This is a genomic window from Paenibacillus sp. FSL L8-0340 (genome assembly GCF_038593145.1).
Lineage (GTDB): Bacteria > Bacillota > Bacilli > Paenibacillales > Paenibacillaceae > Paenibacillus_AQ.
In genome coordinates, this window is record NZ_CP151967.1 from 115,344 (window position 1) to 576,716 (window position 461,373).

391 protein-coding genes, 13 tRNA genes, 3 rRNA genes, 2 other RNA genes, 8 pseudogenes and 5 riboswitches are annotated in these 461,373 nt (G+C 51.0%); of the genes and pseudogenes, 288 read left to right on the forward strand and 129 right to left on the reverse strand.

Features of this window, described 5'->3' with window-relative positions:
- Positions 1-60 precede the first annotated feature (60 nt).
- Together NST07_RS00560 and argS are read left to right on the forward strand one after the other, a co-directional pair.
- On the forward strand, positions 61-504 hold the full coding sequence (locus NST07_RS00560) for a DUF1934 domain-containing protein (protein ID WP_038584542.1): 444 nt from the start codon (positions 61-63) through the stop codon (positions 502-504).
- A complete protein-coding gene (argS, locus tag NST07_RS00565; RefSeq protein ID WP_341089099.1) occupies positions 501-2,186 on the forward strand; it encodes an arginine--tRNA ligase in 1,686 nt (561 codons plus the stop codon). Before NST07_RS00560 ends, argS begins: the two co-directional genes overlap by 4 nt.
- A gap of 229 nt (positions 2,187-2,415) precedes the next feature.
- On the opposite strand, the gene NST07_RS00570 is transcribed toward argS, so the two are convergent.
- Entirely contained in the window at positions 2,416-3,591 is a 1,176-nt protein-coding gene (locus NST07_RS00570; RefSeq protein WP_341089100.1) for a S8 family peptidase, read from the reverse strand.
- 572 nt (positions 3,592-4,163) lie between these two features.
- On the opposite strand from NST07_RS00570, the gene rpoE reads away from it, so the two are divergent.
- From rpoE to NST07_RS00745, 35 genes are all read left to right on the forward strand, one after another.
- Positions 4,164-4,724 carry a DNA-directed RNA polymerase subunit delta gene (gene rpoE, locus NST07_RS00575; RefSeq protein ID WP_341089102.1) on the forward strand — a complete coding sequence of 187 codons (561 nt, stop codon included), beginning with the start codon at positions 4,164-4,166 and terminating at the stop codon, positions 4,722-4,724.
- Between the two features lie 296 nt (positions 4,725-5,020).
- Entirely contained in the window at positions 5,021-6,628 is a 1,608-nt protein-coding gene (locus tag NST07_RS00580) for a CTP synthase (RefSeq protein WP_342480913.1), read from the forward strand.
- 400 nt (positions 6,629-7,028) lie between these two features.
- On the forward strand, positions 7,029-7,415 hold the full coding sequence (locus NST07_RS00585) for a response regulator (RefSeq protein WP_038584563.1): 387 nt from the start codon (positions 7,029-7,031) through the stop codon (positions 7,413-7,415).
- A gap of 208 nt (positions 7,416-7,623) precedes the next feature.
- Positions 7,624-8,478: a class II fructose-1,6-bisphosphate aldolase gene (gene fba / locus NST07_RS00590; RefSeq protein WP_038584566.1), complete on the forward strand. Its 855-nt coding sequence runs from the start codon at positions 7,624-7,626 to the stop codon at positions 8,476-8,478.
- Between the two features lie 236 nt (positions 8,479-8,714).
- Positions 8,715-9,968, forward strand: a complete 1,254-nt coding sequence (locus tag NST07_RS00595; RefSeq protein ID WP_341089106.1) for a UDP-N-acetylglucosamine 1-carboxyvinyltransferase — start codon at positions 8,715-8,717, stop codon at positions 9,966-9,968.
- Between the two features lie 150 nt (positions 9,969-10,118).
- Positions 10,119-11,477 (forward strand): transcription termination factor Rho, encoded by a 1,359-nt coding sequence (gene rho / locus NST07_RS00600; protein ID WP_341089107.1) that lies wholly within the window; start codon positions 10,119-10,121, stop codon positions 11,475-11,477.
- Positions 11,478-11,501: 24 nt separating this feature from the next.
- Complete coding sequence (locus NST07_RS00605; RefSeq protein ID WP_341089108.1) at positions 11,502-12,779, forward strand: radical SAM protein; 1,278 nt, start codon at positions 11,502-11,504, stop codon at positions 12,777-12,779.
- A 117-nt stretch (positions 12,780-12,896) separates the two neighbouring features.
- A complete protein-coding gene (gene rpmE / locus NST07_RS00610; RefSeq protein ID WP_038598301.1) occupies positions 12,897-13,094 on the forward strand; it encodes a 50S ribosomal protein L31 in 198 nt (65 codons plus the stop codon).
- Between the two features lie 140 nt (positions 13,095-13,234).
- An RNA gene (gene ffs / locus NST07_RS00615) (signal recognition particle sRNA large type) lies at positions 13,235-13,503 on the forward strand.
- Between the two features lie 145 nt (positions 13,504-13,648).
- On the forward strand, positions 13,649-15,424 hold the full coding sequence (dnaX, locus tag NST07_RS00620; RefSeq protein ID WP_342480914.1) for a DNA polymerase III subunit gamma/tau: 1,776 nt from the start codon (positions 13,649-13,651) through the stop codon (positions 15,422-15,424).
- A 49-nt stretch (positions 15,425-15,473) separates the two neighbouring features.
- A complete protein-coding gene (locus NST07_RS00625; RefSeq protein WP_038584581.1) occupies positions 15,474-15,785 on the forward strand; it encodes a YbaB/EbfC family nucleoid-associated protein in 312 nt (103 codons plus the stop codon).
- A gap of 36 nt (positions 15,786-15,821) precedes the next feature.
- Positions 15,822-16,418, forward strand: a complete 597-nt coding sequence (gene recR, locus NST07_RS00630; protein WP_038584584.1) for a recombination mediator RecR — start codon at positions 15,822-15,824, stop codon at positions 16,416-16,418.
- Positions 16,419-16,581: 163 nt separating this feature from the next.
- The gene (locus NST07_RS00635; RefSeq protein WP_341089112.1) at positions 16,582-16,911 is read left to right on the forward strand and encodes a hypothetical protein; all 330 of its coding nucleotides are present in this window, start codon (positions 16,582-16,584) and stop codon (positions 16,909-16,911) included.
- Between the two features lie 31 nt (positions 16,912-16,942).
- Positions 16,943-17,209: a pro-sigmaK processing inhibitor BofA family protein gene (locus tag NST07_RS00640; RefSeq protein ID WP_341089113.1), complete on the forward strand. Its 267-nt coding sequence runs from the start codon at positions 16,943-16,945 to the stop codon at positions 17,207-17,209.
- 346 nt (positions 17,210-17,555) lie between these two features.
- Positions 17,556-19,111: ribosomal RNA gene (locus tag NST07_RS00645) — 16S ribosomal RNA — on the forward strand.
- Between the two features lie 105 nt (positions 19,112-19,216).
- A 5S ribosomal RNA gene (rrf, locus tag NST07_RS00650) occupies positions 19,217-19,333 on the forward strand.
- A gap of 47 nt (positions 19,334-19,380) precedes the next feature.
- Positions 19,381-19,457: transfer RNA gene (locus NST07_RS00655), tRNA-Ile, on the forward strand.
- Between the two features lie 21 nt (positions 19,458-19,478).
- Positions 19,479-19,554, forward strand: a tRNA-Ala gene (locus NST07_RS00660).
- A gap of 151 nt (positions 19,555-19,705) precedes the next feature.
- A 23S ribosomal RNA gene (locus tag NST07_RS00665) occupies positions 19,706-22,633 on the forward strand.
- Together the 16S, 23S and 5S rRNA genes with 10 tRNA genes alongside form the textbook arrangement of a ribosomal RNA operon.
- A gap of 81 nt (positions 22,634-22,714) precedes the next feature.
- Positions 22,715-22,806 (forward strand) — tRNA-Ser (locus NST07_RS00670).
- A gap of 26 nt (positions 22,807-22,832) precedes the next feature.
- Positions 22,833-22,909 (forward strand) — tRNA-Met (locus tag NST07_RS00675).
- Between the two features lie 8 nt (positions 22,910-22,917).
- Positions 22,918-22,993 (forward strand) — tRNA-Val (locus tag NST07_RS00680).
- A 39-nt stretch (positions 22,994-23,032) separates the two neighbouring features.
- Positions 23,033-23,108 (forward strand) — tRNA-Thr (locus tag NST07_RS00685).
- A gap of 16 nt (positions 23,109-23,124) precedes the next feature.
- Positions 23,125-23,202, forward strand: a tRNA-Asp gene (locus NST07_RS00690).
- 27 nt (positions 23,203-23,229) lie between these two features.
- Positions 23,230-23,305 (forward strand) — tRNA-Phe (locus NST07_RS00695).
- Positions 23,306-23,310: 5 nt separating this feature from the next.
- Positions 23,311-23,396, forward strand: a tRNA-Tyr gene (locus NST07_RS00700).
- A gap of 7 nt (positions 23,397-23,403) precedes the next feature.
- Positions 23,404-23,476: transfer RNA gene (locus tag NST07_RS00705), tRNA-Lys, on the forward strand.
- Positions 23,477-23,541: 65 nt separating this feature from the next.
- Positions 23,542-24,585 carry an NAD(P)/FAD-dependent oxidoreductase gene (locus tag NST07_RS00710; RefSeq protein ID WP_342480915.1) on the forward strand — a complete coding sequence of 348 codons (1,044 nt, stop codon included), beginning with the start codon at positions 23,542-23,544 and terminating at the stop codon, positions 24,583-24,585.
- A gap of 100 nt (positions 24,586-24,685) precedes the next feature.
- Positions 24,686-25,789, forward strand: coding sequence for a helix-turn-helix domain-containing protein (locus NST07_RS00715; protein WP_342480916.1), 1,104 nt, complete (start codon positions 24,686-24,688; stop codon positions 25,787-25,789).
- Between the two features lie 107 nt (positions 25,790-25,896).
- The gene (gene ugpC, locus NST07_RS00720; protein WP_038584594.1) at positions 25,897-27,018 is read left to right on the forward strand and encodes a sn-glycerol-3-phosphate ABC transporter ATP-binding protein UgpC; all 1,122 of its coding nucleotides are present in this window, start codon (positions 25,897-25,899) and stop codon (positions 27,016-27,018) included.
- Positions 27,019-27,319: 301 nt separating this feature from the next.
- Positions 27,320-28,258 carry an HPr(Ser) kinase/phosphatase gene (gene hprK / locus NST07_RS00725; protein WP_038584597.1) on the forward strand — a complete coding sequence of 313 codons (939 nt, stop codon included), beginning with the start codon at positions 27,320-27,322 and terminating at the stop codon, positions 28,256-28,258.
- A gap of 12 nt (positions 28,259-28,270) precedes the next feature.
- The gene (gene lgt / locus NST07_RS00730) at positions 28,271-29,302 is read left to right on the forward strand and encodes a prolipoprotein diacylglyceryl transferase (RefSeq protein ID WP_341089117.1); all 1,032 of its coding nucleotides are present in this window, start codon (positions 28,271-28,273) and stop codon (positions 29,300-29,302) included.
- A gap of 7 nt (positions 29,303-29,309) precedes the next feature.
- Positions 29,310-29,963: a pyrophosphatase PpaX gene (gene ppaX / locus NST07_RS00735; protein ID WP_341089119.1), complete on the forward strand. Its 654-nt coding sequence runs from the start codon at positions 29,310-29,312 to the stop codon at positions 29,961-29,963.
- Positions 29,960-30,481 carry an acyltransferase gene (locus NST07_RS00740; RefSeq protein ID WP_341089120.1) on the forward strand — a complete coding sequence of 174 codons (522 nt, stop codon included), beginning with the start codon at positions 29,960-29,962 and terminating at the stop codon, positions 30,479-30,481. The genes ppaX and NST07_RS00740 overlap by 4 nt, the downstream gene beginning before the upstream one ends.
- 162 nt (positions 30,482-30,643) lie before the next feature.
- Positions 30,644-31,843, forward strand: a complete 1,200-nt coding sequence (locus NST07_RS00745; protein WP_341089122.1) for an acyltransferase — start codon at positions 30,644-30,646, stop codon at positions 31,841-31,843.
- A gap of 100 nt (positions 31,844-31,943) precedes the next feature.
- On the opposite strand, the gene NST07_RS00750 is transcribed toward NST07_RS00745, so the two are convergent.
- From NST07_RS00750 to gntK, 3 genes are all read right to left on the reverse strand, one after another.
- Positions 31,944-33,383 (reverse strand): copper amine oxidase N-terminal domain-containing protein, encoded by a 1,440-nt coding sequence (locus NST07_RS00750; protein WP_341089123.1) that lies wholly within the window; start codon positions 33,381-33,383, stop codon positions 31,944-31,946.
- Between the two features lie 37 nt (positions 33,384-33,420).
- A complete protein-coding gene (locus NST07_RS00755) occupies positions 33,421-34,809 on the reverse strand; it encodes an MBOAT family protein (RefSeq protein WP_341380306.1) in 1,389 nt (462 codons plus the stop codon).
- A 276-nt stretch (positions 34,810-35,085) separates the two neighbouring features.
- Complete coding sequence (gene gntK, locus NST07_RS00760) at positions 35,086-36,630, reverse strand: gluconokinase (RefSeq protein WP_341377003.1); 1,545 nt, start codon at positions 36,628-36,630, stop codon at positions 35,086-35,088.
- Between the two features lie 296 nt (positions 36,631-36,926).
- Here gntK and NST07_RS00765 point away from each other — a divergent pair, with 296 nt between their 5' ends.
- From NST07_RS00765 to NST07_RS00875, 23 genes are all read left to right on the forward strand, one after another.
- Positions 36,927-38,144 (forward strand): ATP phosphoribosyltransferase regulatory subunit, encoded by a 1,218-nt coding sequence (locus NST07_RS00765; protein ID WP_341089125.1) that lies wholly within the window; start codon positions 36,927-36,929, stop codon positions 38,142-38,144.
- A gap of 189 nt (positions 38,145-38,333) precedes the next feature.
- Entirely contained in the window at positions 38,334-38,978 is a 645-nt protein-coding gene (hisG, locus tag NST07_RS00770) for an ATP phosphoribosyltransferase (protein ID WP_341089126.1), read from the forward strand.
- Positions 38,979-39,011: 33 nt separating this feature from the next.
- Complete coding sequence (gene hisD, locus NST07_RS00775; RefSeq protein ID WP_341089127.1) at positions 39,012-40,319, forward strand: histidinol dehydrogenase; 1,308 nt, start codon at positions 39,012-39,014, stop codon at positions 40,317-40,319.
- A complete protein-coding gene (hisB, locus tag NST07_RS00780; RefSeq protein ID WP_076113252.1) occupies positions 40,309-40,920 on the forward strand; it encodes an imidazoleglycerol-phosphate dehydratase HisB in 612 nt (203 codons plus the stop codon). Before hisD ends, hisB begins: the two co-directional genes overlap by 11 nt.
- Before the next feature lies 1 nt (position 40,921).
- Entirely contained in the window at positions 40,922-41,545 is a 624-nt protein-coding gene (gene hisH / locus NST07_RS00785; RefSeq protein WP_342480917.1) for an imidazole glycerol phosphate synthase subunit HisH, read from the forward strand.
- Between the two features lie 41 nt (positions 41,546-41,586).
- A complete protein-coding gene (gene hisA / locus NST07_RS00790) occupies positions 41,587-42,336 on the forward strand; it encodes a 1-(5-phosphoribosyl)-5-[(5-phosphoribosylamino)methylideneamino]imidazole-4-carboxamide isomerase (RefSeq protein ID WP_341089130.1) in 750 nt (249 codons plus the stop codon).
- Positions 42,337-42,409: 73 nt separating this feature from the next.
- Positions 42,410-43,168 (forward strand): imidazole glycerol phosphate synthase subunit HisF, encoded by a 759-nt coding sequence (gene hisF / locus NST07_RS00795; protein WP_341089132.1) that lies wholly within the window; start codon positions 42,410-42,412, stop codon positions 43,166-43,168.
- The gene (gene hisIE, locus NST07_RS00800) at positions 43,165-43,896 is read left to right on the forward strand and encodes a bifunctional phosphoribosyl-AMP cyclohydrolase/phosphoribosyl-ATP diphosphatase HisIE (RefSeq protein WP_342480918.1); all 732 of its coding nucleotides are present in this window, start codon (positions 43,165-43,167) and stop codon (positions 43,894-43,896) included. The genes hisF and hisIE overlap by 4 nt, the downstream gene beginning before the upstream one ends.
- A gap of 13 nt (positions 43,897-43,909) precedes the next feature.
- Entirely contained in the window at positions 43,910-44,737 is an 828-nt protein-coding gene (gene hisJ / locus NST07_RS00805) for a histidinol-phosphatase HisJ (RefSeq protein ID WP_341089134.1), read from the forward strand.
- Between the two features lie 23 nt (positions 44,738-44,760).
- Positions 44,761-45,711, forward strand: a complete 951-nt coding sequence (locus tag NST07_RS00810; RefSeq protein ID WP_341089136.1) for a ribose-phosphate pyrophosphokinase — start codon at positions 44,761-44,763, stop codon at positions 45,709-45,711.
- A gap of 252 nt (positions 45,712-45,963) precedes the next feature.
- On the forward strand, positions 45,964-47,706 hold the full coding sequence (locus NST07_RS00815; protein WP_341377008.1) for a tetratricopeptide repeat protein: 1,743 nt from the start codon (positions 45,964-45,966) through the stop codon (positions 47,704-47,706).
- Between the two features lie 160 nt (positions 47,707-47,866).
- The gene (trxB, locus tag NST07_RS00820) at positions 47,867-48,820 is read left to right on the forward strand and encodes a thioredoxin-disulfide reductase (RefSeq protein ID WP_038584642.1); all 954 of its coding nucleotides are present in this window, start codon (positions 47,867-47,869) and stop codon (positions 48,818-48,820) included.
- A gap of 204 nt (positions 48,821-49,024) precedes the next feature.
- Positions 49,025-49,252 (forward strand): DUF1858 domain-containing protein, encoded by a 228-nt coding sequence (locus NST07_RS00825; protein WP_038584645.1) that lies wholly within the window; start codon positions 49,025-49,027, stop codon positions 49,250-49,252.
- 42 nt (positions 49,253-49,294) lie between these two features.
- Positions 49,295-50,554 (forward strand): DUF438 domain-containing protein, encoded by a 1,260-nt coding sequence (locus NST07_RS00830; protein ID WP_341089139.1) that lies wholly within the window; start codon positions 49,295-49,297, stop codon positions 50,552-50,554.
- Positions 50,555-50,873: 319 nt separating this feature from the next.
- Positions 50,874-51,824, forward strand: a complete 951-nt coding sequence (locus NST07_RS00835) for an ROK family glucokinase (protein WP_341089140.1) — start codon at positions 50,874-50,876, stop codon at positions 51,822-51,824.
- Between the two features lie 46 nt (positions 51,825-51,870).
- Positions 51,871-52,770, forward strand: a complete 900-nt coding sequence (gene rapZ / locus NST07_RS00840) for an RNase adapter RapZ (RefSeq protein ID WP_076113245.1) — start codon at positions 51,871-51,873, stop codon at positions 52,768-52,770.
- A 57-nt stretch (positions 52,771-52,827) separates the two neighbouring features.
- Complete coding sequence (locus tag NST07_RS00845; RefSeq protein ID WP_179091833.1) at positions 52,828-53,763, forward strand: YvcK family protein; 936 nt, start codon at positions 52,828-52,830, stop codon at positions 53,761-53,763.
- A 42-nt stretch (positions 53,764-53,805) separates the two neighbouring features.
- Positions 53,806-54,735, forward strand: coding sequence for a DNA-binding protein WhiA (gene whiA, locus NST07_RS00850; RefSeq protein ID WP_341097504.1), 930 nt, complete (start codon positions 53,806-53,808; stop codon positions 54,733-54,735).
- Positions 54,736-54,832: 97 nt separating this feature from the next.
- Positions 54,833-55,102, forward strand: a complete 270-nt coding sequence (locus NST07_RS00855) for an HPr family phosphocarrier protein (protein ID WP_019914358.1) — start codon at positions 54,833-54,835, stop codon at positions 55,100-55,102.
- A gap of 147 nt (positions 55,103-55,249) precedes the next feature.
- Positions 55,250-55,774, forward strand: coding sequence for a GNAT family N-acetyltransferase (locus NST07_RS00860; RefSeq protein WP_341089141.1), 525 nt, complete (start codon positions 55,250-55,252; stop codon positions 55,772-55,774).
- A gap of 126 nt (positions 55,775-55,900) precedes the next feature.
- Complete coding sequence (locus NST07_RS00865) at positions 55,901-56,659, forward strand: SIMPL domain-containing protein (protein ID WP_341089143.1); 759 nt, start codon at positions 55,901-55,903, stop codon at positions 56,657-56,659.
- A gap of 235 nt (positions 56,660-56,894) precedes the next feature.
- Positions 56,895-57,995: a DUF4163 domain-containing protein gene (locus NST07_RS00870; protein WP_341089144.1), complete on the forward strand. Its 1,101-nt coding sequence runs from the start codon at positions 56,895-56,897 to the stop codon at positions 57,993-57,995.
- A gap of 121 nt (positions 57,996-58,116) precedes the next feature.
- The gene (locus NST07_RS00875) at positions 58,117-58,755 is read left to right on the forward strand and encodes a GDSL-type esterase/lipase family protein (RefSeq protein ID WP_341377009.1); all 639 of its coding nucleotides are present in this window, start codon (positions 58,117-58,119) and stop codon (positions 58,753-58,755) included.
- A 100-nt stretch (positions 58,756-58,855) separates the two neighbouring features.
- Here NST07_RS00875 and clpP read toward each other — a convergent pair whose 3' ends face one another.
- Positions 58,856-59,452 (reverse strand): ATP-dependent Clp endopeptidase proteolytic subunit ClpP, encoded by a 597-nt coding sequence (gene clpP / locus NST07_RS00880; protein ID WP_341089147.1) that lies wholly within the window; start codon positions 59,450-59,452, stop codon positions 58,856-58,858.
- Between the two features lie 191 nt (positions 59,453-59,643).
- A tRNA-Arg gene (locus tag NST07_RS00885) sits at positions 59,644-59,718 on the reverse strand.
- 248 nt (positions 59,719-59,966) lie between these two features.
- Here NST07_RS00885 and NST07_RS00890 point away from each other — a divergent pair.
- The 13 genes from NST07_RS00890 (at position 59,967) to NST07_RS00950 (ending at position 74,156) form a co-directional block, all read left to right on the forward strand.
- On the forward strand, positions 59,967-61,019 hold the full coding sequence (locus NST07_RS00890) for a sugar-binding domain-containing protein (protein ID WP_341377010.1): 1,053 nt from the start codon (positions 59,967-59,969) through the stop codon (positions 61,017-61,019).
- 116 nt (positions 61,020-61,135) lie between these two features.
- The gene (gene gap / locus NST07_RS00895) at positions 61,136-62,146 is read left to right on the forward strand and encodes a type I glyceraldehyde-3-phosphate dehydrogenase (protein ID WP_038584677.1); all 1,011 of its coding nucleotides are present in this window, start codon (positions 61,136-61,138) and stop codon (positions 62,144-62,146) included.
- A gap of 110 nt (positions 62,147-62,256) precedes the next feature.
- Entirely contained in the window at positions 62,257-63,438 is a 1,182-nt protein-coding gene (locus NST07_RS00900; RefSeq protein WP_341089150.1) for a phosphoglycerate kinase, read from the forward strand.
- A gap of 33 nt (positions 63,439-63,471) precedes the next feature.
- On the forward strand, positions 63,472-64,227 hold the full coding sequence (tpiA, locus tag NST07_RS00905) for a triose-phosphate isomerase (RefSeq protein ID WP_341089151.1): 756 nt from the start codon (positions 63,472-63,474) through the stop codon (positions 64,225-64,227).
- Positions 64,228-64,229: 2 nt separating this feature from the next.
- Positions 64,230-65,774 (forward strand): 2,3-bisphosphoglycerate-independent phosphoglycerate mutase, encoded by a 1,545-nt coding sequence (gene gpmI, locus NST07_RS00910; RefSeq protein WP_341089152.1) that lies wholly within the window; start codon positions 64,230-64,232, stop codon positions 65,772-65,774.
- A gap of 58 nt (positions 65,775-65,832) precedes the next feature.
- Positions 65,833-67,119: a phosphopyruvate hydratase gene (gene eno / locus NST07_RS00915; RefSeq protein ID WP_038584689.1), complete on the forward strand. Its 1,287-nt coding sequence runs from the start codon at positions 65,833-65,835 to the stop codon at positions 67,117-67,119.
- 126 nt (positions 67,120-67,245) lie between these two features.
- Positions 67,246-67,509: a hypothetical protein gene (locus tag NST07_RS00920; RefSeq protein WP_341089153.1), complete on the forward strand. Its 264-nt coding sequence runs from the start codon at positions 67,246-67,248 to the stop codon at positions 67,507-67,509.
- A 148-nt stretch (positions 67,510-67,657) separates the two neighbouring features.
- A complete protein-coding gene (gene secG / locus NST07_RS00925) occupies positions 67,658-67,891 on the forward strand; it encodes a preprotein translocase subunit SecG (protein WP_038584695.1) in 234 nt (77 codons plus the stop codon).
- Positions 67,892-68,135: 244 nt separating this feature from the next.
- Positions 68,136-71,030 (forward strand): ribonuclease R, encoded by a 2,895-nt coding sequence (rnr, locus tag NST07_RS00930; RefSeq protein WP_342481917.1) that lies wholly within the window; start codon positions 68,136-68,138, stop codon positions 71,028-71,030.
- 400 nt (positions 71,031-71,430) lie between these two features.
- Positions 71,431-71,910 carry an SsrA-binding protein SmpB gene (gene smpB / locus NST07_RS00935; protein ID WP_038584698.1) on the forward strand — a complete coding sequence of 160 codons (480 nt, stop codon included), beginning with the start codon at positions 71,431-71,433 and terminating at the stop codon, positions 71,908-71,910.
- Positions 71,911-72,103: 193 nt separating this feature from the next.
- Positions 72,104-72,468: a transfer-messenger RNA gene (gene ssrA / locus NST07_RS00940) on the forward strand.
- A gap of 254 nt (positions 72,469-72,722) precedes the next feature.
- Positions 72,723-73,148 carry a VOC family protein gene (locus NST07_RS00945; RefSeq protein ID WP_341097506.1) on the forward strand — a complete coding sequence of 142 codons (426 nt, stop codon included), beginning with the start codon at positions 72,723-72,725 and terminating at the stop codon, positions 73,146-73,148.
- A gap of 90 nt (positions 73,149-73,238) precedes the next feature.
- The gene (locus NST07_RS00950) at positions 73,239-74,156 is read left to right on the forward strand and encodes a VOC family protein (RefSeq protein WP_341089154.1); all 918 of its coding nucleotides are present in this window, start codon (positions 73,239-73,241) and stop codon (positions 74,154-74,156) included.
- 366 nt (positions 74,157-74,522) lie between these two features.
- On the opposite strand, the gene NST07_RS00955 is transcribed toward NST07_RS00950, so the two are convergent.
- Both NST07_RS00955 and adhE read right to left on the reverse strand, forming a co-directional pair.
- On the reverse strand, positions 74,523-74,903 hold the full coding sequence (locus tag NST07_RS00955) for a CHRD domain-containing protein (protein WP_341377011.1): 381 nt from the start codon (positions 74,901-74,903) through the stop codon (positions 74,523-74,525).
- Between the two features lie 331 nt (positions 74,904-75,234).
- Positions 75,235-77,859 carry a bifunctional acetaldehyde-CoA/alcohol dehydrogenase gene (adhE, locus tag NST07_RS00960; protein ID WP_341097508.1) on the reverse strand — a complete coding sequence of 875 codons (2,625 nt, stop codon included), beginning with the start codon at positions 77,857-77,859 and terminating at the stop codon, positions 75,235-75,237.
- Between the two features lie 257 nt (positions 77,860-78,116).
- On the opposite strand from adhE, the gene pflB reads away from it, so the two are divergent.
- The 3 genes and pseudogenes from pflB to NST07_RS00975 all read left to right on the forward strand — a co-directional run bounded on the left by pflB (position 78,117) and on the right by NST07_RS00975 (position 82,142).
- Complete coding sequence (pflB, locus tag NST07_RS00965; RefSeq protein WP_342480919.1) at positions 78,117-80,345, forward strand: formate C-acetyltransferase; 2,229 nt, start codon at positions 78,117-78,119, stop codon at positions 80,343-80,345.
- Positions 80,346-80,358: 13 nt separating this feature from the next.
- Positions 80,359-80,906: pseudogene (locus NST07_RS00970) on the forward strand (4Fe-4S cluster-binding domain-containing protein).
- Positions 80,907-81,194: 288 nt separating this feature from the next.
- Entirely contained in the window at positions 81,195-82,142 is a 948-nt protein-coding gene (locus tag NST07_RS00975) for a hypothetical protein (RefSeq protein WP_341377015.1), read from the forward strand.
- Between the two features lie 229 nt (positions 82,143-82,371).
- Here NST07_RS00975 and NST07_RS00980 read toward each other — a convergent pair whose 3' ends face one another.
- Complete coding sequence (locus NST07_RS00980; protein WP_341089158.1) at positions 82,372-82,542, reverse strand: hypothetical protein; 171 nt, start codon at positions 82,540-82,542, stop codon at positions 82,372-82,374.
- Between the two features lie 107 nt (positions 82,543-82,649).
- Between NST07_RS00980 and NST07_RS00985 the strand changes: the two genes are divergently transcribed.
- From NST07_RS00985 to NST07_RS00995, 3 genes are read left to right on the forward strand one after another with little or no spacing between them, the layout of a single operon-like run.
- Positions 82,650-83,369, forward strand: coding sequence for an ABC transporter ATP-binding protein (locus NST07_RS00985; protein WP_341089159.1), 720 nt, complete (start codon positions 82,650-82,652; stop codon positions 83,367-83,369).
- Complete coding sequence (locus tag NST07_RS00990; protein WP_341089160.1) at positions 83,366-84,100, forward strand: ABC transporter permease; 735 nt, start codon at positions 83,366-83,368, stop codon at positions 84,098-84,100. Before NST07_RS00985 ends, NST07_RS00990 begins: the two co-directional genes overlap by 4 nt.
- A 9-nt stretch (positions 84,101-84,109) precedes the next feature.
- The gene (locus tag NST07_RS00995) at positions 84,110-84,853 is read left to right on the forward strand and encodes a MerR family transcriptional regulator (RefSeq protein ID WP_341089161.1); all 744 of its coding nucleotides are present in this window, start codon (positions 84,110-84,112) and stop codon (positions 84,851-84,853) included.
- Positions 84,854-84,856: 3 nt separating this feature from the next.
- Here NST07_RS00995 and NST07_RS01000 read toward each other — a convergent pair.
- Positions 84,857-85,087: pseudogene (locus NST07_RS01000) on the reverse strand (erythromycin esterase family protein); the annotation flags it as partial.
- Positions 85,088-85,158: 71 nt separating this feature from the next.
- On the opposite strand from NST07_RS01000, the gene NST07_RS01005 reads away from it, so the two are divergent.
- The 3 genes from NST07_RS01005 to NST07_RS01015 all read left to right on the forward strand — a co-directional run bounded on the left by NST07_RS01005 (position 85,159) and on the right by NST07_RS01015 (position 86,455).
- Complete coding sequence (locus NST07_RS01005) at positions 85,159-85,395, forward strand: hypothetical protein (protein ID WP_341089162.1); 237 nt, start codon at positions 85,159-85,161, stop codon at positions 85,393-85,395.
- 126 nt (positions 85,396-85,521) lie between these two features.
- The gene (locus tag NST07_RS01010; protein WP_342480920.1) at positions 85,522-85,740 is read left to right on the forward strand and encodes a hypothetical protein; all 219 of its coding nucleotides are present in this window, start codon (positions 85,522-85,524) and stop codon (positions 85,738-85,740) included.
- Positions 85,741-86,185: 445 nt separating this feature from the next.
- A complete protein-coding gene (locus NST07_RS01015; protein ID WP_038584714.1) occupies positions 86,186-86,455 on the forward strand; it encodes a DUF6809 family protein in 270 nt (89 codons plus the stop codon).
- 78 nt (positions 86,456-86,533) lie between these two features.
- On the opposite strand, the gene NST07_RS01020 is transcribed toward NST07_RS01015, so the two are convergent.
- Positions 86,534-87,328 (reverse strand): SDR family NAD(P)-dependent oxidoreductase, encoded by a 795-nt coding sequence (locus tag NST07_RS01020; RefSeq protein ID WP_341089164.1) that lies wholly within the window; start codon positions 87,326-87,328, stop codon positions 86,534-86,536.
- Between the two features lie 143 nt (positions 87,329-87,471).
- Positions 87,472-88,488, reverse strand: coding sequence for a helix-turn-helix domain-containing protein (locus NST07_RS01025; protein ID WP_342480921.1), 1,017 nt, complete (start codon positions 88,486-88,488; stop codon positions 87,472-87,474).
- 206 nt (positions 88,489-88,694) lie between these two features.
- On the opposite strand from NST07_RS01025, the gene NST07_RS01030 reads away from it, so the two are divergent.
- Positions 88,695-89,189 (forward strand): MerR family transcriptional regulator, encoded by a 495-nt coding sequence (locus NST07_RS01030; RefSeq protein ID WP_341377017.1) that lies wholly within the window; start codon positions 88,695-88,697, stop codon positions 89,187-89,189.
- A 28-nt stretch (positions 89,190-89,217) separates the two neighbouring features.
- Complete coding sequence (locus NST07_RS01035) at positions 89,218-90,189, forward strand: aldo/keto reductase (protein WP_342480922.1); 972 nt, start codon at positions 89,218-89,220, stop codon at positions 90,187-90,189.
- A 115-nt stretch (positions 90,190-90,304) separates the two neighbouring features.
- Here NST07_RS01035 and NST07_RS01040 read toward each other — a convergent pair whose 3' ends face one another.
- A complete protein-coding gene (locus tag NST07_RS01040) occupies positions 90,305-92,686 on the reverse strand; it encodes a N,N'-diacetylchitobiose phosphorylase (protein WP_342480923.1) in 2,382 nt (793 codons plus the stop codon).
- Between the two features lie 368 nt (positions 92,687-93,054).
- Between NST07_RS01040 and NST07_RS01045 the strand changes: the two genes are divergently transcribed.
- The 15 genes and pseudogenes from NST07_RS01045 to NST07_RS01115 all read left to right on the forward strand — a co-directional run.
- Positions 93,055-93,384, forward strand: a complete 330-nt coding sequence (locus NST07_RS01045; protein ID WP_342437931.1) for a hypothetical protein — start codon at positions 93,055-93,057, stop codon at positions 93,382-93,384.
- A gap of 24 nt (positions 93,385-93,408) precedes the next feature.
- The gene (locus tag NST07_RS01050) at positions 93,409-94,590 is read left to right on the forward strand and encodes a hypothetical protein (protein WP_342480924.1); all 1,182 of its coding nucleotides are present in this window, start codon (positions 93,409-93,411) and stop codon (positions 94,588-94,590) included.
- A gap of 9 nt (positions 94,591-94,599) precedes the next feature.
- Positions 94,600-95,373, forward strand: a complete 774-nt coding sequence (locus NST07_RS01055) for a hypothetical protein (RefSeq protein WP_341377020.1) — start codon at positions 94,600-94,602, stop codon at positions 95,371-95,373.
- Positions 95,370-95,819 carry a DUF5085 family protein gene (locus tag NST07_RS01060; protein WP_341089173.1) on the forward strand — a complete coding sequence of 150 codons (450 nt, stop codon included), beginning with the start codon at positions 95,370-95,372 and terminating at the stop codon, positions 95,817-95,819. Before NST07_RS01055 ends, NST07_RS01060 begins: the two co-directional genes overlap by 4 nt.
- A gap of 1 nt (position 95,820) precedes the next feature.
- Positions 95,821-96,285 carry a DUF5085 family protein gene (locus NST07_RS01065; protein ID WP_341089174.1) on the forward strand — a complete coding sequence of 155 codons (465 nt, stop codon included), beginning with the start codon at positions 95,821-95,823 and terminating at the stop codon, positions 96,283-96,285.
- Positions 96,286-96,343: 58 nt separating this feature from the next.
- Positions 96,344-98,146 (forward strand): PT domain-containing protein, encoded by a 1,803-nt coding sequence (locus NST07_RS01070; protein WP_342480925.1) that lies wholly within the window; start codon positions 96,344-96,346, stop codon positions 98,144-98,146.
- Between the two features lie 38 nt (positions 98,147-98,184).
- Positions 98,185-98,931 (forward strand): hypothetical protein, encoded by a 747-nt coding sequence (locus NST07_RS01075; protein ID WP_341089176.1) that lies wholly within the window; start codon positions 98,185-98,187, stop codon positions 98,929-98,931.
- 61 nt (positions 98,932-98,992) lie between these two features.
- Complete coding sequence (gene essC / locus NST07_RS01080; RefSeq protein ID WP_341089178.1) at positions 98,993-103,618, forward strand: type VII secretion protein EssC; 4,626 nt, start codon at positions 98,993-98,995, stop codon at positions 103,616-103,618.
- On the forward strand, positions 103,611-103,862 hold the full coding sequence (locus NST07_RS01085; protein WP_342480926.1) for a methyltransferase: 252 nt from the start codon (positions 103,611-103,613) through the stop codon (positions 103,860-103,862). The genes essC and NST07_RS01085 overlap by 8 nt, the downstream gene beginning before the upstream one ends.
- Before the next feature lie 36 nt (positions 103,863-103,898).
- A complete protein-coding gene (locus tag NST07_RS01090) occupies positions 103,899-104,198 on the forward strand; it encodes a WXG100 family type VII secretion target (protein ID WP_038584741.1) in 300 nt (99 codons plus the stop codon).
- Positions 104,199-104,215: 17 nt separating this feature from the next.
- Complete coding sequence (locus tag NST07_RS01095; protein WP_341089181.1) at positions 104,216-104,518, forward strand: pore-forming ESAT-6 family protein; 303 nt, start codon at positions 104,216-104,218, stop codon at positions 104,516-104,518.
- 74 nt (positions 104,519-104,592) lie between these two features.
- A pseudogene (locus NST07_RS01100) lies at positions 104,593-105,330 on the forward strand (serine/threonine-protein kinase); the annotation flags it as partial.
- A 117-nt stretch (positions 105,331-105,447) separates the two neighbouring features.
- A complete protein-coding gene (locus tag NST07_RS01105; RefSeq protein ID WP_341097510.1) occupies positions 105,448-106,236 on the forward strand; it encodes a vWA domain-containing protein in 789 nt (262 codons plus the stop codon).
- 16 nt (positions 106,237-106,252) lie between these two features.
- A complete protein-coding gene (locus NST07_RS01110; protein WP_341089182.1) occupies positions 106,253-107,056 on the forward strand; it encodes a hypothetical protein in 804 nt (267 codons plus the stop codon).
- Positions 107,057-107,261: 205 nt separating this feature from the next.
- Positions 107,262-107,591, forward strand: a pseudogene (locus NST07_RS01115) (glucuronyl hydrolase); the annotation flags it as partial.
- 162 nt (positions 107,592-107,753) lie between these two features.
- Here NST07_RS01115 and NST07_RS01120 read toward each other — a convergent pair.
- Together NST07_RS01120 and NST07_RS01125 are read right to left on the reverse strand one after the other, a co-directional pair.
- A complete protein-coding gene (locus tag NST07_RS01120; protein ID WP_341377024.1) occupies positions 107,754-108,641 on the reverse strand; it encodes a TIGR03915 family putative DNA repair protein in 888 nt (295 codons plus the stop codon).
- Positions 108,641-109,951: a putative DNA modification/repair radical SAM protein gene (locus NST07_RS01125; RefSeq protein ID WP_341097512.1), complete on the reverse strand. Its 1,311-nt coding sequence runs from the start codon at positions 109,949-109,951 to the stop codon at positions 108,641-108,643. The genes NST07_RS01120 and NST07_RS01125 overlap by 1 nt, the downstream gene beginning before the upstream one ends.
- Positions 109,952-110,180: 229 nt before the next feature.
- On the opposite strand from NST07_RS01125, the gene NST07_RS01130 reads away from it, so the two are divergent.
- The 7 genes from NST07_RS01130 (at position 110,181) to NST07_RS01160 (ending at position 118,651) form a co-directional block, all read left to right on the forward strand.
- A complete protein-coding gene (locus tag NST07_RS01130; RefSeq protein WP_341089184.1) occupies positions 110,181-110,630 on the forward strand; it encodes a LytTR family DNA-binding domain-containing protein in 450 nt (149 codons plus the stop codon).
- A complete protein-coding gene (locus NST07_RS01135) occupies positions 110,623-111,033 on the forward strand; it encodes a hypothetical protein (RefSeq protein ID WP_341089185.1) in 411 nt (136 codons plus the stop codon). Before NST07_RS01130 ends, NST07_RS01135 begins: the two co-directional genes overlap by 8 nt.
- Positions 111,034-111,220: 187 nt before the next feature.
- Positions 111,221-111,412: a hypothetical protein gene (locus NST07_RS01140; protein WP_341089187.1), complete on the forward strand. Its 192-nt coding sequence runs from the start codon at positions 111,221-111,223 to the stop codon at positions 111,410-111,412.
- Between the two features lie 204 nt (positions 111,413-111,616).
- Positions 111,617-114,403 carry a glycoside hydrolase family 3 C-terminal domain-containing protein gene (locus tag NST07_RS01145; RefSeq protein WP_342480927.1) on the forward strand — a complete coding sequence of 929 codons (2,787 nt, stop codon included), beginning with the start codon at positions 111,617-111,619 and terminating at the stop codon, positions 114,401-114,403.
- A 239-nt stretch (positions 114,404-114,642) separates the two neighbouring features.
- Positions 114,643-116,265: a spore germination protein gene (locus NST07_RS01150; protein ID WP_341089189.1), complete on the forward strand. Its 1,623-nt coding sequence runs from the start codon at positions 114,643-114,645 to the stop codon at positions 116,263-116,265.
- A gap of 13 nt (positions 116,266-116,278) precedes the next feature.
- Complete coding sequence (locus tag NST07_RS01155) at positions 116,279-117,499, forward strand: Ger(x)C family spore germination protein (RefSeq protein WP_341089190.1); 1,221 nt, start codon at positions 116,279-116,281, stop codon at positions 117,497-117,499.
- 33 nt (positions 117,500-117,532) lie between these two features.
- Positions 117,533-118,651 carry an endospore germination permease gene (locus NST07_RS01160; RefSeq protein WP_341089192.1) on the forward strand — a complete coding sequence of 373 codons (1,119 nt, stop codon included), beginning with the start codon at positions 117,533-117,535 and terminating at the stop codon, positions 118,649-118,651.
- A 427-nt stretch (positions 118,652-119,078) separates the two neighbouring features.
- Here NST07_RS01160 and NST07_RS01165 read toward each other — a convergent pair whose 3' ends face one another.
- The 4 genes from NST07_RS01165 to NST07_RS01180 form a co-directional block, all read right to left on the reverse strand.
- Positions 119,079-121,760, reverse strand: a complete 2,682-nt coding sequence (locus NST07_RS01165; RefSeq protein WP_342480928.1) for an ABC transporter permease — start codon at positions 121,758-121,760, stop codon at positions 119,079-119,081.
- The gene (locus tag NST07_RS01170; protein ID WP_342480929.1) at positions 121,757-122,440 is read right to left on the reverse strand and encodes an ABC transporter ATP-binding protein; all 684 of its coding nucleotides are present in this window, start codon (positions 122,438-122,440) and stop codon (positions 121,757-121,759) included. Before NST07_RS01170 ends, NST07_RS01165 begins: the two co-directional genes overlap by 4 nt.
- A gap of 66 nt (positions 122,441-122,506) precedes the next feature.
- Positions 122,507-123,697, reverse strand: coding sequence for a HAMP domain-containing sensor histidine kinase (locus NST07_RS01175; protein ID WP_341089196.1), 1,191 nt, complete (start codon positions 123,695-123,697; stop codon positions 122,507-122,509).
- A complete protein-coding gene (locus NST07_RS01180; RefSeq protein ID WP_342480930.1) occupies positions 123,690-124,373 on the reverse strand; it encodes a response regulator transcription factor in 684 nt (227 codons plus the stop codon). Before NST07_RS01180 ends, NST07_RS01175 begins: the two co-directional genes overlap by 8 nt.
- Before the next feature lie 166 nt (positions 124,374-124,539).
- Between NST07_RS01180 and NST07_RS01185 the strand changes: the two genes are divergently transcribed.
- Positions 124,540-125,124: a lysozyme inhibitor LprI family protein gene (locus NST07_RS01185; protein WP_341089200.1), complete on the forward strand. Its 585-nt coding sequence runs from the start codon at positions 124,540-124,542 to the stop codon at positions 125,122-125,124.
- Between the two features lie 132 nt (positions 125,125-125,256).
- Here NST07_RS01185 and NST07_RS01190 read toward each other — a convergent pair whose 3' ends face one another.
- Positions 125,257-125,691 (reverse strand): LSm family protein, encoded by a 435-nt coding sequence (locus tag NST07_RS01190; protein ID WP_341089201.1) that lies wholly within the window; start codon positions 125,689-125,691, stop codon positions 125,257-125,259.
- Positions 125,692-125,880: 189 nt separating this feature from the next.
- Here NST07_RS01190 and NST07_RS01195 point away from each other — a divergent pair, with 189 nt between their 5' ends.
- Positions 125,881-129,618: an alpha-L-arabinofuranosidase C-terminal domain-containing protein gene (locus NST07_RS01195; protein WP_342480931.1), complete on the forward strand. Its 3,738-nt coding sequence runs from the start codon at positions 125,881-125,883 to the stop codon at positions 129,616-129,618.
- A 153-nt stretch (positions 129,619-129,771) separates the two neighbouring features.
- Here the strand turns inward: NST07_RS01195 and NST07_RS01200 are convergent, their stop codons facing one another.
- A complete protein-coding gene (locus NST07_RS01200; protein ID WP_342480932.1) occupies positions 129,772-131,571 on the reverse strand; it encodes a helix-turn-helix transcriptional regulator in 1,800 nt (599 codons plus the stop codon).
- Between the two features lie 241 nt (positions 131,572-131,812).
- On the opposite strand from NST07_RS01200, the gene NST07_RS01205 reads away from it, so the two are divergent.
- A complete protein-coding gene (locus tag NST07_RS01205) occupies positions 131,813-132,703 on the forward strand; it encodes a copper amine oxidase N-terminal domain-containing protein (protein WP_342480933.1) in 891 nt (296 codons plus the stop codon).
- A gap of 94 nt (positions 132,704-132,797) precedes the next feature.
- Positions 132,798-133,703: a copper amine oxidase N-terminal domain-containing protein gene (locus NST07_RS01210; protein ID WP_342480934.1), complete on the forward strand. Its 906-nt coding sequence runs from the start codon at positions 132,798-132,800 to the stop codon at positions 133,701-133,703.
- 172 nt (positions 133,704-133,875) lie between these two features.
- Here NST07_RS01210 and NST07_RS01215 read toward each other — a convergent pair whose 3' ends face one another.
- From NST07_RS01215 to NST07_RS01225, 3 genes are read right to left on the reverse strand one after another with little or no spacing between them, the layout of a single operon-like run.
- Complete coding sequence (locus NST07_RS01215; RefSeq protein WP_341089208.1) at positions 133,876-134,865, reverse strand: hypothetical protein; 990 nt, start codon at positions 134,863-134,865, stop codon at positions 133,876-133,878.
- Between the two features lie 4 nt (positions 134,866-134,869).
- Positions 134,870-135,307, reverse strand: coding sequence for a DUF3788 domain-containing protein (locus tag NST07_RS01220; protein WP_341089210.1), 438 nt, complete (start codon positions 135,305-135,307; stop codon positions 134,870-134,872).
- Positions 135,308-136,318, reverse strand: a complete 1,011-nt coding sequence (locus NST07_RS01225; RefSeq protein ID WP_341089212.1) for a DUF4037 domain-containing protein — start codon at positions 136,316-136,318, stop codon at positions 135,308-135,310.
- A gap of 200 nt (positions 136,319-136,518) precedes the next feature.
- On the opposite strand from NST07_RS01225, the gene NST07_RS01230 reads away from it, so the two are divergent.
- A tRNA-Leu gene (locus NST07_RS01230) sits at positions 136,519-136,602 on the forward strand.
- 91 nt (positions 136,603-136,693) lie between these two features.
- Here the strand turns inward: NST07_RS01230 and NST07_RS01235 are convergent.
- Entirely contained in the window at positions 136,694-136,837 is a 144-nt protein-coding gene (locus tag NST07_RS01235) for a helix-turn-helix domain-containing protein (protein ID WP_341380310.1), read from the reverse strand.
- On the opposite strand from NST07_RS01235, the gene NST07_RS01240 reads away from it, so the two are divergent.
- The gene (locus tag NST07_RS01240) at positions 136,776-136,925 is read left to right on the forward strand and encodes a hypothetical protein (protein WP_341380441.1); all 150 of its coding nucleotides are present in this window, start codon (positions 136,776-136,778) and stop codon (positions 136,923-136,925) included. The two genes, NST07_RS01235 and NST07_RS01240, sit on opposite strands and share 62 nt — an antisense overlap.
- Positions 136,926-136,937: 12 nt before the next feature.
- On the opposite strand, the gene NST07_RS01245 is transcribed toward NST07_RS01240, so the two are convergent.
- The 7 genes from NST07_RS01245 to udk all read right to left on the reverse strand — a co-directional run bounded on the left by NST07_RS01245 (position 136,938) and on the right by udk (position 144,806).
- The gene (locus NST07_RS01245) at positions 136,938-138,272 is read right to left on the reverse strand and encodes a 6-phospho-beta-glucosidase (protein ID WP_341089216.1); all 1,335 of its coding nucleotides are present in this window, start codon (positions 138,270-138,272) and stop codon (positions 136,938-136,940) included.
- 6 nt (positions 138,273-138,278) lie between these two features.
- The gene (locus NST07_RS01250) at positions 138,279-139,274 is read right to left on the reverse strand and encodes a BadF/BadG/BcrA/BcrD ATPase family protein (protein WP_341377035.1); all 996 of its coding nucleotides are present in this window, start codon (positions 139,272-139,274) and stop codon (positions 138,279-138,281) included.
- A gap of 100 nt (positions 139,275-139,374) precedes the next feature.
- Positions 139,375-140,364, reverse strand: a complete 990-nt coding sequence (locus NST07_RS01255) for a LacI family DNA-binding transcriptional regulator (RefSeq protein WP_038584810.1) — start codon at positions 140,362-140,364, stop codon at positions 139,375-139,377.
- 82 nt (positions 140,365-140,446) lie between these two features.
- Positions 140,447-141,835, reverse strand: a complete 1,389-nt coding sequence (locus tag NST07_RS01260) for a sugar ABC transporter substrate-binding protein (protein WP_341089220.1) — start codon at positions 141,833-141,835, stop codon at positions 140,447-140,449.
- 55 nt (positions 141,836-141,890) lie between these two features.
- Positions 141,891-142,769 carry a carbohydrate ABC transporter permease gene (locus tag NST07_RS01265; RefSeq protein ID WP_038584816.1) on the reverse strand — a complete coding sequence of 293 codons (879 nt, stop codon included), beginning with the start codon at positions 142,767-142,769 and terminating at the stop codon, positions 141,891-141,893.
- Entirely contained in the window at positions 142,766-143,623 is an 858-nt protein-coding gene (locus NST07_RS01270; protein ID WP_340895418.1) for a sugar ABC transporter permease, read from the reverse strand. The genes NST07_RS01265 and NST07_RS01270 overlap by 4 nt, the downstream gene beginning before the upstream one ends.
- Positions 143,624-144,164: 541 nt before the next feature.
- Positions 144,165-144,806, reverse strand: coding sequence for a uridine kinase (udk, locus tag NST07_RS01275; protein ID WP_076113420.1), 642 nt, complete (start codon positions 144,804-144,806; stop codon positions 144,165-144,167).
- Positions 144,807-144,998: 192 nt separating this feature from the next.
- Here udk and NST07_RS01280 point away from each other — a divergent pair, with 192 nt between their 5' ends.
- Complete coding sequence (locus NST07_RS01280; RefSeq protein WP_342480935.1) at positions 144,999-146,090, forward strand: beta-eliminating lyase-related protein; 1,092 nt, start codon at positions 144,999-145,001, stop codon at positions 146,088-146,090.
- 154 nt (positions 146,091-146,244) lie between these two features.
- Here the strand turns inward: NST07_RS01280 and NST07_RS01285 are convergent, their stop codons facing one another.
- Entirely contained in the window at positions 146,245-147,561 is a 1,317-nt protein-coding gene (locus NST07_RS01285) for a glycosyltransferase family A protein (protein ID WP_341089223.1), read from the reverse strand.
- A gap of 41 nt (positions 147,562-147,602) precedes the next feature.
- Here NST07_RS01285 and NST07_RS01290 point away from each other — a divergent pair, with 41 nt between their 5' ends.
- The gene (locus NST07_RS01290) at positions 147,603-147,761 is read left to right on the forward strand and encodes a hypothetical protein (RefSeq protein ID WP_341089225.1); all 159 of its coding nucleotides are present in this window, start codon (positions 147,603-147,605) and stop codon (positions 147,759-147,761) included.
- 514 nt (positions 147,762-148,275) lie between these two features.
- Here NST07_RS01290 and NST07_RS01295 read toward each other — a convergent pair.
- Genes NST07_RS01295 through NST07_RS01310 form a run of 4 tightly spaced genes read right to left on the reverse strand, consistent with a single transcriptional unit; the run spans position 148,276 to position 152,931 of the window.
- Positions 148,276-149,811: a sugar isomerase gene (locus NST07_RS01295; protein WP_341089228.1), complete on the reverse strand. Its 1,536-nt coding sequence runs from the start codon at positions 149,809-149,811 to the stop codon at positions 148,276-148,278.
- A complete protein-coding gene (locus NST07_RS01300; RefSeq protein ID WP_342480936.1) occupies positions 149,801-150,943 on the reverse strand; it encodes a polysaccharide pyruvyl transferase family protein in 1,143 nt (380 codons plus the stop codon). Before NST07_RS01300 ends, NST07_RS01295 begins: the two co-directional genes overlap by 11 nt.
- Complete coding sequence (locus NST07_RS01305; protein ID WP_341377039.1) at positions 150,940-151,995, reverse strand: glycosyltransferase; 1,056 nt, start codon at positions 151,993-151,995, stop codon at positions 150,940-150,942. Before NST07_RS01305 ends, NST07_RS01300 begins: the two co-directional genes overlap by 4 nt.
- Positions 151,996-152,025: 30 nt before the next feature.
- Complete coding sequence (locus NST07_RS01310; protein WP_341377040.1) at positions 152,026-152,931, reverse strand: glycosyltransferase family 2 protein; 906 nt, start codon at positions 152,929-152,931, stop codon at positions 152,026-152,028.
- Between the two features lie 335 nt (positions 152,932-153,266).
- Between NST07_RS01310 and NST07_RS01315 the strand changes: the two genes are divergently transcribed.
- Both NST07_RS01315 and NST07_RS01320 read left to right on the forward strand, forming a co-directional pair.
- On the forward strand, positions 153,267-154,835 hold the full coding sequence (locus tag NST07_RS01315) for a LamG-like jellyroll fold domain-containing protein (RefSeq protein WP_342481918.1): 1,569 nt from the start codon (positions 153,267-153,269) through the stop codon (positions 154,833-154,835).
- Positions 154,836-154,840: 5 nt separating this feature from the next.
- Complete coding sequence (locus NST07_RS01320) at positions 154,841-159,523, forward strand: cadherin-like beta sandwich domain-containing protein (RefSeq protein ID WP_342480937.1); 4,683 nt, start codon at positions 154,841-154,843, stop codon at positions 159,521-159,523.
- 141 nt (positions 159,524-159,664) lie between these two features.
- On the opposite strand, the gene NST07_RS01325 is transcribed toward NST07_RS01320, so the two are convergent.
- Positions 159,665-160,540, reverse strand: coding sequence for an aldose 1-epimerase family protein (locus NST07_RS01325; protein WP_341089232.1), 876 nt, complete (start codon positions 160,538-160,540; stop codon positions 159,665-159,667).
- A 215-nt stretch (positions 160,541-160,755) separates the two neighbouring features.
- Between NST07_RS01325 and NST07_RS01330 the strand changes: the two genes are divergently transcribed.
- The 4 genes from NST07_RS01330 to NST07_RS01345 all read left to right on the forward strand — a co-directional run bounded on the left by NST07_RS01330 (position 160,756) and on the right by NST07_RS01345 (position 165,712).
- Positions 160,756-161,982: a Zn-dependent hydrolase gene (locus NST07_RS01330; protein WP_341089233.1), complete on the forward strand. Its 1,227-nt coding sequence runs from the start codon at positions 160,756-160,758 to the stop codon at positions 161,980-161,982.
- 315 nt (positions 161,983-162,297) lie between these two features.
- A complete protein-coding gene (gene ald, locus NST07_RS01335) occupies positions 162,298-163,431 on the forward strand; it encodes an alanine dehydrogenase (RefSeq protein ID WP_341089235.1) in 1,134 nt (377 codons plus the stop codon).
- A gap of 180 nt (positions 163,432-163,611) precedes the next feature.
- Positions 163,612-164,880 (forward strand): helix-turn-helix domain-containing protein, encoded by a 1,269-nt coding sequence (locus NST07_RS01340; RefSeq protein ID WP_342480938.1) that lies wholly within the window; start codon positions 163,612-163,614, stop codon positions 164,878-164,880.
- Between the two features lie 109 nt (positions 164,881-164,989).
- On the forward strand, positions 164,990-165,712 hold the full coding sequence (locus NST07_RS01345; RefSeq protein WP_341089237.1) for a protein-glutamine gamma-glutamyltransferase: 723 nt from the start codon (positions 164,990-164,992) through the stop codon (positions 165,710-165,712).
- Positions 165,713-165,717: 5 nt separating this feature from the next.
- Here the strand turns inward: NST07_RS01345 and NST07_RS01350 are convergent, their stop codons facing one another.
- A complete protein-coding gene (locus NST07_RS01350) occupies positions 165,718-167,343 on the reverse strand; it encodes a response regulator (protein WP_341377043.1) in 1,626 nt (541 codons plus the stop codon).
- Positions 167,318-169,171, reverse strand: a complete 1,854-nt coding sequence (locus NST07_RS01355) for a sensor histidine kinase (protein ID WP_342480939.1) — start codon at positions 169,169-169,171, stop codon at positions 167,318-167,320. The genes NST07_RS01350 and NST07_RS01355 overlap by 26 nt, the downstream gene beginning before the upstream one ends.
- 148 nt (positions 169,172-169,319) lie before the next feature.
- Between NST07_RS01355 and NST07_RS01360 the strand changes: the two genes are divergently transcribed.
- From NST07_RS01360 to NST07_RS01410, 11 genes are all read left to right on the forward strand, one after another.
- Positions 169,320-170,786 (forward strand): extracellular solute-binding protein, encoded by a 1,467-nt coding sequence (locus tag NST07_RS01360; protein WP_342480940.1) that lies wholly within the window; start codon positions 169,320-169,322, stop codon positions 170,784-170,786.
- 392 nt (positions 170,787-171,178) lie between these two features.
- The gene (locus tag NST07_RS01365) at positions 171,179-172,741 is read left to right on the forward strand and encodes a collagen-like protein (RefSeq protein WP_342480941.1); all 1,563 of its coding nucleotides are present in this window, start codon (positions 171,179-171,181) and stop codon (positions 172,739-172,741) included.
- Between the two features lie 206 nt (positions 172,742-172,947).
- On the forward strand, positions 172,948-173,934 hold the full coding sequence (locus NST07_RS01370) for an ABC transporter permease subunit (RefSeq protein ID WP_342480942.1): 987 nt from the start codon (positions 172,948-172,950) through the stop codon (positions 173,932-173,934).
- Between the two features lie 23 nt (positions 173,935-173,957).
- Positions 173,958-174,851, forward strand: a complete 894-nt coding sequence (locus NST07_RS01375) for a carbohydrate ABC transporter permease (RefSeq protein ID WP_038584856.1) — start codon at positions 173,958-173,960, stop codon at positions 174,849-174,851.
- Between the two features lie 55 nt (positions 174,852-174,906).
- Positions 174,907-176,457, forward strand: a complete 1,551-nt coding sequence (locus NST07_RS01380; protein ID WP_341089245.1) for an ABC transporter substrate-binding protein — start codon at positions 174,907-174,909, stop codon at positions 176,455-176,457.
- A gap of 140 nt (positions 176,458-176,597) precedes the next feature.
- Positions 176,598-180,125 (forward strand): carbohydrate-binding domain-containing protein, encoded by a 3,528-nt coding sequence (locus NST07_RS01385; RefSeq protein WP_342480943.1) that lies wholly within the window; start codon positions 176,598-176,600, stop codon positions 180,123-180,125.
- Positions 180,126-180,309: 184 nt separating this feature from the next.
- Complete coding sequence (locus tag NST07_RS01390) at positions 180,310-182,037, forward strand: glycoside hydrolase family 3 N-terminal domain-containing protein (protein ID WP_341377048.1); 1,728 nt, start codon at positions 180,310-180,312, stop codon at positions 182,035-182,037.
- On the forward strand, positions 182,024-183,100 hold the full coding sequence (locus NST07_RS01395) for a glycoside hydrolase family 88 protein (protein WP_342480944.1): 1,077 nt from the start codon (positions 182,024-182,026) through the stop codon (positions 183,098-183,100). Before NST07_RS01390 ends, NST07_RS01395 begins: the two co-directional genes overlap by 14 nt.
- A gap of 60 nt (positions 183,101-183,160) precedes the next feature.
- The gene (locus NST07_RS01400; protein ID WP_342480945.1) at positions 183,161-184,876 is read left to right on the forward strand and encodes a hypothetical protein; all 1,716 of its coding nucleotides are present in this window, start codon (positions 183,161-183,163) and stop codon (positions 184,874-184,876) included.
- Between the two features lie 40 nt (positions 184,877-184,916).
- Positions 184,917-187,709, forward strand: coding sequence for a glycoside hydrolase family 38 C-terminal domain-containing protein (locus tag NST07_RS01405; RefSeq protein WP_342480946.1), 2,793 nt, complete (start codon positions 184,917-184,919; stop codon positions 187,707-187,709).
- Positions 187,706-188,722, forward strand: coding sequence for an HAD family hydrolase (locus NST07_RS01410; RefSeq protein WP_342480947.1), 1,017 nt, complete (start codon positions 187,706-187,708; stop codon positions 188,720-188,722). The genes NST07_RS01405 and NST07_RS01410 overlap by 4 nt, the downstream gene beginning before the upstream one ends.
- A 730-nt stretch (positions 188,723-189,452) precedes the next feature.
- Here NST07_RS01410 and hflX read toward each other — a convergent pair.
- On the reverse strand, positions 189,453-190,721 hold the full coding sequence (gene hflX, locus NST07_RS01415) for a GTPase HflX (protein WP_341089254.1): 1,269 nt from the start codon (positions 190,719-190,721) through the stop codon (positions 189,453-189,455).
- Positions 190,722-191,426: 705 nt separating this feature from the next.
- Between hflX and NST07_RS01420 the strand changes: the two genes are divergently transcribed.
- On the forward strand, positions 191,427-192,221 hold the full coding sequence (locus tag NST07_RS01420) for a hypothetical protein (RefSeq protein WP_342480948.1): 795 nt from the start codon (positions 191,427-191,429) through the stop codon (positions 192,219-192,221).
- A gap of 149 nt (positions 192,222-192,370) precedes the next feature.
- On the opposite strand, the gene NST07_RS01425 is transcribed toward NST07_RS01420, so the two are convergent.
- Both NST07_RS01425 and NST07_RS01430 read right to left on the reverse strand, forming a co-directional pair.
- Positions 192,371-195,409 (reverse strand): DEAD/DEAH box helicase, encoded by a 3,039-nt coding sequence (locus NST07_RS01425; RefSeq protein WP_342480949.1) that lies wholly within the window; start codon positions 195,407-195,409, stop codon positions 192,371-192,373.
- Positions 195,406-197,040 carry an SWIM zinc finger family protein gene (locus tag NST07_RS01430; RefSeq protein ID WP_341377054.1) on the reverse strand — a complete coding sequence of 545 codons (1,635 nt, stop codon included), beginning with the start codon at positions 197,038-197,040 and terminating at the stop codon, positions 195,406-195,408. The genes NST07_RS01425 and NST07_RS01430 overlap by 4 nt, the downstream gene beginning before the upstream one ends.
- A gap of 181 nt (positions 197,041-197,221) precedes the next feature.
- Here NST07_RS01430 and NST07_RS01435 point away from each other — a divergent pair, with 181 nt between their 5' ends.
- The 6 genes from NST07_RS01435 (at position 197,222) to NST07_RS01460 (ending at position 204,420) form a co-directional block, all read left to right on the forward strand.
- On the forward strand, positions 197,222-199,540 hold the full coding sequence (locus tag NST07_RS01435) for a helix-turn-helix domain-containing protein (protein WP_341377055.1): 2,319 nt from the start codon (positions 197,222-197,224) through the stop codon (positions 199,538-199,540).
- Positions 199,541-199,795: 255 nt separating this feature from the next.
- The gene (locus tag NST07_RS01440; protein ID WP_231578447.1) at positions 199,796-200,728 is read left to right on the forward strand and encodes a tripartite tricarboxylate transporter substrate binding protein; all 933 of its coding nucleotides are present in this window, start codon (positions 199,796-199,798) and stop codon (positions 200,726-200,728) included.
- 163 nt (positions 200,729-200,891) lie between these two features.
- Positions 200,892-201,896, forward strand: a complete 1,005-nt coding sequence (kdgT, locus tag NST07_RS01445; RefSeq protein ID WP_076113900.1) for a 2-keto-3-deoxygluconate transporter — start codon at positions 200,892-200,894, stop codon at positions 201,894-201,896.
- Positions 201,897-202,402: 506 nt separating this feature from the next.
- Positions 202,403-202,996 (forward strand): Ada metal-binding domain-containing protein, encoded by a 594-nt coding sequence (locus NST07_RS01450; RefSeq protein ID WP_341089261.1) that lies wholly within the window; start codon positions 202,403-202,405, stop codon positions 202,994-202,996.
- Positions 202,971-203,537 carry a methylated-DNA--[protein]-cysteine S-methyltransferase gene (locus tag NST07_RS01455; protein ID WP_341089262.1) on the forward strand — a complete coding sequence of 189 codons (567 nt, stop codon included), beginning with the start codon at positions 202,971-202,973 and terminating at the stop codon, positions 203,535-203,537. The genes NST07_RS01450 and NST07_RS01455 overlap by 26 nt, the downstream gene beginning before the upstream one ends.
- A complete protein-coding gene (locus NST07_RS01460) occupies positions 203,518-204,420 on the forward strand; it encodes a DNA-3-methyladenine glycosylase 2 (RefSeq protein ID WP_341377056.1) in 903 nt (300 codons plus the stop codon). Before NST07_RS01455 ends, NST07_RS01460 begins: the two co-directional genes overlap by 20 nt.
- Positions 204,421-205,075: 655 nt before the next feature.
- On the opposite strand, the gene NST07_RS01465 is transcribed toward NST07_RS01460, so the two are convergent.
- From NST07_RS01465 to NST07_RS01475, 3 genes are all read right to left on the reverse strand, one after another.
- Positions 205,076-205,225 carry a hypothetical protein gene (locus tag NST07_RS01465; protein ID WP_341089265.1) on the reverse strand — a complete coding sequence of 50 codons (150 nt, stop codon included), beginning with the start codon at positions 205,223-205,225 and terminating at the stop codon, positions 205,076-205,078.
- A 13-nt stretch (positions 205,226-205,238) separates the two neighbouring features.
- A complete protein-coding gene (locus NST07_RS01470; RefSeq protein ID WP_341377057.1) occupies positions 205,239-206,045 on the reverse strand; it encodes a DNA-binding protein in 807 nt (268 codons plus the stop codon).
- A 798-nt stretch (positions 206,046-206,843) separates the two neighbouring features.
- Positions 206,844-207,101 (reverse strand): hypothetical protein, encoded by a 258-nt coding sequence (locus NST07_RS01475; RefSeq protein ID WP_341089268.1) that lies wholly within the window; start codon positions 207,099-207,101, stop codon positions 206,844-206,846.
- 222 nt (positions 207,102-207,323) lie between these two features.
- Here NST07_RS01475 and NST07_RS01480 point away from each other — a divergent pair, with 222 nt between their 5' ends.
- Complete coding sequence (locus NST07_RS01480; protein ID WP_341089269.1) at positions 207,324-207,791, forward strand: L,D-transpeptidase; 468 nt, start codon at positions 207,324-207,326, stop codon at positions 207,789-207,791.
- 109 nt (positions 207,792-207,900) lie between these two features.
- Here NST07_RS01480 and NST07_RS01485 read toward each other — a convergent pair whose 3' ends face one another.
- Positions 207,901-208,326: a VOC family protein gene (locus tag NST07_RS01485; protein ID WP_341089270.1), complete on the reverse strand. Its 426-nt coding sequence runs from the start codon at positions 208,324-208,326 to the stop codon at positions 207,901-207,903.
- Between the two features lie 140 nt (positions 208,327-208,466).
- On the opposite strand from NST07_RS01485, the gene NST07_RS01490 reads away from it, so the two are divergent.
- Positions 208,467-209,426: a YafY family protein gene (locus tag NST07_RS01490; protein WP_341377059.1), complete on the forward strand. Its 960-nt coding sequence runs from the start codon at positions 208,467-208,469 to the stop codon at positions 209,424-209,426.
- A 53-nt stretch (positions 209,427-209,479) separates the two neighbouring features.
- Here NST07_RS01490 and NST07_RS01495 read toward each other — a convergent pair whose 3' ends face one another.
- Together NST07_RS01495 and NST07_RS01500 are read right to left on the reverse strand one after the other, a co-directional pair.
- The gene (locus tag NST07_RS01495; RefSeq protein WP_341089273.1) at positions 209,480-210,010 is read right to left on the reverse strand and encodes a hypothetical protein; all 531 of its coding nucleotides are present in this window, start codon (positions 210,008-210,010) and stop codon (positions 209,480-209,482) included.
- Between the two features lie 39 nt (positions 210,011-210,049).
- Positions 210,050-211,468 (reverse strand): PLP-dependent aminotransferase family protein, encoded by a 1,419-nt coding sequence (locus NST07_RS01500; RefSeq protein ID WP_341377061.1) that lies wholly within the window; start codon positions 211,466-211,468, stop codon positions 210,050-210,052.
- A gap of 105 nt (positions 211,469-211,573) precedes the next feature.
- On the opposite strand from NST07_RS01500, the gene NST07_RS01505 reads away from it, so the two are divergent.
- The 6 genes and pseudogenes from NST07_RS01505 (at position 211,574) to NST07_RS01530 (ending at position 217,321) form a co-directional block, all read left to right on the forward strand.
- Positions 211,574-212,128, forward strand: coding sequence for a GNAT family protein (locus tag NST07_RS01505; RefSeq protein ID WP_341377062.1), 555 nt, complete (start codon positions 211,574-211,576; stop codon positions 212,126-212,128).
- 198 nt (positions 212,129-212,326) lie between these two features.
- Positions 212,327-212,794: an Hsp20/alpha crystallin family protein gene (locus NST07_RS01510; protein ID WP_076113911.1), complete on the forward strand. Its 468-nt coding sequence runs from the start codon at positions 212,327-212,329 to the stop codon at positions 212,792-212,794.
- A 402-nt stretch (positions 212,795-213,196) separates the two neighbouring features.
- Positions 213,197-214,015 (forward strand): annotated as a pseudogene (locus tag NST07_RS01515) (DnaJ C-terminal domain-containing protein); the annotation flags it as partial.
- Positions 214,016-214,190: 175 nt separating this feature from the next.
- On the forward strand, positions 214,191-216,821 hold the full coding sequence (gene clpB / locus NST07_RS01520) for an ATP-dependent chaperone ClpB (RefSeq protein ID WP_342480950.1): 2,631 nt from the start codon (positions 214,191-214,193) through the stop codon (positions 216,819-216,821).
- A 7-nt stretch (positions 216,822-216,828) separates the two neighbouring features.
- Complete coding sequence (locus NST07_RS01525; RefSeq protein ID WP_341377063.1) at positions 216,829-217,002, forward strand: hypothetical protein; 174 nt, start codon at positions 216,829-216,831, stop codon at positions 217,000-217,002.
- Positions 217,003-217,132: 130 nt separating this feature from the next.
- Positions 217,133-217,321 carry a hypothetical protein gene (locus NST07_RS01530; RefSeq protein WP_342480951.1) on the forward strand — a complete coding sequence of 63 codons (189 nt, stop codon included), beginning with the start codon at positions 217,133-217,135 and terminating at the stop codon, positions 217,319-217,321.
- Positions 217,322-217,845: 524 nt separating this feature from the next.
- Here NST07_RS01530 and NST07_RS01535 read toward each other — a convergent pair.
- Positions 217,846-218,196: pseudogene (locus NST07_RS01535) on the reverse strand (MFS transporter); the annotation flags it as partial.
- Between the two features lie 115 nt (positions 218,197-218,311).
- A complete protein-coding gene (locus NST07_RS01540; RefSeq protein WP_342480952.1) occupies positions 218,312-220,336 on the reverse strand; it encodes a glycosyltransferase in 2,025 nt (674 codons plus the stop codon).
- A gap of 232 nt (positions 220,337-220,568) precedes the next feature.
- Between NST07_RS01540 and NST07_RS01545 the strand changes: the two genes are divergently transcribed.
- The 8 genes from NST07_RS01545 (at position 220,569) to NST07_RS01580 (ending at position 227,299) form a co-directional block, all read left to right on the forward strand.
- Positions 220,569-220,781, forward strand: a complete 213-nt coding sequence (locus NST07_RS01545; protein WP_341089281.1) for a hypothetical protein — start codon at positions 220,569-220,571, stop codon at positions 220,779-220,781.
- The gene (locus tag NST07_RS01550; protein ID WP_341089282.1) at positions 220,778-221,209 is read left to right on the forward strand and encodes a peptidylprolyl isomerase; all 432 of its coding nucleotides are present in this window, start codon (positions 220,778-220,780) and stop codon (positions 221,207-221,209) included. The genes NST07_RS01545 and NST07_RS01550 overlap by 4 nt, the downstream gene beginning before the upstream one ends.
- Positions 221,210-221,346: 137 nt before the next feature.
- Positions 221,347-222,960: an ABC transporter substrate-binding protein gene (locus NST07_RS01555; protein WP_342480953.1), complete on the forward strand. Its 1,614-nt coding sequence runs from the start codon at positions 221,347-221,349 to the stop codon at positions 222,958-222,960.
- Between the two features lie 84 nt (positions 222,961-223,044).
- Complete coding sequence (locus tag NST07_RS01560; protein WP_076114551.1) at positions 223,045-223,995, forward strand: ABC transporter permease; 951 nt, start codon at positions 223,045-223,047, stop codon at positions 223,993-223,995.
- A 4-nt stretch (positions 223,996-223,999) separates the two neighbouring features.
- A complete protein-coding gene (locus NST07_RS01565) occupies positions 224,000-224,845 on the forward strand; it encodes an ABC transporter permease (protein ID WP_341377067.1) in 846 nt (281 codons plus the stop codon).
- A 15-nt stretch (positions 224,846-224,860) separates the two neighbouring features.
- Complete coding sequence (locus NST07_RS01570; protein ID WP_341377068.1) at positions 224,861-225,874, forward strand: ABC transporter ATP-binding protein; 1,014 nt, start codon at positions 224,861-224,863, stop codon at positions 225,872-225,874.
- The gene (locus tag NST07_RS01575) at positions 225,871-226,788 is read left to right on the forward strand and encodes an ATP-binding cassette domain-containing protein (RefSeq protein WP_341089288.1); all 918 of its coding nucleotides are present in this window, start codon (positions 225,871-225,873) and stop codon (positions 226,786-226,788) included. Before NST07_RS01570 ends, NST07_RS01575 begins: the two co-directional genes overlap by 4 nt.
- 73 nt (positions 226,789-226,861) lie before the next feature.
- Positions 226,862-227,299: a hypothetical protein gene (locus tag NST07_RS01580; RefSeq protein WP_341089290.1), complete on the forward strand. Its 438-nt coding sequence runs from the start codon at positions 226,862-226,864 to the stop codon at positions 227,297-227,299.
- Positions 227,300-227,633: 334 nt separating this feature from the next.
- Here the strand turns inward: NST07_RS01580 and NST07_RS01585 are convergent, their stop codons facing one another.
- Positions 227,634-228,473, reverse strand: a complete 840-nt coding sequence (locus NST07_RS01585) for an SDR family oxidoreductase (RefSeq protein ID WP_341089291.1) — start codon at positions 228,471-228,473, stop codon at positions 227,634-227,636.
- 205 nt (positions 228,474-228,678) lie between these two features.
- On the opposite strand from NST07_RS01585, the gene NST07_RS01590 reads away from it, so the two are divergent.
- On the forward strand, positions 228,679-229,719 hold the full coding sequence (locus NST07_RS01590; RefSeq protein WP_038584955.1) for an AI-2E family transporter: 1,041 nt from the start codon (positions 228,679-228,681) through the stop codon (positions 229,717-229,719).
- 99 nt (positions 229,720-229,818) lie between these two features.
- Here NST07_RS01590 and NST07_RS01595 read toward each other — a convergent pair whose 3' ends face one another.
- Positions 229,819-230,244 (reverse strand): hypothetical protein, encoded by a 426-nt coding sequence (locus NST07_RS01595; RefSeq protein WP_341089292.1) that lies wholly within the window; start codon positions 230,242-230,244, stop codon positions 229,819-229,821.
- Positions 230,245-230,537: 293 nt separating this feature from the next.
- Between NST07_RS01595 and NST07_RS01600 the strand changes: the two genes are divergently transcribed.
- From NST07_RS01600 to NST07_RS01635, 8 genes are all read left to right on the forward strand, one after another.
- Complete coding sequence (locus NST07_RS01600) at positions 230,538-231,233, forward strand: response regulator transcription factor (RefSeq protein WP_341089293.1); 696 nt, start codon at positions 230,538-230,540, stop codon at positions 231,231-231,233.
- Positions 231,230-232,699 carry a HAMP domain-containing sensor histidine kinase gene (locus NST07_RS01605; protein WP_342480954.1) on the forward strand — a complete coding sequence of 490 codons (1,470 nt, stop codon included), beginning with the start codon at positions 231,230-231,232 and terminating at the stop codon, positions 232,697-232,699. Before NST07_RS01600 ends, NST07_RS01605 begins: the two co-directional genes overlap by 4 nt.
- Positions 232,700-232,784: 85 nt before the next feature.
- Positions 232,785-233,906: a hypothetical protein gene (locus tag NST07_RS01610; RefSeq protein WP_342480955.1), complete on the forward strand. Its 1,122-nt coding sequence runs from the start codon at positions 232,785-232,787 to the stop codon at positions 233,904-233,906.
- A gap of 230 nt (positions 233,907-234,136) precedes the next feature.
- Positions 234,137-234,682, forward strand: coding sequence for a MarR family transcriptional regulator (locus tag NST07_RS01615; protein WP_342480956.1), 546 nt, complete (start codon positions 234,137-234,139; stop codon positions 234,680-234,682).
- 151 nt (positions 234,683-234,833) lie between these two features.
- Positions 234,834-236,288, forward strand: a complete 1,455-nt coding sequence (locus NST07_RS01620; RefSeq protein ID WP_341089298.1) for an aryl-sulfate sulfotransferase — start codon at positions 234,834-234,836, stop codon at positions 236,286-236,288.
- Positions 236,289-236,318: 30 nt separating this feature from the next.
- Entirely contained in the window at positions 236,319-237,347 is a 1,029-nt protein-coding gene (locus tag NST07_RS01625) for an ABC transporter substrate-binding protein (RefSeq protein WP_341377072.1), read from the forward strand.
- Between the two features lie 89 nt (positions 237,348-237,436).
- On the forward strand, positions 237,437-238,213 hold the full coding sequence (locus tag NST07_RS01630) for an ABC transporter ATP-binding protein (protein WP_341089300.1): 777 nt from the start codon (positions 237,437-237,439) through the stop codon (positions 238,211-238,213).
- Between the two features lie 18 nt (positions 238,214-238,231).
- Positions 238,232-239,008: an ABC transporter permease gene (locus NST07_RS01635; protein ID WP_038598357.1), complete on the forward strand. Its 777-nt coding sequence runs from the start codon at positions 238,232-238,234 to the stop codon at positions 239,006-239,008.
- A 93-nt stretch (positions 239,009-239,101) separates the two neighbouring features.
- On the opposite strand, the gene NST07_RS01640 is transcribed toward NST07_RS01635, so the two are convergent.
- Positions 239,102-239,473: a hypothetical protein gene (locus NST07_RS01640; protein WP_341089302.1), complete on the reverse strand. Its 372-nt coding sequence runs from the start codon at positions 239,471-239,473 to the stop codon at positions 239,102-239,104.
- A 174-nt stretch (positions 239,474-239,647) separates the two neighbouring features.
- On the opposite strand from NST07_RS01640, the gene NST07_RS01645 reads away from it, so the two are divergent.
- Positions 239,648-239,884: a hypothetical protein gene (locus NST07_RS01645; protein WP_341089303.1), complete on the forward strand. Its 237-nt coding sequence runs from the start codon at positions 239,648-239,650 to the stop codon at positions 239,882-239,884.
- Between the two features lie 123 nt (positions 239,885-240,007).
- Here the strand turns inward: NST07_RS01645 and NST07_RS01650 are convergent, their stop codons facing one another.
- From NST07_RS01650 to NST07_RS01660, 3 genes are read right to left on the reverse strand one after another with little or no spacing between them, the layout of a single operon-like run.
- A complete protein-coding gene (locus tag NST07_RS01650) occupies positions 240,008-241,090 on the reverse strand; it encodes a mannose-1-phosphate guanylyltransferase (protein ID WP_341089304.1) in 1,083 nt (360 codons plus the stop codon).
- A complete protein-coding gene (locus tag NST07_RS01655) occupies positions 241,083-242,189 on the reverse strand; it encodes a glycosyltransferase (protein ID WP_341089306.1) in 1,107 nt (368 codons plus the stop codon). The genes NST07_RS01650 and NST07_RS01655 overlap by 8 nt, the downstream gene beginning before the upstream one ends.
- Positions 242,189-243,373, reverse strand: a complete 1,185-nt coding sequence (locus NST07_RS01660) for a glycosyltransferase family 4 protein (RefSeq protein WP_341089308.1) — start codon at positions 243,371-243,373, stop codon at positions 242,189-242,191. The genes NST07_RS01655 and NST07_RS01660 overlap by 1 nt, the downstream gene beginning before the upstream one ends.
- A 187-nt stretch (positions 243,374-243,560) precedes the next feature.
- Between NST07_RS01660 and NST07_RS01665 the strand changes: the two genes are divergently transcribed.
- The 3 genes from NST07_RS01665 (at position 243,561) to NST07_RS01675 (ending at position 245,437) form a co-directional block, all read left to right on the forward strand.
- Positions 243,561-243,857, forward strand: coding sequence for a helix-turn-helix transcriptional regulator (locus NST07_RS01665; protein WP_052091753.1), 297 nt, complete (start codon positions 243,561-243,563; stop codon positions 243,855-243,857).
- Positions 243,823-244,773, forward strand: coding sequence for a DUF1861 family protein (locus NST07_RS01670; protein WP_342480957.1), 951 nt, complete (start codon positions 243,823-243,825; stop codon positions 244,771-244,773). The genes NST07_RS01665 and NST07_RS01670 overlap by 35 nt, the downstream gene beginning before the upstream one ends.
- A 76-nt stretch (positions 244,774-244,849) precedes the next feature.
- Entirely contained in the window at positions 244,850-245,437 is a 588-nt protein-coding gene (locus NST07_RS01675) for a 50S ribosomal protein L25 (RefSeq protein ID WP_038584991.1), read from the forward strand.
- Between the two features lie 100 nt (positions 245,438-245,537).
- On the opposite strand, the gene NST07_RS01680 is transcribed toward NST07_RS01675, so the two are convergent.
- On the reverse strand, positions 245,538-247,862 hold the full coding sequence (locus NST07_RS01680) for a UvrD-helicase domain-containing protein (RefSeq protein ID WP_341089312.1): 2,325 nt from the start codon (positions 247,860-247,862) through the stop codon (positions 245,538-245,540).
- 166 nt (positions 247,863-248,028) lie between these two features.
- Between NST07_RS01680 and NST07_RS01685 the strand changes: the two genes are divergently transcribed.
- Positions 248,029-248,910: an AraC family transcriptional regulator gene (locus NST07_RS01685; protein WP_341089313.1), complete on the forward strand. Its 882-nt coding sequence runs from the start codon at positions 248,029-248,031 to the stop codon at positions 248,908-248,910.
- 62 nt (positions 248,911-248,972) lie between these two features.
- Here NST07_RS01685 and NST07_RS01690 read toward each other — a convergent pair whose 3' ends face one another.
- Positions 248,973-249,428, reverse strand: a complete 456-nt coding sequence (locus tag NST07_RS01690) for an Imm30 family immunity protein (RefSeq protein WP_341089314.1) — start codon at positions 249,426-249,428, stop codon at positions 248,973-248,975.
- A gap of 11 nt (positions 249,429-249,439) precedes the next feature.
- Complete coding sequence (locus tag NST07_RS01695; RefSeq protein WP_342480958.1) at positions 249,440-250,303, reverse strand: Cof-type HAD-IIB family hydrolase; 864 nt, start codon at positions 250,301-250,303, stop codon at positions 249,440-249,442.
- A gap of 299 nt (positions 250,304-250,602) precedes the next feature.
- On the opposite strand from NST07_RS01695, the gene NST07_RS01700 reads away from it, so the two are divergent.
- Positions 250,603-251,844, forward strand: coding sequence for a DUF445 domain-containing protein (locus NST07_RS01700; RefSeq protein ID WP_342480959.1), 1,242 nt, complete (start codon positions 250,603-250,605; stop codon positions 251,842-251,844).
- A 117-nt stretch (positions 251,845-251,961) separates the two neighbouring features.
- Here NST07_RS01700 and NST07_RS01705 read toward each other — a convergent pair whose 3' ends face one another.
- From NST07_RS01705 to NST07_RS01715, 3 genes are all read right to left on the reverse strand, one after another.
- On the reverse strand, positions 251,962-252,282 hold the full coding sequence (locus NST07_RS01705; protein WP_342480960.1) for a P-II family nitrogen regulator: 321 nt from the start codon (positions 252,280-252,282) through the stop codon (positions 251,962-251,964).
- A gap of 215 nt (positions 252,283-252,497) precedes the next feature.
- On the reverse strand, positions 252,498-253,595 hold the full coding sequence (locus NST07_RS01710) for a glycosyltransferase family 4 protein (protein ID WP_341089320.1): 1,098 nt from the start codon (positions 253,593-253,595) through the stop codon (positions 252,498-252,500).
- A gap of 88 nt (positions 253,596-253,683) precedes the next feature.
- Positions 253,684-254,502 carry a hypothetical protein gene (locus NST07_RS01715; protein WP_341377073.1) on the reverse strand — a complete coding sequence of 273 codons (819 nt, stop codon included), beginning with the start codon at positions 254,500-254,502 and terminating at the stop codon, positions 253,684-253,686.
- Between the two features lie 284 nt (positions 254,503-254,786).
- Here NST07_RS01715 and NST07_RS01720 point away from each other — a divergent pair, with 284 nt between their 5' ends.
- From NST07_RS01720 to NST07_RS01845, 26 genes are all read left to right on the forward strand, one after another.
- Positions 254,787-258,332 (forward strand): PAS domain S-box protein, encoded by a 3,546-nt coding sequence (locus NST07_RS01720; protein WP_341089322.1) that lies wholly within the window; start codon positions 254,787-254,789, stop codon positions 258,330-258,332.
- The gene (locus NST07_RS01725; RefSeq protein WP_341089325.1) at positions 258,329-258,964 is read left to right on the forward strand and encodes a C39 family peptidase; all 636 of its coding nucleotides are present in this window, start codon (positions 258,329-258,331) and stop codon (positions 258,962-258,964) included. Before NST07_RS01720 ends, NST07_RS01725 begins: the two co-directional genes overlap by 4 nt.
- 113 nt (positions 258,965-259,077) lie before the next feature.
- The gene (gene pulA / locus NST07_RS01730; protein WP_342480961.1) at positions 259,078-261,036 is read left to right on the forward strand and encodes a type I pullulanase; all 1,959 of its coding nucleotides are present in this window, start codon (positions 259,078-259,080) and stop codon (positions 261,034-261,036) included.
- Positions 261,037-261,366: 330 nt separating this feature from the next.
- On the forward strand, positions 261,367-261,693 hold the full coding sequence (locus NST07_RS01735) for a PadR family transcriptional regulator (RefSeq protein WP_038585016.1): 327 nt from the start codon (positions 261,367-261,369) through the stop codon (positions 261,691-261,693).
- Between the two features lie 5 nt (positions 261,694-261,698).
- Positions 261,699-262,469: a permease prefix domain 1-containing protein gene (locus NST07_RS01740; protein ID WP_341089328.1), complete on the forward strand. Its 771-nt coding sequence runs from the start codon at positions 261,699-261,701 to the stop codon at positions 262,467-262,469.
- A gap of 494 nt (positions 262,470-262,963) precedes the next feature.
- Positions 262,964-264,448, forward strand: a complete 1,485-nt coding sequence (locus NST07_RS01745) for a glutamate synthase subunit beta (protein WP_341089329.1) — start codon at positions 262,964-262,966, stop codon at positions 264,446-264,448.
- Between the two features lie 127 nt (positions 264,449-264,575).
- Positions 264,576-265,118, forward strand: a complete 543-nt coding sequence (gene yfcE / locus NST07_RS01750) for a phosphodiesterase (RefSeq protein ID WP_341089330.1) — start codon at positions 264,576-264,578, stop codon at positions 265,116-265,118.
- Positions 265,119-265,229: 111 nt separating this feature from the next.
- Complete coding sequence (locus NST07_RS01755) at positions 265,230-266,258, forward strand: agmatine deiminase family protein (RefSeq protein ID WP_342480962.1); 1,029 nt, start codon at positions 265,230-265,232, stop codon at positions 266,256-266,258.
- Positions 266,259-266,283: 25 nt separating this feature from the next.
- A complete protein-coding gene (gene aguB / locus NST07_RS01760) occupies positions 266,284-267,159 on the forward strand; it encodes an N-carbamoylputrescine amidase (RefSeq protein ID WP_341089332.1) in 876 nt (291 codons plus the stop codon).
- A gap of 256 nt (positions 267,160-267,415) precedes the next feature.
- Positions 267,416-268,231 carry a transporter substrate-binding domain-containing protein gene (locus NST07_RS01765; protein ID WP_341089334.1) on the forward strand — a complete coding sequence of 272 codons (816 nt, stop codon included), beginning with the start codon at positions 267,416-267,418 and terminating at the stop codon, positions 268,229-268,231.
- A gap of 90 nt (positions 268,232-268,321) precedes the next feature.
- Positions 268,322-268,969: an amino acid ABC transporter permease gene (locus NST07_RS01770; RefSeq protein WP_341089336.1), complete on the forward strand. Its 648-nt coding sequence runs from the start codon at positions 268,322-268,324 to the stop codon at positions 268,967-268,969.
- Positions 268,970-268,984: 15 nt separating this feature from the next.
- Positions 268,985-269,707 (forward strand): amino acid ABC transporter ATP-binding protein, encoded by a 723-nt coding sequence (locus NST07_RS01775; RefSeq protein WP_341097518.1) that lies wholly within the window; start codon positions 268,985-268,987, stop codon positions 269,705-269,707.
- 155 nt (positions 269,708-269,862) lie between these two features.
- Positions 269,863-270,309, forward strand: coding sequence for a tellurite resistance TerB family protein (locus NST07_RS01780; RefSeq protein ID WP_038585038.1), 447 nt, complete (start codon positions 269,863-269,865; stop codon positions 270,307-270,309).
- 124 nt (positions 270,310-270,433) lie between these two features.
- Entirely contained in the window at positions 270,434-271,030 is a 597-nt protein-coding gene (locus NST07_RS01785) for a TerD family protein (RefSeq protein WP_341089337.1), read from the forward strand.
- A 30-nt stretch (positions 271,031-271,060) separates the two neighbouring features.
- Positions 271,061-271,636: a TerD family protein gene (locus tag NST07_RS01790; RefSeq protein ID WP_341089338.1), complete on the forward strand. Its 576-nt coding sequence runs from the start codon at positions 271,061-271,063 to the stop codon at positions 271,634-271,636.
- A 68-nt stretch (positions 271,637-271,704) separates the two neighbouring features.
- On the forward strand, positions 271,705-272,286 hold the full coding sequence (locus tag NST07_RS01795) for a TerD family protein (protein WP_341089339.1): 582 nt from the start codon (positions 271,705-271,707) through the stop codon (positions 272,284-272,286).
- An 81-nt stretch (positions 272,287-272,367) separates the two neighbouring features.
- On the forward strand, positions 272,368-273,678 hold the full coding sequence (locus NST07_RS01800) for a TerD family protein (RefSeq protein ID WP_342480963.1): 1,311 nt from the start codon (positions 272,368-272,370) through the stop codon (positions 273,676-273,678).
- A gap of 27 nt (positions 273,679-273,705) precedes the next feature.
- Complete coding sequence (locus NST07_RS01805) at positions 273,706-274,458, forward strand: TerC family protein (protein WP_341089342.1); 753 nt, start codon at positions 273,706-273,708, stop codon at positions 274,456-274,458.
- Positions 274,459-274,671: 213 nt separating this feature from the next.
- Entirely contained in the window at positions 274,672-275,880 is a 1,209-nt protein-coding gene (locus NST07_RS01810) for an HpcH/HpaI aldolase/citrate lyase family protein (RefSeq protein WP_341089344.1), read from the forward strand.
- A 76-nt stretch (positions 275,881-275,956) separates the two neighbouring features.
- Positions 275,957-277,264 carry a phosphoribosyltransferase family protein gene (locus tag NST07_RS01815; RefSeq protein ID WP_341380312.1) on the forward strand — a complete coding sequence of 436 codons (1,308 nt, stop codon included), beginning with the start codon at positions 275,957-275,959 and terminating at the stop codon, positions 277,262-277,264.
- The gene (locus tag NST07_RS01820; protein WP_341377080.1) at positions 277,248-278,408 is read left to right on the forward strand and encodes a cysteine protease StiP family protein; all 1,161 of its coding nucleotides are present in this window, start codon (positions 277,248-277,250) and stop codon (positions 278,406-278,408) included. Before NST07_RS01815 ends, NST07_RS01820 begins: the two co-directional genes overlap by 17 nt.
- A complete protein-coding gene (locus NST07_RS01825; protein ID WP_038585059.1) occupies positions 278,405-279,238 on the forward strand; it encodes an HAD family hydrolase in 834 nt (277 codons plus the stop codon). The genes NST07_RS01820 and NST07_RS01825 overlap by 4 nt, the downstream gene beginning before the upstream one ends.
- Positions 279,235-280,290, forward strand: coding sequence for an ATP-grasp domain-containing protein (locus tag NST07_RS01830; protein ID WP_341377081.1), 1,056 nt, complete (start codon positions 279,235-279,237; stop codon positions 280,288-280,290). The genes NST07_RS01825 and NST07_RS01830 overlap by 4 nt, the downstream gene beginning before the upstream one ends.
- A gap of 34 nt (positions 280,291-280,324) precedes the next feature.
- A complete protein-coding gene (locus NST07_RS01835; protein ID WP_341097521.1) occupies positions 280,325-281,035 on the forward strand; it encodes a hypothetical protein in 711 nt (236 codons plus the stop codon).
- An 11-nt stretch (positions 281,036-281,046) separates the two neighbouring features.
- Entirely contained in the window at positions 281,047-282,147 is a 1,101-nt protein-coding gene (locus NST07_RS01840; RefSeq protein ID WP_341377082.1) for a toxic anion resistance protein, read from the forward strand.
- 433 nt (positions 282,148-282,580) lie between these two features.
- On the forward strand, positions 282,581-283,387 hold the full coding sequence (locus NST07_RS01845; RefSeq protein ID WP_341089351.1) for a formate/nitrite transporter family protein: 807 nt from the start codon (positions 282,581-282,583) through the stop codon (positions 283,385-283,387).
- Positions 283,388-283,489: 102 nt separating this feature from the next.
- On the opposite strand, the gene NST07_RS01850 is transcribed toward NST07_RS01845, so the two are convergent.
- The 6 genes from NST07_RS01850 to NST07_RS01875 form a co-directional block, all read right to left on the reverse strand.
- Entirely contained in the window at positions 283,490-284,146 is a 657-nt protein-coding gene (locus tag NST07_RS01850) for a 3-oxoacid CoA-transferase subunit B (protein WP_341089352.1), read from the reverse strand.
- Positions 284,139-284,807, reverse strand: a complete 669-nt coding sequence (locus NST07_RS01855) for a CoA transferase subunit A (RefSeq protein ID WP_341377083.1) — start codon at positions 284,805-284,807, stop codon at positions 284,139-284,141. The genes NST07_RS01850 and NST07_RS01855 overlap by 8 nt, the downstream gene beginning before the upstream one ends.
- Before the next feature lie 135 nt (positions 284,808-284,942).
- On the reverse strand, positions 284,943-285,683 hold the full coding sequence (locus NST07_RS01860) for an acetoacetate decarboxylase (RefSeq protein WP_342480964.1): 741 nt from the start codon (positions 285,681-285,683) through the stop codon (positions 284,943-284,945).
- 33 nt (positions 285,684-285,716) lie between these two features.
- Positions 285,717-286,901, reverse strand: coding sequence for an acetyl-CoA C-acetyltransferase (locus NST07_RS01865; RefSeq protein ID WP_342480965.1), 1,185 nt, complete (start codon positions 286,899-286,901; stop codon positions 285,717-285,719).
- 365 nt (positions 286,902-287,266) lie between these two features.
- Positions 287,267-289,435, reverse strand: coding sequence for a TPM domain-containing protein (locus tag NST07_RS01870; RefSeq protein WP_342480966.1), 2,169 nt, complete (start codon positions 289,433-289,435; stop codon positions 287,267-287,269).
- A 202-nt stretch (positions 289,436-289,637) separates the two neighbouring features.
- Positions 289,638-289,781 carry a hypothetical protein gene (locus tag NST07_RS01875; protein ID WP_179091777.1) on the reverse strand — a complete coding sequence of 48 codons (144 nt, stop codon included), beginning with the start codon at positions 289,779-289,781 and terminating at the stop codon, positions 289,638-289,640.
- Between the two features lie 313 nt (positions 289,782-290,094).
- On the opposite strand from NST07_RS01875, the gene NST07_RS01880 reads away from it, so the two are divergent.
- Positions 290,095-293,205, forward strand: a complete 3,111-nt coding sequence (locus NST07_RS01880; protein ID WP_342480967.1) for an EAL domain-containing protein — start codon at positions 290,095-290,097, stop codon at positions 293,203-293,205.
- A 132-nt stretch (positions 293,206-293,337) separates the two neighbouring features.
- On the opposite strand, the gene NST07_RS01885 is transcribed toward NST07_RS01880, so the two are convergent.
- Positions 293,338-294,078 carry a GGDEF domain-containing protein gene (locus NST07_RS01885; protein WP_341377089.1) on the reverse strand — a complete coding sequence of 247 codons (741 nt, stop codon included), beginning with the start codon at positions 294,076-294,078 and terminating at the stop codon, positions 293,338-293,340.
- A 568-nt stretch (positions 294,079-294,646) separates the two neighbouring features.
- Positions 294,647-294,746: riboswitch (purine riboswitch) on the forward strand.
- 122 nt (positions 294,747-294,868) lie between these two features.
- Between NST07_RS01885 and NST07_RS01890 the strand changes: the two genes are divergently transcribed.
- A complete protein-coding gene (locus NST07_RS01890) occupies positions 294,869-296,305 on the forward strand; it encodes an NAD(P)/FAD-dependent oxidoreductase (protein WP_341089364.1) in 1,437 nt (478 codons plus the stop codon).
- A 157-nt stretch (positions 296,306-296,462) separates the two neighbouring features.
- Positions 296,463-297,266, forward strand: a complete 804-nt coding sequence (locus NST07_RS01895) for a VanZ family protein (protein ID WP_341089365.1) — start codon at positions 296,463-296,465, stop codon at positions 297,264-297,266.
- Positions 297,267-297,268: 2 nt separating this feature from the next.
- On the opposite strand, the gene NST07_RS01900 is transcribed toward NST07_RS01895, so the two are convergent.
- Positions 297,269-297,871 carry a nucleotidyltransferase family protein gene (locus NST07_RS01900; protein ID WP_341097522.1) on the reverse strand — a complete coding sequence of 201 codons (603 nt, stop codon included), beginning with the start codon at positions 297,869-297,871 and terminating at the stop codon, positions 297,269-297,271.
- 177 nt (positions 297,872-298,048) lie between these two features.
- Here NST07_RS01900 and NST07_RS01905 point away from each other — a divergent pair, with 177 nt between their 5' ends.
- The 3 genes from NST07_RS01905 (at position 298,049) to NST07_RS01915 (ending at position 301,828) form a co-directional block, all read left to right on the forward strand.
- Entirely contained in the window at positions 298,049-299,710 is a 1,662-nt protein-coding gene (locus tag NST07_RS01905) for a sensor histidine kinase (RefSeq protein ID WP_341377093.1), read from the forward strand.
- Positions 299,707-300,435: a LytTR family DNA-binding domain-containing protein gene (locus NST07_RS01910; RefSeq protein WP_341089367.1), complete on the forward strand. Its 729-nt coding sequence runs from the start codon at positions 299,707-299,709 to the stop codon at positions 300,433-300,435. Before NST07_RS01905 ends, NST07_RS01910 begins: the two co-directional genes overlap by 4 nt.
- A gap of 124 nt (positions 300,436-300,559) precedes the next feature.
- Positions 300,560-301,828, forward strand: coding sequence for an OFA family MFS transporter (locus NST07_RS01915; RefSeq protein WP_341089369.1), 1,269 nt, complete (start codon positions 300,560-300,562; stop codon positions 301,826-301,828).
- Positions 301,829-302,055: 227 nt separating this feature from the next.
- On the opposite strand, the gene NST07_RS01920 is transcribed toward NST07_RS01915, so the two are convergent.
- A complete protein-coding gene (locus NST07_RS01920) occupies positions 302,056-302,496 on the reverse strand; it encodes a MerR family transcriptional regulator (protein WP_341089371.1) in 441 nt (146 codons plus the stop codon).
- Positions 302,497-302,516: 20 nt separating this feature from the next.
- Entirely contained in the window at positions 302,517-303,245 is a 729-nt protein-coding gene (locus tag NST07_RS01925) for an SDR family oxidoreductase (RefSeq protein ID WP_341089373.1), read from the reverse strand.
- A gap of 271 nt (positions 303,246-303,516) precedes the next feature.
- Between NST07_RS01925 and NST07_RS01930 the strand changes: the two genes are divergently transcribed.
- Complete coding sequence (locus NST07_RS01930; protein ID WP_341089375.1) at positions 303,517-303,690, forward strand: hypothetical protein; 174 nt, start codon at positions 303,517-303,519, stop codon at positions 303,688-303,690.
- Positions 303,691-303,769: 79 nt separating this feature from the next.
- On the forward strand, positions 303,770-304,006 hold the full coding sequence (locus NST07_RS01935; protein WP_341089376.1) for a hypothetical protein: 237 nt from the start codon (positions 303,770-303,772) through the stop codon (positions 304,004-304,006).
- A 171-nt stretch (positions 304,007-304,177) separates the two neighbouring features.
- Here the strand turns inward: NST07_RS01935 and odhB are convergent, their stop codons facing one another.
- Together odhB and NST07_RS01945 are read right to left on the reverse strand one after the other, a co-directional pair.
- Positions 304,178-305,491, reverse strand: a complete 1,314-nt coding sequence (odhB, locus tag NST07_RS01940; protein WP_341089378.1) for a 2-oxoglutarate dehydrogenase complex dihydrolipoyllysine-residue succinyltransferase — start codon at positions 305,489-305,491, stop codon at positions 304,178-304,180.
- Positions 305,492-305,545: 54 nt separating this feature from the next.
- Positions 305,546-308,413 carry a 2-oxoglutarate dehydrogenase E1 component gene (locus NST07_RS01945; protein WP_341089380.1) on the reverse strand — a complete coding sequence of 956 codons (2,868 nt, stop codon included), beginning with the start codon at positions 308,411-308,413 and terminating at the stop codon, positions 305,546-305,548.
- Between the two features lie 484 nt (positions 308,414-308,897).
- Positions 308,898-308,982: riboswitch (cyclic di-GMP riboswitch) on the forward strand.
- Between the two features lie 27 nt (positions 308,983-309,009).
- On the opposite strand from NST07_RS01945, the gene NST07_RS01950 reads away from it, so the two are divergent.
- Complete coding sequence (locus tag NST07_RS01950; RefSeq protein ID WP_341089382.1) at positions 309,010-309,162, forward strand: anti-repressor SinI family protein; 153 nt, start codon at positions 309,010-309,012, stop codon at positions 309,160-309,162.
- Positions 309,163-309,261: 99 nt separating this feature from the next.
- Here the strand turns inward: NST07_RS01950 and NST07_RS01955 are convergent, their stop codons facing one another.
- Positions 309,262-309,594, reverse strand: a complete 333-nt coding sequence (locus tag NST07_RS01955; RefSeq protein WP_341089383.1) for a helix-turn-helix domain-containing protein — start codon at positions 309,592-309,594, stop codon at positions 309,262-309,264.
- Between the two features lie 422 nt (positions 309,595-310,016).
- On the opposite strand from NST07_RS01955, the gene NST07_RS01960 reads away from it, so the two are divergent.
- The 4 genes from NST07_RS01960 to NST07_RS01975 all read left to right on the forward strand — a co-directional run bounded on the left by NST07_RS01960 (position 310,017) and on the right by NST07_RS01975 (position 313,192).
- Complete coding sequence (locus tag NST07_RS01960) at positions 310,017-311,087, forward strand: hypothetical protein (RefSeq protein ID WP_342480968.1); 1,071 nt, start codon at positions 310,017-310,019, stop codon at positions 311,085-311,087.
- A gap of 18 nt (positions 311,088-311,105) precedes the next feature.
- A complete protein-coding gene (locus NST07_RS01965) occupies positions 311,106-311,699 on the forward strand; it encodes a signal peptidase I (protein ID WP_341089386.1) in 594 nt (197 codons plus the stop codon).
- Between the two features lie 86 nt (positions 311,700-311,785).
- Positions 311,786-312,289, forward strand: a complete 504-nt coding sequence (locus tag NST07_RS01970; protein WP_341089387.1) for a TasA family protein — start codon at positions 311,786-311,788, stop codon at positions 312,287-312,289.
- 81 nt (positions 312,290-312,370) lie between these two features.
- Positions 312,371-313,192 carry a TasA family protein gene (locus NST07_RS01975; protein WP_341089388.1) on the forward strand — a complete coding sequence of 274 codons (822 nt, stop codon included), beginning with the start codon at positions 312,371-312,373 and terminating at the stop codon, positions 313,190-313,192.
- 89 nt (positions 313,193-313,281) lie between these two features.
- Here the strand turns inward: NST07_RS01975 and NST07_RS01980 are convergent, their stop codons facing one another.
- The 6 genes from NST07_RS01980 to NST07_RS02005 all read right to left on the reverse strand — a co-directional run bounded on the left by NST07_RS01980 (position 313,282) and on the right by NST07_RS02005 (position 319,660).
- Entirely contained in the window at positions 313,282-314,259 is a 978-nt protein-coding gene (locus NST07_RS01980) for an aldo/keto reductase (protein WP_341089390.1), read from the reverse strand.
- A gap of 51 nt (positions 314,260-314,310) precedes the next feature.
- Positions 314,311-314,523, reverse strand: a complete 213-nt coding sequence (locus NST07_RS01985) for a hypothetical protein (protein ID WP_340895250.1) — start codon at positions 314,521-314,523, stop codon at positions 314,311-314,313.
- Between the two features lie 146 nt (positions 314,524-314,669).
- Entirely contained in the window at positions 314,670-315,233 is a 564-nt protein-coding gene (locus NST07_RS01990) for a PadR family transcriptional regulator (protein ID WP_341089392.1), read from the reverse strand.
- Positions 315,234-315,239: 6 nt separating this feature from the next.
- Entirely contained in the window at positions 315,240-316,760 is a 1,521-nt protein-coding gene (locus NST07_RS01995; protein ID WP_341089393.1) for an MDR family MFS transporter, read from the reverse strand.
- A 217-nt stretch (positions 316,761-316,977) separates the two neighbouring features.
- Positions 316,978-318,816 carry a diguanylate cyclase gene (locus NST07_RS02000; RefSeq protein WP_342480969.1) on the reverse strand — a complete coding sequence of 613 codons (1,839 nt, stop codon included), beginning with the start codon at positions 318,814-318,816 and terminating at the stop codon, positions 316,978-316,980.
- A gap of 256 nt (positions 318,817-319,072) precedes the next feature.
- Entirely contained in the window at positions 319,073-319,660 is a 588-nt protein-coding gene (locus NST07_RS02005) for a DUF5317 domain-containing protein (RefSeq protein WP_342480970.1), read from the reverse strand.
- Between the two features lie 172 nt (positions 319,661-319,832).
- Between NST07_RS02005 and NST07_RS02010 the strand changes: the two genes are divergently transcribed.
- The 3 genes from NST07_RS02010 to NST07_RS02020 all read left to right on the forward strand — a co-directional run bounded on the left by NST07_RS02010 (position 319,833) and on the right by NST07_RS02020 (position 323,068).
- The gene (locus NST07_RS02010; protein ID WP_341089397.1) at positions 319,833-320,174 is read left to right on the forward strand and encodes a metal-sensitive transcriptional regulator; all 342 of its coding nucleotides are present in this window, start codon (positions 319,833-319,835) and stop codon (positions 320,172-320,174) included.
- Between the two features lie 124 nt (positions 320,175-320,298).
- Entirely contained in the window at positions 320,299-320,499 is a 201-nt protein-coding gene (locus NST07_RS02015; RefSeq protein ID WP_038585127.1) for a copper ion binding protein, read from the forward strand.
- 115 nt (positions 320,500-320,614) lie between these two features.
- Positions 320,615-323,068: a heavy metal translocating P-type ATPase gene (locus tag NST07_RS02020; protein ID WP_342480971.1), complete on the forward strand. Its 2,454-nt coding sequence runs from the start codon at positions 320,615-320,617 to the stop codon at positions 323,066-323,068.
- Positions 323,069-323,137: 69 nt separating this feature from the next.
- Here NST07_RS02020 and NST07_RS02025 read toward each other — a convergent pair whose 3' ends face one another.
- Positions 323,138-324,058, reverse strand: coding sequence for a DMT family transporter (locus tag NST07_RS02025; RefSeq protein WP_341377106.1), 921 nt, complete (start codon positions 324,056-324,058; stop codon positions 323,138-323,140).
- A 203-nt stretch (positions 324,059-324,261) separates the two neighbouring features.
- On the opposite strand from NST07_RS02025, the gene NST07_RS02030 reads away from it, so the two are divergent.
- The 6 genes from NST07_RS02030 (at position 324,262) to NST07_RS02055 (ending at position 330,026) form a co-directional block, all read left to right on the forward strand.
- The gene (locus NST07_RS02030; protein ID WP_341089403.1) at positions 324,262-325,605 is read left to right on the forward strand and encodes a PLP-dependent aminotransferase family protein; all 1,344 of its coding nucleotides are present in this window, start codon (positions 324,262-324,264) and stop codon (positions 325,603-325,605) included.
- 60 nt (positions 325,606-325,665) lie between these two features.
- A complete protein-coding gene (gene nfsA, locus NST07_RS02035; RefSeq protein WP_341377107.1) occupies positions 325,666-326,415 on the forward strand; it encodes an oxygen-insensitive NADPH nitroreductase in 750 nt (249 codons plus the stop codon).
- 208 nt (positions 326,416-326,623) lie between these two features.
- On the forward strand, positions 326,624-327,538 hold the full coding sequence (locus tag NST07_RS02040; protein WP_341097524.1) for an ABC transporter ATP-binding protein: 915 nt from the start codon (positions 326,624-326,626) through the stop codon (positions 327,536-327,538).
- Positions 327,535-328,272, forward strand: coding sequence for an ABC transporter permease (locus NST07_RS02045; RefSeq protein WP_341089407.1), 738 nt, complete (start codon positions 327,535-327,537; stop codon positions 328,270-328,272). The genes NST07_RS02040 and NST07_RS02045 overlap by 4 nt, the downstream gene beginning before the upstream one ends.
- A 66-nt stretch (positions 328,273-328,338) precedes the next feature.
- Positions 328,339-329,427 (forward strand): sensor histidine kinase, encoded by a 1,089-nt coding sequence (locus tag NST07_RS02050; protein WP_342480972.1) that lies wholly within the window; start codon positions 328,339-328,341, stop codon positions 329,425-329,427.
- Positions 329,424-330,026, forward strand: coding sequence for a response regulator transcription factor (locus tag NST07_RS02055; RefSeq protein ID WP_342480973.1), 603 nt, complete (start codon positions 329,424-329,426; stop codon positions 330,024-330,026). The genes NST07_RS02050 and NST07_RS02055 overlap by 4 nt, the downstream gene beginning before the upstream one ends.
- Before the next feature lie 489 nt (positions 330,027-330,515).
- Here NST07_RS02055 and NST07_RS02060 read toward each other — a convergent pair whose 3' ends face one another.
- The 8 genes from NST07_RS02060 to NST07_RS02095 form a co-directional block, all read right to left on the reverse strand.
- Complete coding sequence (locus NST07_RS02060; protein WP_341377110.1) at positions 330,516-331,358, reverse strand: ABC transporter ATP-binding protein; 843 nt, start codon at positions 331,356-331,358, stop codon at positions 330,516-330,518.
- A gap of 19 nt (positions 331,359-331,377) precedes the next feature.
- On the reverse strand, positions 331,378-332,139 hold the full coding sequence (locus NST07_RS02065) for an ABC transporter permease (RefSeq protein ID WP_341089414.1): 762 nt from the start codon (positions 332,137-332,139) through the stop codon (positions 331,378-331,380).
- The gene (locus NST07_RS02070; protein WP_342480974.1) at positions 332,136-332,429 is read right to left on the reverse strand and encodes a thiamine-binding protein; all 294 of its coding nucleotides are present in this window, start codon (positions 332,427-332,429) and stop codon (positions 332,136-332,138) included. Before NST07_RS02070 ends, NST07_RS02065 begins: the two co-directional genes overlap by 4 nt.
- A gap of 40 nt (positions 332,430-332,469) precedes the next feature.
- Positions 332,470-333,540 (reverse strand): ABC transporter substrate-binding protein, encoded by a 1,071-nt coding sequence (locus NST07_RS02075; protein ID WP_341377111.1) that lies wholly within the window; start codon positions 333,538-333,540, stop codon positions 332,470-332,472.
- Positions 333,541-333,665: 125 nt separating this feature from the next.
- Positions 333,666-333,776, reverse strand: a riboswitch (TPP riboswitch).
- A 73-nt stretch (positions 333,777-333,849) separates the two neighbouring features.
- On the reverse strand, positions 333,850-334,737 hold the full coding sequence (locus NST07_RS02080; RefSeq protein WP_342480975.1) for a hypothetical protein: 888 nt from the start codon (positions 334,735-334,737) through the stop codon (positions 333,850-333,852).
- Positions 334,670-335,248, reverse strand: coding sequence for a hypothetical protein (locus tag NST07_RS02085; protein ID WP_342480976.1), 579 nt, complete (start codon positions 335,246-335,248; stop codon positions 334,670-334,672). The genes NST07_RS02080 and NST07_RS02085 overlap by 68 nt, the downstream gene beginning before the upstream one ends.
- Positions 335,226-335,447: a hypothetical protein gene (locus NST07_RS02090; RefSeq protein ID WP_341377113.1), complete on the reverse strand. Its 222-nt coding sequence runs from the start codon at positions 335,445-335,447 to the stop codon at positions 335,226-335,228. The genes NST07_RS02085 and NST07_RS02090 overlap by 23 nt, the downstream gene beginning before the upstream one ends.
- Before the next feature lie 120 nt (positions 335,448-335,567).
- Positions 335,568-337,031 (reverse strand): hypothetical protein, encoded by a 1,464-nt coding sequence (locus tag NST07_RS02095; RefSeq protein ID WP_341377115.1) that lies wholly within the window; start codon positions 337,029-337,031, stop codon positions 335,568-335,570.
- A gap of 247 nt (positions 337,032-337,278) precedes the next feature.
- Between NST07_RS02095 and NST07_RS02100 the strand changes: the two genes are divergently transcribed.
- The 7 genes from NST07_RS02100 (at position 337,279) to NST07_RS02130 (ending at position 343,019) form a co-directional block, all read left to right on the forward strand.
- Positions 337,279-337,719: a pyridoxamine 5'-phosphate oxidase family protein gene (locus NST07_RS02100; protein ID WP_341089423.1), complete on the forward strand. Its 441-nt coding sequence runs from the start codon at positions 337,279-337,281 to the stop codon at positions 337,717-337,719.
- Positions 337,720-337,989: 270 nt separating this feature from the next.
- Positions 337,990-338,664: a response regulator transcription factor gene (locus tag NST07_RS02105; RefSeq protein ID WP_340895216.1), complete on the forward strand. Its 675-nt coding sequence runs from the start codon at positions 337,990-337,992 to the stop codon at positions 338,662-338,664.
- Positions 338,661-340,088 carry a HAMP domain-containing sensor histidine kinase gene (locus tag NST07_RS02110; protein ID WP_342480977.1) on the forward strand — a complete coding sequence of 476 codons (1,428 nt, stop codon included), beginning with the start codon at positions 338,661-338,663 and terminating at the stop codon, positions 340,086-340,088. Before NST07_RS02105 ends, NST07_RS02110 begins: the two co-directional genes overlap by 4 nt.
- Before the next feature lie 71 nt (positions 340,089-340,159).
- On the forward strand, positions 340,160-341,071 hold the full coding sequence (locus NST07_RS02115; RefSeq protein WP_341089428.1) for an ABC transporter ATP-binding protein: 912 nt from the start codon (positions 340,160-340,162) through the stop codon (positions 341,069-341,071).
- Positions 341,068-341,784 (forward strand): ABC transporter permease, encoded by a 717-nt coding sequence (locus tag NST07_RS02120; protein WP_341089429.1) that lies wholly within the window; start codon positions 341,068-341,070, stop codon positions 341,782-341,784. Before NST07_RS02115 ends, NST07_RS02120 begins: the two co-directional genes overlap by 4 nt.
- 1 nt (position 341,785) lies before the next feature.
- Entirely contained in the window at positions 341,786-342,523 is a 738-nt protein-coding gene (locus tag NST07_RS02125; protein ID WP_341089430.1) for an ABC transporter permease, read from the forward strand.
- A 130-nt stretch (positions 342,524-342,653) separates the two neighbouring features.
- Positions 342,654-343,019, forward strand: a complete 366-nt coding sequence (locus NST07_RS02130; RefSeq protein ID WP_341089431.1) for a metalloregulator ArsR/SmtB family transcription factor — start codon at positions 342,654-342,656, stop codon at positions 343,017-343,019.
- A 106-nt stretch (positions 343,020-343,125) separates the two neighbouring features.
- Here NST07_RS02130 and NST07_RS02135 read toward each other — a convergent pair whose 3' ends face one another.
- Positions 343,126-344,115 carry a cation diffusion facilitator family transporter gene (locus tag NST07_RS02135; RefSeq protein WP_341089432.1) on the reverse strand — a complete coding sequence of 330 codons (990 nt, stop codon included), beginning with the start codon at positions 344,113-344,115 and terminating at the stop codon, positions 343,126-343,128.
- A gap of 229 nt (positions 344,116-344,344) precedes the next feature.
- On the opposite strand from NST07_RS02135, the gene NST07_RS02140 reads away from it, so the two are divergent.
- Complete coding sequence (locus NST07_RS02140; RefSeq protein WP_342480978.1) at positions 344,345-346,576, forward strand: heavy metal translocating P-type ATPase; 2,232 nt, start codon at positions 344,345-344,347, stop codon at positions 346,574-346,576.
- A 352-nt stretch (positions 346,577-346,928) separates the two neighbouring features.
- A complete protein-coding gene (locus NST07_RS02145) occupies positions 346,929-348,959 on the forward strand; it encodes a methyl-accepting chemotaxis protein (protein ID WP_341089436.1) in 2,031 nt (676 codons plus the stop codon).
- 175 nt (positions 348,960-349,134) lie between these two features.
- Here the strand turns inward: NST07_RS02145 and NST07_RS02150 are convergent, their stop codons facing one another.
- The 3 genes from NST07_RS02150 to NST07_RS02160 all read right to left on the reverse strand — a co-directional run bounded on the left by NST07_RS02150 (position 349,135) and on the right by NST07_RS02160 (position 351,359).
- On the reverse strand, positions 349,135-350,097 hold the full coding sequence (locus NST07_RS02150) for an L-lactate dehydrogenase (RefSeq protein WP_341089438.1): 963 nt from the start codon (positions 350,095-350,097) through the stop codon (positions 349,135-349,137).
- 287 nt (positions 350,098-350,384) lie between these two features.
- A complete protein-coding gene (locus NST07_RS02155; RefSeq protein ID WP_342480979.1) occupies positions 350,385-350,891 on the reverse strand; it encodes a cytochrome c biogenesis protein CcdC in 507 nt (168 codons plus the stop codon).
- Between the two features lie 207 nt (positions 350,892-351,098).
- Entirely contained in the window at positions 351,099-351,359 is a 261-nt protein-coding gene (locus NST07_RS02160) for a GlsB/YeaQ/YmgE family stress response membrane protein (RefSeq protein ID WP_038585188.1), read from the reverse strand.
- Between the two features lie 318 nt (positions 351,360-351,677).
- Here NST07_RS02160 and NST07_RS02165 point away from each other — a divergent pair, with 318 nt between their 5' ends.
- Positions 351,678-352,730, forward strand: coding sequence for a lactonase family protein (locus tag NST07_RS02165; protein ID WP_342480980.1), 1,053 nt, complete (start codon positions 351,678-351,680; stop codon positions 352,728-352,730).
- A 54-nt stretch (positions 352,731-352,784) separates the two neighbouring features.
- Here NST07_RS02165 and NST07_RS02170 read toward each other — a convergent pair whose 3' ends face one another.
- The gene (locus NST07_RS02170; protein ID WP_341377124.1) at positions 352,785-355,109 is read right to left on the reverse strand and encodes an alpha/beta hydrolase; all 2,325 of its coding nucleotides are present in this window, start codon (positions 355,107-355,109) and stop codon (positions 352,785-352,787) included.
- 416 nt (positions 355,110-355,525) lie between these two features.
- Between NST07_RS02170 and NST07_RS02175 the strand changes: the two genes are divergently transcribed.
- From NST07_RS02175 to NST07_RS02190, 4 genes are all read left to right on the forward strand, one after another.
- On the forward strand, positions 355,526-356,641 hold the full coding sequence (locus NST07_RS02175) for a sulfate ABC transporter substrate-binding protein (RefSeq protein WP_342480981.1): 1,116 nt from the start codon (positions 355,526-355,528) through the stop codon (positions 356,639-356,641).
- Positions 356,642-356,785: 144 nt separating this feature from the next.
- Positions 356,786-357,625, forward strand: coding sequence for a sulfate ABC transporter permease subunit CysT (cysT, locus tag NST07_RS02180; protein ID WP_341089445.1), 840 nt, complete (start codon positions 356,786-356,788; stop codon positions 357,623-357,625).
- Positions 357,626-357,785: 160 nt separating this feature from the next.
- Positions 357,786-358,649, forward strand: coding sequence for a sulfate ABC transporter permease subunit CysW (gene cysW, locus NST07_RS02185; protein ID WP_341377127.1), 864 nt, complete (start codon positions 357,786-357,788; stop codon positions 358,647-358,649).
- A 104-nt stretch (positions 358,650-358,753) separates the two neighbouring features.
- Positions 358,754-358,975 (forward strand): YezD family protein, encoded by a 222-nt coding sequence (locus NST07_RS02190; protein ID WP_341089447.1) that lies wholly within the window; start codon positions 358,754-358,756, stop codon positions 358,973-358,975.
- Between the two features lie 60 nt (positions 358,976-359,035).
- Here NST07_RS02190 and NST07_RS02195 read toward each other — a convergent pair.
- Positions 359,036-359,137 (reverse strand): annotated as a pseudogene (locus NST07_RS02195) (VOC family protein); the annotation flags it as partial.
- Positions 359,138-359,148: 11 nt separating this feature from the next.
- Entirely contained in the window at positions 359,149-359,436 is a 288-nt protein-coding gene (locus tag NST07_RS02200; RefSeq protein WP_231578364.1) for a hypothetical protein, read from the reverse strand.
- Positions 359,437-359,725: 289 nt separating this feature from the next.
- Between NST07_RS02200 and NST07_RS02205 the strand changes: the two genes are divergently transcribed.
- From NST07_RS02205 to NST07_RS02215, 3 genes are all read left to right on the forward strand, one after another.
- Positions 359,726-360,139 carry a GNAT family N-acetyltransferase gene (locus NST07_RS02205; protein WP_341089450.1) on the forward strand — a complete coding sequence of 138 codons (414 nt, stop codon included), beginning with the start codon at positions 359,726-359,728 and terminating at the stop codon, positions 360,137-360,139.
- A 154-nt stretch (positions 360,140-360,293) separates the two neighbouring features.
- The gene (locus NST07_RS02210) at positions 360,294-360,926 is read left to right on the forward strand and encodes an NAD(P)H-binding protein (protein ID WP_341089451.1); all 633 of its coding nucleotides are present in this window, start codon (positions 360,294-360,296) and stop codon (positions 360,924-360,926) included.
- Between the two features lie 109 nt (positions 360,927-361,035).
- Positions 361,036-362,787 (forward strand): NAD(P)H-hydrate dehydratase, encoded by a 1,752-nt coding sequence (locus NST07_RS02215; RefSeq protein WP_342480982.1) that lies wholly within the window; start codon positions 361,036-361,038, stop codon positions 362,785-362,787.
- A 10-nt stretch (positions 362,788-362,797) separates the two neighbouring features.
- On the opposite strand, the gene NST07_RS02220 is transcribed toward NST07_RS02215, so the two are convergent.
- Together NST07_RS02220 and NST07_RS02225 are read right to left on the reverse strand one after the other, a co-directional pair.
- Entirely contained in the window at positions 362,798-363,253 is a 456-nt protein-coding gene (locus NST07_RS02220; RefSeq protein ID WP_341089453.1) for a hypothetical protein, read from the reverse strand.
- A 66-nt stretch (positions 363,254-363,319) separates the two neighbouring features.
- Positions 363,320-364,219: an SDR family oxidoreductase gene (locus NST07_RS02225; protein WP_341377130.1), complete on the reverse strand. Its 900-nt coding sequence runs from the start codon at positions 364,217-364,219 to the stop codon at positions 363,320-363,322.
- 171 nt (positions 364,220-364,390) lie between these two features.
- On the opposite strand from NST07_RS02225, the gene NST07_RS02230 reads away from it, so the two are divergent.
- From NST07_RS02230 to sdaAA, 4 genes are all read left to right on the forward strand, one after another.
- Positions 364,391-364,978 carry a DUF4269 domain-containing protein gene (locus NST07_RS02230; RefSeq protein ID WP_341089456.1) on the forward strand — a complete coding sequence of 196 codons (588 nt, stop codon included), beginning with the start codon at positions 364,391-364,393 and terminating at the stop codon, positions 364,976-364,978.
- 23 nt (positions 364,979-365,001) lie between these two features.
- On the forward strand, positions 365,002-365,451 hold the full coding sequence (locus tag NST07_RS02235) for a GNAT family N-acetyltransferase (RefSeq protein WP_341089458.1): 450 nt from the start codon (positions 365,002-365,004) through the stop codon (positions 365,449-365,451).
- 110 nt (positions 365,452-365,561) lie between these two features.
- Complete coding sequence (gene sdaAB / locus NST07_RS02240) at positions 365,562-366,272, forward strand: L-serine ammonia-lyase, iron-sulfur-dependent subunit beta (protein WP_340895185.1); 711 nt, start codon at positions 365,562-365,564, stop codon at positions 366,270-366,272.
- Positions 366,269-367,147 (forward strand): L-serine ammonia-lyase, iron-sulfur-dependent, subunit alpha, encoded by an 879-nt coding sequence (sdaAA, locus tag NST07_RS02245; protein ID WP_341089460.1) that lies wholly within the window; start codon positions 366,269-366,271, stop codon positions 367,145-367,147. The genes sdaAB and sdaAA overlap by 4 nt, the downstream gene beginning before the upstream one ends.
- Before the next feature lie 25 nt (positions 367,148-367,172).
- Here sdaAA and NST07_RS02250 read toward each other — a convergent pair whose 3' ends face one another.
- Positions 367,173-367,475, reverse strand: coding sequence for a hypothetical protein (locus tag NST07_RS02250; RefSeq protein ID WP_341089461.1), 303 nt, complete (start codon positions 367,473-367,475; stop codon positions 367,173-367,175).
- Between the two features lie 69 nt (positions 367,476-367,544).
- Here NST07_RS02250 and NST07_RS02255 point away from each other — a divergent pair, with 69 nt between their 5' ends.
- A complete protein-coding gene (locus tag NST07_RS02255; RefSeq protein WP_038585239.1) occupies positions 367,545-367,739 on the forward strand; it encodes a YwbE family protein in 195 nt (64 codons plus the stop codon).
- Positions 367,740-367,960: 221 nt separating this feature from the next.
- Here the strand turns inward: NST07_RS02255 and NST07_RS02260 are convergent, their stop codons facing one another.
- Positions 367,961-368,773 carry an HNH endonuclease signature motif containing protein gene (locus tag NST07_RS02260; RefSeq protein ID WP_342480983.1) on the reverse strand — a complete coding sequence of 271 codons (813 nt, stop codon included), beginning with the start codon at positions 368,771-368,773 and terminating at the stop codon, positions 367,961-367,963.
- Between the two features lie 254 nt (positions 368,774-369,027).
- Here NST07_RS02260 and NST07_RS02265 point away from each other — a divergent pair, with 254 nt between their 5' ends.
- The 11 genes from NST07_RS02265 (at position 369,028) to NST07_RS02315 (ending at position 384,541) form a co-directional block, all read left to right on the forward strand.
- Positions 369,028-369,510 (forward strand): hypothetical protein, encoded by a 483-nt coding sequence (locus tag NST07_RS02265; RefSeq protein ID WP_341089463.1) that lies wholly within the window; start codon positions 369,028-369,030, stop codon positions 369,508-369,510.
- 53 nt (positions 369,511-369,563) lie between these two features.
- Complete coding sequence (locus NST07_RS02270) at positions 369,564-370,580, forward strand: LacI family DNA-binding transcriptional regulator (RefSeq protein ID WP_341089464.1); 1,017 nt, start codon at positions 369,564-369,566, stop codon at positions 370,578-370,580.
- 96 nt (positions 370,581-370,676) lie between these two features.
- The gene (locus tag NST07_RS02275) at positions 370,677-372,014 is read left to right on the forward strand and encodes a glycoside hydrolase family 30 protein (RefSeq protein WP_341377132.1); all 1,338 of its coding nucleotides are present in this window, start codon (positions 370,677-370,679) and stop codon (positions 372,012-372,014) included.
- A gap of 298 nt (positions 372,015-372,312) precedes the next feature.
- Entirely contained in the window at positions 372,313-375,540 is a 3,228-nt protein-coding gene (locus NST07_RS02280; RefSeq protein WP_342480984.1) for a cellobiose phosphorylase, read from the forward strand.
- Between the two features lie 198 nt (positions 375,541-375,738).
- Positions 375,739-376,728, forward strand: coding sequence for an ABC transporter permease subunit (locus NST07_RS02285; protein ID WP_341089467.1), 990 nt, complete (start codon positions 375,739-375,741; stop codon positions 376,726-376,728).
- Positions 376,729-376,746: 18 nt separating this feature from the next.
- Positions 376,747-377,637 (forward strand): carbohydrate ABC transporter permease, encoded by an 891-nt coding sequence (locus NST07_RS02290; RefSeq protein WP_341089469.1) that lies wholly within the window; start codon positions 376,747-376,749, stop codon positions 377,635-377,637.
- A gap of 114 nt (positions 377,638-377,751) precedes the next feature.
- Positions 377,752-379,440: an extracellular solute-binding protein gene (locus NST07_RS02295; protein ID WP_341089470.1), complete on the forward strand. Its 1,689-nt coding sequence runs from the start codon at positions 377,752-377,754 to the stop codon at positions 379,438-379,440.
- Positions 379,441-379,528: 88 nt separating this feature from the next.
- Positions 379,529-381,433, forward strand: coding sequence for a histidine kinase (locus NST07_RS02300; RefSeq protein WP_342480985.1), 1,905 nt, complete (start codon positions 379,529-379,531; stop codon positions 381,431-381,433).
- The gene (locus NST07_RS02305) at positions 381,430-383,016 is read left to right on the forward strand and encodes a response regulator (protein WP_342480986.1); all 1,587 of its coding nucleotides are present in this window, start codon (positions 381,430-381,432) and stop codon (positions 383,014-383,016) included. The genes NST07_RS02300 and NST07_RS02305 overlap by 4 nt, the downstream gene beginning before the upstream one ends.
- Positions 383,017-383,039: 23 nt before the next feature.
- Positions 383,040-383,846, forward strand: coding sequence for an AAC(3) family N-acetyltransferase (locus tag NST07_RS02310; RefSeq protein ID WP_342480987.1), 807 nt, complete (start codon positions 383,040-383,042; stop codon positions 383,844-383,846).
- Between the two features lie 56 nt (positions 383,847-383,902).
- Positions 383,903-384,541, forward strand: a complete 639-nt coding sequence (locus NST07_RS02315) for a histidine phosphatase family protein (RefSeq protein WP_342480988.1) — start codon at positions 383,903-383,905, stop codon at positions 384,539-384,541.
- A gap of 137 nt (positions 384,542-384,678) precedes the next feature.
- Here NST07_RS02315 and NST07_RS02320 read toward each other — a convergent pair whose 3' ends face one another.
- The 4 genes from NST07_RS02320 to serS form a co-directional block, all read right to left on the reverse strand.
- The gene (locus tag NST07_RS02320; RefSeq protein ID WP_342480989.1) at positions 384,679-385,953 is read right to left on the reverse strand and encodes an MFS transporter; all 1,275 of its coding nucleotides are present in this window, start codon (positions 385,951-385,953) and stop codon (positions 384,679-384,681) included.
- A 56-nt stretch (positions 385,954-386,009) separates the two neighbouring features.
- Positions 386,010-386,912, reverse strand: coding sequence for a winged helix-turn-helix domain-containing protein (locus NST07_RS02325; RefSeq protein WP_341089475.1), 903 nt, complete (start codon positions 386,910-386,912; stop codon positions 386,010-386,012).
- 198 nt (positions 386,913-387,110) lie between these two features.
- Positions 387,111-394,250, reverse strand: a complete 7,140-nt coding sequence (locus NST07_RS02330; RefSeq protein ID WP_342480990.1) for a 5'-nucleotidase C-terminal domain-containing protein — start codon at positions 394,248-394,250, stop codon at positions 387,111-387,113.
- 355 nt (positions 394,251-394,605) lie between these two features.
- On the reverse strand, positions 394,606-395,898 hold the full coding sequence (gene serS / locus NST07_RS02335) for a serine--tRNA ligase (protein ID WP_342480991.1): 1,293 nt from the start codon (positions 395,896-395,898) through the stop codon (positions 394,606-394,608).
- A 406-nt stretch (positions 395,899-396,304) separates the two neighbouring features.
- Between serS and ssuE the strand changes: the two genes are divergently transcribed.
- Positions 396,305-396,859, forward strand: coding sequence for an NADPH-dependent FMN reductase (gene ssuE / locus NST07_RS02340; RefSeq protein ID WP_341089480.1), 555 nt, complete (start codon positions 396,305-396,307; stop codon positions 396,857-396,859).
- Between the two features lie 315 nt (positions 396,860-397,174).
- Here ssuE and NST07_RS02345 read toward each other — a convergent pair whose 3' ends face one another.
- From NST07_RS02345 to NST07_RS02360, 4 genes are all read right to left on the reverse strand, one after another.
- A complete protein-coding gene (locus NST07_RS02345; RefSeq protein WP_038585280.1) occupies positions 397,175-398,206 on the reverse strand; it encodes a ribonucleotide-diphosphate reductase subunit beta in 1,032 nt (343 codons plus the stop codon).
- A gap of 444 nt (positions 398,207-398,650) precedes the next feature.
- On the reverse strand, positions 398,651-400,984 hold the full coding sequence (locus NST07_RS02350) for a ribonucleoside-diphosphate reductase subunit alpha (protein ID WP_341089481.1): 2,334 nt from the start codon (positions 400,982-400,984) through the stop codon (positions 398,651-398,653).
- A 206-nt stretch (positions 400,985-401,190) separates the two neighbouring features.
- Positions 401,191-401,706: an anaerobic ribonucleoside-triphosphate reductase activating protein gene (gene nrdG, locus NST07_RS02355; protein ID WP_341089483.1), complete on the reverse strand. Its 516-nt coding sequence runs from the start codon at positions 401,704-401,706 to the stop codon at positions 401,191-401,193.
- Positions 401,703-403,688 (reverse strand): anaerobic ribonucleoside triphosphate reductase, encoded by a 1,986-nt coding sequence (locus NST07_RS02360; protein WP_341089484.1) that lies wholly within the window; start codon positions 403,686-403,688, stop codon positions 401,703-401,705. Before NST07_RS02360 ends, nrdG begins: the two co-directional genes overlap by 4 nt.
- 335 nt (positions 403,689-404,023) lie before the next feature.
- Positions 404,024-404,255, reverse strand: a riboswitch (cobalamin riboswitch).
- A gap of 415 nt (positions 404,256-404,670) precedes the next feature.
- Between NST07_RS02360 and NST07_RS02365 the strand changes: the two genes are divergently transcribed.
- Positions 404,671-404,979, forward strand: coding sequence for an MTH1187 family thiamine-binding protein (locus tag NST07_RS02365; RefSeq protein WP_342480992.1), 309 nt, complete (start codon positions 404,671-404,673; stop codon positions 404,977-404,979).
- An 81-nt stretch (positions 404,980-405,060) separates the two neighbouring features.
- Positions 405,061-405,132, forward strand: a tRNA-Thr gene (locus NST07_RS02370).
- A gap of 605 nt (positions 405,133-405,737) precedes the next feature.
- Here the strand turns inward: NST07_RS02370 and NST07_RS02375 are convergent.
- Positions 405,738-406,382 (reverse strand): hypothetical protein, encoded by a 645-nt coding sequence (locus NST07_RS02375; protein WP_342480993.1) that lies wholly within the window; start codon positions 406,380-406,382, stop codon positions 405,738-405,740.
- Positions 406,383-406,505: 123 nt separating this feature from the next.
- On the opposite strand from NST07_RS02375, the gene NST07_RS02380 reads away from it, so the two are divergent.
- Complete coding sequence (locus NST07_RS02380; RefSeq protein ID WP_341089488.1) at positions 406,506-406,850, forward strand: hypothetical protein; 345 nt, start codon at positions 406,506-406,508, stop codon at positions 406,848-406,850.
- Positions 406,851-407,163: 313 nt separating this feature from the next.
- Here NST07_RS02380 and NST07_RS02385 read toward each other — a convergent pair whose 3' ends face one another.
- The 3 genes from NST07_RS02385 to NST07_RS02395 form a co-directional block, all read right to left on the reverse strand.
- Positions 407,164-407,406: a hypothetical protein gene (locus NST07_RS02385; RefSeq protein WP_341377144.1), complete on the reverse strand. Its 243-nt coding sequence runs from the start codon at positions 407,404-407,406 to the stop codon at positions 407,164-407,166.
- Between the two features lie 94 nt (positions 407,407-407,500).
- A complete protein-coding gene (locus NST07_RS02390) occupies positions 407,501-407,932 on the reverse strand; it encodes a hypothetical protein (protein WP_341089490.1) in 432 nt (143 codons plus the stop codon).
- 231 nt (positions 407,933-408,163) lie between these two features.
- The gene (locus NST07_RS02395) at positions 408,164-408,451 is read right to left on the reverse strand and encodes a phosphatidylinositol kinase (protein WP_341089491.1); all 288 of its coding nucleotides are present in this window, start codon (positions 408,449-408,451) and stop codon (positions 408,164-408,166) included.
- A gap of 945 nt (positions 408,452-409,396) precedes the next feature.
- On the opposite strand from NST07_RS02395, the gene NST07_RS02400 reads away from it, so the two are divergent.
- On the forward strand, positions 409,397-409,816 hold the full coding sequence (locus NST07_RS02400) for an ASCH domain-containing protein (RefSeq protein ID WP_341089492.1): 420 nt from the start codon (positions 409,397-409,399) through the stop codon (positions 409,814-409,816).
- A 331-nt stretch (positions 409,817-410,147) separates the two neighbouring features.
- Here the strand turns inward: NST07_RS02400 and NST07_RS02405 are convergent, their stop codons facing one another.
- A complete protein-coding gene (locus NST07_RS02405; protein ID WP_342480994.1) occupies positions 410,148-410,561 on the reverse strand; it encodes a hypothetical protein in 414 nt (137 codons plus the stop codon).
- 623 nt (positions 410,562-411,184) lie between these two features.
- Positions 411,185-411,274, forward strand: a riboswitch (cyclic di-GMP riboswitch).
- An 83-nt stretch (positions 411,275-411,357) separates the two neighbouring features.
- On the opposite strand from NST07_RS02405, the gene NST07_RS02410 reads away from it, so the two are divergent.
- Together NST07_RS02410 and NST07_RS02415 are read left to right on the forward strand one after the other, a co-directional pair.
- Positions 411,358-413,643, forward strand: a complete 2,286-nt coding sequence (locus tag NST07_RS02410) for a collagen-binding domain-containing protein (protein WP_342480995.1) — start codon at positions 411,358-411,360, stop codon at positions 413,641-413,643.
- A 285-nt stretch (positions 413,644-413,928) separates the two neighbouring features.
- A complete protein-coding gene (locus tag NST07_RS02415; RefSeq protein ID WP_342480996.1) occupies positions 413,929-414,870 on the forward strand; it encodes an alpha/beta hydrolase in 942 nt (313 codons plus the stop codon).
- A gap of 202 nt (positions 414,871-415,072) precedes the next feature.
- Here NST07_RS02415 and NST07_RS02420 read toward each other — a convergent pair whose 3' ends face one another.
- The gene (locus NST07_RS02420; RefSeq protein WP_342480997.1) at positions 415,073-415,621 is read right to left on the reverse strand and encodes a hypothetical protein; all 549 of its coding nucleotides are present in this window, start codon (positions 415,619-415,621) and stop codon (positions 415,073-415,075) included.
- A gap of 920 nt (positions 415,622-416,541) precedes the next feature.
- On the opposite strand from NST07_RS02420, the gene NST07_RS02425 reads away from it, so the two are divergent.
- The 9 genes from NST07_RS02425 to NST07_RS02465 all read left to right on the forward strand — a co-directional run bounded on the left by NST07_RS02425 (position 416,542) and on the right by NST07_RS02465 (position 426,039).
- Positions 416,542-418,059: an HD domain-containing phosphohydrolase gene (locus tag NST07_RS02425; RefSeq protein WP_342481919.1), complete on the forward strand. Its 1,518-nt coding sequence runs from the start codon at positions 416,542-416,544 to the stop codon at positions 418,057-418,059.
- Positions 418,060-418,274: 215 nt separating this feature from the next.
- Positions 418,275-418,658, forward strand: a complete 384-nt coding sequence (locus NST07_RS02430) for a NusG domain II-containing protein (protein ID WP_341089498.1) — start codon at positions 418,275-418,277, stop codon at positions 418,656-418,658.
- On the forward strand, positions 418,642-419,205 hold the full coding sequence (locus NST07_RS02435; protein ID WP_076113706.1) for a Gx transporter family protein: 564 nt from the start codon (positions 418,642-418,644) through the stop codon (positions 419,203-419,205). Before NST07_RS02430 ends, NST07_RS02435 begins: the two co-directional genes overlap by 17 nt.
- An 18-nt stretch (positions 419,206-419,223) precedes the next feature.
- A complete protein-coding gene (locus NST07_RS02440; RefSeq protein WP_341089499.1) occupies positions 419,224-420,090 on the forward strand; it encodes an ATP-binding cassette domain-containing protein in 867 nt (288 codons plus the stop codon).
- Positions 420,066-420,965, forward strand: coding sequence for an energy-coupling factor transporter ATPase (locus NST07_RS02445; RefSeq protein ID WP_342480998.1), 900 nt, complete (start codon positions 420,066-420,068; stop codon positions 420,963-420,965). The genes NST07_RS02440 and NST07_RS02445 overlap by 25 nt, the downstream gene beginning before the upstream one ends.
- Positions 420,958-421,749: an energy-coupling factor transporter transmembrane component T gene (locus tag NST07_RS02450; RefSeq protein ID WP_341089501.1), complete on the forward strand. Its 792-nt coding sequence runs from the start codon at positions 420,958-420,960 to the stop codon at positions 421,747-421,749. Before NST07_RS02445 ends, NST07_RS02450 begins: the two co-directional genes overlap by 8 nt.
- A gap of 18 nt (positions 421,750-421,767) precedes the next feature.
- Positions 421,768-423,693, forward strand: a complete 1,926-nt coding sequence (locus NST07_RS02455; protein WP_341089502.1) for a U32 family peptidase — start codon at positions 421,768-421,770, stop codon at positions 423,691-423,693.
- A 144-nt stretch (positions 423,694-423,837) separates the two neighbouring features.
- Positions 423,838-425,136, forward strand: coding sequence for an aspartate aminotransferase family protein (locus NST07_RS02460; protein WP_341089503.1), 1,299 nt, complete (start codon positions 423,838-423,840; stop codon positions 425,134-425,136).
- A gap of 18 nt (positions 425,137-425,154) precedes the next feature.
- The gene (locus NST07_RS02465; protein ID WP_341089504.1) at positions 425,155-426,039 is read left to right on the forward strand and encodes a UbiA-like polyprenyltransferase; all 885 of its coding nucleotides are present in this window, start codon (positions 425,155-425,157) and stop codon (positions 426,037-426,039) included.
- 631 nt (positions 426,040-426,670) lie between these two features.
- Here the strand turns inward: NST07_RS02465 and NST07_RS02470 are convergent.
- The 4 genes from NST07_RS02470 to NST07_RS02485 all read right to left on the reverse strand — a co-directional run bounded on the left by NST07_RS02470 (position 426,671) and on the right by NST07_RS02485 (position 431,198).
- Positions 426,671-427,651, reverse strand: a complete 981-nt coding sequence (locus NST07_RS02470) for a polyprenyl synthetase family protein (protein ID WP_341377163.1) — start codon at positions 427,649-427,651, stop codon at positions 426,671-426,673.
- 17 nt (positions 427,652-427,668) lie between these two features.
- Positions 427,669-428,118 (reverse strand): hypothetical protein, encoded by a 450-nt coding sequence (locus NST07_RS02475; RefSeq protein WP_341089506.1) that lies wholly within the window; start codon positions 428,116-428,118, stop codon positions 427,669-427,671.
- Between the two features lie 241 nt (positions 428,119-428,359).
- On the reverse strand, positions 428,360-430,240 hold the full coding sequence (locus tag NST07_RS02480) for an FAD-dependent oxidoreductase (RefSeq protein WP_038585341.1): 1,881 nt from the start codon (positions 430,238-430,240) through the stop codon (positions 428,360-428,362).
- Positions 430,241-430,289: 49 nt separating this feature from the next.
- Positions 430,290-431,198, reverse strand: coding sequence for an FMN-binding protein (locus NST07_RS02485; protein ID WP_341089507.1), 909 nt, complete (start codon positions 431,196-431,198; stop codon positions 430,290-430,292).
- A 446-nt stretch (positions 431,199-431,644) separates the two neighbouring features.
- Here NST07_RS02485 and NST07_RS02490 point away from each other — a divergent pair, with 446 nt between their 5' ends.
- From NST07_RS02490 to NST07_RS02510, 5 genes are all read left to right on the forward strand, one after another.
- Positions 431,645-431,848, forward strand: coding sequence for a CsbD family protein (locus tag NST07_RS02490; protein WP_038585347.1), 204 nt, complete (start codon positions 431,645-431,647; stop codon positions 431,846-431,848).
- Between the two features lie 317 nt (positions 431,849-432,165).
- A complete protein-coding gene (locus NST07_RS02495) occupies positions 432,166-433,563 on the forward strand; it encodes an ATP-binding protein (RefSeq protein WP_341089508.1) in 1,398 nt (465 codons plus the stop codon).
- Positions 433,564-433,682: 119 nt separating this feature from the next.
- Positions 433,683-434,957 carry an MFS transporter gene (locus NST07_RS02500; protein WP_342480999.1) on the forward strand — a complete coding sequence of 425 codons (1,275 nt, stop codon included), beginning with the start codon at positions 433,683-433,685 and terminating at the stop codon, positions 434,955-434,957.
- Between the two features lie 46 nt (positions 434,958-435,003).
- The gene (locus NST07_RS02505; RefSeq protein ID WP_342481000.1) at positions 435,004-435,666 is read left to right on the forward strand and encodes an oxidoreductase; all 663 of its coding nucleotides are present in this window, start codon (positions 435,004-435,006) and stop codon (positions 435,664-435,666) included.
- Between the two features lie 101 nt (positions 435,667-435,767).
- Positions 435,768-436,148, forward strand: a complete 381-nt coding sequence (locus tag NST07_RS02510; RefSeq protein WP_341089512.1) for a RidA family protein — start codon at positions 435,768-435,770, stop codon at positions 436,146-436,148.
- A gap of 148 nt (positions 436,149-436,296) precedes the next feature.
- On the opposite strand, the pseudogene NST07_RS02515 reads toward NST07_RS02510, so the two are convergent.
- Positions 436,297-436,950 (reverse strand): annotated as a pseudogene (locus NST07_RS02515) (TspO/MBR family protein); the annotation flags it as partial.
- A gap of 180 nt (positions 436,951-437,130) precedes the next feature.
- Between NST07_RS02515 and NST07_RS02520 the strand changes: the two are divergent.
- A complete protein-coding gene (locus tag NST07_RS02520; protein ID WP_342481001.1) occupies positions 437,131-439,605 on the forward strand; it encodes a TIM-barrel domain-containing protein in 2,475 nt (824 codons plus the stop codon).
- Between the two features lie 185 nt (positions 439,606-439,790).
- Here the strand turns inward: NST07_RS02520 and NST07_RS02525 are convergent, their stop codons facing one another.
- Complete coding sequence (locus NST07_RS02525) at positions 439,791-439,916, reverse strand: hypothetical protein (protein WP_342481002.1); 126 nt, start codon at positions 439,914-439,916, stop codon at positions 439,791-439,793.
- A 20-nt stretch (positions 439,917-439,936) separates the two neighbouring features.
- Between NST07_RS02525 and NST07_RS02530 the strand changes: the two genes are divergently transcribed.
- The 3 genes from NST07_RS02530 to NST07_RS02540 all read left to right on the forward strand — a co-directional run bounded on the left by NST07_RS02530 (position 439,937) and on the right by NST07_RS02540 (position 445,081).
- Positions 439,937-443,023: a DEAD/DEAH box helicase gene (locus NST07_RS02530; RefSeq protein WP_342481003.1), complete on the forward strand. Its 3,087-nt coding sequence runs from the start codon at positions 439,937-439,939 to the stop codon at positions 443,021-443,023.
- Positions 443,024-443,056: 33 nt separating this feature from the next.
- Positions 443,057-443,839, forward strand: a complete 783-nt coding sequence (locus NST07_RS02535; protein WP_341089515.1) for a hypothetical protein — start codon at positions 443,057-443,059, stop codon at positions 443,837-443,839.
- A gap of 120 nt (positions 443,840-443,959) precedes the next feature.
- The gene (locus tag NST07_RS02540) at positions 443,960-445,081 is read left to right on the forward strand and encodes a hypothetical protein (RefSeq protein WP_342481004.1); all 1,122 of its coding nucleotides are present in this window, start codon (positions 443,960-443,962) and stop codon (positions 445,079-445,081) included.
- 93 nt (positions 445,082-445,174) lie between these two features.
- On the opposite strand, the gene NST07_RS02545 is transcribed toward NST07_RS02540, so the two are convergent.
- Positions 445,175-445,870: a GTP pyrophosphokinase family protein gene (locus tag NST07_RS02545; RefSeq protein ID WP_269322562.1), complete on the reverse strand. Its 696-nt coding sequence runs from the start codon at positions 445,868-445,870 to the stop codon at positions 445,175-445,177.
- 301 nt (positions 445,871-446,171) lie between these two features.
- Complete coding sequence (locus NST07_RS02550) at positions 446,172-446,546, reverse strand: hypothetical protein (RefSeq protein ID WP_342481005.1); 375 nt, start codon at positions 446,544-446,546, stop codon at positions 446,172-446,174.
- A 201-nt stretch (positions 446,547-446,747) separates the two neighbouring features.
- Here NST07_RS02550 and NST07_RS02555 point away from each other — a divergent pair, with 201 nt between their 5' ends.
- The 4 genes from NST07_RS02555 (at position 446,748) to NST07_RS02570 (ending at position 449,458) form a co-directional block, all read left to right on the forward strand.
- Positions 446,748-447,521, forward strand: a complete 774-nt coding sequence (locus NST07_RS02555; protein WP_341089519.1) for a zinc ribbon domain-containing protein — start codon at positions 446,748-446,750, stop codon at positions 447,519-447,521.
- Positions 447,522-447,556: 35 nt separating this feature from the next.
- A complete protein-coding gene (locus tag NST07_RS02560; RefSeq protein ID WP_341089520.1) occupies positions 447,557-448,450 on the forward strand; it encodes a helix-turn-helix domain-containing protein in 894 nt (297 codons plus the stop codon).
- A 63-nt stretch (positions 448,451-448,513) separates the two neighbouring features.
- Positions 448,514-448,819, forward strand: coding sequence for a hypothetical protein (locus tag NST07_RS02565; RefSeq protein ID WP_341089521.1), 306 nt, complete (start codon positions 448,514-448,516; stop codon positions 448,817-448,819).
- Positions 448,820-448,864: 45 nt separating this feature from the next.
- Positions 448,865-449,458: a xanthine phosphoribosyltransferase gene (locus tag NST07_RS02570; RefSeq protein ID WP_038585377.1), complete on the forward strand. Its 594-nt coding sequence runs from the start codon at positions 448,865-448,867 to the stop codon at positions 449,456-449,458.
- 321 nt (positions 449,459-449,779) lie between these two features.
- On the opposite strand, the gene NST07_RS02575 is transcribed toward NST07_RS02570, so the two are convergent.
- From NST07_RS02575 to NST07_RS02590, 4 genes are all read right to left on the reverse strand, one after another.
- The gene (locus tag NST07_RS02575) at positions 449,780-449,959 is read right to left on the reverse strand and encodes a hypothetical protein (RefSeq protein WP_342481006.1); all 180 of its coding nucleotides are present in this window, start codon (positions 449,957-449,959) and stop codon (positions 449,780-449,782) included.
- Entirely contained in the window at positions 449,941-450,888 is a 948-nt protein-coding gene (locus NST07_RS02580) for a diacylglycerol kinase family protein (RefSeq protein WP_341089523.1), read from the reverse strand. The genes NST07_RS02575 and NST07_RS02580 overlap by 19 nt, the downstream gene beginning before the upstream one ends.
- Positions 450,889-450,991: 103 nt before the next feature.
- Positions 450,992-451,330, reverse strand: a complete 339-nt coding sequence (locus tag NST07_RS02585) for a DUF4870 domain-containing protein (RefSeq protein WP_038585383.1) — start codon at positions 451,328-451,330, stop codon at positions 450,992-450,994.
- A 143-nt stretch (positions 451,331-451,473) separates the two neighbouring features.
- The gene (locus tag NST07_RS02590) at positions 451,474-452,493 is read right to left on the reverse strand and encodes a serine hydrolase (RefSeq protein ID WP_341377174.1); all 1,020 of its coding nucleotides are present in this window, start codon (positions 452,491-452,493) and stop codon (positions 451,474-451,476) included.
- A 457-nt stretch (positions 452,494-452,950) separates the two neighbouring features.
- Here NST07_RS02590 and NST07_RS02595 point away from each other — a divergent pair, with 457 nt between their 5' ends.
- The 7 genes from NST07_RS02595 (at position 452,951) to NST07_RS02625 (ending at position 459,064) form a co-directional block, all read left to right on the forward strand.
- The gene (locus tag NST07_RS02595; protein WP_038585388.1) at positions 452,951-453,139 is read left to right on the forward strand and encodes a hypothetical protein; all 189 of its coding nucleotides are present in this window, start codon (positions 452,951-452,953) and stop codon (positions 453,137-453,139) included.
- Positions 453,140-453,535: 396 nt separating this feature from the next.
- Positions 453,536-454,579, forward strand: a complete 1,044-nt coding sequence (gene coxB, locus NST07_RS02600; protein WP_038585390.1) for a cytochrome c oxidase subunit II — start codon at positions 453,536-453,538, stop codon at positions 454,577-454,579.
- A 128-nt stretch (positions 454,580-454,707) separates the two neighbouring features.
- Positions 454,708-456,546: a cytochrome c oxidase subunit I gene (gene ctaD / locus NST07_RS02605; RefSeq protein WP_052092420.1), complete on the forward strand. Its 1,839-nt coding sequence runs from the start codon at positions 454,708-454,710 to the stop codon at positions 456,544-456,546.
- Between the two features lie 6 nt (positions 456,547-456,552).
- The gene (locus tag NST07_RS02610; protein WP_341089527.1) at positions 456,553-457,179 is read left to right on the forward strand and encodes a cytochrome (ubi)quinol oxidase subunit III; all 627 of its coding nucleotides are present in this window, start codon (positions 456,553-456,555) and stop codon (positions 457,177-457,179) included.
- 2 nt (positions 457,180-457,181) lie between these two features.
- Positions 457,182-457,505, forward strand: a complete 324-nt coding sequence (locus NST07_RS02615) for a cytochrome C oxidase subunit IV family protein (protein ID WP_341089528.1) — start codon at positions 457,182-457,184, stop codon at positions 457,503-457,505.
- Positions 457,506-457,519: 14 nt separating this feature from the next.
- Positions 457,520-458,446 carry a cytochrome c oxidase assembly factor CtaG gene (gene ctaG, locus NST07_RS02620; protein WP_341089530.1) on the forward strand — a complete coding sequence of 309 codons (927 nt, stop codon included), beginning with the start codon at positions 457,520-457,522 and terminating at the stop codon, positions 458,444-458,446.
- Between the two features lie 153 nt (positions 458,447-458,599).
- A complete protein-coding gene (locus NST07_RS02625; protein WP_341089531.1) occupies positions 458,600-459,064 on the forward strand; it encodes a DUF420 domain-containing protein in 465 nt (154 codons plus the stop codon).
- Between the two features lie 147 nt (positions 459,065-459,211).
- On the opposite strand, the gene NST07_RS02630 is transcribed toward NST07_RS02625, so the two are convergent.
- The gene (locus NST07_RS02630; protein ID WP_341089533.1) at positions 459,212-459,994 is read right to left on the reverse strand and encodes an MBL fold metallo-hydrolase; all 783 of its coding nucleotides are present in this window, start codon (positions 459,992-459,994) and stop codon (positions 459,212-459,214) included.
- Between the two features lie 226 nt (positions 459,995-460,220).
- Here NST07_RS02630 and NST07_RS02635 point away from each other — a divergent pair, with 226 nt between their 5' ends.
- Together NST07_RS02635 and NST07_RS02640 are read left to right on the forward strand one after the other, a co-directional pair.
- On the forward strand, positions 460,221-460,949 hold the full coding sequence (locus NST07_RS02635; protein WP_341089534.1) for a hypothetical protein: 729 nt from the start codon (positions 460,221-460,223) through the stop codon (positions 460,947-460,949).
- Between the two features lie 17 nt (positions 460,950-460,966).
- Positions 460,967-461,362, forward strand: a complete 396-nt coding sequence (locus tag NST07_RS02640) for a GntR family transcriptional regulator (protein WP_038585414.1) — start codon at positions 460,967-460,969, stop codon at positions 461,360-461,362.
- The last annotated feature ends 11 nt before the right edge of the window (positions 461,363-461,373 follow it).

The following is a 461,373-nucleotide window of genomic DNA, read 5'->3' on the forward strand; positions in this document are numbered from 1 at the left end:
CAATGGGAAAGCGAATATGACTTTGATTAAATATAAGAAAGAATAAGCGAGGAACACGTGATGGCTGAAGTACAGTCCGACAAATACGGTGTTTCCGTGACACTGGAAAGCCTGCAGGACGGGCAGCGAAATGTTGTAAAAGCAGCCGGAGAAGTTACTGCCAGAGGGCCGCAGCTATATATCCGTTATGAAGAATCCAGTCAGGGCCCGCAGGGCGAGGCTGTCTCCGTCCGCACCACCATAAAGATTTCAGACAGCGAGCTGAAGCTGATCCGTCACGGCGGAATCCAGTCCGAGCAGTCTTTTGCGCCGGGGCGCCGCCTGCCGGGATTCTACCGCTCCCCTTACACACAGTTCAATCTCTCTACAGAAACACGGAAGCTGGATATGGTCCGGAACGGGCGGTCGCTGACGGTTTCATGGGAATATGACCTGTACGTTTACGAGGAGTTATCAGGACAGTTCGCGATCAGTTTGCATATACAGGAGGAACCACAATCATGACACAAAGTTCAAATCCGCTTCAGCTTGCCAATGAACGGGTGAAAGAAGCCATCGCCGATGCAGTTGTTGCCGCAGGCCTGGTGACCAGAGAAGAGCTTCCCGCTATCGTGCTGGAAGTGCCGAAGGACAAAGCGCATGGCGATCTGGCAACCAACGCCGCGATGCAGCTTACCAAGATTGCAAAGCGTAATCCGCGCCAGATCGCCGAGGCGATCATTGAGCACCTGGATACGGGCCGTGCTTCTATTGAAAAAGCAGAAATTGCCGGACCCGGCTTCATCAACTTTACTTTGTCCAAGAGCTACCTTTATCCGGTAATCGCTCTTGCCCACGAGCAGGGTGACAACTACGGCCGCATAGATGTTGGCCAAGGGCAAAAGGTTGAAGTGGAATTCGTCAGCGCGAATCCTACCGGCAGCCTGCACCTGGGGCATGCCCGCGGCGCTGCTGTCGGCGACGCACTCTGCAACGTGCTGGATTATGCCGGCTACAAAGTAACCCGTGAGTATTATATCAACGACGCCGGCAACCAGGTGGCCAATCTGTGCAAGTCGATTGAGACCCGCTACCTGCAGGAGCTGGGCCAGCCGGCCGAAATGCCGGAGGACGGCTACCATGGCGAAGACATCAAGGGATTCGCTAAAGAGCTTGTGGCTGAGAAGGGGGATTCTCTGCTTGCGTTGACTCCGGGGGACCGTGCCGCTTTCTTCCGCACTTACGGTCTGACCAAGGAGCTGGACAAAATCAAACGCGACCTCGGCCGCTTCCGTGTCAACTTCGACATCTGGTTCAGCGAAACCTCGCTGTATGAGAATGGACAGGTGCTGCGCTCACTAGATGAGCTGCGCGACCGCGGAGAGGTATACGAGCTGGACGGGGCAACCTGGCTGCAGACGACCAAATATGGCGACGACAAGGACCGCGTACTGATCAAGAACGACGGAACCTATACCTATCTCACGCCTGATATTGCTTACCACAGCGATAAATATAGCCGCGGCTACGATAAAATGATCAATATCTGGGGCGCTGACCACCACGGCTACATTCCGCGGATGAAGGCCGCGATGTCGGCCCTTGGCAACGATTCGGAGAAGCTTGTGGTGCTGATTGCCCAAATGGTCAGTCTGTTCCAGAACGGCGAAAAGGTCAAAATGTCGAAACGTACCGGCAAAGCGGTTACGATGGAAGACTTGATGGAAGAAGTCGGCCTCGACGCGATCCGTTATTTCTTCACGATGCGCAGCATGGATTCGCATCTGGACTTCGATATGGACCTGGCAATTTCCACGTCCAATGAAAATCCTGTATTCTACGTTCAATACGCGCATGCGCGGATCTGCAGCATTTTCCGCCAGGCGGAAGAGCAGGGCATCACATTGCCGGATTACACCGATATCGATTATACGAAGCTGACGGCAGCTCATGAATATGACCTGCTCCGCAAAATCGGCGAATTACCGGCGGAGATTGCCATTGCTGCCGAAGGCTATGCGCCGCACCGCCTGATCCGCTATGTCTACGATCTGGCTGCGCTGTTCCACAGCTATTACAAAGCCGAGCGCGTGATCACCGAGGATGCCGCACAGACCGTGGCCCGTCTCGCCCTGCTGGGCGCTGCGCGCACGACGATTGCCAACGTGCTGCGCCTTGTCGGTGTCACTGCACCTGACCGCATGTAGCTGCAGCTTGCGCCAGCAACTTAAAAGCTCCGCCTTCCGGTGAAAGGAAGGCGGAGCTTTTGGCGTGAGGCAGTACCGGTGCCGCCGGGTCCTGCCTTGAATAACGCCGGGCCGGGGACCGCCCGCAATCTGGGCGGCCCCCGGTCCGGGCTGGTTGCAGGCCCCCGTGCCGAGGGGCCTGCTGCTGCGCGCCGCCGCAGAGCGCCCGGCGGCAGCTGCCGCCCGTTGCCTACGCCTTCGCGGCGGCGGCAACGGGCTTCGCCCGTGCGCCCGCCCGCAGCAGGCGCAGGGCATCGGCCGCGCCGCCGCCCAGGGAAGCGCGGCGCTGGCCCTTGCGCAGCCGCACCGGCGAAGCCGTGCGGCGCAGCAGCAGCTTCAGCTCGCGCGGCGTAAGCGACGGCCGCAGTGCGAGCAGCAGTGCAGCGGCACCGGTGACATGTGAGGTCGCCATGGAGGTGCCGCTCATCTCTTTGTAGCCCTCCCTCAGCCAGCAGGAGGGCACGCTTTCGCCTGGTCCGTACACATCGATGTACGGACCGCGGTTGCTGAAGGCCGCTACGCGGTGCCTTCTGTCCAGAGCGCCGACGGCGATCGTCTCGGGGTAACGGGCGGGATAATCCCCGCCCCGTTTGCCGTCATTGCCGGAGGAAGCGATGATGGCGATCCCGGCCCGATAGGCCTTGATCACCACATCATGAAGTGCTTTACTTCTTGTTTTCATCCCGAAGCTCATATTGATAATGTCGATCTTGTTCTGTACACACCAGTCGATCCCGAGGACAATATCTGACACATAGGCGGAGCCGCTGTGGTCAAAGGCTTTGACCGGATACACCAGTGCCCGCGGGGCTACGCCCATCATTCCGCGAGTGCCGCCCGCTGCGGCCAGTGTACCGGCAATATGAGTGCCATGCCCGTTATCATCGAGCGGCAGCATGCCTCGGTGCAGCAGATTCACGCCGGAGGCCAGGGAATGCTTCAAATCGGGATGGCGGTAATCGGCTCCCGTGTCAATGACGCCTATTTTCACATGCACTCCGGTTGATTTGGACCAGGCCTGGGGAGCATGTATCGCCTTCACCCCCCATGGCATGACGGCGGTTCCGCTCTTGTCCGGGGTCACGGAGTGGACCTGTATCCGCAGGTCATCTTCAATGCGCAGCAAATCGGAGAATTTATCCATCAGTCTTTCTGCACCCGCAGCAGGCAGAAAGAAGGCCCGAATCAGCGGGGAAACCTGGACCTGCCGCAGCCCGGGCCGCTTTTTCTTCAGCGCCTTCCACTGTGACAGCGCTCCGGCATACTGGCGGGCATCGTTGAAGGTAACAATACGCCGCTCAGTAGTATTTTTGGGGGCAGCCGATATCTCATCAAGCAGCATCTGCCAAAATCCGTAATAGTCCATAAGTTATACGCCGTCCCCTCCTCGGTGCCGTGCTGCCATATTGTATGAAAGAAGGCGTACGTCCGAATGGGAACTTGCCCTTTTTTAGCGAAATGGGCTGCCCATCGTGTCAAAAGGCGGCGCTTCACATAAAATAAACGGAAGAGATCTAAACCTCTCTTTGCAACATCCCGTAAGGAGCCGATCCTTGGCGTGGATACAGTCATGCGCGGAGGAATTTCCTCCGCCTTTTTTAGCAAATTAGAAGTATAAGCTTGGCGCTATACTATCTTCATATTCTGTTGTACTTAACACAATTTCCTGGCGTTGGGACAGCCGGGTACATATGATCAGATCGAACTGCTTCGTACGTGCCCGTGCAAGCAGTGACTGAGACATCCGAAAGCGCTTCAATCCTTCAGGGACGCCAGAAACAATTCTCCATACCAGGACCGCAAAGCGAATCTTCCGGCCTCTCACCGCAATTGACTTGCAATTTGCTGGCAAATAGGTTTTACTTAGGTTTGTTAATGGATATGATAAATTAAGCATGATTTGTAATGTGAACAATGCGTGAGAGGAAGTGTCCTTTAGTGAGTACGCCACTCAATTTAAAGCTGGACCCTGAGAAAGTTAAAGAAATACCGATGGTGGACCTGGCTTTCCTGGTGCTTAAAGCAGCCAACACACCTTTTTATTACCGTGACCTGATGGTTGAAGTAGCCAAGCTGCGCGGTATGACCGAGCAAGAAAGCCAAGATACTATTGCCCAGTTATATACCGAGATTAACATTGACGGGCGTTTTGCCTGTGTCGGAACCAACCTGTGGGGGCTGAAACGCTGGTACCCTCTGGAACGCTCCGATGATCCTGTCGGCAATACCAAACGCGTTCGTATCATCAACGATGAAGACGACGATTTGGAAGATGATGATTTTGCCGAAGAAGAAGAGAACTATGCTGCTGAGGAAGAGGACTTCGACGTTATCGACGAAGATCGCGACGACCTCTATTCAGACGACGACAGCGAAGAAGAAGTTGACGAGGATGTTGTCATTGATGAAGATGACATTGACGAAGACGAAGTGGATGAAGATGACTCCGAAGACGGCGAAGGCGAAGATGCCGACGAGGACGAGAAGGACGAATTTTAGAATAGTGCACTAGGGCAGAATTCCTCCCTTGACATGGGTAGGACCGTCAGAGTAAACTATTGCATGGGCTTATAATGAACGTTAATATTATTTTCTAAAATAAAAAGTGCCCCGGCTCTACGGGTGTCACTTTTTTGTTTTTTTAGATGGTTTTTCCGTGATTGGATGAACACATCCCTGGTTTTTTGGGATGGCAGAAGTAACTTTTAAGTTCCCCGTTTTGATGATGGAAAAAAGGGTTACGATAAACAAATGCGTCGCCTGAATTTCTGGACTTTATTTAGGAGGGTTTTACAGTGACAAAGTATATTTTTGTAACGGGTGGCGTTGTGTCTTCCCTGGGCAAGGGCATCACCGCTGCTTCGCTGGGCAGGCTGCTCAAGAACAGAGGTCTGAAGGTGACGATCCAGAAATTTGATCCTTATATCAATGTAGACCCTGGAACTATGAGTCCTTATCAGCACGGGGAAGTATTTGTCACCGATGATGGTGCGGAAACTGACCTCGATCTTGGACACTATGAACGGTTTATTGATATCAATCTGTCTAAGAACAGCAATGTGACGACAGGTAAAATTTATTCCTCCGTAATCAGCAAAGAACGGCGCGGGGAATATTTGGGCGGCACGGTTCAGGTTATTCCTCACATCACGAATGAAATCAAGGAACGGGTATACCGCGCCGGCCGCGAGACTGGCTCTGATGTAGTTATTACTGAGATCGGCGGTACTGTGGGTGACATTGAGAGCCTTCCGTTCCTGGAAGCTATCCGTCAGATTAAGGGTGATATTGGCCGGGAAAATGTAATGTATATCCACGTAACCTTGATTCCTTATATTAAGGCTGCGGGTGAAGTAAAGACAAAGCCGACACAACATAGTGTCAAGGAGCTGCGCAGCATTGGGATTCAGCCGAATGTGATCGTGTGCCGTACGGAATATCAGCTTTCTGATGACATGAAAGCCAAAATCGCCTTGTTCTGTGACATCGACGCCAATGCAGTAGTTGAGTGCCGTGATGCTTCCACACTGTATGAGGTTCCGCTTAACCTGCGCGATGAAGGTCTGGATGAGATTGTGGTTAATCATTTGAAGCTGACTACACCTGCGCCGGATATGCGTGAATGGGAAAGCATGCTGGAGCGGATCCAGAAGCTGGAACACACCGTGGAGATCGCTATTGTCGGCAAGTACGTTGCTTTGCATGATGCATATCTGAGTGTGGTGGAGTCGCTTTCGCATGCAGGTTTCGCAGCCAATGCGGAAGTGAAGCTCCGCTGGGTGGACGCCGAGATGGTGACCGACGAGAATGTGGACGAACTGCTTGGCGGAGTAGGCGGCATTCTGGTGCCAGGCGGCTTCGGCGACCGGGGGATTGAAGGTAAAATCTCCGCAATCCGTTATGCCCGTAAGCAGTTGATCCCGTTCTTCGGGATTTGCCTGGGAATGCAGGTTTCCGTTATCGAATACGGCCGTTCCGTGTTGGGACTGGCAGGGGCGAACAGTTCGGAGATTGATCCGACTACATCGCATGCGCTGATTGATCTGCTCCCTGAGCAGAAGGATATCGAAGATATGGGCGGCACCATGCGTCTTGGACTGTATCCTTGCAAGCTTTTGCCGGATTCACTGGCTATGTCCTGCTATGATGATGAATTGGTCTATGAACGCCACCGTCACCGGTATGAGTTCAATAACGCCTACCGCGACGAAATTGAAAAAGCGGGTCTTGTGATCTCCGGGACTTCACCTGATGGACGTCTGGTGGAAATTGTGGAGCTTCCGGGTCATCCTTGGTTCCTGTCGGTACAATTCCATCCGGAATTCACTTCCCGTCCGAACCGTCCGCAGCCGCTCTTCCGTGAATTTGTCAAAGCTTCACTGACTCATTCCGAACAGCTGTAATTCATATGTCAAACCGGCCCTCACGGGTCTTTGAAAGCCTCCATCTGGAGGCTTTCTTCAAAATATGGGGCAGTACAGGTTGTGCGCTATACCTTTTCCTTCATCTCTACAGAAACGGATGTCGTCCTTCGTTAAGGACGGCAAAGCCGTTTTTTTTGGTTATAAGGGTTTGTATACCTTTAATGCTGTTGAGAAATTTAATTTTTATAGTTTTGAATTTACCATTCCCGGGTAGTCAGTATTAACCATTATATGGATTGTATTTACCCATTTTATCCAATTAGCAGGATTTTGGCTATAAAGCACGAATTATAGGTTTCGTATAGACTAAGTTGTAGTGGGCCGTTAGCTGTGCGGAGCGCGGTATAGTCAATCTGCCTTAAATCTGGGAGGGTATGATATGGAAAAGAAGAAAGTTTTAATTGTCGACGATCAGAACGGAATCCGGATTCTTCTCATGGAAGTCTTTAATAGCGAAGGGTATACCACTTTTCAAGCAGCTAACGGAAAATTGGCACTGGACATTGTTCGTAGTGAATCCCCAGACTTGGTTCTGCTTGATATGAAGATTCCGGGAATGGACGGACTCGAAATCCTGAAGCATTTGAAGGAGATCAATCCGGCCATAAAGGTGATTATGATGACTGCCTACGGAGAGCTGGATATGATTAAGGAAGCGACAAAACTCGGAGCACTGATGCACTTTACCAAACCTTTTGACATTGATGAGATGCGGGTAGCCGTGAACATGCATCTTAACAGCAAGTCGATAGACCAGTGCAGCTAGTGTTGGAATAGGCGGTTTGGGATGCTCCTGAAATGGACAGTCTAAAGAGGATGAGTTCCGCTAAGGATATGGGCTGGATGAATATCGTCCCACCGGGACATTTTTTTGTGTGCCCTATTTAGTATTTAACACAGGATGTGCTATAATAAGCCTGTATGTGATGTCGGCTTATATATAAGCAACCAACATTCTTAGGAGGATTGAAACCATGCCATTAGTATCTATGACAGACATGTTAAACAAAGCACTTGAAGGAAAATATGCAGTAGGCCAGTTCAACATCAACAACCTGGAGTGGACTCAAGCGATTCTTGGTGCCGCAGAAGAAGAGAAATCACCGGTTATCCTTGGTGTATCCGAAGGCGCAGCTCGTCACATGGGCGGATTCTACACTGTTGTAAAGATGGTTGAAGGTCTTGTTCATGACATGAAAATCACCGTTCCTGTAGCGATTCACCTGGATCACGGTTCTAGCTTTGACAAATGTAAAGAAGCCATTGATGCCGGATTTACTTCCGTAATGATCGACGGTTCCCACCACCCAATCAGCGAAAACATTGAAATGACTAAAAAAGTCGTTGACTATGCACACGCTAAAGGTGTTTCTGTAGAAGCCGAAGTAGGTACAGTTGGCGGACAAGAAGATGACGTTATTGGCGGCATTCAATATGCTGACCTGAACGAATGCGTAAGCATCGTTAAAGAAACCGGCATCGACACTTTGGCTCCGGCACTTGGTTCTGTACACGGTCCTTACCATGGCGAGCCTAACCTCGGATTCAAAGAAATGGAAGAAATCCGCAATGCGGTTAAACTTCCACTGGTTCTGCACGGTGGTACAGGTATCCCTGAGCACGATATCAAGAAATCGATCTCCCTGGGTACTTCCAAAATCAACGTAAACACTGAGAACCAAATCGCATTTGCTAAAGTAGTTCGCGAAGTTCTTGCTGCTAAACCTGATGCTTACGATCCACGTACATTTATCGCACCAGGCCGCGATGCCATCAAACAAACCGTTATTGGCAAAATCCGCGAGTTCGGATCCAGCAACAAAGCGTAATTTATTTCAGCCCTTAACGGACGAGCTACCCTTGTTTAGAGTGCTCTTTCCTTTGTGCATCTGCACAGATTAATATCTTTATGCACCGGGACAGGTTATTTAACGCTGTCCAGTTGAATAGTTTGATATGGAAAGCACACCGCTTAGCCGGTGTCTTTCCATTTTATTCACCAAAAATGCCACAGCAGGTATTGCCGGATAAGTTGCAATACACGTAGGGGGAACCAGATAAATCTATGGAAAAATTAATGATTGGCGGTGGACGTCCGCTAGAGGGCGTTGTAACCATCAGCGGAGCGAAGAATAGCGCAATTGCGCTTATTCCTGCGGCGATTTTAGCCGAATCTGAAGTTGTTCTGGATAATTTGCCCTCCCTTAGTGATGTGGCTGTTTACTCTGAAATTCTGGAAGAGCTTGGTGCGACTGTGTCGTGGTCAGGCAACCAGATGAGAATTGATCCCTCCCGTATCGTCTCCATTCCAATGCCTAATGGCCCCGTCAAGAAATTGCGGGCTTCATATTATATGATGGGAGCACTTCTTGGAAGATTCAAAGAAGCGACAATTGGTCTTCCCGGCGGCTGTAATTTTGAACCCCGCCCCATTGACCAGCATATTAAAGGTTTTGAGGCGCTGGGAGCGACCGTAACCAATGATCATGGTTCGATTCATCTTTATGCCAAGGAACTGCGCGGTGCGAAAATTTATCTGGATGTGTCCAGCGTTGGAGCGACCATTAACATTATGCTTGCGGCTTCACGGGCCAAAGGCTCTACAATTATTGAAAATGCGGCTAAAGAGCCTGAGATTATAGATGTAGCTACCCTATTAAACTCTATGGGCGCAGTTATTAAAGGCGCCGGTACCGAAACCATCCGGATCGAAGGTGTTACGGAGATGCATGGCTGCCGTCATTCCATCATTCCCGACCGGATTCAAGCTGGGACATATATGATTGCTGCTGCAGCGACGCGCGGCAACGTGTTAATAGATAACGTTATCCCCAAACATTTGGAGGCATTAACCGCCAAACTGCTGGAGATGGGCGTAGAAATTGAAGAACTGGACGAAAGCATTCGTGTTATCGGCAGAGCCCAATATGAGCATGTCGATGTTAAGGCTTTGGTATACCCCGGTTTTGCCACCGATCTTCAATCCCCGATGACAAGTATATTGACCCAGGCTGAGGGAGTTAGCGTCCTTAGCGATTTTGTCTACAGCAACCGGTTTAAGCATGTACCGGAACTCGTGCGGATGGGCGCAAAGATCCGCGTAGAAGGGAGATCCGCCATTATTGAAGGCGGCAGGCTTAACGCTGCTAAAGTAAAGGCTGCCGATTTGCGCGCGGGTGCGGCGCTGGTCATTGCCGGACTGACTGTTCAGGAAGGCATTACCGAGGTGACGGGTGTGGAATATATTGACCGCGGATATGATAATCTTGTTAGCAATCTCCGTAATTTGGGTGCCGAGGTCTGGCGCGAGAACGAATAGAAATTGAGGTTGCCTGAGGAATTGGGAGGAGTAATATTTGCCTCTTAACTGCATATCTCCTTCCAATTTGGGTAATCCTATCCTAATGAGCAATTTAATAGACTCATATTTTGCCCGAACTCATACAAAAATTGAATAGGTGGTTATTACATGGATCTTCAAATTTCCGATCTGGAAGAAATGAAGCTGACCGATCTGTATAAGCTGGCTAAGAAATACCAGATTCCCTACTACGGAACGCTCAAGAAACGGGAACTGATCTTTGCGATTCTTCGTGCACAGGCGGAGCAAAGCGGGCTCATGTTCATGGAAGGCGTACTGGAAATTTTGCCTGAAGGTTATGGTTTCCTGAGGCCGATTAACTATTTGCCCAGCGCGGAGGATATTTATATCTCGGCTTCGCAAATTCGCAAATTTGATTTAAGAAGCGGCGATCTTGTTTCCGGGAAATGCCGCACACCGAAAGAAAATGAACGTTATTTTGGATTGCTTCAAGTAAATGCCGTGAATGGCGAGAATCCTGCCAGTGCAGCGGAGCGCTTGCATTTCCCGGCGCTGACACCTCTTTATCCGCAAGACAAGCTGCCGCTCGAAACATCCCCTACTCATTTATCTACCCGAATAATGGATTTACTTGCTCCTGTAGGTTTGGGGCAGCGCGGTTTGATTGTAGCACCTCCCAAGGCAGGAAAAACGCTCCTTCTGAAAGAAATAGCCAACAGTATCTCCACTAATAATCCCGAGATTGAACTGTTTGTATTGCTGATTGATGAACGTCCAGAAGAAGTAACTGATATGCAGCGCTCTGTAAAAGGCGAAGTGGTTGCATCCACATTTGATGAGCTTCCGGAGAATCATATTAAGGTAGCTGAGCTTGTCCTGCAGCGGGCACTGCGTTTGGTTGAGCATAAAAAGGATGTTGTTATTCTGCTGGATAGCATTACCCGGTTGGCGCGCGCCTATAACCTTGTGGTTCCTCCTTCTGGCCGGACACTTAGCGGGGGGATAGATCCTGCGGCGTTCCACCGTCCGAAGCGTTTCTTTGGCTCTGCGCGGAATGTAGAAGAAGGCGGAAGCCTGACGATCCTTGCAACAGCGCTGATTGATACCGGATCGCGTATGGATGATATCATTTATGAAGAATTTAAAGGTACGGGCAACATGGAGCTGCATTTGGACCGCAAGCTGGCGGAACGCCGCATCTTCCCGGCAATCGACATCCGCCGTTCAGGCACACGCCGCGAAGAGGTGCTGCTGAGTAAGGAAGAACTCGATACCATTTGGGCGATTCGCAAAAATATGAACGAGTCGTACGATTTTGTAGAGGGATTCATCAAAAAGCTGCGTGACACCAAGACCAATGCCGAATTCCTGGCGTCTTTTGATGTGGCCGGAGGCAAAGAGGGTTCATCGGCAAGCGGTACAGCCAGCAATGGCGGGACTTCCAATAGCGGCTCGTCGGCGCGCCGGACAACACGGCCCAAGACACCTACTGTTCCTACAACCTGAGAATTGATATAAGAGGAGACTAACATGTATTTGGTATATGCCGACGGGCAAGGAAACGTATATGATCATCCCGAGCTGTACGGGCTTGCCCGCAGCGGAGATATGATTGTTGAGATGCTGGAGGAAGAATTGATTCCGCTGCCGGAAGGCGCGACACTGGTAGGACTGCCTAATACGCGGGCAGTGGGCATGAACCCCGAGACAGGGGAAATGCTGCCGTTGCCGGAAGGTTTGCAGGCTGTAGGTGCACTGTTGCCGCAGGGTTTTACAAGGCTCTGTCTTCCTGGTTATGTCAAGACAGACAAGTCATATAAGCTTCCGCTGTTCGGATATTCCGCTGTAGTGTGGAAGGATGGCGGCTTCTATGTAGCTGCTGATCTTACGGATGATCCCGAACAATGGAACCCTTTGAATTGTGACCGGGAGAATGTGGAAGCCGGAGTCGGTGATTTGACCGCCAAGTATCCGGAGAACCGTCTATATGATCATCTTTCCAACTGCGCGCTGGGCTATGAATGCCTGACTTCCTCAAATACCTTTTTAGGTCGTTGGGAAGGTGCAGTTCCGGTCTCCTATTCTTGCAATGCCGGGTGCTTTGGCTGTATTTCCGAACAGCCTGATGACAGCGGGTTTGTATCGCCGCAGACCCGTATGAACTTCCGGCCTACGGTGGATGAAATTTCTCAAGTCATGCTGGAGCATCTGAAGACGCCCCAGTCCATCATCAGCTTCGGTCAGGGGTGTGAAGGCGAGCCTTCCACACAGGCCAAATTAATCATTGAGTCTATTCGTGAAGTGCGTTCGGTTACCGATATGGGCTACATCAATATCAACACCAACGCCGGGCTGAGCGACCATATCCGCGGGATTGTTGACGCAGGGCTTGATTTGATGCGGGTGAGTACGATCAGTGCCTTGGATGACCATTACAACGCTTACTACAAGCCTCGCGGCTACACTTTGGCGAATGTGGAGAAGTCGCTGAAATACGCTGCGGCCCAGGGTGTATATACGTCTATCAATTATCTGATTTTCCCCGGGGTCACGGATCGCGAGGAAGAAATTGAGGCCATGGTGGAGTTTGTAAGACGAACGGATCTGAAACTCATTCAGATGCGTAATCTGAACATTGATCCCGAGAGCTATTTAGAACTCATTCCTCCGGCGCAAGGCGAAATTCTGGGTATGAAGACCATGCTTGAGATTTTCCGCGAGGAACTTCCGGGTGTGGCTATAGGCTCCTTCACTCATGTCCCTCCAGCGGATTTGGCCCGTGCCAAACAGCGCAGAGTCCATATGTAGCACGGAAATATGGGCTTTAAATATATTGCAGACTTCTACCTTTCATGCTAAAATACCGTTGTATGTTTAATAACTCTGGGTCCGCATGAGTCCTAGGGCATGAGAGGTGAAATTGAAATGCAACAAGCAATCCAACCAAAGTACAACCTTACTAAGGTAACCTGCGCATGTGGCAACACATTCGAATCCGGTTCTGTTAAACAAGAGCTGCGCGTCGAAATTTGCTCTAACTGCCATCCGTTCTTCACTGGCAAGCAGAAATTCCTTGATGCCGGTGGTCGCGTTGATAAATTCAAGAAGAAATACGGCATCTAATCAGCCTTGCCTTTCAGTGGCATAAGATTGGACTGCCCCTTGGCTTTTTAGCCAGGGGGTTTTTATATACTAGAGGAAAATAATGCCATTACCGCTTGTCGGGTTGATTTTTACCAGGCGGTGAGCTATACTTATCTTCGCCGTGCTAGACGGGGAGGTAGCGGTGCCCTGTAACTCGCAATCCGCTGTAGCGAGGTTGAATTCCTGTTAGAGGTGCTGTCGATGTGAGGCCTTGGTCCCTATGGACTGTGTTGACGGTTGGGTCCTCCGCAATGAGTGCTTGTGAACCTGGTCAGGTCCGGAAGGAAGCAGCCATAAGCAAGTTTACTCTTGTGCCGGAGGGTGGCCTAGCCCGAGCAGTCTTGTAGGGTTGCCGCTTGGATCGCAGCCATCAATAACAGGTGCACGGTTTTATATTATAAACATATCGTTAATGATAGCGTCTTTGCCACAAGCAAAGATGCTTTTTGTTTTTGGTCAAAGTCTGGGGAATATAGTATAATAAATTAGCGACAAATGCCGGAAAGCGGCAGCCTAAGAAAGGGTAATGCATAGTGGAACATATCGCGCTGTACCGTGCTTGGCGGCCGCAGTCGTTTCAAGACATGGTAGGACAACAGCACATTATCCAGACGCTGCAGAATGCGATTCGTGAACAGCGGGTTTCGCATGCCTACCTGTTCAGCGGCCCGCGGGGAACCGGCAAGACGAGTGCTGCCAAAGTGCTCGCCAAAGCGGTCAATTGCGAGCGCGGTCCGGGTCCGGAGCCATGCAATGAATGTCCATCCTGTGTACGGATTTCTGCTGGCAACGTAATGGATGTGCAGGAAATTGATGCGGCCTCCAACCGGGGTGTTGAAGAGATTCGCGATCTGCGGGATAAGGTGAAATATGCGCCTACCGAAGTACGCCGTAAAGTGTATATTATTGATGAAGTGCATATGCTGACAACAGAAGCGTTCAACGCTCTGCTAAAGACGCTGGAGGAGCCGCCGCCCCATGTCATGTTCATTTTGGCGACGACAGAACCTCATAAATTGCCGGCAACGATTATTTCCCGCTGCCAGCGTTTTGACTTTCGAAGAGTATCGCTCGAAGAGCAGACTGGCCGGCTGACTGAAATCTGTGAGAAGGAAGGCATTACTGCAGATGTAGATGCATTGCAGTACATTGCCCGTCTTTCCGATGGGGGGATGCGCGATGCTCTCAGCATACTGGACCAGATTTCTTCCTTTACAGACGGAAATGTGACTTACCAGCAAGTGCTGGGGATGACGGGCGGAATTCCTTCTGAGCAGTTTGCCCGCCTTGCAACAGCCATTCTAGAAGGTGATATGGGTCTGCTTCTGGAACTTGTCGAGCAGCTTATGCACGAAGGCAAAAGCGCCGACAAATGTCTGGAGAACCTGCTGTATTATTTCCGTGATCTGCTGATGATCAAGATGGTGCCGGGCGCGGATCAGCTAACAGACCGGGTTCTCAATCCGGCTGAATTCCGCGATATGGCAGCAGCGTTCTCCCGGGAGCGGCTGTTTGAAATTGTCGAGACCCTGAACCGCTATCTGGGAGAAATGAAATATGCTACTCATCCGCAGACTTTGTTTGAAGTGGCGCTGATGAAGTTATGCAGCCTGCAGCAGGGCGGAGGGGCTCCCATTCTGGCGGCTGCCCCTGGCTCAGCGACCTCCCTGCAGCCTTCAGGGGGCAGCTCCTCCGTGGATTCGGGGGAACTGGAGCTTCTCAAGCGTCAGATTGCCGCATTGGAGAAGAAGCTCGAGCAGGCTATGCAGTCCGGGGGGATATCCGGTAACGGCTCAAGAGATCAGGCTTCCGCCCAGAAGCCAGCCCAAAGCTCGGCTCCACGAATCTCCTCACCCTCCAAGCTGCCTCCGCAGCTGGATAAATTCATCGCCGGTAAAGACAGTGCTGATTTCGCTTCGGTGTTTAAACAATGGAGTGTCGTCTTGCAAGGGGTGAAGGAGGAGAAGGTAACCGTGCATGCCTGGTTTGTTGACGGTGAACCTGTGTCTGTAATGGAAGATGCGGTGCTTGTGGCCTTTAAGAACACAATTCACCGGGATACCACAGAGAAACCGGCTAACAGACAGGTGATTGAGAATGTGTTAGCTGCACGGCTGGGTAAACCCTACCGTCTGGTCACGATACTTCTGCGCGACTGGAATGAAGCGGCGCAGAAGTCTGCTGCACAACCGGGCAAGGAGGAGCTTCGTCTCGAGCATGAGCATGAAACTGCGGAGACAAAGACTGAACCATGGATTGACGAGGCCATCCAGCTCTTTGGAGAAGACCTTGTTGTCATAAAAGAGTAGCATTTAAGCCTATGAGCGCAATAAGCGCATTCCAAAGGAGAGACGACTTATGAATAATATGAACCAAATGATGAAACAGGTTAAAAAAATGCAGGAGCAAATGCTCAAAGCCCAAGAAGAGCTGGGAAGCAAGACGATCGAAGGTTCTTCCGGCGGCGGCGTGGTTACCGTTCAAGTGAATGGCCATAAGAAGCTGCTGTCCATGCAAATCAAACCTGAGGCTGTTGATCCGGAAGATATCGAAATGCTGCAGGATCTTGTCATCACAGCTGTAAACGACGCCCTTACCCAGGCTGAAGAGCTGGCTAACAACGATATGGGTAAATTCACCGGCGGAATGAAGATCCCTGGCTTATTCTAGGCCTACTCCACTCCAGACCAAAGGAGAACCATCAATTTGTATTATCCAGAACCGCTAGCCAAGCTGATCGAAGCTTTTACACGTTTGCCCGGGATCGGCCCGAAGACAGCAGCCCGGCTGGCTTTTCATGTACTCAACATGAAAGAGGATGAAGTTATTGATTTTGCCAAAGCGCTTGTCAGTGTCAAACGCAATCTTCATTACTGCTCGGTCTGCTGCAACATTACGGACACCGATCCATGCCGTATATGTCAGGACAAAACCCGAGATACCTCAGTGATCTGTGTGGTACAAGACTCCAAGGATCTTGTAGCCATAGAGAGAACCAAGGAGTTCGACGGCTACTATCATGTGCTTCAGGGTGCAATTTCACCGATGGAGGGCATAGGTCCTGACGATATAAGACTCAAGGAACTGTTGACCCGTCTGAGCGACGAGAGAGTGAAAGAGCTTATTATGGCCACTAACCCCAATATTGAGGGTGAAGCTACGGCCATGTATATCTCCCGTCTGGTCCGTCCGTTCGATATTAAAATCACCAGAATAGCCCATGGCTTGCCCGTGGGGGGCGATTTGGAGTATGCGGACGAGGTTACCTTATCCAAAGCTTTGGAAGGCCGTCGTGAGCTCTAAGCAGTTCTGACATCATAATCAGCAAAGGAAGCCCGTGAGGGCTTCTTTTTTGTTTACGAGGGCGCATACGTCCTTTTAACGATACATTACATACAAGATAAGCTATGAACCGCCATCTTACCTTGTGGGACTTTTTTAGTTCTAAGTTTGTCCCCATCTTTATATGAATGAGAATATGCAAAACGCGGAAGCTGCGTTATCAAAGCATAGAATTATTCTTGAGGGGGAATCGCAAATGGGTTGGTGGGGCTCCAGAAAGCAGCGAAACGATGCAAAAGATGTTCAAGTGTCAGACTTGGATGAGCACTGGAATGTATTCCTCGACGTGTGCAAGGCACAAGCGGAGTGGCAAAGAGCTTATTTGATGTTTGATGAGGCGCTGGGACAGGATCAAATTGACTACGCGATATATATTCTGGAGGCAGCAGAACGCAAATATCAGATTCATCTTAAGCATGCTAAAAGCTTGGGGCTTAACCGCAGTCTATTATAAGCTTGGACAAGATATGTAAAGGGGGAGCACAATGCTAAGATTGGCTGCAATGGGTGTATTGATATTATCCGGGTTATTATTGATATTAATAGTTTTTCGTAAAAAATTGGGCTGGGCCTGGCTCAGTTTGTTTGGAACTCATCTTATTCTTGCTGCACTGGGTATTTATATAGTGAATTTCTCCGGATTGCTTACGGAAGTTTATCTTCCCTTAAACCCGGCAACCATAGGCGCCGTAACGGTTCTTGGACTTCCGGGAGTCCTGATGCTGCTCGGTTTAAAAATAACTTTGTTTTAATGGTTGACGCATGTTATTAATTTATGATACATTAAGTCTCGGCCCTTTGGACAAGATATCACTTGATAACTTGCCAATAAGGAAAGCGGAAAAAGAAATTAAAAAAAACGCTTGACTGAAGCAAGGGTGCTGTGATATATTATAAAGGTCGCTGCTGACAAGCAACGACGACGAAAAAAGAGACATTGATCTTTGAAAACTGAACAACGAGTGAGTGGGAAATCACGCAAGTGAGATCCAAAACTGATGAGTTTCATAGCGTATTTATACGCTTTAGAAATTTCATTGAGAGAATGTAAATTCTCGTCAGATGTTTCAAATTGAGCAATCGCTCTTTCTAAATACCAATTTGGAGAGTTTGATCCTGGCTCAGGACGAACGCTGGCGGCGTGCCTAATACATGCAAGTCGAGCGGAGTTATGAAGGAGCTTGCTCTGGAATAACTTAGCGGCGGACGGGTGAGTAACACGTAGGCAACCTACCTCTTTGACTGGGATAACTACCGGAAACGGTAGCTAATACCGGATAATTCCTTTGTTCACATGGACGAAGGATGAAAGGCGGAGCAATCTGCTACAAGGAGATGGGCCTGCGGCGCATTAGCTAGTTGGTGGGGTAACGGCTCACCAAGGCGACGATGCGTAGCCGACCTGAGAGGGTGAACGGCCACACTGGGACTGAGACACGGCCCAGACTCCTACGGGAGGCAGCAGTAGGGAATCTTCCGCAATGGGCGAAAGCCTGACGGAGCAACGCCGCGTGAGTGATGAAGGTTTTCGGATCGTAAAGCTCTGTTGCCAGGGAAGAACGTCCGGTAGAGTAACTGCTACCGGAGTGACGGTACCTGAGAAGAAAGCCCCGGCTAACTACGTGCCAGCAGCCGCGGTAATACGTAGGGGGCAAGCGTTGTCCGGAATTATTGGGCGTAAAGCGCGCGCAGGCGGCTATTTAAGTCTGGTGTTTAAACCTTGGGCTCAACCTGAGGTCGCACTGGAAACTGGGTGGCTTGAGTACAGAAGAGGAAAGTGGAATTCCACGTGTAGCGGTGAAATGCGTAGATATGTGGAGGAACACCAGTGGCGAAGGCGACTTTCTGGGCTGTAACTGACGCTGAGGCGCGAAAGCGTGGGGAGCAAACAGGATTAGATACCCTGGTAGTCCACGCCGTAAACGATGAGTGCTAGGTGTTAGGGGTTTCGATACCCTTGGTGCCGAAGTTAACACAGTAAGCACTCCGCCTGGGGAGTACGGTCGCAAGACTGAAACTCAAAGGAATTGACGGGGACCCGCACAAGCAGTGGAGTATGTGGTTTAATTCGAAGCAACGCGAAGAACCTTACCAGGTCTTGACATCCCTCTGAATCCACTAGAGATAGTGGCGGCCTTCGGGACAGAGGAGACAGGTGGTGCATGGTTGTCGTCAGCTCGTGTCGTGAGATGTTGGGTTAAGTCCCGCAACGAGCGCAACCCTTGACTTTAGTTGCCAGCAGGTAAGGCTGGGCACTCTAGAGTGACTGCCGGTGACAAACCGGAGGAAGGTGGGGATGACGTCAAATCATCATGCCCCTTATGACCTGGGCTACACACGTACTACAATGGCCGGTACAACGGGAAGCGAAGCCGCGAGGTGGAGCCAATCCCAGCAAAGCCGGTCTCAGTTCGGATTGCAGGCTGCAACTCGCCTGCATGAAGTCGGAATTGCTAGTAATCGCGGATCAGCATGCCGCGGTGAATACGTTCCCGGGTCTTGTACACACCGCCCGTCACACCACGAGAGTTTACAACACCCGAAGTCGGTGGGGTAACCCGCAAGGGAGCCAGCCGCCGAAGGTGGGGTAGATGATTGGGGTGAAGTCGTAACAAGGTAGCCGTATCGGAAGGTGCGGCTGGATCACCTCCTTTCTATGGAGAATCGTTTCCTGCAACGGAAACATTCAAATCGGAAGCTTAGCTTCCAAAACACTCACTCGTGTTCAGTTTTGAAAGAGCAAGTCTCTTTCGTATGCGTTTGGTGGCGATAGCGGAGGGGTTCCACACGTACCCATCCCGAACACGACCGTTAAGTCCTCCAGCGCCAATGGTACTTGGACCGAAGGGTCCTGGGAGAGTAGGACGCTGCCAAGCGGACAACCAATTCGTTGGTTGATTCAAAAATGTTATATATGTTATATGGGCTTTTAGCTCAGTTGGTTAGAGCGCACCTCTGATAAGGGTGAGGTCGGTGGTTCGAGTCCACCAAGGCCCACCATATAACATTAAATTCCTTTATGGGGCCATAGCTCAGCTGGGAGAGCGCCTGCCTTGCAAGCAGGAGGTCAGCGGTTCGATCCCGCTTGGCTCCACCAAAATGATTTAAACTCAATACTTCTTTAAACTTGATCCTTGAAAACTGGATACCGAAACGAATTTGCGTTTTAGAACATCTTTTAGCTGAAACTTGTGTAAACAAGTTTTAATTATAGCGATGCTAGCGATTTTCCTAACGGAAAACGCATTGGTTAAGCTAATAAGAGCACACGGAGGATGCCTAGGCGCCAGGAGCCGACGAAGGACGTGGCGAACAACGAAACTGCCTCGGGGAGCTGTAAGCAAGCTTTGATCCGGGGGTGTCCGAATGGGGAAACCCAGCTGTGGTAATTCGCAGTTACTTCTCTCTGAATACATAGGAGAGATAGAGGCAGACCAGGGGAACTGAAACATCTAAGTACCCTGAGGAAGAGAAAACAATAGTGATTCCGTCAGTAGCGGCGAGCGAACGCGGAACAGCCTAAACCAAGGGGCTTGCCCCTTGGGGTTGTGGGACGTCTCACATGGAGTTACAAAGGAATATGGTAGGCGAAGAGGTCTGGAAAGGCCCGCGATAGAGGTAAAAGCCCTGTAACCTAAACTGTGTTCTCTCCGAGACGGATCCCGAGTAGTGCGGGGCACGTGAAACCCCGTATGAATCCAGCAGGACCATCTGCTAAGGCTAAATACTACCTGGCGACCGATAGTGAAACAGTACCGTGAGGGAAAGGTGAAAAGCACCCCGGAAGGGGAGTGAAATAGAACCTGAAACCGTGTGCTTACAAAAAGTCAGAGCCCGATCTAGGGGTGATGGCGTGCCTTTTGTAGAATGAACCGGCGAGTTACGTTTAACATGCAAGGTTAAGGTGAGAAGCCGGAGCCGCAGCGAAAGCGAGTCTGAATAGGGCGACTTAAGTATGTGGACGTAGACCCGAAACCGTGTGATCTACCCCTGTCCAGGGTGAAGGTGCGGTAACACGCACTGGAGGCCCGAACCCACGTATGTTGAAAAATGCGGGGATGAGGTGGGGGTAGCGGAGAAATTCCAATCGAACTCGGAGATAGCTGGTTCTCCCCGAAATAGCTTTAGGGCTAGCCTCGGTGAATGGAGTGGTGGAGGTAGAGCACTGATTGGGTGCGGGGCCCGCAAGGGTTACCAAGCTCAGTCAAACTCCGAATGCCATTAACTTCTTGCCGGGAGTCAGACAGTGAGTGCTAAGATCCATTGTCAAAAGGGAAACAGCCCAGACCATCAGCTAAGGTCCCCAAGTGTGTGTTAAGTGGGAAAGGATGTGGAGTTGCACAGACAACCAGGATGTTGGCTTAGAAGCAGCCACCATTGAAAGAGTGCGTAATAGCTCACTGGTCGAGTGACTCTGCGCCGAAAATGTAACGGGGCTAAACACACCACCGAAGCTATGGCTAGATGCTTTGCATCTGGGGTAGGGGAGCGTTGTATGTGGGTTGAAGGTGTACCGTAAGGAGCGCTGGACAGCATACAAGTGAGAATGCCGGTATGAGTAACGAAAAGATCAGTGAGAATCTGATCCGCCGAAAGCCCAAGGTTTCCTGAGGAAGGCTCGTCCGCTCAGGGTAAGTCGGGACCTAAGGCGAGGCCGAAAGGCGTAGTCGAAGGACAACAGTTTGAAATTACTGTACCACCGTAATCCGCTATGAGCGATGGGGTGACGCAGGAGGGTAGTGACGCGGACTGATGGATGTCCGTCTAAGCAGTGAGGCTGGTGTGTAGGCAAATCCGCACACCGTTAAGGCTGGGCTGTGATGGGGAGCGAAAATTACAGTAGCGAAGGTCATGATCTCACACTGCCAAGAAAAGCCTCTAGTCAGGAGAAGGTGCCCGTACCGCAAACCGACACAGGTAGGCGAGAAGAGAATTCTAAGGCGCGCGGAAGAACTCTCGTTAAGGAACTCGGCAAAATGACCCCGTAACTTCGGGAGAAGGGGTGCCTCGGTAGGGTGAATAGCCCGAGGGGGCCGCAGTGAAAAGGCCCAAGCGACTGTTTAGCAAAAACACAGGTCTGTGCGAAGCCGCAAGGCGAAGTATACGGGCTGACGCCTGCCCGGTGCTGGAAGGTTAAGGGGAGCGGTTAGGAGCAATCCGAAGCTGTGAACCGAAGCCCCAGTAAACGGCGGCCGTAACTATAACGGTCCTAAGGTAGCGAAATTCCTTGTCAGGTAAATTCTGACCCGCACGAATGGCGTAACGACTTGGGCGCTGTCTCAACGAGAGATCCGGTGAAATTTTAATACCTGTGAAGATGCAGGTTACCCGCGACAAGACGGAAAGACCCCATGGAGCTTTACTGCAGCTTGATATTGAATTTGGGTACGATCTGTACAGGATAGGTGGGAGCCGTAGAGGCAGGAGCGCAAGCTTCTGCGGAGGCGCCGTTGGGATACCACCCTGATCGTATCTAGGTTCTAACCTAGTGCCCTAATCGGGTACGGGGACCGTGTCAGGCGGGCAGTTTGACTGGGGCGGTCGCCTCCTAAAGAGTAACGGAGGCGTTCAAAGGTTCCCTCAGAATGGTTGGAAATCATTCGAAGAGTGCAAAGGCATAAGGGAGCTTGACTGCGAGACCTACAAGTCGAGCAGGGACGAAAGTCGGACTTAGTGATCCGGTGGTACCGCATGGAAGGGCCATCGCTCAACGGATAAAAGCTACCCTGGGGATAACAGGCTTATCTCCCCCAAGAGTCCACATCGACGGGGAGGTTTGGCACCTCGATGTCGGCTCATCGCATCCTGGGGCTGAAGTAGGTCCCAAGGGTTGGGCTGTTCGCCCATTAAAGCGGTACGCGAGCTGGGTTCAGAACGTCGTGAGACAGTTCGGTCCCTATCTGTCGTGGGCGCAGGAAATTTGAGAGGAGCTGTCCTTAGTACGAGAGGACCGGGATGGACGTACCGCTGGTGCATCAGTTGTTCCGCCAGGAGCATGGCTGAGTAGCTACGTACGGACGGGATAAGCGCTGAAAGCATCTAAGCGTGAAGCCCCCCTCAAGATGAGATTTCCCAATTAGTAAGACCCCTTGAAGACGACGAGGTAGATAGGTTGGAGGTGGAAGTGCAGCAATGCATGGAGCTGACCAATACTAATCGGTCGAGGGCTTATCCAACAAGTAAGACGCAGATTCGTTTCGGATTCAGTTTTCAGGAATTAAGGTTCCTGAATGAATTTACATGGCACCAACTTGTTTGGAGAGATACCCAAGTGGCTATAAGGGGACCCTCTGCTAAGGGGTTAGACTGCGTAAGCGGTGCGAGGGTTCGAATCCCTCTCTCTCCGCCATTTCAAATTCATAATATTGTTAGTGTGGCGGCGTAGCTCAGCTGGCTAGAGCGTACGGTTCATACCCGTGAGGTCGGGGGTTCGATCCCCTCTGCCGCTACCATACAACCCGGAGGCTTAGCTCAGCTGGGAGAGCATCTGCCTTACAAGCAGAGGGTCGGGGGTTCGATCCCCTCAGCCTCCACCATTTTCACAATTCAACACCGTTTCAACATTTTTACACCGTGCCGGTGTAGCTCAACTGGTAGAGCAACTGACTTGTAATCAGTAGGTTGGGGGTTCAAGTCCTCTCGCCGGCACCATTATTTCTACAAATGCGGAACCGTGGTGTAGTTGGCCTAACATGCCTGCCTGTCACGCAGGAGATCGCGGGTTCGAATCCCGTCGGTTCCGCCATTTTTTATGTTTTATGGCTTTTTTTATGGCTCGGTAGCTCAGTCGGTAGAGCAAAGGACTGAAAATCCTTGTGTCGGGGGTTCGATTCCCTCCCGCGCCACCATATATGGAGGCTTAGCGAAGTGGCCAAACGCATCAGACTGTAAATCTGCTCACGTACGTGTTCGGTGGTTCGAATCCATCAGCCTCCACCAGTTTTATGAGCCATTAGCTCAGTTGGTAGAGCACCTGACTTTTAATCAGGGTGTCGAAGGTTCGAGTCCTTCATGGCTCATCCCAATCAGAAAGTCATCACCTTCGGGTGGTGGCTTTTTTGTGTTATCGTCATACCGCATGAAAATGAAATTGCTGACAGCGAGTTTAAAATTTCTGTCTCCGTTTAATTATAAGTTTATAACACTGAGCAGAAATGAGGGGATTCCCGTTATATATGATGCAATTATTGTTGGAGGCGGTTTTGCCGGCCTGCAGGCAGCGATTCAATTGGGACGTTACTCTACGCACCATGTGCTTCTGATAGACGCGGGAGGGGGAAGATCTAACATTTGCCGCAATTATCATAATATATTGGGCTGGCCAGAGGGAATATCCGGTGAAGAGCTTAGGGCAAGGGGGAGGCGACAGGCTGAAGTTGCCGGTGTGGAGTTTGCTGCGGATAGGATTACTAAGGCAGAGAAGCAAAATGGTTTGTTTCAGCTGAACGGTTCCGAGAATCAGTGCTATAGTTCCAAGACATTGCTGCTTGCAACAGGTGTAATGGACCGCTTTCCTGAGCTGCCGGGGCTCGCAGCTACACTAGGGAAAACGGTATATGTATGCCCGGATTGTGATGGCTACGAAATTCAGGACCGGCAGACCCTATTGCTGGGCTCAGGAGACGCAGGGGCAGATATGGCTTTTGTTTTGCGCGAGCGTACGGGTGATCTGACTTATATCAATCATGAATGCCAGCCGGTATCGGCAGAAAACCGCCAACGTCTTGATGAGCAAGGGATCTTATACGTAGAGGAAGCAGTTGCTCGAATTGATGAAGAGAATGATGGAATCATTAAAGCGGTAATCCTAGAGAGCGGAGATACTTTGCTTGCAGAGCGAGGGTTCATCGCCTTTGGGAACAATGCGGTACATTCGGAACTTGCGGCAGAGCTTGGGGTGAAGCTTCATAAGAACAAGCATATCGAAGCTGATAAGCGTTCATTAATGACCAATGTAGAGCATTTATGGGTGGCTGGTGATGTTGCTGTTCATGCAGAGCAAGCTACAGTTGCAATGGGGGAGGGAGCGTTAGCCGGTATTTGGATGCATAAAGAGTTAAAGAAGATATCGGTAAGCTTGCCGCTGTCTAAGCAAAAACATAGCGAAATAGTAAAACAAAATAAATGATTCCTCAAATTGTCGATTGTGTCTTAGTAATCGGAGGGACCAGGCCGCATAATGTTGTGAATTATGATAAAATAGGCGAAAAGAGCAAAAGTGGTGGAGTATGGTGACGATGGATAGTGAGGCATTGCGTCAAAAATTGGAGCAGCTCACCGGAAAAAGAACCGGAATCAAACAACTCGGGAGGCAGCATTCAGCTTCTCTTTTTGGCATAGGCAAAGAAGAGTTGGATCAGCCGGTCACTCATGAAGGGCATCTCTGGGTACCATTGTATGAGAACGAGGGAAGAATAACTGCGATTTGGGTAGAGATGGATGGCCTTTCGGCTCTGGAATTGCAATTGGTCAATTATGCGGCACGGAATTTTGCTGTCGCGCTCAAGGCCACAGGGTTAAAGGAAGAAGGAGAAGTAGAGGCCCGGCAGCTGAGCAACTGGCTGAATTCGCAGCTCGAGCAAGAGAAGAATGATGCAGAGATTCCTGACGAAATCACTCTGAAGGGACGTTTGTTCGGCGAGATGATTCCTTTTCTGCTGGTGAGTGAGAATGTCCACAATCCGCAGATCTCTTACCGTTCGCTTATGAAGCTGCTGCGTAGTTATTTTGAGAACGAAATATTGCTGATCCCCCTGCAGGAGAAGGAATGGTTAATTTTAGCCCGCAAGGAATTACTGACCGGCGGGGATGATAAGGACGATGAGGAAGAGAGTGCAGATGAGCTGCTGTCACAGACTTGTATGGGGCTGCATGAGCTGATTGCCAGTGAGTGGGTAGGTGTATTCCATCTGGCGGTTGCACCGGCGATCATCCCGGTAAAAGGTTTGACAGGCTCGGTTGCGCTGCTGCGGGAAACGATTGTTTTGGGACGGATTTTTCAGGTTGGCGACTATATTCATCTCCCGTGGGAGCTGCACATGGAGCGGCTGGTGAACAGTATCCCTGATGAGCGGCGCAGGCAGCTGCTAGGACAGATCGGTGACTATACTTCAGTGCTGGCGGATAAGGAAATGCTGCTGACGCTGGAAACCTTCTTCGAGATGGACTGCAATGTCAGTGAGACCGCGAAAAAATTATACATCCACCGCAACACGCTCCTATACCGGTTGGACAAGATCAAACAGGAGACCGGAGCCGATGTACGGAGCTTTGGCGACGCAGCAATTGTAAAGTTAACCATGTTATTGTATAAAGTGACGAAAAGAAAATAGGATTTTTGTGAACGTTGCAAATAGCCAGCGAGGCACGTCTGGGGTAAGATAAATGTACAAGAAAGCGATTTATTTATAATCAACTAATAACTCGAGGGGGAAATACAATGGCAGGCGTACGTTTAGAGCATATTTTCAAAAAATACCCGGGTTCCGATAAAGCAACAGTAATCGACATCAATCTTGATATTAAAGATAAGGAATTCCTCGTACTGGTTGGACCTTCCGGTTGTGGTAAATCCACTACCCTGCGTATGATTGCTGGTCTGGAAGAAATCTCCGAAGGTAAAATGTACATTGGCGACCGTGTAGTCAATGACGTTGCACCTAAAGACCGCGATATCGCGATGGTATTCCAATCCTACGCCCTGTACCCGCATATGAGCGTGTACCAAAACATGGCTTTCGGTTTGAAACTGCGTAAAGTGAAGAAAGAAGAAATCGACAAGAAAGTTCGCGAAGCTGCGAAAATTCTCGATATCGAGCACTTGCTTGAGCGTAAACCTAAAGCACTGTCCGGTGGTCAACGCCAACGTGTCGCTCTAGGCCGCGCTATCGTCCGTGATCCGCAAGTCTTCTTGATGGATGAGCCACTTTCCAACTTGGATGCTAAACTTCGTGGTCAAATGCGTGCTGAAATCACAAAACTGGTTAAACGCCTTGAAACCACTTGTATCTACGTAACGCATGACCAGACAGAAGCTATGACGATGGGTGACCGTATCGTAGTTATGTATGATGGTATCATTCAACAGGCAGCTTCTCCTGAAGAACTGTACAATGAGCCTACCAACCTGTTCGTAGCCGGATTTATTGGTTCCCCAACTATGAACTTTATCAATGGTACTCTGTCCGATGTTGGCGGCGCTGTCCGCTTCCGCGCTGAGAACCTTGATGTTGAAGTTCCAGGAGGCAAAGCTACAATCCTGCGCAGCAAAGGCTACATCGGCAAAGAAGTGATCATGGGCGTTCGTCCAGAAGATATCCATGAAGAACCAGTATTCCTGGAAGCTTCCCCGAACACAATCTTCACTTCGCTGGTAGATGTTACGGAAAACCTTGGTCATGAAATGCTCCTTTACTTGAGCGGTCTGGGCAGCAACACTGTAATTGCCCGTGTAGATGGACGTTCCACTACCCGTGAAGGCAGCAAGCCTAAATTGGCAATTGACATGAACAAAATCCACATCTTTGATAAAGAATCCGAACTTAACGTATTGTTGGGCTAAGATAGAAATATCTTTCCCTTTAAAGAAAGCCGCCTGAAAGGGCGGCTTTTTTGTCTTCTTGGAGCCTTCCGCTAATGACCTCCTAAGCTATAGGAATAGATGGGCAGAATATAAGCAGGTTTTGGGTTCAACTCCTTATATACCAATGGATCTAAGGGCAAGGTAGCAGGTATTAAGATTGCATTAAAGGGGATTATCAATTAAGATAGCAGGAGAATTACCTACGGATGGAATGGAAAGAGTTGTTAACCAAATGTAGGAAAGCGGACATAACCGTTAGGTGACGAAAGGACGGACATACATGGCTAAGAAGGTAAAAGTATCGGAATTGGTACAGCATTTTCAATTAGAGGTTGTTTCCGGGCATGAAGGTCTGAAGAGACCGATTACAGTGGATGACTTGAATCGGCCCGGGCTGGAAATAGCAGGTTATTTCGAATATTATCCGGAAGAACGAGTACAGCTGCTGGGCAAGACAGAGCTGGCCTTCTTTTCTATGCTTTCGGAGGAAGAGCGCAAGAGCCGGATCCGCGGGATCTGCAAGGATAATACACCCTGTATTGTCATTACAAGAGCGTTGGATGTACCGCAGGAGCTGATTGACATCAGCAACGAAAAGGGGCTTCCAGTGTTGCGCAGCTCGATGGCTACAACGATTTTTTCCAGTAGACTGACCAGCTTCCTTGAAGGCAGACTTGCTCCTACAGCAACCATTCATGGCGTTCTCTGCGATGTATACGGTGTAGGCATGCTGATTACAGGCAGCAGCGGCATTGGTAAAAGCGAAACGGCACTTGAGCTCGTTAAACGCGGACATCGCTTGATCGCGGACGATGCCGTGGAAATCCGCCAGACCTCCGATAACCAGCTGCATGGTACGGCACCGGAGCTGATCCGCCATTTGCTCGAAATCCGCGGTGTCGGAATTATAAATGTAATGACACTCTTTGGTGCAGGCGCAATCCGCAATCATAAGCGTATTACGCTGGTGGTTCGGCTGGAAGCCTGGCAGCAGGACAAGCAATATGACCGGCTTGGTCTGGACGAAGAAACAACACGGATTATCGATACGGATGTTCCTCTCGTAACGATTCCGGTACGGCCAGGACGAAATCTTGCAGTTATTATTGAGGTTGCGGCCATGAACTACCGCTTGAAGCAAATGGGCTTTAACGCGGCTCTGCAGTTTACCAATAAACTTACAGCTACCATATCTGAAGACATGGATGATCTGGACTAGGAGTGTGAGAGAATGTTTTTTTCATTAGCGATTAATCCCATTGTATTCTCCATCGGTTCACTACCCGTTCACTGGTATGGTTTGATCCTGGGGTTCGGCGCACTTGCCGGATTATTCCTCGCGATTCAGGAAGGCAAACGGTTTAATATTTCCCAGGAATTCTTTATGGATATGCTGCTGCTTGGAGTGCCGTCAGCAATCATTGGCGCACGGATATATTTTGTAGCTTTTAAATGGGAGGACTATAAGGATAACTTTATAGATGTCTTCAAAATATGGAACGGCGGAATTGCCATCTATGGAGCCTTAATCGGGGCCATTATTTGCGCCATTATCTATTTCCGCTATAAAGGGTACCCATTCTGGCGTGTTGTGGATATTTGCGCGCCTGGACTGCTGGCCGGACAAATGATTGGCCGATGGGGCAACTTTATCAATCAGGAGGCTTATGGTGGGGTTGTAGAGGAGTCGTTCCTGCGCGATAAGCTGCATTTGCCTGACTTTATCGTCAATCAAATGTACATAGAAAATGCGTTCCATCATCCAACCTTCCTGTACGAATCTCTGTGGAGCCTGCTGGGTATTCTACTCCTTATGGTGCTTCGCCGCCAGAGGTTTGTCCGTGCGGGTGAAATCTTCTTATCCTACTTTATCTGGTATTCAATCGGCCGTTTCTTCATTGAAGCCTTGCGTACTGACAGCTTGGGCTTTACCGGCAGCAGCGGTGTAGCTTCATTCGTCAACGGCCTGTGGAGCCCGATGAAATGGATGGGCTTTGAACAAGGGTACTTTGATCCTGCCTATGGAAATATCCGTATCTCGCAGCTGCTCGCTTTGCTGATTATCGTGGCTGCCGTAGTACTTATTATTGTGCGCCGGGTAACCGGCCAATCTAAGGCTCATTATTCCGATCCTATTGTCAGCACCAAGCCGGTCGCGGCAGATTCTGTGGTCCCGGAGAATGCAGTCAACACACCGCAAAAAGCCCCGCAGGCGGCACCGCCTGACAAGGTCAAGTCTGAGGATGCGGAACCGAAGGAGTAGTAACCCGATGATAGAATGCGTTCTTTTTGATCTGGACGGAACGATTGTGAATACCAATGAACTGATTATTGGCTCTTTCATGCATGCGCTGAAGGAGAATAATCTTCCGTCTCTGACCCGGGAGCAGATTATCCCCCATATGGGAACAACACTTCATCAGCAGCTGAGCGCGTTCTCCGGCCTTGAGGATACAAGCGTATTGGAGAAGTCCTACCGTTCTTACAACTACGCGCATCACGATGAGCTGATTGGTTCTTTTCCGCGTGTGAATGAAACGATGGAGGAGCTGTCGCGGCGTGGGATTAGAATGGGGATTGTAACGACGAAGATTCGTCCAACTACGCTCAAGGCACTGGAGATGTTCGATCTGCTGAAGTATATGGAAACTATAGTAACGGTTACTGATGTGACAGAGCCTAAACCGCATCCAGAGCCGGTGCTGACAGCTATCCGCAACTTAGATGTTGACCCGCAGCATACCTTGATGGTAGGCGACAGCATTGTAGATATCCAATCGGCCAAAGCGGCCGGTGTGCCTGTAGCAGCTGTAGCCTGGTCACTTAAAGGGGAAGAGACGCTGCGTAAATATGAGCCGGATTATATTATCCACGACATGACGGATTTATATGAGATAGTCCGGCAAGGGACGAAGGAATCGTGAGAAACCTAACCCGCTATCCGGTGGAGGGGCATAATTCACTCTGGTACATTTACCGAACGGTCAGCCCATGGAAGGGCGTCCGTAATTTTATTTTTATCCAAATTGCCCGGTATTGCCCCATCCTTCCGCTCAAGAACTGGATTTATCGCCGGATCCTTGGCATGAAGGTAGGTAAACATACGGCATTTGGACTGATGGCAATGGTGGATGTATTTTTTCCGGAGAAAATTACGGTCGGCGAAAACTCCATCATCGGCTATAACACCACCATTTTGGCACATGAGTACCTGATTAAAGAGTATCGGCTCGGTGAAGTCATTATTGGTGAAAATGTTCTGATTGGTGCCAATACAACCATTCTTCCCGGTGTAACGATCGGAGATGGCGCGGTTGTGGCGGCGGGTTCGGTTGTGCATAAGCATGTGGCGGCTGGCTCGTTTGTCGGAGGCAATCCGCTGCGGGAGCTGCGCCCGGAGGACTCGTCAGAACGGTTAGACCGTACAGAGGACTATAGTTAGAAACAAACCGCTTACGTATTTTACTTGTCCAGGATGCATTTTGATGTCTTTTGGGTATAGTTACGTAAGGCGGTTTTTTTCGTTATAGAGGAGCAGCGACAGATAAGTTACAGGCATCGTATCTCTTTGCATAGTCAATCTGAAGGAGATGAGAGATTTAAAGTGAATTCCATCAAAAAGGAAAGGCTGCCCCAGTTGGATATTTTCCGGGCTTTGGCCATACTCGGTGTACTGCATGTACATGCCACATCGTTTGCAGCAGGAGAGCAGGCACTTCAATCGCCTTATTATGTTTGGATCAACGGGGTCAATATTTTTTTTAGATTTGGGACCCCCTGTTTTATTTTTCTTAGCAGTTTTGTTCTGTTCTATAATTACTACGGCCGTCCGGTTACCCGCGGGCTGATGCTTAACTTTTACCGCCGGAGACTAACGTATATCCTTTTGCCTTATCTGCTGGCCTCCATCGGATATCATCTATTGGTTCTCTACATAAACGGCCAATTACTTGATGATCCGTTAACGAATCTATCCTCTTTTATGTACGCCCTCATTACAGGCTCTGCCTATACTCATTTGTACTTCGTATTTATCAGCATTCAGTTCTATTTGGTCTTTCCGCTAATCCTGCAACTGATGCAGAAATCAAAAACAATGGTCACCTGGGCTATACCGACCGGTCTCATCATTCAGTGGGCTTTTGTATTCCTGAATAAATATCAGCTGCAACTTGTGGATAAGGCCAGCTATGCTCCAACGTATATGGCTTACTACATGATGGGGGCTTATCTTGCGATTCATTTTGACAAAATCAAGCCTTGGCTGGAACGCCCCTTCAAAGCGTGGTCCAACAAACAAACCGGAGAGACCCTTGTGCTATGGGGCAGTTGGCTCGCTGCGGCCTTCATTCAGATTCATCTATGGTATCAAGGCCGGCATTTTGGCCATTGGGTCAACTCGCTGTGGTACGAGCTGTTCTGGAATGTTCACTCTATGTTATCGGCGCTTGTACTGCTCCATGCCACCTTCCTGATATACCGCACAGCTTCCCGCGGGGTTAATGCCTTTATGACGAGGCTAGGAGAAATCTCCTTTGCTGTGTATCTGCTCCATCCGCTCATTCTGGTGCTGTATCGCCGGTTCCGGTATAACATTCCATTGGATTCCTTGGCCTATGTATTATTCGTACATGGAGGGCTTATAGTGGCTCTGGGGGTAAGCTGGGTGGTCGTTCAGATCTCGTTCCGCCGAATCCGGTGGTCCTGGATCGCATTCGGAAGTGTTCCCCGCTCGCTTGCACCTCAACCTAAGCGGGAGCCGGAAGCAGTGCTCACTTTGGATAATAGCCACGGAAAGGCTTAGCGAGTGTTTAAACAGCAAAAAGCCATCCGCATGAAGAATGCCAATGGCTTGATGTTCCCGGTTATCGGGCACTAGGATCGAACAGTTACGGGTGTATGCCTTACTTCCCAAAGGTGATATCAACTTCAAGCAGCTTGTCTTTCTCCTGCCCCAAAGTGACTGAACCTCCGAACAAGGCTGGAATGGACTCCAGTGGAGCGGCCATGATCCCGATCTTGTTCTCAACGGGGGCAGCCAGCTTGACCGTTTGTCCATCGAGCAGGGCTTCGTCCGAACCTACAGTCAGTTCCGCAACGCTGTCTCCCTTGGCGAGAGTAATCAATTTCTTATCGATATCATAATCGAAGGCAATCCCCAGCATCTGCGCATAGAGCTTGAGAGGAGCCATAATGACATTCCCAGTCGTTGGCGGAAGGAAACCGAAGCTTTGCGGCTCACCGTTCAGAGAGAGATCTATGGAATAGACTGTACCCTCCTCTGTATTAACGATTACATTCTCAGCCTGCCGCTTCAGCAGTTGGATCCCCTGTTCCAGGTTATCTGCTGTGACCAGATGGGTTCCTTTAGAGATTCCATCCACGATTAAGGAATTAACTACGCCGGAGTGATGGGACAGATCCTTGTAAAGATCAAGGTTATAGGTGATGTCGCTATCTGTCTGGAATTCATAAATACTAGCATTGGAATAGGAATTAAGCTTATCGAACATATAACGTTTCATTTCCAGCTGGTTGCCGTAGCGTTCCGGGTTGGTCTTATACCAGACCTGCTGCCGCAGAATCGAATATGGCGGATAGTAGAAATAAAACTTCGTTTCCGGATGGGCTTTGACTATGCTGATCACATTCTCATCAAAGGTTTGCTTAACAGAATCCAGCGGATCCTCATTATTTCCATACGCGACCTCCTTGTTCCGTGCTGACTGCCAGTTCTTAATGACTAAGTCGCGTCCATAGGTAACTGACTTGTCCCAGTTGTACAGTAGTTCAAGCGATGACAGCTGCAGGTTGGCTCGTCCTTCTGACTTACTCAAGGCTGTAAGCGCCGACTTAATATTAGTTTCATTGAAGACATATTTGTAATCGTTAAGCGGATTGCTATCGTACAGATATGCGGGGAATTCTTCATTCCCGGTTGCATTGTTAGTGCGGAAGGCGAAATAATCGATTCCCCATAATACTTGTTTGACCTGGCCTGTTTTGAAGGCTACTTTTGCAGTCTGATACTGCTCTCCGATGGTCGAGCCTTCAATAGACAACTTAAGAACGTCGCCCTTCAACTTCTCGCCTACATCAGAGGGGAGGAAATTCTCCGTCATGGAGCTGCCGAGAACGATGGTATCATATTTGTAGTTACGGGCTAGACCTGGGTTCTGGTATCGTTCCTGCCAGGATAGTTTAGGAGTATAGAAGCTGGCCTTGCGGTAGAACTGCAAGGGATCGACAATATAACTAAAGGTACCAATCAGAACAGCGAACGCGATAACCATAGTTATAAATTGAAATATAAATTTTTTGTATTTCGTTTTTTTATGCCTCAATTCAATAAATCTCCTTTATCAGTTGAAATGGCCGGGATCAGAAGCTGAAATAGAGAAACTCGCTGATTTTGTTGAAATAGACGACAGCAATACAGAACAAAGCGGCGGCAAAAATGGCGGTTTTCCAGCCCGGCTTGAATCCTTCCAGCATCTGCATGGAGTTGCGGCATAGCACAGCCACAATCATGAAGACAGCCAGTCCCAATACAATCGTCTTGTCCAATGAAGCGATGCCGATTCCGTTAAGGCCGACCATTCCTTTCAACACCTTGATGGCATTGTCCCAACTGGTTGCCCGGAAGAAAACCCAGGTAAGATTAATAAATTGGAAAGTGATAAACCAAGCTACCCATTTCGGCAGTTTGATGTTGGCTTTTTGCCAAATCCGGTGGATAAACTGGGCAAATCCATGCATGAATCCCCAGAAGACAAAGGTCCAGCCCGCCCCGTGCCAGAGACCGCCGATGAGCATGGTCAGCATGGAGTTGATATGGGTGCGTGTAGTTCCTTTACGGCTGCCGCCCAGAGGGAAATAGATATACTCCCGCAGGAAGCGGCTCAAGGTCATATGCCAGCGGCGCCAGAAATCCTGAATGTTCAAGGATTTGTATGGTGAATTAAAGTTGATGGGCAAAATGATATTAAACAGCAGGGCAACACCAATCGCCATGTCCGAATACCCGCTGAAATCATAATAGAGCTGAAGGGTGTAGGAAAGTGAGGTTGTCCAGGCTTGAATAAAATTCAACTGGGACAACACATCAAATCCATTGCTGGCTACGGGTGCAAATGAATCGGCGATAACCACTTTCTTAAATAGCCCAATGCTCAGCAGAAAAAGGCCTTTGGCCACGTTGCTGTAATCAAAACGTTTGCCCCGTAAACGGTCGAACTGCGGCATCATCTCCTTATGATGGAGAATCGGACCTGCAATCAGATGCGGATAAAAGGTTACAAACAATACATAGCTGATCACATTATATTCTTTTGCCTTACCGCGATAAGCGTCGACCAGGTAAGCGATCTGTGTAAAGGTGAAAAAGCTGATTCCGAGCGGAAGCACGATCTTGAGCAATGGAACATCTGTATCGAACAGAGCGTTGACATTGCCGATAAAGAAATCGGCATATTTATAATAGATAAGCAGCAGCAGATTCATGATGATGGCGAAAGCCAAAGCTAGTTTGCGCTTTCGTTCTGTGGCATTCTGCATATGGGAGATGGTTCTGCCCATAAAATAGTTGAAGGCGATGGAACCCAGCAGCAGCGGAAGGTAGCGCACATCCCACCAGCAGTAGAAGAAAAGGGAACTAAGCGCTAGCCAAAGCTTGCTGGCGTAGATCAAACGAAAGCGATTTAATAGAAAATAAACTATCACAGTAACCGGCATGAAAATAAATATAAATTCGTAAGAGTTAAACAGCACTTCTTCAAACACCTCTTCATAATTTTCGACTTCAAATAGCTGGTCTATGGCCCTAAGTTTCAATATACTAAAAAAACGTCTAGCGGGTAAGTCCTTACACGGCAAATAATAAGAAATAATCCTGAAAATTGACAAAAAACGATGTGCGGCAAATATTCCATATTTTAGTTTTTTTGTCAAGTGACATTGAGGCGAGCCGATATCAGGAAGATCTATTCAAAGATATGAGATTGCCGAATGTATAACATCTTGCCGGTATCATCAGCCAGTACTCCTTTATTCCCCCGACTGTTCACGCTGAAACCCGGCGATGGCCTCATATTGACTTTCCAGACTACGGAAGACGGAAATATAGATGGGCAGCAGCTGCTTGTACACTTTGGCATGCTCCTGGATCGGCTGATGCTGATGGGTGGAGCCGATCATTTCGAATACATGATCAAGGGAGTCGATGCGCCGGATAGCATAAAGACCAAGCACAACTGCGCCAAGGCAGGAACTCTCAAAGCTCTCCGGAACGACAACCTCCTGATCGAAAATATCGGCCATCATCTGCCGCCACAGGGCAGAGCGGGCGAAGCCGCCGGTGGCGAGAATCTTGTTCGGGCGGCCAATGCGCTCCTCCATGGCCAGCAGCACGGTGTACATATTGAAAATGACCCCTTCCAGCACTGAACGGATCATATGCTCCTTGTGGTGATTCATCGTCAGGCCAAAGAAGGAGCCCCTGGCGTCCGGATTCCATAGCGGTGCGCGTTCTCCAGTCAGGTAGGGATGAAAGAGCAATCCGCCGCTGCCGGGAGGCACCTGTTCGGCAATGCGTGTCAGCACTTCATAGGGATCAATGCCGAGGCGTTTGGCAGTCTCCACCTCGGAGGCGGCAAATTCATCACGTACCCAGCGGAACAGCATGCCGCCGTTATTCACCGGACCGCCGATGACCCAGTGTTTCTCGGTCAGGGCATAGCAGAAGATTCGCCCTTTGGGATCGGTAAGCGGACGGTCCACTACGGTGCGGATCGCTCCGCTGGTTCCGATCGTGGCAGCGATAACGCCAGGCTGTATGGCACCTACCCCAAGATTAGAGAGGACCCCGTCGCTGGCGCCGACAATAAATGAAGTAGAGGAGAGCAGGCCCAGTTCTGCTGCCAGCCCCGGGAGCAGCCCCTGCATGATATGGGTGGTAGGGACGGGGCTCGACAGGCGCTCCCTGGTAATGCCGGCAATGCTCAGTGCCTCTTCATCCCAATCCAGCTTCTCCAGGTTGAACATGCCTGTAGAAGAAGCGATGGAATGGTCGATCACATATTCTCCGAACAGTTTGGCGAAGATATATTCTTTAATGGAAATGAATTTATAGGCCTGGCGAAAAAGCTCCGGCTGCTCTTCGCCAAGCCACATCAGCTTGGTGATCGGAGACATCGGATGAATAGGGGTTCCTGTACGCAAATATAATTCATGTCCCCCGAGCTCGTTCTTAAGACGGGCAGCACAAGCAGCGCTGCGGTTATCCGCCCATGTGATGCAGGCGGTAAGGGGCTTGCCCGTATTGTCTATGGCAATGACACTATGCATGGCTGAACTGAAAGAGACAAACAGCACCGCTTCAGCGGGGACAGCACTGTCCCGCATCACCGCCGCAATGGTTTGGGTTACTGCATTCATAATTTGTAACGGATCCTGCTCAGCCACAGATGGGGAGGGCTGGTGCAGCGGGTAACCCTGATTGGACTGTGCTGCGATTCGGCCATTTTCTTCGAAGAGGACTGCCTTAGTGCTGGTGGTTCCAATATCAACGCCGATCATATAGGATGTATTCAACGGTTAGTCCTTCTTTCTATTGGAAAATAGATACTTGGAACACTGGAAGCAGGGAATAAAGTACAATTATATAAGGTTATTATATTATCCGGTATACGCTGAGGCAAAATTCAGGTAAACCTCAGGCTGGTGGTTAAGATATTTTGTCTATGGTGTAAGGTTTTATTGACGCAAAAGGATGGATCATGATACGATGTTGCAAATGCTTTACTTTGCTACCACTGTACCACAGTAAAGTATACGATATGTAAAACGATATATAACTTGCATGATATCTGATGAGGTGACTAATGAAGATGTCCAAACCTAAGGGATTCGAGAAGCCGGCTGGTGTGCGCGACTATCTCCCGCGTGCAGTAACGAAGCTGCGCAAGATTGAGAACGACGTGCTCCACTGCATGAGCCGCTGGGGATACCAGCAGATGATTACACCCACACTTGAATATTACGATACGGTCGGCGTGGCCAGTTCCACATCAGACCAGAAGCTTTATAAATTGCTTAACAACCGTGGTCAGGCCCTGGTGCTACGGTCCGAAATGACAGCACCGGTTGCGCGCGTGGTTTCATCGTTACTGAAGGATGAGCCACTTCCGCTCCGCCTTTCTTATCATGCCAATGTGTTCCGGGCAATCGAAGAGGAAGCCGGCCGGGAAGCGGAGTTTTTCCAGACTGGTGTGGAGCTTGTAGGCGATGATTCGCCTGAGGCGGATGCCGAGGTCGTGGCGCTGGCCATTTCGTCGCTGCAGGCAGCGGGCGTCAAGTCTTTCAAAATCGCGATGGGACATGTCGGATTCCTGGACGGACTCTTCCAAGAGGCGGTCGCCGGACTGCCGGAAGCCCAGGAGGAGCTCAAGAGCCATCTGCTGAACCGCGATTATGTTGCTTTCCGGGAAACCCTCCGGCGGCTGGACCTGACGGAGGCCCAGAAGCGGGAGCTGGACGGGCTGCTGCGGCTGCGCGGCGGCAAAGAAATCTGCGGGCAGGCACTGGAGCTCAGCAGCCATCCGCTGGCCCGGACCTCTATTGAGCATCTGTGCAAGGTATGGGAGGTGCTTGTCTCTTACGGGGTTTCGCAGCATGTGCTGATTGATCTGACGATGATCGGAGATTTCTCTTATTATACAGGGATGACCTTTGAGGGTTATGCCTCCGAGCTTGGGTTCCCGGTATGCAGCGGCGGGCGGTATGATAATCTGCTTCAGCAGTTTGGGCGCCCGATTCCTTCGACCGGGTTCTCACTCAAAACGAACCGGATTCTGGACGGAGTATCCGGCATGCCGGAAGAGGTGGAGCGGCCGGTATTGATCCAGTACGATGCGCTGCGGCGGACCGAAGGGCTGGAAGAAGCCGCGCGGCTGCGCGCACAAGGCCGGATTGTTGTAACCAAGCTGGCAGCGGGGCCGGAAGAGCTGAAGACGGTGAAGCGGCTTGACACAGAGACGGTGGAAGCCGGCGGTGAGCAGTATGGTGAAATCTATACATTTGTGTCTTTTGTCAGCGAGCACGGCTAAGCGGAGAAATTGCGGCTATATAGATTGAACTTCTTCGGATTTCTACCGCTAATTGCGGTTAAGATCAGGAAATCCGAAGACAACAGCGGCCGGAAGTCCAAATTAAGTTCAATTTATATAGTGATCGGTATAGCGAGAGAACAGAAACGAACAAATTGCAGAGGGAAATGGAAACGGAGGCTAATGATGATGGCGCAGATACTGAAGGTAGCTATGCCGAAAGGCCGAATATACAATAAAGCGGCAGAGTTGTTCCGCCAAGCGGGGCTGCCGATTCCGCCGGATGGCGAAGAGTCGCGCAAGCTGGTGATCTCACTGCCTGAGGCGGGCATGGAGTTTATTCTTGCCAAGCCGGTGGATGTGCCTACCTATGTTGAATATGGTGTGGCGGATATAGGCATCGTGGGCAAGGATGTGCTGCTGGAGGAAGAACGCGACGTGTACGAGCTGCTTGATCTGGGCATCGCACGCTGCCGGATGTCCATTATCGGCCTGCCGAACTGGCAGCCAGGGATTCAGCAGCGGGTAGCGACGAAATACCCGAATGTAGCTTCGCGGTATTTCCGTGAGCAGGGCCAGCAGGTGGAGGTCGTTAAGCTGAACGGCTCGATTGAGCTTGCTCCGCTGATTGGCCTTGCCGACCGTATTGTCGATATGGTGGAGACCGGGCAAACCCTTAAGGATAATGGACTGGTGGAAATGAAGAGCATCTTCGAAATCACAAGCCGGCTGGTTGCGAACCGTGTAAGCTACCGGATGAAGAATGAGCAGATTCAGCAGCTATGCGACCGTCTGCAGGCAGTTATTGCAGAACCGGGGCTTCAGTTACAATAAAATGAGTGTGGATGTTCAAAGGGGGAACGAGCGGTGAAGGTCCAATCGAGCAGGGAATTTAATCTGCAGCGTGAAGTGGAATACGGAACGCCGGAGCAGAACAAGGCCGTGAAGCAAATCGTAGCTGACATCAAACAGGAGGGCGACGCTGCGCTGCTCCGCTATACGGAGCGGTTTGACGGGGCGGCGCTGACACCGGCGCAGCTGCGGGTAACCGCAGAAGAGCTCCAGGCGGCTTATAGCCGGGTTGAGGAATCGTTCGTAACCGCGATTCGTGCAGCCGCGGTCAATATCCGGGCGTTTCACGCCCGTCAGAAACGCAGCTCCTGGATGGATCTGCAGCCGGACGGTACGATCCTCGGCCAGATCATCCGCCCGCTGAAGCGGGTGGGCGTATATGTTCCCGGCGGCAAGGCAGCGTATCCGTCCTCGGTGCTGATGAACGTGATTCCGGCCCAGATTGCCGGAGTGCCGGAGATCGTGATGGTCACACCGCCGTCCACCGGCGGCAAGGACGGCATTGATCCTTACATCCTCGTTGCTGCGGCGGAAGCCGGTGTGAGCGAGGTCTACCGCGTGGGCGGCGCGCAGGCGATCGCCGCGCTAGCCTTCGGCACGGAATCCATCGCGCCGGTCGATAAAATCTGCGGCCCCGGCAACATCTACGTTGCCCTGGCCAAGCGCGAGGTCTACGGCGCGGTCGATATCGACAGCATCGCCGGGCCCAGTGAAATCGTCGTACTCGCCGACGAAACCGCAGAGCCGGCCTACATCGCGGCTGATCTGCTCTCACAGGCCGAGCATGACGAGATGGCCTCGGCCATCCTTGTGACGCCGTCGCAGAGCCTCGGAGAGGCCGTAGCGGCCGAGGTAGAGCGGCAGCTTCAGGAGCTGCCGCGCGAGGCCATCGCCCGCGCCTCAGTGGAGAACTACGGCGCAATCATCGTCGTAGACTCGATGAAGGAAGGCATCTCCGTAGTGAACCGGCTGGCGCCGGAGCATCTGGAGATTGTCGCCCTAGATCCCATGGGTCTGCTCGGCAGCATCGAGAATGCCGGAGCGATTTTCCTGGGACCGTACAGCTCGGAACCGGTCGGCGATTATTTCGCCGGACCGAATCATATTATACCGACCAATGGCACCGCGCGGTTCTCTTCGCCGGTGGATGTGGATGATTTCATCAAGAAATCAAGCCTGATTTATTACAGCAAGGAAGCGCTGCTGCGTGATGGAGCAACCATTATCGAGTTGGCCAGACGCGAAGGGCTGGAAGGTCATGCACGGGCGATAGAGATCAGGCTGGAGAATGAAGCGAAGGGCGGAGAAGAACATGGAGAATAACAATAACGAACAGGCTGTTCGCAAAGCAGGTCTTAGCCGTAAAACAAACGAAACGGATATCACGCTGTCCCTGGCTGTGGATGGAAGCGGCATTGCCGAGCTGGAGACCGATGTGCCTTTTCTGAACCATATGCTCGATTTATTCACGAAGCACGGCCAATTTGACCTTTCTCTGGAGGGCCGGGGGGATATTGATATTGACGACCACCACACGGTGGAGGATATCGGCATCTGTCTGGGACAGGCGCTCCGCGAGGCACTGGGTGACAAAAAAGGCATCAAGCGTTATGCGAGTGTGTTCATTCCCATGGATGAAGCGCTGGCCCAGGTGGTCATCGACATCAGCAACCGGCCGCATTTTGAATACCGGGCGGCTTATCCGTCGCAGCAGGTAGGAAGCTTCTCTACGGAGCTGGTTCATGAGTTCCTCTGGAAATTCGCGCTGGAGGCCCGGATTACACTGCACGTGATAGTACACTACGGCTCCAATACTCATCACATGATTGAGGCGATATTCAAAGCGCTGGGACGGGCGCTGGACGAAGCAACGCAGATTGATCCGCGTGTGAAGGGTGTGCCATCCACGAAAGGAGTGCTGTAGCATGACCATTGCTATCGTCGATTACGGCATGGGCAATCTGCACAGTGTCAGCAAGGCGGTGGAACGTCTCGGCTACGAGAGTCTTGTGACAGGCGATGCCGGGGAAATTCTTGCGGCAAGCAGTGTCATTCTGCCGGGCGTCGGTGCCTTTGGCGATGCGATGGAACAGCTGCGGAGCAGCGGGCTCGATCTTGTGGTTAAGGAGGCCGCCGCCGGGGAACAGCCGGTGCTTGGCATTTGTCTGGGCATGCAGCTGCTGTTCAGCAGCAGCGTGGAGCACGGTGAGCACGAAGGGCTGGACATCCTGCCGGGATCAGTGGTGCGGTTCACCCCCCGTGACGGCTATAAGGTGCCACATATGGGCTGGAACAAGCTGAGCTTCCGGCAGCCGCAGAGCCCGCTGCTTGAGGGGCTGGAAGAGGGGCATGTGTATTTTGTCCATTCCTACCATGCAGTGGTTGGACAGGAGAACGATTTGCTCGCCGTAACCGATTATGGGCATCCGGTCACGGCGGTGGTCGGGCGGGACAATGTCTTCGGCATGCAGTTCCATCCGGAAAAGAGCGGGGAGCTTGGCATGAAGCTGCTGGGGAATTTTCTAAAGCTTAAGGGAGAGCGGGCGTAAGCCCGCTATAAATATATTGTAATGAAAGCGGGGAACGCCACATGTCTTCTTTTATCGTGTATCCGGCGATTGATATCCGGGATGGAAAGTGTGTAAGACTGCAGCAGGGTGATTACGCTCAGGAAACGATCTATAATGACAGTCCGGTGCAGGTCGCTAAATCATGGGAAGAGCAGGGAGGCCGGTTCATTCACCTCGTGGATCTGGACGGCGCGAAGGCCGGACATCCGGTCAATGACGCCATCATCGGTGCCATTTCCAAAAACGCAGGTGTGCCCGTCCAGGTGGGCGGCGGACTCCGCAGTCTTGCTGATGTGGAGAAGCTGCTCGGTCTTGGAGTCAGCCGGGTCATTATCGGGACGGCGGCCATCAATGACCATGCTTTTACGGAGGCTGTGCTCGCCAAATATGGTGATAAGGTAGCTATCGGCATTGATGCCCGGAATGGCTACGTAGCTACGCATGGCTGGCTGAACACCTCCGAGGTGCGCGCCGAGGATTTGGCTAAGGAGCTGGCAGCCAAAGGCGCGGAGACGTTTATCTACACGGATATCTCCCGTGACGGGATGATGCAGGGCCCGAATATCGAGGGAATCGTGGCCATGGCTGCTGCCAGCGGCAAAACCGTCATCGCCTCCGGCGGCGTTACGAGCCTTGACGATCTGCTGCGCCTGAGCGTACATAGCGGCAGCGGAATCGGTGGAGCGATTGTAGGCAAAGCGCTGTACACCGGCAACATCAAGCTTCCCGAGGCGCTGCAGGCGCTGGGACGTCCAGCAGGACAGCTGTAATATAGGGCAAAAAATTGATCGAAGAGAATTCGAGGCGGATGCCCTCAGAACCCTTTGAAGGAGGGACTTCATAATGTTAGCCAAACGTATCATCCCCTGTCTGGATGTGAAAGACGGGCGGGTAGTCAAAGGCGTTAATTTTGTCAATCTGCGCGATGCCGGAGACCCGGTGGAGCTGGCGGCGCTGTATGACCGTGAAGGTGCGGATGAACTGGTGTTCCTGGATATTTCCGCCTCGGTGGAAGGACGGGCGACCATGGTTGAAGTGGTCCGGCAGACGGCTGGCGAGATTGCCATTCCCTTCACCGTTGGCGGGGGAATTTCCACTCCAGACGATATGAAGCGGATTCTGCGTGCGGGCGCGGATAAAATCGGCATCAACACGGCGGCGGTCAACAATCCGCAGCTTATTCTGGAAGGGGCCCGCCGCTTTGGCTCCCAGTGTATTGTGGTGGCGATGGATGCCAAATATAATGAGGATTGGGGCGAATGGGAAGTGTACACGCATGGCGGGCGCAAGCCTACCGGCATCCGTGCGCTGGCCTGGGCTAAGGAGGCCGAGAAGCTGGGCGCCGGCGAAATACTGCTGACGAGCATGGATGCGGACGGGACCAAGGACGGCTTTGATTTGAAGCTGACCGCAGCGGTCTGTGATCTGCTCAGCATCCCCGTAATTGCCTCAGGCGGTGCGGGCAAGATTGAGCACTTTTATGATGTATTTACTGAAGGCAAAGCCGATGCGGGACTTGCGGCGACCATTTTTCACTATAAAGAGATCGCGATTCACGATTTGAAGACAGAACTGAAGCAAAAAGGGGTAGAGATCCGATGAGCCAAGAACAAGAGAATAGAACCCTGATCCAAAAAGAAGCAATCGAGGGCATCCGCTGGAATGAATCCGGTCTGCTCCCTGCTGTCGTGCAGGATGCCGGCACTTTGGAAGTATTGATGTTTGCCTATATGAATCCGGAGTCGCTGCAGCTCTCGCTGGAGAGCGGCCAGACCTGGTTCTGGAGCCGTTCACGCAGTGAATTGTGGCATAAAGGGGGAACCTCGGGCAATACCCAGGCCATTACCTCGATCCATTATGATTGCGACAGCGATACTCTGCTCGTAAAGGTTATACCGGAGGGACCCGCCTGTCATACCGGTGAAACCTCCTGCTTCTTCCGTGAGATTCCACTGAATGCTTCGGCAGCAGCAGCGGCACCAGTCGCTAAGGCAGCTGAGACAGAGCCTTCTGCAAACCTTGCAGATAGCGGACGTTTTGCTGTACTGGGTGAACTGGAGCGGGTCATTGCCGAGCGGGAAGCCGAACGTCCGGAGGGTGCTTATACGACCTATCTGTTTGACAAAGGCGTCGACAAGATTCTGAAAAAAGTAGGCGAAGAGGCTTCGGAAACGATCATCGCCGCCAAAAATAAAGACAACGCCGAGCTGCGCCTTGAGGTCAGCGACCTGATCTATCACCTGCTGGTGCTGCTCCAGGAGCGCAAGCTTCCGCTCGATGAGATTCTGGAGGAACTGAGCGCCCGCCACGAACGGCCGCGCCGGGACTAAGGGGGCTTTCCGCATGCATATTGATTACCATACCCATCATGAACGCTGCGGTCATGCGGTAGGGAAGCTGGAGGAGTACGTGCAGCGCGGCATAGCGCTGGGGCTTCAGCAGCTTGGGTTATCCGACCATTTGCCGCTCATTCATGTCAATCCGGAGACCTATTATCCTGAAATGGCCATGCCGCTTGCCGAGCTTCCGCGTTACGTGGAGGAGTGCCTGAACCTGAAGGAGCGCTACCGTGGTAAGATTGAGCTGCGGGTGGGGCTGGAAGCCGATTATATCGAGGGCTATGAAGAACAGATTCGTGAGCTTTTGTCGCCCTATCCTTGGGATTATCTGATTGGTTCGGTTCATTTTCTCGGGGAGTGGGATATCACGGATCACCGGCAGACCCATGGCTGGGAAGGCAAAGATGTAATGGAGGTATACCGCAGGTATTATGATGCTGTGCGGAAGTCGGCGTTATCGGGATTATATGATATTATAGGACATATGGATGTAATCAAACGATTCGGCTATGGTCCGCAGACACCGGAAGGCAAAGCTGAGGTTAGAGAGCTGGAGCTGGATGCACTGAGGGCAATTGCAAGCAGCGGCATTGCCATGGAGCTGAATGCTTCCGGGCTGAGCAAGCCCTGCGCGGAGATGTTTCCGGCAGAGCATGTGCTGCAGCAAGCGCTGGCACTCAGTATTCCGCTTACCCTGGGCTCTGATGCCCATGATCCGGCAAAGCTGGGAGATGGCTTGCAGGAGGCGCGAAGTCTGCTGTGGCGCACTGGTTTCCGTGAGCTGGCGGTATTCGAAGGACGCCGCCGTACATCCGTTCAGTTTGAACTATAAATTATGATCCCCAGGAGGGTACTATGCATCATCATCAATTGCGTATTTTTTCCGGTTCGTCGAATCCGAAGCTGGCCGCAGATATTGCGGAGCGTCTGGGCGCCCCGCTGGGCCAGATTAAGCTGACCCGCTTCAAGAGCGGCGAGATTTATGTGCATTATGAAGAGAGCATCCGGAACTGTGACGTATTTTTGGTGCAATCCCTCGCACACCCGATCAATGAGCTGTTCGTTGAGCTGCTCGTCATGATTGATGCCGCCAAACGTGCATCGGCAAGAACTGTGAATATCATTGTGCCTTATTACGGATACGCCCGGCAGGAGCGTAAATCTGCTCCACGTGAGCCGATTTCGGCCAAAATGGTCGCGGATGTGCTTACGACTGCAGGAGCGACCCGTGTCATTACCATCGACCTGCATGCAGCGGCTATACAAGGATTCTTCAATATTCCGGTCGATCATCTGACGGCGCTTGATCTGATCAGCGGATATCTGAAGGTGAAGGGACTTTCCGATCTTGTGGTAGTTTCGCCGGATGCCGGGCGTGCTTCCATGGCGGAGAAGCTGGCCAGCCGGCTGGATTCACCGTTCGCGATTATGATCAAGAAACGTCCGGCCCATAACGAATCAGTAATCACGCATGTTATCGGCGATGTTGAAGGACGAACGCCGATTATTATTGAGGATCTGATCGATACGGGCACGACGATTGTGAATGTGGTGGAAGGCCTGAAGGAGCGGGGAGCCAAGAACAGCATCGTGTGCGCAACTCACGGTTTATTCTCCGGTGACGCGCTTGTACGCATGGACCATCCCAATATAGATGAAGTGGTAATCACGGATTCCATCGCGCTTCCGGATGACCATTCCAACCGCTTTAAAGTGTTGTCCGTTGCACCTATGCTGGCTGAGGCGACACGCATTATCATCGAAGGCGGTTCTATAGATAAGTTGTTCAGAGACGCGGGGATTTAATTTCCCGCGTTTTTTTGCTGATGTTCTCATTCATTCCTGTGAACCTCTCACGGCTGCAAGCTTTTTCCCTCCAAATGGTTTCCCTTACGCTTGAGAATCTCCCTGCCACATGTGGTATACTATTTGGAGACAGTCGGGACCATAAATGGAAACGAAAGAACACTTAAGATGGGAGTTCAGGGTGCCGCAAGGCGCCGCTCTCCTATTTTTCGTGAGGATAAGGAAGCTTACAAAGGGAGGTGCCTTGCTTCCATGATTGAGAGAACTTCAGAGAATGTTGCGGAAGGCAGTAATGTTATTTCCGTCACTCTGGATGCCAATTTTTTCTTTGAAAGAGCCGTACGGTCGCTGGACCGCTTTCAATATGATAAGGCATTAAAGAATTTTCGCAAAGCTGTTGAATATGAACCGGAAAACCCTGTGAATCATTGCAACATGGCGGGTATATTATCTGAGATGGGCGATTATGAAGCATCGAATGATATTTTGATCCATGTGCTGGAGAAGATTGACCCTGCAATGACGGAATGTCATTTCTATATGGCTAATAATTTTGCCAATATGGAAAGTTTTGAAGAGGCCGAGCGGTCGCTGGTCACGTATCTCGAGGAGGATGCGAGCGGCGAATATCTGGCAGAGTCCGAGGAACTGATGGAGCTGCTGCAATACGAGCTGAACCGCCCTGCCCCGCTGATCCGGATCCGCAGCCGTGAAGGCGTGGTCGAGCATGACCGGGCCCGCACGCTGCTGGAAGAGGGGAAGTTCCCGCAGGCAGTTAAGATGCTAGAGGAGATCACTAAGAATACGCCGGACTTTCTGGCGGCTCATAACAATCTTGCTCTAGCCTACTTCTACATGGGCCGTTTTGCCAAAGCGAAGGAATGCCTGTCCGAGGTGCTGGAGCAGGATCCCGGCAACCTGCATGCGCTTTGCAATATGGCCATCTTCATGCAGTATGCGGGAGACAAGGAACAACTGGCGGTCTTGCTGCGTATGCTTGAGGCGACAGTGCCGTTTCATCAGGAGCATGTGTTCAAAATGGCCACAACGATGGGCATTCTAGGCAGGCACAGAACAGCCTATGGCCATTTCCGCCGCCTGCTGAAGGATGAAGAGGTGGGCGGAGACGCGGGTCTCTATCATTATTGTGCAGCGGCCGCCAGCAACAGCAGCCTGTACAATGAAGCGCTGCGCTGCTGGAGACAGGCAGCCAAGCTGGATCCCGAATCGGCTGTGCCGGGCTTCTTCCTGTCACAGCTGCAGGGGGCGCAGGCCGAAGGCAGACCGATGCCTCTTGTCAGCTACAACTACCAGCTGCCATTTCAGGAGCAGCTCAAGCAGTGGCAGGGCAACACGGACAGCTTTACCGAGGAAATGCGGAACAATCCGCTGCTGCGCGCTTCGTTCTTCTGGGCGCTGCGTTATGGTGATGCCAACACGAGGCTGCAGGTGACCGAAGCGCTGCGCTGGATCGAGGACGAAGAGATGTCCGAGGTGCTGAACGGGCTTCTGGCGCAGGAGCCGCTGCAGGAAGATAAGCTGCAGGAGGCGGCGCTGCTCAGCCTGCAGCGGCTGATCGGTAGCAGTCCGGATGCGAGTGCTGCTCCCCAGGAGGAGCTGCCGCCGCTAAGCCATAAAGGGCCGCCGGAATGGAAAGAAGACTGGCAGCGGATATTGGACCATACGGCATCAATGATGGACCGGCGGTATGATGCCATCCAGAAGAAGGACGCCGAGCTCCTATGGAAGCAGTTTGTTAGCGATTTGTATCCCGATGTGCCTTACTTCCGCCATACGGGGGGCTGGGCCGCAGCTCTGGAATATCTGACTGCCAAACTGCATGACCGGCCGATTACCTATCGCGAGGTGGCCCAGCATTATGGGGTTTCTGCCTCCATGGTAAGCCGGTATGCACGCCGTATCAGCAACGAATGTGATATTCCCGGGAGCTTGCCCGGGCAGGAGACCCTGCCCTCGTCAACGGAGAATATCTAGATATTTGCAATATTACTGCAAGGAAATATAAGCAAGGAAGTATAAAGTGAGTATTATACTGCATCCTTTATATTATTCACCTGAAACGCATCTTGGCTTCCTAGAAGCCCTACAGCCGTTTCTTCCAAATAAATAACCCACTTGTAAGGAGGCCAAAGTGATGTACAAAACGATTGTAATCGGAACAGGCCCGGCCGGGCTGACTGCCGCGATTTATTTGGCGCGTGCCAACCTTAGCCCGCTCGTGATTGAAGGCTTGCAGCCGGGGGGACAACTGACAACGACGACAGAAGTGGAGAACTTTCCAGGCTTTCCTGAGGGAATCCTCGGTCCTGACCTGATGGATAACATGCGTAAGCAGGCGCAGCGCTTTGGTGCGGAGTTCAAGAACGGCTGGGTGGAATCCGTGGATTTCTCGCAGCGCCCCTTTAAAGTAACTGTAGATGGACTGGGTGTGCTGGAGGCCGAAACAGTTATTATCTCGACTGGTGCCTCGGCCAGATATTTGGGCATCCCGGGTGAGCAGGAGAATGTAGGACGCGGGGTCAGCACTTGTGCAACCTGTGACGGCTTCTTTTTCCGCAACAAAAAGATTGTCGTGGTCGGCGGCGGCGATTCCGCAATGGAGGAAGCCAGCTTCCTAACCCGGTTTGCCTCCAGCGTAACCTTGGTTCACCGCCGTCCGGAGCTTCGTGCTTCGAAGATCATGCAGGACCGGGCGCGCGACAACAGCAAGGTAGCCTGGGCGCTTAACCGCACGCCGCTTGAAGTAACGGTCGGCGATGCCGGGGTTAAAGGGCTGACAGTCCGCAACAACGAGACAGGTCTTGAAGAACTGGTGGAAGCGGACGGTGTATTTGTAGCCATTGGACACACACCGAACACAGCGTTCCTGGGCGGGCAGATTACTACCGATACCAATGGGTACATTGTGGTGAATCCGGGTACGACGGAAACGAACATTCCGGGTGTTTTCGCTTGCGGCGATGTACAGGATACACGTTACCGGCAGGCAATCTCCGCAGCGGGAACCGGTTGTATGGCGGCGATGGATGCCGAGAAGTTCCTGGAGGGCACCATGGTGCATGACTGGAGCGAAACGCTGGATAAATAAGTACAGCTTCTTCTAAAATATCTATTGAATAGGCAAGCCGGCTGGTCCCTCAATCAGGGACCAGCCGGCTTTTTCTTTTATCTTCAGAGATGTGCGGACCTTCGGATTGAACTTTTTTTCACTTAGTGATTGCAATCACTATTGCCCCCTATCGGCTATGCTAAGCTGTTGTTGAGAAGGATTCTCAGTAGGGAGAAGATGCATATGAACAAAGTGCTGAAGATGGATGAATCCATATTCGAGCTGGTGAGCCGGCATCCCGAGGTTGTGGACATTATGACAGAGCTGGGCTTTCAGGATATTGCCAAGCCGGGAATGCTGCAGACCGCAGGCCGTTTCATGACCTTGTCCAAAGGAATCAAACTGAAGAAAATGAATCCGGACGCCGTAAAGCTGACGTTTCAGCGCCATGGCTTCGAGATTCTTGAATAGAGATTATCTGCAAGACGATATGATAAAAGGAGCGGAATTCCAATGAGTGAACTAATTAACAACCGCGAAGTAGATGTGCCTGAGCAGACACGCCGGCAGGCGATGCTCAAAGAAATTATAAAGGAACTTCATGCCGGGAAAAGTGTGGAAGAGGTCAAAGCACGCTTCGCAGAAGCGGTAGGCGATGTTACGGTGGCGGAGATTTCCGCGATGGAGCATTCACTGATGACGGAGGAGGGTATTCCTGTAGCGGAGGTCCAGCGCCTGTGTTCGGTGCATACGGCCATTTTCAAAGGCTCCATTGAGCAGATTCACCGTTCCTCGAAGCCGGAGGAGCAGCCTGGTCACCCCGTGCATACCTTCAAGCTGGAGAACCGCGAAATCGAACGTCTGGTCAACTTCCGCCTGGAGCTGCATGCCGGTAAGTTTCTGAAGAACGCCAGTGAAGAAATCATCTTCAAGCTGCTGGAGGATCTCAGCCTGCTGCTGGATCTCGACAAGCATTACAGCCGCAAAGAGAACCTGTTGTTCCCGTATCTTGAGAAATACGGAATTTATGGCCCGACCAAGGTTATGTGGGGTGTGGACGACGGCATCCGCGCGATGATAAAAGAGGCTAAAGCTGCACTCAGCCAGTATAACGGCCAAGCCGAGGACATCGGAGTTATGCTTACGAACATCATCCAGGAAGTAAATGAGATGATCTTTAAGGAAGAAAATATTCTGCTGCCGATGGCGCTCGACAAGCTGACCGAAGATGAATGGGTCAAGATAGCCAGAGAAAGCGACGAGATCGGCTTCTGCCTGACTGCACCGGAGCAGGAATGGATTCCTGAGCGTGCTGACGAACCGGAAGGAGCTGCAGTGCAGAGTGAAGCTGTAGGCGAAAGTCCGCAGGGCTTTATCCGTTTCGAGACGGGCCTGCTGTCGCTCCATCAACTGGAGACCGTACTGAACCATCTGCCCGTCGATTTAACGTTCATTGATGAGAATGATGTAGTCCGCTATTTCTCACATGGCAAGGAGCGGATTTTCGCCCGGACCAAAGCGGTTATAGGCCGCACGGTGCAGAACTGCCATCCGCCGCAAAGTGTGCATGTGGTCGAGAAATTACTGGAAGACTTTAAGGCAGGCCGCAAGGATGCCGAGGATTTCTGGATTGCGATTAAGGATAAATTTATCTACATCCGTTATTTCGCCGTTCGTGATGAAGCGGGCCGCTACATGGGTACGCTGGAGTTCACACAGAATATCGCACCGATTCGTGCGCTGGAAGGGCAAAAACGCATATTGTCAGAATAATGACAAGATTGATTTACTACACCTGTTCCTCGCCGGTTAACCCGGCAAATCCACCTGACTTCCCGCCACTAAAGGCCGGGAAGTCTTTTTTGCAACCGCAAAAACCTGTTTTAGTTCTAATTAATCCCGGCTCTGCATTTCTTAACTATGCCATGTGCATTGTCCATGTATCTTGCCTGGCCAATAAATTCATGTGCTCTGGATAGCTTAGCTTTCAAATTAGCCGGGTGTGTCGCCTTTCCTTGACCGCAGAGAAAGCTTCTATTATAGTGGGTACGTAGGATTAACTATTTTAGCATAGAAAAAGGTGGCTTGTTACATGTCTGAAAATATCTACGTTGGCGTGGATTTAGGTGGAACCACGATTAAGGTTGGAATCTGCAATGCCGAGGGGAATCTGCTGCACACTTATGAAGGTCCTACAGGGACTGCGGATGGCGTCGATGCCGTCATCGATAACATCGAGAAATATGTGCGCCAGATTGTGGAGGACTCTCCATACTCTTGGGATCAGCTTGCCGGTGTAGGAGCGGGCCTTGCCGGCTTTACGAACATTCGTGAAGGAATCATCATCCTTGCGCCTAACATAGGTTTTAGAGATGTGCCGATCCGCTCCATTCTGGAGAACCGATTGAACAAGCCTGTGAAAATAGACAATGACGCGAATGTGGCTGCACTGGGCGAAGCCTGGAGCGGTGCGGGACGCGGCATTGAGAATTGCGTCTGCTACACACTGGGAACGGGTGTTGGCGGCGGCATTATCATTAACGGTAAGGTGTATCAAGGATTTGCTGGTCTCGCAGGTGAACTGGGCCATATCTCTGTAGTGCCAGACCTGGAAGCGATCCAGTGCGGCTGCGGCAATATGGGTTGTTTGGAAACCGTTTCCTCTGCTACGGGAATTATCCGTATGGCCAATGATGCTGTAGCACGCGGGGACCGCACCACTCTGTCATTGGTAGAGAAGATTGCGGCGAAGGAAGTATTTGATGCGGCAAAAGCGGGCGACGAAGTTGCAATTCGTATTGTTAACCGTGCAGCGTTCTATCTGGGCAAGTCCATTGCGGCGGTAGCTGCGGTGCTTAACCCTGAAGTGTTTATCATTGGCGGAGGTGTCTCCAAGGCGGGGGATATTTTGTTTGACGAGGTCCGCCGTGTATTCGCCAAGCTGACTCCCGAGCCATTGCAGAAAGGCGTTACCATCGTTCCTGCGGAACTGGGGAATGACGCTGGTATTATTGGGGCTGCCGGCCTTTTGTTGCGTTCTTAATAAGCTGGAATTATTCATATACTAATTTTAGGGAGGGGACGCTTTAATGACCGAATTGGAGCAATCTCCGTCGGCTAGTGCCACCCTGATCATTATTACGGGTATGTCGGGTGCAGGCAAGACCATTGCTGTACAAAGTCTGGAGGACCTCGGGTTCTTCTGTGTCGATAATCTGCCGCCGGTGCTGATCCCGAAATTCGCCGAGCTGATTGAGCAGTCGAAGGGGAAAATTGCCAAAGTGGCGCTCGTAATTGATCTGCGGGGGCGGGAGTTTTTTACGGCTTTGTCAGAGTCGCTGGCCTACATCAAAAACGAGTCAACCATCGGCTGCGAGATTCTGTTTCTCGATGCAACGGATTCTGTGCTTGTCCAGCGCTACAAGGAGAGCCGGCGGCATCATCCGCTGGCTCCCAAAGGGATGCCGCTTGACGGCATCCGGCTGGAGCGCCAGATGCTGGAAGAGCTGAAGGATTCCGCTACACTGTGTCTGGACACCAGCAGCATGAAGCCGGTGCAGTTGAAGGAGAAGATCGTATCGCGGTTTTCGCATCTTGGAAAAAGCACACTCTCCGTTAACATTACCTCGTTCGGATTCAAGTATGGCATTCCGATCGATGCAGACCTCGTATTTGATGTCCGCTTCTTGCCTAACCCACACTATGTGGATCAACTGCGGCCCAAGACTGGCCAAGACAGCGATGTCTACGATTATGTAATGAAATGGCCTGAAACGCAGACGTTTCTGACCAAGCTGCTGGATATGCTTCATTTCCTAATTCCGCAATACCGCAAGGAGGGCAAATCCCAGATTATTATCGGCATCGGCTGCACGGGCGGCAAACACCGTTCGGTAGCGATCGCGGAATATTTGGGCAAAATGCTTGGAGTTAGCGAGACGGAATCCGTAGCGGTTAGCCATCGGGATTCCGAGCGTGATCGGCATTAACGAGAGAAGGGATCATTAGTGGCTGAAGAACAAGGGCAGCGTCCGCGTATCGTCGTGATGGGCGGCGGTACCGGTCTATCTGTCATGCTTCGCGGTTTGAAGGAAAAGCCGCTTGATATTACGGCTATAGTTACTGTGGCGGATGACGGGGGCAGCTCCGGTATTCTGCGCAGCGAGCTGCAAATGCCGCCGCCAGGCGATATTCGCAATGTGCTCACGGCTATGGCTGATGTAGAACCGCTGATGGCGGAGATTATGAAATACCGCTTCAGCAGTGGAGAAGGACTGGCCGGACACAGCCTCGGCAATCTTATTCTTGCGGCGCTTACGGATATCTCCGGTGACTTTGTCACCGCTGTCCGTGAGCTTAGCCGGTTGTTCGCCGTTCGCGGCAGAGTGCTGCCGGCTGCTGGGCACGCTGTGGTGCTGCATGCGGAGATGTCGGACGGCACGATTATTACCGGCGAGTCCAAAATCCCGGAGGCCGGGGGACGGATCAAACGCGTCTTTCTGGAGCCTGCTGATGTGGAACCGCTGCCGGAGGCGCTGGAGGCCATCCGTAATGCAGATGCCATCCTCTGCGGCCCCGGAAGCCTGTATACCAGCATTCTTCCCAACCTGCTGGTGCCGAAGCTGGCGGAGGCTATTGTAGAATCCGAAGCGATTAAGATCTTTGTCTGCAATGTGATGACCCAGCCGGGTGAAACGGATAATTACACGGTCAGTGATCATCTTCAAGCGGTGTATGATCATGTCGGCCTGCACTTATTCGATTACGTTATTGTCAACGACGGGGAGATCCCAGAGCAGGTTCAGGTCAAATATGCGGAAAAAGGCGCCCGCCCGGTGCTGCTTGACCGGGATGTGCTGGACGGCAACGGTTATAAGGTCATTGCGGATAAGCTAGTCTTATTCAAGACTTATCTCCGGCATGACACGAATAAACTCAGTCACCATATTTACCAGTTAGTGAAGGACTGGAAATCCAGATAGTTCTGGTTTGATTTTTGGATGAACATGAAAGAGGTGAGCCCCTTGTCTTTTGCGGCCCTTACAAAAAAAGAGCTGACGATGGTGGAGAGCCAGCCTTGCTGCGAGAAAGCGGAAATGTCAGCGCTGATCCGAATGAATGGTTCGGTGCAGCTTTCGAGCAAAAAGGTAGTTCTCGACATTTCGACGGAAAACGCCGCGATTGCAAGGCGGGTATATTCTTTACTTAAGAAATATTACCAGGTCCATATCGAGCTGCTCGTGCGTAAAAAAATGCGTTTGAAGAAGAATAACGTTTATATCGTAAGAATCCCAAACCGTGTTCAGGAGATCCTGAAGGATTTGCGGATTGTTTCCGAAGGTTTCATCTTTACCGATGGGATCGACAAGGAAATCGTCGGTAAGAACTGCTGTAAGCGCGCATATCTGCGTGGTGCATTTATGGCGGGGGGATCGGTCAACAACCCGGAAGGTTCTTCCTACCATCTGGAAATCGCCTCCATGTATGAGGAGCACTGCAAAGCGCTGGTGGATCTGGCTGGGGAATTTCACCTGAACGCCCGATGCATAGAGCGCAAGAAAGGCTTTATCCTATATATCAAGGAAGGCGAGAAAATCATTGAATTTCTCAGTCTGATTGGAGCGCATCAAGCGTTGTTTAAATTTGAGGATGTGCGGATTATGCGTGATATGCGTAACTCCGTGAACCGGATCGTCAACTGTGAAACAGCGAATTTGAACAAAACGATTGGCGCTGCGGTGCGGCAAATTGAGAACATCAAGCTGCTGCAGCGTGAAGTGGGACTGGAAAGCCTGCCGGATAAGCTGCGCGAGGTCGCTGAAATCCGTTTGGCACACCCGGACATCAACCTCAAGGAAGTGGGCGAGATGCTGAAGGGAACGGTCAGTAAATCCGGTGTAAACCACCGTTTGCGCAAAATTGACGAGCTGGCTGATAAGCTTCGGGGAAGCTGATTATTTTTTTTCTAGTGTGGATGAGGTTATAATGATATAATATTATAAAATTAATGTGAAATTTTTGGGCAGATCTCAAATAGGGGGTAAGCGTTTCATGACAAAGCACCCGGTAGTTGTACGGTTGAAGACGGGGCTCCACGCTCGGCCGGCAGCATTGTTCGTGCAAGAAGCTAACAAGTTTTCGTCGGAGATTTTCGTGGAAAAAGACGATAAAAAGGTTAACGCCAAAAGCATCATGGGCATTATGAGCCTGGCGATCAGTTCCGGCACGGAGATTTATATTAGCGCGGATGGCGCCGATGCGGATCAAGCTGTAACCGCTTTGACTAGTCTTGTAAGCAAGGAAGAGCTTGAGAACCAATAATCTTGCAAGTTCTTACTTATTTGTACACCAGAAACGTTGCTGCGCTCCCTCTCCGGGAGACGGCCAGTTTAAAAAGCCCCTTTGCGGGCTTTTTTTATTACCTTGTTTAGGGAATTTGAATTTGATGAGACTAGAAGGAGAATGAGCATGCACAATCAGGTGACTTTAGCAGAGCCGACAGTAGAGCTGGCGCCGCAGTACTTGGCATTTTACGAAGAATGGCTGGCAGGCGGAGAGATATTCGTCCCTTGGGTAATTGGCATTGATCCCACCGACTTCGCGGCTATGGTCCGGTATTTGCAGGATAACGCGGATGGCGTAAATCTTAAAGAAGGCTGGGTACCTAGTTCTACATACTGGTTGGTGAATGCCGATTCCAAAGTGGTGGGTGCAGTAAATATAAGGCATCGCCTGACTGAGAAACTGCTTCAGAGCGGGGGACATATTGGATATGGGATACTTCGCTCTGAGCGGCGCAAGGGATTGGCAACCGAACTTCTGAGACAGGCGTTGCTGAAGGCGGGCGGGCTTGGGATTGCCAAAGCGCTTGTCGTTTGCGATGACAGCAATATCGCTTCCGAACGGACGATCCGCAGAAACGGCGGGCTGGAGGATAGTTCATACATCGAAGAGGACGGCAACGTGATCCGGAGGTTCTGGATCGAGACGTGAAATGCAGGCGGAATGTAACCTCTGCAAATTTTTTCTTCAAAAGCCTTGGGGGATATGCAACTTTTGCCAAGCAGTTCCGTCTAGAGGGTACCAACAATTTTTGGAGAATGAAAGGGGATGGCAAGGATGAAGAAATGGGGCAAAACAGTCGGTACCGTATTGCTGGCGGGAAGTTTATTGGTAGGGGGTACGGCGTTAAGCGGAGTGCTCCTGGCTCCTGAAAAGGCTTACGCTGCTGAGGACGTGCAGAGAAATGTCGTTAGTGTTGTAGGTAAAGGCGAGCTTTCGATCAAGCCGGATATCGTGTATCTGTCGATTGGCGTCAGCACTTCTGCTGCAACAGCTGAAGAAGCACAGAAGTCCAATGGAGCCAAAATCACCAAGCTGACCAACCTGCTGAAAAAAACCTGGGGTATTGCGGATAAGGATATTCAGAGCACCCAATTTTATGTGCAGCCTAATTACGCCTACACTGAAAAAGACGGTCAACAGGTTAAGGGTTATAACGCCCAGCACACGCTGCAAGTCTCTTACCGCGATCTGACTAAGGTCGGGGGACTGCTGGATGCCGCTTCTACAGCGGGAGCGAACAACATCGGAAGTGCTCGGTTTGCCATTGAGGATCCTTCTGCATTCGAAGCACAGGTTATTGAGAAAGCAATGGCTAATGCAGATGTGAAGGCAGCTGCGATTGCCAAAGTGGCCAAACGCAGTCTGGGCCAGGTCGTTACGGTAATCCAGAACGATGACGGTAATAATCCTGTTGTCTATATGGAGAGTGCCCAAATGTCCAAAGCATCGGCCGATATGGCTGCAGGCACTTCGGTTGAAGCGGGAGAGGTTAAAGTATCTACCCAGCTTAGTGTAATGTACGAGCTGAAATAAGTAGCAACGGGTGAGGCGTTGCTTCCGCTGTGATGGCGGAGGCAACGCCTCTTTTTGCTTTTGAAGTACAGAAGCAGGTGTGAAATCTCTCAATTTGTTTAAAGTAATGTAATAAGACTCGTAATATTTGCAGGGAAACTTTAAGAAACTGTAAGGAGCGTTGTAACAACCACGGTTGCTGTTTATTCTATAATGGGAAGAGTCAATCATCGTATCAGCGGAAGGGGAAAAAAGTATGAAGTATATGTCGAAAGAACAGGCCCGGAAATGGGGCGCAGGATTAATGGCAGCAGGATTGCTGCTGGGCGGAGCTCTTCTGCCTGCAGAGACGAGCCAGGCCGCAGCGGCCAAGACACAGGCTAAGGTCAATTCATCACTTGTTGTATTAAAAACAAACGGAACGATTTCACAGCATACCGGGATCGTAAGCGCAGGAAAAGTATGGGTGCCGGTTGCTTTTATGCGTGATTCTCTGGGTATGCCGTTGACTTATGATAAAACGGAGAAAACTTATACGATCGGGAACGGAATTACACGAACCAAGCTGATGGTCTCCGATTACGGCACCTCCATCACGGTCAATAATTATTTCCTGGGAGAGTTTGAAGGCAAGATTATAAATAACCGTCTGTATGTTCCCTTTGATCTGCTTAGCGATTATTTGGGCTATAAGGGGGATTGGAATGCTGCCTCCGGACGGTTAAATGTGATAAAGAAAACACAAAATCCGATTACGGTAACGACTGAAACTTACAGCAAGGACTACAAGGACGCGCCGATCAAGCTGGATTACCCGCAAATCAGCGGTTTGGACAATGCCAAAGCGCAGGCAGCGATTAATAATACCCTTAAGCAGACGTTCCTAAAGTATGCGGAAGGGGCTGAGAAAGAAATTGCGATTAGAGCCAAAGATGACCGCCCCTATGAATACGAAGGAGGATACGTGGTTACGTACAATCAGGACGGGGTGCTCAGCCTTGTGACCAGCCAGTATGGGTATACCGGCGGCGCTCATGGAATGACCTACCGTAATGCCTTTACCTTCTCACTCAAGGACGGAAAGCAGCTATTGCTTGGAGATTTATTCGGAGCCAACCCCAACTATAAAAAAGAGCTTAATGCAAAGCTGGCGAAGCTGCTGAAAGCAGATGGCGGGTATCTTGGCGGCTTCACCGGCCTGAATACGGAGAAGGATTTCTATTTGAAAGACGGCAAGGCGGTCCTTTTCTTCCAGCTGTATGAATACACTGCGTATGCTGCCGGATTCCCTGAGTTTACTTTCACGTTCAAGGAGCTGCTCCCCAGCGGAAGCAGTCCATTTGCCGCATTGAAGTAAATACAGTGACCTGACTGCGAATCCGCCAATGCCGGATACGGACATTTCTCCGTTACCGGATCACCTAACCGTTCATAAGCTAAAGGAGAAACCAGCTTAGGAGCGGGGAGGGAAAGTAACGATGAGTATTCAGTATACGGCGATTGGCGATTCGTTAACGACAGGATTTGGAGCTCTGCCGGGCAATGGGTTTGTTCCGGTCTACCGCCGGATGGCCGAGGCGCGGCTGCGGGTACCGATCGAATTATCCAATTTGGGAGTCAATGGTTTGACCACAGATGGATTGGAGCAAAGGCTGAAGGCGGATTACAACTATCGGCTTGCCATCAGCGAGGCCGAATTGATTACGATGTCCATTGGCGGCAACGATTTGATCAAGTCGGCCAAAGCGGCGGCCGGCCGGCCGGGCGATCTGGCTCCGGTACTGCAAAAAGCGCTACGGGAATGCAAGCGTAATTTGAATGACATTATGGGCACGCTTTCGCAGTTGAAGGCGGGCATGCGGAGACCCTATATTATCAGAATAGTAGGACTGTATAACCCCTATCCCCAGTTGACGGAAGCGACGGATTGGGTGCGGCAGTTTAACCGCTATGCTGCGGGATATAGCAGCCCGGTATGCCGGTTCGCCTCTATATATAATGAATTTGCCGGCAACGAGCGCGGGCTGCTGTCAATAGATCATTTGCATCCTCACGGAAGAGGTTACCGTGTTATCGCCGGGAAGCTGGATGCGTTGGGGTATGGGCGTCTGGGTTAATTCTTCATCAATAGAATAATGCACCTGGACTATAAAACAGCAAAAGAGGCTGGCGGGGATCACTTAGTGGTCCCAACCAGCCTCTTTGTTGTTGCATGTATTAAACGCCGGCAGGCAGCGTTTTCTCGATAACTTTATCGACAATACCATATTCAGCTGCTTCAGCTGCAGTCATGAAATAGTCGCGGTCGGTATCCTTTTCGATCCGTTCCAGCGGCTGTCCTGTGCGCTCGGACAGAATGCGGTTCAGCTTGTCGCGCAGCTTGAGGATGCGGCGGGCGCGGATTTCGATGTCCGTAGCCTGACCTTGAGCACCGCCCAGAGGCTGGTGAATCATAATTTCACTGTTAGGGAGTGCAAAACGTTTGCCTTTGGCACCGGCGTTCAGCAGGAAAGCTCCCATCGAAGCGGCCATACCTACGCAAATCGTCGATACATCCGGTTTGATGTACTGCATTGTATCAAATATAGCCATACCCGCTGTAATGGAGCCACCAGGGCTGTTTACATACAGGTGAATATCCTTCTCCGGATCCTCGGCAGCCAGAAACAGCATTTGCGCGATGATGGAATTGGCTACCACGTCATTAACCTCCGTTCCAAGGAAAATGATGCGGTCCTTCAGCAGGCGGGAATAGATGTCATAAGCGCGCTCACCGCGGTTGCTCTGTTCTACTACCATAGGAATATAACTCACGTGGAAAACCTCCTTGAATTGGTTCTTCGAATGTGTTCATTTTTACTGTTACCGTATTAACCACATGATAAACAAATTCAAACAAAAAGTCAAAGAAAGTCAAACTTAGTTGCAAAAAAAGAGCCATCACCTGGCTCTTTGGTTAATTATTAGTATAGGTGTTGCTAAATTATAGACAAATAAGAAAAAAATGGCGCGCCCGCCAAGAATCGAACTTGGATCTCAGGCTTCGGAGGCCTACGTCATATCCATTGGACCACGGGCGCAACAGAAATTATTATAATACACTTATTATTCAAATGCAATGGGTTCATCCTGTTGTTTAGAAAATATCTTTCCCCGGATCTCTGTGATGATGTATAAGATGAAAAGAGGTTGAGAATTATACTCTCGGGAGACTTGCACTCCGCGTAATATTTGGGTAGAATATGGGTGGGACTTAAAAAGTTAACCCGGGACATTTTGAGACCACGAACAAGGGAATAGAGAAAGACGAAGTTGCAGGAGTGAAAGTATGCGTAATTTATTAGAAATCCAAAAGCAGCTTCTGCCTGATCTCATGGAAACCCTTAAGAGACGGTACACGATTCTACATCAGATCATGCTGTCCGATATTATCGGACGCAGGACGCTCGCCGCTTCGCTTGATATGACTGAGCGGGTACTGCGCGCCGAGACGGATCTTCTGAAATCGCAAGGGCTCATTGAGATCGAGAGTGTCGGCATGCGCATCAGCGATGCCGGGCGCAGACTGCTTGACCTGCTGGAGCCGATCGCCAAGAGCTTGTTCGGCCTGGATGATCTGGAAGAGAAGATTCGCTCAACGTACGGTCTTAGTAAAGTCATAGTAGTGCCTGGCGATTGTGAGACATCGTTGTTTACCAAACGTGAGCTGGGCCGGGCAGGCGCCAAAGCGTTGCTGGGTGTGCTCCGTGCAGGCGATACGATTGCTGTCACCGGCGGTTCGACACTGGCCGAAATGGCCGATCAGCTGACACCGCCGTTATCCCATTCCTATAAGAACGCCTGGATTGTTCCGGCGCGCGGAGGACTTGGGGAAAGTATGGAGATTCAAGCTAATACCATTGCTTCGACGATGGCCAAACGGCTTGGAGCCAATTATCGGCTGCTGCATGTACCCGATCTGCTCAGCGGGGATGCTTATCAATCGCTGGCGCAGGACTCCAATATTGGAGAAATCGTGCAAATCATCCGTAGATCGCGTATTATTGTTCATGGAATTGGCGATGCCATTGAAATGACCCACCGCCGTAAGCTTGATGAGACTACGGTCTCGGAAATACAGGAAGAAGGCGCGGTTGCCGAATCGTTCGGCTACTATTTCAATGAAGACGGCCAGGTTGTCCATACCATGCTGACGATGGGACTGCGACTGGAGGATATTATCCGGACGGAAGTTGTCATCGGAATCGCCGGAGGCAAACGCAAGGCGAAGGCCATTCATGCGATGCTGCGGTTTGGGCAAGAGGATATACTCGTCATAGACGAGGCAGCGGCTGTCGAAATCGGCAAAGAAATTGACGCACAAATACAGCAGGTCCTATAGCATCCAGTTTCTGGAGAGCATTCGCAGTTATTTTGCATTATACTTAACATTGTTGTCTTGACAAGCTTAACGGCCTGTCTTGAATAAATAAAACGAAATCTAGGAGGAACTATTCAATGAGTGTAAAAGTTGGTATTAACGGTTTTGGACGTATTGGACGCCTTGCATTCCGCCGTATTCAAAATGTAGAAGGTATCGAAGTGGTAGCAATCAATGACTTGACTGATGCTAAGATGCTTGCTCATTTGCTTAAATATGATACAACTCAAGGTAAATTCCAGGGTGAAGTTGAAGTTCACGACGGATTCTTCAAAGTAAACGGCAAAGAAGTTAAGGTTCTGGCTAACCGCAACCCTGAAGAACTTCCTTGGGGCGACCTCGGTGTTGACATCGTTCTGGAATGCACAGGTTTCTTCACAACTAAAGAAGCAGCTGAGAAACACTTGAAAGGCGGAGCTAAGAAAGTAGTTATTTCCGCTCCAGCTACAGGCGACATGAAAACTGTCGTTTACAACGTTAACCATGACATTCTGGATGGTACTGAAACAGTTATCTCCGGCGCATCTTGCACAACTAACTGCCTGGCTCCAATGGCAAAAGTGCTGAACGACAAGTTCGGCATCGTTGAAGGCTTGATGACAACTATCCACGCTTACACTGGTGACCAGAACACTCTTGATGCTCCACACGCTAAAGGCGACTTCAGACGTGCCCGTGCTGCTGCTGAGAACATCATCCCTAACACTACCGGTGCTGCTAAAGCCATCGGCCTGGTTATTCCAGATCTGAAAGGCAAACTTGACGGAGCTGCTCAACGTGTGCCTGTAGCTACAGGTTCCCTGACTGAGCTGGTTACTGTCCTTAACAAGAGCGTTACTGTTGAAGAGCTGAACGCAGCAATGAAAGAAGCTTCCGATCCAGAAACTTACGGCTACACTGAAGATGAAATCGTATCTTCCGACATCAAAGGCATGACTTTCGGTTCCCTGTTCGACGCAACACAAACTAAAGTCCTGACTGTTGGCGACAAACAACTGGTTAAAACTGTTGCTTGGTATGACAATGAAATGTCCTACACTGCACAACTTGTTCGCACTTTGGAACACTTCGCTAAACTTGCTCAATAAGATCGTTTTTATATAAGCAGCATCTATAGAGCGGAAACAGAAGTTCCTTGTTTCCGCTCTTTCTAAATGGATTCGTGAGTGAACCAATATGGGTGTGGAGGAAACTAATCATGAACAAAAAGAGCGTCCGTGATGTAGAAGTAGCAGGCAAACGCGTATTCGTACGCGTCGATTTCAATGTGCCAGTGGAAGACGGTAAAATCACTGATGATACACGTATCCGCGAAACACTTCCAACGATTAAATACCTGATCGAGAACGGTGCAAAGATCATTCTGGCCAGCCATATGGGCCGTCCTAAGGGTCAATTCGTTGATTCCATGCGCCTTACCGGTGCTGCTGTACGTCTGTCCGAGCTGCTCGGCAAACCAGTTGCCAAAGCTGATGAGGCGATCGGCGATGCTGTTAAAGCACAAATTGCTGAACTGAACAACGGTGATGTACTTGTGCTTGAGAATGTCCGTTTCTATCCGGGTGAAGAAAAGAACGATCCTGAACTGGCTAAGCAGTTCGCGGAACTGGCTGACCTGTTCGTCAACGACGCATTCGGCGCAGCTCACCGTGCACATGCTTCGACTGAGGGCATCGCTCACTTCCTGCCGGCTGTATCTGGTCTTCTGATGGAGAAAGAATTGTCTGTTCTGGGCAAAGCTCTTTCGAACCCTGAGCGTCCTTTCACTGCCATCATCGGCGGTTCCAAGGTTAAAGACAAGATCGACGTTATCGACAACCTGCTGACTTTGGCTGACAATGTACTGATCGGCGGCGGCCTTTCCTATACATTCACTAAAGCTCAAGGCTTCGAAATCGGAAATTCCTTGGTAGACAACGACAAACTTGATGTTGCTCTTGGATTTATCGAGAAGGCTAAAGCACTGGGCAAAAATTTCGTACTTCCGGTTGACGTAGTTGTAGCCGATAAGTTCGGCGCAGATGCCAACACCAGAATTGTTGATACAACTGACATTCCTGCGGGTTGGGAAGGTCTGGACATCGGTCCTAAAACTCGTGAGATTTATGCCGATATCATCAAAAACTCCAAGCTGGTTGTATGGAACGGACCTATGGGTGTGTTCGAAATCGACATCTTTGCTGAAGGTACAAAGGCTGTAGCACAGGCTTGTGCGACAACCGAAGGTTACACTGTAATTGGTGGCGGTGATTCCGCAGCTGCAGCAGAGAAATTCCACCTGGCTGACCAAATGGATCATATCTCCACTGGCGGCGGCGCATCACTCGAGTTCATGGAAGGCAAGGCACTTCCTGGCGTAGAAGCACTGAACGACAAGTAAGACGTAGAAGGTAGAAGGAGGCAATCCATTACTATGAGTAGAACACCTATTATCGCCGGGAACTGGAAGATGTTCAAAACCGTTCCGGAAGCAGAAGGCTTCATCACTGAAGTCAAAGGCCAAGCAGAAGTAGCAGGCGTAGAGACTGTTGTTTGCGCTCCATTTACTAACCTGCCAGCACTGGTAGCAGCAGTAAAAGGCACAAGCATCAAGATCGGTGCACAAAACCTGCACTTCGAAGATAACGGCGCTTATACAGGCGAAATCAGCGGTGTAATGCTGAAGGACCTTGGCGTTGATTATGTTATCATCGGGCACTCCGAACGTCGCGCTTATTTTGGCGAAACGGACGAAATCGTCAACAAAAAGATGCATGCGGCATTCCGTCACGGCATCACTCCAATTGTTTGTGTAGGCGAAAAGCTTGAAGAGCGCGAAGCTAATCAAACAAAAGATGTGTGCAAAGTTCAAACCGAAGCTGCATTTGCCGGTCTCAGTGCCGAACAGGCTGCTCAGGTGGTTATCGCCTATGAGCCTATCTGGGCGATTGGCACAGGCAAATCCTCCACTTCCCAGGATGCCAACGAAGTTATTGCTTATATCCGTACCCTTGTAAAAGGTCTGTATGATGAAGCAACTGCTGAAGCTGTGCGTATTCAATACGGCGGTAGTGTGAAGCCTGAGAATGTAACGGAGTACATGAGTCAAAGCGACATCGACGGCGCTCTTGTCGGCGGTGCCAGCCTGCAGCCAGCTTCCTTTGTTTCACTCGTTGAGGGGGCGAAGTAAGAATGTCAGCACCAAAACCTGTAGCATTAATCATCATGGACGGTTTCGGTTTGCGCAATACGACTGAAGGCAACGCTGTTGCTCAAGCCAACAAGCCTAACTATGACCGTTATCTGAAACAATATCCGAATACCACACTGACCGCTTGCGGCGAGGCTGTAGGTCTGCCGGAAGGACAAATGGGTAACTCGGAAGTAGGACACCTTAACATCGGTGCCGGACGTATCGTATATCAGGATTTGACCCGGATTGACAAGTCTATCCGTGACGGAGAATTCTTTGATAACGAAACGCTGGTTGCTGCTGTAAGAAACGCCAAATCAACCGGCAAAAAGCTTCATCTGTATGCACTGGTCTCCGACGGAGGCGTACACAGTCATATCAGCCACCTGTTTGCCATGCTTGATCTGGCCAAGAAAGAGGATATGCACGAAGTGTATATTCACGCATTCATGGATGGCCGCGATGTACCTCCTGACAGCGGACAAAAGTTCGTTCAGGATCTCGTAGCCAAGATTGAAGAGGTTGGCGTAGGTAAGATTGCTACGGTATCCGGGCGTTACTTCGCAATGGACCGTGACAAACGCTGGGAGCGTGTAGAGAAAGCCTATCGTGCTATGGTATATGGCGATGGTCCGAAATATACTGATGCCCTGCAGGCGATCACAGCCTCCTATCAGAATTCCGTGTATGATGAATTCGTTGAGCCTAGTGTTATTGTAGACAGCAACGACAAGCCGGTTGCGGTAGTGGAAAGCGGTGATTCTGTTGTGTTCCTGAACTTCCGCCCTGACCGTGCGATTCAGTTGTCCCAAGTCTTTACCAACTCGGATTTCCGTGGTTTTGACCGGGGGCCTTTGTTCCCGCAAGGCCTGCACTTCGTATGTCTGACTACATTCAGCGAAACGGTGCAGGGCTTCGTGGCCTACTCACCGAAGAACCTGGATAATACCTTGGGTGAAGTGCTGGTACAGCAGAACAAGAAGCAATTGCGTATTGCGGAAACTGAAAAGTACCCGCATGTAACCTTCTTCTTCAGCGGCGGACGCGATGAAGAGCTTCCTGGGGAAACCCGCATCCTGATCAACTCTCCTAAAGTAGCAACTTATGATCTTCAGCCTGAGATGAGCGCATACGAAGTGGCGGCGGCCTGCGTAGCGGAAATCGAAGCGGATAGACAAGATGCTATTATCCTTAACTTTGCGAATCCTGATATGGTTGGACACTCCGGCATGCTGGAACCAACAATCAAGGCCGTTGAAGTGACGGATGAATGTGTGGGTAAAGTTGTGGATGCCGTTGTAGCCAAAGGCGGCGTGGCAATCATCATTGCCGACCACGGCAATGCGGATATGGTGTTTGACGAGAACGGACGTCCATTCACGGCTCATACTACCAACCCGGTTCCTTTCATCGTAACTACAGAAAATGTTGTGCTGCGCGAATCCGGTATCCTTGCTGATGTGGCACCGACGATTCTGGATTTGATGGGACTTCCGCAACCAGCGGAAATGACCGGACAATCTATGATCGCCAGCCGTAAATAAGCAGGATTTAAGCTTCACCATCAATACCAAAACCCATGATAAAAGGAGATTAACTTACATGACTATTATTTCTGATGTTTACGCTCGCGAAGTCCTCGACTCCCGCGGTAACCCTACTGTAGAGGTTGATGTTTATCTGGAATCCGGTGCTAAAGGCCGCGCTATCGTTCCTTCCGGCGCTTCCACTGGCGCTCATGAAGCTGTAGAGCTTCGTGACGAAGACAAAAACCGTTACCTGGGCAAAGGCGTTCTGAAAGCTGTTGAGAACGTAAATGAAATCATCGCTCCTGAAGTAATCGGTATGGACGCTCTTGACCAACTGGGCATCGACAAATTGATGATCACTTTGGATGGTACTCACAACAAAGGCAAACTCGGCGCTAACGCAATTCTGGCTGTATCCATGGCCGTAGCCCGCGCTGCAGCAGCAGCTCTGGATGTACCTTTGTATGTATACCTGGGCGGATTCAACGCTAAACAGCTTCCAGTACCAATGATGAACATCGTTAACGGCGGCGCACATGCCGACAACAACGTAGACGTTCAAGAGTTCATGGTTCTGCCAGTTGGCGCACCTAGCTTCAAAGAAGCTCTGCGTACAGGCGCTGAAATCTTCCACGCTCTGAAATCCGTATTGAAAGCTAAAGGCCTGAACACAGCAGTTGGCGACGAAGGCGGATTCGCTCCTAACTTCACTTCCAACGAAGATGCACTGTCCTCCATCATGGAAGCTATCGAAAAAGCCGGTTACAAACCAGGCGTTGATGTATTCCTTGGTATGGACGTTGCTTCCACTGAGTTCTTCAAAGATGGCAAATACCACCTGGAAGGCGAAGGCAAATCCTTCACACCAGCTGAATTTGTTGACCTGCTCGCTTCTTGGGCTGATAAATACCCAATCATCACCATCGAAGATGGCTGCTCCGAAGATGACTGGGAAGGCTGGAAATTGCTGTCCGAGAAACTCGGCAACAAAATCCAACTCGTTGGCGATGACTTGTTCGTAACCAACACTGAGCGTCTGGCTAAAGGTATCGAAGAAGGTATCGGTAACTCCATTCTGATCAAAGTTAACCAAATCGGTACTTTGACTGAAACCTTCGATGCTATCGAAATGGCTAAACGTGCAGGTTACACTGCAGTTATCTCTCACCGTTCCGGTGAATCCGAAGACAGCACCATCGCTGATATCGCTGTGGCAACTAATGCCGGCCAAATCAAAACAGGTGCTCCTTCCCGTACAGACCGTATCGCTAAGTACAACCAATTGCTTCGTATCGAAGATGAACTGGGTGAATTGGCTCAATACAACGGCCTGAAATCCTTCTACAACCTCAAAAGATAATTATTTTTGAGTCAAGCTTTTCAAAGAGTCTGCCGATTTCGGGCAGGCTCTTTTTTTGTTTGGAATTGCATCTGCCGCTCTGAATAGGTATTCTATATATGTAGATATTTGGAAGGAGCGGATTGAATGAATGCTATTGTGGCAGGAATTGCGATCGGAATACTGATTGTAATCATAAGCTTAGTTTTTACACGAATCCGGGGACTGCATTCCGGGCTCACGTTTTATCCGGGGATTGTCGGCTTGGTTGGCGGTGCAATCTTGCTCGTGCTCAGTTTTTCAGTGATTGGGGGCTGGGAAGGGATTGCCTATGCCTTTATTTGTGTTCCTATCATTGTGATTTCTGCGCTGTTATTGCTGACTCTTACGTTTTTCAGGAGACAGGCTTAACAGATTGACACTCGGTATCTCCAAACTAGATTCGTAGTCAGAAGGTTGTATTCATACGGTAGCTATGATAAAATAAAAATGCTGTTTATGAAACGTATAACCTAATTTAGCATAGATAGTGATGCTTGGACGTAGGAGGTGGAAGTGAATGGATATCTTTTTGAAAGTAGTTCTCCTGATTTTTTCCGTCGGTCTGATTGCGGTCGTTCTTCTGCAAAAAGGGAAAAGCGCAGGTCTCTCCGGTGCCATCTCCGGCGGTGCTGAGCATCTTTTCGGTAAAACTAAAGCACGCGGTATGGAGCTTGTACTGCAGCGTGTAACGGTTGCACTGGCAGCTGGATTCTTCATTATGGCGATCGTTGTTGCCATTGTAGTTGATTAGGACGTCTACAATAAGCCTTCGCACTGTTCTGAATAGAATGGGGCGTGGGCTTTTTTGGTGCATTTTTTTGGACTGCGTTAACTTCGTGATAATCATTACAGGGATGCTCTGGATTGATTTCGTGTATACTAGGGTATGAAGTATATAAAGGTAAATTTTACTTGAATGATTTCGGGTGAAGCAGGACAACACATACATATATGCCAGCAGCGCTTAAAGGCTGCGGAGGGCCGAGGTGACTAACTTGATAACACAGGAAATATTGCTTGATTTTATGCGGGAGACCGCTTATAAACCGCTCACTTATGACGAATTGGTAAGCCACTTCGAGTTGCAGGATAGCGCGTCGTTTAAAGCGTTCGAGGATTTGCTGCTGGAGCTTGAACAGGACGGGAGAGTCGTGCTGACCCGGAATGCCCGTTATGGCGTGCCGGAACGGATGGATTTATTGCGCGGACGGCTACAGGCACATGCCAAGGGGTTTGCTTTTCTAATCCCCGACGACCGTGATCATCCCGACGTGTATGTACACGCCAACGATTTAAAGGGTGCGATGAACGGGGATATCGTACTGGTGCGGATTACTTCGAAAAGTCCGTCCGGCGGGCGGATGGAAGGCGAAGTGGTGCGGATCGTGAAAAGGGGTGTGCTCCAGACTGTTGGGGTATTCCAAAGCCTGGAGACCTACGGTTTTGTGCTGCCGGATGACAAGCGGATTAACCGCGATATCTTTATTCCGAAGCAGTCCTTTATGGGAGCGGTCGACGGTGAGAAGGTTGTGGTCCGCATTGTAAATTACCCGGAAGGCCGTGCTGCGGCTGAAGGGGAAATCATTGAAATTCTGGGACATAAGGACGACCCGGGTGTTGATATTTTATCCGTAATCCGTAAGCACCAGCTGCCTGAGACTTTCCCGTCTGAAGTGATGACTGAAGCGGAGCAGGCGCCGGATTCCATTACCGATGAAGAAATTATCCAGCAGGGACGCCGCGATTTACGCGGGCTTAACATTGTCACCATCGACGGTGAGGATGCCAAGGATCTGGATGATGCTGTCAATGTGGAGCGGCTGGAGAATGGGCATTATAAGCTGGGCGTCCATATCGCCGATGTCGGCTATTACGTGCGCGAAGGTTCGGAGCTCGACAAGGAAGCTTATGACCGCGGATGCAGCGTGTATCTGGTGGACCGGGTAATTCCGATGCTGCCGCACCGTCTCTCTAACGGGATATGCAGTTTGAACCCGCAGGTGGACCGTCTGACGATGTCCTGTGAGATGGAATTTAATGAGCATATGAAGGTCGTGAAGCATGATGTCTTTACGAGTGTAATCCGCACCAAAGAAAGAATGACTTACTCCAATGTCCGCAAAATCGTCGAAGACGAGGATCCGGAGCTGCTCGAGCGGTACAGTCCGCTGATCGGGGACTTCCGTCTGATGAAGGAACTGGCCATGAAGCTGCGCGATGCGCGGATGCGGCGGGGAGCGGTTGATTTTGACTTTGAAGAAAGCAAGATCATCGTAGACGAGAACGGCAAAGCTGTTGATATTGTAAAACGTGAGCGTTCAGTAGCCGAGCAAATTATCGAAGAGTTCATGCTGGCGGCCAATGAGACGGTAGCCGAGCATTTCCACTGGCTAAAAGTGCCGTTCCTCTACCGGATTCATGAAGATCCGGACCCGGAGAAGCTGCAGAACTTTATGGCCTTTGCCGCCAATTTTGGCTACCACGTTAAGGGACGCGGCAATTCTGTCCACCCGCGCGCGCTGCAGAGCCTGCTGGAGGACATTCAAGGCACCAAGGAGCAGACCGTCATCAGTACGATGATGCTGCGCTCCATGAAGCAGGCTAAGTATGATGCGGAGAGCACGGGCCATTTTGGACTTGCAGCGGAATACTACTCCCACTTCACATCGCCGATCCGCCGGTACCCCGACCTTGTCATTCACCGCGTGATGCGCGAGGTGATCGAGAATGGTGGAGCCCTAAGCCAGAAGCGTCATGATTACCTGTCCAGCCGGATGCCTGACATCGCGCAGCAGTCCTCTGAACGCGAACGCGTAGCAGTGGAAGCAGAGCGTGATACGGAGCAGCTGAAGAAAGCGGAATATATGCAGGATAAGGTCGGCGAGGAATTCGAGGCGATGATCAGCAGTGTAACCAGCTTCGGCATGTTCATCGAGCTGGAAAATACCGTCGAAGGCTTAATCCGTCTCAGCGCGCTTAGCGATGATTACTACCACTTCGACGAAGCTCACATGGCGCTCATCGGCGAGCGCACCTCCAAGGTGTTCCGCATTGGCGATGAAGTGAAGATCCGTGTCGCCAAGGTCAACATGGACGACCATACGATCGACTTCGAGCTGGTCGACATGAAGCCGCGTGCGGCGGGCGAGCACCGCAGCTATAGCGGACGCGGCGGTAAAGGCGGCCGTCCGGGCGCCGGCGGCTTCAGCAAGCCGTCCGGTGGAAAGGCCGGCGGCAAGGGCCGCACCGGCGGTAAAGGCAAGCCCGGCGCTGTCGGCGCGGGCAAGGGCAAATCCGGCGGCGCGCTGAACGCCGGCAGAGGCAAGTCCGGCGCGGTGGGAACCGGCGCCTGGGAAGCGCCGCGCACAGACGCGGCGGCCGGTAGCGGCGCGCCTTCAGGCGGACGCGCCAAGCGTGGCAGCGGCGGCCCTGCAGAGGCCGCACGCCGGGCTTACGCCGCCCTGAACGGCGAAGCGGGCGGCAGTGCGCCGCGCGAGCGCAGCGGCGGGGGACGTGGCCGCGGCGGAGATGCCGGAGGCGGTGCCGGGGGACGCGGCATTAGCTTCGCCTTCGGCTCCGGCAAGGGCGGCTACGGCGCGCCAGCCGGCGGCGCAGGCGAGCAAGGCGCCGGCGAGCTGCGCGGCGTTGACGCGAACACCCGGTTCAGCAGCCGGGAGGATCGCGGGTTCGAGAGCCGCAGCGGAAGCACAGAAGGCAAGGATAAGGGCCGCCGCAAGAAGAAGAACAAGAGCGGCGTGTTCATTGGCCCTTCCGTGACTCCAGGCAACGTGGAGACCTCCGACAAGGTAGCCGCTAAGCGCAGCGACAAAGGCAGCAATGCGGAAGGCGCAGTACGCCGAAAGAAAAAGAAGAAAAAACCTCAGGAGTAAGCTGAGATAATGAAAGGCGCTGTTCCCCGTGAAGGGAGCAGCGCTTTTTTTGCTAATAAAGAATTTTATGTTCAGGGTCGCCCGCAAAAGGAATGCAAAAACTTCCCAGTCAAAGTCACCCTACATTGGGATTAACGTCATCGCCACTAATATCCTATGTGGTGTTGTGCCAGGCTGTAATTTCTATTTATCCATCATATTGTATATAAATTATCTCCAAAGCGCGTCTTGCTGACATACATATGTCAAAATGCCTGGTGGTGAATGGGCGCTGCTTCCTTGCGTTCCCCGGAGCGCTTTTGATACAATATAGATCTGACGTTTGGATAATCAAACTCACCTGCTTTTTAAGGCAATTTGATTATCTCTGCTTAGGAATACGATTCAAGGAGTGACTCTCATGGGTAAAAAAGCAGACGGGAAAGTGCTCGCCCAGAACAAAAAAGCTTCCCATGATTATTACATCGAGGACACTTACGAAGCAGGCTTGGTGCTGACCGGCACAGAAATCAAGTCGCTGCGTAATGGACGCGCGAATATTGGCGATGCTTTTGCGACGATTCGAAACGGTGAGATTTTCGTGCACAATATGCATATCAGCCCTTTTGAACAAGGGAACCGCTCCAATCCTACCGACCCGACACGTACGCGCAAGCTGCTGATGCATAAAGAGCAGATTCACAAGCTGCTGGGACAGTCCAAGCGTGAGGGATTCACCATCGTGCCGCTGAAGGTGTACGTCCGCAACGGGTACGCCAAGCTGCTGATCGGCCTCGGTAAAGGGAAGAAAGAGTACGACAAACGCGATTCTGCCGCAAAACGTGATGCTCAGCGCGATATTCAGCGTGTGCTGCGCGACAAGCAAAAGATCGCAAGATAAGCCTGGGCAGGAGAATGCCCAATGTTCCAGATTCCACCTTCAATTCCTTTAACCTTCGTGTTATAGTGTTGATAAATGTGCTATACTGTGTAAGTAAAGCTTAATGCTTCTTTGCAGTCTTCTTGAAGAAGAGACTGTGGATCGGATCACTTTTGCTCGCTGGTCCGCTTAATCCGAAGCGCCCTTTTAATGAGGGGCCGTTCTTGGATTCGACGGGGGTAGTTCGAGCATGAGTAGCGAGTAGTGGGGACGCGTCCGCTTCATCAACGCTAAAGCCTATTAAACGGCAAACAACAAACAAACTACGCTTTCGCAGCCTAAGAAACTGTGTGCGTGCTTCTACCCTGCATCGCCCATGTGACAGGGATAGGGGCTAACAAGTAGTGGGATACGCTGTCTCATCTCCGCCTGCGGTGAGCTGAAGAAGACAATCAGGCTGACCCGAAGGGGACCCGGTTACGGGGGGCTTCTAGGGTGACATCAAATCCGTGACTACACTCGTAGAAGCTTATGTGCCGTTATCTTCGGACAGGGGTTCGAATCCCCTCGGCTCCATATGGAGTAAATTAAAAGACACCTTAATCGGTGTCTTTTTTCATTTCTGAAGTTATTGACCGAAATCATATGGATGAACTTCCAAATACGTTACTGATTCTGAAAGGTGCTGATACACCGCAATAGGAGGTGGCTGGAGATGAACGAGCCGGGGTGGATATAGGGGTTCATATGTTCGTAAAAAAGCGTTTATTTCCTTCAATTTTTGTGTATAATTAAGATGATTGTCCAATTTGTTCCAAAGGGGATGAAGAATGATGTCAATCCGCTTGAACCCGTATTTTGTCTTTAATGGAAACACAAGAGAAGCTCTGTATTTTTATGAAAAAGCGCTGCGCGGGAACGTGGTCGGGATCATGACGTTCGGGGATTTACCGGAAGATCCGAATCATCCGCTGACCGATGAGATGAAAACCCTTGTGATGCATGCGCATTTGAAGGTTGGTAATGCAGATCTCATGTTCTCCGATACTTTTCCGGGTACGTCGCATCAGGCGGACGGTGACACGGTTCAGATTGCCATTCATCCTACAGAAGAGGCAATTGCACGGGAGATTTTCGCCGCACTGGAAGACGGTGGTCAAGTGGTCATGCCTTTGCAGAAGACGGATTGGAGCCCTTTGTATGGGATTGTTAAGGACAAGTTCGGCGTTACTTTTCAAGTGAATGTCCCAGGGGAGTAACCTCAGGGATAACATTTATGCAGTGTTCACTCTACCCACAATACCGCTTACTGTTTCCGGATGGACAGGACAGCTGAGGAGGAATGACTTGTGACAAATGCGAATCAGACAATCGTGCCGCATATATGGTATGACAAAGAAGCGGTAGAAGCAGCTAATTTTTACGCTTCTGTTTTCCCCGAATCCAAGGTTACGAGTGTTACGACAATTCATGACACACCGTCAGGTGACTGTGATCAAGTTTCATTTGAAATATGGGGACAGAAGTTTATGGCCATCAGTGCAGGTCCCTATTTTAAGTTAAATCCGTCAGTGTCTTTCTTCGTTAATTTTGATCCGTCACGCGATAAGGACGCAGCTGAGAAAATAGATGAGGTCTGGAACAAGTTATCTGAGGGTGGACAGGCGCTAATGCCGCTAGATAAGTATCCATTCAGTGAGCGGTACGGCTGGATTCAGGATAAATATGGCGTGTCCTGGCAGCTGATGCTTACAAATCCTGAGGGTGAGGAGCGTCCGGCTATCATCCCGTCTTTTTTGTTTGTAGGTAATCAGTACGGTAAGGCGGAAGAGGCTATGTCTCTCTATTTATCTGTATTTGGCAACTCGCGGCAGGGAACGATTGCCCGCTATCCTAAGGGCTTGGAGCCTGATCAGGAAGGAACCATTATGTTCTCTGACTTCATGCTGGAGAAGCAGTGGTTCACCGCCATGGACAGTGCGCATGAGCATAAATTCAGTTTCAACGAGGCGATCTCCTTTATGGTAAAATGCGATTCGCAAGAGGAGATTGATCACTACTGGGAGAAGCTTTCTGCAGTTCCCGAGGCTGAACAATGCGGCTGGCTGAAAGACCGGTTTGGCGTGTCGTGGCAGATTGTGCCAGCCGAGATGGACGAGATGCTGGAAAAGGGAACACCGGAGCAAATTGCTCGTGTTACGAAGGCTTTTTTGCAGATGAAGAAATTCGACCTTGCAGCCTTGCACAAGGCTTATAAGGGCGAGTGAAGCATAAACTCTACCCTCCGCCAAATTTACTCGCATACCCAATGATCGCCCAGCGTAAGGACGAGAGATTAGCATAAAACCTCCGACTGGGGTCGAGCGGAAGAAGATAATCAGGCTGATCCAACGTATAGCCGGTTACGGGGCGATACTCGGGTGACATCAAAACTGTCACTACACTCGTAGAAGCTTATGTGCCTTATTTTCGGACAGCAGTTTGAATCCCCTCGGCCCATACCATTCCATTCCAAAAAGCATCGATCCACTAGATCGGTGCTTTTTGCATGTGGAGAGCGGGTCGATTCTGCGACCAGCGTGAAGGTGCTTTCTGTGTGAGAAGCACGTTTATTTCAATTATTCATGTACAATTTACGAAATAACTTGGCCGCGGATTTCTCCATTTGGATTTTGTATGGTGTGTACATTGACATAAGCATTGCCTCTTTCAAATTCACGGACTAGATCGCGGATCGTCTTTCCATCTAGAGGGCCGATTAAATCATTGCGAGTCAGAGTCCCGCGAATAACTCCTCGTCTTACGGAGATTCCAAATTTCGACGGGCCGAATAGAAAGGCGACTATAGGACCGTTTTCATTTCTTCGTCCAAGATGGATATGGGCTTGGGTTACTCGGTTTATATTTCGGATGACAAGTCTAAAAAATAATTTATCACCAGCACGGTTAAGCTGAAAAACAGTATTTCCAGTAGAAATTGTCCTTACAGGAGGTACTTCGTTTCTTCCATTCAAGAAAGCCCTAAACGTTTTGATATTCCTCACCCCTCTTCGTTGATACGGTATTTTATTCCGTACGGAAGGAAGGGATTGTTCATCCGTCTAAGGTTTGATTGATTTTTTGAAATGAATAGGGCGATACTCGGGTGACATCAAATCCGTGACTACACTCGTAGAAGCTTATGTGCCGTTATCTTCGGACAGCAGTTCGAATCCCCTCGCCTTAATCGGTGTCTTTTTTTATTTCAGCGGCTGTTTTGAACATGTCTTTCATACAAAAATCCTCTCCTTGTTAAAGGGTTGTCTCGTGCAACCATTCTAAGGAGAGGCTTATTTAACAAATGTATTAAAATCTGCCGTAGAACGCATTCCGGTAAATGTCTGCAAGCTCTTTGACTAGCGGCATGCGGGGATTGGCTGTGGTGCACTGGTCCTCGAAGGCGCGGTCGGCCAAATAATCGACCTTTGATTCGAAATCGGACGGAGCGAAGCCAAGATCCTGGAATTTCTCGGGAATGCCAAGCGATTGGTTCAGCTTGCGGATAGCCATAATCAAGCTGTTAACTCCCTCTTCAGTGGTGCGTGCTTCCATTCCCAGCATTCTGGCGATTTCTGCATAACGTTCATCGGCGATGAAATAGTTATATTTCGGGAACGATGCAAATTTTGACGGCTTCGTGGCATTATAACGGATAACATGCGGCATCAGAATTGCGTTCGTACGCCCGTGCGCCGTATGGTATTCACCGCCCCATTTATGCGCCAAGCTGTGGTTGATGCCGAGGAAGGCATTGGCGAAAGCCATCCCTGCGATTGTTGAGGCATTATGCATTTTCTCACGGGCAACCGGGTCCGCCGTATGGAATGATTTCTCCAGGTACTGGAATACGAGCCTTATGGCATGCAGCGCAAGTCCATCGGTATAGTCACTGGCCATGACGGAAACGTAGGCTTCAATAGCATGCGTCAGCACGTCCATCCCGGTGTCTGCGACCGCCGCTTTTGGCAGGGAATAAACAAGCTCCGGATCAATGATCGCCACATCCGGCGTCAGTTCATAATCCGCAAGCGGATATTTCGTATGTCCTTCTTTTTTATCAGTGATTACCGCAAATGAAGTTACTTCCGAGCCTGTTCCTGAGGTTGTTGGGATCGCGACAAATTGGGCTTTGATGCCTAATCGCGGATATTTGTAGACCCGTTTACGGATATCCAGGAACTTCTGTTTGATCGAATGGAAGCTGGTATCCGGGTATTCGTAAAATAACCACATCGCCTTCGCCGCGTCCATGGGTGAGCCGCCCCCCAGTGCAATGATGCAGTCCGGCTGGAAGCTCTCCATCATGCGGGTTCCGCGTTCAACCGTCTCTACGGACGGATCAGGCTCGACATCCGCAAAGATCTCAACAGAAACTGGCTCGGTACGTTTTCGCAAGTAATATTCGATTTTTTCCACATATCCGAGCTTAACCATCATGGCGTCAGTAACAATAAGCACCTTGGAGATGTTAGGCATTTTCTCGAGATACTGCGTGGACCCTTTTTCAAAATAGATCTTGGGCGGAATTTTGAACCACTGCATATTCACCCTCCGGTAGGCGACACGTTTGATATTGATCAGGTTAACTGCAGTTACATTGGAGGTGGTTGAGTTTTTGCCGTAGGATCCGCAGCCTAAGGTAAGTGACGGTAAATTGGTGTTGTAAATATCGCCGATAGCCCCTTGTGTTGAAGGAGAATTGACAATCACACGTCCAGTCTGTAACCGTTCCGCGAAGGCCTCAATCACTTTATTGTCCTTAGAGTGAACGACAGAAGAGTGTCCCAAACCGCCAAATGCGACGATTTCCGCTGCACGGTCAATGCCTTGTTCGGCAGAGGTTACTTTATAGCATGCCAGAACCGGGCTCAGCTTCTCAGCAGACAGCGGGAAGTCCGTTCCTACGCCCTCCAATTCGGCAACAAGAATTTTCGTATGCTCAGGAAGCTGAAGACCGGCCATCTCGGCAATTTTGTAAGCAGGCTGACCGACAATAGCGCCATTAACTGAACATTTCTCCCCGGTGATAACGAGACTCGAGACTGCCTCTGTTTCCGTTTTATCTAAAAAGTAGCACCCGTTGTCTATCATCATTTGGCGAACCTGATCATACACCGGTTCCTCAATGATGAGGGCTTGCTCGGAAGCACAGATCATCCCGTTATCGAATGTTTTGGAAAGAATAAGATCGGTGACCGCTTGTCTGAGATCGGCTGTTTTTTCAATAAAGCAAGGTACATTTCCGGGTCCGACGCCAAGTGCCGGTTTGCCTGTGCTATAGGCGGCCTTTACCATGGCGGAGCCGCCTGTGGCCAGGACCAGAGCTACATCCGGATGGTTCATGAGCAGCTGCGTCGCTTCCAGCGACGGATGCTCGATCCACTGTACACAGTGTGGCGGCGCTCCTTCTGCTACTGCTGCATCCAGCAGCGTTTTTGCCGATTCGCTGCTGCATTTCTGCGCGGAAGGATGAAAAGCAAAAATAATGGGATTTCGCGTCTTCGTGGCAATCAGTGTTTTAAAGATCGTTGTAGAGGTCGGATTCGTAACAGGTGTTACGCCTGCGATAATGCCAACAGGTTCCGCTACCCGCTGATAATTCTCATAAAGATTTTCCTCAATAATTCCGACGGTTTTGTTATGTTTGATACTGTTATAAATATACTCTGAGGCAAAAAGGTTCTTAGTGATTTTATCTTCGTACACGCCGCGTCCGGTCTCTTCCACGGCCATCTTGGCAAGCAGCATATGCTTGTCCAGTCCGGCGAGTGCCATTGCTTGTACAATGCGGTCAATCTGTTCCTGATTCATGGAAAGGTACGCTTCTTGCGAAGCCCGGGCACGTGCAACCAGACGGTTGACCTCTTCCTGGGCGGTAAGTTTTTTATCGGTGATGCTTTCGTTATTTTCTGCCTGGCTTTGTACAGCCATCATTTTTTCCCTCCCTGGCATCTACACGTGCTGCTTATATTCAGGTTGCATCAAAACAAGCCTTTTCAACAAACACAGTTTTACCTGCATTTCGTGTTATTATCCCCGTTTCCAGTCTCTACTGTTTAGGTCTTGTGTAAAAGTGGCGATATCCTCCATAGTATCCATTGATATACCTCCTTTATATTAGTCAAGGCGGATCATACTAAGCACAGCCCATAAACCCATGGCAAAGTAATAAAGGAGGAAATGTCACGATGCAGGCATGGGAAGACTTTAAATCAGGAAGCTGGCAGGAAGAGATTGATGTCCGCCAGTTTATTCAGCTCAACTACGAGCCTTATGAAGGAGATGCGTCTTTTCTGGCTGGTTCCACGGAAGCCACGCAACAGCTCTGGGAAGAGTTCATGGAGCTCGCGAAGCAAGAACGTGATCAAGGCGGAGTTCTGGATATGGATACTGAAGTGGTTTCCAGTATTATTTCCCATGGCCCCGGCTATTTGAATAAGGAGCTTGAGGTCATCGTGGGTATTCAAACGGAGAAGCCATTAAAGCGGGCCCTTCAGCCTTACGGCGGGATCCGAATGGCTAAGAATGCTTGTGAATCTTACGGTTATGAGCTGGATCCGGAAATCGAGCATATATTCTCCACTTACCGGAAAACTCATAATCAAGGCGTATTTGACGGCTATTCACCTGCCATGAGTCTAGCCAGAAAAGCCGGCATTATTACAGGGCTCCCGGATGCGTATGGCCGGGGACGGATTATCGGCGATTACCGGCGAGTTGCCTTATATGGCACGGATTTTCTAGCCAAAAGCAAAAGAGAGGAGCTCTCCTTCTTCGACGAACGCACGATGACTGAAGATGTAATTCGGGCACGCGAAGAAATCGCGGAGCAGCTGCGTGCCCTTACGGAACTGAAGCAGATGGCGGCCAGCTACGGATTCGATATTACCAAGCCGGCGGAGACCGCGCAGGAAGCTTTTCAATGGCTGTACTTCGGGTATCTTGCCGCGATCAAGGAGCAGAACGGGGCTGCAATGAGTCTTGGCCGCACCTCCACCTTTCTGGACATCTATATAGCGCGTGACCTGAAGGAGCAGAGGCTGACGGAGCAAGGGGCGCAGGAGCTCGTCGATCATTTTGTCATGAAGTTACGTATGGTAAAGTTCGCAAGGACACCGGAATATAACGCGCTGTTCAGCGGCGATCCGACATGGGTCACCGAGTCCCTCGGAGGCATCGGCCTGGATGGTCGTCCGTTAGTCACCAAGAATACTTACCGGTTCTTGCACACGCTTGAGACGCTTGGTCCATCGCCGGAGCCGAATTTGACCGTACTCTGGTCCCATCGGCTCCCTCAGAAGTTCAAGGAATATTGTGCACGCATGACGATTCAGACCAGCTCTCTTCAATATGAGAATGATGATTTAATGCGGACTTATTTTGGCGATGATTACGGGATTGCCTGCTGTGTGTCCGCAATGCGGATCGGCAAGCAGATGCAGTATTTCGGCGCTCGGGCGAATCTGGCAAAAGCTCTGCTGTATGCGATTAACGGCGGGATGGATGAGCAGATGAAGGTGCAGATAACCCCGCCATTGCGGCCGATTCTGTCGGACAAGCTGGACTTTGACGAAGTGATGCCCGCTTTCGACCATGTGATGGAATGGCTTGCGGAACTCTATATCAACACCTTGAATGTAATTCACTACATGCATGATAAATATTGTTATGAACGTATCGAGATGGCGCTTCATGATCAGGAAACGATGCGGACCATGGCAACCGGGATTGCGGGTCTTTCGGTCGTAACCGACTCGCTCAGTGCCATTAAATATGCAGATGTTCGGCCAGTCCGGGATGAGAACGGTCTTGCTGTCGACTATATAATTGAAGGAGAATATCCTGCTTACGGAAATAACGATAACCGCGCGGATGAGATTGCGGTAGATCTCGTCAAACGGTTCTACCGCAAGCTTAAGAAACAATCCACCTACAGACAGGCTAGGACCACGATGTCGGTGCTGACCATCACATCCAATGTGGTATATGGTAAGTTGACCGGGAACACCCCGGATGGGAGAAAAAAGGGCGAGCCATTCGCCCCGGGAGCGAACCCGATGCACGGCAGGGACCGAAAAGGTGCGATTGCTTCATTGGCCTCTGTAGCGAAACTTCCTTATGAGTACGCTTTGGATGGCATATCGAATACGTTCTCGATTATTCCTGGCGCTCTTGGGAAGAACGAAGAGGATAGGGTCCGTAATCTGACCGCGCTGCTTGACGGGTATACAGCGAAGGATGGCCATCATCTTAATATAAATGTGTTTGACACCAAAACCTTGCTTGATGCGATGGAGCATCCAGAGGAGTATCCGCAGCTCACGATACGAGTGTCAGGCTATGCGGTTAATTTCATCAAACTGACGAGAGAGCAGCAGCTTGATGTCATCAACAGAACCTTTCACGAAAAAATCTGACGGGGGACGCGCTATGGAGCAGCACGAAGGCCGCATTCATTCCATTGAAACATCCGGTATGGTAGATGGCCCGGGGATCCGGTTCGTTGTTTTTATGCAGGGATGCTTACTGCGCTGCCAATATTGCCACAACCCCGATACCTGGACGATTGGGAAAAGCCAACTGGTAACGGTTCAGGAATTAGTTGAGGAAATTCGCGGATATCTCCCCTTCCTGCAGTTTTCCGGGGGCGGAGTAACGGTTAGTGGCGGAGAGCCTCTATTGCAGGCTGATTTCACGATCATATTCTCGACTTTGCCCGTTTTCTCTCAGAAACTAATATCCCCGTCTGGATCAGACATGTCCTAGTTCCCGGACTGACTGATGATGAATCGGATCTTCGGAACCTGGCCGACTTTATTAAAACCTTGCGCAATGTAGAGCGGGTTGAGGTCCTGCCTTATCACGAAATGGGAAAGTACAAGTACGAACAGCTTGGTTTGAAATACCCTCTTGTCCATATCAAGCCACCCGATGAGGAGATCATTCGAATGGCGAGGGAGATATTAGGTGCACATTAGCACTGCTTCTCTGTCATCTTCGTATATTGGGCGGCGGATCTTACTGAATCCAGCCCCGGTTCTAAATGGAGTAAAGTAGAAGACACCTGAATGGGTGTCTTTTTTCATGTTTTCGGGAGTTATTCAAGGGTATGTGGTGGTTGCAGAGCCTTGGCAACGCGGGGTGCGGACTCATCATGAGTATACCCCGATTAATATCGCTCGACCGGCAAAATGCATTGACAGTGATTTTATGGTGTGGGAATATTGACTATATATCATTCCAATATATTGAAGGAGTTGTTAAGGTTGTCAGCTGATCTAAAACAACCTTTTATGGATAGCTTGATGAATGAATCACTAACGAATTTACAAGCCATTCCGAAAAGTGATTTGCATAACCACGCCGGACGTGGAGGGACGATTCAATATATTGGCGTATGGGCCAACGTTAGAATTCAACCGCCTTCAGAACCCTTTCAATCATTGCTTGGAATGCAAAGCTGGTTTGTTGAACATGTAAAATGCCATTGTCCCGGTATACAAGGCTATTTGAAACGTATCGAAGCTTCCTTTGTTCAGGCGGCTGAAGATCACATAGAGAGATTGATATTAAGCTTCGGAATAGACGAGATTGATACTTTGGGAGGAATGGAACTATTTTCGCAAATAATTGACGATCTTCATCGCGTTTTTGCTCCCAAAACACGGTTTCTACCGGAACTAGCCTTAGATCGGGCCTGCAATATCGATGAAATTTACGGACGGATCGATGAAATATTGGCTTTCCGGTGGTTCCGGTCTATAGATATCTGCGGTGATGAATTTGCTCAGCCTATTGCATACTTTAAGTCCATCTACAGAGCCGCAAAATCTGGGGGTCTAGTTTTAAAAGCTCATGTGGGGGAATTCGGAACTGCTGATGATGTAAGGGAGGCCGTTGAAGAGTTGGGGCTCCAAGAGGTTCATCATGGGATCGCGGCAGCCCGCTCACCTCAGATTATGAGGTGGTTGTCCGATCACAATATTCAATTGAATGTCTGTCCAACAAGCAATATTATGCTTAGTGTGGTGGAGAATTACGGCAGCCATCCAATTCGCAAGCTTTATAATTTTGGAATCCCGGTGACGATTAATACTGATGATTTGTTAATTTTTAATCAAAGCGTTTCTCAAGAGTATATGAATTTGTATAAATCCGGATTATTAACCGCGGAGGAGCTAAATGAAATCCGTCTGACAGGTCTTAAAGAATAACAACTAGTTAAGAGATTTTAACTACACTCGTAGAAGCGTTATCTTCGGACAGGGGCTCGGAATCCCGTCGGCTCCATATGGAGTATCAGAAAAGCAAAGCGACCTATAATGGTCGCTTTTTTGTGTTTTTTCTTATAATTTCGTCAGGGACAACAATGTGTTTGAATAAACTTAGCTAATACCTGGAGTTCATATTTATGGTTAACCGCGAAAGGGATGGTTCTGACCTTTAAATGCCAAGAAACATCTTTGCTTTCATAACCGATGAGTGCCCATCGCCAACATCATGAGCTGGATCGCCGGTGCCGGAAACACCAAAATCAATGATGCCAACGACTTTGTTGGATGCTTCTAGGATGTGGTACGGAGCTACCAGATAAGTTAAGAAAATCAATTTCACGATAGCTATCTTAGCAAGTTGATTGGTTTCAAACCCTCCAGTAAGACACCACCCTATAGATCATTTGTTATACTGACGTCCTAAGATTTATTTAGGGAGGTTAGAACATGGTATTGAAGGTTGGGAATTTAACCGTTACATACGGTCAGAAAAAGGCTGTCGATCACATTAGCTTTGAAGTAAAGTCGGGGCAAGCATTTGGATTACTAGGTGCGAACGGGGCGGGGAAATCTTCAACCATTGCTGCAGTGCTTGGTATTGAAAAGAGCACTTATGATGAGCTTGTTATCATTGGTAAGTCACCAATACGCGATCGAAAGGAGATATTTGAACAAGTTGGTGTGCAGTTTCAAGAAACCAATTTCCAAGATAAACTAACCGTTTCCGACGCATGTGAACAATGGCGATCACTCTATAAAACAACAGCTGACTTACCTGCTTTACTACAAACCTTTGGGTTGGCAGATAAGGAACAGCAACTAGTTAAATTACTTTCTGGTGGGGAGCGACAGCGACTGGCCGTACTCCTTGCCCTAATTCCAGAACCGAAACTTGTGTTTTTGGATGAACTGACAACAGGGCTTGATACAAAGGCACGTCGTATGCTGTGGAAGCAGCTCGCAACAATGAAGGAAAATGGTCTGGCGATTGTATTAACATCACATTACATGGATGAGGTTGAAGCGTTATGTGATGAGATATTAATTCTGCGGGAGAGTCAAACCGTTTTTCATGGGACCATTCAGGAAGCGTTAGTCGTTAGCGGGAAAACAACGCTCGAAGACGCATATTTATTTTTGGCCGGTGAGGAGGAATACTGGGGATGAGTACAATGTTTACGCTCTTAAAAATAGAAGGTAAGCTGGTATGGAAAGGCATTGATATTTTAATTTTCGGTATATGCTTTCCGGTCATTTTAGCGGCTTTGTTTGGTTACGTGCTTAGTAAAGATGCATCGGCAGGTTCATCTAATTTTGAATTATCTTACGCAGCCGTTACCACTATTGGTGTGCTTGCAACGGGCGTAATGGGGCTACCATTAACCATTGCTGATTATCGGCATCGGGGTATTCTGAAGCGGTTCCAAGTGACACCGGTATCACCTTTACAGATTTTATTCGCCCAAGGTATCATTCAGCTTTCCTCTGCCCTTGTTTCATTTATGGGTGTTACTCTCGTATATTATTTATTTTTTGATTATCAAATAGTAGGTTCCTGGTTTATATTTTTGAGCGTATATGCCTTTGTTATTTTAGCCATGTACAGTATTGGCACTTTAATTGGCAGTGTCGTACCTGATCAAAAAGCAGCTAATATGTGGAGTTCTATTGCGTACTTTACGATGTTATTGTTCTCAGGTGCGACCATTCCATATGAAGTGATGCCACGCTTCGTTCAATGGATAATGGATATATTACCCTTGTCACATGGGATTCATTTATTAAAGCTGGTAAGTACAGGTAGAGAAACCGAGGGGATGACAGTGCCGTTTTTGATTTTAGGCATTGTTACTGTGATCAGCTTGGTTGGGTCATTCAAATTTTTTAAGTGGAAGTAGGGTTGAGGGATGTACCAAACCAAAGAAATTGCAGCAATTGTCGGGGTACATCCCAACACTGTACGGATTTATGAAGAATGGGGATATATCTCTGCTGTTCCGAGAGGTGTGAATGGCTACCGCATTTATTCCGACTTGCATTTATTTCAACTAAAAATAGCTAGAATCGCTTTTCGTTGTGAAATTGTTCAAGGGCGCATTCGGGCAAAGGCTAGAGCCATAGTTGAAGCTAGCGGTAAAGCAGATTTTACTCAAGCACTAGAATATGCACAAGACTATTTGTCCCATCTAGAAAAAGAATATAACCGGGCGCTAGAAGCTATTGAACTTTCGGAGCAGTGGATATGTGGAATCAAATCTACATCTACTCAAACGTATACACGCAAAGAGACTGCCCGGGTTCTGGATCTCTCAACTGAAGTGATTCGAAATTGGGAACGCAATGGATTAATAACAGTCCATAGACTTTCCAATGGCTCCCGGGCATATACAGAAAATGAAATAAAACGATTGAAAATTATTCGGACCTTAAGGACGGCACATTATTCAATAAGTGCAATCCTTCGGTTGATGAATCAAGCAGAGAACATGAGGTGGACTAATCTTAATATTAAGAAAGTGCTCGACACACCAGAAGATCATGAAGACATTATTTCAGTGACAGATCGCTTAGTCTATTCATTGGAACAAGCCATTGAGTCTGCAAAGGAGCTTATATGGATACTAAGGGCAAAACTGAACGTAGAGATATGACATTGTAGTGGTGGAGCCAATTGCTACATATTGATTACCTACACGTTCTTTCAGAAACTCCCCGGCGACTTTAGGATACATCTTCTCAGTGATAACACCTTTAGCTATGTGAATATTGTGCCCCCAAACCATCGTTTTTCCGCCCAATTTTTCTTGAGCCCACACAGCGTGCTCGGCTAGATACTGATCATGCGGCTTCACCATGCTTGGATAGTCAGCCGGAATCACCATCGACAGTTAAAGGTAAATTATGGTATGTTCTTCGTGTAATTACTGTAGTAATGAGTTGAAGGGGGATAATTTTAATGGAGAAAAATGTGAAATTAGTTTATTGCATTTTGGGTGGTCTTGTACTTACTTTATTAAATCATCCACTACTTAGTTACGCAAAACTTGGTATGTTTAAAAGTGGTTATGGTGAAAATATATTTGGTGTGTTGTTAGTTTCAATTACTGACCTATTGTCATTAGTTGGATTTTTTTTATTGATTTTATTTTCTGCTATATTAATAATAAAAAACATGGATTTTAAGGATAACTAAATAGCATGAAGTCAGATTAGCTATAAATTAAGTGCAGCTACTTTTTCACTTGGAAAATACAATATAACAAGCCTTTTCACCTGGGAGAGAGGTACTGAAGATGAATGATCCGGGTTTGGAGAAGGCATGGATACCCTTCAATATTTGAGTCAGGATTCAGACGCCAGACGATTGTATGAGGCCAGACAGAAGTATTTGCATGATGAGGAAACTATGCTCGAAAGTGCACAAATGGCAGGTATAAAGAAGGTAGCAAAGAATATGCTGAACTTGAATCTGGACATAGCGACCATTATAAAAGCCACTGGATTAACGGAACAGGAAATTAATAGCTTGGGGAAGTAAATAATTAGGGAGCATCCAATTGAGCGGATGCTCCTTTCTTATTGAAGAAATTCTGTGGTGTAACTTTCGTTGCTTAATAACCTATCTAGGTGCGTGATTCTATCCTGCATCGTCCATGTGACAGGGATAGGAACTAACAAGTAGCGAGACAGGCTGTCAGTTCTCGACCCCTGGGGTCAGCAGAAGCTGATAATCAGGCTGACTTAACGTATAGCCGGTTTCGGGGTGATAATCGGATGATATCAAAACTGTGACTACACTCGTAAAAATCTATCTACCGTTCTCCTGGAACAGGGATTCGATTCCCCTTTCCGTATACAGTGAAGACACCTTAAATGTTTTTTTTCAATTCAACCTTACGCCTAGGCGTACCACATATATTCTGCAAATATGCTACGCTGGTTTATATCATTTTTAAATCCTGAATCTTATAGAGGAGGCCCCCATGCCAAGCATTCTCGAATCCCTATACCACGGTAGTTTGTTCCCTAACGAGCACGTTATTCCCAAAGATTCTAATTATCGCCCGTTAAACAAACAAATCATCGAGTCTATAGAAACTTGGAAAAGCAAGCTGTCCGAAGGAGATTTTGAGGAGCTGGAGTCTTTATTGGAGTTGTATTCGCAAGTGCAGGGGATGGATATGACGGCTGCGTTTGTGTGCGGACTCAAGACCGGAGCGGCGATGATGATTGAAATTCTAGTCGATGATTAAGAATGGCGAAAGCCCTGTTCTTTAGGGATTTCCGCACCAATCAGATCGATCAGCTGCCCGTTGTAACACAGTGATCCTTTAATAAATCGTTGGCACCATTCCTCCGTCCATACGGATTGGAGAACCTTTAAATGCTGAAGCATAAGGGCTGCATATAAAGGCTGCTAGTCTTCCGATTTCGGCCGGTCTGATAAATCGTTGAATCTCAGACTGAGGCAGGTTTGCGGCCATAAATTTTTTCTCTTTTTCGGGAAACGTTATATTGTCCTCGGCGTAGACTCCCTCAATGATCTGATGCACATTTTCAGAAAGTGTTGGTCCAGGCATTATCGTATTGACGGTCACTTCCGTTCCTATGGTTAATTTTGATAAGCTTTTTGAAAGTGAGAGCAGCATTGATTTGGTCATGCAGTATTGCGGCATTTGACCTGAAGGCATTACGGCTTCTTCGCTCGCGATAAAAATCATGCGTCCATAATTGTTTTCCAGCATTTTAGGCAGATAAAATTTACATAATCCGTTTGCAGCAAGCACATTCGTACGGAAGTATTTATCCCATATTTCATCGGTTACGTCATCGTAACTCATGATTTCATATATGCCCATATTGTTAACCAAAATGTCGACATGAGGATATTTTTCAAACAAGGCTTCTCTCTGCGTAACATCCACAATATCTGCAGTGGCATTTTGAGGAGAAGTAGCCGGAAATTTCGAACGAATTTGGTTTACCGTTTGTTCTACCTCTTCGTAGTTTCTTCCATTAATCAGTACATTCACGCCTTCTTTGGCCAGTTCAATAGCAATGGCTTTACCGATACCCTTCGTTGAACCTGTAACTAAAGCTGTTTTATTGTGTAATCCCATATCCATGATACATTTCCCCTAAATGAAGTTATATAGAACCTCAAGAATAATCTTGCGTTCCGATAGGGATTATAATACCTTGTTTGGGCGGCTCAGTAACTAGCTCACAGCGCCAATCTTCTTGCATCACGCGCCAATTTATTTAAATTTTACTTATTGTGAGAGCCTGCATTCTCCGAACGCCAATGAGAGGGCGTTTCGCCTTCCCATATACGGAATGCGCGGTAAAACGAATTCTGGTTCTCGTATCCCACTAGGCAAGCTACTTCTTTAATATCCAGTGACGGGTCAGCCAAATATGTCCTTGCCTGCTCATGCCTGGCCTGCGTTAACAGATGCTTGAAGCTCGTGGCTTCTTCAGTTAGCCGGCGCTGCAGCGTCCGATCGCTCATATTAAGCTCCTTTGCGACAGACTGTATGTCAAGAAGCCCTCCCATAAGGCTCCGCTTGATGATCCATTTTACTGTCTCAGTAATAGAAGTAGTGTTTTGCTTTTCATTCAGCGTCCGGTCTAAGACAGGTGTCAAAATTTCCAGCAGTTCTTCGTTATACGTTGCAAAAGGAATGTCCAAGTCTTGGCGCCGCAGTGTGAGCCGGTTCCCGCTGGTACCGATTTGGATTGGACAGCCGAAATAAGCCTCCAGCGTGTGCACATCGCCCATGGGACGTGAAAATTCTACCCTTCGTGCATTCAACGCTTTGCCTGTTCCCCGGCGCCCAAGTTCCAGAAGATACGCCAGTGTGATCCCGACCAATACCTCCGGACCGGACTCTTCCGTATGCTGCCACTCCAGCTCGATGGTGCATTCCTCACCCTCCTCCATGATAAGCAGCTTTTCAGGGGGACACATTTGTTTATACCTGGCCATGCGGCAAAGAGCATCCCGATAATCACGGGCGTGGTAAGTGGCCAAGACGTCAGGCGGGAATTGTGCCGTTTCAAAGACAGATACAAGTCCAATGATCGCTTTGGCAATATCCCCTATGAGATCCGAAAAAGCCTGCCAGATCGCAAAATACTCTGCGGCAGTGACTTTAGGTTCAGTAATTACGGTAAGCGGCAGCCCGGCTCGCCGAGCTACATCCCTTGGAGCAACCCCTAGCTGCTGTAATCCGGACCAAAAGCCAGAAGGAAATTTAATATATTTCGTGGTATGTAACTTCATATACAGGTCTCCTTTGCTGATTACACGGATGTGCCGCTGAATAAAAAATAAAAACGCAATAGCCTTATGCTAACATATGAACACCAAGCATACTCTCTAGTCTGTTCAAAAGTCTACTCTGCCGATTCCTTGTGTATTGCTGTCATTATGTCCGGTCCATGGGATTAAAATTTTAATGGTTCTCTATAAATTGGGGGGTTGCCTTAATGTACACATTAACCCTTAAGCTGAAAAAGACCCGGTCTGTTACATCCAAATACGAGCATGAAAGGAGTGTCACCATCATGTCTTTTTCTATAAAAGAGGCTTCGGAGCGGCTAGGTTGCCCTGCACATAAAATTCGTTATTACGAGAAGGAGGGGCTGCTCCCTTATATTCAAAGAGATGAGCATGGAAACCGTCAGTTTGAGCAAGAACACCTGGATTGGATGAGACTGATGTCCTGCTTCCGGGCAACAGGAATGAAGATATCTACATTGAAGCATATGGTCCGCCTTGCTTTAGACGGCGATTCAACCATTCCGCAGAGAAAAGCGATTCTGAGCGAATATAAAGAGGATTTGCAGCGGCGTCAGTACGAGCTTGCTGAAGCACTTGAGGCAGTGGACAACAAGCTTGTCATCTACGAGGAGATAGAAAAAGGAAGACTTCCTTCTGAAAGTAAACTGCTGAGCCAAATGGATAGTGCCAGCAAACAATAATATTGAATAGATGGAGAGGTATCAAGTTATGAAGCAAAGAATACTAGGAAACAGCGATATAGTCGTTTCTATGATTGGACTGGGAATTATGGGCATGTCTCCTGGCATGTATGGAGAAACCAATGATGAGGAGTCCACCAAGACGATTCACCGCTCGCTAGAAATCGGAGTTAGTCTGCTTGATACCGCCGATGTGTACGGAAATGGGCACAACGAGGAGCTTCTTGGGAAAGCTATCAAAGGCCGCCGGGATCAGGCAATTATTGCAACCAAATTCGCATATACCCCTAACTATGAAAGTTTGAACGGTCAGCCCGCTTACGTAAAAAAGGCCGTAGAAGAAAGTCTCCGCCGGTTAGGCACAGACTATATTGATCTCTACTACCAGCACAGGGTAGACCCCAATATTCCCATCGAGGAAACCGTTGGCGCTATGACTGACTTGGTTAAAGAAGGCAAGGTACGCAGTCTCGGCCTGTCTGAAGCATCTGCTTCTACGCTTCGCCGTGCGCATGCAGTGCATCCCATTTCTGCATTGCAAAGTGAATATTCTCTATGGAGCCGGGACATTGAAGATGACGTTCTCCCCACTGCCAGAGAACTCGGCATTACGCATATCGCTTACAGTCCGTTAAGCAGAGGTTTTATATCCGGTGAAATTCGGAAATTCGAGGATTTGGATGCAAATGATCTGCGCAGATATATGCCCCGGTTCCAAGGCGATAATTTCCAGAGGAATATAGAAATTGTAGATAAAATCAAGGAAATCGCCATCGAGAAAAATTGCACGCCTTCACAACTGGCTATCGCATGGACGATCGCTAATCACGCACTGCCAATCCCGGGAACGAAACGAATCAAATATTTGGAGGAGAATGCAAACTCCGCAACTATTGAGCTGACTCCTAAGGATTTAGCGCGGATTGAAAATGTAAGCCCCAAAAACGAAGTCCATGGAGCCCGTTATATGAAAGAACTGATGTCGCAACTGAATGGCTAACAATCATCTCATATTTCACTAGGGACCAAAGAAAGCAACCTCTGTCCGAAGCGGATAGAGGTTGCTGCTGGTATATATGATGAGCTAAGCTGGCTGATCAAATGGAAGGAGGGCTTTACCCCATAATGACTAGCACGTTGTTTTCCGCCTTCATTTTGGCGATTGGGATCAGGTCCCCTTGAATTTCTTCACCGTTAATGACGATATGGGTAACCCCTTTTTGGACGCCGTTTTTGTTCTCCACCTGAATGTTCAGCTTCTTACCGCGGAATTCCCGCACCATGGAGAAGTCATTCCAGCTGGAAGGAACACATGGGTTGATGCGAAGGCCATCCATCTGCGGCTGAACTCCCATGATGCCCTCCACCAGAGAGACCATCACAGTCGAGGCGGTGCCGGTGAGCCAGTGGACATGGGCCCGGCCTTGATACGGGCTGTCTTTGGACTCGACGAACTGACCATGCACGTAAGGCTCCAGTTTGCGGATTTCGGCTTTGTCGTTCATGCTGGCCGGACTGCAATTCAGGAAATATTCGAACGCGCGTTCACCGTTGCCGATCATGGTCTCTGCTAAGATGAGCCATCCCTGCGGCTGGCTGAAGATACCGGCGTTTTCCTTGGTGGAGGCGTTGAAAAGCGCCATCAGGGCCACTGGCGGACCGTACTCCCGGAACGGCGGGTAGAATATCATAGTGCCGTAATCGGTACGCAGATTGTCGTACACTTTGTCCATCGCGAGCTTTGCCTGATCCGGGCGGGCGGCGCCGCTTAATACGGACCAGCTTTGCGGATTGAGCCAGATTTTTGCTTCATTATTCTCCCAGGAGCCGATTGTATAGTTGTCTTCGGTGAACCCGCGGACGAACTGATCGTTCTCCCAAGCATGCTTCTGAATGTTCCCGTCGAGCTCATCAAGCAGGCCCTGTGCCCACTTTATGTCGTCCGGCTTGTTCTTGTTGTGCGCGATTTCCATGAACACTTTGAAGGCCATGTACAGCTGGAAGGCGACGAATAGCGACTCACCTTTGGCTCCGAGACGCAGACAATCGTTCCAGTCCGCATGAAGCCCGACCGGCATGCCATGTGCACCCATACGATCCAGGCTAAATTGGAGGGCCTGGCGCAGATGCTCGTACACCGTGCCTTCGCCTTTATCCGAATAAGGTATCAATTCATCTGTAAAGTCCCAGTTGCCACTTTCATTCAAGTATTTAATGACGGTTGGGAACATCCACAAGGCGTCATCGGCGCGATAGTGGGGATGACCGGTTTCCCGTACGTATTCCGGGTCGTCTGGTGTGCCTTCATGACCAGGGTTATGATCAAACTTCACCAGTGGAAGTCCACCGCCGTTGGATACCTGGGCTGAAATCATCAGTCTCAGACGCTCTAGGGCCATCTCATGATCCAGATGAATGATACCTTGAATATCCTGTACGGTATCCCGATAGCCGAGTCCGTTACGGAGACCGGAGTATTGGAAGGAGGCTGCACGAGACCAGATGAAAGTGATGAAGCATTGATATGCGTTCCAGGTATTGATCATGTTGTTCAGATTATCGCTTGGTGTCTGGACTTGGAAGCGGTTAAGCTTGCTGTGCCAGAATGCCTTCAGTTCTTCGAGTTCCTTGTCCACGACAGACAAATCTTTGTAGTGGCTAAGAATTTCGGACGCGCCTTTCTCATCATATTGTCCCAGAAGGAATGCAATTTCTTTCTCTTCTCCCGGCTGCAGCTCCACGTTGATCTGCAGAGCACCGCAGGAGTTGGTGTTGTAGTTTAATGAATTGCTACATTGGCCGTTTGCAACGGAGGCCGGATTGCCGTAGCTGCGGTAATCGCCGAGGAACGTATCCCGGTCGCCGTCGTAAGCGGTTACCTCTGCGCCTGCAGCACCGAAGAATCTCCAGCTCTGATCCTCGGGAACGTTTTCATTGATGGATTGAAGGATCATATTGTTTTTGTAGTAGGTCCGGGAGATGAACAGCGTGTACTGAAGGTTGACGGTATCCTGCTCGTAATTGTTATTGTTGGTTAATTCAACAAATCCGAAGAGAGCCAGCTTCCGCGCTTTGGAGTCATTATTGCGGACCTTCATGCGCCATACCTCGTAGGTTTTGTTCAGCGGTACATAATACAATGATTCTGTATGGATATTGTCGTAATCCGAGACGATGTTCGTGTATCCGGTTCCATGATGGCATACCGACTTGTACTGATCCAGATCTTTACCCACGGGCTGCCAAGAACCGGACCAATAATCCCCGTTTTCCAAATCTCTCACGTAAATGTAGCGTCCAGGCTCGTCCTTTGAATTAAAATGGTAGCGGACATGCCGCCCGTTGGCTCCAGATTTTACAAAACTGTAGCCCCCTGCGTTTCCTGAGATAATGGCGCCATATTCCGGCGAGCCCAGGTAGTTCGCCCAAGGGGCAGGCGTATTCGGTTTCGTAATGAGATACTCTTTGTTTTTTTCGTCAAAGTGACCGTATTGCATAACCATTCCTCCTATAAAGTGGATGATGGGCAGGGCAATAAACGCGCGTTCACAAACGGGTGAAGTTTCCCGGCCCCATTTCATTATAAGATAGTTTTAATCAACCTATAACCCCATATTTGTGAAAAATCAACAAAGAATATCAAACTAGTTATGATGTGCCGAAGGACTTTTTTTTCGTAATACGCAAAATTTAGTTTAATATGTCGTTTTTGATGGTAATGTATGTTTATTGTGTGGTTATTTAATGAATCAACTAAGTTTTTATGTATTCTGTATATGCATTAGGTCCACGGAAGCTTGTACATAGATCACATTTAGTGTTTATTTGGGTTGGGAGTTAATCTAACCTGCGAAAGGATGATTTTATGAAAATTGATGTCCAAAGGGAGAGCGGAATTGCCCGGGAGATCGGCCAGCATGAAGTTTCTCTGGGCGCAATCAAAGAAAATCTCGAGTTGTACAAGGAAAGTTTGAGAAAAAGCTGGGATGCAGATGAAACTATACATATGACACATGCTATGGAACTGATTCAAACGAGTATTGGAAGGGTCGCATCAAGTCTTAGAGCGATTGAGTCGGATATTATATCTACGGCAAATGCGATAAGACAAGAAGAAGATGCGAAGGAGGCAGCAGAAATCGCAGCTAGAGAGGCAGCAATGAAGCAGCTCAAGAATAGTCCGCATACTAAATAAAGTCTGTGCCGGGAGGACACTGTATTGAATACCATTTTCCTAGATGAGAATCTTATTCAACTTGCATCAACCCATCTTTCTAAGTACACCTCTGACTTATCTGACGCAGTGAGCAGACTTTCCCGGTTGCTTGGTCAAATTGACAACAGAGTTCTGTCGCGGAGTGATGTAGGCAGCCGGTTAGGGAACCTGTGTAAAGAGCTGGGGGATTTACAGGAAAAGCTGGGGAATTTCAAGAGGTTTGTGGAGAATGAAAGTGGAAAATATTTTGATATTGAAGATTATTTGGTTAAAGTGGGATTGTCATTCAGCTCAAATCCCATAGACCAGTATGAATCTCAATTGGCTGGCGATCCTTTCTTTCTGCTGGCCTTCCGCAATGCCGTGAATGATGTATTCTCTGGCATTACGAACTCGGATACATTACTCCGGTATAAAGATTTGCAGTTTAAAACCGTTAAAAAAGACGGGAAGATTCTCATTCAGCTCGTCAATGCGGAAATGGTTACGGGCAGACACTATATGGAGTATAGAGACGGGTTGGTCCGGCTCTTGGGCGGAGAAAGTGGAACCTTCAAGAAGCGATACGTGAACCGGTTAATTAACGGGGATGGAATACCTCTGTATGTTGACGGCCATGGAGTTATCCAAGACAACATGGACCGTTTTAATAGACTGGCTCCTGTTGAACAATTCATCAATGGAAGAAGCAACAGATTACAAAATATGAAGGATGTATTCAAATCTTCTTATAAAGACGGGATGACGCTCTGGGATGATTTTAACTGGAAAAACACGACGGTCTTGTCTAAGGGCGGAAAGTTTCTAGGTGCGGCCGGGACGGTTCTGGCGGTAGGAGATAACTTTGTGGAGACCTTCAGAGACGGCGGGAAGTGGGATTTTAACTTGAAGAACACGGGTACTTTTGCTGTGAACACCACGGTGGATGTTACCGCCGGTGCGGGTGCAGCAGCAACTGGTGCCGTTATCGGCTCGTTTGTGGTACCACCCTTGGGAACTGTAGTGGGGCTCGCCACAGGTGTAGCTATAAACTTTGCCCTCAATGCCAAGTTCGGAGGTCCGCCGCCGAAAAGTGTAGTCGATCATACGAAAGATGTGGTTAACGATGCCGTTGATGCTACTTGCGACGCTATCAGTGGTGCTGTATCAAACATCGGAAAGGGCTTGAACAAATTGATCTGGTAGGAGGCTCACATGTTAAAGCAATATAACGAGGAGTACTTCGCTAAAATAAAGGAAGCCGCCCGTGAACGCTTGCGTCCTGATAGCGTATCTGTATTTATTATAGCTACCTTAGTGTTCAGTGCTGTAATGATCGCGGTTTCGCTTAATGCGGTTCTCTATGGTGACAACACCGATTCTACATGGATGATTTATTTAATTGTAGACATAGTCCTCTGGGCATTCCATTTGCTGGCTGCACTTTTATTTTATAATGTGAAATGGGCCTACAAATATCAAAAAATCCAGTCCTACATACTATGTTTGATTACCCTGAAATTTTCGCTTGAGATCTATTTGGTTTATTTTCTTATGTGTGAAGACAGGGGAGCGGAGCCGTTCATGACATCACTCGGTCTGCTGATGTTGTTAGGCGGAATTCTTTTTCTGTTCCTCTCGACCTGGCGGGCAGTACATCGGGTAAAAAAGGGTCATTTACGAAGAGGCGAAAAAGGATTATATAATTTTGGAGGGTCCAAGTCGTACATAAGTTTCCCTGTTATTTATCTCGGAGCCGTTATTGCCGGATTTGTGCCTAGGATGTTCGCGGATAGCAGCAGTTATACATCCTTTGAGCCTGTAATTGCCTTGGTGCTTAGTGTACTTATTCAGTATCTCACCGCAATGTTCTTGCCTGAATTCATCCTGCTGGCATACTGCAAAGGGCGGTTCCAATCTTTTCATATCCAACCACCCAACCAGCGTAAATCGAAGCAGCAGAAGCCACGGGGGGGACACAAGGCATGAAAATAAAGCGGACTCCGATTATATTCCATAACGTCATCAGTTGTACCAAAACCTGCAAAATAGAGGAATGGCATCAGCTCGCCAAAGAGCTTCGTAACTCCATTGTAAGCAGCGGCTTATATGGTACAGGTCCGATCATTTATCAAGTTTCTGGTCTGAATTTGGACGTAGGGGAGGCTGACTATTCCTTCTACATTCCTGTTAATGCACCTGTAGAGATGGAGAAAAATGAGGATTATCACTTTACGGAAACTTTGAAATTTACAGACGGGCTGCTCCTCAGACACGCTGATCTCGACGAGGATATCGAAGAGTCCTACGCTGTTCTGCGGTCATGCGCCGAATCCTATCAGCTAACGCTTGAGGAACCCTTTTACAATATCTATCTGGACGTCTACGGAGATGGAATTATTGATATCTTTGCTCCGGTCATTAAGGAGGGATAGTGTGGTAAATCCAAAGGATTCGATAAAATACACCAGTGTTGTCTCTAGAAAATATCATTTCTACTATAAGGATCTGGAGCAGCATCTATCTGATTTTATGAGTGATGTATTCCAGCTGAAGGCTACGATTAAAGGTCCCTTGTTCTATTCTATAAACAATATTCCACTGGATGAAATGCTGCATGCTGAATTTTTTATTCCTATCCACGAGGATTATCTGGACGTGACAGAAGATATGCATTTCCACAGTTATTTCTGCATCGACCGGATGATTTCTACTTGTGATCTTGCCGATTATGAAGCAAGTACGGAGACCGCTTATGGAGAGCTGCTTCACTATATGGAGAGCAATTATTTGCGCCAGACGACTCCCATTTTTCATATCGTTTCCGGGGACCGGACATTACCCTATTTGTTTATCAAAATCGGAGTCAGTGCTCAAAGTGCTGAGGAAATTTGGCTGTGAACGGCGGTACAGGACGGTTATCAGCGAATTGAACCGCATGTAGAAAGGATGCAAGGATATGGCATTCAATCCAGAAACCAATGAAGAATTAGTGATTGACGGGAAGGTTTATGTTGTTCAGGGGCATCCGCTCATGAGTGAGATCCCCTACGGCCAAGAGGGCAGGCAAGGTACGGTGTATAAACTCACCAGCATTCAAGACGGCATTTCCAAAGCGCTGAAAGTATTCAAACCCGTCTTCCGGCAGCCTTCTAATGTATATTTGTCAGAACAGCTTGCGGCCTTTTCAAAAATTGATGGACTTCAGGTCTGTGAACGGGATGTATTGATTCCTCAGCGGGACGTGCAACTGTTGGGAAGTCACCCGGAGCTGCTGTATGCTGTTCTTATGCCATGGATCAATGGTCCGACCTGGATGGATATCATACTGGAAAAGAAAGATATTCCTCAAGAAACGGCGCTTCATACCGCCAGGTCCTTGGCTGAAGTGTTATCTTTCATGGAGCAGCGCGGGTTGGCGCATGGGGATTTATCAGGCTCTAACGTTATGATTCCCGGGCTCCTGCATGAGATTATGCCCTTAGTCAAATCATGCATTCAGCTGATCGACATAGAGCACATGTATGCGGTCCACCTCGACAGGCCTGAATATATGACGATGGGATCACCCGGATACTCTTCCGGGAGAAGTGATTATCAGCATCTTTGGAACAAGTATGCAGATCGTTATTCCGGCAGCATCCTGCTCGCAGAGATGCTGGCATGGTTCCATCCGGAGATTCGGGAAGCGGCATGGGGTGAAAGTTATTTTGACCCCGGGTTGATGGAAAATGATCAGGATAGAGTAGCCTTAATTAATAGAGTGTTGACTGAAAGTTACGGCGGCGAGGTTGCGGGTCTTTTCCGTAAAGCATGGGAAAGTGACGCGCTATATCAATGTCCAGCATTCGGAGAATGGTATATTGCCTTATCATCGGTCAGCCTTGGCTACACGGACTCCTCCGAAGAGGTCCGGGCGGAAGGAACAATGACTTCAACGGCCCTCCCATCCGTTCTTCGTCCGACTCCAATGGAAGAGTTGTCAGAATGGGATGAAGCGCCGCTGGGTAGAGCAAGAATGCTGGAAAGTTCAGGGGATTTACAGGGGGCCTTGGCGGCTTACACAGCATTGCTTGCCGGTCCCGTTGCTGATTCCTCTGTCCGCCATGAAATCGAAGTTTCCATACAGGTGATTCAGTCTCTGCTGGCTGAACAGCATTCGAAAGAAACTGCGCCGGAACAGGAGAAACCGCGCCCGCTGGCAGGCAAGAAATGGCGGCTTGGAATGCTGATTGCCTTGGCGGCAGCTATTGTGCTCGGCGGCAGTCTGACTGTAAGGGGAATGATGGGCGAATCGGAGCCTTCTAATGAGGCTGCTGACGTTGCCGCTCAAGCAACGGTGCAGCCAACGGCAACAGCCCAGCCAACGGTTGCCGCCAGCCCGTCGGCGGCTGCCCTGGCGCCTGTAATCACGGAAAAGCCGACAGCCCAGCCGACGGTTAAACCAACGCCGAAGCCGACAGCCCAGCCGACGGTTAAACCAACACCGAAGCCGACAGCCCAGCCGACGGTTAAACCAACGCCAAAGCCGACAGCTAAACCAACAGCCAAACCAACGTCGAAACCGACAACTAAACCGGCGGCAACCGCCAAGTCAGCAGCGAAGAAGCAAAAAATCAAAGCGCTGGAGGATAGCATTCTTTATGCCTATAACGTTGAAGATGATACGGAAAAGGTTATCCGTCTAGCTAAACAACTAAAAGCACTGGATAGCAATAACAAGCTGGCACGAAGCATGCTAAAAGAGCTTACAGGAGAGTAGTTATACAAAAGTACATATAACATTTAGGAGGAATAGATATGAAGAAGTTTATCTCAGGCTTTATCTGCGGGGGATTATTATTCGGAGGTGTTACCGTATTTGCGGCAGATTTAAAGGGAGCCCTATTCAACATTAATAGTGTTGAGGTGGATGGCACGAAGATTACGGTGAATAGTAAAAATAAACCTTTTACATTCCAAGGCTACGCTTATTTTCCCAGCTATATGCTGCCTGAGCTGGGTTATGAACCTTCGCGTTCCCGTGACGGGAAGACTGTAATCTTAAATTCAACAGGCAAGAAGGTTTACGCAACCACCGGCACAATTGAGGCAGGCAACGATTACCTGATCGGAGCCCCTGAAGTAGTTAATACGAACGCAGAGAGCAGCATTATGTACGACGGCAGCACTGTGATTAAAGAGCAAAACGGGACCACCCATTTGAATTATATCTATACGATGCTTGGAGACTATACTCCGGATAGCAAGGCACAAGCGAAGATTACCTATCAACTGGATGAAAAGTACAGACAGTTTAATGCGAAAGCGGCTCTAATTCAGCATAAGCTAGGAAGCGTCAGCACGCAGCCGGTCACGGTAGATGTTTATCTTACAGATAAAGGCGGACAAACGACCTTATACGGAACGTATACATACGCGTCCACTCAAGAACCCCAAAATTTGATTGTGCCGCTTCGTTATGTGGATAAGATTACATTTGCAATAAGCAGTATCGGCGCTTCTAAAGTGGAATTTGCCATGTTTGATCCAGTATTTATTAAATAGTATTCCTGCAGGAAGTTAGTGCCGGCTATTTGGTGGATTTGAATAGGGAGTGAAGATACGCATGCAGCTATCACTGCTTAAAGACACGGTCATCTATACTTGTGTTCTTCCCGAGAAACAGAAGGGACAATACTGGATCACTCAGAGAAATGAACAGAATTATGAGGAGAACGTTATCGGTATTGAAGGCATTGAGGGGAAATGGATTCTGAAGTCCAATAAACAGGCCGTTATTCTGGACAGCAACAAATCCACCATTAAGGAAATTGCCATAGAGCCCATGAACATGTACTCCATTCATCTTATCCGAACGAATGAGTATGTAGTGCTCTTCTCTGAGCCTGTCTCCCGTGACAGGAATACCTTTAAGAAGCTGAAGTTTCATGCAAACAGCAGAATAACGATTGGACGGGCAGAGAATTGTAATCTGCATTATGCCAATAAGTATACCTCATCCATTCATGCTGAACTGTTGATCAACGGCTCTACCCTGACGATTCAAGACCAGAGCAGCGCAAACGGAACGTTTGTGAATGGGAAACGGGTCACCAGCAAAGTGCTGAAACTAGGAGATGTCGTCTATATTATCGGTCTCAAAATTATTATTGGGCCCGATTTTATTGCCGTGAACAATCCGGACGGTCAGCTAAAAATCAAAGGAGCTGCGTTTCAGCCGTATATCAAGCAGACAGCAGCTGTGGTTGAGGAGGAGGAATTGGAGGAGATCGCTGTTTCCCCTGAATTCTTCTACCGTTCTCCCCGGTTCAAGCGGGATATTCAGCAGGCGGAATTTGTAATTGATCCTCCACCCTCACTCGGCAATATGGAGCAATTGCCAATTATGCTGATGCTGGGTCCGTCCATCACTATGGGGATGGCTTCACTTTTTACAGGGTTGTTTGCCCTCCAGAATGCACTCAGTTCCGGGGGGAATGTCAGAAATGCAATGCCTACTCTAGTAATGTCTATGAGCATGCTGCTAGGTACAATATTATGGCCTGTCTTGGCCAGAAGACATGAGAGCAAGCGGAGAAGCCGGCGCAATCAGGAGAGAAATGTGAAATACAAGGCATATTTGGGAGAGCTCCGGCAAAAAATTGCAGTTGAGTGTGCCTATCAAAGCGATATTCTACATGAGAACCTAGTGACTGTAGAAGATTGCGTTGGCCGCATAGAACAAAAGAAACGTGATTTATGGGAGCGAACCCGCAGGCATAATGACTTTTTATCGCTTAGACTGGGACTGGGAACCGTTAACCTGCAGGCAGAAATTAAGCATCCCGAAATAAGATTCAGCTTGGATGAAGATGAATTGCGGAACGAATTAGAAGAGTTCATTAAAGAACCGAAGCTCCTCAAAAATGTGCCGTTGCCGCTGTTATTGACAGAGGATTGGATAGCGGGAATTATCGGCACGAGGGAAGCCGCCGTTAGGCTTACGAAACAGCTGATCCTGCAGCTTACCGCACTTCACAGCTATGATGAACTAAAGCTCGTCTTTCTTTATGATACAAAAGAACAAGATACTTGGGGATTTGTGAAATGGCTGCCGCATGTATGGAATGAAGAGGGCAGTTTGCGGTTTGTGGCAACGGAGCTAAATGAAGTGAAAGAGCTGTCCAGTTATCTGGAAAAAGAGCTATCTGCCCGGGAAATGCTCTCATCTGATGAAGAAATACGGGAGTTGTCGCCATATTACGTGATTATAGCTGCGGACAAGCAGCTGGCGGGCAAAGCTGAAATAATCAACGGATTATTAAAGCAGAAAAAGAACCTCGGCTTCAGCATTTTGCATCTTTATGATCAGCTCATGCATCTTCCCAAAGAGTGCTCCCTGGTGATTGAGTGCGACGGTGAAGATTCGAATATTTTTGACAAAGATAATATTTCCGGGAAAGCTGTATCTTTCCGCCCTGATCCCTATGAGATCCGTAACGAGCTTGCGCTTGCTGTCCGGCTGGCTAACATCAAGCTTGACACATCAGGATCTAAATATAATCTGCCGGATATGTTAACCTTCCTCGATATGTTTGGCGTCGGAAAGATAGAGCATCTTAACGCCTTAACCCGCTGGAAGGATAACGATCCGGTATTGTCACTGGAAACTCCCATTGGTGTGGATACCTCGGGAGCCTTATTTCAACTGGATCTGCATGAAAAATTCCATGGTCCACATGGGTTGATTGCCGGAATGACAGGTTCGGGTAAAAGCGAATTCATCATGACCTTTATATTATCACTGGCAGTGAATTATCATCCTCATGAAGTAGCCTTTATCCTTATCGATTATAAGGGTGGCGGGATGGCAAGCGCATTCTCTAGCCTTCCTCATCTGGCAGGAACGATTACCAATTTGGACGGCGCTGCGGTAAAACGTTCGCTGATTTCAATCCAAAGCGAGCTGAAACGACGGCAGGCCATATTTCAGGATATTCATAGCCGGCTTGGTCTCAGCAACATTGATATCTATAAATACCAAAGGCTTTACCGGGAAGGGCAGGTATCCGAACCGCTTCAGCATTTGTTTATCATTTCAGACGAATTTGCCGAACTTAAAACCCAGCAGCCGGAGTTTATGGAACAGCTGGTAAGTGCTGCGCGAATCGGACGAAGTCTGGGCATCCATTTGATTCTAGCTACTCAGAAGCCTGCGGGTGTCGTAGACGACCAAATTTGGAGCAATAGTAAATTCCGTATTTCATTGAAGGTCCAGGAGAGGGCCGACAGTATGGATGTAATCAAAAGACCGGATGCCGCCGAATTGTCCGTTACTGGAAGATTTTATGTGCAGGTAGGCTTTAACGAGCTGTTTGAACTAGGGCAATCTGCATGGGCCGGCGCACCGTATGCTCCATCGGACCGGATGGAACGTACACCGGATCACAACCTCACGATAATTGATACGCTGGGCCGTATTGTAAAGCAAACAACTGTTAATAAACGAAAAATCAGACAGGCTAATCCAGAGAAGCAGATTAGCAGGATTAATGAGTATCTATCCCACATTGCTGCCGAAGAAGGCATCAAGATCCGGCCGCTGTGGTTGGAGCCGATTCCTGCTGTTATTTATCTGCATGAATTGAAGAAGAAGTACCCTAACTCCCTTTCTTTTTATGGTGAGATTAATCCTGTAATCGGCGAGGTCGATGATCCGGTGAACCAGAGACAACTGCCCATGACCTTCCCGCTCTCCCGGGACGGTAATGCGCTCGTTTATGGTACGGCCGGTAGTGGAAAAACAGTCTTTCTGACGACACTTATCTTCTCCTTGATAGAGCAGCATACTCCCGAAGAAATCAATATATATATTCTGGACTTTGGTTCGGAAACGCTGGGAGCCTTCTCAGAAGCACCGCATGTGGGTGATGTAGTCTTCTCTCACGACAGTGAAAGGGTTAATAAACTTTTCCAGATGCTTCAGCAAAAAATAGAACATAGAAAGAAGATGTTCTCACCGTATGGGGGCGACTTCGGTTCTTATAATCGTGTATCTGCGGAACAAGAGCCTTCTATATTAGTCGTCATTCATAACTATTCCGTATTTACCGAGCTTTTTGAGGGCAAGGAAGAGGTGATCTCGCTGCTCAGCAGAGAAGGTCTGAAGTATGGTATTTATTTTATGCTGACTGCACTTAATACGGGAGCTGTACGGTACAAAACCTTGCAGAATTTCAAGCAGCTCTACGTGCTCCAGCTGAATGATCCATCCGATTATTCCGGTGTGCTCGGCAATGTGGGAGGCGTGTACCCTTCCAAATTGAAGGGCAGAGGCATCTTCAAGAAAGACAACGTCTATGAATTTCAGCTGGCCCATATTCAGGCAAACGGCAACAATCTGCTGAATGAATTGCGAAGCAGCTGCAGCAGCTATGCGAAACAATGGACGGGAACAACTGCTGAACAGATACCGATCTTGCCGGACAAGGTGGATCTGGCCTTCCTTAAGAAAGATATTCATCGCTGGAAGGACGGATTGATTCCTGTGGGGGTGGAGAAAGACAGCCTAAAGGTATCCTACATGGACCTCAGCCAAAGCTATATTCAGTTGGTAGCTTCCCGAGATCATGATATGACTACTTTCATGCAGGGTTTGGTCGAGGTGCTCTCTGAGCAAGGCGCTTCCGATTCGGAGCTGCTGGTGCTTGATGCCAATAGACAGCTTACGGAACACTTTCAGGGTAAATGCCGCTATATCAATGACCATAACGATGCCGCCGAGGGGGCGGTTATTGAACTGTTCAATATGCTGGTGCTGCGGAATAACGCCTTTAAGGATGCAGTTGCTGCAGGCCAGCCGGTTCCTGTATTCAATAAACTGACGGTAATTGTGCTGTCGGTATCGGCCTTGCTGTCCAGGCTATCCGTAGATGCCAAGGATAAGTGGAAAGTTCTGCTTGAGAAAGGGAGCGCCGCCTATCAGGTACATTTTATATTGGCTGAACGGGCTGCTAATATCGCGACGTTCTCCTATGAAGCTTGGTTTAAAGAGCATGTGGCTGGAGGTGAGGGGATATGGATTGGAGACGGTTTTACCGATCAGTACCACATGAAGCCGGCCCGATTCAGCCAAGAGATGTACCGCGAGATTGGCGACGGCTTCGGGTACGTGGTGCATCGCGGGAAGGCTGTTCTGGTGAAACTGCTGGCTGCCAGTGCGCTCGTGGAGGAGGAGGTCCCCGTTGGATAAGATCATTATTGAGCTCTATATTCCGGCAATCAGCCAGACACACGATGTAATCATTCCTTTAGATCTTCGTCTGCATGAGATCGAAGGCCTGCTGGCAGCTGCAATCATGGAGCTGTCGGGAGGGGTCTATATCAGATCAGAGGATACCGTCATCTGCGATAAACAGACCGCTACAGTGCTTGATATTAACCTATCGGCAAGGGAGCTGGGGTTAAGTAACGGCTCCATGCTGATGTTAATATAAATTTTATGTTTTTTTAATCAGAAAGGAGTAGAAATAATGTCGAAAATTACAGTGGATCCTGCACGGCTGGAATCAGCAGCACAGAAGATGGATGGCCAAGCGTCTGAGTACGCCACGCAATACAAGAAGTTATTCACAGAGGTAAATGCAATGGGTGCCGCTTGGAAAGGGGCCGACAATACGGCATATGTTACCCAGATTCAAGGCTTTGAGGAGGATTTTAAGAATATGTACGATCTGCTGCTTAAATACTCCGAATTTCTAAAACTGAGCGCCAAGATGTACCGGGATACCCAAAGTGAAATTATCAATTCAGCTAAAAAATTAACTAATTAAAAAAGGGGGCTGCATATATGTCAACGGAAGGAATTCAAATTTCTCTGCCTGAGGTAGCGAATACTGCCGGAACGATCCGATCCATTAATGAAAATCTCAGCGCCAGACTGGACGAAATTAAAATGGAGATGAACGCACTTGCCTCCACCTGGCAAAGTGATGCGAGCAATACCATTCGTGAGAAATTTAGAGGAATGGAACCCCGCTTTGAGGAATATAAGAACGTCATTATCTCCTATGCTACTTTCTTGGATACAACAGTAAAAGGATATGAAGATACGGAAAACGCGATAAAAAACAATGCGAGCCAATTCAAATAACAGCTTCTGAAGCAAGGGTAATGGACAATGTCCGTTGCCCTTATTAGCACTGAACCAGGGATAGGAGAAGGAATATGTTGACTAACGGAGAGATTCTTGGAGGAAGATATCTGGTAGAAGAGCTTATTGCCAGAGGTGGCATGGGTGCTGTATACCGGGTACGGGATACCAGATTGAATCGTAAGATTTGGGCGGTTAAGGAAATCATTATCGATTCTGAAACCGATGGCAGCAGCTTTCTGGAAGAAATACGGATTCTCAGCAATCTGTCCCACCCGTACATCCTGAAGATAGCGGATTATTTTGAGCCGGATGCTGAAGGAAGAAGTTATCTGGTGATGGAATATGTGAACGGGCACACGATTGAAGAGATATATGGGGATAACAAGACGCCGATAACGGTGCAGCGCGCGCTTAAATATGCCGTGCAGCTGTGCGAGATTCTGAATTACTTACATGAACAGCCTAAACCGGTGATTTTTCGTGACCTAAAGCCTTCAAATATTATGGTGGATGAATACGACAATTTGAAGCTGATCGACTTCGGAATCGCAAGGACTTTCAAGAAGGGACAGTTAAAGGATACGGTTGCATTAGGTACACTGGTGTTTGCAGCACCGGAGCAATTGGAAAATGGGCAGACGGATTTCCGGACCGACTTGTATTCAATGGGTGCCACTCTTTACTTCATGCTCACAGGTGGAAAATATTATTCTTCCGTTCACTCTACCTTTGCGCTCATTTCTCCTGAGGTTCCATTAGAATATGTGAATCTGCTCAAAAAATTACTTGAAACGCAACCGGATCAAAGGGTTCAAAGTACGCGCGAAGTGAAAAAACAATTAGAAAACATCTCTAAATTAATGATCGGTAAAACACCGGTCGTTGAACCGACGGTTATGATCAATAATCAGGATGGGGCTTCACCAATGACTGGAGATTTAACCGGGGGATTAGTCCCCAGGGAAAAATATACAGTACAGGCTACGCAAAGCACTCCGGCATTGATTATTTACCTCATTGATGTTAGTGCTTCAATGGGGTTGGAAATGAATAATGTCAGAAGAATAGATTTGGTGAAAAAAGCATTGGTTTCTACCATAAAGCAAATGGTCTACCGCTCCACTAAGGGTAGCCGGATTGCAGCACGTTATCGGATCGCTATTCTTCCTTACAGTGACGAGGTAGACGATTTGCTGGGAGGCATCAAGGCGATCGATCAAATTGCCAGGACGGCGACGCTGCCAGAGCTTACACCGATGCGATTTACGGATACAGCACTTGCGTTTCAAAGAGCTGAGGAATTGCTTCTGGAACAGTTGCCCCTTATGCAGAAGTGTCCGGCTCCATTGATTTGCCACATGACTGACGGTGTGCATACCGGGGAGGATCCCGAACCGGTGGCCAAACGGATCATGGAGATGAGTGTGCCTGATGGGAATGTGCTTATTGAGAACATTTTTATTAATGATCATTTTCTTGAAGAGCCTGTTAACGACCCGCGGAACTGGAAGGGGATTCTGCCCGGAATGAATCTGAAGGATGACTATGCGCTGAAACTCAGAAACATGTCTTCTGCACTTCCGGAAAGCTACCGTAAGATGATGACTGAATTCTCTTATACTCTGCAGAGCGGAGCTCTGATGATGCTGCCTGGCAGCAGTCACGAAATGGTGTCTTTAGGCTTCCAGATATCTGCGTCTACTCCGATACGATAGGACAGTGATGCTAGAGATGAGATTATTTCAGATTGACCAACGATTGGAATATCCTCTGTCGTCACTGCAAGCAGGACTGTTTTCCATACGCTGCACCTATGCCCGTTCCAGAGAGTCACGGCAGGGAGATGATATGGGGCAGGACTATATAACCTATAGAGTAACGGATGACAGCATCCTGTTCTGTGTATGTGATGGGGTCAGCCAGTCCTTTTACGGAAATTTAGCAGCAAAATACCTAGGGGATTCTCTGCTGCAATTCATGTCTGAATCCGATTGTTTTAATTCTGCGGACAGCGAAGTTGTAAAGTACAAGTTATCTTCAGGCTTGCAGCAAATGACCGCCCCGGCTACAAATATGATCAACCATTATGAACTCCCTTCGCATATTGGCGGCCTCTTCCGTGAAGTACTGGAGGAGAAACGCTTGAAGGGCAGCGAGACAACATTTGTATGCGGGAAGATTAGCTACACGGCTGACAGTAACAAGGGTCAGATCACCGTAGCCTGGCTGGGAGATACAGCTATCCGTCTCTTCGATCATGGAACTGAGATTCCAGGCTTAGTAAGCGGATTTTCCCAATGGAACCGTTGGTCGACTTGTCATGGTGTTATGGGAGAAGGACCTTCTATTCTGTCTATGGATCTTGCAAAAGGTTCCGGTAGACCGAATTGTATACAAGTATTCACGGACGGACTAATGGGGTACAGGAATTGGAAAAGGTATCCGGAAAACGCGGAACTTCGACAGATGATCGAAACGTCGTATAACCATGTTGCCAGTGATGATGTTTCTTTTTTGGAAATTCGCTGGAATTAATTGTTGGTTAGTTCTAACCATTTGAGTAGGGCTGCCAAATAAGTTGAGAAAATAAACTATACATAAGTAAAACGGACATTTGTGGTGATCGTCCTTTATTTAAGTATAATACAAAATATGGTAAGCGGGATTCTGATAATATACTTTTAATCTGGATGTGGTCCATAGAATGAAGCCCTAAGAGCAAGATGGCCAGCAATAAAGCTTTGATGCTCCGCAGGGGCCGGATACGAAACGGGACAGCTCCGCCTCTGCCATCGCCGCCTGCGGCCTGCTGGAGATAGCCGGACAGATGGATGCGGGCGATCCGGAGCGCCAGTTTTTCCTGGACGCTGCGGAAGCATCAGTGAAGTCACTGGCAGAGCATTATTCCACTCGGGGTGCCGAGGAAGCGGAAGGTCTGCTGAAGCATGGTTCGTACTCCGTCAGAGGTGGCGAGTCCCCGGATGACTACACCATCTGGGGCGATTATTACTATCTTGAAGCATTGATGCGGCTGGAGCGGGGCATTCCGGGATACTGGTACGAGCGGTAGGCCGGAAGCAAGCTTGCTCTTTCAAGCTGGAGAAGCATAAGCAAGAGCACCTGGATGGGTGCTCTTTGTGTTTTTAGAGCAGAAGCCTCCACTGAAAAAACTACCTGCTGGCGAAACGCCTTTCTATGCGTGTGATCAGAAAATGTGTACTGTAAATTGTCCTTATCGTTCTCGCTGAAACGAATCTCGTCCTTGTAAGGGCGACGCAGTTGTTTCTACTTGGTGCAATTCACGCCGCTCCTTGCTCTTCAGTCGTGCAGTTTGCGCCTGTTTAGCTGTGAGCGCCGGTACCGCCGCAGTGCCCCCGTCCATTTCCGGAAGTTGCTTCCAGTAGCGTTTGGGCATCAGGGAGGAACGCAGCCGGTCGTTGCGGCGCTCCTGAATACCGATGGCAGTATAGAACTTCTTCCATAGGCGGCGATAGGCCTCCTCAGCCGCATCCGGCTCCGGGGGTATCCATTCCTGCAGTGGAATAATGGCCTCTTGCCCGGGCTGATGGATCAGTGCCATGCTATGGGTCTTGTCATAGATCATGAAGCTTTCGCCCTGAAACCGGTCGCAGAAATGCTCCTGAATGACAGGGAGCACGTAGTTGCGGGGTTCAATCACCGCTGCCATGACCGGACCGTAAACGGAAAACCGCACAAAGCCGAGAAAGAGATGCCCTTCCCGCCGCAGATGCTGTACCGCCTTCTGCAAGGCGTTCACGGTATCATCGGCAAGCATGTCCATAACTTTGCGGCCATGCGTGAAGCCGAGATACAGAAAGTTCAGCAGCAGCAGTTCCTTGTCTGGCGTACATGTCCAGAATCCTAAACGGACAAGCTCTTCGGCCTCAGGACAGATGCGCAGAGGTATGGAGCGCAGCACCCGGCCTGCTTTGGCGTTGTCGGTCTCAATCCATTTGGATTCCAGCAGCATGCCTTGCCCTTCACCCTCCGAATGTATGGTGAGCGGAGTTTCTTTCCATTGGTAGCTCTCGAACACGCAGCATAGCAGGCCCTCAAAGCTGCCGTCATAGGTATAGGCCAGAGCGGCCGTCTTGAACATCAGGAGGATTCTCCTTTCCTCAGTTCTGCCGCTCCCGCTGCAGGCAAGGCTGCCAAATACGTGTCATCGAACAGGGAAAGCTGCTCGTACTGCGGCTGTAGAAACGGGGACAGCTCTTGGCCGGACATGAGTGAACGAAGCAGGGTATGCTCGCCGACTTTTAACCCCTCCAGCATTTTTCCCTTACAGGTAATGAAAAATTGAGCGCGCTTCAGCACGACACCGAGCTTCTTCAGCGCGTAAAAATCCAATGTCCCCGCCCGCCGGGCTTTTACAATCCGCTGAGCACTCCTTACGCCGATGCCCGGTACACGCAACAGCGTTTCGTACGGCACGCGGTTGATTTCGACCGGGAACTGCTCGCGGTGATTGATGGCCCAGCTGCATTTGGGATCAAGCAGCGGATTGAAATTGGGCGCTGCTTCATCCAGCAGCTCCTTGGCCTGAAAGCCATAGAAGCGCAGCAGCCAGTCAGCCTGATAGAGCCGGTGTTCCCGCAGGAGCGGCGGTTTGGTGTCCAGGGAAGGCAGCAGCGAATGCTCTACCACGGGGGTGTAGGCAGAGTAAAAGATACGCTTTAGCCCATACTTCCGGTACAACCCTTCCGTGAGGTTAAGAATCTGGTAATCGGTGTCCGGTGTTGCGCCAACGATCATTTGTGTACTCTGCCCGGCCGGTGCGAAGCGGGGAGCATGGTTGTATTTGACAATGTCTGAAGAATTCTCATTTATCTTCTCTTTAATAAGGGCCATCGGTTTCAGAATGGACTGTTTGCTCTTATCTGGTGCAAGCCGGCCAAGACTCTCCTTAGAGGGCAGTTCGATGTTAACGCTCATGCGGTCGGCGAGCAGGCCGAGTCTGGACAGCAATATATCATCTGCACCGGGAATCGCCTTCACATGGATATAGCCCCCGAAGTGATGGACATTCCGCAGCAGCTCCAGAGCGGCAATCAGCTGCTCGGTTGTATAATCGGGGTTACGCATAATGCCGGAGCTGAGAAACAGGCCTTCTATGTAATTGCGGCGGTAGAACTGCATGGTGAGGTCTGCGATTTCCTCCGGTGTAAATGCAGCCCGGCGTGTCTGGTTCGATTTGCGGTTGATACAATAGGCGCAATCATAAACACAGCTGTTCGTCATGAGCACCTTCAACAGTGAAATGCAGCGGCCGTCTGCCGCAAAGCTGTGGCAGATGCCCATACTGACGGCATTGCCCATACCTCCGGCCTGACTTTTGCGGTCCGATCCGCTTGAGGTACAGGCCACATCATATTTGGCCGAAGCGGTTAAAATTTCGAGTTTATCCATGATATCCACGTTCATATCCCCCTCACTTGGGAAAAGTATAACCCGAACAAGTGTTCTTGTCAAAATCAAACAAATACATAAAAATACACATATAAGGGTGTCCTTTCGTGTCAGCGCATATGCGTCGCAGCGCCGTGCAACAAAGACGCAGGATTTTGCAAGAAAACGCAATACTATAGTTTTAGCAAGGTTTTGCTTATAAGATTAGTTGTGAAAGGAGGATGCAGCATTGAACGTTATATTTGAAGCCGATTCAGCATTAGACCGGGGTGTCGCCAAAGTAAGTACCCATCCTGCGGAAAAGGAACATTGGGGGAATATTAAAGAGGCTATTCATACTGCAGAGAAAAAGCTTGTAGTGATTAACGCGAAAAATGACCGCCATGTTCAAATCGGGTGGAGTACGGTTGCTGTAATTGAAGCGGAAGACCGCATGTGCAGCGTACGTGTAATTACCGGAGAAAGGTATTTGCTCAATAAACGGTTGAAATATGTCGATGAAAGTCTGGATTCAGCCCTTTTTATGAAAATCAATAATCAAACCATTATCAATACGGGCTATATTAAAGAGTTTTCATCCACTGGCAACGCAAGGATTCAAGTGGTGCTCACGGATCATTCCAGTTACTTTGTCAGCCGCTATTACATTAAACAATTCAGGGGGAGATATCATGATTAGCCAGTTCAAGCATTCTTTTTTTCAAGTATTTACGGTGACATCCTTATGGGTAACGTTACTGTTAACGGTGTTTTATAGGGACCAACCGATCAGTATGGTATACCTGTGGCATGTTGCGGGGATTGCTGCAATATCGGCCGTATTATTTGGAATAATGTACGATGCCCTATGGAATCATTTCACCTTAAAGCCGTTCTGGAATATTCTGATTTCCTCCATTATTACGATAGCGGGCGGAATGCTGATTGTCTGGTTATTTTCACAAGATATGTTTCACGTTATTCTGCCCTGGTGGCCCGGAATGCTGTTATTGTCGGTTGTAATGCACACCATAGCTTTTTATTTCTACGCTAGAATAGACAGCCGAAAAAGAGTGGAAGAGCTGAACAAGATACTGAAATAGGCTGCAGCGGAGCGGGGGCTAAAAGTGTTATTCCCAAGGAATCAGTTACTCCTGGCTCTGCAACCCTAGCCAAAATGTATGCGCATTCCTACTTATGCTATAATAGCATCTAATAGTAGATTAGATTGATGGTTTAGGCTGAGTGGGTTTGCCGATTTGTGAAAATTAGGTCAGGGGTGTTGCAGGGATGAGAGGATATAACATTTGGCGTCCGTTGATGCTGATATTGGTTGCGCTGCTTACGAGAAGTGTGGTTACGAACCTGTGCCTTCTGTTTGGCATGGACAATGATTCGGCGACCAGCGTCGGCATGATCGGCGCGATTATAGCTGCGTTTGTGATGTATAACCGGATGACGAAACAACGGCGTAAAAAATAAAAATCAGGCCGCCGGGGACCTTGTCCCTTGGTGCTTTTCCTAAACACCCGCTCCTGGAGCGGGTGTTTAGGAATGTCTGGTGGATGAACAAGCCGAATATTCACAATATTAAATGATGAAACTTTGCTTTTATAGAAGCTGAGCTTGTATATTAATATTAAGTTGTTGAAATTAGTATAGAGATGACAATAGGGAGAGAATACATTGAGCACACAAAGTTTTGGAGTTCCATTAGAAGGGTTTGCTGAATTCAGCAGAGTCGCCGCCGCAGAAGGTGCAGTGCTGTTAAAGAATGAAGGGCAAGTTCTTCCGCTTCAGGCAAGCGACAACGTTGCCATTTTTGGCAGAACCCAGGTGAATTATTATCGCAGCGGAACCGGTTCGGGCGGCAGTGTCCATGTTTCACATACAACCAACCTGCTGGATGGTCTCCGGAATAAACAGAACATTTCCATTAACCAGCCATTGGCAGCTGTATATGAAACGTGGATTGAGAGCAACCCGTTTGATAATGGCGGCGGGGGCTGGGCTGCAGAGCCGTGGCACCAGAAGGAGATGCCTTTAACCGATGAACTGGTGTCAGAGGCAAGAGCTAAATCCAATAAAGCTATCGTAGTGATCGGACGTACGGCCGGGGAAGACCAGGATAATGCCAACGAGCCGGGAAGCTACCAGTTAAATGATGAAGAAAAAGCGATGTTGAAGCAGGTGACGGCCTATTTTGAGCAAACCGTCGTGGTGCTGAATGTCTCCAATATTATCGATATGAGCTGGTTGAACGATGAAGGTTATGCGCACCCCATCCCTTGTGTGATTTATGCTTGGCAGGGCGGTATGGAGGGCGGCAATGCGATTGCCGATGTGCTGGCCGGAGAAGTGACACCCAGCGGTAAATTAACCGATACGATTGCTTATTCCATCGAGGATTATCCCTCGACCCGTAATTACGGCAATGAACTCAAGAACTTCTATCAGGAAGATATTTATGTGGGCTATCGTTATTTTGAGACGTTTTGCCCGGAGCGGGTTCAATTTGAATTTGGATATGGTCTATCGTATACCCGGTTTGAAGTGAAGCCGGAAGAAGCCAAAGTGATCACCAAGGATGGAGAAGCCTACATTGCTATTGAAGTGAACGTATCGAATACGGGAACTGCCTTTGCGGGAAAAGAGGTCGTTCAGGTCTATTATGAAGCGCCCCAAGGCAAGCTGGGCCAGCCGGCCAAAGCTTTGGCTGCCTTCGTGAAGACACAACTTCTCCAGCCGGGTGAATCGCAGCGTCTGACTGTACGCTTCCCTGTTCATTCGATGGCCTCTTACGATGACGCCGGGGTGACTGGTCATGCTTCTGCTTACGTGCTGGAAGCCGGGACATACCGCCTTTACGTAGGAACCAGTGTTAAAGCGCTGGCCGAAGTTGGCGTGGCAGGACAGAGCGGTTACAGCGTGGAAGCTCTTCAGGTTGTGGAGCAGCTGCAAGAGGCGCTGGCGCCGACAGAGAGCTTTACAAGAATGCACCCGGGAGCCCGCAAGGCAGACGGCTCTTATGAACTTGCCTATGCAGAGGTGCCAAAACAAAAGGTTTCTATGGCAGAACGCATTCAGAGCAATCTCCCTGAAACCTTGGCGCAAACCGGTAATCAAGGATATAAACTAAGAGATGTCCATGAAGGAAAGGTTAGCATGAAGGCGTTCATCGCCCAGCTTAGCGACCAGGATCTGGCGGCGATTGTCAGAGGCGAAGGCATGAGCAGTCCGCTCGTTACACCGGGTACGGCTTCGGCTTTCGGTGGGGTAAGTGATCAGCTGTTCAGTTATGGAATTCCGGTTGGCTGTACCGCAGACGGCCCGTCAGGCATTCGCATGGACAGCGGGCAGAAGGCGACACAGGTTGCCATTGGAACCTTGCTGGCAGCAACCTGGAATGCTGAATTGGTTGAAGAGCTGTACGTCATGGAAGGCCGGGAGCTGTTAAGCAACAGTGTAGATGCCTTGCTGGGACCGGGTCTGAATATTCGCCGCAGTCCATTGAACGGGCGCAATTTTGAGTATTTTTCGGAAGATCCGCTGATTTCAGGGGTTTTTGCTGCAGCCTGCACCCGCGGGATTATGAAAGGCGGATCGAACGCTACACTGAAGCATTTCGCCTGCAACAATCAGGAGAAGTACCGCAGTAAGGTGGATGCGATTGTGTCCGAACGGGCGCTCCGCGAGATTTATCTGAAAGGTTTTGAAATCGCGGTAAAACAGGGCGGAGCCAATTCGGTTATGACCTCCTATAATCCGGTGAACGGGCATTGGGCGGCATCTAACTATGATTTGAATACAACGGTTCTTCGCGGAGAATGGGGCTTCAAGGGCATCGTGATGACCGACTGGTGGGCGATCATGAACGATGTCGTGGATGGGGGTCCTGCTGACCGGAGGAACACAAACTGGATGGTCCGTGCACAGAATGACCTGTATATGGTCGTCAGCAACTATGGTGCGGAAACCAATGTCTGGGGAGACAACACGATTGAATCCCTGGACAATGGCACCCTGACCCGTGGAGAGCTGCAGCGCAGCGCTATCAATATTTGTGAGTTTCTGATGCAGGCACCCGTGTTCTCCAGAGAACAAGTGATTGCAGAAACGGTTGATGTCTTCAAGGCGAATCCGGCTCTTCCCGCTGGGCAAGCACAAACTGTAGCTGACAATGCAGTGGTTCAAACGGCTGCAACCGGTTCGACCTTCATAAAAGTTGACCAAGCGGGTGTATACCGGATCTTTGCAAGCGTCATGTCTCCGGATACAGAACTTGCCCAGAGTGCAAGCAATATGACTCTAAACGATCAAGTGGTGACGACTATTCAAACCAATGGAACGGACGGCAGATGGATCACGCTAAAGCTCGTGAAGATTGAGCTGGAAGCAGGCCTCTATGAAATGAAGTTTGATTTCGTCAAACCAGGCATGCAGATTAACGCGATCGAATTCAAACAAGTGTAAATGCTGCAAAGAAACTAACCATATGAAGTACAGGAGAGTGCCCCTAGGGGTGCTCTCTTTTTGTTGATTCCTGAATAATATAATGGCACTTTGATAATGAGGGATTTATCCGTCTAATTCTAGTCTGAAATCTTTAAAATCATTATTATTCTTCAGCCCAGCGGATTGTTTATGGATGTCCTGTTATGCATACATTGGGGAATGACAGCAAATAGTATACTCAGGAGAGGAGGCTAATCATGCTAAAACACTGGATAAAAAATGTGTTGAGACCAGCGAAAGGTTCCAGCCAAGATGCGGAAAAATCCAAACATCAGGCCTTAAACGAGCCTATAAATGCTTCATTAGCCAGTACCCTATGCACACTTAAAAATAGACTGGGTCAAAGCCCTGACTTTACCATCCGGGAATTTTCCGATAATCCTGAGCACACCGGGCCTCTTGCCGTTTGTTATATTGAAGGGCTAATCGACCCAGGTCTGTTATCCGATCTTATTGAAAGCTTAGTTAAAGAAATAGCCCATACATCCTCTAACCGGTTAGAAGAACATCTTGCAGCTTCTTTATTAAAAAAAACACTGCCTGCAGGAAATATTCAAATGATTGATTCGCAAAATCAGATCTATCAAGCTGTCCTTACAGGCAGTGCCGTCATTATAATAGATGGTTTACAATCTGCTCTGGCTGTCTCCATTGCCGGCGGGGTCAGACGGGCCGTGGAAGAACCCACTTCGCAAGGGGTGATCCGGGGGCCGAAAGAGGGTTTTACAGAGGATATCTCAGTCAATATCACTCTGATCAGAAGGAAGCTGCGGACACCTGATCTTAAGTTTGACAGCCACATTATCGGACAATATTCGCAAACCATTGTCATTGTAACCTACATAGAAGGAATTGCCGATCCCGGTGTGGTTCAGGAGATCACTAAGCGGCTTCAGACCATTGATACAGATAGTATCCTTGAAAGTGGCTATATCGAAGAATTCATTCAAGATGCGCCGCTTACTCCCTTTCCTACAATGTTAAATTCAGAACGCCCGGACACCGTTGCTGGAAGCCTTTTAGATGGACAAGTAGCGGTTTTGGTGGATGGGACACCGTTCGCATTAATTGCCCCGGTAACTTTTTATAATTTTTTTCAGACAGCCGAAGATTATTACCAGCGCTACGACATTTCATCTTTTTTGCGGGTGATCCGTCTGTTATCATTCCTGGTTTCCTTGCTGCTTCCTTCCTTGTTCATTGCCTTGACAACGTTCCATCAAGAAATGATTCCCACCATCCTGTTAGTAACTCTGGCCGCCCAACGGGAAGGGGTTCCTTTTCCAGCTCTGTTGGAAGCCTTGCTGATGGAATTAACCTTTGAAGTGATTCGTGAAGCAGGCGTCCGGATGCCCCGTGCGATTGGTCCAGCCATATCCATAGTAGGAGCTCTGGTTATTGGCCAAGCAGCGGTAGAAGCAGGACTGGTCTCCGGCGCAATGGTAATCGTTGTCTCCTTTACTGCTATATCCAACTTTGTCATTCCATACTTCAGTATGGCAACTGCCGTACGTTTATTGCGTTTTATTCTCATGCTGCTGGCAGGAACTCTCGGTTTATTCGGAATTATGGCAGGGGTTGTTCCTATTTTAGCTCATCTGCTCTCTCTAAAATCGTTCGGTATTGACTATCTATTGCCATACAGTCCATTTTACAAGTCAAATATGAAAGATCTGCTTATTCGGGCACCCTGGTGGGCAATGAAAACAAGACCCAATATAAAATCCGGAACTAACAAAAAAAGACAGGCTCCTCACCAATATCCTGTCGGTTCGAACAACATTGTCCGCAGTGCAGACGAGCCTGAACCAAAAGCTTAAAGGAGAGATCTATGTGCACCGATGCTGGGTAGTTGCCATTTTGCTTGTTGCAGGTCTAATGCTTGCAGGGTGCGGAAACCGAATTGAAATGAACGAATTAGGAATTACAACAGCAACCGGATTTGATGGGCAGCAGGGGGACTGGACAATTACATACCAGCTCATCATTCCACCGGCAATGTCTTCCGGCGCAGGCGGATCATCCGGTGCAGGGGGATCTCAAGCCGCTGTGCATACCTTCTCGGCACATGGAAAAACCATCAGAGAGGCTGTAGCGACCAGCACCCAGGAAAATCCGCGTAAGCTGTATTTTGCACATACCAATATTCTTATCATTGGTAAACAAGCAGCAGAAACCGGAATTGAAGAAATTCTGGACACTTATTATCGTAATCCTGGAGCACGGGAAACAGTTAAAGTCTTAGTTGCCAATGGCGAAGCCAGAGATTATTTGAAGAAGCTGATCCCCCCGGAGAAGCTTCCCGGCAGAGCGTTATCCAACATCCTGCAAAAAAGTGAGCAGTTAAGTTCGTATTACCCTTCGGTATCCGTACATGAATTGGCTCTGGGCATCAGTTCCGACAGCGGCGCTGCTGGAGTTCCAGAAGTATCTATCACAGGCACTGACAGCTCAAATTTAGAGTCAGCAAATGTATTCCAACAGACCTCGGCCAGCGGCAAACTAAAAATTTCCGGGTTAAGTGTCTTCCAGAAAGCAAAAATGGTTGGAACACTGGACCAAAACGAGAGTGTGGGACTCTCCTGGCTAACCAACCGTATACATACGACCACTCTAAGCTATAAAAGTAAGGATGCCGATGTGTCCGCTTTCCTGATCCGAAAAGCAAAGGTAAAAGTTACACCGGTAAAAGGGCATGTGCATTATACGATAAAAGTCAAGGCTAAAGTGGTTGTAGGTGAGATTTTGGGGACCACTACACCTGAAGATCTTTTAAAAACGCAGAGTATTAACAAGTTGGAGCAGCAGGCAGAGAAGATTATTGGCTCGCAAATCCTGGAAGGATGGAAAGCGGTACAGCGTTTAAAAGTCGACCTTGCGGGAATCGGCAATAAAATACACCGTAAATCCCCCGAGGATTGGAAAAGTTTAAAAGAAACTTGGCCCGAGGAAATTGCTAACATGGACATTGACATCGATGTAGAAGTGAACCTGAAACGGCCCGGTTTATTTCAGGGTTCATTTAGCCGGCTGCTCGAATCCGAAGATGATTAATGACCACATAAACATAAACAGGAGATGAAATAAATGAGCCAAAGCAGTACAATTCGGGTATCGGAGCTGGTCATATGTATTTCATTATTCGAGGTTGGCAGCACAACCTTATTTTTCATGGGGGGAGAGGCTAAGCAGGATGCCTGGTTAGCCATGCTGGTAGGGGCATTGGCCGGTCTGTTCGTGCTTCTAATACACTTGAGTATTCATCATCAGGAGCCCCTTTTAGATCTGTTCCTATTGTTTCGCCGTTATATGGGGAAATATCTCGGAACATTCCTGAACCTTCTGTTTGTGGGCTATTTCGTTTATGAAGTATCACGAAATTTACGCGATCTTGGCGAAATCACTATAATGACATTGTTAAACCAGACATCGCTATGGATTATCATGCTGATCGTCATCCTTGTTGTTTCCAATACCGTCCGTTATGGATATAGAGTAATGTTTCTGATGTGCGTCATTCTTTTTCCTGTTGTGTTAGTTAGCTATGCCCTAATCAGTATTCTGATTCCTGTCACCGGCCTTTTCCACTTCCAATTTATGCTTCCAGTTTTGGAATCCGGGTGGAAGCCCGTTCTTAATGCGGCAATACCGGAGATTGTCTCTTTTCCGTTCGGACAGACTGTATTATTTCTAGTTTTTTATCCCTATGTCCATACAGGAAGAAAACTCAACAGAGCTGTGATTACCTGTTATGTCATTACGGCACTCTCACTGACATTTATTAATCAACTGAATATTTTTGTTTTGGGTCCAAAAATTGCAATATATAGCACTTTACCTCTACTGGAAACCGTGCAATTGATTGACTTTGCTGAAGTATTTGAGCGGATGGATGCGCTGTTCACCTTGCTTCTCTTTCTTGGATTAATTGTTAAAATGGCTGCCTTTTTTAATGGTGCCGTAATCGGACTCGAAAAAATAACCGGTGTTGGTTATAAAAAGTGGGTGTTGCCTGTCGCATTTCTAGTTTACGGATTGTCCTTCTTATCTCCAAATTATACCCATCATATCGTTGCAGGCAGACAAATTGTTCTAAATTACATTTTTCCAGTTTTTCAGATCATTCTACCCTTATTGCTTCTTATCATAATCCTTATCAGAAAGCGAAAAAAGCGGACAAACCGTCCAGCTCATGAGAAAAGTTGAGGATCTCTAGCGGCTGAGAAAGATAAGATATTGTTTTACAATAGATGTGCTATTACAATGTTAACTGATTAACCGTAAACTAGTAAAAAACACCTCCAGGGTGTCTTTTACTTACTCCATATGTATGAAAATAACAGCATATAAGCTTCTACGAATGCAGTCACAGTTTTGATGATACGCCAAACAGTCATTACTTCTGTACTGAGTGCTGAATAAGAATATCAGCCATCTTTTCTAAGGAATACTCATTCCCATCCGGCCTATCCTTCGAGTAACGTTTTGTTGCATCTTTCTCCTGATTTATCTTGATCGCCCCATTCATTCAGATATCCTATCTTATCACGCTCAATAAAGAACACAACATAAAAGGTCCAAAAGACACCTCCAGGGGTGTCTTTTGTTCTTTAAGGAATTATATGCTGTGCGATTACAAGTTCTCATCTTTGATGGCATCAATCACATTCTCCTGCCGTATCTTTGCGCCGGTGATTTGGTAGGCCAGTCCTACACTGCCTGCGGCAAGGATAAAGCAGCCTGCTAATTGAAGCCAGGGGATTCCGGCCAGAAAGTCCTTCCACGTAGCGGCAATTGCGTAATGCAGCATAATACCGCAGACGCCGGCCAATATCGGTATAGACAGCAGGGAGGGCAACAATCCAAAGTATAGTCCTTCCAGCCGCAGCATACGTTTCATACCCCGGGGAGACAAGCCCATACTGCGAAGGACCGCGAACTCCCGTCTTCGGGCTGAAAGGTTGCCGGACACGGTGGAAAAAGCACCTGTGATGCCTATACAGCCGAGCAGGATGGCAAAGCCGCCGACCAGAAGCTCGATGGAACGGATGGCGTCCCGGTTGCTTTCCTCCCGGCTGAGCAGAGTGGTAATGCTCCAATCTTCAGGTGGCAGGTATTGATTCAGGATCTCACCGGCCTGCTGCCGGGCCACAGCCAGCTGTTCCCGGGGAATGTTCATCTTAAAGGTAATACTCTGGTAATCCAGCGCCCGCTCCATGCTGAGTTTCTGAACAATACTCTCATAAGTGTCCATCGGCACGATCACTACCAGATCCAAGGGATAGTGATGCTGGTCGAGCGCCGGATATTGGCCGGTCACGGCACCGATTGTAAGCTTATACTGCCCACCCGTACGCGGCTGGTCAGGGAAATGATCTTCTTCTACAATCATTGAATCGCCAGCGGCAAGCTGAAGATATTCCGTTTCCGGGATGTTGTACTTTTCGATAAAAGAGGGAATATTGCCGCTGGTCCGGTTAACTACTATAGCCTTGGACTGGGTCTGATCAGCAAACAGGGCTGCGTCTACCCCAATCCGGGCACAGTAAGCGGCAAAGGAGGCGCTATCCAGTCCTTTCAGCTCCAGAAAAATTCGCGGCTGCCCATCCTCTTGCAGCAGATTGGTAGGGAAGCTGCCGCCGGAATTACCGGGATAGTAGCTGTCCTGAAATCCACCGGCAGCGGCAAAGGCCGGATGGATTCGCTGCTTATCCCATTTAAGGGAGTGTTCAGCCCCCCGGTAAACCACCTGCTGCTGAACACCGGACAAGCCGGACAACTGCTTCATCATAGCCGGATCGGGCTGCGCCACGGTGGTCATGGACAGTTCGAAAGTGTATTGTTTCTGGGCCAGTGCCAGCTTCTGGTCGGCTATCCAGATGACCGCGAAGCTTTGAAAGCCTACGATTAGCGTAATGAACAGCGTGAGCGAGATTATCGTCGTGCGATAGGCTTTTTTGTTGGCTGCAAAGGCGCTGAACGCAAGCCCTCCCTCAGCACTTAGTCTGTTATGTAACCAGCGGTATTCGCGTGTCTTCCCCGCCTTCCTTGTAGCCGGGACATTTCGGATGGCTTCTATCGGCAGCAGTCTGGCCAACTTCCGGGCTGGCGTCCATGCGGACAATAATACGGTAGCAAAGCTTGCTGCCCCTGCAATGCCTACGATGGGCCAAGAGAATTCAATGCGTAAATGGTTGTTTGCAGAATCGGCTAACAGGGCGTCGATCGCTTTGATAATAACGGCCATTCCGGCATAACCAAGCAGCAGCCCCAGGGGGATTGCGATGCAGGCCAGTCCCAAGGCTTCATATAATACAATGCGGCGAATTTGCTTCGGCGTTGCGCCAACGCTTTTGAGAATACCCAGTTGCCTGATTTGGCTTGCCGTTGTAGCTGTAAAGGCATTGTAGATCAATATGGTGAAGAGGAGCATCACCAGCCCCATCGTCAGGAGGGCGGAGAGTGCATAGCCGGAGGTTAGGGCAATTCCGCCATGGACACCGGGCCCCTTGAGTCCGTATAAGGCCAGAAGCGGTGTGTTGTAGGTGATGGCGTAGCTTCCGGCAGCATTCGGCTTCTGGCCAATATTCCCGGCCAGCTGCGGAGCCGTTTCATAAGCATCAGAGATGTTACGTAGCCGCACGGAGACGTTAAACAGCTCTTTCGGTGAAGCCGTCTGCATATCCGCGAAGCCATAGGCAGAGTAACAGGGATAAGAGGATACGGAGGATTCATTGATCGTTCCCGTAATGATGAAGGCTTGTTCACCAGCAGGCTGAAAGATTTCACCTTGGAGCCGTGGGGCATAGTCCGCCACCTGCCTTCCATCCAGCATACGTTGCCCTATGGGAAGCTGAAGGCTGTCTCCTATCTGGTATTGGGGATTCTCGGCAAAAAACAATTTGGATACGATGATCTCGCCCTTCTTCTTTGGGATCCTGCCTTCCAGTAGTCTTCCTGTACGCGGGCTGTTCTCCCAAGCGTCAACGCTCAGCTGTACCAGATTCAGATAAGGCCGCTTTGTGCCCTCCAGCTGTAGCGACTTGTGCTGCGATTCCAGATAGACCTCATCCACCTGCGGATGGAGCTGAATATATTTCAGCTGTTCTGCCGGAACCGGTTGTCCTAAACGGGCATGCCAATTACCGCGGTCCTTAACGGTCGTATCCACCTCGTTAAGCCACTGGGAATAAAGTAGAAAACCAGAGGCGCAGAGTAAGGTGGCAGCGATCAGAATGGCCGTGAAGATGAACATTGTGCTGCGCTTGTTCGCCCTGAGATGGGAGCGGACGTAGTCTCCGATGATAGTATTCATTGCCGGATCACCTCGTCGGAAACAATGCGGCCGTCTTCCAGGGTGATAATGCGGTCCGCTTCCAGCGCAATCTTCTCGTTATGGGTAATGAGCAGAACGGTCTGATTGAATTGCTGATGGGACAATTTCAGCAGCCCGACCGTTTCCTCTGTATTTTTCCTGTCGAGGTTTCCGGTCGGTTCGTCCGCCAATAGAAGAGCAGGTCTGTAAATCAAGGAACGGGCGATAGCCACACGCTGCTGCTGCCCGCCGGACAGCTGGCCTGGCAGGTGGTCGAGCCGTGATTCCAATCCCAGGCTGCGGATAATGTCCTGCAGCCGCTGTTCATCCGGCGTTCTTCCGTCCAGAAGCATCGGCAGTACAATATTTTTCCGGACACTTAAGGCAGGAATAAGATTATAGAACTGGTAGATCAGCCCGACCTTCCTTCTGCGGAATACCGCTAATTCTTCTTCGTTCAGCTGTGCAATGTTACGGTCCTCAATCATGATCGTACCGCTGGTCGGGCGGTCTACGCCGCCCAGCAGATGCAGCAGGGTGGACTTGCCGGAACCCGAAGCGCCGATAATGGCGACGAATTCGCCTTTTTGTACCGACAGCTGAACGGAGTCAAGGGCGGTAACGAGCGATTGTCCCGAACCGTAGGCTTTCGTTAAGTTCTCACAACGTAATATTTCCATGGGTGGAGCCTCCTTTGTACGGTCCACTCTACCAGCCCCGGGTGACATTCCGGTGACGGAGGAAGATTAATGAGCATACCACTTGATGACAAAGCGGGCTCCGCCCCCCGGCCGGTTCTCCGCATGGATGCTGCCGTTCTGCCGCTGAATGATGGAATGGGCCAGCGCAAGTCCGATGCCAACGCTATCCTTGCGGGCATTGCTCCCTCTGTAAAAGCGTTTAAATATATGCGGAAGTTCTTCCGCAGGAAATCCCGCCCCGGAATCCTCCACTATAATTTGCGTGTACACGGGGTTCTGTGCGTAAGATACAGTGATGTTGCCGCCAGTTGGGGTATGCTCCGAACAGTTCATCAGAACATTGAGCAGTGCCTCCGAGCTCCAATGGTAATCTCCGCGGTAGCTGATGGCGGGGCTGGATTGAAGGGTCAAGGTTTGCCTTCTGCCGGAGAGGATATTCTCCAGAGGTTCAGCGGCGCTGGCCAGCATCGTGTACACATCCACCGGAAGCTGCTGCAGTTCCAGCGTTCCCGCATCCAGCCTGGACAACGTCAGCAAGGAGGATACCAGACGCTCCAGGCGGGTTAGCTGGCTTTGGATTTTCTCCACATATAAGGCGTCTGCGCTGTTCTGCCTGCTGTCAGCCAGTAATTCAGCCATCAAAGAGACAGAAGTCAGCGGGGTCTTGATCTGATGGGCAATATCGGACAGATTGTCGGCGAGCGATTGCCTTTCCAGCACGGCTGTCTCACGGGTATGCCGCAGCTCTACAACAGTCTTATATAATTCGTCTTCCAGGAAAGAGTATTCATCCTCACCAGTCCGGGGCAGAATTTGGTGCTGTCCCTGATTAATGGAATAGAGATAGGCTGTCAGTCCTGCGATTCTTTCCTTTCTTTTGTTTTGTAATCGATACTGAACTGCTGCAAACAGCAGAAACAGGAGCATCCACAGGCCCACACTTCCCGTGATGATCAGCAGGCGGTTCTTGTTATTAAAGGTGTGGAGGGTATACCCATAGCGGTGCAGAAGTTCGGTACCTGTCTGCAAAGCGGCGGCATTCCCGTCATGCAGTCCCTGTACTAAAGTCTGTTCCAGCTCAGGGTGGCGGCTGTAGGATGTCCCGGTGAGCTGCGCCGTTTGGGTGTATTCAGCCTGCGAGACGAGCCGGGATATGCCAATCCCCATAACCAGTCCGGCAAACAAGGCAGCGGCGAAGGCCAGAAGGAGAAACCGGCTGTACCTGCGTCTATTCATCATCCGGCTCCAGGCGGTAGCCGATGCCGCGAATCGTCTTGATGCTGGAGGAAGGGCCTAATTTCTCCCGCAGCCGCTTTATCATCACGGTCAAAGTGTTATCGTTGACAAAATCCCCGTCCGCATCCCATAATTTCTCAAGCAGCACTCTGCGGGTCAGCGTCTGATTTTTGTTCTGCAGAAGCAGCAGTAGCAGGCGGTATTCACCGGCGGTCACCGGCACCTCTGTTCCGCCGCAGAATACCTGCGTTTTGACCGGATCGAGCAGAAGTGCTCCGCAGGTGAGGCGGGCTGCCGCAGGGGCGGTGCTTCCTGTCCGGCGCAATACGGCCTGGATGCGGGAGAGTACCACACTAAGCTGAAACGGCTTAACGATATAATCATCAGCCCCCATATCCAGACCCTGCACGATATCATGCTCGTCATCCCGTACAGTCAGGAAGATTACCGGAATATCGGACATCTGTTTGACGTAAGAGCAGAACTCATAGCCGTTGCCGTCAGGAAGATTCCAGTCCAGCAGGATCAGATCATGGGGGCTGGCGGTCAGCATAGCTTTGGCGGTACTGACCCGATCGGCATGTTGTATACCAAAACCCTTTTGCAGCAGGAATACTTTAAGTCCAAAGGCAATAGTTTCGTCATCTTCAACGATTAGAATTTGTTGTTGTCTCATGTTTCTAGTATATCTATTTTAGTTTTTGGAAGGAAAGTATATCTTTAACTATATCTGCGATGATTATATTGCTGCCAATGCAGGTAATATATACAAATAAGCCTCTGTTAAAAGGTAAGCCAAACCACACGATATATACTATAAACCGATGATAGGGTGAGGACGAATGAGAAAAACAATGATATTGACTCTATTGACCTGCAGTTTAGTATTTGCCGGTTGCAGTAATAATGCAGACAGCAAGGTAAATTCGGCAGAGCCGGATCAGAATGCGCAGCAAACAGCAACAGCAACAGCACCGGCTACAACGCGAGAAGCAACCCCGGCAACAACCCCGGAAGCCACACCGGAGGAAACGTCGCCTGAAACCGGGCAGGAGCCTGCCGCCGGATCGATGAAGCAGGACTACTTGAAGAAGCTGGATAAGATTGAAGAGGGGCTTACAGATTTGCAGGCTTTATCAGATGAAGGGACAACGGCGTCGATGATCGAGGCTGCGGACAAGGAGTACGGACGGTGGGATGCGGCTCTAAATGAGATTTACCAGGAGCTCAAGCGGCAGCTCCCGAAAGATGAAATGGCCAAATTAAAAGAAAAGCAATTAAAATGGATCACAGAAAGAGATGAAACGGCGGCAAAGGCAGCGGCAGAATTTGAAGGCGGAACGATGGAGCCGCTGGAATATGCAGCGACCCAGTCAGGGGTGACGAAGGAAAGATGCTATGAGCTGGTTGAGCTGTATATGAAGTGAACAGAATACTATCGCAAAAAAGACACCCCCGGGGTGTCTTTTTAAAAATATAGAATTTATATGCTTCACGTATAAATTATCCTTCTATTTCTCGCTGAAACGGATGTCATTCTTTGTTCAGCCCCTAAGCTGCTAAACCCCACCGCCTCCCCCCATCAATCCCTTAAGCCCACTCATAAACGGTCTGATTGTCTTAATCATGCTGTAGCCCATCTTCATCACCGGCATAGCTTTCTGAATCATTCCGAAGAAGCGGAGCCCGCCGCCCATCAGTCCGCCCAGGCCTCCGCCAAGCCCCCCGCCGGGTCCTCCGGCAGCGCCAGCACCCGAGCCTCCGAGCAAGGTTCCGAGCATCGGCAGAAATGCTGAGGTTGTGGCCTTTTGCGAACGGGAGGTGGAAGCTCTGCGTGGTTTATGGTTACTGCGCCGTTTGGAGAGAATCAGCGCCCCCTGATCGAGTCCGGTTATCCATCCTACATAGGTACGCCCGTCATGCAGCGTAATGCAGACCTTTCGGCCCTTCAATCGTTTTGCCTGCTTGCGCACTCTTGCTGCTGAATTGCCCATTTGCAGATCACCTCATTGTTCTATTTACTCCTATAGTACACAGAGGATTGGATACGGCTTGTGCTAGTTCCACGAGTATAGCAAAAAAAGTTGAGAAATAACCGCCTAATGAGGTAGTATAGCTATATGGTATTTATTTTTATAAACTGATTCATATTTATATTAAATAAAAGGTTAGGAGAGACCCTAATGACTAATTTCCGCGATCAAATCATTGCACATTACAAATTCGAGGATGCAGACCGTATCGCTAAAGACAGCTCTGGACAAGGGCGGGATGGAGAGGCCTTCGGCAAGGTGGCGCCGGTAATCTCCAAGGTGAGCGGCAGAGTGGCTGCAACGTTTGCCGGTGGCGATGCAGGAACCTCGTATGTCCGGCTTCCGGCGGACTTGCTTCAAGATGTAAGCGACAACACGGGGATAACCGTTGCTGCATGGGTGAACTTTGCCAAGGGCTCTAACGTATGGGAGCGGATCTTTGACTTTGGCAAAGGGGAGAAAGGGCCTTATCTGTTCCTGACACGTAATTTGCGCGGTACGTTGTCTGCCCAAGGCGATTTGGCCGTTGATCCGGGCAGAGGATTTGCCGGGGGCGAGTGGATGCATATTGCCATGTCGGTAACGGGTACGCAAGGCGGCACTTTAAGCAGTGCGGGTCCGGTGGTGTATGTGAACGGTGAAGCCGTTGCTGACGGCTCGATCAGCCAGACCTCCAGCGGCAACTATGCCCAACTGCGCAGATGGTTCGCGACCTTTACGGATTCGGACAACTACAGCAGCAATTTTATCGGCCGTTCGCAGTTTGCTGCGGATGCAGACTTTGCCGGCTCGCTCTCGGATATGCGGATTTATAAAGCGGGCTTGTCGATGGATGAGGTCATTGAGGTGATGTGCGATTCTTTGAGTAATGAAGAGATCGTAAGGCTGGCCAGAGACAAGTATCTTGCCTTCCCCACGACCATAATCACTAAGGACTTGTCACTTCCGGCTTCGCTGATGGGCGGAAAAGTTGAAGTGAGCTGGAAATCTAGCCAGCCTGCAGCGCTTCTGGATAATGGACAGGTTCAGGAAATAAGCTCTGCTGAAGCGGCAACCCTTACCGCAGTTCTGACCCGGGGGCCCGTCTCTATGGAAAAAAGCTTCGACGTCTCGGTGCTGCCGCAGGACCTGCCTCCATACACACTGACCATCCACGGAAATAAGGAAATCCTCGATGTCAGCGAGGTGATGTACGGCTTGTTCTATGAAGACATTAACAACGCAGCAGACGGCGGAATTTATGCTGAGCTGGTGCAGAACCGCTCGTTTGAATCTTTTGCTTTTGATACCTATTCCCATACTTCCGGGGAATGCGGCTGCTCCACCGGCCGGAACCGCGAGCCCTTATTCGCGTGGTCCGGAGATACCGGTAAGATGCTCCCGCAGCACAGCGGCGGACTAAATGAACATTTTGGCGTAAAGGACCCGGAAGTAAATGCTTATTATGTGACAGTGGCAGATGGTGCCGTGATTCAGAACAAAGGGTTTGCTGATTCCAACGGAAATTGTGCCATGTCCATACTAACGGGCGCGAAGTACGATTTCACAATCTGGGCGAAGGCAGAGTCAGCCGGTACAATTACGCTGCAGCTTCAGGGAGCGGACGGAGCAGCGATCAGTGATTCCGTAATCGTAAAAGTGGAGGGCGGAAACACCTGGAAGAAGTATGGAGTGGATGCCAAGCTTGTGCTGACGGGTTCGGCCACGGCTCTTGGCCAGCTGGCGCTTGCTTTTGCGGGTGAAATTTCGATCGACATGGTGTCCTTGGTTCCGCAGGATGTATGGGGAGCAGGCGAGGAAGAGCACTCCCGGTCGGCTCACGCCAACTATACGGGCAACCCGAACTACCGGCTGAGAAAAGATCTGGTGAACGCGCTTGTAGGCATGCATCCGAAATTCCTGCGTTTCCCCGGCGGGTGCATCTCTGAAGGCTCCTTTATTTGGGAGAATGTGTATGACTGGAAGGATTCCATCGGAGCGGTTGAGCTGCGCAAAGAAAATTACAACGTATGGGGCTACATGATGACTATGGGCCTCGGCTATATGGAATATTTCCAGCTGGCAGAAGACCTTAATGCAACTCCACTTCCGGTGATGGCTTGCGGCGTGCTGTGCCAGGCGCGTTCGGACTACGCCCATCCGGCCGGAGGCGAATTACGGGAGTATTACATCAAGAACTTTACCGACCTGATCGACTTCGCCATCAGCATGGACTTCGAGAACAACGAATGGGCGGCTATGCGCAGCAAGATGGGCCATGAAGCTCCGTTTGATCTGCGTTATCTGGGCGTAGGCAACGAGAACTGGGGTACAGAGTTCTTCGCCAACTTTGAAGTGTTCAAGACATCAATAGATGCCTATATGGAGCAGAACTATCCGGGGCATGAACTGCATATTATCTCCACGGTTGGCGCGCAAGCGGACGATGATGCGTACCAGCAGGGCTGGAAGTTCCTGAGCGGCAATCTCAGCGGATCGGCTGAGGTAGCTTTTGCCGACGGGCATAAAGTAATTGAAGAAACGGTAACCTGGTACGGGCAGCAGAGCAACTACATGGACACGATTGCCGATGAGCATTACTACCGCTCCAATGACTATCTGCTTGCGAATGCCGACCGGTATAATTATTACTATAGAGCGTATAACGCAGACGGCAGCATCGACTGGAAGGAAACCTCCAAGGTATTTGTCGGGGAATATGCTTCTACGGACAAAAACACACTGGCTGGCGCAGTAGCAGAGGCAGCGGTTATGACCGGATTTGAAAACAATGCGGATGTTGTTCTGCTCGCCGCTTATGCGCCGCTGTTCAACAAGGTGCTGACGGACGGGACCTACCGCTGGACACCGGACTGCATCTGGTTCGACGATGAGACGGTCTGGTTCACCCCGAACTATTATGTGCAGCAGCTGTATGCCAAATATTTGGGCAATAAAGTACTGGCAACCTCCTTCTCTACGTATAGAAACGGCAAACCGGCAGCACTCCTTCCTCATGGCGGAATTGAAGTGGCGGCAGGCAATGCTGATATTCTGGTGAAGCGCTTGACCGTAACGTCGAATAAGGATGGCTCTGTGCTGCTTGATCAGGACTTTACACAGGCGCTTAACCAGGCTTGGCAGACCATTCCCGGCTCCGCAGGGTATACCGTTCTGGATAAAGGGCTTGTGCTTAAAGCTCAGGCCAGCGGGCTGAACGGCCTTTACATCCTGAATGACAGCTGGACCGATTACAAGGTGGAGGTTGTTGCTTCGCGAATCGCGGGGGAGGACGGTTTCTACGTGGGCACAGGGCTGACTGACATTTCGCCGGAGAACAAGGATGTCCTCGAATATGCTATCAGCTATGGCGGCAACGCTACCGGTGTGAAGGTGTACAAGCAAGGCGTGGAAGCCTATACCCTGGGCGACTACTCTTCCAGCACGGCGGCAGGCAATCTTAGAGCAGCCAGCTATGAGGAGATTTCCGACAACACGGAATACACGATTACAGTGAATTACGGTGGTGAAACCGGAGAGAGCCTGATCTGTTCTTATACGGACGGCAGAGCAGCCAGCAAGGTGCTGGACTACAAGCTGGAGGCGTACAACAGAGAGATCTTCAACTCGGTTACAAAAGACGCGAAGCATGTGTATGTAAAGCTTGTGAATGCCGATGATGTAGACAAAATAACGCAGCTGCAGCTTGAAGATTTGAAGGTCGGGGCAGCCGCGAAGCTGATCACCTTGACCGGCGAAGCCCAGCTTGTGCATGTGCCTAATGTAAACCAGAAGAACAATGAGCGAATCGTGCCTGACGAGCGGGAGATTACGTTGAACAGCAGCAATATTGTTCTTAATCTGCCTGCTAACTCGGTGAATGTGCTGGTGCTGGATCTTAAGGCATAAAGAAGCATCTGCTCTGTACTATGCAGGCTTTAGCCAGTATTTGCCCACGTGATCCTCAAATAAGCTGAACAAAAGAACCTGTCGCCCAGTTCAAGGGCCACAGGTTCTTTTATCATTTGTTCCTGTACTTTCTATCTTATGAAGAAAAAGTCTTTAAGCCTCTGCATGGTGCTGGCTGTTCTCCAGGATCTCTTTAGCCAGCTCATCTCCACGGTGTTCAAGCATGCTTACGGTTTGCAGTAGCTCCGCCTGCCGGCTTCGGTGCTCATTCGTCCAGAACGGGCGGGGGGATAAGCCCGGCTCTATAGAGGCCGGATCGGTCATTGCCTTGTAAAAACCTTCGAGTAAGGCGTCGATCTGTTCATACACGCCGGCCATTTCAGCCAGCGCGCCGGCTTCGGCAGGATGCTGCAACAGCGGCAGCGAGGCTTTTAAGTAAGCTGCGGCGCTTCTACGGGCATCGGTTAGCGCCATCATGCAAAAGTGGTTTACGCCGAACCTGCGTTCAAAATCATAGGTTTCTGCATCTTGGTACCACCGGCTGCTGAGCAGACCTTCGCACCATGTATCCAAAGCCTTATAGCCGAGCCGGTAGCCTCTATTGTCATCGGCCCTCATGGAGTCCAGCTTGACCCTGAGTGAAGTATAGAAGTTGTCCAGAGCTGACGGTACAGGAGCCTGGCTGTCAAAGCGCATTAGCATATAAGGCCAATGGTCCACATATAAATAGCCCTTGCTGACCTTCATATCGCTCTGAAACTCTGGATCGTCGTGCAGGCCCTCGAACGTTTCCCCGTCAAAATAGCTGCGGCACAGCAGGGTATCCCCATTGTCCAAGTACCCTGTAATTACGCCCCACTCGGGGGCAACCCTGAGGTTGATCGCTATCGGCAGCTGATGCTTCCGAATGCTGTCCATTAGTTGTTGCTTCTCCTGTTTGCGCTCTTCCGGTGTAAGCCGGTTCGCCCGGCTGGCTGTAAGACCATAGGCTTTATGGGCAGCAGCTGAAAAATCATAGGCTACGAGCGCATCGGCTGAGCTATAATCCCACACAGGTGTGAAAGAAATTCTCCAGCATGCCCCGGACACCCCCATTACCTGCTCATAGGTAGTCTCAATCCCCCTTGTGCTCAAAGACAGATAGAAGGCTCCTGCCCATGAGCAGTCCATTCCCTGGCCGAAGCCAAGTCGGCCTACATTCTCAACAATGTAATGCTGCCGGGACGATTGGATGGCGAAGAGGCGGGTCCGGTCCGGGCTGTAGTGAATCTGCTCACCTTCGGCACAGCTTACCGCATGAATACCCTCGGCATTCAAGTAGAGGAGCAGCAGATAATCGTTGCCATCATTGTCGATAAGGCTTGGGAAAAGCTCGTGGCTGACCGTGAAATGCTCCCACTGAAAGAACTCATAATGCTGCATCTTCTTTAAAACATTCCGGTGGATCAGCTCATTTCCATAGGAGGCGTACACAAATTCCAGTCCGCTTTTGCCGGGGGTATACCCTTTGGAATGGACATCAATCGTCAGAAGCTGTTCTTTTAGCGCATAGGCTGAATAGATTCCGGCAGGCGTCTCATATCTGACAATCAGCACCTTGGAGCGGTCGCCGGACAGACAGCCGGGGAAGATATGATCGCTGACGGTGAAGGAGAGTCTGTTGCCGGCTACGAACTGGTTCACAAAGTGGGTGACATCATGGGAATCCCGGCCGTCTGTGTATACGGCGGAAAGTACGACTAATTCCTGGGGCAGCAAAATGCCGTCAATGGGGTGGCCCAGTACAATGGACAGCAAAGGCAGGGTGGCGGTTTCGGGCAGGGACTTCCCTGTTTCCCATTTGGAGACGGCTTGAGCCGTGACATTGAGCTGTTCGGCCAATTGTTCTTGGGACAGCTGTTTTTCTTTGCGGAGCATGGCGATGCGTTTGCCGACTTTTTCGCTACTGATCATAGTTACCTCTCCCGAAATTGAATTCGACGTCGTAATTTCATTATAATCCCGGACTATGGAATAACCATGGATTCAAGGAGGGGAGAGGGAGGGCGTTTTCCAACCGGCAGTTGAGCCGGACGACAGTCAAGGGCATTTTTTTATAGGAGATGCGTAACGTTCGCAATATTTTTTAAAAACTTTTGTATGTTTGGTTGCGTCTATTATAAATGGGTCTAAAAAATGGGAGGTATGTAGAAATATGAAAAAAATGATAAGTGCTTTATTAGTAATGTGTTTAGTGTTTTTGTGTAGTTCAATACCAATATATGCAAAATCACCGGTTACTCTTATTATCAATAGTGAAGTAGTTAGTTCAGATTCACCACCTATGGTAGTTAATGGAATAACTATGGTCTCATTAGATTCCCTGAGAAAGTTAAATCTTAATTTGAATTGGAATTCAATAAATAAAATAGTTACTGTAACAACAAAAGTGAACCAGGATAAGTTAGTTCTTAAAGCAGGAGAGAAAGAGGTAACATATGGAGGGAATACAATAAAATTGGAGTCCCCTGTTCAAGTCAAAAATAAGCGGATTATGGTTCCTTTACGTTTTATTAGTGAAGCCTTTAAAGCAGAGGTGAAATGGGTTAAAGATGCAAATGAAATAATTATTCATAGTTGGGATAAGATAAATACCTATTCTACCTTATATCAGGGCGATGATTTACTCGCTGCTCGTAAAATCGCCCTGTCTCTTCCTTTGATTGGAGAAAATAAACTATCCTCAAGTAAAGAAATGTCATCCCATCAGTTGTATTTCCCTGAAGGGGAGGTCTTGCGATATTACCACGTATGGGGAAATTTAGTTTCCTATTATGAGATTAAAAATGATCTAACCTATTTAGTTTGGGAGGGAGTAGAGGAAGTAGGCAAATCAGGTGTGTATTCAAAAGAGTATGGAAAGCGACCTGAACCAGAAAAAAATGAGGTTTACTTTGATCTTGCGAGAGATTCAAAAGATGTAACCTATGGTAGAGTGGATTCAAAAGATGTTTTAAGAAGCATGCGAGACGATAATTCGAATTTATTAGTTGGAATGATTCAATCCATTCCTGATGAAATTCGAACGGATAAAGTTGTGAATTAGATGATGGTCTACTTTCTCTTTATTTAGCTTTACTTTAAACTGAAATATTCTTAAAATGGATGTATCAACTAAAAAAAGTAAAGGGTGGATTAAATTGAAAAAAACATTAATTTCGATTCTTAGCACTTTCTTTATTTTATTTTCATTAAACAGTATAGCTAGTGCAGCAAAGCCTATTCAGTTAAATGTAAATGGAGCCCTTTTAACTGATTTGGCTGCACCTTTGATTAAAAACAGTATTAGTTACGTTCCTATTCGTACTGTTCAATCTTTGGGTTACAAGGTGAATTGGGACAGCAGGTCCAAAACAGTATTAATTATTAACAAGGCCACCTCTGATAGATTGAGTCTTGTCATAAACAGTGATGTTGCGATGATGAATGACAAAAAACTAGACTTAGATAGGCCTCCTCTTGTGAAGGGGAACACAGTTTATGTTCCTCTGCGATTCATCAGCGAAAATTTCGGAGTGCTTGTCGATTGGGATTCAAAAAATAACGGTATTGTGCTTGTTTCTCCAGATCCTGAAACTCAAACCCAGATAAAAAGCGGCGATCTGGCTAAAGCCAGATTAGCTGTTACTGATATGCCAAGGGTTCAATTTTATATATCCACTGTGCGTCCGGAAAGTCATAGTTACAGCTATATTTTTAATGAAAAGGACTATTCTAAGTTCTATTTCATTTTGTATACTAGCATTTACTATTACGAGATGAAAAACGGATATATGAGCCTTGTTTGGGAAGGTCAAATGGTGGCTTCAAATCAGAAGAACTCGTCTAGTCCGTTGGCTAAATTTTTTAATACAGGCATAGATACTCTTTGGGGTGTGCAGCCTAAATTAATGTCTCGGCTAATCTATTTTAATGATGAAAAGTTTGTTTACGATAAAGGAGAGTATGGGATTATTGGTATGGATGGATCGGCAGAGTTCTCTCATACGGTTGCAAATCCTAAACAATTGAGCGATATTATTATTAATTTTCCGGAAGAAAATTAATGAAAACAGGGAATTCGGATAATTTCGAGTTCCCTGTTTTTTTAGTGGTTAGCCCTTCTCCTTGAGCGCTTCTATAGGGTCTCAGACACTTTCTTTTAACTCTTGGACATTATCCATGGATTCAAGGAGAGGAGAGGGGCGGCGTTTTCCAACCGACAGTTGAGCCGGACAGTCATGGGCATTTTTCCAGAATAATCAGCTCCCCGTCCCATTCAGGAACAAACAGCTGGCCGTCATAATAATCGAGGCTGCATATTCTCGGCAGCTGAAGGCTGAAGAGATCGGGAGTATCCAGAACATGCTCCGCTGGAGAAACGATGTGCGGGGTTCCGGCAATGGTGGTGATGATCCCGGAGCTATGGTCAACCCTGCGGACGACATGATTTTGCGTGTCTCCGATATACAGATTGGAGGCTTCGTCGAGAGATAGTGACCATGGCCCGTCAAAATGTTCTCCGCTGCTTGAACCGAAGGTAGCCTGGAGCGCAGATCCCCCATCACCGGTGTAACCGCCGCGGCCCGTTCCCGCAATCACCGTGACTTCTTCATTGACGGGGTCAATCCTGCGCACACAGTAGTTTTTGCTGTCCAGCACATACAGGTTTCCATCCGCTCCCCGTCTTAAATCATAAATCCAGTTAAACTGCACCTGTGTAAAAGATACTGTGCCCGCCTGAAATCCCGGTTCACCCGTTCCTAGCGTAGTCATTAAATTACCTTTCAGATCAAATTTATGGACCCGGCAGCCAGTCACTTCATTGATCCACAAGAAGCCGGCAGAATCATACTCACAATTCCCAATATCCTTAAACCCACAAGCCGCTCCATCTATCAGCAACCGGGCTTCTCCGGCAGCAGGGTTAATTGCGAACACTTTATTATTTCCGCTGCTGGCGACGATAAAGGTCTCCTTATCCGGAAAGGTAATATAAGTAGGGTTGAGGATATCCGCATAGATATGCCTAACATGCTCTCTGACGATCTGATTTCCGGCCGTCCAGTTCAGAGTGTCCGTATCCGTCGCGATTTCCCCAACCCAGTGTGTATCATGGTCTAGAATATACCGGGTACCCTGTGGATTATGAAAGCCAAAGTGGCAGTAGCCGTCGATAAGCTTCCGTTCTTTTCCGAAATGCAGCCGTTCTTTAATTCTCCAGTTCATCCAATCACCCCCGCTTCTTGGGTTTTTTCTTGATCAGGATCATTTGCTCAATATCTTTAAGTTCATCTATAGAATGCACTTTAATCCATAGCCATCGTCCATCGTGGAATTGAGCAGCAGCGTCATACACCGACTTGAAAGTTGTCCCGAACTCTTCCATTCTAGCCGTGTACGCTTCGATCTCCTTTTTCCCGAGTACAAGCAGAACGGTAAAGCCCTCTTTTTCCGGAAACATAGCAAATAAGGTCTTCCCGCTCCTGCGGTATCTCACATTCCAGCCATAATTTTTTCCGCCAAAATTGAGTTCTGGCTGGTGATCGTAATTTTGTTCGGCAAAGCGGCTGAGTTCGATCCATGCTTGCTTGGCCTCTGCGCCAATAAACGTATAGATCTGTTCTTCCGTAGGAACAACTTCTTTATCACATAATCGCTGGCTACTCACTCAAGAATCCTCCTTAATTTGTTCTACTAAGGCCGCAAACCACGAGTCTAGCTCCTCCGGTTGAATGGATAGAAGTTTGTGCTTATCTACAATGATTTGGTCTTTCGTAACGGAGGTAAAGCGGACAAAAGGTTCTCGCGACAACATGGATAAACCCATGCGATCCGTCCATTCCTTGATGGGGAGACTGTCTTTAGGCAGCAGAAATTTCAGCAGATCATAGAAGCTTTTGTGCATTACATTCAAGTTGTAGCCCGGACATTCCTTACTGATGATATAAGAATCGACTTCCCGCCAAAGGTGCTCGATTATGGCTTGTCTTACAATCAGGCTCTCCTTGGAGAGGTCCCCGGTGCTCATCATCTCCTTGAGTCTTGTTTCCCAGCAGGCCGGAGTCCATGGCAGCGTTCTGCTCATGTGGACCAGCCATTTCTCATGCGGCACATATTCACGGTTGGCAATATATAAGGCCTCCAGCAAGCGGATCGCTGCCATATTGAGCATGGAGTGGCCCTGCACGGGATCACCTCTGTGAATCCAGATATCCCCGGCCAGCCGAAAATACCACCAGCAATTGAATAACAACCCTTCGGCATGCAGCGGCTCTGGTGTATGCGCCAGCTTTTCTGACATCATTTCGGCGATTTGCCCCGTGGGATCGTACAGGATTTTTGCATAGGATAAATCCCACAGCGCCACACTCTCCCAAGACCGCTGCTGCTCTTCTTCCAGATCTGAGATCTTGATGTCATACAGATAGCTGCCGATCCTGGTAATACCTAGGGGGATAGGGGATTGCCCACTGTTCCACAGCTCATACGGGGAGGACTCCAAGTAGAAAACCAAATCGATCTCCGATAACTCGTCGGCATACCCGCGGGATAATCCGCCGTTCAAGGTGATGCCCAGGACGCCGTCCAGAGATTCAAAATCCTTCATTCTGCTATCCAGTTCCGCGAAGAATAAATGAAGTTTGTTGGTGCTTGTTGCCGTTACATAAGGCCTGCTCATACAGAATCACCTCGTTATTGATCTGTGACCAAATGGGAAATCGTTAGTAATAATATATAGCTATGAAAGCGGTATACCTATGATATTAGTCTTAAACGTTAGGCCTTTCATTGGAAAATTTAAATGCTAAATAAAAATTAACTTGCCCTTCTGTTAAATTCATGATATATTAATTCCTGCACTGCAATTAACATTACTTTGCGGTCATGGCGGAATTGGCAGACGCGCTGGCTTCAGGTGCCAGTGGTAGCAATATCGTGGAGGTTCGAGTCCTCTTGACCGCATACCAAGAATGAAAGCTTCTGAATTGTCCCTACGGACAGCTCGGGAGCTTTTTTTCATTGGGTTCAGCGGCTAAAATGAGCTTCACTCATCTTAGTAGGACAACAGGGTGGAGCTTGGACTGGACGAGGCCTGATGCTTACGGAAGGCAGATGGAGACATGCCGCTAAGCTTATTGAATACGCGGTTGAACTGGGAGAAGCTGTTGAATCCGCACTGCCCGGCGATGTCGGAAATCTTCTGCCGGGTGATGATCAGCAATAAAATGAAGAGACTGCCTCACCCGCTGCATCATACGCGGGTGGAGCAGTCTCTTCTGGGTTAGGGGAGGAGTTGCTTATTGCGCCGGAGCGGGAACTGCTGCGGATGGGAAGAAGTTCGGCAGATACTCCTTATTCGCTTCCAGCATTTCATCGAGCATAGCGATAGCTACTTCGACCGAAGGGACCAGCGGATGGTGAGCCATCGCTTGAATAGCCAGGCTGCGGTCACCGCTTACGGCGGCATCAATCGCAAGCTGCTCGTAGGTTTTGACGGCATGGATGAGCCCTTTGGCCATCTGCGGAATTCTGGTCAGCGGCAGCGGCAGCGGTCCGGTCTTGGTCACGACACAGTTGACCTCGATACTGGCATCCTCTGGAAGAAAGTCAAGGATACCACGGTTGGCGACATTAAGAGTCTGGATGTCATTGGTGCCGTTGTACAGCGAACGCATCAGGTTGACCGCCGCCTCGGAATAAAAGGATCCGCCGCGCTGCTCCAGCTGCTTCGGCTTCTCCTTCAGCTCCAGATTGCTGTAGATCTCAAACAGCTCTTCTTCCACACGCTTTACCACTTCGGCGCGATTTCCGCCTTCCTTGAACGATTTCTGCTGCTCTTCAAGCATCGCATCGGTCATATAGAAATATTTCAGATAATATGAGGGCACGGCGCGCAGTGATTGCAGGAACTCGGGATTCCACTCCCGTGCGGGCACATTCTTTGCACTGTAGCCGGCGGTGTCGGCCAGCATGTCATCCAGCTTGTCTTCGCCTTCGACATCAATGCGGGTGATCCAGTGCAGATGATTTAGGCCGACAAATTCGGCATAGATCCGGTCAGGTGCGACGTTATATTTGGCCGATACCTCCTTGATCAGCCCGATGGGGGCATTGCAGAGGCCGATGCTCTTCACGTTCGAATATCTCAGTACGGCTTCGGTCACCATTCCTGCCGGGTTAGTGAAATTCAGCAGCCACGCGTCAGGCGCTAGCTCTTCGATATCCCGGCAGATGTCCAGGATGACGGGGATCGTGCGCAGCGCTTTGAGCATTCCGCCGGGGCCGGTCGTTTCCTGGCCGATAACGCCGTATTTCAGCGGTATGGATTCGTCGCGTCCCCGGGCATCCAGCATGCCGACGCGGATTTGTGTGCTGACGAAGTCCGCGCCTTCTATGGCTTTGCGGCGGTCGGTGGTGAGGTGGACTTCAATCGGCAGGCCGGACTTTTCGACCATGCGTTTAGCCAGACTGCCGACAATGTTCAGCTTGCGTTGTCCTTGTTCAATATCCACGAGCCAGAGCTCGCGGACCGGGAGCTCCTTATAATGCAGAATGAATCCTTCTACCAGTTCCGGTGTATACGAAGAGCCTCCGCCGATAACGGCGATTTTCAGTCCTTGCTTAGCTGTCAAGATAAATCACTCCTGTCTTGTTGTGATAGGGATAAGTTCGAAATCCTGAAACACACGCATCTTCTCATAAATATCGCTGGTAATGGTGAGGCCGTCACTTTCCAGGGCTGACCAGACAGCACCGACCACAGGCTCGGTGGATAAGGTGACTACTGCAGCAAGCGGAGCCGCTTCTTGTACGGCCTGGCTGATGGGTCCACGGATCCAGCCGCGGTCGCCCCGGGTGAGCAAGCTTCCGACAAGCACTACGTCGAAGGCGTCATTCTCCATGCCCAGCTTGTGAATGACTGCTGCGGCAGCTTTGCCCAGCTCCATGCCTTGGTGCTGCAGAATCGCTAGCGCGGCAGTATCTCCCTCGGCGGCTGCCGGGAACAGCAGGCGGGCAGCGTCAAGTGGCACATGCTTGCCGTAATCAAGAAAGTCATTGTACATATCATCCACCCGCTCATAGCCGAGCAGCTTCAGCAGCGGCGCAGTCAGAAGGGTGGGGGATTCCCGGCCGTCCCAGGCGCGGATAACAGTGCGGAACACTTCGATATTCAGCGAGCCGCCGCCGCCGAAGTCGCCGTACATGTAATCGAAGCCGCCGCATTGATAATGCTGGCCCTGCGGATTGCGTCCGGCGGCGTTGGTGCCTGTACCGCAGATCAGAGCGACCCCGTAAGGCCGGCCCGTACCTGCCCTTAGTCCAATCATCGGGTCGCCGCTGAGTGTATAATTTGTAAATCCGATCCCGCGTATCATCGGGTGGAGGATATCATAATCCGTCTTCCGGTCGGCGCCGGCAAGCCCTAGATAAGCGTGCTTGATATCGCCAAGCTGCAGCCTGGCTTCCGCCAGTGCGGCGAAGGAGGCTTCGCGAATGCTCGCAGCGGCTTCCGCAGCGCTAATCTGGTGATTGCCGTTGCCGCTCCTGCCCTTGCCGAGCACATTGCCGTGCTCATCGCAGAGCAGGGCATAGGTTTTGCTTCCTCCCCCATCGATCCCCAAATAGTAAGTCAATGGTCGTCACTCCTAAAGTTTTGTGAGCATCACTTCTCTGAATCTCTTCATACAAAACTGGCTTCGAAAGCCTGCAGGTGGAATGATTGCAGGTGCGGTTCTACCTGGAAGAGGTGGAGTCACGTACAATCAGCTCCGGATCAATCCGGATGTTAGCACCGCGTTTCATATTTCCGTTGATGCGTCTGAGCAGCATATCGGCGGCGGCAAGCCCGATCTTATCCGCCGGCTGGCGCAAAGTTGTCAGATGCGGGCGCAGCTGTGAGGCGATATAGTGGTCGTCATATCCGACGATGGCTACCTCTTCCGGCACAGAGATGCCGGCCTCCATCAGCGCGTTGATCAATCCCAACGCGATATTGTCATCCCCGGCAAATACAGCCGTGGGCAGCTTGCCCGCCTGCAGCCAGCGTTTGCCGGTGTCATAGCCCATGCCGATGTCGAAATCGCCATGGACAATCTCAAACGGCTCCAGCCCTTTCTCCTGCAGGGCCTGCAGGAAGCCGCCGCGCCGCTCCCGTGTGCTGCGGAACATCTCATTGCCGCAGAGGTGGGCGATGGAGGTATGGCCAAGCTCAAGCAGATGGCTGCCCGCCGCATAGCCGCCCTTGAAGTTATCAATGGTGATGGAATAGGCGTCATTCCCCTCCTGCTGATTATCAATCAGCACATAGGGGATTCCGCGCCGTTTCAATTCCACAATATAATTGTCTTCTTGCATCGGGGAGAGCAGAATCAGGCCATCTACCCGGTCCTCCTGAATCAGATAGTGGTTCTCATTGAAGTCGATGCCTGTCGAGATGGAGATGGCCAGGTAGTAGCCGTGCAGGGCAAGCACGTCATTCAGCTCCTTGACCACGGCATCAAAGAAGGAATCCTGCAGTGTAGTTACGATAAGGCCGATAATCCCGGTCTTGCCGCTGGCAAGGCTGCGCGCAGCCGCATTGGGCCGGTAATCCAGCTCCTTGATTGCATCCAGCACCTTCTGGCGGTTATTCTCCCGCACCGTCCCGGCGCCATTCAGCACCCGGGAGACGGTGACAACGGACAGTCCCGATTTTTTGGCTACATCAAAAATACTTACTTTCATCGCTAGCGCTCCTTGCGGCGGATTTTCCGAAGCTATATTCTATCTCCAGTATACAAGGCTTATCGAATCTCCGCTAAACGTCTTATCTCTTAATAATTTCGGTAACTTTCTTCTGGATGACCGGCATCACTTCTTCAAGAGTTTTGTGTCCGGTCTCGACAGGCTGCAGCTCATTGATGAACATATCATTGATCTGCGAATATTTAGTGATGAGATGGTTGTAGGATTCATAGCCATATTTAACAGCGCCTTCGTATACCTTCTTCACATCCGCGGGATCAATGCCGTCAAAATGCTTGTAGTAGGCTTCTGCAGCTTCGGTATTCACAGGCGGGTTGCCGCCGCTCAGCTCAATCGATTTCTCCTGAACTTCAGTCGTCAGGAGGAATTTAATCCATTCAAAAGCCTCCTTCGGATGTTTGGAGTCCTTCAGAATCATCAGCGGGTCAACGAACAGTGTGCTGCGCACCTTATCATTGCCGCCCCATGGCACTGCGGCTACGCCGATGTTGAACGGGAAATCATTGGCTCCCGCGAGGTTCCACGAACCGCCGATCGACATGCCGATTTTGCCTGCGACGAAGGGATCGCCGTTCTGGCCGGCTACGCTTTTGCTCCACTCGGAACTCGGCGAGACTTTATCCTTGAAAATCAGATCGAACAGCTTTTGGTACGCGGCAATAACCTCCGGAGAATCGAAATGAGTTTCGGAAGGAACGCCGCCGTTGGTCCAGGTGTCCTCGGAGTAAGGCTCCGCCCCAAAATAAAGCGGGCGCATATCCCGCTCGGCCCAGGTAAAGTCGACACCGTATTGTGTTTTAGCGATATCGTCGGAGACGAGCGTCATTTTTTTTGCTTCCTCGACCATCTTTTCAAACGTCCAGCTCTTATCTTCATAGTCGCTTGGCGGATAGGACAGCTTCGCAGCATCGAACATATCTTTGTTATAGAGCATCAGGGTAACATACATATTGACCGGGATGCCGTAGGTACGGTTGTTTACGGTGTAGATCTTCATCAGGTTATCCGGTATGTGGTAATCTCCGGCTTTGAAGCCTTCCTCCGCCATCAGGTCAGTCAGATCAAGCAGCATGTCTTTGTTGTAATATTCCGCGAACCCGCCGTAGCCGTAGTGGCTGGTGACATCGGGAGATTTGCCTCCGGCAATCAGCGTCTGGAGCTTGCTGTCAAACTGCTCATAGGGCGCCTTTTCCACCTTGACCTTGATGTTCGGGTGCTCCTTCTCGAAATCGGGAATCAGCTTCTCGATAAAGGTGCGGTCTTCTGAATCAATCGTGTAATGGGTAATGGTCACTTGTTTCTCTGAACCGCCGGAGTCTCCGGTGTTCTTGTTTCCCGGGGCCACATTGCCTGCCGACTTGCCTCCTCCGCAGCCAGACAGCATCACCATCAAGGCCATGGACGCTGCAAGCAGCAGTGCGAATGACTTCCTTGTACTGTTCCTTTTCATGAGCGAATCCCTCCATCATTTCAAGTATATTTGGCCGCCAAGAGTACAGCGGAGATTACTTGATACCTGTCAGTACTATGCCTTCCACGAACTGCTTCTGGGCCACCGCAAACAGGGTGACGATTGGAACCATAGCCAGCACGGAGGCGACCATCAGCAGATGCCAAGGCGGGATGCGGAACCGCGACGAGGTGAGCGAGGCCATGCCGACCGGCAGTGTGAATTTGTCCGAGGAGCTTAAGTAGAGCACCGGTGTGAGCAGATCGTTCCAGCTGTATATAAAAGCAAAGATGGCGACGGTCGCCAGTGCCGGTGCGGACAGCGGCAGCGCAATGGTACGCCACATCTTCAGTTCGCCGCAGCCGTCGATCCGTCCGGCGTCGAACAGCTCCTCGGGCAGCGTGGAGAAGAATTGCCGCAAGAGGAAGATGTTGTAGGCGGAACCGAAGAATGCAGGCACGACCAGCGGCAGGAAGGTGTCGATCCAGTTCATTTTGGAGAAGAGCACGAACTGCGGGATCATGATCGCCGGATAAGGCAGCATCATCGTGCTCAGCAGCAGGGCGAACCAGAGCTGGTTGCCCCGCCCTCTGTATCTGGCGAAGCCGTAGGCCACCAGTGCCGAGGAGAGCAGGGTGCCAATGACGGTGAGTCCGGCGATGATCAGGCTGTTCTTATACAGTGTGCCGAACTGCAGCGTATCAAAAATCTCCGTGTAATTGCTCCAGGCCCAGCTCTCCGGGAGAAAGGTCGGCGGAAATTTCAGCATTTCCCGCTTCGATTTCAGGGAGGTCGAGACCATGAAGAAGAGCGGAAGCAGCATAAGGAAGGTGGTAATCAGCAAGGTAATGAAGCTGGCGATCTTTACGGGATCCGCTTTCCGCCGGGAATGGGAAGTTGGCACCCGGGGGCTGGTGGCCTTGACGGTACTCATCGGCGTTCCCCTCCTTCGTAATGAACATAACGGTTGGACAGCTTCATAATGATGGCCGTGAACACCAGAACGACGATCAGCAGCACCCAAGCCAGAGCTGACGAGTACCCTGCCCGGTATTCCTTAAAGGCGGTGTTGTACAGATTGTAAACATAGAACCAGGTGGAATAATTGGGACCGCCCTGTGTCATGACGAACGCTTGGGTAAAGACCTGGAAGGAGTCGATCAGGCCCATAATCAGCTGGAAGAGCAGCACGGGAGAGATCATCGGCAGCGTAATGTTCTTGAAAATTCTAAAGCGGCCCGCACCGTCCAGTCTGGCGGCTTCAATTAGGCTGGACGGCACGCCCTGCAGCCCTGCAAGGAAGAGAATCATACCGGACCCGGCTGTCCAGAAGGACATGATGATCAGGGCATATAGTGCGGTGTCCGGACTCATCAGCCAGGCCGGGCCGTGAATGCCAAACCAGGAGAGCATGTAGTTGAAGAGGCCGATCTGTGGATTGAAGATCCAGTACCAGAGTAGAGACATCGCGACGCCTGACACCATACTGGGAAAATACATTGCTGTCCGGAAGAAGCCACGCAGGGGAATCGTCTGGTGCAGCAGCAGCGCAAAGCCGAGAGCCAGCAGCATCTGTACCGGAACACTGATAAAGGTGTATCTAAGCGTGACCGTTACCGACTTCCAGAACAGATCATTGTGAAACATTTCAGTGTAGTTGGCCAGGCCGATAAACCTGGGAGGGTGAATAATGTCGTAATCGGTGAAGCTGTAGTAGAGCGATGACATGATGGGGTACAGCGCGAAGACCAGGAAACCGATAAGCCAGGGCGAAATAAACAAATACATGTAGAACGTCCGACGCCTGCTCTCACTCTTAATCACAGACACACCAACCTTTCGATCTTAAAAGTATAAGCGCTTTAACTTTTGTCGTAAATAAATGTCGTAAAAAGGCAATATTACTGTATTTATTATTTATAAAGTTTAATCGCTTTAACTTTTAAATCCACCTGATGACATTATCATAGTGGATGAACCGGAAATAATCAACCCTTATTTTATTGAATAAAGCGCTACCAGTCAAATAAAATAACATTCGGTAAGTTTTTTTATACTTTGTTGCTGAAAAAACATGGAGATTTCATACAGATGTAAGGTAATATAACTCCATAGTGTGAGTTGGGCGGGGTTTGTTTGATGCCGATTTGTTTTCTTGACTAGAATCCACTGCTAAAGTGGAGCTTTTATTCCATGGATTGCCGATATTACTTCAAAAAAACAGGTACCATCCTTATAAAAAGAACGGTACCTGTTACGTATCATTTCAAAATTCTATTTCTCGCCGAAACGGATACCGTCCTGTTGAGGACGGTCCGTTTCCACTTGTTTACCGCGTGTTCCCGTTCCACTGCTCATCGCCCGAAAGATACTTCCCGGTCAATACGGACAACAACTCGATGCCAACCTGATTCTGTCCGCCTTCAGGGATGATGAGGTCGGCGTATTTCTTGGAAGGCTCAATAAACGCCTCATGCATTGGCTTTACCGTCGTCAGATATTGCGTGTGAATGGAGCGGATGGTCCGGCCGCGTTCTTCAATATCCCGCAGCACCCGGCGGAGAATACGCACATCCGGATCTGTATCTACAAATACCTTGATGTTCAGCTGTTCCCGCAGCTTCTCATCGGAAAGCACATGCAGCCCTTCGAGAATGACAATGTTGTTGGGCGCAAGCTCAACCGTCTTGTCAGTGGAGCGGGCGTGAACTGTGAAGTCATACACTGGAGCGTACGCAGCTTGTCCGGCTTTCAGACAATCCAGGTGCTCAATCAGCAATTCCGTATCGAAGGCCAGCGGATGATCGTAATTGATTGCTCCGCGCTCAGCCATGCTGAGGTAAGAATGGTCTTTATAGTAGTTATCCTGAGATATGAACGTCACTTTGTCTGTTCCCAGACGGTCAATGACGGAGCGAGCTACTGTCGTTTTGCCGGAACCGGTCCCGCCGGCGATACCAATAATAAGCATGGTGTTTTAATAAACCTCCCTAAGCGATTGCCTTTGCAATTTCAATATTGTAGCACAGCGGTCAATTTATTTCACCTCGGTACCGGGAATAAAACGTGAACATTCAAAAAAATCAGGAGTTTTGGCCTGAAATGATATAATTTAAGATATTTGATGCAGATGCTGGCATAAATGAAGGGGGAATTTACCGGGATGAGTGAGACGAAATCACTGCTTGAAGCCTTTAACGCCACGGCTATGAAGTTGGCCGGACACGGGAAACGCGACATTGAAGTATTGAAAGAGGCCTTTGCCGGCGTGGATGGACATACGGACAGCGATATTTACGGAGGAGGCAGGCTGATTGAGGATTTCCAGGCCGAAATGGCGGATGTTCTCGGGAAGGAGACGGCGGTCTTTTTCCCCAGCGGGACCATGGCCCAGCAAATTGCTCTAAGAATCTGGTGTGGCCGCAAAGGGATGAAGACGGTAGCGTATCATCCTTTATGCCATCTGGAAATTCATGAGCAGGACGGGCTTAAAGAGCTGCATCATATCGAGCCGCTGCTTCTTGCGGATAAGGACAGCTTAATTACACTGGATGATGTGAAGAACATCGGAAGGGACATTGCTTGTCTGCTGCTGGAGCTGCCGCAGCGCGAAATCGGCGGTCAGCTGCCCGAGTATGCAGAGCTTGAAGCCATCTCCGCCTATTGCCGCGGGCAGGGCATTATTCTGCATCTTGATGGCGCGAGATTGTTTGAGGTGCTGCCGTATTACGGGAAGACGGCGGCTGAGGTATGCAGTCTGTTTGACAGCGTATATATCTCCTTCTATAAAGGGATTGGCGGTATCGCAGGTGCCATTCTCGCGGGTAGCAGGGAGTTTACAGAGGAATCGAAGATTTGGAAACGGCGGCATGGCGGCGATTTGGTCAGCCTTTACCCGTACATTGTCCCGGCCCGCTATTATTACCGGCAGAGAGCCGGTAAGATGGGACAATACTATGAGGAGGCCAAGGAGTTTGCCGCTTTGTTGGGCGGCTGCCATAAGATGTCCACGCTTCCGCAGCAGCCGGTCTCGAACATGTTCCATGTCCATTTTGCCATAGCCAAGGAGCAGCTTGAGCCGATACTGGTTACAGTGTACGAGCAAACCGGAGTGGGGCTGACTGCATCGCTGAGGGAAACAGGGGAAGCCTCCTGCTTTTTTGAGATGCATATCGGTGACCGCTATGGCAGTATCCCCAAAGCAGAGCTTGGCGCAGCGGTTAAGCTGCTGAATCAGCTGATAAAGCAAGCGTAACAAGCTTCAAATGGCATCCTCCCGATGAAGGAGGGTGCTGTTTTTTTGTCCTGCAATAGTTTGCTTTTGACATTCTATAAAGGGTATTGGTTACACGAAAAAAAGACACCCCGCAAGGTGCCTGGTTACTACATTGGTATGGGCGCATTCGAAGTTAACGGTTGAGCAGCGAGCGAACGAAGGATACCCGCAGCAGCTGTTTTTTCATCAGTTTGGTGCGGAACTGGCGTTTCAGCTGGCTGTAAGCCTTGGGGGAATGGCTGCTGGCCCAGCTGTACATGAACTTGAAGTCGGTATGACTTTTGGCCGAATTCATCAGGTAATAAGAGATCGTGTCATACACATTGTGGTTGAACCACTCGTTCATTTCCTGCTTATTGTAGCCGTAGCGTTCAATCGCCATATTGCGGATAAGCCGCTTCTCCTCCAGGTTCTCAATCAGGAACGACTGGCTGAGATGAAAGGTGATGTTATTGCCATGAATCCGGTACACCCCGGCCAAACCATCGATGAACCCGGCATCGCCGATCAGCAGGGCACGCAGGTAAATCGAGGCATCGTTGACCATGTTCATGTTCAGGATGTCCATGCTCATCAGCGCTTCGCGTTTGAAGACTGTGGTTAGTGTAGAGGCAGGCTTGGGATAACCCTTCTGCTCGAAATTCATGAAATAATCCTTCTTGCCGGTAATGCTGGCCAGCTGCAGGCTGGAGATCGTGAGCTTCCGGCTTTTGGAGTATTCCAGAAATACGTTTGCGGCCACAAATGATACCTCAGGATGCGCCAGGTGAAAATTCACAGCTCTGCTTAAATAACTGGAATCAATCAGATAGTCGTCATCATCGAGGAACAGAATATATTCACCGTCTCCATGAGCGGCAAAAGCCTTACGCCGGTTATTCCCCGGCCCGCTGTTAGTTTCATTCTGCATGAAGATGACACGCGGGTCACCGCCAAAATTCGTGTGCATCATCTCGCCCGTGCCATCACTGGAACAGTCGTCAATGACGGTAATTTCTTTATTGGGATAATCCTGCCGGAGAATACTCTGAATCGCCTGATGCAGGAAGTCTTTTCTATTATAAGTAGTGATAATAACGCTGACCTTCGGATAAGCAGCAGGATCGGCGGATTCAGGCAGCAGGCTCTCTGTTTCCCCGGCTCCGCTGCTGAGTCTGGCAAGCTGCGTAAGCAGTCCCTCAATCGTATTCAATTCAATATGAAATTGGCGCAATAAATAGTACTCCAGCGCATCCTCAGACGCTCTCCCCGCCAAATAAGCCTCGATCACTTCAGTCAAGGTTGCCAGATGTTCCTGGATCGCAGGTGCGCTTTCCTTGCTGCTAATCTCCCGACCCCGGCGTACAATGGCTTCGCGTGATAGCTCTTCGGCGGAGAAATGCTGAATATCGTCATGGAGCTGATGGAGTAATCGGTAGCCGGCCTGTTGCAATTCCTCGCTGTGATCCATATTCAGCCCTCCTCAAAGTTTTGTTAGCTCCTGCTTCCTTGATGTACTTCGTGCAAAACTCGCTGCGGAAGCATACGCTTGGTTTTGTGAGCATCTGCTTCATTGATGTACTTCGTGCAAAGTCGCTGTGGAAGCATACCCTTGGTTTTGTTACAAGAATCGAACTGAGAAATGACTCTGCAGCGCGGCAAGTTGTATAAGTGTATTTAGTGCAACTATATGGAGCCTAAACAGCGATTTTTGAGTAATAAGTGCATTGTATACAGTTATAAATGGCAATTGGGTTCATTTTACTTAGTTTGACTCTATTTAAGTGTACAGAATACAATTATTTCAGTATCGGCCCCAAAATACCAAGTTTTAGTTGTACGAAATGCAGCTAAGGCTTAGGCATTTAGTAAGTCAGCCCCCTCATCTTACGCAACTCCCGCATCCCGCGTGTCCGCATCCGCGCATCCGCATCCTGCGCACTCGCATCCCGCATCCTGCGCACTCGCATCCCGCGCACCCGCATCCCGCGCACCCGCATCCCGCGCGCCCGCATCCTGCGCATCCGCATCCGCGCATCCGCATCCGCGCACCCGCATCCCGCGTGTCCGTATCCGCGCGCCCGCATCCCGCGCGCCCGCATCCTGCGTGTCCGCATCCGCGCATCCGCATCCGCGCGCCCGCATCCCGCCCGTCCACACATCTCATACGCGCTGCGCCGCTTAATTAAGCCTGCCCGGCCGTAACCTTGCGCTTCAGCTTGAGCTTCGTACGGAAGCCTTTGAGATAACCCCAGGTATAGAGGAATACCTCGCGTTCCATCAGCGATCCGACCAGGAAATAGATGGGCAGAGTGATGATGCCGAGCAGCACGGCCCAGAGAATCACACCGGTGTATGAGGTGATGCTGAGGTCGAGCTTGGTGGTGACAAAAACGATGGCAGCGAAGACCGCAACGTTGGTCAGCCATCTGCGGAAAGTGATCCATGGACTGCGCTCCAGCAATACCCGGCTGGCATAGACAACAATATCAATGGAACGGTACAGCAGCGCGGCGATGGTGCCCATCAGCACGCCATAAATTCCGAAGAAGATGACGAAAATGATCGAAGCCCCCAGATTGATCGCCGACTCCATAATAGAGCGAAACTGGGTGTTTCTGAAATGTCCGGCAATCGTGATGATATTGTTGGAGGTGGTGCGGGCATTGGTCAACAATTTAATCACCACGAATAGAACCGGCAGCCAGGTATTAATATAGTTCACATCGTTGACGCCGGCCGTGTACAGTTTCATGAACGGAAGGATGATGATATAGACGACGGTCAGAATGGCAAAGATGAGGCCCATGAAATAGACCTCGTAAGCATCATAGAACTTCACGAAAGCCTCTTTGCCCTCATGGTAGCTCTGCCCCAAGGCGGCCTTTATACTTCCGTTGACGGTCTGAACGATGTTGTCAACAATGGTGAAGATCATGTTGTACATCACATAGATGCTGACGATCTTCAGGTTCGTAAATATAGTCAGAATCAACACGTCGGTATTGCGGAAGATGAGATAGGAAATCTCATGCACCATAACCGAGTTTTTCTGGCCAATGGCTGCAAAATCCGGCTTGTGGCTGAGGTCGATCCACTTATAATATTTCTTCGAATAGAAATAGAAAGCGACGATCTGCAGCAGGGTGAGCACGAAGAAGGAAGCCTGCACGGCAATGATGTTCACACCCTGCAGCAGCAGGATGATCCGAACGACATTGTTCAGAATATTTGCGATGGTGACGATGGACGTCTCCACATAGCTTTTGCCCTCGGCGATCAGCAGAATTCTGAATTTGCCCTGGAAGTAATAGTTGATGGCCCCGCCCAGACCCGAGAATAAAATAATCGCCATGATGCTCACTTTGTTGATCTCCGAGTGGATGACCAGCGGATAAATGACTGCAAGCAATACGACGGAGATAAAATAGTACATTCCCGTTTTTTTATAATAGCGTGAGGTTGCCGCGAGAATCGAATTGATATGACCCCGGTCATTGCTGGCTATCGGCTTATACAGAGCCTGCAGCGAAGCTGCACCGACCCCGGCTTCAAGCAGGGCGAAGTAACTGATGATCTGCACGATGGATGCAATGAGACCATTGGCTTCGGAGCCGTAGTTGACCATAATCAGTCTTGGAATGAAGAAGCCGAGAATAATTGTGATCACCTGGCTGGTAAGGCCAAAGCCGAGGTTCAGCAGGCTCCGTTTAGCTTTCATAGCTTCTTCTCCCTTCCATAAACGGTGCCGGTGACAGATAAGCGTCCAATTGTTCAAAATGCTTTTCTGCCTGATTTGCCTGTAACGTCACGTCAAGCCGGTTAGTGGCCATACTGTCATACACCTCTTCCGGTGTAAGCTCGGACAAATGGGCGAAATCGGTGTATTTTCCGGTAAAATAGGCATCCTGCATGACATTGACCATCTTGCTGCTGTAGGCCACCGGGAAGACAGGCTTGTCAAACACCCAGCCGAGAATCATCGCATGGAACCTGGAAGCGACAATACAGCTGGCACCTGCCAGTGCGGCGAGGATGTCATCTATGTTTGTTTTATAGAGGTGAACATGGGTCTGCTCCTGAAATTCTGCCGGAATCAGACCGAGAATTTGCCCAATGGCTTCCTGGTCGCCTTCATGCTGGCAAAATGACATGAAATGCACGGCATAACCCTGCTTGATGAAATAGACTGCAACATCTTTCATTTTTTCATAATAGAGGTTGTCAAAACCGCTTAAGTTCTTGGACGACGGCTTAATCACCGAAATCGCAATCGTTTGGCCCGCTGGAGGTTTTTGTCCGGATGAGGTTTCGTTTGCCTTATATTTCAGCTGGAAGATAATATCCGGAGCCATTCGGACATTGCCCAAATCCTTAAATAAATCATAGGAGTATTGCTCTCTGAAAGAGACGTCGGTATATTCCGGGAATATCCGCCGGTGCACCTGGTAATACTCATCATCCGTAAAGGGACCGAAATTGGCGCCCATCAAATAATACGGCTTGCTCTTGTTGCGCATGGCTTCCGCGTTCGCCACATATTCCGCCCAGTGTTCTCCCTGCATAAAAATAGACCCGCCGATATGCACGGTTCCATCTGACTGATCACCCAGAAATCTCTGCAGAAAGTTGTTATGCAGCTTTAATTTTCGGAAGACATAATTAATTCCCCGGAACAGGATGGAGTTCGAAGCATAGACCTTGAGGTTCTTGATGTCCTTGAATACCAGTTTATATAAACGGGGAGCAATGATCATAAAACGGGTATCCGGATACCGTTCGCAGAGTACCTTGATAAACAAATCATCGCCCAAATTGAATTCTGTATATGCGCTTACCATCATCTTCTTCATATCTTAATTTCCTTTCTGGTGATCATGGTTTTGAGCTTATGTTTGAACTGGAGCCAGCTTCTGTCCATGTGGATCAACCGCGCATATAAAGCCGGGGAAATTAAGAAGGCTTTGATTCTAAAAGCGAGCTGTCTGTCATCCCCGCTGTAGCGTTTCATAATGAGCAGCATCTCGTCGTTCAAATGAGGGTAGGTCTTCTCAATGTCATGAAGCAGGTCACGCATGCGGATTCCCGAAGTGCCGTTCAGGCAGGTCTTGAGATTGTAAAAGTAGTTCTCCGTCATCTCCCGGGTCAAGAGGAGCTCTGAGATGGTGCTGGCCTCGCTGAAGGGATGGGCTTTGAAGTATTCATCCACCCGCTTGAAGGCATCGACAACATCGAATTTGTTCACATTATATGTGCCTGTAATGGATGACGTCCTTTGCACATAATAGGATAATACGTCGGGGATCGAGATCACCCGGGACGCTCTGGATAAGGCTTTATAGATAAATTCCTGATCCTCTCCGTTCACACAGCGCTCTGTGTAACGGATGTCGTTCTCCAGGAGAAAGCTCCGCTTGAAGGCAATGCTTCCGGTCCAGATTCTCAGGCTTTTGTGTACAAAAATATTCTGCAGCGCCTCGCTTCCCGTAGTGTCGGACTGACCGGAAGTGAAGCTTACAATTGTCGACTGATCCTCCCGGACGAGGTTGTAGCCCCAGCAGACCACATCCGGACCCGTGGTCCGTGTGGCGCCCTCGATACTCAGCGTGAGGTTGACGTCGGCATAATCGTCTCCGTCCAGGAACAGCACATAATCTCCTGTAGCTGAAGCCAAACCGGTGTTTCTTGCAGCGCTCACTCCAGAATTAGGAGTGCGGATCAGCTTCGAACGTAGATCAGGATGCTGCTCCAGGAAGTCAGCGGCCACCTCATACGTCCGGTCTGTTGAGCCGTCATCGACCATAATCAGCTCGAACCTCTTCCCGCTTTGTTCCAGGAGTGAGAGCAGCAGAGGTGTTAAATAACGTTCTAAATTGTACATGGGCACTACAATACTCACACTCATGCGACCACTCCCTTCCTGAGGTTTGATGGATTAACCGGCGGTTTGCCTGGAGAATATTTCTCTCAGCCCTTTTTTGTAGCCGCTGATGGCAGCTGTATTCTTCTTGGGCTGTTCCCGCAAAATCAGATAGAGCGTCGTCCAGACCAGGGCGAGATAACCGACAGGTCCCGAACGTTTATCCTTGAGCAAATGCACATGGTTCAGCACTCTCATATAAGCTACATTCTCAAGATTGTCTCTGGAGGCCGGGGACTCATGATGCAGAAGTTTAAGTTCGGGATTGATATAAAGGGGGCCGGAACCTTGCGCGATACGGGACATAAGAATGTCTTCACCGACGCTGTAGCTTTGGAGCCAGGGGACGGGTTTGATGTCTTGAATGGCCTCTTTCTTGAAGGACATGTTGCAGCCGTGCTGGAACTCTGTCTTGAAGATCTTCCGTGCCTTATGCCAATTGTACATGGAGCCGGCCTGGCCGCTTAAGGAAAGCTTGCCGCTCGATAGAGATTGCTGGAAGGAGAGCAGACAGCGGATCGTGCCGAGGAAGCTGTTGCGCATCCCGATGGCGACCCCGCCGACACCTGCGCAGTCCGGATGGTCGAGGTAGGTTTGGATTAAAGTGGCCAGATAATGATCGGGGATTTCGACGTCGTCATCAAGGAAGAGGATCTTGTCCATGGTAGACAGCTCCACCGCCTTGATTCGGGACAGCCATAATCCCCGCTCAGTTTTGCTGTGGTACAAAAGGGGATAACCGCAACCGGCCAATAAGGCTTCGAACCCCTTAAGGGTTCCTTCGGGAATCTCTCCGTCATCAATGATAATGACCTCTATAGGATACGTCCGGCCTATGCTTTGTTTAGTTATAGAATGAATGCACCGTGTCAGGTCCTGTACCCGGTTCCTCGTGCAGATAGCCACTGACAATCCTTGCATATACTCCACTCCCTTATCCGATTCTCCCATCTATATTAATCATAATAATCTTGGGATTATAAGCTAACTTAAGCTTACTATTGGCAGAGAAAGGTTGTATATACTACTTTAGTTTACTTATTGGCCGCCATGGAGCAGTAACAATTTTTTTGAATTTAACAATAAATTCTATAAATTCGACATAATCAGCGCTATCTAAAATTCCGATAATTAGATTATAAGCATTTTCCAGACTAAGCCAGGGAGGGCAGACCAGACATAGTTGAATAGCAAGGACATCTTAGAAAAGTGGGGCTGAATTTGTGGGAATAAAAAGAGGATCAAAACACTTGATCATGGCTTTGGTTGTCATTCTGATCATTAGCAATTTTTACGGTATACCCTATGTTGCTCAGGCACAGACTTCAATACCGCTGGATACCATTCTCGAGGACACGCTGGAACCTGCGGGGAAAAACATTTCAGATTTAAATCAAAGCGGAGTTGGCATCACTGAGGTGGATAACACCAACGGGCAATGGCAGTACAAAAACAACTCGGGCGTATGGCTGTCGATTGTAGCTCCTGGTCCGGGCAACATGGTTGTGTTAGGCAGCGGTGTAATGATCCGGTTTGTTCCGAAGAAGGATTGGAATGGAACTGTAGGCATCAAGTATCGCGACTGGTTGATTCCAGCGGAATCCGGCGGAAATCCTCCTAACTATGTAAATGTGAATGAGGCCTATACAGGAAAAGAATCGGCTTTTGGGGAATTTGAGGAAACCGCGCAGATCAAAGTCCTGCCTGTTAACGATACTCCTTATATTTCCGAGTCTGGGGGCAATGATTACCTTGATTTTGACGGTAAGGGATACGTAACCCTTCCCGATCTGGACATATATGCTAATTCCCTAACGATTGAAACGTGGGTGAATGCCAGCAGTGCTCCATCATGGGGGCGTATCTTTGATACCTCTTATGGTCCTGATAATTTTAATTTGCATTTTACCTTTGAAGGAAATACAGGGAGAATAGCACTTGAAGCGTTGCCGCAAAAGGGTACCAGAGTTAAAGCTTACCTGGTGAGGACAACGGAGCGATTGCCTTTGAATCAATGGGTTCATGTGGCCGCCGTATATAATCATGTGGAGAAAAAGGCCTATATTTACTGGAATGGAATTCTGAAAGGCAGCGGATTTATGGATCTGACGGACATGGCTAAAGCCAAGGCGCAGAACTCCAATCTGCCGAGAGCTTATAACTTTATAGGTGAGAGTACATGGTCCCAGGATGCCAATTATACGGGGGGCATGAGAGACTACCGGATATGGAATAAGGCAAAGACCCAGGCGGAGATTGAAAGTCAGATGAGCACCAGTCTGAGCGGAGCTGAAGCGGGTCTGATGGCCAACTACAAATTCAATAATCCAAGTGCTGGAGCGGTCGCCAAGGATTCCTCCACGGGAGCAAGAAATGGCAGCATTGTAAGTGGCAGATGGCAGTCCGACACAGGGTTCAACACCAACGTGGTAACACCGGTGAACACTCCTGTATCTAAGCCGTTTAAACTGACTGATGTGGATGACGGCGACATGCTGACGCTTTCTGCGACCTCGTCGAATACGGCCCTTTTGACGAATGGCAATATCACCTTTTCAGGGGAAGGCCCGGAAAGAAGTATCCATCTTACTCCGGCAGCAAACATGACAGGCGCCTCCACCATCAAAGTCACAGTAAACGATGGAATTACTTCAAGTAACAGCAGCTTTTTATTGAGTGTTGTGGCCGGGAAATTTGATCTTAAATTCATTTCGCCCTCTGTGGGTGTGATGGCACCTGCTTTTAACCGGGGGATTATCTACAATAAAGTGCATGTTCCCAACAAAAGCGGAAGCAGTCCGAACAACAGTATCGATATAATGTAGGAGCGGTGAATCCTGCTGATGTAAATGTAACAGCGTACGCAGACAATGGATCTGGCGTGACGGTAGCAGGCTCCTACCCTACGTTTACTGTCAGCGGCCTGATTGTGGGTGTATATAAGCCCATAAAGATTAAGGTAGCCGATAAATTCTCATCTAATTTCAAGGAATATCAGCTTGATATCATCCGTTATCCAGGAAATGATGCCAATCTGGCTGCAGTGAATGGACTGGCTTTGTCCAGCGGCGGGCAAGCTATTGCGCTGTCCCCAAGCTACAGCAGTAATACGTCCAACTATACCGCTACCGTCGAAAATGATGTAAGTTCGGTTAAAGTGGAACTGAAAAAGTCGAATCTGTTCTCTACAGCGACATTAAACGGTGGAGCTATTGGTTCTACGGAATCTGTTGATGCTACTGGGAATGTCAGCTTGGCCTACGGGAAGAATCTGATTTCCGTTGTAGTAACGTCAGAGGACGGAAAAACAAAGAAAACCTATGAGGTTGTGATTGTGAGAAAGCTGTTGGGGGATGCTTCTCTGACTAATCTGACCGCTTCCCCGGGCGGACCTTCGCCAGTCTTCAATACCAATCAGGCGGACTACGCAATGGAAGTCGCAAACGCAGTAACGACTGCGGAATTCACTCCGGCAGCCGCATTCGGTGCAAGCATTAAGGTGAATGGCGTGGATCACCCGAGCGGTACACCTTTTCTCATTACGGGTCTTGCAGCAGGAAATAACAAGTACTTGATCGAGGTAACGGCACAGGATGGAGTGACGAAGAAGTCTTACAGTCTGGTTATTCTGCGTGCACCTTCGGATGTGGCAGATCTTTCGGGTTTGACCGTCTCTTCGGGAACGTTGTCGCCTGTCTTTAATAACAACGAAACGGGATATTCGGTTGAGGTTGCTAATGAGGTATCCTCGCTGGAGCTTACTCCGAAGCTTCTGGATGCTGCGGCAAGCCTCGTAGTGGACGGCAATATTCATATTGATGATACTGCTTATACTAAGAACTTAAATGTGGGTCTGAACACGGTTGAGATCGTGGTTACTTCACAGAGCGGTGTCCGTGTAAAAACAACCCTTGTAAATATTATCAGAAAGGCTTCTTCCAATGCCGATCTGTCCAGTTTGGTCCTTTCAGAAGGAGGAGTCGATCCTTCTTTTGACAAAAATCAAACCGGGTATGGTGTGACCGTGGCTAACAGTGTCTCTCAGCTTACGATTACTCCTACTCCTGAGGATGCAAACGCAGAGATCAGCCTGAGTGGGAATGTAGCGGCGAATGCTCAGCCAAGACTGGTAAATCTACGGGTTGGTGTCAACGAATTCAATATTTTGGTCAAGGCTCAGGATGGGATAACGTCAAAAAATTATGTATTGACGATTGTCCGTGAAGCTTCCTCCGATGCGGATTTGACCAATATCACTTTGTCCGGCACAACATTATCTGGAGGTTTCGACCGCGGAACCTCGACCTATTATGAGTATGTGCCGAACAATGTTACCAGCATGGCAGTTGCAGCAACTACAAGTGATGAACAGGCAACCTATACCATCAATGGGCTGGAGTCGGCAGGAGGAGTGCCTATTCCTTTGGGGGTAGGAGGAAATGTAGTTACAGTAGTTGTTACAGCGGCTGATAAAGTTACTACCAAGGAATACACGGTAACTATCGTCCGTGCAGCTTCGTCGAATGCGAATTTGCTCGAGTTGACGATGACTGACTTAACGGATAATGCGATTACCCTTACATCCATTCCGGGTACTTTCAATTATAGCGGCACGGTCGAGGACGAAGTTTCTGTAGCTAAGCTAAGTGCAGTTGTTGATGATGCAAATGCAAGCACCTCTGTATTTGTGAATGGGGTTTGGATCGAAGACCTGAACGCTGTGCCTCTGACCACAGGTTTGAATGTTATTGAAGTTAAGGTCACAGCTCAAGACGGAAGCATGCAGGTATACACCATTAATCTGGTGCGAAATCCAAGTAAAGATGCAACTCTGCTGAATATGGCGATTTTCCCCGGCGAATTAACACCGGTTTTCCAGGCAGGCATCAGTGATTATTCGGTCAATGTGGACAACAATGTAAGCGACGCCGATTTTTTAATTAGGACTAATAATGAGCTGGCAACCTACATCTTAAAGAAGAATGGAACCTCTACCGGCGTAACAGGCGACCGCGTAGCACTGGATGAGGGCACGAATCAAATTACAGTAGAGGTTACGGCTGGTGATGCCAGCACTAAAAAAACCTATTCCGTTACTGTGAATCGTGCCGTTCTGCCAAAGGATTCCTCTCTTACTGATTTGACCGTCAGCTCTGCAAGAGGAACAGAAGCTCTGAATCCCCAGTTCTCCGCAGAAGTCTTCAAGTACTTCTTGCCGGTACCCTATGAAGTGGATCGGGTTGAACTGGATGCTGCCAAAGGGGACATGGATGCACGGATAACCGTAAATGGTGTTACGGCAGATAGTCCGATGCCTATTTCGCTGGTGGAAGGGCTGAACATCGTAAACCTGAAGGTTACAGCTCAGGATGGAAAGACAGAAACTGTGTACAAGGTGGAAATCACCCGACAATCACGTTCGTCCGATGCTACTTTGGGGAGTATCGGTGTAGATGTCGGAGCTTTGGACCCGGCCTTTGATCCTGCCGTTTCCGATTATACGGTAGAGGTAGGAAATGATGTGAACTCCATCGTCTTGAGTCCGATAGTGGCTGATGGAAAGGCGAAAAGCCAAATCACTGGAAGAGACGGGGCCTCTCTAGATCATCTGATTGAAGGGGACAACGTATTTGATATTCAGGTCACTGCTGAGGATGGGACTGTAAAGATATACACAGTTAAAGTTATTAAGGCCCAGCCTGTAGCTACACCAACGCCAACAGCAACGCCAACGGCAGAACCGACAGCGACGCCAACGGCAGAACCGACAGCGACGCCAACAGCAGAGCCGACGGCTACGCCAACGGCAGAACCGACGGCCACGCCGACACCGGCTACGCCAACACCGGCCACGCCGACACCGGCTACGCCGACACCGGCCACGCCGACACCGGCTACGCCAACACCGGCCACGCCGACACCGGCCACGCCGACACCGGCTACGCCAACACCGGCCACGCCGACACCGGCTACGCCGACACCGGCTACGCCGACACCGGCCACGCCGACACCGGCCACGCCGACACCGGCTACGCCGACACCGGCCACGCCGACACCGGCCACGCCGACACCGGCTACGCCGACAGCTGAACCGGCGGTACCAGCCGCACCAATTGCGACAGCGTCGACAGAGCGGATAACTGTGAAGGTAGAATCGGGACAACTGGGTCAAGGTTCAGTGCTGGCTGAAACGGTTATCCAACGCACGCAGGATTCAAGTGGAATCCTGCATGATGTAGTCAACTTCACCACGGATCGGGTGGAGGAGGTTGTCCGGAAAATTGCCGGATCCTTGGATAATACGGCCCGGATTATGATCCCTGATGAGAAGGATCAGGTTGCGGATATTAATGTAAATGTTCCTAAAGATGCGATTAAGACGCTCGGCGGCTCCAACGTGAACATGGAGATCTTCACGGAGAACGTAAGAATTCTCATATCACAATTATCACTGGATAATTTCACTGAAGATTTATATTTTCATGTAGTGCCGATTAAAGACCAGACGTTGCGCAAAGAGGTGGAAGACCGGGCAAGAATCGAGCGGATTGTCAGAGAAATCGCAGCTGACAAACAAATTGATGTTGTCGCCCGTCCGATGACGATCGAGACCAATATGCAGAGTAGACCGGTTACATTAACGCTCCCTCTGCGTGACGTGCAGCTGCCAGCCAATCTCTCGGAAAGAGAAGAATTCCTGTCCAATCTGGTCATCTTTATCGAGCATAGTGATGGCGATAAGGAACTGAAGAAGGCGAAGGTTGTTGATTACAAATCCGGCGAACTTGGCTTACAGTTCGAGGTGAACAAATTCAGTACCTTCACCATTCTGAACATGGAAGGCTGGGAGCAGTATTTGGCGGCAACAGAGGCAGCGCAGCAGCAACAACAGCAGCAGCTGAACCAACACAAAGCCTTCATCAACGGCTTTACAGATGGAACCTTCAAGCCGAACCATTCCATTACCCGTGCGGAAATGGCCGCGATTCTGGCGAGAAACCTTGGCTATGACGCATCCGCTGCGCCAGCTGCTTCCACTTACCCGGATGTGAAGGATAGTCACTGGGCGAAGGGGGCGATTCAATTCGTCAAGGAGGCAGGGTTGATGCAGGGTAACGATAAAGGCCTGTTCCTCCCGGATGCTCCTATCAGCCGCGGAGAGATAGCGGCCGTTGCATCAAGATATAAGAAGCTGGATACTGCGGCTATTACATCCGGCGGGTTCAAGGATACGGCTAGCCACTGGGCCGCCAGAGAAATTGAGGCCGCAAGCAAGGCCGGCATCCTTAACGGCTATAAGGACGGTACGTACCGTCCAACCGGTAGCCTGACACGCGCTGAAGCTGTAAAGGTTGTCAATCGACTGTTCGGACGCGGACCGTTATATGGTGTCACCACACCAAGCTGGCCCGACGTCCCAACGACACACTGGGCTTATGCTGAAATTGAGGAAGCTTCCAATAACCACACGTTCACAGTGCGGATTGAAGGTGGAGAAACGCTTAGTCAATAAAAGCATATAAGTACGAAGAAGGCCGTAGCCCATCAGTGGGCTAACGGCCTTCTTTTTTTAAAAATTTATATGCTTCACGCTATAAAATATCCTTCTATTTCTCGCTGGAAATACGGAAAGCTGTTATGAAGCATGCAGGTATTAATTAATTTCTATCGTCAGTGAGCTGGCGAAATGTTCTCCTGGCGACAGGGTGATAATACCTTCTTTTTCCGAAAGCTCGCCCTCGAAGACATCGCTGTCTGCGAATCCCTGCCAAGGCTCGATGCAGACAAAAGGTGCATTCAGCGGCTGCCAGATGCCGAGATCCGGGAAGCCTTCGAAGGATACAGCAACGCTTTTTCCGGTAAGTCTGCTTTTCAGCGAGATCTGCCGGGAGGTTACATTCTGGAAAATAAGCGCGCCGTCCTTGAACATTTCATGGGATAATGGAAGGCTGCGCTCTTCCCTCAGCACAGGCTCCGATTTACCGCTGATCCGAAGTCCGCCGTCATTCAGGAACTCCCGGTCGAGGTTTTCGGACTCGGAGAACTCGAGCACATAGTCGCTGAAGCTTCCGTTCTCATCCAGCGGGCAGTTAAATGCAGGATGCGTGCCGAGCTGGAAGCAAATGTTCCCTCCGTCAATGTTCTCCACCCGGTAATCCAGCTTAAGAGTGCTATCGTTCAGCGTATATGTAATATACAGGTTGAACTTAAACGGATAGCTGGACAGGGTATGCTCGCTGCTGGTGAGAAGGAAGACCGCACGGGACTCGTCCGCTTCAACGACTGTAAATTCGCTGCGTCTGGCAAAGCCGTGATTGGCAAGCTTATACGCTTGTCCACCAACCTTGATCTCTCCGTTACGGACAGCGCCGATAATCGGGAACAACACTGGAGAACGGCCTGTCCAATAGGCGGCATCGCCGCTCCATATATATTCAGTGCCTGTGTCTTTTCTGGTGAAGCTGACAAGCTCCGCTCCGAGGGTGCTGATCTCAGCCTGTGCTGAGCCGCTGCGCAAAATGGTGTTCATAAAATTACTCCCCTTTCACAATGGTTGGCCAGCCCGTCTTCCTTGCTGACAGCTCATATTTTAACAGACTTCCTTAGCGGCGTTGTAACACATCGTGAACAATTCAGAAAAATAATTATTACAGTGTGTAAAATGACAATCTGACGCAATGGTATAACATATATAGAAAGCAATGTATCTGTATAAGTATGCGTTCAAAATGGAGGGATAGGCCCATGCAGCTTAAGCAAATATTCGTGAACGGTGAGAGATTGAAGAATACGATTGAGGCCTTTGCCGATTTTGGGCGTACGGACAATAACGGAGTTACCCGGTTGTCGTTGTCGGAGCAGGATGTGAAGGTGCGGAATTACTTCGCTGCGTGTTGTGAAGAGCTGGGTATGCCGGTCAAAGTGGATGATATGGGCAACATGTACGCCACGCTTGCAGGAACGGAAGCAGGGCCGCCTGTGGTGATTGGCTCACATCTGGACACGGTCAAGAAGGGCGGACGCTTCGATGGTGTGCTTGGCGTCATAGCCGGCCTGGAAGTGGTACGCACTCTGGTTGACCATGACATCAAGCCCCGGCTGCCGGTGACGGTGATGAATTTCACCAATGAGGAGGGTGCGCGCTTCGAGCCTTCGATGATGGCGTCCGGCGTATTGTCCGGGAAGTTCGGCAAGACGGAAATGCTGAAGAAAAAGGACCCGGAAGGGACGACCTTTGGAGAGGCATTGGAAGCGAGCGGCTATGCGGGAGAGGCTGCGAACCGGATCAAGGAAGCAACTGCATATCTGGAGCTGCATATCGAGCAGGGACCTGTGCTGGAGCGAGAAAATCTCGCCATTGGCCTGGTTGACTGTGTCGTAGGCATGGCCTGCTATGAGATTGAAGTGACGGGTGAATCGGATCACGCCGGAACTACGCCGATGGATATGCGCAAGGATGCCTTGTTTGCCGCCACCGGCCTGATTGCAGAGCTGCGGAGCAAGCTGGGTGTGCTGGATTCGGAGTTAGTTTATACGATGGGCAGAATGAACGTGCTGCCTAATATTCATACGGTGATTCCTAATAAGGTGATTTTTACCGTCGAGGCTAGACATAAGGATATGGATATTGTACGTGAAGTTGAGCATATCATAGGCGGCCTGCCCGAAGAGCTGCTGGAGTGTTCGGTGTCCAAGACCAAGCTGTGGGGCCGCGATACTGTGTGGTTCGATCCGGAGATCTGTGCTTTGACTCAGCAGGCAGCATCGAGACTGGGTTACAGCAGTAAAAAGATGGCCAGCGGAGCAGGGCATGACGCGCAGTTTGTGGCCGGGTTTCTGCCATCGGCAATGATTTTTGTGCCCAGCGTGAACGGGAAAAGCCACTGTGAAGAAGAACTTACTTCCTATGAAGATTGCGAAAAAGGGGTGAATGTTGTACTGGAAACGGTACTGGCTGTATTATCTAAGTAAATCATGTTATTAAACATAACATTAGATATGATTTTCTCTTAAATCCTTCCTATGACCGGCATGTTACCCATCTTCTTAACAAAATAATTTAGTACGAAAGACACCTGAGCTGGTGTCTTTTTTTGTGCGCGGGATTCACTGGTTTGCTATATACACCAATGCTTTGGTAAAATGATCAACGGATGTCCATCACCTTCATTGTGTAAAAACACAATCATGGCAGATAAAGTTTTTATTTTTCACCAAATTGTCTCGAGAAATCACATGTTATAATTCTTTACATAAGAGAAACACATAAGACGGGAGCGATTAACGATGATTATTGGTGTACCCAAAGAGATCAAAAACAATGAGAACCGCGTAGCCATTACCCCTGCCGGAGTAGTCAGCCTGGTAGCCGAAGGACATAAAGTACTGGTGGAAGCCGGAGCCGGAGCAGGCAGCGGATTTCTGAATGAAGACTATGCTTCCGCCGGAGCGGAGCTGATCGCCGAAGCTTCTGCCGTATGGGCAGACGCCGAAATGGTGATGAAGGTGAAAGAACCGCTGGAAAGCGAATATGGCTACTTCCGCCCGGGTCTCATCCTTTTCACCTATCTGCACCTTGCCCCGGAACCGTCCCTCGCCGCCGCATTGAAAGAAAGAGGCGTCTTCGCCATCGGCTATGAGACAGTTGTCCATGAGCGTACCTTGCCGCTGCTTACGCCAATGAGTGAAGTGGCCGGACGGATGTCCGTGCAGCTCGGGGCACAATTTCTGCAAAAGAACTACGGCGGACAAGGCATTCTGCTCTCAGGTGTTCCCGGCGTCAGCAGAGGCAAGGTCAGCATTATCGGCGGTGGGGTAGTCGGCACAAATGCAGCCAAAATGGCGATTGGCCTGGGCGCGGAAGTGACGATTGTTGACCTCAGCGCAGACAGACTCCGCCAGCTGGACGATATCTTCGGCGCACAGATTAATACGCTAATCTCCAATCCTTACAACATTGCCAAGGCGGTTGCTGAAGCGGATTTGCTGGTTGGTGCAGTGCTGATCCCGGGTGCGAAAGCTCCGAAGCTGGTCACTGAAGAAATGGTTAAGTCGATGAAGCCGGGCTCGGTCATTGTTGACGTGGCGATTGACCAGGGCGGTATCGTTGAAACCATCGACCGGGTCACCACACATGATAATCCGGTATTTGAGAAATATGGTGTACTGCACTATTCGGTAGCGAATATGCCGGGCGCTGTAGCCAAAACCTCAACGATTGCATTAACCAATGTTACAGTTCCTTATGCGCTGCAAATTGCCAATAAAGGGGTATTCCAGGCGATTGAGGACGATGCCGGTCTGAAGAGCGGTGTCAACGTGGCCAATGGAAAGATCACCTGCCAAGCTGTAGCGGAAGCACTCGGGGAAGAGTACTTCACGGTAGAGAAAGCATTAGAACAAAAGTTCACTCTGATCTAATATAGAACCGAAAAAAGAGCAAAAGGTCAATCTTAAGCAGTCCGGTGAAATTACCGGGCTGTTTTTGTTGGGAGATGTTAGGTTTTCTTTCATCATCCTATAGTCAGCCGCTGCTCGGAGTACTATAATGTAATCACTCTATAGCGCAAATTCGGCTATTCTTCAGGTTGGGGTGGGAATATGACAGATTCAGAGCCAATATTTGACCGTTTTTTTGACAGCATGGAATCCCTGGCGGATACCCTCAGCGAGTCCCTTCAGTCGCAGGTAACGATTGAAGACAGCAACCACCATGTCATCGGCTACAGCTCCCATGAGTTTGAAAGCGACCCGGCCCGCATCTCCACCATCATCGGCAAACGTGTTCCGAATACAGTCATTATTGGCCTTCGAAAAAAGGGCGTAATGCATCAGCTGGAGAACGCCGCACATCCAATCCGCATTCCGGCGGTTATGGAGGTTGGGCTGGGGCCCCGGCTTGCCATGTGCATCAGACACCAGCAGGAAATCCTCGGTTATATCTGGGTTGTGGACCGGGGCAATCTGGCCTCAGGCCATGCGGAGAGCATTGTGGAGAAGGCCGCCGGCATCGCCGGGCGTTATCTGCTGAAGCAGCGCGGATGGAAGATGAAGCAGGACAAGACACATGAAGATTTCTTCTGGAAGCTGCTGACCTCGCATTATGAAAATGAGCCGCGCATCCGTCAGGAAGCGGAGAACGGGGCGATCCTGTTGCCGGAAAGCTACTATATCGGCGTGCTGGAGAGCAACCGGGTGATCGACGGGCATTTTCTGTTGAGGTTTCGCCAGATGATGGACACCTATGCCGGGCAGCGCCTGCTGTTATTGACGTCGGAGCAGAACCGGCTGATTATTTTGTTTTCGTTTCTTTTTCCGGTAGAAGGGACAGAGAGGCTGGCTTCATTCGTGCACAAGCTGATCCGCGATATGGGCAAAAGCGAAAGCTGTACGCTAGCGGCAGGCTGCAGTCCGGGATACCGGGAGTATACCCTTGCTGCTGTCGCCTACCGGGAGGCCCTGTCCATTCTGGAGCTTAAAAAGCTGCTGCCCTATCATGCCCGCGAGCTGCTGCTGTATGAGGAAATCGGCTTCTGGGCGTATATTCCGGCCATTATGGAGCAGAAACGCAGCATGACCCGCCGAAGCGCACTGCTGTATCCGCTGAAGGAGCATGACCGTGAACACAAAAGCGATTTTCTGAAAACGATCACCGTCTACTTGTCGTTCAACGGCAATTTGAAGGCGTCCGCCGCATTTCTGCATATCCATACCAACACATTAATGTACCGGCTGAACCGGATCGCCGAGATTACGGGCAAAAGCCTCAAGGAGACCGATTACCGGACCTCCATCTATCTGGATATCCTGACCGAAGAGACCGCACGGGTGAACCGCTGGTTTCTGGAGGAAGCCGGCAGCTCCGAATAAAGCGCCTGAAGTTTATCTCGATAAATTTCAGCTGCTCTGCACCAACCGAAGTCCCGACACGTACAATAACCTATATTTTGTGAACTTAAGATGAAAGGGGCAGAGCAGAATGGGGATTGGATATGGACCCGGGGATCCGTCGTTTGAACGGAGCATGCGGGCGGGAATTATCGCGGCGGCGGAATCCATGAATGCCGGCGGAACTGAATTTTCCAACTTTAAGAACTCCCGCTGCAATCCAAGGTATTGGACCCGTACGGACAACGGCGGATTTCAGTTGAAGGAAGGTGCCGCACCCTCGGCGGCAATCAATGATATTTTTGAGAACGGATCTCTCTATGCATTCGAATGCGCGATGGCTATGGTGATGATTCTTTATAAAGCGACGATCGGGGCGATCGGGGACGCCGCCTTTGACCGGCATTTCGGAGACATCTTCCTGTGGGACTGGAATTATGACAGCAATCTGCAGATGATTACTACCTTCGAGAAGTCTGATATGCTGCCAGGAGATGTGGTCTATTTCAAGAATCCCGACCATAACCCGGATAAGCCGGAATGGCAGGGGGAGAATGCGATCATGCTTGGCGATGACCGCTACTACGGGCATGGGCTGGGCATCAAAAGCTCGGCGCAAATGATTGCCGCACTCAACCGGCACAGAGTGCCGGGAAGCCGGACTTCTGCTTATTTTACCGACGAGGCGCTGCATCCCAACTTTGCCTATATTAGTGGATTAGCGATGAGGGCGGCTGTCCCTACGCCGGAGAACAAGGGTGCCAGAAACACCATTTTTTCCAGGATAGGTGTGAAATCCTATATTTATAAATAGCCGGATTACGGCATCTCTTCCTGGTCAGACCGGTATTTGAGCGGGTGGACGCCCACGGTTTTCTTGAACACGGTGCTGAAATAATGGGGGTTCTCATAGCCCACCCTTTCGGAAATTTCCATCACTTTCAGATCTGTAGTCTGCAGCAGCTCTTTGGCTTTGCCCATGCGGATTTTGGTGATATAGTCCGTGATCGTTTCACCGGTTTCTTTTTTGAAGATCAGGCTGATATAGTTGGGGGTCAGAAAGACCTCCTCTGCAATCCTGGAGATGGATAGCTCCTGGGCATACCCTTCCTGCACGATACTCCGGATTTTGTTGATGGCTCTGCTGTTCTTTGAGGTGTTTTTGCCTGCCACATATGCGCTTAAATCATGAAAAAGAGAGAGCATGTAGCTTTTGAGTCCGGCAATATTTTTCTGGATATAGAGTGTATCCATGATGGTAATCCGGTCATTCAGCACCCGTTCGATTTCCTCATCAATTTCATACAGGGCTCTTGCAGAAGTGAAGATGATCTCCGCACAGATGCTCTGTACATAACCGATTTGCAGCTTGGGCCCTTCAAGCATGGTGAACAGGGTTTCCAGCAGCTCCATTACTTTGTCCGTATGGCCTGCTTTGAGCTCATTCATCAGCTGGGCATGGAATTTATAAAAAAAAGTGCTCTGCAGCGTTTCCGTATCCGGCTGAATATCCTTGATATGGAGAATGGAAGCATGGCCGGTATAAAATTTGTAAGCCAGCGCGGCCAACGCATCTTTATAGGAGTTCTCGATTTGTCCGGCGAGCCTACAGGTTCTGCCGATGCCAATCGAGGCGTCAAGACGCAGATACTCTTTGATACTGGCGATAATCTGCTCGCAGAGGCTTGAGATGGAGTCTGATGCAGGCTCCTCCCCCGGACAAAAGATCATAATAAACTCATTCTCGCTGGCTACAAATCCGATTCCGCAGGGGTGGCTATTCAGGCATTCGCTCATAATATTCTGGATGGAGAAATAGAGCAGCTGCTTATACTCCTCCGTGAATTTGTCTACTGCCGCCCCGTAATCGTCAAGCTGCAATACACCTACCGACAGTGGGTCATTTCGTTTAAAAGGAAGGGCGAAATAGTCGACCTTCTCCCAAATCTCCCCTTCATTGCGGTATAGTCCGGCAATCAGGTTCTGCAGGAATTTCTCGCGGATCAGCGGCATATTGTCGTGCAGCTGCTTCTTCAACTGATTCAAATTCAGCTGGTTATCTCTTTCGTGGTGAATCCGGGCAATGACTTTATGAAAGATGTCTTTGACTTCACCGAGTTTAACCGGCTTTAGAATATAACCTTCGGCATTAACCTTCATCGCACTTTGGGCATAGGAGAAATCCTGCGCGCCGCTAATGATGATGATTTTGGTTAGACAACCGGCGGCCTTCAGCTTCTCGGCGACCTGAAGGCCGTTCAGAAAGGGCATCATAATATCGGTGAACAGAATATCCGGAGTATGCTTCATACATAATTCATAGGCCTCCTCGCCGTCTGCCGCCTCACCGATGACCTCAAGCCCGAACTCCTCCTGCCACTTGAACCCGTGGATCAGACTGCGGCGGATAAACGGCTCGTCATCCGCTATGATCATCGTCAACATCTTCAAACACCTCATCCCAAGTAGTAACGACCGGAAACCGGATCACAGCCAGCAGGCCTGCCTGATCTTCGGTGTTGGCATAGTAACGGATGCCGTAGGACTCGCCAAAAAACTGCTGGATTCTCATATGCACATTGCGGATGCCATATGACTGGTTACCTTGCTGATCGGTAAGCAGCTGGTTCAGCCTCTCCGGGTCCGCCCCTACGCCATCGTCAAAAACCGATATGCAAAGGATATCATGGGAAGAGTCCACTCTTATGCGGATTGTACCCTTCCCCCGCCGCTGCTGGATCCCATGAATAATCGCATTCTCCACGAGCGGCTGGATACTTAGTTTCACCACGAGACATTCCTCCAGCAGCCGGGGGTCGGCTTTCTCCAGCTCATAGGCGAGTTTATCCTGAAAGCGGAATTGCTGGATTTCCAGATAGCTCTCCACCTGCTTCAGTTCATCCCGCAGCGGGATAATATTCCTCCCCTTACTGAGGCTGTACCTGAAGAAGTCGGATAAGGAGGTCACCATATGGCTGATCTCGGGGACATCATGATTGATGGCCAGCCAGTTGATCGAATCCAGGGTGTTATAAAGAAAATGGGGATTGATCTGGGCCTGCAATGTCTTTAGTTCGGCCTCTTTCTTACGCAGTTCAGTGACATAGAGCTTGTCGATCAGTGCTTTGATTTGCTGCAGCAGCTTGTTATAACGGTTGAACAGATAGGAAAATTCGTCCTTGCGCCGGTAGCGGATGATGATGTTGAAATTCCCGCTTTCGGCATGTGACATCGACTGGATGAATTTGCGTATAGGAGCAGAGATGTTCTCCGACAGCAGCAGGGCCATCATCAGGGATACCAGCATGCATATGCCGATGACGACATACATCACCCGCCGGAACGAGGCCAATTCTCCATTCAGTTCACTTATGGGCGAGATGGAAAGAATGGTCCAGCCGGTGGCTTTTATTTTTTTGTAGCTCACGAGCATATTCTCGCCCTGAATCACATGATCGAAGGAATGAAAGATGTCGGGGTCTGCGGGTTCGGCAGCCATTTTACCGTAATAATCCTGTGTGCTGATGTTCTGCCCGATCAGGGTCTCCTCAGGGCTGATGGCAATGGTTCCAGTCTGGTCAGCAATATAAATTCTGCTGCCCGTCGTTGGCTTATAGTGCTCCAGCAATGTGCTGAATTCCGTCACGGGAATATCAATGGTGAGCAGCCCGACATAAGGCAGCTGGGCATGCCGTATGCCAAACAGACGTTTGGCGAATTTAAGCGTAAACCGGGAGTCCAGCGAGCTTAGGCCGACCACTGTGAAATCGGATCTGGCCGGTATGCCGAGATACCATGGCTTCAGTGAGATCTGGTCGATATTAAAGACCCGTCTGGAGAAGTTGTATTGGGTATATTCCGGGCGGTTCAGCATATACAGCATAGGGACGAAGCTGCTTCCCGAGGTCCCGTTTGCAGGGAAGTTCTCCAGCATTTTGTTCAGGGCAGCCAACTCATTGATAATGCCGGTGCTGTCGGTGGGCCGGTTGGAAGAGATCAAATCTGCGAATTCGGTATTGAGGTAAAGGGAGACCATGGAATTGTTGGCGCTCTCGAAACGCTGTGCGAGATTATCCTGTACAAGATTAAGATTGTTCTCAATCGATGTATTGACATTACGGGTGATGATATCCGCCGATTTATTGTAAACGGTAATAGAGATGATAGTCGTCGGGAGAAGGACAAGAAAGAGAAAGTAGAGGATGAGCCGGCTGCGGATGCTGAAATTGTACAGGAAGAGAGTTTTGGAGAGAGTATCAAATAGTTTTTTCATTTGAGTCCTCCTCTGGCCCTGTGAATATTCTTCGCTTGCCATTTAACGGATATTATTGGAATATATTAAATGCTGAATGAGTTTAACCCAATAGCTGGTATCCATTGTAAAACGCGATAAGTCTTGATGTCAACGCAGGAGGTGCACGGTGAAACGAATCCTCTTCCTTGGAATTACCTTGGTCCTTTGCGGGCTTGTGGCCTATGCCATTGCTTATGAACGTCCGCTGCTGGTTGATTTCGCTTCCGAACCTGCCTCTGAGGCAGTCCCGGTTACCCAGATCAGAATTGCACTATATGACTGGACGGAGAACCTGGAAGTGAAGAATGCGATCCATCAATACAATAAGAGCAATCCGGACCACATTGAGATTATAATCATGAATCTTTCAACAGATGTCTATGGGGATACACTGAACATGCTGATGACATCAGGTCAAGGGCCGGATGTGTTCAGCGTCGATAATGGCTGGCTGGCAACGTATGTGGAGAAGGGGTATCTGGCCGAATTATCTTCTTTTCTGAATACCGGCGATTTAGACAGGTTCCCGGTTTGGGCGAGAGACTTTGCGGACAGCTCGCTTTATAAGGGCGGCATTTATTTTATGCCCTCCAGTATTGAGACGGTACGGTTGATTTACAACAAGCAGCTGTTCCGCAATGCCGGTCTTGATCCGGAGCAGCCGCCCGTTACGTTTGCGGATATGGAGCGGTTCGCCGGGAAGATCAGCCAGGCCGGGGTCGGTGTAAATAAATACGGATTTGGCCTGCCGGCGGGAGACAGCCAGTATAGTCTGCAGACGGGACTTGAGATGTCGAGTACCTACAGCGGGACTTATCTTTATAATTACCGCACCGGCCGCTATGATCTGAGCGGATATGCCCCATGGCTGCAGATGCTGCTGGATATGAAGGCACAGGGCAGCCTGTATCCGGGAGAAACCCTGCTGAAGCGCAACAGCGCCTTGCGGCAGTTCGCCGATGGCAATATCGGGATGATGTACGTAACGAGCAAAGATTATGTGAAATTGCAGGAATATATGCCAAAGGATGACTGGGCAGTGGCTTTGCCGCCGGTAACATCAGCAGCCCAAAAGGGTGCCGGAGCCTTGATGATGATTCCACATTCTCCGCTTGTTGTGAACAGTGCCGCCTCCAACCGCGAGGCAGCGGTAAAGGTCTGGAAATTTTTGCAATCGAAGGAGTTTTTGACGATTTTATTCAAGCAGGCACTGGCACTGCCGGTGGTTGACGGCATCCTGGAGCTCCCCAACATGGCTCCGGGGCTGGGGCATTTCTCGGAATTTTATCCTACCGCAGAAGATTCAATATATCCGCTCTCCCCGCAAATCATGGACCAATATGATCCCAATACGGTTTCGATCGAGCCGCGCGACTCGGGTGACCGTCCGCGGATGCAGTTGTACCTGCAGATCCTCTCCGGGGAGAAGGAGCTGAAGGAGGCGTTGCGCAGCGAGACGCAGCGGCTGAACCGGATGCTGGATATCGCGGCTACCGGGTATTCTTTTAAGCACGAGGAGTATATTTATCCCGAGTTCAACCCTAAAGATCCATTGAAGGATGACAGTCTGGAGAATCTGTTAAGTGAGGATTAGGATGGACCGAGTAAGCTGCTGACGGGAGTACGCAGCAGGCCGGAATGTATGTGAACTGAAAATGTGCTGTATTGCGATAAGAGACTGTGCTGAAGCCGACCGGGGCTGCGGAACAGTCTCTTTGTGGTTTCAACCGGCAGCGCCGGAAGCCCTTGCGGGCGGTTTTGGGCGGACACCTGTTTCGGAGGAATGCCAAGCCCTGTTTATGAGAGTGCAGCTGACGTCCACACCGTCAGGAGAGGGCCGGAATATTAGTATATAAATCACTCAGTATGCGCTGGATTGAATAGTCCAAGCCATAAAATTATGGCAACGAGACCGGCGTACTGGGAGAAGGGGGAATCAGCAGGAAACGCACAATCGAAATCTATTTTAGAAGGAGTGGTAGGGTAATGGTTTTTTTGTCCACAGGACCGATAGAAAACAACATGGTTGGCGGTGTGAGACCGACTCAGCAGATTACCGTCAGAATTGATAACCGCAGTAGTATTGAGGCTTCGACAGTGACTGTTCAAGGTTATTACTTGCTGGGTGGAGTGCGGGATCTGTATGTCAGTGAATCTATCAACGTTGCTGCAAATCAAGTAATAACTTCCAACTACTTTGCCAATTTGGATGCTTTTGAATTTATCTTCGTAACCCCGAGTGAAAGCCCCGCAGACGATCCAATCCAGGTTTCGTTGTGGGGGAAGAGCAGTACCGGCCAATTAGTAACTGCACACCGGCTGGTATCCGCTGAACTGTTGGGGGATTTTGCCGGAATAACCGGAGCAACCGGGCCTGCCGGTGCGACAGGAGCAACTGGTGCAACCGGCGCAACAGGAGCAACAGGTGCTGGCGAGACTGGGGCGACTGGAGCAACGGGCGCAACAGGACTACCAGGAGCAACCGGAGCTACTGGTGCAACAGGAGCAACGGGCGCGGGTGAGACCGGGGCGACTGGGGCGACGGGTGAGGCTGGAGCGACTGGCGTAACGGGAGCTACCGGAGTGACGGGAGCAACTGGCGAGGCTGGAGCGACTGGCGTAACGGGAGCTACCGGAGTAACAGGAGCAACCGGAGAGGCTGGAGCAACTGGGGTAACGGGAGCTACCGGAGTAACAGGAGCAACCGGAGAGGCTGGAGCAACTGGGGCAACGGGAGCAACCGGAGTGACGGGAGCAACAGGAGAGGCTGGAGCGACTGGCGTAACAGGAGCAACAGGAGAGGCTGGAGCGACTGGTGTAACGGGAGCTACCGGAGTGACGGGAGCAACAGGAGGGGCTGGAGCGACTGGTGTAACGGGAGCTACCGGAGTGACGGGAGCAACCGGAGAGGCTGGAGCGACTGGTGTAACGGGAGCAACCGGAGAGGCTGGAGCGACTGGTGTAACGGGAGCAACCGGAGTGACGGGAGCAACAGGCGAGGCTGGAGCGACTGGAGCGACTGGTGTAACGGGAGCAACCGGTGTAACAGGAGCCACGGGAGCGGGTGTTGCAACTGAAGGCTTCTCGGCGTTGCTGCCGGCACTTTCGGTTACGACAAGTACCCAGCTCACAGGCTGGACTGTGGCGTCGCCATATTATGATAGTCCAACATTCGATGAAACTGCAGGGAACTATACCATACCGGCAACGGGCAGATATTCCATTGAAGCGACCGTCAATTATTCTACAACTGCTGCGATTTCGGTAGCTTTGGGCGCAGGAGTCGATCCGGCCTTTGTGGTACGGAGAACCTCGCCTGTAACAACAGATTTGGTAAGCGGGTTATTTCCGCTGCTGAATGTAAACATTGCCCTCCTGTTAACGCTCCGCACGATACTAGGTAACGGTACAGTAACCTTGGCAGGAGAATTCGAGTTGACGGCAGGCGATGTGATCGGCCTGTTCTATGAATCCGATGGGTTGACGGTTCCTTTGGATCTGGGCAGCACATCTTCAGGCATTGTGTGGTCTGTTCACAGACTCACTTAAGAACATCTATTCACAAAAGAGTGGCCCAGCAGGATGGGCTGCTCTTTTTTGCATGTGTGGTTTTTCAAGCCCTCTCTTTTTCAACACAAAAGACTGTAGGATTTCGAACTTTTATTATAGATCACCTTATTTAGAAGCCGCCGCTCTCCGGCTAAACTTAAGTCGTGGAAGAGAGAGACTGCTTAAGGAATCAGGAGGCGGAAGTGATGATTACTCATGAGAAGAGGAGCGCGATCAACACTGGACAAAGCTCACCGGTCCGGCCGGGAGCCAAAAAAGGGTCCATATTTAAGCATTTGCTGAAACATAAGGTGCTGCTGCTGATGCTGCTGCCCGGTTTGATCTTTCTGCTCATCAACAATTATTTGCCGATGTTCGGAATCATCATTGCATTCAAAAATATCAACTATGTTGATGGAATCCTGAGAAGCCCGTGGGTGGGGATGGATAATTTCAAATTTCTGTTCGCGACCTCGGACGCGTGGATTATTACCCGAAATACGGTGCTGTACAATTTCGTGTTTATTATTCTCAATCTGGTCATTGCGGTTTCGATTGCGATTGCCCTGAACGAGCTGAGAAATAAGCTGGCCGCGAAATTTTATCAAAGTATTATGTTTTTTCCCTATTTTTTATCTATGGTTGTTGTAAGTTATCTGGTGTTCGCCTTTCTTAATGTTGAATACGGTTTCATTAATAAAGGTGTCTTATCCCTGTTTGGACTGAATGAAATCAACTGGTATTCGGAGCCGAAATACTGGCCGTTTATTCTGCCGCTGATTAACCTCTGGAAGGGTGTGGGCTACGGCTGTGTCATTTATCTTGCGGCCATCATCGGCATTGATTCCGAATACTATGAGGCAGCTCTGATCGACGGCGCCAGCAAGTGGAAGCAGATTCTTCATATCACAATTCCGCTCATCCGGCCGGTCATTATCATCACGACCATCCTGGCGATCGGCGGCATCTTCCGCTCCGACTTCGGGCTGTTCTACCAGACCACGCTAAACTCCGGGGCGCTGTATCCGACAACGCTGGTCATTGATACCTATGTATACAACGCGCTTATCAATATGGGCAATCTGGGCATGTCCGCAGCGGCAGGCTTATACCAATCGGTGGTCGGCTTCTTCCTGGTCCTGGGCTCGAACTGGATCGTGCGCAAGGTCGACAAAGACCAGGCCGTTTTCTGAATTTGTGAGAGGAGGGAGAAGCTGTGACCAATAACGAAATATCCAAAGTAACGAATATGATACTCCATATTATTTTTATCATCCTGACGATAGCCTGTCTCTTGCCGATTGTGCTGGTCTTTATGATTTCGATTACCGACTATGATTATATTGTGCTCAACGGTTATCAATTTTTCCCGGAGAAGCTTAGTCTGGAGGCGTATGCCTATATCTTTAAGGATTACACCATCATTGCAAAAGCCTACGGCGTGTCCATCTTTGTGACGGTAGTCGGTACACTGCTCAGCGTATTTATCTCTTCACTCTATGCGTACCCGATCTCACGGACGGATTTCAAATATCGCGGCTTCTTCGCTTTTCTGATCTTCTTCACGATGCTGTTCGGCGGGGGGCTGGTGCCGTGGTACATGGTGTACACCCAGGTGCTGGATCTGAAAAACTCCATATGGTCCTTGATTATCCCAATGCTGCTGTCTCCTTTCAACGTGCTGATTATGAAAACCTACTTCCAGATGTCTGTGCCGCCTGCGCTGATTGAAGCCTCCAAAATTGACGGTGCCGGGGAACTAAGAACCTTCTTTCGGATTGTGTTCCCGCTCTCCCTGCCGGTCTTTGCCACCATTGGATTGTTCAACACCCTGCATTACTGGAATGACTGGTTTAACAGCATGATTTTTATTACCGACACCAAGCTCTATTCCCTGCAATACCTGATGTATAAAATGATCTCGCAGGCGGATTATCTGAGCCGCAACAGCGCCTTGATTCAAGGCTCGGCCACAGAACTGGCCAAATTGCCGGGAGAAACCATCCGCATGGCGATGGCGCTGATCGGAATCGGTCCGATTGTGCTGGCGTATCCGTTCTTCCAGCGCTATTTCATTAAGGGTTTAACGCTTGGGTCCATTAAAGGCTAACCTCGGAATCCACCGATTTAGCATATATTTTCAAGTCAAAGGGAGGAAAAGAGTAATGACAGGTAAAAGAGGCACGGGTCTACTGCTTTCACTTGTACTTATGATTGGAATGACACTCAGCGGGTGCTCAGGGAATAATAATAACAATAAAACCGCCGCCCCCGAGAAAACCGCGGAAAGCACAGCAGCCCCAGCCGCCACTGAAACTGCCAAAGCAACCGAAGCAGCCGAAACAACAAATGAGCTGGAGCAGGTGGAGCTGTCCCTGTATCTCCCGGGCGGTCCGGATAAGGATGTAGCATCTGTTGAGCAGGCCATCAATGCTTATTTGAAGGATAAAATTAATGCCACGATCAAGATTAACCAGCTGAGCTGGGATAAACCGGCGGATAAAGTGAATCTCATGATCCAATCCGGTGAAGTGTTCGACATGGTCTTTACCTGGAACTTCATGACCAATGCTGCCAAAGGCGCGTATCTGCCGCTGGAAGAGCTGCTGGATACCTACGCCAAAGAAACCAAGGCACAGATCAACCCAGCTTATCTGCAAGCGGCTACTGTAAACGGACATTTGTATGCGGTTCCAACCGAAAAAGAGCTGGGCCAATCCGTAGGGTTCGCTTTTGACAAGGCGATTGTCGACAAGTACGGCTTCGATGTGAACAGCATCACCAAGCTGGAGGATATCGAGCCGATGCTGAAGACCATTAAAGAGAAGGAGCCGGCCATGTCGCCGCTGTTCATGAACCATACAGACAGCCTAAACTGGTTCACGGTGTATCCGGAAAGTGAAGATCTGGACGGAAGCAATGAAATTCCAACGCTGCTTGATTACAAAACCATGAAGGTGTTCAACGAATATGACACTCCTGAAATTGTGGAAAGACTTAAGCTGATCCGCAAGTGGTATGAGGCCGGATACATCAACAAGAACGGAGCCACTGACAAGACCGAGCTTAAGGATGCGGTGAAAAGCGGCAAAGCCTGGTTCGTGTACGGCAATATGAATCCTACATCCACCAACGACTGGACCCGGCTCGCTGAGAAACCGATGATTATCAAAACGCTGCTTCCGGTTCAAGTAAGCACCAAAAGCTTGCAGGGCTCGATGCTCGCCATCTCCAGAACATCGAAGAATCCGGAACGCGCTATGATGTTTATGAACCTGATTCATACAGATCCTGTCCTCTACAACTTGCTTACCTTCGGTATTGAAGGCAAACACTACAACAAGGTTGGCGAGAACACTGTTGATTTCATTGCGGACAGCGGCTACAACTCCGTATCCTCCTGGATGATCGGGAACGTGCTGCTCAACTACCTGAATAAGAATGAAGACCCGAAACGCGTGCAGCTCTACACGGACTGGAACAAGAACTCCAAAGTTTCGCCGGTTATCGGATTTGTATTTGATTCGACGAAGGTGCAATCGCAGATTGGGGCACTGATCAATATTACGAAGCAGTATAAGAATACCTTGTACTCCGGGGAGCAAGATCCGGAACCTATCCTCAAAGAAATGAACAGCAAGCTGAAGGCCGCAGGACTGGAAGCTGTGATTAACGAGATTCAAGCGCAAATGGATGCATTTTTGGCCGCCAAATAAGGAGCCGCAGCAGTAGCAGACCCGATATCCGGCAAACAGCCTGGCCGTATTGGCCGCTTGCCCGGATTTCGGGTATTCATATTCGCCTAGCCAGCACTTGGGGTGCCCCGAATCTACCTTATTAGAAGAGGGTGTTTATTGTGCGAATTCAAAAAAACATTGCTTTACTGCTCATTCTGGTGTTGATGCTGATGACCTTCTGGATACCGGATGGGTCAAAGGGTTTGGCATCGGCCGCTGCTGAAGATGCAATTGTTACAAGTCAGGTGATTGAACAACAGGCCGATTCACAAGAAGCGGCCGCGGATTCCGTACACAATAGCACGGTGACTGCATCAACCTATGAACCTCCGATGACCTTGTTGTGGCAGGTGGGCGATTCGGATAATAGCTCTGCAGAATTTACCGTCTTTAACAATGTCTACAGCAAGACTCTCCAAGTTCCCGTACCCCCGGGCCACTGGGATAACGTCCCCAAGGGCATGAAGGCCGATGCCAATGGATTCATGAATCTTTCCTTCCATTTGAGCCGGGTTCCAGAATATGGAGTCCAGTTTAGCCTCAAAGTTATCGATGCAAGCACAGCTATTCCCCAGCTTGCTGTATTTACAAACGGTCTGATGAGCGGGCTTATTCAGATCACCGGCCTGAATGACGGTGAGAAGACGCTGGAGAATACCTGGAAACAAACCTATAGGCTATACATTCCCAAGGAACAGCTGAAGACCGGGCGAAATGCAGTCCGGCTAACCGTGGATCGCGGATTGTACGCGGATCCGCAGGCTCCCGGTTATAACGGAGACAAATATTTATGGTTCGAGTGGGATTACTTCAAGCTGGAGTCGCTGAATGCACCGGCTGTCGAGCCGATCCATGGACGGTATGTCCATCTGGGAAGTACAATTGCCGCGGCAACCTTCAAATACGACGAGCATGCGATCCGCCATTTGGGGCCTATGGCCAAGTGGATGGGTATTGCCTATAGCGGCAACTGGATGCGGGCCTCATTCTGGTCTGATACCAGCACAGGCTGGGACCCGCAGGGGCGAAACTACCTGGCAACGCTCCGTGATCTGAACCTTGAGCCGATGGTCAATATCATAGGAGGCAACTGGAGGAATAACAGCGAGCTAAGCAGCGGCACAGTCCCGGCAGCACTCCGGAGTTACTACGCTAACTTCGTCAGTAAGTTCGGTGATTTGTACCAGTATGCCGAAACCGGCAATGAACCGGGACTGTTCGGCTGGGCCCAGAAAGCCGTAGTAGCTACGCACGAGCTGATGGATGAAGAACGGGCAACGAACAGTCAGCCCTATCTCAAGATTGTTGCTCCGGGTTGGGCGTATTGGCCGTATAACGGAGCTCCCGACGGCTGGGAGCGGGACGCGGAGCAGCGCAGGGAGATCGAGGAGCTGTCCGATGTGACGAATGGGCACAGCTATGGCGGAACGGGAGTGCAGCCGCTGCCGGGCGGCAGCCTTTATGAGACTCTGCAGGTCTATGACGACGCAGATGACGGCTTCGGCAAAAAGATGGCGATGAGTGAAACAGGTGCCAATGACAACCATTCCGACAACACGAAGTATGGAACCTATGCCTACAGGTTCGCTGCTGCTTTTGACCGGGAGATGCGCGGAAATATTGGATATGTGGACCATATTATGCAGCATGCGGCTTTCTTTAACGACGGCACGGAATTTGGGCTGTTTGCTTCCGGGATCAATTGGAACACGCACCGTTATGAAGATACTGTTGCGGTACCGGCCAACAGCAGTGAGGCGGGAGAAACGCGGCTGAAGACTTTCCGCAGGCTGGCTGCCGCGTACGCTACCCATGGCCGTCCGCTAAGCTACGAGGTGCTGAATACATGTGGATGCAGCTCGAACATGAACATGAAAAAGGTCTACTTCCGCGCGGTAGATACGTCGGCACTGGGTACCTCGGCTATCGGGGCAGAATCGGATAAAATCCTGCTGAACTTCGTCAATTTCGAGAAAAAGCCGATGACGATGAAGGTTCGGGTAACCATGCCTAGCAGCGGGCAATATGCCGGAGAAGTGTTCGGAGCGGGCAATTCCTATGCTGCCGCACATTCCACCGTGCAGCTTACGGCAACTCCGAATATCACCCTTACGGTTACCCTGGGAGCCGGCGAAACAGTCCAGTATATTCTGGATAAACTGGAGACAGAAGCACCGACAGTACCGGGAAGTCCTGCAGCTATAGCGCTCAGCCATGAGCAGATCAAGGTGACCTGGAATGCCTCGGCTGACAATGATGCGGTGGTCAGCTACAACGTGTACCGTGACGGCGGGGTTACTCCGGTGATGACGGTTCCGGGCCGGATAACCTTTTTCAGCGACTATAGTGTGGCCCCGGAAACGCAGTACAGCTACAGGGTTCAAGCCGTGGATGACTTCGGCAATATTTCAGCATTAAGCCCGGCCGTATCGGCAACTACATCGGCCATGCCGATCACGCCGCATGTCCCGGGTGATCCCACCAAGTTTGAAGCGGAAGCAGCCTCATTTGCCCTGCCTCTGCGAATTGGTAACAACAGCAGTGCATCCGGAGGAAAGGTTGTGGAACAGACCCATGGAGGCGGCATTTCCATCCAGGGATTGTATTCGGAAGTGGGCGGAAGCTATACCCTGACTATTGCATACGCTTCCAATCAGGATTCGAAGAAAAATATTGTCGTGAACGGACAAAGGCAGTCCACGGTTACCTTGCCTTCAACAGGCAGCTGGAACAGCAACATTACGGCCAGACAGTTCGGCGTTACACTTCAGCCGGGCTATAACACGATCAGCTTCACTTCCGCTGGCAACGGAGCGAATCTCGATTATTTCAAGCTGGAGGAAGGGCTTTATGTTCCGGTGTCCGACTGGTACACGGTAGAGCATGACCATGCCTATATTGACTATACCGGGTTTGAAACAGCGCCGAACGGGGTGTCCCATGTAACCTACTCGCCGGATTCGTCGGCGGTGTTTAACTTTAACGGAATCGGTGTCCGCTGGAGATCGGATATTAAGAGCAATATGGGCAGCGCGGATGTGTACGTTGATGGGCAATATAAGGAGACCGTTGTCATTCCCCAGGCAGGGCTGGAAGGCGACAACAAGATCGTCTACGAGCTGACGGGCCTGGATTATGGGCTGCACCGGATCGAGGTCGTCCATAACACTGGAACGGTAATGGTGCATGGCTTCGAGTTCGAGGGCTATGAGTCAACACTCCCGGCTCCAATGGCGGATCTAACCGTCACGGAGGTCGGCTGGAATATTGTAAACAGCGACGGCACACCTTCCAGCCATGTGACCCCCGAGCTGGGCGATTCCTTAATCTTCTGGGCCAAGGTTAAAAACGTCGGCGTGCGTCCTACCCCGCTGAACAATTCCACCGGGCTGGGGCAGATTACAGGCGGTGCTTTCTCTGTTAACGGCGGGGTCGTATCCTGGTCGGACACGAATAACACGGTGATCCAGCCGGGCGAGGAAATTACCCTTACGGCCAACAGCAGTGCCCAGGGAACGCCAAGGTGGACAGTGCCGACCATCGGAGACTTCACCATCAGCTTTTTTGTCAACGATATCTGGCGGTATGAGGAGATGAACAAGGAGAATAACAAGTTAAACAAGAACCTTCAAATCAGTTTGAATTGATCGAAGGATCGGCCAGCCTCCCCCGCTGCTTTGGATCACGAGGCAGCGGGGTTTTTCAGTTTGCTAAATGTAGAAGATTCTATATGTTTATAGAATTTTGAACTTATTTTGTAGTTGCCTTTATTTAGAGTGGCGCCGGGTTTCGTTACACTGGGGTTAGAAACTACCGGGAGGAATCGTGACCATGCGAAAGGCATTAGCTAAGGAAGAGCGGGACTGGGTAGAGCGCACCTTACGATCCATGAGCCTGCGTGAAAAGATCGGGCAGACGATGCAGGATCATGCGGGCAGGCTGCCATTCCAAGGGATGGACGAAGGGACTATAAGGGCGTATTTGGAGAAATATCCGGTGGGCAGCTTCTTTATCGGCGGAGAGGTGATTCAGAAGGCTGCCGGAAAAGCGGAGGAATACCGCGAGTGGGTGGAGCTGCTTCAGAAGGTCAGCAAATATCCGCTGCTGTTCTCGGGCGACCTGGAGTTCGGGGCTGGCTCTGCAGTCAAAAGCTTAACCGCTTTTCCTCCGCTGCTTGCCCTTGCCGCAGTAGATGATGAAGCGCTGGCTTACGAGTACGGCAAGTATACAGCAATCGAAGGGCGTGCGGCCGGGTTTACCTGGGCGCTGGCACCGGGTACGGATCTTTTGCTGAACTGGATGAATCCGGTGATTACGACCCGCTGTCTGGGAGATGATGCGGAGCGGGCACTGCGCCTGTCCAGCGCTGTGATGCGGGGAATGCAGGATTACGGTATTGCCGCTTGTGCCAAGCATTTTCCGGGAGACGGGGTGGATTACAGGGATCAGCATATCATTACCACCATCAACGGTTTGTCCGAAGAGGAATGGTTCGCCACTTATGGCCGGGTGTCCCGGCAGATGATTGATCAGGGCGTGATGTCGTATATGACGGGACATATCGCCCTTCCCTGGCTGGAGGCGAATGCGCAGGGGAATAAGCCTGTTCCGGCTACGGTCTCGGCACGTATTACAACGGAGCTTCTGCGGAAGCGTATGGGGTTTGAGGGAGTTGTCCTGTCGGATGCGCTGGATATGGGCGGATTTCTGGCCTGGGGCGATTATGAGACGCGGACCATAGATTGTTTCAACTGCGGGACCGATGTGCTGCTATGGCCGGGTGTGAACTATTTTGAAGTCATGGAAAGGGCAGTCGCCAGCGGTAAGGTAACGATGGAACGGCTGGACGTAAGTGTCCGGCGGGTTCTGGAGATGAAGGCAGAACTGGGTATGCAGCATCTGGATGCCGAGGGCCGGGATCACTCCGCTGCGCCGCTGCTGAATGACAAATTGCATCCTGAGCTGGACCGGGAGGCCAGAGAACTAAGCACGACACTTGCCGGGCGGTGTATTACGCTGGTCCGTAACCGGAGAAATCTCCTGCCCCTGAATCCGCAGACGACCCGCAGAGTTCTCGTCATTATGCTGAACAAAGTGACAGAGGGACGCAAATATGACCGCATGGAGCTGTTTGTCGGGCACTTGAAGGCCAGAGGGCTGCAGGTGGATATTCTGGATGAATTCGAACCGCTGAATACGCTGCAGAAGTGGGAACAATCCGGGATTCGCTGGGATGCTGCGTTCACGCCTTATTTTCTGCCGCTCCACGGCATGATGAACACGGCCCGGCCGGTGGGGGAGGCTGCCAAGGCGATCTGGGCGATGCAGCATGCGGAGACGATCCACCCGATCGGGATCTCTTTTGCCACACCGTACCTGCTCCGGGATATGCCGTTTCTCGACACGCTGGTAAATGCGTATTCACTGCATGAAGATACGGTGGCGTTGACGGTTAAGGCGCTGTTCGGGGAGATTCCGTTTCAAGGGGAATCACCGGTGCAGGCAGATCCTGAGGGAATGAACAATGTTCCAAGGGGGCTTCAGCATGCCCGATACTAAGCAGTTATTGCAGGAAAAGCTGGACCTGCTGTTCGAATGTATGATTTCCCCCCGGCACCAAGGAAATTGGGGAATGGACATGGATCACTGGGACTGGGTCCCCGGGGTAGGGCTGATTTCCATACTGGATTATGGAGCGGCTGGCGGACAGGACAAGGCCATGAATTACCTGCTGCAATGGGTGGAGCGGAATAAGCAGAAGGCAGAAGGCGTGAAAGTCATTAATTCCATGGCTCCTTATGCCGTGTTCCCCGAATTGTTCCGGCGGACAGGGGATGAGTGGTTTCTGCATAAAGCGCAGGAAACCGCCGCCTGGATGCTGGAAGATGCACCGAGGACCCGGGAAGGCGCGCTGGAGCATACCGTCACTGAAGCGGCCCTGTTCCCTGAGCAGGTATGGGCAGATACGGTATATATGGCTGTGCTGTTTCTGGCGCGGCTCGCCAGTCTCACCGGAGACCGCGGCATGGCCGAGGCTGCGCTGCAGCAGACTCTGCTTCATCTGCGGCTGCTGCAGGACCCGGGGACGGGCCTGCTGTTCCACGGCTGGAACTGCCGGGAGGGCAGCCATATGTCGGCGGTCCGCTGGGCGCGGGCCAACGCCTGGATTACCCTTGCCGTTCCGCAAATTGTAGCCGGGATCAAGGGGCTTGTACCGGTTCCTGAAGAGCTGTACAGCCGCTATTCGGAGCTTGCTTCAGCGCTGAGGTCCTGCCAGGACACAGGCGGACTCTGGCATACGGTGCTCGACAGGCCGGACTATTACCAGGAAACATCGGGGAGCGCGGGCATCGCCTGCGGCTTCATTCAGGGAGTCAGGCACGGTATGCTCGAACCTTCTTATCTTGGCAGCGCCCGGGTCACAATTGAAGGCATCCTCCCGCTTATCCAGGATAACGGTGAGGTGCAGGGGGTGTCGGGAGGCACCCCCGTCATGCCGTCGGAGGAGGCGTATAACGAAATTGCGCTGTACCCGTCGCTGTACGGGCAGGGGCTGGTCATGCAATTGCTGGCGCAGGCACTGAATCTGGATCTGAATTTAGATCTGGGTCTGGGTCGGTGATCCGGCCTTGGCCCAGTAGGATCAGCCAAACCGTTTTACCAGAGAAAGGCAGGGAGATCGATGAACAAGATGACCGGCAATACCAATCAAGGGATAGACCAGCAGCAAATGCTGATCCGTAAAATGCGCATGCTGGAGTCCCGATATGATCCGGGAATTTGCATGCTGCGCTCGCCGTTCGGCAGCCCGGGATATCATACAACGCTGAAGCAGGCGGAGTTTATCCATTCCACCAGAGATTCGCTTTCGTATGCACTCGGGCTGTTGGATACCGAGCTGGCTGAGCTGGAGCAGCGGGCCTTTGATATTATCAGGCAGGTGATTTCCCTGCAGGATACAGACCGCAGCCATGATACCTTCGGAATCTGGTCATGGTTCTATGAAGAGCCGCTTGCGCAAATGTCGCCTCCGGACTGGAACTGGGCCGATTTCTGCGGCAGCCGGCTGATTCAGGCGTTGTCGCGCCATGGCTGGCGCTTTCTGGAGGCTCTGCGTGAAGACGTCATACGCTCTATTGAATATGCCTGCGAGGCGATTATGAAGCGGAATGTCGGTCCGGATTACACCAATATTGCCATTATTGGAGCCTTCGTTACGAGAATTGCCGGGGAGCAATTGGGCCGCGAGGATTATGCCGAGTACGGCCTGAAACGCCTGAAAAAATTGTATGCGTATACACAGCAGCGCGGGGCCTTTCAGGAGTACAACAGCCCGGTCTATACCTATATCGCTATTCTGGAGCTGTCCAAGCTGCGTTCCGAGACTACAGACAGCACGGTAAAAAGGCTCAGCGATGAGCTGATCGAGCTGACCTGGCAGACGGTCGCCGGGTATTATCATCCTGCGACCGCCCAATGGTCCGGGCCGCATTCACGCTCCTATCAGACGCTTCTGAATGATCAGAGTAAGGCTTTTCTGCAGGTCGCAACTCAAGGGGAGGTTATGTTTTTTCCTTGGGAGGAACTGCCTTATGAAGAGGAGTGGTACAAGAGCGGATTCTATTGCCCAGCAGCTTATCTGGATGCATTTAAGGTTAGGGGGACAAAAGAAGTGCGGCAGCTCTACGAAGGAAATGCGGGCGACGGCAGCGGCAAATGGGCAGTCACCTTTATGACCCCGCAGGTTAGCATAGGTTCCTTTACAGACAGCGACCTGTGGAATCAGAGAAGACCGCTGGTGGCTTACGTGGATAATAATGGTTCACCCTCCTATATTCAGCTCCGCTGTCTGCATGACGGCTATGACTATTGTTCAGCCCGTTTCAAAGCCAGACAGGATCAGGGGCATCTCCTGTTTGGAGTGGACTTTCTGACCAATGGCGGAGATACGCACCCCAATCTAGACCGCATTGACGGTGAGATTGAGGCTGGGGATTTCCGGCTGAGACTGGAGATCGGGGGCAGCCTGGACGGCATCTTCACCGAAACTGTAGAAGACGGGGCTGTGATTAAGATAGGAGAGACCGTCTTGCGTCTAACCACATGGTTCGCGGCATTCACGGGACATTCAGGAGCCAAGCGGAGCTGGGGCTGGGAGATCCACACGGACGAGGATGCCATCCTGGTGGATATGGTGCTGTATTCCGGCCTGCGTAAAAGCATTAATTTCACCCATCTGCGGCAAGCGGCGTTTGTATTCTCTCTGGATATTCAGGAGGGCGGGGACATTCCAAGGCCGCTGGTGGAGATGACCAGCAGCGGCAGGCTGCGGATCAGCGGGAGCACAGAGGAGCCTGAAGCTTTCTCCCTGACCCTGCGCCCGGGTCCCGCAGAATGAAGTTCCCCGAGACTGGAATGACAAAGGAGATAGGAAGCTCATGAAACCAGACACCTCCCATATCAAACAAATCAAGGTTGTCTCTAATACACACTGGGACCGGGAGTTCCGGCGGTCGTTTGAGCGGACCCGCCGGAATCTGCTGACCATGCTGGATACGACACTGGATATTCTCGCCGCTGATCCGGACTATGCGTCTTTTACGCTGGACGGCCATTCCATCCTGCTGGAGGATTATGTGGAAATGCGGCCGGAGCGCAGGGGACAGCTTGAACAGCTGATGCAGGAAGGGCGGCTGATCGCCGGCCCATATTATACGCTGGCTGAAGAGTTCAGCATCTCGCATGAGGCGCTGGTCCGTAATCTGATCCTGGGCCGGAGCGTGGTGGAGAAATTTGGCGGTAAGACAGGAACGGTCGCCTACACCCCGTCCTCCTGGGGGCAGACCGGGCAGTTGCCGCAGATTCTCCAGGACTTCGGACTTGATAAAATGATGTTCTACCGCGGCATCTCCCATCACGAGGCCGATGCGGAGTGGATTTGGAGCGCGCCTGACGGAACGCAGGTGCTTGCCAGCCGTTTTGGCCTGTATGCACGTTATAACTGGTATTACCAGGTTCACCGTGCAGTGACCCGCGGTACGGTTTTTGACAAGACCTATCAGTGGGGCAAGGAGAATGATCTGCCTTTCCGGCTGTCGGATACCTTGTCCGGAGAGGATCAGGCTTACGAGATAAAGTCACCGGTTGTCCAATACGACAAGGAGAAGTTGAAGCAGGCGGTTGAGGACATGATTGAGCGTGAAGGCCGCCATTTCACGACTGAAGTGTTCCTGGCGATGCATGGGCACGATATTTCGGTAGCCCATCCTCTGGAATCGCGGATTATTGCCGATGCCCGGGAACTGCTGGGGGACAAATATAACATCGAGCAGACAGATCTGGAGGGCTTCTGGAAGGAGGCGCAAAAACATCTGGACCGGGAGCATCTTCCTGTCCTCACGGGGGAGCGCCGGTCTTACCTTAAGGAAGGGATGTGGACATTCCTGTTCCCGGGAACGATCAGTGCGAGAACCTATCTGAAGCAAATGGACTTCTCGGCCAGCAATGCGCTGGTGTATTATGCGGAGCCGCTCGCTTCCTTGGCCTCGGCGCTGGGGTCCGCCTATCCCGCTGGATACATGGAGCGGGGATGGCGGTATTTACTGTCCAACCATACCCATGATGCCAACGGCGGCTGTGCGCCGGACAACGTCTGCGCCGATATGGAGTATAGATACCGGAAAGCCAGCGATATTGGAGATATCGTAACGGAGGATGCGATGGCGTACATCGCCTCGCAGCTGTCACCCGAAGGCATGGAGCAGGATGAGATGCAGCTGATCGTTTATAATCCATTGCCGATGGAACGGAATGCTATCGTGCTGCTCGATTTGGAGGTGCCGAGAGTCAATGGGGCCCTTTCCGTCAGCCTAAGCTCGGCGCTGGATCCGCTGGTAGAACGCCAGGCCATTGCCAGCGGCAATTCCAGCGTGTTCGTGGACAGCATATGGGATGTGCCCACGATCCTGGAGAGCCGCCGCATCCGGTTATTGGCCCGCTTGACCCGTCTGCCCGGACTCGGCTACCGGGCGTACCGGATTGTGCCGGAGGCGCGCGAGCTGCGCAGCAGCGGCACCTTGATTACAGGACCCGGCACAATGGAGAATGAATTTCTGAAAGTGCAGGTGAATCCTGACGGGACGCTGGATTTGCACAATAAAACGACCGGCAGAAGCTATAGCAGCCTCAACTATTTGAGCGATCAGGGAGAGAACGGAAACGCCTGGAAGCATGTGTCTCCTCTGCATGAGCGCAAATACAGCAGCCTTGGTGTGCCGAGCCAGGTAGCGGTAACGGTGAGCGGTCCCTTGAGCAGTACGATCGAAGCGGAGTATGAATTTGCGGTTCCGGCAGATTACGGGGACGGAGAGTCGCGCAGCCGGGTAATGGCAAAGCTTCCGGTGAAGGTAGCCTATACGCTGGAAAAGGGCGCCAAGCATGTACTTGTGAAGCTAACGGTAGATAATAGGGCCAAAGATCACTGGTTGCGCGCCAATTTCCCTACAGGGCTGCGTACCGGGGTTACTTGGGCCGACAGCCATTATGATGTGTTATCACGGCCCATCCCGCTGCCGGATTCCACGGATTGGGCGGAACGGGCCGAAGGTACTCATCCGCTGCGCACCTTTGCCGACATGACGGATGGAAGAGATGGACTCGCGGTTCTGCCCAAAGGGATCTATGAATATGAAGCCTTTGAGGATGAGCACAGTACCTTGGCGCTAACCTTAATCCGGGCCTGCCGGATCAAGCTGGCAGTGAGCGAAGAGAAGCTGACGGAGCTGCCCGACCAGGGCATTCAGTGCCCTGGCCTGCAAAGCTTCGAATATGCCATCCACGTACATGAAGGAGATTGGCAGGAGGCAGATCTGCTTGCACAGGCGGCGCAGCTGTACACTCCAGTGCGGCTCGCAGCCTCCGGCCGTGGGCAGGGCACGCTTCCGGCAGAGGCCAGCTTCTTTACGCTGAATAACCCTGCCCTTCATGTCAGCTGTGTGAAGCAGGCGGAGGATGGCAGCGGAACTATTCTCCGGCTCTTTAACGGTTCGGATACGGAACAGAAGGCGGACATCACCTTCGGCATCGCCCCGGAGCAGGTGCAGTGCTGCCGGATGGACGAAACGCTTCTGGCTGAGCCGGAGCTGCAGCTGGCTGCCAATCTCTTAGCAGTGACGATACCGGCCAAAAAGATCGTCAGCTATAAGATCTCTATGGGGGTTTGGGCGAGATGACGGAGAAGAAATTGCCTGGATTTGGTCTTGGAATGTCACAGCTGGCCGCCGGCTTCTTTGAGCAGGAGAGCGGAGGAGATGGGTTATTCCGCAGGGGAGTTGGCGGTGTTTCCGCTATTCTGACACCGAAGGACCGGAAGACTGAGTTTATCATATATGAAGACAAAACACTTTGTTATGTGAAGTCTTCGATGGGTTCCCCAGCGCTGTATCCTTTTTACGATGCAGCTTTCGAGGGTCCGGCAGAAGCGGTGCTGATGGATCTGGACGGAACCAGTGTCCACAGCGAAGGCTTCTGGATGTGGATTATTGAGCAGACGGTAGCCCGGCTGCAGGGAAATCCCCGCTTCGCGCTGCGCCCCGGAGATGAGCCGCATGTCTCCGGGCATTCCGTGTCGGAGCATCTGCAGTATTGCATAGCCAAATATTGTCCGCAGCACAGTGTAGAGGAGGCCCGTCAGCTTTACTTTGACATTACCCATTATGAAATGAATGAGATTATGCAGGGCCGGGGGAAGCCGGGGGCTTTTGTTCCTGCGCCCGGTCTGGGAGAGTTCCTCCAGACCCTGAAATCTAAGGGCGTAAAGATTGGGCTTGTAACCTCGGGACTGTACGAGAAGGCGTGGCCGGAAATCCTGTCAGCCTTCCGGACGCTGGATCTAGGCGATCCGTTCGGCATGTACGATGCGGTCATTACGGCCGGGCAGACATTTCATCCCGGCCAGGCGGGCACGCTGGGTGAATTGTCGCCGAAGCCGCATCCCTGGCTATATGCCGAGACGGCAAGGATCGGCCTGGGCCTGGGTACGGAGAAGCGCCGCCGGGTGGTCGGCATTGAGGACTCAGCGGCGGGTGTCATCTCGATCCGTCTGGCCGGATTTGCGGCGCTCGGCGTGACCGGCGGCAATATCCGCAGCAGTGGTGTGCTGCCCTTGCTGCAGCAGGAATTTGGCAGCCTGACGGAGATGCTTCCGCTGCTGCTTGGCGAGGCCGGTCCGGCAGCGGCCTTTTGAGGCCTAGGGAGTGCGTGCTGCGGGTGAAGAGTAGGAAGAGGAAGCAGCAGAAGGAGAGGGAGAGGGAGAGAAAGAAGAAGAAGAAGAAGTAGAAGTAGAAGTAGAAGTAGAAGTAGAAGTAGAAGTAGAAGAAGAGTACAGCTAATCTCCAGGGAAGGCAGCCTCAACGAAGATACTGGCATCTATGAGAAAAGCAGCAAATGATGATTGCACCGGGAAAAATGCCCGCTATATTTGTGCAGACAGCCCTTTTGAGGGATATACAGGGAATACATGGCGTTAATATGGACTTATTCTTCAATAAAGCCTTTTTATAAAATATTAGCGGGCAGAATTTCCGTTAGGTGTTCGATTGTCGGAGTAATCTCTATATAGCGGCAGTAAATCCCGTTAATGAATCCGTGAGCTGCTAGGAAGCAAGGAAGCACGGAAGCAGGAAGCAGGAAGCACGGAAGCAGGAAGCAGGAAGCACGGAAGCAGGAAGCAGGAAGCACGGAAGCAGGAAGCAGGAAGCAAGGAAGCACGGAAGCAGGAAGCAAGGAAGCAAGGAAGCACGGAAGCAAGGTAGCGAAGTGGCAACGTCTTACGAATCACAAGGGTGAAATTTGATCAGGGACACCGAATATATAATATAAAATGGTCTCCTCCATAGCTGTATTTAGTTAAACCACAAAGGAGCTTGCCCCTGGTCACCGGACCTGAGGCAAGCTCCTATTCTGTCTGCACCTTGTTATTGCGGAAGCTCGATGAAATCCCCGCGGAATCTTTCATAGTCGGCCGTCCTGCACTCCAGCTGAAGTTTTGTGCCTTGCTCTTCATAGCTGATCTTCTGAATATGGGCATGCTCATTGAAGTACGAGACGACGCTGCCGCGATCGAACGGAACCAGAATTTCACACTGGATATAGTCATTGAAGACATGCCCCCGGATCAGCCCGGTAAGCTCGGCGATTCCGCTGTTCTGCTTAGCCGAAAGAATAACAGAATCCTCATGGACAACAGGATAGGGCTGGTCCGTCAAATCCGCCTTATTGTAGGCATAGATTGTCGGAATGCCGTCTGCGCCCAGCGCCTTCAGAGTCTCAGCGGTTACCGCCATATGCTGCTTATGCTGCGGATCGGAAATATCGACGACATGAATCAGCAGGTCGGCCTCGGTCACTTCCTCCAGCGTGGAGCGAAACGCCTTGACCAGATGATGGGGCAGCTGGCTGACGAAGCCTACAGTGTCCGTAAGCAGGAACGTTTTCTGATCGGGCAGCTTAATGCTGCGGACCGAAGTCTCCAGCGTGGCAAACAGCATATCCTTGGCAAATACCTGCTTGCCTGAACCCGGATGATACGTCTCTACTATGACATTCATCAGGCTCGATTTGCCGGTGTTGGTGTAACCGACAAGACAAATCACCGGGACTTCATTCTTGTGCCGCTGCTTCCGCTGAATCTGGCGCCTGGATACCTGGGTCTGCAGCTCCGTCTGCAGTGCTGAGATGCGTTCCTCAATTCTTCTGCGGTCCAGCTCCAGCTTGGTTTCACCGGCCCCCCGGTTCTTCAGGCCCGCCCCGCCGCCTTGTCGGCCGAGGGACTCGCGCATTCCGGTCAGACGGGGAAGCATATACTGCAGCTGGGCAACTTCAACCTGCAGCTGAGCCTCCTTGGTTTTGGCCCGTTCAGCGAAGATATTTAGAATTAGAATCGTGCGGTCAATCACCTGGCGGTCCAGCGACGATTCCAGATTACGGATCTGCGAAGGAGTCAATTCATCATTGAAGATAACAAGGGTATCTTTGTCCTCCAGCATAAGGGACAATTCCTGAATCTTCCCTGTGCCAATATAGTGGGAGGGGTTGATCCGGCTGGCTTTCTGGCTGAGTTCCCCGATCACCTTGATGTTGCAGGCGGCTGCCAAATTGCGCAGCTCCTCCATGGCATAGGCGAAATTAGTTTCATTCTGCAGTTGAACCCCGACGATTACTGCGTGTTGTGGTGTGGATTCCATATATTTATCAACCTCCTAAAAGTTTTGTGAGCATAACCTCATTGAATAAGCTTCGTGCAAAACTGGCTTCGAAAGCATACACCTAGTTTTGTGAGCATAACCTCACTGAATAGACTCCGTGCAAAATTGGCTTCGAAAGCATAAAAAAACACAGGCAATCAGCGGCCTGTGCTTAATATCGTAGAGGAAACAGAATAGGACTGGGAGAGCATCACTAAAGGATGCAATGATTCTTCCAGCTGGGCATAACCATAGAAGGTAAAAGGAAAGAACCGGCATCAGCAACGGGGAATAGCTGCCTATTCCACCGCTGGTGCATGCGGTAATTCCTTGTCTATGGCTGTGCGAATTTCTAAAGGCGAATGCGGCGGAGCATTATCGGTCCGCTGGTTAATCTGTGGGTTGCCTTTAAAAATGGATAGACCTATCCTGAGTCCTCTGCACAAGGCAGAGCTTTAGCGCTATTAAAAGCTGATTAGCCGCGTAAAGTACGAATCCGGATATAATCTATCACATTCATTTGCAACCCTCCGTTCCTAAAAGTTGTGTTCATTTTAGCACATCAGTCATTTTATGGCAATCCTGTTCCTTTGCAAGCACCTTCTGGAATTCGCGGCTTTTTGGCCATTTGCCATTTAACCAGAAACTTCCTACCTTGTTTGCATACAATATACTAATTGTCTTAATAGGAAGGAGGGATGAGCCATGCCAGTTCTAACTACAAATACGATCACCAGGAATCCTACCGGCGGATTAGGACCGATCAGCCAGGCTGTTGTAAAAATTGTAAATAGCGGAACAGCCAAAGCAGTGGTCTATATAACGGGCCTCAACAATGATGTAAGTCCGGCAACCCTCTTTGCCCAGGAATTGTTTGAAGTGAGCTTCAGGGAAGTGGTGAGCAAAACCTATAATATCACCGAAAACTTTTTTCAATTTAATGTACTCTATTCTCAGGAAAAGCTGGGTGTTCAGATTTTTCTTGTGGATAGTGGAGGGAAGTGGTTTCCGGTCAGCCTGATGCAGCTTGCGGTCAGCCGGATTACGTCGGAGTTTCGCGATAACATCGCCGTAACCAGTACTGATTTCGCTGCAATCAGCTTCCGCAGAAATGGGGCGCTGACGATTCCGGAAGGGGTAGCCGCCGAGATCCGGCCTGACGGTGTGGAAATTCTGGCGTCAACGCCCATCCGCTACAAAATCGTGGCCGGCGGTACCGTTAACGGCAGCTTTGTTAATTTTCCGACACCCACTACCGCTATTTCCGTGAATGACACGGCGCTGCAGGTGAATTATACCTGCTCGACGGTTACGGGCGGCAGAGTCATTACGCAGGGCCTGGGCTCCGGGATTTCCGGTGCTTATCAGGATGTGGTGGTCAATCTTCTGAATCAGCAGCTTGTATATGACCTTCAGGAGGAACCGGTAACGCTTGTGGTCAGCTCGCTCGCCGGGGAGGATAATCTGGCAGCCACCTTTAGAATGGCGGAGCAATGGTAGGGTTAGCTTCGCGGAACAGCAATCTTACTCTATAATGCGGGCATACAAAAAGAACACCGGCGCATGCAGCATGCAGCAGATGTTCTTTTTTGCACTTTATAGGTGATGCCTGCTGCTTCAAGAGCTTGAAGGAAAAAGGAGGGGCCGGGTCAGCCAACCCACTCCTGCCGCAGCGTGAACAGATCTTTCAGCGCATCTGTAGACAGCTCGGTAATCCAGCCCTCGGAGCCGGAGATCACATCATCGCTGAGCTGCTGCTTGCTCTCCAGCATCTCATCAATACGCTCCTCCAGCGTGCCGAGTGAAATGAATTTATGCACCTGCACATCCTTGGTCTGGCCCATGCGGTAGGCACGGTCGGTGGCTTGGTTCTCCACAGCCGGATTCCACCAGCGGTCAAAGTGGAACACATGATTGGCCGCCGTCAGATTGAGGCCGACGCCCCCCGCCTTGAGGGAAAGAATAAAGACGTTTGGCTGATCGGACTGGCGTTCGCCTATCGCCAGCAGGTCCCCGCCTTCCTGCGGCGGTGTCTGGAATTGTTCGATCATCCGGTCGCGTGCCGTTTTGGACGTGCTGCCGTTCAAGTAAAGGACCGGCTCCTGCAGCTCCTGCCGAAGCACAGCCTGCAGCATTTTGCCCATGCCGACATATTGGGTGAAGATCAGGCAGCGTTCGTTCTCTTCACGCAGCTCCCGCACCATCGCCAGCAGCCGTTCAAGCTTCGAGGAACGCTCGATCAGGGACGTGGTATCGAGCCCACCCTCGCCATCCGGATCAGGCAGCGCCTCCTTCGTCAGCAGCATCGGATGGTCGCAGAGCTGCTTAAGGCTGGTCAGCGCAGCAAGAATCGCCCCTTTGCGCTCAATGCCCTCCAGCTGCTTCATCCGTTCCAGCAGCCCGGTTACGTTCTGGTCATAGAGGGCGGCCTGCTCAGCCGTGAGATGAACATAGGTTTTCATCTCGTTTTTGTCGGGCAGATCCAGCTGGATGGCCGGGTCTTTCTTCTTGCGGCGCAGCATGAACGGCTTTACAAGCTTCTGCAGATCCGCCGTGCGCTCCGCATTGCGTTCCTTCTCAATCGCATTAGCGAACCGGTCCTGGAATGCTTTGGGACTGCCGAGATAGCCGGGTGTGATGAAATCGTAAATCGACCACAATTCGGACAGCTTGTTCTCGATCGGTGTTCCGGTCAGGGCAATCCGGTGCAGGGCAGGGAAGCTGCGCACCGCCGCAGATTGCTTGGTTCCGGCATTCTTAATATTCTGCGCCTCATCCAGGCAAACCGTAGCCCAAGTGAACTGCTTCAGCAGTTCCTGGTCGAGCGCGGCCGTGGCGTAGGAGGTGAGGACCACGTCGGCCTGGGAAGCGGCGCCGTAGAAGTAACCGGCATCGAGGCGCCTGCTTCCGTAGTGGAGCATGATGTTCAGGGACGGAGCGAACCGCTGGAGCTCTTTCTGCCAGTTGCCGAGCACCGAAGTCGGACAGATAATCAGCGACGGCCAGTCCGGCGGGTCGGTCTGCCGCCCGGGCCCCGTTGCTGATGGGCCGGCTTCGCTCTGCTGTTCCTTCAAGTGGAGCAGGTAGGAGATCAGCTGCACAGTTTTGCCGAGGCCCATGTCATCGGCCAGGCAGGCGCCGAGTCCGAAGCGGCGCAGAAATACAAGCCAGGCGTACCCTTCATGCTGGTAGCTTCTCAGCTCGGCATGCAGGCCAGCCGGCACCTCGGGCTTCGGCCAATCCGAGCGGTGGCCGAGCTGGCCGATCAGCCGGACCAGATGCTCGTTCAGCTCGACCTCCAGCCGGAAGCGGGCGGCATTCTCTTCGGCCTGCTCCGCCTCGGCCGCCTCGTTGTCCTGCTCTTCGCCGCCGCCCAGCAGGTGCAGCTGGAGCACATCCTGAAAGGACAAGCCCTGGGACTTGTCCATCCCGGCCATGGCCCGCTGGATCTGGGCCAGCAGAGCCGGGTCAAGCGGAATCCACTTGCCCCTGAACTGCACGAGCCGCTCGCCGCGTGCGACCAGATCGGCGAACTCCGCCTCGGAGAGTTCGGCGTCGCCGATGGAGATGCGCCAGTCGAAATCGACCAGCGCATTTAACCCGAACAGCGATTGGCCGCCGCTGTTGCCGCTGCCCTCGCCGGAGCTGATCTTGGCGCGCAGGCGGGGTTTCTTCCGGCTGGCGGCTTCCCACCACGCCGGAAGGAGGACCTGCCAGCCGGCTTCCAGCAGCAGCCGGCTGTCCACGGTCAGGAACCGCCAGGCGTCTCCGTCGCTGAGCGGTTCACCAAGCACATCGTCCCCGTGGCCGATGTGCTCCCCGGCCAGGCTTTCGCGCAGGCGCGAAAGCCACCCGGACGCGCGCTCGTGGACGTGGGGCGTCCACGCTGCCGGCCACAGGCCATGCGGCTCGCCGTCCCCGGTGAGCCGCAGCGGCACAAGCGCGGATGCATCGCGCTTGTCCTGCAGGAGCAGCTGGAGCCGCCAGTACGACTTCTCGTCGTCCGGCTCCAGCAATTGCAGGGCCGGCCGGAAAGGCGCCGTGTCCGCCTTCCAGCCGATGGACATCAGCCAGCTGTCATCGTCCATGCCGGCAGTTGCCGCGCCCGCGCTGCTGCTGAACAGCAGCGGGTATTCGCTGCGCAGGTCTGCGGCTTCGGCCTCGGTGCCGTAATACTGCCGGAACACCGCCGCCGAGAAGGCAGCGCGCATTCCGTCCGCAAGGTTCCGGCGCCCGGTAAGCCCGCGCAGGGCGGACTGTGCGCTCTCGTTGCCTTCCGTAACCAGCTCTAGCGCCTTGTCATCCCAGTCCCATTGCAGTTTGCCTTCGCGATAGGCGGACAGGCTCGGCGCATACTTCTTCTCCGCCAGCAGCCCGGCGATGGCGGGCGCCAGCCCGGTCAGCAGTTCGGCGTCACCCTGCCAGCTCCAGCCGACATGCCGCAGCAGCCTGCGCTCCGCAAAGAAGGGGATGACCTGCTCGGCGGGCAGAACCACAAGGTCAACCCCATCGGCGTTCTGGAGCGTTAACTCCGTTCCATAAAAAGACTCCTCATGCCAGGAGAACAGCTTCTGCTTAAGCTGAACACCGGGCATATAATCATCCCTGTCATCCACGCCGTAGATCAGAGCATCGCCATATTGGGTTAAGGCAAGCTGGACAGTAATATTTCGCATATATTTGCTCATGGGATCAGCTTTCCTTTCCGCAGCTCTTCCTGCAGTGCGCGCAGCCGGCTGTACCGGGAGGTGAAGGAATCCAGAAATTGTTCCCACCGCTCCTCGCGTTTCAGCTTTTTATAGAGCTTGGACAGGCGCTTTAACAGTTTTACAGCCGCTTTGTAGCCGTGCCGGTTCTTCTCCAGCACGAACCGTTCTGCCGCCTGATGATAGAACGGGAGCAGCAGCTCCGGCGCGTTTTTCTCGATCGGCTGGAGGTCGCTGACACGGAAATTGGCGGGTTCCTTGCCGGAGGAGAGCTGGTAATCCATCCATTCCTGCCAGCGCCCGTGGTCCAGCAGCATTTCTTCATAAATCTCCCGGGACAGCGGCAGCATGCCGATCAGCGTATCCCACATCCGGGGTTCGGTCTCCGGCATGCGGCGGACGGCTTCCTCCCAGTATCCGGCATAATTCTTCAGGTTATATAGGCGGCTGGTCAGCAGAGGGCCGATTTTGGCCAGCCACAGGGCAAGGCGGGACCAATGCCCGGCCTCCGCCAGGGGAGCCAGAAAACTCATCAGCTCGTCCGGGTACAGACCCGGGCGTTCGGAAGCTTTGTCAAGCAGCTCCCAGGCGCCTTTGTCATCGTTCAGATAGAAATACATCCGGCTCTCCGCCAACTGCTGCGAGTGGCGCGAGAGTGATATGCCGGCTTCCTCGCCGGCCTGGCGGAGCGCTTCCAGCTCTTCCAGGTACATAGCCGGGCCGCTTGCATTTGGTGCAATCCAGCCTCTCCAGATCAGATCGTAGCAGAGGGAGTAATAGGGCTGTTCCCGTGAACGGTCGCGCGGCTCACTCAGCATTTCCCGCCGCAGATAGGCCAGCGTTTCACTGACCCGCGGCCAGGCTTCCGGCTCTGCGCCGAGCGGCAGACTATTTTTCATGAGATCCGTTACCGCTTTTTGCAGCTCGGAGACAGCAACAGAGGTATAATAACCCAGAGAAGCACCTGCTCCCGGGACGTGAGGGCCTGCCGGTTTCAGTAAGCTTTCCAGCACAAAGAGATGGGCATGAAGCTTATATAACAGCCCGGAGGCCGGAGGGAGCGCTGGAGTGGCCCCGGAGATGGCCGCCAGCGCCCTGTCGGTATATTGGGAATTTCGCACGGTAGGCGCCAGCGGTGCGGTGAGCAGCGCTAAGTATTCACGCCACTGCTCCACATTTCCGGATGGAACCAGGGCAGCCAGCTCCTCCAGCTGCTTCTTGCGGCGGGCGGAGCCACCGGCAACGGGAGTCTCCTTGACCACAGGATTGCGGATCCATTGACTTGTCGTCTTGGCATTGGCCAGCATATGCACCAGCCGGCCCTGCTGCTCGGCATACTTCATTAATACAGCGGCCATATGTTTGCAGGAATGCTGTACCGGGCAGCTGCAACGGCTGGCGGACAGGGTATCCAGATCAATAGTTACGCTGTAGTCTTCCCCGCCTTCCACAAGTGCCAGAATGCTCCCGACTGAGATCATTTTGAACGCATGAACACGGTCCTGCTTATAATACTGAAATCCCCGCTTGAGGGTGATGTCACTGAATTGATAGGCTACGTCCGAAATAAGCTTGTCCCATTCCTGATCGGCCATGTAGAAATTTCGCTGCATCGCAATTGGTCTCCTGTAGCAAATTAGTCTTAACTCATTTTCTCATTATAACATTTGTGACGATCTTATCCTTAACTCCCTAAAATCTTAAAGAATATGACATGCTCCATATTGCCGTATAGGCGAACATGCTACTCTAAGGTCTGAACTAAGCGAACTGCGGAAGGATGAAGCTGCACCCATGCTGCGATTTAAATTAAAATACTTGCTGAACAATAAGCAGACCCGGCTAATTCTGATGCTGACATTCAGTGTATCTCTATTAATTACTCTAATTGGCCTTTTTTCCTATAGAGAGTACAGGAATGCGCTGGATACTGAGCTGAACACGCCAAATGTAGAGCTGCTGCAAATTAACATGGATGTGACTAACCGGGCATTCCGGGAATCTGATAATAAAGCGGTCGATCTGGCGTTTCATCCGGCCGTCCTTAAATATATGGATGCCGATCCGGCGGATAATGCGCTGGCGGCTGCAGAGCCGCAGAATTTCCTGAAGACGCTCGCTACGGAGCCGGATGTCCATGCCATCAGTGTAATCAAGTTCGGGGATCATTCCGTCGTCTCCAGCAATTACGGGTATAGAGCTCTTTGGGAAGAAGCACCGGAGCATGCCTGGAACTCATGGATTGATGAAATGAAACAGAAGCCGCTTCTGATCAAAAGAAGAGTATATACCGGCACGGATGCCCGGCTGACCGGCACGGAGCTGCTCTCTCTGGCCCGGCCGATTGTCCGGAACGGGGACGTCACTGGTGCGGTATTGATCGATCTGGACTATGACATGCTGTTCTCCAAGATGTATACCCATTTATCCAGCTATCAATTTGTATATAACCTGGAGGGAGAGCTGATTTACCCCAAGCTCAATCTGCCTTTCCCTCTGGCGGACATGAATAATGTGCTGTCGGACATTGATGTAAGTCCGTTTGCCCATGTGAAGCTTCAAGGAAAGGCTTATATGGCGAACCAGACGTTCTCGAATGTCACCGGCTGGCGGCTGATTTCCCTCGTTCCGATGGAGCAGCTACTGAAGAATGTGAAGACGGCGCGCAATATGATGCTGATGCTCTCGCTGATTTCGATCGCTGTTGGCTGCTCCGCGATTTATTATTACAGCTTTGCCGCCTTCCGGCCGCTGAAGCGGATCAATAAACTCCTGATGCCGGACCAGAAGCTGGCCGGGCATGGAAATCTTTATGATTTGGAGCCGGTCATCGGCAAATTGGTCGGTGATTTTCAGAGCAAGTCGCTGGTGGCCGAATGGAGCCTGCCGGAGCTAAGGTCCAAATTTGTTAGCGATCTGATTACCCGGAGCATCGGGACGCAGGAGACGTTAACGAAATGGGAGCACTACTTTGGAGGCTGGAAGGAAGGCCCCTTCGTAATTCTGACGATCTCTGTAGACCGCCATTCTCAGTGGACCTCCGCATATGTGGAAGAGGATCAGCTGCTGCTTAAATATGCGATGAACAATATTGTAGTTGAGTTCTTCGAGCCTGCCTGGCGGACGGTTACGGCCACTCCACGGAAGGACAACCTCGTGGTGCTGCTGCAGCCCAAAGACGATAACAGGGACCAGCTGCGCGAGGATGCCGGGAAGCTGATTGCCATCCTGACCGACGTTTTAAAAGTATCTGTATCCATAGGCATCGGCGAACCGGTCTCCGCGATTTCACAGGCAGCCCGGTCCTACTCGGAGTCCGAGCTGGCTTTATCTTATCGTCTATATGAAGGCTATGGCCATGTCCGTGAGTTTTCGGCGAATGAGAGTAAATATGAGGAAGGCGGGGCAGCGGCAGATGATGCCTGGAGGCTGGAGGTGCTGCATGCGCTGAGGTCTTTCGATGCTTCGACTGCCCTGCAATGGGTCCGTAAGTGGTCGGCTGATACCCGCAAGAAAGCCGTGCAGCCGCAAAAAGTTGTTCGTGTTGTAGACGATTTAATAGGAGAAATTCTAAATATGGCGACTTCCGGGGGGCATCCGCTACCTGCCGAGCTGGCGGATTATACGTGGCATCAGGTGATGACAATGGATTTGTCCGATATTGAGGAGATGCTCTGTAGTATTGTTATTCATATGTCAGGTATGCTTGAAGTGCACAGACAGTCGAAAGAATATCTGATGGTACAGGAACTGATCCGGTACATGGAATCTCATTTGCAGGATAACATCGGGCTGCAGGATATCGCTGCCCATGTCAAAATGGGCGTTTCCTCCGTAAGCACCATCTTCAAGGAAGAGACGGGTACGACACTATATGATTATTTGACCAACCTGAGAATAGATAAAGCCTGTGAACTGCTGCAAGGCAGCAGCCTGAAGATTGCCGAAATTGCTCTTCGGGTCGGATACCAGAATGAGAACAGCTTCATCCGTGCTTTCCGGAAGATCAAATCGGTTACACCGGGCAAGTTCCGTGAGAGCAGCAAATATCCCAATGAGTATGCAGATCGGCCAAAACCGCGCCATTCCGGCGTTTCTGACGATTCAGAATAAGATTATACGATTGATGGCAACCCCCCGTTTACGTTAAAGTTCTATTTGAGAAAACTTTCACAGATTCGTGAATGAGACTGTGATTGAAGAAATTGGGGGGGTGAAGCGGCGCACGTTTGGCAGTAGATCCATTGTGGCCAGCGGCTCAATTGTCATTATTAAGGAAGAGGGATGGTCTTGAAACGGACAACAAAAATAGGCATTTGGACGGCATCCGTCCTGGCGGTTTTGACGATGGTATGGGCAGGAAGCCGCATGATAACCAGCGATAACAGCCGGGAGAATGTAAGCGGTGATTTTCCGGTGAAACCGATTACCTTAATCGTGCCTTATGCAGCGGGCGGAGGGACGGATACCACAGCAAGAGCTTTAGCAAAAGCAACAGAGAAGGTACTGGGCCAGCCGATTATCGTGCTCAACCGGACAGGCGGCGGAGGTTCCGTCGGACTCATGGAGGGTGCCAATGCCAAGGGCGATGGGTATACGGTCACATTTCTTCCTGCCGAGCTCACCATCCTGCCGCATCTGGGATTGCTTCCGATTACCTATGAGAAGTTCAAACCGATCGCCCAAACGAATTTTGATCCTTCCGCCATAACCGTAAGAGCCGAAGCGCCGTGGCAAACCGTAAATGAGTTTCTCGACTTTGCGAAAGCGCATCCAGGTGAATTGAAAATGGGGAACGCAGGAACGGGGAGTATTTGGCATTTGGCTGCCGTAACATTGGAGCGGGAAACCGGTGTGAAGTTTGCACATATCCCTTTTGAAGGGGGAGGCCCTGCCGTCTCCGCCTTGATGGACGGTTTTGTCGATGCAGTGCCTGTAAGCCCTGCCGAAGTGAAAAAGTATGTGGATGAAGGGAAGCTGCGGACGCTGGCGGTCAACGCCGACAAGCGCTCGGAGGCAATGCCAGGCGTACCTACACTGGAGGAAGAGACGGGGATACATGTCAATTTCACAGGTACATGGAGGGGGCTTGCTGTACCGAAGGATACGCCGGACGCTATTGCCGAGCTGCTGGCCGGGGCCTTTATCAAAGGGACAGAGGACAGGGACTTCCGCGAGTATATGAAAATCAACGGATTAGGGCTGCTGGTCACGGACGGCAAAGCGTTCTCCAAGCAATTGAAGGAAAGCGACGATTTATTCTCCGGGATGATTCCGCAGCTAGGGCTAAGCCGTAAGTAACATGAAAGCGCCGTCAGGCAAATTTTCTCGGAATCTGCTGCTCACTGATGATTTACCTTTAGTGGACAGGTAAGGTCTTGGGGCTGATTTGCTGCGCCTTCTTCAGGTAAAATCATCAATTTATGCAAGAATTAAGAATCCGACATGAAAGGTCTGATAAGATATGAAAATTAAAAAAGCGCTGGACAAAATTCCCGGCGGTATGATGCTGGTACCTTTGTTCCTCGGGGCGATTATTCACACCGCATTCCCGAATGCTGGCGAATATTTTGGCGGCTTCACGAAAGGGCTGATGACGGGGACTGTACCGATTCTGGCGGTTTGGTTCTTCTGTATGGGGGCGGCTATAGATGTACGCGCTACGGGAAGTGTGCTGCGGAAATCAGGCACATTGGTACTGACCAAAATTGCCGTGGCCTGGGTAATAGCCCTGATCGCGATCCAGTTCCTGCCGGAGGGCGGCATTCAAAACGGCTTCTTCGCCGGATTGTCGGTGCTGGCTATTATCTCCGCAATGGATATGACCAACGGAGGATTGTACGCCTCCATTATGCAGCAATATGGCACCAAAGAAGAATCCGGCGCATTCGTGCTGATGTCACTGGAATCCGGCCCGCTGGTAACGATGCTTATCTTGGGCAGCACCGGGGTAGCTGTATTTGAACCGCATGTCTTTGTCGGTGCTGTACTTCCTTTCCTGATCGGTTTTGTTCTGGGTAACCTGGATCATGATCTCCGTACCTACTTTGGCAAAGCGACACAAACACTTATTCCGTTCTTCGGTTTCGCACTGGGCAGCTCCATCGACCTCGGCGTCATCGTAGATACCGGACTGCTCGGCATTCTGCTGGGTATCGTAGTCATCATTATTACAGGGATTCCGCTGATTCTGGCCGATAAGTTTATCGGCGGCGGCAACGGCACTGCCGGACTTGCGGCCTCCAGCACCGCCGGGGCAGCCGTAGCCAATCCGATGCTTGTGGCAAATATGAAGCCTGAGCTCCTGCCGGCTGCAGAATCAGCAACAGCACTTGTTGCGGCTTCCGTCATTGTCACCTCTATTCTCGTTCCGATCATTACCGCATACTATTCCGACTATATGCGGAAAAAGAATCCCCCGGCTGCCGATGGCCCTGTGGATCTAAAAACTCAGAAAGCTGCAATCTAATAACATCATATAACAACGGAATTTTTTTATATTTGATGATTACAAAAGCTAAGATTAGCTTCAAAAAGCTGGGATCTTCCGGGCGCCTAATGGGCGGTGCCGGAGGGTCCTTTTTTAGATTGCCGGTTTAGATGAGCCGGCATGTGGAAGCAGCCGGACTCCAGCGCTCCTATTTCGGAAAAATCAGTCTTAATTGGGGGCGAAACGGACCCCAGCGCCGCTATTTTCACAAAAACTGTCTAATTGCCGCAGGAAACAGGAAATAACGTCAATGCAGTCCCCTGAGCAAGAAAGTGGGCTTTTCTGCTATTTAGCGTCTCTCCAGTCCGGCAGCGTTGAAAGCTCCCTTCTGGCTGAAGCGGACCGCTGTAACGCATTTCGCGCAGCATGGTGACTGGTCAGAGTCCGTTGCATAGGTCTTCACTGTCGTAATCTTGCTCTCCTATTGCGATAGGCTGCATAAGGCCAAAGCAATCGTTTATACTGGCGGTATGAGGTGATTTCATATGGATCAGGCATTATTCGAACAGGTTTACGATTCGGTAGTCAAGCGGGAATCAACCTACGACGGAGTTTATTATACAGCAGTGTTGACTACACATATTGTCTGCCGCCCTTCCTGCCGGGCAAGAACACCAAAGGCGGGCAATGTGGTCTTTTACGGTTCTTTGCAGGAGGCGATAAGAGCAGGATTCCGCCCCTGCAAAAGATGCCGCCCCGAGGAAGGCGGCAGGCTAAGACCCGACGCGGTGCTTGCCGCGCAGGCAGATGCCGTTATGGCAGAACATTATGGAGAGAAGCTGACGCTGCAGTCACTGGCTGAACAGCTGAAAGTCAGCCCGTTTCACCTGCAAAGAACCTATAAGCGGGTAACCGGCCAGTCTCCTGCCGCGAGGCTGGACCAGCTGCGGCTGGAGAAAGCAAGCAGACTGCTCGCGGACACCGGGCTCGCCATTGCTGAGGTTGGCAAGGCGGTCAGCTTTCAGGGACCGTCCCATTTTACCGCATGGTTTGCGCGGAAGACCGGCCTTGCGCCGACAGAATACCGTACAGAGTTCAAAGGAGGAATCCAGCATGACCCAGATACTCAAGACCATTGAGATTTTCCATCATACCCTTAACGTCGGGAATAGAGACTGGACTTTGTGGGCCAGCAAGAAGGGCCTAATCCGCATATCTTATCAGGAGGATCAAGGTGTGCTTCCGGCATCGTGGCTGAAAACCTATGCACCGTCACCTCAGTTCAGCGAGGACGCTGGCATCTTCGATCAATTCGGGGCCACGCAGCTTCTGGAGAGGTATTTTAACGGAGAGCCTGTAAGCTTCAGCAGTATCCCTTTGGATCTCTGGGGCACCCCGTTTCAGCAGGAGGTCTGGATGGGGCTGGCCGGTATTCCGCATGGTGCAATAGTGACCTACAAGGAGCTTGCCGTAAGCATCGGAAGACCGCAGGCAGTCCGCGCGGTGGGTGCGGCTAACGGGCAAAATCCGCTGCCGGTCGTGCTGCCCTGCCACCGGGTCATTGGTACGAACGGCACACTAACCGGATACCGGGGCGGCCTCAAGCTGAAGCAGGAGCTGCTGAAATTGGAAGGCATTACGAATGTGGGGGCGGCGGGACATGAACGATTTGCTTTTTGAGCTGCCGCTGCCGGAGTTTTTTGACTTGTCCGCATGTCTGGAATACATGAACCGCTCTCCGCTGGAATGCCTGTTCCGTTCGGATGGGGAAGGGGTTACCCGGCTGTTCATGCTGGAAGGAACGCCGTCGCTGGTGAGGTTGACGGTCGCGGCTGGTACGCCGCGTCTGCAGGCCACGCTGCTGACCGGTGCTTTTCCCGGTCCGAACCCTCTGGCGGAACTGGCGCAGTATATCGTGGAATGGTTCGATCTGGACCGCGATCTTGCACCGTTCTACCGGCTGGCTGACGCAGACCCGCTCTTGCAGAAGCTCGCGGCGAGTGAACGGGGCTTGCGGATCATCGGCATCCCCGATCTGTTCGAGGCTTTATGCTGGGCTATTCTCGGCCAGCAGGTCAATCTGGCTTTTGCCTACAGGCTGAAGCAGCAACTCACCGCTGAATACGGGAAGTCGCTGGAATATGAAGGGCACACTTATTATCATTTTCCGGGGCCTGAGACGTTTCTACAGGTCTCGATGGAAGATCTCTGTAGTCTGCAGCTGACCCGCAGCAAAGCGCGGACCCTATTGGATGTGGCTGCACTGATCGCCGGAGGAGAATTGAGCCGTGAGGAGCTGCTGGCCCTGCCGTCCCCTGAAGCCGCCGAGCAGCGGCTGCTGAAGATCCGGGGAATCGGTCCGTGGACCTCGCAGTATGTGCGGATGCGTTGCCTGCGAGACGCCACTGCCTTCCCTGTAGGAGATGTCGGCCTGCAGAATGCGGTGAAATTCCTCACTGGAATGGATAGAAAGCCGACCCCGGCGGAACTGCTGGAACTGTCGGTACCCTGGCGCGGCTGGGAAGCCTATGCCACATTTTATTTGTGGCGGGCGTTATATTGACTATCCGCTGCCTGTGAACGAGTATTCTAATCGGTCAATAGTTTTGGATTGTTTTTGTATCACCTTGTTGTATAAAAACCGATATGCTAAGATACAATTAAAGAAGGAGCCGTGCGTCAACACGACTCCCACTCATGTATAATCCGCTATAAGAGCGGTTGGCTTACGGAGTTTGGTCAGTAGTAGACCGCTATCCTAGGACGGGGCGGTCTACTTTTTTTTGTGAAAAGACAGTATAAGCACAACCAGTGTCGCAAATGAAATCATCAGCGTCAGTGCTTGGTATACCTCCACAGGCATCACCTCCCTTCCGGGAGATTAGCCGACCGCCCTTATGCCATTGTACTGGAATATTATACCAAGCCATATGCGCACGTTCTAAATCAATCTGCAGGTAAATTAATTCGTCACCTGTATTTTCCAGATGCTATGTGTTCTTTTTTTTTTAACTGCTTCTTTTTCACTTTAATCCTCCATATTAGCTATTTACTATACAATGGTTTATTTATCGCTAAAGGTATAGTGTTTTATAATCCTCCAGCAGTTAACCATGCATCAATGGAAATAAGACCAGCTTTGATAGCCCCACACTTTTTAGAAGCTCATGAAAAAGCCCCTGCAGAGTTTGCAGAGGCTCGTCCGGCTATTGATTTATTTAATGGTCTACCCCGTGGCGCAGCGGTTCGAAGCCGCCGCTTGCAAACTTATCCGTGCCGGTGGATCCTGCGTCCGCGCTGACAACAGCAGCATTAACACTTACCAAAGCGACCACAATAAAGATGAGCGTAAACACTTTTTTCTTCATTTTGAAATCCTCCCTAGTCTTGTATTTGTTCCATCAAGCAGAGGTACTCGTCCAGTTGCCCGGAAGTTGTTTGATTTCGGAGTTTCTCAAAGAGAACCGCTGACTTACGGAACCCTGTATCATCTTTAAGCTTAACTGATGATGCCAAAGAACATAGAAGCGCATTTATAGAATCATATATATTTCCATTTATGTAATAATATTTTGCCTTCAAGTAGATGTAATCTATGTAATAACGGATGTTCCTTTTTGTTATGTAGTATTCCCCCATTGAGTCGATCTGCTCTTTGAACTCGATCAGCACCTCATCGACGTTGTACTTATGCTTGATTGCTGACTCCAGAATGTATATCATGCCTGGCAGGATTTCTTCTTTGTTATGCCGCAGGAAAACCAGGTAATCCGAAAGCGCGGTCGTGTTCCCCTCGTTCAGTTCGATCACGTGCAGATTAGCTAGGGCAATTTCACAATAATATTCAACCTCGGCCCGTCCCTCGGCGTTCATACCGTTAATCCATCCCAAATCCTCATACTTCGAGATGCACTCTCTCGCCTCGTCATATCGGCCCAGCTTCTCAAGCGCGATTCCTTTCAAACACATAGAATAGCCGAAGTAATAGACGATGCTTCGGTTTAATCCGAAGTTGCACACCTTCTGGCCATCGGCATGCTCCCGCTGATAGATGCTGTAGAATTGATTAATCTCGCTGTATAGCCTATCGGCGATTTGGAGGATACCGTCCCAATTTTCAAGGGTAAATGATGCCCGCAGCATCTGAACCAATGAATCAGCATTGATCCCGTTAAGATCCAACTCCAATATGATCCATCCTTCCGTAAAAAACGAAAAAAAGTCTCTCCATTTATTCCACAAAATACAAAATAAGAATTTCTTTGTCTAATCATTGTTCTTTATTTCACCCATACTAGTAAGTGACGCATGTCACACTTAAAGGTATTTTTATACATAAAAAATCATTATATGGAAAACAAGCAGAACATCCGGTACATGCCATACAAAAGCGCCTGAAATAAGCTCAGACGCTGCAATATCGAAAGGAAGGCAACGTCTATTTTAAAGAACACCTCAGAGTTTATGTCGCAGATATAATCAAAGTTGTATAGGGCATGTCTTTAAACCGCTTCCCCGCCAAAACTGCCGCTGTATGCCCTAAGGAATCATGGGTACAGTACCATTTTCTGATCACACGCGGAGAAAGGCGTTTCGCCACTAGGCAGTTTTTTCGGTGGAGGCTTATGTCTCGGTGTTTAAAAAACTTCGCTCTTCTTCCGAAGGCGTGTGTGTGCGTCCGGAAAGTGTATTCTTGGCTTCGAGTACGAACGGACCGAGTTGCAACTATTTGAGGCTTTTAGCCTGTTACAGGAGGACAACGGACTCCAGCGCAGTTATTTCTCCCTGCGGCCGTTTTTAGATAGAATGCAGAGCAGATAAGGTCAACTGAGTCCGCCAAAAGAGAATAAACAGGGATTTTACTCTCCATAGCGCCCCCTGAGTCCGGTACGAGTAAACGAACCCGCTGCGGGCTTTTAGGGACCCTACTTTCAATACTAAATCCTTGCTTCCCCAGAGCTCTTCCAGTTTGAAGACATGCTCTAGTTAGTGATAGGGTTTCAAATAAACTTTATAGCATACATCATGTGCAACCAAGCTTTGTTTAGCGGGATTAGCGTCATAATTATAATCAGCCGGATTTGTTTCAAAAGCATACAAAACATCTGTCACAAGGTAAGATTTATAATTCCATAAAAGCATTTCTCCTACTCTTGGGACAAAAGGTAAGGCAACCAAGTCAAAATACTCAACGCGGTTTCCAGGATCATCATTTAATACAACAGCCAATTCGACAACTTTCAATTCCGCACCTCACAAATGTAGAATTATTCAACAATTAACAAATACTACTTTAGGAAGCGGAAAGCAAGATACAGAAAATTAGTAATCCAAGGTTGTAAATTCTCCTCCTCTAACTCCCTATTAAATAGAAGGCGGTTGATGCAGAGCACAATGATATGGAGTTATCTATTAGCCTCTGCCACTCCATCAGCTAATCCTTCAAAAAAATTGGAGGTTTTATAAATGGGATACCACATTAGGGTTAACTTGAACGCAAACCGGACAAAATTGGGTTCACTGAAAATGTATAATGATAGCGGGGCTTTAGTATTTGGTCCTGTACAAGCACTTGGCCGCTCAGAATACGGTTATCCTTGGTCCCAGACTGACGGACATACACCAACCGGAGTATATTCAGCAACAATATCGAAAGAGCCAATGCCCCAGACGGTTAAAAATAAACGTTCATATGGCCCGTCGAAATATATCATAATGGACCCTGTTAGTGGCAATGCGTTAATTGCAGAACAAAATGGCCGCTCAGGTCTATGGATTCATGGTGGAGATCCAGCAGATACAGGTGCCCCTTCTTATCCGCTACGTCCGACACATGGTTGCGTAAGACTTTCGAATGAGGACCAACACAGCTTGATTTATGTTCTATCTACATTAGGTGGCGGTACCGGGAAGGTTACTATCGCCGAAGTTTAATCTAAGGAACAAAATCAACATTTGTTCAAGCCGCTTCAATCGTGGCACTTAATACAGATACAGGCCTTGGCTGCCTGCCCTTGGAGGGGCAGGAGCCATGGCCTGTTTTTTACCGTGGTCGTTTGGTGAAAATTTGAAAGGTTACACCGAACTTGTCGGTGATCATGCCGTAGGCTGGGCTGAAATAGACCGGACCGAGTTTAACGTTTACCTGCCCGCCTTCCTTAAGGGTGTTGTATAACCGTTCCGCTTCCCCGGCGTCCTCCGTCGAAAGACAGATGTTGATGCCGTTGCCTGTTTGCAGCACCTGTCCGATGTCAAGATCGGCCACAAAAATATCCGTGTCTCCCACACTCAGGACAGAATGGGCGATACGCGCTTTTTCTTCGTCCGACAATGGTGAATCCGGATTCTGCGGGCCTTGTCCCACGGTTTGCTTAAACTGAAGTTTTGCTCCCAGAGTGTCCTGATAAAAAGCAATGGCTTCCTCTGCCGTACCGTCAAGCAGGATAAAAGGATTTAATTGAATACTCATTTCTAATTCACTCCTTCAAGCTGTATTTGCCCGTTGCGGCTGGGCTTTGATTTCATTCTAGTCTATAATAGTGACAAGTATTGTCATGAATAGAAAAGTAAATGAAGCCAATTTCAAATCATCTGAATGGAGGCTGGCGTATGTCCAAATCGAAAAGACTGCTGGACCTGATGATGACCGTCAACCGCAGGCGGAAATTTACCGTCAGGGAGCTGGCCGACGAATTCGGGGTCTCTACACGGACGATTCTGAGGGATTTACAGGAGCTTGGCGAGCTTGGGGTGCCGCTGTATTCCGAAGTAGGCCCCCACGGGGGGTATCAGGTGCTGAACGAACGGATTCTTCCGCCGATTGCTTTTACGGAAGCGGAGGCGGTGGCGATTTTTTTTGCCAGCCATGCCTTGCGCCACTATCAGTATCTGCCCTTTAAGGGAGAGTCCCTATCAGCATTGCACAAATTTTATAATTATATGTCCGGCGATGTCCGCGACCGGATTGATGAGATGAAGAACCGGATTGATTTCGTGACCCCGTCAAGGCAGGCAGAGTTTCCTTATTTGCCGATTCTGCTGGAGGCGGCTACCGATCAGAAAGTACTGCGGATCGACTATGAATCCAAAGGGCAGCAGTCGTGCAGAGCGATACAGCCTATCGGCATTTATGCCAGCAACGGCTTATGGTACTGCCCGGCTTATTGTTTTGTGCGCGGGGATATCCGCGTGTTCCGCTGCGACCGGATCTATTCGGCAGACTATGACCATTCGGGGTTAGCGCCGCTGGATTTGCGGCATATCCACCTGGGAAATAAGGAAATTTACAGCGCCATGGAGCAGGTACCTGAAGAGGAACGGGTCGAACTTCACGTAGAGCTTGGGAAAGCAGGGGTCCAGAGCTGTGAGGCCGAGCTGTGGTCGGCATCCCTGCTGCATAGGCGTGAAGATGGAACCGGATGGCTGAAAGGCCAGGTACCTGGAAGCGATCTGCGCTTTTTTGCCAGATTTGTTATGGGGCTTGGAAACGGGGCAACGGTCCACGGACCGCCGGAGCTGGTGGGGGAACTAAAGGGTATGCTTGCCGAAATGCTGGAGAAATACAGCTGACAGGAAATAACGTACACGAACCCCCGGCCCGAGCGGGCCGGGTGATAACTTCGTTATTTGGTCACGCGGATGAATTGCTTATCCACCAGGTTAAAGGGGCCTTCCGGCTCGAAGTCCGGCAGATGAAGGGTCCAGTTTAGATCCGGGTTGATGGTCTTTGGGAAATCACTGTCCCAACAGGTATAGATCTCCATAGATTCGCCTGCGGCCAAATGTTCATTCATATGGGAGAGCAGCAGCCGGATGGATTTCAGACTGCAGGCATAACCCTGCGGATTCTGCGTCTTCATCTCCTTGCTGAGAGTGAAAGAACCATTAAATCCATAAACGTATGGCTTGGATATGGGCAGCTCATGCCTCCAGGGCATTGAGCTTACTTCCCCGATGTCCAGTCCTGACGCATCCAGATCCGTTTCGAACACTTGAACAAGGGTATCGTTCAGATGGGATAAATCCATAATGTTGTGAAGCGCATGTTTATCGTCCGACTTCGGAATGTCGGAATATTTCTGATACGTGTATACATATCCGAAGCTTCCGGTCGGCAGCGGTCTGTCCGAGCCAAGGTAATGATTGAGGGTCATTGGGATTCACCTTCCTGAATGGTCTGCTGAATTACTTCGTTAAATCAAGGGGAGCCATACCTCAGCCAGGCGGCGGATCCCCTCTTCGATCAGGTCTTCAGGGATGCCCCCGAATCCAAGGATAAACTCAGGGTCATCGTTTTCGGGCTGCTCCCACCAGGTATAAGACATCGGGGTAACCCGAATGCCGGCCTTTTCTGCCACAGCCGCAAGCTGCCGTGCACTGCCGCCGGATTTCAGTGTAAGCAGAATGTGAAATCCGGCGTCCCTTCCGCTTACGGCTGCCCGGTCTCCGAAATAGCGCTGAATGGAGCGGAGGAGAAGGTCATGTTTTTTCTGGTAGAGCAGCCGCATTCTCCGCAGATGCTTCTCGAAATGTCCTCTTTCCATAAAATAATGCATCGCGATCTGATTCAGCCGGGAGGCTGAATGCTCCAGGTACAGCTCCCTCGCCAGATGGTGATACAGCAGCAGCAGTGCCTTCGGCAGAACCATGTAGTGAATGCTAAGGGCAGGGGCTACTGACTGCGCGAAGCTGCACATGTAGATTACGGGGCTGTCTTCCAGTAGTCCCTGCAGTGCGGGAATCGGCCTTCCGTGATAGCGGAACTCACCGTCGTAGTCGTCTTCAATGATTATGCTGTCCGTTGACCGGGCCCAGTCCAGCAAGGCGTGGCGTTTGGCGATCGGCAGGGTCATGCCTCTGGGGAACTGGTGGGAAGGCGAGATATACACGCTGCTGGCCTTGCTGGTATAGAGCTTCTCCACATCTATTCCGTCTTCCTGTAAAGGAATGGGAATCATCTTAAATCCGTGTCTGCGGAATGCTGCCGGCAGCAGATGATAGCCCGGATCTTCAATGCCGAGCCGTTTGCTGCTGCCCTGCAGTATGAGGCAGAGCAGAGAACATAGCGTATATTGATCCCCGCCGATTACAACCTGCTCCGCCGTACAGCGAAGTCCGCGGAATTGCCGCAAATGAGCGGCGATGCTCTCGCGGAGGGCAGGCTCACCCTGCGGATCGCCATATTGCAGCAGATCAGGGTTGGCGAGCTGTTCCTGATAGAGGCTGCGCCATATTTTGTGGGGAAATAGGGAAAAGTCATTTTTCGACATATGGAAATCATAAGCATACGGCCGGGAGTCACGGGCTGTTATCGGGCGGCTGGGAAGCGGTGGAGCGCCTGCAGCGGCTGTCAGCCCGCTGAACATATGCATAGGCTGAACATAATAGCCGCTGCGCGGCTTGCTTGCGATGAAGCCCTCGGACAGCAGCTGCTGGTAAGCAAGCTCGACCGGTGTAGCGCTAAGGCTAAGCTGGGCGGCGAACACACGGATTGAAGGCAGACGGGTACCGGCCGGCAAGGAGCCGCTGATGATCTCTTTTTTGAAATAATGATATAGCTGAATATAGTAGGGAACTTCACGGTTCTCGCTGAGAGCGGGGACAAGCAGCATATTATCCTCTCCATCTGTCCTTTGAAATTGAATGATTTTGTCTATTTTATAGTATACAGTCTTGCAATATCATAGAGCTACACTAAGAGACAGGAGTTGGCCGTAATGAACAAGCAGTCCGGGCTATTAAATGGAGATAAAGTGTATCTGCGTCCGCTTAACGGGGAAGATGCCGAACTGTACTACCACATGTTCTACGATAAGGAGACCCGCTACCTCACAGGCACCCAGAAGCATATCAACAAGGAACAGATCGAGGGGTATATTGAACGAAAAGCCGGGGATGACAGCGCAGTGCTTCTGCTGATTGCCCTTCAGGAGAATGACGAGGTGATCGGTGACATTGCGATTCAGGATATCGACCGGAACAACCGGATTGCGAATCTGCGGATCGCCATCGGCGAGGGGAAACATCAGGGGCAGGGTTTCGGCCGGGAGTCTCTGCTGCTCATGCTGGATTACGGCTTCGGGATTCTGAATTTGCACCGGATCGAACTGGAGGTCTTTAGCTACAACAGCCGTGCTGTACATGTATATGAGAGCATCGGTTTTGTCAGGGAGGGCGTACAGCGGGAGGCGCTTTTTTATAACCATGAATACCATGATGTGATCAAGATGGGCATGCTGGAGCAGGAGTACCGGGAGCGTTATTTACGATAAAGGTCAAACAAGGTCAAATCGTTAAAAAAGCTAAAATTTGTAATATAAAATAAGCCGAAACGCCGGGATTTGCCGGATTTTCGGCTTATTCCGGTTTTGTCATCCAGCGGGAGCGGGACTATAATGAAGCCATAAGGTCAAATAAAGTCAAAGTCAAAATTGAGTTCAAAATTCAAGACATTGAGAGGAGAATGGATCATGTTTGATTTGGTGCCTTTTGGAAAACGCAGAGATGATGTGTTTGGTGTGCTGGCTAAGTCTTTAAACGAAGTGTTTAATGATGAGTTTTTTGCTCCCATGACCGGTGCTGCCCAGTCCTTCCGGACGGATATCCGGGAGAGCGGTCAGGCCTATCTGATCGAGGCCGAGCTTCCCGGCTTCAAAAAAGAGGAAATCGACATTGATTACACCCGTCCTTATTTGACGATCAAAGCGGTACGCAAGGAAGAGAATGCTCAAGAGAACGAAGAGCATCAGGTAGTGCGCAGGGAACGCCGCTACGGGGAGTATGTGCGCCGCTTCTATGTGCAGGATATTGCCGAAGATGAAATCCGGGCTTCCCTGAAAGACGGCATGCTGTCGCTGGAAGTACCGAAGCAGCAGAAATCTCAGGGCAAACGCATTGAGATCCAGGATAATGGTTCATCCGGGGAACAGCTTCAGTAACATATTCCAAGGCTATAACATCCGGGGGAAGCGGAGAGTCCCGCACTCGGATGGAAGGTGAAGTGAGACTTTCAAGCCTGGAGGAATGAGCTGTGTAAAAGGGGTCCCGGGCAGAGCGGCCTATGCCGCATGCCCCCTCTGATCCCTGCAGTTGCAGCGGCTTCACCGGGCTTTTCATATAGCAGTAACCATAGAAGGCGCATTGTAGTGGGATTTCCGGCTATGGTGCGTCTTTTCTGAGAGTATATCCCCTGTGGGCAGCAGAAGAGACAAGGTAAAGCTGCAGCACAGGGATGATCCGGCTGACGAATTACCAGTTGATGGGACGGGAAGAGTATATTTAAGAATACAAGCGGAAAGCGCCGGAGGATGGGTGCAGCCAGCAGAAAGGAAGAGGTTAGATTGGCGGCAAAAAACTATTACGAGGCCTTGGGGGTAGGCAAGCAGGCTTCCAGGCAGGAGATTAAAAAAGCCTATCAAAAGCTCGCCAAAAAGTGGCATCCTGATGTTAATAAATCTCCTGGAGCGGATATGAAATTCAAGGAAGCGGCAGAAGCATACGAGGTGCTGGGCAACGAGGAAAAGCGCAAAGCCTACGATGAAGAGCTCCGCTACGGATTTGGCGGCGCAAATACGGGCAGCACGCAGCATTCGGGTTCCGGGAGCGGCGGTATTTCCGAAGAGGATTTGTTCGGAATGTTCTTCGGCAGCCGTGGTGCGGCGGACCGGGCCGGATTTGATTTCTTCTCCGGCAGCGGCGGTGTGCGGCAAGGCGGGGGAGGACCGTGGGGTCAAGCGCAGGGCACCATGCAGGCTCAGCTGGAGATTACGCTGGAGCAGGCTTATAAGGGTGGGAAAGTAAGGGTGCAGGTCGTTGGCAAAGACGTGAACTTGAGCATCCCGGCGCGGTCACCCGAAGGCACGGTCCTGCGGATTCCCGGCGGCGGGAATGCTGCTGTGCAGGGTGGAGACGTGCTGATTACGCTGCATATCCTGCCGCATGAGATTTACGAGCCCGAAGGCGGCGATCTGTATGGGACGGTAGAAATTGCCCCATGGCAAGCCGTGCTGGGCGGAGAAGCCAAGGTGGCGCTGCCCGATGGCAGCAGTGTCAAATTGAAGATCCCCGCCGGGATCACGGGCGGGAAAACGCTGCGGATTCCGGGCAAGGGGCTGAAACGCCCGAACGGCACAAACGGTGACATCCTGTTCGCGATTGAGATTGTCATCCCGCCCGGAACTACGGAAGCGGAGAAGAACATTTACCGCCGTCTGGCCGAGGGTGCAAGCTTTCAGGCCGGAGCCAAACGCCAAGGCTCCAGAGCGCAGCGGCGCACAGCCGCCAGAGGGTAATTAGATATAGGAGCGATGAAGAAAGGGAAAGGTGATGAAGGAGATGGACTTCAACAAACTAACACAAAAACTGCAGGAAGCCGTTGCAGCCGCACAATCGCTGGCGGGTTCGGGCGGACATCAGGAGATCGGTAACCTGCACCTGCTTAAGGCGCTGCTCCAGCAGCAGGATGGACTGCTGCCGCGGCTGCTGCAGAAGATGAACATTCCCGCTGCCGAGCTGCTGCAGGGTACGGATGAGCTGCTTCAGCGGAAGCCCAGTGTCAGCGGATCGGGTGCCGGCACGATGCGGCGGTATGCTTCGCCATCGCTGATTGCCGTACTGGAGCAGGCTGAGAAGGAAGCGGCAGGGATGCAGGATGAGTTCGTTGCTGTAGAGCATGCCGTACTGGCCATGGTGTCTGTTTCCGGCAGCGAAAACCGCGAGCTGCGCGAACTGTTTGCCAGCCGGGGGATTACACGCGACAAGCTGCTGGCTGTGCTTGCAGATATCCGCGGGCACCAGCGGGTGACGAGCCGGGAGCCGGAAGCCACCTACGAGGTGTTGGAGAAATACGGCCGTGATCTGGTGGCCGAAGTGCGGGCCGGCAAGATTGATCCCGTTATTGGACGTGACGGGGAGATTCGCCGGGTCATCCGCATCCTTTCCCGCAAAACCAAAAACAACCCGGTGCTGATCGGGGAGCCGGGCGTAGGGAAGACGGCCATCGTCGAAGGGCTGGCTCACCGGATCGTCCGTAAGGATGTGCCGGAGGGACTGAAGGACAAGACGATTTTTTCGCTCGATATGAGTGCACTGGTCGCCGGAGCCAAATACCGCGGGGAATTCGAGGAGCGGCTGCAGGCGGTTCTGAAGGAGATACGCGAGAGCAACGGGCGGATCATTCTCTTCATTGATGAGCTGCATACGATTGTCGGTGCAGGCAAAACCGAAGGAGCGATGGACGCCGGGAACATGCTGAAGCCGATGCTGGCCCGAGGCGAGCTGCACTGTATCGGGGCGACGACGCTGGATGAGTACCGCAAGTATATTGAGAAGGACCCGGCGCTGGAGCGCCGTTTCCAGCAGGTGCTGGTCAGCGAGCCGGATGTAGAGGACACGATCTCCATTCTGCGCGGGCTGAAGGACCGCTTTGAGGTGCATCACGGGGTCAAAATCCATGACAGCGCACTTGTAGCAGCGGGCGTGCTGTCGAACCGCTATATCACGGACCGGTTCCTCCCGGATAAGGCGATTGATCTGGTAGATGAGGCCTGTGCAATGATCCGCACGGAGATCGACTCCATGCCGGGAGAAATGGATGAGGTGACCCGCCGCCTGATGCAGATGGAGATTGAAGAAGCTGCGCTGAAGAAAGAAACTGATGACGCCAGCAAACGCAGGCTGGAATCCTTGCAGCGTGAATTGGCCGACCTTAAGGAGAAGCATCTTGGGATGACGGCGCGCTGGGAAAAGGAAAAGTCAGCTATTCAAGGCATCCGTGAGCTGAAGAAAAAATTGGAGCAGGCGCGCAAGGACCTGGTGGATGCGCAGGAAATCTACGACCTCAACAAATCGGCGGAGCTGAGCTACGGCATCATCCCGGATCTGGAGCGGCAGGTGAAGGCTGCGGAGGAAGCGGCGCAGCAAGATCAGGAGACCCGGCTGCTGCGCGAGGCTGTGACAGAGGAAGAAATCGCGGATATCGTCTCTCGCTGGACAGGAGTTCCCGTGAGCAGACTGGTCGAAGGCGAGCGGGATAAGCTGCTGCGGCTGGAGGATACGCTGCATGAGCGGGTTGTCGGGCAGGAGGAGGCGGTCCGGCTGGTGGCGGATGCCGTACTCCGGGCCAGGGCAGGCATCAAAGACCCAAACCGGCCCATCGGCTCCTTCCTGTTCCTCGGGCCGACCGGTGTTGGCAAAACCGAGCTGGCAAAGGCGCTGGCCGTATCGCTGTTCGACCGTGAAGACGGCATGATCCGTATTGATATGTCGGAGTATATGGAGAAGCACAGCGTCTCACGCCTTGTCGGTGCGCCTCCGGGGTATGTCGGCTATGAGGAAGGCGGCCAGCTTACCGAAGCGGTGCGCCGTCAGCCCTACACCGTTGTCCTTCTGGACGAGGTGGAGAAGGCCCATCCCGATGTGTTCAACATTCTTCTGCAGCTGCTGGATGACGGGCGGCTGACCGACTCACAGGGCCGGATCGTCGACTTCAAAAACTCGATTATCATTATGACCTCGAATATCGGCTCGCCGCATCTGATCCAGGGTACCGATGATAACGGGGAGCTGACGAAGGCGGTCAAGGACAGAGTCATGAAGGAACTGAGCGGGCATTTCCGTCCCGAGTTCCTGAACCGGGTCGACGATATCGTAATGTTCAAGCCGCTGACATTGGCTGAAATTGAGCAGATCGTTGTCAAGCTGGTCGACGGCTTGCGTCTGCGTCTGAGCGACCGGGGGGTTGGCCTTAAGCTAAGCGAGGCGGCGGTGCGGTTCATCGCCAAGGAGGGGTTTGATCCGGTGTACGGAGCAAGACCGCTCAAGCGGTTCATCCAGCGCAGTCTGGAGACACCTGTTGCGCGCGCCCTCATTGCCGGGGAGGCGCCGGAGGGATCTGTCCTGGAGGTTCACCATGCGGGCGGTGAGCTGGAAGTTTCCATTGCTAAGCCGGAGCCGGCGGAGAAATAAGCACGGTGTGAGAAGCTGGCAGACAAGTCGTGTCGGGCAGGGAGCAGCCGGCATTGATGCGCTGCGTTCTGAGCTGCTAAGCGGCTTGTGGTTCGCTTGTGTTCCGCGCCACGAAGAAACTCGCGATACGAGGCACTCTGTGCTGCGTAACACTACTGGTGCCGCACTCTGTGCTGCGTAACACTGCTGGTGCCGCACTCTGTGCTGCGTAACACTGCTGGTGCGCACTCTGTGCTGCGTAACACTGCTGGTGCCGCACTCTGTGCTGCGTAACACTGCTGGTGCGCACTCTGTGCTGCGTAACATTACTAGTGCCGCACTCTGTGCTGCGTAACACTGCTGGTGCGCACTCTGTGCTGCGTAACATTACTAGTGCCGCACTCCGCGCAGCGAAGCAGGGCGCTGGTACTCTGCGTTCCACATCGCGCACCGCTCAGTTCAGACTATTTGATGCCCTGCCTTGGCTGGAATTGGCCGCCAAGGCAGTTCTTCCGGTCTGATCAGCAGATAGCTGCACTTCGTACAACTAAATCGACCCGTTATCCAAGCGGTGGAGGTTTAATTGTATTTCGTGCAGCTATTTTTTTGATTTCCCGCCCATTCAGCCTTGTGACGGTTTTTTAATTGCAGGAACTGCAACTATAACCCGCTTTTGGCCTTTTTGGCTGGGAATAGTTGCACGAAATACAGCTATAGATCTGGAATTGAAATTCTGTACTCCGCAATTCTGCAATCAATCTGCTTACGGCAGGCATCCATTTATTGCATTTGATGAAGCAAAAACTGGAGCAGACTAAGGGTATCTACTGCTATCTACTGCTATCTACTGCTATCTACTGCTTCTGCTGCATCAAATTGTCCAAGTCCGGCACAAAACGAGCGTCCACCAGCAATGGCTGAGGGACACTCTTTTTGTGCTATTGAAACGGTGTAGGATAATGGTGAAGCTTTCAACTAAAAATGCTCTTTACTCAAGAAAACTGAGGGCAACAGCGGCCCTAGAGCAGTTGATCGCGTTTCTTCAAATGGCGGTAGAGCAATCAGGTGCTACTGTTGAGCTGAGGCCGTAAAAGAAATGGGACAGATTCATCATTGTGTCCGTATTCTTCACGAAGATTCACGCTCCCAGCACAGCTAGACCAATTTCCAGCATCCCGTTGTCGATGTATATTATATCAGGAAGAAGGAGCTGGAAAGCGCCGGATAGCAGTGCGGGAGGAAGATGAATATGCCCGAAACGGCCATCGAGGCGAGGGTAAATCAAACTTACAGCCTTAATGCCGATACGGCGGATCAATAGAGCGGTGAGGGAGCAGGCCAGCAGGTAACCCAGCGAATTTAGCGATAAAAGCGTACCAAGCTGTATTTCGTACAGCCGCAGATCAGAAAGCTGACGAACACGGTCAGCAGCTGCAGAATATAGTTTCGTTTAGTTGATGTGTGCAGTAAAGTTTGCATGAAAAACCGCATAGGGTCCAGTATACTACCACTCACTCTATCCAAGGAACCAAGTTGGGGTGTTGCTCCAGAATGGAGGCATATTGCTCTTTCCAACCGTATATTCCATCCGGATCAAGCAGCATATAGCGCAAATATTTATCCAGCCTGAATTCTGGCCGGGACCAGCCGAGATGCTTTAGCCGCAAATTGCTTAATTGATGGGGCAGCTCAAAAATATTCTCCGGCAGCCGTCCGCAATGCTGCGGCGATTCATTCCAGATATAGGGGAAACCCTCGCGGTAGCGGAGCAGAAACGGCCGATAGCTGTGGTGGGAACGCCAATACCTGTCTTCACGGTAGTGATGATCATCCCAGAAATCATAGAGCCGGAAGCAGAACAGGTCGCAAGCATCCTCCCGCAGCAGGGCGTCGATGTCCCCGGCAAACCTTTCCTCAAAAATCTCATCTGCATCCAGGCTCAGGATCCATTCCGGCCCACTCTTAACAACCTCATCCCACTGCTGCTTGCGCAGCTCCGCCTCATTGCTGAACTTGGAGACAGTGTTGTGTATAAGAAAGAGTGGAATGCCCTGGAGGGCTTCCCGGCAAATATCGGCCGTGTTATCCGTGCTGCCATCGTCAATAATGACGGCTTCGTCGATATACTTGCGATGCTCCTGCAGAATCTGCCGCAGGAAGCGCTGGCTCTCATTTTTGACGACCATCGTCAGAGTCAGCTTTGGTCGTCTGGCAGCCGGAGAAGCAGTGGCAGCAGACGCCGACGGGACGGCATTGGCGGTACGATTCGCTGCCTCAGCGGGTTCATCTCCCGGCAGTGCCGGCAGGTCTTTGCTCAGGCGTACCTTCGCCTCAGCCGCTGTCCACGGAGCAGAGTGCTGCGGTGAATCCTGATGAACCAACGTTTCCCCGGATCCCGCTTCCGGCTCGGCTTTTGCAGCTTGGCCAGCCTCCGCCACCGTTTGTTGTACATCTCCGGGTGCCGCAGAAGGCTCCGTTTGTTGTACATCTCCGGGTGTCGCAGAAGGCTCCGTTTGTTGTACATCCCCGGGTGCCGCAGAAGGCTCCGTTTGTTGTACATCCCCGGGTGCCGCAGAACCCTCCGTTTCTTCTACCACTCCCGGAACTGCCTCCGCTTCTTGTACGCCTCCCGGTGCAGCGGCAGCTTGTGCGCCTCCCATCGTTCCCAGCGTATCGGCTGTATCTGTCCCGTTATCAGTCCCGCCTACAGCTGCTTCCGGAGCGGGTGACGTCAGCCGGATATAATCCTCCACCTTGCTAAGGTCGCTGTCCCTGTAGAGATGCAGCGCAGGATAGTGGGTGTCGACATATAGCGGAATGCCCAGAGCGGCGGCCCGGATGCAGAAATGGCGGTCTTCGCCCCAGTAGGAGATATTCCGGATCACATCATAGCTTACCCCGGACTCGATAGCCCGGCGGCTGATCAGCGTGCAGGCGCCAAGGCCGCCAACCTCATAGATTCCCGGCTGCTGCAGCTTGGCCAGAAAGGCGTGAAATCTGTGGTTGATCTCCTCGTGGGTAAGCTTCTCCCCCGGAAGTGCCTCCCACTGGTTGTACTCGTCATGCATCCAGACCTGCGGCTGCAGCATCGTGTTCGGCTGCCATTGCGTCCAGAAGACCTCCGAGATAATATCTTTTTGCGTCTGGATCAGGTGGAGTAACGTGTCTGGATGCAAGATTAAATCCGAATCGATCAGGAACAGATAGTCATAGCCGAAGGCTTCAGCCCGCCGGATCATCAGGTTCTTGAAGCCAGCTACCTTCCAGACCAGGCCCGAATTCCAAAAATGGGTATGATCATCCCGGACATAGGTATCGCGGAAGCCGGAGGACTGCAGGAATACATTATTGGCGCTTTTGGAGAATTCCTGCAGCAGCGAACTGGACGCTTCATCCTCATTGTCATCAATGAAGTAGAAATCCAGCTCAACACCTTCAAGCTGCAGGCGCAGCAGTGATTTTAGAAATTGGTGCAGGATCAGCGGTTTTTGGTGGATCGGGCTGCCGAGCAGTACGCGTGTCTGGGGTCCGCTCATAGCTTTCCATTCCAGTACAGGGTCATCATTAATAGAACATCCCCTTGGATTTACAAATAGATGATTTAGATTATATGTATTCAATATATTTAGAGAGGTACTAGACTAAGCCTTATTTTTTATAGGGGGTGGGAATTTATGGATTGGTGTCTGGGGACAGCCTGTTGTACAATACCGCTTAAAGACTGCAACGGGCAGTCGGCAGGCTGACGGGAGGAGTGGCACTATCGCTATGGATAAATCACCGCTGAAAGTACAACAGCTGATCAATCTGCTGCTGGCAATGAATCCTCGTGCCGAGGTGTTCTGGCATGATGCGGAGGGGAACTACCGGCCGCTGCGGGATGAGGATGTACAGGAGATCTATGCGCCGCAGGAAACTGCCAAGACGGTTGCCCATATTGGCGGCCCTTATAGAAATGAAGAGCCGGAGGGGAGATCATGAAGCAGGCATCCATCAGGCTGGAGCAAGGACAATTTATTGAGCTTGAGCTTCATGAGCAGGAAGCCCCGGGTACCGTAGCCAATTTTGAAAAGCTGGCGAACAGCGGCTTTTATAACGGCCTGACTTTTCAGCGTGTAGTCCGCGGGTTCGTAGCTCAGGGCGGGTGTCCCGAAGGCACGGGGCGTGGAGGCACCGATAAAATCCCCTGTGAAACGCAGAATAATCCCCACAAGCATGTGCGCGGCGCCTTGTCGATGGCTCATTTCGGACCTAATACCGGCAGCTGCCAGTTTTTTATCTGCTATGATACGTTTGATTATTTAGATCGCTGGCATACGGTGTTCGGAAGAGTCACGGCAGGAATGGAGCATGTGGACGCCTTGAAGCGCGGGGACGTCATGTCAGAGGTTAAGGTGTGGAATCGTTAGACGCCCTACCCGTCTTTATAGGCGATTCCCTCGAACTCCCATTATTGTGAAATTGCATCCATTGTAATTCCGAGTATTCCGATATATAATTCATAAAAGAAGTAATGAAGTTGCTCATAGACATGGAGGAGAAACAAATGCGTAGAGGATTATCAGGGGTTATTGTTCTAATATTGTTAACGGTTATGATCAGTGCGTGCTCCGGGGGGAATAACGCAGCATCAACAAATGCAAGCCAGTCACCGGACGCCTCGCAGCAGCCTGCGACAGGTGAACCCAAAGACGGCGGGAACCTGATTATCGGGGTGGCTTCCGATCCGGTAGTGCTTAATCCGAACTATGCAGGTGACCGGGTCAGCCTGACGATTGACCAGGCGCTGTATGCCCCGTTGTTCCAGGTTAATAACGGAGAGAAAACATTTTATCTGGCGGACAGCCTTACGCCTTCGGCCGATAATCTTACTTATACACTGAAGCTGAAAAGCGGGCTCACCTGGCATGACGGAGAGAAGCTGACAGCGGACGACGTAGTGTTTACCATTGACAGCATTTTGGATGAGGCACAGAACAGCTTCCTCAGAGCCAGCTTTGTTATCGGCGACAAGCCGGTCAAAGCGGTGAAGGTGGATGATGTGACTGTAGAATTCCAGCTGCCGCAAGTCAGCCCGGCTTTCGAAGCTGCACTGGTGCAGGTGTTCCCGATTCCAAAGCATATCTTTGAGAATGAAACCGATCTGGAGAAAAGCACCAAAAACGCCTCTCCTGTAGGTTCGGGCCCATTCAAGTTTAAAGAGTATAAAGCCGGTGAGTATCTTACACTGGAAAGATTCGATAACTATTTCGGCGGTAAGCCGCACCTGGATTCCGTAACTTACCGGATTGCCAAGGATACGAACGCTGCCAACCTTGCCCTGCAGAATGGCGAGATCAACGTGCAGTACCTGGATCCAAAGGATGTAGCGACTATCCAGGCTACAAATAATTTTCAGATCCTGCCTTACAGTGAAGGCCGCCTGGCTTATCTGATGTTCAATGCCAACAGCGACACAGGTGTTCTGGCTAAAAAAGAAGTACGTCAAGCTCTGTCCCTGGCGCTTAGCCGTGATGAACTGATTCAAACGGCATACACTTCCAGTGAATATGCCGATCCGGCGAAGTCATTCCTGACTCCGGACGCGCTATACTTCACCAATGACGTGACTACGTATGACAATGATGTCGCCAAAGCAAAGGAACTGCTGGAGGCGGCTGGGGTCAGCAACCTCAAGCTGAGATATATTGTGCAAAGCGGCAACAAGACACAGGAAGCCATCTCCCTGTATGTACAGCAGAAGCTAAAAGCGGTCGGCGTAGAGGTTGAATTGCAGAATATGGATTCCTCAGCCTGGGTGCAGAAGTTTATTGACCTGAAGGCTAAGGACTACGAGCTGGCATTGACCGGATATATCATGGGATATGATCCCGATGCTTACCGCATCCTGTTCACTTCGGGCGCTTCCTCCAACTACTCGCGTTATGCGAATCCAGAGGTTGACCAGTTGCTGAAGGATGGAGCCGGCGAGGCTGACACAGCCAAACGCGGCGAGATCTACAAGAAAGCACAGCAAATTGTTGCTGAAGATGCGCCGATCTACCCAATCGCTTATACTAAAACTGTTGTAGCCGTGTCCAACGCCTATGGCGGAATTGAAGAAGCTGTTCTGAAGCCTGTCGTTATTTTCGAAGATTTGTCCAAAATCTATTTGAAATAAAGCGCAGCGAAAAATAAGTACGGCAAAAAATAAGCTGGACATCCAGCTTATTTTTTGCTGATCAAGAGCTGGGAGAATATGCGTATGAGACAACTCATTTTTCGTAGACTGCTGCAAACGATCCCGATGTTGTTTTTCGTGTCGGTTGTCTGCTTTACGATGATCAAGCTGGCTCCGGGAGATCCGGTGCTGTCCTTTGTAACACCGAATATGCATGCCGATGATATCGAGCGCATCCGCCATAACCTGGGGCTGGATAAGCCGGCGTATATTCAATATTTTATCTGGATCAAAGAAATCGCCCAGGGCGACTTCGGGTATTCCCTGGTCAACCATCAGCCGGTATTGGATCAAATTCTGGACCGTTTGCCGGCGACAGCCGGACTGATGGGCAGTGCGATCCTGCTTGCGGTGCTGCTGGCGATTCCCCTTGGCCTGATTGCCGGTGCGAACCGCAACCGCTGGGCCGACAAGCTGATTAATTTTATCTCCTACATCGGGATTTCGGTGCCATTATTCTGGCTGGCCATTTTGCTAATGTACTTATTTGCCATTAAACTGCATCTGCTGCCGAGTATGGGGATGCGTACGATTGGTGTGGAATCGGCGGTTGATGTGCTGAAGCACGGGATTTTGCCCTGCTCTGTTCTGGCTTTTGGTTTTCTCGCCACGTACGTGCGCTACATCCGCTCCAGCACTATCGGTCAGCTGAAAGAGGAATATGTGCAGATTCAGTATGCTTTTGGCTCGAAGAAGTCGACGATACTGTTCCGTCATGTCATGAAGCATGTGCTGTTGCCTGTAATTACGCTGCTTGGCATGTCCATGGGCGATCTGGTGGCAGGGGCCATCGTGACGGAGACGGTATTTTCCTGGCCGGGCATCGGGTCGCTGGGAATGACGGCAGTCAAGGGAATGGATTACCCGGTCATTATGGGGATCACGCTATTCTCTTCCCTGATGCTGATTATCGGCAATCTGGTGGCGGATATTCTCTACAGCTTCGTTGATCCGAGAATTAAATTAAAGGGGTGACCTCATGAATCGCAGTAAATGGAAAAATCTAAAATCGGAGCTGTTTACGAACGGTCTGGGTGTCGCCGCTCTCGTAATATTGATTGTATTTACCCTTGGAGCCATTTTCGCCTTCCTGTCCGGCTATGATCCCAATGCAATGGATGCGATGGCGAGACTAACTCCGCCGGGGGCCGCCCATTGGTTTGGAACGGATGATTATGGCCGGGATTATCTGGCCAGAGCGTTGTACGGCGGCCGCGTGTCCCTGCTGGTCGGCTTCGCCTCGATGATTGTGGCAACCGTCATTGGGGTAACAGTGGGCGTAATCAGCGGCTATTTCGGCGGCTGGCTGGATAATCTCCTGATGCGTATGCTGGATGTTATCATGTCGATTCCTTCCTTCCTGATTCTGCTGCTGCTCAGCGTGTTTCTGAAACCAAGCGTCAGCAATATTATCATCATTATTGCGCTCCTGATGTGGATGAATGTAGCCCGGGTTATCCGTGCGGAGGCGATGACGATCAAGGAACGCGAATATGTGCTGTACGCCAAGGCGTCGGGACAAAGCGCCACAGGCATTATCTGGCGGCATATTCTTCCCGGCCTGGTGCCGGTCATTATTGTAGGAGCAACGAACAACATTGCTTCGGCCATTATGATGGAATCCTCGCTGAGCTTTCTCGGCTTCGGCGTACAGCCGCCGCATGCCACCTGGGGCAGCATGCTGAACAGCGCGCAGGGCTATATTGCCCAGGCGCCTTACTTGGCGTTGTTTCCCGGGCTGATGATTTTGTTAACCGTACTGAGCTTTAATGTGCTGGGTGATATTTTGCGGGTCGGCTTTGAACCAAAGCTGATCCGGAGATAGGAGAGTGAAGACATCATGACGCAGAGGCTGCTGTCTGTTGAGGATTTGCAAGTATCGTTCTCTACCCGCGATGGGGAGAACCAGGCGGTCCGGGGAGTCAGCTTTCATATAGATGCCGGTGAAACCGTGGGAATCGTCGGGGAATCCGGCAGTGGTAAAAGTGTCACGGCCAAGGCAATTATGTCCTTGATTACACCTCCGGGCCGCATTACCGCCGGAAATATTGAGTTCCGCGGCGAGAATCTGAACGGGCTCTCGGAGAAGCATTGGCGCAAGCTGCGCGGCAACCGGATCGCCATGGTCTTTCAGGACCCGATGACCTCGCTGAATCCTGTCAAGCGAATCGGGCAGCAATTAACGGAAGTCATCCGCAGACACCGCGGATTGAATAAAGAGGCGGCTTACGCCGAAGCGGCGGATATGCTGCGCCAAGTGGGCATCCGTGATCCGGAGCAGCGGCTGAAGCAGTATCCGCATGAATTCAGCGGAGGAATGCGGCAGCGGGTAATGATCGCCATGGCGCTCTCCTGCCAGCCGGAGCTGCTGATTGCCGACGAGCCGACAACCGCGCTGGATGCAACGATCCAGGCGCAGATTCTTGACCTGTTTAAAGAGCTGAAGGGAAGATCGGAGACCGCTGTCGCGCTGATTACCCATGATCTCGGTGTGGTAGCTCAGGTCTGCACCCGGGTTATCGTGATGTACGGTGGGCTTATTATGGAAGAGGGGACGGTCCAGGATATCTTCTACCGCCCCCAGCATCCCTATACCCAGGGCCTGCTGCGCTCGATCCCGAAACGTGGCGGCGGCTCGCGCGAGCGGCTTATTCCAATTGAGGGCACGCCGCCGGATCTGCTGAATCCGCCGCCGGGCTGCCCGTTCATGGAACGCTGCCCGCATGCCTTTGCCCGCTGCAGCGAGCGGCCTCCGGTAACCGAGCTGTCTCCGGGCCACCGCTCCATGTGCTGGCTGGCGGAAGGCGCGCCGGAAGCTGCTGCAGTTCGTGCGGAAGGAGGGGAAGCCCTGTGAGTAAAAGCGATGTGCTGGTGGATGTGAACAATCTCAAGAAGCATTTCTCCAAAGGCAAAGATATGCGCGGACGCGACACCGCCGTGCTGAAAGCAGTCGACGGCGTCAGCTTCCAAATCCGCCGGGGCGAAACCTTCGGACTGGTCGGAGAATCGGGCAGCGGAAAGTCGACGGTAGGACGCTGCCTGCTCCGGCTATATGATTATACAGGCGGCGGGGTGTCATTTGACGGCCAGTCGCTCGGCTCTCTTAGCGAGAAGCAGCTAAAGCCTTTCCGCAGACGGATTCAGTCGATCTTTCAGGATCCGTATTCCTCGTTGAATCCCAGTCTGAATGTGCTGGAGCTGATCAGCGAGCCGATGAAAATCCATGGCGTGCACCAGGGTGAAGAACGCAAAGAAGCGGTGGCCTCGCTGCTGGAGAAGGTAGGACTCAAGAGAGATCATTTGTACCGCTTCCCTCATGAGTTCAGCGGCGGCCAGCGCCAGCGGATTTCCATCGCCAGAGCGCTTTCCGTGCGCCCTGAATTTGTCGTCTGTGACGAGCCGATTTCGGCGCTCGACGTCTCCGTCCAAGCTCAAGTCGTCAATATGCTGGAGGATTTGCAGTCCGAATTCGGACTGACGTATCTCTTCATCGCCCATGATCTGTCGATGGTCCGGCATATTTCCGACCGGATCGGCGTCATGTACGGCGGACGCCTTGTCGAGGTTGCGGAGAGCGATGAGCTGTACGACAACCCAATTCATCCGTATACCAAAGCGTTGCTGTCTTCCATTCTGGAGACTGACCCAATGAAGGTGAATCAGAGAATTCATCTGGACGGCTTCTCTGTCTCGCGCGGCGAGGGTGAAGCCGTCAAGCTGCAGGAAGTGAGCCCAGGCCACTTTGTGGCCTACGACTTCGCGGAATAAAGGGCAGCTGTGCTATGATTTGAAATAAGGATAAGCTGAGTTAATGGTGTTATTACTGGAGGGAGGTCATACAATGACAGAAACATCGGGCAAAGTTAAATTATCGCAATGGGATGCGCTGCTGCTGGAATCGCTGCGGTCCTTGGGTTGGGAGAGCGGGCAACTGCTCGGAATAACCTCCGGTGGAGAGCTGCCGGTGGACGAGAGTGAATTCCATTTTGACTATCAGCAATTGGCAGCTTTCGCTGCGGAGCAGCCGGAGGAGTACCGCCGTGCGGTAACGGATGGCTACCAGATCAAGTACAATACCATTCGCGGGATTCGCAGCTGGATTGCTGTAGCCCTCGGCAAAGAGGCGAAGCTTGAGCTGGAGGAAGGCAAGGAAGCGGTGGAGGTGGCTCTGTTGGACACTGAGAAAAGCCGTCTGGAAGCGGTGCTCTCCTTCGGATGGCAGATGATTTCTGGACAGGCTGAGGCCGGAGTATACCGGATCGAGCCGATCCAGCGGTAAACGGGGTACAAGGCATTCATAAAGTTTTATCGACATCAGAGAAGATTGTGCCCGGCGCTCTGCCGGGGCAATCTTTTTTTGTTGAAATATAATATGAAATAGAAACGTTAATCCGGGCTAGGAGGGGAATCAGTGTTACAATCGAAAAGCGCTGGTGTTACAGGATGGGCAAACGCTAGTATTCGGAGATAAGGTGCTGACGGCTATGTTGCGCCGGGGCATACGGGTGATGGACTGTGCAACAGGGAGCTGATAGAGAAGGAGCTGGCTGAAACTGCCGGTCAGACTTGAAGACCGGAAACGCAGTTTAGAGCCAGCTCCTCTTTCAAGCCGTTTATAGATTGAGCTGGATCTTGCGGGTGTTGAGCACACCTTCGAGTCCGGTAGGGTCTGTGCTTATCTTGCGGGTGACGAAGGCTTCCGCCTGTTCCGAGGTGCGGATCCGCAGCGGCTTGGTTTCCATATGCACCAGGTCCCACATGACGTCCGCTACAGAAGCAGCGGTCTGCGGCACCACGTTCCGCTGCAGGAATGTCGCGGTATAGGCATCAAGAACCGGCTTATATTCGTCCTCCAGAATTCCTCCGGTGTCGGCTACATGACCGAGCACGGTCTTGTTGAATTCAGTGGCGATGGCTCCAGGCTCAAGCAGCGTGACATCAATATTGAACTGCGGCTTGTAGTAGGTAGCCAGACTTTCCAGCAAGCCCTCCACCGCGAACTTGCTTGCGCAATAGATCTCGTTCATCGGCTGGCCAACCAGTCCGCCGACGCTTGAAGTGGCTACAATGTGTCCATACCCGGTGCGGCGCAACAGCGGCAGCGCGGCCCGAATCGTATGCATGACGCCATATACGTTAGTGTCGAACACCTTTTGAATGTCCTCCAGCGGTGCTTGTCCAAGCGCCCGGAGATAGCCAAAGCCCGCATTGGCAAACAACACATCAAGTTGGCCCTGCTCCTGATCAATCCGCTCGATCACAGCCTGAACCGATTCCGGCTTCGTAACCTCCAGCTCCACAAAATGAAGATTGCTCTCTCCACGGTACTGTTCCTGATCGCGTGCGGGGTTTCGTGTACCAGCGTAGACGATCCAGCCTTCACGTGCGAACTTCAAGGCCGAGGCCAGGCCAACTCCGGATGAGGCTCCGGTAATACAGATGATTTTTCCCATAAGATAAAGACCTCCAGTGGCAGAAATAATTCTGCGGATTTAGCGATTATTTTCCACATTATAGCATAATAAAGGCTCGGCTATGATAAGTTGACATAAAGTTTGTATTTCCGCGTAATTTAGAAGCCCTCCAAGTTGCTATAAGTGATTTCATTACTGTAGACTATAAGTAAAAGTCCTAATTGCAAGCGAATGGAGAGGAACAATGGAAGTATTCAAGCGTTACTACGCGAATTTAACAGCCCGGCGGTTTTTGATTCTGGCGCTGATCGCACTGTTGCTGTACAGTATTCGAGACATGCTGAATTTGGTGCTGCTGACGTTTTTGATTGCTTATGTAATGAACAGCTTTCAGGTATTGCTGACCAAGCGGACCAGTAGATTTGTTAAGGTGAACAGTAAGGTTATTATTATCATCTTATATCTCGCTTTAATCAGCATGATCGTGATGGCCCTCGTCAAATATCTGCCCAAGGTTTTTGAGCAAATTAAGCAATTAACCAATTTTCTCAGCACCTTAACCTCTGAAGATATTCCGCAGAATGAGATTATGCAGTATTTATTTAACATGCTGAAGGATTTGAACTATGAGTCCTATATGAAGAGCGGCATTGATTATGTGCTCAAGATCAGCAATTGGGGCACAACCTTCGTATTGTCAACCATTCTGAGCTTTGTTTTCATCCTGGAGAAGAACCGGATTGTCAGTTTTACCTCCCGCCTGAGAGAGAGCAAGATTTCCTGGTTCTATGTGGAGCTGGAGTATTTCGGCAAAAAATTCATCTCCTCCTTCGGCAAAGTCATTGAGGCCCAAATTCTGATAGCATTGTTCAATACTTTCTTCACGGTCATCGGGCTGTGGATTCTTGGCTTCCCGTACCTCTTCGCGCTGTCGATCATGATCTTCATGCTCAGTCTGATCCCGGTTGTAGGCTTTGTCATCTCCCTGATTCCGCTCTGCATTATCGGCTATAGCATCGGCGGGCTGGAAATGACGATCTATGTGCTGGCGATGATTGCAGTACTGCATTTTGTAGAAGGCTATTTCCTCAACCCGAAGCTGATGTCTTCCAAAATGAACCTGCCGATGTTCTACACCTTTATCGTGCTGCTGTTCTCCGAGCATTATATCGGCGTATGGGGACTTATTCTCGGCATTCCGATCTTTGTCTTCTTCTTAGATATTCTGGATATTACCCGGGAGAAGCAGGTACCTCTGGATATTGAAGCGAAAAAGATTCAATAACCTGTCAGATTCCTTGCGGCACAATAAAAAAGTGGCATTCCTACTTAACGAAAGTTGGAATGCCACTTTTTCTTTGTTCAAATTGTTATGTAGTTCCTGTTAATCAAATGAGGTAAGAACGCTTTGAGCCACAAGTTCGCTGAGTTCGGCTTTCTGAGCGGTATATTGCTCCGAACTAATGCTTCCGCTTGCCAGTCTGGCATCAAGCTGCTGGGTTAGCTGGGCAACCTGCAGGTGAATCACACTGTCAATATTCCCGCCGTTTTCTACAGCGATATCATGTAAGGACTTCCCGTCATAGAGTGCCTCGTACAGCTCCTCGTCGGAGGATTGATTCAGTGCCTCCAGTAATTCATCTTTGTCTGCCACATTGGTAGAAGTGGACCATTTGGCGACCGGAGCGGCTGCGGCTGCAGCTGGCTTGACCCAAGTGGTTCCTCCGAAGGACATGGCTACAATCATCGTTCCGACAATCATCACCCGTTTAATGTTCATGCGTTTAATGTTCATATCTTTTATATTCATCAGTGTCATCCTCACTTTAAGTGTAATGTTATATCAATCAAGGGGCGTAGGTTACGGTAATTAGGACTTTAGCTTAAGCTTATTGTAAACGGTGAAGCTGAGGCTAAGCTTAAGTCTGGTTTAAGATAACCTAAAAATTGGGCTCCTGACGGATACTACGTTTAAATTGGCAAGCGGGTTCGTTTTTTTGGAAGCAGGCAAGGATTTTGGTCAAACAGGCGAACAAAGGTATACTACAACTAGAACAATTGGCCAAGAAATAATTAAACCGGAAGCGTGAAGGTGAACCGAAGATGGCTAAAAAAGTGCTTGTTGTCGATGACGAGCCGGGCATTGTTAGTGCGATTGCCTATGCGCTCCGCCGTGAAGGTTACGAGGTGGACACCGCCGCTGACGGCGAAGAGGCGCTTGGCAAGGTGTTGACCTTCCGGCCGAATGCCATGGTGCTGGATGTGATGATGCCGAAGCTGAGCGGATACGATGTATGCCGCAGGCTGGAGAACCGGAAGGACATCGGGATTATTCTGTTGACCGTCAAAAATGATATCGTTGATAAAATCGTCGGCCTGGAGCTGGGTGCGGATGATTATATGACCAAGCCGTTCGAAATCCGTGAGCTGCTGGCCCGTGTCAAGGCGCTCTTGCGCAGGCTGGACAAACAAGGCGGAGAGACTCCGGGCGAGATTATCGAATATGGGGCGCTGCGCGTGTATCCCGGACGGCGAAGCGCCGAGCTTGACGGGCAGCAGCTTGAGCTGACGCCAAAAGAATTTGATCTGCTGCTTCTCCTGCTGTCCCACCCGCAGCGTGTCTATATGCGCGAAGAGCTGCTGGAACAGGTATGGGAAATGGATTACGCCGGAGGCACGCGTACGGTGGACATACATATCCAGCGGCTGCGCAAAAAGCTGGGTGAGCCGTACCAGAATGTGCTGCAAACCGTCTATGGGGTCGGCTATAAAGCCATTCCTGCCGGGAGTTACCCATGAGGATCAGCATCAAGCTGAAATTCAGCCTGTTCCTGGCCGTACTGCTCATTCTGGCTGTAAGTGTGCTGAGTTATTTTGTGCTGCAAGGTGTAGCAAGGAACCAGCAGCTGCAGGCTGAAGACTACCTGGACCAGCATGTCAAAACAGTGAATCTGCGGGTGAAGCAGACATATTATACGGGTGCCCGTCTCGAGCCGCAGGCATTCATGCAGCAGCGGGGCAGATCACTGGCTGTGGAGCTGGCCGGGTTCACCGGCCTGGAAGTCACACTGTACGATGCGGCAGGGCAGGTCGTTGGCAGCTCGGTCCAAGGAGAGACTGCCCCGGCAGGGCAGGATGTCTCCGGTGCGCTGGCTTATGCGCTGCAGAATAAAATTGCCTACCAGAACGCAGCGGATGATAAGCTGCTTTATCTGGCTCCTGTGCAAGGACCGGAGAAGCAGATGGGTGTTGTGCAGCTGCAGTATTCGCTGAAGAGCGCCCAAAGCTTCCAGCAAACCTTACAGAACCTGTTCCTGACGACCGGTGCGGCGGTGCTGGTGCTCAGCTTCATCGTCGGCTATCTATATTTCAACCGTGCCGCTGCGGCGATCGGGCGGCTTAAGAAAGCGGCGGAGTCGATCCGCCGCGCCGAATATATCTCTGCTCCGCCAGTAAAGCGGAAGGATGAGCTGGGCGAGCTGGCTGAAGGCATTTACTTCATGAGCCGCGAGATTGAGAGCAGCATTGCCGCGAAGGATGAGGAGCAGCGCAAGCTGCAGCTGGCCGTCACCAAGCTGCAGGCGCTGGAGCAGCAGCAGAAGCAGTATATCGGTAATATCAGCCATGAATTCAAGACGCCGCTGACCTCTATAAAAGCTTATGTAGACCTGCTGAATATGTATGACGATGATCCCAAGCTGTTGTTTGATGCCAAGCTAAATATTTCCAAAGAAACTGAGCGGCTGTATGAGATGGTTGAGAAGGTGCTGCAGCTGACGGCGCTGGAGAAATACGATTTCGAGTCACAGGCAGAACTGCTGGAGGTGGCTGGGAGCCTGGAGGATATTTGCGGGCGTATGAACGGCAAGGCGGAGCGCTACGGGATTACGATTACGCTGGATGCCGAGCCCGCCCATATCTGGATTGATAAGGAGAGCTTTATGCATATCTTTATCAATCTGCTCGACAATGCGATCAAATATAATGTCCCCCAAGGGAGCGTTCATCTTCATAGCGGGGTCCGGGACCAGCGGGTATGGATCACCATCAAGGATTCCGGTATCGGGATTCCTCCCGAGGCTCACGACAAGATTTTTGAACCCTTCTTCACGGTCAACCGTGACCGTTCCAGAGCCTCAGGCGGGACTGGCCTGGGCCTATCCTTGGTGCGCAATCTGGTGGAGAAGCAGAACGGAACCATTACCCTGCTGGAGACTGAAGGGGAAGGGACGGCATTTGAACTGTCTTTTCCGAGGGTCTCTTAATTTACAATTTGGAAACATCCGGAGGCGCTTTGGAAATACTCTTCCGGTATGCTTGGAGCAACTTAAGCTTGTAGGGGGAACGATCATGGCTGCAAAGATAGGCGGAAAGCCGGGCAAGGCGGCGCTGTTTCTGTTGTGCACGGCAGTACTGTTGTGCACGGCGGCTTGCAATACGGGCGAAACGGAGTCCCGGCAGGTCATAGAGAAATCCGGCCAGAAGATCACCGTTCTGGACAATACCAGCGAATCGGTTTACACGAAGCTGGAGCTGGAGGGCATTGATAAGGTGGAGAATGTCCGTGGAATGGATTTTGTCAGTGAAGACAGTCTCGTTGTGGATAAGGAGAATCGCCAGCTTCCTGCGCAGACGGTTGAGGGACAGAAACGTTATCCGCATAATCTCTATCTGCACAACCTGTCCACGGGTGAGGATACTCCGCTCCTTGAAGGGAAAAAAAATTACGGCTCAGCCCTGCTGTCTCCCGATAAGAAGCATCTTCTCTACAAAGAATTGGAGGATTCCACAGGCTTCGGCTACGTTATGAATCTGGAAACTGGAATATCCGTACAGCTGGATGATATGCCGTTCAGGAGCGAAGAGGGGAAATGGACCGACAACGTGCAGGTTCTTTTTCCTGATATGGAGGGCAATATCCTAAGAGCCGATCTGAAGGGTAGTCAAGAAATTGTGGTTAAGCCCGGTGCGGCGTATGTTCATGAGGTGGTGCAGTCGGGAAACCTGGTCTATTACGTCACAGGTGAAGAAGAGGAGTTGAACGCTTATAATACCGAAACGAAGCAATCCAGGCTGCTGAAGAAAAGTGTCATGTGGGTCATTCCTTCACCGGACGGGAGCAGGCTGGCTATTGTAAAACGGACCAAGCCGGGAGAGATGGTCCTGGTTCTCTGCGATACGGAGGGCAATGAGCAGTCAACACTAGCTTCGGCGCAGCAAATATTCGGAACCAGCTGGTCCCCGGACGGCAGCAAGCTGGCTTATGCATTGACTGCCGGAAACGCTGCTCCGGGCCAGGATGGTTTATTTATCACCGAAGTGGAAACGGGCGAACAAACACCGGTTCTGGCTGACATTGAAGTGGCCGACCAGCTGCGCTGGAGCCCTTCCGGGAAGAAGCTGCTCGCTTCTTCCGGTATTTTGAAGGATAATGCTTACCAGTTCATAACTTACGTGATCCGGTTAACTTAATATGAAGGACGGGGCATCCTGAGGGATGCTTTTTATTTTCTTCAAATCCACACTTGACAGGTTGGTTTAAAGGGGTTTATGATTACTGCAATAATTCACCAGTCATTAAATGAACAGTGAAATAATTAACTGAGCCGATTGGACCGCCAAAGGCTCCCGCATGATCTCCCTATGGGGGAGTGTGCCGGGAGTCTTTTTTTGTTGGCTGATGGAGGGGAAGTAGGGAGAGCATGACGGAAGAACAATGGGAGCAGTTGGAGGCGGCGGATTATCTGTTCCGCAAAATGGTGCGCAGGTTTGTGAAGGAGCGTGACCGTGTAAGTGTTGCGGGGATTACCTTGCCGGGTATGCTGATTCTGCACAAAATCATCCGCGAGGGTGAGCAGCGGCTTGGCGATCTGGCCGGGCAGCTCGATTTCACCTCCGGTGCGATTACTGCACTAAGCGATAAGCTGGAGGCCGGCGGGTATACAGTGCGCAGGCGCAAGGAAGATGACCGCAGAACCGTATTACTCGATATTACAGCCAAGGGCAGGGAAGTGGCCGAGCGCAACAGCAACATCGGGGCCCGATGTATCACGCTTCTGTTCGAGGGCTTCACGGAGGAGGAGCTTGAGCTGCAGAGCCGCTTTTATGAACGGATCATCAGCAATCTGGAGGGATTCTCGGATACGCTGCTGGAGCTGGCGCAGCGGAATGCCGAGCCCCCCGTTCCTGCCAGCCCTGAACAGAAGCCGCCGAGAACCGCAACAGAGAGCAAATATCTTAGTTACTGAGAAAATAATGTCTATGCTTCCGAAGACAGTTTTGTTCGAAGTGACTCAGGAAGTGTATACACACAAAACTTAAGCAAATGCTTCCGAAGACAGTTTTGTTCGAAGCCGATTCAGGAAGCCAATACACACAAAACTTTAAGGAGAGATGATTATGGGACATTCAACAGTTTATCCAACAGGAGCAACAGTGTACAATCCGGCCAAGGCGTGGAGCGGCTATACGGTATTTCAGGCGGGTGAAGAAGGTGTAGTGCTGATCGACATGAACGGCAAAGAGGTTCATCTGTGGCAGGGGCTGCTCGGCTTTCCGGCCAAAATCCTCCCCGGCGGTTATGTACTAGGCAGCACGGGCCGGAGAGATCCGAAGTTTGGCATTCAGGATAATGTGGATCTGGTGCAGGTCGATTGGGATGGCAATATCGTCTGGAAGTACAACAGCTATGAGCATATTGAAGATCCCGGCTATGAGCCGCTGTGGTATGCCCGCCAGCACCACGATTACCAGCGGGAAGGTAATCCGGTCGGCTATTACGCTCCGGGGCTTGAGCCTAAGGTAAGCAGCGGCAAGACATTAATTCTCGCCCATAAGAACCTGCACAACGAAATCATCTCCAACAAAGAGCTGCTGGATGACACCATTCTTGAAGTGGATTGGGAAGGCAAAATGATCTGGGAGTGGAAGGCCAGCGATCACTTTGCTGAACTGGGCTTTGACGAAGCGGCCCGTAATGTCCTGTTCCGCGACCCTAACACGCGTTCTTTCGGCAATCTCGGCGGCGGCGTAGGCGACTGGTTGCATATCAACTCTGCATCGTACGTGGGGCTGAACAAGTTCTATGATAATGGAGACGAACGGTTTCACCCGGATAACGTCATCTGGGATGCCCGGGAAGCGAACATCATCGCGATTACGGACAGGAAAACAGGTGCTATTGTCTGGCGGCTCGGACCGGACTATTCTCTCCCTGAAGTGAAGCATATCGGATGGATTATCGGCCAGCATCACGCTCACATTATTCCAAAAGGGCTGCCGGGTGAAGGCAATCTTCTCGTATTCGACAACGGCGGCTGGGGCGGTTACGGTCTGCCGAATCCGGCATCATCTTTCGGGCAGAAGAATGCGGTGCGCGATCACTCCCGTATCCTGGAGATTGATCCCGTAACGTTAGAGGTCGTATGGCAATACACTTCGGCAGAGGCCGGATTCTCAGTTCCGACGGATTCCTATAAATTTTACAGTCCTTATATCAGCTCGGCCCAGCGGCTAGCCAATGGAAACACGCTGATTACAGAAGGATCGAACGGCAGATTGTTTGAGGTTACTGCGGAGTATGAGCTGGTCTGGGAGTATGTCTCGCCATTTACCGACCGCCGAAACACGAATATGGTCTACCGTTCCTACCGGCTGCCGTATGCATGGGTGCCGCAATTGGAGGAGCCGAAGGAAATTGCGATTGAACCAATAGATGTGACCACCTTCAGAGTGCCTGGTGCAGCGCCGAAGGGCTCGGATTCTGTAGTAAGTGTAGCGACAACCCTGCCGTTTGTAGAAGGAGCTGCTTGTGTGGCTACCGCTGATGAGAGCGCTGTTCAGAGAGCGAGATAGATTAATTCGAAAATGAAGAGGTGTGTTTACTTGAAAAAATCCTGGTATGGTTCTGCTTTTCTGCTCTTATCCTTATCTTTCGTAATTTTTATGTCAGGCTGCAGTTCCAAGGGGGATGCCGCCGCGTCTGAGGGATCATCCGGCAGCAAGGAGAAGACCGTGAAAATCAAGATTGCCGACACGAATTCCAATCCGACCTTCCGTGTAGCTCTAAATAAAGGTTTCTTCAAAAATCATGGAATCGACGCGGAAATTGTCAACTTTGGCACCCCCGCAGAGGGTGTGAATGCTCTTTTCATCAAGCAGGTGGATGTAGCCTACGGCGCTGACTTCCCGCTGCTGAACGCTATTTCCAAAGGCGAATATTCGATTATTGCTTCTGCCGGTCTGGCTACCGATCAGGCTGCGGCGGCTTGGAAGCTGTACGTGAGGGATGAGATCCAGAGTGCCGCCGATCTGAAAGGCAAGAATCTTAGCTTCCTGCGCGGAACCTTCCTGCCGTATCTGTGGGATGAATACCTGAAGGAGCAGGGCATCGAGTTAAGTGATGTGAAGCTTACCGGGCAGGGGGCTTTTGACGAAGCCTTTATTGCCCTGAAGCAAGGAGATATTGATGCCACCTGGGTCATCGGTTCAGCATTGGAAGATAAGCTGAATGCCTTGGAAGGTGTACACCAGTTAACTGACATGTCCAAAACTCCAGTGCGGCTGGGTACAGGAATTGTGGCCGGCAATGAACTTCTGGAGGCAAAGCCGGATGTGATCGGAGGATTCCTGGCGGCTGTTGCTGAAGCGTCAGACTATGCCCAGGAGCATCCAGATGAAGTGGCGGATCTCATGTACGAGGAAGTGAAGCAGCCGAGAGAAAATACGCTGAAGGATCTGCCTGTAAACCCATGGGAGGTTGGTTTTACACAGGCTGCCTATGACAGCTTGGCAGGCCAGAAGAAATACATGGTCGAGACGGGGATCATCGCACAGGATTTTGACCTGGACAGCAAGCTCAATCTGGAGCCGCTGAAGAGGGCTTTGCCGGATGCAGTAACCTACGGCAAATAACATGCTCTTATGAAGCGGGTTCTGAAGCCAGTTCTGACCAAGGCTGACCGAGGAGCCCTATGCATACAAAACTTTTAGGAGGTGTCCATATGGCCTTAACTGCCAAGCAGAATGCCATTCATATCGAGCAGCTTCGCAAAAGCTACAGCGAGCCTGCAGCCGGAGACGTCCATTACATTATCAAAGATGTGAATCTGGTCATTAAAGGCGGGGAGTTTTTTGTTCTGCTCGGACCGAGCGGCTGCGGGAAATCGACGCTGCTGAATATGATTGCCGGGTTTATCTCCAAATCCGGAGGAAACCTCAGAGTGGACAATGTTGAAGTGGATAGACCCGGCCGGGACCGCGCAGTTGTATTCCAGCAGGCAGACTCCTCCTTGTTCCCGTGGCTGACGGTGCGTGAGAATGTGGAATTTGGGCTGCGGATGAAAAAGACACCGAAGCCGGAGCGGTGCACAATTTCGGACCGCTATATCGGGCTTGTCGGATTGAAGGGTCATGAGGAGAAGTATCCCAAAGAGCTCTCGGGCGGCATGAAGCAGCGGGTGCAGCTGGCACGCGTGCTTGCGAACGATCCTGCCATCCTGCTGATGGATGAGCCGTTCGGTGCGCTGGATGCGATGACACGGCGGACGATGCAGAAGGAACTGGTCAATATTTGGCGTGAGACGCACAAGACTATTATTTTCGTCACCCATGATATTCAAGAGGCGCTGCTGCTCGGTGAACGGATCGGCATTATGTCCGTAGGTCCATCCTCCAATATTACGGATATTTACGACAACACGCTCTCCTATCCGCGAGATGTGGCATCACCGGAGTTCTACTCGCTGTACAACCAAATTCAAGGCCATTTCGAAGAATAGGATAGGGTGTGAAGCATGATGAAATGGATAGAGAAAAAATGGGTCTCCGTCACTTTGCTGTGGTTGGCCGCACTGGCGATCTGGCAATTGGGTGCAGTGCTCTATGGACCTGATGTGATCCCCGGACCGTGGGCTACACTTAAAGGCGGGCGGGAGCTGATTAGTGACGGTACCTTGATGAAATATATCGGCATCAGCTTCTACCGGGTGCTGGTCGGCTGGGTGCTGGGCAGTCTGATTGCTATCCCTGTAGGACTTGTAATCGGCAAAGTCCATGTAATCCGTATTTTTGCGGAGCCGTTTCTGAATTTTATCCGTTTTATTCCGCCGATCGCCTTCATTACGCTGTTTCTGGTCTGGTTCGGCATCGGAGAGCAATCGAAGATCGCGCTGATCATGTACGCGACATTTTTTATTGTGGTGTTGAATACGCTGACCGGGGTGGTGTCTGTGGAAGAGGATAAAATCCGTTCGGCACGCAGCATGGGCGCAAGTGAATGGCAAATTCTGCTGCATGTTATTGTTCCGGCTACGACTCCGTATATTTTTACCGGCGTACGTCTGGCGATGGGAACCTCCTACATGGCGATTATCGGTGCTGAAATGATCGCTTCGAACGAAGGCGTAGGCTATCTGATCTGGAATTCGCGGCTGTTTTTCCGCACGGACTGGATTTTTGTTGGGCTGTTCTGCCTTGGATTTATGGGCTTTTTCACCGACCGGTTGTTCAACTGGTTCGGCCGTAAGGTGCTGTATCGCTACGGTGTGGTCAGCGTGGCAGTGCGGAAGCGGTAGCTATTCTATTTCCTTCATATTGAATCTTCAAACAACCGCCCAGTTTCTCCGGGCGGTTGTTTGATCTTCTATAATAATGACGAATAGGCGGGGTTACGGGCGGTCAGCCGTTCCTTGGCTCCATATGGAATGGGCCGACAGGACAATAAATGAAGCATACAGGCTGAGCAGGAACCACTCATGAAAATGATAGGCAGGCAGTGCAGTCAATAAAAGCCCCGCAGCATTAAAGACAATAAGCCGTACGGCCAATAACTTACAGAGCTTGGTCAGGATGAAATTTATTACACTCACGATCAGATTATAAAAATATATAAACAGAAAAATACCGAGAAAATTAAACCCCCAGGAGAACCCCAGCGGGGACTCATCGTTAACTGTCGCTCCTATACCTGCGAAAACTGCACTAATTCCAAGGGAGAGATAGACTGTATTCAGAAATAACTCTTTGTACGCTTTATTCATTTTCAGTTCCTCCGGAAGATCGGAATCTAACTTTCTGTAAATACTGACGCAGTGAAGTGATATAAGTTTCATCTGGACACTTACACCCTATCTGGACATTTCCAGGATTCGGCGCTGTTTATGCTATAATGGGGGAACATTGAAATAGAGGATGATCGAAAGGGGCAACACCTGATGGAAGTTACTGCGCAAGAGGTTGCGGAGTGGATGGTCAAGGAGATCCAATTTACCGGAACCTTGTACCAGGCTGCTGCGATTGAATACGTGAAGGCGAATTTTGGTGAGCAATTTGTATTTGTGAACGAGAACGGAAATGCTTCGCTGTCCAAGGAAGTGAAGAAGGCTTTCCGCAAGCTGCATGCCGGAAGGATTGCCTGGGACCGCGACGGCTTCCTGTGGGCGTGGACTTAATTGCGGGAACCCCGAACATCTATAAATGAATTCAAAAAAAGTGACCGTTGCTATTAGAGCAACGGTCACTTTTTTTGAAATAAACAAGCCGGGAGCCACAGCCATTCTTACATTTTGCGGAATTTAGATATATGAAGTCATGCCCTTTTCCTTGAGCAGATCGACGATGTCCTTGACGGATTGAGCTTTGTCCTTAGGGCAGATGAGGACCGCATCTCCGGTATCGGCAATGATAAATCCGTCTACACCTATCGTGGTGATCAGCCGCCCGTTTCCGTAAATGATCGAATTGCGGGTATCAATGCCTATATGGTTGGCTTTAATAATGTTCCCGGACTCATCCGGAGGGAAGATAGCGCCGAGCGCATCCCAACTGCCGATATCATTCCATCCGAATTGGCCGGACAGGACTACCACCTCGTCAGAACGCTCCAGGACTCCGTAATCAATCGAAATATTTTGAAGCAGGGGATAAATGCGGTTAATCGTCTCCGCTTCCTGATCCGTACCAAGCGCCTCGCTGATCGGTAGCATGGTGTTGTACAGCCGGGGGAGGTAACGCTTGAAATTATCAAGGATTACGGATGTCTTCCAGATGAAAATCCCGCTGTTCCATAAATAATTGCCTGACGCGAGATAACCCTGGGCTTTCTGGAAGTTCGGCTTCTCCACAAATTCAGCCACATCATAGACCGCTACCGGACTTGCTGAGATGGGTTCTTTGTCATAAGCGATGTAACCATAGCCTGTAGAAGGGAAGGTAGGCTTGATGCCGATCGTGACAATCCGGTCACTTTCCATGGCTACCGTACAAGCCTCATCCAGCGTAAGCCGGAACTGCGGTTCATCAGTGATATAGTGATCGGAGGGCAGGACGACCATTAAGGAATCCTCTTGGGCCATATGCTGTATAGAGAACGCAGCGAACAGGATACTGGCGGAGGTATTGCGGGCCACGGGTTCAATCAGAATATTGCTCTTCTGCACGCTGCTGTGCATAATGCTCTCCAGCAGCACAGCCTGAGTGCGGTTTGTCACGATGACGGTGTTCTCCTGGGGAATAATGCCCTTGAAGCGTTCAATCGTATCGTTGAGCATGATGTCATTGCCGCTGATATTGAGCAGCTGCTTGGGAATCTCCTGCCTGGACAGCGGCCAGAACCGGGTGCCCCCTCCGCCGGCAAGGATGGTCGCGTATTTATCCATGATGGGTCACCAGGTGGGCAATGGAGAAGGAAATGATGCTTTCCGACCCTTGATTCAGATTCAGCCCGCTGCTGTGGATACCGTCATAGCAAGCCCCGGATTGTGGATCAATCAGCGGCAAATTTAAGGAATTATGCCCTGTGTACCATGCATAGCATAAGTCAGCCTGCTGCAGATAAGACGGGTCCTGAAGAACGGACGCAGCCTCCCGGCAGGTCAGCAGCATTTCGCAGGCTTCGATGGGCTGCTCGTCGTAGAGAGCCGGCTCCCCGCCGCGCAGCAGCCAGCCGTGGCTGCCGATGGGCTTGTAATAGCCCTCCCGGGCAAAAGTCCGTGAAGCAAGGAAATCAAGGCTTTCTTTGGCTGTATGCTTAAGCGCAGTATTTCCGGAGAGCTTGAAAGCCCTCAGCAGCGCCCAGGGAAGCATGGAATTTCCGTACGTAAGGCTGTCTTCATACCAGTTCCAGCCTTCTCCCTTGGTGCGGTTATACTGATTATGCAGCCGGACAGCGATGCGCTCAATCAGGCCGGTGATGAAGTCTTTGGACAGAAATGCCTTTTCCTCTGCCGTACTTGGCGTATGGGGATAGGGAAAGGAGTAGGTTAACGCGCCGGGCGTTTTGATCAGATAACTAAGGCCTACGACGGCATAAGCTACGGCACGGGGCGAACCAAGCTTTTCTATATGCGGCAGCGCCTGATTGATCAGATAACGGCAGGTATTCAGCAGGTTGTCGGGCAGAATCGACGAATAGGAGAGGGCGAAGCCAAGTGCCCAAAGCGTACGCCCCTGGCAATCCTCGGAGCCGTTGTCCTCGAGAAATGAACGGCTATAATCCATGAAGTTCCGGAAGTTGCCCTGATCATTTTGTGCGTGATGAATGAAGGAGAGATACGTGTGGATCAGGTCGAGCGAGACGGAATCCTGATCCTTCTTATACAACAGAACAGCTGCAATTAAAGCCCGGGCGTTGTCATCGGTCGTATAGCCCTTCGAACGGTCGGGGACGCCAAACTTGGTATGCTGAAAAATTCCCGTATCATCGGTTATTCTGCGCATGTAATCCGCCTTGAACGTTACAGCAACGGAGGTTTGCATCAAATCACACTCCGGTCTGCCAGGCTCACTTGCGAAATTTTCTCCCGAAAAATCGCAGCGTAGGATTTAGCAACTTCATTCCACATCATCGTTTGTCCCAGCTCTTGGGTCCGTTTTTCCATGGCCTCCACTTTGGCCGGATCATCCAGGAGTTCGAGGATGCAGTCCTCCAGCGAAGCTGAATCACGGAATTTTGCCAGCAGGCCTCTGCCTTCGGCAAGCATTTCTTCGGCATAGCGGTAAGGGGTGGAAACAATTACTCTTCCATAGCCGACGCCATAGGCAAGCGTGCCGCTTACGGCTTGATCCTTGCCGAGATAGGGGGTCAAGTAGATATCGGACATCACCAGCGACTCAATAACTTCCTCCTGGGTCAACAGCTTATCGACAAAGAGCACATTATCGGACAGACCGAATTCGCCGACGAGGTCCGTCAGTTTTTGCCGGTACACTTCACCCGTTTCCAGCTTGACTACGGGATGGGTTTTGCCCCAGATGATATATAGCGCATCCGGATGCTGCTTCACCACTCCGCGCATGGCCTGAATGGCATATTCAATTCCCTTGCCGGGACTTAAAAAGCCGAAGGTAGAGAGGATCTTGCGTTCTCCGAAACCATACTGCACTTTAAGCTCCGCTCTAGTAGCTGTTTTTACATATGGCACACCGTGATGGATGCAGGCGATCTTCGAATCCTCGATATTATAGATGGAGGTCAGATCGTGCAGGGTGGACTGGGCCATCGTTACTACCTTGACACTTCCCTTTGCAATCCGGCTGATGATAAGGTGCTGCTTGGCTGTAGGTTCTCTTAATACGGTATGAAAAATAGCTACATACGGCAATTCGAGCCTTTCGATCAATGACAACAGATATTCTCCGCTTTCCCCGCCGTAGATGCCGAATTCATGCTGGATGACGAGCAAATGGGCGTCTGATTTGTTAAGCTCATCGGCGGCCTCTATATAGTCAGACAACGTATCTTGGTTGATTTCCCTCATGACCTGGCTGCTGTACTGGTAAGTTTCATTGTTGTTCATGGCGATGACCCGAGGCGTATTGAAGCCCGGCAGCCCGGTAAATTGATCTAATAAATCCTGGGTAAACGTAGCAATTCCGCATTCTCTAGGCAGGCTTGTAGATAGAAAAACAATGTTTCGGTTGTTGCTGTCATGATTCAACATAGAGAGCCTCCTAAGAATTTTTATGAAAAAAAAAGAAAATAAGGAGTTCTTATTTTCTGAAGTGAAGTGGTATAAAATTTGACTTCTGCAATTTATTTCCTGCCCATACTATAACATGACCATTTTTTCTTGTCAATTTATTGACTCTCCTCTGTTCTCCAGATATAGTGATGTAGGAGGTGAAGGAATGCCGGTTATACGCAGTAAATTAAGTGAGGTTATGGAGAAACATGACCCCAAGTTATCAATCCGCAAGCTTGCCAAAGAGATTAACTACCATTTCGATTCCGTCCGGCGGATGTACAAAGACGAGATGGTGCAGTATCCCCGGGATCTGCTTCTGAAGCTCTGTACCTATTTCAATATCCAGCCCGGTGAATTGATCCGGATGGAAGCGGATGAGAACGATTGGGCGATAGATAAAGCAAACGAATATGAGGAGGAAGGCAATGACAAGGAGACCGTTCAAGACGGCAACCTGTAACGAACTGCTGGACACCTTTTATGCTAGGCTCCGTCAGGTGAGCGTGGAGAAGCTGGCTTTTTCCGGTGTTGGGAAACGCGATGTATACAATATAACGGCCCCGTTTGTACATGACGGGGAGGAAGTGATTCTGGGAAGAGTTGAGGAACGGGACAGTGAGTTCTCTCAAGTCTTCTTTTTTACACTCTGCGATGGCGTCTGGATACCCCGTGCGCATACACATACCTATAATCTGCAGGACCCCTGTGTAACCCACATCAAGGGAGAACTGATTGTGGGCGGGGTTGAAGTGATTACCGCAGGGGATGACCCGCAGAAAATCGTCTCGTGGGTTACGCAGTTCTACCGCGGGTACCGCATTGATTCCATGCGCCACTTCTCGTCCGGGCCGGCAATGATGAAGGATATCCGGCTGATAGAGCTTCAGGATGGCCGGATCGGTGTATTCACTCGGCCGCAAGGAGAGAAAGGCGGAAGAGGGATGATCGGCTTCACGATTATCGATTCGCTGGAGGAATTAAATGAGCAGACCTTTCTGGAAGCGGAAATATTTCAAGATCAGTTTGTGCCCGAGGAGTGGGGCGGGGCGAATGAAGCCCAATTATTGAAGAACGGTCATGTAGGCGTTCTGGGACATATCGCCTGTTTTGACCGCTTAGGAAAAAAACATTACTACTCCATGGTCTTCTCGCTTAATCCCGGTACGTTTGAAACCACACCGATCAAGATTATTGCCGCAAGGAGTGATTTTCCGATCGGTCCCGGCAAACGTCCGGATCTTCAGGACGTTATCTTTAGCGGCGGGCTGGTTCGGGGAGAGCGCGGGCGGGCGGTATTGTCAGTGGGCGTCAGCGATGCCGAAGCCTACAGAATTGAACTTCCCGATCCCTTTTTGGAGTATGAGCTAAACGGGTGAGAATTGACTAGATTCTATGGTCGTGTTATGCTTCTAATGACAAGAATTTATGGTCGAAGAGAGCGGGAAAACAAAAATGAGTAAATTTATTCTATTGAACAATCGTACGGAAGAAACACAGTCCAACTTGAACGTCGCAAGAAAGCAAGGACGGATTCCGGCTGTGCTGTATGGTATTGGAAAAGATACTCTAAGCCTTGAAGTGGGAGAGAAAGAGCTGTTGAACGTGATTAGAACCAACCCGCGGGCAATCCTGCAAGGGAAATTGTCCGACGATACGGTGGTTCCGGTAGTTGTTCAACATATCCAGAAGGACTCCATTTCAGGCAAAGTGCAGCATATCGACTTTCAGCATGTGAATATGTCGATCAGTATGGACAGCAAGGTAACGATCCATTTTGCCGGTGAAGCTGCTGGTGTCAAAGCTGGCGGGGTACTTCAGGTTGAAATCTATGAAGTAGAAGTTCGCTGCATGCCGGGCGATCTGCCTTCTTCCATGGAAGTAGATATCAGCGGTCTGGAAATTGGCGACCAGTTGGCTGTCTCCGATCTGATCTTCCAGAAGGGCATTGAGGTGCTGACGGATCCGAGCACAGTAATGATTCAGATCAAAACAGTACATGAAGAAGTTGAAGAACCGGCGGAGACTCCGGCTCAAGTATAAGAGGACATTAATAGCCCCTTCCGGCAGCAGTGCAGGGAACTCATGGTTTCATGATTCCAGCCAAAGCTGCCTGAAGGGGCTTTTTTTTGCGAAATATCTGTTATACGGGAACTACCCGTGTGCTTTGTTCCATAGGGGAGCTGCAGAGCGGGCAGGGCTTGGAGGGTAAGTGATCCTCGGCTCCGCCGGCTTTCATCCGGGTCCAGCCCGGACAATTTGTACCGGTGCATTTCCAGACGGCAACGGTATGGGTTCTTGTCGCTGACGTTCTGGTGGAGTTGTGCTCTGTTCTGTTATACCCGTTTCTTAATCCCGACACAGCAGGCGCAGAAGAAGCTACGGCAGAGCGGAAGGCGGACAGCATAAAGCGGGAGACCTCAGCTTTTTTGCCCCGATGCCTTGCCGGCGAGCTGATGAACAACTCTTCCCGGGCTCTCGTGACGGCAACATAGGCCAGTCTGCGTTCTTCTTCCAGCGCTGCAATGCCGGACTCCGGACCGGTCTTCAGGGGGCTGCCTACTGTCGATTTTGCTGTCTTCCGGTCCTTCAGCCGGTCACCCTCCAGCGCGGAACTGTGGGGAAGAATCCCCTCAGAGGCTCCGATCAGGAAGACTACCGGGAATTCCAGCCCTTTTGATTTGTGGATGGTCATGAGTGCAATCCGGTTGCCTTGCTCTTTCAGGCCGGTCTGGCGGCTTAGCTCATTCCGCTCGGTAATATTATCAATAAAATCAAGGAAGACGGTGATGTTGTCGAACCGTTCCGCCGAGGTTTCCAGCTCGTCCAGCATTTCCTTTAGCGTTTCCCGGTGCAGTGTAGCCTGATGACGCTCATTGGCTTCAATGAAGTAATCATAGAAGTTGATACGGATCTGGCGGATAGCCTGTACTGGAGTTACGCTGCCCAGCCCCCGGATCAGCTCCAGCCGTTCCCGCAGCTTGGTTCCTTTGAAATCCTCCATGCCGGGCATCGACAGCAGATGAATCAGCGGTCCCTGCTTGGGCTGGATGGCCTCCATCCGGCGGATATGGTCCATACCCTTTTCGCGGTTCATATAGAGGGTCGGCAGAATATTCTCCATCGCGGCAAAGTTCCGGCGGTTCACGGACAGCCGCAGGTGGTCCAGCACGGGGGAAATCAGCCAATGCTCGTAGAGCAGCTGGCCTTCGCCGTAATCAATGTAGGGAATATCGCGCAGCAGCAGCAGCTCCAGAATTGCCCGGTTGCTGCTCGACGCCCGGTACAACAGTGCAAAATGGCGGTATTCCCGGGAATGGCCGTCAACCTGGCTTACAATATGCTCCACAATTTGCTCGGCTTCCTCGTCCGCCGTCTGCGGGCGCAGGTACCGTGGCGGGCTGCCGCCATTTTTGGCCGCTTGCAGCGTTTTGGAGCGCCGCCGCGTATTATGCCGGATGATTCCGTTGCCCAAGCCAACAATCGCCGGACCGGAACGGTAATTGATATCAAGCGTAATAACCTTCGCGCCAGGATAAAGCTTCTCGAATTCAAGAATGAACTCGCTGCGCGCTCCGTTAAAGGAGTATATCGTCTGGTCATCATCCCCGACGACCATCAGATTATGCTGCGGATGGGCGATCATTTTGACGAGTTCATATTGCAGCGCATTCGTATCCTGAAACTCATCAACCATTACATATTGAAATTTATTCTGCAATTCCTGCAGTAGCGCCGGCTGCTCCTGCAGCATCCTGTAGGCAATTAGCAGCACATCGTCGAAATCAATTTTGTGATTATCCCGTTTCCACTGTTCATACAGGGCCAGGACGGCCTTCATTTCCTGCTCGGCGGTTGTAGTTTCCGGCAGATTCTCCGGCTCACCCATATTCATCTTGCAGGAAGAGAGCAGGGCAAGCAGGGTTTCCGGCGGATAAGCATCCTTTGGCAGCCCCAGCTCGCGCATGATCTGCTTCAGCAAAATGTGCTGGCGGCGTGTCTCATGGAAGATGTCCTGCCGCAGACCCTGACGCCTCAGGAAATAGAGGAAAAAGGAGTGGAACGTGCGGGCCTGAAGGCGCGCTGCGTCGTTTTCGCTCACGCCCGGCAGCACTGCAATGCGTTCGCGCATTTCCGCTGCCGCCTTGCTGGAGAAGGTCAACAGCAGCAGGCGGCTGGGGGATATGCCGCGCACCGACAGCAAATAACCGGTTCTGCAGATCAGAACCGAAGTTTTGCCGGAGCCTGCCCCGGCCAGCGTCAGCAGCGGACCTTGGTAATGCCGTACTGCGGCGATCTGCGGCTGATTCAGGAGAATTCCGCCTTCCTCCAGCAAACGGAAATAAGCCGCATCGCCGTCCTCCGGCTTCACCATCTCGCGGCTGGTCCGGGCTGAGGCGATTGCCGCCTGGGGAATCCGTTCGCCGGTAGCGCCCAGCGGTATATTATGAAATAAGAGCTTGTTCATTAGATTCACCTTCGTTTGTTTACAATACGGGTTTGGTTTAATTTTTAGCCAGTTTACACTATACCACTGTATTTCCCTTTCTGTATAGAACAGCCGATTTATGAGATAAAAGATCAAATATCCGTTTGGCCGCTATGTTATTTTTGGAACAGAGGAGGGAACGCCAATGAGCGATAAAATGCACTTCAAAACGGTGAGAAGCTCACTGGACTATATAGAGAGGAATCTCACAGAGCGGATTACCCTAAGGGAAGTATCGGTGCACAGCAAATTTTCTACCCACCATTTCTACCGGATTTTCTATGCGGTAGTAGGGCAAACCTTGGCGGATTACGTAAGGCGGAGAAGACTTGCGAAAGCGGCAGGGGAACTGATCTACAGCAATAAGCGTATTCTCGATATCGCCTTGGAGTACCATTTTCAATCTCAGGAGGCCTTCTCCCGCGCTTTCAAAAAAGCATACCGGCTCACCCCCGGACAATACCGGACCTATTCAAGAGAACTTAATAAAGGAGAGATCAGGATGAGTACAGAAAAGGCATTGCAGGGTTGGACCATAACCGGCATGAACGGCGGAGGCTATGATGTTAAGGTGGACAAATCGGAAGTGCATATGGGCAAGGCATCGGCGTTGCTGCAATCCGGTAATGCAAGCGAAAACGGATTTGTTACACTCATGCAAATATTCAGCTCGGAAGCCTACCGCGGGCAGAGGTTGAAGCTGTCTGCTTTTGTCAAAGCAGGGGATATCTTCGGATGGGCCGGCTTATGGATGAGAGTCGATGCCGCGAATGGGGAAATGCTGAAATTTGATAATATGGCCCAGAGGCCCATTAAAGGCTCCAGAGAATGGAATCAATACAACGTCATTCTGGATATTCCGCAGGACAGCCATGCGATAGCTTTCGGGGTCCTGCTGAACGGTTCCGGCAAGGCATGGGTCGATCAGTTCCGCTTCGAAGTCGTAGATGCCAAGACGCCCACGACAGATGAAGGCGGGGAAGATACCCTGCCGCTTGCGCCGGTCAATCTCGATTTTGAACAATAATAGGCTTCTGCAGCCCCTTCCCATGCAACGTGAAGTATCCTGGGAACGGGGTTTTGCTGCGCTTATTTTAATTTCCCCAGAATAGAATTGGCTCTGCGCTCGAACAGCCGCGGCTTGTCTTCCTTGATTTCTTCCAGCAGGAACGCCAGGCATCTCTTGATCCGCAGGGGCATGCCGGCGGCGATGTCGGCAAACTCCTTGCGGTAGCTGTCATCGCCCAGTATTCTCTGGATCAAAATAATCGCCCAATTACGGCCTGTCTCCAGCAGCTCCGGCAGCGATTCCAGCAGTTGGGTCAGGTACATCTCCATTTGGTAGCTCTCCAGAAAATGAACAAGACCGAACATAACCTCCTCCTGTTCGGTATCATCATCGAACACCTTGAAAATCTGCTGGATCACAGCATCCTCCGTATCCCCAGCCAGGCCTTCCAGGGCCTGCTCAAACTGTTCGCACTCCAGCTCTGTGCGCAGCATCCGATTATCATACAGCAGGGCAATGCCTGGATACATGTTCATTTAGCTTCCCCCTACGCCTTGTCCAAAAGATGGCGGATTCCCGCTGCCACACCATGCTCAGCATTGCTGAGCGTGATGAAATCGGCCGTTTCCTTGAGGATTGAAGCAGCATTCTCCATGGCGATCCGGTAGCCGGCCACCTCAAACATCGGCAGATCGTTGTAACTGTCGCCCATTACAGCTACCTGCTCCAGAGCCAGGCCGAGATGCTCAGCCAGCATGCTTACACCGGCCCCTTTATTAGCGTCCTGATGGTTAATCTCAATATTGTTGGCATGAGAAGCGGTGATAATGAGTCCGGGAATGGCGGCGAAACGTGTAGAGGCTTCTTTCAGAAGCTCAAGGTTCAGCGAGAACGCCAGCGTCTTGTAGATGACTTTATCCTCTTTGCCCCAGATTTTCTCCATGTCTTCCACGTAGGTCACGGCAGCCTGCTGAAACTGCTGGTCGATCATGGCTTTAAGCAGCCAGCGGAGTTCTTCCGGCACCTCGTCATCTTTAAGCTCCGATATTTTCTCCAGATGCACCCGTTTATCGAGCTCTACATACACGTTATCCTCTGTGTACACCTCATAATACATTTCAGGAATTTCGTTCATCCAGCGCAGCGCGGGAATAATATTCTCTTTGTTCAGCGGCTTGCTTGCCACGAGCGTCCCGTCAGCCAGCGTCACTACGGCTCCATTCAGACTGACTACCGGACATTCCAGCCCGGCCAGCCGCAGCTGCCGCTCGGCATCCATGTAAGAGCGGCCTGTGGCGATGATTACAATATGCCCCTGGTTTTGGGCGTGTACTATCGCTTCCCGGTTCTCAGGGCTAATGATTCCTTCTTCGTTAAGCAGTGTTCCATCCATATCGAGTGCTATCAGCATATCGTTTGCATTCCTTCCTGTACTGCAGGTTGTCCCCTTCAAGGGCAATGAGACCGTTCCTAGTATCTTATCATTAATGTTCTGAAAATAAAAAAACCATTTTCATGAAAAGAAACCAACCGTAGAAAATGTGTAGCGCACTGGAATTTTCAGAAAGGAGTTTACTCGTGGTACAATGAAAGGCAGACTAATAAGTGAACGGCCGCCGTAATCGTCAGCTCATAGGGTCACAATGTGATTGGCGGTATTTCCCTGTCCAGGGAAACAGCTGTCCGACGCTTTAGGTAAGGGGGATAAAGATGAAATCCAGAAATTTAGCTACGATATCGCTGGCTGTCATGGCCTGCGGTTTTCTGCTTACACTGTTTTTGCCGGATAATCTGGCTGTTGTTCTGCTGAGAGGCGGCTTCGAAGCCGGGCTGGTAGGGGGAATTGCCGACTGGTTTGCAGTTACCGCACTGTTCCGCCATCCGCTGGGCTTGCCGATTCCGCATACCTCGCTTCTGCTGAAGAACCGGGATAAGATCATTCAGTCTCTTATCTCCGCTATGGAGAATGAGTTGCTGAACAAAGAGAGCATCGAGAACAAGCTACGCAAGATCCGCTTCGTGTCGCTCGGCAGCGGACTGCTGACGAAGTTCGTAGCAAGGAAAAAAGCAAGAGCCGGCATGCTGGAGCAGCTCAGCACCTTTGTTCAGCGGCTTCCGGTAGATAAGGCGGTTCCTTATCTTCAGACGGCTGTTGCAGATTATATCCGTGAAGCGGAGCTTGGTACCGCCGCCGACAGCATCGTCACCAAACTAATGAACGACGGCAAGGATATTGCCGCGCTTGATTATGCGCTTGAAGGCATCTCCGGCTGGAGCAGCCGCCCTGAGACACGGGCGATGCTCGGCAAGATCGCCAGTGAGAAACTGGCTGAGGTGAAGCTGGGGGGGCTGAAAGGCATGGCCTTTCAGGCATTTGTCGGATTTGTGGATGCCGAAATGCTGGGAGAAATGCTCCAGGGCATGCTGCAATCCGGTATCCGGGATTTCCGTGAAGCGGATAATCCTTACCGTGAGCAGATCATTCAGGAAATCCGCGTCGCGCTGTTTCAGCTTGTGAACGACGAAGCGCGGATCCTTTCACTGAAGGAATGGGCGCTGGAGGAGCTGCAAGGCGAAGCGGCTTCAGCGTTTCTGCATAAGCAATTGGAGGCTCTGCGCGGCAAGGCGGTTGCGATGCTGGAAGAGGACCGCAGCTCCGGAGGACGCAAGCTGTTTGCACTGTATGCCCTGTTGGCCCGGCGCATCAGTACGGAAAAGGAGTGGACGGAGAGCTGGGAGGAGCGGATTCGCGCTTCATTAATCACCTTCGTGGAGGCTAACCATTACCGGCTTGGCGTATTGGTCAAGGAGAACCTTGATCAAATGGATGATGCCAGCCTGGTGAACATGCTGGAGGACAAGGTGGGCAAGGATCTGCAGTGGATTCGTGTCAACGGCGCGGTATGCGGCTTTGTCGTGGGACTTGTGCTTACAGTCATCCAGATGATCTAAAGTCAGAAGACTACAACATTAAGAGGCAGCAAAGCGTACCCTTGAACCGGAACAGCCGGAACCGGGGGATGTTGTGCTGCCTCTTTTCTATTGACCTGTCTATCAAAGGGACAAGGGTTACAGTTGGTTTTTACCGTTGCTGATTGTGAAGGTTTCCAGTACAGGAAGCACGAAGATTTTACCGTCACCGAAGGAGCCGTGCTCACCGGTTCTTGCCGTTCTCATAATAATGCTGATTACATCGTCCTTCTCATCATCTTGGATGACAATCATCAGCAGCTTCTTGGAAATTTGATTGTAATAGTTGGTGCCGACCTGAATTCCCTTTTGTTTCCCGCGGCCTAGCAAATCCATCTTGCTGATGGAGGGGAAGCCGGCAAGCATTAATTCAGCCATGACTTCATCCGCTTTCTCGGGTCTAACTATAGCTTTGATCATTAACATAACGATGCACCCTTTCTACAGCCATTAGTGTGTTGTAGGGGGTTGCCAATTTCATGATAGCGGTATAAGCAATACATTTTGTTAATGGCAACGCTTACAATACGAGTATAATATTTACTGCAGGCCATATCCTGCGAATAAGATCACTAATTTCTTGTTACACATTGTCGCATTGCAGAGGAGCACCCTTGCGGCAGACTCCTCTGTTATTACGGCAAAAGCGAGCGGTACAGCTCCTCCAATTGTGCTGTGGTATGCCTCCACTCAAAAGCCCGCAGGGCATCACTCCGCCCTTGCATCCCGATCTTTGCCGCCTTCGCGGGATTGCGTCCGATCATCAGCAGACGTCTGGCAAAAGGGGTGGCCTGACGGTAACGGTCCACCAGGTAGCCGTTGTGGCCTGACGTGATGATCTCACGGATGCCGCCGTTATTCGAAGCAATAACCGGCAGCCCGGAGGCCATGGCCTCCACATTGACCAATCCAAAGGATTCATGACCTTGGGAAGGGCAGACAAAGCAATCGGCCATCTGATACAGGCTGTGAATATCCTCGTGGGCGATGTTTCCAACGAAAGATACAGATACACCCAGTCTCCGCGAGAGGGTCTTGAGCCGCTGGATATATGGAGGTTTGCCCCGGCCGGCTATGATCAGATGAGAGGGCAGGCGTTTATTGAGAATGCGCATGGCCTGCAGGAGTACGGGCACTCCCTTACGGGGGATCACCCGCCCGACGAACAGCACCGTGAACACTTGCGGGAGTCTGTATAACCGCCGGAGACGCTGCCGTTCCGGTTCTTCGGCCGGTATGAACCGGGACAGGTCCGCTCCCAGCGGAATGACACTGAGTTTCTTGTCCAGGCCGGGAAAACGCCGGGAAATTCGTTGCTGCAGGGAGCGGCTGTTGGCAGCGATTCCGTCAGCCTTCGCCAGGCTGCGGGCAATTCGGCGTTCTGCCGGTACGAACGTCAGAGAGTGCAGATACAGCAGTACCGGAGTCAGGGGATGCTGGTGTTTCACGGCGGCCATCAGCAGCGGCCGGTTATCGATCTGAATCATATCGAAGGACGTCTTCTCAAGATATTTGAGTACCGAGGCAAGATAACGGGAAGGACTGCCTGAAGCCAGACGGATAATACGGACCTGTTCAAGCTCTGCAGAGTCGGGCAGTCCTGGTGACTTGCGGCTTAGTACCGTTACCATATGCCGCCGGGCCAGCCTTCTGGCAATCGCCCAGATGCAGATCTCCACTGAACCGTTCCCCGGCACCGGGAACTGCTCCGGTGCAATAATACAGATATGCATAATATAAGCCTCCTCAAGGCCCGCTGATGGATATTGTCTCTACCTACCATATGCGGACCAAGAGTCGGAAGACACATTCCTTCAGCAATCATGCTGCGATTTGCTTGGCCGCGTCCGCAATCACACCGGCAATTTTTTGCTCAAGCTCAATGATCTTCAGCTTGCTGGCTGCCATTTGACGGTAGCCTGAGACAAGGGATGACAAGGATTGAGCAGTTAAAGCCTGATTTTGCTTGCGGATAGCCGATTTGAAGTCGCTGAAATCGGCCGATATCCGTTTGTTCAAGGAGGCTGCCACACTTTTCTGGGACTTGATAGAGGCCTGGGGGCTTTCGATCCCCGCCAAGGTTTTACGTGCGGCGGCCATCTTTTTGGTACGGGTTTCTTTGGCCGCTTTCAGCAGGGCTTCTTTATTGCGGATATCCTCACGGGCAAATTGAACGAGAATTTTCATAGCATCAGCCTGTGTGCGGAGCACATCCTTCAGGACCTTGTCCTTAAGCCCCCTGAGGAGGTTAATCCGGCGGTTGAGTGCGCTGTATTGATCAAAGAGAGGCTGGTAACGTTCTTTGGTGCCGCTTACGGCTGAGGACAGCCGGGTCACGGTGGACTGATCTATTTCCTTAATTTGGTTTCGGACAATGATCAGCGCTTGCGTATTGCTGTCATGGAGCCGGCGGATTTGCGCCTCACGGCTGTCATACTGGGTAATCAGAACGGATAAATCACTGTAATACCCTTTAAGTCTGGTCCTTGCAGTATCGTCAGCAGTGGCGGCAGTCAGTTCAAACGAGGCTTGAATCGAAGGGGTCAGTGCTGTTCCGGATGCATTTACAGCACCTGTTGAAGATAATACTGCAAGCAGAAGTGCCAGCATTGCCAGGGAAATCTTCTTAAGCTTGTTCATCTTTTTCCTCCTTATTCTCATCCCTAATTCCGCAACAACAAAAAAGCACCCGCAGTAAAGGCTATTAAGCCTTTATTACGGGTGCTTCCGTCGTAATAGGTCACGAATGAAATATTATCTAAACTATAAAGGAAGGACAAAACCCAGTCAATATTTGTAATTTAAACTTTTTTCCATGGAAACCAGGCTGCGCGTTTATTCCGAACTTCTCTTATCGTATACTGGTTAATAATACAACAGAGAGCTGCATACGAGCCGGCTCATGACGAAGGGGGCCTTGTTTAATGGAATTGGCATATAATAGCAATATTTTGGATCAAGCCTTCATGATGTCTCCGGTAGGAATGGCCGTCCTGGCCTCAGAAAAGGACAAATGGATAAAGGTCAATTCCGCTTTTTGCAACATCCTCGGCTGCAGTGAAACGGAATTTCTAGCCGGAGCTTTATTGAGAAACAAGAGTGCGTCACAGCCAGAACAGGAAGACCGGGAAGGGCTCACACTAATGAGTGTATTGGAGGGTCTTTCCTACACCCCCGGTGATACCTTAAAGAGTGAACAAAGGTTTTATAATCGTGCAGGACATTCTGTATGGGTTTCCCTTACATTCGTGCGGGCTGATGCAGGACAAGACTCTTCACATATTATTGTATACGCGCAGGATATCACCGACCGGAAAATCGCCGATCAGCTGACAGTAGACAGCCGTGATTTGTATGATTTATTTCTAAAAGACGATCAGAGCATGATTTCGTTCACATTGCCCGACGGCACACTAAGCTTTATTTCCCCCTCATCGCTTTCGCTAATCGGATTTGCACCTGAGGAATTAATTGGTAAAAACCGGCTGGAATTTTATCATCCTGATGATATCGAGGGCATGGACAAGTCTGACGGTCTTCTGAAGAATGACATCTATGTCCGCCGTTTACGCCATAAAGACGGGCATTATTTGTGGTTCGAAAGCTCTTTTCATGTGATTCGGGGAGAAAACAATGAAATCATCCGGATCATGGGTATTGGCCGTAACGTGACGGGCCGCAAGCATAATGAGGAGGCTTTGGCCACGGCGCAAAGAGTCGCGAGAATCGGTTCCTGGGTATGGGATTTGACGAAAGGCAAGCTGTCTCTCTCGGAAGAATTGCAGCGTATGCTGAAGCTTGGTATTGGAGCAGCCGAGGTCGAGTACCAGAAGTTTCTCGATCTGGTTCATCCGGACGACATCAATGACATGTTCACAAGGGTGCGGGAGACGCTGGAAGACGGGAATTCCGGTGAGAATACCTACCGGCTGGTCCTTGCGGATGGAACCTTGCTTGCGGTACATATTCAGTGGGATACCGTACTGGGACCGGCCGGCAAGCCTGTTCAGCTTATCGGAATGATGCAGGATATCACTGAACGCCAGCAGATGGAGCAGAAGCTTAGAGAAAATGAGCGGAATTACCGGCTAATGTCGGAAAATTCCCTGGATCTGATCTCGCGCCATGCGATAGAAGACTGCATTTTCTTATACTGCTCTCCGGCCAGCCGCTCTCTGCTCGGTTATGAGCCGGAGGAAATGGTCGGCACTAGTGCTTTTGATTATCTGCATCCCGATGATTTAATAGCAATGAAAGAAATGATGGCACAAAGTGAGCAGACCCGCTGCATCCCGGCGGCGGTCTACCGTTACCGGCGCAAGGACGGAGGCTATGTCTGGTTTGAGACGAACAGCAGGTATATTTTAGATGAGCAAGGCGGGATTGTGGAGATTATTGCCGTCGGCCGTGACATAACGGAGCGTAAGCAATTTGAGTCCAAGCTTCAAGAGAATGAACAGCGCTATAAGTCGCTGTTTGAATATAATCCGTCAGCTGTATACTCCATGAATCTGCAGGGAGATTACTTAACCTGCAACTCCAATCTGGAGGTGCTGAGCGGATATTCAATGGGGGAGCTGGTGGGCAACTATTTCGGCCCCCTTGTGCATGAGAAGGATATGGCGAAGACGCAGTATCATTTTAATCTGGCTTGCCAGGGAATGCCTCAAAGCTATGATCTGACCCTTATTCATAAAGATGGCCATCTGGTAGAAATCAGTACGACCAACATTCCGATTATTGTCGGGGACAAGGTCGTCGGTGTATACGGAATTTCCCGTGACATTACGGAGCGTATCCGGTATACCGAGCAGATCGAGAAACTGGGCAATGATTACACACTGATCTTAAATGCAGTCTCCGAAGGCATATTTGGTCTTGATACGGAGGGGAAGGTAACCTTCATCAATCCGGCGGGGGCGCAGATGCTGGGCTTCGCCTACGGTGAAATTATGGGCCATCCTTATCTGGATCACATACAGCACACAGCGCTGGACGGCCTGCATTACCGGCCGGAGGATTCCCCGCTGATGCAGGCCGTCCGTGCGGGGGAATCCCATCAGAGCAAAGATGCGGTATTGTGGCGCAAAGACGGTTCAAGCTTTCTGGCCGAGTATCAGGTTACTCCGCTGTTTGATAAAGGAGACCGTAAAGGTGCGGTTGTTGTGTTCCGTGACATTACGGATGAGAAGGAGATTATCCGCGCCAAGGAATCGGCAGAGAAAGCGGATCAGGCGAAATCGGAGTTTCTGGCGATTATGAGCCATGAGCTGCGGACGCCGATGAACGGAATTATGGGGATGACGGATCTCCTGTCAGAGACCGAGCTGGATGAAGAGCAGCGCGGATATGCGGAGATTATTAGCCAGAGCAGTACTTCTCTGCTATATATCCTCAATGAAATTCTGGATCTCAGCAAAATAGAAGCCGGAAAAATGATCCTTGTGCATGAGCCGGTAAGTCTTGAATGGGTCTTGGAAAGCGTAACCGAGCTGTTCTCGCTGAAAGCGAAAGAGAAGAACCTGGAATTGACCTGCCAAGCTGCTTCCGATGTTCCGGAGTTGATCATGGGCGATGCGGCCCGGCTGCGCCAGATACTGGTGAATCTGGTCAGCAACGCAGTGAAATTTACTGAAGAAGGTCATATCTCTATTGAGGTGGGGACGGAATTCTGTCCTAACCAGAATAAGCTGACTCTGAAGTTTAATGTCAGGGATACGGGAATCGGAATTCCGCCGGAGAAACAGTCTCTGCTGTTCCAATCGTTCTCCCAGCTGCATCCGTCCATTAACCGCAAGTATGGCGGAACCGGACTGGGACTTTCCATCTGCAAGCGGCTGGTTGAGCTTATGGGCGGAGCGATTGCAGTGGACAGTGTGGAAGGCGTAGGTTCAAACTTCTACTTTACCTTGCCCTTGGATATTGACCATGATCCTAGTGATTTGGAGGAGGAACCGGTGCATGAGCAGACTCCGTCAGTACCGGAGAGTAGCCTTGATGTTGCCGATACCGATGATTATTCCCGGATTGAGGAGGAAGGGAGTGGCCTTCTGCTTACTGAAGGCCTTCCTCAGTTGGAGCCGAAATACGGTCCGCTGCGGATTCTGGTCGCAGAAGATCATCCCGTTAATCAAAAGCTTCTATTGATCATGCTGGAGAAACGCGGATATACTGCGGACCTGGTGGAGAACGGCCAGCAGGCGGTGCAAGCCGTTCTGCAGCAGCCCTATGATCTGGTATTTATGGATGTGCAGATGCCGGAGATGAGCGGGCTTACCGCAGCGGCCAGAATCAGGGAACAGCTCCCCCAGGCCAAGCGGCCCTTTATGGTGGCTGTGACTGCTTATGCCAGACGGGAGGACCGTGAAAGATGCCTGGCTGTAGGTATGGAGGATTTCATCAGTAAACCGTTTCTCACCTCCGACATTGAACGGATACTACAGCAGCGTCAGGAGAAGATATCCTTATGAGGGGAGCACCGCAGCAGCACAAGCTGCCCGCTGAACCTTATACGCAGTGGGAACCGGGTGTTGCTTCACCCGGCTCGGCCTGCGGTCCGGCGACCATCGCCGCATTAATGGAATATTGGCGCACGCGGAAGGGCCGGACTTTTATTCCCGGAGCAAGTCATTTTACTTCCAAAGCGGCGCATATTAATCACATATACAGCCATCATGGCGGAACACCTTGGGGAATGAGCGTGGGCAGCTTTACCAAAGGCGTCACAGCTTATATCCGGTCTTCTGCTCCTCTGGAGGCGAAGGAACACGGACTATTCTCCGTAAGTGTGTTTAATGATATAGACCGGTACAAAGCAGAGATTGATGCGGAGCGGCCGGTGGCGCTCAAATTCGATAAATGGCTCACTTTTCGCTGGCGGGGAAAATACGCCTATGATTATCATTGGGTGCTGGGAATCGGTTATCAGGAGTCTGAGGGCGGAGGAGGCCCTGTACTTATTGTTCATGACAACGGGATGCGGCATAAGCACGGCGGGTTCACTCCCGGGCAGGCACGCCTTATCCCTTATAACGTCAATAAAGATGTTATAACCATGGTGGCTTTGGATATCAAGGAAGCTACCATAGGGCATCAGCTGTAACCTTCAGGCGGCAGGAAGGGCAGCTTGATGAAACCGTCAAGTACAAACGTTTGCACAAAATCAGTAATTAGGATATAATTCCAATTATTAAAGGGTAAAGGAGACAGATGGCCTTGTCCGTACAAAAGGAATTGAAAGAACCGATTTATTATGGTGATCCGGCGGCTACCGGAGGAATATCCGTGTTCGCCCAGGAATTTGATGAGCTTTTCAGTTATGACGGGGATGACCTTGGTGTGACGTATACGCCTGCTTCCTCGGCCTTTTGCTTGTGGGCACCTACCGCGCAAGAAGCAGCGGTTGTGCTCTATGGCTCATGGCATGAAGCCGCCGGAGATATCTTGCCGATGATCCGTGATGTCAGGGGAACATGGCGTTTGAGCGTGGCCGGGAACCTGGAGGGCAAGTTCTACACATATCGTGTGCGCATCGGGGAGCAGTGGAATGAAGCGGCCGATCCTTACGCCCGGGCTGTCGGTGTGAATGGAGATCGAGCGGTGATTCTCGATTTGCGCAAGACCGATCCCCAGCGCTGGACAGAAGATAAGCCACCTCTGGCTGACCCTGTGGACGCGGTGATTTACGAGCTTCATCTGCGGGATCTGTCTGTTCATCCGGCTAGCGGCATTGCCCATAAGGGACAATATCTGGGTCTGGCCGAAGAAGGGACGCGCGGACCGGGCGGGATTCTTACCGGACTGGATCATATATCCGATCTTGGAGTGACTCATGTGCAGCTGCTCCCTATTTATGACTATGCTACAGAAAGTGTTGATGAGACCCGGCTGGACCAGCCTCATTACAACTGGGGTTATGACCCCAAAAATTACAATGCTCCAGAAGGCTCCTACGCTACGGATCCGTATGATCCGGCTCTGCGAATCCGCGAGCTGAAGACAATGATCCAGACACTGCATGACTGCGGACTGCGCGTAATCATGGATGTGGTCTACAATCATGTTTATGACGGCTACCTTGTTAATTTCACCAAGCTTGTTCCCGGCTATTATTTACGTTATAAGCAGAACGGCAGTCTGTCGAACGGATCGGGCTGCGGCAATGATGTCGCCTCTGAGCGGATCATGATGACCCGGTTTATTGTGGAGTCGGTGCTGTACTGGGCCCATGAATATCATATCGACGGTTTCCGCTTTGATCTGATGGGACTGCTTGACATAGAAACCATGCAGGAGATCCGCCGCCGTCTGGACGAAATTGATCCTTCACTGATGACTATCGGGGAAGGCTGGCTCCTGGATACGGAGCTTCCGGCGGAGCGCCTTGCCAGCCAGAGCAATGCGGATGCCCTTCCGGGCATCGGACAGTTCAACGACGGGTTCCGCGATGCAGTAAAGGGGAATATTTTCCGCTATGAAGAGCCTGGATTTATCGGCGGCAAGACTGGCCTCGAGCAGGTGGTGAAGACGGGGATTACCGGAGGAGTCGTGTACGGTCAATCCATGGGGGCGTTTGCTGATGAGCCGCAGCAGTGTGTGAACTTCGTTGAATGCCACGACAATCATACTCTCTGGGATAAAATTGTAATTTCCAGCAAAGGGGAAAGCGATGAGCGGCGCAGAGAGATGCATCGTCTGGCTTCGGCAATGGTAATGACGAGCCAGGGGATTCCGTTTCTTCATGCAGGACAGGAATTTATGCGAACTAAGGACGGGGTGGAGAACAGCTTTAAGTCTCCCGTTGAGATCAACCGTATGGACTGGGAACGCGCAGCGGCACATGTGGAGGATATTGCTTATATGAAGCGGCTGATTGCCCTAAGGCAAGCCCACCCGGCATTTCGCCTGCGCAGCGCGGAGGAAATCCGCGCACAGCTGATGTTTGAGAAGGCGCCTGCCGGGGCAATAGCCTATACACTCCGGGATCACGCCGGAGGCGATCCGGCGCTGCACTTATACGTGCTTTATAATTCAAATACAGCCGGAGTGTCATTGGATGTGCCACAGCTTGGCGAGTGGAGCATCCTCTTCGGTGAGGATCTGGTCTCGAAGCTTGCCGGGGGCAAGCTGACCGCCAAGGGCATTGGAATGGTCGTATTGGCCGTCCGGCAATAAGTTCCCGAATACACTGTATATAATGATTTGATAAAAAAGGATGCCACTCGGTTGGAGAGTGGCATCCTTTTTTTGCGTCGATCCATATTGTCCCAATTTGGCGACTCCGTGGGCGTTATCTGCCCGTTAGGGAAGAACGCAGGTGGCAATCTGGAGAGATAACGCCGTTAGCGTCCGCAAACCTTAATAAACGGAGCGCAGCCACCCAATAAGGACACTGGAATCCGAGGCCCATTTTTTATAAAACTACTTTATCTGTCGTAGTAATTATGCTACAATGCAATTACTACGACAGATGAAGTAATGAGGAATAAGTTAGGAGGAAGGCTTTTGATCAGTAGTGATGTCATACGGGGATACAACGATACGCTCATCCTCTATATGCTTCTGGACGGAGAATCCTATGGCTATGAGATTTCCAAGAACATCAGGAAGCTGTCGGAGGAGAAGTACATCATGAAAGAGACTACGCTGTACTCCGCATTCACCCGGCTTGAGAAGAATGGGTACATCGATTCCTTTTTTATGGATGAGACCTTTGGGAAACGACGCACCTATTACCGTATAACTCCGCAAGGTCTGGCTTATTATCTGGAAAAATGCGAGGAATGGAAAGTTACGCAAGAGGTCGTTAACAAATTCATAAAGGAGCTGTGATCAGGATGGATACCATTATGGGCTATTTGAACAACATGTTTACTTCCCTGCCCAGAACAGAACAGACATATAAGTTGAAGCAGGATCTGCTGGCTAGTATGGAGGAGAAATATTACGAACTGAAGAAAGAAGGCAAATCAGAGAATGAGGCGGTCGGTATTGTCATCTCCGAGTTCGGCAACATTGATGAGCTGATTGACGAGCTTGGAATTACAATGGGGGGAGAGGATACACTGCTGCCTGTACTTGCCCCGGAGGATACATGGGGATATCTGGTTGCCAAGAAGACCAGCGGCTTTATGGTGGGGATTGGAGTAATGCTGTGCATCATCGGCCCTGCGTTGCTGATTCTGCTTGTTACCCTGGCAGAGTTTGGTTTTCTCCGTGGGGTGATTTCAGAAGACACTGCCGGAATTATTGGCGTGATTGTGCTGCTGCTGCTGGTGGCGCTGGCGGTTGCACTGTTCATATTCAGCGACACAAGGCTGGAGCGGTATAAATATCTGCAAAAGGGTTTTAATCTGCCCTATTTTTTGCGGACCGAGATCGAGCAGCGCAGCCGTGCATTTGCCCCTACCTATACGCTGTCTCTGACTCTGGGTGTATCCCTGTGTGTACTCTCTCCGGTTCCTGTCCTTGCCTGGTCTGCAATCAATGAGGATGCCAGCGGCTACGGGGTCACTATTCTGCTTGTGCTCATTGCGCTGCCTGTCTTCCTGTTCATCTACTATGGGAGTATCAAGGAAAGCTTTGGCTTTCTGCTCAAGGAGAAGTAGTACACCGAGGTCCCTGAAGAGAAAGAGGAAAAACGCTTCAAGAGCTCTATCGCAGCCATCGCTTGGCCGCTGGCTACCGGCTGTTTTCTGATTAGCGGATTTATTTTTGAACGCTGGGACATCAACTGGGTGATCTTCCCGGTTACAGCGATTTTGCTGGAAGTATTAAATGCTGTGTATAAAATGATTAAGGTGAAATAACGCTTTCAGCCAGCTCTGCCCATTCTCCGGAATTTTATTTAAAAAAGTGACATTGCTCATTTAGGGTATAGTGGAACAATGATAATATTAAGGCATTTCAATCCACGACAGTACCTGGCAGGACCTGTGAAGGAGGGAGAACTTGGCCTCCTCGCAGTTTTTTGCTTTGCTGCTTTACAGTGACAAATGATCAGTCGGTGACAGAGCGTAACTGCCTTTTTGGAGCCGAATGGGCAACATGCCGCCCCTGAAGTTTTCGGCGGTCAATTAGAGAGACTCGGAGGATGACAGGAATGGGTAAAACAACCGGATTTTTGGAATATCAGCGGCAGACTCCTGCGGAGTGTGAGCCTTTAGAACGGATTAAGAACTGGAATGAATTTTCGGTGCCCCTGGAAGAGGAGAAGCTGCGGGAGCAGGGAGCGCGCTGCATGGATTGCGGAACACCATTCTGCCATGTAGGACGCCTGCTGTCCGGGATGGCCTCCGGCTGTCCGCTGCATAATCTCATTCCGGAATGGAATGACATGGTCTACCGCGGCAATTGGGAAGTTGCGCTGAAACGGCTGCACAAGACCAATAACTTTCCTGAATTTACAGGACGCGTGTGTCCGGCTCCTTGTGAAGGTGCTTGTACCGTGGGCCTTCATGGTAATCCCGTAACGATTAAATCCATTGAAAAGTCGATTGTAGATAGAGGATTCGCCGAGGGCTGGATTGTTCCCGAGCCGCCTTTGACCCGTACGGGCAAAAAGGTAGCCGTAGTCGGCTCCGGACCGGCCGGCCTTGCCTGTGCCGCACAGCTTAACAAAGCAGGCCATAGCGTAACTGTATATGAACGGGCTGACCGGATCGGAGGTCTGCTGACCTACGGCATTCCAAACATGAAGCTGGATAAGAAAACCGTGCAGCGTCGGGTGGATTTGCTGGCGGCGGAAGGCATTACCTTTGTAACCCGGACCGAAATCGGCAGAGACATTGCTGCTTCGCAGCTCAAAGAAGATAATGATGCTGTAGTGCTCTGCGGCGGCTCGACACAAGCCCGTGATCTTCCGCTGGAAGGCCGCGAGCTTCGGGGAATCCATCAGGCGATGGAATTTCTGACGCTGAATACAAAGAGCCTGCTTGACTCTGATTTGGCTGACGGTGAATATTTGTCTGCGGCCGGCAAGGATGTTGTTGTGATCGGGGGCGGAGACACCGGCACCGACTGTGTAGCTACCTCGATCCGGCACGGCTGCCGCAGTGTCATCCAGCTGGAAATTATGCCACAGTCTCCATTGACCCGCCAATCCAACAATCCTTGGCCGGAATGGCCAAAGGTACTCAAAGTGGACTACGGCCAGCAGGAAGCCGCTGCCTTGTATAAGGAAGATCCGCGCCGTTACCTCGTTTCCACGAAACGTTTTGCCGGGGATGACGGCGGACATGTGCAGGAGCTGCACACGGTGCGCATCGAATGGACGCGCAATGAGCAGGGCCGGATGGTTCCGGTAGAAGTTCCGGGCAGCGAAGAGGTAATTAAGGCGCAGCTGGTGCTGCTGGCGCTGGGTTTCACCGGTCCGGAAGAAACGGTGCTGAATGAGCTTGGGATAGAACGTGATGAACGCTCCAACGCCAAAGCGGAATTCGGTGCGCAGGCGACCAATGTCGAGGGTGTATTTGCCGCAGGAGACATCCGCCGCGGCCAGAGTCTTGTAGTCTGGGCGATTAATGAAGGCCGCCAGGCTGCGCGCGAAGTCGACCGCTTCCTGACAGGAGCCTCCAATTTGCCTTAAGTATATCTTGGATAGGTGTTTCATGTGGACGTCCCGGCGGGGCGTCCGCTTTGCGTTCCGGGGCCAAGGAAAGTTAAGATAAAAGATAAGCTATTTAAACGGATTGAACAGAGAGGGAGATTATACGATGAAGCTGATGTTTATTTCTGATATTCACGGATCGTTATTTTGGCTGGAGCAGGCTTTGGCAAAAGTAGAAGAGGAGCAGCCGCATACGCTAGTGATTCTGGGGGACTTCTTATATCACGGTCCGAGAAATCCGCTGCCGGACGGTTATAATCCCCAGGGAGTCGCAACGAAGCTTAACGCGTACGGGAAATCTCTGGTGGCTGTTAGAGGCAACTGCGATGCAGAGGTCGATCAGATGCTGCTGGAGTTCCCGATGATGGGGGATTATGTACTGATTCTCCACGAAGGCCGGAAGATCTATGCTACTCACGGGCATGGCTTCAGCATTGAGCATTTGCCTGCACTTGCTGAAGGGGATGTATTTATCCAAGGACATACCCATCTGCCGGTAGCCGGTATAAAAGAAGGCATCTATGTGCTGAATCCAGGCTCCATCTCGCTGCCCAAAGAGAATAACCCGAATTCCTACGGTATTATTGAGAACGGCGAGTTCACGGTTAAAGATTTTACGGGCAACGTCGTTAAGCATATCAAACTGTAGGGTGACCTTATTCTGCGCGGCATTGAGCGTAATGACGGTTTATTGTATGATGGGTAAGGAGCTTTCAGGGATCTTCCCGCTTCAAATATAAACAGCAGAGGTAAACAACAAATGTATCCTAAAGATTTGAACTATACAATGCCGGCGGAATGGGGCAAGCATGAGCGGACCTTCATCTCCTGGCCGGTTAAGGCGTCCATGGTTTTTCCGGACAACCATAAATCCGTTTGTGACGGTTATGCCGGAATCATCCGTGCCATCGCTGAGTTCGAGCCGGTTACCGTGGTTATCAATCCGGACGATCTGGGGATGGTAGAGGAACTAGAACTCGGGGCGAATGTAACGATGCTGCCGATCCGGCATAATGACGCCTGGCTGCGTGATAACGGGCCGACGTTTGTTCTGGGTAAAGACGGCGTGCTCGCCGGTGTGAACTGGAAATTTAACGCCTGGGGCGGCAAATATTCGCCGTGGGATCTGGATGATGAGGTGGCTCCGCAAATTCTGGAGCAGCTGAAGATGAAACGTTTTGACGCACCGCTGGTAATGGAAGGCGGCTCTATCCATACTGATGGTGAAGGCACACTGATCACCACGGAGGAATGTCTGCTGAACACGAACCGCAATCCGGAGCTGGACCGGGCAGACATTGAGGAATATGTACGGAAATATACCGGCACCGAGTCGATCATCTGGCTGAAGCGAGGCCTCAGCGGTGACGAGACTGACGGCCATGTAGATAATATTGCCTGCTTCGCCGCTCCGGGCAAAGTCATCATTCAGGTCTGCGACGACCCGCAGGATGAGAACTTCGGCATCACTCAGGAGAATCTCCGTATTCTGGAGAATGCGGTGGATGCCAAAGGCCGGAAGCTGGAGATTATCCAGATTCAGCAGCCGCCACGCGTGGACTATGAGGACAGCCGCCTGACGCTTAGCTATTTGAATTTCTATTTCGTCAACGGCGGCATTATACTGCCGGTATTCGGCGGGACGGCTTCCGAGACGGATAAGCTGGCGGAGCAGAGACTGGCTGCTTTGTTCCCGGACCGTAGAATCCGTACGGTGAACGGTATGGCGGTCATCGGCGAAGGCGGAAACGTACACTGCACGACCCAGCAGATGCCTGCCACAAAATAACTTACTCGCTAGGGAGGACAGAATCATGAGAAAAGTAAAAGTAGCCGCTACACAAATGAGCTGTTCCGGCGACATTGATGAGAATATTCGCAAGGCTGACAGTCTGGTCAGGGAAGCGGCGGCTCAAGGCGCACAGATTATTTTGCTGCAGGAGCTGTTTGAAACCCCGTATTTCTGCCAGAAGGAGAAATCTGATTATTACGTCTACGCCACTGAGCTTGAGCAGAATAAAGCAGTGAATCATTTCAAGGCTGTAGCCAAAGAGCTGCAAGTCGTGCTGCCGATCAGTTTCTACGAGAAAAAGAACTACGCCCGTTACAACTCGCTGGCGGTAATTGATGCCGACGGCACGGTGCTGGGCAAATACCGCAAGAGCCATATTCCTGACGGTCCCGGCTATGAAGAGAAATTCTATTTCAATCCGGGGGATACCGGGTTTAAGGTATGGAATACCCGCTATGCCAAGATCGGTGTCGGCGTCTGCTGGGACCAGTGGTACCCGGAAGCCGCCAGAGTCATGAGTCTAATGGGCGCGGAGATTCTGTTCTATCCTACAGCCATCGGTTCGGAACCGCAGGACGGATCCATTGATTCCAAGGATCACTGGCAGGCCTGCATGTTGGGCCATGCGGCGGCGAATCTGATTCCTGTCGTGGCCTCCAACCGGATTGGCGAGGAAATTGACGAGGATTCCAGCATTAACTTCTACGGCTCCTCGTTCATTGCCGGCCCGCAGGGCAACAAAATCGTTGAAGCCGGGCGGGATGAGCAGACGGTACTGGTCAGCGAATTTGATCTGGATGCTTTGGAAGTGGGCCGGATAGAGTGGGGCATTTTCCGTGACCGCCGTCCGGAGCTGTACAGAATGATATCTTCGTATGATGGGGACTTAACCTTTTAAGGAACCATCGAACAGAAGTATATAACATGAAATAAGAAGGCACTGCCAGGGAGAATCATGATCTCTTGGCCGTGTCTTTTTTTGCTTTTATGGCATGTTCATGGCAGATATGAGGACTGTTTTTAACAATGGATGTTACAATCTATGGATTTGGTGTTATAAAACATTACACAAATGAGAAAAGTTAATTGTCATCACCACTGTGATCTGTTAAAATCTCCTTAAGTATTTTACAAAATGAGTGGGGGATTGGAAAATGGGGATCAGAAAAAAGTGGGCAATGTCAGCTTTGGCGGCATTTTTGGTCTTGTCTATGGTGGGCTGTGGTTCCAACAATAACGCCAAAAGCGGAGATGCGGCAGGAGAGCCGATCAAATTCGCAAGTGACGCCAGCTACGCACCAATGGAGTATATGGATACGGATACGATCAAGGGCTTTGACATTGATTTCATCAAGGCGGTTATGGAAGAAGCGGGTATCGATTATACAGTGACGAATACGGGATGGGACACAATGCTTTCCAGTGTGAAACAGGGCACGGAATATCAGGCAGGTCTATCCTCGGTATCCATTACGGACGAACGCAAGGAAACCTATGACTACTCTATCCCCTACTTTGAATCCACTAATATGATTATGGTTAAAGAGGGCAGTGATATTAAGAATGCGCTGGACCTGAAAGATAAGACCGTAGCGGTACAAGGGGCTACAACGGCCGATGATCTGATGAGCGGGATTATGGGTGTCGACAACGCCAACCTGAGACGTTTTGACAGCAATGCAGTAGCGCTGATGGAACTGAAAGGCGGCGGAGCCGACGCGGTGGTGGCTGATATCGCCATCGTGAATGAATACATTAAGAACAATCCGAAAGAGAAAGTAACGGGCATCCTCGATAAGGAGAACTTTGGTTCCGAATATTACGGCATTCTGTATCCTAAGGGCAGTGAGTGGAAAGCCAAACTGGATCCGGCAATCAAAGCTGTTATTGAGAACGGGAAGTATGCCGAGATCTACAAAACCTGGTTCGGGGAAGAACCGGATACAGCCACACTTCTTAGCGCGGAGTAAGCAAGCAGGAACAATAAAGCGTGCGTAATGATTGCTATTGCGCATGCTTCTTTTTTTTAAAATTAGAGCAGAAGAGAAGGGAAGAATTCTATGGACTTCAGATTCGACATCATCGTTCATTATTTGCCGGTCTTACTGAAGGGAACGCTATTCACAATTGGAGTATCTATTGTATCTATTCTTTGCGGCTCGATCCTGGGCTTGGGGATAGGCTTCGGCAAAATGGCTCCGAAATGGTATTTTCGCTGGCCGTTCCATTCCTATATTAACTTCTTTCGCGGCACACCGCTGTATGTACAGATCCTGATCGTGCATTTTGGGGTAATTCCTCTTTTGTACGGCACGACCAACGTCCTGATGACCTCATTTGTCGCACTTTCGTTGAATTCTGCCGCCTATTCCGCCGAGATTTTTCGTGCCGGTATCCAGTCGATCGATCCTGGACAGCGGGAAGCCGCGTTGTCGCTTGGAATGAGTAAATGGCAGGCGATGCGTTTTATCATTCTGCCGCAGGCGATCAAACGGATGGTTCCGGCGTTCGGGAATGAATTTATTGTCCTGGTCAAGGATTCCTCCTTGCTTGCGCTTATTGCCGCACCGGAGATTATGTACTGGAGCAATACGATGAAAGGCCAATACTTGCGGATATGGGAGCCTTATTTGACCGCTGCCTTTATCTATTTCCTTCTTACCTATTCACTCAGCAAGCTGCTCAATTATATTGAACGGAAGGTGTAACCTTATATGGAGCCTATTATTTCAGTGCGACATTTACATAAATCATTCGGTGCCCATCAGGTGCTGGCCGATATTAACGTGGATATCCACGGCCGGGAGGTTGTGGTGGTTATCGGGCCTTCGGGTTCGGGAAAATCGACCTTTTTACGCTGTCTTAATCTGCTGGAGGAGCCGCAAGAGGGCGATGTTATCATTGAAGGAACTTCCTTGATGGCCAAAAGTACAAGAATTAACGATATCCGTACAGAGGTTGGCATGGTGTTTCAGCAATTTAATCTGTTTCCGCACAAGAAGGTCATTGAGAACATTATGCTGGCCCCGATGCAGGTCCGTAAATGGCCTGAGGACAAAGCGCGGCAGAAAGCGCTGGAACTGCTGCGAAAGGTCGGCTTAAGCGAGAAGGCGGAAATGTATCCGGCATCCCTGTCGGGCGGGCAGGCCCAGCGGGTCGCAATTGCCCGGGCGCTGGCGATGGAGCCGAAGATCATGCTCTTCGATGAGCCGACATCGGCGCTGGACCCGGAGATGGTCGGTGAGGTGCTGGCGGTAATGAAGGATTTGGCCCGCGAGGGTATGACTATGGTTGTAGTCACGCATGAGATGGGCTTTGCGCGCGAAGTAGGCGATCGTGTACTTTTTATGGAACAGGGCGTTGTTGTTGAGGAGGGTATTCCGGAGCAGTTGTTTGGCAATCCTTCACATGAACGAACTAAGGAATTTTTGTCGAAAGTACTGTGAAATTGTGGCAAACTAGAATATTGTTTTTTTATCGGTTATATTAGAATAGTAAACTTACGGATCGACAAATACTAAGAATATCTGTCGAATAGAAGGAGAGGAGGCTCTGGGATATCTTTATTTATCATACTCTATAATGATAGAAGGAGAATACGATGAGCACATTTAAAAATTGGTTGAATACAACAAAGAGCGGGTTAACCGAACAAGTTAAGAAATTTAAAAATAAAGATTTCATGAACGCGGTAGTTGCAGGCTGCGCGCTGGTTGCGGCGGCTGATGGCAAGATTGAAGAAACCGAAAAGAACAAAATGGCGGGGTATATGAATCTCAGCAATGAACTCAAAGTGTTTGACATGAGAGATGTCATTGCCCAGTTCAATTTCTACGTAAGCAATTTTGAATTTTCCCCGGAAATCGGCAAACAGGAAGCACTCAAAGCTATTGCTAAATTCAGCAGCAAGCCGGAGGTTGGACGCGTAATTGTTGGTGTATGTTCGGCTATCGGTGCAGCAGACGGTGATTTTGATGAGCATGAGAAAGCGGTTGTGCGGAATATCTGCAGTGTACTGGGACTTAGTCCAAGCGAATTCAGTCTCTAAAACAGGAACAAATATCCACTAATCGGATGAAACGGATTGGGTTTTTTACCGTATGAGTGGTATAACAACCAAGAATGCTAGACTTACAGGCTGTGATTCTTTTCGGAAACGGAGGTACGTAAAGTTGGCTGGAATTAATTTGGTAAAAGGACAGAAGATTGATTTAACTAAAGGAAATGCCGGGCTGGCTAACGTTATTGTAGGTTTGGGCTGGGACCCTGCCGAACCTGCCCGCGGGTTCTTCGGTGCGAAGAAACAGGCGAATGTGGACTGCGACGCTTCGGCGCTGCTGCTGAACGAGAATGGTAAGCTGACCAGCAAGATGAATTTGGTATGCTTTCACAACAAGCAGAATCCTAACAATTCCGTTGTTCATTCCGGGGATAACCTGACGGGTGATGGTGACGGAGACGATGAGCAAATCAATGTCAATCTGAAGGCGATCCCTTCCGATGTGCACAAGGTCCTTGTAGTAGTTAACATTTATGATGCCGTGAACCGCAAGCAGGATTTCGGCATGATCAAATCGGCGTATATCCGCATTATCAATGCTGCCGGAAATGCCGAGCTGATCCGGTTTAATCTGACCGACAATTACACAGGCTTTACGGCGCTGATCTGTGGAGAGCTTTACCGGCACGGCGAAGAATGGAAGTTTGCCGCAATCGGTGAAGGTGCCCATGCGGCACATATCAATCAATTGGCTGAACGATACATTTAAATCTAATTTCGGAAAGAAGGTTTAATAACTATGGCAATTAATTTATCCAAAGGGCAAAAGATCGATTTGACTAAAAGTAATCCGGGATTGTCCAAAATCAAAGTCGGCCTCGGTTGGGATACCAACAAATACGATGGCGGCAAGGATTTCGACCTCGACGTTTCCGTTTTTCTGACAGATGCCGCAGGTAAAGTTGGGAAAGAAAGCAACTTCATCTTCTTCAACAATAAGCAGAATGAGAATGCTTCCGTTGTTCATGCCGGCGATAACCGTACCGGTGAAGGTGATGGCGATGATGAAGTGATTGAAGTGGATCTGAAGAACATCCCTGCTGATGTTGATAAGGTTGCTTTTACCATTACCATCTATGAAGCGGAGTCCAGAAGCCAGAACTTTGGACAAGTATCCCGTTCTTATGTGCGTATCATCAACGAGGAAAACAATGAAGAACTGATCCGCTTCGACCTTGGTGAAGATTTCTCCGTTGAAACGGGCGTGGTGGTTGGTGAACTGTACCGTCACGGAGCAGAGTGGAAATTTAATGCTATCGGCGCAGGCTACAAAGACGGTCTTGCCGGTCTGACGCGCGATTACGGACTGCAATAAAATTTGCTGCAGCCAACCTAGACATCTAGACCTTAGATGAAACCATTCACGAAAGAGGGTTGATGCCAGTGACGATCAGTCTTTCTAAAGGACAACGGATTGATCTTACCAAGACCAATCCGGGTCTGACGAAGGTAGTGGTGGGACTCGGCTGGGATACGAACAAATACAGTGGCGGCAAGGATTTTGACCTGGATGCTTCAGCGTTCCTGCTGCATGAAGACGGCAAAGCTAAAGGTGCGGACGACTTTGTATTCTACAATAATCCAACCGGCGGTGCAGGCTCTTTAACCTATTCGGGGGATAACCGTACAGGAGAAGGCGACGGGGATGACGAGCAGATCATTGTTGATTTCAGCAAGGTTCCTGCCCATATTCAGCGTATCGGGATCACGGTAACGATCTATGATTGTGATGCACGGGCACAGAACTTTGGACAGGTGTCCAATGCATTTGTTCGTGTCGTGGATGCTTCCAGCGATCGCGAAGTGCTGCGATATGATTTGGGTGAAGATTTCTCAACGGAGACAGCTGTTGTATTCTGTGAATTCTACCGGCATGGTGCCGATTGGAAATTCCAGGCGATTGGAAGCGGATTTGCCGGCGGCCTAAGTGCTCTATGCAGAAACTATGGACTGGACGCGCAATAACAGCTTCAAAGGCTTGAAAGGCGGGATCTCATCGATCCTGCCCTTTTTATACTCTTATCCATTTACAAAGGTGGCTTAAGAATGAATATTGAAGTGGTTAAAGGCCAGAAGGTAGACCTGACCAAAGCAAATCCCGGGCTTCGCTCTATTATCGTGGAGATTGGCTGGCAGGCTCCGTCCTCTATGGAAATTGATGCCTCTGCATTTTTGCTTGGAGAACAAGCCAAAGTGTGCAGCGATGAAGATCTGATCTTTTATAACAATCCATCTACGGCATACATCAGATATAAGGATAAGGATGTAGCCGGTACCAAATCAAGCGGTCTTAAACACTTTGAAATCGAGCTGGATATCATTCCTGCTCAGACGATGAGGATTGCATTTGCAATTACACTGTACGATGGCGAAAACCGCAATCAAATGTTCGGGCAGATGAGCGAGGCCCATTGCCGGATTCTGGATCGGGCGACGGGTATAGAGATTTTGCGCTGTAATCTTGAAAATCATTTCTCTGTGGAAACAGCTGTTGTAGTAGGAGAATTATATAGATATAGCGGTGAGTGGAAATTCAGTGCTATTGTGGCTGGATTTAACGGCGGACTTAAAGCCTTGTGCGCTAACTATGGAATTGATGTCGAAGATGATCCGGTTCCTGAACTCCGTGAACCGCAGAAAGGTTCTGCGCCGGAATTGGTTCGGCCAACCGTACCTCCCGTGCAAGAATCCCGGAGTATCCCGGCGGCTGTACCGCCTGCACCACCCAGGATTGAAGAGGTTTCTGCGCCACCTCTGAATCTCAACCTCAAGAAGATTGAGCTGAAGAAAAAGGGCGATTCCATAAATTTGAAGAAATCAGCTGCCGGTCTTGGAGAAGTGCTCATCAATCTGAATTGGAATCAGAAGCAAGGCGGAGGGTTATTCAGCCGTAAAGGGGGCGTGGATTTGGATCTCGCTTGCCTGTACGAGTTGAAGAATGGCCGTAAAGGAGTCGTTCAAGCGCTGGGCAATGCTTTCGGCAATCTTCAGCAGCCGCCTTATGTGGTGCTCGATGGCGATGACCGGACAGGCACCGTAACATCCGGCGAGAACTTGCGTATAAACGGAAGTAAGCTTGCGGAAATAGAACGAGTTTTAATCTTTTCATTTATTTACAAGGGGGTTACGCACTGGTCTGAAGCCGATGGAGTCGTCACCATCACTCAGGCTGGGGGTCCGGAGATTATTGTGAATCTGGACGAGCATAACAACCGGAAAGGCATGTGCGCTATTGCATTAATCCGGAACGTAGGCGATACATTCAGCATTGAACGGCTTGTGCAATATTTCAGCGGCCATCAGGAGATGGATCAGGCCTATGGCTGGGGACTGCGCTGGGTAGCAGGCAGTAAATAATTTAATTTTTCCGGAGGCGCAAGCAAAATGGATTGGTTCAGTGATTTTTTTAGAAGTATCAGCGAGAATTATGGGCACTTTTTCTCTTGGAGCGACATTGTAGGAACGCTCTCTGACCCGGTCAGCTGGGGGATTATCGGGAGCTTGATTTTGCTCGAAGGGCTGCTATCGGCAGATAATGCGCTTGTGCTTGCGGTAATGGTTAAGCATTTGCCGAAAGAACAGCAGAAGAAGGCGTTGTTTTACGGGATTCTGGGAGCTTACCTCTTTAGATTCCTGGCGATTGGATTAGGGACATTCCTGATTAAATTTACGCTCGTCAAAGTCCTTGGGGCATTATATCTCTTTTATATCGCTTATAAAGGATTATTCAAGCGCAATGAACCCGGTGAAGGTGAAGAAGGGAAAGAACATAAAGGCACCTCTTTCTGGAAAACTGTACTGCTGGTTGAATTGATGGATATTGCGTTCAGTATCGACAGTGTGGTAGCCGCCTTTGGTCTGAGCGACAAAGTCTGGGTACTTTTCTTGGGCGGTATCCTAGGCGTGCTGATGATGCGTGGTGTGGCACAGGTGTTCCTGAAGCTCATTGCCAAGTTCCCTGAACTGGAGCAGACAGCGTTCCTGTTGATTGCCCTGATTGCAGGCAAAATGCTTGCTGGAGCATTCGGATTTGAAATGCCGCATTTCATTTTCTTCACCATTCTGATTGCGGTCTTTGTGGGAACCATTCTGTACAGTTCCGGAAAGAAAAAGAAAGAAATGAACAGAAACGCGTAATTTTAAGGTTTCATAGGATAAAGAGGACCATCACAGGGAAGGTGTGACTCCCTTTTATCCCGGGTAATCGTATATGGAATAGCATGGCCTTTGCTTGTATTTGAGAGAGCCGGAAGCCGTCCCCGAGAGGACGGCATAGCCGGTTCTGCAGCTCTCTATAAGGAGAGGCTATTTGTTTTGCTCCGCTTTGCAAAACTATAAGGGGGAAGGCCTTTGAGATACTTCGATTACCTGACACAAGAACAAGAAACGTCATTATTCTACTCTCCGCCTGTTTCATTTAATCATACTACAAGCAAGGAACTGCTGGCTTATGCGGTTGGGGCCGCTCTCTATATGCCGGCTACCCGGTCCTCTGTGGCTGAAGATATTTTGAAGCTCAGAGCTTCGGGACTGGTGACGGTCATTATTGATCTGGAGGATGCGATAGGCGATGGAGAGGTTGATTACGCTGAAGAGTCAGTGGTAAGGCATCTTTCTTTTCTGTCGGCTTATGCCGAGAATGAGTCTGACCCCGGAAATAGTCTTCCCCTGCTATTTATCCGCGTCCGCAATCCGGAACAGCTGCAGCAGCTGATTTTCCGGCTGGGAGCGCTTATCACCATGCTTACCGGGTTTGTCTTTCCCAAGTTCTCAGTGGACAATGGCGTGGAGTACTTTGAGGCGATTGCCGATTATAACAGTTCACGCAGTTATCTGGCCCCTGTGCTGTATGGCATGCCGATTCTGGAGAGCGCCCCGATTATTTACCGGGAGAGCCGGATAGCCAGCCTGCTGGCCATCCGCAACTTGCTTGGCGATTACCGTGATTATGTGCTGAATGTCCGGATCGGAGCGACCGATTTCTCCAGTCTGTTCGGATTGCGCCGCAGCCTGGACATAAGCATCTATGATCTAACGCCCATCCGCGACTGCATGTCGGATATTATTAATGTGTTCGGCCGGGTGGAAGAAGGTTATGTCATTTCAGGACCGGTCTGGGAGTATTTCTCCAGCAAAGGACACCGGGTGCTCCGCCCGCAGCTGCGGCAGACCCCCTTTGAGGATACCTTCGGCCGGGAGGGCCGGGAGATGCGCAACAATTATATTTCCAGCGCCATGGACGGGTTGATCCGTGAAGTGATTTTGGATAAAGAAAACGGGATTGTCGGCAAGACGATTATCCATCCTTCCCATCTAAGACCGGTGCAGGCCTTGTATACGGTGATGCATGAGGAATATGTGGATGCACTCAGCATTGTAGAGAGCAATGATGGCAGCCGTGGAGTGTTCAAGAGCGAATACTATAACAAAATGAATGAAATTAAGCCGCATTTGAACTGGGCAAGACGTATTTTACTACGATCTCAAGTATACGGGGTGTTACATGAACAACAGCATTTTGTCGGATTACTGCCCGAGAACGAATATACACACGTTTAATATCGTCCAGAACCTGCAGGTTACGGTAACCGAAACATCCAACCCCTTTGATATGCCGGTTGAAGCTTTATTCTCCATGGCTGCACGGATCAATAAAAAGCGTTCCTTTCTCTTTGTCAGCAAGGTGCTCGGCAAGCATATTCCGGTAATGCCCTATACTCCACTGCTCAGCGGAGCAGCGCTGGGGCTGCTTTTATACCGGGAAATGAACGGCGGAGCTGCCGGCAATGAGCAGATGGACAAGCTGCTGGATGCGGCGGTTCACGGACTTATTCATCCTCTCCATGCAGAGGAAGCCTATCACGAGCTGCTGGCCGCGCAGCTGGTGCTTCCGCGGCCGGTCGTTTTTGTAGGTTTTGCCGAGACTGCTACTGCGCTGGGTCATAGCATGTACAACATTTTTGCCGGAGGCGCGTCATATATTCATACCACCCGTGAAGACATTCCGGAGATGGCGTCAATTATCAGCTTTGAAGAAGAGCATTCTCATGCAGTTGACCATCTCTGTTATGCCCTGGACGCTGCCCTGTTATCTGGAGAAGAGCCGATTGTACTCGTAGATGACGAGATTACGACCGGCAATACGGCGATCAACACGATCAGGGATATCCAGTCCAAGTTCCCGCGCAAGGAATACGTAGTAGCCTCCCTGCTGGATTGGAGAAGCGAAGGGCATATTCAGGCTTACCGTGATCTGGAGCAGGAGCTCGGGATTCAGATTAAGGCGTTGTCTCTGCTGCAGGGTTGTATTGAAGTGAAGGGGACGCCTGTGCTGGATGCAGAAGTTGGTAAAGGACAGGCGAAGCCTGCCCGTGAGGCGCCTGTTATGATTACGTATATCCGTGACGGATTGGAGCGGCTGGCAGTAAGCTCTACCGACTCGCGCGGGGAAATCAACACTTCGCCGTATCTGAAGCTTAGCGGCCGCTTCGGTCTTAGCTCGGAGGATAATGTCTGGATCGACAAGGGTGCAGCACAGGTGGCAGCGCAGCTTCGCGAACTGCGCGAGAGCCCCTCTGCCCTGGTGATGGGTGTCGGTGAATTTATGTATCTGCCTATGCGGATTGCGGCCGAAATGGGGGAAGGGGTTGCCTATCAGTCATCCACCCGCAGCCCGATTCATCCGGATCGCCGGCCGGATTATGGCGTGCATAGCGCAGCTGCTTATCCATCGGCTACAGACACGGGGATTACGAATTATATCTACAATGTGGACCCCGGCCAATATGGGGATATTTTTGTGCTGCTGGAGCGTGATGTACCTCATATTCGGATTGAGCCGATGATGGATATTTTGAAGGGGCTGGCCGGCAACAAGGTGCATCTGATTGTACTGGGTCCTGAACTGGAAGTGGAGGTGCCCGCTGATGAAGGGAACGGATAGCGGAGAAACGATCATGAGCAAAAGAATAGCCCCTCCGGTTCCGCTCGGCAGCTATCCTCCATCGGATGTTCGTTTTCTGCTTAAGGATCTCAGTAATGTATCCCTGGAGCTGGGTACGGCGGAGCGGGAGAAAGCCATTCAGTCCGGGGTGAGCTATTCGGAGATGCTTCCTGTGGAATACCAGCCGACGGAGCCGTATATTGCATTGTTTCAGGAGACACTCCGGCACTCTGCGGTAAAGGTTGCGCAGGCGGTTGCGGTTGTCTCCGAGCTGATCGTATCCCGGCGGGGGACAGACCATACGGTGCTGGTCTCCTTGGCCAGAGCGGGAACGCCGATTGGCGTACTGATTAAACGCTATATTGCCGAACGGTACGGCGTGGATCTGCCGCACTACAGCATCTCAATTATCCGCGGCAAAGGCATGGATGAGAACGCAATTCTCTACATGCTGCAGCAGCATGGTATGGATGCCAATCTGCAGTTTATTGACGGCTGGACGGGCAAAGGCGCAATCACCCAAGTGCTTACTGAATCCTGCGCCGATTTCTATAAGAAATACGGGATTGCGCTGAATGACGATCTGGCTGTACTTGCGGATCCGGGAAGCTGTTCGCAGACTTTCGGGACCAGGGAGGATTATCTGATCCCAAGCGCCTGCTTGAATTCGACGGTGTCAGGACTCATAAGCCGTACGGTGCTGCGAGAGGATCTGATCGGCCCGCAGGAGTTCCATGGTGCGAAGTTCTATAGGGAATGGCTGGACAGTGACCTCTCCAATGTGTTTATCGAAGCGATCACACCCCATTTCGCTTCCATAACCGCGGATGCTGCGGCAATAGCTGCAGGCATGCTGAAAGCGCCGCCGGAGATTACCTGGCAGGGAATGCGTGATGTCCAGAGTATTCAGGAGACGTTCGGCATTGATAACATCAATCTGGTCAAGCCGGGCGTGGGAGAGACGACGCGTGTGCTGCTGCGCAGAGTACCCTGGAAAATTCTTGTCGATACTATGGATAACCCGAATCTGCGCCACATTCTGCTGTTGGCGGAGGAGCGGGGGGTTCCGGTAGAAGTGTATCCCGGGCTTACCTATTCCTGCTGCGGAATTATCCAGCCGCTGAAAGGAGGGGAAAGCGATTGATTTACGCCAGCGATTTAGACCGTACCCTGATCTATTCCCTGGGCGCGCTGCTTGTTCCAGAGGATTCACCGGGATTGGTGCCGGCTGAAATTATTGACGGCAAAACGGTCTCCTATATTTCACACGCAGCACTGCAACGCTTGAAGGAGCTCACCGCAAGTATCATCTTCATGCCGGTGACTACGCGGACCATTGCGGAGTATAAGCGGATCAACCTGTTCCAGGAGACGATTATTCCGGATTATGCCGTCACCAGCAACGGTGGCAACATTCTTGTTCGCGGAGTGGTAGATCAGCAGTGGCGGGCATTGATCGGCAGGCTGGTGGAACGCAATTCAGCTGCCGCTGAAGAAGTGGGAAAGCTTGTACGATCGGTGGTGCGTCCGGAATGGATTATCAACGAACGGTATTGCGATGAGCTGTTCTATACATTTATGGTGTACCGCGATCTCCTGCCTCTGGATGAGATTAACCATCTGGCAGAACGTCTGCTTGGGTTGGGCTGGAAGGTTTCTCTGCAGGGCCGCAAGCTGTATGTAGTGCCGGAGGCTGTGAACAAAAGCGATGCGATTGTTCATGTGCGCCGCACGGTTCATTCGGAGCCGATGGTTGCTTCGGGGGATTCCCTGCTGGACAAATGTCTGCTGGAGAGCGCGGATTATGCCATTGCCCCGAGGCATGGGGAAATATTTGCCGAGCAGCAGGCCACTCTAGTAGAATTGAACTATCCCTTTACAGAGCTGTCGGGCGTCCATGCCGGGGAAGAAATTATGCAGTATGTTCAGAAGATTTATAACAATCTAACGACATTGGGAGTTGGGCCGCAATGAAAAAGGTAAATATTTATTTCAACCGCTGGTTCTCCGTGGCTTTTCATTATATGAATCTCATACGGAATAATGAGGACGGCATTCCTGTTCAAATCTTTGCTACCCACTCCGATATCCGGCATATGTCGCTGCAAGGCGCTGACGTTGCAGGAACTGAACCTGCTCTGGAAGGGATCGAATACGTGCAGTTCTGTGTAGATTTCTGCCGCCGCAATGAGATTGATATCTTCATCCCGCGTCTGCATATGATGGATATCGCCCTACATGCTGCAATGTTTGATGCCGTCGGCACGAAAGTGCTGGTCTGCCGCGATTTGGAGCTGCTGGAGATGATTTTGGATAAAGGCAAGTTCTATAACAAAGTTAAGGATAGCGGAATAATGGAAATTCCCGATTATCATGTTGTTGATACAGCGGAACAATTCAAGGCGGCTTACGAGGATCTTGTGGCCAAAGGGCATGAGGTCTGCTTTAAGCCTACCGAGACGGAAGGCGGGCTTGGCTTCCGTATCATTAATAACAGCCGCAGCCCTATAGAGGAGCTCTTCGGTTATGTGACGCAGCATATTTCGTTTGATGAGGCATACCGCGTCCTTTCCGGAGTAGACTCGTTTCCTGCCCTGATGGTTATGGAGCTTCTCGAAGGGTACGAGTACAGTATCGACTGTCTGGCGGACGAGAACGGCAGGCTACTTGCCGCCGTGCCGCGCCGCAAGGACAACGGGCGGCTGCGGGTTATGGAGCATATTCCCGAACTTGAGAATATTGCGAAGCGTGTCGCCGAAACCTATAAGATCCCTTATAATTACAATATACAAATGAAATACGGCGGCGGAGTTCCCAAGCTGTTGGAGATTAACCCCCGGATGTCCGGCGGGCTGCATGTTTCTTGTCTGACTGGTATCAACTTCCCTTATCTGGCGGTTAAAAGCGCGCTGGGCGGCGAGGTTCAGCCTGCCGGGTTCGCCGGTGATATACTGGCCAGCCATATAGAGCAGCCTATGATCATGAGAATACACGATGAATCCGCTATTACGGATCCCGTGAATTGAGTGTGATTTCACACGCTCGCAAGAGGTGATGACAATTTATTCGAAATCAAAAGTATTGTTGTATGCAGGAGCCGGCTATGTTGTGGCTCTGCTGACGAGCGCTTTCCTGCCAGAGCTGCTCTCTCTGCTGTTCCCGGTTGCCGGAGCTGCCATCGGGCTGCTTGGAGGCAAGCGCACACGAACCAACCTGCCGGCGGAGATACTTCCGGCCGGGCAGGAGCCAGCAGCGATCGCCCCCGCTTCTGCTGCGGGCAGTCCTGAAGTGATCCGGGCTGCTCCCGCAGGATCGGAAACCGGTGCACCACATTCCTTGTCCGGCAGAGGACAGGCTGAGGTCAGGATCGGAGCGGAATTCGCTCCGGTGGTGGAGTATCTCAGCATTTTGGAGGATATGATTATTTCGGAGGGTCAGAAGGATACGCTCGACAATGAAATTGTCGAGAAATCATTGGCACTGATCGCCAGGCTCCTGCGGATCATTCCGCTGCTTCAGGAGCTCGGCAACGGTGAGATCAACCACACGGTTCGCAGATTGGTGCTGAAGGACCTGAACGGGGTCATCAATCCTTTCCTGCGGCTTGGCGGTGAGGCCAAAACGAAAAATCGGAGAATGCTGCTGAACGGTCTGCGGGATGTTGATTCTAAAATTACGGAGATTGCCTCTACGATCGAGCATAAAGACCTGATGGAACTTCAGACCAAGGCGGAACTGATTCATCAGCGGTACAGCAGTTCCGAATTATAGGAGGGAAACCCATGTCCACGCAGTTGATAGAGCTCAAAAAAGAAGATGAGCAGAAGGTAGTTGCAGAAGCTTCCCAATTAATTGAGAAGGTAGCCAAGACCGATACCGTTGCACTGGATTCCTTAATGGATGATATCGGCAAGCTTGGGGTGAAGACGCAGGAAAAAGCGGGACAAACCCTGAAACTGCTGGATCGCCCGGTCAATGATCTGATGTCCGGCAAACGCGTCGAAGTGCCGAATATGATTATGAAGCTGCGTAATGAATGTGAGAATCTGCAGCAGAGCAAAAATGTCAGCTTTTTCGGCAAAATGCTGCGCAAGAGTCCGCTCAAGAATTATGTCTACAAATATCAGTCCGTACGCACAAATATCGATGCCATCGTGACCGGCCTGCGGGACGGACGTGATACGCTTGAAGAGAGCATTGTCAACATGCGGCAGCTGAAACGCACCTCCATGGACGAAATCTACAACCTGCAGACCAAGATTGCCTTTGGCAACAAGCTGAAGGAGCTGTTCGAGGTGGAAATCGCCAAACCGGAGAATGAATTCCGCAAGGCTTATCTGGAGCGCGGTCTGCGCAAGGTCATGGTGCGGATCCAGTCCATGACCGAGATGATTCTGCTTTATAATCAGGCTATTGCCGCCACGGACATCATCAATGACAACAATGATAAGCTGATTGATTCGGTCAACAATGCGATTGACAAGACGTCAAATCTGATCACCGTATCCGCGATGATTGCAATGTCCCTGGCCGATCAGGAAAATGTCATTTCCGCCGTGGAAGCGACGAACAAGACGATTGAGGACCAGTTCAAGGAGAATGCGCGTCTGCTGCGCACCACGACTGAGAAGACGACAGAGCTGCTGTCCAAGCCTTCCATGTCGCTGGAGGCAGTGAATCAGGCCATCGGCGATCTGCTCAGTGCCTTGGATACCTCCGAGCAGTCCAACCGCCGGATTATCGAAAGCTGCCAGGATTATACGTCCAAAATGACGACAATCAACACGCAGCTGAACAACCGTCTCGGGCTGAACGAAGCCTCGCAGCCGCAAGTGCTGAAGCAAGCCGGCAGCGATAGCGAGCTGAGCAGCTTCTTGAACTGACACCTTGTCCGAGTATAGATAAACAGCTATTTCGTTCTAGCCTGCTGGATGGTTCAGCAGGCTTTTTTTGCGCATAGCGGTTAAGCCTCGGATATCAGCAGCTTAAGATTCATTCATAATAGAGTACTACCCTACATAAGTTGTCACTAAGGCAACGTATGGAGGAAGTGAGGAACTGCGGATGATTCTGGGATGCCTGATATTTGTGCTTATTGTCGTAGCCAGCAGCGAAAAGGCGGAAGCCATTGCCAAGCTGAATGATCCGGATGACGGCAGCTAGCACAGCGGCAACGGATTCTCACTAAATAAAATTTGTAATATATTGACGCTCCGTGATTCAAGCAATTTCCAGCGGTTTATTGGGTATAATACCCTAGGGGGCTGTATCAGCCTGCCATCATCGCGGAAAATACAAGCATTAAGCGGAGGTCATATGGAGAACGAGGCACTGCTGCAGGTTGAGAAATTGGCGCTGAAGAAACAGAAGATTTATCAGCAAAGCATTTTGCGTTATATCGCCAGAGCAATGCTGGCTAGTATGTTTATCGGATTCGGCGTAATTGTAGCCTTCAAGACGGGCAACTTTTTCTACATGGAGCAATCACCGATGACCTATCCGATGGCTGCGATTACGTTCGGCGCAGCCATCATCCTGATCTCCTACGGCGGAGGCGATTTGTTCACCGGGGATACATTTTATTACACGTATGCTGCCTTAAGACGCAAGATGCAGTGGACCGAGGTGGTGCGGATGTGGGTCATCAGCTACATCGGCAATATTCTCGGGGCCACCGCCTTTGCGCTGCTGATTTTTTTGACAGGATTGTTCTATGACTCCAGTGTGAACGGATTCCTGTTGAATGTGGTGGCCCACAAGATGGAAGCCCCGGCAATGCAGCTGTTCTTCCGCGCGATTCTGTGTAACTGGCTGGTCTGTCTGGCGTTTTTTGTTCCGATGTCAATGAAAAGCGACGGGGCTAAAATGTTCGCCATGGTCCTGTTCGTATTCTGCTTCTTTATTTCCGGATATGAACACAGCATAGCTAACATGTGTACCTTTGCGATTGCACTGGTGCTCGATCATCCCGGTACGATTTCTTGGGGCGGTGTGGTGCACAATCTGGTGCCTGTCACCATTGGGAATCTGATTGGCGGCGGTGTATTGATGGGTGTAATGTATTACTATGTGAACAAGCCGTTTCTTGACGAGGAGCATGACAAGCCCAAGGATACGCATTAACCCAAGACCAACCAGCCCGCTTCCCCAGATTGGGAGGGCGGGCTGGTTTTTTGGGGACGGTGGTGTTTGGAATTAGCCAAATACCGTAGGTTACCTTTTTGCTTAAACGGCAATGGCCTTCAAGTTTGGCGAGATCAACAACTTTGCCCTGGTTGCCTTTTGAACGTCTTCCACCGACAGACCCGGCGCAATTTCCTTCAGCATCAGCCCTGTGCCCGGAATCACATCGATGACAGCCATTTCGGTTACAATGGTTTGCACAACATTTACAGCAGTCAGGGGAAGCTTGCAATGTTCTAATATTTTCGGTTCCCCATCTTTGTTCACATGGTCCATGGCTACAATGACACGCTTGGCCCCGACCACCAAATCCATAGCTCCCCCCATGCCCGGCACTTTTTTTCCTGGAATCATCCAGCTTGCAAGGTTGCCGTTCTCATCAACCTCCAAGGCACCCAAGACGGTGATGTCCACATGCCCTCCACGGATGATGGAGAATGAAAGCGCACTGTCAAAATAGCAAGCTCCTGCCATTGTTGTAACATAACTTCCGCCAGAATCAATACAATCGATATTTTCTTGTTCCTTTGTGGCTTTGGGGCCAACACCAAGGATTCCGTTCTCAGCCTGCAGCATAATATGAACATTATCGGGAATATAGTTTACTGCCATGGTAGGCATGCCGACACCCAGGTTGACCACATCGCCGTCTTTGAATTCCTGGGCGATTCTTCTCACAATGAATTCTCGGTTATTCATGCATATCCCCTACCTTTACAATGGCGTCGATAAATATTCCGGGTACGTTGACATGATTGGGATCAATCTCCCCGAGCTTTACATATTCGTCTGTCTGGGCAACTACATAATCTGCCGCCGTAGCCATAACGAAATTGAAGTTGCGTGAGGAGCCGTTGATCACAAGATTGCCCGCTTCATCTGCCTTATGGGCTCTGATTAGCGCCACGTCCGCTTTGAGCGGCAGTTCGAGCAGATATTCCTTTCCGTCAATATCAATTTTCCTTTTGCCTTCCTCTACAATGGTACCTACACCTACAGGTGTTAAAACACCGCCCAAGCCTGCTCCTCCTGCACGTATTTTTTCAGCTAATGTGCCTTGCGGGAAGAGGTTTACCTCAGCTTCTTTGGTCATAAGGAGTCTTCCCGTTTCCGGATTGGAGCCGATATAGGATGCATAAATCCGCTTGACTCTGCCGCTATTTACAAGCTTATATATAGATAATTCTGTGGTGCCAGTATCATTGGAAATAATCGAGAGATTACCGGCGGAATGGGTCTCGACAAGCGCACGCACCAACTGTTCCGGATGGCCTCCGGCCAGAAAACCGCCGACCATCACCGTGTCTCCGTCTTTGACCTTCTTAACGGCGTCTTCTGCGGAGATTAATTTGTTGTTCATGGTTTCTGACTCCTTGTATATTTTTTTGAAAATATAGAATTTATGTTTCACGCTATATATTATCCTTCTATTTCTCGCTGAAGCACCCCGTCCTTTAAAAGGACGGCGTAGCCGTTTCCACTTGGAAAGCAAAGTTTACTGGAGATAATCATGAATGACTCTTGCGTATGGCAGTGTTAAATCGGCAATAAAATGTTTGCCGCCGATATACGCCTTAACAGGAAAATCTGCCACAGGAGCATGGACGTGGGGTGTCAGACTTAACCGGGCCGACCCTGACCAGGCGCCCTTTACTGTAATATTCTCGAGATTGTACGCCACTAACTGCGCAATTTTAGGGCCACCATCAACATCGGGAATTAATTTTAGATTCACTTGGGTTTTTGCGATGGCTGTAGCCGTGTCCTTTTCACTGAGAATGTTATGTTTAAAAGGCATGGTTCCCATGGCCACCAGGGCATGGTTATAATGTAATGTACCGGTCAGCGTTTCTGTACCTTCAACACTCAGGCGGGGATTCGCCCATTTTTTGGGGAACCCCCAAATTTCACGTCCCCCAAGAATAGCAGGTGCGTTATCCAAATACATTTGGGCAACAAAATTGCAGGGTTCGCCCTGAAAGGTACACGGGATGACAATGCCGCTCTCCTCATAGCTTCCTAGACCGGATGAATCAGGCATCTTGATCCATTCATAGGAGACGGTGTTGCTTCCATCCGGCTGAAGAGGCTCCGGGACCGCCTGTCTAATCGCAGCGGGATCGGATTCATAGGTAATTATAAAAAATTCCCTGTCGATGAAGCGGTAGGGGGGACGGCCATAACTAGCGCTGGCTGCAGGCATGGACTGTAGTGAAAAAATCTCTTGTGGATTCATAACAATCGGATCTCCCTTTCTTATAGAAGAGTGTTAGATGAGTGCATTCTCAATCAGCATCGCGATTCCCATACCCGTTCCGATACATAACGAGGCTATGCCATAACGCGCAGAGCTTCGTACCATTTCATGCACAAGCGTAACCAATATCCTCGCTCCGCTTGCACCGACAGGGTGTCCAATCGCGATTGCACCGCCATTGACATTCACCTTCTCCGGGCTGACCCCAAGCTCTTTTATTACCGCTAATGCTTGTGCAGCGAAGGCTTCATTAATCTCAAACAGATCGATGGCATCAAGGGAGATTCCCTGATCCTTAAGAAGTGACGAAACGGCTTTCACCGGGCCCATCCCCATATATGCAGGGTCAACGCCAACAAGTGAATAACCCTTGATATAGGCCAACGGTTGAACCGCATGTTCCTTGCATTTGTCTTCCGACATAACAAGTACAGCCGCCGCTCCATCATTGATCCCCGAGGCATTTCCGGCGGTAACCGATCCGTTTGTTTTAAATGCAGGTTTTAAATTAGAAAGTTTTTCTTTGCTTGCATCTCCTCTTACATGTTCATCCTCTGAGAACCAAATATTCTCTTTTTTGGTTTTGGTCAGAACGGGAACAATCTGCTCTGCAAAAACATGCTTGTTTTTTGCTTCTATAGCCTTGATCTGGCTTCCATAGGCAAATTCATCCTGCTCAAGTCTTGAAATGTTATATTTCGCGGCAATGTTTTCTGCGGTAATTCCCATATGATATTTGTTGATGGGACACGTAAGGCCGTCGGCTACCACGGTGTCTATCAATTCACTGTTGCCCAGCTTGTAGCCATTTCGTGCATTCCTTAGTACATAAGGGGCGTTCGACATGCTCTCCATACCTCCAGCTAAGAGGACGCCGCCTTGTTCTGCCAAAATAGAGTTGTAAGCTAAAGCGACGGCATGAAGCCCTGAACCGCAAACCGTGTTTATTGTTGATGCAGGTACTTCAATGGGAATGCCGGCTTTTAGTGCCGCCTGTCTGGCAGGATTTTGGCCAGTGCCTGCTTGAAGGACATTTCCTAAGTAAATTTGATCAATCAATGCAGGCTCTAGTTGACTTTGCTGAAGGCAGGCTGTCATCACGTTTGCCCCCAATTCTGAGGCGCTCACTGACGAAAGTCCGTTGTTAAAAGAACCAACGGCTGTTCTTAATGGGCTTACCAATGCAACTTTATTCACAAGTTCTCACATTCCTTTCACTGTGTTTAAGAAACTTACATGCGGGTATATACCACGGTGCATGAGAGAGTGAGCGTTATAGTTTGATCGCCTTCCTTCGTCCTTATTTGGAATTAATTAACAAAATAATCGTAAGTCTAATGTTCATTTTACTCAATGTTCAAATAAATACAAAAATTTACATATTGATATGTATGGGGCCTTGTATACTCATATAATGAAGCCGTTCTATCATATTCATTGTTTTTCTGGATATTTCTGGTTATTTCAGAAAAAAACGAATGAAAAGTGAAAAAGAGTTCAAGTCAAAAACGCCACCGGCCCGTTTCCGGGCCGGTGGCGTTTTGCATAGATATGTTCGCTGTCTACCATTTGGAGCCGCCAGAGGAATTTCTGCCGGATTTGCCGCCGCCTCCCCAAGAGGAACCGCCGGATGATCTGCCGCCGTCGAAGCCGCCGGAAGAGGAGCCACGCTTGCGTGCCTGCTCCCGGCGCTGCTGTTCCCGCAGGATGGCCAGCTGTGCCAGGCGCTCCTCTTCTTCTTTTTGGCGTACGAGACGGTTCGCTTCCTCCACGAAGGAGGAAATCTGGGACTCGTAGGCATGTGCCACAGCTTCCAGTTCATCCAGGTTATAAGGCCGGATGGACAGCCGCTGCTCCAGTTCACCATACTCAGGGATCAGGGAGAGCTGGAATTGGCTTCTGGAGGCGATTCCCTTGCTTTGAAGCCGCCGCTGGGCCGTATCCACACGCTCCTGTCCTTCCGGCAGGAGCCGGGTGACGTTAGCTAAGCGTTGGCCCAGCATATTGAGACTTTCGCCGACATTGTCGAACTTCTGGGCGGTTTCTTCCTGAAGTTTGAGCAGCTGGTCCAGGCTATTGCGGGCATTGTCATATTCCCCCCGCTGGTCATTGGTCCAGGTTTCGATCTGCGGAACTTCTCCCGCACCCTGACGGAGCTGTGTTCCCGCAGTCTCCATTACCTCCTCAAGCTGGGTCAGATGGATCTCCGCAAACCGGCTGCGGGCTTCGGAGATCCGGCTGTTCAGCTCATTGCGCCGCTGAGACAGCCCGCTCCAACGGCTGCGGATCGTATCCAGATCCCTCAGGTTGTTCTGGCGGATCAGGGCCTGGCGCTCTGTCATGGCAATGGCATCGCCTAGCAGGGAATCCATACGGGCAGCGATTTTGCGCACTTCATCCATGTCTCCGCTGCGCAGGGGAGCTTCAAGTGTTGCGGCTGCTGCGGAGGCCTGATCCAGATTCTCATAAGGTTTGACCTTCATATTGTGGAGGGAATTCTGTTCGATCAATGCGGCGATTGTGCTGCGGGCAGCCGCCAGAACTCCAGAAAAGTTATTCAATTTGTCGTCATACGTATCGACATCGTGCAGGTCCTGCTCGATCTGCGCCTGCTTCTCCTGCGCCTCCCCGGTCATATCCTGTGCGGCAATTGGGTCGAACAGCTCCAGCTCATCCGCTTTGGCGGTCTCTTCAGCCAGCTCTTTCAGATCATCAGCAATTTCCTGCAGCCCATAGCCGGTCTCCTTGACCGCACTCTGAAGCTGGAGGTTCAATTCAGGCGCTTCCTTCTTCAGTTCGGTAATCTGCTGTTTAACGTTGCGGTCAGCATCACTGATTACGGCAATGTGCTGCTCTTCTTCCTCCAGCGAGGAGCGGAAAGCTATTTCAGTCTGCTGCAACTGTGAGCTGGCAGCCTTGAGCGCCTTCAGACGGTAGAAGGGGGGCTGTGAGCTTTGACTGCTCTGCAATGCGGAGATCTCCACCAGCTGTGCAGACAGCCGCTTGGAGATTCCCTCGACCATTTCTCCCGTCTTGCCTTGAACAATTCCCTGGAACGGCTGCAGGGACTCCAGCGCCCGGTTCGCCCGGACCAGCAAGTCGGCCAGCTGCTCCTGCTGGCTGCGGAGCTGCCCCCGTCTGCGCAGGCCGGTGAACAGCACATACAGCACTAATGCCAGCAGCGCTATCCCAATGACAATGCCGGCCAACTTTAGCAGTCCAAGGCCTGGGTCGCTGCTGCTGCCAGTGCCGCCGAAGGAGTGCAGCTTCTGAATCATGGAACGGATTCCCCCGGCAAAATCCCCTTCCCGGGCATAAGGATTAAAATACGTGTCCAGCAGCCCCGTGAGGGCTGCGGTATCCAAGGCTCCGCCTTGAGCTTGAGACCAGGAATTGATATAGTCCTGTAGGCCCGGATTGTTGAAGTTCAGTTCAACTCTCTGGTCTCCGGCAGAGATCAGAAGGAGAACATCCTGCGGCGTCAGGCCCCAGGAATCATAGACGTCAGTGGCATAGGTGCCAGGCTCGGCGCCATCCAAAGAATCGACAGTCAGCACCCGGATGGTATAGCGGTCTCCCTCAGCAATAGCGGCAATAGCAGCTGTCTCCTGCTTTGTGAGCAGACCGGCTTCATCGGTAACCAGTCCCTGCTGAGCGGGAATCGCTGCCGCATAGATACTTGGCATCCATAGCAGGCTGATGATCAGGAACAAGGAAATATATTTTTTCAAACTGGCACGCTCCGATCTATAGGACTATTGTTCAGTATATTATGCCGATTATTATACTATATCATTAAACATTCTAAGCTTTGCAGATGCACTTTTAAGCAATTAATGGCCCTTTTGCAGCTTGTATCAATTGTTTTTCTATAAATGGAAACAAAAAAAGCCGCACCCCCGTAATCCGGGAATGCGGCATTCTGCACGATCATTATCTGATTTGCAGGCAGAGAATATATTGTAATCTGGATTTAATTTCCTTTTGCCATTTCAAATCTCCAACTTTAACAGCAAGATTGAGCAGATCCAGATAGTCGTCAACCTGCAGAGCGGTCCGGGTATTGGCTGAGTTCATGGGTGTTCAGTCTCCTTTTAACTCCATATAGTGAATTGAATGTATTCGTTTATTTAATAATGATAATCATTATCAAGTGTTATTGCTATTATCCACATTTTAAGCTAAAAAAGCAATATAAATAAATTAAAAAGATGAATTGTCTTTGTAATGGACAGTGCAGCACTTTGCTCAAGCGGGGAAGTGAACTGGTATATTTGCACAATTTATCACAATAGATCGGGTAACTTGCAGGAACCATACCATTTTTTGTCGAATACAGCTTCTTATAAATGCTCTTAGCCCGATTTTTATTGGAAAAAGGAGAATTGCGATGAAGCGGTGTAAACTCATCCTTCTAATTAGCATTGTGCTCATGATTGCACCCCCTGCTGCCGCTCACGCTGAAAGACAAGAGATAAGGTATCAGACAGAGCTGGGTTATCCGCCTTATAAATACATACAGGACGGATATCTGACCGGCTTTGATATTGACCTGACAAGTATGATTTTTGAGAAGCAGGATTATCTGATTCAATACAGCACCGGCGAATGGGAGGAAACGTATAAACGGCTAATTGACGGAGAGATTGATACCACCGGACTTATGGCCGTTACGGAGGAGAGAAAGAAGCAGGCATTGTTCTCTAAGCCTGTGTTCAAAAGCTATATCTCTGTCTATTCGCGCCAGGCGCTGAAAGAAGAAGTGAAGCTAAGCACCTTGGAGAACTATAAGGTAGGAGTGGGCAAGGGTCAGTACTCCGAGATGGTGCTGCACGGCAAAGCAGGAGTCTCACATTACATAGAATATGCAACAGTACCAGAAGCGCTGGAGGCTCTGCAGAAAGGCGAGATTGATCTCTTGTTCGAGAATCAGGGCGTTGTCGATTATTTGATTGTTGACCGTGGATTAACCGGTGCGATTATTCATAAAATGAGTAATTTATACCCTGAGGATATCGCTTATGGTATCAGCAAATCAGCACCGGAGCTGGTCTCCTACGTTAATGCACGGCTGGAACGGCTGCAGCGGTCCGGTGCTTTTGAGGAGCTGTACCGGCAATATTTTTTCGCTCATTCGGATGAGTACCAATCCCTAACCAAAGGGAGGATCATTTCAGGAATTGTCATCGGCTTCTGTGTGCTGCTTTTTGGTATTGTTCTAATAAGGGCTTACATCAGGCATTTACGCCGGACTATCCACTCCGAGCAGGAATTTTTTGAGGATGTTATTGAGCATACCGGGATGATTGTCTGGGCGGTGCAGGGTGATAAGAGAATCGTGCGTTTCAATCAGTATGCGGAAAAGATGACGGGGCTGAAGGAGCAGGACATGCTTGGAATAAGCCTCGATGATATTCCCGGTCTGGAAGGCAGCGCAGCCTTGCTCAGAGATCTCCTTATCAAAGCGGTGTACAAGGACTACGCAGGCAACGTTGAAGTGCGGCTTCCCGATCATGTGCCGGATGCCCGCTATTTCTCCATACGGACTACTCTGATTAAGGGGATGGATGAGCAGGCTGAGGACATCTTCGTACTGGTTGGACTGGATATTGATGAGCGCAAGGAGAGTGAGCTTAAGCTTCAGCTCAGCTACGAGGAGCTGGAGTCGACCTATGAGGAGCTGGCGGCGGCAGAGGTGGAGCTGCAGGAACAGCTTAACAAGCTGGGGGTCAGTGAACGCCGGTTCCGCCTGGCCTCAGAAAGCTCCGGTGCTTATATGTGGGAGCTGGATTGGGAGACAGGGGTCTATAAGCTTTCTGACCGCTGGTACGAAGTGATGGGCTACAATGAAGAAGAAATCAACTCGTTCGACGGCGGGGTGCTCAGTATCATTCATCCCGATGACCAGGAGACTGCACGAAAGGCGAGACAAGAGCATCTGTCCGGGTTGACCCCGATTTACGAGACTGAATACCGCATGCGAACCCATGACGGCAACTATGTATGGTTTGAGGTGCGCGGCAAAGCGATTGTCGATCCAAAGGACAGGATTGTGCTGTTCCTGGGTTCCCTGATTGACATCAGCAAACGCAAGCAAGCTGAGTTCAAGCTGAGTAACAGCTATCAGGAGCTGGAGGCGACGTATGAGCAGCTTACGGCAACACAGCAGGAACTGGTAGGACAATATGATATGCTGGTCGAAAATCAGAAGAATATGCACCGTTTGGCTTATGTGGACTCACTCAGTAATCTGCCCAACCGCCTCAGCCTGTTGGAGACGATGGAGAATTACTTCCAGCGGCCGGGCGGCAAAGCGGCGCTCTTGTTTGTGGATACCGACAATTTCAAATACATCAATGATACGCTGGGTCATAAGTCGGGTGATATTCTCATCCGCAAAGCCAGTGAACGGCTGCAGTCGCTTGTGGATGAAAGAGCCATGCTCTCGAGACTCGGCGGAGATGAATTTGTAATTTTCCTCAAGGATACGGATGACCGTGAAGCCGTGCTGAATTTGGCGGAGGACATCATGCGGTCATTCCGCAGGTCTTTCCTTATCGGAGAAAGCAATCTGTATGTCTCTGTCAGCATCGGAATCTCCTTCTATCCGGAAGACGGGGAGACCACAGAGGAGATTCTGAAGAATGCCGATGTGGCGATGTACCGGGCCAAAGAAGAGGGCAAAAGCACGTATGTAGTCTATGATAAGTCCATGCATACCGCGTTTAATGAACGGATGAACATTGAGAAGCATCTGCGAAGTGCGATGAACAACAATGAATTTGAGCTTCATTATCAGCCGCAGGTGGAGATCGGGACCGGGATGATTTCCGGCTTTGAGGCCTTGATTCGTTGGAACAGTCCTGTGCTTGGTTTTGTATCACCGCTGTCATTTATCAAGATTGCCGAGGATTCCAGGCTGATTATATATATCGGCGAATGGGTTCTTAGAGAAGCCAGCAGGTTCATGAAAAGCGTACATGACCGCACCGGAATTCCATATAAAATATCCGTCAACATTTCGATCATTCAGCTGCTGCAGGATGATTTCGTGGAAATGGTGCTGGACAGCCTTGCGGAAAGCGGACTTGAGCCCAGCTGCCTGGAACTCGAAATCACGGAATCCATATTTATGGAATCCTTCGAAAGCACTGTAAGCAAGCTGGGATTCCTTAAGTCGCGCGGGATCCGTATCGCCCTGGATGATTTCGGAACAGGGTATTCTTCTTTGAGTTATTTGCAGCAGCTGCCGATTTCCACACTGAAGATGGATAAAATCTTTATAGATTCTCTGGAGGATAAGGCCTACAGCCAATCCTTTGTTCAGACGATCATCGTTCTCGGCCACAAAATGGGTCTTGATGTGGTAGCTGAGGGAGTAGAGGATGCCAGACAGCTGGAATTTCTTAAGCAATTCGACTGCGATAAGGTACAGGGTTATTTAATCAGCAGGCCGGTTCCCGAGCGCGGAGTATGGGAACTGCTGGAGCCTCATTATTGAAATAGAAATAGAAACAGAAATAGAGATAGCTGCATAGCAAAGCGAGCCCGGGACGATACAGTCCGCGGGCTCGCTTATATTTTCACGCAGGAATAGTCTTGGGAAAGTCTCCTCATATGTCTACTGGACGGCTTAGAAAATGATAATTTTGTTCTTGCCGGTCTTCTTCGCTTCGTACAGGGCATCGTCCGCCTGCTGAAAGGTGGAGCTCTTGGAATCCTCGCCCCGATAGTCATGCATCCCGATACTCACCGTTACGGATTTACCGTCCATTTCGGTGACTGGCATGCCTGCAATCCCCGTTAAGATCCGCCCTATAATTTCGCTTGATTCCTCCAGCTTCTTGGCGGTGAGAATAATGACGAATTCCTCTCCGCCGTAACGTGCGGCAAAGTCATCTGAGCCAATATGCTTCAATACCATTCCTGCAACCTGCTTAAGGACGATATCTCCGACCCAATGCCCATATTGGTCATTTACCTTTTTGAAATTATCAATATCCATCACCGCCAGCTGCATCGGGAAGGGGTTGCTCTGCTGATGCTCAATCAGCCAGCCTAAATACTCATGAAAGGTTTTGTGATTGTACAAATCCGTTAGGGGGTCGATCTTGGACAGACGGTCCATAATGATATTCTGAATGCGCAGATCCTGCTCGGATTTCATAGAGTTCTCCAGTGATTGTATGAGCTCGCGGCCTCTGACGATCACCCCGAATCCAGCCAGGGATGTTCCGGCGAAGATGAGAGCGATTATAATATGCTCAATTCGCAGCGTATAGTCATAGGGCGATGTATTAAGAAACAGCATAACGGCGTACAGCAGACAGACGGCTGAGGAAACCTTCATATAGCTTTGTTTCAGATAAATCATAGAGACGAGCAATGGGAGGAGCATGATCAGGGGTTTAACATGATATTCCGGGCTAAGATTTGAAATCATCAAAATTGCGTAAATATGGCTGGTGAAAATTATTGAAAACTCTGAAAATAAGGGCTTCCACTTGTAGACAGCTTCCAGAACGACAATTAGAGCAAATATGGTCGAATCTGGAATCAGCATATGGGGAATAAAATATTGCCCGCTCGTAAATTGTGGAAGATGTCCCCACATAGACAGGGAGGCAAATAGCTGGCTTGCCAAATGTACAATCAGCACCATCCAGAATGTATTGAGGAGTACCCGATTCCAATAGATTTGGCGAGGAGTTAGCGTTGGGATGTGCATGAGCGGTTCCTCTTTTCCAGTGGCGATATAACTATATATTCGACAAATACCTCAGGTTTCCTTCCAGTGAAATTCATCTAATAATGTTCGTGTTTAAGTGAATTGAAATCAGGAGATATAGTTAAAAATTCTCTAATTAGGATCTAAAGGCGAATTATTGTATGGTTTTGTCCTTGACACATTCGTGAATAATCTGTAAAATTTCTATTGGCTCATATAATAAAGTTAAGCTGTTCGTATATCCTCAAAGATAAGGTTTGGGGGTTTCTACAGGGGACCGTAAATTCCTGGCTACGAATAGGGTGCATTTTGCATACCTATGAAGTATCCGGGATTTTTGTGTTGTGGTTAATAAACTATCTATTTTCGCAGAAACGGATAATGGCCTGCATGAGTACGGCGATGCCGTTTCTCCCTAGGAGGAACAGAGAAACAGATGAGTAAATATGATGTGATTGTCGTTGGTGCGGGTCCGGCTGGAATATTCGCCTGCTATGAATTGACACGAAAGGCGCCTGATTTGAAGGTGCTGCTTGTGGACAAGGGTCATGATATTTACCGCCGTAATTGCCCGATCCTTGAGGAGAAGATCAAGCTCTGTCCGCCCGCTTCGGGGCGCAAGGAATTTGCCGGCTGTCTGCCTGCCTGTTCAATTACTGCCGGTTTCGGGGGAGCAGGGGCCTACAGTGACGGCAAATTTAATATCACGACGGAGTTCGGCGGCTGGATGACCGATTATTTGGCACCCTCCAAAGTTCTGGAGCTGATCGAATATGTAGACAGCATTAACCTGGAGCATGGCGCAACACCGGTCATTACCGATCCGACAACCGAGAGTATCCGCAATATTGAGCAACGGGGTTACGCTGCCGGACTGAAGCTGCTGCGGGCACAGGTACGCCATCTGGGGACAGAGCAAAATTTGGAAATCCTTAAATCCATATACGAATATTTGAAAACACGTATTGAAATGCTGTTCAAGACAGAGGTTCAGGATATAGTAACCGTAAAAGACAATGGAACGCACCGCATTACAGGCATTACGCTGAAAAACGGGGAAAGCCATGAGGCGGATAAGGTTATGATTGCCCCGGGCCGTGACGGTTCGGCCTGGCTGACCGAGGTGCTGAAGAAGCGCCGGCTGAAAATGTACAATAATCAGGTCGATGTAGGTGTAAGAGTCGAAACTTCGGATGTGGTAATGCGGGAGATCAATGAACATCTCTATGAGGGGAAATTCATTTTCAATACATCTGTAGGCACCCGTGTCCGCACCTTCTGCAGCAATCCGTCAGGACATGTTGTTGTGGAAAATCACAGCGGTGTGATGGCGGCCAACGGACATTCCTATAAAGACCCTGCACTGGGTTCGAAGAATACCAACTTTGCCCTGCTGGTCTCGCATACGTTCACCGAGCCCTTCGACAAGCCCAATGAATATGCCCGGGAAATCTGCAAGCGGGCGAACGATTTGTCCAGCGGCGGCGTGATTGTACAGAAATACGGTGATATTCTCCGTGGCCGGCGTTCAACGGAAACGCGAATCAAGGAAGGATTCCTGGAGCCGACGCTGAAGGAAGCGGTACCCGGCGATCTGGGACTGGTACTGCCGTACAACACCATGAAGAGCCTGATTGAAATGGTGGAAGCGCTGGAAAAAGTAACTCCGGGTATCGCCTCCGAACATACGTTGTTCTATGGAGTAGAGGCGAAATTTTATTCGGCCCGTCCGAAGCTTACGGACAATCTGGAGACGGAAATTTCCGGACTGTACTGCGGCGGAGACGGTGCGGGCATTACCCGCGGTCTGGCTCAAGCCGGAGCCGCCGGGGTATGGATTGCCCGGGGGATGCTGGAACAAACCGGCGCTTAAAGACAATAGAATAAGTGAAGAAGGGCAGACTCACTGCAGGAATTTCTGCGTTGAGTCTGCCCTTCTTCTATTTATCTATCATTTGAACTCCCGCTCATATGGTATACAATAATTATCATAATTGTAAATTCGAGAGGGTGACGCAGCCTTAAGAAGTGTGAACTTGATCCCCTTCCATACGATTTACAGATTTTTTACAGATGAATCCATCGGCAGCGATAGAATGGTGACCAATGTATTGGGCAACATCGGGATTTTTATCCCCTTAGGCCTTGCCGCAGCTTATATAGGAAAGAGCAGGAACTGGGGATTTAAGTTTGTTTTCGTCTTCTCGGTTAGTATAGCTTTTGAAATCATTCAATATATCTTTGCGCTGGGAAGCAGTGATATTGACGATATTCTGTTGAACTGTGCAGGAGGTGTGATTGGCGTAGCCTTGTATAAAGCACTCTTCAAGATCGCTCCTTCCGGAAACCAGCTCCTTGCAGCGATCATTGGATTCTTTTTACTGGCGGGACTTGGCGGAGGTGTTGTGACGGGGGTGCTGGATCGCAGCCTGCTGCCTTTTGCCGATCAGGAGATGGAATACATAGATGAGAATAAGCAGCTCATGACAGGCGTAGATGAGAGTACGGCGGATCTGTTCGGCGATTTGACCGCTGCCCAGACTGACGCTATAACCCTATATAACAATCCTAAGTATAGTATGCTGAAGAAAACAGCGGAAACAACAGAACTTGGGCAAGAGAATAGTACCATTCCAGTAGGTGCCTCCACCAAAATCATTATCAGGCACTTGGCGTCTGATCAAAATAGGATCATCACCACCTACGAAGAAAGTACGATTTCCGGCCTGGTCTCCATAGTAGAATCATCCCCAGTCGCCCCTACAGTCAGAGTCTGGTTGGACGGAGACAGTAAAAAGGCGGCAAGGGTGTTGCTCGTAAATGTTCTGAAGTGATATTACCAAGCGTTCCTATCTTCTTGGGCGAGCTGGCCGACAGCTGTAATTTGCACCCGAGGCCATAACAACCTCCAATTCTTGCTGGCGATCCGTTTCTCATAGATAGAGTGCAACTGGCGGTTGCTTATAAAACTCGGAGTGGGTCTGAGCTCCATTTGGATGACATCCTGGATGCCATGAGGGGCGGCCAACCTTAAATTACCGTGTTCATCCAGCGAAAGCCCAAGCGCGGTTGCCGTCTCGGGAAATTTGGACATGCCGTCGGCAGAAGAGGTATAGGGCGGAATATCGTTAACCACATGCATTCTCGCCTGGTTTTTGACCGACCAGGGGATAGAAGGATCGGCAGCTCGCAGCTGCGCTTCCCAGGCTTTTTCGGTCTCTTCGCGGATGTCGTTGCTATCATAATAAATAACATCAATATCTGCCAGCGGTGTTCTTTCCGTAAATCCATGCTGGACATCCCAGACTTTAGAGCGGACAAATCCGGCGCAGACCCAGGAATCGGGCAGCATTAGCGCTCGGGCGGCAGATAGAATATTCATCATCCACGGGTCTTCTCTCACGGCCCGCAGGAGATCTTCCTCCGTATGGATCAGCAGCATAGGTCCTCCTTTAAATAGTTGAACTACATAAAGCAACGGGATTTTTATCCGATGCCTTTATTATAAGGCCCAATTTACAGGCTTGGGTACTCTAAAAAGACAATAGGGCGGATTGCTATTATGATTTGGCACATCTTATAATGGACCGGTAGATTGACCATTGGAGGCGTGGCTGTGGAACATAACTTGACGATATTGCTGCAACTGTTCGAAAGGGCGGCACTGCTGTTGATGTGCCTGTTTGTGTTGACCCGGCTGCCGCGGTTTAAAGAGATTTTTGTCAAAGGGGCTTACGCTCCACAGGATCTTGTGATCGTGACGGTGATCTTCAGCCTGTTCGCGATCTTCGGAACCTACAGCGGCATTAAAGTCGACGGCTCGCTGGTAAATGTGCGGATTATCGCTATCATGGCCGGCGGGATTCTGTTTGGTCCTTGGGTCGGACTGATTACCGGCATTATATCCGGGGTTCACCGTTTTCTGATTGATATCGGCGGCGTGACTTCCGTGCCCTGCCTGATTACAAGTGTCACGGCGGGAATTGTATCCAGCGTTATTTACCGCCGGACCTCGGCTGACCGCCGCTGGATTGCCGGCATTCTGGCCGGGATGGGCTGCGAAGCACTGACCATGCTGCTTATTCTGGTTATGGCAGATCCTTCATCGCTGGGTGTGGATATCGTTTCGAAGATCGCTTTTCCGATGATTGTGGGTCAGATCAGTGTCGGCCTCATTGTTATGCTTGTCCAGAGTGTGGAGGGGGAGAAGGAACGGATCGCCGCGAAGCAGTCCAAGCTGGCTCTGGACATTGCCAATAAGACGCTGCCGTATTTCCGCAACATTAATCCCCAGTCGCTGCGCACCATTTGCGGGATTATCAAGGAGGACATCGGTGCCGATGCGGTAGCGATCACGGATACCCGATTCATCCGCGCCTATGTGGGAGTGGGGGAGGAATACTACACCGAGACGAACGAGATTATCAGTGAAGAGACGAAAAAGACGCTGAGGGACGGCGAAATTACGATCCGCGATGACGATACTGAATATATGAACCGGGCAATCCGGTCACTGATTATCATTCCCCTGAAAGAGAAAGGCGAAGTGACCGGAGCACTTAAAATTTACTATACCAAAGCCCATAAAATCACTTACTCACTGCAGGCAATGGCAGTAGGGCTGTCGCAGATGATCTCTACGCTGATGGAGGTATCGCGGGTCGAAGGCATTAAGGAGATGGCCAACAAAGCTGAGCTGAAGGCGCTGCAGACGAGCATTAATCCCCATTTTCTGTTCAATGCGCTGAACGCGATTAGTTCCCTGATCCGGATCAACCCGGATAAGGCGCGGGAGCTGATCATCAACCTGTCAGGCTATATGAGATACAATCTGGAGCTGACCGATGAATTTATTGATATCCGGCGTGAGCTGCAGCAGGTCCAGCAATATGTGGAGATTGAAAAAGCCCGCTTCGGCAGCCGCCTGGCCGTTGAGTATGATATCGACGAAGTGGAGGTGCGTATTCCCAGCCTGATTATTCAGCCGCTGGTGGAGAATGCGATTGTTCACGGCATTTTAAAAGTGAAGGGACCGGGCACGGTAACGATTTCGGTGAAGGACCGGGGAGAGACCGTACGGATCGGCATCGCCGATACCGGAGCGGGTATCGCGCAGGAGACGATGGAGAAGGTCTACAGCGGAAGCATGCCGGATAACAAAATCGGGCTATATAACGTACAACAGCGGGTAAAGCTGATTTATGGCAAGGGTCTGACTATTCACCGGCTGGATAAAGGGACGGACATTTATTTCGACGTCACAAAGGAGAAGCGATGAGAGCGATAATTGTAGAGGATGAAGTGCTGGCAAGGAGTGAGCTTGCCTTTCTGATCGGAGCACACAGCGATATAGTGATCACCGCCGAGTTTGAGGACGGACTGGATGCGCTGAAATTTCTGCAGGCTGAGGAAGTCGATGTGATTTTTCTGGATATCAATATTCCGTCCATCGACGGCGTGCTGCTGGCCCAGAATATCAGCAGGTTCTCGGTCAAACCCTATATAGTATTTATCACTGCCTACAAGGAGCATGCCGCCGACGCTTTCGAGATTGAAGCATTCGACTATATTCTGAAGCCCTACAGTGAATCGCGGATGAAAGCCATGCTGAACAAGCTGGAAGCGGCATTCGCGGCGCGTAGCCGTCCCAGAGAAGAAGGGCATCTTGCGGTCAGCAACAAGGTCAATCTGTGGAAAAACGAGAAGATCATCGTCGTCGATGCCGACGAGATTTATTATGCATCAGCGCAGGAGAAGACAACGAGCGTGATGACTAAGGGAGAGGAATACAGCATGGCTCTGAGCATCAGCGAGTTCCACAGCCGGCTGCCGCAGGACAGCTTCTTCCGCTGCCACCGGTCCTATCTTGTGAACCTGTCCAAGATCAAGGAAATTATCCCTTGGTTCAATAATACGTATCTGCTCCGGCTTCGTGATTTGGACTTTGAAGTGCCGGTAAGCCGCAGCAAGGTCAAGGAATTCAGGCAGATCATGCGCCTGTAGCGGCATTTCATTCCCGCATTCGGTCATCTCATTCCCGATTTCTCTCAAGAAAGCGTTGTTTCGCTACAATGAAGGAGCAAAGAAAGCCCTTGCAGCGACAATAGAGAGAAAGAAGGAATGACTCATGACTACGGCTAAATCTGGCAGTAAGCGCTGGATGATCGTGCTGGGTACAGTGATTATGCAAATGGGACTGGGCACAATCTACACGTGGAGCCTGTTTAATGCGCAGCTTGTCAGCAAATTCGGCTTTGAGCTCAGCGCTGTTTCGATAACTTTTTCCATTACGAGCTTTGCCCTTGCCTTCGCAACCTTGTTTGCCGGTAAACTGCAGGACCGGTTCGGCCTCCGCAAGCTGACTGCTTCCGCCGGGATTATGCTGGGGCTCGGTCTGATGCTTAGCTCGCAGGCCAATTCCCTCCTGATGTTCTACCTGCTGGCCGGCGTAGTCGTGGGTTATGCCGATGGTACGGCCTATATTACTTCGTTATCCAATCTGATTAAGTGGTTCCCTAAACATAAAGGCTTGATCTCCGGCGTATCGGTCGGCGCTTACGGAACCGGGAGTCTGATCTTCAAATATATCAACGGCAGCCTGATCGAGTCGGCAGGCGTATCGAATACCTTCTTGTATTGGGGCCTGGCCGTTATGATCATGGTTGTCGCGGGTTCGCTACTGGTCAGGGAAGCTCCTGTGGCTGCTCCGGCACTGGCACAAGCAAACAGCAGAGGGACGGATTCCTCTGCCGCAACAATTCCGGCTGCAGTGAAAGACTATACCGTCAAAGAAATGCTGCGCACCAAGGAAGCGTACCTGCTGTTTGTAATTTTCTTCACCGCCTGCATGAGCGGTCTCTACCTGATTGGCATTGTTAAGGATATCGGGGTACAGCTGGCGGGTCTGGATATCGCTACAGCGGCTAATGCCGTTGCGATGATCGCGATCTTCAATACTGCAGGACGGCTGATTCTTGGAGCGTTGTCCGACCGTATGAGCCGATTGAAGCTGGTCAGTGCCACGCTGCTGGTCACAGCCCTAGCGATGCTAACCCTAAGCTATGCGACCTTGAGCTACGGCCTGTTCTTTGCTTGTGTGGCCGCCATTGCTTTCTGCTTCGGGGGTAACATTACGGTGTTCCCGGCGATTGTCAGCGACTTCTTCGGCCTTAAGAACCATAGCAAGAACTATGGCATTGTCTATCAGGGCTTCGGAATCGGGGCGTTGTCCGGCTCGTTCATCGCCGCTTCTCTCGGCGGGTTCAAGCCTACCTTCATCGTCATCGGCGCACTGTGTATTGTAGCCTGTCTTCTGGCGGTTTCCTTAAAGCCTCCGGTGCAGAGACAGGCAAGAGAAAAGGGAATGAGCCTCAAGCCATCACGGCATACGGCTTAACCATATACAAACATGTTGGCTTAAGAAGTATACAGACAAAGAGAATAGTTATTCAAAAAAGAGATATCCCGGCCCTTCGTGGAAACGGCTGGCGATATCTCTTTTATATAGTGGTGTGGTGATAACGGAATAGAATACATCGGACCCGGTCTCCACATGGATGTGAACGCCGGGTTCGGTATTGGACGGTGTCTGGCAATCAGCAGTCTGACTCTTTCCTGAGCTGCTTATTGCCCGCTGCTCTTCGGAGCCTCACAGTCATAAGAATCGGTATTCGGATTCTCCGCCAGCTCGCGAAAGTGGCGGAGTTTATAGCGGATAACCTCTTGCGTCTCTTGAAGCTTTGCAATCTCACGGGAAATTTTATCATTGTGTTCCTCTAGCAGAGTGTACCGTTCGGATAGCGTACCCCCGCCCTGATGGGTCAGTGTCAGATAATGCCGCATTTCTTCCAGCGTCATTCCCGTAGCCTTGAGGCGCATCAGGAAACGAATGCCCAGAATCTGATCCTTGCTGTAGTGCCGATGGCCGTTAGGTTTGCGGTCGGCATAGGGTAGCAGACCAATTCGCTCATAATAGCGTATCGTATCCTCAGTCAAGCCGGTCAGCTCGGCAGCCTGGCTGATGGAGGTGACGGTATCGGGAATTTCCTGCGTGGTGATATTCATGGAAACCTCCTTGAGTAATGTTACCAAGGAACTTCTCCATTCTCGTCGAAAAATCCTCCTGTCGGGCCATCCGCATCCAGTGTCGCCAGACGTACGGCAATAACCGCCGCTTGCTCCACGGTACGATGGCCGGTGAAGCCATTGAGATCGGTGGCAGTGAAGCCGGGATCGCCAGAATTAACCTTGAGCGGAGTATCCTTGAATTCCTTGGCAAAAGTAATTGTAGCCATATTAAGCGCTGCTTTGGAGCTATTGTAGGCAAGCAGATTAAATTCGGCATGCTCGTGATGGGGGTCGCTGTTGAAGGTTAAGGAACCCAGACCGCTCGACATGTTGACAATCCGCCCAGCAGGAGATTGCAATAGCAGTGGAAGCATAGCCTTAGTTACGGCAATCGTACCGAAAAAGTTGGTGTCGAATGTGACTTTGAGGTCATTCATCGGCAATTGGCTGGGAGCAGCACTGCCTCCAAGGGAAATGCCCGCATTGTTGATTAGCACATCAAGACCAGCATATTCCTTGGCAATAGTCTGCACTGCTGCTGCAATGCTATCCTGGTTCTGCAGATCAAGCTGGATAAAGCGTGCATCGACGCCTTCCTTTACCAAAGCGGCGGCTGCTTCGCTGCCCCGCTGCTCATCGCGTGAGCCGATCAAAATTGTATGGCCGAGGGCTCCGAGCTGCCGGGCCGTTTCATAGCCGATCCCTTTATTTGCCCCTGTGATCAGAACGGTTGTTGGTTGTGTCATTTCTTGTTTCCCCTTTTCATGTTCCAAGATACGGTGGCCACCTGTGATGAATGTACTACTTGGAGTATGCTCAAAGTCAAGCACCCATTTTAAGCGGGGATAAAAATCATGCCATTTGTAGATCGTTCCTTCGGAAATGGATTGTCCAGATCGGGTAGGAGGAAGGTGCAGCCGCTACTCGAATGTATAGGATGGAAAATAGCTCGGGGCGTACGGAATATAATTCAGGCTTAGGCTTTTTGCAGGGCGCAAGTGTTATAGAGCTATACAATTGCCGGCAATCATTGTCTTAATTTGCTGGAGTGCGGAGCAACAGATGGAAGCGCAGCTGTTTAGCCCTGCCCTGGAGTTAGCGCTGATGGCTGCACTGGAGGAGCGGAATATTCTTGTGCTGCGGTTGTTTGAGGAGCTGACTTTTCTGGAGATGGGCCACATTCTGAAATAGCAGTCCTAATGCGCTGCACAAGCGGCTGGAACGGATTAAACGGAAAGTCAGGGAATTTATAGACAGAGGAGGGGATCTCTTGAAAAGAACCGGAATCCATAGCGGATACCAAGATATAATAGGAGCCGCTGCCCGTGAGGAGCAGTTGCCGAGCATTAACGTAACGGAGCGCGTTATGGCGCGGATAAGGGGACTGGAGCAGGTCCGGAGCCGGAGCGGAATAAGATATGCCGGCAAAACGGCTGCAACCTCAGGGCTGCTGATCACAGTAACGGCTTACGCGGCGGTCATGTGGAGAACGGGTTCATTGTTTTAAGTGTCAGGACTCACAGTCCGAGGTACCAGTTCGCGAAAGTGGCCCAGCTTATAGTAGATAACGGTTCGTTAAAGAAAAGAGGGATACGAGGACGATGGAGCTGTCTTCGTATCCCTCTTGGTATGTGATTATCCATACGCTGGCGATGAAGAGCGGCCTCTTGAGGCCGTGTTAGCCTTCAAGCAGCAATGCTTCCGGGTCCTCCAGCAATTCCTTGACTTTGACGAGGAAGCTTACCGCTTCGGAACCGTCCACGATCCGGTGATCGTAGGAAAGCGCGATGTACATCATCGGGCGGTTGGCGCTTCTTTCTTCGTCCAGGGCGATCGGACGGAGCTGGATCTTGTGCATGCCGAGGATACCAACCTGCGGCGTATTGAGAATCGGCGTGGACAAGAGCGAGCCGAACACGCCGCCATTGGTGATGGTGAACGTGCCGCCCTGCAGCTCCTGCAGGCTGAGCGTGTTGGCGCGTGCTTTGGAGGCGAGCTCGCCGATCCGCCGTTCGATCTCAGGGAAGCTGAGCCGGTCCGCATCGCGGACGACCGGCACTACCAGCCCTTCCTTGGCAGCGACGGCGATGCCGATGTCATAATATCTCTTGAGCAGCAGATCCTCGCCGTCGATCTCAGCATTCAGCAGCGGATAGGCTTTGAGCGCACCGATCACAGCCTTGGTGAAGAAGGACATGAAGCCCAGTCCGACTTCATGCTTCTCTTTGAAGGCATCCTTGCGGCGCTTGCGGATGTCGAGGATGGCAGTCATGTCCACCTCGTTGAAGGTGGTCAGCATGGCCGCGGTCTGCTGCGCTTCGACCAGGCGGCTGGCGATCGTCAGCCGTCTGCGCGACATGCGCTTGCGCTCCACGGCCTTGCCGTCCTCTTGCTGCGGCGCTTTGCCCGCCGCAGCTTTGGCAGGCTCCGGCTTGCCCTGCGGCGCCGGAGACACGGGCGCAGCGGCCCCTGGGCCGGCTGCGCCATGGTCCTTCACATCGGCCTGGCCAATCCGGCCGATAGGGTCGCGGGCGCTGACCTCGCCGAGGTCGATGCCCCGCTCACGCGCGAGCTTGCGCGCCCCCGGCGAAGCCAGGGCCGCATTGCCTGCCGCACCTTCGGGTGCGGCGGCAGGAACGGCAGCGTCCGAAGGCGCTGCCACAGGTGCGGCAGCGGCAGGTGCAACGCTGCCTGGCGCAGGTGCCGCCTCGGGCTTACCGCCCGCAGCGGCCTGCGGCGCACTTCCGGCAGCAGCGTCTGCGCTGCCGATCACGCCGATAGCCTCGCCAACGGCTACATTCTCGCCGGCCTGGCGCAGGATGGAGGAGATGACGCCGTCCTCCTCCGCGCTGATTTCAAGATTGACCTTGTCGGTTTCAAGCTCAGCAAGCACATCCCCCTGGCCGACAGTATCGCCCTCTTTAACCAGCCATTTGTAAATCGTTCCTTCGGAAATGGATTCGCCCAGATCGGGTACTTTAATTTCGGACACAGGCCCTTACCTCCCCAAATATAATAGTTAACGTTATCGTGACACCGTCCCCTTTCAGGAGGACGGTACAGCCGCTTGTACTTGCGAATTTAGTTTCAGGGCTTCCGTAACTATACGCCGCTGCTCAAAGCTATGCACATCCGCGTAACCGCTGGCCGGGCTGGAACGTTCCGGACGGCCGATATACTTCACTTTGACATTCTGCGGGGCGATGGCGCGCAGCCGTGGTTCGGCATAACTCCAGCCGCCCATATTCTTAGGTTCTTCTTGTACCCAGATGATTTCCTGCAGGGAGCGGAAGGTGCTCAGATGAGCGGCCAGTTCCCGTTCCGGGAACGGGTAGAGCTGCTCCAGCCGCAGAATGTGCAGCCAGGACCAATCCTGCCCCTTGGCTGAATCCAGCTCAGTCTGCAGGTCGATAGCGACCTTACCACTGCAGACAACCAGTCGTCTAACCTCGCCGGGCTTGCTGCCCAGAAGCGGCTCCGGCAGGACCGGCTGGAAGCTTCCCGAAGCCAGTTCGGCTCCCGGGGAAGTGCTGCGTGTGTTGCGGATCAGGCTTTTCGGAGCCATGACCACCAGCGGGCGGGCATCCGATCTGCCGCAAAGGGCAGCCTGGCGGCGGAGCAGATGGAAATACTGAGACGCACAGGTCAGATTGGCTACGGTCCAGTTCTCTTCAGCCGACAGCTGCAAGAACCGTTCCAGCCTTCCGCTGGAATGCTCTGGCCCCTGGCCTTCGTAGCCGTGCGGCAGCAGAATCGCCAGGTTGCTGCGTTGGGTCCATTTGGCGCGTCCGGCAGCAATGAACTGGTCGATAATGACCTGTCCGGCGTTGGCGAAATCACCATACTGTGCTTCCCAGATGACAAAGGTTTCCGGGGCAAACACGTTATAGCCGTATTCATACCCGAGCACCGACGCTTCCGACAGCGGACTGTTGTACACCCCGAAGGAGGCGCTGGAGTCCTTAAGCTGATGCAGCGGAGAGAAAAGTGCCCCTGTGTCACTGTCATGCAGCACCAGATGGCGGTGCGCGAAGGTACCGCGCTGGGAGTCCTGGCCGCTGAGACGAATCGGTGTGCCATCCTTCAGAATCGTAGCGAAGGCGAGGGCTTCTGCGAGTGCCCAGTCCACGCGTTCTCCATCATTCAAAGCGTCTTTGCGGCGCTGTAGAATCCGCTCCAGCTTCGGATAGACCTGGAAGCCGTCCGGAACCGACAGCAGCTCCCGGTTAATTTCCTGCAGGTTGTCAAGCGGAACCGCTGTAGGGCGCTGCGGTGTAGGTGCGCTGTCCAGGGCAACTGAGGTTTTGGCGTCTGCGTTCTTATGCTTGCCTTCCTTCATCTTATCAAAGGCTTGCTGCAGTACGCCTTCGGCTTCGGCATTCATTGCCGTAACGTCTTCTACCGTGATGACGCGCTCCTCCTGTAACCGTTCCGCGTACACTTTGTATACAGTAGGATGATTGCGCACTTTACCATAAACAATCGGCTGTGTCGTTTCCGGATCATCCATTTCATTATGTCCGTGGCGGCGGTAGCCGATCAAGTCGATCACGAAATCCTTCTTGAACAGATTGCGGTAGGCGCTGGCCAAACGGACGGCTGCAATGCAAGCCTCCGGATCATCGGCATTGACATGCACAATCGGAATTTCATAGCCCTTAGCCAGGTCACTGGCATAGTGGGTAGAACGGGAATCCTCACTTTCCGTCGTGAATCCGATCCGGTTATTGACGATAATATGCACCGTACCGCCGTTCTGATAACCTTTAAGCTTGCCGATATTAAGGGTTTCGGCCACGATGCCTTCACCCGGGAAGGCAGCATCGCCATGCATCAGCACAGCCATGGCTTTATTGGTGTTTAGCTTAGGCAGACCCGGAGTGCTGCGGTCTTCCTGGGCCGCACGCGTGAAGCCCTCGACCACCGGATTGACGAATTCCAAGTGGCTGGGATTGTTGGCCAGAGTGATCCGTGTACGGACGGTTTCGCCTTCACGGACAGCGCGGTCAGCGCCGAGATGATATTTCACATCGCCGGTCCAGCCGTAGTTAATGCCCATGGAGCCTTCGGAAGGGAACAGCTCCTTGTTCGGCGAATGATGGAATTCCGAGAAAATAATATCATAAGGTTTGCCCAGGATATGAGCCAGGACGTTAAGCCGTCCGCGATGCGCCATACCCATCAGGATATGCTCGGCACCGTCATGAGCGGCAGCACGCACGATTTCATCCAGCATCGGCACCAAGGCGTCATTGCCTTCCAGGCTAAAGCGTTTCTGGCCGACAAAGGTTTTATGAAGGAAAGTTTCGAACTGCTCTACCTGAATCAGCCTTTTCAGCAATTCTTTGCGCTCTGTGTTGTTTAGAGGCGCGGGAGAGCTGGTAGATTCCGCCTGGCTGTTCAGCCAGCGCAGCTCCTGCTCGTCACGCACATGCCCGAATTCATAGGCAATGGTCTGCGTGTAGGCCTGGCGCATCCGGTGAACGGCATCCCAGGCCGTATGAACGTCATTCGGGGCATTCTCCCAGATCAGCGAGGCGGGCATAGCCATTAAATCCTCGCGGGTCAGATCATAGGTTTCGTACTCCAAATATTTCGCCATCGGATTGTTTCCCCGGTCCAGCGGGTCGATATTGGCGGCCATATGGCCATGTATGCGGATATTGGCGATCAGCTTGGATGCCCTTACGGCCTTTCTAAGCCACTCAGTATCTCCTGAAACCACAGGCAGCGGTGCCTGTTCAGCATCGGGAGCCAATGGAGGGGGGCCGGAACGGGTGAAAAGATCGCGGTAATTATGCTCTACTAAAGTTGGATCTTTTACAAATTGCTCATATTTCTCTTGGATGTAACCCAAATTGGGTCCGTAATACTTGCTCCACACAGTTTCGTTATAGGGATCTTTGGCTGCCATGAATACATCCTCCTAACGGATGAACTCCACGCGCGCCAAAATTTCGCCGGCGCCCTTGTGGAGCTTCGATGTTTGCGGTTTCATTCCTCATCTTATTGTGCAACTTTCAAGCCGGGTAATCAATTCATACTTTGGTTGAATCCGTTCGCAAAACGGTATGATTCAGTGCCTAATTCATACAGAACTATTATAAGTTTGGTTTCTTAACTATATGAAAATAATGCGGCGGTGTGATTGAAATGAATGAAATAAAAATGTTGTTTTCAGTTTTCATATATACATACATAGATAAAGAGGCTTGTTCTACAATTTTTTGGGATTATCGAGTAATTCGTACAAGCAGTTGGCAAAATAATCAATTATTTTCCGTTTCCATTTATACAATATTCCCATAAATCGACACACTTTTCGTGTAAGATATTGTATAATGTTATTGCGGATAACGGTTTCATGAATTTCTAGCCAGATCCTTTCATGTAAAGGATCCAGTAAAGGGTAAACCTGCCGAAAGACAGGGGCACAAAGTCTCGGGTCTAATGTAGAAATACTACGACGGCCGGACTGCCTGGGGACGCGTAATCTTAGGAGGAGATTTCTTGGATAAGTCCAACCAGGGGAACAACGGAGAACTGCAGACAGTTGATCTGGATTTAGAATGGGTCTATTTGCTGATGTCGGCTAAGCAGGCTGGCATCCAAGCGGATGAAATCCGCCAATTTTTTAATGAGAAGACTTTGCAGGCAATGTAGCGGTTGGTTGTTAATAGCTTTGTACATACAGAAAGGGCACAGCGGATCTCTCCGCTGTGCCCTTTCTGTATGACCGGCAGGAGAGGGAACCTGCATGAATCAGGAATCCTTCTGCTCCAGCCGCCATTTTTGATAGTCCAAGAACTCTTTGAATTCCCGCTTGCTTATACCCGAAGCCATAGCTTCCAGTACGAGCCGGGACCATTCTCCATCCAGAGGTGACTCTTGTACACCGGAAGGCTCTCCGTAAAGAAGCGCATGAATGGACACCTGAAGTGCGTCAGCGATTTTTTCAATAAATTGAATAGAGGGGTTGGATTGTATATTTCTTTCCACATTGCTTAAGTATGATTTCGCCACATCAGCCTTATCCGCAAGCTCCGAAAGAGACAAGCCTTTTTCCAGACGGAGATGGTGGATACGACTTCCCATATTATCTGGCACGATAAAAACGTCCCTCCGTACTTTTTGTTACAGTATATCAAATAACCGTAAGACGGACAAAGCACTATAGAATCAGTTCCGGTATGAATGATCCCCCTTTTATGTCGTTTCCACTCCACATCCCCATTATTTTTGTTTCCTCTGCGGTATCATTTAGATTTTTCATGCAAAAAACGTTCGTTAAAAAGTACGATAAACTGAGGAAAATGAAGCTTAAAGCAGGAAGTTAACTATAAATTGTTCTTTATTGAGAATATTGCAACAAAATGCGATTTTTGATTTGTAGGAGTAATGGCATATACTTACGTCATAGTTCTTTATAACGAACGAATAACGTTCGTCATAAAGGCTGGATGTTAATAGATTACCTTGTTTGCAGGAAATTGCAAGCAGCTAAAGGAGAGGCTCCTGTGAGGCTTTCACGTTCTTCCCGGAATAGAAACATCCGTCGGTATACGCTTCCCCAAATTGCAGGGATCGTAGTGATTTCGGCTTATGGCATCGGCCAAATTACAACGCCCACGTATGCATTGCTGACTGACGTCGCAGCAACCGAATCCTCCAATATCACCACAGCATTTGTGTTTCCAAGTACGGTCGATCACATTGCCAACCAAGCCAGCGAGGCGATGAAGCTTGCTGCCTGGCAGCGTGAAGCGGCGAGAGAGGCGTTAGCGGAGATAACGGACAAGAATACGGACTCGGAGACCGCAGAGGGACGTATTGGAGGTATTCAAGAGGCTGCTGCACAAACGCGTGAGGCTGCGGCCGGCGCGGCTGCCCTTTTAGCTGAGCTTCAAGGCTATCTAACACGCTCACAACTAGAGCTGGAGCAGCAAGTCAATGAAGTGAACCAGAGACTTTCTCCATATGAGGTCGATTTTAATCAATTAACAACCGCACAAAATAATGCTATCCCGGTATTCGAACAATTGCTCAGCCAAGCCAATCTGACGCTGCGCGAATTTCAGGAGATGGTTAGAAAGTTAAGCTCCATCAGAAGAGTGGACGCTTATGTGCAGGCAGCCTATCATCAGGCATCGACCGCGGCCGAACAGGCCAGGAGTTATGCGGACGAAACCTCGCTGATGCATACGGAGGCCGCTGACGTGATCCAAGGACTGAAAGAGGCTGAGAAGAAGGCGAAGCTCGAAGCGGAAGAAAAGGCGAAGCTCGAAGCTGGGAAAAAGGCGAAGCTTGAAGCCGAGGAAAAAGCGAAGCTCGAGGCTGAGAAGAAGGCGAAGCTTGAAGCCGAGGAGAAAGCAAAACTCGAGTCTGAGAAGAAGGCGAAGCTCGAAGCCGAGGAGAAAGCGAAACTCGAGGCTGAGGAGAAAGCGAAGCTCGAAGCCGAGGAGAAGGCGAAGCTTGAAGCTGAGGAGCAGGCAAAGCCTGATAAGGCTGCTGAGCCGGAAGCCCCTGTCCCGGACGCGAATCCTGACAGCATAACGGTAAAAACAGGCGAAAAGCAAGACGTATTCTAACCAAGGCGGTGCTCTCCAGTGATACTTAAATGGACTCGTAACCTATTGATGTATGCGTTAATTCTTATTTTTCTACTTACGCTGGTATCTGCAATCACTAGCCGGATGAATGGCGGAACGCCCAAGATTCTGGGCAAGGAGATTCTAACGGTGCTCTCAGGCTCCATGGAGCCTGGAATCCAGACGGGGGCTGTCATTGCCGTCAAACCGGTGAGTGAACAGAGTCAGGGATCTTTTAAACCAGGAGATGTAATCACTTACAAAGCTCTGGATGGATCAAACAGCCTGATTACCCACCGCATTGTCAGCGTGCTCGGCTCGGGAGAAAACACCCAGTATATCACCAAAGGCGACAATAACGATGCGCAGGATGCAGATCCTATTCCTTCGAGTAATGTTGTTGCACAGTACGCGGACTTTACCGTTCCGTTTCTGGGATATTTCATGAACTGGGTAAAATCGACCGCCGGGATTATTGTCGTAATGGTTATTCCGGGGATTTTTCTGGTCATCTCGTCCCTTATTACAATCTTCAAATCGATCATGCGCATAGAGGATCCTGCAGAGGTGCAGCTTGCGCCCGGAGAATCCCCGCCTGTTACGAACGGTTGATGCTTCTCCTAACGTGGTTAGGGAAGATTCAATAAATAATTCATAACATACTCCATTCATGGAGATCCAGGAGGAGACAAATAACAATGGCAAATCTCAAAAAAACGATGGCAATGGCAATGGCGACTACAGCACTGGGGGCAACATTAATTGCCGGGGGATCCTTCGCTATCTTTACGAGCTCCGCACAAAATATAGGCAATACGTTTGCTGCTGGCACGCTCAAGATTGAACTGGATAAGAAGGATGAAGCTCAGCAGAAATATTTCAACATCACAAATTGGGCTCCGGGAGATTCTGAAATCCAGCCTGTAGTAGTTAGCAACAAAGGAACGCTTGAGCTGCGTTATGATCTCTCGCTGGCTGTAGGCGGCGACCTCGGCGGCGGAGCAACCCCGCTGGTTATTACCGCATATTCAGATGCGGCTGGAACGGTACCGCTTACCGTTGCCGACCGTGTACTTACCGTGGGCGGATCGGAGACGATTTATGTCAAAGCAGAGTTCCCGAAAGCAGCTGACAACAGCTATCAAGGTAAGTCGGGTACAGCCTCCATTAAAGTAGATGCAGAGCAGACTAAAAATAACTAAGCCTCATAACGAACGGATCTATAACTAAAAATCAAATAAAAAGGGGGCTGCCCCCTTTTTTAATAAGGAGAGCTTACTTCAATGATGAAAAAGAAAAAAATGCTGATTGCCGCATTTTCCTCTGTGGTGCTGCTCTGCGCCGCCATTGGTGGAGGCACGTATGCCTTGTTCACCAGCTCCGCCCAAAACACCGGCAACACCTTTGCTTCCGGTACGTTGTCCTTAAGTACTCACCGCAATGACGTGCCGGTTGAAGGCCCGATGTTCTATACCAGCGACTCCGATGCCGGACGCATGGGAACAGGATTGTGGGCACCGAAAGATACCCATACCCGCGCCATGCTGATCAAGAATACCGGAACGCTGGATGCCAAACTGACCGATCTGATTGCCATCCCGGAAGGAACACCTGCACAGCAGGCCGATGCGCTCGCATTCGGTGAGCAAGCGGTGGTTACTGTAGCCGCTTTGGCTGCTCCAGGCGGCGTCACTCTTAATGCCGATGCGCTCAATGAGGTGAACGAAGCTGCGGACCGGCTGTTCAAATCGTTGATTAACGGTCCTTCCTTCCTGAAGGCACTGGCACGCAACGGACAGGAAGCCTTCGCGATTGCCAGAGAAGCTGTGCTCGACTGGACATACCGCGTAGACAATAACGGCCAGACTGTACTGGTCAGCGTTTCCGATGCGTATGTAGGTTCACTTAAGGATTTGTACAACAGCGGGGCAGGGCGGGATGCCAATCTCCCGAACCTGATTCTTCCTGCCAAGAAGACGATGCATCTGGCCTATAACGTGACTTTTGTTGATGATACCGGCCTCGGCTTCGATAATGACAGTCTGCAGGGCAAATCGGTTAACTTCACCTTCAAGAACAACTTTGAGCAGGTGAAGAATAATTAGAATCGGGAATAGGACATAAAAGGAGCGTCATCTCCGGCTACATGAACCGGAGATGACGCTCCTTTTGGCATGGGATGAGGATATGAGGCTTACGGCAGCTTCTCGCCGCGCGAGCTGACATACAGGTCGTACCATTCCTTGCGCGTAAGCTCCAGCTTGTCCGCACCCGCGCAGGCGGCGATCCGCTGCGGATTCACCGTCCCGATTACCGGCTGGATGGCCGCAGGATGAGTCATCAGCCAAGACAGGACAATCACTTCAGGGGTAGTGTTCTTCTGTTCGGCGAGCGTTTGGACCATAGCCGCCGTGTTCACGACACTCTCAGGCTGGCCTGTAAGTGAACGCCCGCTGAATAAGCCTTGGGCCAGCGGACCCCAGGCCTGCAGCTGGATGTTCTGCGTCCGGCAATATTCGAGGGTACCTTCGGGAAAGGTGATGTCTTTCCAGGGTTCACGGTTTACGCTGACCATGGCATCCAGCCAGCTTATTTTGGCCAGACTCATGTGCAGCTGGTTCACGGCGAATGGTTCGTCACAATAATGCTCCAGCAGCCGGATCTGGGCGGCACTCATGTTGGAAACGCCGAAGTGACGCACCTTTCCCGCCGCTTTGAGTTTCCGCAGCGCTTCGGCTACTTCTTCGGGGTCCATAAGCGGATCGGGACGGTGCAGCAGCAGAATATCAATATATTCCGTGCCCAACCGGGAGAGGGTTCCTTCGACACTCTTCAGAATATGCTCCCCGGAGAGGTCGAAGCTGTTAGAGGTATCGCCTGGCTCAATCAGCTTGATGCCGCATTTGGACTGGATAATAATCTCTTCCCGCAGTCCGGGGCGGTCTTTGAAGAGCTGTCCGAATACCTTCTCCGCCTTTCCGCGGGTGTAGATATCTGCATGATCAAAAAAGTTGATTCCGATAGACAGTGCAGCCTCAACAGCCTCATGTCCCTGTCTGACATTCCCGGCAGTGATCGGCTCATGGTCCCAGCCTCCGCCCAGTCCCATGCAGCCCAGAGCAATGCGGCTGGCTGGAATCCCGCGCGTATGCAGTGGTAGCGTTTTCAGCAATAATATCCCTCCGTGAGATAGGATTAACGTTATACCGAATATTGTACATCTTTAGAAACCGGTATGGTATTTTTTGTCGCTGGAGGAGCGGTGTTTCGTGCCCTCTTTATCCTTCTCTTCTTCTTTCTCCAGCTTCAGGTCTTCCAGCGGAATCGGATCCACATTTTGCTCGCTTTCGTCCAGGTCGAACAGACTGGGAGTGTCGGTTGGATATTGCTCGGGATGGTCGCGTTTGTCTCCTTGAAATTTCTTTTCTTCACTCATGTGTGATTCCCTCGCTCTCTTATAAGTTAGGAGGCGGAACGGCCCTATATACCCGCCTGATGTTCAGTTGCAGTTGCTCGTTAATAAACGGTTTTGACCTGTGTTAAACAGCAAAGAGGCCCCTGAGGGCCTCTAGTGTATAACGTTTATTGCAAATCGAGCGGTGTTCCGATGTCGCTGAGCTTGCGGGCGGCTACATCGTCATAGAGCCGCTTAAGCCACTTCAGCTCAGTGAGGCTATGCTCGTATCTGCCGTACATCAAGTGCAGCGCGGACCGGGGGACGATGGAGATATGCTCCTCGTACACCTGATAAGCATAATTGACCTGATGCTCAACTTCGCGTATCCGCTCCTGCAGCAGCTTCTCCACCTTGCCCTGATCAATATGCCGGGAGAGTGCAAGAGCCATGTACAGCGGGTGAAAGACCTCATCGGTCTTCTTGATCTGCTGAATGACCAGCTGTTCGAACAGGGTTTTGCCCTTATCAGAAATCCGGTAGATGGTCTTATCCGGGCGGTCGTTGCTGGAGATGGTCTCTACAGCTTCAATATGTCCCTCCTGTGCCAGTTTATCAACGGCGTAGTACAGCGACCCCATCTGCAGCTTTATCATCCGGTCATACATGCGCTCTTTCATTACGAGTGTGATCTCATAGGGATGCCTGTCCTTCTCCAGCAGCAGCCCGAGAATGACCATCTTCATGGACATTTCCGTTTACCCTCTTCCGCCCGAAGGCTGAGTTTCCTTACTGTGATCGGTGAGCCGGTCTTTGGGCATCAGCAGTACAAAAGCCAGACCCAGCACCGCCGGAATCAGCGCCCACATAAAGGTGTGGGCAATGGAGCTGGACAATGCGCCCGTAATCTTCTCCAGTACAGGAGCCGGAATTTGTGCTCTGGCTTCCGGTGTCAGGGCGGCGCGTGGATCGCCGAACGAGGAAGCTTCGGCACCACCCCCAAAGGCATCACTAAGGCTGCTTGTGAATCCGTTGCGCTGGATAATACCGAAGATGGTAATGCCCAGCGTCATGCCTAGGGAACGCATGAAGGTACTGGTAGAAGTAGCCGAACCGCGCTGGCGCATCTCGAAATGATGAATCGAGGACATGCTGAGCACGGAGAAGGAGAAGCCTACACCGAAGCCGGTCAGCGCCATAAATACATTAAGCAGCAGGCGGGAAGTATCCGGCGACAAGGTGCTTAAGGAGAAGACGCCTGCCACAAAGAAAACGGCTGACAGCATCATAATATTGCGGAAGCTGGTTTTGGTGGTGAGCAGCCCCCCGGTCTGGCTGCCGATTACCGTGCCGATCATCATCGGCATCAGAATCAGTCCCGAGTTGGTGGCGGAACCTCCATATACACCCTGTACATAAATCGGGATATACACGGTAGCTACGATAAAGGCCGAGCCGTAGAATAAACCGATGATGCTGCTCGTTGCAAACAGCTTCTTGCGGAACATGTCGAAGGATATAATCGGTTCGGCTGCTGTCCGTTCTATAAAGAGGAACGCAATCAGCAGTACTGCGAAGCCGGCGAATAAGCCAAGGATGACCGCGGAGTCCCAGGCATATTCATTGCCGCCCAGCTCAAGGGCGAACATCAGGCAGATGACGGAGCCTACAAGGGTAAAAGCTCCACCCCAGTCGATCCGCTGCTTGGCATGGGAGACGGATTCCTTATAGAACATGGAGATCAGAATAAAAGCGACAATGCCGATCGGCAGGTTGATATAGAAGATCCACTGCCAGCCTACATACTCAGTAATGTAGGCCCCGAGCAAAGGGCCGATTACGCTGGAGATGCCGAAGACGGCACCGAAAAGTCCGGTCAGCTTGCCTCTTTTTTGCGGCGGATAAATATCAAATACGATAGTGAAGGCGATTGGCATAAGTGCGCCGCCGCCCACGCCTTGAATAGCGCGGTAGATGCTAAGCTGCGTGATGCTGGTTGCGATCCCGCAGAGTGCCGAGCCGGCCAGAAACACGACAAGGCCAAAAATGAAGAAACGCTTGCGCCCGTACATATCGGACAGCTTGCCGAAGATCGGTGTTCCGGCCATGACCATGACCATATAAGCCGAGGTGACCCAGACGATTTTATCGAGTCCGCCAAGATCGGAAACAATAGTACCCATAGCTGAGGCAACAATGGTATTGTCCATAGCGGACATTAGAATACCAAGCAGCAGACCGACAACTACGAGTTTGAGATTGCTTTCTTTAGTGTGCATGCTTCGCAGGCTCCTTTTTGTAAAGTTAATGATTTCCTTAAGAAAAAACGGCAAGTGGAAACAGAACTCATTATATTCAAATTTGAATAGGTGAGCAAGAGTTATTTTTTTTAGGGGGGAATTAAGTAATTAAAGTATAGCTTTTTGTATTGTGGTCAGGATTGGGGGCTTCTAGACGAGGGAACAAAAAAAGAGCTTCGGCCGGGGAATTCTGCAGCTATATAGCTGCATCTCCGGCGCTAAGCTCTCGGGCTTCAATATAGGTAATGAAAAATTCAGTCAGTTCAGGGTCGAATTGGCTTCCCGCACAAGCTCTCAGCTCAATGATCGCCTCCTCCACGGACTTGGTTGGCTGGTAGGGTCTTTCCGTAGTCATGGCGTCAAAGGAATCGATAATGGTCAGCATCCGGCATAAGCGGGGAATTTCCTCACCCTTAAACCCGAAGGGATATCCCTTGCCGTCATACCGTTCGTGATGCAGCTCGATGTAGGGGGCGAGATCCTTGAATTTGTCGTTGGTGAGTGCCATTTTTTTGCCCCAGGTGACATGCCACTTGACCATTTCCCACTCCTCCGGCTCCAGCTTGTCTTTCTTGTTAAGGATGCCCCACGGAATTTCCAGCTTGCCGATATCATGGATCAGCGCGCCGAGTGTGAAGTGTCTTTTGGAAAGGGCGTCGATGTCGAGCAGCTCACTGATATCCATCGCATAGCGGAATACGCGTTTGGAGTGGCGGAAGGTCTCCATATCCTTATACATAAACAGGTTCAGCTGCTGCTCGATGTCGCGTACATCCTGGCTGAAGTCAAGCTCCTGCTCCAGTGAGGAGTATGCTCCGTACGTATGCACTGTATTCTTGCCCTGGCGCTTGGAATAGTAGAGAGCCTGGTCGGCCTGGTCGACGAGCTGTGATTTATCGTGGATATCGCTGGTGCAGGAGGCAATGCCGGCGGAAAAGGCGAGGCAGCCAAGCGGGAAAATTTCAACGCCGTCAAACCGGCTGTTGTTCAGCTTTTTGCGCAGCTGGTCAATGTAAACACGGGCTTGAAGGATATCGTAGGCCGGCATGAGCAGCGTAAATTCCTCACCGCCATAACGGGCGGGAATAATCCCATGCTGCTGGGCTTCGCTCTTAAGCGTCTCACCAACAAATGCGATCAGCTTGTCCCCCTGCAGATGGCCGAAATGGTCATTATATTTCTTGAAGTCGTCAAGGTCGATCATGGCGAGTGAAAGCGGAACGCCCGATGCCCTTGATTTCTGGATTTCCTGTTCCAAAGCTTCCTCAAAGTAGCTGTGATTGAATAGCCCGGTCCGCTGATCGGTGTTGGCCCGTTCTTCAATGCTGCGGTACATGGAGAACAATCTTTTGAAGGAGTAGCAGAGCAGCGTGCTCAGGCACAAGAATAGGACAAGCCCGAAAAAGCTGTTATGGACGATCAGTACAACGAGAACCAGAGAAAGAACCAATGTGCACAGATAAACGACGAAAGAATCTTTAATAATATCCTTAATCGTCTCATAAAGGGTGCCTTTATATATAATGTAGTAATATAGTCCGATCAAGAGGGTGTTACCTATAAAATAGACCGCAAGTGTCATCAGATAAGCCGGCAGTTCGTCATTGATCAGCGGTCCGGGATGTCCTCCAAACAAATCAAAGGTATAGGAAGAAACACAGATCATAATGGAGTAAATTGAGAAATTTGTCAGGTGTTTCCACCAGCTGGTGCTTGTGTCAAAAAAGAAAAAGATCAGGCAGTTGAGAAGAAGAACAGTCAAAGTGGCAGAGCCGCCAAAGACAAAAATGCAGGCCAAATACACCGCTGATTCCATGGTCAGTTCGTTGCCCTCCGGAGGAAGCTGCACCAGGGAAAAGGTGAGTATTAAACTGGCTCCGGTAAGCGCATAAATCCATACCCACCTTGGGGTTGGATACTGCAGAAATTCCAAATGATTGCTATACGTGAAAAGCGCTACTCCCAGAAGAGATATGAGCAGTGCATAGATATGGCCTGAATTAATATTGCCTGCAAACGTTTTAAGCTTGGTCATGATTACCCCTCTTTATTAACAAAATGTGCCTGTGTACATAATAATGGTTTTAGGGATAAATGAATAGTAATTTGCAAAGAAGCAGGCTGTTTTCAGCCTGCTTCTTGTGGAGGAATTAGTGTCCGCCGATTCTGAAACCCGAAGTAAGCGCGATAACTACGGAAGCTACAATAATAGCATTGATCGCAAGACGGGAATATTTGATGCCTTCCAGTTTCTTTTTCATGGGAACTCCTCCTTTCACTTGGTTAACGGCTTATCCCTGTACTTTGGGCAATGTTTTCAGGTCTGCAGCAGCCGGTGTCATGATCGACAGAATGTAGAGGAAAATCCCGAGATTCATCACTACATCTCCGATGCTGATCGCCTGAGTACGCGGATAAGGGCTGGACAGGGGGATGATATCGCCAAGAAACGGCAGGCATGTTGAGGCGTCAAGCAGATAGTGCTTGGTCACCACATCGCCGCTCTGCAGCATCTCCAGATAAACCGGATCGAGTACAGAAGCCGCTTCAAAGGATACCGGCATTCTCCCCCCGTTAACGAGCATAACCAGGAAGTTAAGGAATACACCCGTCATAATGAGCCAGAATCCTTTGTTGTGCCGGTTCAACCATAAAAAAATCAGCCCAACCACATACACAGCGGTAAAGATATAACCGCTGGCTGCGGCTACAGTGGACGACCGCTCCTGAATATAATACATAAAAAATTGGAATACCAGTAGCAGCGGGAAGATCCATCCTGCCTTGAGCCGAATGTTGCTGAACTGGACGAGGCCGTGTCTTAAACCGCCCCGGAAGAACCCTACAATTAGACCAAGAATGATGCCATCGTAAACCATTACCCTACCTGCCTCTGTTCAAGAATGGGAAATATGAAATAATTGGATTCCTGAGTCTTTCATTCGTTATACTTCGCCAAAATACCTTTTTTTAGGAAGATGATTTTTCTTGACATACCCATGGGGGGTATATTAAGATTAAGTTGCAGCCAGGATACAAGGAGGTGCGTAGATGGCGCCCAAAGAAGAGAAGCTGTCACCTGAATCATGTGATAGCGGTTGTCATACCCCCGGAGAACGCAAGAGCCACCATTCACCGGAATTCAAGAATGGCCTTACGAACCGCCTCAACCGGGTCGAAGGCCAGATTCGCGGCATCAAGGGCATGATTGAACGGGATACCTACTGTGACGATGTGCTTAATCAGCTCGCTGCAGTACAGGCTGCGTTGAACGGTGTCGGAAAGCTGTTGCTTGAAGGACATATGAAGAGCTGTATTATTGAGCGCATTGAAGCCGGTGAGCATGAGGTTATTGATGAGCTGCTGATCACGGTTAACAAGCTTATGAAATAAGGATTGTACGAAGTAGAATCAACGAAGTAAAGCTCACAAAACTAAGCGTATGCTTTCGAAGACAGTTTTGTACGAAGTAGAATCAATGAAGTTAAGCTCACAAAACTTTAAGGAGGTTTTTAATATGTCAAACGTAACGTTAACTGTAGAAGGAATGTCCTGCGGTCACTGTGTCAGTGCTGTGGAGAAAGCCGTAAGCGGTCTTGGCGCTGCCGCCAAAGTCGACCTGCCTGCGAAGACAGTCGCTGTTGAATACGATGAGAACAAGGTAAGCCTTAGTGCAATTAAGACAGCGATTGAGGACCAGGGATACGACGTGGTTTAAGTCGGATGAATGAATAATGAGGCTTGGGGCGGGGAACTTTGCAGGTTCCGTAGGCTTCAGCCTTTTCTTTTACACATTAATATACCCCTAAGGGGTATGAGGAGGCGCGGAGATCGTGGAGAAAACGACAGAATCCGGCCTGCAGCAGACCACGCTGCAGATTACCGGCATGACTTGCTCGGCTTGCGCGGCCCGGATCGAGAAGGGGCTGTCCCGGATGGAGGGGGTATCGCGGGCCAACGTCAACTTGGCGCTGGAGCAAGCGACAGTGGGCTTTGATCCGGCGGTAGCGGGATTGCCGCAAATTGAAGAGAAGATCCGCTCGCTGGGATACGATACGCTGAAGGAGTCGGCAGATTTTGATATTACAGGAATGACCTGTGCCGCTTGCTCTGCAAGGATTGAGAAGGTGCTTGGGCGCATGCCCGGAATCGCGGCGGTCAATGTGAATCTGGCCCTGGAGACGGCACATGTGGAATATACACCCGGAAACATCAGCACGGCTGAGATCATGGAGAAAGTAAGCAGCATCGGATATAAGGCTGCGCTGAAACAGGACCGCAAGGACACGGCCGATCAGCGCAGCCAGGAAATTGTGCGCAAGCGGAATAAATGGATCATTTCCGCAGTTCTGTCCTTTCCCCTGCTCTGGGCGATGGCGGCGCATTTCTCCTTCACTTCATGGATTCCTGCACCGGATATACTGATGAACCCCTGGTTCCAGCTTGTGCTGGCGACCCCTGTGCAGTTCATTATCGGCTGGCAGTTCTATGTCAGCGCCTATAAGGCGCTGAAGAACGGCAGTGCCAATATGGATGTGCTGGTTGTTCTGGGCACCTCGGCTGCTTATTTCTATAGTCTGTACCTGACGATAGATTCCTTGTCGATGGCAGGCATGGGCCATTCGGTGGAATTATATTACGAGACCAGCGCGATTCTGATTACGCTGATTCTGGTAGGCAAATGGTTCGAAGCACTGGCCAAGGGCCGTTCCTCCGACGCCATTAAAAGCCTGATGGGCCTGCAGGCTAAGACGGCGCTGGTCATCCGTGACGGTGTTGAGCTCAGCATTTCTGTGGAAGAGGTCATTCCGGGAGACATTGTGCTGGTTAAGCCGGGAACGAAGGTGCCGGTAGACGGCGAGGTCGTTGAAGGGCTGTCATCTGTGGATGAATCCATGCTGACAGGCGAGAGCATTCCGGTAGAGAAGAAGCCGGGAGATACTGTCATTGGGGCAACACTGAACAAGAATGGAATGCTGAAGATTAAGGCACTCAAAGTTGGCCGTGACACCGCCTTGGCGCAAATCATCAGAGTAGTAGAGGAAGCGCAAGGCTCCAAGGCTCCGATTCAGCGGATTGCCGATGTGATTTCCGGCATCTTTGTGCCGATAGTGGTCGTAATTGCAGCTGTAACCTTTGGAGTCTGGTATATCTGGGGAGCGCCGGGCCAGTTCGCCGATGCACTGGAGAAAGCCATCGCTGTACTGGTTATCGCCTGTCCATGCGCACTAGGTCTGGCTACACCAACCTCAATTATGGCCGGATCAGGACGCGCGGCTGAATTCGGGATTCTGTTCAAGGGCGGCGAACATCTTGAAGCCGCACAGGGGATCAAGACCGTTGTACTGGATAAGACGGGAACTGTAACCAGCGGCAAGCCGGTGCTGACGGATATTATAACGACAACGGAAATCGCCGCACATGGCAGAGTACTGGCCGAGAACCGGCTGCTGTCCGTTACGGCTGCTGCCGAGAAGCTGTCAGAGCATCCGCTGGCGGATGCCATCGTGGCTGGTGCTGCGGAAAGAAGCCTGGACCTGCCGGGTGCCGAGCAGTTTGAGGCGGTGCCGGGACGCGGCATTTCTGCGGTGGTTGACGGCCAGAGCATCCGCGTGGGAACACGGCGGATGATGGAAGAAAGCGGTGCAGACACCGGTCCGTGGACCGGGCTGATGCAGAAGCTGGAGCAGGAAGGCAAGACCGCGATGCTGGTATCCGTGGACGGGGCCATTGCCGGGATTGTCGCGGTAGCCGACACCATCAAGGATACTTCGCGGGCTGCCGTAGCCAAGCTGTATGATATGGGCATTGAAGTGGTCATGATTACGGGAGACAACAAGCTGACAGCCGAGGCCATTGCCGGGCAGGCTGGCATCCGTACGGTGCTGGCCGAGGTGCTGCCGGAAGGGAAGGCTGCCGAGATCCGCAGGCTGCAGAGCGGGGGAACCAAGGTGGCGATGGTCGGGGACGGCATCAATGATGCCCCTGCCCTGGCCACTGCCGATACCGGTATGGCTATTGGTACCGGCACCGACGTAGCGATGGAAGCAGCGGATATTACCCTCATGCGGGGTGATCTGATGAGCATTCCGGATGCGATCCTGATGAGCCGCAAAACCATGACCAATATTAAGCAGAATTTGTTCTGGGCGCTTGCTTACAATACCATTGGGATACCGATTGCTGCGCTAGGCTTTCTGGCGCCATGGCTTGCCGGTGCGGCAATGGCCTTCAGCTCTGTATCGGTCGTGCTGAATGCGCTGCGGCTGCAGCGGGTCAAGCTGTAAATCTCATCATTTTCTCCACAGGGGAATGCTCTTTTCTTGGAGCAGAACGGATAAAAAAGCCGCCGGGCATTAAGCCCCGGCGGCTTTCTTGCGTCCTAGACGGTTGGTGCCAATAACCCCTGCAATAATCAGGAACGATCCGATCCAGTGATACACAGTGATGTTTTCCCCGAGAAAGATCGCCCCGGCCGCAATGGAGACGATGGTCGAGAGATTGGTGAACACACTCATAAGGGAAGCTTCGATTTTGGACAAAATATAGGTTGATGTTAGGGTGGTGACGAGCGACGCTATAATACCCAAGTAAAGGGTAGACAAGATAAAGGTGCTGCTGCCGAGCGGTTTGAAGAAATCGCCAAGCGTGCCGCTGGACACATGTCCGGTAAGCGAAATGATCAGGAATGTGGCGAAGCCAATTCCCATCATCAAATAGCTGAGTTCAGCGGGGCTGAAATGCTTGGAGAGTGACCGGGCCAGTACGCTGTATCCGGCAAAGGCCAGACAGGTCAGGAATAACAACACAATCCCGGTCATGTTGGACAGATTAATACTGCTCCCTTTCATGACAAAGATGAACACAACGCCGAATACGGACAGGAAGATACACAGCTTCTGCAGAAGCGTCGTGCGCTCTTTCAAGAATATAGAGGCGATGATCATCGTCACAACCGGGGTGAAAGAATAGAGAATTCCTCCCTCGGCAGAGCTGGCATGCTGGAGTCCGAATACCTGAAGGGTGAAGAATCCGAGCGGGTACATGGCTGCCAGCAGCAGTGCTTTACCAATCGGCTTGCCGCTGTAGGATATTTTGACCCAGCCGAAGGCAACCGGGATCGACATCACTATAAACGAAGCCGCGAAGCGGTAGGTTAACGTATCGAGCGGTCCGGCATGACCGAGCGCTACTTTGGTGAATAAGAATGAGAATCCGATAATAACTGCGTTAAGCACGGCAAATATATAAGCCAGCTTGAGTCCTTTTTGCGGCATAGTAGCATCTCCTTTTCGTTAACAGGACAGGATCGTCTAAACGTCTTATCTGTTACTTTAAAATTAAAGGGAAATGCCTGCGCGAACAATACTGTTTTTCTATGACTGTACCGATACAGTTTGTTGATTGCTATATAATGAATAGAGACGAATAGTGGTAACATGAACTTACTTAGTGTAGAAGGCCATTCAGGAGGCGCATTATGAAAAAGTATCTTTCGGTCTTGTCCGATATGGAAAACCGGATCAGAGAGGGGCAATACAGCCCGGGGCAAAAACTGCCCTCTGTGCGTAGCAGTGCAGATTTCTACGGCTGCAGCATCAGCACTATTCTGCGGGCATACGGGGAGCTGGAAAGACAACATGCGATTTATTCTATTCCGCAGAGCGGATACTACATGGTTGAAAGGTCTGAAGATGCGGGACCTGCCAGGGGCGGGGAGACGATTGATTTTGCCTCGGCCTCGCCCGATCTGAATGTGTTTCCATATTTGGATTTCCAGCATTGTCTCAATAAAGCGATTGACAGGCACAAATACCACTTGTTCACCTATGGAGATACGCTGGGACTGGGTACGCTGCGCCAGACCCTTGTGCCCCATCTGGCGGAATATCAGGTCTTTGCCAAAGTGGGGCAGATTATCATCACTTCGGGAACCCAGCAGGCGCTGGAGGTACTGGCCAAGATGCCATTTCCGAATGGCGGGACAGAAATCCTTGTTGAACAGCCCGGATACGATCTGTACCTGCGTTATTTGGAGGCTGAGGGGATGCCGGTGAGCGGGATTACCCGTTCGGCAGCCGGTATTGATCTGCGGGAGCTGGAGGAGAGGTTCAGAGCCGGGGGGATCAAATTCTTTTATACCATGCCCAGATATCATAATCCGCTCGGAACCTCTCTCAGTACGGAGGAACGGAAAGCCATTGCCCGGTTGGCCGGCAAATACGATGTGTACATCGTTGAGGATGATTATATGGCAGACCTGGGTGCAGAACGGCGCTTTGATCCTATTTATGCGTATGACCAGACTTCACATGTTATTTATTTGAAAAGCTATTCCAAAATCATTTTTCCGGGCCTCCGGCTGGGTGCGGCTGTTGTGCCGGAAACCCTGTTTAAGACATTCTGCGCGTATAAAGGATACACGGACAATTCATTATTGTCCCAGGCAGCTCTTGAGGTGTATATCAGGAATGGCATGTATGAGCATCACAAGCACAAAATAAAAGCTCTGTATGCCGAAAGAATCAGTGCAATGTATGAGGCACTCCAGCAGCACAATACGGAAGGTCTGATTGAAGTGTCTTCGGACAGCTCCGGGATCTACATGCAGTATAAGCTGCCGGAGACAGTGAATTTGGATCGTGTGGTCAAGCGGCTTGCGCAGAGAAAGATCAGCGTCGTATCAGGCAAGGGATTCTATATGACCGGTTACGGGAACCGGGAGAAGTTTATGCGGATCAGCATTTCACGCGCCCGGCTGGACCAGATCGACGAAGGCGTCAAGGCCATTGTCGAAGAAGTGAAACGCGGGGGCGGATGGTAAGAGTGTGGCCTATATTCATTTGTTTGTGGCTAATAAGGAGAAAAGAGAGGCGAACAGATCATGAAACCGAATAACGAAACCCTTGAATTATTAAACCAGCATGTCTCCGTCCGCCAGTACCTGGACAAGCCGGTAAGTGAAGAACAGCTTGCTGCCATCATCGGCGCAGGCCAGATGGCCTCGACCTCCAGCAATGTTCAGGCCTATAGTGTCATCGCAGTCACTGAGCCCGGGCTTAAAGCACAGCTTGCCGCTCTCTCGGGCAATCAAGCTTATATCGAGCAGTGTCCGGTCTTTTTGGTCTGGTGTGCCGATCTGTACCGGCTGCATGAAACAACGGCACCCTATTTGCAATCAGCCGAATCCTTCGATTCCACTGAAAATTTCATTGTTGCCACCGTTGACGCAGCACTTGCGGCGCAGAACGCTGCCATTGCTGCAGAATCGCTAGGCATGGGCATCGTCTACATCGGCGGAGTCCGCAACAATATCGCCGAATTGTCGGAGCTGCTGAATCTTCCTGAACGGGTCTATCCGGTATTCGGCATGTGTCTCGGCTATCCTGCCGGGGCGTCCGGACTTCGTCCGCGTCTTCCGCTGGAAGCTGTACTGCACCGGAACGGCTATGACAAGGCCAAAACTGCCGGGCAGGTTGCAGCTTATGACGAAGTGTCGAGTGCATATATGCGTGAGCGGACGGGCGGACAGAGTGATGCACCCTGGTCCGCTATGATGGCTAAACGTTTCGCGGAGCCGGCCCGCATGCATATGAAGGAATTTCTGCAGGAAAAGGGATTCATGCAAAAATAGCATGGTTATAAGCTTCTTGAAGCGATCCAAAGAGCCTCATGCCAAATGCTTGCCGTTTGGTGCCGGGGCTTTTTGCTATGCGTTTAGAGCCAGGTGACAGTTGTCATCTCAAAGGAATGACAGTCCATACTGATCTCATTTCCCCATTTTTTATACCATAGAAATATAGATCAGGGCTTAAGATACGGGGGGAACGGACATGGACGGTATAGACAACGTGATCGAAATGGATGGGGTAAGCAAGATATTTCACGGCAAAAAAGCGGTGGACGGCATTAGCTTCAAGATCAGCAGGGGGTCGGTTACTGCGATTCTGGGGCCTAACGGGGCGGGGAAAACAACCGTGTTATCCATGCTGCTTGGACTGAAGGAGCAGACGGAAGGCAGTATAAAGGTGTTCGGGCTTCCGCCCGGAAGCCGGCTGGTCCGGGAAAAAACGGGGGCCATGCTGCAGGAAGTAAGCGTAATGGACCGGCTGAAGGTCCGGGAGATCATCGCTCTGATCCGCAGCTATTACCCGCAGCCCATGGCTATGGAGGTTCTGCTGCAGGCGACGGGCCTGGCCAAGGCCGATCTGCAGCGGTATGCCGAGAAGCTCTCCGGCGGCCAGCGGCGCAGTCTGAATTTCGCCCTGGCCCTGGCGGGCAATCCCGATCTGCTGTTCTTTGACGAACCTACGGTTGGGATGGATATTACAGCGCGGCGGCATTTCTGGGACAGGGTACGCGGACTGGCCGCTGGAGGAAAGACGATCCTCTTCACGACCCACTATCTGCAGGAGGCCGAGGATATTGCCGACCGGATTCTGCTGTTCAGCCGAGGCGCGCTGGTGGCGGACGGCAGCCCGGATGAGATTAAGGGGAGAATTGTGCGGCAATCGCTGTCCTTTCTGGCAGCAAGCGATCCTGAAGAGCTGCGCGGACGGCTGCGGCAATTGGCGGCGGTCGAGGAAATGTACGATAAGGACGGCCGGATTGTGGTCACGACAGAGAATACGGACGAGGCGCTCCGTGCAATTTTTACCGGCGGGCTTGAAGTGAAGGATGTCCGCATCGATCAGGGCCGGCTGGATGAGGCCTTTGAGCAATTGACGATTCAACCGGAGGAGGGCGTCAAGCCATGAAAATAATGATCAACCAATGCAAGTCCGAGCTGCTGCGGATCTTCCGCAATCCTTATTATGTGTTCTGGTCGCTGGTCATGCCGATCATGTTCTATTTCATCTTCACTAAAGTGGTGAATACAGGCATGGACGACGCTGCCCTCTGGCAGGCTCATTATCTGATGTCGATGGCGGCGTTCAGTGTAATGGGGTCAGCGATCATGACGCTGGGCATCCGGCTTGTGCAGGAGCGGACCCAGGGCTGGAACACCTTTATCCGCATTACTCCGCTGCCGTCCTATGTCTATTTCACCGGCAAAATGTTCGCTCAGATGATGATGCAGCTTTTCTCCGTGGTATGCATATTTGCCGCTGGTTATGTGATGAACGGGGTGTCCCTGACTCCAGGGCAGTGGCTGTTCAGCGGATTATGGATTGTTGTCGCCTCCCTGCCTTTTCTGGCACTGGGCACACTTGTCGGCTTTATGAAACGGGTAGACACGGCAAGCGGTGTCAGCAATGTGCTCTATATGGGGCTGGCGCTGGCGGGCGGCATGTGGATGCCGCTGGATATTCTTCCGGAGCTGATGCAGCGGATCGGCCGCTGGCTGCCTTCTTATAATTATGGAAACGGGGCGTGGGAGATTGTACGCGGAGGCCATCCACAGTGGAGCGGTGTGCTGATTTTGCTCGGCTATCTGGCAATATTTATGTTACTATCGCTGTATATTCGAAAAAAACAGGAAGCGGTGTAATGCATGTTGTCAGGCAGGAAGTTTCGGTTGTTCCCGCAAAAATACGGTTTTTTCCCTTTTGTATGGATGTTCTATTTGTTGCTTCCGGCCTTTAATCTGCAGGAGGAGCGGGGCCTGAAGCTGATCATTGGAGCAGCTCTGCTGCTGCTCTTCGCCGTGACATACCGCCAGTTATACTGGGCCGGTGACAAAGCCTTTAACTACTGGCTGGGGCTGCAAATGCTGCTGATTGTGGTGCTGAGCCTATGCTACAACCCGGTTAATTTTTTCATGGGCTTCTTCTCTTCCAACTTTGTCGGCTGGTATGCCGGCAAGAGAGAGTTCAAGATAGCTTATGTAGTTTTTTGCGGCGTGATTCTGATACCACTGGTTATAGCGGCATGGGGGATGAATCCATATGACCTGCTGTTCTTTTTTCCTTTTTTAATTATCATGCTGGTCTCTCCGTTTGGGATAAAATCTCTAGGGCGTAGGAAAATACTGGAGAAACAGCTGGATCAGGCGAATGAAGTCATCGAGGAGCTAATCAAACGCGAAGAGCGGATGCGGATTGCCCGGGACCTGCATGATACGATGGGCCATACCCTGTCGCTGATTACGCTGAAAAGCCAGCTTATCGAGAGGCTTGTCGCCAAGGACCCGGAGCGCGCGCAGGCCGAAGCCAGGGAGATTCAGCGCACCTCGCGTGCGGCACTGCGCCAGGTTCGCGAGCTGGTCTCGGAGATGCGGGCAGTTACCGTAGCCGAGGAACTGGCAGAGGCCGGGAGAATGCTGCGGGCTGCGGAGATCGCCCTTGAAGTTCAGGGGGAGGTGTCGCTGGAGGACGTGCCTGACCTGACACAGAATATCCTCAGCCTCTGCATCAAGGAGGCGGTGACAAATATAGTGAAGCATAGCCAAGCCACCCGTTGCCGAATCGGAATTGCACTGACGGAGGGGGCGGTGCGGATCACCGTTGAGGATAACGGAATCGGCCTCACTCCTGATGGAGCAGGCCGTGAACGCTGCGAAGGCAACGGAATGAAAGGGATGGCTGAGCGGTTGTCGCTCGTTGACGGCTCAATGACATTAAGCTCCAATCCGGGCGGGGGGACAGCATTATCTGTAGTGATTCCAAGGATTATCAAGGAACATAAGGAGGGGGAATTGGCATGATAGGCATTGTAATCGCCGAGGATCAGCGTTTGCTGCGCGGGGCGATGGCCTCGCTGCTTGACCTGGAGGAGGACATTGAGGTTCTCGGAGAGGCCGGTGACGGGGCGGAGGCGCTTGCGCTGATCGGGCGGCTGGAGCCGGACGTGTGTCTTATGGACATCGAAATGCCGCTGAAGAGCGGGCTGGAGGTTGCGGAGCTGCTGAAAGCCAAAGGCTGCCGGACGAAGATCATTATCCTGACGACCTTTGCCCGGCCGGGCTATTTCGAACGGGGCGTGAAAGCCGGGATTCAGGGCTATCTGCTGAAGGACGAGCCGGTCGACAAGCTGGCGGATGCGATCCGGCGCGTCATGGAAGGACACCGTGAGGTCTCTCCGGAACTGGTCTTCGGCAGCCTGCGGGAAGAGAATCCGCTGTCCTCCCGTGAACGGGAGATTCTGTGGCTGGCCGGTGCAGGGCAGACGGCTGGTGAAATTGCCGGGAGTCTGCACCTCTCGTATGGCACAGTCCGCAATTACATCTCGGAAATTCTGGGTAAGCTGGAAGTGAAAAGCCGGATCGAAGCCGTACGGCTGGCTGAGGAGAAGGGTTGGATCTAAGCGTTTATTTTCTCTTGATATTCCCGAATGCTGTGGCGGGCGTGCTACAGGTGGATTGTTACTGGTTATGTACGGATAAATTGTGATAAGGCTGAATGCTATATGAAGCGGCGGGAAGGGGGCCATTAGTCTCTTTGTGAAGCCGATGTATGCCTATAGCTTAAAGGGAAAGGGTCCCGCTAATTATGCCACCGACAGAATGATGGGTAATCAGAGGGATTTACTACCGGTAATTCCTTGAGAAATGGAAAAATGGCCTAATTACTGAATAATATAGGTAGTAATTCCCTCTAAATCAATATTAAGTGGGTTTTATATAAAATTAGCGGACAAGTTTCCTTTTGTTTGTGTTGCTGAGCCCTGCGCTGCTGAATCAGTGCGCATTCGTGTGCCGTTATCTTGAAATAACTACATATTAATAAGACCAGCCGTCCGGTTCATAGGGCGGCTGGTCTTTTGTAGAGGCTGTTAAGCGGATATCGCTTAAGACTACTTGGAACTCTTCGCCTGCTCTTCCCGCATCCACTGTGACAGCTGGCGCTTGAGCTGGAGGAATTCCGGCGAATCGGCGATTTCCTCACGGCGCGGCCGGGGAAACGGGACATCGACCGTATGCAGGACGGAGCCGGGACGTCCAGAGAACACATAGATGCGGCTGGAGAGCAGCAGCGCTTCTTCGATGTTGTGGGTGATGAACAGCACGGAGCGGCGGTTCTCCTCCCACAGCTCCAGCAGCCAGCGCTGCATTTCGCTGCGCGTCAGCGCATCCAGCGCGCTGAACGGCTCGTCCAGCAGCATCAGCTCCTGCGGCGCGAGCAGCGCCCGCAGGAAGGCAGCCCGCTGCTGCATGCCGCCCGACAGCATATGCGGGTAGGCCCGCTCGAAGCCGCCAAGGCCGACCTTGGCCAGCCAGTGGCGGGCGGTTTCCCGCGCCGCAGCCTGCGGCGCGCCCTTAAGCTCACCGGCGAGCAGGACGTTGTCCTCGATGCTTCGCCAAGGGAACAGCGCGGGCTGCTGCGGCATGTAGCTGATCTCTCCGCGCTGCCCTGTAACAAGGTTGCCGTTCATGCTTACCGTTCCGGCATCCGGCAGCTCCAGGCCCCCGATAATATGGAATAAAGTGCTTTTTCCGCAGCCTGAGGGTCCGACAATCGAGACGAATTCCTGCGGCCGCACTGTAAGGGATACGTTATCCAGCACGCGGGTTTCGCGGCGGCGGTGGGTGAAGGTTTTGGAGATTCCTTTTACCTCAAGTGCAGGCGGTAAGGTCCTGGCTTCAGGAATGCCGGCTGCTTCAGTGCCGGATGGCGGGTTATCTGTAATATGCGGCATTGTCGGCGATCCTCCTTTTCTAGGAACTTTTGCGCGGCTTCCAGCGCACCAGCCATTTCTCCAGCAGCGCGATAAGTGCGAACAGCACAAGACTGAGCAGCACGATGATGGCAATGGCGACGAATACGCGGTCTGTGCGGTAAGCGGATTTTTGCAGCAGCATGTAGTAGCCGATGCCCTTGTCAGCTCCGATCCATTCCGCGACAACAGCGCCCATTACGGCGTAGGTGGCCGAAATTTTAAGCCCCGAGAACAGGGCGGGCAGGGAGCCCGGAAGCTCCAGCTTGGTGAAGATCTGCCATTTGTTCGCGCCGGCCATCTTCATATAGTTCAGCATGGTCCGGTCGCTTTGCATCAGGCCGCCCATGGCGGCGACTGAAACCGGGAAGAAGCAGACAAGTGTAATCAGGACAACCTTCGGCAGCAGCCCGAAGCCGAACCAGATAATCAGCAGCGGCGCGAGCGCAATCGAGGGCACATTCTGACTGAGAATGAGCAGCGGGTAGAGAGCTCTCTTGAGCCAAGGCAGCAGATGCAGCAGCAGGGCAACAATAAGACCCACGCCTGTGCCGATGGGGAAGCCGATCAGGGTAAGGCGCAGCGTAGCCGCTGTATGTGCCCAAATGCCGGAAGCATTGCCCGAGGTTTCCCGGGCGATATCGCTTGGGCTGGGAAGGATCCATGACTCGATATGGAACAGGGATACCGAAACTTGCCATAGCCCCAGAAAAAAGACGACCGCCACAAGGGGCGGCCAAATCTGTTTCCAATACGATCTCACGGCCGGTATTTCTCCGTCAGTTTGTCCATGCTGATTCCATTCGGGTTATGGGCGATTTTGATCTGGGAGATGACGCTCGGACTGCCTGCGGCAATCAGCGCTTCATGCATCTGGCGCACAACCTCAAGCAGCTCGGTGATGTCGCCCTCCATCGTGGTCTCCAGCGGGTTCACCTGATGTTTTACACCGGATTTCTGAATCACTTCGATGGCTTTGTCCACGTAAGGAATCGAATCCTCGTTGTTCGGAGTTTTGGGAATTACCTGAATGCTTAGCAATGTATTGACCACAATATATCAATCCTCTCAGTTTAAATCACTTCATCCTTAATCAGTTAGCTGGCAAAAACTCATTCGTAAATGTGCTTGGAACATCCAGCGGCTGATCGAGCAGCTTCAGGCCATACATCCAGTCGGCGTAATCCTGCCAGACCTCGCTCTTCTGCTCGCCCCAGCGGACGGCATCATCCTTGTATTTCGGGCTGAGCCATTTCTGGCTGGCCAGGACCAGCTTGGGGTCCAGCTCAGGAACAGCTTTGGAAAGAATGGCTGCGGCTTCCTCCGGCTGATCAATGGCGTATTGATAACCTTTCGAGGTAGCCTTAAGGAAAGCCTTCACCAGCTCCGGATGTTCGGCAATTTCCTTCTCGCTCGTAGTCAGTACCGGCGTGTAGTAATCGAGCTGGGGTGCATAATCCTTGAGGTAGAGCATGTCGAGCGGTTCTCCGCGCAGCTCCGCTTCAATCCCGGTCCAGGCATAGAAGATCCAGGCAAAATCAATGTCGCGTTTCACGGCGGTGAAGAAGTCCGCTTCACCGATGTTCACCAGCTTCACCTTTTTCACATCTCCGCCTTCGGGGTCCATAATGGCTTTCATGGCCGCTTCTTCGGCAGGGGAACCCCAGCCGCCGTAGGTTTTGCCTTCGAAATCCTTCGGTGTCTTAATATTGCGGTTTTTCGGTGCAGCAAACCCGGAGGTATTATGCTGAATGATAGCGGCGATGGACACAAGCGGCACCTTCTGCAGGCGGGCCAGCGTCAGTGCCTCTTGGGCACTGATGCCAAAAGCGGCTTCGCCCGAGGTAACCATCGTGTCGGAACCGGCAGCGCCCGGCTGCACGATTTCAACATCCAGCCCTTCCTCTTCGTAATAGCCCAGCTCTTTTGCCGCATAAAGCCCGGTATGATTCGTATTCGGCGTCCAGTCCAGCGCGACCTTGACCTTGGTCAGCTCCTTCGGAGCGTCCGTTGCTGCCCCGGCAGTGGTTTCAGGAGCAGCGGTGCTGTTCCCGGCAGTCTCTGCCGCATTCCCCCCGGAGTTCCCATTGCTATTGCCGCATCCGGCAATGGCAAAGACCAGCATGCAGGTGAGGCTGAGCTTTAATACTTTTGTGACTCCCATTTCTCTTCTTCTCTCCTTCCAGCAACCCTAGTCTTCCAAATTCTGAATAGTCCCATACAAAAAAGGTGCCCCGAGAATCGGGACACCAGTTACTTGCGCAAGGTTGTGGCTTGGGCCATAAACGGCCGTAAGCGATTGACGATTCCTACGCTGGCATTATCCAGATCAGGTATAAGGGTCAGTATCTTGTGGGATACAATCTCAGCCGGCCAATTCCAGCACCCCTGGTACTATGAAGTTATAGGTATTGCTGTGTTCTTACGGTGTATTATAGACGCCCGCTCCATAGTTGTCCAGTAGCAACTCTGCTTAGCTATCAAGCTTCAGCGGCAGGCGCCACGGCCCTTTGAGCAGAAAATGCGGCTCGGACAGCTTAAAACGCAGCTTATCCTCCCCGGGTTTTGTTTCTAAATGGAGGGTCTTCATCACGCCGTAGGTCTGGTCCTTATTCACCCAAGAGAACGAGCTGTTGTCCGCCTGCCCCGGATAGCGAATAAGAAAATGCTTCAGCGTCCGCAGCTTTGCGGCATTGAAATTCACATTCACATCGACGCTGGCAGCCGTCTCGCCGGTACGTTCAATGCGGGTGAACTCTACCGGAAAGCCCGCGATTTCCGCGCGTGTGTGGAGCATTTGCTCCTGGCCGATATCAGGCAGCGGAATCTCTACTTCTGCAGATACAGCGTCATGATCTGAAACTTCAATATAAGGAATGAAGACCGTATAAGGCCAAGCGCCCGCCCCGGCAGTCTCATGAAACCGGAAGTCGGAAGGATAGGACATGGATTCAGGCTGCTCCAGTGCCGCCTTTTCTCCTGCTGCGTTCTCTATATAGAGACCTGATCCAGGGACCAGCGGCTCCAGTCCGTAAGCATGGACAGTCAGCCCGGATTCCGCCGTCAGAGTGGGCAATAACTGGACACGGACAAGCCCGCCGCCAAGGTCCACCGGAAAAGCAGTAATCCGCACATCCTGCTGTATATCGCTTGCGCCGAGTTCCCCGAGCTCCTCAGCTGTCTTCGGAGCGGTGAGCTGTAACGGACCAACGGTTGTGCCGACCAGATGCAGGGTTAGAAGATTATTCTTCTTCAGTTGCAGCGGTTGAGTTGAACTGTAGCTGCCGTACCACTCACTCTCCGAGGACGAACGCATGTAAGAGGTGAAAGTATAGCGGTTGCCGCCGATATTTACCCTCAAATTCGCTGACTTCAGGGACTTTCCGGCCGCGAAGCGTAATACTCCCGCCAAGCTCTTGCAGGAGAACGGCATCTACGGTCAGACTTCCGTCCCCCAGAGCAATATCATAGGATTTGCCCAGCACATAGATCCGGTCACCGGGGCTGTTCTCCACGACGGTGCCGAAGCCAGGAAGGAAACTCAGCGCCTTTCTTAACCCGGCCTGTACCTCAGGAGAGAAGGCGAGCATACCGGCAGCAATGAGTATTACCGCTGCTGCGGCCGCGAAGATATTCCGCCTCCGGGATCTCCGGGCGAAGGAACGGACGGTGTGGACAGCGGCTTCAGGCTCCAGACGGGCAAGTGTACGTGCTTTGATGCGGGCGAGCGAAGCTGTCTCCTCTTCGTCTGCCAGGTGCGGACCTTGGTTAATCTCCGGCAGTACACCTAAGGCAAGTTCCGCATCACTGAAGTTCATAGAATCAATCATTCCGAACAGGCGCTGTTCCTCAATTTTCATGTCTTTGGCCATGTTGCGCCTCCTTTCCCTGACTCTCAGACAGGCCTAGCGCCTGCTTGAGCAGCGTCCGGCAACGGTATAAGCGGCTTTCGACTGCCTTTTTACTGAGACTGAAGGTTTGCGCAAGCTGATCAAGGCTCTCATAGAGGAAATATCTGCGCAGAAACAGGCTGCGGTCCGGTTCGCCCATCTGCTGCACGCAGCCGATCAATTCACTGGCCGTCTCGCGGGAAAGAACTTCCTGTTCGGCGGAAATTTCGTTCCGTGCAGCTCCGGCAGCAGCAGCTTCCCCGGTTCCGCCCCGGCGCTCATGATAGTTTCCGGAAGCTTATCAATCCTTGGTATAAAATCTTTTTCTGCGGCGGCTGCGGATTCCGTTCCACAGCTCTTTCAGCGTCAGGAGGATGCTGACGAGGATCCCGGTGAAGGTGAGCAGCAGTGCCAAATATTCAAAAGGAGAGTATTCCAGCATTTTGCTCCATTCAATGCGTCCCTTCAAGTCTTCAATAACCTGGTTCATCCCGTAGATGCCGCTCACCACTGTAAAGACAGTCAGAATCATCAGCAGCGTATCCCGGCGTTTAGCCTGGAATTTCTCCTGGTACTGGAACAGGTCGTTCAGGGTCATTTTGACTTCATCAAAGAGGGCATCATTGCCGTATACTTTGCGCAGCTGGATGAAGATCTCCCGGCCCTGCGACTGTGAAATCAGCTCCAGAAAATAAAACTTGGCCGAAAACTTGTTAATCAGGAAGATCAGATTCTCAATTTGATCATAATCGTGGTTGATACGCAGCCGGGAGTGGAGATTGGAAAGCTTCAACAGGACGATTTTGTGGAAAATACTAAGGAGCAGCCCGTAGTAATACTGCCCGTACATCTGATTGACCAGTGGAGTGGCTACCTCCGGTTCGGCCCGGCTCAGGCAGCAGAAAGTCTGCTCGTTGGTCATATAGTAGGTATCCGGCCCCCAGCGGTTGTACGAATGTGCCTGGCAGTACTCTTCGATATACTCGGGATCGCTGGCGCTGATATAGGGTTTTCCGTACAGATTCAGCCCATCCAGCTGGGAGGCGCGGTAACGCAGCTCCACGCTGATCTCGTCTGCATCCTCCTGCCGGTTGAAGCCATAAAAGGCTTGGACCAGCATTCGTTCGTCTACGAAGAAGGGAAGTGTCTCAAAATAGGCCCCGTCAATTTCCGATTGGTCCATAAACGGCTGCAGGCCATCGGCCAGATTCCTGAACACAAAATCCTCCACCTGATCGAAGGTTTTGTCCTGGTAATGGATATAGGTATGTTTGTCCTGGTAGGAGACATCCTCGAGTGTGCGGAAACGGTCGGCGAATTCCAGCGCTGTGCTGAAGGGCAGGTTCTCTTCCTCGATGCGGACTCTTACGGTCAGAAATCCAAGCTGAAACGGACAAATGAATACATCCGTCGAGAGTACCCGGAAGTTTACGGATTGCTGTGTCATTTCCAGCCTGCAGGCCAGATTGTTTACCCGGGAAAACCGGCGGAAGGAATCTTCTTTATCCTTGTCCCGCGGGAATAAGACATGGGCTGCGAACGGCAGATAGCTCCGCTCCATTTTCTCATGGGATACGCAGTAGCCTTCGCCGTAATAAGCATCCTCCAGCTCTTTGTTGTTGAGAAAAAATCGGGTGAAGCCGTCAAGCCCAAGCTGGCGGGCCAGGCTCTTGTCCTCACCGTCCTTGATGGAGAAGGGGAAAATAAACTGCAGCAGAACGGTATGTAGTGTAGGTTCGGTGTGTTCGGAGAAATGCTCAGTCATTAACGATTCCACCCTTATGCACAGGATTTTGACATCTTCTATATTACCCTAATTTCCAGGCTGCCAAGCTGAGTGAAAATAGGATTCCTGCAATAATGGCCAGCGTCTGCAGCCACGGCGATGACATACACCCAGCCCCAGGGCGGGAGAAAAGCATAAGTGAGTTCATGATTTTGCCCCGGATTCATTCTGAACCGGACGGGTACACTATAATAAGCACACATATTGGAAAGGAGCTGTTTCGTCAATGGATAACAATGAGCTGGAGCAAAATATCATCAAAGCGCTGGATGACAATAAGTTCGGTTCCTTCGGCACGATAGAAGCCGGCAACAAACCTAAGGTGCGTTATATGGCAGTATTTCATGAGGGGTTAAACATTTACCTCGCTACCAACCGGAAGACGCATAAGGTAGAAGAGCTGAAGGATAATCCGCATGCTTTTTTGCTGCTTGGATATGAAAAGGGCGGCGGCAAGGATGTGCTGGAGATCGAAGCAACAGTCGCCGTTACCAGGGATGAAGGCTTACGGGCCAAAGTATGGGACCAATCACTGGAGAAATGGTTCAAAGGACCGGATGATCCTGACTATGTCATTCTGGAGCTTACACCGGCACGGATAGAGTATGTCGGCAAAAACGAAGAGCATGGCGTTTGGCAGCCTGCGGCCGCAGTTAACGGCAAATAAACCTAAGATATGAAACAGCTGGCCATCGTAAACCCTACGGTTTATAGATGGCTTTTTGCCGTCCGGAGGATAGCTGGCTTATGGTAAATCATGTTACAATTAGAGGGCTGAAAATTTGAAATTTAGACGTACTCGATAATGTTACCGGTCCGGTTCCTTTGGTCCTAATCAATACAACCTATACCCTCCCCGAAGCGCAGACGGTAATCCGCCGCCTTCGGGTTTTTATGATGTCCTGCCATTTCCACCGAGAAAGGAATTGAAAGCTAAATGAGCGTTACATTGTTATATGTTGAAGATGACAGGGAGATTGGCAGTGCGGTTTCCGCCGATCTTCGGGAACGCCAGTATGCCGTCCGCTGGCTGGAGAGCGGTGAAGGGGCAGTGGAGGCGGCTGCCGGCTGTCAGTTAGCCATTCTCGATGTCATGCTGCCCGGTCTTGACGGCTTCACCGTTGGGCAGCGGCTGAAGCGGACGTATCCGGGGCTGCCAATTCTGATGCTCTCCGCCCGCACCTCCATCGACGATAAGCTCCAGGGGCTGGAATTTGCCGATGATTATTTAACCAAGCCGTTTCACCCGGATGAGCTGGCCGCACGGATTGAAGTCCTGCTGAGAAGGAGCGGTGCTGCGGCACCTGCACCGTTAAGGATTAAGCATCTGATCGTCCATGAAGGGGAACACCTTATTCAAGAAGCGGCAAGCGGCAAAGAAATCCTGTTAACCGGCAAGCAGTTTCAGATATTCTCCTACCTGCTCCGCCATCTTGGGCAGATTCTGACCAAGGAACAGATCTATGAAGCCGTCTGGGGTGAGGCTTACATAGAGGGGGACAAGACACTGATGGTACATATCCGTTATTTGCGCGAGAAGCTGGAGCTTGACCCGGCTGCACCCGAGATTATAGAGACGGTCCGGGGAATCGGCTACCGGGTGAGAGCATGAGGGCCATTAGGCGCTTGTATAAACTGCGCAGTTCGCTGCTCTCCCGCTACCTGCTGATCATTATTGCAGCCCTGCTGTTCCTGCCTGTCATGATGACGGCAACCTTTGTCGGATACGGCCTATTCAGCGCATGGACCCGGGAAGGTCCGCCTGATGAGTATGCCCCTTACTCCAGAATCACTAAGCTTGAGACCATGTGGCATCAGGAAGCGCTGGATCTGCTGGGCAAACCGCCGGAGGCGATCAATGAGCGGATGCGGCAGCTCAGCAGTGAGTATCCTTTGGCCGGGATGTTCTGGGTAGACAGCCACGGGAAAACCAGGCTAAGCCTTATGCCGGAAGATCCCGAGCTGCAGAAGCAGGTAAAGGGTGATGCTTTGCCCGCGCAGTGGAGTGCTGCAGAGGCGGTTGCCTTTATGAAAAAGAGCACAGAGCTTAATCCGCTCGCCATTGTCGCCTTTGTAGGAGACCGTGCGGAAGCCGGAGAAGGTTTTATGGTGATGCAAATTCCGGATGCATTGAGGGATGAAGAAAGTATTGATGGGCTAAGCTCGTGGTATTTAATCGTTCTGGTTTTGTTTTTTGCCGGCTTCATTGTGGTGTCGCTGCTGTTCTTCATAGGGATCCGGACCCGGCTGCTGCGCCTGCAGACGGCGATGAGTTTCACGGGCGGGGCCGGAATTCCGAAGCCCGTTACTTCTGGTGGCAGATCGGATGAGATTGGCCGTCTGGAGGAGGCCTTTAATACGATGGTGACTGAGCTTAATGCCAGCCGGTCTAGAGAGGCGGAAGAGGAGGGGCTGCGCAAGCGCCTGGTTTCCGATCTGTCGCATGATTTGCGGACTCCCCTCACCGTAATCCGTACTCATCTCCATGTGCTGGGCAAGGAAAGCCTATCGCCGCGCGGGCAGGAATCGCTGGAGCTGATGGATGAACGGATTGCCGGGCTCAGCGTGCTGATCGAGAATCTGCTCTCTTATAATCTGCTCAGCAGCGGAAAGATAACGCTGAAGCTGGAGCGCAGGGACGTGCTGCGGCTGCTGCGCGAAAGTGCCGCCGCCTGGTATCCGCTTTGGGAGAAGGAAGGGTTCCAGGTTGATATTGACCTGGAGGGTGAACCTCTATACTGGACTATAGACGAGAGCTGGTTCCGCCGGATTCTGGACAACCTGTTTCAGAATATCCTGCGCCATGCCCGCTGCGGACTATATGTAGGCATTGCGCTGGAAGTCCGGGACAGCCGCCCTGTGATTATCGTCTCGGACCATGGCAAGGGAATGATGAGCAACTCTGACTCCAAAGGGGCAGGACTTGGTTTGTCTATTGTAGAGCTGCTGCTTAAGCGGATGGAGCTGGAATGGACGGTCGACAGCAGTGAGCAGGGTACCTCTATTGTCATTTCTCAGCGCCGGGATAAAATTTAAACGAAATTTAAACTTGCTGCCGCCGCTCTTTTAACCTTGGGACGTTATGCTAGTTACCGAGGTGAACGAGAATGAAAGAAACTGTGATTGAAACAAAGGATTTACTGAAGGAATACCGCGGCCGGGCTGCGGTGGAGCGTTTGAACCTGAATATTGGTAAAGGTGAAATTTACGGCTTTCTTGGACCCAACGGCGCAGGCAAAACAACGACTATCCGCATGCTGCTGGGGCTGATCAAGCCGACATCGGGGCAAATCAAGGTATTCGGCCAGGAGCTCCGTAAAAACAAGCTGCAGATTCTGCGCAAAGTGGGGTCGCTTGTGGAGTCCCCGTCATATTACGGGCATTTGAGTGCACTGGACAATCTGGAGGCGATCCGCCGGATTCTTAATGTGCCTAAGCAGCGGATCGCCGAGGTGCTGGATATTGTCTCGCTGACAGGAGAAGAAAAGCGGCCTGTGAAGGGCTTCTCGCTGGGCATGAAGCAGCGGCTGGGTATTGCTGCCGCACTGCTCGGGAGTCCGGAGCTGCTGATCCTTGATGAGCCGACCAACGGACTTGATCCGTCAGGTATACAGGAGATCCGCTCGCTGATCAAGCGGCTTCCGGAAGAGCAGGGAATTACCGTGCTTGTGTCCAGTCACCTGCTGAGCGAAATTGAACAGATGGCGGATACGGTCGGCATTATCCGCCAGGGCAAGATGGTTTATCAGGACTCCATTGTCCATCTGCAGCAGCAGGCGGCAGGAGACCTCCGGCTTGCCGTATCCGAGCCGGAAGCAGCACTGGCGCTCGCCTTGCGAAGAGGCTGCGGCGGTGAAATGCAGGAAGGGCGGCTCGTGCTGCCGCGGATGAGCGATGCCAGAGTGGCGCTCCTGATTAAAGAACTGGTCGAGGATGGACATGCAATCTACAGGGTGGAAGAACGCAGACAATCACTGGAGGAATTCTTCCTGCAGGTTGTTGAGGGAGGCGCATCATGATGTGGCGGGCGCTGTCGGCTGACTGGCTCAAAATCCGCGGCAAAGGGCTGTGGTTTCTGGTCTTCCTTGGCCCCATCGGCCTGCTTGCCATGCAGGGGCTGAACTTTGGGCTACGTTACGATTATCTGACCCAGCAATATCATGCCGATTTATGGGGCGGGCTGCTCAGCAATGTGGCTGACTTCGTTCCGGTGGCTCTTTATCTGGGGGGCACGCTGATCTGTTCGATGATGGCCAACGTGGAGCACCAAATGAGCTCGTGGAAGCAGCTCCTGGCGTTGCCGATTTCCCGGACCTCTGTCTTTATGGCCAAGCTGCTGCTCTGCCTGCTGCTGCTTACTATCTCCTGTCTGCTGCTGGCGGCGGGTACGGTGGGCTTGGGAGTGATCCTCGGGTTCCAGTCGCAGCCAATCCCTTATGCGAAGGTGCTGCAAATCGGCTTTGCTTCTTATGCTGCAGCACTCCCGGTGATCTCACTGCAGCTGTGGTTCTCCCTGTCCAGCCGCAATCAGACGTTTCCGGTGTCGGTGGGAATTACCTTGTCGCTGCTAAGCATCTTCTCCTTGTTTCTGTCGGAATGGGTTCCCCTGAGCTGGCCGGCCCTAGCCTGGAGCGCTCCCCGGCCCTGGCTGTTCAGCGGAGCAGGCTTGCTGCTTGGCTTGCTGATTCTGCTGCCGGGATCCATACATTTTGCGCGAAAGGATGTGGACTAGGATGAGAACCTTTTGGAGAGTTCTATCGGCTGAGAAGCTGAAAATGTCCAAATCTCATATCTGGCTGCTTATTTTGCTCAGTCCGGCTGTCGCGCTGCCTATCGGAGGGCTAGCCGATATGCAGGATGATGGGCAGATCACCTGGCAGGTGCTGCTGAGTGTAATGTCGCTAATGCATTCAATGTTGTTCCTTCCCGTGCTCGCCGGCATATTTGCGGCTTTAATCTGCCGTTCCGAGCATACCGACGGTGGCTGGAAGCAGTTGTTGTCCCTGCCTGTAACACGAAGTTCTGTGTACCTGGCTAAATTCACACTGATAATGGGAATGCTGGCCGCCGTGCAGCTGCTGTTTATAGTTATGGTGGTAAGCATGGGGATATATCGCGGTGCGGAAGGTGCTGTGCCTTGGCAGCTGCTTCTCACCAGCCTCTTCGGCGGCTGGTTCGCCTGCCTGCCGCTGGCCGCGCTGCAATTGGCAGTATCCCAGGGCTGGAGCAGCTTCGGCGCACCGCTGGCACTGAATGTAAGCCTGACTTTACCGAATATGCTCATCTCCAATTCAGCCACCTACGGCCCATATTATCCCTGGGTGCAGCCGCTGCTGGCCATGTCTCCTTACGGTGAAGATAAGTTCGGAGCTTTTAATTTGCCGATGGAGAGTTTGATGCTGGTAGTTACAGGAAGCCTGGTTCTCTTTTTGGCGGGAGGCCTGCTCCACTTCTTGCGCAAAGCGGTATAATATCTCTATGCTGCATGCAGTGCTGAATCCTTCTCATGGACATCCGGTGAAGTTTTTTCTATAATTAATCGTAGAAGATACTATTAACAACCAGTAACACCGGATAAGCATATTAGAGGAGGGCGAGAGCATGGAGCCTGAGGCACTTGAAGAATGCGACAACACATGCAATGGTTCGGAGCTGGAACCGGAATCTATGGCGCTGATTCTGCCGGACCGCGGAACAACGGATAAAATGGCGGAAATGTTCAAAGCACTGGGCGACCCGACCCGGGTACGGCTCATTTACGCTTTGTCGCAGAGAGAGCTGTGTGTGCACGATTTGTCGGTTATCCTCGACATGGGGCAATCGGCCGTATCCCATCAGCTCCGCTATTTGCGCAATCTGCGGATCGTAAAGCGCCGCAAGGAAGGCAAGACGGTCTATTATTCACTAAACGATGCACATGTGGAACAGATTTTTCTGCAGACGCATGAGCATATCAGACATGAATAGATTTTCATGAGAACTCAGCTGTAAACACAAAACCGTCCTGCGCTAGCTTTAGCGCAAGGACGGTTTCTTTTGTTTGCGTCAGGAGATTTCACCGTCCTAGCGCACGTTATACCTTCAAGCTTCTGTGCTTCATGGAGGAGTCCTCAATTTGCAGTGTCGAATGATGAATGCCGAAAGTTTCTTCCACGAGACTGGTGGCCTCCTGGAGAACACGCTGATGATCCTTAGGGTCCTGAATCAGCAGATGGCCGCTAAGCGCATCCAGCCCTGAGGTAATGGTCCAGATATGCAGGTCATGAACCTCGATGACTCCGTCAATGCGCAGCAGCGCTTCTTGTACATCACGGGTATTCACGTTAAGCGGAGTTCCTTCCATTAAAATATGGAATGCCTGTTTAATTACGCCCCAGGCTCCTCTCAGGATGAGCAGTGCTACAAGCACGCTGATGATTGGATCTGCAATATACCAGGAGAACAATTTCATGATTAACCCGGCAAGCAGAGCTCCGACCGAGCCTAATGCATCACTAACGATATGAAGATAGGCACTGCGGACATTGATGTTCTCTTGCACATTGCTTTTTCGCATTAAAGACCATGCACTGACCAGGTTAGCCAGCAGTCCGACTGCCGCAATGATCATCATTGTACCGCTTGCTACCTCCGGGGGTGAGAAGAACCGCTGGTACGCTTCCCATATAATAAATCCGGCAATGATAAACAGCGTAACTCCGTTGAATAAGGCTGCCATAATCTCAAATCTGTAGTAGCCGTAAGAATTTTTCAGAGAAGGGGGCTTTACAGCAAAGATCATGGCGACAAGACTTAAGGCCAGCGAAACCGTATCGCCCAGCATATGGCCGGAGTCTGACAGGAGGGCTAAGCTGCCCGTAACCAGGCCGCCGAAGAACTCCAGCAGCATGATGCTTCCGGTAATGATCAGAGCGATTAATAGGCCTTTGAGGTTATCGGGGGCGTGAGAGTGGGAATGAGAATGAGAATGGCCGGAATGATTATGTTCCGAATGATGGTGTCCGTGCTCCTGCTCCTGATGTTCATGCTTATGGTGGCTATCGTTGTGTTGATGATTTGTCATACAGGTACCCCTTCCTAAAATGACATATGAATGATTGCTCATATGTTAATAGTATTCGCAACTGAGCTGAATTACAAGTCCCTTTTGGAAACAATTGTGATCTTCTTATCCTTTTAAAAAAAGTGGTGAAGTATACGGAATCTGCATTGACACTGCAAGTTTAGGGAGAATATAATATGTGTAAGTAAACATATGAACAGATACTCATATATAGATTTTTCCAAGGGAGATGAGTGATTTGAATGCGGTGGAGGGAAACGTAAGACGTCAGTGGGTGCTCGAAGGTCTGGATTGCGCAAATTGCGCCATGAAAATTGAGAACAAGGTGAAAAAGATTGAAGGAGTGTCATCCTGCTCCGTAAATTTCACCATGAAGATGATGACACTGGAGACTGCCGCAGCTTATGCGGACACGGTATCCGAAGAGGCAAAGCGGACAGTAACTACTCTTGAGCCGCATGTGAAGCTGAAGGAGGTTCAAACTGCCGGTGGAAGGCAGGGGGAGGGCCACGGACATAGTCACACTCATGGCAGTGATGAAGCCCAAAATCATGATCATGCACATGATGAAGCTCATGGCCACTCCCATAGCCATGAGCATGGGGAAGGGGATACGCGCAAAATCCTGCTGCGGCTGGGCGCCGGCGGAATTCTAGCGGCAGCCGGAATGTTCCTGCCGGTCAGCGGATTCACGGAGCTGCTGATTTTCCTGGCTGCTTATTTTATTGTCGGCGGCGAGGTCGTCTGGTCAGCCGCAAGGAATATTGTCCGCGGCCAAGTGTTCGATGAGAATTTCCTGATGGCACTGGCGACGATCGGAGCTTTCGCCATCGGCGAGTACCCGGAAGGCGTTGCTGTCATGCTCTTTTATCAGGTCGGCGAACTCTTCCAGGGCCTGGCAGTTAACCGTTCCCGCCGCTCCATTACAGCGCTGATGGATATCCGTCCGGAATTTGCCTTTCTTAAGGAAGGGGAGCAGCTGAGAAAAGTATCGCCGGAGGAAGTAGCCGTTGGAGACATCATTGTTATCAAGCCGGGTGAGAAGGTGCCGCTTGACGGAACAATCCTCGAGGGCAGTGCAATGATGGATACGTCCGCACTTACCGGAGAATCGGTGCCACGCTCGGCTGAGCCGGGCGCTCAGGTGCTAAGCGGCTTTATCAACCGCAACGGTGTGATTACCGTTCAGGTCACTCAAACCTTCGGAGAATCAGCGGTATCCAAAATTCTTGAACTGGTGCAGAATGCTTCCAGCAACAAGGCGAAAACAGAGAATTTCATTACGAAATTTGCCCGGGCCTACACTCCGGTTGTAGTCATTACAGCTCTGCTGCTGGCAGTACTGCCGCCACTGTTTATCAGTGGGGCCACCTTCTCGGATTGGATCTACCGGGCGCTTGTCTTCCTCGTCATTTCCTGCCCCTGCGCGCTGGTTGTCTCCATTCCGCTTGGCTTCTTCGGCGGCATTGGAGCGGCTTCCCGGAATGGCATTCTGGTTAAAGGCAGCAATTATCTTGAGGCACTGAATGATGTGAAGATTGTTGTGTTCGATAAGACGGGAACGCTGACAAAAGGGCAGTTCAAAGTTACTGGCATCTTTCCAACGGAAGGTATTGCCGAGAGCGAGCTGCTGCGGCTTGCCGCTTATGCGGAGAGTCATTCGCCCCATCCTATTGCGGAATCCATCCGGTCGGCTTACGGCGCAGATATTCCGGGTGAAGCTATTGCTGATTACAATGAAATTTCCGGTCATGGGATAGCCGTTACTGTAGAAGGCAGGGCAGTACTCGCCGGAAATGCCCGGCTCATGGAGCGCGAGGGGATCTCCAGCCGGACTCCTGAGGTGAGCGGAACAATCGTTCATATCGCTGTTGATAAACAATATGCAGGATATCTGGTTATATCTGATGAAGTGAAGGACGACTCCCTTCAGGCGATTAGCAAACTGAAGGCGCTGGGCATCCGCAAGACGGTCATGCTGACAGGTGACGCTTCGTCGGTAGCGGAGGCTGTCGGGCGCCAGCTGGGAATTGATGAAATTTATGCCGAGCTTCTGCCGCAGCATAAAGTAGAAGCTGTCGAAAGATTAGAGAAGGAAAAGTCACAGCGGGAGAAAATTATTTTTGTCGGCGACGGAATCAACGATACCCCTGTGCTGGCGAGGGCAGACGTGGGCATTGCAATGGGCGGACTTGGCTCGGATGCAGCGATTGAAGCGGCGGATATTGTCATTATGACCGACGAACCGTCGAAGATTGCGGCAGCCATCGGAATAGCCAAGCGGACGCGGAGCATTGTATGGCAGAATATAATTTTTGCCCTGGCGGTCAAGGCGGTCTTTCTGCTGTTGGGTGCATTCGGGATTGCTACAATGTGGGAGGCAGTATTCTCGGATGTGGGTGTAACCGTACTTGCTGTGCTGAACAGCATCAGGGCGCTGCAGGCACCTAAATCGGAATGAATGTCATAGGAGTCCTGAAGCTATATCAGTTGAACTAAAGAACTACCTAGAGGCAAAAGCAGCGGAATAAATTCAAGAAATCTGTAGACAACAGCGGCCGGAAGTCCAAACATTCACCGCAGTTGCGTTTTATGCCGGCTCGGTAAATTTAAGTTCAACTTGTATAGCTTGAAAATTATGTGAAAAAACATGAAAATAGTATGAAAAAGTAAGCTCTTTAGATTCCATATTGTGGGACTAAGGGCTTATTTTTTGTATTGAATATAATGATTTATGTCTGTTTTTGCCGATATATTAGTATACATTTACAGCAATTGGAAAATTGTATCTAGTACTGCTAGGAGGACTTAAGGTGGAAGAGACAGAAATGAAGCGGGAAAAAATGAAAATGAAAGCAAAGAAAAGAAAGCCAGCATCTGTGCAGACGAAATGGTCGCTTGTGATTCTTGCCATTTCCATCGTGCCTTTGCTGGGAGCTACCATCTTTTTTATGCAGTATTTCGGCGGTGTAACCAAGTCGGATAGTCAAGAGTTGGCGGAAACTACTCTGGACATGAATAGTTCCAAGCTCGGGGAATGGCTGGAGTCCAAAACCTCTGCGGTGCAGGAACTGATCGCTACGCATCCCGAATTTGATACGGCAGTGCCGGAGAGCATTTTCCCGGTAATCAAGGTGCTCGAAGAGAGTGACATTCAGTCTGAAGGCTATAGCGTTATCAGTAAAGAAGGTAAACTCAGCAATATGATGGGGATGACGGCGGATTCGGGTACCTCCCCGTATTTCTTGGAGGCTAAGGAGACACATAAACCGTCAATAGCTGATATGACTTTTCTGGAACAGCTGAATAAACATATCATTACGATTATGGTCCCAATTATGGATAAGAATAACCAGTTTAACGGCGGTATTGCCTTTTCGGTTACACCGGAGATAATGATGGAAATGGCCAAAAATATCAAGGTGGGAGACACCGGGTACGGATTTATAGTTTCAGGGGAAGGGAACTATTATGCCTCCTCTGATCCGGGAAAGATCGGGAAAAATATTGCGGATTATGCAGAGAAACCCGGGACGCAAAAAGCGGTTAAAAGTATATTGAGTAAGCCTAACGGTTCGGTAACCTATAAGGGCGAAGAGGGTAAAGTTCTTATTACATATTTCAAAACTATCCCTGGCACCGATTGGAAGCTGCTGATTAATGTTCCCAAAAGCGAAGTTTACGCTAAAGTGAATTCGGCCCAGACCTTGACGACAATTTTTATAGTCATCGTTATTTTGCTTGTCGTGGTATTATCCCTCTATCTTACCCGGAAGATTGTTAAGCCGATTGTCGCTATTTCAGAAGTGATGAAAAGGGTGGCAGACGGACGGCTGAATGAGCGTGTGGCTGTTGGTTCAGAGGATGAAATCGGCCAGATGAGCCGGAGTATTAATCATATGATTGAATCCCTGTCCGGAATTGTCAGCAAGATCGATACAACCGTAGTGGAGGTAGCGGTATCTGCGGAAGGTCTGCTGGATTACGCCACTCAGTCCTCCAACACTTCGGCAGAGATTGCAGAGGTGATTCAGGAAGTGGCGCAGGGAATGGAGGAGCAGTTCAGAAGTTCAGAGCAGTCCGCACGGGCTACGGAAGAGATGGCGGTAGGCTTGCAAAGAATTGCTGAATCCTCCGTGAGTGTATCCGATCAGGCGGAGTCCGTAAGTGTGGAGGTCGAGAACGGCTATCATGAGATCAAGGCGACATTTGAACAGATGAAGGTAATCAGTTCTACGGCAGGCCAGACTGCTGAACTCATCGGCACACTGACACAGCAATCGGAACAAATCGGGCAAATCGTCGATGTGATTTCAGAGATATCCAACCAGACAGGACTGCTGTCCTTGAATGCTTCCATCGAGGCAGCCAGAGCGGGCGAGCATGGACGGGGCTTCGGAGTGGTAGCGAATGAAGTGAAGAAGCTGGCCGAGCGTACCAATATAGCGATTGTGCATATTGTTGAATTAATCAGACAAATTCAGGATTCGACAACGAATGCCGCAGTATCCATGGAAAAAAGTATTTCCGAAATCGGTGATGGTATGGACAAGATGACGAAAGTTGGGTCCGCCTTTGACCATATCCGCTCCTCCATCCGTGAGGTCTCGGTGCAGATCCAGGACGTATCTGCTATTAATGAAGAGATGTCTGCAGGCACGGAAGAAATTACGGCATCCATTTCAGATATGCTGATTATCGCCAAGACTTCCGCGGACAACGCCCAGGCGGTCGCTGAGGCCTCGACAGATCAGAAGGAGCTAATGAAGCAGGTAGTCAATTCTGCGGAATCACTGAATCTGATGATGTCCGAGCTGAAAGAAGAGATCGAGAAATTCCGTTAATCAGCAGATAAAATAAGAACAGCCCCCGGCTTCGCGAGTTGCAGCGTGGCAGCCGGGGGCTGTTTCGTTTGAAAAGATAAGAATTTATATGCTTCACGCTATAAATTATCCTTCTATTTCCCGCTGAAACGGATACCGTCCTTTTGAGGACCGAGAAGCCGTTTCCACTTGAGAATTAAACCTGCTCTTCCAGGTGCAGGCTTTCGATGCCGGATCGGATGATGCCACATGAAGCATCAAACTTCGCATACTCCTGATCACTGAGATTGAGCTCCAGCAGTTCCTGAATGCCGCCCCCGCCGATAATGGCAGGAGCTCCGGCGCATACATTCTTTTGCCCGTATTCTCCGTCCAGAATCGCCGAGACGGCAATGATTTTGTGTTCATCATTCAGGATGGAGCGCGTGATATAAGCCAGAGCACTGCCGATGCCAAAATGCGTGGAGCCTTTGCGTGTAAAGATCTCCCAGCCGGCATCCTTCGTTTTGCGGGCGAGGTCCTCCAGATCCAGATCCCTGAACCGCTCGCGGTGCTGCTCCATAATCTGCAGAAGCGGTTTGCCGCCGATCGTTACATGCGACCAGGCAACAAACTGGGATTCTCCATGTTCGCCGAGTGCATAGCCGTTCACACTGCGGGGATCAATGGAGAATACTTCTGACAGCAGCGTCTTCAGCCGCGATGAATCAATGGAGGTGCCGGTGCCGATAATGCGGTGGCGCGGCAGTCCGGAGATTTTCCATACCATATAGGTGACAATATCAACCGGATTGGCGGCAACAACAAAGATACCGTCGAATCCGCCAGCCATAATTTCTGTAATAATAGCCTTGGTTATAACCGCAGCATCATCCAGGACATCAAGTCTGGTCTGGCCCGGTTTGGGATTGGCTCCGGCAGTCAGGATAACGACATCCATTCCGCTGCAATCGCTGGCGGTGCCGGCATATACTTTGGTGCGTGTCCCTGCGAAATCCATACAATGCGAGAGGTCAAGCGCTTGTGCCATGGCCCAGTCATAGGTGCGGTCGACCATCATGATCTCATCGCAAATCGCCTGGTTGACCATGGAATAGGCACAGCTGGAGCCCACATTACCGGAGCCGACGATCGCCACTTTTCTCGATTTTGTTTTCAATTGCCTGTCCTCGCTCTCTAAAAAGTATGAGTTTCCTATCCTTGGTGAAGTATGCTTATATTCTAACTGATCTGATTGCAAGTTACCTGACATGAAGGTGAAAAAAGAGGGTGTTTACCGAACATTTTCTGCCACAAATGACATGAAAGGTTAGGAATGACTGGGCGGAGTTATAGAATATTCTATGCTTGTAGCGTGAAGGTGGACTTCCAGGAATAAAAAAAAGAGCATTCGTGCGGCCCTAAGGGTCAATGAAATGCTCTTTTTACTCATTTTAGGCTTCATTCTTATCCGCGGGGCTGGGGAATAGGTGCCTTCGGCAGAGCCATTCGGGTATAGCGCTTATACATGTACACCCTCCAGTGGAGGATCATGCCAAAGGCCAGAATAAAAAATAATCCGCCTGACTGCGGTATGGATACATATCGGTTGATAAACTCATGAAGCACTGTGCGGATCAGCAGCAATCCGAGCAGAATGAAGGCGAAACTCTTGGAACGCTGGGCATAGATCTGCCCGTCCCGTTCTTCAAATACCGTGCTGCGAATTAGCGGATAGGCGAAAATGAACCAGCCGATCAGGAAAGCCACAACGGCCCACCACCAGGGAAACCGGACCTCTGGTACAACGAACATGGCAAAACCTGTGGACATGCCGAGCGGCGGTATCCATATTTTACGGAGGGTCACCGGTCTCGCGCTTGCCTTCAGGCGGATAAAAATAACCATCAGCGCCATAAACACGGCCCCCAGTGTGGAGCCCACATGCAGAAGCGAGGGGTTAATATTGCCCATGATTCACTTTCCTCTCTGTGATTTGTGTCACTATTTCTCCATTATAGCAGAAATTCTGTGATGTTCAGAATCGCAGCTGAAACTAAAAATTCAGGCGGGTATGCTGAGGATATCTGCTCGTCGGGACACAATAAACCCGCCAGGGTGACCCTGGCGGGTTGTGTTCAAATGTTCAACTCATCTGGTCAGCTTGGCTCGTCGGCAAGCTTAAGAACGGCTGCGTCCACCGACCGAACGGAGGATCAGGCTGACGATAAAGATCAGGACAATGGCACCAATCAATGAAGGGAAGACATAGAAATCACTGATTTTTGGTCCCCAGCTTCCAAGCAGCATGCCACCGAGCCATGAACCCAGAACACCGGCAATAATGTTGCCGATAATGCCTCCAGGAATATCTCTGCCCATGATCAGACCTGCCAACCAACCAATTACCCCGCCTACAATTAACATCCATAATAAACTCATTATGCTTCAGCTCCTTTGTGTTTGTTATCTTCGATGGTTACTATTAACCGCAAGCGGAACGTTTAAACCATGTGTAAAATATTGCCTAGCTGCTTATTATCAGTATTCAAGTATGCCCCAAAAGATGCTGTTTAACCCGCATAATGTGTTGGGTATATAAACATGTTATAGTGAAAATGAAGCGCGGATATGAGTGAACAGGGTGCTTTGCAGGGTATATAAGAAGTAAGGGAATACACCTGCAAACGATAGCTCCGAAAGCGGGTCTCCCGGGGTCAAGCAAGATACGCTGCTATTACACTAAAAGGAGACGCTGCTATGGAACAGCCTAATGAAGTACTATTTTATGTGGGGACTTATAATACCAAGGAAGAGGATGCTATTCTGCTGGGGGCTTTGAACAAGGATACAGGGGAAATGAGAGTACTGGACGGTACCAAGGGGATTGAGAATCCGTCCTATCTGGCTGTAAACCGTGCGGGAACTGTTCTATATGCAGCGAGCGAACAGGATGAGGGCGAAATTCATGCCTTTGCCATTGAAGCGGGAACCAAAGCCTTGCATCCGCTAGGCGGCAGAAGTACAGAAGGCGGTGCCCCTTGTTATGTCTCCGTTCATCCGCAAGGGGATTACATATATGTCGCCAATTACACGGGCGGCAATGTCAACGTGTTCCCTGTGGGCGGGGACGGTTCTCTCCAAGAGATGTCGGCCCAGGTCCGGCATGAAGGCTCAGGGATTCGCATAGACCGCCAGGAAGCGCCGCATCCCCATTCGGTAATTCCCGACAGTACCGGCGGGCGGGTGCTGGTCTGCGATCTGGGTCTCGACCAGGTTCTGCTGTACCGTGTGCAGGACGGCAAGCTGATTACACATCGTGAAGTGGATCTGCCTCCCGGTTCGGGACCGCGCCACCTGGCCTATCACCCCACAGAACAATGGTTATATCTGATCAATGAGCTGAACAGCACCATTACGGTATTTGCAAGCGACGAACAGCAGGGGGACCTGAGAGTACTCCAGAGTGTCAGTTCACTGCCGGAGCAGTACACAGCGGGCAGTGATGATACGGCTGCCGACATTCATGTTTCTCCTTGCGGACGGTTCCTTTATGCCTCTAACCGCGGGCATGACAGTATCGCCCTATTCCTTATTGATGCAGCTACAGGTTTGCTTGAACCGGCGGACTGGGTCAATTCGGGCGGCCGCACGCCGCGCAACTTTGCCATTATGGGCGGAATGCTGCTCGCTGCCAATCAGAACAGCGGCAATATCGTCTCGTTTAGAATCGACTGTGAGAGTGGCAGGCTGATTCCTACCGGCAATGAACTGGAAGTTCCTTCACCGGTCTGCATAAAAGCCCTGAAATAAGAAGCAAGAAGGAATTGTAATAGGAATAATAGGATAAGGGCCCTCCCTTCGCTGTTAATCAGCAAAAGGGAGAGGCCCTATTTGTTGCAATCCATTGATTTCGCCGGATTTGTTATAAAATCCGATATCGTCGAGCATGATTTTATCGCCTTCTTCCTGCAGATAGAAGGTTATTTCAGTCAGCTTGCCGGGATTAAGTGCGGGCTCTTCCTCCAGGAAGGCTTCAAGCGGCAGCTCGTAGGTCTGGAATACGGCTTCCGAAAGATCACCGTATTTGCCGTCGCTTATCCGTTTTTCCAGCCAGGGATTTACCGTGAACTGGGTTTGGGGCAGCGGCAGAATCTCCATCACCTCATCCAGCGGCAGGCGGGCGGCAATGTCATTGCTATCCGTGAGTTCGACCACTACATCAGGCGAGAGGGAAGGCATTGTATTGTCACCAGTGCCGGTATTCTCATCCTCATCAGTATCGGCGTTGCGGTTAGCCAGGGAAAAGCTCAGGCCTTCTGCACCGGACCCGGCAATGTCGTTAGTGACACTATCCTTAAGCGTGAGGGTGTAAGCAGCTTCTTCACCGCTGTTGCTGGCACTGCGTTCCAGCAGGATGCCATGTGTTGCTTTGCTCTTCAGCTCACGGTCCCGGGCAACTTCTTCCGTCCAGCTAAGACCCGTGGCAGCTGCTGTTCCGCCTAGTGCTGTGTTCTTGTTGCGGTCTTCGTCAAAAGTGGCTACCGGGATGAATTCTCCGCTCTGGAATCGGCTATAATACGCAGTATCCGGCAGCCACCTCGCTCCGCGGCGGTAATCGCGGAATAGCCCGCGATAGTCTGCCTCTCCATGCAGGGTTGTTTCCAAGAACGCGGCTACATAGACCTTGGCAATTTGCCGCTGCTCGTCTCCGTCCATAATATGCGTTCGGCTGAGGAACAATCCTGCCGGCAATGACTGATCCAAGAGTCCCCAGTCGGTATTGAACTGGCTATGATTGGCATCGGCGATATATAGAGAGCTTTTGAAAGCGGAGGAGCCGCGGGAATAACTAGAACGAATATACTGGCGGTCTCCATAGAAGTCATGCACATCCCCGTCCCGTGCGCCTTGCAGGGTCAGGTAATTGACGTCAACCAGCTTAGCCTGCTGCTCGTCGATTTCCTTATCTGTGGGAGCGAGGGCAATGACTGAGGCTATCGAGAACTTATTGGCGTCAGCCAGCACGGGATCGCTCTTGAACCAGCGTCCGGCATCGGCAGCCATGGCAACAGCCTGCCCGCCGCGGCTATGGCCAAGCAGGGCGGTCTTGGTGTAATCCACCTTGTGATAGAAAGGGTTGCCGGCCTGCTCGTTGAAGACACCGATCTGCTGGAGATGCTTTAGAATCATCCAGGTTCGCACCTTGAAGTCGTTGTCGGGAATGCCGGACCAGGCTGAATAATTCAGGAAGTTCTCATCCAGGGAGAGCGCGATAAATCCCCGGCTGGCCAGCAGCTGGCCCAAGTAAGTGTAGCCTTCGTCGGAGTAGTCCTCCATCATATGGTTGCCATGAACCATAAGCACAAGCGGGAAGGGGCCTTCACCGTCGGGCATCCAGACACGGGCATTTAACGGGAGCGAGCTGTAGTCGAATCCCCAGAATATAGTCCGCAGCTTGGGCCAGGTTTTGATATAAGCCGAGGCATCCGCAGTGGAGGAGAGAAGACCGACTTCCTTGCCGTATTCAGAACGGTGCAAGTCCTCGCCGCTGCCGTAAGTAAAGCTCCGATAGGTATAGTCACCAGGCTCTCCCGGATTTGCTGCGGGGATATCATCTTCCATCATCGTGGACGCTGCCAACACGGGCACCGCTCCGCCGTGGCTCTTGATGGGCAGAGCTATCGAAGATAAGGCGACAGCAACTGCGAGCAGCAGTCCCGAAACGATCCGCCTGCTGCGCAGCAGGCCCAATACGAGTCCTCCGAACCCGCCGAATAAAGCGGCAAGAACAGCAACGGCAGCCGCTGCTTCAATCTCCAATTCAGCATAATAGAGGATTAGCAGAACTGCGCCCGCCGCACTCAATATAGAGCCTGTAAATAACCGCGGGACAGGCAGTCCGGTCAATGCCAGCACCAGAGCCAGTATGTTGGCTGCCAGAGCGAGGAAGATGGTCCCGGTTCCGGCCGCCAATATAATATCCGCCGGGGCACCCAGGCCGGTGGGGATGCCCAGAATAGCCGCCGTAAATATGAGAACACATATTATCCAAGGACCGGTAAGTGCCATCCTCCATAGTGCTGTATCATAACGGTAAGTTTCCCTAATTCGCTTTGCAAGACTGCTGCGTATCCTCCGGAGCAGCCGCGGTCTCCCCGGCGCCGGAGCATACTCCAAATCCATTCCCATGATTGTCTCCCCCGACAGTTTGCGGTGATTTCCACTCTCTCTTTTTCCCCTATTAGATGTAGCAATCTTATTACTTTAGAGCTTTAATGACAAGTGGATCTTGCAGGAACGGCCGCCACTTGCTGCCGCTAAGCCGGAGAATGTCTGATTGCCGTCTTTTTCTAAAAAAAGGTTTGACAGGGTAAGAAGCTTTCAGTATTATGTCTTTATAACCTACTAAATAGGTAGGAATAATTGAACAATAGTTCTTACCGTACAGACGGAGGAACGCCCGCTTCAGGCTCGCAGATACGTGTCTTTCAGGACCGGTTTGACCTGCCTTACGTGGGCCTTCCTCCGTCCTTTTTTTGCAAAAATTAGCGCATAGAGAGTTCAGCAATCATCTATTTAAGAGAAAACATGGGGGAGTGATTGTGATGAAGAAAGGGATCAAGAAGGGGCTGCTCGCCGGATTTACACTGTTGTTGACGGCAGGGCTTACTGCTTGCGGAAGTAATACTGACAATACGAACAACAGCGCAGGTGCAGCAACCGGTACGCCGGAGAGCAACAATGCGGCGGCAACGGCAGAAGCGACCAAAGCACCGTCTAAAGATCCGGTAGAGCTGCTGAATGTATCCTATGATCCTACACGTGAGCTTTATGAGAGCTACAACAAGGCTTTTTCGGCTTATTGGGAGCAGGAAACTGGCCAGAAAGTAACGATCAAGCAGTCCCATGGCGGGTCAGGTAAACAAAGCCGTGCCGTTATTGACGGTCTGGAAGCGGATGTAGTCACGCTGGCGCTAGGATATGACATTGACGCTTTGCAGGAAACAGGACTCATCAATGAAGGCTGGCAAAATAAATTTGAGCTTAACAGCTCGCCCTACACGTCGACTATTGTTTTCCTCGTGCGCAAAGACAATCCGAAGGGCATAAAGGACTGGCCGGATTTGCTTAAGGAAGGTGTAGAGGTGATTACACCGAATCCGAAAACCTCCGGTGGTGCACGCTGGAACTATCTGGCGGCTTGGGGTTATGCACTCGATCACAACAATAATGACGAAGCCAAAGCACAGGAATTTGTGCAGGAGCTGTTCAAGCATGTGCCGGTACTGGATACCGGGGCGCGTGGTTCTACGACAACCTTTGTGGAACGCGGAATCGGTGATGTGCTGATTGCCTGGGAGAATGAAGCCTATCTGTCCATCAAAGAGCTGGGGCCGGACAAATTTGAAATTGTGAATCCTTCCGAGAGCATTCTGGCTGAACCTCCGGTTGCTGTAGTCGACAAGGTTGTCGATAAAAGAGGAACACGTGAGGTATCCGAGGCTTATCTGAAATATCTCTACACCGAAGAAGGTCAAAAAATAGCTGCAGAGAACTACTACCGCCCCACACTGGAAAATGTGAAGGAGAAGTTCAAGGACCAATTCCCGGACATCAAGCTGTTTACGCTGGCTGATAAATTCGGCACCTGGAAAGAAACGCAGGAGAAACATTTCAATGACGGAGGCATTTTCGACAAGATTTATGTCCCGGGCAGCTAATAACTCTTCCTTTAAGTGCGGTCATTTAGATCTCGATGCTGGTGATATTGCCGCAGGGTCTGTAAAGATAGGCTTTGGAAAGTTCGTCCCGTGAAGGGTGCTGATCAGCCCATAAGCTGAAGGCAGGAAAGGATGAATACGTAAATGAATGTCACTACTACGGCTGCGGTGCGGCGCAAGGTGCTGCCCGGCTTCGGGCTTACGATGGGCTACAGTGTACTGTATTTGAGTCTCGTTGTCCTGCTGCCGCTTTCGGCGCTGCTCTTCAACTCCACCGGGCTTAGCTGGGCTAAATTCTGGGATGTAGCCACAGATCCGCGCGTCCTGGCTTCTTACCGGGTCAGCCTGAGCACTGCGGCAGCGGCAGCTTTGGCGAATGCTTTTCTGGGACTGCTGCTGGCATGGGTGCTGGTACGCTATGAGTTTCCGGGAAAAAGAGTATTCGACGCTCTGATCGATCTCCCGTTTGCACTGCCGACAGCCGTAGCAGGTGTCTCGTTGACAGCACTATATTCGCAGAATGGCTGGATCGGCTCCCTTCTGGAGCCGCTCGGCCTGAAGGTTGCCTTCACACCGCTGGGCATCACGCTTGCGCTGATGTTTATCGGCATTCCGTTTGTTGTCCGGACCGTACAGCCCGTGCTGGAGGATCTGAACAGGGATATGGAAGAGGCCGCCGCGACGCTGGGGGCAGGCCGCTGGCGGACCTTTCTGCGGATTGTGCTGCCGGAGCTGTTCCCTGCGCTGCTCACCGGCTTTGCACTTGCTTTTGCCCGGGGGATCGGAGAATACGGGTCGGTGGTATTCATCTCCGGCAACATGCCGATGAGAACAGAGATTGCCCCGCTGCTCATTATGACCAAGCTGGAGCAATTCGATTATGCCGGAGCCACAGCGGTGGCGCTTCTTCTCCTGCTGATCTCCTTCCTGATGCTGTTCGTGATTAACCTGCTGCAGCGCTGGGCCCGCAAAAGCTCACGGTAGGAGAAGAGTGAAACTTAAGCGTATGCTTTCGAAGCGATTTTTGTCGAAGCCCATTCAGTGAGGTAACGCTCACAAAAATTAAGCATATGCTTCCGAAGCCAGTTTTGTACGAAGATTAATCGAAGCTGCTATCCTAACAAAACTTTTAGGAGGAATAATTATGGCCGGTACTGTGCCGCTGCTCGCTCCAGGGCGGAAGACCAGCGTATCCTCGCCTGCGACGAACGAATCTCCTGCGGTGAAGTGGGGGCTGATTGCCGCCGCCGGGCTGGTGCTGTTCTGGCTGATCGCCCTGCCGCTGATTGTCGTGCTGACAGAAGCGCTGAAGAGGGGCTGGGATGTCTACTGGGCCGCGCTAAGTGATCCCGACGCCGCTTCGGCGCTTAGGCTGACGCTGCTGGTGGCCGCGATTACCGTCCCGCTGAATACAATCTTTGGCGTGGCGGCCGCCTGGGCAGTGACCAAATTCCGTTTTCGCGGCAAAGGCTTCCTTATTACCTTAATCGATCTGCCCTTCGCCGTGTCACCGGTTATCGGCGGGCTGATCTTTATTCTGGTGTTCGGTGCACATGGCTGGTTCGGGTCCTGGCTCAGCGACCATGATATCAAGATCGTATTTGCGCTCCCGGGCATTGTTCTGGCTACGCTGTTTGTGACTTTTCCTTTTGTGGCCCGTGAGCTGATTCCGCTGATGGAAGATCAAGGTACACAGGAGGAAGAAGCGGCGATTACACTGGGGGCGCACGGCTGGCAGATTTTCTGGCGTGTGACACTGCCCAATATTAAATGGGGTTTGCTGTACGGGATTATTCTCTGTAATGCCCGTGCTATGGGCGAGTTCGGTGCGGTATCCGTAGTTTCCGGGCATATCCGGGGAGAAACGAATACGCTGCCGCTGCATGTCGAGATTTTGTATAATGAATATCAATTTTCGGCATCGTTTGCGGTGGCTTCATTGCTGCTGCTGCTCGCCTTGGTAACGATGATCATCAAAAGCTGGCTGTTACGAAAAAATGCTCATTGACAGCTCTTTTGATTCCATGCTAAGTTAAATCTTAGTAAACAAGTTGGTAATAACGGGATTCGAGGCGGAGAACATCCCCTGTCCGGGGAAAGGGAGGCTGGAGAATGGCTAAGCCACTGAAAGTGGATGAGGTATGGCTGACGCGGATTGCAGGACTTCTGGATGACATGGAGTTTGGCTCATTGCACATCGTGGTGCATGAAGGTCAAATAGTACAGATGGAGCGTACGGAACGCAAACGTTTCGAGAACAGCACTGCAAATGCACGATATAGTGGAGAGACCGGAAGCCGGCGCACCGATACCCGTTCTGCGGGACGAGGATAGAAGGTATAAAGAAAGACCTCCATCAGTTGAAGGTCTTTCTTTTTTTTGATTTAACGAAGCTTACCATTCGTCAAAAGATAATTTGTCAGTGATATGCTTCAGCTCTGCCGGAACCTGGACAGAGCACATCAATTCCAGGCTATTGCCATCAGGGTCAATAAATAAGTATTGCCTTAATAACGCGGTCCCCGACGGGAAGAGGAGAGGCCTTCAAGCAGCAAGACTATCGCCGTGATCACATGCATGATCCAGCCAACGATCGGAATTAGAGCGACTATCGAGGTAATGATACCAATGACGTTGCCGATAAAAGGCCCCCGTTCCTTAAGCATGATTATAACAGCCACTGCGTGCAGCAAAAAGGCGATGCCGAGCGGGACCCATGCATTGGCTACAACGAACACCCCTCCAATAATCGGCAGGGCCAGGAACGCTTCATAAGTGAAAGTCCCCCATTTCAATAATTTCCCCAGAGAAGACATGAGTGCTTCACCAATCCTTTCTTTATGATATTGTGAATATTTGGCTTTATCTCTAGGTTACCCCGGGATGCAGGCTGAGAATAGTATTATTTCTTTTCTAAACAATTTATTAGTTCTGTTACGTCAGAATTCCTTCAACGTTTCAAATCTCCGCATGTACCCATTCCGTCAGGTTACCCGGCCTTGCTTGAAATCAATGCTTAAGTATATATTGGTAACAGCATTGCAGATCTGAGACCGTTTGTAGGAACGAGAAGGGAAGGACCGTATGGATGCAGCAGAAAAAGTAGAAATTAGACATGAATCTCCCTCGGTGGAGCAATATCTGGCGCTGCGGGTTGAGGCAGGACTTAGTCCGATGAGTGTAGAAGGGGCTATGACTGGGCTTCCGCGTTCTTGTTATGCAGTATCCCTCTATGAAGAGGACATGCTGGTAGGGATGGGGCGTGTCATCGGGGACGGAGGCTGTTTCTTTCAGGTGACGGATATTGCCGTCAAGCCTTCCCGTCAAGGGCGTGGCTTCGGAAAAGTCATTATGGGTGAGATCAGGGCATTCCTGGATACGGTGCCCAATCCGTCGTATATTAGCCTCATTGCTGACGGAAATGCTTCGAAGCTGTATGATCAGTATGGTTTTGTTCCGGTAATGCCTTATTCGCAAGGGATGTTCCTGCGGCGGTAGCGGGCCGGAATGGCAGATTGTAACCTTATGATATTGAGGCTGGCCGCCCCCCACCTAGCGGGGGTATTTGAATGCTTCTTCTACCCGAAGGGTTTCAGAACGCCACTATGGGATAAATTAGAATTAGGGCTTGAGAAAGCGAGGAAAATTAGAGATGGATGTTGTTGTGCTAGGTGCGTCGGGGACGCTGGGAAAAGCAATTGTACAGGAAGCACTAAGAAGAAAACACGAAGTAACCGCAGCCGTCCGCCATCCGGATTCGCTGCAAATCGAGCATGAGCGGCTGCAGATTGCCACCGTTGATATCCTGAATCCTTCCTCGGTAGCTGCCGTAGTTGGCGGGCACGGGGAAGTCATCAGCGCGTTCGGACCGGATTCCGGGCGGGAAAATGATCTGCTTGGCGCAGCGGATTCGCTGCTGGAGGGGATGCGCATAGCCGGGGCGGAACGGCTGATGATCGTCGGCGGAGCAGGCAGTCTGAAGACGGAATCGGGAGAGTGGCTGATGGACACGGCTGAATTCCCGGAGGAGCTGCGGCCGCTGGCTGCCGCACATGCCAACGCCTATGAAATCTATAGAGGTTCGGCACTTGATTATACGTATATCAGCCCGCCTGCGGTCATCGTGCCGGGCCGGCGGACAGGCATGTTCCGCATCGGACTGGACCGGCTTATCGTGGATGAAAATGGCGAGAGCAGCATCAGCGTGGAGGATTTCGCCGTGGCTGTCATTGATGAACTGGAGGAAGGCAATTTCAGCCGGGAGAGATTTACGGTAGCTTATTAGTCGAGCCGGTACAGAACAGAAGCAGTTGTAAGGCTGCCTTGAACTGAACAACAGGACAGATACAGTGCCGGGACAGTGGATTCCGGCTATGCGCAAAGGGGTGCGAGTCATGGATCTGGTAACTGCTGAGCAGATGCGGCAATTGGACCGCAAAACGATTGAGGGTTTAAGCATTCCGGCGGTTGCGCTGATGGAGAATGCAGGCCGGGCCATCGCCGAGGAGGTTATCGCGCTGTGCCATAGCAGGCACGGCGGAGGCGCAGGCGGAGAGGACCGGAACAGCGGTCGGGCCGGAGGGGGAGGCGGCCGGGCTGATGCAGATATAGCGGGGCGCGGCGGCTATATAAACGCGGGACCGGGTGCAGAGAACGGCAGGGACGAGGGAGCGAATGTGGGGCGTGGAAGCGGCGGCCCGGGGATTCAGCCGCCGGGATTCAGGGTCAGCGGCGATGCCGCGCTGACCCTGGACTCTGCCGAAGCCGAGCACTGGCTGATTCTCATCGGCAAAGGCAATAACGGCGGCGACGGCCTCGCCGCCGCCAGGCATCTGCGTGAGGCGGGTATCGCCGTCACGCTGGTGTACGCGGCCGCGCCGGAGTCGCTGGCCGGCGAAGCCGCCCTGCAGCGGGATGCCGCTGCAGCCATGGGCCTGCCCGCCGTCGTCTACGGCGTGGACCGGCTGGACTTTGCCGCATGCAGCGGCATCGTGGATGCGCTGCTCGGCACCGGCAGCGCGGGAGCCCCGCGCGGTGCCTATGCGGAGCTGATTGCCGCCGCGAACGGCAGCGGCAAACCGGTGGTGTCCGCGGACATCCCGAGCGGGCTGAACGCGGACACGGGCGAGCTGCATGAGCCGTGCATTCATGCAGCAGTGACAGTCTGCCTCGCGTTTCTCAAACGCGGGCTGGTGCAATATCCCGGCGCGGGAGCAGCCGGGCATGTGGTGGTCCGCTCCATCGGCATTCCGGCTGCCTTGGCCCGGGAACACGGCGTGCAGGCTTGCCTGCTGACGCCGGAGGTGCTGCGGACACGTCTTCAGATAGACGTGCCGCGCCGCCGCTCGCCCGAAGGCCACAAGGGCACTTACGGGCATGTCCTGCTGGCCGGCGGAAGCTTAGGGCTGAGCGGTGCAGGCCTGCTCTCCGCCCGGGCTGCGCTACGGGCGGGTTGCGGCTTGGTTACCTGGGCACTGCCCGGCGGGCTGCTGCCCTATGTGATCGGTGCCGCCCCTGAAATTATGCTGGCTGCAGCCGGCAGCGCAGAGGATGGCACCTGGAAAGCAGACACGGCAGCCGAGGTGCTGCGGCTGGGTGCCGGAAAAGAGGTTATCGCCGTTGGTCCTGGTCTTGGCCGGTTCGAGGGCGATACGGATTGGCTCCGCACGATTTGGGAGGGGACGGAAATGCCCCTGGTCATCGATGCCGATGCTTTGAACATCCTGGCTGATGCCAATTACAGCTCCTGGACCCGCCGGGGGCCTGTGATCTTGACGCCGCATCCGGGAGAAATGGCCCGGCTGGCAGGTCTTGCCACGGCAGAAGTGCAGCGCGACCGGATCGGTCTGGCATTGGACTATGCCCGGGAGCATGGCGTGGTGCTTGTGCTGAAAGGGGCGCATACAGTTATTGCAACGCCTGAAGGACAAGCCTATGTAAATGTCACAGGCCATCCGGGTATGGGAACCGGCGGAGCGGGCGATGTGCTGACAGGCATCATTTCCGGACTGCTGGCTCAAGGGCTGAATGCCGCACAGGCTGCGGCTTTTGGCGTGTATCTGCACGGACTGGCCGGGGAACGGGCAGCCCGCTTGCGGCATCATCCGGCGGCATTAATTGCCGGGGATATCATTGAAGCACTCTGATGCCTGCAGGCTAGAGCAGCAGCAGGCAGAGCAGCGGGATGAATAGCGCGAATACGGGAAGCAGCAGCGGCTGCCGCTCGCCGGCTACCTGGGCGAGCCGGAATACCAGGAGTACAGCTATACCGTAGATGCCGCAGGTCATGGCTTCTCCGCCCTGCTCTGAGGCCAGCCACAGACCTGCGCCATAGCCGGCAGCCGCATACAGGACCAGTGACGGTCCAAGAGAAGACGAACGGAACATGCGCAGCAGCAGATCTGCCAGCAGTGTCGCCGGCAGTCCATAAGCGTAAATGGCATAGGGTACCGATATCGGCCAGCCTTCCGGCACTCCGCCTTCGTGCGGAAAGAACAGCATCAGCAGGGAGACGAGCATAAAGGTCAGACCGGCTGCAGAGAGTTTCGTCAGTGCGTACATGCCTGCGGATAGGCGGACGGACGGAAGATCGTAATCCTTGATTTTATTCATCCTAAAACTTCCTTTCAGGGTGGGATTAACGCCACGGGGGACTCAGGGTCTCTAAACGACGGCGGCTCAGCTTGTGACCATGTCCCCTCCATTAACATGAATACATGTGCCTGTGACATAAGAAGAATCGGAACTGGCCAGATAGACATAAGCTCCGGCCAATTCATAAGGCTGAGCGGCACGCCGGAGCGGAGTATCCGTTCCGAAGACGCTAACCTCGGCAGCGGAGAAGCTGGAGGGAATGAGCGGTGTCCAGACCGGCCCGGGGGCGACACTGTTGACACGGATTCCGGTATCGGCGAGCGAAAGGGCAAGAGAGCGTGTAAAGGTGACGATGGCACCTTTGGTGGTTGAATAGTCGATGAGCTCTTTGTGGCCCTGGTAAGCGGTAATTGAGGCGGTGTTAATGATGGAACTGCCTTTTTTTAAATGCGGCAGTGCGGCCTGTGTCAGGTAAAAGAACGGAATAATGTTGGTATGAAAGGTCTGGAGCAGCTGTTCTTCTGAAATATCGAGAATGCTCTTCTGCGGATACTGCACGGCATGGTTATTGACGAGGATATCCAGCTTGCCAAAGGTCCGTACCGTCTGCTCTACGGCCTGGAAGCAGTTTTGCTTGTGCCGCAAATCAGTTTCGATCCGCAGGCAGCGGCGGCCCAATTGTTCAATGCGCCGCTGTGTGACTTCGGCATCCGAGGCTTCGTACAGATAGGCAATGGCTACATCCGCCCCTTCTCTGGCAAATGCGATCGCCGCCGCCTTGCCGATGCCGCTGTCTCCTCCGGTAATCAGCGCCACCTTGCCTTCGAGCTTTCGGCTGCCGAGGCTCTCAGGATTTTCACTGATCGGACGGGGGTTCATCAGACTTTCAAGTCCCGGCTGGCGGTTCTGGTGCTGAGGTGGAAAGGCAATGGGCTGCTTGCGGCATACCGTCTGTTCCCCATAATAGGGATAAGTGGGATTCATATCGCAGGTTTCCTCCTTGGATGCTGTCATTCGTATATTTTTATGCATGCGCCCAGAAAAGCGTGCGCTCCCGCAGTGTGAATCCGGCATTTGTAACAGGCAATGATCAGGGCGACAAATCTTCTTGCATTCTATGAAAAAAGAAAATGATATATTACCTGGGAGGAACGTATGGCGGATCGTGTGAACTGGTTCAATATTGCCTATTTGCAGCAGGGCACGGTACTTCAAAGAGAGGTATACAATCTGCTTCAGGAACTGCGGATTATGGAGCTTCTTGCGGACTATGATCCGCTGCTTGCAGGTACGATACCTCTGGGAATTCAAGTGGAGGGCAGCGATCTCGATCTGATCTGCGAGGTACATGACCCCGTGCGCTTTACCGCCGAGGTTCACATTAATTTCGGGCAGTGCACTGGGTATTCCGCCGTAACCCGGTTGGTTGGGGGAATAACACGCACCAAGATTAATTTTCATGCCGGAGGCTGGCCGATTGAATTGTTCGGGCAAGCCAAGCCAGCGCGGCAGCAGAACGCTTGGCTGCATATGCTGGTAGAGGGGCAGATATTGGATTTGCTGGGAGAAAGCTTCCGCAAAGAAATTATTTTGCTGAAGTCAGGCGGAATGAAGACGGAACCGGCTTTTGCGAGACTGCTGAAGCTGGAAGGCGATCCTTATGAGGCGCTGCTGGACCTTGGCGGGCTTCGTCAAGAGGAGCTGGAATACATATGCAAGAAGGCTTATCCCTACATACAATGAACAATGGAAACGGGGGAGGAATATTGAAGTACAGAGCAATGGTTGCAGATGATTATGAGGAAGCTTATTTTTTATGGGGGAATACTACAGGTATGAACCTCAGCCAGGCTGACTCCCGGGAAGAAATTGTTCGTTATCTGGAGCGCAACCCCGGACTGAGTCTAGTCTGCGAGAATGAAGCGGGTAAAATTGCCGGGACTGCAATGTGCGGACATGACGGGCGGAGAGGGTATATGTATCATGTAGCTGTCAGCGGAGAATGCCGCGGAGCAGGAGTCGGCCGTGAACTGGTCTCCCGTTGTCTAGGCAAATTGCGGGAAGCCGGTATTGTGAAATGCCACTTGATGGTTATTGAGGGGAATGAGCTGGGCCGCAGGTTCTGGTCGGGCATCGGCTGGCAGGAACGGGACGGGATTGTTCTTTTCTCACAGGATACTGAATCAGGCGGAGAGATTTCAGAGCATCGGCCCTGATAATGATCTATCGTAAGGTGACATACCAATGTAATAGTGTAGCTTCTGCATTCGTGCAGTATAATATATGTGAGTATATTGTCGAATTTTGATAGGTGGCGATCTGAACTATGCGCTTTAAAGATGTATTCTCAATTATCGGCCCGGCGATGGTCGGGCCTTCCAGTTCGCATACTGCGGGAGCGGCCCGGATTGGCAGAGCAGCCCGTCAGGTGCTTGGTGAAGTGCCGGGCGAGGCTGAGGTCATTTTCTTCGGTTCCTTTGCCGCAACCTATCAGGGGCATGGCACAGACCGGGCAATTGCCGGCGGGCTGCTGGATTTCGCTACGGATGACCACCGTCTGCCCGATTCTATCGAGCTTGCACAAGAGGACGGGATGGAGATTTCCTTCCGGCAGGGAACGGGGCTGTTCCCCCACCCCAATACGGTTCGCTTACGTCTTGTCGGCCGGGAGACCGGAACAGAAATGACGCTTACGGGGATCTCGATTGGCGGCGGCAATATTGAAATTGTAGATATCGACGGCTTCGGGGTTAAGCTTACGGGAATGTATCCGACAGTGCTGATTAACCATATGGACTATTTGGGAGTACTCGCGAGTGTTACCGATGTAATGCGCAAAGGCCAGTTTAATATCGGGCATATGTCCCTGGACCGCAAGAACCGCAGCGGTGCAGCTTTGACAGTGCTGGAGCTGGATGAGCCAGCCACAGCAGAGCTGCTCAAGGATCTGGCAGGCCTGCCGGCCGTGAAGTCGGTGAAGGTTGTTGATTTAAACGAACCAACGCAAGTAAAGAAAGGGAAGGATAGCTCATCATGAATTTTCAAACATTAAGCCAGTTGGCGGTACTATGCGAGGAACGGGGTTTGGGTATCGGCCAGCTTATGCTTGAGGAGCAAAGCGCAGAGTCTGGACGTTCCACAGAGCAGGAGTTCGCCACGATGAGCCAGTACTACGGAGTGATGAAAGAGGCGGTGCACCGCGGTATGCACGAAGATACCACCTCGCGCAGCGGTCTGACCGGCCTTGATGCGCAGCGGGTTGCTGCCTACAATGAGGCGGATGAACCGTGTCTTGGCGGATCTGCCGGTACCGCGATGGCCTATGCGCTGGCTGTATCTGAAGTGAATGCGTCCATGGGCCGCATTATTGCCACACCGACCGCAGGCTCCTGCGGAATCATTCCCGGTGTATTTCTCAGCTGCCAGGAGCGGTTTGGCTGGGACGATGATTATATGGTGTCGGGCTTGTTCGCCGCCGGTGCCATTGGTTATGTGATCGCCAATAACTCCTTTGTATCCGGTGCGGAAGGCGGATGCCAGGCAGAGGTTGGTTCGGCGATCGGGATGGCTGCGGGAGCGCTGACCGAGCTGCGCGGCGGAACCCCGGCGCAGGCCGTGCATGCTGTCGGTCTGGCACTCAAAAATACACTCGGCCTAATCTGTGATCCTGTGGGCGGCCTTGTGGAAATACCCTGCATTGTGCGCAACGGCTTTGGTGCCGTTACGGCACTTGCCGCAGCGGATATGGCACTGGCCGGCGTGCGCAGCGTAATCCCTTCTGACGAAGTGATTAAGGTAATGCTGGAAGTCGGTTCCGCTATGCCTGAGAAGCACCGTGAAACGGCAGGGGGAGGATTGGCTCAGACCCCTACCGGGCGCCAGATTATGAAGGATCTGCGGAACAAGAAATAATCGGGTCACGCAAATACGGTATATATCAAATCATGCGGAACCGCTCCAACTGCTCCCATAATCCCTCCTGCCGGAGTATTTCCGGCTGTTTTGGACCCATAAGATCGAAATGGGGGAAGGGTTTGCGGTTGTGGATATACTGCGGCGGAAGACCATTCTCCGTACACCAGCGTTTTAGACGGGGCAGGTCACTGCAGCCTACTTTAGTCACTGTAGTAATTCCCGGAAAACGCGGGTCAATCCAATAATGTGTCAGAAAAGCGATCTCTCCTGCCGAGACTGCCTGTTTCCACCGGGTTAATTCTTCTCTGTTAATTCCGAAGGCCATAGCTGTCCTCATCCCTATTCTTTTCAGTAATTGTTGACTCCATTATAACCTATGAAAGGGGAGAAGATCATGAGTGGGCAATCCAGAGCAGACATCCGCCCCGGACTTGAAGTGGATATTGTACTCAAGCAAGACCAGCCAACAGGCAAACTTACGCATGGCACGGTCAAAGATATTTTGACCAATTCGCCCCGCCATCCGCACGGCATCAAGGTGCGGCTGACGGACGGACAAGTCGGCCGGGTTAAGAATATTACCAGCTGAATGAACAAGCCGTTGCATCCCTATTTTTAACTTTCAATAGCGCTCCTTTCGCCTGGCTACTGCTGCCTAACAGCACAGCAGCCACCGGCGGAAGGAGCGTTTATTGTTGTTTAGGCAATTGGTGTTGATCATTGGAGAGTAGAGAAAATTCTGCTTGAATTGGACAATATAATAGATCAAGCTAGATCAGCAGGTGGATTCCTAAAGCTGCCCCGCCGCTCTTAACGGCCCATAAATTCTTCTACATATTGGTCCGCTTTTGTCTGGTTGCATTGATTGCAGGCACAGACGCAGTTGTCGGGAGTGGTGTGGCCGCCTTTGGCGCGCGGCAGCAAATGATCAATAGTGTCTCCGTACAAGCCGCAGAAATGACAAGTATAGTTGTCCCTGTTTAGAATTAACGTCCGAAAATCCTTATTGCTGTACAGGCGGCGAATCGTGCGGCGGTTCACAACTACTGCGGCATGCTCTCTGACAAGGGTCACAGCCAGCTCCAGATCAATTTCCTGGTGCCAGCGGCGCCCCTTGTCGCTATGTCCGCGCATCAGAATCATCCCCTTAAATGAAGGGATCAGGGCGGAGGCGTCCTGCGGATCGGGCTTCGGTCCGAACGGCTGCGGCGATTTCCGCCGCTGCTCGGCTCCGCGCGGACGCGTCTTTCCCTTGACTCCGGAGGTAAGGGTTGCGGCCTTGCCCTCCTTGGAGCGCTCCGGCAAGGAGTGCAGATGGGTTTTGGGTGCAGGCGCTTTGGAAGCTGCAGAAGCCGGTGCCGATGGGGCCGGTGAACGGCGGGATGCAGCCGCAGGTCCGGGTTCGGAAGTCTGAGCTGAAACAGCGGACACAGACACAGCCCCTATACTGCGGAGCAGTGCAGGAGCGGATCCCGCTTCGCGGGCCTTGCGGCATTCCCGGCAGGCCCCGCGGCGGGACTGGCCCTTGGAGCGTTTTCCGGTCCGCCGGCGGAATTCGGCAAGTGGTTTTAGTTTATGGCAATAGGCGCATTGTTTGGATAAAGGCTGGTTCGTATCGGTCATAGGCATGTGTGGATGATGCTTTGCCAGCATCACCCAGTCCCCTCATTTTTTTATGGATTAGTAAAGACTTCCTGTTCAACAGATAATAACTTTAGTATAACGTAAAGTGCGCCTGTTCACACCGCAAGCATAAAAATTCGCCGATCCCCAAATTTGTGACATCTGTCTTAGCAGGATAGAGGAAGAACCTGTAAAATCTACTCAAAGCAAGTTAAGATCGATATTTTGGGACGATGAATGCGAGGGGATTAGCAATGATACAAGGCAGGAAAAGACCGGGTGCTGTAATTTTACTGTATATTCTTCAGGCTTTTCTGGGAGTCGGAGCGGTAGGGGGAGGACTGATGCTGCTGGCCGACCCCAGTGGTGAAATGATCGGGATGCCGTCTTCCGTGCTGGAGAGATCGCCCTTTGAGGATTTTGCAATCCCCGGCGTTCTGCTGCTGGTGATCTTTGGACTTCTGCCGCTGCTGGTGCTGTATGGCCTAGTCAAGAAGCCGGATTGGAAGTGGGCGGCCCCGCTGAATCCGTTCAGGACACTGCATAGTGCGTGGGCACTTTCCCTCTATATCGGCTTCGGGCAAATTATCTGGATCATGGTGCAGACCTACATGATGGACGCCGTATCCGTTGTCCATGTGATCTATACCAGCCTGGGCCTGCTGATTCAGGCTGTTACACTGCTGCCTGCGGTACAGGGGTATTTTATGCTGGACGGACGTGCGGAAAGACGTTAGAATGGCAGTGAACAAATAAAGGGCTTTCATTTGAGCCGGGGGAGTGCACCGGAATGACAACTATATATGATATTGCCAAAAGAACCGGTTACTCTCCAACTACGGTATCAAAGGCATTTAATAACTACTCCGATGTGCGGGAGAAGACGCGACAGGAGATTCTGCGGACTGCCCGCGAGATGGGCTACTTACCCAATGCACATGCGCGCACGCTGACTACGAAGAAATCATGGACTCTTGGCGTGCTGTTCGTAGAGGGCACAGGTGTCGGTATCCGTCATCCGTTTTTCGGCGCGGTGATTGAGAGCTTCAAGCAGGTTGCTGTGGCCAAAGGGTATGCCCTGATGTTTATCTCCAAGGATGTCGGCGGCAAGCAAAGCGGGTATTTGGAAAATTGCCGGATTCATGGCGTGGACGGAGTCGTGGTGTTTCTCTCTGATTATGAAGATCCTTATTTTCAGGAGCTGCTGGAGAGCAATATTCCCACGGTTATACTGGATTATGAGACAACGCAGTCACATACGGTCTGCTCGGACAATATTGCCGGTGCGCTGCAGGCGGTGGAATACCTGACTTCTTTGGGACACCGGAGAATTGCCCATATATCCGGGGGGGAGAATACATTTCCGGGCAAACAGCGGGAGAATGGATATAAGGCTGCAATGAAGCAGCACGGGCTTGAGGTACAGGAGGGGTATGTTTCGGTGGGGGCTTTTTATTCCCTGGAGAGCGGCTATGCCGCGATGCAGAGTCTTCTTGAACTGCCGGAACGCCCGACAGCCGTCTTTGCTTCGGGTGACTTGCTGGCGTTAGGCGCGGTTATGGCAGCCAAAGACAAAGGGCTGGCGGTACCGGCGGATATTTCCGTTATGGGTTACGATGATATTGAGCTTGCCCGGTATGTTACTCCAGCTCTGACGACTATTAGGCAGGATACGGCTAATCTCGGAACCCGTGCGGCTGAGATCCTTCTGGCTTCGATCGACGGCAATCAGCAAGAAATGGAGGCGCTTGTGCTTCCCGTCGAAGTGGTCGTGCGGGATTCCTGCGCACCGCCAGGCAATGAATAAAAGGAAGTTCGCCTCGGTGCGCTTTTTTTTCGAAATAATCGAAACCGGTTTCGATTATCATAGCATTCATAATTTATCCAAAAGGAGACAGACAAAATGACAAAGGTAAGCACAGTAGTAACCGCCAAAGAAACAGGAGAACGCTTAAGCCCCAAGGAGGCAATCCAGTTTAAAGCCCGTACTGCCGGACAGCAGGCCGATGTGCAGCTGCAGCCCGAGGTGGAATTTCAAAAGATGATAGGTTTTGGCGGCGCTTTCACTGAAGCGGCGGCCTATACTTTATCACGTATGAGTCCGGGCAAACGTGCAGAGGTTATACACCGCTATTTTCACCCTGTTGAGGGATTGAATTACAGTATGGGCCGCGTGCATATTCATAGCTGTGACTTCGCACTCGGCAATTACACCTATGTGCAGGAACATGATACAGAGCTGGCTACCTTTGACATCTCCCATGACCATAAGTGGGTGCTGCCGCTGATCAAGGATGCCATGGAGGTAAAAGGCGGACCTTTCACAATGCTGGCTTCTCCCTGGACCCCTCCGGCATGGATGAAGACGAACGGGGAGATGAATAACGGCGGTTCGCTGAAACCGGAATACGGGGATGCCTGGGCGCGTTATTATACAAAGTTCATTGAAGCCTACCGCAAAGAGGGCATTCCGGTATGGGCGGTCTCGGTTCAGAATGAGCCGGCAGCTGTTCAGACCTGGGATTCTTGTGTCTACAGCGCGGAAGAGGAACGGGATTTTGTTAAAAATCACCTCGGACCGGTCATGCACAAAGCGGGACTGGCGGATGTGAATATCGTGATTTGGGACCACAACCGCGATATTATGGTCGAACGTGTAACACCTATCCTGTCCGATCCCGAAGCGGCGCAATATGTATGGGGCAGCGGTCTTCACTGGTATGGCGGTGAGGAATTCGACAAGGTGGCCAAGGTGCATGAGCTTTTCCCGGATAAGCATCTGCTGTTCACGGAAGGCTGCCAGGAGGGCGGAGTACGGCTTGGAGAGTGGTTCACAGGAGAACGTTACGGGCGGAATATGATCGGTGATCTTAACGCCTGGACCGAAGGGTATTTGGACTGGAATCTGGTGCTGGATGAGACCGGAGGACCGAACCATGTAGGCAATTTCTGTGATGCTCCGATCATTGCCGATACGACGACAGACGAGGTGCACTATAACAGCTCTTATTATTACATCGGGCATTTCAGTAAATTTATCGCTCCGGGTGCTGTGCGGATCGGGCTGGAGTCCACTGCAGAAGGTGTGCTTTCCACAGCTTTCCGCAATCCGGACGGCAGCATTGCCGTGGTGCTGATGAATGAGAGCGGGGAAGAGCGTTCCCTGACCCTGGGTCTGGGTGCAGAGCTGGCTGAATGCTGCCTGGCGCCGCACTCCATTGTTACGCATGTCCTCTCGTAGGTCAGCATAAGCTCACAAAACTTAAGCAAATGCTTCCGAAGTGAGTTTTGTACGAAGTCAATTCAGGAAGGCTAGGCTCACAAAACTAAAGCAAATACTTCCGAAGCGAGTTTTGTACGAAGTCAATTCAGGAAGGCTAGGCTCACAAAACTTAAGCAAATGCTTCCGAAGTGAGTTTTGTACGAAGTTAATTCAGGAAGGCTAGGCTCACAAAACTTAAGCAAATGCTTCCGAAGTGAGTTTTGTACGAAGTCAATTCAGGAAGCATAAGCTCACAAAACTTTTAGGAGGGCTTGTCATGAGCAAATCTTATTTTGATGCAGGCAAATTTATTATGGAGCAATTTCACGAGAGTAAGCCGTTTGCCAGCTTTTTGCCCGGGCTCGCCGGGCTCAAGGGAATTCCGATGTGGACCTTCTATGTCAACCGGGGCCAAGGGGTCTGCAGCTTCGGGGTACGGGATAAAAACTCGCCGATCATGGAATTTTCTCCGGCGAATATTTCTTATAAAAATGTAGCGTCTTCCGGCTTCCGCACCTTCATCAAGCTGGGCAATACGCCGGAAATCTATGAGCCGTTCCAGTCGGCACGTCCTGATCCAGCAGCCAAACGGACCATGACCATCCTGCCAAACGGGCTAACCATTGAGGAAGCTCATGCCGGGCATGGATTGAAGACGACCGTACACTACTTTAACCTGCCAAATGATGATTACGCCGCGCTTATCCGGCGGGTGGAAATCGAAAATACAGGCACTGAGAAGCTGGAGTTTGAGCTGCTGGACGGGTTGCCGGAGGTTCTGCCTTACGGTGTGGAGAACAGCGGCTACAAGGAAATGGGCAACCTGCTGCGCAGTTGGATGGATGTATACAACCTGGAGAATGGCATTCCATTCTACAAGCTGCGCTCCAGCACGAATGATGATGCGGAAATCAGTGAAATCAATAACGGCCATTTCTATCTTTCCTTCACAGCTGAGGGGGAAATGCTGGCACCGATTGTAGATTTCGAGCTTGTGTTTGGCGGAAACACCTCGCTTGCCTACCCGGACGGCTTCGCCGGACAGCCGCTTGCAGTGCTGCTGGAACAGCCGCAATATCCGGTGAACAAGGTGCCTTGCGGCTTCAGCGGTACAGCACGTACGCTTGCTCCCGGCGGCAAGCTGACGCTGAATACGATCATCGGGCATGTCAACAAGATCGGGAAGATCAATCAGAAATCGGCGGAGATCTGCCGCGAGGAGTATATTACAGCCAAGGCGCAGGAGGCGGCCAGCCTGACCGAGGAGCTGACGGCGGATATCGCCACCCGTACCTCCTCAGCAGTGTTCGATGCCTACTGCCGGCAGTCCTATCTTGACAACTTTCTGCGCGGCGGCTATCCGTTTATCTTTGACAACGGGGAAGACGGCTTTGTCGTACATCTATACTCGCGCAAGCACGGCGATATGGAGCGGGATTATAACTTCTTCTCTCTGGCACCGGAATATTATTCCCAGGGCAACGGGAATTTCCGCGATATGAACCAGAACCGGCGCAACGATGTATTTTTCCATCCGCAGGTCGGCAGCTTCAACATCAAGATGTTCTACAGCCTGATTCAGGCGGACGGCTATAACCCGCTCAGTGTGCAGGGAACCAGCTTTGAAGTGCTGCCGGAGAATGCGGAGAAGCTGAACGGCTGGATTGCCGAAGCTGCAGCCGATCACCGGGAGGAACTCGTGAAGCTGTGCGCAGGCCGCTTCACACCGGGCCGCCTGATCAATTACATCGCCGACCACAACGTTACGCTGAAGGTAGACGAACAGCAATTTCTCAGCGGTGTGCTTGCCCTGGCGCAGCAGAATATAGAGGCTGCCTTTGGCGAAGGCTTCTGGTCCGACCATTGGACGTACAATCTTGATCTGGTCGAAGGTTATCTGGATGTATTCCCGGATCAACAGCAGGAGCTTCTGTTCGGGGATGAATCCTACACGTTCTATGACAGTCCGGCCTATGTGCTTCCGCGCAGCGAGAAATATGTGCTGAGCGGCGGGAAGGTCCGGCAGTACGGTTCACTGCTGGAGGACGAGGAGAAGCTGCACAGACTGCAGCGCAAAGCCGGAGATACCCAGTGGCTGCGCACGGAAGGCGGGTTCGGGGAGATTTACCGCACAAATCTGTTCGTGAAGATGATCTCGCTTGCCTTGAACAAATTTGCGACCCTTGATCCGTATGGTATGGGTGTGGAAATGGAGGGCAACAAACCAGGCTGGAATGATGCTATGAACGGGCTGCCCGGATTATTTGGTTCAGGGATGAGTGAGACGTTCGAGCTGAAACGGATGATCCTCTTCTTACTGGAGGCGCTGGAGAACGGGGGGGACGGCACCGAAGCTGTAGCGCTTCCGGTGGAGATGGCGCGGCTGCTGGAGCGGGTGCATCAAGCCGTGACGGTTATGCTTGCCGGCGGGACCAGCCAATTTGGCTACTGGGATACTGTGGCTTCGGCGCGTGAAGCTTACCGGGAGAGCATCCGGTTCGGAATTGCCGGTGAATTGGCCGAGGTCCCACTTACCGTCATCCGTGAGGCGCTTGGCAAATTCTTGCTCAAAATTAATGAAGGCATTGATAGAGCCGTAGAAATGGGCGGCGGGCTTGCTCCAACTTATTTCCGGTTCGAGGCCGTGCGCTTTCAGCCGGTGACGGATGAGGCGGGTAAACCGGTAATCAGCGGCTACGGCCTGCCGAAGGCTGTGGTGGAAGAGTTCGAAGCCTATGTCCTGCCGTATTTCCTGGAGGGGCCAACCCGCTGGCTCAAAACGCTGGAAAGCCCGGAGCAGGCCAAGGACATCTATACCAGAGTGAAAAATACCGGTCTATACGATCCAGTCACTTCGATGTACCGGACGTCGGTCTCGCTGGAGCAGGAGTCGAACGATATCGGGCGGATACGGGCGTTTACTCCGGGCTGGCAGGAGCGGGAGTCCAATTTCCTGCATATGTCCTATAAATATTTGCTAGAGCTGCTGAAATCGGGGCTGTACGAGGAGTTCTTCAGTGAAATGAAGACTTCGCTGATTCCGTTCCTCGATCCGGCTGTATACGGGCGCAGCACCCTGGAGAATTCCTCGTTCATTGCTACGGGCGGGAATCCGGACCCGGGCACTCACGGCCGGGGATTTGTAGCCAGACTCAGCGGTTCCACCGCAGAGTTCCTGAGCATGTGGAGAACGATGATGGCCGGAAGCCGTGTGTTCACAGTAGAGGATGGTGAGTTGACGCTGGCGCTTGCACCGGCACTGCCGGGCTGGCTGTTCGATGAACAGGGCAATCTGTCGTTCACCTTCCTGGGGGGCACGGAGGTCACCTATTACAACCCTAAACGGGCCGATACCTTTGGAGCAGAGCGGGCGGTGATCCAGAACCTTACGCTGGTCTACCGTGACGGGACCGTTACCCCGATTTCGGGAGCGCTGCTGCGCGGTGCGGAAGCTGAAGCCCTGCGCCGGGGAGAGATTGTGGCGATCCGTGCAGTTATGGGTTAAAGAGACTGAGCAAATGAGGAAGGCTGAAAAGGCCTTTCTCTTTTTGTGTGAAATATCTTAAATTCCGTCCTTATCCGAAAAATGAGCCCCTAAATATGAAAATTGCGGCCTTTCGGGGAACGCGGAATACAATTACAATAAATACATAGAGCTGTAAGCGCTTTAAATATAGATAGATTGGTTTTGGAGGTCCATATCATGGAGAACAAAAGAGGCGACGGAATAAATCCGGCGAAACGGCCGCTGATTCCTGCGGCAATCGAAACCGGTTTTGGTAACAGAAGGCCACTCTGGAGGAGATTTCTGGCCCAGCGCCATCTGCAGACAATGGCATTGCTCGGCGTGGTCTGGATGATCATTTTCAACTATATTCCAATGTACAGCATCATCATCGCTTTCAAGGAGTTTAATATCGTCAAGTCGATTTCCGAGGCCCCCTGGGTAGGTCTTACCCACTTTAGGGAGTTTCTGGCGGATGATAATTTTGGGAATGTCATGAAAAACACCCTGGGGATCAGTTTAATCAAGCTGTTTGTCGGTTTTCCTTTGCCGATCATATTCGCGCTTTTTCTGAATGAAGTCCGTTCGATCCGGTATAAGAAAACCATTCAGACGATTTCCTACCTGCCGCATTTTCTTTCCTGGGTAGTGCTCGGCGGGATTCTCGCCACATGGCTGGCGGATGTCGGGATCATCAATCATATCTTGATGGGGCTTCACTTAATCGACCAGCCCATTACTTTCTTGGCTGAGCCCAAGTATTTCTGGACAGTCATTATCTCTTCCGATATTTGGAAAGAGCTTGGCTGGTCAGCTATCATCTATCTGGCAGCGATCGCCGGTGTATCTCCCGAGATGTATGAAGCAGCAACGATTGACGGAGCCGGAAGGTTCCAGAAGATGTGGTATGTTACTTTGCCATCGATCAAATCGACGATCAGCATCCTGTTTATTCTTGCGGTCGGCGGTGTGATGAACTCCAACTTTGACCAGATCCTGGTCCTGCGCAATTCGCTTAATGACAGCAGAAGTAATGTAATTGATTATTATGTTTACCAGACCGGCCTGCTTTCGGCGCGTTTCTCTTATTCTGCTGCCATCGGGCTGTTCAAATCAGTTATCGCTCTCATTCTACTGCTGATTGCCAATCGAGTAACCAAAAAAATCAACGACACATCGTTGTTTTAGGCCAAGGAGGACCTGCACATGTTTGCACTGAAACGCAAAACAAAGGGCGAAGTCATCTTCGATCTAGCCAACAATGTCTTCATGTTATGTATATGTTTCATTACCCTATATCCTATCTGGTACGTGCTGATCAACGCCTTTAACGATGGCAAAGACGCCATGCTGGGCAATATTTACTGGTGGCCGCGCATGTTCACCTTTAAGAACTTCGAGGCGGTATTCGCAAGCCCCGGCATCATGCGGGCCATGTGGATTACCGTTGCTAAGACCGTAATCGGTGTTGTCGCCCATGTATTCTTTACAGCCATGGTAGCATACGCGCTTTCCCGCAAGGATCTGATCGGAGGCAAAATTTATATTCTGATGGGTACAGTAACTCTCTTCTTTGCGGGGGGGCTCATTCCAAGCTATCTGCTCATGCGGGATCTGCATCTGCTAGAGAACTTCTGGGTTTATATTATTCCAGTGTTGTTCAGCTTCTATGATCTAATCATCCTGATGACCTTCTTCAGGGAAATTCCAGACGGATTAGAAGAGGCGGCCCGGATTGACGGGGCCAATGACTGGTCGATCTTCCTGCGGATTGTACTGCCGGTGTCGATGCCCGTTCTTGCTACGATTGCACTATTCCATGGTGTGTATCAATGGAATGACTATTTTACAGGGATGATCTATATCAACAATGAAAATATGCAGCCCATTCAGACCTATTTGTACCGTGTGGTGGCCCAGTCCAGTTCAAACCAGATGATGGTTGCCGTTCAGGGCAGCGCCCTTACCAAAACGGTAACGTCACAGTCGATTAAATTAGCTACCATGGTGGTCACTACACTTCCAATTGTGTTTGTATACCCGTTCCTGCAGCGTTATTTTGTCAAGGGAATGATGATTGGCTCGATCAAGGGCTAAAAGTGACCTGTAAAACAAAGCTTCGGCACACCAAGGTAACTCCTCCAGTCGTTTCGCAACGGTTCTGGGGTTATAGCTTATAATTACACATTCTCAGAAAAGGGGTAATAAAGCATGGGAATCAAACGTAAGCCAAAGAAAATGGTGCTTCTGCTGTTGACATTAATTATGTCACTTTCAACAGCAGCCTGTTCCAGCGGCAATGGTGACAAGAATAACGAGGGTAAGGCTAATAACGGAAAAGCGGCGAATGCGTCAGCAACAGCAGAGGCGACCAAAGCACCCGTATCTGCGGATGAACCCGGATGGAAGTCCGATACTTCTCCGATTACCTTTGACTGGTATCTAAATTTCGCCTGGTTCCCTAATAAATGGGGTGTAGACCCAACCTCCCAATATATTACCAAAAAAACCGGTGTAGATATTAACTTCATCGTTCCTGCAGGTAATGAAAATGAAAAACTGAATACCCTTATGGCTTCCGGTAAGCTGCCCGACTTCATCACGCTGGGCTGGTACGAAGATGCTGTTAAGAAAATGATCGAAGGCGAGCTTGTGCTTCCGCTTAATAAGCTGGCTGATGAATATGACCCTTATTTCTACAAAGTATCCGATCCAGACAAGTTAGGCTGGTATACGCAAGCGGATGGTAATGTTTACGGCTATCCTAATGCTTCCTCTTCTCCAGCCGACTACGAGAAATATGGCGATAAATATGTATCCAACCAAACCTTCGTTGTCCGCAAGGATATGTATGAAGCTATCGGCAGCCCGGACATGCGCACACCGGAAGGATTCCTGAACGCACTGAAGGCTGCAAAAGAGAAATTCCCTGATATCAATGGACAACCGATGATTCCGCTGGGTCTGCATGAGTTTACCGCAACCGGTAACGATTCGTTGGAGCAATACATTCAGAACTTCCTGGCGATCCCAAGAGAAAAAGACGGCAAGCTGTACAACCGCGAGACAGATCCAGAATATATCAGATGGATGAAGACACTTCGCCAAGCTAATCAGGACGGACTGCTGGCCAAGGATATCTTTATCGACAAACGTCCGCAAATGGAAGAAAAAATTGCTCAAGGCCGTTATTTCGCAATGCTGTATCAACGTACCGACTTTGCAACACAGCTTGGCACCCTGTATCAGCAAGATCCGAATAAAATCTATATCGCTGTAGACGGACCGGCTAACACGAACCTGGATGCGCCTACGCTGAACGGGCCTGCTATTTCCGGCTGGACAGTAACCCTTATCTCCAAAGATGTGAAGGATAAAGCCCGTGCCATTAAGTTCCTCAGCTACCTGAACAGTGAAGAAGGCAATAAAGATCTTTACTTAGGGGAAAAAGGTGTGAGCTATGATACCATTGATGGCAAAGATCAATTCAAACCCGAAGTATTTGAACTGATGAATAAAGACCGTTCGGCATTCGACAAGAAATACGGCTCCTCCTTTACCTTCTGGATGCTGATGAATAACAATATCGCAGATCAATGGGCACCTAAATCGGTAGAGCCTTTCAAACAGCTTGAAGACTGGACCCGGGGAAAAACACACAGTATCTCCGAGTTTGACCAGATTGATCCATTGGCCAACTCTCCAGAAGGGATTATATTAGCCAAAGTTAAAGAGCTGCGCAGCAAAACACTGCCGAAGCTGCTAATGGCTTCTTCGGACGGGGAATTCGACAAAATTTGGACAGAGTACATCGACAAACAAAAGGATCTGGGCCTTGAAAAGGTGCAGGCCTTCCAACAAACGAAATATGAAGAGAACAAGAAAAAACTCGGTATGTAAAAAAGAATAGTCCAAAACGCCCGCTGACCGCGGGCTTTTGGGCGTTTAAAATAAGTAGTCGTACTAACGGTGAGGTGAACGTTACAGCGTGAGACTGGGCAAGCGTACTGGAGCTATATGGGAATCTTTTTTTTATTGGTGGGGGCGGCGTTCACTGCAAAGCCGCTTAATCGCCGCATATATTTTTATTATTTTGGGCCCCTGTTTAATGGTGTCCTTTTATTCATATAAGGCCATCAATAATACTTACGTCAAGGATGCAGTCGACAAGAACAGCTATCTGCTGCAGATGGAGAAGCTGCATATCAATAATCAGATCGAAGTGATGGAACGTGCGGTTCAAATGGCCTATGAGGATAAGGAGGTAAAGGATTATCTGGCAAATACAGAAGAACCGGATCTGGTAGAGCTGGTAGACTTTAACACCAATGTCTTTAGGAATATTACACGTGTCCAATATAACAATCCGAACATCGAACACTTGCGCTTGTATTCAAATAGTAATGTTCATGAGATGTGGCCCATTATCTTCCGTGAAAGCCGTGTAGCCTCTGAGCCTTGGTACCAGAAAGCAGAAAAGCTGAAGGGGCAGTTTTCTTGGTCTTTTCTAAATAGTGACCGGGATCTGCTGGAGCGTTTTTACGGACAAAAACCAAAGCTTGTGCCAAAAGTATCGCTACTGCGTGAAATGAGCATCCCAGAGGATAACCATATCGGAATGGTGCAAGTTGATATGCTGCTGGAGCGGTTTACACCTAAGACTTATACAACTATACAGGATAGCCAATCTCAAATGTTTCTGGTCGATGGGGAAATGCAGCTGTTTACGCGGCCGGATCACTCTTTTCTGCAAGAGAACAGGAAGATGGCTGCAGCAATTACGGATCGTCTGCAATCGTATAATAAGACAGGGGATTGGGATATGCACTATACGGAGAACGGGAAGTCTTTTCTGCTTATAAACACTCCGCTGGACCGGATTAATGCGCACCTGCTCAATGTAGTCTCTATGGAAGGCGTCATGAAGGAGATTTCACATACACGGAATTTAATTATCGGCGTTAACATCGGTTTTATTATATTAGTGACCGCTATTGCTTACGTGCTTAATGCATTTATTCTTAAGAACTTGCGCCGCTTGACCGAAACGATGAAAAAAGTGCGCAGAGGTGAGGCATACACGGGGATTACGATCCGGGGCGGCGGGGAAGTGGGCGAACTCGCGCATCATTTCTCAAAGCTGATGAATACGATCAATACTTTAGTTGCTCAGGCCGTACAAAAGCAAGCACTATCCAAGGAGGCTGAGCTTCGTACATTACACAACCAGATCGATGCCCATTTTCTGTATAATACACTCGAAAATATTAAAATGCTGGCTGAAATGGAGAATCAGCGTACGATCTCCGATGCACTGACCTCACTCGGCGGTATGATGCGTTATAATTTCAAATGGTCTGGCGAGTATGTGAAGCTGCGTGATGAAGTCCGCCATATCGAAAATTACATTGAAGTGATGAATATCCGCTTCGAGTATCCTATTGTTTTGAAGCTTCGCATTGAAGCTCACTATTTAGAGCTGGAGGTGCTGAAGATGTCTTTGCAGCCTATAGTTGAGAACAGTGTTAAGCATGCCTGGACCGGAGATAAAGAGGAAATGAAGGAGAGAATCATCTGTATTGATATCTCGGAATCCGAAGGTGATATCTTTATAGCTGTCCATGATAATGGGATCGGGCTTACAGCGGAGCGGCAGGCCACTTTGAACGAGAGCGTGTACGCTGTCAAAGAAGAGCAGCCGGCCGCAAGCTTTAGCGGTACGGGAGCCAGTAATCCTAGAGCAAGCGGAATCGGGCTAAGGAATGTGCACCAGCGGCTGCAGCTGTTTTATGGCGGCGCTTACGGGCTGGAAGTGCAGAGTGAGCCAGGGAAATGGACTACGGTCTTCATGACGCTGCCTAAAGTTCTTTTGACGGGGGATAAACAACCATGATGAAACTGCTGATTGTAGATGATGAAAGAATGATCCGCCAGGGCCTGCAAGCGATGATCGAAAGGGAATATCCGTCGCAGTATAGTATTGTGCTGGCAGGTAATGGTACGGAGGCGCTGGAGCTGTTCAGGCAGGAACACAGAGACATTATTATTACGGATATCCGCATGCCGGTCATGGATGGCATTGCACTGCTGGAGCACTTGTCTGCGGAGGCAGCGCCGGGTGAAGACCCGGCTGTTATCATCCTGAGCGGCTATGATGATTTTGAATATGCCAAAAGTGCTATCCGCTACCGTGCCAAAGATTACTTGCTAAAGCCTATCCGCCGGGATGAGCTGTTCAGTATTCTGGAGCAAATCGTTCAGGAGAAGAAGGAGCGTGAGTCCGGCGTCCACAGACTGGAGCTGGAAACGGAGGGTTTCCGCAGGGAGCTGCGTTCGGCCCGTTTGAAGGGACTACTGATGCCGCAGAGGGTGCAGCCATCGCCCGAACAGCAAGAGGAACTGGGCCGGTTGGAGCTGCCTTTTACAGTTGGTGTACTGAATTATTATTACAGTGACGGTGCGCGAATGAAGCCGGAGGAAGTGCAGGGGATGGCCGAACGGCTGGTCGGTCCGCTGGAACAGAAATTTATCGAGATTCTGAAGGATTGGGAGGGGAAGCTGGTGCTGTTCGGCAGCAGCAGGGAAGGTTTTCTGGAGCTGTCCCGGCAAGCCGGGGCCAGGGAGCCGAAGGGGCTGCTCATCGGTATAGGCAGCACAGGCCGCAGTCCGGAGGAATTCCAGACCTGCTACAAAGAGGCTTGCCGCGCGCTGCAGTATACCTTCCTGTCCCCGCAGGCAAGCTTCATGGATTATGCCGATATCCAGGCCAACCGGCTTAACTTTCCGTCACCGGACGAGGAGCTGCGCAAGCTGCTCAACATGCTGGGCACAGACCGTGAGAAGGAGATCAGGAGTCTTTTGGGCGTTATTTTTCAGATCGAGCATTTGCCGCAATTGGATTTGGCTTACCTGGAGAGTGTAGGCCGGAGTATGAATGAACGTGTGCTGGATGAGGTGTTCCGGGTACACGGAGAGGCCTCCGTAGAGGTGCTGAAGCTTTACCGTACGGTCGGTGATTTGTACAATTACCGCCATTTCCATGACTATTACCGTGCACTGGAGCATTTGCTCATCAGTATAAACGATTATATTATAGGCATTAGGACTGCTCATAGTGAGCATGCCGATATGGAAGAGGCACTGGCTTACATCGAGGAGCATTATTCCCGCCCGCTGAATATGGCGATGGTCAGCAATTACGTTTCGCTTAGCTACTCCTATTTCAGTGAAGCCTTTAAGGCTTATACCGGCGAGAGCTTTGTCGTATACTTGAAAAAGGTCCGTATTCGCCATGCAAAGAAACTATTGTCCGAAAACCGTGTCAAGCTGGCGGAGGTGTCTGAGGCTGTCGGGTTCGAGAACAGCAAGCAGTTTGCCCGCGTATTTAAAGAGCTGGAGGGCATCTCCCCGGGTGAATACCGGATGAAGCAGCTGGAGAGGCTGCCTTCCCGTGCAGATAACAAGGAATTCTATTAGCCTAGCTGTTTGGAGAGTGTAAAATGGAAGAAATACAAGGGGATTTGAATACGGTTGAGACGCTTGCATCAGATTTCCGGAAGCTGGGAGTAACCGAAGGCATGACTTTGCTGCTGCATTCGTCCTTTAAATCGCTGGGCCAGTGGGTAGCCGGTGGACCGGTGAGTGTTATACTCGCCCTGGAGCAGGTGCTGGGAGAGGAAGGGACGCTCGTGATGCCTACCCATTCCTCCGATCTGACCGATCCTGCCGGCTGGAGCAATCCTCCGGTGCCCAAGGAATGGTGGCAGAGTATCCGGGAGCAGATGCCGGCCTATGATCCGGACATGACGCTGCTGAGGGGAATGGGGATCATCCCCGACTGCTTCCGCAAGCAGAAGGGGGTTAGGCGCAGCAGCCATCCGATCCATTCCTTCGCCGCATGGGGGAAACACCGGGATGTGATTATTGACGGCCATGCGCTGGAATTTGGCTTGGGGGAGCATTCTCCCCTCGCTCGGATCTATGATCTGAAGGGAAGCGTGCTGCTGCTTGGGGTGGATCATGTTAACAATACCTCCCTTCATCTGGCCGAGCACCGGGCCAGCTATGCCGGGAAGCAGGAGGTCACCGCCGGAGCGCCAATGCTGGTGGACGGAGCCAGACAATGGGTTGAATTCAGAGATTTCAACTGGGATTCGGATGACTTCGCAGCGCTTGGCGAGGAATTTGGCCAAGATACGGGGCGGATTACATATGGTATGGTTGCCGCCTCTGCAGCTCAGCTGATTCTGCAGCAGGAGATTGTTGATTATGCGGTGAAGTGGCTGGAGAAGAAGCGGAATCTCTGAATCCGCCGGAATGAATGAATCACGAACAATCTGAGCCAGGAAAAGGAGAAGCGAACATGGGGACGACAACAATATATCTCACGCGGCATGGACAGACGGAGTGGAATGTCCAGCAGCGGATGCAGGGACATCAGGATTCGCCGCTTACGCCGCTTGGCGTGCAGCAGGCGGAATGGTTGAACCGTGGATTAAACAAGGTACAGATTGATGCCGTCTACGCAAGCTCCAGTGAGCGGACCCTGCGGACGGCAGAGATTGTCTGCGGAGAACGGACGCTCCCGGTAATCGCTTGCGATGAATTCAAGGAGATCCGAATGGGCTTGTGGGAAGGCTGCGAGTCTGCGGACATTGAGCTTGCTCATCCGGAGCAGCATCATTATTTCTGGAAAGACCCGGAGAAATTCTCTGTAGAAGGCAGCGAGACGTTCCGGGAGGTGCAGGAACGGGCACTGCGGAAGCTTCTGGAGATTGTGGACAAGCATGAAGGGCAGACTGTACTCATTGTTACGCATACTGTAGTGATTAAGGTGCTGATGGCTCATTACGAAGGCAGGGCAATGGAGAAGTTATGGGATCTGCCATATATTTATCCGACCTGCCTGTGCAGAATTGATATTACGGACGGTGTGCCGGAAATTGTGCTGCATGGAGATACGAGCCATTATGAAACAAGCGAAGCCGGAATGGAATCCTAGCTGATTCGTGATTTGTGTTCCGGTAGATTATTAATCGAATAGAAGCGGCCAACAGGCGATGACCCGGGAATCTGGCATCGCCTGTTTCCGGTGGGCTGATCTGAATGTTGATCTGAATATATTGAAATATCTGTTCGTCACTGTTCGGCGATTGCGTTTTGTGCTACAAAGGTCCCGCCGCTCTGCCGGGTCTTAGCTTCAAGTGCAGACAGGTCACCGTCCAGCGCCTTCAGGCCCGGGAGCAGCAGCGCCAGTCCGGCGCAAAGGAGAGGAAGCAGCCCGGCAGCCAGGAACAGTGCAGGCACGCCGTAAAGCTCGGCGACGGCTCCGCCTGCAAAAGCGCCAAAGGGCTGCAGGCTGCCGCCGATCAGGAAGCGGATCGAGTTGACCCGGCCCTGCAGGTTGCCGGGAACCAGCCGGCCATGCAGGGAGGAGCTTAACGAGCCGAAGAAGGGGCCGAGGATTCCGGCGGCGAACACGGCAGCGAGCGCAAACGGAAAGCTCGGAATCAGGCCCCAGAGCGCAGTGGAGAGCCCAATGGCTCCCAGGCTGCCCAGCATCACGAAACGTCTTCGTTTGATTTCACCCAGCAGGGATATTATGCCGAGTCCGGTTAAGGTTCCAAGTGCGGAAGCTGTTGTTAGTGTACCCATAGCCGCCGCGTCACGGTGGAGTACCTCGCGTACATAGGGAACCATCATGGTCCAGACGGCAACGGAGCTTAAGTTGCTGATGGAGGCCATCATCATAATGGTCAACATCGCCGGAAACTGCTTGTAGAAGGTGAAGCCTTCGGCAATCTCCCGTATATAAGCCGGTATGGAGAAGGTGCCGGAGCGCGGCGATGGCTTCGGCATCTTCGGCAGGCACAGCAGAGTGGCTATGGCAGCGGTATAACAAACCGCGTTGATGCCAAGCGCCGGCAGGGCACCGCTGGCGGCAGTCAATACACCGGCCAGCGCCGGGCCCAGCAAGGCAGCCGCCCCCTTGCAGCCGTCGATAATGGCGAAGGCGCGCACCAGCTTCCGGCTGTCGGTGACGCCGGGAATCACCGCCATGGCCGTCGGCATGAACAGCGCGGCGCAGGCCCCGCTGAGGCTGGCGGCGGCGAAGAGATGCCAGAGCTCCAGCTTCCCGGCCAGGCCCATGCCCAGCGGCAGCGCAATCGCCAGCAGGCGGATAGCCGCCAGGCAGGCCATGAAGCGCACGCGGTGCAGCCGGTCGGACAGCGGCGAGCCCAGCAGGCGCAGAAGCAGCTCCGGAATGCCGGAGCTGAGGGCCAGTGCCCCCATAGCCAGCTTGGAGCCGGTCAGCTCGTAGACCAGCCATTCCATGGCCAGCAGGCCAAAAGCATCCCCGAAGGCGCTCAAAGATATGGTGGACAGCAAACCATAATAGCTGCGTTTTTTCACAGGATGTACTCCCCTTTCAAGGCAAACCTTACTAAAGATCAGTTCCAATCGCTGCTTCAGCTCTCCAGGTAGGCCCCGATCTGATGAGGCAGATTGTCCAGTGCTTCAAGGCGCAGACTGTACGATACGCTTTTTCCGCTGGAGTGGACAATGACGAGACCTGCTGCGCGCAGAGCGATAAGATGATAATGAATCGTGCTTTTGGACAGGCCGACCTGCTTGACGATCTCGGTGAAGTTCAGCTGTTTGCCTGCAAGCAGACGGAGAATGTACAGCCGTGTCTCATCAGACAGCGCCCGGGTAAGCCGGAGCAGTGCGGGAGCCGGACGTCCTGCTTCCGGAGGAAGAACATCACAGGAGTAGCTGGTAAATACAAATTCATCGTACATAGCGGAAGTAATCAGAGGCCGGGGATGATATTGCGGAATAATAATCACCTGCTTCAGCTGCCCGGCAGGATACAGCCGCATGCCCTCGGTTGCTTGTTCGAAGACCTCCATGTCATTCTCACCGTTCAGCATCGCCCGTCTGGCTTCAGCCTCCCGGCTTAACCCTTCAAGGATTTCGGGATTGATTCCACTGAAGTAACCTGCATCCCAGGCACGCAGAATCTCAGAGGTGGAGTCCCGCAGCTCAGCAAGGTTGGACGGGACGGATTGTCCGAAGCGTCCGGCAATCTCAAACAGCTCACCCGCAGACAGATCCTCGAACCAGCGCAAAAAGCCGCTGACCGAACGGTCCCCCGGACAACTCCAAATATATGGTGCCAAACTGAAATCCTCGACAAGGGTAATAATCTCCCGCATTCTCTGGAGCTGCACCGGTGCAAATCTGGCCTGGACCTCACGGACCCAGAGCTTTCCTCCATCCATGGCATTATGATTCTGCTTCCAGAGAAAAGCGTTCAGGCTGGCGATACATTCATACATGGGCGCAAAGTCGACTTCTACTTTGTACATTGTTGGGGTTCCTCATTTCCTTCTGTAAATGTGTGTGCAGGATTTTTGTTCTATAAATATAGAACTATTTGTTTGTTTTATTATATACGAACTAAATAATAATTTCAATATAAAGGAAAAATAAAAAAGACGGTTCCGCAGGACGCCATTTGCGCCTTTGGAACCGCCTTTTTATGCTGCTGTAAAAGTTGTCTTAGCTTAGTTGATGAACTGAAGGGACTTCAGAGTCTTCTCCAGCATGGTAACTGCTTCCGCGCGGGTAGCAAACATCTGTGGAGCGAATGAGCCGTCTGCTCTGCCCTGGATGATGCCCGCTGCAGCAATTTCCTCTACCGCACTTTGCGACCATGCGGCAATGTCGGCGGCATCGCTGAATTTCGCAAGCCGGGCCGGATCGGCAGTTAAGGTTGCCCCGGTGTACTTCATCGCCTTCGACAGAATGGAGGCCATCTCCTGACGGGTGATTGGACTGTTCGGCTTGAAGCTGCTGTCTGTGTAGCCCGTGATCAGGCCCGCTGCGGCTGCCGTGTGAATGGCATCGGCATACCATGCGCTTGCACTGACATCACTGAAGGCTGCTCCGCTGCTTGTTGCCGCAAGGCCAAGGGAGCGTGTGATCAGTGCCGCAAATTCCGCCCGTGTCACCTTCTGGGCAGGGGAGAACGCCGTATTGCTGGTTCCGGTAATGATCAGCTTGGAGGCCAAGAGATCAATGGCCGACTTGGCCCAGTGCCCCGTGATGTCTCCGAATGTTTTGGCTGATTTCACAACCGTGTAATAGCTGTTGCTGTTCCGTTTAATGGTGACATCAGTAGTTCCGTCAGCCTTTGTTGTAAAGAGAGAAGGCACGAAGGAAATTTTGCCCGTTGCCGGATCAAAGGATACCGCTGTTGCACTCTCGGAGTTCAGTTTCCCTGGAGTAGTGATACTCCGCTTCACATAAGTGCTTCCGAAGCTGTTGAGCGGCACGCTGTTAGTTCCCGCTTGTGCGGTAATGCTGAATTCAATGACCGGAGCCGCCAGAGTGACGGAACCGGCTTGGGAAGCCAGCGCCTGATTCACGCTGCTGAGTGTTGCCGGACTTGCCAGCAGCATGGAAACTGTAATCGTAAAGTCGGTGGTGCCAAGCTGCGCAGCCAGTGCTGTTCCGTTCAGGACACTTAACGGAAGCGAGTAGGAAGCTCCCTGTGAAGTGAACGTAAGAACTGTCGCAGGGTTGGTTGCGGCCTGCTTGACCAGCACGCTGCCCGGCAGTACAACCTGTACTCCGCCTGCTGTGGCGGTAACCGGAATGACGAGCTCATTGCTGCCGCTAGGCAGTGATGCCAATTTTCCAGTCAGATCGGCTGCTGTAATTGTAGTCACCTGCGGTGCTGCTGATGATGCCGGTGTTGCACTGGGTGCCGGTGTTGGCGTTGGCAGCGATCCGCCACCTGTGGAAGGTGGTGTTGTTGGCGCCGATCCTTTCAGATCGGTAATGCGGCCTTCCATAGCAGGGTTTACAGTGCCGGATTTTTTCAGATAGTCGGTAAAGACTTCATAATCGGGCAGGTACAGCTCATAGAACCGGCCGTCTGCCTTAGCTGTAGCCAGTGAGCGGTAGAAATCTCCGCCGCCTGCCATGAAGGAGTTCGTGGACAGGATATAGTAAGCTGCAGGGTCAATGGCAACGTAGCTGCCATCTGCTTGTTTAATATCAACCGAGATTATGCGCGCTCCTTCCTGCTCCAGAACGTTTGTAGTTGCATTGATTTTTTCTGCCGGTTTGGTGGAGTCGTAGGTATAGCGCATACCCGAAACCTGTGCGAACCGTCCTTGGTCGGTCTCAAGTCCGCTGACACTGTTCTCCAGAGAATCAATAATCTCTTGTCCGGTAACCTTGAGAGCCACCAGACTGTTGGAGAACGGCATTACAGTCAGTACTTCACCGAGTGTAATATCTCCCTGATCAATGCCGGCGCGGATGCCGCCGCCATTCTGAATAGCGACAAAGCCTTTAATCGTGGAAAGATCTTCGGCAGAAATCAGCTTGCTTACCAATTCCTTGGCTTTGGCGTTAATACCGTCGGCAATGAGATTGCCCAGATTGGTTTCTTCCTTGCGTACAACACGGGTTGTTTTTCCGTCTACAAGTCGTTCATAGACCAAAGGTACATCGGTTTTGCCGACGAGGGTCTGGCGGATTTCCGCAAGCTGCGCGTCATATTTGACCAGCATTTCCTTGGCGGCCGGATCATCGGCAAATTTGCTTACGTCCAGCAGCTTGCCCGTATAGTTGGTAATAACGCCGTTGTCGTCGAATTCAACATCCAGTTCGCCGAGGTTCTGGCCATACTCCCCGGTCTGTACAACCAGTGTCGGCTCGCCGTCCTTATTGAAGATTACAGGAGCGTCAAGCTTGGTATGGGTGTGCCCGCCGACAATTACGTCGATGCCCGGCACCTGAACAGCCAATTGCTGATCCATGTTATACCCCAGATGGGAGACAGCAATGATTTTGTTGATGCCTTGTTCCTTCAGTGCTTTCACTGTGTTCTCTGCGCTTGTTTTGAAATCTTTAAAGGCAATCTTATCACCCGGTGAAGACAAGCCTACGGTGTCCTCAGTGGTAAGTCCGAATATGCCGATTTTTTCACCATACACATCCTTAATGACCGAAGGATAAATGTGGCCGTCCAGTGCTGGTGTGGCAGTGGTGCCGCCGGTTTGATTTACAAAAATATCCTTAAGTTCGTTATCCTTGCTCGTGAAGTCGATATTTGAGCTGATGAACGGGAACTTGGCCTCATTAATAAACGTTCTTAATGCAGGCAGTCCTTTATCAAACTCATGATTTCCGAAGGTCATAGCGTCATAACCGATATAGTTCATGAATTCAAGATCGGCCAGTCCTTCGAATTTCGTAAAATATAGTGTGCCGGAGAATACATCCCCTGCATCAAGTAGGATGGAGTTGCCGGTCCGTTCTTGCTTGATCGCCGTCATCCGTTTAACTACAGTTTCCAGATGGCTGTGCGTATCGTTGGTGTGCAGAATGCGTAAAGAGAAATCTTCGTCCGGTGAAGGGGTTCCCTTCAGGTCCGTGATACGGCCCTCGACTTCGACATTGACCGGTTTATGCTTGTTCAAATAGGACAAGAGAACCTCGAAATCGGGAAGACCAAGCTCATAATAACGTCCGTCTGCCTTGGCAGCAGCCAGGGCACGGTAGAAGTCTCCGCCGCCTGCCATGAAGGAATTCGTGGACAGAAGATAGTAAGCGTTCGGGTCAACCGGTGCGTAGGAGCCGTCAGCCTGCAGGATATCGACGGATACGATACGTTCCCCGGTTTGTGTTACTTTGCCTGTTATGGAATCCACAATTTCAGGTGTTTTCGTGGAATCATACGTGTATTTCATACCGGAAACCTGAGCAAAACGTCCTTGGTCGGAGCTCAGGCCGCTGACCGAGTTCTCCAGAGAGGAGATAATTTCCGAGCCCGTTACTTTGAGCGCAGCAAGACTGTTGGCGAAAGGCAGTGTAGTCAGCACTTCACCCATCGTGATGTCGCCTTTGTCGATGGCTGCACGGATGCCGCCGCCATTCTGGATGGCCACAACGCCCTTAATGGAAGCAAGGTCGCTTTCCGGCACAAAATTCGGCATAAGCTCTTTGACTTTTTCCGCGATACTGTCGGCAATCATGTTGCCAATCGGTGTTTCTTCCTGACGCACAACACGTACAGACTTACCGTCGATGGTGCGGTTGGTGTAGAGGTCGACGTCAGTCGAGCCTACGACTTCGCTGCGGACAGCTGCCAATTCAGCGTCGTAAGGAGCAAGCAAAGCTTTGGCTGCAGCATCCTCGCCGAATAGATTAACATCCAGCAGTTTGCCGTTGTAGGTGAGAATTTCACCGTCTTTATCAAAGGTTACGTCCAATTCGCCGAGGAATTGGCTGTATTCACCGGTCTGCACGATCAGTACATTCTTGCCGGTTCCGGCATTAACAATTGGCGTCGGAGGATTATCGACCTTCGTATGCGAATGTCCGCCAACGATAATGTCAATTCCGGGAACAGCCTTCGCCAGTTCCTGATCAACAGTGTAACCCAGATGGGTAACGGCGATGATCTTGTTAATTCCCTGGTCTTCCAGCATTTTAACTGTGTTTTTGGCGCTTTCCACATGGTCCTTGAAGCTGATTTTATCACCTGGCGATGCCAGTCCAACGGTGTCCTCGGTTGTTAGGCCAAAGATACCGATTTTCTCACCGTAAATATCCTTGATGACCGCAGGATAAATGTTGCCATCCTTGGCCGTGCTCAGGGACTCCTCGGTTTCCAGCGTTCCGATCGTATTGTGATAGAGCTCCGCGAGTTCACTTTTCTTCGTAGTGAAATCGATGTTGGAGCTGGCGAACGGGAATTTGGCTGCCGTCACGAAGTCCTTCAGCACTTCCGGCTGATCCTTATTCAGATCGAACTCATGGTTGCCGAATGTCATCGCGTCATAGCCGATGTTGTTCATGAACTTGATATCTGCCTGCCCCTTGAACTGGGTAAAATACAAGGTTCCGGAGAACACATCCCCTGCATCCAGCAGCACCGTGTTGCCTGTGCGTTCGCTGCTGATCGCCGACGTGCGTCTGGTCACATTCTCCAGGTGGCTGTGCGTATCATTTGTGTGCAGCACACGCAGGTTGAAAGTGTCGGTACCGAAGTCAATTTGAGTCAGCAGCGGGTCATGGTCGCTTACCCGTCCTTCTTCTTCCTGGAAGTCGGCATTGATGTGCACGATGTCGAGTGTGGATCTGGAGGCCAGCTTATTGTTGACCAGCATGTGATCCAGCGTTTGGGAATTGCCCTCATAAATATAGGAGTAGCGCTCTCCCAGAGGCAGGGTGTCGATCAGATTGGTCAATGCGCTGCCTTTCAGGACCTTTAGTGTATTCGAGAACTGGAAGTCATTCAGATCGCCAAGAACGACGACATTGGCATCCGGATTCTTGGTCAGGACATCTGCCACGAAGCCATTTACCACTTTGGCGATTTCCGCCCGTTGAATTTCACTTGCCTTAACCGGAGGCTGTGTGCCGCCATAAAGGCCAGTATCACCTGTTTTGGAATTGAAGTGATTAGCGATAACCATAACTTTTTCATTGTTAAACATAAATTCGGCCGCAAGCGGCTTGCGGGAACTGTTGAATGCGGAGTGGGTAGGATCAATCCGGCCCGGATTCAGGCTGAGTCCGCCGTCTTTAGTGTAAGCAACTGCTGTTGCTGCGTCGCCTTTGCTGGCTGATCCAGCCAGTTTAACGCGTGCAGTGTTGTAAATAAATCCGGCCCGGATGTTAGCGCCTGGTGCACCGCCATCCATGTTGTTTGCAGGGGAGATGTCAGTATATGCATAGACTGGACCACCCTGTGCTGTGATGGCGTCGATCAGCGCCTTGTAGCTCTCAGCTGCATCGACATTGCCGCTGTCCGTGGCACCGTCGTTGTCCTGGATTTCCAGCAGGCCGACGATATCCGGTGTTTTCAAATTGCTTACAATGGCTTTGGCTACATTACTGATTTTATTGGGGTTCTTGGGATCTATGATCTTGGAGAAATTCTCCACATTAAATGAAGCAACCGTCAATTTGTCCGCTTCCGCTGTCAAAGCGGTAGTTTCCCGGTCCTTGGAGGTTCCCGGGTTTACCGCAGGCAGCACGCCATCCGGAAGCACTTTGAAGTTTCCGTAATCATAGCCGAGAATACCGGTGATGTTGCCGGTAAAAACCTGCCCTGTTTTGACCGGGCTGCCTGGTTTCTTGGCAATCAGAATCCGCTGGGGATTATAGTCTGCTCCTGTAAGGACCAGACCGCCCGCCGGGGAGCTGACTTCTGTTGTGCTGGTACCGTTGTTTACGGTAACCGGAATTTCATGATCGTAAGGTCCGATAATCTTTGGGGTATTGAGCTGAACGCGCATGCCCTCAAGGCTCTCGTAGAAGTCGAGCGCATATTTGGCAGGTTCAAGCTCTTTGCTCAAACCGCCAGAAATGACAGCAGCGGGAATAGCGCGGCCACCGGTGCCAAGAACGGTAGCAGCGGGAAGAGCGTTTCCGGAAGATATGACTTTTGCCTGAGCTGCGGCAATTTCCGTAGTCAGCAGATCTACGGCATCATTATATCCGCCTTCCTTATACTCCTTGACCGATCCGTCCACGAGCACGGAATCGCCAACCTTCACCTTGTTCCCGGGGAGGTAGACCATGATTGCCTCGGAGGTCCGGACATCGCTGTCCGGCGCAGCGTTCTGGATATAGAAGGTGCTGCCGCTTGTGTAAGTCACAATGCCCGGCACGCCCTTCACCAATTGACCTGTGTACGTAGAGGATTGGACGGTGCCCTGGATCTGGGGAATCGTCAGTCCGCTCACGGCATCCTTGGTCGTATAGTTAAACTGTGAAATATCGCTGTCGGGTTTGCCTTCTTCTTTAGAGAAAGCTTTGATCAGGATACTGTCATCCTGCAGAACAATCGGGGCATTATACCATGCGTAATCTGCTAAGGCGTCAGTGCTGCCATTTGCGTATACACTGTAGTATACGCTTGCGGTTACACTGCTTGTAGTAAGGGCGAGTTCAGTTCCCTTGCCCACGAGCAGGCCGGAAGCGATGGATGCGGCAACGGCCGGAGATTTGGGGTCGACTACCCCGGAACCGGAACTGCGCGGATCTGGTGCTTGTGTAGTAATAAAGTCTGCGGCATTATCATTGGTATCTTGTCCGCGATTTCCGGATGGTAAAGCGTTAGATGACTTGCGCACGGCCGCAGTTGTGTTAGTTAAGGAACCAGTAGGGCCTGAACCCTCAAAAATACTTGCAGAACCATACCCCACAAGGTCTACCCGGGTGCCCGAAGCATCCAATAGTTCAACCTTGCCACTTGCACCTGCCATAGAAATGACAGCGGTACCTTCGGAAACCAAATTAGGTGCCGGCAAGGCATCAGTACCTCCAGAGCCAGCCGCCTCTTGTATCAAAAAGAATCCGCCAGGAGGGATACTCCCGCTTAATGGGGTGAACATTTTTTCTTTATCTTCAAAATTTGATGATGCGCCAGCTGCTGCATATCTAACCTTCCAGCCAGTCAGATCGACAGCTGTATCGGTCGGATTATAAAGCTCAATGAAGTCATTTTTGTACTTGGCTCCGGAGTTTCCTCCGCCGCCATATACCTGGGAGATTACGGGTGAGCTGTTATCCCCGGCCGCAGAAGCGGTCTGTGGTGCGGGCAGGGCAATACCGGTAACGAGCAGCATTGAGAGTGCCGCAGACCACCATTTTCTTTGCCTTGATGAGATTTTCATTTGTTCGAATCTTCTCCTCTCGTTTACGATAATCACTCAACCTAACCTAACTCTATCATTTGTTCATTAAATGATAGGTTGTCTACCATTAAATATATATTAAACATGGGTTGAATAACATAGAAAAATTGGAAATTTTGGTTCAGAGCACAAAAGACGATGATATTTTTCTCGTTCAATCCAAACAGTTGTGTTGAATTTATGAAATGATAGGTTTGAGACTATCTTTTGTGAATTAGTTAGTGTTATCTGTATGTTATGTTTATGTGAAGAGAACGTAAAAATGCCCCCGGCCACGGTAAGGCCAAGGGCATTTGTGAAACGATAAAAAGATTTGCAGGATTGTATTCTGCTATTACTCTGTCTGTGCCGGAGCAGGGAGATACTCCCTGCCCCCCATATAAGGCTGGAGTGCCTTCGGAATATAAATCGTTCCGTCCTCCTGCTGATGGTTCTCAAGCAGCGGAATCAGAATCCGCGGCGTAGCCACTGCGGTGTTGTTCAAGGTGTGACAGTACTGCAGCTGTCCGTCCTCATCCCGGTAACGGATGCCCGAACGGCGGGCCTGGAAATCGAGCAGGTTCGAAGCTGAATGGGTCTCCCCATAAGCGCCTCTGCTGGGCATCCAGGTCTCGATGTCGTACTGCTTATGCGTTTTCAGCGCCATGTCACCGCTGCAGACGGCCACGACCCGGTAAGGCAGCTCGAGCAGCTGCAAAATATGCTCGGCATTCGCCAGAATTTCCTGCAGCATTTGCTCCGAGACCTTGTTATCACCTCTGCATAACACAACCTGTTCGATCTTCGAGAACTGATGCACGCGGTACAGGCCGCGCACATCGCGTCCCGCTGAGCCGACTTCGCGGCGGAAGCAGGTGGACATCCCGGCTAACCGCATAGGCTCCGCAAGATCGACAATCTCATCGCTATATAATGAAACAAGCGACACTTCCGAGGTTCCGGCCAGCCAGCGTTTTTCACCGGTCAGCTCATAGGTCTGATCCATGCCTGCGGGGAAAAATCCCGTCCGCTCCAGTGCCTCCGGCCGGACGATGACCGGCACATCCATTGTCGTGAAGCCGCGTGCTGCCAGCACATCCAGGGCCAGCCTCTGCACAGCGAGATGCAGGTTCAGACCTGCGCCTTTCAGCACATAGCTGCGCGGTCCGCCAGCCTTGACGCCACGCGGTATATCGATGATATCATGCAGTTCGCCAAGCTCGACATGATCGCGTGGTATAAAGCCGAAATCCGGCAGCGCACCGGTCCGCCGCAGCTCCACATTCTGGCTATCATCGTCGCCGATAGGCGTATCACCCGATACCGGGTTCGGGGCGAGCAGCTGCAGCTCTGCGCAGCGGCGGTCCGCCTCCGCCAGATCAGCTTCAAGCTTGCCGAGCAGGGCGTTGATCTTTCGCACCTGCTCCTTGGCAGCTTCTCCGCCTTGGGTGTCGCCTTGCCGCAGCAGCTGTTCCACTTCTTTGGTCAGCGTGTTGCGCTGTGCTCGGTGCTGCTCCGTGTCCCGGCGCAAAACCCGCCGCTTATCGTCCCATTCCAGCAATTCATCCAGCGGGAAATCCACCTTTTTCCACACTGCCGTGTTTCTTACGAGTTCCTCATTCTCCCTGATCCAGTTCATGTCCAGCATACCGCTTCGCTCCTTTTGGTTTGAAAAAATGCAAAAAACGCCCTCATCCATGGGACGAGGAGCGTCAGCTCGCGGTGCCACCCAGGTTGACCGAATCCTTGTAAAGCTGCTTCATTAGCGGAATCCGATCCTCTTTGGTCTTCGCGGTAACGGGCGAAACCCGGTAAACTTAGGGAACAAGTAAATGCTCCGGTCGCAGACGCCTCGCGGTTGGATGCCGTTCATTGGCCTGGTCGGGATATAGTATTGCCGCTTATTATATCCCATGATTTTGCGGGGTGCAAGGGTAATTCCTGTTTGACATTAATCTTTGCTCTTTGATAGGATTATTACTAATTTAAAGTATTCAGGCTTGAGATCAGGTGCATCTTGCATATATTGTGAAATGAACGGAAGAGGTGGAGAAATGGGCAAAATAGTTGTGATCAACGGAACGCCGTCTCTGGTATCGCGGATCAACGCGGTTATTGAATATGCGGAGGACGATTTACGCGGGCGAGGGTTTGAGGTGGAACGCATTAATGTAGCTGAGCTGCCGGCGGAGGATTTGATCCATACCAAGTTTGAAAGTGAAGCGATCGTCAAAGCCAATGGTCTTGTAGCCGAAGCAGACGCAGTAATCGTGGTTAGTCCGGTGTATAAAGCCTCCTATACGGGAGTGCTCAAGACCTTCCTCGATTTGATCCCGCAAAAAGGGCTGGCCGGCAAAATCGTGCTCCCGCTCTTTATGGGCGGCAGCCTGGCACATTTGCTCACCATAGACTACGCACTGAAGCCGGTATTGTCCGTGCTGGGCGCACGGCATATTCTGGGCGGCGTATATGCCGTGGACTCACAGGCTGTGAGGGGCGATCAGGGTATAGTTGAACTGGCCGAGGAACTCAAGCTGCGGCTGAACAGCGTACTGGCGGAACTGGCGGAAGAGACTGCACATAAAGCGGCCCGGAAGGCCGGAGAGTAACCGGCTGCGCTAGCCATGCCTGTCGTACAATAATATAAAGAGCTCCTTTTATCCGGTGGATAGAAGGAGCTCTTTTGTATATGGAAAGGGCAGGCACATAGGCTGATTGCACTTTTTGCAGCAGAATTGCCGCGTTTCAGACGCTAATCAGACTTGACTGCGTTTTGTACAGCAGAATAAGGCTCACCCGGCTCGAAATGGGTTTTTTCAGGCAATCAACTGCATGAAATACAGCAGATGGTCTTTTTGGGCTGAGATCAGGTTAATCTAGTGCACATTCTGCATAGATTAGCGTGATCCGTTACTTCGCCGCATTTACAAATCGTCGAACCCGTTGTCGTCGCCGACTTTGCCGTAATTGCGTGACTTGGCTTCGAAGAAATCGGTTTTGGTGGCGTTCAGCGCTTCGTCGGAGAAAGGCTTAATCCATGGCATGCAGTTGACGTCCACGCCTTTATAGGCTTTTTCCATGCCCATCAGGGTCAGGCGTTTGTTAGCTGTGTATTTGATATAATCGCTCAGCTCATTCATGTCAATGCCGCGCACGTTGGTAAGTGTGTAGTGACCCCAGTTGGTTTCCAGCTCTACGGCGCGGTCGATGGTGCGGTACACGTAATCCATATTCTCCGGAGTGTTGAGCTCTGGGAAATCCACGAGCAGCTGCTTGAACACTTCTGCGAAGAAGTAGCAATGCTGGTTCTCGTCGCGCTGGATGTAGGAGATCATCTGGCTGGTTGCCATCATCTTCTGGTCACGGGCCAGATTGTAGAAGAAAGCAAACGTGCTGTAGAAGAAAATCCCTTCCAGAATGAGATCGGCTACCAGCGCGCGGAAAAAGGTTTCTTTCGACGGCTCGTCGCGGAACTCCTGATAAATATCGGAGATGAACTGGTTGCGCTCCAGCAGGACAGGATCATGTTTCCAGTATTCGAAGATTTCCTTCTGCTCGCTGTCCGAAACGATGGAAGAGAGGACATAGGAGTAGGATTGGTTGTGCACAACCTCCTGCTGTCCGATGATCGCGGAGATCGCCTCCAGGGAAGAATCGGTAAAATACCGCTTTACGTCGCCCACAAACATGGTCTGCATGGAGTCCAGCACTGCGAGCAGGGAGATGTTGATCTTGAACACACGCTGTTCTTCAGCCTCCAGCATCGGGAACTGCTGGGCGTCCTTGGACATGGGGATTTCATCGGCGATCCAGTGGTTGAGCAGCAGCACCTTGTACAGCTTATACATATGCGGCATGCGGATATCGTTCCAGTTCAGAATGCCCGAGCATTCCCCGTCAATGATGCGGGTAGACATATTCGGCGCTTCTGTATTAAAAATCTTTTGCAGTTGCATTTATATTCCCTCCTATATTTTGCGCTCAAACTGTGGTAGGTTTCCGCCGCCATGGCCTCTCGCCGGAAGCGGGCTTCCAAAAGGAGAAGAGGAGCAAGCTTCCTGACTGCTAAAAGGGGGTAACGGGAAAGTCGCCCGGTAATTTTATATAAATGGTTCTATTTATTCTTATAGAGGGAATTCATGTCGCTATTAGGGACTATTTATTAAATAGAGCCCTTTTATGAAAACTTAGCGGGCAGAATTCCCGTTCCTTGTGCGATTTTCAATCCAGGGCACAGATAGCGGTGGTAATTCCCTTTATTGATTAAAGATGGGCAGAAAAATGACGCGTAGAGGAAGTTTGGACAATCAAAACATCTGATGACAACAGCGGCCGGAAGCCCAAACATTCCTCGTAGTTACGAATACATCACCGTGTTTCTATTCAAGGCATGAAGACAATTAGCTCGCGCAAGATTCACACTCTTCTATGGTTAATGCACGGCTCCGCACATAATACGTCGACTTGAGTCCGCCCTTCCAGGCGTTCAGATGCAGGTTCAGGAAATCGGTGGCCTTGATGTCCGGCGTCACGTACAGATTGAAGCTCTGGCCCTGATCGACGTGGCGCTGGCGGGCTGAGGCCATACGGATCGACCAGTTCTGGTCAATCAGGAACGCCGTTTTGTAGTACCAAATCGTCTTCTCGGACAGATCCGGTGCCGGGTTGGCGATCTTGTAAGTTGTTTTCTCCTCGTAGGAGAGCAGCTCGTACAGAGGATCAATGCTGGCTGTGGAGCCGGCGATGATCGAGGTTGAGCCGTTTGGAGCAATCGCGAACATCCAGGCATTGCGTACGCCGTCTTTGGCTACTTCCTGCTGCAGCTCACGCCACTGCTCCGTTGTCACATATTTGCCTTCCTGCTCGCCGCTTGTATAACCGCGCGAGTCGAAGTAGGCTCCGGTATCCCAGTCGGAGCCCGCAAACTTCGGATAGCGGCCCTTCTCGCGGGCCAGCTCCATGCTGGAGCGTACCAGCAGATAGTTGATGTGCTCATACAGGTGATTGTTGTATTCCACGGCTTCGTCGGACTCCCAGCGGATGCCCTCCAGCGCCAGCAGGTGATGCAGGCCGAAGGTGCCGAGTCCGACTGCACGGTATTGGCTGTTTGTGTACTGCGCCTGCAGCACTTCGATATTGTTAATGTCGATGACGTTGTCTAGCATGCGTACCTGAATCGGCACCAGCCGCTCCAGTACTCCGGCCGGGATGGCACGTGCCAGGTGGATGGAGTTCAGGTTGCAGACTACGAAGTCGCCGGGAACCTTTGAGATGACGATCCGGGTCTGGCCGTCTTTGGTAACCAGCTCTTCACTCTCAATGACCGTTGGCGACTGGTTCTGCATAATTTCTGTGCACAGGTTGGAGGAGAAGACCATCCCCTGGTGCCGGTTCGGGTTGGAGCGGTTCACCGTATCGCGGTAGAACATATAAGGTGTGCCGGTTTCCAGCTGTGATTTCATAATTCGCTTCATAATGTCGATGGCCGGAACCGTAATACGGGACAGCTCCAGATTGGCGGTAGCTTCGGCATATTTGTCACGGAATGCGCCTTGGCCAAGCTTTTCGTCATAGAAATCCTCAAGGCCAAGTGCGCGGCCGTTCTCATCCTTCCAGCCCATTACCTTCTTCACCTCATGCGGGCAGAAAAGGTTCCAGTGGCCGCGCGCTTCTACGGCCTCCATGAACAGATCCGGCAGGCAGACGCCGTGGAACACATCATGCGCGCGCATCCGCTCGTCGCCGTTGTTAAGCTTCAGGTCGAGGAAGGCGAGAATATCTTTATGGAAGACGTCGAGATAAACGGCAACCGCACCTTTGCGTGTGCCGAGCTGGTCGACGCTGACGGCGGTATTGTTCAGCTGGCGGATCCACGGGATAACGCCGGAGCTGGTATTCTTGTGGCCGCGGATATCGGAGCCGCGGGCCCGTACCTTGCCGAGGTAGACGCCGATGCCGCCGCCCATTTTGCTCAGCCGGGCTACGTCGGTGTTGGAGTCGAAGATACCTTCGAGCGAGTCGTCTACGGTGTCGATGAAGCAGCTGGAGAGCTGTCCGGCAACCTTTTTACCAGCGTTGGACATCGTTGGCGTTGCAGCCGTCATGTAAATGTTGCTCATCGCCCAGTAGGCTTCTTTAACCAGATCCAGACGTTTCTCTTCCGGCTCTGTGTGCATGAGGAACATGGCGATAATCATATAACGCTCCTGCGGAAGCTCCATCACACGCCCGTCAAAGTCATGGGCCAGGTAACGGTCTGACAATGTAAGCAAGCCGATGTAATCGAACAGCAGGTCGCGTGTATGATCAATGCAGCCGCCAAGCTCGGCAATCTGTTCTTTGGTGTAGTGGGTCAGAAGCTCTTCACGGTAGATGCCTTTCTTCACCAGATCGGAAATCAGCGGGTACAGCTCGCCGTATGGCTCATCCGGGTAGGCTTTATAGCGGCGGTTAACCGCGGCTTTTTTGTATAGGGTCGTCAAAAGCGAGCGGGCAGCAGCAAACTTCCAATCCGGTTCTTCTTTGGTTACGAGCTCAAGGGCGCTCATGGTGAAGGCGCTGCTGATTTCCTCTCCGCTGACCTCGCTCCGGCGAAGCTTGGACTGCACCCCGCGCAGCAAGGTTTCTTTGCTTAATTGCTCAAGGCCGTTCAGGATACGGTCGGCGTAAACGGAGAGGCGGATTTCATCAAAAGCCAATTGGCGGTTGTCGGGTTTCACTACGAGTTCTGGCATAGGGGATTCATCCTTTCGTATTTGGGTTTAATTTTCAATATTAAAAATTGATATATTATAGCGCAGAAAGCGGCCAGGAAATGGCGGCTAAGCCGACATTTCAAAGCTGCCTTCGAAGCAGGCGATAGATCGTATCGCGTGCTGGAATCCGGGTCTGCGGAAAACAGAAGCTTAAAGTATACCATGAAATTTATATTTCCAAAAAGCTAAAGTACAGCAGGCTGCCAATGGATGACTTCCTTGCCGGCAAGGCTGGCCGGAATGTCGATAATCCGCTGGTTGCTGCTTCCCCGGTAGGGAAGGGTAGTATCTTTAAGCTCTTCTACAAATCGTCCGTCAATCACTACATGGCACAAGGCCAGCAGATTCCATTCCGGCGAGCCCGGAGAAGCCGTCAGCTCTTCATACGTATAACCGGTATAAATCCAAATTGAGAAATCCGGCAGCACAGCGCGAAGCTCATGAATGAAGCCCGCAGCCTCTTCTGCCGAGAAAAAAGGGTCCCCGCCGGCCAGCGTCAGGCCGTCCAGCAGCGGATTAGCGGCAATTTCGGCAATAATCTCACGCTGCCGCTCCAGGGTGAACACTTCACCAAAATTGAAATTCCACGTTTTCGGATTGAAGCAGCCCGGGCAGCGGTGGCGGCAGCCGCTGAGGAAGAGGACGGCCCGCATGCCCTCTCCCTCATTAATTGATTCCGGGTAGTAGCCGCAAATATTCATAGATGCTTGAGGCGGTCTCTTACTTCGGCCTGCTTGGCGGCGTTGAAGCGGGTCTGGTAATCGCCGGTCAAATATCCGGTTACCCGGCGCAGGCGGCGGATATGGGTGTCATGCTCATGCGCGCCGCAGGAAGGGCAGTTCGTGCCGATAACCCCTTCATAGCCGCAGCCGGAGCAGCGGTCAATCGGGTGGTTAATGCTGAAATAACTGATTTCCTGCTCCAGCGCGTAGCGGATGATTTTGACAAAAGCCGCCGGGTTGCTGCGGGCATTGCCGTTCAGTTCCACATAGGAAATGGCTCCGGCGTTGCAGTACTCATGGAAAGGGGCCTCAAGGCTAATCTTCTTGGCCGCACTGAGCTCGTAATACACTGGAATGTGGAAGGAGTTCGTATAATATTCGCGGTCGGTTACGCCGGGAATAGAGCCAAGCACCTTGTGGTCCACCTTGGTGAATTTGCCGGACAAGCCTTCGGCAGGTGTTGCAAACAGCGTGATGTTAAGATTGAGCTCTTCGCTCTTGCGGTCGCAGTACTCGCGCATATGGCGGACAACGGCGAGCGCTTTGGCATGGACTTCCATGTCCTCGCCATGATGTTTGCCGTACATGGCCTTCATGCACTCCGCCATACCGATGAAGCCGAGCGACAGACTGCCGTGCTTCAGCAGCTCGCCTACGCTGTCCTCGGGAGCAAGCTGTTCGCCGCCTTCCCAGACACCTTCGCGCATCATGAAATCGGAGGCTTTGGCTTTCTGGGCCGCTTGAATCCGGAAACGGTGCAGCAGGCCTTCCAGTGCAATATCCATATAATGATTCAGGTCGTCGTAGAAGCCTTCCTCGTCGGGAGCAAGACGGCGGCCTGTTACAGTGCCGTGAGCGAGGCCCAGACGGACCAGATTCAGGGTGTTGAAGGACAGATTGCCTTTGCCGGAGCAGTGATTACGTCCGAAACGGTCGCCCAGTACCCGGGTGCGGCAGCCCATCGTAGCAAATTCAGTGTCCGGGTCAGCCGGATCATAGTACTGCATGTTGAGCGGAGCATCCAGATTGGCAAAGTTCGGATACAGTCTGCGTGCGGAACATTCGGCTGCTTTGAGGAACAGCTCATAGTTCGGATCGCCCTGCTGCTGGTTGACGCCCTGCTTGCATTTGAAGATTTGGATCGGAAACACCGGTGTTTCTCCGCTGCCGAGGCCGTTCATGGTGGCGGTCAGCAGGGAGCTGATCACAAGCTGGCCTTCGGGGGAGATACAGGTGCCATAGTTGATGCTGGTAAAAGGAATCTGTCCGCCGGAACGGCTGGACATCGTATTGAGATTATGTATCATACTCTCTGCTGCCTGCAGTGTTTCGCTTTCGGTCTCTTTCTGCGCAAAGCGGAAGGCGCGAGGATACTGCTCCGCCAGATCGCTGCGGCTCATCGAGATTTCGCCGAGGTGATCACCGGCTTGTCCTTCTTCAAAGTACTCCAGTCCCTTGCGGAACAGCTTGGCGAAGGATTTGGTCACGTACGGGGCAAGATCATAATCCAGTTTATTGGCGGATACGCCGCCGTATTGGGCATTTTGCTGGGATTGGAAAATAATCGCCACCAGCGACATTGCGGTCATAATCGAGTTCGGAGGACGGACACTGCCGTTGCCGGTATTGAAGCCTTCGCGGAGAAGGCGCTCAAACGGGATAAAGATGCAGTTGGTCGTTCCGATGGCGTATTGATCCAGATCGTGGACGTACACGACATTATCCTGAATGGCCTGCACGAGCTGTGGCGGCATCGTGAAGTTGCGGGCATACCACTTGGAATATTCACTGCCGAATTTGCTCATTTTGCCGGAGAAGCTTTCTCCGTTCAAATTGGCATTCTCGCGCAGCAGATCCAAATCCCGGCTGTCGATAATATCCCGTCCCAAATGAATAACTTCCTCCAAAAGAACTTCCTGTGCAGCTTGTCCACCGTTGTACCGTTTCTCCAGCAGCGTCATTGTCTAGCTCTCTCCCCTCGGTATAGTAAGAACGAAGTATATACTTCCTGATAGCAGTAAAAAAGCATCTCCCGCCGAAGAGGCGGAAAATGCCCGAATGCGTACGAAATATCCTTACAAGGATATTTGCCGGTTGTCTTGATGAACATACAAGCAGGGGACAGGGGTAATCTCTGTCCTGTTCTTATATATTCCGCAGAAGCCGATACCTGAGGGCGATAATGGTTTATAGCCCTCAGGTATCGGCAGCCTTGGCTCCTTAAAACACGGGAAGGCTATGTCTGCTTGTGCAGGCCGCATTGCGGACACCTCACCTGGTCCTCGCAGGCATGAATGATGGTGTCGGCGAAACAGGCAGGTCTCCTGGCTTCCGGTGAATCCTCCGGCGCCTTCCCGAGAGCTTTGAGGCCCCTCAGTGGCTATTGCCGGTAGACGCTGCTTGACGGGCTTCAGAAAGCCTGCAGGCATCCGGTTACAGTGGCGGGACCACAGCGGATTTGCACCGCGTTTCCCTATTAAGCTTCAGCTCGCTTGAAAGAGCGAAACACCTGTTTCCACTATATTTTGTTGTCGTTAGATAAAAATAACCCAATATGTTGTGTTTGTAAACCATTTTTTGAAACTCCGCGCGGGGAGCGGGTTCTGCGGTTTTACTCACAAATGATCCACAGTTAGTCCACAGGTAATCCACAAGTTGGGTGCAAAAAGTGTCTGGATAAAGTCATAAATTGTCTTAAAAGATGCCACAAAGAGTCCATAAATATTGTGAGCGTGACACTGGAATGCCTAATGAAGAAATATGGGGGACGAAGGGTTACGAATGGTGGGGGTTAGCGGTTTGTGGGTGTGCGGCGGAGTTGCTACAATAAGAACAGGCCGTAGACATATATCAGGAACTTTAGGTTTATAGTCCGTAATAAGGTCGCGCGAGGAAATTTCCAATAAAGGGTTTTTTTTACAGCATATTAAGGAGGGATTCAGAATGGCAATTGGCGAAGTAACCGTAATTCCAATCGGCACAGGCAGCACGAGCCTGAGCTGTTATGTGGCCGATATGCAGCGTGTGCTCAGGGGAGTGGAAGGGATCACTTATGAGCTTACATCTATGGGGACGATTATCGAAGGACCGATCCCGCGGATTCTCGCTGCCGTAGAAGCGCTGCATGAGTCGCCTTTCGCTGCCGGGGCACAGCGGGTATCCACGTCGCTGAAGATTGATGACCGCCGCGACAAGCCGTCTACAAGCCGCAGTAAGCTGCAATCCGTTGAACGCAAGCTGCAGGAGAATTGAAGCCCGGATGTTGTGAAAAAAGGTTGCGTTTTTGGCTGAAAGTTGTATAATATTTTTTGTTTGACAGAAAAAATGCTTTAAGCTGGTGTAGCTCAGGGGTAGAGCAACGCACTCGTAATGCGTAGGCCGGGGGTTCAATTCCCTTCACCAGCATCCTAAAAAAACATACGCGGCGCGGCTTCTTGGAATTTCGGGGGGGCTGCGCTTTTTTTTGATTTTTCTACCATTCTTCTTATTTTTACCCGAGTAAAGGGGGGTTTCTGAGTCGCGCTGACCTCAATTGCCAGGCAGATAATTGTTTATTACTTAAATGTAGACTACGTACTCTGCATATTGTGTAGGATAAGAAGATTTTGGGCACGGGTGGCAGCACCGATAACAGAATGAATTCAAGGAGCGTACATAATATAAAGATATAAAGTTTTGTTTTGAGTCAATTTCATAAAAAACTCCTTCTCGGCATAAAAAAAGCCAACAATCGCTGTGTGATAAATAAATTTGCGAATTAACAAAAAACCGCTCTATTAAAAGGGCGGTTTCTCATGGCATATCAATTCTACATTACTAAACTCCTTGAAAAAATTATTTTACCCCACTGTACTCAAACTGGCGAAGGCATTTACCAACCGCTACACCTAGAAACAAGTGTAATTTAGCTTCGCTCAATTGGAATGAATACACCTAAAATTTCACATGGAAATTTAGAAGCCCGGTATCCTAGGGAGAGGGGATGTGCATGATGGCTTTTATAATTTTTGTTAATATTTAATAATATACAATCCGCTAAATGTAGAATAATTCAGACCATTACCATAATTGCGATTAGCTGTTTGCGGGTTGCGAATTGAAATTCCGCTTGCATCTCTAAAATCAATTGCAGTTAAGCCTCTTTTGTGTGACCAGCCGCCGTCAGCATCTTGTCTATACCAGTGATAATCATAATTAGGAGCAATTACTAATGCTACTTTGTACTCCCGATAACCTGGAACTTCACTATAACTAGAACTACGAATAGATTTACTCAGGTAAGGCATATCAGCTTGTGCAGCATTAATTATGCTTGTAGTTGTTAAGCTTGAGAAAATATTCCCAGCCTTTTCACCTGGTTGAAGTTTGTGCCCAGAATAAGTAGATATGTTTAACATATAAGCATAGCAATTGGCCTTATCTGTTAATGGTGCCCAAACACTAGTATCATAAGGATGTTCGTATCCACCAGTTACCATTGTTTCAAGTAACTGCAATCCTACGGACTTTTTGGAATCCTCTTTTGGTTCAGATGAATTTTGACTATATTGCGTTTCATTGATTGGTATATCATTGTTTGGTAAAACTGCTTTATTTAATGTGGAATCAAATCCTGCAGGTCTATAATTGACTTCTAATTGCACTTCTTCAGGCAAGCTGTTAAACCATTCCAACCACTTTTCCGGATCGGGATTAAAAGATGCTTGTTTTACCTTTTTATGATATGATTATCTTCTAAATATTACCAGTAAAATAATGGTAAAAAAGGAGAAGTTCTAATGACACTAGCAAAATGCTTTAAGTTCTCAATGACATTATTATTCATTTTAATTATTTGTTCAGCATGCCAAAGCAACAAAGAAGAAGGGCCAAAGGAGTACATTTCGTATGATGAATTAAAAAGCTTAGCTGAAAAAGGCGTATCATTGAATTGGGGGGATTTTGACAAGTATTCCTTTGAGGATATCGGATCAGGAATATATATAAGAAAGTACAAAATCGAAGGAGGACACCAACTGTTAATTAAGGGGAAAAGCCTAGAAAGTCCACCTGAGAAAATTTATATTGTTAATCAAAATGGTAAGGAGCTAGAACTTACTCAAGATAACTTGAGCGAATTGTAAGACTTGAAGTAAACACCTTGGAACATTGCTACACTAACGGTTTTTTTAATGGTTTTATGGGGCTTATTTGACCGAAACATCCCCTCTGCCTACGAAAAAACGGGAAATATGACCTGCTGACAACCGTTACGGTTTGGTAAACTCCTATCTTAACCCAAATTGTGTTACTCACATAGCGTGGTTTGGACATACGAGAGTTCAGCAACTGAGACAGCCCCAGTTGCTGATTAAAGGGGATTAGGTTAAAGTTGCTTTACGGGACCGCTGCTAATTTTAACGCATTACATAGCCGGTTTCACTCCACGAGCTGCTGTTAGGCGCTGTCAGATAAATAGTTCTCCATGGATCGCAGATCCGTATTTTTGAACTTTATGACCTCCTTGATTGCTTTAACACGATCCGGTTTGCCCCGTTTGCTCAGTCGGGCAAAAGACCATTTCTCTTTGCCGTCATTCATCGAAAAGGTTGGTGAACGCGTTGAAGAAACCCAATGCTTGTTGAAATTAATCCAATCAATATCCGTACAGACAGAACCGTGGTCATAAAAAAGTTTCAAAACCTCCTTGATAGTTGTTGTCATCATTTAATAATTTTATGGCTAGTCATACATAGTTAAACATTAACATGCAGGCTCTTTTGCTATATAAGCGCTAGTCTGAATAAGCACACCCATTAAAACTTTCAGGTCCGACACGGTTAACGTTTACAGTGCTGTTCACAAATAAGGAATAGATGATCTCAGCTGCTGGAGCGGGATTGTAGTCAGAGCCTATTAAGTAAAGCGGGAACAAGTTAGTAGGTGTTGTTGCCCCTGGATTTAACTGAAGCCGGTTTGAAGCAACTATGGGATCAGTAGCTGCACTCCCCCTAACCACAAACAGGTTTAAAGTGATAAATCCTCCTGAAAACACAAAAAAAGTTGCGACGCCATTGAACTGTACCCTAATAGGGCCCTGAGATCCGGCAGTGGTTAATCCAATCTGGCCAATTAATACATTTTGGTTTGCTGTCAATCCTGCGCCATTCATGCTGCCGGCAATGCTAGCGTTTTGAGAAGTCCGAGCATCGAGTAAACGTGTCATACATCAAGCCTCCCATAGTTTTTGAGATATGGTATGCAGCTAATTCAAAGAGTTCGTCCGCAGGGAGGCAATCATTTAGAGACAGCTAGCCGGTCAGGATGAATGTGTAAACGGATTCCAGAGGGGACCACAATATGTAGAGATTGCACGCGGGGGATATCGGTTACACGACAACGTTATTTTGAGGTAATGGCATAGGAGAAGGGAGGGGGAATTGCCTCCCTCCTATCATTAAATAAAAAACGGGAGTAAAAACAATGCAGTGATGGCACCAAAAGGAATCCGTCTCTGGATAAAGCGGCGTCTGGGGAAAAAGCCTGGATGGAAACCGAATTGTCTGTAGGTAGAGTTTTGCGCAGGCATACCCTGAAACATCTCGTTTGTAGGAATAGCAAGAGTAACGAAATCCTGGTCTACATGGGCAATAAACCCATCATGAGACTGGCCATCCGTAGTAGTTACACCAACGTACTTATTCATGCAACTCCAAGCGACCTGTTGATAATTATTTGCGTCCATAAAATAATACCTCCTCAGATAAATACATCCTGACAACAGTCTATGGACTATAACCTATATTGTTGACGGCGAATGCCCATTAATTATTATTTGATGTATTACATTCTTAAGGAGAGAATGCTCATTGATTTTCTTCTTTGAAATTAAGGATAATGTCACTCAATTGTTTAGGGTAGAGTATCTATGCCTGTAACCAAAAATTTGGCCAAGGGACTAGATGAGTTTCCCGGAGTCTTAGCCGTCATTTGACCTTCCCAAACAAGGCTCATGTATCCATTCTTCAACTCGTAATAATAAACGCTATCGCTGTGCAGGAAATACCACTTAGAATAGTCATTTTCAGTGTAAATAAAACTAGTCATAGGGCCTTCCGGATGCACAGTGGAATAATAAAATTGAACCCGGGGAAAACCTAACCCAAAGACTGCGCAGTGCGAATAGGAACATAACTCACGTTCTTCCTGACGAAAGGAGAAGGTAACTCATCCTGTAACGCCCCGTTTACATTTAGTTTTAGGGGTTAGCAGCATTCGCTGTACCGCCGATTGAAAAGTTACACATTACAGTAAAAAACAAAAATATTGTTTTCTTTAAGTTAATCCATCCTTTACTTTTTTTATTTAGACTTGCTGATTTGGAAAAAGTTGCAGCATGAAGCAAAGCCGGAGCCTAAACCTTGGAATAGCCATCCATCCATCTGGCATTTCTTCTACCGTTGAGAGAAACTTTACAAAACCTGATTGAACCTTATAATGAGTAGTGAAGCGCCGCAAAGATCATACAGAACCTAATTGAACCTTATAGATAGGTGTGGGTTACGCTCACAATGTTTAAGCCGGGGGGGGGATCCCTTCGCCATCATCTCAAAAAACTAAATGCGGCGCGGTTTTCCGGATTTCCGGTGGACTGCGTCTTTCCTTTGTTGCAGAGAGGGGGCAGGATGTTATGCGATGCCTGACGATACGGCAGCCTTGGGCGACGCTCATTGCGCTTGGTGAAAAATCATTCGAGACCCGTTCCTGGAGAACGGCTTACCGGGGTGAAATCGCCATTCATGCCGGTTTGAAGATTGATAAGGCAATATGCCTACAGGAGCCTTTCCAATCGGTGCTCGCCCGTCACGGTCTTACAGCTGACAATTTGCCTGCCGGAGCGATTATAGCGACAGGTTCGCTGATAAACTGTTATGAAGTTACAGCTGGTATGGCTGAAGAAGGCTGGCCCTACGGCAGCGAATATATCTTTGGAGATTATAGGGAGGGACGGTTTGCCTGGGAACTGACGGGGGTCACTCCTCTGGAGGGGAACATTCCGGCCAAGGGCCGACTGGGCTTCTGGGAGTATCCTGTTCCGGCGGTCCGGTGAAATACAAGTATGAAAGGGATACCGCCCGGGTATCTTTTTAAATATAGGGCTTTGTGTATCTTTATCTCTGCCGGAGCCAATCAGGTTGTTCAGGAAGGAGCGTATGCATAGGAAATGGGCAGTCTTCTTATTGCGTGGCTTTGCATGTTATGTTTATTTCTTACGTTTAAGGATAAGGTAAGCCGGAGAATTCTATATCCCGTGGCGCTGGTAGTTATTTTCGGCACATTGGGCTATTGGAAGGTTTTAATGTAATTTATAGCAGGTACTTTATTCAGGTCTTGCCGACTCCCATGGCGAGGCCTGTTTTTATTCTTCAACGCTCCAAAGTCTATAGGCTTGCTTGAGGGCCGGATTTGATTTTGTACTGTTCCTCATAGCTGTGGTAGCCGGAGATATCGAGTCCCAGGTATTTGCGCATATGGATAGCGGCCTGTGCAGCGATGACGTCATCCAGCAGCAGCATCCGTTCATGATATCCCCGGCATATAAATTTGGCCTCGATGCCGACCTGGAGCCGCTGCTGTTCATAGACTTTAACTCCGCGTTTCCTCATTTCGGCGCGCACATCCCTCAGATCGGCAGTAGCCGCATTCGCAGCAGTACGGAGAACATCCATGTATGGGACGGGGGTCCGCAGTTGTGTCGACATAATGGCTGAATCCCGTTCAAAGGCTGATAAAATCAGCGGAAGCAATATATAGGATTTGACCAGTGTATTATCGTTACTCTCCGCTCTATGCATAAATTCAATCACCTCTAATAAGAACATATATTCGTATTTTAACCGATTATTCAAAAATTAATCAATGGAATTTCTAAACAACTGAAACAATGTGACATAATTCACAAAATAATTATAAGAATTATTTTATATTAAAATTGAAATAATAAATATTGAAAAATAAAGCTCATTAAAAAGGAGAATTGTGATGAATTATGAGGGAAGTCTCCGCCGCGGGTTGTTGTTCGGGTTGTTTTTAAGTGTTCCACTATGGATGTCCATGATCGGCTGGGTTCAGCTGTTATAAAATATACAAATCCTAAGTCCGGCCGTTGCCCGCTGACTTATGTAAATTGACAATGACTAAAAACTGCTGCCAAGAGCTGGCGACAGTTTTTTTGCTGTTTCGACATGAGTTGAAAAATGGTTCGAATATACTAATTTTTAATATTGAAAATTTGTTTTATGTGATCGGTGAATACAACGAAACCCTTATGTGTTGCGGAATTGAGGACTTTTTCAGAGAATCTAGCAAAAAAAATAAGGAATAGATTGACAAACGGAGGGGTGAAGAGATAGACTGATTCTAGTCCGAAAGTAACAAAAGTCATAGACTACATAGAAAACAACTGTTACCAACTTCTCATGTATAATCGCAAACCGTTCGAAAGAGCGGGACGCAAAGTCAGGAATCTACAGCACTCTAAAGGTGCCACGATCGTCCGGCCGCCATGAAGCTAACCCTTCTTGGCGGTCTTTTTGTTGTTACGGGCTAATCTGTGCATTCATAGAATAGTTACATAGGAGGTACATATCATTGTTGAGGAAAAAATCATTAGCCTTGATTCTGACGGGGGTTTTAACCGTCGGCAATATGCTTCATCCGGGGATCAATGCAGAAGCGGCGGCAAGTATGCCGTACACCCCAACACCGGTGCTGGGAGTCGCCGGGAATTTCAACGCCTTTATCTTTGGAGATTTTGCACAAAGCAATGACCAGATCCACGGACGGCTCGCTGCTGCAGGGAACATTACTCTTCAGGGATATGGCGTATCCAAGGATGCTGTGGGCGGAGATGTGCTTATCGCCGGCAAAGACATCGACTTTTCAAATGGAACAGTTTATGGCACCTCTGTGTATGGAGGCAGTATGAAAAGTTCAGGAGCCGATCTTAAAGGAGGTAAGCGGCAGGATCATCCGATCGATTTTCAAGCTGAGGAGCAATTTTTGATTCAGCGTTCGAGTGAACTCGCTGCTCTGAAACAAACGCAGCCCTTTGTCAGAGATGGAGGGAAAATGACGATTAACGCTCCGGATTCCTTTAATGTCATTCATTTGACTGCTGCGGATTTGGCGGTTACCAACGGTCTCCAGTTCAATATTGCAGGAAACGCCACGGTAATTATCAATGTAAGCGGGAATAAGGTCGTCATTCCGGATTTTCAAATGTGGAACGGAAAATCTCATAATGTGTTGTTCAACTTCTACGAAGCTTCTTCTGTAGCTAATGGCAACACGACCATTGAAGGCTCCATGTTAGCGCCTCATGCCTTTGTGGCGTTCAGCCGTGCTGAGCTGCATGGTACTCTTATTGCAAAAGGATTCAGCGGTTATATTCAGATGCATCATCATACCTTTGAGGGAACGGTGCCGCCAGTCGGGCCGACACCGACACCAACGGCGACACCGACGGCGACGCCAACACCGACACCGACACCAACGGCGACACCGACGGCGACACCGACGGCGACGCCAACACCGACACCGACACCAACGGCGACACCGACGGCGACGCCAACACCGACACCAACGGCGACACCGACACCGACGGCGACGCCAACGCCGGTACCAACGCCAACACCAACACCAACGGCGACACCGACACCAACGGCGACGCCAACACCGACGCCGATACCGACGGCGACGCCAACACCGACACCAACGCCGACGCCAACACCGACACCAACGGCGACGCCAACGCCAACGCCGGTACCGACACCGACGCCAACACCGACACCAACGGCGACACCGACACCAACGGCGACGCCAACACCGACGGCGACGCCAACGCCAACGCCAACGCCGACGCCAACGCCAACGCCGGTACCGACGCCGATACCGACGGCAACGGCGACGCCAACGCCAACTCCGGTACCAACATCAACACCGACGGCGACGCCAACACCGACGGCGATACCAACGCCGACACCGGTGCCAACACCGGTGCCAACACCGGTGCCAACACCAACACCAGCGCCGATATCGACGACGACGCCAACACCGACGCCGATACCGACGGCGACGCCAACACCAACGCCAACACCGGTGCCGACACCAACGCCAACACCAACACCAGCGCCGATACCGACGACGACGCCAACACCGACACCGATACCGACGGCGACGCCAACACCAACGCCGGTACCAACACCGACGCCAACGCCAACGGTGACACCAACGGCGACGCCAACGCCAACGCCGGTACCGACACCGACACCAACACCGACACCGACACCAACGGCAGACCCAACGCCAGCGCCGACAAGTGTAACGCCAACGGTAGACCCAACGCCAGCGCCGACAAGCGTAGCACCAACGGTAGACCCAACGCCAGCGCCGACAAGCGTAGCGCCAACGGTAGACCCGACGCCAGCGCCGACAAGCGTAGCGCCAACGGTAGACCCAACGCCAGCGCCGACGAGTGTAGTACCAACGGTAGACCCAACGCCAGCGCCGACGAGTGTAGCACCAACGGTAGACCCGACGCTAACGCCATCTCCGACACCAACGGTGATTGGTACGAATGACGATCAGGAGATTACGATTGATGAGGATCCGCTGCCTTTGGGCCCTGTGACCACACCTTCGTCTGTGCAGCCAACGCCGGAGACTACTCCAGTGACTGTCCCAGTACCTGCTTCGGTACCGGATGAAGAAGTTATTCTTGATGAAGAAATACCGCTGGGTCCTGTGGATCCAGCCGAGAGTCTGCCGCAGACGGGTGAAGCCAGCCCGGCACCTTATTATATTACCGGTCTCGCTATTGCCGGAGTAGGTCTGCTGCTGAGCAGAACGGCAAGAACCAGCAGACGAAAACGCTGAGGCTTTCATTGAATCACACTAAGGCCAATAGCAGTCTATAAGCTATGTTCTTAACATAATTCAGGCCGCTTTCGGAGAGAGAATCCCCGGAAGCGGCCTTTTTATACGGTGTTTACTACGTTTTAAGGGTTATTATACAACAATCGTTTAGATTTCAATCATCTGTTATACGTACATTTCTCGCAGGCGAGGCTACCATGTTATACTATGCAGAAATCATTGCGGAGCCCGCATGATGGTGACTGGAGTATCCTACAGCTACGAGAAGGAAAGGTGAGAATATTCATGTGGAGTGTAATTATACTGGCGATTATTATCGTCATTGCCGGAGGATTAACCTATGCGGGTTTCTTTTTCTATGGAGTGGCGATCCATCGGGCACCTAAGGAGTTTTTGGCGACTGCACCTGCACTGAAGGTAGAGCCACCGGTGGCCGGCGCATCCTGGGGAGAAGGGGCGGAGTGGATCGCCCGGCAGAGCTTCCGGAATGTTGACATGAGCTCAGAGGATGGACTGAAGCTGCGGGGTTATTATCTGCCGTCAGAGCGGGCAGCCGGACGTACAGCAATCGTTGCCCACGGCTATTCCGGCAAAGCAAAGGATATGGGGGCCTACGCCAAGATTTATTATGAAAACCTGGGCTATAACGTGCTTATTCCCGATGCCAGAGGACATGGTGAAAGCACTGGCAATTACATAGGCTTTGGCTGGCCCGAACGCCGGGATTATGTAAAGTGGATCGAATACATCATTGAAGAGAATGGGCCGCAGGCGCAGATTGTGCTGCATGGGGTGTCTATGGGCGGAGCAACGGTGATGATGACCGCGGGTGAAGAGCTTCCGCCGCAGGTGAAGGCGGTTGTTGCCGACTGCGGGTATAGCTCAGTCAAAGCACAGCTCTCTTATCAGCTCTGGCGGATGTATCATCTGCCAAGCTTTCCCTTCGTGCAGATTGCCAGTCTGATTACCCGGCTGAAAGCAGGCTATTTCTTCGGTGAGGCATCAGCGCTGAAGCAGGTGCGTAAGGCACGGGTGCCGATCTTGTTCATCCATGGTGATGCCGATAAGTTCGTACCCTATGCCATGATGGACAAAGTGTACCAGGCATGCCGCAGCCCCAAGGACAAGTTTGTAGTGCATGGCGCAGGGCATGGACTTGCTTATGATACGGATAAGGCGGGATATATCAGCAAGGTAAGTGAGTTTGTTAACCGGTACGTGAAGTAGTCCAATAACCCCCGGAAAGTAGACTCGCCTACGTTCGGGGGTGTTTATTCCCTGAGTCGATCGAGTGTATTAGTTATGTACCTGTTGATGTATTGCGCAATGTAATCACATGATCATTAAAGAATCATCTCTCTATCGCTTTGTACTTTACGATAGAAAGATGATTCTTTTAAAGATGAGCGAAGCATATTGATAAGATGTTCTAATCGGTTTCATTGTAAGTGATTACTTTTGAGAATAATTCGAACTGTTTATCTTTGGTGTATTTATTTGTTATTTGAGCTTCATAAGTGTACGAGAGTCCATTATGACGAGCATATATTAATAATGAATCATTTATGTCTGTATAGAGAAGCTCGAGACCATTTACAGTTTTTGTGTTCATGTTATTAGCAAACTCTACTTCAATGCCGCTTACAGAAAGTGTAGCTACTTTGTCGCCCTCATATGGACCATAAAGCAACTCAATGCTTTTATCATAGGCTTCTGCTTTCTCTTTTTTACCCTTATTGTCGGTGTAAGTTATTATAACTGTATTTTGAGGGGGGTTATCGGTTTCTAATCCCTTTTTAACAATTATTTCCTTAATATCCAAACCGGCAATTTTGGGTGTTTCGGTGAGAGGACTAAGCTTCTTAACTTTTTCGTTAGCTTTCGCGAGATCAGCATCTCCAGATGAGGAACATCCTAAAATTGAAGCCAGTGTAAGTACTAAAAAAATGAATGCTATTGTTTTGCTTTTTTTAATCATATGCCCTCCTTAGAGTCAATAAAAACTTAAACTTATTTAATTGAATTAAAAAAAATCCCGAAGTTGTGACTCAATTAAATTTGTAAAAGCTTACCGTTTCTAGAATACCACAATTATAGTAAAATATGTATGTTATTTGATTAGTTTACAGGATCTAAGCCCTTTCTTTACCCGGATGAGGGCTGGGAATTTCTTCGGGGAGGCCTCAGTGCTGAGGCAGGTGTGAGGAAAAGGTGCCGATAATGTTTATCCATGGCGATGCAGGTAATTTTTTTCGTGCCTTGTAAAGCCCAAAAGAGAAATTTATGGTTCGTGGAGCGGGGCATGGACTTGCGTATGATACGGATAAGGCAGGATATATCAGCAAGGTAAGCCAGTTTGTTGCCTGTTATGTACATTAGTTCCGGATTAAGCCCCCTAGAAAGTAGACGCGCCCGATCTCCGCAAGCTGCGGAGATCGGGCGCTTATATGTTCCACATATGGCAGCGTTCCTTGCAACGGGGAACGGCACGTCCATATCTTCTCGTATATTAATCCCCCGCCGTTTGTGAGCGAAACGGGTGTCGTAATTCCCTGTTATTTCCAGCAGCCATATGGCGAGAATAATCCTTCCAAAACGACAAAAGCCCTACCTCTCTTTTGTCCTTGCGGCTCCGTGACCGCGCCAGTGTGAATCGGAATGCTATGTTCGAATTTAGTCTCATAAAAAGGAAGAGTCATGCAAGAAAACGTAAGATTTTGTGTCCAAAATGCCGATAATAAATAGAAAGTAACCAATCGGCCTGACATCTTCTTGATGGGGATGTATATACACGAAAACAAATATTACTTTATTATATCACGGAATATATAGTAATGCAAGTAGAATATAAGCAGCAGGGTAAGGCTGGAAATGGGGGAACAGATGAATATCTACGGGGTGTTTTTGAAGAAGCAGATCAGAAATTATTTTTTTGGCTCCGTGATTGGTGTGCTGGCCGTGGGAAGCCTGTTGCTGCTCTCTTCGCTGGAGATAAGTGCGGTGGAGTATTCCCGCCTGTTAATCGTATTGCTGATCTCTTTTTCAATTATGGCAATCACGGAAGTCAGTGTATTCATGAATCAACTCAAACCGATACGGACTGCAATGAAAGAACAGCAGCCTACGCTGGCCATGCTGGAAGAAGTATATCTCTATACCCACCGAATGCCCAGAAATGCAGTACAGCGGATTCTAGGCCCGCATCTTCTCGGGTTATCCTTGCCGGCGGCCCTAATGACCTTCTGGATGATCCAGACCGGATTAATCAACCTCCCTTATTTTTATCTGCTGCTGGCCATGGTCGGGGCGACTCTGGTGGCGTGCATGCATGCGCTGATCGAATTTTTCCTGACCTGCTCGGCCATTATTCCGCTAATCAAAGAATTCAGAAACCGCGCTTTGGATATGTATAATGTGGACTTTTCGCTGGAAGGACATGTTTTTGTAGCCATCCGCCCAAAATTTCTGATCAGCTGCATGCTGATCGGGACATTCCCGCTGTTTCTTTTTATCATGGCAACACATATCCGCATGGACAGCCTCAACAGCAGTTCGCTTGCCGGATTGCAGAGCTATTGGGCTTGGGCAGGGATGGTGCTGATGGTCGGCACATTATTCTCCTCCATTGCCGCCTGGCTCCTGACTAACAGCGTTCAACACCCGATCAATGAACTATACAAGGCGATGAATAACGTCAAGGACGGGCGCCTCTTGCAGGTGCAGGATGAATATTCGGATGAATTCTCCAAGCTGGTGGCCGGGTTTAATATGATGGTGCGGGGGCTTCAGGCCCGGGAACAGCAGAATAGACAGCTTCTGGACAGTTATTTCACCACGCTTGCCGTGGCTCTGGATGCGCGTGATTCCTATACCGCGGGACACTCACTGCGGGTGGCGGAGTACTCGGTCATTATTGGACAATTGGCGGGGCTGACGGGTCAAAGACTCGATGACCTGCGGAAATCAGCTCTGCTGCATGATATCGGCAAAATCGGTGTGCCCGACAATGTCCTGTTTAAAGAGGGAAATCTTACGGATGAGGAATTTGATCAGATTAAGAGCCATCCGGTGCTTGGGGAAAATATTCTGCGGCAGATTGAGCCTGTGGAGAAGATGGCGCCTTACATAAGTGGAGTCCGCTCACATCATGAGCGTTACGACGGAAAGGGTTATCCGGATGGCCTTGTCGGAAGGTCCATCCCGCTGCATGGCAGAATCATTGCCGTAGCCGATGCCTACGACGCCATGACATCGGACCGCCCCTACCGGAAAGGGATGGATCATGAGCGGGCGCTGGCTATTCTGGAACAGGGCAGAGGAAGCCAGTGGGATCCTGAATTCGCCGGGTTATTCCTGGCATACTTCGGGAAGACGGCAAGTTCAGAAGAAGCGGAAGTTCCCGGAAGGGCGGGGTGAAACGGGCAAGCAGGGGGTTGCTTGCTGTTTATCCTAATATTTCTTGCGGAAGCGGATACCATCCAATTTATGGGGGTATCCGCTTCTCGTTGAGTGCCTATTTTGTGAACTGATCTTTAAAACCGACAATTAACGACTACATTCATTGAAGGATTGAGGGTAGACCGTTATAATTATTAAGTCTGGATTTTAATTAAAAAATAAGGGAGAATTTTATGAAACGCGCAGATGTGCTGCTGGTTTCCATCGTGCTCATTGCCGCTCTCGCTTTTCTTGCACCGAGGTGGTTTTCAGACGATAAAGGCGGCCCGGGGAAAAATCTTGTGGCCAATATAATGGTGGACGGCAAGCTGTTCAAGACGGTTCAGCTTACAGAGGAAGAACAAACGGTAGAAGTCCGTACCGATCGCGGGTATAACCTTTTAAAAGTGCATGATTATGGTATTGAAATGTATGACGCTGACTGTCCCGACAAGGTTTGTCTTGGTTTTGGGTTTATTACCTTGCCCAAGCAGACGATCGTCTGTTTGCCGCACAGGGTATTAGTAGAAATTGCAGGCGCGTCGGGAGGAGATGATATAGATGCCTATGTCCAGTAGTGAGTCTTCAACAGCCCTGAAAAGAACGGTGATTGTAGCGCTCTTTGCCGCGGTGGCGGTTGTGCTGAGTATTGTGGAAGCTCAGATTCCACTCGCAGGGATGGGGCTGATGCCCGGTGCCAAGCTGGGATTTGCCAACATTATGATTTTGACCTGCATCTATTTTTTGCGCGCACGTGACGCATTTGTACTGGTAATCCTCAAGACCTTGCTTACCGCATTTTTGCTGGGTACCTTTTCAAGTCTGCTGTTCAGCTTGTTCGGCTCGTTGTTCAGCTTTGTAGTCATGTATCTGCTCGTCCGGTTTGGCGGGAAAAGACTCAGTGTCATTGGGATCAGTATTGCCGGCGGACTGGCTCACAACACAGGGCAGCTGCTCGCCGCTTCCATAGTGTTGAAATCATCGAGCACGTTCTACTACTTTCCGATGCTGCTGATTACCGGAGTGGTCACGGGGATTGTCGTCGGTTTCGCGGTGCGGTATGTGGTAGCCTCGTTATCCAAAATATCGCTGTTTGAAGAGTTCTTGGGCGGAACGGGTCACTAGCTGGGAAGGATGACTAACATGAATGAATTTAATAATGAGCTGGAAGCTGGAACGGAACCGCCAGTGATCTCACTGGCAGGCGTATCGTTTGGATATGACCCCGAGCACCCGATCCTCCAGAATATCACACTGTCTATCCGGCAGGGTGAATGGGTAAGCATCGTGGGACCGAACGGCTGCGGCAAATCAACGCTGGTCAAGCTGCTGAATGCCCTGCTGCCTAAAAGTGGCGGAGATATCTTCATCTGCGGCCATAAGCTGCAGGAAGAGAATATTGGAACGATCCGTCAGTGCATTGGCATGGTGTTCCAGAACCCTGACAACCAGTTTATCGGGGCAACGGTAGAGGAAGACATCGTATTCGGCCTGGAGGGGCTGTGTTTACCCCACGCGGAGATGGAGGAACGGCTGAAATCCTATGCCATGAAACTGGGGATCGGCCATCTGCTGGCCAAGCATCCCGGCGAGCTGTCGGGCGGCCAGAAGCAGCGGGTCGCCATTGCCTCCATTCTAGCCATGAAGCCAGGCATCGTCATCTTTGACGAGGCCTCTTCTATGTTGGACGAAGGAAGCCGGAACGAGCTGATGGGCATTTTGCAGGATATGCGCGCGGAAGGGAACTATACCCTGCTCATGATTACACATGATGCTGATGAAATCCTGGCCTCGGATCGTGTGCTGGCCCTGCACGGGGGCGGACTGGCCGCAGATGTAACCCCTGCGGAATTGTTCCGGAATGAAGAGCTTCTGGAGAAGTGCCACCTGCGGGAGCCGTATCCTTGGCAGCTTGCCCGTGAACTGCAGAACCTGGGGATCAAGGTGGATGTTCCCGCCAGTGAAAAGGAGCTTATAGACACATTATGGCCATACAACTACAACAAGTAAGCTACACCTACGCGGACCGGAGCCTTTGGAGGCAGACAGCGCTGGACGGGATTAATCTTAACATCCCCAGTGGATCGATGGTGGGCATTGCCGGGGCAACCGGCTCGGGGAAATCGACACTTCTGCAGCTGTTCAACGGAATTCTGAAGCCGACGGAGGGGACGGTCAGTGTCCTTGATGTGACTATCCGCGCCGGCGAGAAATCTCCGAAGCTGCTGCCGCTGCGCCGCCGGGTCGGTCTGGTTTTTCAGTTTCCCGAGCAGCAGATGTTCGAGGAGACGGTAGAGAAGGATCTGTGCTTCGGCCCGCTTAACTTTGGCATGAGTCTTGAAGAAGCCAAAGCGCGCACGCGCAAGGCGATGACGGACATGGGGCTCGATCTTGGACTGCTGGAGCGCAATCCGTTCCGTCTAAGCGGTGGACAGATGCGCAAGGCGGCCATCGCTTCGGTGCTGGCCATGGACCCGGATATCGTTGTGCTGGATGAACCGACAGCGACACTCGACCCGATCAGCCGGGCGGAGCTGATCGGGCTGTTGGAGCGGCTCTGCCGTGAGCAGGGCCGGACAATTATCATCGTGACGCACCGGATGGATGAGCTGCTTCCCTATGCCGACCGCTGGGTCCTGCTTAGGGAAGGCGAGCTGGCTTTTCAGGGCAGCAGCCAGGAGCTTGCTGCCGATTCGGATATTCTGGAACGCTGCGGCCTGACGGTGCCGCAGTCGCTCCGCTACTGGCGGGCGGTTGCCGACCGCTTCGGTCTTGCGGGGGAGAAGCCGCGGTTGACCGCGGGCAGCCTCGCCGAGCTGATTGCTTCGCTGCCTGGAGCAGCGGAGGGCCCGGGCCTTGCAGGAAAGAGGGATAGCTATGAATGATCGGCTGCTGCTCGGGCGCAGCATTGAGACCGGCTCCTGGGTGCACAAGCTGGATGCCCGGGCCAAGATCATCGGGATGATCTTATATTTAGTTGTTATTTTACTGTCGCATTCCTGGATGGCGATGGCGCTGCTGGCCGTATTTTCGATAGCGGTCATGGCATCAACCCGAATATCGCTTAAATATTTCGTCAAAGCGGCCAAGCCGCTGCGTTATTTAATGTTGTTTATCTTTGTCGTTCAGGCCCTGACTGTTAAGGAGGGCGATGCAGTTTTCTCTATCGGCTCCTTTTCGCTGCATGAAGGCGGGCTGCGGCTGGCCGCGTTTTCCGTCATCCGCATGTTTTTCCTGATCACCTTCACGGCCTTGCTTACCTTCACTACAAATCCTGCGAAGCTGAACCGGGGTCTGGAGGGCATCCTGTCCCCGTTCAAAAAGCTGGGGCTGTCGCCGGAACGGATTACGCTGATGATCAGCATCGCCCTGCGCTTCATTCCGACGATTCTTGACGAATCGCAGATCATCATGAAGGCGCAAGCCTCACGCGGAGCCGACCTGAAGGAGCTGCCGCTTAAGGAAAAAGGGCGGATGCTCGTCTCGCTGCTTGTGCCGGTAATCTCCAGCGCCTTCCGGCGCGCTCAGGATTTGGTCTATTCCATGGAAGCCCGCGGGTTCCGCATGGATGCGCCGCGCAGCCGGTATCACCGCCTCAGGTGGGGCTGGGCCGATACTGTTTTTGTCGCTATGTTCATCATCATGGGAGTTGCAGTAGCATTATTGTAATTTTAGGGGGAAACAAAAATGGCACGTTATTTTAATGGCAAGGAAATCGAACTGCTGGCACCGGCGGGAACGTTTGAAATTTTCAAGGAAGTGGTGCAGTCGGGATGTGACGCCGTCTATTTTGGCGGTCCTGTGCTGAACATGAGAATGATGCGCAAAGGCTACAACCTGTCTCATGAGGAGATTATTGAAGCCCTTGCGATCGCCCACAGCCTGGACAAAAAAGTATATATTACGGTAAACAACCTGTTCAGTGAGGATGATGTGGAGGAAGCCAGAGAATATCTTCGTTTTCTCGACGGAGTTCATCCCGATGCGCTGATCGTTCAAGATATGGCTGTGCTGGAGCTGATCCGCGAGATGGAGCTTACGCTTCCGGTTCACGCCTCGGTGATGATGAATGTGCACAATCTGGAGATGGTTTATGCGCTGCGTGATCTTGGGGTAAGCCGGGTGGTCACCTCGCGTGAGATGGATTTGCAGACGGCAAAGCTGCTGGGGCAGCGGAGCGGCATGGAGCTGGAGTATTTCATTCACGGAGACATGTGCTCTGTGCACGGGGCGAACTGCTATTTCAGCTCCCAGGTCTTCGGCATGAGCAGCAACCGGGGCAAATGCATGAAGCCCTGCCGCTGGGATTACCGGATCAAGAAAGACGGCTATGTCTTCCCGGCTGAATATCCGCTGGCTGTCAAAGACATGTTCATGTATGAGCATCTCCCGGAGCTGATTGAGTCAGGCATTACTTCTTTTAAAATTGAGGGCCGGATGCGCGACAAAGAGTTCATGGTGATGCTCGCGAACAGCTATGGTGAAGCCATTGACCGTTATATTGAGGATCCAATCGGTTTTGACCGTACCGTAGATACCAAGATGCTGCACCAAAACCGGAAACGTGACTTTTCCACCGCGTATGCTTTTGGCAAGCCGGGACTGGCGAACATCAACCGCCGCTATGAAGGTACAGGCAAATTTTACAGTACAGGCAAGGTATTCAGTACACCTACTGCAGAGCGGGAGCTATCGGTGGACCGGGTAATGCAGCTGCGCGAGCGGCTTGCGGAAGGCAGACGCAGTGAGCAAAGTAAACCGGAGCTTGCGGTACGCGTGAATAATATGGAGCAGGCCCGTTTGGTGCTTGAGCTGGGTGTTGATCATTTATATCTGCCAGGTGATGTATTTGAGCCGGACCGTCCGTTTACGAAGCAGGACATTAAGGAACTTGGCGCCTTAAAAGGAAAGACTAAGCTCTACCTCGGGATGCCGCGGATGATGACGGAGCTGCATTTTGATCAATACGATCATCTGCTGAGCGGGGAACGCCTGCCGATTGACGGGCTGCTGATTACGAACCTTGGAGCGATTCGCCGTTTCGCCCAGACGGGATACCCGATGATCGGGGACGCCAATCTGAATGTATACAACCATCTTTCTGCCGGGCTGTATGCCGGACTGGGACTGGCTAAGCTAACGGTTTCACCGGAAATGACGATGGAGCATTTTGCATCCTTTACCTCCGGCTGCGAGCTGCCGCTCGAAGTTGTCGTTCACGGCACACCGGCGCTGATGTATATGGAGCATGATCTGTTCGAGAATACCGAGGTAATGGAGCCGATTGGTGAAGAAGACAACCTGTTTGTAAGCAATGAGGTACTTGTGCTGAAGACGGATAAAGGTGAGAATCCGGTGTATCGTGACCAATATGGCCGCTGCCACCTGCTGTTCTCCAAGGAGCTTTGCTATCTGCCTATGGTGGAGGAGATGAAGGGCCTTGGCATTGCCAGCTTGCGGATTGAAGGAGCGACCTATAGTGTGGAAGAGCTGCGCGGTATTATTAAGGCCTATCAGGCAGCAATCAACGGTTCTTTGGAAAAGCAAGAGCTGCTCGGCGGTTTGAAGCCGGTGTATGCAGGTTATACCCTGGGTTCGCTGCAGTTTAATTGATAGTTAAATTTTTAAGTGTTTCTGGATAGCAATTTTAACAGTATATGCTAGAGTGATAAGTTATTTTTTTCACAAACTATTGCACTGATTTATTTTCCATATTAAGAGAGTTATAGATGAGCAGCAGAAGGGGAGGGACCATAGATGGAACAACAGCAATTCATTGGAAGAGATGGGGTAGCCGCTAAAAGAAAGCAGTATTTCTATCCCTGCACCGCACACTTTTACCGTGATGCCCCGCAATTGGTGCGCGGAAGCATGCAGTTTGTCTATGATGAGAACGGCAAGCAATATACGGACTTTTTCGCCGGGGTATCTGTCGTGGCCTGTGGGCACTGCAACCCGGCGATTACAGCCCGCACGATCGAGCAGCTTCAGCAGCTCCAGCACACATCCACGGTCTACCTTACACAGCCGGGTGTGGACTTGGCGGAACGGCTCGAACAGCTGCTGCCGGGCAGCTTGCGCCGGACCTTCTTCGTCAACAGCGGCTCAGAGGCCAATGAAGGGGCTTTGCTACTGGCCCGAATGCATACCAGACGCAAAGGATTCATTGCCCTGGAAAGCGGGCTGCACGGACGGACTAATCTTACGATGAGCGTCACTGGTCTCCAAATGTGGAGAACCGACAAGTATCTGGATGAGGATGTAACGTTCATTGCACGCCCGTATGATCCTGAACTTACGCTGGAAGAGGCCGGGGCGCGGTCGCTCCAGAACCTCGAACATGTGCTGCAGGAGAAAGGGGAACACATTGCTGCGATGATCGTCGAACCGATTCAGGGCAATGGCGGCATGATTATGCCGGTCTCCTGGTATTTCCGCGAAGTCAAGGCGCTGCTGGACCAATACGGTGTGCTGCTGATTGATGATGAGATTCAGACCGGCTACGGCCGCACCGGAGTCATGTTCGCCATGGAGCATTTCGGTGTGGTTCCCGACATCATCAGCATGGCCAAGGCGCTGGGCAACGGGGTTCCGGTGGCTGCCTTCGCGACTACGGATGAAATTGCCGCCTCGTTGAACCGGCCTTCAGCCTCCACCTTCGGAGGCAATCCTGTCTCAGCGGCTACGGCACTGGCCGTATTGGATTATATTGAGGGTGAACGGCTGGCGGAGCGGGCGGCAGAGCTTGGGGAGCTGCTGAAGCGCGGTCTGCAGCAGCTGCAGGAGTGTTATCCGGCACTGATCTCCGATGTGCGGGGTACCGGCTTGATGCTGGGGGCGGAGCTGGCAGGCAGCGACGCCATTCCTGCGGCAGAGCTGACGGACGATGTGCTGGAAGAGATGAAGGACCGTGGCTATTTGATCGGCAAAAACGGTGTGAACCGTAATGTTCTCGCCTTTCAACCGCCGCTGATCGTTACAGCGGAAGATATTGATGGTATGATAAAAGCACTAAATGAAGTGCTGCTTCAAGCCTCACAGCGGCACGGGAAATGAAGATGAAGGAAGAATGATATGGTTATATTGAATGCTTTCAAAACCACCGCGCTCAAGCTGAAAATGTTCAGCGAACTGGTTATGTTCTCGCATACGCTCTTTTCGCTGCCGTTTGCGATCATCTCGATGGTATGGGCTGCCGGGGGATGGCCCTCCGGCCATATGATGCTGTGGGGGCTTATTGCGTTAATCGGAGCACGCAACGGCGCGAACGCCTTTAACCGGCTGGTGGACCGCACCTTTGACAAACAGAACCCGCGCACGGCGCACCGCCATCTGCCGCAGCGGCTGCTTGAGGAGAAGGAAGTCATCCTGTTCATTGTCATCAACTATGCTCTGTTTATAGTCGCTGCCGGTATGCTGAACTTGCTTTGTCTGCTGCTGTCGCCAGTGGCTATTGTCCTGATCTCTACTTACTCCTACACGAAACGGTTTACCTTTCTCAGCCATCTGTACCTAGGCTTTGTCATTGCCTCGGCACCGATCGGTGCCTGGTTCGCCGTGACAGGAAATATCGCTTTTACGCCGTTTGTGATTGGTACAGTCGTGATGCTCTGGATTGCCGGCTTTGACATCATTTACGGCACTCAGGATATCGACTTTGACCGGCGGCACGGGTTGTGGTCGATTCCCAGCTTCTTCGGGCTCGAAAATGCACTGCGGATCTCCAAAGGCCTGCATTTCATTATGATCCTGCTGCTGCTGTTCCTCTATCTCTGGCGTGATCTGGGCTGGATGTATCTTGTGGGCATCGGTATTGCCACGCTGCTTCTGATGGCAGAGCATAAGATCATCAAGCCGTCGAACCGGAAGCTGATGAAGGTGGCTTCTTATAATTTGAATCAGGTGATCAGTATGGTGATATTGCTGTGTACGCTGATTGATTATTTTTACGTTAACTAGGTGGTGGGGCGGTTAGGAGCTGCACTACGCGGAATATTTGGACTTCCGATCGCTGTTAACCTCGGATTCCCTGATTGGAACCACTTATCGCGGTAGGAATCCGAGGTTAAAGGCGAACGCTGACGCTTCTCCAGTTCCAAAATTCCGCTCCGTTCCGTCCTAACCTTTCCGGCAGTTAACTTCAAAAAAGACAACATGCCTACCCAGCGGGGGGGTGGCAGAAGAGCGCGGAAAGCTTAGGCTGACGCGCTTTTTTTGCGTGGGCAAGAAGGATTCAAAGCAGACAGCTTTCCTTTACTCCTGTTTCGGACTAGGGAGACGCTATTCACCTGATCTTAGCTCATTTCCTTTGCACGCGGACTGGAGAGACCTTATTCCTGCAGAAAGCAGCAAGATGGGCTTCGAAAATGCAAAGTAACTGCACTACGGTCCGATAGAGCGCGGATATTGAGTTAATTCTCGAAATAACTTCGCTGGAGTCCGATAGTTAATCACAGCACCAAGAAGAATAGCATGACAGTTGAATACATACAAAAGAGAGCCCGCTGTGAGGCTCTCTTTTGTATGTGGACATAGTATTTAGGGAATTGGCTTGCTCTATTCAGCATCCATTGGATCTCTAAGCCGGAGTTCAGCGGTCACGTCCCGCAAAATACTGCAGCAGCGTCTCCAGGTCGGCATTAGCCGGATAACCGGAAAGTTGCTGCACTATGGCTGAGGCCTGATCCAGGTAATTCTGGCTGACGTCCTCTGTGCGGGACAAGGCATCGCTGCGGTTGATCAGCTCCAGTACCTCGGCGACTTCCTTCCCGGATGAGCCGGGGCCGATCCTGCGGATGAGAGGGGCCAGCTCCGGGTCCTGCAGTGCAAAGAGGGTGGGCAGGGTTACCTGACCGTTGCGCAGGTCGCTTCCGGCCGGTTTACCAAGCACCTCGGCAGATTGGGTGAAGTCTAAGAGATCATCCTGGATCTGGAACGACATTCCGAGCGCTTCACCGAAGGCATAGAGAAGATTCGCCACTTCTTCAGTGCTTTCAGCGGACAGTGCGCCTACCCTGAGGCAGGTAGCCATCAGCAGCGCTGTTTTATTGCGCGATTTCTCCAGGTACTGCTCAAACGTCAGCTCATAATCGTAGGCATGCTCCATTTGCTGGTATTCACCCAGGCATAATTGAGCGGTGGCTACGGAGGATAGATCATGGACGTAGCGGTTTTTGTCACCTGTGTATTTGCTTAAGAGCTCAATGACGCGGGCGGACATATAGTTTCCGATATGCACAGCGGATAATACACCGGTTTTGGTATGAAGCGCTGCCCCGCCCCGCCGAAGCTCTGCATCGTCAATGATATCATCATGAATTAAAGAGGCCGCGTGAATAAACTCGGCAGCAGCGGATAATTGCAGCGCTCTGCGGCCTGGGGACTTGCGTCCGAACCGGCTGCCCACAATGACCATCAGCGGACGCAGGCGTTTCCCGCCTGAGCCGATCAGCTCAAGAATACTCTGGGCCAGCTGTGACTTTTTGGGCACATCCCGGTCACGGGCTACAAGATTTTCAATTTCGCGGTTAATTTCATTAATGTCTATATTCAAGGCTTCATGCAGCTTCATAGTAAGATTCCCACCTGTCAAATGGCTTTGCTTGTGCGGTTCTGCTGCCTTTGCTCTTGGAGAAGGAATTCTTCAATTCCCGCAGCCGGATTTTGATCCGTGAAGTCTCCATTTGCACGCCGTATCTGCATTTTTTTGATTGAGGGAGCCAAATATGCAACCAGATCCAGCTCGCGGCATTTCACCGCAAACTGAAGGTAGAAGCTGTATAAGTAGTCTCCATCCAAAATGTTGCGGGTCAGGTCGGGATGATGTGGGACACATTCCATATGGCGCCTTGCCGCCATGGTAAGAATCGTGTAAATACCTAGCAAATGGACTTTGCGGTTATATTCCAGATCATGGCGGTCCAGTACCGGGAGCAGCTGCTCACATTCTGCCGGAGAGAGATGCAATTGAATTCCGGCAATCGGTGACATTTCAGTCTGCAATAGCCGGAAGGTATCTTCAATGAGTTGTTTGTTCACCATATTCTCTCCTTCTTGTCGGTTTTGCCGGAAGAAACCATAGCCTTGATTATCCCTACAAAACCATTGTTTAAAACAAAGACAGGCGTTTGCTTGAATCATTGCCTGCTTGCTGGAAATACAAATTAGGACGTGAAAGATACTTTCACCTGTGTAAATAAGGAGAGTAATGTGTCCTAGGGACACATTACTCTTATGAACATCATATTCAACTGCAGCGGTATTTCATTCCTGCCTAACGTCAGTCGGTATACAGATACCATCGCCGGACGAGCGGTATCCTTTTCCACTGTTTTTTGAGCCAAGGAAGAACGTAGTAATCCAGACCGAAGATGCTGCCGGATCCGCCGATTGTGGCGATTGCCGCACCAACATACCAGAGCATTTCCGTCGACGCCATCTTCGTAGACCAGATCATGACGGCCATACCGATGGTAGCGATCGAAGCAATTGCTGTGAACAGACCTACGATAAGCATAATACCAAAGACGATTTCGGCACAAACCATACCGATTTGGAACCATTTAGCCAGGAACGTATAAGTTCCGTCATTGTTGTAGAACATTAGATCCATGAACCAGTTCGTAATATCATATACGAAGCCTGGAACCGGCAAAGCTTCAACCGCTTCTTTGGCTGTCGTAACTGCAGAAGCAGCTGACTGTGCATCTACTGTATCTTTTACAGCATCAACGGCAACGCTGGCCGATGATGCGGCATCTGTAGCGAATGGTGCTGCAGGGATCAAGAAAATCTTATCCGGATCTTCCCATATCTTCTTCATCTTGTCGATACCTTCATACAGCCACATGCCCCCGAGAAGCATGCGGAGCGGAACGAGCCAGAAGTTCGGCGAACGTTTGGAGAAGTGGCCGCCGAGGAAGCTCTTGCGGTTTTCCACATGGAAGAACTCATGCATCATATAAGTCCAGACTTTGTTGAAACCAACAACCTGGGACAGGTAGAACATATTGATAAAGTGTTTGGAGAGCATAGCCATAAAGCCGGTAAGCATAAACAGCTTGCCTGGGAGGCCGACGTTGGCCACACCGTAGCGGCTGCCTATGGAAACCATTGTACCGTGGAAACCTGGTTTGTAAGCCTTCTTGGCAGTTCCTTTGATGTCGGCGGTAATGTTGCCGGCAATGACTGGAGCTGCTTGTTCGGCGTTCTCAACCATTTGCGGTACAGGACGTGTTTCGCCTTCAGGGATGAAGAAGATGTTATCCCCTACAACGTATACGTTCTTGTGGTCTACACTTTCAAGGTTTTCGTTCGTTACAATCCGCTTGCGTCCTTGTTGCTGAACTTCAAGGTTGCCAACGATTTCCGAGCCTTCAACACCTGCTGTCCAGACGATGGTCTGTGCATCCACGATGTTTTTCTCACCGAGAGCTACACTGCCTTTGCCTACCTCGGTGATCTTGGCGCCTGTAACGATTTCTACATTCATCTTGCGAAGGCGGGCTTCTGCTTTCTGGATCAGCTTATCCGGCAGGATAGGCAGGATCTTAGGAGCCATATCGGCTACAATCAGCCGCACTTCAGATGGGTCGATGTAGAACTCTTTGCACAATTCTTCGCGTTGTTCGGCCATTTCCCCAACCAGCTCGACACCCGTAAAGCCGGCGCCGATAATAACGAAGGTCAGCATGGAACGGCGTACAGCCGCATTTTTTTCTTGAGCCGCTTTGGTATACATGTCGCGGATTTGACGTTTGAGCGCAACCGCGTCGTCATAGGACCAGAAGGAGAAGGTATTCTCTTCAGCTCCCGGTATCCCGAAGAAAGTAGGTTTGCTGCCTGTGCCGATTACCAGGTAATCATAAGCATAGGTGGCTTTGTCGGATTTAAGCTTCTTGTTCTTGAAATCAATGTTGCTGATCTCATCAAGAACTACATCTACTTTAAGACCTGCAAAGATTTTCTTCAGATCAATCTTAATTGAATCCTCGGGCGCGCGGTTCGCTGAAACCTCATGCAGCTCAGTCAATAGAGTGTGATAGGGATTCCGGTCGATCAGTTTAATTTCTACATCTTTGTCGTTCTTAAATTTCTTTGCCAGTTTCTTAGCCGTGAGTACGCCGCCGTAGCCGCCGCCCAAAATGACTATTTTCTTCAAGAGAAACTCACCTCATTCGTCTGATTAGCTGCAAGAGGAGTGCGAATTATTATTTCGCGCCTTCGAGTGCTTTTTCTGCCAGTGTAAAGTATTCGCCTACGTGGATGGATACGCCGGAAATGGCATCTGTTTTACCTTCGGCATCCAAAGTAGGAGCAGCACCTTTGTTTTCAAGGAAATACTTTTCAGCCAATGCGATTTCTTCATGCCATTCAGCAGAAGCACCGCCGGCTTTCATGCCGTATTTGCCGTCTACAGAGAATTGTTTCTTATCGTCGCCAGCAGCATTCAAACCGCTGAATTTAACAGCAACAACATTTCCGTTTGCAACAGTCAGGTCAACTGTGGATTTCCAGCCGGATTCTTTATCCATTTCGCCTTCTGCATGATATCCGCCATCTTTGTAAGCACCAGCTTCGGCAGGACCGGCAGCAAGTGCAGCTTGAGCAGCAGCGACAAAGTCATTTACATGTACGGATACACCGGAGATTGCATCTGTATGTCCTTCAGCATCAACAGTGATTGCTGCAGGATCTTGTTTTTCGATCAGGTAAGCTTCGGCTTTAACTGCTTGCTCATGCCATTCGGATTGAGCGCCGCCCTTTTCAACCAAACCATATTTACCATCTTCAGAAACTTTTTTCTTCAGATCGCCTGCATTTTTAACGTTAAAAGCATTCCAATCCGCTTTGGTGATTTTTCCGCCTTCTACAGTCAACAGGGCGTAAGTTTGCCAGCCGGTTTCTGCATCAGCTTCAATAGTTCCGAAGTAAGTACCGTCCTTGTATTTTCCAGTCTCTGTTCCAGCAGTGTTGCTGCCGGAGTTGGTAGCTGGTGCAGTAGATTCTACAGGAGCATTAGTTGGTGCAGCGTTGTTAGCATCATTGTTGTTGCCACAACCTGCGAGCAGAGTACCGAGTACAAGAGCGCTCGACAAGATTACAGAAGCTTTTTTCATTTGATATGACCTCCAAAAATAGTTTAAAATATATATATTAAAATGTAAAACATTTTAATAGTCGTTGGAAGTGACAAAAATCACTTTATAAATGACATATGTCACGTGTACCCAAGGCTTTAGACCCTAATTGTAGCATTACCTTGACATATATCGGTCAGCATTATAAAAAAATTTAGACATCTTGTTTCTACTTCGATGGCATTTTAGCACAAGGGAAGGGAAAATCATGTGAAAATAATCACTTAATGAACAAAAAATTAATTTACATCTGGATTATATCAATTTTAATAATATATTGATACCTATTTTAAAAGACTATTATGTGACAAAATACGACTTCATTCCGCAGACTGTCCAGATTCATATCCGGGGAGCACGGTTAAGTATTTACTAGACATGAGCTTCTAAATGATACCTAAATAAGGCTAAGGAGATGACATGTAATGGATAACAATGTGGTTAAAGGAAAATGGCTGCAGCTTAAAGGTGAAGCCAAAAAGCAATGGGGCAAGCTTACTGACGATGATCTTGACGTAATTGACGGAGAGAAGGATAAATTGGTCGGTAAATTGCAGGAACGTTACGGACATACCAAGGATGCCGCAGAGGCGGAATATAACAGCTGGGAGAAGTCGTTCCGCAGCTAGCAGACAATCAGGCCTCATGAAAGGGTAGTCCATATTCATGAAGAGGCGGTGTCTTATGGACAAATCCGGATGCAGAGATGTGGGCACAAGCCCGAATATGACCTGGAAGAGCCTACTATAGAGCTGGAAGACAGGAGCGCAAATCGCATTTGATTTGCGCTCCTGTTCATTTGCGGTCTTCTTTAATTGTAAGAAACTAGCTTGTGCGCACTGTCCGGATATACAGTAATAGAGCTGTAGTTTCATGAATTCAATCCACCACTGTGATAGTATAGATAAGATGTTTGCTATTACGTAAATGATGTAGGAGTGAAGCCATGGAGTATTTGAAAATATTTTTTATGAACACAGCCCTTCTCATAACATTGGCTTATCTGGCGAATTTAATATATAAACACACAATTACATATGCTCCGGAACGGGTTAAAAAGGTTAGTTGGGTGCTGCTGGCTATCTTTGCCGGCTGGATCAGTTCCTTCTTCGGGTACAGACTGGAAGAGCACGTTATCTTTGATTTGCGTTTTGTGCCGCTCATTATTTCTACTCTGGCTTACCCGCATCCCTTCATCCTTATTATTATTGGTGTAGGAACCGGGCTCACGAGGTTAACCTTCGGCATTAATGAAGCAGCAGTGGTAGGAGTGCTGAATTTATCTATCCTGGGTTTCGTCTGCGCGGGCCTGGGCTTCTGGATACGGCGTACCACTACTTCCATGATGAACAAAGGGTTAGTCACTATTATCGTAGTTAACCTAATGAACGTAATCAATATCACCATTTTTGGAGTTATACCTGCCCGGGAATACATAACGGATATCATGCCGGTTACGTTGCCCGCCGGGCTGGGTCTAAGCATACTTTTCGCGCTAATTATCCGTGACTTCCAATTAGAGCTGATGCGTAACGGACAGGTTGTCAGAGCGAATGAGCTGCTCTCTGCCCAGACGGAGGAGCTGCATAAGAATAAGATCGTATTGGAGAAGAGAGCTGAGCAGCTGATGATGGCCTCCCAGTACAAGTCTGAGTTTCTGGCTAATATGTCGCATGAGCTTAGAACACCGCTGAACAGTATCATTAATCTTTCGCAATTAATAGAAGAAAATGAGGCATCGCTGACTCCGGAGGAAATGGCCGAATATGCCGGGATCATTCACCGTTCGGGGGAGGATTTGCTGACGCTGATCAATGATATTCTGGACATGTCGAAGGTAGAGGCAGGCAAGCTTGATATTCTTAAGGAAGATTTGAATGTCAGTGAAATTCCTGAACTGCTGGCTATGCAGTTTAGTGTATCAGCCAGACAAAAGGGGCTGGAGTTCAACATCGCACTGCATGATGACGTGCCTCTGGTCATTCATTCAGACCCCCAGCGGGTGCAGCAGATTCTCCGTAACCTGCTCTCCAATGCCATTAAGTTCACAGTGTCAGGGCATGTCTCCTTAAACATCCGTACACTGGAGCGTAAGGAGGGGGCGCTCGAACGGCGCTGGATTGTTTTTGATGTGGAAGACAGCGGCATCGGAATAGCCGCAGAGAAGCATGATATCATCTTCGAAGCCTTTCAGCAGGCGGATCAGACCATTGGACGGAAGTATGGCGGAACAGGGCTGGGACTGTCCATCAGCAATGATCTGGCCAGGCTGCTTGGCGGATTCATCACTTTACAGAGCCAGGAGGATAAGGGTAGTCAATTCTCCCTTTATTTGCCCTTGTAAGGCTCCGCGCTGCGGTGGATTTCTGCTCCAATTTAATTTGTGATTTTGGTGTATTGACAGGACGATGATGCGGAGTAGAATGAAGCAAACGCCGCATCTAAGGAGTGTTAATACCCCCCATGAACATCATGAGAAACAGGCTGCCCGGTATTCGCCCAAAGCGTATCCGCAAAGCCTCGGTACAACGCAAGAATCTGCAGATTGCTACATTCGAGGGGATACCGTCTACTATCTTCCAGGTGCTGCTGCAAGGTCAGTTTCTGACCGGCTTTCTATTATATTTAGGAGCCACTTCCAGCCAGATTGGTTTTGTGCTGGCGCTTACTACCCTGGTCAATGTTGCACAAATCGGTGTAGCCTTTCTGATTCAGAAGCTGCCAAGCCGCAAGTGGGCTATGGTAACTTTTATCGGCTTGCACAGACTGCTGTGGGGTTCAACGGGACTTGTACCGTTCATATTTCCTAAAGAGCATTGGGTTATTGCATTTATAGTGTTATATACAATCGCTTTCATTGCTAACACGGCGGGTGGTGTGCTGTGGAGCTCAGTCATCAGCGATCTCGTCCCTGCCCGTGTGAGAGGCCGGTATTTTGGCATCCGCAACACCTTCCTGAACGCTTTGGGGAGCCTTGTGATGTATGGCGGCGGGATTGTTCTTGACCGGTATCCCGGCGGGCATGGCTTCCTTATTTTATATATCGTGGTATGGATATTCTCTATTTCGAACATCATCGTGTTCTTCTTCTATCCGGATGTGCCTTTTGAGAAATCAGAGGAGAAGGACTTTCTGCCGATGTTCAGGAAACCGCTACATGATACGCTGTTTATGAAATCAACCTTATTTCTTTCCGCCTGGCTGCTGCTGCAGAACCTTACGGTTCCGCTTTATTCCTATGTGATGCTGCAGCTTCTCCATATCAATTATGAGACCTTGTCGCTGCTCAATGTGTCGCAGACCCTCTTTATGATGGCCAGCTTTTACGTGTGGGGCAATTTGAATGCAAAATACAGCAATAAGCGCCTGCTGCTCTGGACGCTGCCGATTATCGCGGCATCCTCGCTGCTGTGGGGAATGCTCTCCGTTCTCCCGATGCTCCCGGTTCTGTTTGCGGCCCATATCGTATTCGGCATGGGGGTAGGCGGCTTCAACCAGCTGGCCTTTAACTTCATTATCGGGGATACGCCGAAAAAGGAACGTCCAATGTATATGGCAATGTATGCGGCGCTTACAGGTCTGGCTGCTTTTTTCGGGCCGTTGATCGGGGGCAGAATTTACGAATGGATCGCAGAGTGGCCCCGCTGGACGCAGGTCTATGGCATGCAGCTCGTTGTCGGGGTGCTGATGATCGCCCTGGCGCTGCTGCTGGGACGCCGTATTCTCAGAGATGAATAGACTTATCATATATACATTTGCAGTGCCACAGCAAAGGAGGGATTACGTGACTAGAATAGCCGTAGTGCTGGGAGCGACCGGTTTGGTAGGCAAGGCAGTTACCGAGGAACTGCTAACCGGGGATTGGGATGAGGTCCGGGTGCTGGTCCGCCGTCCGCTGGAGCTGCAGCATCCCAAGCTGAAGCAAACCAGTATTGACTGGGAAAAGCTTGGGCAATATAAGGAACAATTCAGCGGAGCCTATGCTGTCTTCTGCTGCCTGGGCACCACGATTAAAAAAGCAGGCTCACAGGAGCAATTTGAACGTGTGGATTTGCAGTATCCGCTTGCGGCCGCTGCAATTGCCAAAGAATGCGGTGTGAGGCAGTTTCTGGCGGTTTCCTCCATGGGGGCCAGCGCCAAATCCCGCAATTTCTACAGCCGTACCAAGGGCCGGACGGAAGAGGGGTTAATCGCCGCCGGGTTTCATGGCCTGCACCTGTTCAGGCCCTCGCTGCTGCTGGGCGAACGTCAGGAATTCAGGCTGGGAGAACGTGCTGCTGCCGTGCTGATGAAGGTATTTGATTTTGCGATGGTCGGCAAAGCAGCGAAGTACCGGGCTATCCCCGGTGCCAAAGTGGCGAAAGCAATGGTGAATATTGCACTTGCCAATACAGGCGGCGTACATGTTTATCCCAATGATGTGATACATGTTATTGGTCGCCGCTAGAAGGGAAGTTTGCATTAAACAGAGTGCAGCACGTACAATGGGACATAAATTCATATGTACATCATGACATTAATGTCGTGTACCCACAGGAGGAGCGTATCATGAGTAAAAAACAGGTTGCTACAACCAAAGCCCCAGGAGCCATCGGGCCATATAGTCAGGCGATTGTAGCCGGAAACTGGGTATATACTTCAGGACAGCTGGGTCTGAATCCGGAAACAGGAGAACTTGCGGAAAGTGTACAGGAGCAGGCACGCCAGTCGCTAAGCAACGTTCAGGCCATTCTGGAAGAGGCCGGCGCAACGCTGGATCATGTTGTGAAGACGACCGTGTATCTCAAGGATATGAATGACTTTGCAGCTGTGAATGAAGTGTACAGCAGTTTCTTTACAGAACCTTATCCTGCCCGCAGTGCGGTTGAAGTTGCCCGACTGCCGAAGGATGGTCTTGTGGAGATTGAAGCGGTAGCGCGCAAGAAATAATGGGCTTATAGTTGTTAATTACGATAGCTAACTGAACGAAATCAAATGAATTTAACAACCCGTTGCCGGTACGAGCAGGCAACGGGTTTTTTTTTGACCAGTGAATGGGCTGTAAACAGTCTGTTGTTGAAACTCCGGGAACCACACGTCAATATCTGCTCCGGCGGCGCAAAGTAAACGTCAGCCAAATGCTGTAGAGCAGCAGGAGTCCTGCCGCCGCTGAAGCGGTCACGAATACATTTCCGGTGTCTCTGTGCTCAAGGGCAATCGCGATAAACGCCCAGACGAAGACCGGTGGATAAATGCTGTCCCGGTGAGGGAAACTGACCATTACAGCAAGCAGTACGCCTACGCAGAGCATGATAACTGCCCAGGAGGGAGCACTGAGTCCGAATCCGTCCCAGTTGTTCTTCTCCAGCACGACACTGACATTTACAATTGTGGCAACCGAGATCCAGCCGAGATAAATACTGAAGGGCAGCTTGATCAGCCATTTTTCCCCTGCAGCCGGATCGGTGACGCTGCGGGTTTTACGATAGATGACGATTAGTGTAATCAGCATGAGCACCATGACAACCAGCGACAGCTCGATGTAAAGATAATGCCAGAGGAACAGCCAGCCCATATTAAAGACGCAGCTCAGCACAAACCAAATGCCCAAAGAGTTAACCGAATCCCGTGACCCGGTGCTCCCGCGGAATTGATATACGATAAAACCGGCAAGCAGGAGATAGATCAGCGACCAGATGGAAAAAGCATAACCGGCCGGTGTGAAATAGGTAGGATACTTAAGTAAATTGTATAACGGTGAAGTCTGAGTCTACATAGAATATACCCGCTTTATCAGCGGTTAAGACTATATTACCCAAAAAAATGACCTGCAGGTCATAAAGCTGCGGATAGCCGTCCGCACAAGCGGGGTAATAGAAGTAGAATAGGAAATTCTAACAAGGCGGCAACAGCCGGAGGGGGATAAGAGGCGATGGAGAGCAGCGAAGCAATACGTCCCGAAAAAATGGGTCCACTTGTTATGAAGGAAACCTGGAATACCCCTGGGAGCATTGAATCCTGGGAACGTTCAGAGAATATTTATATCGTCCGCGGGGAGCGCGGCGGGATTGTATTTGTCTTTTTGAATGATGAAATGTTCCGGATGAAGGTGTTTCGCAGCAGCGTTCCGGATCTGACAACATCTGCGGCAGTGCTGGCGGAGAGCTGTGTGCCGCATTTGTTCCCGGTGGAGGAGACAGAGGATGCACTGATCTTCACTACCAGCGCGATTCGGCTGATCCTTGAGAAAACCTCTTTTCTTCTCCGTGTGGAAAATATTGAGGGCAAGGTCATCATGCAGCAGAACCTGACAAGCTGGAATCCGCGCGGGGCCAGTCATGCCGAGTATGATATGCAGCCGGATTCGCATTTTTACGGGCTGGGGGAGAAATCCAGCTTTCTAGACAAACGCGGGGAGCGTTATACGAACTGGAACACCGATGTATTTGCGCCACATTTGCCGGAGATAGAAGCCCTGTATGAGTCCATTCCACTGATTATTCATATGCATGGCGACCTCTCCTACGGATTATTTCTCGACAATACGGGCCGGAGCGATTTTGATATGCGGTCCCATGGGGTTGCTTTTACGATCGGCTGCTCCACTGGAGCTTATGATATCTACTTTATCAATGGTCCCGAAATGAAGGATGTTGTAACAAGATACACTTCGCTGACCGGACGGATTGCGCTTCCGCCTAAATGGGCGATCGGCTATCACCAGTCGCGTTATAGCTATATGAACCAGCAGGAGGTGCTGCAGCTCGCCCGGACCTTCCGTGAGAAGAAGATTCCCTGCGACGTCATTTATCTGGATATTCATTATATGGATGAATACCGTGTCTTCACCTTTGATCCTGTTAACTTTCCCGAGCCGGAAAAGATGATATCGGAGCTGAAGGAGCTCGGTGTGCGGATCGTACCGATTGTTGATCCCGGCGTCAAGAAAGACCCCAATTACGAGGTGTACAAGCAGGGGGTTCTCGAAAAGCATTTCTGCCGCAGGCTGGAAGGCGATATATTCTTCGGCGAGGTGTGGCCGGGCATCAGTGCCTTCCCTGATTTCAGCGACAGCCGGACGGCTGAATGGTGGGGCGATCTGCATAAATACTATACCGACCTCGGCATTGACGGAATCTGGAATGATATGAACGAGCCGGCGGTGTTTAATGAGAGCAAAACGATGGATCTGGATGTGATGCATTTCAACAACGGGCATCCGATCACACATGAGGAATACCATAACCTGTATGGGATGATGATGTCCAAGGCAACCTATGAAGGCTTGGCGGAGCATATGGGGGGAGAGCGCCCCTTTGTGCTGACCCGGGCCGGTTATGCCGGGATACAGCGTTACGCCGCGGTATGGACGGGGGATAACCGCAGCTTCTGGGAGCATATGGCGATGGCGATACCTATGGTGCTCAATATGGGACTCTCGGGGCTGGCCTTCTCCGGGCCGGATATCGGCGGCTTCGCCCACCATACCTCCGCACAGCTTCTGGTGCGCTGGACACAGATGGGTGTTTTCTTCCCCTATTGCCGCAACCATTCCTCCATCGGTACCCTGCGCCAGGAGCCATGGTCGTTCGGTGAGGAGGTCGAAGGGATTCTCCGCGAATTCATCGGCCTGCGCTACCGCTGGATGCCTCATATCTACAACCTTTTTCATGAGGCGGAAACCTGTGGGCTTCCTGTGATCCGGCCGCTGATTCTGGAGTATCCGCGCGACCCCTATGTGACCAACCTGTGCGATCAATTTTTGCTCGGGGAAAATGTGCTGATTGCCCCTGTCTACCGCCCGGATACGGAGCATCGCTCGGTGTATCTGCCTGAAGGGTGCTGGCTGGATTATTGGGATGGTGAAGTTCATGAGGGCGGACGCCATATCCTCGCCGATGCACCGCTAAACATCATGCCGATGTATGTGAAGGCCGGAAGTTTTGTCGCCGAAGGTCCGCTCAAACAATACGCACTCGAAGAAACAGAGGAAACGGTAGTGTTTCACCTGTACGGTGCGGAAGCCAAGGAAGGATTCTCGGCTGCCTTTACCCTGTATGAAGATGACGGGCACAGCTTCGGGTACAGAGGAGGGCAATATTCGCAAATCAACGTGCAGGCCGCCGGAGGAGCAGGGATATTGCGGATAAGCTGGTCTTATGAAGTCCGTGAATTTACGCCCCGCAGGGAGATGCTGCGCTTCGCGCTCTGTTATCCGTTTTTCTTCACCCGATCGGTGGAAGGACTCTCCGAAATCAGTCTGGAGCAGCTTAAGGAAGGACGGCGGGGCTGGGCACGCAATGGCAAGAGCGGTGCGGTAATTATTCAAGTGGACGATGACCCGGAAGGCGGGGAGCTGCGGATGGAGGTAGCGGAGCAGAAAACGGAACACTTTAGAACCCTTTGATACGACTTGAACCCGCCTGCTGGCGGGTTTTTTTCAATTACGGACGGTGCCGGAATATAAAATCTGCAGAAAATATACAGAAACGTTTTTAAATCAGGACTTTTTCGTATAAGATGAAGGGATGAAGAAAAAAACTTCTGGAATAATGGGGATTATGTTTCTCGTTAGGGTTCACATCTGTTGATTCAGCTTAAAAATATATTTCTCGCGGAGAAGGATTCAGCCTTCTGCAAGGTTAGAAACGGATTCCGTCCTTTAGGGCGGCGAAGCCGTTTCTTCTGGCGGAACCGGCTGACGCTTTCTGTTTGCATAAAAAGACAGGAGATCACCAATGATTAAGCATCTGTATGCAATATGGTTAGGGGACGTATTATTCTGCTTCTCTGGCGAAACTTCAGAGCCGAAAGTTGACGCATGGACACGTGTGGTCAAACGGCTGGAGCTTCGGGGAGGAGGACGTCCTTTTGCGGGTGCTGCGCTGCGGCTGGCGGAAGTGAAGTATCCGGCTGCTGCCTCTGCGGAAGGGAGGACATCGCGGCGATTGCCTGGACGCACGCTGGAAGGGCTTGCCCTGGCCCCGAAGGACGCCTTTGAGCTGCTGCTGGCCTGGGACGAGGAAATGTGCCGTGCACAGGGAGTGGAGCCTGGCGGAGAACTGCGCTATTGGGCGGCTGCGGCCCGTTTTGCCCTTGAACTGATGGGCACAGGCGGGATTGTGCCCGGTGCAATGCCGCCAAGGCCTATAGGCTCGCGCCGCCGCGGGGGAGAACAAGCCGCTGCGGCCTGCTGGTCTCCGGCCTTTCGGCAGGAGTCAGACAAGGATTTCTTTCTGCAGATGGCAGCTTCCATGCCGGTGCTGGCACTGGGAACCCATGTTGCGGAGGAGGGGGACTTGTCGTCGCGTGAAGAAGCGGGAGCTTATGTGCTGCATTCTTTTCTGCAGGCTGTAATGACCGCCGAGATCAAAAAGGTTATTGCGGGAATGGAAAGCGAGCTGGGGCCATTCAAAGCGAATTATCGCCGTGGTTATTCACCGCTGACCGAGCTGTGGTGGAACAGCCTGCTCACCGGCAGCCGTGATATCCCGGTGCAGGGGACTCCGGCCGAGGTGGCGGACCTCCTTGCTGCTGTAAACGGTACGGCTGAGAATGAGATTCCGAACTCCGGGGCGGAGGAGGTCCACAGCGGCCAGCTTAGTCTGGGTCTGCGCCTGGAGCCGCCTGCGAACGAAGGCGATGCCTGGAATTTAACCTTCTGGGCGGAGAACCGGGAGGAAGGAGAATTCTGGATTCCTGCGGCGGCGATCTGGAGCAGCAGGGAACGGGAGTTCACTTTATGGGGCAAGCGCTACCGCAATATTCAGCAGCAGCTGCTGGCTGCACTCGGCCGGGCCGCGAAAATATCACCGGATATTGAGCGTGCGCTAGCCGGACCGGCTCCGGATGGAGTTCAACTGGAGCCGGACCGCGTCTATTTCTTTCTGAAGGAGAGCGTGCAGCAGCTGCGGGAGCGGGGAATTACGGTGCAGATGCCATCCCGCTGGAGCCGTGAAGGCCGGCGGCGGATCGGAATGAAGATGAAGATGCAGCCGCCCGGCGGCAGCATAGATGGTTCAACCCAGCCTTCCCTTGGCATGGAAGAGCTGATTTCCTTCCGCATTGAGGCCTCGCTGGGCGATAATACGATCAGCGAGGAAGAGCTGAATGCGCTGGTGGAGGCCGGAGTGCCTTTTGTACGCTTCCGGGGAGAATGGATTGAAGTCGATCCGAAGGAGATCCGTCAGGTTCTGAGATATATGAAGCGCAACGAAAGCGGAGAAATGTCGGCGGCGGACTGGATGCGTCTGGAGGCCGAGGATGGTGACGAGCGGCTCTGGAAGGGAATGTCGGTGACCGGCATGGAAACCTCCGGCATGCTCGCTTCGCTCATGCATGGCGATGTTCTGCGGGGCCTTCCGCTGCGTTCTGTGCCACAGGGTCTTCATGGAACGCTTAGACCTTATCAGGAGCGCGGCTTTCAATGGCTGGCTGCGCTTAGCGGTCTCGGCTTTGGTGTGTGCCTTGCCGATGACATGGGCCTCGGGAAGACGGTGCAGGTCATCACCTGTCTGCTAGACCGTGCCCTGACTGCTCCGCCGGAGGAGAAGCGTGAGCCGGTGCTGATTCTCTGCCCGACCTCGCTGCTTGGCAACTGGCAGCGGGAGCTGCAGCGTTTCGCACCATCTCTGAGTGTGCATATTCACCACGGGGGAAGACGGGTTCGCGGGGAAGGCTTCATCGACTTGGCCACCAGCCATGAAATCGTGCTGACCACTTATCATCTCGCAGGCCGGGACAGCGAGGATCTCGCTGGAGTCCGTTGGTCGACCGTTGTGCTGGATGAAGCGCAGTATATCAAGAATCACCGAACCAAGCAGGCACAGAGTGTGATGAAGCTGTCAGCACCGCATCGAATTGCGATGACAGGCACACCAGTAGAGAACCGGCTTGGCGAGCTGTGGTCCATTTTTCACTTTTTGAATCCGGGGTATCTGGGGACTTATCATTCGTTCCGCCAGCGGTATGTATCCGGTGAAGGCGGAGAGCGGCTGCGGGAGCTGCACCGCCTCGTCTCGCCTTTCCTGCTGCGGCGGCTCAAGAGTGATCCGGACATTTCCAAGGATCTGCCGGAGAAGCTGGAGCTGAAGTCTTATTGTCCGCTTACAGAAACGCAGGCGGCGCTGTATCAGGGTGTAGTGGATGAAATGCTCGGTGTCATCGGGGAACGCTCCGGCATGGCCCGCCGGGGGCTGGTATTGTCTTCATTGACCAAGCTGAAGCAAATATGCGACCATCCACAGCTGTACCGCAAGGAGGAGGGCCGGACCCAACGCAGTGAGCATTCCGGCAAAATGGATGTGATGTTCGAGGTGCTGGACAGCATTGCCGAACTTGGGGAATCCGCACTTATTTTCACCCAATATGTGGCGATGGGCGAGCTGCTGGTCAGCAGGCTGGCGAAACGTTACGGCTCGCCGCCGCTGTTCCTGCATGGCGGCATCCCCAAACGGGAACGCGATGAGATGGTGCATGCCTTTCAGGAGGGGGAAGGGCCGGCGTTTTTCGTACTATCACTCAAAGCCGGCGGTGTGGGTCTGAACCTCACACGGGCCAACCATGTCATACATTATGACCGCTGGTGGAATCCGGCGGTGGAGAATCAGGCGACCGACCGGGCGTTCCGGATCGGCCAGCATAAGAATGTGCAGGTTCATAAGCTGATCTGCCAGGGAACACTGGAAGAACGGATTGATGAACTGATTGAGCGTAAAAAAAGCCTGTCGGAGCAGGTTGTCGGTTCCGGAGAAAACTGGTTGACAGAGATGTCCAATCATGAGCTCAAGGAGCTTATCGAGCTTCAGGGGCAGGACTGGATGTAGTGGAATAAGCTTGGCATAAAGGAGGAATGGGCAATGAGTGAACTGCTGGAACTGCGGCTGGAAATTGAGCCCGGGGTGGTTAAGGCGACGGGAACACAGCTCTCGGCCAAAGCGCCGGGGGTGAAAACCAAGCGAAACGCCGCTGCTGCTGTTGCCCAAGGGCAAGCGCCAACGACGGTTCTCTCTTTGGAAATTCCGCGCTGGTCTGATGAAGTGAAACAGGAAGTGCTGGTCCGGCTCGCGGAGCACCCGGGTGAGCTGTATAACCTGCTGCAAGGCAACCTGAGTGGAGGCCTGGCGGCGATGAAGCTTCTGCCCGGCGATGAAGAACTGGCGTTGGCCGGACAGAAGCTTTCAGGGCCGGAACAGATGGCCCTGCTGGGATTGGTCAAAAAGCAGCTGGAAGAGGAACCGCTGCTGGCGTTTGAACTGCGCGGTTTGGACAAAGAGACGCTGCTGGCCGGAGTTTTTGCCCTTTGGGCGGAAGAGGAAGCGGAGGACAGCGAGGATGCCGGCCCGTCCCCGTCCGGCCTGCTTGCAGCCGAACTGGCCCGGCTGGAGCGGAAAGGGCCGGCTGTCCCGACGGGAGAATGGCTGGCCGAAGCGGCTGCTGAAGGCTCGCTCCACCAGCCGGGTCCCATGTTTCATGAAATCGCAGCCCGGCCGTTTCCGGCTTCACCGGTGGTTGCGAAGCCGACCGAAAACTGGGGTGCCCTGCTCGACAAGACACCCCGTGCCGGTGAGGGGCTTGTGCTCATCATGCAGCGCGTTGCAGAAGCCGCAGCCCGCAGGGCGGCAGGGCTGGGTAAGCTGTAAGGCTGCTCTAGTTGCTCTTAATTAACAATATTTTCACTGCGGAATGAACTGATCGTAACCTAATGTTCCTGCTGGGGTCTTATGATAACAGGACAAACAGGAAATGAGGGAGAGCTTAACTTGAGAGTTTATAAAATTCTGGCTTCTCTGTTCATAGCAGGTACGCTTCTAATTTCTGCCTCAACCATCGGGGCGACACCGGCGCAAAGCTCCAGCATCACCTTGAAGGGATATCCGGACAATTTCCAAATGACAGGCGTGAAAGAGGGCTGGGGAATCACGCTGGGCGGAGTGTGGCATACAGCGGACGGTGCGTTAAGCTGGAAGCATCCGCTCAGCAATACGGTGCCCATGCCCGGTAATGATGTCCAGCTTGGCAAACTGGCGCATTACTTTACGGGTGACAATGAGGCGTGGATTCTAAGCGCCTATGGCCCGCACAAGCCTACAGCCCTTTTTCATACGCTAGACAAGGGAAAGTCCTGGAAGACTATTCGCCTTCCGGTGAAGAAAAGCTGGGAGCAAGGATACGCCAGCGGGTTTATGCATTTTCCCGATAAGCAGGGCGGGTATATTCTGCTATGTTCCGAACCGGCACTTGGCATGATGGAGAAGTCGTTATACCGCACGGTGGATGGAGGGACAAGCTGGAGCAGAGCGGGCGATCTTACCGCAAGCATTGCTGCCTATCCAACGGGCATAACCTTCCGGGATAGCGATAACGGCTGGATAACCTCCAGTAATCACGGACAGAAGTCCATTCTTACCTTTAGAACTGCTGATGGGGGCAAGAGCTGGAAGCCGGAGAAACTCATCTCCCCGTCAGCGCTTTCGGGGTATGCGTATAGCAACAGCTACCCTCCTGTCTTTTCCGGCAAGGATAAGAAGGATGGGGTGCTGCCGCTGGAAATTGTCCTGAACGGTGTTAAAAGCATGGTCTTTTACACCAGCAATAATGGCGGAGAGACTTGGAAGCATGGCCCCGGCATTCAAGGGGTTGAAGCGTCAAGGACAGCTTGGCTGAATGCCCGTTCTGGCTGGGCGCTGCAGGCAGGCGGCAGGCTGCTTGCTACAGGCGATGGCGGAGGTAGCTGGAAACAGGTTGCCAAAGGTTCAGCGTTCGATAAGGCAACGGAGATACAGTTCTCTACATCTCGAACCGGCTGGATTTCCGGGCCGGAAATCCTTTGGAGCACGGCAGACGGGGGCCACACTTGGAGAAACCTGCTGATTCCTTCTTGAGAATAATAGAAAGGCAGTGCCGCAACAGCTCAGCTGTAGGGCACTGCCTTCTTTTATTACCTTTTCAGCCACGTTCCATAAACAGAAATGGCATTACTCCCCGGACGGGGGTTCACCCGCACTGCTTCCCTCGGACAACTCAAGAATCTCCCGGCGCAGGCGGAGCATTTTTTGATCCAGCTCATCGGCGGCACGTGCCGCTTCTTTCAGTTCCTCGGCGACATGCGACGGAAGCTGTTTATCGAATTTGTAGTAGAGGATATGCTCCATACTGGCCCAGAAATCCATGGCAAGTGTACGCAGCTGGATTTCCGCTTTTACCCAGTGGGTTCCTTCCAGCAGCACAAGCGGTATCGACACAATCAGATGCAGACTTTGATAGCCGTTAGGTTTGGGATGTGCAATATAGTCTTTGATCTCCAGCACACGGATGTCCTCCCGCGCACATAGATGATCGACCAGACGATAGATATCCTTCACAAAAGCACAGACAATCCGCATGCCTGCAATATCATGAATGTGCTGCTCCATATTTTCCAGGGTAAACTCATGCCCTTTGCGTTCCATCTTTTGCAGAATGCTCTTCGGCTCTTTGATCCGCGACTTGACATGCTCAATCGGACTGAAGCCGTCGCGCACCTGCCATTCCGTTTTGATCACATCAATTTTATTCTCAAGCTCATTCAGGGCATGGCGGTACAGCGCCGGCAAAGCTTTGAAATCCTCGATTTGTTTGGCGAAATCCCCATTAACCTGCCACTTCTTCAGATCCTTGACATGCACCTGCAGCTGATTCAGTGTAACCTGTGTACTATCATATTCTTCCACTGAGACTCTCCCAAGTTTAGTTATTTGTGACTGGATAAAATGAACCCATGAGTAAAGATATGTTATATATTCCGGGACCAGTCTATATTCCTATTTTAACCGATGTACTGCCCCAGAAGCAAAAAAAACCAGACCCCCCTGTAGTGCTGAAGAGTCCAGGCGGTTTGCAACTATAATCCGGCCAACCCAAAATAGCGCAACATTCTTCCCGCAGCAGCGTATTAGCACACATAAGGGATAGAAAGTACGGCGCTTACGTTGATTATTTGTTCGTAGGTGAGCCTCCGTCATAACCTTTATCGTGATACCCGGTATTTTCCAGTTTGGGGAGTATACCCAGCTGCTTAATGGTCTGCTGCGTCTCTATGCTGCCAAAACGGTGCAGGGTCTGGTACAGTCTGACGGTCTCATCGTCAAATTGCCGGGCAGCTTCATCGTGATCGGCAGACTTATAAGGCACAAAGGCGCGCCGGAAGGCGTAATCATCCCCGCGTTCGAGTTCGTTCAGGAGATCCTGGAGAAGGGTAAGCTCTTCAGCGTTAAGCAGCACTTCAAATTCATTGGAGTCATTGCGCACGTCCTGAATAAGGCTGTGGTTTACGGATACGAAATAGCGTTTTTTCTCTTCGTCCGGCAAGATTAATCCCTCCATTGTCGGTAAGCTTGTCCATGGTTATTTTTTACTATTATACACAGAACGACAAATAATGAATCTAATCGAGACATTTGGTATGATAGAAGCACGTTACCGCTATTGAACGGAGCGTTAAGGGTTTATTTGGAATAATATTTGGCTGCAAATCGGCCCTGTTCTCACTCTGGAGAAGGAGGAACTACAATGAATTTTCTGCAACGCATTAAAGACGGTGCCAGCCGGGTGAGTGAAAAAGCGCAAAGCTCGGTGGAGATCGGCAAGCTTAACGGGCATATTTCCGATATCGAACATGAGATGGAAATTGAATTTATGAAAATGGGAAAGCTGTTCTACGACGGATATCGTTCGAAGGATTTGTCCCTGGCCGAAGGCAAGATGGTGGAGCATTCCCGGGCCTGCCTGAAGCTTCAGGAACAGATTGAGGAGCTGCGCTTCCGGATTGCCGAGCTGAAGAATGAAAAGCTCTGCACCTGCGGGAATGTTGTAGCTCTGGACGCCAATTTCTGTCCGAAATGCGGACGTAAGCTGGAGGAACCGGCTTCAAGAAAAGAAGCGGTGCCCGTCACAGTGCACAGCATTCATGAGGATGAAGAGGAAGATCAATATTATGGCGAGGAGGAGCTGACGGAAGCGGAGAAAGAGCTGGCGATGAGATCGGAGCAGCGTACGGTGTATACCGAAGTGCTTCCGGTAGACCATGAACTGCCGCAGGAGGAATATGGCGGAGCGGTGCAGGATACCGAACGCAGCCGCCGTGAAGCCGATGAGCTCGAACGGGAGCGGGAAAGACAGCTTGAGCTTGACCGGCGTATCCGTGACTGGAAAGCCGGTGAGCCTGCGGAAGAAGCTGCATCCAGTGAAGGCGGCGTGCGGGATATCGTCAAATGTCAGATCTGCAGGGCGGATTTACCCAAGGGTTCCATGTGGTGCCCGCGTTGCGGATCAGAACAAATCTAGTCAGCATTTACAGTCAGCTTAGGGGGACAACATAGATGGAACAGTTGCTGCTGCATCTGCGAAATTTGGGTTTCACAGAGATGGAATCCAAAATTATGGTCGAGCTGGCCAGCAAAGGCCAGGCTTCGGGTTATGAAGTGGCAAAGCAGCTCGGAGTATCAAGATCCAACGTATATGCGGCGCTTCAGCGTCTGACTCAGCAAGGTTATGTAAGATGCGGTGAAGGGGAACCGGCGCGTTACAGTGTGCTGGACCCGGAAGAGCTCGCGACCATGATCTCCGGACGGGTATCGGCTTCACTGGCTTATATGGAAAGTGAAATGCCGCGCGGCGGCCCGGTCAATCCCTCTTTCTACAATGTGGAGGGTGACCGGAATGTGATGGAGGAACTGATCCGCCAATTGAATCTTGCTGAGCAGGAAATCGTAGTAGATGTATGGCGTGAGGAGGCTTCGCTGCTGCGCAATGAGCTGGAGCAGGCAGAGCTGCGGGGAGTGAAGCTGTTGTGGGCCTTTGACGGCGGCAACGAGGTTCCCGCACCTTATCCGGTATGGCCGCCGCTGGGCGGCAAGCCGCGCCGGAGCGGCGGGCGGAAGTTTTCCTTTGTGATCGACAGGAACTGGTGCATGCTCGGCATGCGGTATGAGGACGGAACGGCACAGGCGGTCGTAACCGAACATCAGGTGCTGGTGGAACTGCTGCTGAACCACTTTACGCAGGAGATGGTGCTCTTCGAGCTGGAAGAGGATATGGGCCCCGAGCTAACAAAAAGGTACGGGGAACGCTACAGCCACATTTACGGTAAATATGTACTGCATGACCAGGAGTATGAACAACTGGGCGAACAGGAGCAACCGGACGAACAAGAGGAACATGAAGAATTGGAAGACTCGGGAGAGCAGCAAGAACAGCAAGAGCCAGGACATTAGGAAACGTGTTTGGGTAAGGGTCAAGCTGCTCGCAAGCCGAAATTAAGCTGGGGAGGTGAAAGCGTGGAGTGTATTATTCATTTTGATGTGCAGCATCCGGAAGGGATCAAGTCACTCAGAGGTCTCTTGTTTCTGGAAGCCGGTAAAGTCCCCGGAGAAAATGAACTGATTGGCATGTTCAAGGACATGAAGTTCAATGTTCGGCTGGAAGACCGTGAGAAGCTGGTTTTTAAACCTGTGAATCCGGGAGAGAAGTACTCGGAAATCCGCATCACGAGCTTTGACAGCGGCAAGGCGAATAGCAAAGAGGACAACGAACTGAAGTCGATTGTCGGCAATTTGCTGCCGCAGAAGCCGTCTGGCCTGTAAAAACTAAGACAGGGTCCATTTGAGATGGAGAGGAAGGAGCACAGAATGGAGTTATTGAGACAGAAGGTTATCAATGAAGGTATTGTTCTCGGTCAAGGTGTGCTCAAGGTCGATTCTTTTCTGAATCACCAGATGGACCCGTTTCTGATGCGTGAGGTCGGCCGCGAGTTTACCCGCCGTTTTGCCGGAGAAAAGGTGACGAAGGTGCTGACCATCGAATCCTCGGGGATCGCTCCCGGCATTATGACGGCGCTGGAGCTTGAGGTTCCGCTCATTTTTGCACGCAAGCAGAAATCGTTGACCCTGACCGAAGATATTTATGTGGAGAAGGTCTACTCTTTTACGAAAAAAGAAAGCAATGATATCACAGTTTCCAAAAAGTTCATTGCTCCCGGTGAACGCGTGCTGATCGTCGATGATTTCCTTGCCAACGGTGAAGCGGCCTTCGGGCTGGCCCGGATCGTGGAACAGGCGGGAGGCAGCGTAGCCGGAATCGGAATCGTGATCGAAAAAGCCTTCCAGCCCGGCAACAAGCTGCTGAAGGAAGCCGGCTACCGTGTGGAATCGCTGGTACGGATTGCTTCGCTTGACGATGGCTTGATCTCCTTCGTGGAGGAAGCCGGCGGCCTGCCGGGCTGACCCCGCAGTATTATAGCTCATGAAGACCCCATGCTCCAGCTTTGCGGAGTATGGGGTCTTTATGCTGTGGCTATAGGGAGTACTGCGCAGTAATTGTAATTTGTACAACTAAATGTTCCTTATTTGCCCGGCGTACCGTTTTAGTTGTATTTTGTACAGTAGATATCCGTCTTAATGCCGAAAATGGACCGGAAACCAGAATTTAGATGTACAGAGTGCAGTTAAGTGCTGAACGGAAGCGGAACCAGCCCGTTTAGTTGTACAAACTGCAATTATCCCCTTCAAACTCAAAGGGCAGCAGCATACCCCGCAACTGGAAGGCTAAGTAAAAGCAGAGTAGAGCTGCGCTTGCGGGCTGGCCGCCGGCCGCCAAAGCGTGGCCACCGCAGGCCATTCATTCGCAAGCGCGATGGAACTCGCGCTGCGGGTACCCCAGCCGCCGCGTCCTACATGACGCTGACTGTGTGCGGTCCAGCCGCGTCCTACACGCTTGCCTGGCAAGGGCCAGCTGCGCCCTGTTCGCGGGCCGCCGCCAGCGGCGAGAGCACGCGCAGCGCGCCCGGCTCGCAGCGCACGGCCAGCGGCGCCGTGCCGAGGGGCTCGCCGTCGCCGATGGCATGGCGGGCCTGCGCGAAGCGGACAGCTACGCTGTGCCCGCGCAGCATCGTCACGAAGGGCAGCGCAACATGCGTGCCCTTCAGCAGCGTCGGGAACAGCCGCAGCACCTGCATGCGGCTGCAGCCGTGCACGACGCAGACGTCGAGCAGGCCGTCATCGGCCTCCGCCTGCGGGCAGATCAGCAGCCCGCCGCCATAGCTTGGCAGGTTGCAGACCGAGACGAGCCAGGCTTTCTCGAAAGCCTGCTCCTTCCCGTCGCAGGTGACGCTCACCCGGCAGGGCTTAAAGGTCATCAGCGTATGCAGAATGCCGATGATATAGGCCAGCTGTCCGGCACCGATGGCGTTGCACAGCCGTTTGTAGAAGCTGTTGTTCACATTTACGGCTACCTGTGCATCGAAGCCGCTGGCTACGGCGGTCAGGGTGAGGCCGCCCGCTCCCGAGAGCAGATCGGCTTCGAGGCAACGGTCCTGCAGCGCAGTCTCCAGCGCGGCCTCTGTGGACAGCGGGATGCCGAAGCCGCGTGCCGTGTCATTGCCGGAGCCGGCGGGGATGACGGCGAGCGGTACACCTCTGCGCCGCAGCGCGCCCAGCACGCTGTGGATCGTGCCGTCGCCGCCGATGACGATGGCGGCGCGCCAGTCGTCGCGCCGGGCGAGCGCCCCAAGCACCTGGGTTTCGGCGCGGTCAGCGTTTTGCGTGAACAAGGGCTCATGAGGGATGCCGCGTGAATGCAGCATCCCTTCGACCGCTTGCCATGTCCGCTGGCCTGCTCCGCCGCCGGAACGGGGATTTATGATCAATAAGTACATGTATGTTCCTCCAGCCTGTCGATTCCTCTATGTCCTGATTCCATTGTACGGAGTGGACGTTCAAAAGGGAATCTTAAAAATAAGGATAATAGCAGGAGGCAGGCTACAACTGACGGAGCTGGCTTTCGGCGATCTCCCCTGCCCAGGGAAGCTTATACCATCTTCCGCCCAAAGCATGGTAGATCATGAGAAGCCATACGGCGAAGCTGCAAAGGGAAATTAAAGCGGCGACGAGAGCGCCGAGCAGCGGAATGAATCCGCTGAGGACATGGACAATCATCAGTGTCCCGAAGGCGATCAGCGACTGCAACGCATGAAAGAGCACGAAGCGGCTGCGTTTCTCCAGGGCCAGAAAAACGATGCCCCCAATAAAGGGGAAGAAGTAGCATAGGGCGGCGGCAATATGGTCAGGCAGTCCGGTGGAGGATCTGAAAGGGGACAAAAGGCTCACTCTCCTTGTACTTGGGATAAGAAGGCGGCTAACCCGGTTCCCTCTTCTCTATGAGCCTATGATTTGTCCCGGCAAAGTATGTGGACCGGGAAGGGTTTCAAGTAAAAAAGCATTCTTCCTTTCCGTTAGACATGCTAAAGCTCCATAGCCGGTATAATGTATTGTTCAACCAGTCTGCGGGGGTGCTTCCACCGGCTGACCGCGCTCTCGGCGGTGAATATAACGGCGGCGTCCAGCTTCGGCAGCAGCAATAGCTGCTGGCCCCCGTGTCCATGGGCCAGCACGTAGGGCTGGCTGCTCATCATGCCGTTCCAGAATTGATACCCGTAATTACCGTAGGCCGGATATCCGGGGGTCTGGGCTATGAACGCCTCTTCCAGCCAATGTTGCGGGATCATCTGCTGCCCTTTGTAAAGGCCGCCCCCCAGCAGGACCATACCGACTTTAGCCAGATCACGCGAGGTCAGGTATAAGCCGATATGGCCCATGCTGTGCCCTTCAGGACTGGGCAGCCAGGCGGTATGGTGAATGTCCAGCGGTCCAAACAGATGCTCTCTGGCATAGCTGTAAGCGTCCAGCCCTGAGAATTCGCTCAGCATAACCGATATTAGATGCGAGTCGCTGCTGCGGTATTGAAATTGCCCAATATTTTCATGATCAATGGGCAAGCTAAGTGCGTACGAAGTCCAGCGGCGGCTGCGCTGCAGATTACGCACGAGCGGTTCTCCGAGCCTCTTGCCGGTAATCCACCTGAAGCCGGAGGTCATGGTCAGCAGGTGGCACAGCGTAATTTCCGATAGCTGCGGAGAGCAGCGGGGCGGCAAATACCTCTGAAGCGCTTCGGCTACAAAGGTGTGGACTCCCGGAATATGGCCTTTGCCGATAGCAATGCCGATAAGAAGAGAGAGGAAGCTTTTGGTGGCCGAACGAAGATCATTCAGCATTCCGGCATGATATCCCCCGTAATACCGTTCAAATATCAGTTGCCCGTGGCGGACGACAAGCATACTATGCATTTTGGGATATTCTTTCGTAACTGCCTGATGGGCCTTCTCCAGTTGAAGAGGGCAGGTTCCGGTGTCATCCGGACGGGCTGTTGCTATATCGGGTGCCGGGTTGTTAGGTGTGTTTAGTAAAGACAGCTGCTTGCTCATAGCAATCCCCTTTCCACGCTGCCTGCCGGAGTCTAGGATGCGGCGGCGGATATGTTATTTTAACCAAAAGTCTGCAAGACTCACCTGCTGCGGTAGAGAAGAGTAAAAAAATATTTTACGTACGTAAATTTTACAAGGAAAGGTGGAAGTTGGACTGGAATATGATACAATATAACGATAAGGCCCGAAAGGAGTGATTCAGCAAGTGGCTCTTCGGGTAAGTAAAGTGTCAAGGTGTTCCGCATTTGGTGCATCTTACTCTCAGCCCAAATCACGACGAACCTGCTTCACCGGCAAGGCGGACCTCCATATTTATGGAATGAACGTTTAGGCGGATAATGCAAGCCACGTATGTGTTACGGTTTCTTGACTTGCATTTCGAGGTTACGGCGGACTTTTCATCATGCATTCTCTACAACGGAGCATTCATTTTCAATGTTTTGGGAGGGAACTGATCATGGCAAGTAAAGGTCATAACGAAGTGAAGGAAAGTCTACGGGAAATGACACGCATTTTCCGGCCCAAAGATCCCAAGAAATTTGTGAAGGAGTATGTCCGGAAGTATCGGATCACGGGAGGCTATGAAGAAGAGCTGACTATGGTCGTGGAGCATGAGTTGGGAAGAATAAACTCATCCGTCTCCTAATTTACAGACAGGAATACTTCCTGCTATTTGACGACATCAAATTTGGAATTACATCCATGAGGATTCTCATAAACCGTGCCCGGGCGGCTTGCTGCCGCAGGAAGCGGTTTTTTTTGTGCGCATATTTATTGCATGATCATAAACCATGAAATAGTCAAATGAATTAATAGACACAAATAGATATGTATGCGCTTTAAAGAAAAAATGATAAAAGATTCATTTTTTGTAAGCGCTCTTAAATACAGTAAGGACAAGCTTTTGCTGTTTAAAAAAATGCTTTGTGAACTTGCTGTGAACGATTGACAAAAGACCCCCATAAACTTATATTAATAGTGATTGTTATAATTGACAGGAAAATCCTCTAATCTACGAAATCGGGAAAAGCGGGGTAGATCAATGATGAAAACGTGGCAGGCTGGTAAACGGCTTCTTCCCATGACAGCAACGCTTGGACTCATTCTCGCAGGATGCGGGCGGCAGGACTTGTCGGTGCTCAGACCGCAGGGACCTGCAGCGGAGAGCTCGTTCGGACTCATGAAGCTGTCGATTACCATCATGATTGTCGTGCTGTTGATCGTCTTTGCCATTGCGGCCTATGTGCTTATCCGTTACCGCAGGAAGCCGGGCCAGCATGAGATCCCTGAACAGGTGGAAGGCAGCTTCAAGCTTGAAGTGCTGTGGACGGTCATCCCGCTGATCCTTGTAATTGTGCTGGCGGTTCCGACCGTACAGGCGGTGTTTGCCGCAGGAGATGATCATTCGGATGATAAGAATGCAGTTAAGGTCAAGGTGACCGGTCACCAATACTGGTGGGAATTCGAATACCCCGATTACGGTGTGACAACGGCGCAGGACTTGGTGATTCCTGCAGGCGTGGATATCGCCTTTGAGCTGACTACAAAGGATGTGCTGCACTCATTCTGGGTACCTTCTCTCTCCGGCAAAATAGACACCAACCCGGACGGGTCAACGAACCATTTCAGCTTCAGTGCGCCAAATGAAGGCGTTTACCGCGGCAAATGCGCGGAGCTGTGCGGTCCTTCCCACGGTTTTATGGAATTTAAAGTGAAGTCGGTCAGCAAGGATGCGTTCACGGCATGGATTGCTTCCATGAAAGCCCCGGCAGTGATGCCTGAAGATCCGGCGCTTGCGGAAAAGTTCAAATCCGCGTGCCTGACCTGCCACGCAGTGGGTGATATGGTAGGCAGCAACGGTCCATCCCTCACCGGGATCGGGTCCCGCGAGTCGGTGGCTGGTATCCTGCTGAACGACGATACAGGTGTCGACGGAGCGCCGATCCTGGAGAATCTTAAGACCTGGCTGCATGATCCGCAAAGCGTCAAGCCGGGCAACCGGATGCCTGACCCCAAGGAACTGGGACTCAGTGATGAAGAGATTGACGGAATTGCCGAATATCTGGCCGGCTACACGCTGGAATAAAGCCTATTGCCCAAAGCAGAAGCAGCATATTTGAAAAGGGGGTACGTACCTTGGCTCAAGCAGCGCAATCCTTGAATCCTTCCCAGCCCTTGAGGCATGGCCACAGCGTCAAACGGCATACCGGGGTCATGGACTGGATTACCACCGTCGATCATAAGAAGATTGCCATTTTGTACCTCTGGGCCGGTGGGATCTTTTTTGGCATCGGCGGGCTGGAGGCCATTCTGATCCGCATCCAGCTGATCAAGCCGATGAATACCTTTCTGGATGCCCAGACCTTTAACGAACTGATTACGATGCACGGGACAACGATGATTTTTCTCGGGGTCATGCCGGTCATTTTTGCGTTGATGAATGCGGTCATCCCGCTGCAGATCGGTGCGCGCGACGTAGCTTTTCCTTTTCTGAATGCGCTTGGCTTCTGGACGTTTCTGTTCGGCGGCATTCTGCTCAATCTCAGCTGGATTATGGGTGGAGCGCCCGATGCCGGCTGGACCGCTTATACCCCACTGTCCTCCAGCTCCTACAGCACCACCCACGGGGTGGATTTCTACACGATCGGCTTGCAGATTGCGGGACTCGGCACACTAATCGGCGGCATTAACTTCCTGGCTACGATCATTACGATGCGGGCTCCGGGAATGTCATTTATGCGGATGCCGATGTTCGCCTGGGCTACCTTCATCACTTCCGCTATTATCCTGTTCGCTTTTCCCGCAGTTACAGTAGGACTTGTATTGCTCACCTTCGACCGGATTCTCGGCGCCAATTTCTTCGAGACCAGCGGCGGAGGAAATCCGGTGCTCTGGCAGCATATTTTTTGGATCTTTGGTCATCCCGAAGTGTATATTCTGATTCTTCCGGCCTTCGGCATTATCTCCGAGGTCATCCCGACGTTCTCGCGTAAGCGCCTGTTCGGGTACAGCTCCATGGTCTTCGCCACGATCCTGATCGCTTTCCTTGGCTTCATGGTCTGGGCGCATCATATGTTCACCACAGGCCTCGGTCCGGTAGCGAACGCCTTGTTCTCTGTATCCACGATGCTGATCGCCGTTCCGACAGGAATCAAAATTTTCAACTGGCTGTTCACGATGTGGGGCGGGCAAGTACGCTTTACCACCCCGAATTTATTCGCGGTCGGCTTTATTCCAACCTTCACCATGGGCGGGGTTACGGGTGTCATGCTGGCTTCTGCTCCTGCCGATTTCCAGTTTCATGACACGTATTTTGTCGTTGCCCATTTCCATTATGTGATTGTCGGCGGCCTGGTGCTCGGCTTGTTCGCGGGCCTGCATTATTGGTGGCCTAAAATGTTCGGAAGAATGCTGAGCGAACACCTGGGCAAATGGACCTTCTGGACCTTTATCATCGGGTTTCACATGACCTTTTTTGTACAGCATTTCCTGGGGCTTATGGGGATGCAGCGCCGCGTATTTACGTATTTGCCGAATCAGCAATTCGACCTGCTCAATTTGATCAGTACGATCGGGGCAGGGCTTATGGGTGTGGGGATGCTGTTTTTCCTGGCCAATGTCTTCATCACTTCCAGAAAGCCGGCAGATGCGGCGGATGATCCGTGGGAAGACGGGCGGACGCTGGAATGGACCATTTCCTCACCGCCTCCGGAATACAATTTCAAGCAAACGCCGCTGGTGCGCGGCCTGGATGCTTTCTGGAAGGAAAAAACAGCCGGGCACAAGGGCATGACGCCATCCGAACCGGTAGGCTCCATTCATATGCCTTCAGCGACGGTGCACCCGTTCCTGATGTCGGTGGGTATCTTTATTGCCGGGCTTGGCTTTATGTTCAGCCGTGATGATTTTGGCAACAGCTTTATGAGTTTTCTCTTTAATAACTATATCGTTACTGCGCTTGGTCTTCTGATAACCTTCGGATCGATGCTGATGCGCTCGCTATTTGACGATCATGGCTGGCATATCGAACCTGAAGAGCTGGAAGGAAGGTGAACCGACATGACAACGGCACATGCTGAAGCTGCAAAAGGTACTCTTCCGCACGAACTGGAGAAAGCAACGGCGGAAGGCCGCAACAAAGTCCTAGCCTTCTGGTTGTTCCTTGGTGGAGAAGCGGTGCTTTTCGGCACCTTGTTCGCTACGTTCCTGGCGCTGCGAAACCAGACGAATGACGGTCCGTCTGCGAACGAATTGTTCCATCTGCCGCTGGTTGCCGCTGCAACCTTCCTGCTGCTGGTGAGCAGCCTGACGAGCGTATTTGCCATTCAGGCGATGCACCGGAACCAGCCCGCCTTGCTGCGGAACTGGCTGCTGGTTACTGTAGTGCTCGGCGCGGCCTTTCTCGGGCTGGAAATCTACGAATTCAGCGAGTATATAAGACACGAGAAGTTCGGGATGACCACCAGTGCATTCAGCTCGGCGTTCTATACGCTGGTCGGGTTCCACGGGGCTCACGTTGCCTTCGGCATTGTGTGGATCGCCGTGTTGATCGGGCAGCTGAGCTATAAAGGGCTGACGGTGGTCACGGCACCAAAGATTTATGTGTCCGCGATGTATTGGCATTTTATTGATGTGGTATGGGTGTTTATCTTCACGGTTGTTTACCTGCTCGGAAAGGTGGGTTAGCTATGGCGACAGAACAGCATTCTCCGGATAGCCCGGTGAAGCACCGCCACCGGCAGGAAGGGCCGCAGCGGCATATCGTGGTGTTTATCTTCTCTGTTATTCTGACGCTGATTGCCTTCGCAGCTGTTGCGGCCGGAGGAGTCAACGCGACCTTTGCTGTGATTCTGCTGCTGGTCATGGCTGTTCTGCAGGTTTTTCTGCAGATGGGCTTCTGGATGCATCTGAAGGACAAGGGACACTTGATACCGATTCTATTTATGCTGGGCGGATTTTTTATCGCCGGAACCAGCATTATCATGGCACTGTATTGGGTTTGGTGGGATTAAGGAGGCTTCTGATCATGCTGGGATTACAGTATTTCAGCTTTGAGGATTTGTGGAGTCCGCTTTTTCTGGCGGTCCTGCTGCTGCTGACGGCTGGATATTTCGTATGGATCGGTCCGCTTGCCAGTCGGTTCTCCGGTGCTTCTGCAGTTCCTGTATGGCGCAGGGGGCTGTTTCTTAGCGGAATGCTGGCTCTTTACCTCGCGCAGGGCGGGCCGGTCAGCCTGCTGGGTCATATCTTCTTTTCCTTCCATATGGTCAGTATGGCTCTGTCCTATCTGGTAGCAGTGCCGCTGATTATGCTCGGGATTCCGGCCTGGGTCTGGCGTGCCTTTCTTAAGGTGAACCCGCTGCGGCGTTTTGCTTTTCTGGCACAGCCGGTGGTGGCGGCCCTTCTGTTCAACGGACTGTTCTCGCTCTACCATATTCCAGTGGTTCATGATTACGTGATGCTGCATTTTACAGTTCACCGGCTCTATTACGGCCTGCTTTTTCTGACCTCTGTGCTCATGTGGTGGAATCTGATAAATCCTCTGCCAGAGTGCCGGAAACTTGGCGGCCTGGGCCAGGTGGGCTTTATTTTCCTGAATATGGTGCTGCTGACACCGGCCTGCGGGCTGATTATTTTTGCGGGGACTCCACTATATTCCACGTACAGTGATCCCGACACCTGGGCGCGGGCGATGGGCTACTGTGTATCGGGAAATCCGGCTTCATTGCTGCAGACGTTCGGCGGTCCGGCGTTCTTCGGGTGGCTGTCGCCCAAGGTCGATCAGCAGGTGGGGGGCATCGCTATGAAGTTCATTCAGGAATTTATTTTTGCCTCGATGCTTGCTTATGTGTTCTATCATTGGTATAAAAAAGAGAACGGGCAAGACGATGCGGAGGTATCCGCGCCATCCGCCGAACCGGGGGGTGGCTATTTGAAATATAAGGAAGGTTGAGTCCCACACCGGAATTATCCTTGTATTTCTAAAGCAACGGATACCTGAGAGCGATATAGAGTATTGCTGGCATCGGAAGCTACGTTCTGCAAAGAACAATGTAGCGGCTTCTTCTTGCTCGTGCATAGCTGGCGAGCGCCGAGGGGGATAATCATGGATATATTCACATTGTTTCCAACGATCAGCACATCTTTCATCGTAATCAGTGCGCTATTGGTGGCGGTTGGCTGGAGACAAATCATTAAGGGCAAGCGTGAAGCACACAAGAAGACAATGATTGCCGCTGCTGTTGCTGCCATCTTGTTTTTCATTGTGTACGTGTCCAGAACGGCATTCGTAGGCAATACATCCTGGGGCGGACCGGCCGATTTGTCGACGCTCTACCACATCTTTCTGATTTTCCATATCGTGCTGGCGACGGTAGCCGCCGTATTCGGCATCACTACGCTGACGCTGGGCTTCAAGGCTCAATTTGCCAAACACCGGAAATGGGGAAGAGTGACTGCGGTCATCTGGTTTATTACCGCCATTACGGGTGTGGCTGTGTATGTGCTGCTGTACATCTTTTATCCGGGCGGGCACACAAAGCCGGTCTGGGACATCATATTGAACGCGTAGCTGAAATTGGAATAAGCCTGTGCATCTGCAACCTTTCTGTGGGGAGCGGACAGCACAGGCTTTTTCTAAATATTAGAGTTTATATGCTTCACGCTTGATTATTGCAATCTCCAGGGCATCCCGGCCATGGCTGTGTTCTCATTAAGGTCAGAATTGCACGCTGAAGCGGCCAAACCGGTGAATCCCCGTCCCGAAATGATCCAGTTCATGTTCCCGCAGAAACTTAACCGCCAGCTTCACTTCCTCCAGAATCTCCGCTTCTAGACCCAGTGTATTATGTGAACCGTAAACTTTGTTGATTCCTTCTAATGCAGCCATTCTCTCCAGGGAATTGACCAAATCGGCAGGACTTGTTGAAGGATAAAAAGCATACACAGGCGTCTCATCATACAGCAGATCACCCGAAAACAAATAACCGCGGTCTTTATCGACAAAGCATACATGACCCGGAGAATGCCCGGGAGTGTGGTACACCTTAAGTGTTCTGCCGCCCAAAGAGATGAGGTCCCCGTCGTTTAATAAGCCGGCGGGCTCGCCCTGAAAAGGCTTGTAAGCGTCGGGGTCAAAGCCCTCCGGCACAGGCCGGGTCAGATCTCTGCCGATGTCCCTGCGGATTTGCTCGATAGACAAACCCTGAATGCCATGGACCAGCCAGTCCTTATCCGCTTCATGGACATAAATACTGCTGAATAGTCCATGGCCGCCGATATGATCCGTATGTACATGAGTGGTGAGCACTTCAATCGGCAAGCGGGTCAGCTGATCCGTTATTTCTTTGATATTGCCGATGCCAAGACCGGTATCAATCAGTGCAGCTTTTTCCTCCCCCAGCAGCAGAAAGGAATGCACCTTCTCCCAATGCCCGTATTCGCTGATTGCGAATGTGGCTTCATCCATTTGCTGAACAGTAAACCATGGGTCACTAATCATATGAACCTCCCGATCCTGAGTGTTTTCTCTCGGTAGCCTACAAATCTCCGCTGATTCCTACTTTATAGCCGATTGAATTTTATTACAAATGATTCTTGACAATGGAAAATACAGGTCATATACTGTGTATATAGATATATACAGTAAGCACAGAGAGATACACACTGAACCGTGTCTATCCGCTGCAGCCTACCGCAGGAGAAACAACAAAGCGAGGTTAAAGGTAATGACAATATTTAGAGACGCCTGGGTGCTGGTCCGTGCAGATTTCCGCGGTGACAAGCTGAACATAGTGAGGGCCCTGCTGTTTTCCATTATCTTTATGGGTTATATGGCCGCTATGACTGGAATGGTCACGGAAGACGCGCTGAGCGGAAGTGACGGAAGGCTGATGTCCGACTTCCTGCTGATTTCTATGATTCCCATGCTGGGCTTCACGCTCTCGCGGCGTACCATGAAATATTTAAGTGAAGACTCCTATACCCGGATGTTGGCCTATATGCGGAGTTTGCCTGTTCCGGCTGCGGTGATCCTGTGCAAAAGAAAGCTGGATGCAATGTTCTCATTTTGTCTGAATGGCGTATTGTTCTTCGGTTTAATGTACGCGATTAGTGACGATATACGCAGCCAGCTGCCAGGGACTTCATACGTTGCGTTTGCATTTACCTGGATCGGTTATGGCCTGATAATGACTGGCATCTATATTGTTGTGGAGTTTCTGGTTAGCGGCAAAGTGTACTTTTGGATCACCCTGGCCCTGATGACGCTGTCCTTCGGGGTTGCACTGCTGATTCAATGGGCGGATGGAAATTTGTTTCTGTACAGCGTCTCCTGCTCGAAGGAATGGGGGCTGTTATCTCCGCTGATGTGGGGAACGCTGCTGCTGGGCACGGTATCCGTGCAATTATTTTCCAAATTGACGATACACCGGCTTAAAAGCCGCGATCTCGTATGAGAGGGCGGAGGTAACTTATGTGGATACCGATACAGATTAACGAGAACAGTGCCGAGCCGCTGTACCATCAGATCGAAACCCAGCTCCGGTCGCTGATCATCAGCGGAGGCATCACCGAAGGGACACTGCTTCCCTCCATACGTGAATTTGCCGGAGATCTGAAATGCAGCGTAATCACCGTCCGCCGGGTCTATCAGGATCTGGAGAATGAGGGGCTGCTGCGGACAAGACAGGGAACCGGAACCTTTGTCTCCCATGTGGGTGACGGGGCGATGGAAGAATACAAACGGGATGCCGTCCGTAAAGCTCTGGAAAGTGCGGTGGATGTTGGCCTGTCGGTCCAATGCAGTGAAGAGGAACTGACGGGAATATTTGTGGAGATTGTAAAAGACAAATACAACAAACAGGAATGAAGGGTGGGTTC

Excerpts from the sequence above, each read along its gene's own strand:
- NST07_RS00560 (WP_038584542.1), top strand. The coding sequence starts at position 61 with ATGGCTGAAGTACAGTCCGACAAATACGGTGTTTCCGTGACACTGGAA.
- argS (WP_341089099.1), top strand. The coding sequence starts at position 501 with ATGACACAAAGTTCAAATCCGCTTCAGCTTGCCAATGAACGGGTGAAA.
- NST07_RS00570 (WP_341089100.1), bottom strand. The coding sequence starts at position 3,591 with ATGGACTATTACGGATTTTGGCAGATGCTGCTTGATGAGATATCGGCT.
- NST07_RS00585 (WP_038584563.1), top strand. The coding sequence starts at position 7,029 with ATGGAAAAGAAGAAAGTTTTAATTGTCGACGATCAGAACGGAATCCGG.
- fba (WP_038584566.1), top strand. The coding sequence starts at position 7,624 with ATGCCATTAGTATCTATGACAGACATGTTAAACAAAGCACTTGAAGGA.
- NST07_RS00595 (WP_341089106.1), top strand. The coding sequence starts at position 8,715 with ATGGAAAAATTAATGATTGGCGGTGGACGTCCGCTAGAGGGCGTTGTA.
- rho (WP_341089107.1), top strand. The coding sequence starts at position 10,119 with ATGGATCTTCAAATTTCCGATCTGGAAGAAATGAAGCTGACCGATCTG.
- NST07_RS00605 (WP_341089108.1), top strand. The coding sequence starts at position 11,502 with ATGTATTTGGTATATGCCGACGGGCAAGGAAACGTATATGATCATCCC.
- rpmE (WP_038598301.1), top strand. The coding sequence starts at position 12,897 with ATGCAACAAGCAATCCAACCAAAGTACAACCTTACTAAGGTAACCTGC.
- NST07_RS00625 (WP_038584581.1), top strand. The coding sequence starts at position 15,474 with ATGAATAATATGAACCAAATGATGAAACAGGTTAAAAAAATGCAGGAG.
- NST07_RS00635 (WP_341089112.1), top strand. The coding sequence starts at position 16,582 with ATGAATGAGAATATGCAAAACGCGGAAGCTGCGTTATCAAAGCATAGA.
- NST07_RS00640 (WP_341089113.1), top strand. The coding sequence starts at position 16,943 with ATGCTAAGATTGGCTGCAATGGGTGTATTGATATTATCCGGGTTATTA.
- NST07_RS00710 (WP_342480915.1), top strand. The coding sequence starts at position 23,542 with ATGAAATTGCTGACAGCGAGTTTAAAATTTCTGTCTCCGTTTAATTAT.
- NST07_RS00715 (WP_342480916.1), top strand. The coding sequence starts at position 24,686 with ATGGTGACGATGGATAGTGAGGCATTGCGTCAAAAATTGGAGCAGCTC.
- ugpC (WP_038584594.1), top strand. The coding sequence starts at position 25,897 with ATGGCAGGCGTACGTTTAGAGCATATTTTCAAAAAATACCCGGGTTCC.
- hprK (WP_038584597.1), top strand. The coding sequence starts at position 27,320 with ATGGCTAAGAAGGTAAAAGTATCGGAATTGGTACAGCATTTTCAATTA.
- lgt (WP_341089117.1), top strand. The coding sequence starts at position 28,271 with ATGTTTTTTTCATTAGCGATTAATCCCATTGTATTCTCCATCGGTTCA.
- ppaX (WP_341089119.1), top strand. The coding sequence starts at position 29,310 with ATGATAGAATGCGTTCTTTTTGATCTGGACGGAACGATTGTGAATACC.
- NST07_RS00765 (WP_341089125.1), top strand. The coding sequence starts at position 36,927 with ATGTCCAAACCTAAGGGATTCGAGAAGCCGGCTGGTGTGCGCGACTAT.
- hisG (WP_341089126.1), top strand. The coding sequence starts at position 38,334 with ATGGCGCAGATACTGAAGGTAGCTATGCCGAAAGGCCGAATATACAAT.
- hisB (WP_076113252.1), top strand. The coding sequence starts at position 40,309 with ATGGAGAATAACAATAACGAACAGGCTGTTCGCAAAGCAGGTCTTAGC.
- hisH (WP_342480917.1), top strand. The coding sequence starts at position 40,922 with ATGACCATTGCTATCGTCGATTACGGCATGGGCAATCTGCACAGTGTC.
- hisA (WP_341089130.1), top strand. The coding sequence starts at position 41,587 with ATGTCTTCTTTTATCGTGTATCCGGCGATTGATATCCGGGATGGAAAG.
- hisF (WP_341089132.1), top strand. The coding sequence starts at position 42,410 with ATGTTAGCCAAACGTATCATCCCCTGTCTGGATGTGAAAGACGGGCGG.
- hisIE (WP_342480918.1), top strand. The coding sequence starts at position 43,165 with ATGAGCCAAGAACAAGAGAATAGAACCCTGATCCAAAAAGAAGCAATC.
- hisJ (WP_341089134.1), top strand. The coding sequence starts at position 43,910 with ATGCATATTGATTACCATACCCATCATGAACGCTGCGGTCATGCGGTA.
- NST07_RS00810 (WP_341089136.1), top strand. The coding sequence starts at position 44,761 with ATGCATCATCATCAATTGCGTATTTTTTCCGGTTCGTCGAATCCGAAG.
- NST07_RS00815 (WP_341377008.1), top strand. The coding sequence starts at position 45,964 with ATGATTGAGAGAACTTCAGAGAATGTTGCGGAAGGCAGTAATGTTATT.
- trxB (WP_038584642.1), top strand. The coding sequence starts at position 47,867 with ATGTACAAAACGATTGTAATCGGAACAGGCCCGGCCGGGCTGACTGCC.
- NST07_RS00825 (WP_038584645.1), top strand. The coding sequence starts at position 49,025 with ATGAACAAAGTGCTGAAGATGGATGAATCCATATTCGAGCTGGTGAGC.
- NST07_RS00830 (WP_341089139.1), top strand. The coding sequence starts at position 49,295 with ATGAGTGAACTAATTAACAACCGCGAAGTAGATGTGCCTGAGCAGACA.
- NST07_RS00835 (WP_341089140.1), top strand. The coding sequence starts at position 50,874 with ATGTCTGAAAATATCTACGTTGGCGTGGATTTAGGTGGAACCACGATT.
- rapZ (WP_076113245.1), top strand. The coding sequence starts at position 51,871 with ATGACCGAATTGGAGCAATCTCCGTCGGCTAGTGCCACCCTGATCATT.
- NST07_RS00845 (WP_179091833.1), top strand. The coding sequence starts at position 52,828 with ATGGGCGGCGGTACCGGTCTATCTGTCATGCTTCGCGGTTTGAAGGAA.
- NST07_RS00855 (WP_019914358.1), top strand. The coding sequence starts at position 54,833 with ATGACAAAGCACCCGGTAGTTGTACGGTTGAAGACGGGGCTCCACGCT.
- NST07_RS00860 (WP_341089141.1), top strand. The coding sequence starts at position 55,250 with ATGCACAATCAGGTGACTTTAGCAGAGCCGACAGTAGAGCTGGCGCCG.
- NST07_RS00865 (WP_341089143.1), top strand. The coding sequence starts at position 55,901 with ATGAAGAAATGGGGCAAAACAGTCGGTACCGTATTGCTGGCGGGAAGT.
- NST07_RS00870 (WP_341089144.1), top strand. The coding sequence starts at position 56,895 with ATGAAGTATATGTCGAAAGAACAGGCCCGGAAATGGGGCGCAGGATTA.
- NST07_RS00875 (WP_341377009.1), top strand. The coding sequence starts at position 58,117 with ATGAGTATTCAGTATACGGCGATTGGCGATTCGTTAACGACAGGATTT.
- NST07_RS00890 (WP_341377010.1), top strand. The coding sequence starts at position 59,967 with ATGCGTAATTTATTAGAAATCCAAAAGCAGCTTCTGCCTGATCTCATG.
- gap (WP_038584677.1), top strand. The coding sequence starts at position 61,136 with ATGAGTGTAAAAGTTGGTATTAACGGTTTTGGACGTATTGGACGCCTT.
- NST07_RS00900 (WP_341089150.1), top strand. The coding sequence starts at position 62,257 with ATGAACAAAAAGAGCGTCCGTGATGTAGAAGTAGCAGGCAAACGCGTA.
- tpiA (WP_341089151.1), top strand. The coding sequence starts at position 63,472 with ATGAGTAGAACACCTATTATCGCCGGGAACTGGAAGATGTTCAAAACC.
- gpmI (WP_341089152.1), top strand. The coding sequence starts at position 64,230 with ATGTCAGCACCAAAACCTGTAGCATTAATCATCATGGACGGTTTCGGT.
- eno (WP_038584689.1), top strand. The coding sequence starts at position 65,833 with ATGACTATTATTTCTGATGTTTACGCTCGCGAAGTCCTCGACTCCCGC.
- NST07_RS00920 (WP_341089153.1), top strand. The coding sequence starts at position 67,246 with ATGAATGCTATTGTGGCAGGAATTGCGATCGGAATACTGATTGTAATC.
- secG (WP_038584695.1), top strand. The coding sequence starts at position 67,658 with ATGGATATCTTTTTGAAAGTAGTTCTCCTGATTTTTTCCGTCGGTCTG.
- smpB (WP_038584698.1), top strand. The coding sequence starts at position 71,431 with ATGGGTAAAAAAGCAGACGGGAAAGTGCTCGCCCAGAACAAAAAAGCT.
- NST07_RS00945 (WP_341097506.1), top strand. The coding sequence starts at position 72,723 with ATGTCAATCCGCTTGAACCCGTATTTTGTCTTTAATGGAAACACAAGA.
- adhE (WP_341097508.1), bottom strand. The coding sequence starts at position 77,859 with ATGGCTGTACAAAGCCAGGCAGAAAATAACGAAAGCATCACCGATAAA.
- pflB (WP_342480919.1), top strand. The coding sequence starts at position 78,117 with ATGCAGGCATGGGAAGACTTTAAATCAGGAAGCTGGCAGGAAGAGATT.
- NST07_RS00985 (WP_341089159.1), top strand. The coding sequence starts at position 82,650 with ATGGTATTGAAGGTTGGGAATTTAACCGTTACATACGGTCAGAAAAAG.
- NST07_RS00990 (WP_341089160.1), top strand. The coding sequence starts at position 83,366 with ATGAGTACAATGTTTACGCTCTTAAAAATAGAAGGTAAGCTGGTATGG.
- NST07_RS00995 (WP_341089161.1), top strand. The coding sequence starts at position 84,110 with ATGTACCAAACCAAAGAAATTGCAGCAATTGTCGGGGTACATCCCAAC.
- NST07_RS01005 (WP_341089162.1), top strand. The coding sequence starts at position 85,159 with ATGGAGAAAAATGTGAAATTAGTTTATTGCATTTTGGGTGGTCTTGTA.
- NST07_RS01010 (WP_342480920.1), top strand. The coding sequence starts at position 85,522 with ATGGATACCCTTCAATATTTGAGTCAGGATTCAGACGCCAGACGATTG.
- NST07_RS01015 (WP_038584714.1), top strand. The coding sequence starts at position 86,186 with ATGCCAAGCATTCTCGAATCCCTATACCACGGTAGTTTGTTCCCTAAC.
- NST07_RS01020 (WP_341089164.1), bottom strand. The coding sequence starts at position 87,328 with ATGGATATGGGATTACACAATAAAACAGCTTTAGTTACAGGTTCAACG.
- NST07_RS01025 (WP_342480921.1), bottom strand. The coding sequence starts at position 88,488 with ATGAAGTTACATACCACGAAATATATTAAATTTCCTTCTGGCTTTTGG.
- NST07_RS01030 (WP_341377017.1), top strand. The coding sequence starts at position 88,695 with ATGTACACATTAACCCTTAAGCTGAAAAAGACCCGGTCTGTTACATCC.
- NST07_RS01035 (WP_342480922.1), top strand. The coding sequence starts at position 89,218 with ATGAAGCAAAGAATACTAGGAAACAGCGATATAGTCGTTTCTATGATT.
- NST07_RS01040 (WP_342480923.1), bottom strand. The coding sequence starts at position 92,686 with ATGCAATACGGTCACTTTGACGAAAAAAACAAAGAGTATCTCATTACG.
- NST07_RS01045 (WP_342437931.1), top strand. The coding sequence starts at position 93,055 with ATGAAAATTGATGTCCAAAGGGAGAGCGGAATTGCCCGGGAGATCGGC.
- NST07_RS01055 (WP_341377020.1), top strand. The coding sequence starts at position 94,600 with ATGTTAAAGCAATATAACGAGGAGTACTTCGCTAAAATAAAGGAAGCC.
- NST07_RS01060 (WP_341089173.1), top strand. The coding sequence starts at position 95,370 with ATGAAAATAAAGCGGACTCCGATTATATTCCATAACGTCATCAGTTGT.
- NST07_RS01070 (WP_342480925.1), top strand. The coding sequence starts at position 96,344 with ATGGCATTCAATCCAGAAACCAATGAAGAATTAGTGATTGACGGGAAG.
- NST07_RS01075 (WP_341089176.1), top strand. The coding sequence starts at position 98,185 with ATGAAGAAGTTTATCTCAGGCTTTATCTGCGGGGGATTATTATTCGGA.
- essC (WP_341089178.1), top strand. The coding sequence starts at position 98,993 with ATGCAGCTATCACTGCTTAAAGACACGGTCATCTATACTTGTGTTCTT.
- NST07_RS01090 (WP_038584741.1), top strand. The coding sequence starts at position 103,899 with ATGTCGAAAATTACAGTGGATCCTGCACGGCTGGAATCAGCAGCACAG.
- NST07_RS01095 (WP_341089181.1), top strand. The coding sequence starts at position 104,216 with ATGTCAACGGAAGGAATTCAAATTTCTCTGCCTGAGGTAGCGAATACT.
- NST07_RS01105 (WP_341097510.1), top strand. The coding sequence starts at position 105,448 with ATGACTGGAGATTTAACCGGGGGATTAGTCCCCAGGGAAAAATATACA.
- NST07_RS01110 (WP_341089182.1), top strand. The coding sequence starts at position 106,253 with ATGAGATTATTTCAGATTGACCAACGATTGGAATATCCTCTGTCGTCA.
- NST07_RS01120 (WP_341377024.1), bottom strand. The coding sequence starts at position 108,641 with ATGTTCAAGACGGCCGCTCTGGCCTATACCTATGACGGCAGCTTTGAG.
- NST07_RS01125 (WP_341097512.1), bottom strand. The coding sequence starts at position 109,951 with ATGGATAAACTCGAAATTTTAACCGCTTCGGCCAAATATGATGTGGCC.
- NST07_RS01135 (WP_341089185.1), top strand. The coding sequence starts at position 110,623 with ATGATTAGCCAGTTCAAGCATTCTTTTTTTCAAGTATTTACGGTGACA.
- NST07_RS01140 (WP_341089187.1), top strand. The coding sequence starts at position 111,221 with ATGAGAGGATATAACATTTGGCGTCCGTTGATGCTGATATTGGTTGCG.
- NST07_RS01150 (WP_341089189.1), top strand. The coding sequence starts at position 114,643 with ATGCTAAAACACTGGATAAAAAATGTGTTGAGACCAGCGAAAGGTTCC.
- NST07_RS01160 (WP_341089192.1), top strand. The coding sequence starts at position 117,533 with ATGAGCCAAAGCAGTACAATTCGGGTATCGGAGCTGGTCATATGTATT.
- NST07_RS01165 (WP_342480928.1), bottom strand. The coding sequence starts at position 121,760 with ATGAATACTATCATCGGAGACTACGTCCGCTCCCATCTCAGGGCGAAC.
- NST07_RS01170 (WP_342480929.1), bottom strand. The coding sequence starts at position 122,440 with ATGGAAATATTACGTTGTGAGAACTTAACGAAAGCCTACGGTTCGGGA.
- NST07_RS01175 (WP_341089196.1), bottom strand. The coding sequence starts at position 123,697 with ATGAATAGACGCAGGTACAGCCGGTTTCTCCTTCTGGCCTTCGCCGCT.
- NST07_RS01180 (WP_342480930.1), bottom strand. The coding sequence starts at position 124,373 with ATGAGACAACAACAAATTCTAATCGTTGAAGATGACGAAACTATTGCC.
- NST07_RS01185 (WP_341089200.1), top strand. The coding sequence starts at position 124,540 with ATGAGAAAAACAATGATATTGACTCTATTGACCTGCAGTTTAGTATTT.
- NST07_RS01190 (WP_341089201.1), bottom strand. The coding sequence starts at position 125,691 with ATGGGCAATTCAGCAGCAAGAGTGCGCAAGCAGGCAAAACGATTGAAG.
- NST07_RS01195 (WP_342480931.1), top strand. The coding sequence starts at position 125,881 with ATGACTAATTTCCGCGATCAAATCATTGCACATTACAAATTCGAGGAT.
- NST07_RS01200 (WP_342480932.1), bottom strand. The coding sequence starts at position 131,571 with ATGATCAGTAGCGAAAAAGTCGGCAAACGCATCGCCATGCTCCGCAAA.
- NST07_RS01205 (WP_342480933.1), top strand. The coding sequence starts at position 131,813 with ATGAAAAAAATGATAAGTGCTTTATTAGTAATGTGTTTAGTGTTTTTG.
- NST07_RS01215 (WP_341089208.1), bottom strand. The coding sequence starts at position 134,865 with ATGAACTGGAGAATTAAAGAACGGCTGCATTTCGGAAAAGAACGGAAG.
- NST07_RS01225 (WP_341089212.1), bottom strand. The coding sequence starts at position 136,318 with ATGAGCAGGCCTTATGTAACGGCAACAAGCACCAACAAACTTCATTTA.
- NST07_RS01255 (WP_038584810.1), bottom strand. The coding sequence starts at position 140,364 with ATGAAAGTAAGTATTTTTGATGTAGCCAAAAAATCGGGACTGTCCGTT.
- NST07_RS01260 (WP_341089220.1), bottom strand. The coding sequence starts at position 141,835 with ATGAAAAGGAACAGTACAAGGAAGTCATTCGCACTGCTGCTTGCAGCG.
- NST07_RS01265 (WP_038584816.1), bottom strand. The coding sequence starts at position 142,769 with ATGAGTACCGTCAAGGCCACCAGCCCCCGGGTGCCAACTTCCCATTCC.
- NST07_RS01270 (WP_340895418.1), bottom strand. The coding sequence starts at position 143,623 with ATGTATTTGTTTATTTCGCCCTGGCTTATCGGTTTCCTGGTCTTCGCG.
- udk (WP_076113420.1), bottom strand. The coding sequence starts at position 144,806 with ATGCTTATTATTGGTATCGCCGGCGGGACCGGTTCCGGCAAAACGACA.
- NST07_RS01280 (WP_342480935.1), top strand. The coding sequence starts at position 144,999 with ATGAGTGAGACGAAATCACTGCTTGAAGCCTTTAACGCCACGGCTATG.
- NST07_RS01285 (WP_341089223.1), bottom strand. The coding sequence starts at position 147,561 with ATGGATCACAGCGAGGAATTGCAACAGGCCGGCTACCGATTACTCCAT.
- NST07_RS01290 (WP_341089225.1), top strand. The coding sequence starts at position 147,603 with ATGTACTTCGTGCAAAACTCGCTGCGGAAGCATACGCTTGGTTTTGTG.
- NST07_RS01295 (WP_341089228.1), bottom strand. The coding sequence starts at position 149,811 with ATGAAAGCTAAACGGAGCCTGCTGAACCTCGGCTTTGGCCTTACCAGC.
- NST07_RS01300 (WP_342480936.1), bottom strand. The coding sequence starts at position 150,943 with ATGAAGAAGATGATGGTAAGCGCATATACAGAATTCAATTTGGGCGAT.
- NST07_RS01305 (WP_341377039.1), bottom strand. The coding sequence starts at position 151,995 with ATGAGTGTGAGTATTGTAGTGCCCATGTACAATTTAGAACGTTATTTA.
- NST07_RS01310 (WP_341377040.1), bottom strand. The coding sequence starts at position 152,931 with ATGCAAGGATTGTCAGTGGCTATCTGCACGAGGAACCGGGTACAGGAC.
- NST07_RS01315 (WP_342481918.1), top strand. The coding sequence starts at position 153,267 with ATGGCTTTGGTTGTCATTCTGATCATTAGCAATTTTTACGGTATACCC.
- NST07_RS01325 (WP_341089232.1), bottom strand. The coding sequence starts at position 160,540 with ATGAACACCATTTTGCGCAGCGGCTCAGCACAGGCTGAGATCAGCACC.
- NST07_RS01330 (WP_341089233.1), top strand. The coding sequence starts at position 160,756 with ATGCAGCTTAAGCAAATATTCGTGAACGGTGAGAGATTGAAGAATACG.
- ald (WP_341089235.1), top strand. The coding sequence starts at position 162,298 with ATGATTATTGGTGTACCCAAAGAGATCAAAAACAATGAGAACCGCGTA.
- NST07_RS01340 (WP_342480938.1), top strand. The coding sequence starts at position 163,612 with ATGACAGATTCAGAGCCAATATTTGACCGTTTTTTTGACAGCATGGAA.
- NST07_RS01345 (WP_341089237.1), top strand. The coding sequence starts at position 164,990 with ATGGGGATTGGATATGGACCCGGGGATCCGTCGTTTGAACGGAGCATG.
- NST07_RS01350 (WP_341377043.1), bottom strand. The coding sequence starts at position 167,343 with ATGTTGACGATGATCATAGCGGATGACGAGCCGTTTATCCGCCGCAGT.
- NST07_RS01355 (WP_342480939.1), bottom strand. The coding sequence starts at position 169,171 with ATGAAAAAACTATTTGATACTCTCTCCAAAACTCTCTTCCTGTACAAT.
- NST07_RS01365 (WP_342480941.1), top strand. The coding sequence starts at position 171,179 with ATGGTTTTTTTGTCCACAGGACCGATAGAAAACAACATGGTTGGCGGT.
- NST07_RS01370 (WP_342480942.1), top strand. The coding sequence starts at position 172,948 with ATGATTACTCATGAGAAGAGGAGCGCGATCAACACTGGACAAAGCTCA.
- NST07_RS01380 (WP_341089245.1), top strand. The coding sequence starts at position 174,907 with ATGACAGGTAAAAGAGGCACGGGTCTACTGCTTTCACTTGTACTTATG.
- NST07_RS01390 (WP_341377048.1), top strand. The coding sequence starts at position 180,310 with ATGCGAAAGGCATTAGCTAAGGAAGAGCGGGACTGGGTAGAGCGCACC.
- NST07_RS01395 (WP_342480944.1), top strand. The coding sequence starts at position 182,024 with ATGCCCGATACTAAGCAGTTATTGCAGGAAAAGCTGGACCTGCTGTTC.
- NST07_RS01400 (WP_342480945.1), top strand. The coding sequence starts at position 183,161 with ATGAACAAGATGACCGGCAATACCAATCAAGGGATAGACCAGCAGCAA.
- NST07_RS01405 (WP_342480946.1), top strand. The coding sequence starts at position 184,917 with ATGAAACCAGACACCTCCCATATCAAACAAATCAAGGTTGTCTCTAAT.
- NST07_RS01410 (WP_342480947.1), top strand. The coding sequence starts at position 187,706 with ATGACGGAGAAGAAATTGCCTGGATTTGGTCTTGGAATGTCACAGCTG.
- hflX (WP_341089254.1), bottom strand. The coding sequence starts at position 190,721 with ATGGAATCCACACCACAACACGCAGTAATCGTCGGGGTTCAACTGCAG.
- NST07_RS01420 (WP_342480948.1), top strand. The coding sequence starts at position 191,427 with ATGCCAGTTCTAACTACAAATACGATCACCAGGAATCCTACCGGCGGA.
- NST07_RS01425 (WP_342480949.1), bottom strand. The coding sequence starts at position 195,409 with ATGAGCAAATATATGCGAAATATTACTGTCCAGCTTGCCTTAACCCAA.
- NST07_RS01430 (WP_341377054.1), bottom strand. The coding sequence starts at position 197,040 with ATGCAGCGAAATTTCTACATGGCCGATCAGGAATGGGACAAGCTTATT.
- NST07_RS01435 (WP_341377055.1), top strand. The coding sequence starts at position 197,222 with ATGCTGCGATTTAAATTAAAATACTTGCTGAACAATAAGCAGACCCGG.
- NST07_RS01440 (WP_231578447.1), top strand. The coding sequence starts at position 199,796 with ATGATAACCAGCGATAACAGCCGGGAGAATGTAAGCGGTGATTTTCCG.
- kdgT (WP_076113900.1), top strand. The coding sequence starts at position 200,892 with ATGAAAATTAAAAAAGCGCTGGACAAAATTCCCGGCGGTATGATGCTG.
- NST07_RS01450 (WP_341089261.1), top strand. The coding sequence starts at position 202,403 with ATGGATCAGGCATTATTCGAACAGGTTTACGATTCGGTAGTCAAGCGG.
- NST07_RS01455 (WP_341089262.1), top strand. The coding sequence starts at position 202,971 with ATGACCCAGATACTCAAGACCATTGAGATTTTCCATCATACCCTTAAC.
- NST07_RS01460 (WP_341377056.1), top strand. The coding sequence starts at position 203,518 with ATGAACGATTTGCTTTTTGAGCTGCCGCTGCCGGAGTTTTTTGACTTG.
- NST07_RS01465 (WP_341089265.1), bottom strand. The coding sequence starts at position 205,225 with ATGAAGAAAAAAGTGTTTACGCTCATCTTTATTGTGGTCGCTTTGGTA.
- NST07_RS01480 (WP_341089269.1), top strand. The coding sequence starts at position 207,324 with ATGGGATACCACATTAGGGTTAACTTGAACGCAAACCGGACAAAATTG.
- NST07_RS01485 (WP_341089270.1), bottom strand. The coding sequence starts at position 208,326 with ATGAGTATTCAATTAAATCCTTTTATCCTGCTTGACGGTACGGCAGAG.
- NST07_RS01490 (WP_341377059.1), top strand. The coding sequence starts at position 208,467 with ATGTCCAAATCGAAAAGACTGCTGGACCTGATGATGACCGTCAACCGC.
- NST07_RS01495 (WP_341089273.1), bottom strand. The coding sequence starts at position 210,010 with ATGACCCTCAATCATTACCTTGGCTCGGACAGACCGCTGCCGACCGGA.
- NST07_RS01500 (WP_341377061.1), bottom strand. The coding sequence starts at position 211,468 with ATGCTGCTTGTCCCCGCTCTCAGCGAGAACCGTGAAGTTCCCTACTAT.
- NST07_RS01505 (WP_341377062.1), top strand. The coding sequence starts at position 211,574 with ATGAACAAGCAGTCCGGGCTATTAAATGGAGATAAAGTGTATCTGCGT.
- NST07_RS01510 (WP_076113911.1), top strand. The coding sequence starts at position 212,327 with ATGTTTGATTTGGTGCCTTTTGGAAAACGCAGAGATGATGTGTTTGGT.
- clpB (WP_342480950.1), top strand. The coding sequence starts at position 214,191 with ATGGACTTCAACAAACTAACACAAAAACTGCAGGAAGCCGTTGCAGCC.
- NST07_RS01540 (WP_342480952.1), bottom strand. The coding sequence starts at position 220,336 with ATGAGCGGACCCCAGACACGCGTACTGCTCGGCAGCCCGATCCACCAA.
- NST07_RS01545 (WP_341089281.1), top strand. The coding sequence starts at position 220,569 with ATGGATAAATCACCGCTGAAAGTACAACAGCTGATCAATCTGCTGCTG.
- NST07_RS01550 (WP_341089282.1), top strand. The coding sequence starts at position 220,778 with ATGAAGCAGGCATCCATCAGGCTGGAGCAAGGACAATTTATTGAGCTT.
- NST07_RS01555 (WP_342480953.1), top strand. The coding sequence starts at position 221,347 with ATGCGTAGAGGATTATCAGGGGTTATTGTTCTAATATTGTTAACGGTT.
- NST07_RS01560 (WP_076114551.1), top strand. The coding sequence starts at position 223,045 with ATGAGACAACTCATTTTTCGTAGACTGCTGCAAACGATCCCGATGTTG.
- NST07_RS01565 (WP_341377067.1), top strand. The coding sequence starts at position 224,000 with ATGAATCGCAGTAAATGGAAAAATCTAAAATCGGAGCTGTTTACGAAC.
- NST07_RS01570 (WP_341377068.1), top strand. The coding sequence starts at position 224,861 with ATGACGCAGAGGCTGCTGTCTGTTGAGGATTTGCAAGTATCGTTCTCT.
- NST07_RS01580 (WP_341089290.1), top strand. The coding sequence starts at position 226,862 with ATGACAGAAACATCGGGCAAAGTTAAATTATCGCAATGGGATGCGCTG.
- NST07_RS01585 (WP_341089291.1), bottom strand. The coding sequence starts at position 228,473 with ATGGGAAAAATCATCTGTATTACCGGAGCCTCATCCGGAGTTGGCCTG.
- NST07_RS01590 (WP_038584955.1), top strand. The coding sequence starts at position 228,679 with ATGGAAGTATTCAAGCGTTACTACGCGAATTTAACAGCCCGGCGGTTT.
- NST07_RS01595 (WP_341089292.1), bottom strand. The coding sequence starts at position 230,244 with ATGAATATAAAAGATATGAACATTAAACGCATGAACATTAAACGGGTG.
- NST07_RS01600 (WP_341089293.1), top strand. The coding sequence starts at position 230,538 with ATGGCTAAAAAAGTGCTTGTTGTCGATGACGAGCCGGGCATTGTTAGT.
- NST07_RS01605 (WP_342480954.1), top strand. The coding sequence starts at position 231,230 with ATGAGGATCAGCATCAAGCTGAAATTCAGCCTGTTCCTGGCCGTACTG.
- NST07_RS01610 (WP_342480955.1), top strand. The coding sequence starts at position 232,785 with ATGGCTGCAAAGATAGGCGGAAAGCCGGGCAAGGCGGCGCTGTTTCTG.
- NST07_RS01615 (WP_342480956.1), top strand. The coding sequence starts at position 234,137 with ATGACGGAAGAACAATGGGAGCAGTTGGAGGCGGCGGATTATCTGTTC.
- NST07_RS01620 (WP_341089298.1), top strand. The coding sequence starts at position 234,834 with ATGGGACATTCAACAGTTTATCCAACAGGAGCAACAGTGTACAATCCG.
- NST07_RS01630 (WP_341089300.1), top strand. The coding sequence starts at position 237,437 with ATGGCCTTAACTGCCAAGCAGAATGCCATTCATATCGAGCAGCTTCGC.
- NST07_RS01635 (WP_038598357.1), top strand. The coding sequence starts at position 238,232 with ATGAAATGGATAGAGAAAAAATGGGTCTCCGTCACTTTGCTGTGGTTG.
- NST07_RS01640 (WP_341089302.1), bottom strand. The coding sequence starts at position 239,473 with ATGAATAAAGCGTACAAAGAGTTATTTCTGAATACAGTCTATCTCTCC.
- NST07_RS01645 (WP_341089303.1), top strand. The coding sequence starts at position 239,648 with ATGGAAGTTACTGCGCAAGAGGTTGCGGAGTGGATGGTCAAGGAGATC.
- NST07_RS01650 (WP_341089304.1), bottom strand. The coding sequence starts at position 241,090 with ATGGATAAATACGCGACCATCCTTGCCGGCGGAGGGGGCACCCGGTTC.
- NST07_RS01655 (WP_341089306.1), bottom strand. The coding sequence starts at position 242,189 with ATGCAAACCTCCGTTGCTGTAACGTTCAAGGCGGATTACATGCGCAGA.
- NST07_RS01660 (WP_341089308.1), bottom strand. The coding sequence starts at position 243,373 with ATGTTGAATCATGACAGCAACAACCGAAACATTGTTTTTCTATCTACA.
- NST07_RS01665 (WP_052091753.1), top strand. The coding sequence starts at position 243,561 with ATGCCGGTTATACGCAGTAAATTAAGTGAGGTTATGGAGAAACATGAC.
- NST07_RS01670 (WP_342480957.1), top strand. The coding sequence starts at position 243,823 with ATGACAAGGAGACCGTTCAAGACGGCAACCTGTAACGAACTGCTGGAC.
- NST07_RS01675 (WP_038584991.1), top strand. The coding sequence starts at position 244,850 with ATGAGTAAATTTATTCTATTGAACAATCGTACGGAAGAAACACAGTCC.
- NST07_RS01680 (WP_341089312.1), bottom strand. The coding sequence starts at position 247,862 with ATGAACAAGCTCTTATTTCATAATATACCGCTGGGCGCTACCGGCGAA.
- NST07_RS01685 (WP_341089313.1), top strand. The coding sequence starts at position 248,029 with ATGAGCGATAAAATGCACTTCAAAACGGTGAGAAGCTCACTGGACTAT.
- NST07_RS01690 (WP_341089314.1), bottom strand. The coding sequence starts at position 249,428 with ATGAACATGTATCCAGGCATTGCCCTGCTGTATGATAATCGGATGCTG.
- NST07_RS01695 (WP_342480958.1), bottom strand. The coding sequence starts at position 250,303 with ATGCTGATAGCACTCGATATGGATGGAACACTGCTTAACGAAGAAGGA.
- NST07_RS01700 (WP_342480959.1), top strand. The coding sequence starts at position 250,603 with ATGAAATCCAGAAATTTAGCTACGATATCGCTGGCTGTCATGGCCTGC.
- NST07_RS01705 (WP_342480960.1), bottom strand. The coding sequence starts at position 252,282 with ATGATCAAAGCTATAGTTAGACCCGAGAAAGCGGATGAAGTCATGGCT.
- NST07_RS01710 (WP_341089320.1), bottom strand. The coding sequence starts at position 253,595 with ATGCATATCTGTATTATTGCACCGGAGCAGTTCCCGGTGCCGGGGAAC.
- NST07_RS01715 (WP_341377073.1), bottom strand. The coding sequence starts at position 254,502 with ATGAACAAGCTTAAGAAGATTTCCCTGGCAATGCTGGCACTTCTGCTT.
- NST07_RS01720 (WP_341089322.1), top strand. The coding sequence starts at position 254,787 with ATGGAATTGGCATATAATAGCAATATTTTGGATCAAGCCTTCATGATG.
- NST07_RS01725 (WP_341089325.1), top strand. The coding sequence starts at position 258,329 with ATGAGGGGAGCACCGCAGCAGCACAAGCTGCCCGCTGAACCTTATACG.
- NST07_RS01740 (WP_341089328.1), top strand. The coding sequence starts at position 261,699 with ATGGATACCATTATGGGCTATTTGAACAACATGTTTACTTCCCTGCCC.
- NST07_RS01745 (WP_341089329.1), top strand. The coding sequence starts at position 262,964 with ATGGGTAAAACAACCGGATTTTTGGAATATCAGCGGCAGACTCCTGCG.
- yfcE (WP_341089330.1), top strand. The coding sequence starts at position 264,576 with ATGAAGCTGATGTTTATTTCTGATATTCACGGATCGTTATTTTGGCTG.
- NST07_RS01755 (WP_342480962.1), top strand. The coding sequence starts at position 265,230 with ATGTATCCTAAAGATTTGAACTATACAATGCCGGCGGAATGGGGCAAG.
- aguB (WP_341089332.1), top strand. The coding sequence starts at position 266,284 with ATGAGAAAAGTAAAAGTAGCCGCTACACAAATGAGCTGTTCCGGCGAC.
- NST07_RS01765 (WP_341089334.1), top strand. The coding sequence starts at position 267,416 with ATGGGGATCAGAAAAAAGTGGGCAATGTCAGCTTTGGCGGCATTTTTG.
- NST07_RS01770 (WP_341089336.1), top strand. The coding sequence starts at position 268,322 with ATGGACTTCAGATTCGACATCATCGTTCATTATTTGCCGGTCTTACTG.
- NST07_RS01780 (WP_038585038.1), top strand. The coding sequence starts at position 269,863 with ATGAGCACATTTAAAAATTGGTTGAATACAACAAAGAGCGGGTTAACC.
- NST07_RS01790 (WP_341089338.1), top strand. The coding sequence starts at position 271,061 with ATGGCAATTAATTTATCCAAAGGGCAAAAGATCGATTTGACTAAAAGT.
- NST07_RS01800 (WP_342480963.1), top strand. The coding sequence starts at position 272,368 with ATGAATATTGAAGTGGTTAAAGGCCAGAAGGTAGACCTGACCAAAGCA.
- NST07_RS01805 (WP_341089342.1), top strand. The coding sequence starts at position 273,706 with ATGGATTGGTTCAGTGATTTTTTTAGAAGTATCAGCGAGAATTATGGG.
- NST07_RS01815 (WP_341380312.1), top strand. The coding sequence starts at position 275,957 with ATGGCTGCACGGATCAATAAAAAGCGTTCCTTTCTCTTTGTCAGCAAG.
- NST07_RS01820 (WP_341377080.1), top strand. The coding sequence starts at position 277,248 with ATGAAGGGAACGGATAGCGGAGAAACGATCATGAGCAAAAGAATAGCC.
- NST07_RS01830 (WP_341377081.1), top strand. The coding sequence starts at position 279,235 with ATGAAAAAGGTAAATATTTATTTCAACCGCTGGTTCTCCGTGGCTTTT.
- NST07_RS01840 (WP_341377082.1), top strand. The coding sequence starts at position 281,047 with ATGTCCACGCAGTTGATAGAGCTCAAAAAAGAAGATGAGCAGAAGGTA.
- NST07_RS01845 (WP_341089351.1), top strand. The coding sequence starts at position 282,581 with ATGGAGAACGAGGCACTGCTGCAGGTTGAGAAATTGGCGCTGAAGAAA.
- NST07_RS01850 (WP_341089352.1), bottom strand. The coding sequence starts at position 284,146 with ATGAATAACCGAGAATTCATTGTGAGAAGAATCGCCCAGGAATTCAAA.
- NST07_RS01855 (WP_341377083.1), bottom strand. The coding sequence starts at position 284,807 with ATGAACAACAAATTAATCTCCGCAGAAGACGCCGTTAAGAAGGTCAAA.
- NST07_RS01860 (WP_342480964.1), bottom strand. The coding sequence starts at position 285,683 with ATGAATCCACAAGAGATTTTTTCACTACAGTCCATGCCTGCAGCCAGC.
- NST07_RS01875 (WP_179091777.1), bottom strand. The coding sequence starts at position 289,781 with ATGAACTCAGCCAATACCCGGACCGCTCTGCAGGTTGACGACTATCTG.
- NST07_RS01880 (WP_342480967.1), top strand. The coding sequence starts at position 290,095 with ATGAAGCGGTGTAAACTCATCCTTCTAATTAGCATTGTGCTCATGATT.
- NST07_RS01885 (WP_341377089.1), bottom strand. The coding sequence starts at position 294,078 with ATGATTTATCTGAAACAAAGCTATATGAAGGTTTCCTCAGCCGTCTGT.
- NST07_RS01890 (WP_341089364.1), top strand. The coding sequence starts at position 294,869 with ATGAGTAAATATGATGTGATTGTCGTTGGTGCGGGTCCGGCTGGAATA.
- NST07_RS01910 (WP_341089367.1), top strand. The coding sequence starts at position 299,707 with ATGAGAGCGATAATTGTAGAGGATGAAGTGCTGGCAAGGAGTGAGCTT.
- NST07_RS01915 (WP_341089369.1), top strand. The coding sequence starts at position 300,560 with ATGACTACGGCTAAATCTGGCAGTAAGCGCTGGATGATCGTGCTGGGT.
- NST07_RS01920 (WP_341089371.1), bottom strand. The coding sequence starts at position 302,496 with ATGAATATCACCACGCAGGAAATTCCCGATACCGTCACCTCCATCAGC.
- NST07_RS01925 (WP_341089373.1), bottom strand. The coding sequence starts at position 303,245 with ATGACACAACCAACAACCGTTCTGATCACAGGGGCAAATAAAGGGATC.
- NST07_RS01945 (WP_341089380.1), bottom strand. The coding sequence starts at position 308,413 with ATGGCAGCCAAAGATCCCTATAACGAAACTGTGTGGAGCAAGTATTAC.
- NST07_RS01955 (WP_341089383.1), bottom strand. The coding sequence starts at position 309,594 with ATGGGAAGTCGTATCCACCATCTCCGTCTGGAAAAAGGCTTGTCTCTT.
- NST07_RS01970 (WP_341089387.1), top strand. The coding sequence starts at position 311,786 with ATGGCAAATCTCAAAAAAACGATGGCAATGGCAATGGCGACTACAGCA.
- NST07_RS01975 (WP_341089388.1), top strand. The coding sequence starts at position 312,371 with ATGATGAAAAAGAAAAAAATGCTGATTGCCGCATTTTCCTCTGTGGTG.
- NST07_RS01985 (WP_340895250.1), bottom strand. The coding sequence starts at position 314,523 with ATGAGTGAAGAAAAGAAATTTCAAGGAGACAAACGCGACCATCCCGAG.
- NST07_RS01990 (WP_341089392.1), bottom strand. The coding sequence starts at position 315,233 with ATGTCCATGAAGATGGTCATTCTCGGGCTGCTGCTGGAGAAGGACAGG.
- NST07_RS01995 (WP_341089393.1), bottom strand. The coding sequence starts at position 316,760 with ATGCACACTAAAGAAAGCAATCTCAAACTCGTAGTTGTCGGTCTGCTG.
- NST07_RS02000 (WP_342480969.1), bottom strand. The coding sequence starts at position 318,816 with ATGACCAAGCTTAAAACGTTTGCAGGCAATATTAATTCAGGCCATATC.
- NST07_RS02005 (WP_342480970.1), bottom strand. The coding sequence starts at position 319,660 with ATGGTTTACGATGGCATCATTCTTGGTCTAATTGTAGGGTTCTTCCGG.
- NST07_RS02010 (WP_341089397.1), top strand. The coding sequence starts at position 319,833 with ATGGCGCCCAAAGAAGAGAAGCTGTCACCTGAATCATGTGATAGCGGT.
- NST07_RS02015 (WP_038585127.1), top strand. The coding sequence starts at position 320,299 with ATGTCAAACGTAACGTTAACTGTAGAAGGAATGTCCTGCGGTCACTGT.
- NST07_RS02025 (WP_341377106.1), bottom strand. The coding sequence starts at position 324,058 with ATGCCGCAAAAAGGACTCAAGCTGGCTTATATATTTGCCGTGCTTAAC.
- NST07_RS02030 (WP_341089403.1), top strand. The coding sequence starts at position 324,262 with ATGAAAAAGTATCTTTCGGTCTTGTCCGATATGGAAAACCGGATCAGA.
- nfsA (WP_341377107.1), top strand. The coding sequence starts at position 325,666 with ATGAAACCGAATAACGAAACCCTTGAATTATTAAACCAGCATGTCTCC.
- NST07_RS02045 (WP_341089407.1), top strand. The coding sequence starts at position 327,535 with ATGAAAATAATGATCAACCAATGCAAGTCCGAGCTGCTGCGGATCTTC.
- NST07_RS02050 (WP_342480972.1), top strand. The coding sequence starts at position 328,339 with ATGTTCTATTTGTTGCTTCCGGCCTTTAATCTGCAGGAGGAGCGGGGC.
- NST07_RS02055 (WP_342480973.1), top strand. The coding sequence starts at position 329,424 with ATGATAGGCATTGTAATCGCCGAGGATCAGCGTTTGCTGCGCGGGGCG.
- NST07_RS02060 (WP_341377110.1), bottom strand. The coding sequence starts at position 331,358 with ATGCCGCATATTACAGATAACCCGCCATCCGGCACTGAAGCAGCCGGC.
- NST07_RS02075 (WP_341377111.1), bottom strand. The coding sequence starts at position 333,540 with ATGGGAGTCACAAAAGTATTAAAGCTCAGCCTCACCTGCATGCTGGTC.
- NST07_RS02085 (WP_342480976.1), bottom strand. The coding sequence starts at position 335,248 with ATGGCCAAAGACATGAAAATTGAGGAACAGCGCCTGTTCGGAATGATT.
- NST07_RS02095 (WP_341377115.1), bottom strand. The coding sequence starts at position 337,031 with ATGACTGAGCATTTCTCCGAACACACCGAACCTACACTACATACCGTT.
- NST07_RS02100 (WP_341089423.1), top strand. The coding sequence starts at position 337,279 with ATGGATAACAATGAGCTGGAGCAAAATATCATCAAAGCGCTGGATGAC.
- NST07_RS02105 (WP_340895216.1), top strand. The coding sequence starts at position 337,990 with ATGAGCGTTACATTGTTATATGTTGAAGATGACAGGGAGATTGGCAGT.
- NST07_RS02110 (WP_342480977.1), top strand. The coding sequence starts at position 338,661 with ATGAGGGCCATTAGGCGCTTGTATAAACTGCGCAGTTCGCTGCTCTCC.
- NST07_RS02115 (WP_341089428.1), top strand. The coding sequence starts at position 340,160 with ATGAAAGAAACTGTGATTGAAACAAAGGATTTACTGAAGGAATACCGC.
- NST07_RS02120 (WP_341089429.1), top strand. The coding sequence starts at position 341,068 with ATGATGTGGCGGGCGCTGTCGGCTGACTGGCTCAAAATCCGCGGCAAA.
- NST07_RS02125 (WP_341089430.1), top strand. The coding sequence starts at position 341,786 with ATGAGAACCTTTTGGAGAGTTCTATCGGCTGAGAAGCTGAAAATGTCC.
- NST07_RS02130 (WP_341089431.1), top strand. The coding sequence starts at position 342,654 with ATGGAGCCTGAGGCACTTGAAGAATGCGACAACACATGCAATGGTTCG.
- NST07_RS02135 (WP_341089432.1), bottom strand. The coding sequence starts at position 344,115 with ATGACAAATCATCAACACAACGATAGCCACCATAAGCATGAACATCAG.
- NST07_RS02140 (WP_342480978.1), top strand. The coding sequence starts at position 344,345 with ATGAGTGATTTGAATGCGGTGGAGGGAAACGTAAGACGTCAGTGGGTG.
- NST07_RS02155 (WP_342480979.1), bottom strand. The coding sequence starts at position 350,891 with ATGGGCAATATTAACCCCTCGCTTCTGCATGTGGGCTCCACACTGGGG.
- NST07_RS02160 (WP_038585188.1), bottom strand. The coding sequence starts at position 351,359 with ATGAGTTTATTATGGATGTTAATTGTAGGCGGGGTAATTGGTTGGTTG.
- NST07_RS02165 (WP_342480980.1), top strand. The coding sequence starts at position 351,678 with ATGGAACAGCCTAATGAAGTACTATTTTATGTGGGGACTTATAATACC.
- NST07_RS02170 (WP_341377124.1), bottom strand. The coding sequence starts at position 355,109 with ATGGGAATGGATTTGGAGTATGCTCCGGCGCCGGGGAGACCGCGGCTG.
- NST07_RS02175 (WP_342480981.1), top strand. The coding sequence starts at position 355,526 with ATGAAGAAAGGGATCAAGAAGGGGCTGCTCGCCGGATTTACACTGTTG.
- cysT (WP_341089445.1), top strand. The coding sequence starts at position 356,786 with ATGAATGTCACTACTACGGCTGCGGTGCGGCGCAAGGTGCTGCCCGGC.
- cysW (WP_341377127.1), top strand. The coding sequence starts at position 357,786 with ATGGCCGGTACTGTGCCGCTGCTCGCTCCAGGGCGGAAGACCAGCGTA.
- NST07_RS02190 (WP_341089447.1), top strand. The coding sequence starts at position 358,754 with ATGGCTAAGCCACTGAAAGTGGATGAGGTATGGCTGACGCGGATTGCA.
- NST07_RS02205 (WP_341089450.1), top strand. The coding sequence starts at position 359,726 with ATGGATGCAGCAGAAAAAGTAGAAATTAGACATGAATCTCCCTCGGTG.
- NST07_RS02210 (WP_341089451.1), top strand. The coding sequence starts at position 360,294 with ATGGATGTTGTTGTGCTAGGTGCGTCGGGGACGCTGGGAAAAGCAATT.
- NST07_RS02215 (WP_342480982.1), top strand. The coding sequence starts at position 361,036 with ATGGATCTGGTAACTGCTGAGCAGATGCGGCAATTGGACCGCAAAACG.
- NST07_RS02220 (WP_341089453.1), bottom strand. The coding sequence starts at position 363,253 with ATGAATAAAATCAAGGATTACGATCTTCCGTCCGTCCGCCTATCCGCA.
- NST07_RS02225 (WP_341377130.1), bottom strand. The coding sequence starts at position 364,219 with ATGAATCCCACTTATCCCTATTATGGGGAACAGACGGTATGCCGCAAG.
- NST07_RS02230 (WP_341089456.1), top strand. The coding sequence starts at position 364,391 with ATGGCGGATCGTGTGAACTGGTTCAATATTGCCTATTTGCAGCAGGGC.
- sdaAB (WP_340895185.1), top strand. The coding sequence starts at position 365,562 with ATGCGCTTTAAAGATGTATTCTCAATTATCGGCCCGGCGATGGTCGGG.
- sdaAA (WP_341089460.1), top strand. The coding sequence starts at position 366,269 with ATGAATTTTCAAACATTAAGCCAGTTGGCGGTACTATGCGAGGAACGG.
- NST07_RS02250 (WP_341089461.1), bottom strand. The coding sequence starts at position 367,475 with ATGGCCTTCGGAATTAACAGAGAAGAATTAACCCGGTGGAAACAGGCA.
- NST07_RS02255 (WP_038585239.1), top strand. The coding sequence starts at position 367,545 with ATGAGTGGGCAATCCAGAGCAGACATCCGCCCCGGACTTGAAGTGGAT.
- NST07_RS02260 (WP_342480983.1), bottom strand. The coding sequence starts at position 368,773 with ATGACCGATACGAACCAGCCTTTATCCAAACAATGCGCCTATTGCCAT.
- NST07_RS02265 (WP_341089463.1), top strand. The coding sequence starts at position 369,028 with ATGATACAAGGCAGGAAAAGACCGGGTGCTGTAATTTTACTGTATATT.
- NST07_RS02270 (WP_341089464.1), top strand. The coding sequence starts at position 369,564 with ATGACAACTATATATGATATTGCCAAAAGAACCGGTTACTCTCCAACT.
- NST07_RS02275 (WP_341377132.1), top strand. The coding sequence starts at position 370,677 with ATGACAAAGGTAAGCACAGTAGTAACCGCCAAAGAAACAGGAGAACGC.
- NST07_RS02280 (WP_342480984.1), top strand. The coding sequence starts at position 372,313 with ATGAGCAAATCTTATTTTGATGCAGGCAAATTTATTATGGAGCAATTT.
- NST07_RS02285 (WP_341089467.1), top strand. The coding sequence starts at position 375,739 with ATGGAGAACAAAAGAGGCGACGGAATAAATCCGGCGAAACGGCCGCTG.
- NST07_RS02290 (WP_341089469.1), top strand. The coding sequence starts at position 376,747 with ATGTTTGCACTGAAACGCAAAACAAAGGGCGAAGTCATCTTCGATCTA.
- NST07_RS02295 (WP_341089470.1), top strand. The coding sequence starts at position 377,752 with ATGGGAATCAAACGTAAGCCAAAGAAAATGGTGCTTCTGCTGTTGACA.
- NST07_RS02305 (WP_342480986.1), top strand. The coding sequence starts at position 381,430 with ATGATGAAACTGCTGATTGTAGATGATGAAAGAATGATCCGCCAGGGC.
- NST07_RS02310 (WP_342480987.1), top strand. The coding sequence starts at position 383,040 with ATGGAAGAAATACAAGGGGATTTGAATACGGTTGAGACGCTTGCATCA.
- NST07_RS02315 (WP_342480988.1), top strand. The coding sequence starts at position 383,903 with ATGGGGACGACAACAATATATCTCACGCGGCATGGACAGACGGAGTGG.
- NST07_RS02325 (WP_341089475.1), bottom strand. The coding sequence starts at position 386,912 with ATGTACAAAGTAGAAGTCGACTTTGCGCCCATGTATGAATGTATCGCC.
- NST07_RS02330 (WP_342480990.1), bottom strand. The coding sequence starts at position 394,250 with ATGAAAATCTCATCAAGGCAAAGAAAATGGTGGTCTGCGGCACTCTCA.
- serS (WP_342480991.1), bottom strand. The coding sequence starts at position 395,898 with ATGCTGGACATGAACTGGATCAGGGAGAATGAGGAACTCGTAAGAAAC.
- ssuE (WP_341089480.1), top strand. The coding sequence starts at position 396,305 with ATGGGCAAAATAGTTGTGATCAACGGAACGCCGTCTCTGGTATCGCGG.
- NST07_RS02345 (WP_038585280.1), bottom strand. The coding sequence starts at position 398,206 with ATGCAACTGCAAAAGATTTTTAATACAGAAGCGCCGAATATGTCTACC.
- NST07_RS02350 (WP_341089481.1), bottom strand. The coding sequence starts at position 400,984 with ATGCCAGAACTCGTAGTGAAACCCGACAACCGCCAATTGGCTTTTGAT.
- nrdG (WP_341089483.1), bottom strand. The coding sequence starts at position 401,706 with ATGAATATTTGCGGCTACTACCCGGAATCAATTAATGAGGGAGAGGGC.
- NST07_RS02360 (WP_341089484.1), bottom strand. The coding sequence starts at position 403,688 with ATGACGCTGCTGGAGAAACGGTACAACGGTGGACAAGCTGCACAGGAA.
- NST07_RS02365 (WP_342480992.1), top strand. The coding sequence starts at position 404,671 with ATGGCAATTGGCGAAGTAACCGTAATTCCAATCGGCACAGGCAGCACG.
- NST07_RS02380 (WP_341089488.1), top strand. The coding sequence starts at position 406,506 with ATGACACTAGCAAAATGCTTTAAGTTCTCAATGACATTATTATTCATT.
- NST07_RS02390 (WP_341089490.1), bottom strand. The coding sequence starts at position 407,932 with ATGACACGTTTACTCGATGCTCGGACTTCTCAAAACGCTAGCATTGCC.
- NST07_RS02395 (WP_341089491.1), bottom strand. The coding sequence starts at position 408,451 with ATGGACGCAAATAATTATCAACAGGTCGCTTGGAGTTGCATGAATAAG.
- NST07_RS02400 (WP_341089492.1), top strand. The coding sequence starts at position 409,397 with ATGCGATGCCTGACGATACGGCAGCCTTGGGCGACGCTCATTGCGCTT.
- NST07_RS02405 (WP_342480994.1), bottom strand. The coding sequence starts at position 410,561 with ATGCATAGAGCGGAGAGTAACGATAATACACTGGTCAAATCCTATATA.
- NST07_RS02415 (WP_342480996.1), top strand. The coding sequence starts at position 413,929 with ATGTGGAGTGTAATTATACTGGCGATTATTATCGTCATTGCCGGAGGA.
- NST07_RS02420 (WP_342480997.1), bottom strand. The coding sequence starts at position 415,621 with ATGATTAAAAAAAGCAAAACAATAGCATTCATTTTTTTAGTACTTACA.
- NST07_RS02430 (WP_341089498.1), top strand. The coding sequence starts at position 418,275 with ATGAAACGCGCAGATGTGCTGCTGGTTTCCATCGTGCTCATTGCCGCT.
- NST07_RS02435 (WP_076113706.1), top strand. The coding sequence starts at position 418,642 with ATGCCTATGTCCAGTAGTGAGTCTTCAACAGCCCTGAAAAGAACGGTG.
- NST07_RS02440 (WP_341089499.1), top strand. The coding sequence starts at position 419,224 with ATGAATGAATTTAATAATGAGCTGGAAGCTGGAACGGAACCGCCAGTG.
- NST07_RS02445 (WP_342480998.1), top strand. The coding sequence starts at position 420,066 with ATGGCCATACAACTACAACAAGTAAGCTACACCTACGCGGACCGGAGC.
- NST07_RS02450 (WP_341089501.1), top strand. The coding sequence starts at position 420,958 with ATGAATGATCGGCTGCTGCTCGGGCGCAGCATTGAGACCGGCTCCTGG.
- NST07_RS02455 (WP_341089502.1), top strand. The coding sequence starts at position 421,768 with ATGGCACGTTATTTTAATGGCAAGGAAATCGAACTGCTGGCACCGGCG.
- NST07_RS02460 (WP_341089503.1), top strand. The coding sequence starts at position 423,838 with ATGGAACAACAGCAATTCATTGGAAGAGATGGGGTAGCCGCTAAAAGA.
- NST07_RS02465 (WP_341089504.1), top strand. The coding sequence starts at position 425,155 with ATGGTTATATTGAATGCTTTCAAAACCACCGCGCTCAAGCTGAAAATG.
- NST07_RS02470 (WP_341377163.1), bottom strand. The coding sequence starts at position 427,651 with ATGAAGCTGCATGAAGCCTTGAATATAGACATTAATGAAATTAACCGC.
- NST07_RS02485 (WP_341089507.1), bottom strand. The coding sequence starts at position 431,198 with ATGAAAAAAGCTTCTGTAATCTTGTCGAGCGCTCTTGTACTCGGTACT.
- NST07_RS02490 (WP_038585347.1), top strand. The coding sequence starts at position 431,645 with ATGGATAACAATGTGGTTAAAGGAAAATGGCTGCAGCTTAAAGGTGAA.
- NST07_RS02495 (WP_341089508.1), top strand. The coding sequence starts at position 432,166 with ATGGAGTATTTGAAAATATTTTTTATGAACACAGCCCTTCTCATAACA.
- NST07_RS02500 (WP_342480999.1), top strand. The coding sequence starts at position 433,683 with ATGAACATCATGAGAAACAGGCTGCCCGGTATTCGCCCAAAGCGTATC.
- NST07_RS02510 (WP_341089512.1), top strand. The coding sequence starts at position 435,768 with ATGAGTAAAAAACAGGTTGCTACAACCAAAGCCCCAGGAGCCATCGGG.
- NST07_RS02520 (WP_342481001.1), top strand. The coding sequence starts at position 437,131 with ATGGAGAGCAGCGAAGCAATACGTCCCGAAAAAATGGGTCCACTTGTT.
- NST07_RS02525 (WP_342481002.1), bottom strand. The coding sequence starts at position 439,916 with ATGCAAACAGAAAGCGTCAGCCGGTTCCGCCAGAAGAAACGGCTTCGC.
- NST07_RS02530 (WP_342481003.1), top strand. The coding sequence starts at position 439,937 with ATGATTAAGCATCTGTATGCAATATGGTTAGGGGACGTATTATTCTGC.
- NST07_RS02535 (WP_341089515.1), top strand. The coding sequence starts at position 443,057 with ATGAGTGAACTGCTGGAACTGCGGCTGGAAATTGAGCCCGGGGTGGTT.
- NST07_RS02555 (WP_341089519.1), top strand. The coding sequence starts at position 446,748 with ATGAATTTTCTGCAACGCATTAAAGACGGTGCCAGCCGGGTGAGTGAA.
- NST07_RS02560 (WP_341089520.1), top strand. The coding sequence starts at position 447,557 with ATGGAACAGTTGCTGCTGCATCTGCGAAATTTGGGTTTCACAGAGATG.
- NST07_RS02570 (WP_038585377.1), top strand. The coding sequence starts at position 448,865 with ATGGAGTTATTGAGACAGAAGGTTATCAATGAAGGTATTGTTCTCGGT.
- NST07_RS02580 (WP_341089523.1), bottom strand. The coding sequence starts at position 450,888 with ATGTACTTATTGATCATAAATCCCCGTTCCGGCGGCGGAGCAGGCCAG.
- NST07_RS02590 (WP_341377174.1), bottom strand. The coding sequence starts at position 452,493 with ATGAGCAAGCAGCTGTCTTTACTAAACACACCTAACAACCCGGCACCC.
- NST07_RS02595 (WP_038585388.1), top strand. The coding sequence starts at position 452,951 with ATGGCAAGTAAAGGTCATAACGAAGTGAAGGAAAGTCTACGGGAAATG.
- coxB (WP_038585390.1), top strand. The coding sequence starts at position 453,536 with ATGATGAAAACGTGGCAGGCTGGTAAACGGCTTCTTCCCATGACAGCA.
- ctaD (WP_052092420.1), top strand. The coding sequence starts at position 454,708 with ATGGACTGGATTACCACCGTCGATCATAAGAAGATTGCCATTTTGTAC.
- NST07_RS02610 (WP_341089527.1), top strand. The coding sequence starts at position 456,553 with ATGACAACGGCACATGCTGAAGCTGCAAAAGGTACTCTTCCGCACGAA.
- NST07_RS02615 (WP_341089528.1), top strand. The coding sequence starts at position 457,182 with ATGGCGACAGAACAGCATTCTCCGGATAGCCCGGTGAAGCACCGCCAC.
- ctaG (WP_341089530.1), top strand. The coding sequence starts at position 457,520 with ATGCTGGGATTACAGTATTTCAGCTTTGAGGATTTGTGGAGTCCGCTT.
- NST07_RS02625 (WP_341089531.1), top strand. The coding sequence starts at position 458,600 with ATGGATATATTCACATTGTTTCCAACGATCAGCACATCTTTCATCGTA.
- NST07_RS02630 (WP_341089533.1), bottom strand. The coding sequence starts at position 459,994 with ATGATTAGTGACCCATGGTTTACTGTTCAGCAAATGGATGAAGCCACA.
- NST07_RS02635 (WP_341089534.1), top strand. The coding sequence starts at position 460,221 with ATGACAATATTTAGAGACGCCTGGGTGCTGGTCCGTGCAGATTTCCGC.
- NST07_RS02640 (WP_038585414.1), top strand. The coding sequence starts at position 460,967 with ATGTGGATACCGATACAGATTAACGAGAACAGTGCCGAGCCGCTGTAC.